This window comes from Helicobacter pylori HUP-B14, from assembly GCF_000259235.1.
GTDB lineage: Bacteria > Campylobacterota > Campylobacteria > Campylobacterales > Helicobacteraceae > Helicobacter > Helicobacter pylori_CU.
On the sequence record NC_017733.1, the window covers coordinates 1 to 461,373 of the forward strand.

The window sequence follows — 461,373 nt, forward strand, 5'->3', positions numbered from 1 at the left end:
TAAAACGCCCTCAATTCAAGGGTTTTTGAGCGAGCTTTTTGCTCAAAGAATCCAAGATAGCGTTTAAAAATTTAGGGGTGTTAGGCTCAGCGTAGAGTTTGCCAAGCTCTATGCATTCATTGATGATGATGGGGTTTTGCGTGGGCGTGAAGCCAATTTCATACGCTCCTAAGCGTAAAATCGCCTTTTCCATGCTCCCCAATCGCTTGAAATCCCAGTCTTTCAAATGCGGTTCAATAAGAGCGTCAATCTCATTGATTTTTTCTAACACGCCATTAAAAAGGCTTAAGGCAAAAGCCAACTGGTTGTTTTTAATCTTTTTTTCTTCTAACATGCTGGAAGCGATTTTTTTAATTTCTTCATTACCGCTCTCAAACGCATACAACAATTCAACCACAGCCCCCCTGGCTTGAGTTCGTGTCGCCATTTTAACCCTTGAGAGTTTGGCACAAGCTCAACAATTCAATGAGGGTGCTCATCGCTTCAAAGCCCTTATTGCCGGCCTTACTGCCCGCTCTTTCAATCGCTTGTTCAATATTGTCTGTGGTCAGCACGCCAAAGCTTACCGGCATGCTGTATTTTAGCATCGCGCTAGCAATACCCTTAGTCGCTTCCGCGCTCACGTAGTCAAAATGCGGAGTCCCCCCTCTAATAATGGCTCCTAAAACGCACACGCCATCGTATTTTTCACTCTCTAACAATTTGTCTAAAATCAAAGGCAATTCATAAGCCCCAGGCACCAACACGAGATCTAAAAGATCCTCATCGCCCCCATGCCTTTTAAAGCAATCCATCGCCCCTTCTTTTAATCTGTCTGTGATGATATGATTGAAGCGCGAGGTTAAAATAGCGACTTTTTCATTCCCTTGTAATTGCAATTTCCCTTCTATGATTCGCATGAAATTCCTTTAAAATAAATTTTGGATTTTTAACATGTCGGTTACTAAATATTCTAGCTCATCAGGTTTGAGCATGTTCGCCCCATCGCTTAGGGCGTTTTTAGGATCAATATGCGTTTCAGCGAACAGCCCATCAATCCCCACTGCAGCCGCAGCTCTGGCTAAAATGGGAGCAAAAGAGCTGTCTCCTGAACTTTTCCCGTTCGCTCCCCCTGGCATTTGCACGCTATGAGTGGCGTCAAAAATCACAGGGGCAAACTCTCGCATGATTTTTAAAGAGCGCATGTCCACCACTAAATTCCCATACCCAAAGCTGCTCCCCCTTTCACACAGCCACACGCCATTTTTTAACGCTGTTTCATAAGTGGGGCTTTGAATGCTACTATCCCTTGTTTTAAGGGCTTTTAAGACAGAATATTGCATGTCTTTTGGGTTCATGAATTGCCCTTTTTTGATATTGACAATAGCGTTAGTTTGGCTCACTTCTACAATCAGATCCGTTTGGCGGCACAAAAACGCCGGAATTTGTAAAATATCCGCTACTTTGGCTGCCACGCTTGCCTGATAGCTCTCATGCACATCGGTTAAAATTTTATAACCAAATTCATCTTTGATAGTTTGTAACATTTCTAAGCCTTTTTCTAAACCAGGCCCTCTGTAACTCTCCAAACTCGTGCGGTTAGCCTTATCAAAACTCGCTTTAAAATAAAAATCCAATCGCTCGTTGTTGGCTAGGGGTTGTAATTTAATAGCGATACTTCTTAGATTTTCTAAGCTCTCAATGACGCATGGCCCGGCGATTAAAACGGATTTAGGGGTTTTTGTTTCAGGGGTTTTCATGACTTTTCCTTTGTTTAATGGTTTCTTCAATCGGCTCAAAAAAATGGCTTTCAAAATTATAATTATAAATCCTGCCTGTTTCTATGATATAGTGCCAACCAAAAATTTTCAATTCGTTATTTATCACTCTTTCTTGAATGAAATCATAGCTTAAGAGATTGTTGAGTTGCAAGCGCACGTTCAAACGCTCCGTAAGCCATGAACGCTTGGCGGAATGGTTGCTGAATTGCGGGTGGTTTTTTAATTCTTCTTTAACAGGCTCTAAAAATTGTATCCAGTTTGCAATGTAAGGGGTTTTAGCTTTGGTGGTTTCATCATGGATTAAATGGATGCTCCCGCAAGCCCCACAATCGCTATGCCCGCAAATGATTAAGTTTTGAATCCCTACATGCGCAATAGCGTATTCAATGCTCGCAATGGTAGAAAGGGATTCTTTATAGCTTGTTTTAGGGGGGATCACATTGCCCATGTTGCGGATCACATACAATTCGCCCGGTTGGGTGCCTGTGATTAGATTAGGCACGACTCGTGAATCCACGCAAGAAATGAACAAAGTGTGGGGCTTTTGCTTGGTTTTTAAGCTCTCATAAAGCTCTTTAAGCTCTTCATATTCATTCTCTTGAAACTCTAATGCTCCTAAAAACGCTTTCACTCTTTAACCCTTAAATCTCATTTTAATCAAACTTGGTTTTCATTTTAAAACGCTTATCATAGCTAAAAATCTTGCATTTCTTTTTGTTATAATGGCGTTATTTTACACTTTAAAGGGCTTTCATGCAATTATGTGTCGCATTGGATTTAGAAAAAAAAGAGGACAATCTTTCTTTATTACAAGAATTAAAGGGTTTAGATTTATGGGCTAAGGTGGGGCTTAGATCGTTTATAAGAGATGGGGCTGTTTTTTTAGATGAAATCAGAAAGATTGATGAAAATTTTAAGATTTTTTTGGATTTGAAGCTCTATGATATTCCTTATACGATGGCAAATGCCGCGCTAGAATGCGTGAAATTAGACATTGACATGCTCACCGTGCATTTAAGCAGCGCTAAAAGCGCGCTAACCATTTTAATGCAACGCCTAAACGCTCTTAAAAAACGCCCCTTGATCATGGGCGTGAGTGCTTTAACGAGCTTTAGCGAAGAGGAATTTTTGAGTGTGTATAACGCCCCTTTAAAAACTCAAGCGATTAAATTGAGCGCTATGGGTAAAGAGAGCGGGATTGATGGGGTGGTGTGTTCGGTGTTTGAAAGCTTAGCAATCAAAGAGGCTTTAGGTAAGGATTTTTTGACTTTAACCCCTGGCATAAGGCTGGATAAAAACGATAAAGAGGATCAAGAAAGGGTGGCGAACGCTAAAGAGGCTAAGCAAAATTTAAGCGATTTTATCGTGGTGGGCCGCCCCATTTATCAGGCTAAAGAGCCTAGAGAAGTGGTTTTAGAGCTTTTAAAGGATTGTTAAATGCGCATGTTAGAAACGATTGCTGCTTTAAGAGAATATCGTAAAAGTTTGAAAGAAAGCGTTGGTTTTGTGCCGACTATGGGGGCTTTACACAAAGGGCATCAAAGCTTGATAGAAAGGAGTTTGAAAGAAAATTCCCACACGATTGTGAGCGTTTTTGTCAACCCCACGCAATTTGGGGCTAACGAAGATTTTAGCGCTTACCCGCGCCCTTTAGAAAAGGATTTGGCTTTGTGTGAAAAATTAGGCGTTAATGCGGTGTTTGTGCCTAAAATTGGCGAAATGTATCCCTATGAAATAGAGCAACGCCTGAAACTCTACGCCCCTACATTTTTATCCCACTCTTTAGAGGGAGCCATGCGTAAGGGGCATTTTGATGGGGTGGTTCAGGTCGTGTTAAAATTGTTCCATCTTATCAATCCTACTAGAGCGTATTTTGGTAAAAAGGACGCCCAACAGCTTTTAATCATTGAGCATTTAGTTAAAGATTTGCTTTTAGACATTGAAATAGCGCCATGCGAGATCGTGCGCGATAGCGATCATTTGGCTTTAAGCTCTAGGAATGTGTATTTGAGTGCCACAGAAAGAAAGCAAGCCCTAGCCATTCCAAAAGCTTTAGAAAATATCCAGCAGGCCATAGATAGGGGCGAAAAAGCGTGCGAAAAACTGAAAAAACTAGGGCTTGAAATTTTAGAAAATTTAGAAGTGGATTATTTGGAATTTTGCAACCACAAGCTAGAGTCTTTAAAAACCATAGAGCCAGCTAACACGCTGGTTTTAGTGGCGGCTCGTGTGGGTAAAACTAGGCTTTTAGATAATTTGTGGGTGTAGTTTGAAATTTTTGTGGCGACCCTTGAAAGATTTGAACTTCCGTTTCCACCGTGAAAGGGTGGTATCCTTGGCCACTAGATGAAAGGGTCATTTTTAACGATTAACTATTATGTGAAAAAGCGTAGGAAATGATCTTAAAAGCGTTTGGTGGCGGAGCGGACGGGACTCGAACCCGCGACCCCCTGCGTGACAGGCAGATATTCTAACCAGCTGAACTACCGCTCCCTATCCAAAATCCATAGCCTAAAAACGCATGCTTGAAGCTAAGTCAAAATGGTGGTCGCTATAAGACTCGAACTTATGACATCTACCTTGTAAGGGTAGCGCTCTACCAACTGAGCTAAGCGACCAAAATATTGAGATAAAATCCAACTAAACCCGTATAAAAGAGTGGTGACTCCTAGGGGATTTGAACCCCTGTAACCACCGTGAAAGGGTGGTATCCTAACCACTAGATGAAGGAGCCACGATGCTCATGGTGACCCGTGTTGGATTTGAACCAACGGCCCATTCCTTAAAAGGGAATTGCTCTACCAGCTGAGCTAACGGGTCTCACAAAAAAAGATAATGATACAATTTTTTTTAACGCTTGTCAAGAATAATTGAAAAATATTGCGGTTTTCAAAGAAATGACACGCTCTTAAAACGGCATAACAGCTTTTGCTTAAATAAAAAACTTGGTTGCGCTTTAATGCCATAAGGATCACAATAGATGCGTTTTTGTTATTGGTTAGTATTGTTTTTTGGGGTTTTAAAAAAGCTTTGTTTTTATCAAGATCTAACAAATCTTATTAGGATTTAATGCTTTTTTTGTTTAAAAAATTTCATTGTTAAAAAATGGGTTTTTGTTTTATTGTTTTAGATCTTATTTTGTTGTAAAACGCATTTTCTTAAGTTTTATTTTATTTTCTTAAAGGGATAGGAAGCGCTTTGAAACCATTCTCTCCCTTTTAACCCCACTAAACCCCCAAAAAGAAGCGCTTTTTTTAAAGCTATCGCTTAAATTAGTATCAAGTTTTCCACTAACTAATATAAAAAACACTAAAAAGGATTTTCCATCAAACCCCCAAAAAGAGGGAGTTTAAAAAAAAAGGGTTCAAAAAAAGAAAGGGTTCAAAAAAGAAACCCCTTAAAAAAGGGAGTTTCACAAAAAGCCAGATATTAGTAAGCAAACACATAATTCAAATACACGCTATAAAGCCTGCGGTATTCTAGTTGAGTGCCTAGCAAAGAATAGTAATTCGTGTTGATCGTGGGGATCTTCACGCCTAATTCCACGCCATGCTGAGCCGCATGATCGCTCGCTTTCTTTTTGTTTTTAGCCAGATTCATTCTCAAGCCTAAATTGAATAAGAATTGGAAATTCGCCACATTCATTTTAGCGCTATAGAAATTATTGAAGGTCGCTAAATTCACGTATTGAGAATTCAGCCACGAAGTGCCGGCTAACGCAATCCCCCCAAACACCCCAAAAGAAATCTTGCTGTTTTTGGTGGCTTTATCATTGATAAAGTTATAGAGGACATCTGTCCCTACCCCATAAGTGAACACATCAGAAGCCGAATTAAAAAAGCTGGATTTGATATAGGCATGGTTATAGTCAAAAAAGCCGTAATACCTTAATCCCCACCTTCTCTTTTCACCAAAGAATTGCTTATAGCCCACTTGCACGCCGATCCCATTCATCGCGCCATTGTTGGTTTGAGAGCTGATTAATCCAACGCGTCTGAAAGGGTTATGCCCTAATTCTTGCGTGGCGCTTAGTAATTGCGAATAAGCGCTCTGGTTGACTTGATAAACGGCCTGTAAACCCCCGGGGTTATTAGGGTTAGTGGATTGGCTTATCAAATTTTTAAGGAATGGGGAATTAGGCGTGTTTGAAGCGGTCGTGGTGATGCTGTTATAAGTGCTGTTTAAAGTGCTAAGGCTGCCTCTAAAATCAAGTATCGTGCGCGCCAACAACTCAGATTGCTTGATTTGCTCGGCTTGAGTGCCAAAATGCGCAAGGCTGTTATTTAAAGCCGTTATCGTCTCTTCCACATACGCGCAACCGGCTCCCCAAGTGTTGTTAGTAACCCCTTGACTGGGTGTTGTGCCATCACTTTTGCAAGCTGCCAAGTAGTTTGTAACGAATTGTTTAGGGATAGTGTTAAGGTCTTTTTTCATTTGAGCGGCTAGTTCAAGCATCTTCGCTTGCGCTTGCACGTGATTGAGCATGTTTTGAGCGAAAGCCCTATCAGCAGAGGTGTAAGGGTTGAAATCTTGCGGCACGTTTTGATTGCTTTGGTTAGTATTAAGGCTTTGAGCTTGCGTTACGATTTCTTGGGCGTTTTTGATCATGCTAGTAACGGCGCTAAACTCCGTGGCAAAAACCTGACACACATTCCCTGCCGTATTTAAACCCCACGGCGCCCCTCCATTCTGTCCTTCATTGTGATTGACCCATGGGCAGTTTGTAGTGAGAACGCTTATCATTTTACTGGCTTCTTGCAAAAGGGTTTGAGCGTCGTTAGTAGTAGTAGTAGTAGTAGTAGTAGTTTCACTTTTATTAGCTCCATTAGTTTGTGTTGTTACTTTGACTTCTATCTTTTTAGTCGTGTCGTTCAAAGCGGGTACCCCTTGCTTTAACGCTTGTTGGAGAACCTGATAAGCCTGATTAAGCTGTTTAAAATTATCAATGCTTAAAGGGCCGCTAACCCCGTTGTTATAATTGGTTAAATTGCAATTAATGGAGCTTGAATTATGTCCTGGCTGGCCATCAAAAGTTACGCTTTGTTGCCCACTATTACCAGGACCGCATTGGACATTATAAGCTATCACATTCCACAACCCCACCGCCGCATTGAGCGCCAAATACACCGCTTGATACGCTGGGGAATTGGTTTTTTCGCCGGTCAACCCTTGCGTGTTCGCTTTCAAATTATCGATCGCAGCATTGATTTCTGAAGGGCTGCTCGCGTTCGTTACCGCCCGATTGAGGTTGTTGAAATTGCTTAAAAGGTTGCTCAAATTCTCATAAGTGTCTGAAAGTTTTTTCAATTCGCCGGTGTTTTTCACCATTTGAGCGGCTTCGCCGATTTGATAGCCCGCGCTGATAAAAAAGCCGTTGTCTTCAGCGTTTAAAAGCGAAGCAGCGAGAGAGAGAGAGAGAGTAAAAGGGTTTTTTTCATAAATATCCTTTGAAATTAAATTGAGTGATTGAGATTTTATACATTAAGAATGTATTAAAAGCATTGTAGCATGAAATCGTTTTTTTTTTTTTTTGTCATTTGGAGAAAATTTAGAATTTTGCATTTTTTGCGCGTTTGTTTGGGTGGTATTGGAAAGGGTTTTTAGATTTTGTTTTAATGGAACGCTAATGATAAAAGCTTAACAGAGATTTTTTGTTGTGCGTTTTTAAAGGTGAGCGGTTTTGTGAGATAAAAAGCCCCCAAAAAGAGGGCTTTCATTAAGAAAAGCAAGGGGGCTTACATCATGCCGCCCATGCCTCCCATTCCGCCCATGCCACCCATATCAGGCATTGCTGGGGCCGCTTTTTCTTCTTTGATTTCATGCACGGTGGCTTCTGTGGTTAAAAGCAGGCTTGAAACCGAAACCGCATTTTGTAAAGCGATCCTTTCTACTTTTAGGGGGTCAATAATGCCTTCTTTAAACATGTCCACATACTTGCCATTGCTAGCGTTAAAACCAAAATGCCCTTCGTGTTTTTCTACTTCATTCACGACCACACCGCCATCATAACCAGCGTTAATAGCGATTTGAGCTAATGGGGCTTTAATGGCGCGCATGATGATTTCATAGCCCACTTTTTCATCATCGTGTAAATTCAAATGCACTTTTTGAGCCGCGCGAATAAGAGCCGCACCGCCGCCAATCACAATGCCTTCTTCAACCGCCGCTTTAGTCGCGCTCAACGCGTCATCCACCCGGTCTTTTTTCTCTTTCATTTCCACTTCGCTCGCAGCGCCCACTTTAATCACAGCCACACCGCCAGAGAGTTTAGCCAATCTTTCTTGCAATTTTTCTTTGTCATAATCGCTTGTCGTGCTTGCAATTTGGGTTTTGATTTGTGCGACTCTGTCTTTAACATCATCGCTATGACCTTTGCCATCTACGATCGTGGTGTTGTCTTTGTCAATCACAATCCTTCCGGCTTTGCCTAAAAACTCCACTTCAGCGTTTTCTAGACTCAAGCCTAATTCTTCGCTGATGACTTGACCGCCGGTTAAAATAGCGATGTCTTTGAGCATTTCTTTTCTTCTGTCCCCAAAGCCTGGAGCTTTAACCGCTGCGATATTCAACACGCCTCTTAATTTATTCACCACTAGAGTCGTTAAAGCTTCGCCCTCAATGTCTTCAGCGATGATTAAAAGCGGTTTACCCTCTTTCATGGTTTTTTCCAATAGCGGGAGGATGTCTTTCATGCTAGAGATTTTTTTATCCGTTAAAAGGATGTAAGCGTTATCCAATTGAGCGGTCATTTTCTCAGCGTTGGTTACAAAATAAGGGGAGAGGTAGCCTCTATCAAATTGCATGCCCTCTACGACATCCAATTCATCTTCAATGCCCTTAGCTTCTTCAACGGTGATCACGCCGTCTTTGCCCACTTTTTCCATAGCGTCAGCGATGAGTTTCCCGATATTGTGATCGGAGTTTGCAGAAATGGTCGCCACTTGGGTGATTTCTTCTTTACCGCCCACTTTTTTGCTCGCTTTTTTAAGCTCATTGATGATCGCTTCAGCGGCTTTATCCATGCCTCGTTTCACTTCAATAGGGTTAGCCCCAGCCGTGATATTCCTCAAACCTTCTTTAAAAATGCTATAAGCCAACACGGTCGCTGTGGTCGTGCCATCGCCAGCAGCATCAGCGGTTTTGCTCGCTACTTCTTTAACGAGTTGAGCGCCCATGTTAGCCACTGGGCAACTTAATTCAATCTCTTTAGCCACGCTCACGCCGTCTTTGGTGATGCTTGGAGCGCCATAGCTTTTTTGAATCAACACATTCCTGCCTCTTGGCCCCATGGTTACTTTGACAGCGTCATGGAGTTGTCTCACGCCTTCAAATAGAAGGTTTCTTGCACTATCTGAAAATTTAATTTCTTTTGCCATTGTGTATCCTTAATAATAATGTTTTTTAGTGTTTTTTGTGATCATGACAGCAAGCTTCATGCTCTTTAGCATGTTTATGGTCATGATTACCTGTATGACAGCAAGAGCCTGAGCCCACGATGCCCAGAATGTCTTCTAATTCTAGCACCATGTATTCGGTGCCGTCTAAAACGATTTCTGCGCCTTTGTATTTGCCAAAAGCGATCACATCGCCTTCTTTAACGCATTTGCAACCCTCACTGATTTTATGGCTAACCGCTTTGACTACGCCCATTAAAGGCTTTTCTTTAGCGTTATCAGGGATGATGATGCCTGAACTGGTTTTGTTCTCTTCTTCAAGTCTTTCTACTAAGACCCTTTCTCCTAATGGTTGAAACTTCATTTCAGTTCTCCTAAGTTTTGATAAATAAAATAGAAATTTAGCGCTTATTGTTATTAAGCGACATAACTATAGCGCATTTTTAAAGATAAGTCAAGCCATAAAAACAAAGCTAATAATATAACTATAAGGATTATTAAGTCTATTTGTATCAAGTTTCATTAGTTTAAAAATATAAGGATTAGAAAAAGGGGCGTTATCAACAAACCTTTTTGAAGATTTTATTTATTGAGTATAATCCCTTTTGAGAAAGTCAAACCAAAAAAGCCCATTAAAGAAAGCAGAAAAATGATTCTTAAAAGTTCCATTGATCGCCTTTTACAAACGATAGATATTGTAGAAGTCATTAGCTCTTATGTGGATTTGAGGAAATCAGGTTCGAATTACATGGCTTGTTGCCCGTTTCATGAAGAAAGGAGCGCGAGTTTTAGCGTCAATCAAATTAAAGGGTTTTACCATTGCTTTGGGTGTGGGGCGAGCGGGGATAGCATTAAATTTGTGATGGCGTTTGAAAAACTTTCGTTTGTGGAAGCGCTTGAGAAATTGGCCCACCGATTCAATATAACTTTAGAGTATGACAAAGGCGTTTATTACGATCATAAAGAAGATTACCACCTTTTAGAAATGGTGAGTTCGTTGTATCAAGAAGAGCTTTTCAACGCCCCGTTTTTTTTGAATTATTTGCAAAAAAGAGGGCTTAGCCTAGAGAGCATCAAAGCGTTTAAATTAGGCTTATGCACGAATAGAATTGATTACGGCATTGAAAATAAAGGCCTGAATAAGGATAAACTGATTGAATTAGGCGTGCTGGGCAAGAGTGATAAAAAGGATAAAACCTATTTGCGTTTTTTGGATCGCATCATGTTCCCTATTTATAGCCCTAGCGCTCAAGTGGTGGGTTTTGGAGGGCGTACCTTAAAAGAAAAAGCGGCCAAGTATATCAATTCGCCCCAAAATAAGCTTTTTGATAAATCCAGTTTGCTCTATGGCTATCATTTGGCTAAAGAACACATCTATAAACAAAAGCAAGTCATCGTAACCGAGGGGTATTTGGATGTGATTTTATTGCACCAGGCGGGTTTTAAAAACGCCATAGCCACGCTTGGGACAGCTTTAACGCCATCGCATTTGCCCTTGCTTAAAAAAGGCGATCCAGAAATTCTCTTAAGCTATGATGGGGATAAGGCAGGGCGGAATGCGGCTTATAAAGCGAGTTTGATGTTGGCTAAAGAGCAAAGGAAAGGGGGGGTGATTTTGTTTGAAAACAATCTCGATCCTGCGGATATGATCGCTAACGGCCAGATTGAAACCTTAAAAGACTTGTTATCGCGCCCCATGGCTTTTATTGAATTTGTTTTAAGGTGCATGGCGGGTTTTTATCTTTTAGACGATCCTTTAGAAAAAGATAAGGCCCTTAAAGAAATGTTAGGGTTTTTGAAAAACTTTTCCTTGCTTTTACAAAATGAATACAAGCCCTTAATCGCCACGCTTTTACAAGTGCCTTTGCATGTTTTAGGGATTAGAGAGCGAGCCTCTTTTCAGCCTTTTTACCCCAAAACAGAAAAACCCAATCGCCCTCAAAAGTTTGTGCATGTTTCTAACACGCTCAGTTTGGAATTTTTAGAAAAATTAGTGATCCGCTATCTTTTAGAAGACAGAAGCTTGTTGGATTTAGCGGTGGGTTATATCCATAGTGGGGTATTCTTGCATAAAAAACAAGAATTTGACGCTTTGTGTCAAGAAAAATTAGACGACCCTAAATTAGTTGCGTTATTATTAGATGCGAATTTACCCTTAAAAAAAGGGGGTTTTGAAAAGGAATTGCGTTTGTTGATTTTGCACTATTTTGAGCGGCAACTCAAAGAAATCCCTAAAAGCCCGCTTTCTTTTAGCGAAAAAATGATCTGTTTAAAAAAGGCTCGCCAGGCCATTATGAAATTAAAACAAGGAGAATTAGTCGCCATATGAAACAAATAAAAGCTTTAGCCCTATTTAGTGGGGGGTTGGATAGTTTGTTGTCTATGAAATTACTCATTGATCAAGGCATTGAGGTAACCGCTTTGCACTTTAATATAGGGTTTGGGGGGAATAAAGATAAAAGAGAGTATTTTGAAAACGCCACCGCGCAAATCGGGGCTAAGCTCTTAGTGTGCGATATTAGAGAGCAGTTTTTTAACGACGTGTTGTTCAAGCCCAAATACGGCTATGGGAAATATTTCAACCCTTGCATTGACTGCCATGCCAACATGTTTAGGAACGCTTTTTATAAAATGCTTGAATTGAACGCGGATTTTGTTTTGAGCGGAGAAGTGCTAGGGCAACGCCCTAAATCCCAAAGGAAAGAAGCGCTCAATCAGGTGAGGAAATTAGTCAGAGAGGTGGGCGAAGAGGCGCGTTTTGATCCCGTTTTAGACCGAACGCAAGCAGGCGGTGAAAAACCGCAATTTTTAGACGAATTGCTCTTAAGGCCCATGAGCGCTAAACTCTTAGAGCCTACTTTTATGGAAAAAAAGGGTTTTGTTGATAGAGACAAGCTTTTAGATGTGAGTGGTAGGGGGCGCACTAGGCAATTGCAAATGATCAAAGATTACGGCTTGAAATATTATGAAAAGCCAGGCGGGGGGTGCTTGCTTACAGACATTCAAGTGAGCAATAAGATTAAGAATTTGAAAGAATACAGAGAAATGGTGTTTGAAGATGGCGTGATTGTCAAAAACGGGCGTTATTTTATCTTGCCCCATAACGCTCGTTTGGTGGTGGCAAGGAATGAAGAAGAAAACCATAAGCTAGACATTGAGCACCCCTTAATGGATAAGATTGAATTACTAAGCTGTAAAGGCCCTTTGAGTTTAGTGGATAAAAACGCCAGTAAAGAAGATAAAGAATTAGCCGGCCGTATCGCTTTAGGCTATGCTAAGACTTTAAAAAATCAAGCTTATCTCATTCAAATAGGGAATGAAAAACGCGAGCTTTACCCTTTGGATAAAGAGAGCGCTAGGGAGTATTTGTTCGCTTGAAAGGGGAGTTTTTGAGAATTTTAGGGGTTTTCTTTTTATGCTATAATGAAAAAAGCTCTAATGATTAAGCTATTTGCTAGGAGGTTTGCATGCAAGAGTTTTTAGGTTTTGGTGTGGTGGGGAATTTTGCAGGGCATTTGGAGCAAGCAGGAGAGAGTCATAGTTTTATTAACATGAAAAGCGAAGAAAAGGACGCCCCTAAGGGACTATTCCCTTTTTATATCCCCTATGAAAATTGTTATTTGGGGCGTTGTTGCATTGATAACCATAAGATTATTTTGCCTAATGATCCAGATTTAAGGGTGCAAGCAGAGCCAGAAATCGCTTTAGAATGCGATGTTAAATACGATGAAAAACATTTGGTAACCAAGCTTGTACCTAATTTTTTCATGGCGTTTAATGACGCTTCTGTGCGTAATTTAGACGCCGCAAAACTCTCCCAAAAAAAGAATTTTTCACCAGCTTCTAAAGGCATAGGGCAGAAATTGCCTATTGATAGGTTTGTTTATGGGGGGGTGTGCAACAATTTCTCTATCGCATCTTTTTTGAAATACGATAATGTTTGGCACATTTATGGGGAAAACAGCAAATTGCTCAAATACGAGTTTTTTTATCAAAAGCTTTTAGACTGGATCAAAGACCAATTAAACCACCAACAAGATGGTGATTCTTTAGAGGCTCTAAGACCTTTTTTAGAGCGCCATAATTTCCCCACTAAAATGATTTTTGCGATTGGGGCTACCCCTTATATGCCTTTTGCGCAAGAGCATTTTTTGCAAAAAGGCGATGAGGTGGTGATTGTTGCTTACAACCATTTACAATATAGTTTTGAAAAGATTCAAAGCCTCTTAGAAGAAGACACCCTACAAACCAAAGAACACGCTAATCTTTCTTATGTCTATCAAATCGTAGAGTAGTAAGGCTTTTTCTCTTTAGCTTTGCTTTTTTACCCCTTTTAAAGATAAAACCACCCCTTTTGCCCCCCTTTTAGAGGATTTTTATGGTTTTTTTGAGATAATAAAGCCTTATAAAGTTAATTAAAATTAAACAGAAGGGTTTTGATGTCCGCTCATTTTTTAAAAATCATTTTTTTGGTAGGCATGTGCGTTTCAAGTTTGTTCGCTGAAGGTTTAGAGGGGTTTTTTAACGCCCTAGAAGCCCAGCTCAAAAGCCCCATCGCTAAGGGGATTTTAATGGTGATTTTCATAGGGATCGCTATTTATGTGTGGAGGAATTTAGACCGGTGGAAAGAGATTTTATTCACGATCCTTGGCGTGGTGTTTGGGATTTTTTTATTCTTTAAAGCCCCGAGTTTGGCGAATTGGTTTATGGGAATTTTTTAATGATTATCCTGTCAGCGAGCGTGAAGAATTTGCGTGAAATTTCGGTTAAAGAAAAATTTTTATGGCTGAACGCTAAGTCTTATTTGATTTCTGTTTTTGCGCCTTTTATTTTGCTCCCTTGGATTGATTTATTGAGCGCTTTTTTATTGTATTTAGGGTTTTTAGCGCTCTTTAGCGTGCTGGAATTTTTTGATGAAGACATTGCAGATATTATTGTGGCTAAAAGCAAAATAAAGACTAAAACCAAATGTTATAGAGCGTAGGATGTTAGAAAAGCTTTTGAGCGCTATCAAGCAAAAAGTTTCAAACTATTTTTTAGGGGTTTTGCCTAAAAGCTATTCTATGAACGAAGAAAACAACATTTTAGGCTTGTATGATGAGCATTTTTTACTCACTAAAAACGAAAACTTAGTGGGTATTCTCCGTTTAGAGGGGGTGAGTTACACCCATTTAAGCACAGAGCAATTGCAAGATCTTTTCACTGAGCGCCAGATGGCGTTGGATTCTTTAGAAAAAGTCGTGGCACGCCTGGTGGTTAAAAGGCGTAAAATTGATCACCAACAAAACATTCAATCTGATTCTCAATACTTGCAAGCGATTTTGAATCAATTTGAAAACAAAGAAGTGTATGAGAATCAGTATTTTTTAGTTTTAGAAAGCACGCACTCCTTACAAGGTGTTTTGGAGCATAAGAAAAAATCTCTCATGCATGCCAATAAGGAAAATTTTAAGGATATTCTCTCTTATAAAGCGCATTTTTTGCAAGAAACTTTAAAAAGCCTAGAAATCCAGCTCAAAAACTATGCCCCCAAAATCTTAAGCTCTAAAGAGGTTTTGAATTTTTATGCGGAATATATCAATGGGTTTGATCTCCCTTTAAAACCCCTAGTATGGGGGTATTTGAGCGATAGCTATATCGCTAGTTCTATCACTTTTGAAAAAGATTATTTCATTCAAGAAAGCTTTAACCAAAAAACCTATAACCGCTTGATTGGCATTAAAGCTTATGAGAGCGAACGCATCACTTCTATAGCGATCGGAGCGCTTTTATACCAAGAGACGCCACTAGATATTATCTTTTCTATAGAGCCTATGAGTGTGCATAAAACGCTGAGTTTTTTAAAAGAGAGAGCCAAGTTTAGCATGTCTAATCTCGTTAAAAACGAGCTGCTAGAATACCAAGAATTGGTCAAAACCAAACGCCTATCCATGCAAAAATTCGCCCTAAACGTTCTTATCAAAGCCCCTAGTTTAGAGGATTTAGACGCTCAAACGAGCTTAGTTTTAGGGCTTTTATTTAAAGAAAACTTAGTGGGCGTTATAGAAACTTTTGGCTTGAAAGGGGGGTATTTTTCCTTTTTCCCTGAACGCATCCATTTAAACCACCGCTTGCGTTTTTTGACCTCTAAAGCCCTAGCGTGTTTGATGGTGTTTGAAAGGCAAAATTTAGGCTTTAAAGCTAATTCATGGGGGAATAGCCCTTTGAGCGTGTTTAAAAATTTGGATTATTCCCCTTTTTTATTCAATTTCCACAACCAAGAAGTGAGCCATAATAACGCTAAAGAAATTGCCAGAGTGAATGGGCATACTTTAGTTATAGGGGCAACCGGAAGCGGTAAAAGCACGCTGATTAGCTTTTTAATGATGAGCGCTTTAAAATACCAAAACATGCGCCTTTTAGCTTTTGACAGGATGCAAGGGCTGTATTCTTTCACCGAATTTTTTAAAGGGCATTACCATGACGGCCAATCTTTTAGCATTAATCCCTTTTGTTTAGAGCCTAATTTACAGAATTTAGAATTTTTGCAATCCTTTTTTTTGAGCATGTTGGATCTCGCCCCTTCAAGGGATAAAGAAGCCTTAGAAGACATGAATGCGGTTTCTGGTGCGATTAAGAGCCTTTATGAGACCTTATACCCTAAAGCCTTTAGTTTGCTAGACTTTAAAGAAACGCTTAAAAGAACCTCATCTAACCAATTGGGCTTGAGTTTAGAGCCGTATTTGAATAACCCCCTTTTTAACGCTTTGAATGACGCATTCAATTCCAACGCTTTTTTAAATGTAATCAACTTAGACGCTATCACCCAAAACCCTAAAGACTTAGGACTTTTAGCCTATTACTTGTTTTATAAAATTTTAGAAGAATCCAGGAAAAACGACAGCGGTTTTTTGGTTTTTTTAGACGAGTTTAAATCCTATGTGGAAAACGATTTATTGAACACCAAAATCAACGCTTTAATCACGCAAGCCAGGAAAGCTAATGGCGTGGTGGTGTTGGCTTTGCAAGATATTTACCAGTTAAGCGGGGTCAAAAACGCCCATAGTTTTTTAAGCAACATGGGGACTCTCATTTTGTATCCGCAAAAAAACGCTAGGGAGTTGAAACACCACTTCAATGTGCCTTTGAGCGAGACTGAAATTTCTTTTTTAGAAAACACCCCTTTGTATGCCAGGCAGGTTTTAGTCAAAAATCTGGGTAACGGGAGTTCTAACATGATTGATGTGAGTTTGGAGAGCTTGGGGCGTTATTTGAAAATCTTTAATTCGGATTCTAGTCATGTGAATAAAGTGAAAGCGTTACAAAAAGACTACCCTACAGAGTGGCGTGAGAAACTTTTGAAGAGTTAGTTTTAAAAGTCAGTTTCAATATCGTGTGAAGCACTCCTATTCAGATGGCTAAGGCACACAAGAAATTAGGGGACTCTGCTGTATTCCTACCCTGAAGCGTTACCCTAAAATCCTATTGCATAGGTCTAAATAAGAGCTTAGGGATCATTTTAGCCATAAAAAGCTTATGTTTTCATTAAAAATGTTATGATACGCTCAAATAGTCAAGCAAAAATTAAAAGGGTTAGATTGAAAATATTCGTTCTGTTGATGTCGGTAATTTTAGGAATATCATTAACAGGTTGCATAGGCTATCGTATGGACTTAGAACATTTTAACACGCTCTATTATGAAGAAAGCCCTAAACAAGCTTATGAATATTCCAAACAATTCACTAAGAAAAAAAAGAACGCTCTTTTATGGGACTTGCAAAACGGCTTGAGCGCTTTATACGCCAGAGATTACCAGACTTCTTTAGGGGTGTTAGATCAAGCCGAGCAACGCTTTGATAAAACGCAAAGCGCTTTTACAAGAGGGGCTGGTTATGTGGGCGCTACCATGATTAATGATAATGTGCGCGCTTATGGGGGGAATATTTATGAGGGCGTTTTAATCAATTATTACAAAGCGATAGACTACATGCTTTTAAACGATAGCGCGAAAGCTAGGGTGCAATTCAACCGCGCGAATGAACGCCAGCGCAGGGCTAAAGAATTTTATTATGAGGAAGTGCAAAAAGCCATTAAAGAGATCGATTCTAGCAAAAAGCACAATATTAATATGGAACGCTCTAGGGTAGAAGTGAGCGAGATTTTAAACAACACTTATTCTAATTTAGACAAATACGAAGCTTATCAAGGCTTGCTTAACCCGGCGGTTTCGTATCTTTCAGGGTTGTTTTACGCTTTAAATGGGGATAAGAATAAGGGATTAGGCTATCTTAATGAAGCCTATGGGATCAGTCAAAGCCCTTTCGTGGCTCAAGATTTGGTTTTTTTCAAAAATCCTAACAGGAGCCATTTCACTTGGATCATCATTGAAGATGGTAAAGAGCCGCAAAAAAGCGAATTTAAAATTGATGTGCCTATTTTTATGATCGATTCGGTTTATAACGTGAGTATAGCCTTGCCCAAGCTAGAAAAAGGGGAAGCGTTTTATCAAAATTTCACCCTCAAAGACGGAGAAAAAGTAACGCCCTTTGACACTTTAGCCTCAATAGATGCGGTGGTCGCTAGCGAATTCAGGAAGCAATTGCCCTACATTATCACCAGAGCCATTTTATCGGCTACTTTTAAGGTGGGCATGCAAGCGGTGGCGAATTATTATTTGGGGTTTGTTGGAGGGCTAGTAACTTCGTTGTATTCGGGTGTGAGCACCTTTGCAGACACCAGAAACACGAGCATTTTTGCCCATAAAATCTATCTCATGCGTATCAAAAACAAAGCTTTTGAAAGTTATGAAGTTCGAGCTGATTCTATTGACGCTTTTTCGTTTTCATTAAAGCCTTGTAAAAGATCGCTTGAAAACCCTAAAGTCATTGACGCTAGGGAATTGCTTTCTGGGTTTGTAGCAGCCCCACAAATCTTTTGCTCTAACCGCCATAATATTTTATACATCCGCAGTTTTAAAAATGGGTTTGTTTTGAGTCATTTAAAATGATTTAAAAACCCCCAAAGATAGTTTTTAAGTGTCGTTGGCATTAAACACAAACACGATATAATTATAAAACGATACGAAAACCTAAATTAAGGGGAAGTCATGGCTGATAGTTTAGCGGGCATTGATCAAGTTACGAGTTTGCATAAAAATAACGAGTTGCAATTGTTGTGTTTCAGGCTGGGTAAAAACAAGGATTTGTATGCGGTCAATGTTTTTAAGATCCGTGAAGTGGTGAAATACCATGGCAATCTCACCATCATTAGCCACGAAAACAATTCGCTTGTTGAGGGGCTAATCATTATAAGAGAGCTCACCATTCCCTTGATTGATATGAAAAAATGGTTTTATTATGACAGCCAAAACAAAAACAAGGATTTACGCCCTTATAGGATAGAAAAAGAACAAGGTGAAGACGATATTGTCATGATTTGTGAGTTTTCTCGCTGGACCATAGGGGTTAGGATCTATGAAGCGGATAGGATTTTGAGCAAGAAATGGACTGAAATGGAGCAAAGCGCTGGGCTAGGGGGATCTGCAGGCAATAACAAACTCGTGAGCCGCACACGCTATTTTGACGGGCGCTTAGTGCAAGTGGTGGATATTGAAAAAATGCTTATAGATGTGTTCCCTTGGATTGAAGATGAAAAACACAGCGATTTAGAGACGCTCTCTAAAATCCATTCTAACCAATGCGTTTTACTCGCTGATGACTCCCCAAGCGTTTTAAAAACCATGCAAATGATTTTAGACAAGCTGGGCGTCAAGCATATAGATTTTATCAATGGTAAAACCTTACTAGAGCATTTATTCAACCCCACAACCGATGTGAGTAATATTGGCCTGATCATTACCGATTTAGAAATGCCAGAAGCGAGCGGTTTTGAAGTGATCAAACAGGTTAAAAACGATCCTTTGACTTCAAAAATCCCTATCGTGGTCAATTCTTCTATGAGCGGGAGTTCTAATGAAGACATGGCCAGGAGTTTGAAGGCCGATGATTTCATCTCCAAGTCTAACCCTAAAGACATCCAGCGGGTGGTTAAGCAATTTTTGGAATTAGCATGAAAAAATATAGCGCTATCCCCACCCCTTGCTATGTGCTAGAGAGCGAACGCTTAGAAAAAAACGCCAAGATTTTAGAAATCGTGCGCCAACAAAGCGGGGCAAAGGTCTTGCTCGCTTTAAAGGGGTATGCGTTTTGGCGTGAGTTTGGGATTTTGAGGCAAAAATTGAACGGGTGTTGCGCGAGCGGTCTTTATGAGGCTAAGCTCGCTTTTGAAGAGTTTGGGGGGCGAGAGAGCCACAAAGAAATTTGCGTTTATAGCCCGGCTTTTAAAGAGGCTGAAATGAGCGCGATTTTACCCTTAGCGACAAGCATCATTTTTAACTCTTTTCACCAATACGCCACCTATAAAGACAGGATTTTAGACAAAAACAAGCAATTAGAAAACTTGGGCTTAAGCCCCATTAAAATGGGCTTGAGAATCAACCCTCTTTATAGCGAAGTAACCCCAGCGATCTATAACCCATGCTCTAAAGTGAGCCGGTTAGGGATTACGCCTAGCGGATTTGAAAAGGGGGTTAAAGAGCATGGCTTAGAGGGGGTGGGCGGGTTGCATTTCCATACGCATTGCGAACAAAACGCTGACGCTTTGTGCCGGACTTTAGAGCATGTAGAAAGGCACTTCAAACCTTATTTAGAAAACATGGCGTGGGTGAATTTTGGTGGGGGGCATCATATCACTAAGAGCGATTATGATGTGAATTTGCTCATCCAAACGATTAAAGACTTTAAAGAACGCTATCATAATATAGAAGTGGTTTTAGAGCCGGGTGAAGCCATAGGGTGGCAATGCGGGTTTTTAATCGCAAGCGTGATAGACATCGTTCAAAACGATCAAGAAATTGCGATCTTAGACACTTCTTTTAGCGCTCACATGCCCGATTGCTTAGAAATGCCTTATCGCCCTAGCATCTTTAAAATCTCTGTAGAAAACGATGAAGAAATTATTGAAGTTGAAAAGGGCGAAAATCAAGGGGCGTTTTCTTATTTTTTAGGCGGCCCTACTTGTTTAGCGGGGGATTTTATGGGGAGCTTTAGCTTTGAAACGCCTTTAAAAAGGGGCGATAAAATCGTGTTTCAAGACATGCTCCATTATACGATTGTTAAAAACAATTCGTTTAATGGCGTGCCGCTCCCAAGTCTGGCTAAACTGGATCAACAAGGGTTTAAAATCCTTAAAAACTTTTCTTATGAAGATTATAAAAACAGAAACTAAGGCTTTTTGGGGCTTGTAAAAAGAGCCACGCACAACATTCCAACGCCAAGCCCGGCCAACACCGCGCCAATGGTGTGCATGTCTAAATAAATGCGAGCGAGCATGGTTAAGGGGATTAGGGGTAAGAGCCACAAGTATTTTTTAAAAGAATAACGGCGCATTAAAAACGCCACCGCCAACCCCACCATAGACGAATGCCCGCTTGGCATGTTGAAATTACCCCCATAAGGGCGCTCGCCCAAACGCTGGTGATTGATCGTTACATGGTTTAAGGCTCTTTTGGTGGTGTGCGTGAGGAGAGTTGTAGCGATAGAAGCGTTAGCGACTTGAAAAAGCCCTATTGCATCTCTTTGAATCAAGGGAATCGCCACAGATAAAATCGTGGGGATAAAGCGTGCATAATGCTCGGTGAAATGAAACACCAAAGGCACGCTATGCTGTTTAGGGACTTTAGGGAAGGGCACAAAAACGCCTAGTAAAATCAAACCCAAACTGAGGGCTAACAAAGTTTTAGAAAAACTTTTAGGCAGGCTTTCACAAAATTTTTGTTTAAATAAGAATTTTTTCATGCGTGTTATTTTACTCTTTTTTGTGTTTGAGCAGGTCTAAAGAAGGGCGATAAACAACGCTTGGGTTTTTAAAATCCAAAAACACCCCTAAAACGCTATGGAAAATCACGTTTTGATTAATGGGGGTTTGGGTTTGGATAATGGAATGCTCCTTTTTAAAAAGATCGTTGGCATAAACGATAAAGGGGATCTCGTATTGCTCTTTAGGGGCGATGCTTTTAGGAATGCCATGCAAATAGAACGCTTCTTCGCCCAAACTTTCGCCATGATCGCTTAAATAGATCATTAAGGCGGGTTGCTTGGCTTTTTTGAGCATGCTAATGATTTTGTCTAACAGATAGTCGTTATAAAAAATGGTGTTGTCATAGGCGTTAATCAGGCTTTCTTTGGAGCAAGAAGACAGATCAGCGCTTGAGCAATAAGGCTTAAACACCCTAAAATTTAAAGGCACTTTGTTGTCATAGTTGGGGCCATGCGAGCCGGCAAGGTGTAAGATGAGCAAGACATTTTCATTAGAGCGTTCTTTTAAAAGGTTGGGTAAATTATAGAGTAAGGATTCATCATAAGGAGCGATCGCCTCGCAATTGGGGCATTTTTGAATCAATTCATAGTTTTTAAGATAGCTGGTAACCTTAACGTTCTTTTCGCCGTCATTCGCGCTATACCAAAAGACTTTGATACCGGCTTTAGTCAAGTAAGTGGGCAAGTTTTCATAAACGCCCAAGCTGTTTTTAAAAGAAGAATCTAAAATGCATTCCAAACTCGCTGTCGTGTAAGTGGCGCAAGAAGTGGCGTTAAAAAGAGTGAGTTCGTGATTTTCTAAGCGTTTGCTTAATCTTGGGGTGGTGGGTTTTTCATAGCCATAAAGGGCGTAATTGCACTTTCTGGCGCTTTCGCCAATGACCAGCACCACAAACGAATGAGAATGATTCGGCGAAAAAAGAGGGAGCGGCTTGATAGTGGGGGCGAAAAATTTGAGAGCGCTCACTCTAAAAGCGTTCACGCTATAAGCGAAGGGCAAAATTAAGCCCCCTATGAATTTCGCATGCTTGTCAAACCACAGCCAATTTTTAGCGTTAGCTAAAGCGCTAACGATAAAGATAAACACTAACGCCAAGATCGCTAAAAAGGGCGCTTTTTTAGAAGAATTTTTAAGGGGGATTTTATAGATAATATAGCCAGGCAACACCCCAAAAACAACGATAAAAACGAATAATTTGACGCTCAAAAAGCCTAAAACTTCATGCGTGTTGGTGTTTAAGACATTACCCATCATGCTCTTATTTAAAAACACCTTATAGGTGCTAATGAAATAGAAAGCGACAGAATTGAGCCAACTAAAAACAATCGCACTTAGGCGCATCAAATGAATAGAGATCAAGCCTAACGCCAAAAAAAGAGTGCCATTAACGCAAAAAAGCACCACAACCATCATGGCGATAAAACTAACTTGGTTGCTTTCTTTATAAACATAAGCGAACAAAGGGAAATGGTATAAAACGCCAAAAATAAGGCTATAAAGCAAACCGGCTTGCAGACAACTCAGGGGCTTTAAAAATTTTAGATGAAATGGTAATGTCAAACACGCCCCTTAAAATCAATCAATCTTAAGATTATATCGTAGGTATGGGGATTTTATGGTTTATTTTAAGACTAGAGAAGCGTTTTTTAAGGGTGGTTTGCATTTAAGAGCTTTAAAGTGCGTTTGTTGTAGGATTTCATCACGCCCCATAAGTGGCTTTATGGGGCAAACTACCTTGAAAGGATTTATCATGCGAGTCAAACATGATAAAAACTCTTGGCTAGTATTATACATTAAAATCTCTTTTAAGGGGTTTAAAGTGGTCTTTTCTATAGAAAAGTAATGTATTAGCCAAAGTTCCCCTGAGTTTAAAAGCTTAGGGGTTTCCTTTAAAAAGCGGGTTTGTCCTTGACTTTTGGGGCGTTTTTTGGTTAGTGGAGTGCGCGAACGCTAAAGATGTTTGGGGTTTCTTGCTTGGGTGGTTTAAAAGGATCGCTTGAATAACGCTAATTTCTATTTAGATTGTAAAAAACGCCTTTGAGTATTTTTTGTGATTAACGCTTGAAGTCAAAAAACTTTATTTGGTGGAAAAAATTAAAAAAGTTTAGAAAAATAAAAACTTTATGGAAAGATTAAAAAGCGAGTGGGAAGTCAGCGAAAAAAGATTAAACCCCCTAAAAAGAGGGTTCAAAAAAGAAATCCCTTAAAAAGGGGGTTTAATGCTTTAGTAAGCGAACACATAGTTGAGATACACGCTATAAAGCCTTCTGTATTGCAAGGTAGTGCCTAGCAAAGAATAGTAATTCGTGTTGATCGTGGGGATCTTCACGCCTAATTCCATGCCATGTTGCGCGCTATGATCAGCGCCTATTCTCTTATTTCTGGCGAGATTGGTCCTTAAGCCCAAATTGAATAAGAATTGGAAGTTAGAGGTGTTGATTTTAGCTTTATAGTAATTGTTCACATTCGCTAAATTCACATATTGAGAATTAAGCCATGAAGTCCCGGCTAGTTGGATACCGCCAAACGCGCCAAAAGAAATCTTATTGTGTTTAGTGGCTTTATCGTTGATGAAATTCACTAACAAATCGCTCCCCACGCCATAAGTCCAAACATCAGAATCGGAGTTGAAAAATTGGGATTTATTATAAGTGTGGTTATAATCCACAAAGCCGTAGTATCTCGCGCCCCATCGTTTGTTTTTCCCAAAGAATTGCTTATAACCCACTTGAAAGCCGATCCCATTCATCGCGCCGTTATTGGTGGTAGAAGCGGCGATCAGCCCGGCACGCCTGAAAGGGTTGCTACCGAGTTCTTGACTCCTGGATTGCACTTGAGAGTGGATGTTGGAGTCAATATAGTAGTTATCCTGTATGCCTTGCGGGCTGTTAGGGTTAGTCTTTTTGCTCACCACATTTTGTAAAGATTGCGCATCAGGCAAGCTAGAAATGGCCGCTGTGATGCTGTCATAGTGTTCGCCTAGCTTTTTATACTGACCGCTGAAGTTCGCTAAAGTGTAGGCGAGGTTTCGCGCGTTGTGGATTTGCTCCGCTTGGTCGTCAAAATGAGCGATGCTGTCTTTTAGACTCGTTACGGTCTCTCCCACATACGCGCAGCCGGCTCCCCAAGTGTTAGAAGTTACCGTGCCAGATGGCGTGCCACGGAGATTGCCATCGCTACCCTTTTCATGGCACACCCCTAAAGAGTCTTTTACGAACGCTGCAGGGATTCTTTCAAAGTCCTTCACCACTGCTTGGGCGCGGTTTAAAATCTCCGCTTGCGCTTTGGCGTTAGCGAACATGCTTTGGGCGAAGTTGGCGTCTTTATAGGGGTTGAATGTCTTCCCGGTGTCTAGGTTGTGCTGGTTTTGCGCGTTTGCAGCAACGATTTTGGATTGCTCTACGGCTATTGCAGCGTTTTTGATCATGTCTTGAATCGCGCTGATTTCATTTTTAAAAATCCCGCACGCGCTCCCATCGCCTTTCAAATATATTCCTTCCCATAAACTACCACTGCTTGCACCACCTGCACCACCATTATTGATCCATGGGCATGCGCTATTAAGGGTGGTTATAATGGTGCTAGCCTGTTCTAAAAGAACTTGAGCGTTATTTTTTGTAACAATTTCTTCTCCATTATTATTGTTATTATTGTCCCCATTTTTTTTGTTGATTGTAAATTTAAGTTCTGTGTTGGTGTCGCTTAAGGCAGGAATATCTTGCCCGCTTGCTCCAAAAGCCTTTTGGATGATTTGATAAGCTTTATTGATTTTCGCGTAATTTTCAGTGGATAAAATGCTGTATGGTCCTGGTTCATAACCAGTAGTGCCACAAGTAATGGTAGTGTCTCCCCATTGATTTGATGGCGTATTGTGGAAAGTTTGAACGCCCCCATTTTTGCTGCTGTCTTTGCCAGGGCCACAAGGACTGATCGCATAGCTCATCACTTGCCACAACCCCGCTGCCGCATTTAGCGCTAAAAGCACCGCTTGATACGCCGGGGAATTCTTTTTATCATTGATCAAATTCTTCGCGCTAGCGTTCAAATTGCCCCTTGCGTTATTGATGGTGCTGGGGTCGGCGGACTGCCTGATGAGAGTGTTTAAAACGCTGTAACTCGTTAAAAGATTGTTCAGTCTTTCATAGCTGTCTGAGAGATCTTGAATGCCTTTGGTGTTTTTCACCATTTGAGCGGATTCACCGATTTGATAGCCCGCACTCACAAAAAAGCCGTTGTCTTCAGCACTTAAAGCGGAAACTAAAAGCGAACCTAAGGTTAATGACAGAAATTTTTTCTTCATGTTTTCTCCTTTACTTTATTAAAATAAGATTGAAATTGTTAGTAAATCTTGCGAAAGTGTGTCTTTAAGTGAAACCATACCGCAAGCTTTCGTTAATATAGTATAAATTAATGCGATTTTGATATTAATGAGGCGTTTTTGCCCTTTCAAAAAAAAAAAAAGGTTTTTGTAGCGTTTCTAAACAAATATTAAACCAATAAAGGTTATTTTAAAAGAAATGAGGTTGTTTAATAGGGGTAGTGATAAAAAAGGGGTTTTTAACTTTGATTGTTTTTGGCTTGTTGCAAGAATGATTTCTTAAATTGTAAAAAGGATTTCCTTAAATTGTAAGAATGATTTCTTAAATTTTCTTAAGAGGCGTGTTTTGCCAATCGTTTCCCCCAAAAACTCAAGGGTTTGCTTTAAAAAGTGGGGTTATTTTTGAGTTTTGGGGCGTTTTCATTGGGTTATAAAAAGGATCGCTTGCTCGGTGTGAGATCCTCACTCTTTTAAAAAGGCTTTGAGCGTTCCTTAAAACTATCACCAACGCTTTATTAAAACAAAGCCTAGCTTAAGATTAATCCCCTACATAGACTTGTCTTGGGCGCGTGATCCTAGCTTGCGGGCTTTTGACATGCTCTAATAATTGAGCGCACCAGCCCACGGTTCTGCCAATGACAAATACCGGCGTGAAGAAACGCACCGGGATTTTTAAAGCCCTTAAAATGGTGCCGGAGTAAAAATCCACATTAGGGTAGAGATTCCTTTCAATGAAATACTCATCTTTTAGGGCGATTTCTTCCACTTTCGCAGCGATTTCGCTCAAGCGTTCGTCCATTTTAACGCCTTTTTGGTGCAGTTCATCTTTCAAGCCTTTTAAGATTTTAGCGCGCGGATCGTAGCTTTTATACACCCTATGCCCAAAGCCCATGAGTTTGAAATTGTCGTTTTTGTCTTTCACTCGTGCGATGTATTTATCCACATTTTTCACATCGCCGATTTCTTCTAATTGGATAAGCACTTTTTCATTCGCTCCGCCATGCAAATGCCCCCATAAAGCGCTAATGCCAGCGCTTATAGCTGCATAAGGATGCACGCCGGTGCTAGCGACATTCCTTACCGTGGTAGAAGAGGCGTTTTGCCCATGATCGGCGTGTAGGGTTAAGATTTTATCAAAGGCTTCCACTTCTAGGGGCGTGATCTCCATTTCGCCTTGAGTGGTGTGTTTTAAGCGGCTATAAGGATACCCTCTCAGCATGAAAAGGATATTTTCCACATAAGAGCGTGCAATGTCCGGATAAATGATGGGTGCTCCCACTTCATTACGATAGCAAATAGCCGCAAGCGTGGGGATTTTAGCGACAATCCTTCTGGCCATAGTCTGGTAATCTTCTTCAGTGTGCATGTTTTGGTGCGTGGAATAAAGGGTGGATAAGATAGACACCCCGCTAGAGAGTTTCGCCATAGGGTGGGCGTTGCTAGGGAAAGCTGAAAACATGTTGAGTAAGCTCTCATGCACAAAGCTTCTGTGGCGCAATTCCAATTCAAATTCCAAGCTTTCATCTTGATTTTTGGGTAATTCCCCTGTGAGTAATAGCCTGCACACATCTACATATTTGTACTTGGCGACTAAATCTTCTATTCTATGCCCTCTGTAATACAATTCGCCTTTTTTGCCGTTGATATAGCTGATTTTAGATTGGCACCCAGCGGTAGAAGAATACCCTGGATCGTAGGAAAAAAACCCGGTCGTTTCAAAGAGCTTGGAAAAATCCACCGCTTTAGGCCCACGGGTGCATTCAATCATCTCAAATTCATAGCGTTCATTATTTTCATTATTGATTAAAGTAACAGACATTGTGATTTCCTTAAGTTTTGATAATATTCAACTCCTAATTATAAGCCAAAAAATTAAATGATTTCTTTTAAAAACATTTCGTTTTATTTCAAGCTATTTCCAACCGCTACTTTTAAACACGCATTCAAAAAAAGATTTTTAAGGGTTATATAGTATTTTTGCGCTAGTATAGTTACTCAAACTTTAGAAAAAGGATAAACAATGGCTTACAACCCTAAAATTCTACAAAAGCCTAAAGAGGGCGAAGAAATTACGATTAAAGACAACAAATTGCATGTGCCAAACCACCCCATTATCCCTTTCATTGAGGGCGATGGCATTGGATCAGATATTACCCCAGCGATGATTAAAGTCGTGGATAGTGCGGTTCAAAAAGCGTATAAAGGCGAGAAAAAAATCGCATGGTATGAGGTGTTTGTGGGCGAAAAATGCTATCAAAAATTTAAAGATCACAAGGAATTAAGCCCAGAAGAGCAATGGCTCTTACCGGACACTATTGAAGCGATTAACCATTATAAAGTCTCTATTAAAGGGCCTTTGACCACGCCTATTGGTGAGGGGTTTAGATCGTTGAATGTAGCGTTACGCCAAAAAATGGATCTGTATGTGTGCTTGAGACCGGTTCGGTGGTATGGGAGTCCGAGTCCGGTTAAAGAACCACAAAAAGTGGATATGGTGATTTTTAGAGAAAATTCTGAAGACATTTATGCGGGCATTGAATGGCAAGAAGGCAGTGCGGAAGCGAAAAAACTCATTCATTTTTTACAAAATGAACTAAAGGTTAAAAAAATCCGCTTCCCTGAAAGCAGCGGCGTAGGGATAAAACCCATCAGTAAAGAAGGCACAGAGAGGTTGGTGAGAAAAGCGATTGAATACGCTATTGATAACGACAAGCCAAGCGTAACTTTTGTGCATAAGGGCAATATCATGAAATACACTGAGGGAGCGTTCATGAAATGGGGCTATGCACTCGCTCAAAAAGAATTTAACGCTCAAGTCATTGATAAAGGCCCATGGTGTTCTTTGAAAAACCCTAAAACCGGTAAAGAAATCATCATTAAAGACATGATCGCTGACGCGTTTTTGCAACAAATCTTATTGCGTCCTAGCGAATACAGCGTCATTGCGACCATGAATTTGAACGGGGATTATATCTCTGATGCGTTAGCGGCGATGGTGGGGGGCATTGGTATCGCTCCTGGGGCTAATCTCAATGACACAGTGGGCATGTTTGAAGCCACTCATGGCACCGCTCCTAAATACGCTGGGCTGGATAAAGTCAATCCGGGGTCTATTATTTTGAGTGCGGAAATGATGTTAAGGCATATGGGCTGGGTGGAAGCGGCTGATTTGATCGTCTCTGCTATGGAAAAAGCGATTAAAAGCAAGAAAGTAACTTACGATTTCGCTCGTTTGATGGATGGGGCTAAAGAAGTGAAATGCTCTGAATTCGCTAGCGTGATGATTGAAAACATGTGAAAGAGCGTTTTTTAAGCTCTGGTGTTTGAATGCGAAAAAAGGCTAATACTATCATAAGGAATGAAATTGATAAAATTTGTGCGTAATGTGGTTTTGTTCATTTTAACGGCGATCTTTTTAGTGCTCGTGCTTTTAGTGAGCTATTGCATGCCCCATTATAGCGCGGCTGTCATTAGCGGGGTGGAAGTCAAAAGAATGAATGAAAATGAAAACACGCCCAATAATAAGGAAGTAAAAACCCTTGCTAGAGATGTCTATTTTGTGCAAACTTACGACCCTAAGGATCAAAAAAGCGTAACCGTTTATCGTAACGAAGACACGCGCTTTGGCTTCCCTTTTTATTTTAAGTTTAATTCGGCTGATATTTCAGCCCTCGCTCAAAGTTTAGTCAACCAGCAAGTGGAAGTGCAATACTATGGCTGGCGGATCAATTTGTTTAACATGTTCCCTAATGTGATTTTTTTAAAGCCCTTAAAAGAGAGCACTGACATTTCAAAACCCGTTTTTAGCTGGATTTTATACGCCTTGCTACTAGTGGGCTTTTTTATCAGCGTGCGTTCTGTCTGCGCTTTATTTAAGAGCAAAGCTCATTAAATCTTTTAGGCTTTGTTGGAAAATCACAATGGGGTTATTGGAGCGTGTATTAAAAAGCTCAATATAGGGCAAACTGATGCTGTGAAAAGCGGTGTTATTTTCCCTCAAATTGATAGCGATTTTATAGTCTAGTTGGTGGGATTTCAATAAAAAGTCATTCAGCAAACAATCATTAATCAAGCCCAAATTATCATGGCTAATCAAAAGCATTTTGGCTTTTAATTTCAGGGCCAAATCCAGCATGTTTTCTTCTAAAGTGATAGGCACGCATAGCCCCCCAGCCCCTTCAACGATGACTAAATCGTAAGTTTTGGTGAAATTATGAAGGTGTTGGGTTAAATTGTCCGTGTCAATGGGGGCGTTTGGATCTTCTTCTTGTTGGGCTATGAGAGGGGCTGAAGCTTTATGATAACGATAGAATGAAACGTCTTTTAAGGTTAAAGAGCGATCCAAAAGGCGGTTATCCTGTAAGAATAGGTGCGCATCGCTAAAGTGGTTGGTTGTATCATTGACGCCTGTTTCAATGGGCTTTAATAGAATCGTTTTAACGCCACAAGCGTTGCAATATTGGGCTAATAGCCTAGCGCATGTGGTTTTTCCGGCATTCGTGTTAGTCGCGCTGATAAAGAGCATGGTTTAACTTTTAAACTGATAAGCGCCATCAAAGATTTGAGCGGTCAATACATTTTTGATTTGTGGTAACTTCACATTTTTAAGTGCTTCTCGTGGGACTTCAATGACTAGTCTCTCAAACGCTTGGTCGCTCATAGGGTTATCAATATCAAAAACGAAACTTAAGATATTGTGGAGTGAGTTATAGGTAACCTTGTCAATCAACGCATAATTTAGTCTAACTCCCTCTGCTTGCTCAATAGCGGTAACGATGCTTTTAGATAGTCTAGGGCTGATGTTACCAAGTTGTGTCGCTAAATCTGAGATAAAGCAATACCCTGCATCGGTGTCTATGGTGTTAGCAAGCACTTCAGCAATCAATGTCCTACTCACTTTTTTGCCTTGTCTTAAAGCTTTAACAAGGTTATTGACTTGAATGTTTCGTCTCATACCTTGTTTGAAATCATCGCTTACCGCACATTTTCGTGCTTCTATGCGTTTAATCGCATTTTCCTGTCTTTCTATCATTGCGTCTAAAAAGAACTCTTTAGGGTGTCCATACCCACGAGACATTTTCTGTAATGCCTTAATATTGCTTCTAATGTCCTCGCCAATAGTCTCTATACCCAATTTAGAGTAATCAAAAGGCATACAAGTCGCTTTTAATTCTGTCTTAACGACTTTATTGAGAGCGAGTTTATTAAGACCGATACCCTCTTTATACCTAGAGAGAAAAGTATAAACGCTGTCATTTATGCGTGTGAGAGCTTGTGGTAAGTCGCTAGGAACTGAAAATTTAATCCCTGTGAATTTAGCCCATACCTTACCAAAACTATTAGGGCTAGAGCTTATCAAGTCTATCCTATAAGTCTTATTCTTATTAGCCATCAATTGTCCGCCATAGCAAATCGCTGCTTGTCTGAATTGTTTGCCCCATATCAATAAGTGGTTTTTCAAATCAAATGTGCTACTAGGTTCGTTTTGGAATACGAAAAAGCTAACCTCTTTGTCTGGTAAAATATTGTCTTTAGGGTTGTCTTTCCAATACCCTAACACTTCAATGTAGCCAATGAAATCTCTGTCAATATTCAATATGTCTTTTAGCTGTTGTGTCCTTGTCATATTTTCTTTTCTAGTGTAGCGATACCTCTCAACAAATTTATCACTAGACATAAAGTCTCTCATTGTGGCATCTCTTTTAAAAAATTTATCCACATAACCCCTACCCAATGTGTTATAGAGTTTCGCATAAATGTCCTCAATCATATCTTTGTATTCCTTAAATTTTGTGGTCTCTTTACCATTTTCAGGTTGTGGGTGAAAAAAATCTACAACTTTAATAGGGTTGAATGGGTCTATATCCACCGATTTGCTTAACCAATATTTGGCTACTATGTCCGCATTTTTAGGGTCAAATCCGCTTTTATACGCATTGATTAACGCTTTTTGTTCTTTTTCAGTAAAGTCTTTATAAAAAGCGTCTTTAAAAGGTCTAAACGCCGAGATAGTCCCAAAAGGTAGTCCGCTTTTGATTTTATTGACAATGCTATTGAGATTAGCGCTCTCAATCGTGGAAGCTTTAATAGTCTCTTGTTGGTTTTTAAGTCGTGAAACTTCCCTGCCATAAGCGTCTAAAGTTTCGCTTAAAGATAAGTTGTCTTTCACTCTCACTTTAGGTTTATTTTGTCTAGCTAATTTCCTGTCCGCTAACGCTTTATCAATAGATGCTGTCAAAGAAGTGTTTCTTTGTGGCTCATCAACAAATTCTAAAAAGTCGTAATTCAATAGCATTTTGTGTCCTTTTCTTTAAGCGAGATTGTAGCGCTTTATCTTTGAGCCTTCAGCGGGTCATTAGGGTTTATTTGGTATAATATCAAAACTTCATTTAAGGTTGGTTCTTATGAATATTTTATTTGGGATTAGCGACACGCAAGAATGTTATAACGCTATTAAATTCGCTGTCAAATTAGCCCATTCGCTTAAAGAGGCCCGCTTCACCTTGTTGCATGTGAGCATGGAAGTGTTTATTTATAGCGAAAGCGGGATGATGGATTACGGCCAGACAGAAGCCTTGGAAGAAGAAAAAGCTAAGGCTTTGTTAAAGCAATTTGAAGACGCTTTCAAAAAAGAAAATATAGAGTGCGAGAGCGTTCTAAAAAGCGGTGATTTGATTGATGTGGTTTTAGAAATGGCTAAGGATTATGATTTGTTATTGATTGGGGCGAGCGAGTCTAATTTGTTGTATCGTTTGTTCATTTCGCACCAAAATAGCTTGGTTGAACAATCCAGTATCCCTGTTGTGATCGCCAAGTAGCCAAGTAGCCAAGTAGCATGGATAAGCGGCATGAAAATGTATAACATACCCACCCCCACCATGGCGCAAGTGATCATGGTTGATGACCCCATTACGACAACGGAATTTGTCATCTCTGCTTTGAGGGATTTTTTTGACAAGTCTTTAGAAGAGGCCAAAGTTCTCACATCAAGCATCCATCGTGATGGCTGTGGGGTTTGTGGCGTCTATCCTTATGATATTGCCAGGCATAGGGCAGCATGGGTTAGGGATAAGGCCAGAGAGCTAGATCTCCCTTTAAAATTATTGGTAGAAGAGATAAAATAATGGCTAAATTCAATCAAGATCTCAATGAAGTTCTAAACCAAGCTTTAAATTTAGCCTTGGATCTTAACCACGCCCTTTGCACCACAGAGCATGTGCTACTAGTCATTTTAGAACATGAGAGCGGGGCAAAGATTATTGGCGCTTTAGAAAGAGATGACTATGATAAATTAAAACAAATCCTTAAAGACTATTTGTTGCAATACATGCCTTTAAAGAGCGATCCAGCCAAAATGCCTGCTAGGAGTTTTGTGCTATTAAGAATGCTTAAAAGAATGTATGCGAGTTGTTTTGAGAGCGTGGGCGTGGAAGAATTGCTTATTTTAATGCTGGATTACCCCGATTGTTACGCTTCAAAACTCATGGATAGTTTTGGCATCGCTCGTTTGTATTCTAATCCTGCTTTATTGGATTTGGATAATCATGGTATTCCTAATGACATTAATGATAATGAAGAAGCGCCCAAAAACACTCCCCTAAAAAAATACGCTAAAAATTTGAGTGCTTTAGCCCAAGACAACGCTTTAGATCCAGTCATTGGCAGAGAAGAAGAGATTTTAAGAGTGATAGAAATTTTAGGGCGCAGAAAAAAGAATAATCCGCTTTTAATTGGCGAAGCGGGCGTAGGGAAAACCTCCATCGCTGAAGCTTTGGCTTTAAAGATCGCTCAAAAAGAAGTGCCGGAGTTTTTGCAAGAATATGAAGTCTATTCTTTGGATTTGGCTTTAATGGTGGCTGGGGCAAAATACAGAGGGGATTTTGAAAAACGCTTGAAAAAAACGCTCAAAGAGATCCAACAAAACGGCCGCATCATTTTATTCATTGATGAAATCCACACCCTTTTAGGCGCAGGGAGCAGTAACGCTGGGAGCTTGGATGCGGCGAATATATTAAAACCGGTTTTAACGGATGGGGGTTTGAAATGTTTAGGAGCGACCACTTTTGAAGAATACCGCAGCGTGTTTGAAAAAGACAAGGCTTTTAATAGGCGCTTTTCAGTCATAAAAGTTGAAGAGCCTTCTAAAGAAGCGTGTTACTTGATTTTGAAAAAGATCGCTCCCCTTTATGAAGAACACCACCAGGTGCGTTATGATGAGAGCGTGTTTAAGGCATGCGTGGATTTAACGAGTGATTACATGCATGATAAATTCTTGCCGGATAAAGCGATTGAATTATTAGATGAGGTGGGATCGAGGAAAAAAATCAGTCCTAAAAAGGGCAAAAAAATCGGCGTTGATGACGTGCAAGAAACGCTCGCTCTCAAGCTTAAAATCCCTAAAATGCGTTTGAGCAGCGATAAAAAAGCCCTTTTAAGGAACTTGGAAAAATCGCTTAAAAATAAGATTTTTGCCCAAGCAGAAGCAATCAGTCTTGTCAGCAACGCGATTAAAATCCAGCATTGCGGGCTTTCTGCAAAAAATAAGCCTGTGGGGAGTTTTTTATTCGTGGGGCCTAGTGGGGTGGGGAAAACGGAGTTGGCTAAAGAATTGGCCTTGAATTTGAATTTGCATTTTGAACGCTTTGACATGAGCGAATACAAAGAAGCCCATAGCGTGGCAAAGCTCATCGGTAGTCCTAGCGGTTATGTGGGGTTTGAGCAAGGGGGGTTGTTGGTGAATGCGATTAAAAAACACCCGCATTGTTTGCTGCTTTTAGATGAGATAGAAAAGGCCCATTCTAATGTGTATGATTTGTTGTTGCAAGTGATGGATAACGCCACTTTGAGCGATAATTTAGGCAATCAGGCGAGTTTTAAGCATGTGATTTTGATTATGACTTCAAATGTGGGGAGTAAGGATAAGGATACGCTAGGGTTTTTTAGCGCTAAAAACACCAAGTATGATAAAGCCGTTAAAGAGCTTTTGACCCCTGAATTGCGATCCAGGATCGATGCGATTGTGCCGTTTAATGCGCTCAGTTTGGAGGATTTTGAACGCATTGTTTCTGTGGAATTAGACAAATTAAAAGCCCTAGCACTAGAGCAAGACATAGCCTTAAAATTCCATAAAGAAGTTGTGAAATTCATCGCGCAAAAAAGCTACCAAACGACTTTAGGAGCGAGAGAAATTAAAAAAATCATTCACCATGAAATCAAAACTAAATTAAGCGATATACTGCTCTTGCAATCGCTTAAAAAACCTTGTAAGATCGCTTGCTTGCTAGAAAAAAACCAATTGGTTTTAAAAGAAATCAAGCGTGCGCAAAAGGTGAAAGAAAATGACTTTTGAAATGCTTTATAGTAAAATCCATAGGGCTACTATCACAGACGCTAATCTCAATTATATAGGCTCGATCACCATAGATGAGGATTTAGCCAAGCTGGCTAAGCTCAGAGAGGGCATGAAAGTGGAAATCGTGGATGTCAATAACGGCGAACGCTTCAGCACCTATGTGATTTTAGGGAAAAAAAAGGGCGAAATTTGCGTCAATGGTGCAGCAGCTAGAAAGGTGGCCATAGGCGATGTGGTGATCATTTTAGCTTATGCGAGCATGAATGAAGATGAAATCAATGCGCACAAGCCATGCATCGTGCTAGTGGATGAAAAGAATGAAATTTTAGAAAAGGGTTAGAGATGGATTTTAGTCAATTGGGCGGGTTAAGCGGGTTGTTAGACGGCATGAAAAAAGAGTTTTCCCAACTAGAAGAAAAAAATAAAGACACGATCCACACTTCCAAAAGCGGTGGGGGAATGGTGAGCGTGAGTTTTAATGGGGTGGGGGAGTTGGTGGATTTGCAGATTGATGACAGCCTGTTAGAAGATAAAGAAGCGATGCAAATCTATTTGATGAGCGCTTTGAATGACGGGTATAAAGCCGTAGAAGAAAACCGAAAGAATTTAGCCTTTAACATGCTGGGGAATTTCGCTAAATTGTGATGTTTCACAAAGCCTTTATTGTTCTATGGTTTTTTTTGAATGGCTTAGGGGCTTATGATTTCAAGCATTGTCAGGCGTTTTTTAAAAAAGCGAGCCTTCAAAAAGGGGGCGTGGCTTTAAAAGAATTGCCTAAGGGCGTGTATTTGTATTATTCCAAAACCTACCCCAAACACGCCAGAGTCATCAAGGCTGATCCTTTTGTAGGGTTGTATTTGTTGCAAAGTGCGCCAAGCGAGTATTTTTATACCTTAAGGGATTTAGACAAAGACGCCCTGATAAGGCCAATGGCTAGTATAGGGGAGAATCAAGCCCTAGAAGCGCGGTTGCTTTTCAAGCAAAAAGGCTATGATCGCTACGCTCAAATTTCGCAAAAGACTCAAAAAAATGGCGTTATCAGCAATATTTGCTATCAAATGTTAGGGCTAGGGGTAGGGGGGAATGGCTTTATAGAAACGAAATTTATCAAGCGCTTTTTAAACCAAAAAGAGCCTTATTATGGGGATATTGGGGTGCGTTTAGAAGAACATCATAAGCGTTTAGTGGTAGTGCAATTTGATCCCTTTTTCCCTAAAAACCCTTTTTTAAAAAACGATGAAATCCTAGCGATCAATAATCAAAAGATCCACTCATTAGCGGAGTTTGAATGGGTGGTGAGCAATCTTAAATACCAAAGCCTTGCCAAAGTGAGAATCAAACGAAACCGCCAAATCAAAGAAGTAACGCTCAAAGTCAATAAGCGTTATGGGGGGTTTTTACTCAAAGACACTTTTTTAGAGCGCTACGGCATCGCTTTAGATGAGCGTTTCATTATCACTAAAATAGGCAATCATTTGCCCAAAGGCTTGGATTTTTTAAAGCTTGGGGATAGGATTTTATGGGTGAATCATAAAAGCGTTTCGTTCAACCCAAAGGCTTTAAGAGAAGTGTTAAGCGCGCCTAAAATTGAATTATTAGTCTTGCGTAAAGGCTTTGAATTTTACATTAAAGTCCGTTGAAACATTGATGAAAAATGACGCTTATGAAATCATTCTTTCTTGGTTTATCACGCCTCTCACGGCGATTTTAGGGCGTTTCGCTGAATTTTTTCTCTACACCTTGCATGCGCAATTGGTGTTTAATAGCGTGGTCGCTTTGGCGTTCATGCTCTTTGCTTACAGGAGCTTGAAAGAACAGAATTTCTTCAGCGCTAGCGCGCTTTTAGAGGCGTTATGGTTTGTGGGGTTTTTTGCACTGTTTAATTACGCTTTGAAAAACCCTTCGCGCTTTTATGAATTGTTTCAAAACGCTATTTTTATTGCGCCTAACATGATCACACAAAGCCTTTCTCAAAGCTTGAGTAACTTTTCTAACCACGCGCTTTCTTTAGATTTTATCTTTAATCATGGTTTTTATGCCCTTAGCTTTATCAGCGATTTGAGCCATAATGAAATGTCTGTGTGGCTTTTTTTGAGCATTTTGCAAGCGCTTTTTTTGAGCGTTCTGTTTGCGATCATCATTTTAGTGTATTTAGAAGTGCATGTGTGGTGCTCTTTAGGGGCGCTGTTTTTAGCGTTTGGGTTTTTTAAAACATGGAGGAGCATTGTGGTTATATGCCTAAAAAAATGCTTCGCTCTTGGGTTTTACAAGCCTTTTTTGTTGTTGGTGGGGTTTTTGAATGTTTCAGTTACTAAGGCTTTGATAGACGCTCATATGCAAGAAAAACAAGACTTAAGCCTTTTATTGGTGGTAGCGTTATTTTTGTGTTGCGTTTTTATCATAGGCGTGCCTTTTTTCATCAACGCTTTGTTTAGGGTGCAAAACAGCCTTAAAGAAACTTACAAACTCGCTACCAATTTGAGCGCTAACCTCAGCCAAAACGCTCTTACTTCCTTACAATATATCACGACCTCGCCCGCTCCCTCTAGCGTTTCTACTTCTACAAGCGGTAGCGTTTCTAAAGAAAAAGAAACGCATTCCCCCACATTTAAGGTAGAAACCACTCAATTAGATGTAAAAATCCCAAATTTCAAGCAAAAAAAGGTTAAAAAGGATACAATAAATACAAAAAATGAAATTTAAATAAATAGGAATTTAATGAGAATTTTTTTTGTTATTATGGGACTTGTGTTTTTTGGTTGCACCAGTAAGGTGCATGAGATGAAAAAAAGCCCTTGCACCTTGTATGAAAACAGGTTAAATCTCGCATGAGAGAAAAGCCTTTCAATAGCGAGCAGTTGATCTATTTAGAAGAGCTTTTAAGCCACCAAGAAAAGCATTTAGAAAACAAGCTTTCTGGTTTTTCGGTGAATGATTTGGACATGCAAAGCGTATTTAGATTAGAGAGAAACCGCTTGAAAATCGCTTATAAGCTCTTAGGCTTGATGAGTTTTATCGCTCTTATTTTAGCGATCGTGTTAATCAGTCTTCTACCCTTACAAAAAACCGAACACCATTTCGTGGATTTTTTAAACCAGGACAAGCATTACGCCATTATCCAAAGAGCGGATAAAAGCATTTCTAGTAATGAAGCGTTGGCTCGTTCGCTCATTGGGGCGTATGTGTTAAACCGAGAGAGCATTAACCGCATTGACGATAAATCGCGCTATGAATTGGTGCGCTTGCAAAGCAGTTCTAAAGTGTGGCAACGCTTTGAAGATTTGATTAAAACGCAAAACAGCATTTATGCGCAAAGCCATTTAGAAAGAGAAGTCCATATCGTCAATATTGCGATCTATCAGCAAGACAATAACCCCATTGCGAGCGTTTCCATTGCGGCTAAACTAACGAATGAAAACAAGCTCGTGTATGAAAAGCGTTATAAGATCGTATTGAGTTATCTGTTTGACACCCCGGATTTTGATTACGCTTCCATGCCTAAAAACCCTACCGGCTTTAAAATCACTCGCTACAGCATCACTGAAATCGCACCGACTAACAGGAATGATTGATGCGTAAGGTTTTATACGCTCTCATGGGCTTTTTGTTGGCTTTTAGCGCTTTAAAAGCCGATGATTTTTTAGAAGAAGCGAACGAAACGGCCCCGGCGAATTTAAACCACCCCATGCAGGATTTAAACGCCATTCAAGGGAGCTTTTTTGATAAAAACCGCTCAAAAATGTCCAACACTTTGAACATTGATTACTTTCAAGGGCAAACCTATAAAATCCGCTTGCGTTATGCGATGGCGACCTTATTGTTTTTTTCAAAACCCATTAGCGATTTTGTTTTAGGGGATAAGGTGGGCTTTGACGCGAAAATCTTAGAGAGCAACGATCGTATTTTACTCATCAAACCCCTACAAATTGGCGTGGATTCTAATATCAGCGTGATTGATAATGAGGGTAAGATTTTTTCTTTCTATGTGTTTTCTACCACTTTTACCAGCTCCAAACACCCTAATTTGCAGGTTTTCATAGAGGATAAAAACTATTATTCTAACGCTTTTATCAAGCCCCAAAAAGAAAATAAAGAAAATAAAGAAAATAAAGAAAATAAAGAAAATAAAGAAAATAAAGAAAATACTCTTGAAAACGCTCCCACAAACAACAAACCCTTAAAAGAAAAAAAAGAAGAAACCAAAGAAAAAGAAGAAGAGACTATAACTATTGGCGATAACACCAATGCGATGAAAATCGTTAAAAAAGACATTCAAAAAGGCTATAAGGCTTTAAAAAGCTCTCAAAGGAAATGGTATTGTTTAGGAATTTGTTCTAAAAAATCCAAACTCTCTTTGATGCCTAAAGAAATCTTTAACGACAAGCAATTCACTTATTTCAAATTTGACAAAAGATTAGCGCTCTCTAAATTCCCGGTGATTTATAAAGTCGTTGATGGCTATGATAACCCGGTGAATACAAGGATTGTGGGCGATTACATTATCGCTGAAGACGTTTCTACTAAATGGACTTTAAGGCTAGGTAAGGACTATTTGTGCATCCGTTTTGTCAAAAGGGGTAAAGATGAATAAGTGGCTTAAGGGGGCGATTGTTTTTATAGGGGGTTTTGCAACGATTACAACCATTTCTTTAGTCTATCATCAAAAGCCAAAAGCCCCCTTAAATAATCAGCCTAGCCTTTTGAATGACGATGAGGTGAAATACCCCTTACAAGACTACACCTTCACTCAAAACCCACAGCCAACTAACACAGAAAGCTCCAAAGACGCTACTATTAAAGCCTTACAAGAACAGCTCAAAGCCGCTTTAAAAGCCCTAAACTCCAAAGAAATGAATTATTCTAAAGAAGAAACTTTTAAGAGCCCTCCCATGGATTCAAAAACAAATACAACCCCCCCTAAAAAAGATTTTTCTTTAAAGCAATTAGATTTATTAGCCGCTCGCATCACCCCTTTCAAACAAAGCCCTAAAAATTACGAAGAAAACCTGATTTTCCCCATGGATAACCCTAATGGCATTGATGGTTTCACTAACCTTAAAGAAAAAGACATTGCTACCAATGAAAACAAGCTTTTACGCACCATTACAGCCGATAAAATGATACCCGCTTTTTTGATCACGCCCATTTCTAGCCAGATCGCTGGTAAAGTGATTGCGCAAGTGGAGAGCGATATTTTTGCGAGCATGGGCAAGGCCGTCTTAATCCCCAAAGGCTCTAAAGTCATAGGTTATTACAGCAACAATAACAAAATGGGCGAATACCGCTTGGATATTGTATGGAGCCGCATCATCACTCCCCATGGCATCAATATCATGCTCACTAACGCTAAAGGGGCGGACATTAAAGGCTATAACGGCTTAGTGGGGGAATTGATTGAAAGGAATTTCCAACGCTATGGCGTGCCGTTACTGCTTTCTACGCTCACTAACGGCTTGTTGATTGGGATCACTTCAGCTTTAAACAACAGAGGCAATAAAGAAGAGATAACTAATTTCTTTGGGGATTATCTTTTATTGCAATTGATGAGACAAAGCGGCATGGGGATCAATCAAGTGGTCAATCAAATTTTAAGAGACAAGAGCAAGATCGCCCCCATTGTGGTGATTAGAGAGGGGAGTAGGGTATTCATTTCGCCTAATACTGACATCTTCTTCCCTATACCCAGAGAGAATGAAGTCATCGCGGAGTTTTTGAAGTGACTCAAAAATGCCCAATTAAAAACGCTATAATAACCCTAAAAAACAAAAGAGAGCCTAACAAGAGAACCCATGAAAATTAAAAATATCTTACTGAGTGGGGGGAGCGGCAAACGCTTATGGCCTTTAAGCCGTAGCCTATACCCTAAGCAATTTTTAAAGCTTTTTAACCATAAAAGCTTGTTTGAATTGAGTTTTAAAAGAAACGCTTCCTTAGTAGATGAAACGCTCATTGTGTGCAATGAAAAGCATTATTTTTTAGCCCTAGAAGAAATAGAGAATGAAATCAAAAACAAAAGCGTGGGTTTTTTATTAGAGAGCTTGAGTAAAAACACTGCTAACGCCATTAGTTTGAGCGCTTTAATGAGCGATAAAGAAGATTTACTCATCGTTACGCCAAGCGATCATTTGATTAAAGACCTTCAAGCGTATGAAAATGCGATAAAAAAAGCGATTAATTTAGCCCAAAAAGGCTTTTTAGTCACTTTTGGGGTGAGTATTGAAAAGCCCAATACGGAGTTTGGGTATATTGAAAGCCCTAACGCTCTAGATGTCAAGCGCTTCATTGAAAAGCCAAGTTTAGAAAAAGCGATAGAGTTTCAAAAAAGCGGGGGTTTTTATTTCAATAGCGGCATGTTTGTTTTCCAAGCGGGCGTTTTTTTAGACGAACTGAAAAAGCATGCCCCTACTATTTTAAAGGGGTGTGAAAGAGCGTTTGAATCGTTAGAAAACACGCATTTTTTTGAACAAAAGATCGCTCGTTTGAGCGAAAAGAGCATGCAAGATTTAGAAGACGTGAGCGTGGATATAGCTTTAATGCAGCAAAGCCACAAAATCAAAATGGTAGGATTAAACGCCAAGTGGAGCGATTTAGGGAATTTTAACGCTCTTTTTGAAGAAGCGGCTAACGAGCCTAAAGAAAATGTCAGCCTGAATCAAACGCCTGTTTTTGCCAAAGAGAGCGCAAATAATTTAGTGTTTTCTCATAAAGTGAGCGCTCTTTTAGGGGTTGAGGATTTAGCGGTCATTGACACTAAAGACGCTCTTTTAGTTGCTCATAAAGATAAGGCTAAAGATTTAAAGGCTTTAGTGAGCGAGATAGAAATGCATAACCAAGAATTGTTGCAAACGCACACTAAAGTGTATCGCCCTTGGGGGAGCTATGAAGTCTTGCATGAGAGCGGTTGTTACAAGGTTAAGATTTTAGAAGTCAAACCAAACGCAAGGCTTTCTTTACAAAAGCATTTCCACAGGAGCGAACACTGGGTGGTGATTAGCGGGATGGCGAGCGTGGAATTGGATCATAAAATGTTTGAATTGCAAGCTAATGAGTCCACTTATATCCCTAAAAACACCCTACACCGCCTGGCTAATTACGGCAAAATCCCTTTAATCATCATAGAGGTCCAAGTGGGCGAGTATGTCGGCGAAGACGATATTGTAAGGGTTGATGACGATTTTAACAGGCAGAATCAAAACGCCTAATAAAGAAAGTTTAATAAATAAAATTCAATAAAGGAAAAATAATGAAGGAAAAAATCGCTTTAATCACTGGGGTTACCGGGCAAGATGGGAGTTATCTGGCTGAATACTTGCTGAATTTGGGTTATGAAGTGCATGGGTTAAAAAGGCGCTCTTCTAGCATCAACACTTCTAGGATCGATCATCTGTATGAAGATTTGCATAGCGATCATAAAAGGCGTTTTTTCTTGCACTATGGGGATATGACCGATAGCTCTAACCTCATCCATTTAATCGCTACCAATAAGCCTACAGAGATTTATAATTTAGCCGCTCAAAGCCATGTGAAAGTTTCTTTTGAAACCCCAGAATACACCGCTAACGCTGATGGTATTGGCACGCTAAGGATTTTAGAGGCCATGCGGATTTTAGGCTTAGAAAATAAAACACGATTCTATCAAGCTAGCACGAGCGAATTGTATGGCGAAGTTTTAGAAACCCCGCAAAATGAAAACACCCCCTTTAACCCACGAAGCCCCTATGCGGTCGCTAAAATGTATGCCTTTTACATCACCAAAAATTACAGAGAGGCCTATAACTTGTTTGCGGTTAATGGTATCCTTTTTAACCATGAAAGCAAAGTAAGGGGCGAAACTTTTGTAACCCGCAAAATCACACGAGCCGCTAGCGCGATAGCGTATAACTTAACGGATTGCTTGTATTTAGGGAATTTAGACGCTAAAAGAGATTGGGGGCATGCCAAAGATTACGTGAAAATGATGCATTTAATGCTCCAAGCGCCCATCCCCCAAGATTATGTGATCGCCACAGGGAAGACCACGAGCGTGCGCGATTTTGTGAAAATGAGCTTTGAATTTATCGGTATCAATTTAGAATTTCAAAATACAGGGATTAAAGAAATCGGTTTGATTAAAAGCATTGATGAAAAAAGAGCGAACGCTTTACAATTAAACTTAAGCCATTTAAAAACAGGCCAAATCGTGGTGCGCATAGATGAACGCTATTTCAGGCCTACTGAAGTGGATTTGCTCTTAGGCGATCCCACTAAGGCAGAAAAAGAGCTAGGCTGGGTTAGGGAATACGATTTAAAAGAGTTGGTTAAGGACATGTTAGAATACGATTTAAAAGAATGCCAGAAAAACCTTTACTTGCAAGATGGGGGCTATATTTTAAGGAATTTTTATGAATGAGATTATTTTAATCACCGGTGCCTATGGCATGGTGGGGCAGAACACGGCGTTGTATTTTAAAAAAAACAAGCCTGATGTTACTTTACTCACCCCTAAAAAGAGCGAATTGTATTTATTGGATAAAGACAGCGTTCAAGCCTATTTGAAAGAATACAAACCTACAGGCATTATCCATTGCGCCGGGAGAGTGGGGGGCATTGTGGCGAACATGAACGATCTTTCAACTTACATGGTTGAGAATTTACTCATGGGCTTGTATCTTTTTTCTAGCGCTCTAGATTTGGGCGTGAAAAAAGCCATTAATCTGGCGAGCTCTTGTGCTTATCCTAAATACGCCCCTAACCCCTTAAAAGAGAGCGATTTGTTGAACGGCTCTTTAGAACCAACGAACGAAGGCTACGCTTTAGCCAAACTCTCTGTGATGAAGTATTGCGAATATGTGAGCGCTGAAAAGGGCGTTTTTTATAAAACTCTAGTGCCTTGCAACCTTTATGGCGAGTTTGACAAGTTTGAAGAAAAGATAGCGCACATGATACCAGGGCTTATTGCTAGGATGCACACCGCTAAATTAAAAAATGAAAAAGAGTTTGCGATGTGGGGCGATGGCACGGCCAGAAGAGAGTATCTAAACGCTAAAGATTTAGCCAGATTCATCGCTCTCGCTTATGAGAATATCGCTCAAATGCCTAGCGTGATGAATGTCGGCTCTGGAGTGGATTACAGCATTGAAGAGTATTATGAAATGGTCGCTCAGGTTTTAGACTATAAGGGCGTGTTTGTAAAAGACTTATCCAAACCAGTGGGCATGCAACAAAAACTTATGGATATTTCCAAACAAAAGGCTTTGAAATGGGAATTGGAAATCCCTTTAGAGCAGGGCATCAAAGAAGCTTATGAGTATTATTTGAAACTTTTAGAGGTTTGAAATAAAATCAAGGCTCTTATAGAGCTATAAAAACGCTCCGCTATTAAGCGTTGGGCTAGCGATTTTACGATATTGCGATCACAAATTCGCTTCAAAAAGCTTGAGCCATTAATGGGGGTTTGGTTGCTTCGCTCTTAATCTCAAACGCTTTCAAAAAGCGAGGTGTGTTGCTCTGATGTTTCATAAAGAGCTAGGGGGTAGGGAATGTAAGGGGCTTTTTCTATGAGATTAACCACCGCTTCTTTAAATCAAAGCTTGTATTTTACAGCCAGTAGCTATGATTGGCATGAGATTTATATGAGCGGATAATTCCCTCTATTAAATTGAATGTTCTGGATTTTTATACTGTCTGTTTTAGAGATGATTATCAGTTGGTTTTTACTTTCCAAAATCCCAAGTCCCTTTATCGGTCTTTATACTAACTTCTTTGATATGCTGACAACGAAGTATATAAAATTGATAGCTATTGCCAAATTTTAGCGTTTTATTGATCTTGAAATAAGGAAATCCATCGTTATCACAATCCCCATGATTGATTTTTGCGCTCAATATAGCGATACTATCAACATTTGAAATGATGTCTATCCAATAAAGGCTGTTCCTAAAAGTTACTTCAATATCTATTGGTGGTTTTTCACTACCACTAAACCCCACAAAAAACACAGCAAACCCAAAAATGACCGCTCATATCAAGCCCGCTTTTTTTTGTAACACCCACTATTAAAACCCTCTCTTACTGTAAGTTTTATTTCAAATGGATTGAGTATAGTAGACTTAGACTTAGCTTAAGCAGACTCTAAACCATTTTTAGGGCAGGCTTAAAACGATTAAAAAATGACGGCGTGTTAACAAATCCTAGGCAATAATTCGCCTTCTGGCATCTCTAAAATCCTTTCAAAACCCCATGCGTTCTTTAAAACCACGCTAGGATAGGGGTTTTCAAACACTTTGCCGATCACGCAAGCGTTTTTGGCTTTCTCATTATTTTTTAAAATTTCTAAGGCTTTAGGGGCGTCTTTTTGATTGAGCGCTAAAACAAACACCCCCTCATTGGCTAGCGTGTAGGGTTCTAGCCCTAAAATCTCACAAATCCCTTTCGTTTCTTCTTTTAAGGGGATTTTTTCTTCTTCTATAACGATTTTCACCCTGGAGCTGTTCGCCCATTCGTTCAGCACGCTCGCTAACCCGCCCCTAGTCGCATCTCTTAAAGCATCAATTTTGAGATCGCTTAAAAATAGGGGTTTTAATAAGGGATAGAGCAGTTGGCAATCGCTTTCTAGATTGGTTTTAAGCTTGATTTCATTACGCATCGCAAACAGGCTTGCCCCATGATTGGCGATCGTGTCGCTTATGATAATGGCTTGGCCTTGTTTTAAATGGCGCGAAGAAATCCCTGGCTTGATGATTTTACCAATACAAGTTGTGTTGATAAAAAGCTTATCCACGCTCCCCTTTGGCACGACTTTAGTGTCTAGGGAGAGGAGTTTTAAGTTGGCTTTAAATAATTCTTTTTGTATGGATTGTAAAATTTGTTTTAAAAGAGGGATTTCTAAGCCTTCTTCTAAAATAAAACCCATATTCAAATACAAAGGTTCGCCCCCTTGCACGCTCACGTCATTCGCGCTCCCGCAAACGCAAAGCTTGCCTATATCGCCCCCATTAAAAATCAAGGGCGTGATGACAAAACTATCCGTGCTCACGCAATATTCCCCACTAGCTTTAAATGTGGGGGCGTCTTCATCAAACGCAACGATAAATTCTTTCAAATAGGGCATAAAGACTCGCTCAATTAAAGCGTTTGTTTCTTTCCCCCCGTTCCCGCATGCTAGAGTTACGCTATCCATTTTTATCCTTTTTATCCTTTTTTGATGATTGTAGGGTTGAAATACGCCATTAAGGCTTGACCGACAGGGATACTGCTGTCATTAGGGGGGAAATGCTTGTGGAAAAAATACTCCCTTTGAAGCTTTTTGAATCGCTTGGCTAATTGTTCGCACAACAATTGGTTGCAAAACACGCCTCCACTGCACACCACCACATGCTCTTTAAAAGGCGCGATTAAAGCGGTAATGATTTCTACTAAGCTGTTAAAAAATTTCTTAGCGATGCGTTTGGGTTCTAAAACGCCCAAATCCTTTTCAAACGCTTGATAAAATTCTTTCAAACCCACCACGCTGTTTTTGATTGTAAAAGGGTAAAAAGCGATCTCATCGCTTTGTAAGGCTAGATTTTCTAAAACTTGCCCGCTCTCGGCTTCAAAACTGATCGTTCCTGTTAAATCCAAACTAAACGCTACTATATCAAACAAACGCCCTATGGAATTGGTAGCGACGCTTTGAATTTTTTTGTCATGCATTTGTTGGAAAATTTCTAATTCGTCTTCTTTAAAATGTTTTTGAACGCGCTTTAAAAGCTTGTTGAGTTGGTTCTTTAAAGCGATTTCTAAAACCAAGCGTCTAGGCTCTTTGATCGCTTTTTGCCCCCCTAAAAGCCAAAATTCTTCAAACCTAGCCACTTCTTCAATGTATTCAAAATCCCCCACAAAACACTCCGCCCCATAAATCTTATTCTCATAAGCCCCACTCCCGTCCCAAACAATACCTATAAAGGGGTGATTTAAATGCGGATCTTGTAATAATGCGTCTAAGACACTCGCTAAAAAGTGGGCATGGTGGTGCTGGACTTGCAACAAGGGCGTATTAAATTCAAAAGCCATTTTAGTGGTGGTGTAGTTTTGATGCTTGTCGCAAGCTAAGAGCGTGGGTTTGAAATCATAGGTTTTTAAGAAAAAATTCAAAGTTTCTTTAAAATGTTTTTCATTTTCTAAAACGCTCAAATCCCCACAAAAAGGCGAGAGCAAAAGAATGGAAGTTTCACTATCCAGTAAGCTAAAATGCCCTTTTTGCTCCGCTCCAAGCGCTAGAATCTTTTTTGGCGAATAATTAGAGCGTTTAGGCAAAGTGAGGTAAAGGGGGGCAAACCCTCTAGCCAAACGCATGGGGCGAATAATATTATCCACGCGCTGCGCGATACTATCATCAATCCTGTGAATGATGGCGCGGTTGTGCGTGAGCTTAAAATCAAAAATAAAATGAAGCGAATCGATCTCTTTTTCATCGCTCGCTAAAGGGAGGGAATTGAAATTCGCGCTCGTGAATATGATAGGGGAATCCAATAAATCCAGTAATAAAGCATGCAAAGGGGTATAGGGCAAGATGACGCCATAAAAGGGGGAGTTTTTGGCGATATTGGGGGCTAATTTTATGTCAGGTTTTTTACGCGCTAAAAGAATGGGGGCGCTTATCGAACTCAAGCTTTCGCATTCTAATGCGTTCAAAAACGCATGCTGTTTGACTGAGTTTAAGTCTTTAAACATGAGTGCAAAAGGCTTTAGGGGGCGGTTTTTTAAAAGCCGTAATCTTTCTATGGTTTGAAAATTCCTCGCATCGCACAAGAGAGCAAAGCCTCCCAAACCTTTAAGAGCGATGATTTTACCCTTTTGAAGGTCTTTAGCGCATTCTAAAAGAGCGTCATCATTCTTGAATCGCTTGTAATTGAGCACGATACCGCACTTTTTGCAGCTGATGCCTTGAATGTGGAAGCGCTTATCGGTAGGGTCTTGATAAATAGAAGCGCAAAATTCACAGAGTTTGAAAGGTTTTAGGGCGGAGTTTTCTCTGTCATAGGGCAAGGCGTTTAAAAGGCTGTATCTCGCTCCGCACTTCGCGCAAGAATTGAAAGCGTAATGAAAATAGGGGGAGTTTTTATCTCTGATCTCGCGCAAGCAATCCTTGCACACGCCTAAATCTTTAGGGATTTGGCTGAGCAGATTTAAAGGGTGGTTCTTGCTTTCTAAAATCCTAAAATCATTGAAATGAAGCGCCTTATCATAAGGGCTAATAATGATTTTTTCAACCAGTGCTAAAGGGGGTAATCCTTTTTTTAGAGCGTTTAAAAAAGACTCTGTTTTATGAGCGGGTAAGACAATCTCTAAAGCCGCTTGGGCGTTACGCACAAAGCCTACAAGCCCTAATTTTTGAGCCAGGGTATAAATAAAAGGGCGCATGCCCACGCCTTGAACCACGCCAAAAAGCGTGATTTTATTCAATAAAGTTGCATCGTTACACAATGCAAGCTTCCATGCTGTTTGATTAAGGTATTGCAATCAACCCCTATCACTTCTAAGGGCGTGTGTTGTTTTAAGGTTTCTAAAATGAGCGCGTCTTTAGGGTCGTTGTAAGTGGGCACGATGAGGGCGTTATTGCACAATAAAAAATTCACATAAGTCGCCGGCAAGCGTTGTTGGTTTTCATCATAAATGGCTTTAGGGATTTCTAGGGGGATGAGTTTATAAGGCGTGCCGTCTAGTTTTTTAAAGGTTTTTAATTCTTCTTGCATTTTTTTTAAAGCTGTGTAATGCTCATCGTTTTCATCCTCGCATGCGCTATAAACAATGGTGTCTTTATCCAAAAAACGAGCGAGCGTGTCGGTATGGCTATCGGTATCATCGCCTTTTAAATAGCCATAAGAATACCACAGCACTTGTTTAGCCCCTAATTCCTTTTTAAGCATGTTTTCTATTCCATTTTGATTCAAATGGGGGTTACGATTTTTTTCTAGCAGGCATTGGGTGTTGGTTAAAATGCTCCCGGCCCCATCGCTTTCTATGCTCCCGCCCTCTAAAATATAGGGCATCGTTTTTAAAGGGTGTTTTAAAAACCCTAAATGCTTGAGCTTGAAATTCACTAAATTGTCTAAATTGGACGGGTATTTTAACCCCCAGCCATTAAAACCAAAGTCCAAGCACTCCAAAACGCCATGATTTTCAACGCTGATCGCTCCAAAATCCCTAGCCCATGTGTCGTTAGTGTCAATCCTTGCGATCTCTACACCCGGTAAGTTTTTAAGCGTCTCATAACCGATAGTATCGCTAGTATGGACGCACACTAACACTTTGGTGTGTTTGGCTATGGTTTGAATGATGTTTAAAAAACTCTCCCTAGCCTCTTCAATACAATACGCCCAGTCGCTAAACTCATGGGGGAAAGCCATTAAAATCGCTTGGATTTTTTCAAACTCCGCTAACATTCTTTTCATTAAAAATATCCTTTTAAATAACTATAACACAATCTCATTCAAATAGCGTTTTTAAAGCAAATTCAAACGCTTTTTAGCGGTTTGAAAATATTCTTTTTCTGATTCTATGCCGATAAAATTTCGTTCTAAATTTTTGCACGCTAAGCCGGTGGTGCCGCTCCCCATGAAAGGATCTAGCACGATGTCATTAGGGTTTGTGTGAATGGAAATGATTTTTTCCATTAAGGCTAGGCTTTTTTGCGTGGGGTGTTTCACTTTTTCAATCCCGCTCACCACAGGGCTTTTTAAAATCAAGGGCCGTAAATATTTTTCATTGTCTGGTTTGTTAAACACCCATTTGGCTTTCTTTTTAACCGCCCACAGGGCAAATTCCGTGTCTTGGATATAGCGCCGGTGGATGTTTCTTGGCATGGGATTAGTTTTAACCCATTGGATAAAGTCTTTGACTATAAAGCCGTTTTCTTCTAAAAAATCAGCGATATAGCTTATAAACCTGTAAGAGCAAAAAATCACCATGCAGCCGTTTGGATTGATTAAGGGGGCGTAGCGCTTGATCCATTCTAAAAGCTTGAAATTTTTATCCCATTCCCCAAAGTCTATGCCCTGTCTTTTAGCGCTCTTTAGGGTGGGAAAATTGTTTTTAACCGAAATATTGTAAGGAGGGTCCATGATGATTGCATCCACTTTTAAATTTTGCTGGTAAAAATCTTTGATGATTTCAAAAGCGTCAGCGTGATAAATTTGTATCATTTTCTTAAGTTTTTTAAGATTGCTTTGCCTAAGGCTAGGGCTAGAAGAGGAGGCACAGCGTTACCGATTTGCTTGCAAACGCTCGTTTTATTGCCATAAAAAATATAATCATCGCTAAAACTCTGTATCCTGGCGGCTTCTCTGGGCGTGATAGAGCGGTGCAATTCGGGGTGGGAGTTGGTGCCATTGCTTGGGGTGTCAAAGCGTGTGTCTATGGTGGGGCTGATTTTATTCCAGTTCAGGCGTCCCCATGTGCTTTTGAATTGCTGTTTGCCATGCAAGTTTTTAGGCAGGCATTCTTTGCCTTGCTCTTTATTAATGAGCTTTAATTTCTCTAAAGCGGCTTGCGAGTGGTTGGTGGCTTGGTGGTTGTATAATTTAGGGCTATCTTTTCGCATTAAAGCCTGATAGCTTGATTGGATAGGGTTTAAATAATCGCTCTCAAACGCTCCCTCATTAGAACAAAGATAGGCTAAATCGCTTATGGCATCTTGAACATTCACGCTTTGAGAAGGTTCTAAAAGATTGAAATCAAAACTGAAACGACTAGCCCCCACAATAAAGGCCCTCTCTCTGTTTTGAGGCACGCCATAATCTTTAGCGTTTAGGATTTGATAGCTCAATTGATACCCTAAAGCGTTCAACCTTTCTTTAATTTCTTCTAAAAAATAGCCTTTAGCGCAAGAGATGAGGTTTTTCACGTTTTCAATGATAAAAATTTCTGGCTTTATGGCTTTCACTATTTCTATATATTCTAAGAATAAAAAATTCCTAGGGTCTTTTAGCCCTAAATTTTTCCCTTTATTGGAAAAGCCTTGACAGGGAGGCCCGCCAATGATCATGTTGATTTCTAATTTTTTAGCCAACTCTATAACTTTTTCTTTAATTTCGGTTTGAGTGATGTCCCCACAAACGCCTATGGCGTTTTTATGGTTGTTTTCAAAAGTGATTAGGGCTTGTTTATCGCAATCTAGCCCTATTAAAGCGTCAAACTCTTTTAAATACCCTAATCCAGCACTAAAACCCCCAGCCCCACATGCGTTGCAAACATTAGGCGTTGAAAGGCGATAAAAATTGATGATTTTACTATCTCGTTTAAATTCCTCGCTATCTTGGATAAATCCTAACCGCTCTCTTAATTTTTCAATGTTTTTATCGTCTAAATCCTGTTGATAAACGTTTTTCAAATAAAAATGAGCGCGTTCTATGAAGCCATTACCATGGTATTCTGTTCTTGGTGGGTAGCTTAATTTGTAATACCCATTATCATAAATAAGAGTGGTCTTAAAAACATGATTAGCGATTCGCGCTTTATAGGGGTTAAACAGACCGATATGGTGTAAATACCAATCCAAATAAATCCTGAATTGAGCGTTTCGTTGGTTAATGCCTTGCACGTATTCAGGCTGTAATTCCCTGAAATTAAAATTCAGCGCTTCGCTAGGGATATTGAAATGATCGATTAAATAATGGAACTTGTTAAATTCTAAAGGGCTATGAAAGAAGTAATCTGAAGTTAAAAAATTCCGTTGCCTATGCCTATCAATGCTGCCCCTGCTTTCAAAAAAGCCGCTCAAAAAGCGTTTTTGATTGGGGGTTATTAAATTCATTAAATTAGAGCGGTTAAAAAAGTCGTTGTCTATAATCAGGTTTAAAAGTTTCTTGTAAAAAGAGTTTTCGTCTAAATGCAAGTCGTTTTCTAAAATAAAAACAAAAGTTCCTTTGATTTTTGTAACGCTTTCTTGATTGGATTGCCAAATTGGATGCGCGCTTAAAGTGTTGAGAGCGTTTAAAACTCGCACTTTGCTTTCTTCATAGCCAGAGATAAATTTTGAAGCCCTATAAGAACACACCCCATAAATACAACCATTTTTGATTTGAAAACGGCTCAACAACACCCCCAAATTAAAGGGATCAATAGCGTTTAAAAAGCGAGAAACAAGCAACAATAACCTTTCATTTTTTAAAAGGATTATAAAATAGCGCTCATTAGTTTTTGTTTAAGGGTTTTAGAATTGATTATCTCATCATGGAGTATCGCCACTCAAATTTTGCCCTAGCCCCAGAAAATAAAGAAATATAGGTTAAGGTTTGATTAAAGAGCATAGGGGGATTAGGGATTAAATTAAACTCATTTGAAGCGTTAATGTCTCAAGCTCTCAATTTCTTTAAGCATGGTTTCAAAAGCCTCTTTAGTGCCTGCTCGCACGCTAGAAAACAAACTAAACACAACAATAGCTATACTCGCTACAATAAAGCCCGGAACGATTTCATAAATATCCAAAAAGCTTTTGCCAAATTTATCATATAAAATCACCGTGCTAGCCCCAGAGAGCATGCCAGCAATCGCGCCAATGCGCGTCATTCTTGACCAAAAAAGCGAGAACAAAATCACAGAGCCAAAACTCGCGCCAAAGCCAGCCCATGCGTAACTCACGATGCTGAGAATGCTGGCGTTTCTATCCGTTGAAATGAAAAAAGCGATGCAAGCCACCCCTAAAACCGAAAGCCTAGAAATAACCATCACCAATTTTTGGGGGGCGTTTTTGTTAAAAATCGTCGCATAGAAATCTTCAGCAATGGTAGAAGAGCTTACAAGCAGTTGCGAACTGGCCGTGCTCATCACCGCCGCTAAAATCGCACTCAATAAAATGCCTGTGATCCAAGGGTTAAAGAGCAATTGACTCATCACAATGAAAATCTTTTCAGGGTCTTCTAAGCTCAAATCAAATTTATGCACATACGCAACGCCTAAAAGCCCCATAACGCATGCCCCAATCAAAGAAATAACCATCCAAGAAATCCCAATAGTGGTCGCTTTAGGCACATCTCTAATGGAGCGGATAGACATGAAACGCACTAAAATATGGGGTTGCCCAAAATAGCCTAACCCCCAAGCAAGGCTTGAAATAATGGCGACTACGCTAGAGCCTTGCAAGAAAGAAAGGTTTTCAGGCTTGATTTCTCTAATGATTTTAATCCCCTCTCCAATCCCTCCAAGATGGATTGTCATAACGATCGGCACCACGATTAAAGCGCTCATCATCAAAAGCCCTTGAATCAAATCCGTCCAGCACACCGCCTTATACCCTCCTAAAAAGGTGTAAGAAACAATGATCAGCGTGCCAATGCTTAAAGCGTAGTTGTATTGAATGCCAAAGGTCGCTTCAAAGAGTTTAGCCCCACTCACTAGCCCTGAAGAAATGTAAAAAATAAAAAAGATTAAAATCACAAAAGCCGAAATCAAGCGCAAGATGTGTTTGTCATCGCTAAAGCGCGTTTCAAAATAATCTGAAATGGTAATGGAATTAGCGATCACGCTCGTATAAATGCGTAAGCGTTTGGCCACAAAAACCCAGTTGATGAGCGCTCCTAAACTCAATCCTATGGCGATGTGTGAGTTGATTAAACCTCCCACATATAAAGCTCCAGGTAATCCCATTAAAAGCCACCCGCTCATGTCACTCGCCCCCGCGCTCAAAGCGCTAATCACAGGCCCCATAGAGCGATCGCCTAAGAAATAATCTTCAGTCGTTTCATTTTGTTTGTAAAAATAAAAACCAATATAGAGCATTAACAGCGAATAAGCGATAAACATCGTAACAATAGGGGTGCTTAAAACAACATGTCCCATTTTGATCTCCTTATTTAATACAATATTTATTTTTCAGCACAGCATGACTTGTGGCAAGTGGGTTGCCTTAAAACCCTTGATCCTAAATTCCCGTAACGATGATAAGAAATACTAACCGATCGCTCTAAGTGGTAATACAGCAATTCAAAACGCCCGTTCAAGCAGGGTTTAGTCGTGGCTAAAACCATCCCTAAAGCGCTCGCTTGTTCGTGCAATAAATCCAAATCGCTTTTTAAATAACGGATACGATTGAAAGCATGCAATTTTTCGCTAAATTTTTGCAAGCTTTCATAAACGATAGGGGCGTTTGCTCGGAGCGTTTTTAAGCATTCTAAAAAAAAGGTTAAATCCTTGTTCGTTCGTTCGTTTTCTATGCTGAGCGTTAAAGGGATTTGAGAAACTAAACACGCTAAAGCCACGCCCAACATGTCGCTTAAGGTGTCCTTTTCGGTGATGCGATAGCCCACGCTTTTAACTTTAATGTAGGAAAAAAGGTTGTCTTCGCCTCTGATTTTGACATAGTCTTTAGCTTGGCTGAATTCATGTTTATAATGATAAGTGTAGCTCTTTGCCATAAAAATCGCGCGCTTCAACTCATGCGTGTGTTCGTCATAGCCTTTTTGAGTCAAGTTTTCTAAAGCTTCGCTTAAGGGGTTTTTTAAGGCGTTTTCATCTTCTTCTTCTTGATGGATATTCACAAATTGCGTGATATAGTTGAAAATGCCCACCTTCCTCCCAAACCCCACAGCGGATTTTTTAATCCCCCCAAAAGGTTGGCGCAAAACGATCGCTCCTGTGGTGGGTTTGTTGATATAGATATTACCGGCTTCAATGCGTTCTAAGTAATACTCCCACTCCCTTTCGTCCAAAGACTCTAACGCGCTAGTCAGCCCGTAACCGGTAGAATTGACTATTTCTATCGCCTCGTCTAAATCTTGCGCCTTCATCACGGATAAAATAGGGGTAAAAAGCTCAGTTTGGTGCGTGAAATCGCCTTTTTTGGTGCCGTATTTGATGCTTGGTTTCATCAAATAGGGGTTATCATCAACAAAGCTTGCTGGGATTTCGTAATTTTCATAGCTTTTCAATTCATCTATGGCTTTGATGACCTTTTCATTAGGCTTGTCCGCTAGAGTGCCGATTTTGTTTTTGAAATCAAAAGGATCGCCCACGCTAAGGCTTAGAGTCGCGTCTATCAAAGTTTTTTTGAAATTCTCATCTTCATAGACTTCTTTTTCTAACACTAAAAGCGAAGTGGCGGAGCATTTTTGCCCCGAATTGCTAAAGGCTGAATGGATAACGTTCTTAATCGCCTGGTCTCTGTCTGCCATTTTGCTCACAATGGTGGCGTTTTTACCGCCCGTTTCAGCGCTCAAGGCTAAAGTGGGGTTAGCTTTTAACATTTTATAAGCGGTGTCTTCGCCCCCGGTTAAAATGGCAAATTGGATGCTTTCATCTTTTAAAAGGTGTTCGCTAATATCGCTCCCTTTAGAGGGCAAGTAAATGAGCGCATCTCTTGGCACGCCCGCATCCCAAAAGCACTCACAAAGCTTATAGCCGGTCACGCTAGACAAACTTGAGGGCTTGTAAATCACCCGATTGCCAGCGGCTAGAGGGGCAGCGATAGTGCCTACAGAAATGCCCACAGGGAAATTCCATGGAGCGATGACCACACCCACGCCTTTAGGGGTGAATTTCGTTTTTGGGTTTTGCTCTTGTAATACCCTTAAGCTGTAAGGGTAAAACTCTAAAAAGTCAATGGCTTCGCTCACTTCAGCGTCCGTTTCAGCGAAAGTCTTACCCACTTCTAAAGCCGAAATCCCTACTAAATCGCCTCTTCTTTCTCTAAAAATCTGGGCGGTTTGACTCAATAAGGCATGGATTTCTGTAAAGCTTTTTTGACTGAAATGACTCTTATCGCTTTTAGCCACTTCTAGGGCTTTTAAAATCGCTTCCTTATCCGCTAAATGCACGCTGGCGATTTTTTTATGATGGATTTTATCAAAGACTTCTAAAGGGGTTAAATTAGGATCTTCAAACCTCCCATCTATTTCTGGGTAAAGCTCTAAAATAGGAGCGTTATGCATTTTCTCGCGCACTTTTTTAGCCCATTCTCGGTTGGCTTTTAAGATAAAATCGGTATCGCTTTCGTTTTTAAAGGAGTGGTTTGGGTAGGTGGTATGCCCGGTTTGTTTGGCGTTCCTATCTTGAGTTCTGTGGGTGGCGTTGTCTAAAGTAGCGATCCCTTTAAGGCTGTTTAAAAAGCGTTGTTCTTGGTCTTTCCATTCGCTCGTGCCTACTTTGAGGTTAAAGAAAGCTTTCATGAAATTATCGCTTGAGGTGTTTTCATCTAGCCTCCTCACCAAGTAAGCGATCGCATTGTTGAAATGCGCTTCATCGCACACCGGCGCATAAAGAATGAGTTTGTGCATCTCTTTTAGTTCCTGGCTCGCTTGCAAGCTCATGCCCTCTAGCATTTCAAAGCTAAAATGCTCCAACACAATAGGGTCGTTAAGGGCATGGATGCGCGTATAAACGTAAGCGATTTCAAAAATATTATGGCTCGCTGCACCAATATGAATGTATTTATAATTATCGCCCTCTAAAACAAAATCCAGCATTTTATTGTAATTAGAGTCGGTGTCTTGTTTGTTGGAAAACGTGGGTAACGCCCAGTCTTTCACGGAAGCGATCGTCTCTTCGCTTTCCATGTTCGCTCCCTTAACAAAGCGGATTTTAATGGGTTTCAACCCTTTTAAAACCCTTTCTTTAGAAAAAGCATGCAGTTTTTTCAAATATTCATAAGAATCAGGGATATAAGCTTGCAACACAATACCGGCGTTCAAATCAAATTTGGCGATAGACTCCATAAAAGACTCCACTGTTAGCTCTAAATCCCTGAATTCTTCCATATCCAAGTTGATGAATTTAGGCATGCCTTGCTTTTTTTCTTCTTCTAAAGCTAAAGCATAAAGAGCGTCTAAGCGTTTGACAATCTCTTTTTTAGAGTATTCAAAATCAAGGATATTGATTTGAGAAAAAATCGTCGTGATTTTAATGGAAATGTATTGGATGTAGTTGGATTTTAAGGCTTGAGAGTATTTTTCAAAACGCGCATTAGCTTCTTCTTCGCCTAAAACCTCTTCGCCAATAAAATTCACGTTCAAAATGATTTTTTCATTTTTTCTTTTTAAAATCCGCTCTTTCAATTGGCTCTCTTCTTGATCCAAGACCATCGCTTTCGTGTCGCTTCTGATTTTATTGACAAAGAAAGGCACGCTCATATCAGGGAGCATTTTCCCAAAGCTCAAAAACCCCATTAAAAGCAATTTTTCAAACGGAGAAAAAATCTCACGGCTTTTGTATTTGTCTAAAACATGCTCAATCATTTCAAAGCGGGCTTTATTATCCAAACACCTAAAACTCCGATCCATAAGCTCTATGAGCATGACTTTGTTTTCAGGGTTGTTTAAAAGCTTTTGCATTTTAAAATGGAACGCTTTTTCTTGATCGCTCAAATGACTACTGATACTATCTTGCAGTTTTTTAGCTAATTCTAATGAATCGTCAATGATTTTTTGCATGAGCTTACCTTTTATTTAAGAATTTGGCTTGATTGTAGCATGTTTTAAGCGGGTTTTTTAAGCGGTCATTTTTAATAATGCTTTTTAATTTGTGATTGTTTTCATACTAAATGAATTTAATTATTAAAATTGATTTTTTTAAAAGTGGTAATTATTTACCGCTTAAGACAAAAATTAGAGGAATTTTTTATCGTTTAAAAAGTTCATTTACTTTTCGTTTAAAAATAAATTTTATCATTTTCGCCGTGTAATTTAAAAGCTTCAAACCAATGAAACGATTTTAAATTAAACGGATTTATAAGAAATTTTACAAAACAAAGGATATAAAATGAAAACAATTAAAAATGGCATTATGATTGGCACACTCGGTGCATTGTTATTGAGCGGTTGTTCTAGCTTTGATACTCAGCGTTTCGCTTGTCTCCCTAAAGACCATTCTTCAAAAGACGCTTCTACCAAAAAAGAAGTGCAATACACGCCTAAGGGCTTTTTTGACCCTTATTCTTCTAATTTAAACCATTGGGATTCTACATTCTAGGGGTTTATAAAGAGGGGGCGAAAGAGGGGGGATAATAAAGCTCATTTTAAGTTTTCTCAAATTACAATAACAACCTTTTTAACACTGACATAAGTATAAAAAAGGAGATATTCTTATGAGTGACGCTCATATTGTAGAAAATACGAATAATGAGGAAATAGAAAAACCAAATATTTCAAATCCCACCGCTTCCACCCCCCCCCCAATAATGAAGAGCTTTTAAAACTTGTTGGAGATCTTGCAGATCGCCTTAAAAAATTAGAAGATCTTAAATTAGAAGACTTTGAACCCCTTGGAAAACTCTCTCATTTTATAGGCTCTTTCTTTTCATTTGGAAAATCCCCTAACGACACCCAAGAAAACCCAAAAGACGCTCAAAAATCCACCAGTTTCCACGAGAAATGCACCAAGCCGACTGAAACCACCGAGCTGAATAACAAGATCGCCGGGTTATCCGCAGAAAAAGAAAGGCTAGAAAGAGAAAATAAAAACCTAACCAATCAGCTTAACGCATCACAAAAGCAAGTGCAAGCGTTAGAACAATCTCAGCAAGCTTTAAAAAATGAAAAAGCCGAACTATCAAAAGATAAAGAAAATCTAACTAAAGAAAAAGCCGAGCTAACTGAAAAAAATCAAAATCTAGCCACAGAAAGAGAAATTCTAAACGATGAGCTTATCGCATCGCACCAAGAAAAAAGCGACCTAGACTTACACAACAGGCGTTTAGCGAGTGCAAACCAGGATCTCAAACGCCAAAACCGAAAATTAGAAGAAGAGAACATCGCCCTCAAAGAGAGGGTTGATGGCTTGAAAGAGCAACTCTCAAAACAACAAAAACCACAATAAAGGAAATATCATGGTAAACCACTTACAAAGTTTAAGACTGCCTCTTGGCCACCCCTTAGTAGAGGAATTGTGCAAGCTGTCTTTAAAGGATGGAGTCAAATTCAATGAAAAAAGTAAAGTCAGTTACAAAGAAGAAGTGTCAAAAGAAGATCGAACTAAGTTTGAACAAGTGCTGCGGGTGCTTCATGCGATCGTCAATAATGAGACTTCTTTAAGGTATCTTTCTGATGAAAATCAAAAATTCCTAGAGGATTTAGTGCAAGCTAAAAAGATCACTAATGAGAAAATAGAAAAAACCTTAGAGATCGTTTCTACTAGCGATGTGGATGTGGATTTTGAAAAATTTAAAGATTTGATGTTTAAGGTGATAGTGTAGCGGTAGGCCTTAAGAGCTATAGCCAAAGCCAATTGCTTGATTTAAACGGAGGGCATTGGGATTTAGAGGTGCCTAGCGCGTCTAAAGAAAGCGTAACCTTTAGGTTTGATAATTTACCTAAAGATAATAAAGACAAAGAAATGAACTTCTATGCGCACTCAAGTTTGAAGGATTTAAACAAGGGCGTTGTCGCTATTGACTTTGGGACTAAAAGCACGACTGCAGCCTATATGGATAATAACGGAGAATACCGCTTGCTCTCTATTGGCGAGCTAGTAGATGACGCAAGCCTGACAAAGTTTGAAAACCCCACGATCGTAGAGTTTAGGCACAAAGAAAACTTTCTTAACGCTTATAACGCGCTAGATCACCGCCCTTTCACATAAAAGAACGATATAGCAGTGGCGCATGAAGCCCAAAAGAACGCTGAAGGCGTTAAAGGGAATGATTTGTATCGGTTTTTTTCTAAATTGAAGCAATGGGCTGGAGCGGATGAAAAGCAGAATTTTAGGGATTGTGAAAAGGATTTTTCTTTAGAAAGCTTCACTAATTGCACGGATTTTAACCCTATAGAAATCTACGCTTACTGCATCGGCCGCTGCATCAACAACATGCACAATGGCGTGTTTTTGAAATACTTTTTATCCTACCCCATCAAGTATGAAAAGCATCAGGCTGAAAAAATCAGAGAGAGTTTTGAAAGAAGCTTGAAAAAATCCTTACCCCGGCATGTTTTTGACGATGAAAAAACGGCTAAAACTTTCAAAGTGGAATTGAGAGCGAGCGAGCCTTGCGCGTATGCCATTAGCGCTTTGAAAAGCTATGGGTTTTTTAAATCAGAGAAGTTAGACAAGCCGGTTTATTACGGGGTGTTTGATTTTGGGGGCGGGACGACGGATTTTGACTTTGGCAAATGGGAAAAAAGTGCTAACCCCAAATTCCTTTACAAAATGACGCATTTTAGCAGTGGAGGGGATAAATATTTAGGCGGTGAGAATTTATTGGAATTGTTGGCTTTTGAAGCGTATGGCCAAAATTTTCAAACGCTAAAAGCAAAAGACATTGTCATCGCTAAGCCCAACTATGACAGGATCGATACGCAACGCTTTGGATCGTTTATGCAAAACTCCAGTGGAGCGTGCTTGAATTTGCAAACGATCGCTTCTACATTACGCCCTTTTTTAGAAAATTTAGACGCCAATATTATAGAAGCGATAGAAGAAAATGAAGAGTTTAGCATAAAGGATTTTGAAAAGGATTTTAAAGCCATGCTGTTTGATAGGAATGGGGTAGAAGCAGAATGCAATCTCCAAGTTGATTGCAAAGAGCTTTTAAGCCTTTTAAAAGGCAAGATAGACGAAGGCGTTGCCAACTTCTTTGCCGGATTTTCTAAAGTGATGGCTGAAAACATTGACGATCAGTGTCGGGCGTTTCATATTTTCTTAGGAGGGAATGCGAGCCGTTCAGTGTTAGTCAAACAAGCGTTTGAAAACGCCAAAGAAAAGCAGCTCAAAGATTACCAGCAAAAGACTTCTAAAAATGATTTTAAATTCATCATTTATGAGCCGCTAGGCACAGAAGCCTCAGACAAACAGATTTTAGAGCTTACAGGAGAAGACGTTTCTAACACGCCCGCTTATTTGAAGCCCACTTGCAAAACCGGGGTGGCTTTTGGGCTTTTAGAAAGCAGGGACAAGCCTAAAGGGATTGAAATGCCCTCTATAAGCTCCAATCCTGTGTTTAAATACGATTTAGGCATTGAGATAGGGGGGAAATTCCACGCTAAAATCCACAGGGATTCTTTAAAACCTAATGAATACCAGATTTTCCAAACTAAAGAGGAATGGGGAGGCTTTGATGAGCTAGAGATACGCTACAGCGACAAAGCCCTAGCCAACACCAACACTCTGGACATTAAAGATACGCAAATGATTTCCATAGCACTAGAAGAGCATGAAGAAATGGATGCGAAGGTGTGTTGCGTGGATTCCCAAAGCATTAAAGTGGGGCTGTTTAAAGACGACCAACTAATCTATGAAAGCGAGGTAGAAAAATTATGATGATTAAGAACGCTTACGCGTTTGTCGTGATTGAAAAAAGTATTATGGTGTTTAAATGCACCAAAGATGAGAGGCTAATCCCTATCACTGAAGGCTTTGCGCCTTTAAAAGAGGGCTTTTTGAAAAATTTTAAAGAGCGTTGCAATGTGGATTTTTTAGAAAATTTAGACCTTTTGTTTTTGTATGACTACCAGTTTTCAAGCGAGGTTTTTTCCTTGTGTAAGGATTTGAAAAATTCCATTTGGGACAGGAAGCTTGTGGTAGTGCTAGTGGAGGCTTTGGAGGGTTTTAAGGGTTTGAATTTGTCTCTTAAAGTAGAAGACAGGCATTCTAACAGCTTGGGTAATGGCGTTCAAAAATTGCTCACCAACGCTGATTTAGGGAGCACCCACAAAGCAATCGTGATAGACAGCATGAAAACATACCACCAAAGCCAGCAAGAAAAATACAAAAGAGAAAGAGGCGAAACGCTAGAGATTCGCCCCACAACACCCCCTAGCTATGGGGGTGGGAGCATTAGAATCAGCGGCGATAAAAAGCCTGATTCTAATGAAGAAAATTTTTAAAAGAAAGGACAACCGATGAGCAGAGTGCAAATGGATACCGAAGAGGTCAGGGAATTTGTATGGCATTTAGAACGCTTTAAAGAGTTACTAAGAGAGGAAGTGAATAGCTTGAGTAATCATTTCCATAATTTAGAATCATGGCAAGACGCTAGGAGGGATAAATTTAGCGAGGTGGTGGATAACTTGAAAGGCACTTTCAATGAATTTGATGAGGCCGCGCAAGAGCAAATCGCATGGCTTAAAGAGAGGATTAGGGTTTTAGAGCAAGATTATTAAGGGGTGGTTTATGGCTGAATGGAAAACGGACACAGAAGAAGTCAAAAAGGTTGTTGGAAGATGCAGGGAATTTAAAAGATCCTTGCAAGAAGAAAAATGCAGTCCATTTATCAGAGACCTTGATAGTTACGCGCTAAAAATCATAGTGGAGTGCAGAAAAATTGAAATGCAATTGGAAAAAGCCATAGGAGAATTAAAAGTAGCCAGAAAGAAGCGAAAGGGCTTTTGGGGATCTGTTTTAGATTTTGGAAAAGGTCTTTTTGATATGGTAGGGTCGGTTATCCCTCCTTTTAAATTAGGCGCTGAAGCTTGTGAAAAGGGCTTAAACCTTATGGAAGACAATATAGAAAGATGGGCATACAATGTAAGGTTATTAGAACAAATGCTTGAAATCTACTCCACTCAAGCCAAAGCGAGCGCGGATCTTGTGAATCAGGCTTGGGAGGTCGTTAAAAAGAGGTTGCATTTTTATACCGATAAACATCAGGAATTTATCAGGCGTTTGAAACAAGCGAGCGACGCAATAGATAACGAATACAACTTTCCAACCCCAGGCGTTTTATTGGAATACGATTTTGAACGGCCTGCTATCTCTTATACCCCTAAAAAAAGCGTTTTTAATGAGCGCTTGAAAGATTTGAGGGAAAATTTTAGCGCTTCTTTATACGCTGATTTGAAAGACAAGATCAATGCTTTCTCTAAGAAGGATCGCGCTAAAGCCTCTAAAGAGCTAGAAGGGGATTTGATGAGCGTTGATTTTGAGAGCTTGACTTTAGCCAAAAAGAATTGCGTTAAAAACTTTAAGAAAGCTTTAGAGGGTTTTACAGAAAAAATCAAAAAATCCCCTAACGATTCAAACGCTATCAATGAAGCTTTTGATAATTTAGAAACAGAGTTGGAGCGTGCTACAGAAAATTTGAGTCAAAAAATCGATCCCGTTTTAGAACGGAATGAAAATTATACGCAAAAAGCGTTGGAGTATAGAGAGTTTTTAGAAATCCGTAAAGAGGACTTTATTGTAGATGAAAAAAACCCCTACCCTGATGAGGTCAGATTCAATGCGTTGCGTTTAGCGGAGTTTGATAGCATTTTTAGTGCCATTGCGCCTTTAGAAGATTTAAATAAAACTGCATGCGCTCATCATGCCCTAAAGGCTTTACAAGCCGCGCTTAAAGACAACGATTTGGGCTTTGATGCGGCAGAGTTGGAACAAATCGCAAAAGGATTCATCCCTAGGGGCTATTTGTGGCACTTTGACGCGAATGTTTTAGGGAATGTGGCGTTGGTGAGAGAAGAGTTATTACTAGGCGTGAAACACACGAAAGGATATTCACTATGGACAGAATTTCTACAGAAACAGAATTGAATTGGGAATTTGTAGAGCCGCTCAATGAGAATGCGTTGAACGGGTTAGAAGAGCGGTTGAAAATAGGCTTGAGCGATGCGTTTAAGGACTTCATCAAACGATCAAACTATGGTTTTAGCCAATTGCGTTATTTCATGGTGGGCAATGAATCCTACACATTCAAGCATGTTTTGAACTTCAACTTAGAGAGCTTGTTTATTGATTTCATGCAGAGCTTGAAAGAATGGTTAGAGCCTGAAGAAATCGTCTTTGCTAATGACGGGTATGGGGGTATTATCTTTGGAATACGACATGCGCTGTTGCATCTTAAAATGTTTTTAAAAAAACTGGAATCAAGGGGTTAAAATGTTTTCTCATAAAGTTTTTTTGGAGGGTTGCACCAATAAATTAAGAAAGATTTGCGATGAATTTGTAGAAAACGCCATGCAAGATGATTTAGGGCAGAAACTTAAAAGTGAGGCGCTAGAGGAGATGCTAAAAATCGCGCATGATTTAGAAAATTTAGAGCAGGAAACTCAATACGAAATGAGAAAAAGCGACGAGCAACTTGAAGAAGCCAAGCGTTTGGAGAAGCAAATTCATATGAATTTCCATTCACCAAGCGAGATCGATAGGCTTATGCGTGAAGCCAAAGAGCATGAAAGAGAAGCCAAGAGGCGCTATGATGAATATCTTAAGGATAAAAATGATTGATGCGGGTAATTTATTAAAAGAACTGGACGACGCCTTAGATAAAGTTGTTGCTAAAAAAGAGCCAGAGAGTTTTCTCAAGCCGATCGTCTCACAAATAGAGGACTATCAAAAGAGTATCAGGCAAGTTCAAGCGCAATTCACAGACGCGCCACAATTCAATGAAACGACCACTTACCCACAATTTTTAAGCTGTGGTTTATTGCATGTTAGGGGCAAAAATGGCGCTAACATGGAATTTTTATTGCCTAAAGTTTATCCTTTCCCCCCTAAAAGCTTGTATATAGAGCATGAAAAAGACGGGCAGTTTTTGAGAGAAATGCTCATGCGCTTACTCTCCAGCGCACCTTTAGTGCAACTGGAAGTGATTTTGATTGATGCGTTGAGCTTGGGGGGTATTTTCAATCTGGCCAGAAGGCTTTTAAATAAAGACAATGATTTTATTTACCAGCAAAGGATTTTGACCGAAAGCAAGGAAATAGAAGAAGCCCTAAAGCATTTGTATGAATATTTAAAGGTTAATTTGCAAGAAAAATTAGCCGGTTATAAAGATTTTGCGCATTATAATGAAAAAGCCACAGACCGCTTGCCTTTAAAAGCGCTTTTTTTAAGTGGGGTAGATGCTCTGAGTAAAGACGCGCTTTATTATTTGGAAAAAATCATGCGTTTTGGCTCTAAAAATGGGGTTTTGAGCTTTGTCAATTTGGAGAGCGAAAAAAATAATAAATCCGCAGAAGATTTGAAACGCTATGCGGAGTTTTTTAAAGACAGGACAAGTTTTGAACGCTTAAAATATCTTAGCGTAGAAGTGATCAATGATCATGGTATTAAATCCCAGCACATGCAAGACTTCGCTGATAAAATTAAAGCGTATTACGAGAAAAAGAAAGCAGTTAAAAGGGAATTGAAAGACTTACAAAAAGACGAAAAATTTTGGATTGAAAGCTCTCAGCTTAAAGTGTCTGTGCCGGTGGGGTGGGATATTAACCACAAAGAGGTGTGTTTTGAGATCGGTGAAGCGCAAAACCACACGCTCATTTGCGGGCGCAGTGGGAGCGGGAAATCCAATTTCTCGATCCCGATGAAGTCCAACTCTTTTTATTAGACTATAAAGAGAGGGTGGAATTTAACGCATACACAAATCCGATTTTAGAGCATGCGAGGTTGGTGAGCGTGGCGAGTTCGGTCTCTTATGGCATCACTTTCTTGAAATGGCTTTGTGATGAAATACAAAAAAGAGCCGAGCTGTTCAAGCAGTTTAAGGTGAAAGATTTAAGCGATTACCGCAAACATGAAAAAATGGCTAGATTGATTGTAGTGATTGATGAATTTCAGGTGCTTTTTAGCGATAAATCCACTCAAGTGAAAGGGAGCGTGGAACGATCTTTAAACACTCTGCTTAAAAAGGGCCGCAGCTATGGGGTGCATCTAGTTTTAGCCACTCAAACCATGCGCAACATTGGCATCAGTGATAGCATTAAGGGTCAAATCGCCAACCGCATCGCTTTGCCTATGGATGCAGAAGACAGCAGTAGTGTTTTGGGCGATGATGCGGCTTGTGAGCTTGTCAGGCCAGAAGGCATTTTCAACAACAACGGAGGGAATAGAAAATACCACACCAAGATGAGTATCCCTAAAGCCCCTGATGATTTCAAATCTTTTCTCACAAAAATACACGCTGAATTTAACCAAAGAAACCTCGCACCCATAGATCGTAAAATCTATAATGGCGAGACGGCTTTAAAAATGCCCAACACCCTTAAGGCTAATGAAATGCGTTTGCATCTGGGCAAAAAAGCGGATTATGAGCAAAAGGACCTGATAGTGGAGTTTGAAAGTAACGAATCGCATTTGTTGGTGGTGAGCCAAGATTTAAACGCTCGCATCGCTTTAATGAAACTCTTATTCCAAAACATTAAGAGCGCGAACAAAGAATTGGTTTTTTGCAATAAAGAAAAACGCTTGATAAGGTTTTTTGATGCGCCAAAAGAATACGGCATCACGCCTGTAGAAAATATCTTAAGCGTTTTAGACACCGCTATGAACCCTAATAGCGCGCTTGTGATAGACAATCTCAACGAAGCGAAAGAATTGCACGACAAAGTAGGGGCGGAAAAATTAAAATCGTTTTTAGAAAAAGCCATAGACAACGAGCAGTATTGCGTCATTTTTGCGCATGACTTTAGGCAAATTAAAAGTAATTACCATTTTGACAAGTTAAAAGAATTGTTAAACCACCACTTCAAGCAATGCCTAGCCTTTAGGTGCAATGGGGAAAACTTGAACGCCCTCCAAAGTGGTTTATCTTCACCAAGCAATTTCAACGCGCTATTGATAGAGCTTTCCAAAGACAGCTATACTGAATTCAGGCCTTTTAGCTTATAGGATCAAAAAGGGGGGTTAAAAAAAGAGAGTTAAAAAAAGGGAGTTAAAAAAAGGGGGGGTTAAAAAGACTAAAGGGATTTAATCTTTTTAAAGCGCTTTCAAACCTTTTGCGTGGTGGTTTGCGTGGTGAAACGAGCGATTTTTTCTCTTAAATGCAACAAGGGTTCTGAGCCTTTCGCTAAAGCTTTCATGCATAAATGAGAACTAGCAATCTCGCTCACGGCCCCATCCACTCCTTCGCTTTCTTCAATCAATTCTCGCACGCCAGAGAGCTCTATGGGGCAATTGACAAGCACCAAATTCAAATAATGCGTGTAGCCATCAAACATGCACATATTATTCATGTCGGTGGTTTTGGGATCTAAAATCGTATTATCATAATAGATAGGTTTCTCATCTTGTAAAATAGCGATTTTGGTGTGCAAGCGGTTGAATTGGAACAACTCATTACGCGCCACTCGCCCGGCGACAATGATTTCACTATAGAGCAATTGAGAGCTAGAGTGTAGAGAAATCGTGGTATTGCCCTTAAAATGCGCGTTTTCAAAGGGGATTAACGGGAAAGGCGCGAAGTCTAAAAAAGCGTTTTCCCCCACAACAATATGCATGTCTCTGCTGGCAAACCCGTCTTCAGTGTTATGGATTTTTTCAAAGGATTGCGAAGTGATCCTTAGCTTGCAATTTTGACCGATGCTTAATTGCATGTCTTGCGCATCGCCTTTCATTAAGCCAGGGCTTACCGCTAAAAGCATGATTTCAGCTAAATCGTCTTTAGGGTAAAAGGGCGCCATGAGCTTAAAGGGGGGCGTGAAAAAATTGTCTTCAATCACGCACCGCCCGTCAGCCCCTATTTTGGTTTTTAACCTGAGCTTGGATTCTTGAGCGTAAGTGTTCATCAATCTTCCAATAAAGCGTTGTGCTTGATCCAAGCGATCACATCATCTAGGCCTTCTTTAGCACGGATATTCGTAAAAATAAAGGGCTTTTCGCCGCGCATTTTTTTAGAATCCCTTTCCATGACTTTCAAGTCCGCTCCCACATAGGGGGCTAAGTCAATCTTATTGATGACAAGCAAGTCTGAGCGCGTGATTCCTGGCCCGCCTTTCCTAGGGATTTTATCGCCCTCAGCCACATCAATCACAAAGATCGTAAAGTCCGCTAGCTCTGGGTTGAAAGTCGCTGAAAGGTTATCGCCTCCGCTTTCAATCAAAAGCAGTTCCAAATTAGGGAAACGCTCATGCATTTCTTCTACCGCTTCTAAATTCATAGAAGCGTCTTCTCTAATGGCGGTGTGCGGACAGCCCCCTGTTTCTACGCCAATAATCCTCTCTCGTGGCATCACCGAATTTTTACACATAAACTCTGCGTCTTCTTTAGTGTAAATATCATTAGTGATAACTGCCATGTCATAATCCTTTGACATGTGGCGCGTTAAAGCTTCAATCAAGGCGGTTTTACCGCTTCCTACAGGACCACAAACTCCAATTTTTACCATAAAATTCCTTTCAATTTGAGATTAAAATTCAAGACATATAAAGGCGCGAGTATAAACTCTCATGCTGCATCGCCTTAATGTCGTTTTGAACGCTTGCCGCGCACAAGTGGCTTTCGTCTAGTTCTAGGGTTTTTTCTATGAGCTGGTTGAAAGGGCTTTGCAAGCTCAATAAGATTTTTTGCCCGTCGTTTTGAGATAGTGGGACGCTTTTAACGCAGTTGATCACCATGTTAGAAGTTTGCGCATAAAGATAATGCCTTAAAGCCTTTTTCAATTCCATATTCAAACTCGCCGCAAAAACGCCATAGCTAGTGGCATGGGTGGGATCTTTGGTTTGTTGAGCGTAAGTGTTAAAAAATGCACCCATGTCTAATTCGTTCATGGCTTGTAAGGTTTTAATGAAACGATTGCCTAGCTTTTGATTGGCTAATCGTAATTCCATGGGGCTTGTGGATAGCCTAATCATTTCTTCAATCCCTAAGATTTTTTTTAAATCCTGTTGGAGGGTGCTTTCATAGGTGAGTTTCAAACTCAGCATTTCCGTGTAAAGGAACTGGCTAGAGAGATTGGCTTTTAAATACTCTAAAGCGCTTTCTTTATGGGTAACCTTTTTTTGCTGGATGTAAGTTTCTAGCCCAAAAGAATGCGTGTAAGAGCCAATAGGGAACACCGCATCATTGACTTGCAGAATCAGAAATTCATTATCCACATGAGCATTATTGTCTGTCTTTGGAGTTTTTGGGGGCATACCCACGCTTTTTTCAGTGCTTTTCACGCTTTTTCCTTTATCCATTTGTTATTTTTCTATTTCTTTTCTATTTTACGACCACTTTAAAATCGCTCGCTAGTGAGACCTTAAAATTAGGCTCACTATGGGGCATGCTCACGGTTAAGCGTTCTTTGGAATCCAGTTTTGAACTTAAAACACGATTTTGAACCCCTAGCTTTTCTAGTAACGCTAGCGTGGGCTTTTCAAATGGTGTTTTAAATTCAAATTGAGACTCGCCATAGTATAAAGCCGCATGGCGGTTCCCTATTTCGTAGCATATTTTTGCTACTTCTGCCACGCTCTTGGCTTGGATGTGAATGACTTCAGAATCCAAGATATTAACGGCGATAATTTCCTTCTCTTCTTTAAATAAAATATCCCCTTGAGAGAGACCCAACTTGGGAGCGTCTTTAAGGCGTATAGCTATGTCTTTGCCTTTTCTGGTTTTAAAACGAGCGATTTTTTTCCTCGTTTCAAACCATTCCAAATCCACATAATCCACGCTGAAATCCAAGGGGTTTAAATCCCTTAGATTGCCAACTAAACGCTCTATGATCATCTCACACCCAGTGTTGGATAAAGAGTAACCAAGCAGGGATCCAAGCGGTTAAAATACCCTCAATGATAGCAAGCCATGGAGTGAATTTCCCTAAAGGGATTTTCAAGATGTTTTCAATGAAAGCGGTAAGCCACAAAACACCCCAAGCCAACCAAATGATTGCCCACCAATCGCCTTCAGTGATGCCTAACACTTTGTGGTCATCAAGCATATCGCTATAGTGGGATAAAATCGCAGCAGGAACAGTGTTGATCGCTACGAATAAGCTATACCAAGAATAAGGCCTCCAATCCAAACCAAAAGTGTGGTTGATAGCCGCATACAAGTAGGTAAAACCAAACAATAACCCAGTCGCTGGCCCATAGAAATTGGTCAAATGGTGCGATACTTGAGCAATATCTTCTGCGCCTTCTACAGGGGCTGTAGGGTTGAGCGCGGAATAAGTGATGACCACCACATTACAAATAATGGAAAGTCCGCCCACAAAAAAGTTCATCACCGCGGTGCTTTTAGGATCGACTTTGGTTAATCCGCAAATCCCATTGCTGATTAAAACAATCCCAACATATAACAATACAAGTCCTAGCATTGCCTTATCCTTCCAAAACAAAATTTTTACAACAAATGCACCTTACGAATAACCTTTGTTGCTTGAGTTAATCATAAAGAAAAATAGTAAATTGACAAAAAATAAAAACAAAAAAAGCCCCCAATTTTTTGATAAACAAAAAATCAGAGAGCTTAAAAATAAGGATTAAGGAGCGTTGCTCCTAAAAAATCCTAGAAAATGCTAAAGAGTTGCGCCAAGCTCACTTTATTGGCTGGTTTAGAAGTTACTTCTTTGCCATCCACGAACACATGGTAAGTTTCAGGATTGACTTCAATGTGAGCGGTAGTGTCGTTGAATTGCATGTCTTTTTTAGTGATATTTCTGCAATTTTTTACCGGCAACACTTGTCTTTCAAGCCCTAATTCTTCTTTAATGCCTTTGTCATAAGCCACTTGAGACACAAAAGTGATGTTTGCATCGTATTTGGCTTTACCATGATGAGCGAACATTTCTCTGTAATAAACCGGTTGTGGGGTAGGGATAGAAGCGTTCGCATCGCCCATTTGGCTTAACGCAATGAATCCGCCTTTGATGATCATGTTGGGTTTCACGCCAAAGAATGCGGGACTCCACAATACCAAGTCAGCCACTTTGCCCACTTCTACAGAACCTACATACTCGCTAATCCCATGAGCGATCGCTGGGTTAATGGTGTATTTAGACAAGTAGCGTTTGATCCTGAAGTTGTCGTTATCGCCTTTTTCTTCTTTCAAGCGGCCAAATTCTTTTTTGTTTTTGTCAGCTGTTTGCCAAGTTCTGGTGATAACTTCACCCACACGACCCATCGCTTGAGAGTCAGAACTAGTGATTGAGAAAATCCCCATGTCATGCAAAGTGTCTTCAGCCGCAATGGTTTGAGGGCGGATCCTTGAATCAGCGAACTGGACATCTTCTTTAATGCTTTTATCCAAGTGGTGGCACACCATGAGCATGTCCATGTGTTCTGCTTCTGTATTCACAGTGAAAGGGATAGTGGGGTTAGTGGAAGCGGGTAGAATGTTGTGTTCACCGGCCACTTTAATAATATCAGGAGCGTGTCCGCCGCCAGCGCCTTCAGTGTGGAAAGTGTGCATAGTGCGCCCAGCAATAGCTGCCATAGTGTCTTCTACACAACCAGCTTCATTCAAAGTGTCTGTGTGGATAGCGACTTGCACATCGTATTTGTCCGCAACATCTAACGCATGATTGATTGCAGAAGGAGTGGTGCCCCAGTCTTCGTGGATTTTAAAGCCAATCGCACCGGCTTCAATTTGATCGGCTAAGCTCGCATCGTTAGAAGCGTTACCTTTAGCCAAGAAACCTAAATTCATAGAATATTCTTCAGCCGCTCTGAGCATCCATTTTAAATTTCTTCTGCCTGGAGTGATAGTAGTCGCATTAGTGCCATCAGCAGGACCGGTTCCGCCACCAATCATGGTTGTTACACCGCTTGCAAAAGCTGTAGGGATTTGTTGGGGTGAAATGAAGTGGATGTGTGTGTCAATACCACCAGCAGTTACGATCAAACCTTCACCGGCTAAGGCTTCAGTAGCAGGACCCACGCTAAGATTGTTTTTAACGCCATCTTGCATGTCTTTGTTACCGCCTTTACCAATGCCAGCGATTTTGCCATCTTTAATACCAATATCCGCTTTATAAATACCGGTGTAATCCACGATTAAAGCGTTAGTGATGATTAGATCCAGTTCTTCTTTGCTAGGGTTGTTAGATTGGCTCATGCCTTCTCTTAGGGTTTTACCGCCACCGAATTTAAGCTCTTCGCCATAAATGGTGTAGTCATGTTCTACTTCAGCGATCAAGTCTGTATCACCCAATCTCACTTTATCGCCTGTAGTAGGGCCATACATAGAAACATATTCTTTTCTGCTAATCTTTTTCATTTCTTACTCCTTAATTGTTTTTACATAGTTGTCATCGCTTTTAGCGCCATGAAAACCACGCTCTTTAGCTCTGTGTAAAGCAATTTTTTTGCTTTCGTTGTCTGCTTGCCTATCAACCAATGCGTTAAATCCAAAGATTCTCCTGTTACCGCCAATGTCAATCAATTCTACGGATTTTTCTTCGCCAGGCTCAAACCTTACTGCTGTCCCGCTCGCAATGTCTAAGCGTTTACCGAAAGTTTTTTCTCTGTCAAAGTCTAAGCATCTATTCACTTCAAAGAAATGGAAGTGTGAGCCGATTTGAACCGGTCTGTCGCCAACATTTTTAACTTTCACGCTAACGGCTTTTTTGCCTTCGTTGATAGTGATGTCTTCATTTTTTAAGAACAACTCACCAGGAACTAATTTACCATTGGCCTCAATAGGGGTATGCACGGTTACGAGTTTGGTCCCATCAGGGAACATCGCTTCAATACCCACTTCATGGATCATGCTTGCCACGCCATCCATCACATCATCTGGTTTTAAAAGAGTGCGCCCTTCTTGCATCAATTCAGCCGCAGTCTTTTTACCAGCTCTCGCTTCTTCCATAATATGGGCACTAATCAAAGCTACCGCTTCTACATAGTTAAGCTTAATGCCTTTTTCTTTGCGTTTTTTAGCTAATTCTCCAGCGTAGTGGAGCATCAACTTATCTAACTCTTTTGGGGTGAGTTTCATCTCATTCTCCTATTCTTAAAGTGTTTTTTCCTTGAAGACATAACGCAATCAAGGTTGGATGTAATTGTAGCAATGTTTTGATTTACTAAGATTAACAAAAGCGTTCATTAACTAATTATTATTTAAAATGAATTAGTGTTATAGTTTTGAAGCGCTATAAAAGCGTTATTGGAAGCGCGTTTAATACCCCTTTAGAATTTATAGAGATCAAAAACTCGCAAAAAAAATGAGAATTAAAATTGGAGTGATAATGGTGGCCACGACTGGACTTGAACCAGCGGCCACTACCATGTCAAGGTAGTGCTCTACCAACTGAGCTACGCGACCTTTTATTTTAAAAAGAGTGATTATGCCTTAATTTTGTTTTGTTTTTGCTTAAAAACGAATTGTCTTAACAATAAAACGCCCACGCCCACATCTATCATCACATCAGCGAAATTAAAAATGGCAAAATCAAAGCCATAATGATAATACACATAATCCACCACGCCCCCATGCACAAACCGGTCTAAAACATTAGAAACCCCAGCGCCAAACACCATGCCAAACTCTATGGCATGGCTTTTAAAAAGCTCCTTTTGGCGCATTAAAAAGATAAAAAGCCCTAAAATCAAAAGGATTTGCAAGTATTTCAAACCCCCATCTAAAAAACTGAGCAAGGAAAACGCCACGCCTTTATTGAATACTAAAACAATATCTATAACCAAACTTTCATAGCGAAACCCCTCTAAAATAGCGTATTTAATCGCTTGATCCACGCCAAAAATAAGGAAAAAAACCCCTATAAAAACCAACAGGCTTTGTTGGGTGGTGTTTAGCACAAATGCCCTTCAAAAAACTCTTTTAATTCTTGCATTTTCAATTCGAGCAATTTTTCATCTTTAGCTTCTAAAAGGATTCGTAATTTGTTTTCAGTGCCGCTATAACGGATCAAATGGCGGATTTCTAGCTTGTCTAATTCTTTTAAAAGAGCGCTATAACCTTTTAGGCTTTCTAAAGGAGGCTTTTTTTGGACATTCAAATTCACTAGGTTTTGGGGGTATAATTCAAAGGGGTTTAACGCAACAGAGCTTACCTGCTTGCTTTCTAGCACTAACGCGCTCACTTGCAAAGCGCACACCAAACCATCGCCGGTTTTAGCGTAATCGCTAAAAATGATATGCCCGCTTTGCTCGCCTCCAAAATTGGCTTTATTCAATCGCATGCATTCGCTCACAAACTTATCCCCAATCGCGCAATGCTTCAATTCTAAATCTTGGGATTTTAAGTATTCTTTAAGGGCTAAATTGCTCATGTTTGTAGCGACAATTGCTTGAGAAGAAAGGGCGTTTTTAGATTTTTGATAAACCCCTAACACCCCTAAAAGCTTATCCCCATGCACGATATTCCCTAAATTATCCACCACCACTAGCCTATCCGCATCGCCATCAAAAGCAAAGCCCAGATCCGCGCGGTATTTTTTCACTTCCTGGCTCAATTGGTTAGGGTGTAAAGCCCCGCATTGCTCATTAATATTGCACCCATTAGGCTCATCATTAATCACTAACACATCAGCCCCAAGCTCACTAAAAACGACCGGAGCCACCTTATAAGCCGCGCCATTAGCCGTATCTAGCACGATCCTTAAATTTTGTAAATTCAAATGTTTGGGGAAAGAGTGCTTTAAATGCACGATATAGCGCCCTATGACATCATCTATCCTTTTAGCGCTACCGACACTCTCGCCCACTTTATAACTGGAATGCAGTAATCCTTCATCATGAAAGATTTCTTCAATCGCTCTTTCTTCTTCTTCTTTAAGCTTATAACCATAAGAATTGAAAAACTTAATGCCATTGTCTTCAAAAGGGTTGTGGCTCGCGCTTATCATAATGCCCGCATCACAGCGCATGTCTTCGGTTAAAAACGCAATCGCAGGGGTGGGCATAGGCCCTATTTGAATCACATTATAGCCTATGGAAGTTAAAGCGCTCACTAAAGCGTTTTCTACCATATAGCCGCTTTTTCTGGTGTCTTTACCGATTAGAATTTTATTCGTTTGAGAATGTTTTTTAAAATACAATCCGGCAGCAACGCCTAAACGCATCACAAACATGGGGGTGAGTTTCACCCCTGCTTTACCCCTCACGCCATCAGTCCCAAAAATTTTCATCGTTATAAAATACCTTTTAAACTATTTTTAATCAATTTTTAGATAGGATTATGCCAAATTTTACATTACAAAGGGATTAAAACAAGGCTATGGCAAATCATAAGTCCGCAGAAAAGCGAATCAGACAGACCATTAAAAGAACCGAACGCAACAGGTTCTATAAAACTAAAATTAAAAATATCATTAAAGCCGTGCGTGAAGCCGTTGCTGTCAATGATGTAGCAAAAGCTCAAGAGCGTTTGAAGATCGCTAACAAAGAATTGCATAAATTTGTCAGCAAAGGGATTTTAAAGAAAAACACCGCTTCTAGGAAAGTCTCAAGGCTTAACGCTTCAGTGAAAAAAATCGCTCTCGCTTAGTTTTAGGGCGTTTTTAACTTCTTTAAGCTCAGTGGTGGGTTTTTATTATTGGGCTTCTTTTTAAGTTTTGCGTTTTTTAGATTGTTGCATCTTTTATTCACATCTTTTTATAGGTAGTCTTGCATGTCCATTCTAGCTGAAAAGCTTTCTTCCATTCTCAAACGATACGACGAACTCACAGCCTTGCTTTCTAGCGCTGAAGTGATTAGTGATATTAAAAAGCTCACCGAATTGAGCAAAGAGCAAAGTTCCATTGAAGAAATCTCCATAGCGAGTAAAGAGTATTTGAGCGTTTTAGAGAATATCAAAGAAAATAAAGAACTTTTAGAAGACAAGGAATTGAGCGAACTGGCTAAAGAAGAGTTAAAAATTTTAGAAATCCAAAAAAGCGAGTTAGAAACTGCCATTAAGCAACTCCTTATCCCCAAAGATCCTAACGACGATAAAAACATTTATTTAGAGTTAAGAGCCGGCACGGGGGGCGATGAAGCGGGCATTTTTGTAGGGGATTTGTTTAAAGCGTATTGCCGTTATGCGGATTTGAAAAAATGGAAAGTAGAGATAGTGAGCTCTAGCGAAAACAGCGTAGGGGGCTATAAAGAAATCATCGCTTTGATTAAGGGCAAGGGCGTGTATTCAAGGCTCAAATTTGAAGCAGGTACGCATCGAGTCCAAAGAGTCCCCGAGACAGAATCTCAAGGGCGAATCCACACTTCCGCTATCACAGTAGCGATCATGCCTGAAGTGGATGATGTGGAAGTTTCTATCAACCCTAGCGATTTAAAGATTGAAGTGTTTCGCGCTGGCGGGCATGGGGGGCAATGCGTCAACACCACAGACTCTGCGGTTCGCATCACGCACCTCCCCACCAATATCAGCGTGAGCATGCAAGATGAAAAATCCCAACATAAAAACAAGGATAAAGCCCTAAAAATCTTAAAAGCACGCCTTTATGAAAAACAAATTGAAGAGCAACAGCTCGCTAACGCTAAAGACAGAAAGGAGCAAGTGGGTAGTGGGGACAGGAGCGAACGGATCCGCACTTATAATTACCCGCAAAACCGCTTGAGCGAACATAGAATTAATTTAACTCTGTATAGTTTAGAAGAAATCATGCTTTCAGGGAATTTAGATGAAGTGATCAACCCTTTAATCGCTCATGCTCAAAGCCAGTTTGAATAAGACCATTACTAAAACGATAAAACAAAGCGATAAAACACCCAAGCCTTTTTTAATTGATATTATTATAGCCTTATCACGATAGCCACCCGCTACGACCAAAAACCCTAAAAGCTCTAAATTTTCGCCCCACAAAAACAGCGTAAAAGCTTCATAAAATCTAGTTATAAATATAATTTTAAATTCTATATATATATATATATATATTAATGAACTTTTAAAATAAAAATATTATTTAATCCATTTTGTAACAAAAAATTCACTTTTTTATGATATAACTCCAAAGCTTACTATAAGAGCGAATTGTATTCTGTAGAAGCGAATGTATGAGGACAATTCTCAAATTTTGGTGATTCTCTATATTTTTGCACCATAGCATGAATGCAATAAAAAAAGAAATCCTTAGGATTTCTCATATTAAGGAGTTTTAAATGAAAAAGGTTTTTTTAGGTATGGCATTAGCCTTTAGTGTGTCTATGGCAGAAAAAAGCGGCGCGTTTTTAGGAGGGGGGTTTCAATATTCTAATTTAGAAAACCAAAACACCACCCGCACCCCAGGCGCTAACAATAACACCCCGATAAACACTTCAATGTTTGGCAGCAATCAAGTAGCTCCAGCCCAAGAAACGACAAGCGTGATCAACACCAATAATTACGGGCAAATGTATGGGGTAGATGCGATGGCAGGGTATAAGTGGTTCTTTGGCAAAACCAAACGCTTTGGCTTTAGGTCTTATGGATATTACAGCTATAACCATGCGAATTTAAGCTTTGTAGGGAGCCAGCTTGGAATCATGGAGGGCGCGTCTCAAGTGAATAACTTCACTTATGGCGTGGGCTTTGATGCGCTCTATAACTTCTATGAAAGTAAAGAGGGCTATAACACAGCAGGGTTGTTCGTGGGCTTTGGGTTAGGAGGGGATTCGTTTATCGTTCAAGGAGAGAGCTACTTGAAATCTCAAATGCAAATTTGCAACAACACCGCCGGCTGTTCAGCGAGCATGAACACAAGCTACTTCCAAATGCCTGTGGAATTTGGTTTTAGGAGCAATTTCTCTAAACACAGCGGGATTGAAGTGGGCCTTAAATTGCCTTTATTCACCAACCAATTCTATAAGGAAAGGGGCGTAGATGGATCGGTAGATGTGTTCTATAAAAGGAACTTCTCTATCTATTTTAACTACATGATCAACTTCTAAGCCTTTTTCTTCTTTCCAATAGAGGGTTTTCTCTCTGTTGGTTTCTTTTTTCTTTTTTTGCGATATTTGTTTTGTTGTGTTGGGGGGGTTAGGTTTTTGTTTAAGAAAGTTTTTTAAAAACTAAAGAAGTGTTTAAAACAGAACCTTTTGTTTTGGGATTTGATTTTTTACTTTGGCTTGTTTTCAAAAGTCATTTTGATTTCTAAAAATAGTCTATAATGCTCGCAAGAGATATTTTTTAAGGTTATCAATGAAAGCTATAAAAATACTTTTTATAATGACACTCAGTTTGAACGCTATCAGCGTGAATAGGGCGTTGTTTGACTTAAAAGATTCGCAATTAAAAGGGGAATTAACGCCAAAAATAGTGAATTTTGGAGGTTATAAAAGCAGCACCAAAGAGTGGGGGGCTACTGCTTTAAACTATATCAATGCGGCTAATGGCGATGCGAAAAAATTCAGCATGTTAGTGGAAAAAATGCGTTTTAGCTCTGGCATCTTGGGGAATTTAAGAGCGCATGCGCGTTTGAGGCAAGCCCTAAAATTGCAAAAGAATTTGAAATATTGCCTTAAAATCATCGCTAGGGATTCTTTTTATAGTTACCGCACCGGTATTTATATCCCCTTAGGCATTTCTTTAAAAGATCAAAAAACGGCCCAAAAAATGCTCGCTGATTTGAGCGTGGTAGGGGCGTATCTTAAAAAACAACAGGAGAATGAAAAGGCTCAAAGCCCTTATTACAGGAGCAACAACTATTACAACTCCTACTATAACCCTTATTATGGCATGTATGGCATGTATGGCATGGGCATGTATGATTTTTATGACTTTTATGATGGCATGTATGGGTTCTACCCTAACATGTTTTTCATGATGCAAGTTCAAGATTACTTGATGTTAGAAAATTACATGTATGCGCTCGATCAAGAAGAGATTTTAGACCATGACGCTTCCATCAACCAACTTGATACGCCTACTGATGATGACAGAGACGATAAAGACGATAAATCTTCGCAACCAGCAAATCTCATGAGTTTTTATCGTGATCCCAAATTCAGCAAGGACATTCAAACCAACCGCTTGAATAGTGCCTTAGTCAATTTAGACAACAGTCGCATGCTCAAAGACAATTCGCTCTTCCACACTAAAGCCATGCCCACTAAAAGCGTGGATGCGATCACTTCTCAAGCTAAAGAGCTTAACCATTTAGTGGGGCAAATCAAAGAGATGAAGCAAGATGGGGCAAGTCCTAGTAAGATTGATTCAGTTGTCAATAAAGCTATGGAAGTGAGGGACAAATTAGACAATAATCTCAACCAATTGGACAATGACTTAAAAGATCAAAAAGGGCTTTCAAGCGAGCAACAAGCCCAAGTGGATAAAGCCCTAGACAGCGTGCAACAATTAAGCCATAGCAGCGATGTGGTGGGGAATTATTTAGACGGGAGTTTGAAAATTGATGGCGATGACAGAGACGATTTGAATGATGCAATCAATAACCCTATGCAACAACCTGCACAACAAACGCCTATTAACAACATGGACAACACCCATGCAAATGACAGCAAAGATCAAGGGAGTAACGCGCTCATAAACCCTAACAGCACCACCAACGATGATCACAACGATGATCACATGGACACTAACACCACTGACACCGGCAACGCAAACGACACCACCACTGATGATAAAGATGCTAGCAGCAACAATACCGGCGATATGAATAATACTGATACCGGCAATACGGACACCGGCAATACTGATACCGGTAACACTGATGATATGAGCAACATGAACAACGGCAACGATGATATGGGTAACACTAATGACGACATGGGTAATAGCAACGACATGGGCGATGATTTGAACAACGCCAACGATATGAACAATGACATGGGTAATGGCAACGATGACATGGGCGATATGGGGGATATGAACGACGATATGGGTGGCGATATGGGAGACATGGGGGATATGGGTGGCGATATGGGGAATTGAGATTAAACCCCAACATCAAAGAGTGATAGCCAAAACTTAATATTTTTATTTATAATTCTTTTAAGGGGGATAGGGGGATACTTTGGCGATGAATACCCCTTTAACCCCCCAACTAACTCCCTTTAAGAACGCTTTTTAAAATCCAACCAAAGCTTTTTATCAAACTGGTGCAAAAAACTCCGTCCTTTAGGGCGCAAGATGTAAGCACTTAGGCTATATTCAAGCTAGCAAAATACCTCTAGTCTTTTTAGGGTAAGAAATGCCCATGCAGGCTTTAAAGAACAAAGCCTTTCGTGTTAGCATTCAATGGAATGCTTTAGTTAGGAAGCTCCTTGCTTTAGAAAGGGGCGGTTTCACACTAAAACGATTCTTTTAAGGTAATAGGGGGATACTTTGGCGATGAATACCCCTTTTGAAGAGTCTTTTATATTAGCGTTCGTTAGGGCGAAAGCCCCTTGCTTTAAAAAAAGGGCGATTCCATCTTTTAGACGCTCAAAATTAAAAGCAGAAATCAAAATTTCTTCTTGCTCACATCTTCTAAAATATCTTGGGAGATCCCATCAATTTTAGTGCTGACTTGTAAAGAATGATTAGCGATAGTCAAATTATCCTGCACATCTTGTTGCAAGGCGTTAATGGAGTTGTGGATGTTTTCTACGCCCTTGTTTTGCATTTTGATAGATTCAGCGTTATCGGCGATGCTTTGAACTAAAATATTAATATTGGCTTCAATCTCGCTGAGGGATTTTTGCGTCCTTTCAGCGAGCTTCCTAACTTCATCAGCCACCACCGCAAAGCCTCTGCCATGCTCACCAGCCCGTGCGGCTTCAATAGCGGCGTTTAGGGCTAATAAATTCGTTTGATCAGCGATGTCTCTAATCATATCCACCACGCTTTTAATGTCTTCTCCTTGAGAGATCATCTCTTGGCTTTTAGAATCAATCGTTGTAATGATATTAGTGATTTCTTCTAAGGATTGGGTGGTGTTTTTCAAGCTTCTTTCTTGTTTATGAGCGGTTTTGGTTAAGTTATCCACGCAAGTTTTTAAATCTTTGGATTCATGATTGAGCGCGTTCGCAAACCCTAAAGAAGCTTTAAGCATGCTAGAAATTTCTTGCCCTAAAGTGTTGAGCGCTTTTTCCATGTTGGCTTTAGGATTTTGGATGTGGTGGGTGAAATCCAGGTCTTTATAATGCTCTAGGGCGTTATTTAGGGCTTCAATATTGGCGCCAATTTGGTTGCGGAAATACTGGATAATGCTATTAATCGTGTTTCTTAAAGCTTGCAAATCTTTATTTTTAGGCACGCATGCGATTTCTTGCGTGAAATCCCCATTTTCCACATAATTAGCCACTTCAATGCTGTTTTGGATGGCTTTATTATCGGCTTGAATGTTTTCTTGGGTTTTAAGGATGTTTTCATTGATAGAAGCTTGCATTTGCCCGATTTCATCATAAGCGCTTGGGGGCGTTAGGCTTATAGCATGGTGGTTTTTGGGGTTATTGAGCAAGTTGAAAAAATCATTTAGGGTGTTATTGACCCTACTGATGCGTTTGGTTATGAGACTGGAAATGATGATAAAGACTAAAAGGGCTAACACCAGCACGCCTAAAATCAAAGTGGTGATGATAATGTATCTGGTGTTTGTCGCCTCTTGAAAGACCAAAGATTTATTGACATATTTCCCAATCGCCCAACGCCAATGGTTGCTGTTATTTTCTTTTTCTTCAAAAAAATCAAAGGGCTGTATGGCTAAAAAGGTTTCTGTATCCCCGCTCAATGAATGATAGCTCAAAGTGCCCGCTTCGTTTTTGTCATAATACTCCACAGCTTTAGCGACTCGTTTGTCCGGATTGATGGCGCTTAAAATCTTATCTTGAATCTCACGATTAGGGTTGATTAAAAGCCTGCCATCTTTCCCCATTAAAAAGGTGTTGCTCTTGTTTTGACCTATCACATCTGTATAAAAGGCGTCAATGTTTAAAAAGAGGTTCAGCGCACCTATAACATTTTGATTTTTATCCTTTAAGGGGAGGGTAATATCCATGCCATAGATTTTATCGCCATTAACCTCCTTATAATAGGGATCTGAACGGGTTATACTTTTGAGCGAATGGATTTGATTGATCATGTTTTCATTGAGTGCGGTGTTAGGGTAGGCGATTTTTGAATGGATTTTAATAGCGCTGATCGCTCGTTTGTCATCGTTAGCATAAAGAGCGCTAATCAATAACACATGAGGGTTTGCTAACAAAAACTCAGAGAGCATGCGTTTTTTTAGGGTGTCATTAATAGAGCCATTTTCATCGCTTAAGAATTTTTCAAGGGTGTTAGCGCCCATAAAAATACGCTTCATAATGCCTTGAATCTTAAAACTGACTAACTGAGCCTTTTTTTGCAACAATTCTGTGGCTTGGCTTTGCAACACGCTTTCAACCTTGTGATTGATAATAAAGCCCATAATAGCGCTAATCGCTATAACGACCGCGCACACCATCACCACAATCTTAAAACCAATTCTTGTAGATTTCATTTCCTTTGCCCTTTTAAAACGAATTGATAGAGAACGATTATTATACATTATTTTGAAATTTTAATAAAAAAAGAGAGAGAATAAAAAAGAAAACAAAAAAGCAAAAAATAAAAGAGAGCCAAAGCCCTCCAAAGCCCCCTAAAACTCCCCCAAAGGAGAGGCAAAAAGGAATAAAAATTACCTTTTAGAGAATTGCGGGCTTCTTCTGGCCTTTCTTTTACCATATTTTTTGCGTTCAACCACCCTTGAATCCCTAGTGAGCAAGCCCTTAGGTTTTAAAATGGCTCTAAAAGCAATATCATAAGCGTTCAAAGCTTTAGAAATGCCATGCCTTAAGGCTTCCGCTTGCGCTGAGTAGCCCCCACCAAAAACCACCGCTTTAATATCCACAGATTGTTCTTGTTTGGTTAAAAGTAAAGGTTGCATGACTTTCATTTTAATGGCTTCATGCCCGCCTAACCATTGATTCAAGCTCTGCTCATTGATGCTCAATTCGCCTTTACCCGGAGTGAGCCACACTTTAGCGATAGCGGTTTTTCTTTTACCGGTAGCATAGATTTTTCTCATTTAGCGTCCTTTTTGCTAGTTTGTGCGGTGTGAGGGTGCTTATCATCACGATAAACTTTGAGTTTTTTAATCATCGCTTTCCCTAATTTCGTTTTAGGGAGCATGCCCCTAACGGCTAAGTGGTAGAGCTTTTCAGGGGCTTTTTCTAGCATTTCTTGGAGAGTCTTGCTCTTAGTGCTACCAAAATAGCCTGAATGGGTAAAATACTCTTTATCCTCTAATTTCATGCCTGAAAATTTAACCTTATTGGCGTTGATAACCACCACAAAATCCCCACAATCCACATTAGGGGTGTAAAAAGGGCGGTGTTTGCCTCTTAAAAGCACAGCGATTTCAGTGATCAAGCGGCCAAAAACTTTGTCTTTAGCGTCCAAAACGACCCAATCACGAACGATGTCATTGACTTTAGCAGTCTTTGTCATAAGAATCCTTTGATAAAATTAAAGCACCCATTATAAGGAAATAAGCTTAAATATTGCTGAATTTAAGGAAAGTTTAAAGTTTAAAAATAAGGTTTTTTAAAAAAATTGTTTGATTGCTTTTGATTTTATGGTCAAACTCATTTCTTAAGTAAAACGCATTTTCTTAAAGGGATAGGGGGCATTTTGAAATAACTCTCCCCCTACAACCCCCAACTAAAAACCCCCTAACCCCAAAAGACTGCTTTTAAAGAGGCTATCACTTGCTTTTCGCAAGCTATTTTATTGCATTTATTTTAAAAAATGCCTTTGAGCATTTTTTAATTTTGTTACTCATACTTAATAAGCCAAAGTCTTTATTTTTGCTTTTGATTGAGCCTTTCTTCTATCTTTTTGATTTGTTGGCTCATTTTAGCGCTCGCGTTGATTTGATTGATGAGCATGTAAAGGTTTATCATCATCAAAAGCACCACCACAATCCCTAAAAAAAACACGATTTGAACGGCTTTTTTAGCGATTTCTCGGGCTTCTTGTTCGTTTTGCATGTGTTTTTAATTTTCCAATTCTTCTGGGGATAAATCTTTATAAAAGCGTTCTAATTCAAAGCTCTCGCCCAAATACGCAGCGATTTCTTGGGAATCCACAAGGGCGTTTTGCAAACAACTTGTCGCGCCTGGAGAGGGGGTCATGTTAAAAGTGATGCCTTTATGGGTGCAAATCTTTTTTTCGCCTAATTCCAGCTTTCGCTTGGTTCTGTCTAAAACTTGCGGGCGCACTTCACCAAAACCATGAGCGTATTCTAAATCTTCTAGGCTAAGAGAGGGGATGATTTTTTGAGCGTCTTTTAAAAATTTCCTTTTACCGATAATAGGCAATTCAAAAACCATGTTTTTAAACACATAATTACGGATTTCTTTATCGCTCATCAAATCAAATGCGATTTTAAACACATCTTTATTCAAATCCATTTTCAACAATTCCAAGCTAATACCCTTGAGCCAGCATTTGTTGCGCTCTAATTTAGGCATCGTTAAAGCGGTAGGCCCAATTCGTGTTTTTCCTTTAATGACGGCATCAGGGTCGCCATGCACGGCTGCAAAAGGGAGCTTGGGGTTTTGGACGGTATAAACCTTACCCCTTAATAAATCCGGCACAAAATAAAAGCTACCCGCCACAGGCAAGCACCCTAAATCCAAGCCATAGCCCATGCTCTGAGCCAAAGGCAAAGCGTAAGAGCCGGCATTGACCAGCACGAATTTAGCATACACTTCTTCAGCGTCTTCTGAAATTACGGCGTAAGTGTCGTTGCGTTTTTCAATCTTTTTCACTTTGAAATTCAAAAACACCTGGTTGTTAGGCTTTAATTTTAGAGCTTCTTCAACGAAGTTTTCACTCAACTTCGCAAAATTCATAGTGCTCCAATCTTTTTGATAACCATGCCCGATAATGTTTTCATGCCTGTCTATGCCATTAGCCCCTAAAATCACATTAGGCTCTAATTCTTTAATCTTTTGCTTGTCAAATTCTTCTAACCCCACAAAGATTTCTTTAAAGGATTCGTAGCGCTTTTTCATGAACTCGCATTCTTCATCGCCCACGCCTATAGCCATTTTCTGGGTTTCAAAAATCACTTCATTTTGCAAGCCTTTATTGAGCGCGTATTGTCTGGTTTTATAAGCGCTCAAACGCACTTTTTTAGCTTTTTCAGGAGTGTAATTCGTTTCAATAGAGCCATCATGAATGGTTTGAGAATTAGCTTTAGCGCTGGAGCTGATTTGAGCTAATTTAGAGCATTTTTCCACGATAGCCACGCGTTTTAAAGAGCTGTATTCGCTCAAAGTATAAAAGGTCGCACACCCTGAAACCCCACCTCCAATAATAACAGCATCAAATTCCATACTCATTGTCTTTCTCCAAATGTTTTAAATTGATAAATCGTAATCATAGTATAAGAAAATCAATTCGCATTCAAAGGGCTTGAAGTTTTATTGACAAAATCTTTCAAATCGCTCATTCCAAGCACCCTGTCAATCAATAATTTCTTTTTAGAAAACGCCCCATTGTGTTCTTCGGCTAACCATAATGAAGTGATCACCACGCCCCCTATTTTATGGCTCAAGGTTTTAAAATGCTTTTGGGTTTGCACCGACCAAATGCTGTGAGCGACTATCGCTTGATGGTTGTGTGTGCCTAAATAGAGCATGATATGCCCTTTTAAATAGATGAGCGTTCCAAAAGGAGTGGCGTTTTTAAGGATGTAATCTTCTTTTTCTTTAGCTTTCATGGAGCTTAAATCCACATAATTGTTCGCGTAACGGCTTTGCGCGTAGGAATTTCTGGGGAGCAAAATACCAAAATTAGCAAAACTATCTCTGGTGAAAGCCGAGCAATCCCTATTACCTAATAGTCCACCCCAGCCGTATTTTTGCCCTAGCATGGTGTCTATAAAATACGCCATGTTCTCGCTGTTAAAAGCCTTAGGGAAAACAAAAAAATCCTTTTCATCTAAGATCACGCTTTGTAAATCTGCATAACCCTTAGCGTCTCTCAAAAAACCATAGGCTTTTAATTCCTTTTTTTGGGGTTTTTGAGGTGTTTTTTGACTTTGGGGGATGAGAGCGAACAATTCTCCTACTCTGGCGTTGGTGTAAAAATCCCCATAGTCTGTATAAAGGGGGATTTTATCTTTTATAGGCATGACATAATTTTTAAGATGGGTTAAAAGCTCTATGTCTTTATCGTGCATGTAGGCTAAATCGCTAACTTTGATCCAGCCATAAACAAAACTGCTTTGAATGTGGGCGTAAGTTTTATCTGTATTAAAATGTGTGATCAAAACCGGCGTGCCTTGAAAAATCAGCGAATTTTGATACCTGTCAAAGGGATAGCCTTTTGGAGAAAGATAATAAGGTTTGTTAGTAGGCACAGCCCTTACATCGCTATCTCGCACCACCACAGCCTTAATCTTATCGCTCGGGTAATGCTCAATATCCATGCTTTTAATAAGCTCATTATTGAAAGCTTTTGCGTTGGGTTTTAGATCTTCGCCATAACCGGTGGATTTATTCATCTCTTTGAGAATCCAAAACACTTCTTTTTTATTGCTTTTGACTTTCGCATCTAGCCATGGGGAATACCACGCTTTGAGGTAGCTCTCTTTTAGATTTTCTCTTAACGCTTGGGGGTCAATGCTTTGGTCATTATGACTGCCATTTTGAGAGCTTGCAAGATAGCTTGAAGCCTCTTGGGGCAAGGATAAATCTTTGAGCGTGAAATCCTTTTTCATGCAACCCACAAACAAAAACAAGAAAACTACAAGAAAATAACGCATGCTTTAGAGAACCTTAACATCAAATGCGCAAATAGTTTCTCAAAATGCGCCCGTATTGCGGACTTCTCAATTTTTTGATCGCAGAGCTTTCAATCTGGCGCACCCTTTCTCTCGTAACATTCAATTCCTTGCCGATTTCTTCTAAAGTTCGATCGCTTTCATCGTCTAAAAGCCCAAAACGCATGCGGATCACCGCTTTTTCTCGCTCATTCAACTGATCCAAAACGCTTTCAATTTGTGCTTTTAAATCTTCTCGCATGATGTGATCGATAGAGCTGACGATATTTTTATCTTCCACGAAATCCCCAAATTTGCCGTCATCATCATTGCCGACTGGAGTTTCCAAACTGATAGGCTCTTTAGTCACCTTAATCACATTCTTCACTTTATCTAACGAAAGCCCCACTTCTTCAGCCACCACTTCTAAATCAGGCTCTTTGCCGGTTTCTTGAATGTGTTTACGCATGACTTTATTGATGCGATTAATCGTGTCAATCATGTGAATGGGGATGCGGATAGTGCGGGCTTGATCGGCTATGGCTCTGCTGATAGCTTGTTTGATCCACCAGGTCGCATAGGTAGAAAACTTGAAGCCCTTTTCATGTTCAAACTTATCCACCGCTTTCATCAAGCCGATATTACCCTCTTGAATCAAATCCAAGAAGGGTAAGCCTCTACTTGTGAATCGTTTAGCGATACTCACTACCAACCTTAAATTGGATTTAGCCATTTTGTTTTTAGCGCGATCGGAAATCAATTTCCCTCTTTTGATTTGCTCTAAAATTTCTTTTAGCTTGTTAGGGGCTAAATCAAAGCCTTCTTCACTCGCTTCTTTAGTCAAAAAAAGCTTTTTAAGATCCATATACACGCTCACCATGGTCGCTTCTGGCACTTGAGCGATAATATCTTCTTTAGTCATGTTAGTGATATTAGCAAGGATTTTTTTATGGTTTGCGATGAGAGTGTCATTGAATAAGGGCAATTTGTATTCCAAGCGTTTCAACTCTTTTTCAAACCCATCGCCGCTTTTTAAAGTGGTTTCCATCGTTTTGACTAATTCATTAATCAGTTTGCTGGTAGGCTCTAAATCATAGAGTCTGTCTTTGAGCGTTTGGCGTTTGTAAGCTAGGGTCAATAAACGCACCAATTCATCTTCTTTTTCATCTATAGGGGCTTCAAGAGCTTTAAGCCATTCTTTTTTAGCCTTGTCTAGGGCTTTAAAGCTTTCTTGAACCTTTTCTACGCGCTTCTTGTCTTTTTCAGAAACGACTTTTTTCCTTTCTTCGTTTTCTTCATCTTCTTCGCTGTCGTCATCTTTTTTAGAATCGCTCACGCTATTTTCATCGTCATCATCAAAGCTCCTGAAAAGCTCTTTAACCCTTCTTTCACGATTGATTAAAGCATCTTTATACGCATAAATAAAATCAATCAAATACGGCACCGAGCAAATCGCGTCTAAAATAATGTCTTCGCCCAAGCGGATTTGCTTGCTCAATTCAATCTCTTCATCTTTGCTTAAAAGTTTTATATCCCCCATCTCACGCAAATACATGCGCACCGGGCTATCGCTCCTGCTCCACTCTAAAAAATCCTTTTCTTTCAAAAAATCATAGCCATCTTCTAATTCTTCATCTAAAACTTTTTGCTTTTCTTCGGTGTTTTTAATCTTGTCAATCGCATTGAGTTTTTTAGCGTATTCTGAAGAGCTGACCAATTTCTTTTGGTATTTTTGGCACAATTCTTTGATTTTTTTGACTTGGGCTAGAGTGGGGACTTTCGTGCTGATTTGAATGATAGACTCATAAGAAACGCAATCGCTTAAGGAATTAGCGAACAATTCTTCTAACGCTTCATTAAAACTAAGCTTTTTAACAGGAACAAGTTCTTTCGCTTTAGCTTCTTTGATTTTGCTCTCTTTGGTTTTATTTTCTTTAATTTTGCTCTCTTTGGCTTTATTGTTTTCCTTAGTTTTATTTTCTTGTGCGACTTCTTGTGTGGCTTCTGCTTTGGCTTCCTGTTTAGCTCTTTTGGGGGCTTTTTCTTCGTTAGCTTTCTTTTTCATTGGACACTCCATAAAGTAAGAACCCATGCTTTCAATCAAAAGCTAGATCCATAAGATAAGATACACCTAATCCTCTACTATTTTACTAAAAAATAGCTTAAATTCTAATTATATTATTGGAATTTGGTTTTATTTCACCGAATATTGATCGCAAAACCATCAAAAAGCGTAACGCTAATCAAGCGATAGCCTTTAAAAAATGAGTTTAAAATAAAATTTAAAACCCCCATTTTTTAAAAAATAGGGTTTTTTTAATTGTTTGCGTTTAATAAAAACGAACCTTAAAGCTTATCCACCATGCTTTTTAAGAATTTCGCTGAAGTTTGAGCGCTTTTTTCTAAAAACGCATCAAAGCTCATGTTAGCTTCCTCATCAGCGTTATCGCTAATGCTCCTTAAAACACAGCATGGCACGCCAAATTTTTGGCACACAAACGCCACGCTCGCTCCCTCCATTTCCACCGCGCTCGCTTTAAACTCGCTAACTAAAAATTCTTTCCTCTCTTTGCTATGCACAAACTGATCGCCTGATGCGATGACGCCTTCTTTGAGCGCAATATGCTGCTCATTAGCGACTTTTTTAGCTAAAGCGTTCAAACTTCCGCTCGTTTCAATAAAAATCGTGCTTTCGGGGATAAACCCTAAAGGGTGATCAAACGCACTCAAATCCACATCATGCTGGACTAATTGGTTGGCCACTAACAAATCATTGATTTTTAAATCTTTAATTAAGCTTCCAGCCACCCCGCTAAAAAGCACCTTTTGAACGCCAAACGCTAAAATCATGCTTGTTGTGGTTAGAGTGGAATGCACCTTGCCAATCTTGCTATAAGCGACAATGATTTCCTTATTATGATAAACGCCTTTGTGGAAAACATTCCCTCCCAAAGGAATCTCTTCAAAACCCACGCCAAACAATTCTAAAATAGGGGTTATTTCTTCTCTCATCGCCCCTAAAATGCCAATTTTTTGCACCATTTTCTCCCCATCACACGTATTCTTCTAAAAATTCAATGGCTTCATCAAGCCCTTTATTATCCCCCACGCTTATGGTGGGCTTGTTGCTCAATCGCTTGTTAAGCCCCTTTAACACACTCCCACAGCCTAATTCAAAAAAGACATCCACTCGGTCGTTATTAGATTTCACGCAGTCTTGATAACGCACCGGCTGAGTGAGTTGCAAGCTCAATAGTTCAACGGCTTTTGCTTTGTTATGATACGCTTCGTTAGTCGCATTGGAGATGATTTCAAAATGGAATTTATCTTTCAGGCTTTTTTCTAGCAATTCCTGGAATTTAAAAATCATAGGCTCTAAAAAAGGGCAATGGCTCGCCACGCTCATTTCTAAAAAAACCACTCTTTTAGCCCCCATTTCCTTTAAAGTCGGCTCTAGGGCTTTCAAATCGTCTTTAATCCCGGCTAAAACCACTTGCATGCCACCATTGAAATTCGCGCACCACACGTTTTTGGTTCTTTGACACAGACTTAAAAGGCTTTCTTCAGAAACGCCCAAAACGACCATCATGGACGCGTCTTTATTCGCGCACGCTTCTTGCATCATTTTGCCTCTTTGGTGCGTGAGTTTAAGGGCTTTTTCAAAATTTAACGCCCCACTCAAAGACACCGCGCTCACTTCACCGAGCGAATGCCCTAAAGCAAAAACGGGTTTTAACCCCCCATTTGCTTGTTTGTTGAGCAACTGGTAAGCGATATAGCTCACTAAATAAATGGCAGGCTGGGTGTAAGCGCTCTCTTTTAAAAGCTCGTTTTCTTCAAAAAGCGTTTTTTTCATATCCACTTTAAGCGCGTTAGAAGCCCTTTCAAACAATTCTTTGGCTAGGGCGTGGCTCTCATAGAATGATTTTCCCATTCCTATACATTGCGAGCCTTGCCCTGGAAATAATAGCGCGTATTGCATGGTGTTATCCTTTAAGTTTTATTAATCCATAATTTGAGATTGTAATATAAAAGCCCTTAGTTTTGTTTAGAAACCATTAAAGTTTAAGGTTTATTTTAACTTATTTTTACTATAATTCTACTTTTTGAAGGACAGGTGGGTGAGTTGGCTGAAACCACATCCCTGCTAAGGATGCGTAGCCGTCAAGGTTACCGAGGGTTCGAATCCCTCCCTGTCCGCCAGCCTTTTTGCCTTTAAAAACTTTTTGTTTAGAATGTATTAACGAGACACCATAGTTTCTAAGCATTCCTTTTACGACACTCCTTTTACAGATTTTACAAATACAATATTAGGTTGGGTGAAGAGAGACACCCAGCCTAAACCCTATAAGGGTTGTAAAACGCAAAAAATATATATTGAATAAAAACATTAAAACGGAGTAAAAATGAAAAACCATCTGCCCTTTGATACTTTTTTAAAAAACCTTAAGACAAGCAATCGAACTTTAGATTTTTTCACCGATTGGCAAAAGTGTCTCAAAAATAAAAATGAAATAAGTATCGCTTTAAACCACTTGAATTTTTTACTTGGAAAAGATACAAAAGAGCTTAAAAATTGCATTAAAACACTTTTTAAAGAATATTCAAAAGCTTTTAATGTTTTAAATATTCTCATTGCTGTGAGAGATAAAGATGATATAGTGCGTGATGCTAATGGTAATTTTTATCGCCTACATTCTTATTTTGAAAATGATGAAAAAGTCTATGAGTTTATTCGTCAAACGGGGTTGGAGCAAATTTTTTGCAACAGAAACATTAAAGATTTAAATGATTTTGTTTTTGGTATAGAAGTGGGGCTTGATAGCAATGCAAGAAAAAATCGCAGCGGAAAGGCTATGGAAAATCATCTTAGCGGTCTTTTTGTCCAAGCCCAATTAAATTTTAAAAAACAAGTAGATATTAGAGAATTTAAGGATTTATGCCAAGCTTTTGGAAATGATATTAAAAAATTTGATTTTGTTATTTTTAGCAAAAATAAAACTTATTTTATAGAGGCTAATTTTTATACCATTAGTGGGAGCAAGCTTAATGAAGTCGCAAGATCCTATCAAGACTTAGCTTTAAAATTTGAAGCATTCCCCAATTACGAATTTATTTGGATAACTGATGGCACAGGTTGGCTAGATGCTAAAAGCAAACTCCAAGAAGCTTACAAATCTGTAGAAATCTATAACTTAAGCTATGTGAATGATTTTATATCAAAGGTGCAAGAATGATAATCGCGCATTCTAATGAAATCGCACACCCCATTTTTAAAAGCACAGACGAGCTTTTCACCCTTTATCAAGGGGATTGTAATGAGGTTTTGCTCCAATTTGAAAATGCTTTTGATTTGATTTTTGCCGATCCGCCTTATTTCCTTTCTAATGACGGCTTAAGTATACAGAGCGGTAAGATTGTGAGCGTCAATAAAGGCGATTGGGATAAAGAAAATGGGATTAACGATATTGATGAGTTTAATTACCAGTGGATCAACAACGCCAAAAAGGCTTTAAAAAATACAGGGAGTCTTTTAATCAGCGGGACTTACCACAACCTTTTTTCTTTGGGGCGTATTTTACAAAAATTGGATTTTAAGATTTTAAACCTCATCACCTGGCAAAAAACCAACCCTCCTCCCAATTTCAGCTGCCGTTATTTGACGCATTCGGCTGAGCAAATCATTTGGGCGAGGAAAAGCTACAAGCACAAGCATGTTTTTAACTATGAGATTTTAAAAAAGATCAATAACGATAAACAAATGCGCGATGTGTGGAATTTCCCAGCGATCGCTCCTTGGGAAAAAGCAAATGGCAAGCACCCCACTCAAAAACCTCTCGCGCTGTTGGTGCGCTTGCTTTTAATGGCGAGCGATGAAAATTCCCTCATTGGCGATCCTTTTAGCGGGAGCTCTACCACAGGCATTGCGGCTAATCTTTTGAAAAGGGAATTTATCGGCATAGAAAAAGAAAGCGGATTTATCAAAATATCCATGGACAGAAAAATAGAATTAGACGCTCGCTATAAAGAAATCCGATCTAAAATCAAAGATTTAAACCACCAGTAAGCCCTTTTTTAAGCCGCTTTAAGCGTTATACTTTTGGGATTTTACCTCAAAATGGGATTCTATTTTCACCCATTCCTTACAAAGGATATTTTCATGCCCAAAAAGCCAGTGTTTGGGGCCAATAATGATTTTTTCTGGATTGTTTATCAAATAGGCCGCCCACCAGCTATAAGTGCTGTTAGCGATAATGCCATGCTTGCAAGATTGCATGAGCAACATATCCCAATACGCCTCTTCTTCTTTATCCCTAGTGGTCATGTCCATAAAAGGGTAGCCAAGATCAAGGTTTTGCGTGAATTCTAAGTCTTCGCAAAACACAAAAAGCTCCATGCTTGGCACGCGCTTTGCCATATACTCAAGCGCCTTTTTTTGATAATCAATACCAAGCTGACAGCCAATCCCCACATAATCCCCTCTTCTTATATGCACAAACACGCTGTTTTTAGCGGTTAAAATCAAAGAAAGCTTGCACTGATATTCTTCCTCTTTTTTTTTATTAGTTTTATTATTTTCGGGGGGGGGGGGTAGGGGTGAAGGTTTGCTTGATTAAAGGGGATATAGCATCAAAATATCGTGGATCTTGGAAATAGCCAAAAAAATAAGTCAAGCGGCTTGGCTTTAACAATTTAGGCTCGTATTCAAAAACGATTTCTTGACTCACCCTGTCAAATCCCATGCATTTGAGCGCCTCTCTTACTAGCTTGGGGAGGTGTTGCATTTTAGCGATAGCGATTTCTTTTTCACTCGCATAGGGCAAATCAATAGGGAAAAGCTCTAATTGCATTTTCCTATTGCTCCAATCAAAAGAAGTAATATCCAATAGCACGGGCGTATTAGAGTGTTTTTGCAAACTTTTAGCGAAAGCGTACTGGAACATTTGATTCCCAAGCCCCCCACAAATTTGCACCACCTTAAAAGCCATTCAATCCCTTTGTTTTTCAAATAAAACGCCTATTTTAGCCAACTTTAAAGCCCTTTTTCAATAAAAGCCTAAAAAGTGGGGTAACGCTTTCAAATCATTTGAATTTTTTATTTGAAAAAGACGCGTATGAGGGTTCTAGTAAGCGTTCTTGGTATTCTAAAAGAATCCTGTCTTCGCTATTGAGCGAGTAGGCTTCATCGTATTTGCGCTTGATGATGCCTTTTAAAATGGTGTGCTGGACCTGGTATTTATCTTCTTTAAGCATTTCATCGACTAAAGCGTAAAGCTGGATGTCTTGAATGAGTAAATCTGAAATTTTAACGCTCTCTTTATCAAACAATTCTTCATTAGCGCAATATTCATTCACTAAAATAAGCACTCGGTTATACACGTCCGATGCGATTTTAGCGTTTAGGGTTTTATAAATGTAATCTTTGATTTTTTTGAGCTGCTCTTCTAAATCTTCACTGGCCTTGCTCGCTAAGGCTAAAATGCTTAAGATTTGAACTAGAGTCATCATTTTATGGCTTAAAGAGCGGGTGTGCCATTTAATGAGAAAACGCATGAAATAAGACATTTTGACAGAAAGACTACAGGGGAGGGTGTTTTTCTTAGGTTTTGGCATGCTTAGTTTCTTTTAAAAAAGGATTTTGTGGTTTAATTATATAACTTTAAAACTAATTCTAGGAGTATAGAGATGAAAACATTCAAAAAAGGCGTAATCTTAGACGCTAAAAGCGTGGGGTTAAAAGCGCTAGAAGTTTTAAAAGAAGTGGCGGATTTTGATTTTTATGAGGTTACTCTGCCCAATCAAGTGGTTGAACGTTGCAAAGACGCTGAAATAATGGTATTGAATAAAGTCGTTATCACTCAAGAGGTTTTAAGCCAATTGCCTAAACTCAAACTCATTTGCATCACCGCTACAGGCACGGATAATGTAGATATAAAAAGCGCGAAAGCTTTAGGCATAGAAGTCAAAAATGTGAGCGCTTATTCTACAGAATCCGTAGCCCAGCACACTTTAGCGTGCGCGTTGTCTTTGTTGGGGAGAATCAATGATTACGATCGTTACTGCAAAAGCGGAGAATATAGTCAAAGCGATATTTTTACGCACATTAGCGATATAAAAATGGGGCTTATTAAAGGGGGTCAATGGGGGGTTATTGGTTTAGGCGCAATCGGTAAAAGAGTCGCCAAACTCGCTCAAGCTTTCGGGGCAAAGGTGGTGTATTATTCCCCTAAAGATAAAAAAGAAGAGTATGAGCGCTTGAGTTTAGAAGAATTGCTTAAAACAAGCGATATTATCAGCATTCATGCCCCCTTAAATGAAAGCACGCGCGATTTAATCGCTCTCAAAGAATTGCAAAGCCTAAAAGATGGGGCGATTTTAATCAATGTGGGGCGTGGGGGCATTGTGAATGAAAAGGATTTGGCTTTAACTTTAGAAACCAAAGATTTGTATTACGCGAGCGATGTGTTTGTGAAAGAGCCTTTTGAAAAAGATCATGCGTTTTTGAACCCAAAGATCCAAAATAAATTGCTTTTAACCCCCCATATCGCATGGGCGTATAGCGACAGCTTGAAAACCTTGGTAGAAAAAACCAAAGAAAATATCCGGGACTTTTTAGCTTCTCAAAAATAAACGCAAAAAAAGGGGGGGGTTGTTGGGATTTTTCCCTTTTTACCATAAAATAAAATCTAAAAAATGGAGTAGGGTTTAATCGTTTTTAACCAAATCAAGAAAAAGCCTTTAGGTGGATTGACCCCCAAAGGCTTTTATTAAAGAGAACGATTACATCTTAGAAATATCAATTTTAAAGGTGTGGATTTCATCTTCTAAAAAGACTTTAACCACCACCACGCCCGGGGTTTTAAGGTTTTTGGTATCCACTACCACAAACCCTCCCCTAGCCTTACCTTCAACATTAAGGGTATTGTTTTTAAGGTAATTGATCGCTAGGATTTTTAAAGCTTGGCGGCTTTCTTGCATGACTTCTTGCTCTTCTACATCATCCATCATCATCATGCCAAAGCCTGGCCCATACATGCCCATTCCCCCATACATCATGCCGTTATAAGCTAAAAAACTCCCTTGCCCGTAATAAAACATAGGCGGGGTGATCATATTGATATTATCAATAGGAGCGGTCGGCACGCTGATATTAAAACTTTGTAAAATACCCTCAAAATCAAAACTGGATTTCATCACCTGTCTCAAGCTTAAGACCGGTAAATTCGTTTGGTTGATAGACACCGAAATGGCTTTACGGCTAAACACCACAGGATTTCCCTCTATAACTTGCGCCGCTACATACAGCACTAAGGGGGATTCATTCAAACCTTTCAATTTGCTTTGAGCGATTTCTAGCTGGACTTTAGATTTGGCTTGCGTGGAAGTCATCACTTGAATCCCATTATTATAAGATGTAACATGTTCAGGCGTGATCTTATAGCTCGCACAAGCGCTCATCAGTAAGGCTATCGCTACTAAAACGATTCTTTTCATCAAAATCCCTTTCATTCAAAGTTTAATCTTCGTTTAGAATTTCCTTATTATAGTGTAGTTTGACTTAAAATTGAGATTTTATTAGGAATAAGGGCTTAAAAAAGATTTAATGTAGGCTTTCTAACCACAAAAGAATAGAAGATTTGATCTCATTGAGTTTTAAAACTTCTTGGTGCTTGATCCCTCTTTCAAATAAATCATCAAGGCGCTGGCTATCTGGGGTATTGTAGCTGTTTTTAAGCGTTTCTAGGGCGGTTTTATCGTCTTTTTTTTGCTCATTCAGGGCTAAAAGGGTGGTGCTAGGGAATTTTTCATAAGAAGCGGTGGCGGAAACAAGGGTTTTTTCGTGGGTTTTCAAGCTGGCGTTTAAAGCGGTGGCGGTGTGGGGGTCAATCAGGTATTGGTGCTCTGCATAAACTTCTTGAATGGTTTTCAAACAGGCTTCATCTGAGCAGCTCGCACAAGAAAAATGCTCCTGTAAAAGGGCTAATTCTTTAGGCTTTAAGGCGTAAAATTTCTCTTCTTCTAAAGCTTGCATCAATTCTAGCGTGCGTTCAAACCCAAAAAGGCTAAAAAGCGCCCTTTCCACGTTAGAGCTTTTTAAAATATCCATAGCCGGCGAGTAAGTTTGCTTTAAAGAGCGGTGGGTTAAATCGTAACGGCCTGTCTCTATAAACTCCCTTAAAACATCATTGCTGTTGGTTACGACCTTGATTTTAGCGATATTCAAGCCCATTTTTTGAGCGTAAAACGCCCCTAAAGCGTTCCCAAAATTACCGCTGGGTATGGCTAGGGTGATTTTTTCTTTAGAATTGATCGCGCCTTTTTTATACAATTCTAAAAAGCCCCAAATATGATAGACGATTTGAAAAGCGATGCGCCCAAAATTCACGGAATTAGCCACGCTTAATTTCAATTGGTGCGTTTTTAGGGCTTCGTTAAAATCATCGTCTTTTAAAAGGTTTTTGAGCGCGTTTTGCGCATCATCAAAATCCCCACTCACCCCAAAGACCTTTAAATTGCTAGCGCTTTGGGTAACCATTTGGAGTTTTTGGACTAAACTTGTGCCGTCTTTGGGGTATAAACACACCACAAAAACATTAGGCATGCCCGCCAGACTTTCTAAAGTCGCAGGGCCGGTATCCCCGCTTGTAGAAACGAGCATTAAATACTTTTCATTTTTCCCTACCGCTAGGTTAGAAAACAAGCTCGCTAAAGGCTGTAACGCCATGTCTTTAAACGCCAAACTAGGCCCATGGTAGAGCTCTTGGACAAAAAGCCTTTCATTGAGCGCAAAAATAGGGGCTGGGTTTTTAGGGTTATCAAAATTTTCATAGCGTTTTAAAGCGTCTGTCAATAAACCCTTAGGAATCTCTAAACCCAACCGCTCAAACACGCATTCTACCAGCTCGTTATAGCTCAGATTCAAACAATCTTGCCATTCTAGCGTTTCAAAACGCTCTAAAGTGTAAAGCCCGCCTTTGGGGGCGTTGGGGTTTAATATTGCTTCAATAAAATCAATCTTTTTTTCTTTCAAAGAGCGCGTGGGGACAAAAGGCATGATAATTCCTTTTTATATTTGGATAATTTCAAGTCGTAGCATACCCTAAAAGAGCGAATGCAACCTTAAAATGGTTTTTAATGAGAATGATTGATCGCCTTTTAATCCAGTTTAATTTTGGATTTATGCTTATAATACTACAATGCGGTTTAAAATTTTGTCGCAAATGGGCAAAAAATTCATCATAGTAAGGTTGTGTTTTGTCTAAAGGTTTGAGTATCGGTAATAAAATCATATTGTGGGTGGCGTTGATTGTGATCGTGTGCGTGAGCATTTTAGGGGTGTCCTTGAACAGCAGGGTGAAAGAGATTTTAAAAGAAAACACCTTGCGTTCTATGCAAGATAGTTTGCATTTTAAGGTTAAGGAAGTGCAAGGGGTTTTGGAAAACACCTATACGAGCATGGGCATTGTCAAAGAAATGCTCCCTAAAGACACCAAAAGAGAAATCAAAATCCAATTGTTAAAAAACTTCATTTTAGCCAATTCGCATGTCGCTGGGGTGAGCATGTTTTTTAAAAACAGAGAAGATTTAAGATTAACGCTTTTAAGGGATAACAATACGATTAAGCTAGTGGAAAACCCGTCATTAGGGAATAACCCTTTAGCGCAAAAAGCGATGAAAAATAAAGAAATTTCTAAAAGCTTGCCTTATTATAGGAAAATGCCTAATGGGGCGGAAGTTTATGGGGTTGATATTCTTTTACCTTTATTGAATGAGAACGCTCAAGAGGTTGTAGGGGCTTTGATGGTTTTTATTTCCATTGACAGCTTCAGTAATGAAATCACTAAAAACAGGAGCGATTTATTTTTAATTGGCGTTAAAGGTAAAGTGCTTTTGAGCGCGAATAAGAGTTTGCAAGACAAATCTATCGCCGAAATTTATAAGAGCGTGCCTAAAACCACTAATGAAGTGATGGCTATTTTAGAAAACGGCTCTAAAGCGACTTTAGAATACTTGGATCCCTTCAGCCATAAGGAAAATTTCTTAGCCGTTGAAACCTTTAAAATGCTAGGCAAAACAGAAAGTAAAGACAATCTTAATTGGATGATCGCTTTAATCATTGAAAAAGACAAGGTCTATGAGCAAGTGGGATCGGTGCGTTTTGTGGTAATTATAGCGAGCGCGATCATGGTGTTAGCCTTGATTATAGCGATCACCCTCTTAATGCGAGCGATTGTAAGCAGTCGTTTGGAAGTCGTTTCTAGCACCTTGTCTCATTTCTTTAAATTATTGAACAATCAAGCCCATTCCAGCGATATTAAATTGATTGAAGCGAAATCCAATGACGAATTAGGGCGCATGCAAACAGCGATCAATAAAAATATCTTGCAAACCCAAAAAACCATGCAAGAAGACAGGCAAGCCGTCCAAGACACCATTAAAGTGGTTTCAGACGTGAAAGCAGGGAATTTTGCGGTGCGCATCACGGCTGATCCCGCAAGCCCTGATTTGAAAGAATTGAGAGACGCGCTAAACGGGATCATGGATTATTTGCAAGAAAGCGTAGGGACTCACATGCCAAGCATTTTCAAAATCTTTGAAAGCTATTCTGGTTTGGATTTTAGAGGCCGGATCCAAAACGCTTCGGGTAGGGTGGAATTGGTTACTAACGCTTTAGGGCAAGAAATCCAAAAAATGCTAGAAACTTCATCTAATTTTGCCAAAGATTTAGCGAACGATAGTGCGAATTTAAAGGAATGCGTGCAAAATTTAGAAAAGGCTTCAAACTCCCAACACAAAAGCTTGATGGAAACTTCCAAAACGATAGAAAATATCACCACTTCCATTCAAGGCGTGAGCTCTCAAAGTGAAGCCATGATTGAACAAGGGCAAGACATTAAAAGCATTGTAGAAATCATTAGAGACATCGCTGATCAAACGAATTTATTAGCCCTAAATGCTGCTATTGAAGCCGCAAGGGCCGGCGAGCATGGCAGAGGCTTTGCGGTGGTGGCTGATGAAGTTAGGAAGCTCGCTGAAAGGACGCAAAAATCGCTCAGCGAAATTGAAGCCAATATCAATATTTTAGTTCAAAGCATTTCAGACACGAGCGAGAGCATTAAAAACCAGGTTAAAGAAGTAGAAGAGATCAACGCTTCTATTGAAGCCTTAAGATCGGTTACTGAGGGCAATCTAAAAATCGCTAGCGATTCTTTAGAAATCAGTCAAGAAATTGACAAAGTCTCTAACGATATTTTAGAAGATGTGAATAAAAAGCAGTTTTAATGCTCATTCATATTTGTTGCTCAGTGGATAACCTTTATTTTTTAAAAAAGGCTAAAGAGGCTTTTGCGGGTGAAAAAATTGTAGGGTTTTTTTATAACCCCAATATCCACCCTTATAGCGAATACTTGTTGCGTTTAGAAGACGTGAAACGCACTTGCGAGATGCTAGGAATTGAATTGCTTGAAGGCGATTATGAATTAGAAAAATTTTTAGATAAAGCTAAGGGTAAGGAATTGTTAGGGGAAAAAAGCGAGCGCTGTTTTGAGTGCTTTGACTTACGCTTAGAAGCGAGCGCGTTGAAAGCCTTTGAATTAGGGGAAGAAAAATTCACCACCACCTTACTCACAAGCCCTAAAAAAGACCCTAACCAGCTCATCGCTAAGGGGCAACACATCGCGCAAAGGCACAATTTGGAATTTGTTGTGTTTAGAAACGATAATTTTGAACATTTTAAGAGCGAGTTGGATTTAAACTTGCAAGCTTTAGCGAGAGAAAACGAGCTTTATCGGCAAAATTATTGCGGTTGTCAATTCGCTTTAAAAATCCAAAAAGAATCCCAAAATAGAAGCCCCTTTGAGCTTTACTCGCCTTTAAAACGCCAGATTTTACCCGCAAGCGTTGAAGAAAGAACGCAAGTTTTTAGAGCGTTGGAAGCGGCTAAAAAGAATGGCAATAAGCCTTTTTTAGCCCAAAAAACGATCGCAACTTACCGCTTATTGAATGGGGGCGTGTGGCTTTCTAAAAATTCAAACCCTTTGAATTGTTGCATTTTAGCGCGCTCTAAAAGTAAGGCTAAAGTTAGGATCAACGATTTAAGGTGGGTTTTTTCTCAGCGTTTGAGCGCGCTAGTGGGTTATAGCCAAAGAGATGAAACCTTGTTTTTAACTTTAGAAGGCCTTAACACCCTTATGGCAAAAAACTACGATACTTTAAAAGAGTTAAACCTTAACCCCTTAAATTATGAAGAAGAGTTGTCTTTAAGGGCGTTAGTGAGCGGGAGCGAGAGCGTTAACCCTATTATCGTGCTAGAAGAACGCATAGAAAAAACCCTTTTTGTAGAAATTAAAAGTATTTTTCAAGAAGAAAAGGTGTTTTATTTGCTGTAAGCTAAATTTTAAAATATAGCGTTGTGTGTGAGTGGGGATTATAGCAAAAACATGCAAGTAATTTAAAGTTAATTTAAGATAATTAGGCACAATAGCCGTAAAAAGTTTAAGGCTGTATTTGAAAACTCTATTTAGTGTTTATCTCTTTTTATTGTTGAATCCACTCTTTTTAGAAGCTAAAGAAATCACTTGGTCTCAATTCTTGGAAAATTTTAAAAACAAGAATGAAGACGACAAACCTAAACCCCTAATTATTGAAAAAAACAATGAAAAACAGAAAATCCTAGACAAAAACCAACAAATCTTAAAAAGGGCTTTGGAAAAAAGCCTTAAATTTTTCTTTATTTTTGGATACAACTATTCGCAAGCCACTTTTTCAACTTCTAACCAAACCTTGACTCTTGTAGCTAATAGCATAGGGTTTAACACCGCTACGGGCTTGGAGCATTTTTTAAGAAACCACCCTAAAGTCGGTTTTAGAATCTTTAGCGTCTATAACTATTTCCATTCTGTTTCGCTCTCTCAGCCCCAAATCCTAATGGTGCAAAATTACGGAGGCGCGTTAGATTTTTCTTGGATTTTTGTAGATAAAAATATTTATCGTTTTAGGAGTTATTTAGGGATTGCTTTAGAACAAGGGGTGTTGTTAGTGGATACGATTAAACCAAGTGCTATCACAACGATTATCCCAAGAACCAAAAAAACCTTTTTCCAAGCCCCTTTGCGTTTTGGTTTTATCGTGGATTTTATCGGCTATTTGTCCCTGCAATTAGGGATTGAAATGCCCTTAGTGAGGAATGTTTTTTACACCTACAATAACCATCAAGAAAGATTCAAACCACGATTTAACGCTAATCTTTCTTTAATCGTTTCGTTTTAGTCCCCCCTTTCCCCCTTTTCAATAAGCCCATGATTTTCCTAGGGTATTTTAAAAGCATGGAAAAAACATTCGCTTGAATGCCGTTTTCTTGGCATGCTCTCAAATTTTCTTTATTCCTTAATAAAAGGCTTTTAAACCCGCTTGCGCTAACCCCACCGGTGCGCATCACCACTAACACTTCTTTCAAATAAGAAAAGCTTATTTTTTGCACCACAAACAAGCGGATGATCATCTCAAAATCCGCTGAAATCTTATAATCGGTTTTGTATAAGCCGTAGCGTTCATAAATGGCTTTTTTGACAAAAAGTGTGGGGTGCGCTGGCACTACGCCATAAAGCAAGGTTTTAGGGCTAAACTCCCCGCTCTCATAATAGCGCACCACTTTTTCTAAACAATCAGGTTTGACAAACACCAGATCCGCATACACGCTATCGCAATTTTTGTTTTCAAACTCATGCACCACTTTTTCTATTACAAACTCATCAGCATAAAAATCATCGCTATTCAATAAAGCGATAATATCCCCACTAGAACGCTTTATGCCCTTATTCATAGCGTCATAAATGCCCTTATCTTTTTCGCTCACCACACAAGCGATTTTGTCTCTATATTTTTGAATGATTTCTAAAGTGCTATCCGCACTAGATCCGTCTATAATGATGTATTCAATGTTTTTATAAGTTTGATGAAGCACGGAAAGAATGGTGTCTTCAATGGTCTTTTCGCTATTAAAACACGCCGTGATCACAGAAACTTTTAACAATTCAACCCTTTTTTAATAAACTCCCCCTAATTAAGTTTTAAATAAGTTCACTTGTTTGTCTAAATTCATGGTCGTTCCACTCACATGCGTAGCGATATTTAAAATATCTGAAGAATCCGCTAAAGTTTTAGAAGCCACTTTTTCCACATCTGCAAAATCGCTTACCATAGCTTCAATTTGGTGTCCGGATTTGGCGTAATCGTCCATGCTTTGATTGCTGTCTCGCACGACTGAGCTTAAATTAGAACTCATTTTTTCGTAAGTTTCTTGCACGCTTTTACTCATATCGCTCAAGCGCTCCATTTTTTGCGAATTGAGATTCATTTGCGAACTCACATCATTGATTTCTTGGACAATCACCATGATAGTGGAATTGATTTCAGCTAAAGATTTTTGAGTGCGCCCGGCTAAATTCCTAACTTCATCAGCCACCACCGCAAAGCCTCTGCCATGCTCGCCGGCCCTTGCGGCTTCAATAGCAGCGTTTAGGGCTAAAAGATTCGTCTGATCGGCAATATCATTGATAATATCCAAAATGGATTTGACATCATCAGCGTTACGGCTTAGCTGCTCCACTTTGCTAGAGAGCTCCTCTTCAGTGTGTGCGCTCTCTATGATTTGAGAAAATAAATCCCCAATCGCATCCTTGCTCTCTTTGACAAGCCCTTGCGTTTCAATCAAGCGCTTCCTTAACCCTTGAGACTGCTCTATGGAAGTATTCATCATGTTCGCTACATCCGTGGCTTTATTTTTTACGGAATTTAGGGTGGTTGATGAATTTTTCATGCTCTTTTGGGTTTCTTGCACGATTTGGACTAATTTATCCATTGAAGTTTTATTGGAAGTGGAAATGCCTTTAATCTCTTCCATAATCAAGCGGGCGTTTTCCACAAACAAATTGATCCCACGACCCACTTGTGAGATTTCATCGTTGCGATCACCCACATCAATTTTGGCTCTCAAATCCTTATCCCCATGGCTAAAAGCGTTGATTTTAAGGACCAGTTCATCAATGCGTTTCACGATCCTTAATTTAGCGTATATGAGCGTCAAAACCACTAACGCTATCGTCGCTGTCAGTATCCAAAGGAATAATTTCGTGGTGTTTTCATTAAAAACCTTATTCACGCCTTCTTTAATCGCTTTATTTTCGGTGTTAATGTCAGTGTAATAAGAAGTCGCTGCGATCACCATTTGAGACACCTCGTCATAATGCGAGTAGGCGAATTTTTTCTCCGGCACGCCTCCATCGTATTTAGGCATTTTATAATAAGTGTAGCCTCCCCCTTTTTTAGCCGCTTCCAAATACCCCCTAACGTAATACACCCCATCAACGCTCTGAGCGTCAAGCCCTGATTGGCCTACGGTTTTAGGATTGACCGGATCAAACAGCACTACCCCGTTTTTATCCACCACCACCAAAATCATGCCCTTATCGTCGTTGATGCGTTTGAAATAATCTAGCGCCATTTTTCTTGCAGTGACATTGTCAAAATTTTTGTAATACTCATGAATGCCCTGTTCAAGAATTTTTGTCATGTAAGCGAGCGTTTTTTCACGCTTTTTGTATTGCCCGGTTTCTAAATGCTCCATGAGTTGCGCTAACACATCTTTTTGTATAACCTTTACAAAACCAATAAAAAGCCCCCCTAAACCCAAAAGAGCGGCTAGCACGACAAACATAATACGAGTCCCTAGCGAAGCAAATACTGAAGCAAACATCATTTATCTCCTATCAATCATTTTTAAGTCAAACCCTAATTTGAGAGTTCAGCCTCCAAATGCACCCCCCCCCCCCCCGAAAAATGAGTGGCGCAAAACAAGATTAAAAATCCGGTTGTTTGAAAACCGCTGAAAAAAGCGAAAAGCCAACAATCTAGGATTATAGAACATTCCTTTTTAAGTTAGGCTTAAAGAATAAATAATAAAAATAAAAAATCTTATTCAACTTCACTTTCCTTAATGGATTTGACATTCAAAGTCCTCCCGTCTTTTGAAGTGGGGATTTTGATGCTCCCCTCTTTTAATTTTTCTGCCAGTTTTTCCAACAACGGGTTTTTGAAATCGTAGTGGATGATTTCCCAATTACCCTCCAATTCAGGGGTTACCTTCCCACCTTTTTCTTCCGTGATGTATTTGACAATCAAATCCCGTATTTGCCCGTTATCTTGCAATGCATCGTAAGAATCATAATACCTATCAGCGTCTGTAACCAGCTTTAAAGTCGTGGATAATGTCCCGAATCGGTAATTGTTGATCGCTAATTTATACACCGCTTTAGGGTTAATGGGTTTGTTGTTGATTGTCGGATTAATAATTCTTTGTCCGGCGGGTTTTGTAACATCAACCTGGTATTTCACGCCAGAAAACATGTCAAAGTTATAGCCGCGAATGTTTTCATTAAAACTGATCGTCAAATCTCCTGGTTGCAACTGGTTGTAAAATCGGTATGACCATTCCATGTATTTCAACAGGTTTTCACCCGTGATATGCACTCCAATGAGCGTGTTAGCGAACTTGTAAATATAGGCGACATCTTTTCTTTTGAAAGGCCCTTTTTTCAAATTCGCCCCAAAATTGAATAAGGCTGCCGCTGAAACATCGGCTTTTGCGTAATATTTTTGCACTTTATTAATCAATTCTATCACCGGTGTTTCTTGCAAGGCGGCGGTGGGCATCGTGGTGATTTTTTCTTCTCCTGTGATAAAATCAGGCCTGTCAATAAAGGTTTTTGTAACTTCGCCAACCACTTCATTAGCGTATTCTTTTGATTTTTTATCCACATATTCGTATTTTTTCGCTAATTCTTCATCTTCTGGCACGCCTTTTGTGGGTAAATTTTCAGTCGTTATGGTTTTTTTCTTCGTTTTAGTGTCAAATACCACCACGCCTTTTGCCAAATAAGCCCCATACGCTCCAGGCTCAATGGTATGTACTTTTCCCACTTTAGTGTTATAAACCGCATGCTCATGCCCGGCAAAAATGATGTCAAATTGCGGGAATTTTTTCGCCAAATCCGGTATCCCATCGCCACCTTTCTCATCTTCTTGCCCCAAATGAAAAGCACCAATCAAAATATCATACTTCCCTTTTAACTCTTTCAAGGTCTTTTTTAACGCTTCTTCAGCGTCCAAAAATTTCAATCCTGCAAAATGTTCAGGCGTAGAAGCCTCCCAAGTTGGGATGTGCGGCACCAAAAACCCCACAACCGCCACCCTCACGCCATCAATTTTTTTAATCATATAAGGCTTCACAAACGGCTTATTGTCCGCAATTTTGATAATATTTGCATTCACGACATCGCCATTAAACCCCTTAATATTTTTTTCTAAAAAATCTTTACTGAAATTAAACTCATGATTGCCAAGCACACGAACATCAAATTTCAAATCGTTTTCAGCTAAAACTAGCGGGTGAATAGGCTCATCATTAAACAACTCCGCGCTATTACCCTGCAACAAATCCCCGCTGTCAATCAAAACCACATTTTTATTCTCAGCCCTTTGCTTTTTGATTAAAGTCGCAATCCTTGTCAAGCCGTTATTGGGTTTTTGTTCCCCCACCGCATAATCATACGAAAAAAGCCGCCCATGAATGTCTGAAGTTTCTAAAAACACGATTTTGACTTCTTTTGCAGATATTGAAAGTGTTAGCGTTAAAAAGATGACTAAAATTAACTTTCTCATTGAAATCCTTCCATAAAACAGAGATTCATAACGATAATTTTTACATAATATTAACGCTGATGCGATGATTTTGATTGGAATGTAACGCCTAAAACGGATAAAATGGGTAAGGGGATAGGGGAGTAAAATCATTCCCCCACCAATCAAACCCCCACTTCAGACCACTCAGTGCGTTTGTCTAAAAAAGCGCGTGCTAAATTCTTAGCACCCTCTAAAGTGTGGTTAGCCGCCCAACCGCATTGCTTTTCATTGCTCGCAGGCACTTCTGTAGCCTTTAACACATCTTGCATCGTCTTTTCTAAAACCTCTAAAATCTCTGTGTAATTGTCATGGTTTAACACCGTGAGATAAAATCCCGTTTGGCAACCCATAGGCGACCAATCCACGACATAACTGGCATGGTTACGGATAATTTCAGCGACTAAATGCTCTAAAGAGTGTAGGCTAGGCATGTCCATGTGATCTTGGTTGGGTTGCTTGAAGCGCACATCGTATTTGACAATCACATCCCCATTAGTGCCCTTTTTGCGATCAGCGACACGCACATAAGGGGCTTTGACTTTGGTGTGATCCAAATTGAAACTCTCTACATTCATTTTCATGTTTTTAACTCCTTTATTCATAAATTGTAATGAAACTTTAGCCTATTTTAGCGAACGCTTGCTCTAAATCTTCTAACAAATCCTGTTCATGCTCAATCCCTACAGACAAGCGCACCAAGCCATCTCTAATCCCTGCGGCTTCTCGTTGTTCTTTAGGGATACACGCATGGGTCATAAACGCTGGAATCCCCACCAAGCTTTCCACCCCGCCCAAACTCTCGCCTAAAATGAATAATTTAAGGCTTTCTACAAAAAGAGCCGCCTCGCTGTCATTTTTGAGAGTGAAAGAGAGCATCCCGCTAAAGCCACGCATTTGGGCTTTGGCTAGCTCGTAATTAGGGTGGGTGGGTAGGCCCGGGTAATAAACCCTTTCCACTTTAGGGTGTTTTTCTAAAAATTCAGCCACGCAAAGGGCGTTTTTTTGATGGGCTTGCATGCGTAATCCCAGCGTTTTAATCCCTCTTTGCAACAGCCAACTGTCTTGAGGGCCTAAAACCCCACCGATAGCGTTTTGGAAAAAAGCGATCTCTTGGGCTAACGCTTCATTATTGGTGGTTACAAGCCCAGCGACCACATCGCTATGACCGCCTAAGTATTTTGTGCCGCTATGCACCACAATATCCGCTCCCAAAAGAAGCGGGTTTTGATAATAGGGGGTGGCAAAGGTGTTATCCACGATAGTGAGCAAATTATGATCTTTAGCGACACTAGCGCATTGCGCTAAATCCGTGATTTTAAGCAAGGGGTTACTAGGGGTTTCTAAATAAAGGGCTTTGGTGTTGGGTTTGATAGCCTTTTTGATTTGGGATATATCGCTAGTGTCTATAATGGTGCAAGAAAGCCCGTTTTTGACAAGCACTTTATTAAACAAGCGGAAAGTCCCCCCATAAACATCATCGCCCAATAACACATGATCGCCTGATTGCAAGAGGGAAAAAACGGCGTGGATTCCAGCTAGGCCAGAGGCAAAAGCAAACCCCTTAACCCCCCCCTCTAAATCAGCGATGAGTTCTTCTAAAGCAAAGCGCGTGGGGTTGCCTGAGCGAGAGTATTCATAGCCTTTATGGTGGCCTATGGCGTCTTGGCGGTAGGTGGAAGTTTGATAAATAGGCACGCTCACCGCCCCCGTTGTCGTGTCTTCACTAATGCCCCCATGGATTAATTTGGTTTGCATGTGCATGGTTTTTCCTTTTGATGAATTTATAAATAAATACCTTTAGAAAGATAACGATCGGCAACATCCGGGAAAATGGTTAAAACCTGGCTGCCTTCGGGGAGGCGTTGCACTTCTTTCAATGCTGCCACAAAAGCTGCCCCGCTAGAGCTCCCCACTAATAAGCCGTTTTTTTTGGCTAACTTCCTAGTGTAGCTAAAACCCTCTTCATCTGAGATCGTTTCAAAGCCATCAATATCCAAGTTTGCAAAAAAAGGAGGGATGAATTCCACGCCAATACCCTCAATCTCATGAGGCCCAGGCTCTCCCCCATTCAAAATAGAACCCTCCGGCTCCACCCCAATCAAGCGGATATTAGGGATGCGTTCTTTCAAATACCTAGCCGTGCCCGCAAAAGTGCCACCACTCCCTATCCCGGCTACAAAGCTCGTAAAATTTATGCCTAATTCTTGGACAATCTCAGGAGCTAGGGTGTGGTAGTAAGCGTTAGGATTATCAGGGTTTTCAAATTGTAAGGGCAAATAGCTATCAGGGATACTTTCGGCTAGCTCTTTACTTTTTTTAATGGCGCCAGAAATCCCCTCGCTAGTAGGCGTGTTGATCACTAAAGCCCCCAAAGCCCTCATGATCTGCTGTTTTTCTGTGCTGAATTTTTCCGGGACAACAAAGATAGTTTTGAGATGGTGCTTGATTGCCACTAAAGCTAGAGCGATGCCGGTATTGCCTGCGGTAGGCTCAATGATGGTTGTTTTAGAAGTGATTTTGCCAGTTTTAAACCCTTCTTCTATAAGGTATTGGCCTAAGCGATCTTTAACGCTCCCTCCTGGGTTTAAATGCTCCAGTTTGGCGTAAATAGCGGAATTTAATGGAATGGGGTAATCCTTGTTAGTGAATTTAAAAACGGGAGTGCGGCCTATGGCGTCTTGCATTGCGGTAAGGATCATGATTCCTCCTATAATAAAAATAACAATAACTCAATTTTAGCGATTATGCCTAAACTCGTTAAATGGAATAAGTTTAGGATAAAATGTTGGTTTATTGAGATGGATTAAGTAGCTTTCAATGAAAACGATAGAATGGAATGAGGAGCAAAGAAAAGCGTTCCAAGACTTGTTAAGAGAGTTTGTAGCGTTAATAGACGCTAAAATGCAAGAGGAAAAGCAAACAGGCAAAACCCCAAAGATACCAAGGTATGCTTCATGCCAAAACGGGCTGAACAAGTTTTTAGCGCCATGGGGTTATGCGTGCAAAATCAGTCTTGGCTCTGGGAACTTATCCAAGAAGCCATCAATCGCCTTTTGCCGTCAGGATATTTTAGGGGAAGGGTTTGTCAATGGTGAAAAACCAACCCCAAAAAAAGGTTTTTACCTCTGGTTTGCTTACTATTGGAAGAACGATGCAGAAAAGTTTTTTCTCTGTATAGGTCGATCCATAGAGGAGAATGGGGAAAAAGAGTGTCAAAAATGCCCAGCGTATGATAAGATCGTTAAACTTGATGGAGACGCTTATTATCAAGAGAGCTATGACGATTTAGAATCCCATCTTGAAAACATTACCAACGATTTTTTACGCTTTGCTAGTGAATTTAATCAAATCCCCACTGCGTGTTTTGAATTAGAGCCATCTAGTGCAAGCCATTAAGAAATAACTTTATAAAACAACCCCATACCAAAAAGAACTCTCTCATAAGGGATTTTCCTAAAATCCCACCAACGCTTTTTAAAATAAGTCTTGAAAAGCTATCGCTTGGTTACAATCAAGCTTTGATATTTGGATTAAAAAACGCTATTTTTTAGATTTTGCAATCGGTATCCCATTGATGAAAATGAGGAAAGCAAGCGGATTTTGATTAAAACCGCCCGCTTGAAAGAAGTTTTAAAAGCGTTTCATTCCACTTCCGCATCAATCACATCATCGTCTTTTTTCTTGGGCTGCTCAGCGTTGTTTTTATTCGCCATGGCTTCGCCTAATTTTTGAGCCGCTTGCGCTAATAATTTGGTTTTGTCTTCAAGCTCCGTTTTAGTAGCGTTATCGTTTTTGATGCAATCTTTAAGAGCGTTAATGGCGTTTTGGATCTCATTAGCATCGTTTTCGTTCAAATTCGCCTTATGCTCATCAAGGCTCTTTTGGGTTTGGTGCGCCAAACTATCGGCATGGTTTCTCGCTTCAATCACTTCTTTTTTCCTGGCGTCTTCTTCTTTGTGCAATTCAGCGTCTTTAACCATTTTTTCAATCTCGCTATCAGACAACCCGCTAGAGCCAGAAATTTTAATCTCTTGGCTTTTACCGGTATTTTTATCTTGCGCTGACACGGTTAAAATCCCGTTAGCGTCAATATCAAAGGTTACTTCAATTTGCGGCACGCCTCTTGGAGCGGGAGCGATGCCTTGCAAATCAAATTTACCCAACGATTTATTATCCCTTGCCAATTCCCTTTCGCCTTGTAAAACCATAATGGACACAGCGGGCTGGTTGTCTTCAGCGGTTGAGAACACTTGAGATTTTTTCGCAGGAATAGTCGTGCCTCTATCAATCACTTTAGTCATCACGCCCCCTAAAGTTTCAATCCCAAGACTTAAAGGCGTAACATCTAATAAAAGCACATCTTTCACATCGCCTTTTAACACGCCCCCTTGAATGCTCGCGCCCACCGCTACGACTTCATCAGGATTGACGCTTTTATTCAACTCTTTATTAATAAACGCTTTCACCCTTTCTTGGACTTTAGGGATACGAGTGGAGCCGCCCACCATCACCACTTCTGAAATCTCATTTTTGGTCAGCCCTGCGTCTTTGATCACGCTTTCAATTTTAGAAATCGTTTCTTCCATGAGATCTTCTGTCAAGCTTTCAAATTTAGCCCTAGTGAGTTTTTTAACCAAGTGTTTGGGCCCGGTAGCGTCCGCTGTGATAAAGGGCAAATTGATTTCAGTCTCCATCGCAGAGCTCAGTTCTTTTTTAGCGTTTTCAGCCGCTTCTTTTAGGCGTTGCAACGCCATCACATCGTTTTTAATCTCAATGCCCGTTTCGCTTTTAAACTCAGCCGCTAAGAAATCAATCACACGATTGTCAAAATCATCGCCCCCTAAAAACGCATCGCCCCCTGTGGCTAAAACTTCCACGACATTATCGCCTGTTTCTAACACGGTAACATCAAAAGTCCCCCCACCCAAATCATAAACCATGATTTTTTCGCTCTCTTTTTTATCCAAGCCATAGGCTAACGCCGCACTAGTAGGCTCATTGATGATCCTTAAAACATTAAGCCCTGCAATCGTGCCGGCTTCTTTAGTCGCTTTCCTTTGGCTGTCGTTAAAATAAGCAGGAACCGTGATCACCGCTTCCGTAACGCTCTCGCCCAAATAACTTTCAGCGTCTTCTTTGAGCTTCATTAAAATTTTGGCTGAAATTTCTTGAGGGGTATAAATTTTACCTGAAATCTCAATCGCGCAAGCCCCATTCCTATCCACAATTTTATAAGGCAAGCGTTTTTCGGCTTCTTTAGCCTTATCTTCATTAAACATCAAGCCCATGATCCTTTTAATAGAATAAATGGTTTTTTCTGGGTTGGTTACCGCTTGTCTTTTGGCACTCTCGCCCACTAAAATCTCGCCCTTATCCGTAAAAGCTACAATAGAAGGAGTGGTGTTTTTACCCTCTTTATTCGCAATAATCTTTGCTTCATTGCCTTCATACACCGCCATTGCGGAGTTGGTTGTCCCTAAATCAATTCCAATAACTTTTCCCATGCGTTATCCTTTCTTTTTAAAATAAATGTTTTAATCGTTTTTAGCAATGCTCACCATTGCCGGCCTCAAAACCCTACCCTTATACTTGTAACCCTGTTGCAAAACTTGCACGATTTTCCCGTTTTCTTTTTCTTCGCTTTTGACTTGCATGATCGCATTGTGGAAATTAGGATCAAATTCTTCTAAGCATTCAATCCCCTCAATGCCATGCCTTGCCAAAACTTCATGCAACTTTTCCATCGTAAGCTCCAAGCCCTTGGTTAAAGCGCTTTCTTTATTTTCTTCTACAGCGCTCTTGTAAGCCCCAAGAAGCGCATCAATCACCGGCAATAGATCCAATGCGATTTTTTCATACGCATACTCTAACGCCATGCTCTTGTCTCTTTCTAAGCGCTTTTTCACGTTTTCAAAATCCGCATGCACTCTCAAGTATTTTTCGTGCATTTCTTTATATTTAAGCTCAAAATCTTCCTTGATCTCGCCTTCTTTTTGGCCTGCTTCTTGCTTTTCTTCATATTGTTGTTCTTTGCAAGTGCAAGCCTTTTGATAAGACTCTGGCTCTTTTGGGCTTAAATGATCGTGTTCTTGGTTGTGTTCATCTTTCATTATTCCTCCTTAGAAATCGTTTGAAAAAACCCTTCATAATCGCATTCCAATTTCCCCACACAAAGCAGTTGCATCCGCTCGTTTTGAAATTCTATAGGGCGTATTACCAGCATGCAATCAGGTTCTATAAAATGCAACCCTTTTTTGAAACGCTCCAAAACCTTACCCCCTAAAATGTCAAAAAATAAAGGGCTGTTTAAAAGCGTTTTTAACCCCATTAGATTAAAGCGCGTAATTTGCGCGTTGGAATACTCCAAACGCTCTAATTGTCTGGCCAAACTCAACGCATTGACAGAAGCAGCGATTAAGCGCACTTCTTTAACGCTCCTGCCCACAAGCTCCAATAAAAACTTCTCCATTTTAACGCTGTAACTCAGTGCGCAAGAAAACGCTAAAAAATCCAAAATCAAAAAGCGTTTTTCGCACTCAATGACTCTTTCCAAACGCTCCAAACTGGGTTTTTTTAACAGCGTGAAAAGCCCAAAATTTTCACTCGCGCTTTTTAGGCGTTTTTCATTCACCTTTAAAACTTCAAAGCGCAACGACTTTTGCCAATAGTTTTCAAACGCCTTAAAAGTAGGCAATCTAGCGCCACTAGAATGGGCTTGATGGAGCATGCCTTCTTTAGAAAGGATTTGAAAATAATTCCTGATCGTCGCGCAAGACGCTTTCAAATTCGCCAACTCTTTCAAGCGTTTAGAGCTAATGGGTTCTAAAGTCTGCAGATAGGTTTTAACAAACGCATCTAACAAACTCTCTTTTTTATTCAAATCAGAACCTACTTTAATTCTTCTTAACATCATTATTTGAAAAATCTCGTCAATCACCATTCTTGATGAAAGAACCCTCGCATTATAGCGCAAAAAGTTAATAATCTATCACTTGTTTTGAAAAAGTGATAAAAATTACCCGATTTTTCTTTAAAGTTTAGTCTATATCACTAAATTTATTTACTAGCATTAAATTAGGATTTTTTATAGAATTAATTTAATTTAGATCTATTGGGCAACTAATACCTTTTGTTAAAAAAACTTGTTATCATGCTAAACATGAACACACACACAAGAGGCATTGACAGCAATCTGATTCATTCGCTCCAAAGCATTTCATTATCCATGTTTAGAAAGGGTTTTTTTGGGCTTTATCAAGGCTCCATTTCGGCACGCATTGGCACCAATCAATTTGTGATCAATAAAAGAAACGCTGTTTTTGATCAATTGAATGAAAACACCTTACTGGTTTTGCATGACAAGATAGATTACCGCTGGAAAGAAGCGAGCCAGGATTCGCCCATTCATGCGAGCGTGTATAGGGAGTTTTTGGACGCTAAATTCATCGCTTACGCGCGCCCTCCTTATAGCCTAGCGTATTCCTTGCGCCACAACCGATTGCTCCCTAGAGATTATTTAGGGTATCGTTCTTTGGGCGAAGAAATTTCCATTTTTAACCCCAAAGACTATGACAGCTGGCAAGAAAGAGCGGATACAGAAATTTTACGCCAACTGCAAGAGAGCAAGAAATATTTTGTTTTCATTAAGGGGTGTGGGATTTTTGCCTACCACAGAGAGCTTCCTAAACTCATGGAGATTTTTGATTTGATTGAAAACTCATGCAAGGTTTTACGATTGGGCGATTTAATGGATTATTGCTATAATGATGATCCACGATTGAGCGTGTAAAAAGCTAAAAAGGATAAAAAGTGACCATCAACACCCATTACACCCCTAATTTCACGCAGCTCCAAACCTTGAACAATATCAATAATGACGCAACCATAAAGGACAGGAATCAAGCAGAGCAGGATTTACAGCAAAGCAATATTCAAGATGGTTTCAGCCAAGACAATACGCAAAACGCCCCTGATTTTGACAGACTACAAGCTTTAAACGCTATCAATAACGACGGCGAGATTAAAGATAGATCCCAAGTTGAGAAAAACCTTGCTAGTGGCGAAAATATCCCTGAAATTTATTCCAGCCTAGACACATACGCTTAAAAAGGGGTTTTACCATTCTTTTAAAGCCATTTTGATCGCTTCTATCACGCAATCCATCCCGCCCGCTAAACTAAAAAGCCAGTATTTGTGCGCGTAAATGTATTCTAATTGCTTAGCCCTTAATCCGTCTTCATTACTCGTTTTTTTACACACGATTTCAGCGATATGCAATTCCTGGTGGAAAATGTAAGATTGTATCGCATCCATGAAATACGAATTGAATTGTTTGTCGTCAAAAAGTTCTTTAATGTTGTCAATTTCAGCGCTCAAATTTTCTAATTCCTTAAAATCCAACTCTTCTAATTTTTTTTCTTCATGAAGCTTTTCCACTTTTTCTAAAAACTCTGCCACCTTTAAAAACACTCCTTCAACTTGCGTTTTTTTTTCATTGGCGTATTTGATGATCTCTTCGCATTTTTGCTTGGCGATCTTTAAATTTTTATCTTGCTCTGATCGGGTAGGATAAATAAGATTGATAGGAGGCTTTGGCTTGGATTTATCTATTTTTTCGCACACTTCTTTAAAGGGCATTTCTTTAGTCCCTTTAATCCTAGCCCCCCCTTCAGTAGCGTTAATGACTTCTAGTTTATAGGGCGTGTTAAAAATATCTTTTTCAAAAAATTCTAAGAAAAGTTTCCACACTAAAGTGGTTTCTACTTCCCCGTTACCCCCATATTTTTCTATAAAAATCTTGTCTTTATCCTTTTTAGGCTTAATCTCCCTATCGCCATAAATCGCCCCACTAGCATGGCTGTTACCGCTTTGTGAAAAGCTCAAATCTTGCCCGATAAACACGCACCTTTTGAAACGAGAATGCACCACTAATTCATACGCCATGTTCGCTGCGCTCATGCCTATGCCCACATAGCCATACTGGTGCAAATCAAAAAGGTTAGTATAACCAAAGGGGCGGAAACTGAATTGCTTAACCCCTTTTTGAATCGCTTGAATCAATCGTTTATGCACAATGGAAGTCAAAGCAAAGATAACGCCTTCTTGAAAATCTAAGGGGGTTTCTTCGTAGAATTTCGCCGTTAAATCCACCCTTTCTAAAGACAGCACAATATCAGGCTTGATACCGGCTTTAGCCAAAATAGGGAAAGAAGCGTCTATGCAAAAAAGCGTCGCATAAGGAGCGATTTCTTTTAAAAGAGAGAGTTGCTTGTTCAAACTAGGCCCGGTTGAAACAATAATCGCAGTGTCTCTGTTTTTTAAAGCGTTCACAAAATCCACTAAACTAGGGCTTTTGATGACTTCAGGCAAATTAGCGGCATGCTGTTTGATGCCTATGAGCGCGTCTTTGGCGTCATTGCCCACGCTAATAGCGCCATGCTCTAAAGCGCGCGTGAAATGCTGGTTGATTCCTATCATTTGACTAGAGTATCGTTCATAATAAGCGTTAAAAAGTTTTAAATCATACATTCTTGCGTATAAACGAGACTTTTTATCCATATCAAACAATGAAGCAATCATGTTGTAATTGCAAAAACTTGCATGCAATAAAATCAAACGATTTTCTAAAATCTCAGTGGAAAAATCCAAAAGATTCAGCACAATGAAAATAATTTCTATTTCAGGCTCAATGACCACCAAGCGTTTTAAATTGCCATTACCTAAAAGCAAGCGATAAAACACCCCATTACCCAAACCAAAATAATACAAATAAGGATAAAGCATGTGAATTTCGCTATTTTTATACTGCTCTAAGCTTGAATCTAGCGGGCTTTTTTCAAATAAGGGCGTGTTTGTTTCTTTATCTAAGAGGTTGAAATTCGCGCTATCATTCCCTAAAAACACTTCGTATTTTTTGTTTTCTTTAATGGCTTTGAGCTTTGCGAACAAAAGAGGGTCTTTTTTGAAAAGAGCTTGTAAGTTTTTTTGATAAATATCCATTATTTTAACTTATAAAAATAACTTATAAAAAGGGCTACGCCCCCTTAAATTAAGGGCTGTTATTGTAAAAGCCTTAAGACGTTTTGTTGCACCGCATTCGCTTGCGCCATAGCAAAACTCCCGCTTTGCGCCAAAATATTGTATTTAGAAAAGTTCGCGCTCTCTTCAGCAAAATCCACGTCTCTGATCTGAGATTCAGCCGCTTTAACATTCACTTGGGTTACAGAAATATTATTAATGGTTGTAACCAATTCCATTTGTACCGAACCCATATCTGAGCGGATCTTGTCTAATTGCGTGCGCGCTGAATCTGCCATATCCATCACAATCATCGCCCCTTTAAGGCTTGTTACCCCAGCCCCTATACCTTGAGAATTGGTCTCCGCTTGCGCGCCATTAGCGTTCGCTCCAGCTGCTGAAGCCACATTCGCATCAAAAATGCCCCTAACCGCCCTCAAATTCACGGTGTATTCTGCCACCCCTTGAGCGGAATGAAAGCCCACATGGCTAAAATTCACACCGCTCACAATGATGTCTCTAGCGTCGGTTCTAGTCAAGGTTAAGCGCCCAATAACCGCATGCTGTGTCCCAGAAATCCCTGCAAAATTCCCTCCCCCAAAAACCTGACCGCTCGCGCTCGCTGCATGCACTGAAATCGCGCGCCCGTCAATGGAGTGCAAATTAATGCGCCCTTGAATATCCAAGCTCGCTTCCACGCCGGTCCTGTCTTTGACGGAGTTGATCGCATTAGTCAACCTCCCATCAGCGTCGTTTTTATGCACATCATTCACGGTCCCAATTTCTACGCCATTAATGGTGAGTTCTCTCACGGTTCCTGATTGCACGGGAGTGCCGCCGGTAGCCATGACATTATAAGACGCCCTAACGCCTAAGGTGTTAGAAAAACGATTGATGATTTCGCTTAACGCTCCAATCCCAGTGCCAGCGCTTGTAGAAATGCGCACGGTTTCAATCTTATAATCATTCACGCCATTGACTTGTTTGAAATTCAATCCCACTTCAGTCAAGTTTTGCGCCGCTGCGCTAGCGAGCATGCCTGCACCGCTAAAAGAAGAGGTTTCCATGCGCACATGCCCAATTTTATCTGAGCTTGTTGAGCCAATAGACGCTTTAACCGTGGTGTTAGAATACGCGCCAATTTGAAATTCTTTGTTAGAAAAACTTCCTGAAAGCATTTGTTGGCCGTTAAAGCTTGTGGTGTTAGCGATATTGTCTAGTTCTTCTAACAACCTTTGAATATCGCTTTGGAGTGCTCTTCGGCTTTCTAAAGTTTGCCCATCTTGAGCGGCTTGAACGGCTTTGGTTTTAATGGTGTCTAAGATTTTGATTTGCTCATCCATCGCTTTATCTGCGGTTTGAACCATACCAATAGCGTCATTAGCGTTGCGGATCGCTTGACCCAAATTCGCGCTTTGACTCCTTAAGCTATCAGCGATCGCCATCCCACTAGAATCATCAGCGGCTTTATTGATCCTAAGCCCTGAGCTTAACTTTTCAAGCGAGCTTGAAAGGTCTCTGTTGTTTTGAACCCCTACCGCATGAGAAGTTAAAGCGGCGATATTGGTATTTATCCTAAAACTCATGTTTGCATCCTTTGCATAGATATTTGCTGTTAGTCAAGCAAAGGGTGTTCCAACTCTTTGATTTTTAGCGCTGTTATAGAATTTTATGGTTTAATGAATCGTTTAGTCAAAATTCTGTGCTACAATCATTCATTAATAGGTATAAACATTTCATTAAAGGCGTTCCATGAAGCACCTTATTATTGTAGAATCCCCAGCAAAAGCCAAAACCATTAAAAATTTTTTGGATAAAAATTATGAAGTCATCGCCTCTAAAGGGCATGTTAGGGATTTATCCAAATTCGCTTTAGGCATTAAGATTGATGAAACAGGCTTTACCCCTAATTATGTCGTGGATAAAGACCATAAAGAGCTTGTCAAACAGATCATAGAGCTTTCTAAAAAGGCATCTACCACCTACATCGCTACCGATGAAGACCGAGAAGGGGAAGCGATAGGCTATCATGTGGCATGCTTGATTGGGGGGAAATTGGAGAGCTATCCTAGGATTGTTTTTCATGAGATCACGCAAAATGCGATTTTAAACGCTCTAAAAACCCCACGACAAATTGACATGTCTAAGGTCAACGCCCAACAAGCCAGGCGTTTTTTAGATCGGATCGTGGGCTTTAAATTAAGCTCGTTGATTTCATCAAAAATCACTAAAGGTTTGAGCGCTGGGCGGGTGCAAAGTGCGGCCTTAAAGCTTGTGGTTGATAAAGAAAGGGAAATCAAAGCCTTTAAGCCTTTAACCTACTTCACGCTAGACGCTTTGTTTGAGCCGCATTTAGAAGCGCAACTCATCAGCTATAAGGGCAACAAACTCAAAGCCCAAGAACTCATTGATGAAAAAAAAGCCCAAGAAATTAAAAACGAATTAGAAAAAGAAAGCTACACTATCTCTAGTATCGTTAAAAAATCTAAAAAATCCCCCACACCGCCCCCTTTCATGACTTCTACTTTACAGCAAAGCGCTTCCAGTCTTTTAGGTTTTTCGCCCACAAAAACCATGAGTATCGCTCAAAAATTGTATGAAGGCGTAGCCACCCCGCAAGGCGTTATGGGCGTGATCACTTACATGAGGACCGATAGCTTGAATATCGCTAAAGAGGCTTTAGAAGAAGCGAGGAATAAGATTTTAAAAGACTATGGCAAAGACTACTTGCCCCCTAAAGCCAAAGTCTATTCCAGCAAGAATAAAAACGCCCAAGAAGCCCATGAAGCGATCAGACCCACTTCTATTGTTTTAGAGCCAAACGCTTTAAAAGACTACCTTAAGCCTGAAGAATTAAAGCTCTATACCTTAATTTACAAACGCTTTTTAGCTTCTCAAATGCAAGACGCTCTTTTTGAAAGCCAAAGCGTGGTTGTGGCTTGCGAAAAAGGCGAGTTTAAAGCGAGTGGGAGAAAGCTCCTTTTTGATGGCTATTATAAAATTTTAGGCAATGACGATAAGGACAAATTGCTCCCCAATTTGAAAGAAAATGATCCCATTAAATTAGAAAAACTAGAGAGCAACGCTCATGTTACAGAGCCTCCAGCGCGCTATTCAGAAGCGAGTTTGATTAAAGCTTTAGAAAGTTTAGGCATAGGCAGGCCCAGCACCTACGCCCCAACGATTTCTCTTTTACAAAACAGAGACTACATCAAGGTAGAAAAAAAGCAGATCAGCGCTTTAGAGAGCGCTTTTAAAGTGATAGAAATTTTAGAAAAGCATTTTGAAGAAATCGTGGATTCCAAATTCAGCGCTTCTTTAGAAGAAGAGCTTGATAATATCGCTCAAAATAAAGCTGACTACCAGCAAGTCTTAAAGGACTTTTACTACCCTTTTATGGATAAAATTGAAGTCGGGAAAAAGAATATCATCTCTCAAAAAGTGCATGAAAAAACCGGCCAATCATGCCCTAAATGCGGGGGGGAATTAGTCAAAAAGAATAGCCGTTATGGGGAGTTTATCGCATGCAACAATTACCCTAAATGCAAATACATCAAACAAACTGAAACCGCTAATAATGAAGCCACGCAAGAATTGTGCGAAAAATGCGGAGGGGAAATGGTGCAAAAATTCAGCAGAAACGGGGCGTTTTTAGCTTGTAACAACTACCCTGAATGCAAAAACACCAAATCGTTAAAAAACACCCCTAACGCAAAAGAAACAATAGAAGGCGTGAAATGCCCAGAATGCGGGGGGGATATTGCCTTAAAAAGGAGCAGGAAAGGCTCGTTTTATGGCTGCAACAATTACCCTAAATGCAATTTTTTATCCAACCATAAGCCCATCAACAAGCGTTGCGAGAAATGCCATTATTTAATGAGTGAAAGAATCTATCGCAAAAAAAAGGCGCATGAATGCATTAAATGTAAAGAACGCGTGTTTTTAGAGGAAGATAATGGCTAAAGAAAATCCGCCTGTCGTTTTTGGGCCTGTTTTATCCAGGCGTTTTGGGAAGTCTTTGGGCGTGGATCTATCGCCCTCTAAAAAACAATGCAATTACAATTGCATTTATTGCGAGTTGGGTAAAGCCAAGCCCATTGAGCACATGGAAGAAGTGATCAAAGTGGAAACCTTGATTAACGCTATTCAAAACGCCCTAAACAACCTCACCACCCCCATTGATGTTTTAACCATTACCGCTAATGGCGAACCCACTCTATACCCTCATTTATTAGAGCTTATCCAAAGCATCAAGCCTTTTTTAAAGGGTGTTAAAACTTTGATTTTAAGCAATGGCTCACTCTTTTATGAGCCAAAAGTCCAACAAGCCTTGAAGGAATTTGACATCGTTAAATTTTCTTTAGACGCTATTGATTTGAAAGCCTTTGAAAGGGTGGATAAGCCCTATTCTAAAGACATTAACAAGATTTTAGAGGGGATTTCGCGCTTTTCTCAAATCTATCAGGGGCAACTGGTGGCTGAAGTGCTGTTAATCAAGGGCGTGAATGATAGCGCGAATAATTTAAAACTCATCGCCGCCTTTTTAAAACAAATCAATACCGCCAGAGTGGATTTAAGCACCATAGACAGGCCCTCAAGCTTTAAAGCCCCTAAATTAAGCGAAGATGAATTATTAAAATGCTCTTTGTTTTTTGAAGGGCTTTGCGTGAGTTTGCCTAAACGATCCATTACTCAAGCTAAAAAATTGGTTTCTTGCGGTATAGATGAGTTGCTCGCTTTAATTTCCAGGCGCCCTTTAAGCGTAGAAGAAGCCCCCCTAATCTTAGAGCCTAGCACTTTTAAGCATTTAGAAACTTTATTAAACCATAAGCAAATCATGATTAAACAAGTCGGCTCTTTGGAGTTTTATTGCACGTTTTAACCTCCATTTCTAGCCTGTAGTTTTACCTTACTTTAGGGATAGCTCAAGCCTTTAGATAAGGATCTCTTTTGCCAAATAACGCCACAATACCATAAAAATAACCTCAAAAGCCGACAGATAATTAAAAACTTAATGTTTTAATCCCTACATCCCTTTACTATAACCATAACCCGCTTTTTCTACTTTTTTCTCGGTATTAGCAACTACTTTTATTTCTTTACTAACATCAGCAAATATTTTTTGAACGAGTAAAAGGCTTTGAGAGGTTGGAAGGTGGGCTTGTGGGTCTGGTTTTAAATTTCTCATTTCAAGCATTTTAGCTTGAGCTTTAGAGCGTATTTTTAGATTTTCTTTTTGCCATTCTTCTGTAGCGTTAAAATCTCTAGGATCTAGTTCTAAATAAGCGATAGAACTTGGTTTATAAAAATCCACTTGTTTAGCGATAGCTTTTTGTGAATAGGGCAGAGATTCTAGCTCTTTTTGCAAATAAGCTATAAGCTCTTGCGCTTTTGATCCTCTTTGAGAGCGGGGTTGTTTAGAGTTTGGGAGGTGTTTTGGCTGGATAGGGATTTGATTGGTTTTTGTGGGTTTAGGGGTTTTGCATTCAGCTTCTACTTCTATACCAATACCAGCCTTAATTCCTCCTTTTTTAATAAAGAATTGGCCATGATTTTCTTGGCAATTTTGTTCTGCGTATTTAATGAAATCTTTCTGTGTATTAATTGTCTTTTGTTTTTCTTGTTCTGTCTTTTGTTTTTCTTGTTCTGTCTTTTGTTTTTCTTGTTCTGTCTTTTGTTTTTCTTGTTCTGTCTTTTGTTTTTCTTGTTCTGTCTTCTGTTGTTCTTGTTCTAACTCTATTTGTTTATCAATATCACCAACGCTACAAGCGGCTAATAATAAACTTGTCGCTATTGTTAATCCTGAATATTTCCACCAATTGATTTGATTTTCTTTTTCAGCTTGTTTGGATTTATCCTGGACTTTATCGTCTAATTCTTTCGCTTTCTTGCATGCAACATGGGTCAATACTACTAATGCCGCATTGCTTTTCTTGGGATGTCTTTTTACAAGTTCTCTAACTCTCTTTGCGATCTTTGTAAAAAACCCACCAATTGATCTGATTATATTTGTAATGGCGCTCGCTTGTTTAAAATGAGTCTCTTTATTTGCCTTTGTGTCAGCTGTCTCTGTGTTTTTGCCAACTTTATTTGTTTTTCCTGTTTTTATTGATTCCATTACCAACCTTTTTTCAAAAAACAATCCCACTTTTCAAAATTATACCATGGAAACTAATACGAAAAACCCACTCAAGTTAGATCAACCCATTTATTATCAATGCGCAGTTAAGCCATGGTCTTTCAATTCTTTTTCTAACTTGGCTACGGCGTTCCAAGTGGGGATCACGCTATCAGGGTTTAAAGAAATGGAAGTGATGCCCTCTTTGACTAAAAACTCTGTCACTTCAGGGTAATCGCTTGGGGCTTGCCCGCAAATCCCGCAATATTTGTTGTGCCTTTTGCAAGCTTCAATCGCTTTTTTAAACATTTTTAGCATCGCTTCATTCCTTTCATCAAAGACATGGCTGACTAACTCGCTGTCTCTATCCACGCCTAAAGTGAGTTGGGTTAAATCGTTTGATCCAATAGAAAAGCCATCAAACAAGCTTAAGAAATCATCAGCTAAAATGACATTCACCGGCAATTCACACATGATATAAATTTCAAGCCCGTTTTTACCGGACTCTAAATTGTTTTTTCTTAAGATTTCTAGGACTTTTTTACCCTCTTCAATGGTGCGCAAAAAAGGGATCATCACTTTCATGTTCGTCAAGCCCATTTCTTCTCTCACTAACGCTAAGGCTTCACACTCCCATGAAAACGCTTCATTATAGCTTTCTGAATAATACCGACTAGCCCCTCTATAGCCAAGCATGGGGTTTTCTTCATTAGGCTCATAGCTAGAGCCGCCAAGCATGCGCATGTATTCATTGGATTTGAAATCGCTCGTCCTTACAATGACAGGTTTAGGGTAAAACGCCGCGCTGATCATGCCAATGCCTTCAGCGATTTTTTTCACAAAAAAATCTTTAGGGTTAGCATAGCCTGCCATGAGGTTTTCAATTTCATTTTTTTCTTTCACGCTTTTTTTGTGGTGCAAATCCACTAAAGCTAAGGGGTGGGCTTTGATTTGATTTAAAATAATCATTTCCATTCTGGCCAGCCCTACGCCGTGATTAGGGAGCTGAGAAAAGCTAAAGGCTTTTTCAGGGTTTCCAATATTGATGTAAATTTTTGTTTGAGTTTCTTGCATGTTAGAAAGCTCCACCCTTTCAATTTCATGCTCATAAATGCCTGCATACACATAGCCCTCTTCACCCTCAGCGCAAGAAACCGTGATTTCCATGCCGGTATAAAGGCTATCAGTCGCCCCGCTCACCCCAACAATGGCTGGCACGCCAATTTCTCTAGCCACAATCGCCGCATGGCAAGTGCGCCCCCCACGATTGGTGATAACCGCGCTCGCTTTTTTCATGCAAGGCTCCCAATCTGGGTCGGTATTATCCGTAACTAAAATTTCGCCCTCTTTAAAAGAATTCATATGCTCCAAATCATTGATGATACGCACTTTTCCTGATCCGATCTTACTCCCAATCGCTCTGCCTTGTAAGATAATTTCTTTTTTTTCGTTAGGGTTTTTGAATTTGAATTTTTCAAAGACTTGATTTTCTTCTTTACTTTTTTGGCTTTGAACGGTTTCTGGGCGCGCTTGAACGATAAAAATTTCCCCGCTATCGCCATCTTTAGCCCATTCTATATCCATGGGGCGGTATTGTTTGGCTTCTTTAGAGTAATGTTTTTCAATTTCAACGGCGTATTTGGCTAAAATCAGCACGTCTTCATCGCTCAATGAAAAGGATTGCCATTCTTTTTTGGTGGTTTTAATGTTTCTAGTAGGGTGTTCGCTACCTCTTGGGGCATAGACCATTTTTTGCGTTTTATTGCCGAGCTGCCGTTTGATAATGGGGCGTTTGTTTTGCTCTAAAGTGGGCTTAAACACATAAAATTCATCAGGGTTTATGGTGCCGCCCACCACATTTTCGCCTAACCCCCACGCTGAAGTGATAAACACCGCGTCTTTAAAACCGGTTTCAGTGTCAATAGAAAACATCACGCCCGCGCTGCCTTTATCCGCTCGCACCATTTTTTGCACCCCCACGCTGAGTGCGACTTTTAAATGATCAAACCCACGACTCGCTCTATAACTAATCGCTCTATCGGTAAAAAGCGACGCTAAACAGGATTTGATATAGTGGATCAATTCGGTTTTACCCTTAATGTTTAAATAAGTGTCTTGTTGCCCGGCAAAAGAAGCGTCCGGCAAATCTTCTGCAGTAGCGGAACTCCTTACCGCCACATCGGCTTCTTTCATGTTGTATTGCTGGCTTAAAATCTCATAAGCTTGAAAAATCTCATCTCTCAAATCGCTAGGAAAGGGCGTGCCAAAAATAAGCTCTCTGATTTGTTTGGAGCGGATTTTTAATACATCAATTTCGGTGGCATCAACATTTTCTAAAAGCTCTATGATTTTTTGCTTAGCCCCCCCTTGCTCTAAAAGATACCAATACGCTTCGCTGGTGATCGCAAAGCCATCAGGCACTTTAATCCCAATTGGCACTAATTCTTGAAACATCTCGCCAATGCTAGCGTTCTTGCCCCCAACCAGATTCACGTTCTTATTGTTCAACTCTTTGAAAAACTTGATATATCGCACAAAACTCCCTTAAAATGATCATTAAGTCTCTTAAAACATAAAATATAATAATGATAGCATGATAGAGCTTTAGTTTGAGCTAGTTTGTATTCTAAGCTTTTTAATAAGGGGTGTATTCTTTTTGGTTTATGATTTTATTGTATAATGGGCGATTAGTTAGGTATTTTTGAATATAGGAAGGGTGGTTTTGTATAGGCGGTTGTTATTGAATTTGTTTTGTATGGTATTTTTACAAGCGTGTTTAAAGCCTATGAGCGACCCTAAAGCTGAGAAAGTGGATTCGCAAGTGCAATGCGGGTTTGGATCAAAAGATTGCTGAATTTTAAGGTTTAAAGAAAGGAAACATAAGTTTTAAAGAATGAGTGCGGAACTGATTGCCGTTTATAAAGACGAGCAAATAATAGATTTAGAGAGCGCGAAAGTCTTAGGGCTAAGCGATGGGATCAAAGCGTTAAAAGGGAGCGAGCCGATATATTTTGATGATTCGCCTTTGGCTTTAGAAGTGATCAGGCATTCATGCGCGCATTTGCTCGCGCAAAGCTTGAAAGCCCTTTATCCGGACGCGAAATTTTTTGTAGGCCCTGTGGTAGAAGAGGGGTTTTATTACGATTTTAAGACTTCTTCAAAAATCAGCGAAGAGGATTTGCCTAAAATTGAAGCGAAAATGAAAGAGTTTGCGAAGTTGAAACTCGCTATCACTAAAGAGGTTTTAACCAGAGAGCAAGCTTTGGAGCGTTTTAAGGGCGATGAATTAAAGCATGCGGTGATGAGTAAAATCAGTGGCGATATATTTGGCGTGTACCAACAAGGCGAGTTTGAAGATTTGTGTAAGGGACCGCACCTCCCAAACACCCGTTTTTTAAACCATTTCAAGCTCACTAAACTGGCTGGGGCTTATTTGGGCGGCGATGAAAACAATGAAATGCTCATTAGAATCTATGGCATCGCTTTTGCCACCAAAGAGGGTTTAAAAGACTATCTTTTCCAAATAGAAGAAGCGAAAAAACGAGATCACAGAAAGCTAGGTGTGGAGCTAGGGCTTTTTAGTTTTGATGATGAGATAGGGGCGGGCTTACCTTTATGGCTGCCTAAAGGGGCAAGGCTTAGGAAGCGTATTGAAGATTTATTGAGTAAAGCGTTACTTTTAAGAGGCTATGAGCCGGTTAAAGGCCCTGAGATTTTAAAGAGCGATGTGTGGAAAATCAGTGGGCATTATGACAATTATAAAGAAAACATGTATTTCACCACGATTGATGAGCAAGAATACGGCATAAAGCCCATGAATTGCGTGGGGCATATTAAAGTCTATCAAAGCGCTTTACACAGCTATAGAGATTTGCCTTTAAGGTTTTATGAATACGGCGTGGTGCATCGGCATGAAAAAAGCGGCGTGTTGCATGGGCTTTTAAGGGTTAGGGAATTTACCCAAGACGATGCGCATATTTTTTGCTCTTTTGAACAGATCCAAAGCGAAGTGAGCGCGATTTTAGATTTTACGCACAAAATCATGCAAGCGTTTGATTTTAGCTATGAAATGGAATTATCCACTAGACCGGCTAAATCCATAGGCGATGATGAAGTTTGGGAAAAGGCCACTAGTGCTTTAAAAGAAGCCCTAAAAGAGCATCGCATTGATTATAAGATTGATGAGGGGGGAGGGGCTTTCTATGGACCTAAGATTGACATTAAAATCACCGACGCTTTGAAGCGTAAGTGGCAGTGTGGCACGATCCAGGTGGATATGAATTTGCCTGAACGCTTCAAGCTCGCTTTTACCAATGAACACAATCACGCTGAGCAGCCGGTGATGATCCACAGAGCGATTTTAGGCTCGTTTGAAAGGTTCATTGCGATTTTGAGCGAACATTTTGGGGGGAATTTCCCTTTCTTTGTCGCGCCCACTCAAATCGCTCTCATCCCTATTAATGAAGAGCATCATGTTTTTGCTTTGAAATTAAAAGAGGCACTAAAAAAGCGCGATATTTTTGTAGAAACGCTGGATAAAAACGATAGCTTGAATAAAAAGGTGCGATTAGCTGAAAAGCAAAAAATCCCTATGATTTTAGTGTTAGGGAATGAGGAAGTGGAGACCGAAATTTTATCCATTAGAGACAGAGAAAAACAAGCTCAATATAAAATGCCCTTAAAGGAGTTTTTAAACATGGTTGAATCTAAGATGCAAGAGGTTAGTTTTTGAGTAGAAACGAAGTGTTGTTAAACGGAGACATTAATTTTAAAGAAGTGCGTTGCGTGGGCGATGATGGCGAAGTGTATGGGATTATTTCCTCTAAAGAAGCGCTAAAAATCGCTCAAAATTTAGGTTTGGATTTGGTTTTGATTTCAGCGAGCGCGAAACCTCCCGTGTGTAAGGTGATGGATTATAATAAATTCCGCTACCAAAATGAAAAGAAAATCAAGGAAGCCAAGAAAAAGCAAAAGCAAATTGAAATCAAAGAGATCAAGCTTTCCACTCAGATCGCGCAAAACGATATTAACTATAAAGTCAAGCATGCGAGAGAATTTATTGAATCCAACAAGCATGTCAAATTCAAAGTGGTTTTAAAGGGTAGGGAGAGTCAAAATTCAAAAGCCGGGCTTGATGTGCTTTTTAGGGTCCAAACGATGATGGAGGATTTAGCCAACCCTGAAAAAGAGCCAAAAACCGAGGGGCGTTTTGTTTCGTGGATGTTTGTGCCTAAAGCTAAAGAAGCCCCCAAAAACGAAAAGAAAACCAAAGAAAATAACCCGCCTTTTAATCGTATTAACCTTATGAAAGGAGAAAATCATGCCAAAAATGAAGACTAATCGCGGCGCGTCTAAGCGTTTCAAAGTTAAAAAAAACTTGATTAAGCGTGGCAGTGCTTTTAAAAGCCATATTTTGACTAAAAAAAGCCCTAAGCGCAAAGCCAATCTAAACGCGCCAAAACATGTGCATCACACTAACGCGCATTCTGTCATGTCGTTGCTTTGCAGGGCTTAAGAATGCTGATTAGAAAGTGGAGTTAATCCCCTTATTTAAGGGAAAGTCGTTTTAAAAACGCACCTAAAAATATTTTAAAAAGAAAGGTAAAGAAATGAGAGTTAAAACAGGCGTTGTGCGCAGAAGACGCCATAAAAAAGTCTTAAAACTCGCTAGAGGGTTTTATAGTGGCAGAAGAAAGCATTTTAGAAAGGCTAAAGAACAGCTTGAAAGGAGCATGTATTACGCCTTTAGGGATCGCAAACAAAAGAAAAGAGAGTTCAGGAGTTTGTGGGTGGTAAGAATCAATGCGGCTTGCAGGATGCACAATACAAGTTATTCGCGCTTCATGCATGCTTTAAAAGTGGCTAACATTGAGTTAGATCGCAAGGTTTTAGCAGACATGGCGATGAATGACATGCAAGCTTTTAAGAGCGTGTTAGAGAGCGTGAAAGAGCATCTTTAATCTCTGTTGGCTGTTAGGTTTTAGTTTTAGCCTAAAAAAGGTGAGAGGATTTAGGAATTTTTACTAAAAAGTTCCTAAAATTGATTTTTGTTTCAATTTATTCTCATTCAATCGCTATATTTAATCAAAAAGAAAGCAATTTTATAGTAGAATGTAGCATTTAGAACTCAAGTAGAGAAAATGTAGAAGGAAGGAATACATGAAGAAATCTGTTATAGTAGGTGCTATCTCTCTAGCAATGACAAGCTTATTGTCAGCAGAGACCCCTAAGCAAGAAAAAGCTATTAAGACTAGCCCTACCAAAAAAGGTGAAAGAAATGCTGCTTTTATAGGGATTGATTACCAATTAGGTATGCTCAGCACTACCGCTCAAAATTGTTCCCATGGGAATTGTAATGGTAATCAAAGTGGGGCTTACGGCTCTAATACGCCTAACATGCCTACAGCGTCAAACCCAACAGGAGGGCTTACTCATGGCGCTCTAGGGACTCGTGGGTATAAAGGCTTAAGCAACCAACAATACGCTATCAATGGTTTTGGGTTTGTTGTAGGGTATAAGCATTTTTTTAAGAAATCCCCGCAATTTGGAATGCGTTATTACGGATTCTTTGATTTTGCAAGCTCTTATTATAAGTATTACACTTATAATGATTATGGCATGAGAGACGCTCGCAAGGGTTCTCAAAGTTTCATGTTTGGCTATGGGGCTGGCACAGATGTGTTGTTTAACCCGGCTATTTTCAATCGTGAGAACTTGCATTTTGGGTTTTTCTTGGGCGTTGCGATCGGTGGCACTTCTTGGGGTCCAACAAACTATTATTTTAAGGACTTGGCTGATGAATACAGAGGGAGTTTCCACCCATCAAATTTCCAGGTCTTAGTTAATGGTGGGATTCGCTTAGGCACTAAACACCAAGGTTTTGAAATTGGCTTGAAAATCCAAACCATCCGCAACAATTACTATACCGCTAGTGCGGATAATGTGCCTGAAGGGACTACTTATAGATTCACCTTTCACCGCCCCTATGCCTTTTATTGGCGTTACATTGTAAGCTTTTAAGGTGTTTTAGGGTTAATCTTATGGGGGGCATAGAAAAGGGCTTTTGCTCTTTATGGCCTTTTATGACTTTCTTTTCTTATGCTAAGGTCGTTATAAAGCGTTATCATAAACTCACTAAACAATAGCGTGGTGCTAGTCATCGCAAGCAGCCTATCTAATCAAAAAACAGCACAGATTTTTGATTATAAAAAATGTTCAAAGGCATTTTTTAGAAGATTAAACAATGAAAGAGCTTGCGTCAAGCAACCGATATTCTCTTAAAAAAGCGATCTTCTTGGGTTAGGGGATTTAGGTTGTATGGGGGGAATTATTTCAAAATACCCCTATCCCCTTAGTTTTGCATTAAAACAAAGTAACCAAAATCCCATTTTTTAAAAAAATTAAAGAGTGTTAATAAATAAGGTTTATCAATATTTGATGAGAATAAGGAATATAAGTTATTTTTAATGGAGTAGGTGGTAAAATCCTTGCGATTTCATTTTATTTTTGAATTGGGAGCATTTGATGAAAAAATTGGCGTTTTCTTTATTATTTACAGGGACTTTTTTGGGCTTTTTTTGAATGCGAGTGATTTTAAGAGCATGAATGATAAGCAACTATTGGAGCAAGCAGGGAAAGTCGCTCCTAGCGAAGTTCCAGAGTTTCGCGCAGAAATCAATAAGCGATTAGCAGTGATGAAAGAAGAAGAGCGTAAAAATTATAAAGCGGATTTTAAGAAAGCGATGGATAAGAATTTAGCTTCTTTAAGCCAAGAAGATCGCAACAAGCGTAAAAAAGAAATTCTTGAAGCGATTGCTAACAAAAAGAAAACAATGACCATGAAAGAATATCGTGAAGAGGGGTTGGATTTGCATGATTGCGCATGCGAAGGCCCTTTTCACGATCATGAGAAAAAAGGGAAAAAACCAAGCCATCATAAGCATTAGCGCTTAGGGTGTGCTAACTTTTTTTGATTTTTGTAAAACCACGCCGTAAATCTCTAGCTTTTGGCTAGGGGGATTTAAGGCGTTTTCGCGTTATAATTGTCATAGCGTTTGGGCGTTGACTCTTAAAATAGAGGCTATCTATCTGGTGGGTGGGTCTTGCTACTCTTAAATCCTCTAGCTGTAAAGAGCATCTCAATTTTTTAGGGTTAAAGTTTTTGGAGTGTTTGTATTTTTTGGATATTTATGGTATCATACCCAAATGATAAATACCCTTTGAAAGTCTGTATTTTAAGATGATCAAAATAGCTTGAATTCTAAGTGGTTTTTATAAATAGAAGAAGATTTTAAAAGAGGGCTTAATGAAGAATAGCGTTTGTTTTTGTTGCGGTTATGGATATAGGAGTTTGGTGTGAAGCGAATTTTATTTTTTTTAGCGGCTACAACTTTTTTGTTGAGAGCAGAAACGGCTTCTGCTACTATTAACACTACAGTTGATCCCAATGTTATGTTTTCTGAAAGCTCCACGGGGAATGTGAAAAAAGACCGCAAGAGGGTTTTAAAGAACATGGTTAATTTGGAAAAAGAGCGCGTGAAGAATTTTAACCAGTATTCTGAAACCAAGATGAGTAAGGGCGATTTATCCGCTTTTGGAGCTTTCTTTAAGGGGAGTTTGGAAGATTGCGTGGAGCAAAAGATTTGTTATTATGAGCATAGGAATGGCAAGGTTTCTTTTGTGGTGAATGACAGAGAAAAGTTTTATAAGCATGTGCTTAAAGACCTAGGGACAGAACTTTCACTCCCCTTGTTCAATTGGCTTTACAAGGGCTCAGATTTTGGGGCTTTGCATGAGCAGTTTGGGGATATGTATGATGGGTATATTAAATACTTGATCAGCATGGTTAGGGTGAGCCAAAAAGAAAAGGCTAGAAAAGTGGATGCAATCGTTCTTAAAAAAATGGAAGAACAAGCTGAGAAAGACACTAAAGCAGCGTTTCAAAAGAGGGGCAGTGGGGAGCTTCAAAACCATACTGATAGCCCTGAATTTATAAGCTCTTCTAAGACACAGAATTCTTCTAACCCGGATCTAGATTCTATGACTAACGCTAACACGCTCAAAGAAACAGCTTCAAAAGAGCCAGAGACTTCTTCAAAAAAGGAAAAAAAGCCCAAGAAAAAACGACGCCTTTCAAAGAAAGAAAAGCAACAACGGGCCTTGCAACAAGAGTTTGAAAAACAAATTAGCGACTCTAATAAGTCTGAAAAATAGTAAAATAGCCTAACTTACTTTTTGAGTGGGGGGGCTTTCTTTAAATAAGTCTCTTAAGTGCTTCTTTTCTAGGCTTTATAGCTCTCTATCGCTAAGCTCTGTGTCCTATTGATTAGGACTATCTCTTTTAAAAATCACTGCTTTTTTAAAGTTTTTAAACTTTTCAGCTCTTTTTATGCTTAATGATTAGCTCTTTTGTTACGCAAAAATCTTTGAAACATAATGACGGATAGAGCCATGATAAAATAACTTTAAGACATTCCAACGCATTTCATATAAAAGCATGTGAAAATTTTTGGTTTTATTTTAAGTGGGGTATTGGTAATCAAATTGATGCTTTTGAGTATTTTTCACATTTAAAAAAAGCTTGCTAAAAGCGAGTGGTAGTTCCTCATAACGCGCTCTTAGGGGGTTAGGGGGATTTAGTTTTGGGTTTGAAGAGGGCGTTAAAGCGCAAAATACCCCCTTATTTTCTTATGAGTTTAAACAAACTTAATGAGTTTTACTACAAAATGAAATCCAAAACGATGGAATAACGCTTTAAACCCTATTTTTTAATTTTCTAAGAATATTAAAGTTGGATAAGATTTATTTGCATTTGATAAAAACAAAGCCTTTTTTAGGAAATAAAACCCATAAAGATTAGAGCTATCCCTTAGCATTCTAAAGTCTTAGCTAACCCCCCTAACGAAGTCTCTTTGTATTTTTCATTCATGTCTTTCCCGGTTGCATACATCGTAACGATCACTTCATCTAGGCTCACTTTAGGCTTGTATTCATCTTCTAAGGCTAATTTAGAAGCGCTGATCGCTTTAATCGCTCCTAAAACATTGCGTTCAATGCAAGGGATTTGCACCAAGCCCCCCACCGGATCGCATGTCAATCCTAAATGGTGCTCCATAGCGATTTCACTAGCGATTAAAACCTGTTGCGTGGTCGCTTGGCACAAATGGGCTAACCCTCCTGCAGCCATAGAGCTTGCCACGCCAATTTCAGCCTGACACCCCGCTTCTGCGCCGCTCAAGGAAGCGTTTTTCTTGTAAAGATAGCCAATCGCCGCGCTGGTGAGCAAAAAATCATTGATAGATTTTTGCGACAAATTTTCAAACAAATGGTTTTTGGCATATAAAAGCACACTTGGCACCACCGCGCACGCCCCATTAGTGGGAGCGGTTACCACCTTGCCTCCACTAGCGTTTTCTTCAGCAATGGCGCGAGCGTAAAGCGAAATGTAATCAATCAAGGCTAAGGGGTCTTTCCCGCTTGTGGGGTGTTTTTCTAAACGCGTTTTAACGCTTGGGGCTAATCGTGTTACTCTCAAAGAACCAGGCAGATACTTTTCTTTAGAATTAGCCCCATTATCATAACACTCAAGCATCGCATGATAAATTTTAACCATCATTGCATCAGGGTGGTTTTTGAGGGCATTTTCTCTCAAACGCACGATTTCAGCGATGCTTTTTTGGTGTTTTTGGCACAATTCTAGCAATTCCTTAGCGCTTGAAAAATCATAAGCAACCTTTCCATTTTCATTCTCTTCAGACAAGTTGTCTAATTCTTTTTCAGTATAGACAAACCCTCCACCGACAGAATAGTAAGTTTCTTCTTTTAAAACTTCATTTTTAGAGTTAAAAGCTTTTAGAATGAGAGCGTTTTGGTGTCTGGCTAAAGGTTTATTGTCAAAAATCAAATCTTTAGCATAATCAAAAGGGATATGATGCTGGTTAGCGAGTCTTAAAACTTTGTTTTCAAGCACTTCATGCAATAAGGCTTTTTTGGTTGTTACCTCTAATTCGTTAGCGTAAATGCCATGCAAGCCAATTAAAACCGCCTCATCGCTCAAATGCCCTTTACCGGTTAAAGCTAATGAGCCATGCAAGGTGATTTGAACGCGCACAACCTGCTCTAAAACGCCTTTTAACGACTCGCAAAATCTCGCTCCCGCTTCCATAGGCCCTATGGTATGTGAAGAGCTAGGCCCAACGCCGATTTTAAAAATGGATAAAATAGAAAAACTAGCCATTAAAATAGTCCTAAAAACACGCTCAAAGCCGTCAAGCTCCCAAAGACAAACACAAAAATATCCACTTTGAAGTTTCTAAAACGCTTCAAACTAGAAACGCTATAAAAAGCTATCATGGGCATCACAAACAGAATGAGCGCGATAATGGGGCCGCCTAAATTTTCAATAAAATCCAAGATATTGGGGTTAATATAAGCCACCAGCGTGATAGTCAGCCATAAAAAAATCGTTACGCTCACGCTCAGGGTTTTAGAAGCTTTTTTCAACTTTAAACTTTGAATGATAATGCCTTCTAAACCTTCCTTAGCCCCATAATAATGCCCAAAAAAAGATGAAAAAATCGCTAAAAAAGCCACCACAGGCCCCGCATAATTGATTAAAGGGTTGTTTAAAGTGTTAGCAAAATAGCTTAAAATGGGGATATTTTGTTCCCTTGCTTTCACAAAATCATCAGCACTCAAGCACATGACACAAGAAAACACAAAAAACATCACAAACCCTAAAAGCATCAGCGATGTCCCTAATTCAATTTGATTGAGTTTATATTCTTTGAAAGTGCCGTATTCTTTTCCCACATTTTGAGTGAAGGTTGAAATAATGGGGCTATGGTTAAATGAAAACACAAGCACCGGTAAGGTTAGCCAAATCGCTAACACAAATTCTTTAAAACTCGGCACCACAAAAAGATTAGTGCCTTGCCAATAAGGGATAAGATATAAAGAAAAAAGCAATAAAATCAAGCATAAAGGATACACTAAAGCGTTACAAATGCGCGTAACAATCGTAGCGTTAAAAACCATCACCAACATCATTAAAGAAACTAACACCACAGCCAGTAAGCCCCGATGAAAAGGCGCTAAATGCAACTGGTTAGTGAAAAAATGATCAAACACATTAGTGATACCCACCCCATAAGCCAAGCAAATAGGATAAATCGCCAAGAAATAAAGCAAAGTGATAAGAAAACCCCATTGAGCGCCAAAATGAGAGCGAACGACCATGGTAATGTCTTCTTGATCTTTAGATCCTATGAAATAAGCTAAGGCTCTATGCCCTAGATAAGTTAAAGGGAATATAATCGCGCTCATCACCACAATAGCCCATATCCCATGCCCACCGGCTCTAATAGGCAAAAATAAAATCCCAGCCCCCACCGCCGTGCCAAATAAAGACGCTATCCAACGCAAATCAAACAAATTGAGTTTTTTAGGATCTCTTGGAACTGCTTTTTCTTGTGCCATGCTATTAAACCGCCCTTTTATCGTGTTAAAGAGCTTTCATTGTAGCATAAAGCTTTTTATGATTGGGGTTTTTTGAGATTAAGGGGTGGTTTTGGGCGCGCATTTATTTTCTAAAATCCACGATTTAACCCGCACAAGCTATAATAACGCTTAAAAAAAGATTAATAAAGGATTATAGAAATGTCAAACACAACCTGGTCGCCAACTTCATGGCATTCTTTTAAGATAGAGCAACACCCCACTTACAAAGATAAGCAAGAATTAGAAAGGGTCAAAAAAGAATTGCACTCCTACCCTCCCTTAGTGTTTGCTGGCGAAGCGAGGAACTTGCAAGAGCGATTAGCCCAAGTCATTGACAATAAGGCGTTTTTGTTGCAAGGGGGCGATTGCGCGGAGTCGTTTTCTCAATTTAGCGCTAACCGAATTAGAGACATGTTTAAAGTGATGATGCAAATGGCGATCGTTCTCACTTTTGCTGGCTCTATACCGATCGTGAAAGTGGGGCGCATTGCCGGGCAATTTGCCAAGCCTCGCTCCGATGCGACTGAAATACTAGATGATGAAGAAGTGTTGAGTTACAGAGGGGATATTATCAATGGGATTTCTAAAAAAGAAAGAGAGCCAAAGCCTGAAAGAATGCTTAAAGCTTACCATCAAAGCGTAGCGACTTTAAACCTTATCAGAGCCTTTGCTCAAGGCGGGTTAGCGGATTTGGAACAAGTGCATCGTTTCAATTTGGATTTTGTCAAAAACAACGACTTTGGGCAAAAATACCAGCAAATCGCTGATCGGATCACGCAAGCTTTAGGGTTTATGCGAGCGTGTGGGGTGGAGATAGAGCGAACGCCTATCCTTAGGGAAGTGGAATTTTACACCAGCCACGAAGCGTTACTGCTCCATTATGAAGAGCCGTTGGTGCGTAAAGATAGTTTGACTAACCAGTTTTATGATTGCTCCGCGCACATGCTGTGGATTGGCGAAAGGACAAGAGACCCTAAAGGCGCGCATGTGGAGTTTTTAAGGGGAGTTTGTAACCCTATTGGCGTGAAAATCGGGCCTAATGCGAGCGTGAGCGAAGTGTTAGAATTGTGCGATGTTTTAAACCCGCACAACCTTAAAGGGCGTTTGAATTTGATCGTGCGCATGGGTTCTAAGATGATTAAAGAGCGCTTGCCTAAGCTTTTACAAGGGGTGTTGAAAGAAAAACGCCATATTTTATGGAGCATTGATCCCATGCATGGCAACACGGTTAAAACCAGTTTGGGGGTTAAAACAAGGGCTTTTGATAGCGTATTAGATGAAGTGAAAAGCTTTTTTGAAATCCATAGGGCTGAAGGGAGTTTAGCTTCAGGGGTTCATTTGGAAATGACGGGTGAAAATGTTACAGAATGTATCGGTGGCTCGCAAGCGATCACCGAAGAGGGTTTGAGCTGCCATTATTATACGCAATGCGATCCAAGACTAAACGCCACTCAAGCCTTAGAACTCGCTTTTTTAATCGCTGACATGCTTAAAAAACAACGATCTTAGTTAAAAAGAGATTAATCTTTTTTTAACTCTTTTTCTTTATAATTATCGTAAGCATTTTAATATTCAAAGGAGCTTGAAATGAGAATTTCTCTTTTAGCTGTAATTTTAGCGTTATTGTTTGTGGCTTGCCATGAAACTAAAAAACAAATCTTACAAAACGAAGCCGATAGCACCCCTTCAGAAAAAACCATTTGGCAACCTGAACAAAAATAAAAAATTGTAAAAATCCTCAAAGGCATTTTTTAAAATAAACACAATCAAAAAGCTGGTGGGTGATAGTTTTTTGTAAAGCGATCTTAGGGCTATTAAGGGGGAATGATTTCAAAACACTCCCTATCCCTTATGAAGTTTATTATCAAACGAAGTTTAAAGAAACAAGTTCTTAAAAGTGAGAGAATGGCCAAAAAGCCTAAAATTAAAAAGCCTAAAACTAAAATGGGCGAAATCTAGAGAGTTAAACTACAAACTCTCTAAAACTTTTTGAGCATGCCCTTTCGCTTTGACATTATAGAAGCATTTTTCTAAAACGCCTTGCGTGTTGATAATGAAAGTGGAGCGGATAATCCCCAAATGCTCCTTCCCATAAAGCATGCGTTTGCCATAAGTTTTGTAAAGATTGGCCACTTTTTTATCTTCATCGCAGAGCAAGATCACATTCAAAGAGCATTGGCTGATAAATTTTTGATGCGATTGCACATTATCAGGGCTTACGCCTACGACAACAGCGTTTTTCTTTTCAAATTCACTAAACAGAGCACTAAAATCTTTGGCTTCTAAGGTGCATCCGGGGGTGTTGTCTTTAGGGTAGAAATACAACACCACTTTTTTATGGAGCAAATCTTTTAAAGAAATTTCCACGCCATCGCTGTTTTTCAACCTGAAATCAGGGGCTAATTGCCCTACTTCTAATTTTTCCATTCTTATCCTTTAATAGAGAATGATAGCGACTTTTTGAGGCCCATGCACCCCAAAAACGGTTTTTAATTCAATGTCAGCTGTCCGGCTAGGCCCGCCAATAAGGAGCATGTTTGTGGGTAATGCGCCGTTTTGGCCTTGATTTTTTAAAGCTTGCACGCCTTCGCTCAAATTGCGCACAATGGATTCTTTTTTCAATAAAATGATGCAATTAAGGGTGATGAGCGAAAGCAATCGTGGGCTTGCATGCGAAGAAACCGCCCCAATCATGCCCAAGCTTGAAATCCCACAAACCCCATGCAATAAAGCCGTATCAATCTCAAACAATTCTTCACGCATCGCTTCAATTTCTTTATCATAAGGCTGTAAAGCAAAATCCTTAAACGCTTCAAAATTCAAATTCAAATCTGTAGAGTGTAAGACTTTTTTGCTTTGAAAATTTTCTAAAGCCTTTAAAATGGCTTGCTCTAAATTTTCTTTAGCGCTTTCAATGACTTCAGCTTTATTCAACACCTGGAAATGCTTGTATTCTTCCACTAAGTCTTCAAACTCCACTTTAATGATATTTCTATAAATAGGGTTTGCTCCCTGAATGGCATGCTTGGCTTTGGCTTCTTTAATGCACTTTAAAATAAGCTCTTTACTCATAAATCACCCCTTCTAAGTGCTGGACTTTGGCATGCAAACTCGTGTCCATATTGGGTAAGGTCCTCACGCTCGCCCACTCTTTGACTAAAGGCAGTATGGGGGCTAAAAGCTTGCCTAAAGGCGAGAAAAATTGAGCCATTTTTAATTGGAAACGCCACTTAGCCCCATCGCTTGCCATTTTGGCAAACATTTTCATAGAGAATTTTTCCATCCCGCTGTGTTGGGTGCTTTTAACCCCCTTGACCACGCCCCTGCCCTCACCCACTTTATCGGATCGTAAATCCCTAATGAGTTCTGCTAAAGGGATTTCTACGGGGCATACTTCAGTGCAACGCCCGCAAAGACTGCACAAATTAGGGATATGCCCGTAATTATTCAAGCCAAAGAGTTGGGGGGATACCACCACGCCTATAGGACCAGGATAAGTAGAAAGATAGGCATGCCCACCGATTTTATCATACACAGGGCAGTGGTTCAAACAAGTCCCGCAACGAATGCATGAAAGAGCGCGATAATACTTTTCATCAGCCAAAATATTGGAGCGGTTATTGTCTAATAAAATGATATGGGCTTCTTTAGGGCCGTCTAAATCGCCCTCTTTTCTGGGGCCTGTGATAATGTTTTGATAGCAAGTGATAGGCACACCCACCGCGCTTGGGGCGAGCAAATTGTTTAAAATCGCCGCATCATCAAAGCTTTCTACTAATTTTTCAATCCCACAAATTGCGACATGCACATCGCATGCGGTGGTGCTCATTCTGCCATTGCCTTCATTTTCCACTAACCAGATCGCTCCCTCATTAGCGATAGCGAAATTAACCCCACTAATCCCCATTTTAAAGCTTTCAAATTCTTTGCGCATGTGTTTTCTGGCGATCGCATTGAGCTTTTCAGGTTCTTCTTCATAAGCGGCGTTGAGTTTTTCTTCAAAAATCTTACCGATTTGCTTGCGGTTTTTATGGATAGCCGGCACGACAATATGCACAGGGTGTTCATTGATGAGCTGGATAATCAATTCGCCCAAATCCGTTTCTTGCGCTTGAATGCCCTTTTCTTTCAAGTAATGGTTCAAGCCAATTTCTTCGCTCGCCATGGATTTTTGTTTTAAAATGCGCTTGATATTCTTTTCTTTGGCGAGGTTGTAAATGATTTCATTGGCTTCATCGCCGTCTTTAGCGTAGTGGATTTTAAAGCCGTTTTGAGTGGCGTTTTTTTCAAACAATTCCAAATACTCATCAAGCCTGGATAAAATCTTAAGCTTGACTTCTTTGCCTAATTCCCTTAAATTTTCCCATTCACTGTAACGATTTTTAATCAGATTCTTACGATTAGCCCTTAAGGTATCCATTGCAGAACGCAAATTTTCCCTTAATTGCATATCGCCTAATTGGTCGGTGATGATTTCTTCGTATTCTTGGTCGCTATGATATTTTTCCATGATCATTCCTTAAAACAATTCTTTAATGTTAAAGCCCAAGCCTTGAGGCTAAAAAGTCATAAAAATGCATGGGTTTTGTCAGAGAGCCCATTTTTTGCATAGCGGTGCTGATATTCATCAAACACCCCGCATCCGCTGAAACAATCACATCCACATGACGGCTTTCTATGTCTTTAATCTTTTCTTTGACCATAACCGCTGAAATTTCAGGCTCTTTAACCGAAAAAGTCCCCCCAAACCCGCAACATTCTTCTTCTTTTTCCAATTCAATGAGTTCCACATTTTTAAGCTGTCTGATGAGGTTTTTCGCCGAGTCAATCACTTTAGCCACCCTTAAGGCATGGCAATTAGAATGCCATGTGATTTTAAGGGGTTCGCCCTTATCTTCATACTTGACTTGCAATTTTTTATCCAAAAATTCGCTCAATTCATACACCCTAGAGCAAAAATCTTTAACCATGTTAAATTCCGCATGCCCTTCAAACAATTCCAAATAATCATGCCGCATCATCCCTGTGCATGAACCGCTAGGCAAGATAATAGGGTAGTCGTTATTGGAATAAAGCTTGATATTGTATAAAACGACTTTTTTAGTCTCTTCATAGTATCCTGAGTTATAGCTTGGCTGGCCGCAACATGTCTGGTCTTTTTTAAAAACCACTTCCAAATTTTCCTTGCGGAGTAATTTGATAGCGTTAAGCGATGCGTTGCTGTATATGGCTGCTCCTAGACAAGTAGCAAAGAAATTGACTTTCAAAGAAGGCTCCTTAAATTCCAAATTAAGAGTTTCAAACACAATATAATACTCAAAATTAGTAAGATTGTAACCACAAGTTGATCAACCCACTCGCTCAAACATTGTTACTAAAATAAACCACAAACCCATTAAATTTGACTTAATATTAAATGCTACTTAAAATTAGTTTTTTCTTTTAAGTAAGATAAAAAAATACTTTTAATTATTCAAGGAAAATTTATGGAATTTTATCAAGTCTATGACCCATTAGGCCATATTTGGCTGAGCGCTTTAGTCGCACTTTCGCCCATTGCACTCTTTTTTGTCTCTCTTATTGTCTTTAAACTTAAAGGGTATAGCGCTGGGTTTTTAAGCTTATTGCTTTCAATCCTTATTGCGTTATTTGTGTATAAAATGCCCGCTCAAATGGTGAGCACGAGTTTTTTCTACGGCTTTCTTTATGGTTTGTGGCCGATCGCTTGGATTGTGATCGCTGCGATTTTTCTTTACAACCTTTCAGTGAAATCCGGGTATTTTGAGATTTTAAAAGAAAGCATTTTAACCCTAACGCCGGATCACCGCATTTTGGTGATTTTGATTGGCTTTTGTTTTGGCTCGTTTTTAGAAGGAGCGATCGGCTTTGGAGGCCCGGTAGCGATCACAGCGGCGATTTTAGTCGGCCTTGGGCTAAACCCCTTATACGCTGCTGGGTTGTGCCTGATCGCTAACACCGCTCCTGTAGCTTTTGGTGCGGTGGGTATTCCTATTACGGCAATGGCTAGCGTGGTGGGTATCCCTGAGTTAGAGATTTCTCAAATGGTGGGCAGGGTGTTACCCATTTTTTCCATTGGTATTCCTTTTTTCATCGTGTTTTTAATGGATGGTTTTAGAGGGATTAGAGAGACTTTTCCTGCAGTGGCTGTTACCGGGTTTAGTTTCGCTATTGCGCAATTTTTAAGCTCTAATTATCTAGGGCCGCAGCTCCCAGATATTATTTCAGCTTTAGTGTCATTGATTGCTACCACTTTGTTTTTAAAATTCTGGCAGCCCAAGCGCATTTTCACTAGCAATGGCAAAGAACCCACGATGAACACAGAAAAACACCATATTTGTAAGGTGGTTGTGGCGTGGATGCCTTTTGTGTTGCTCATGATTACGATTATTATATGGACGCAACCCTGGTTTAAAGCGCTCTTTAAAGAAGGCGGGGCTTTGGCGTTTTCTAGCTTTGCGTTTGAATTTGATTCTATCAGTCAAAAGATTTTTAAAACCGTTCCTATTGTTACTGAAGCGACCAATTTTCCCGTCGTGTTCAAACTCCCTTTGATTTTAACGACAGGCACTTCCATTTTTTTAGCCGCTCTTTTAAGCGTGTTTTTGTTGCGCGTGAAAATCAGCGATGCGATAGGGGTGTTTGGGGCCACTTTAAAAGAAATGCGTTTGCCGATTTTAACCATTGGCGTGGTTTTAGCGTTCGCGTATGTGGCTAATTATAGCGGCATGAGCGCTACGCTCGCTTTAGCGTTAGCGGATACTGGGCATGTTTTCACTTTCTTTTCGCCTGTTGTAGGCTGGCTTGGGGTGTTTTTAACCGGAAGCGATACAAGTTCTAATCTTTTATTTGGCTCTTTGCAAATGCTCATCGCTACACAGCTTGGCTTGCCTGAAGTGCTTTTCTTAGCGGCCAACACTTCAGGGGGCGTTGTGGGCAAAATGATAAGCCCTCAAAGTATCGCTATCGCTTGCGCAGCGGTGGGGTTAGTGGGGAAAGAGAGTGAATTGTTCAGATTTACAGTAAAATACTCTATCGCTTTGGCAATCATTATGGGGATTGTCTTCACTCTTATCGCTTATGTCTTCCCCTTTATTATTCCAGTTACTCCTACTTAATGGAGGGGGTTTAGGGGAGTAAGAGAATATTTTTTAAAGGGATTTTTAGTGTCAGAATTTCATCAAATTTATGACCCTTTGGGTAATATTTGGCTGAGCGCTCTTGTGGCCTTATTGCCGATTTTGTTATTTTTCTTATCTTTAATGGTTTTTAAACTCAAAGGTTATACAGCGGCCTTTTTGAGCGTGGCCTTATCAGCCATTATTGCGGTTTTAGTGTATAAAATGCCTGTTAGCATGGTGGGTTCAAGCTTTCTTTATGGCTTTCTCTATGGCTTATGGCCGATCGCATGGATTATTATTGCGGCGATTTTTTTATACAAACTCAGCGTTAAATCCGGCTATTTTGAAATCTTAAAAGAAAGCGTCCAGTCCATCACTTTAGATCACAGGATTTTAGTGATTTTGATTGGCTTTTGTTTTGGCTCGTTTTTAGAAGGGGCGATCGGCTTTGGAGGGCCTATTGCCATTACAGCGGCGATTTTAGTAGGCTTAGGGTTAAGCCCTTTATATTCTGCCGGATTGTGCCTAATCGCTAACACCGCTCCTGTAGCCTTTGGCGCGGTGGGTATCCCTATAAGCGCTATGGCGAGCGCAGTAGGGGTGCCAGCGATTTTAATTTCAGCCATGACGGGTAAAATCCTCTTTTTTGTGAGCTTGTTAGTGCCGTTTTTCATTGTGTTTTTAATGGATGGCTTTAAAGGGATTAAAGAAACTTTTCCGGCCGTTTTTATCGCGGCTTTTTCTTTCGCTGGCGCGCAATTTTTAAGCTCTAATTATTTAGGGCCAGAATTGCCTGGTATTATTTCAGCCCTTGTTTCACTCGTTGCAACAGCGCTCTTTTTGAAATTCTGGCAGCCTAAAGTCATTTTTAGAAGCGACGGCAAAGTGGCCTCATTCACTAAGAGTAACCACCATATTTGTAAGATCTATGTCGCTTGGTCTCCTTTTGTGATTTTGGTTTTAGTGATTGTGCTATGGATACAGCCTTTTTTTAAGGCTTTATTTGAAAAAGACGGCTTGTTAGCTTTTTCTAATTTTTATTTTGAATTCAATAACATCAGTAACCACATCTTTAAAAGCCCACCTTTTGTAGAAGCCAATCAAAGCGTGAGTTTTCCGGTGGTGTTTAAATTTCTCTTAATCAACACGGTTGGCACTTCCATTTTTTTGGCCGCTCTTGTTAGCATGCTCGTTTTAAGGGTGCGAGTGAGCGATGCGCTGAGCGTCTTTGGCGAGACTTTAAAAGAAATGCGCTATCCCATTCTCACCATTGGTTTAGTCTTAAGCTTTGCCTATGTGTCTAATTACAGCGGGATTTCTTCCACTCTAGCCTTAGCGCTCACCCATACGGGATTAGCTTTTACTTTTTTCTCGCCCTTGATCGGGTGGGTAGGCGTGTTTTTAACCGGAAGCGATACGAGTTCCAATCTTTTGTTTGGCTCTTTACAGCAACTCACCGCCCAACGATTGCATCTCCCTGAGGTTTTAACCCTAACGGCTAATACCGTGGGAGGCACTTTGGGCAAGATGATAAGCCCTCAAAGTATCGCTATCGCTTGCGCGGCGGTGGGATTAGCCGGGAAAGAGAGCGATTTGTTCAAATTCACGGTTAAATACTCCCTTATTTTTGTAGCGATCATGGGAGTCGTGATCAGCGCGATTGCGTATTTGATCCCTGAAGTGGTGCCTGCGATAAAGTAGAGCCATTTTGGATCTGGAAGGGTTAACCCCCAAATAAATTTTTTTGTTTTAAAAAATGCAAGATTTTAAGCGTCATAGAGCTTATGGGTAAAGTTTCTAAGTCTTTAAGGCTATAAAAACGAACGGGGCTTTTTAGATCCTTTATTGCAGCTGAATAGAGGTTTAAATTGAGCTTGAATTTAGTGTGGCTGTGTTTGATGGAGCCTAAAAAGGGGAGTTTGCATTCTAAATTTTCTTTTAAATTAGGGAAATGGTGCATCCCAAAATAGAGTTTTTGCTCTATTTTTTCTAAAGCGATTTGGTTATTTTGGATCACAACGCCCAAGTAACGCTCTTCTTGAATGATTTCTTGTTTTTTCTTAAGCATGTGTTTTTCTGGGTTATTTTTACCTAAACAATAAGGGTTTAAAGGGCAAATCGCGCATTTGGGTTTAGGGGAGCAGATTAAAGCCCCTAGATCAATTAGGGCTTGGTTATGATTAAAGCTTTCATTAAGATTGAGAAAGTCATTCGCTTTAATTTGTAAGTCTTTAGCGTGGATATTAGGATCCAAACCAAAAAGCCTTAAAAGCACGCGCTTGATATTAGCGTCCACGCATGCGCTCTTTTCCCTAAAACCAAAACACAAGATCGCATTAGCCGTGTATGCGCCAATCCCAGGGAGTTTCAATAGGCTTTGATAGTCATTAGGTAATTGTGAGTTATGTTCTTTAACACAAATTTCAGCGCTTTTTTTTAAATTCTTAGCCCTTGAATAATAACCAAGCCCTCGCCAGAGCAATAAAACCTCTTCTAATTGAGCGTTCGCTAAGTCTTTTAAAGTGGGGAAAGCTTCTAAAAAAGGGGAATAAAAACGCTCAATTACCGTGTTGATTTGGGTTTGTTGGCTCATCACTTCGCTGATATAGACTTCATAAGGGGCGTTAATGCCCTTTAAATTCCTAAAAGGTAAATCCTTTCGCCCACATTCTTCATACCATTTTAAAAGGGCGTTGTGTAAAGTTTCCAGCTACAACCACCTGTAAGCGATGAATTTGACCCAAGGTATGCACACGCTTAAAAACACGATCAAATACACCATACCAAAAATAAACCCCCATTTCCAAAAATCCTTGCTTGGAATATACCCGCTCCCGTAATAAATGGTGGATGGGCCTGTGCCATAGGGCGTTAAAATCCCCATAATCCCTAAAGAAAGCATTAAAAACAAGCTCAATTCTTGCAAATTAACCCCTTGAATGTGCGAACCAATCCCTACAAAAAGTGCGAATAACGCGCTCACATGAGCGGTGATGCTAGCGAAAAAATAGTGCGACAGATAGAATAAGGCTACAATAAACAATACCGCTATTAACGGATCCAAGTGAGCATGCTCTAAAAAATTTTGAGCCGCATTGCCGATAAAATTTAAAAACCCTACATTTTTAAGCCCGCCAGCCATCGTGAGCAGCGATCCCAGCAATAAAAAAATATTGAACGCGCTCTTGTTTTTAATGATGTCTTCATAGCTTACAATCTTGCAAAACGCCATTAAAACCATGACAATCAAAGCCGTCGCGCTCGCATGCAAACCTAAAGGTTTGCCAAAAATCCAACCCAATAAAGCCAATAAAGTGAGACTGAGCATTAAAATTTCTTTTAAAGAAAACCTCCCCATGCCCTCTAATTCCTTTTTAGCCCACAAACTCACTTCTTTTGAGCCTTTTAAGGTGGGTTTGCAGGTTTTATACGCTAATAAAGGCGCAAGCAAGATCAAAACCACCCCACAAGGCAAGAACGCTAAAAACCACGAAAACCATGAGATTTCATTCACGCCCATTTTGGCAGCGATTTCCATTGCTAGGGGGTTAGGAGCGAGTGCGGTTAAAAACATGGACGAAGTGATGCAAGTTGAAGCCAGAGCGACCCACATCAAATACGTGCCGATTTTGTCAGGGTTATTGTTGGGAGTCGAACCCATTAAAGGCGGTATAGAAGAAACGATGGGATAGAGTATACCCCCACTTCTAGCGGAATTGCTAGGGATAAAGGGGGCTAGACACAATTCGCTCAAACTGATCGCATACCCTAAACCTAAAGGGGTTTGCCCTAAAAACCTAATGAGCAAAAGAGCGATCCGTTTCCCTAACAAGCTTTTTTCATACCCTAAACCCAAAATAAAAGCGACAAACACAAGCCACACCGTTTTATTCGCATACCCGCTCAAACCCCACGAAATAGCTTTATTAGCGCTCGCTACCTCACTGCTCGCCCCAATTTTTAACGCTATACACAGCACCAACGCGCTCAACGCTATCAAACCTGATGGCACCGGCTCTAAAATTAGCCCTATAATCATGCCCATGAAAATACAAAAATAAAGCCATGCGTTAGGGTTTAGTCCATCCGGTGCACCTAAAAAATACAATAACGCTGCGATAAAAAAAGGGGCAAGAATGATGAGAGTTTGTTTAGTCATGTTTAACCTTTAGCCAAAGATAGTAGCAATTTGGCTTAAAAATGCCATTCAAATGGGATTAAGTTATTACAATGTTACAGAAAAAGATTAAAAATTAAGCTTTTTGAAAAAGATAAAATTTTATAATTACATTTATCTTTGTTGAATTTACTACAAATAGGAGTATTGCATGCAAGAAAATGTGCCTTTGAGTTATGATTATTCTATTAGCAAATTGTTTCTTTATGCGATGGTTGGCTTTGGGATAATAGGCATGTTAATAGGGATCGTGTTAGCTTTTGAATTGTCTTTCCCTAACTTGAATTACATTGCAGGGGAGTATGGCGTTTTTGGCCGCTTACGCCCCTTACACACGAATGCGGTGATTTATGGATTCACTCTTGGGGGGATTTGGGCGAGTTGGTATTATATCGGTCAAAGGGTGCTTAAAATCACTTACCACCAACACCCCTTTTTGAAAATTGTAGGGTTATTGCATTTTTGGCTCTGGATTATTCTTTTAATTTTAGGGGTTATTAGCTTGTTTGCTGGTCTTACTCAATCTAAAGAATACGCTGAATTGATGTGGCCTTTAGATATTATTGTGGTTGTGGCATGGGTGCTATGGGGGGTTAATATGTTTGGGAGCATGAGCGTTAGGAGGGAAAATACCATTTATGTGTCTTTATGGTATTACATCGCTACTTATGTGGGCATAGCGGTGATGTATATTTTCAATAACCTTTCTATCCCCACCTATTTTGTCGCTGATATGGGGAGCGTTTGGCATTCTATTTCTATGTATTCAGGCAGTAATGATGCGCTCATTCAATGGTGGTGGGGGCATAACGCGGTCGCTTTTGTCTTTACGAGTGGGGTGATTGGCACGATTTATTATTTCTTGCCTAAAGAGAGCGGTCAGCCTATTTTTTCTTACAAACTCACTTTGTTTTCTTTTTGGAGCTTGATGTTTGTTTATATTTGGGCGGGCGGGCACCATTTGATTTATTCCACCGTGCCTGATTGGGTGCAAACCCTTTCTAGCGTGTTTTCAGTGGTGTTGATCTTGCCTTCGTGGGGGACAGCGATTAACATGCTTTTAACGATGAGGGGGCAATGGCACCAGCTCAAAGAAAGCCCTTTGATTAAATTCTTAGTTTTAGCTTCAACTTTCTACATGCTTTCCACTTTAGAAGGCTCTATTCAAGCCATTAAGAGCGTGAACGCCTTAGCGCATTTTACCGATTGGATTATAGGGCATGTGCATGACGGCGTGCTTGGGTGGGTAGGCTTCACTTTGATTGCGAGCATGTATCACATGACGCCTAGGCTTTTCAAAAGAGAAATTTATTCAGGCAGGCTTGTGGATTTCCAATTTTGGATCATGACTTTAGGGATTGTGCTTTACTTTTCGTCCATGTGGATTGCAGGGATCACGCAAGGGATGATGTGGAGGGATGTGGATCAGTATGGGAATCTCACTTACCAGTTCATTGACACGGTTAAGGTGCTAATCCCTTATTACAATATTAGAGGCGTTGGGGGTCTTATGTATTTTATTGGATTTATTATTTTTGCCTACAATATTTTTATGACAATCACAGCAGGCAAAAAATTAGAGCGTGAGCCCAATTACGCCACGCCTATGTCTAGATAGGGGAGGTTGGAAATGTTTAGTTTTTTAGAGAAGAATCCGTTCTTTTTCACTCTTGCGTTTATTTTTGTGTTTGCGATCGCAGGCTTGGTGGAGATTTTGCCCAACTTCTTCAAATCCGCTCGCCCCATTGAGGGCTTACGACCTTATACGGTTTTAGAGACAGCAGGGAGGCAAATTTATATCCAAGAAGGTTGCTATCATTGCCATTCCCAACTCATTCGCCCTTTCCAAGCTGAGGTGGATCGATATGGTGCGTATAGTTTGAGTGGGGAATACGCGTATGACAGGCCATTTTTGTGGGGTTCTAAAAGGATTGGCCCTGATTTACATAGGGTGGGGGATTATCGCACAACCGATTGGCATGAAAAGCACATGCTAGATCCTAAAAGCGTTGTGCCGCACAGCATCATGCCCGCCTATAAGCATTTATTCATAAAAAAGAGCGATTTTGACACCGCTTATGCGGAAGCTTTGACGCAAAAAAAGGTTTTTGGCGTGCCTTATGACACCGAAAACGGCGTGAAATTAGGGAGCGTAGAAAAAGCGAAAAAAGCCTATTTAGAAGAAGCTAAAAAAATCACAGCCGACATGAAAGACAAGAGGGTGCTAGACGCCATTCAAAGGGGCGAAGTGTTAGAAATTGTGGCTTTGATCGCTTATTTGAATAGCTTGGGTAATTCCAGGATCAACGCCAATCAAAACGCTAAATAAGGGGTGAATGATGGATTTAGAAAGTTTGAGAGGTTTTGCGTATGCGTTTTTCACTATTCTTTTTACGCTCTTTTTGTACGCTTATATTTTTAGCATGTATAGAAAGCAAAAAAAGGGTGTCGTGGATTATGAGCGATACGGGTATTTAGCGTTAAATGATGCTTTAGAAGATGAGTTGATTGAACCACGCCATAAAGAAGTTCATGATAAGGGCATAAAGGAAAGTTGAAATGGATTTTTTAAACGACCATATAAATGTTTTTGGCTTGATTGCAGCGCTTGTGATTTTAGTTTTAACCATCTATGAATCCAGCTCGCTCATTAAAGAAATGCGCGACAGCAAATCTCAGGGTGAGCTTGTAGAAAATGGGCATTTGATTGATGGGATAGGGGAGTTTGCCAATAATGTGCCAGTAGGCTGGATCGCAAGCTTTATGTGCACGATTGTGTGGGCTTTTTGGTATTTTTTCTTTGGGTATCCGCTGAATAGCTTTTCTCAAATCGGGCAATACAATGAAGAGGTTAAAGTGCACAACCAAAAATTTGAAGCCAAATGGAAGCATTTGGGTCAAAAGGAATTGGTGGATATGGGTCAAGGCATCTTTTTAGTCCATTGTTCGCAATGCCATGGCATCACCGCTGAGGGCTTGCATGGGAGCGCTCAAAATCTGGTGCGCTGGGGTAAAGAAGAGGGCATTATGGACACCATTAAGCATGGCTCTAAAGGCATGGATTATCTCGCTGGGGAAATGCCCGCTATGGAATTGGATGAAAAAGACGCTAAAGCGATTGCGAGCTATGTGATGGCAGAAATTTCTGGCGTTAAAAAGACGAAAAACCCTCAACTCATTGATAAGGGCAAGGAGCTGTTTGAAAGCATGGGCTGCACAGGTTGTCATGGCAATGATGGTAAGGGCTTGCAAGAAAATCAAGTGTTTGCAGCCGATTTGACCGCTTACGGCACAGAGAATTTTTTGAGAAATATCTTAACGCATGGTAAAAAGGGCAATATAGGGCATATGCCATCATTCAAATATAAAAACTTTAGCGATTTGCAAGTTAAAGCGTTAGCCGAATTTATCCAATCGCTAAAACCCTTAGAAGATTAAAGGAAAAGAGATGAAATTTTTAAACGGATTAGCAGGGAATTTACTGATTGTGGTTATTTTATTGTGTGTGGCCGTTTTTTTTACGCTCAAAGCGATCCATATCCAAAAAGAGCAAGCCACCAATTATTACCGCTATAAGGATATTAACGCTTTAGAGACAAAAAACACCCAAAACCGGGCCAATTATGAATTAGTCAATCAAGGGAGTAAAAAATGAAATTCACGACTTTAGAAAAAATCTTAGCCTTAATGGTAGTAGCGACCATTTTAATGACAATTGTTATTTCTTTTGTGCCTAACTTGTTTTTGTTTAGCACATGAGAATCTTATGGCTTGTAATAGCCTTTGTTTGTTGTTTGGGGGCTGATGATTATGTTTTTAATAATTCTAAAGGGCGTTTGGTAGAAAAAAGCGTTGCGTTTGTAGAGGGTGTTTCTAAAGAGCTTTATCTTAAAACAGGCGTGCGTTTTGCGATTGATATGACGGATTTTGAAAAAAATCCTATCGCTTTGGCGGCTAAAAAGGAACGCCAAAAGTATCAAGAGAGCTTTTTAAAGCAGCTCAAACCCCCTTTTGTGGTATTCTTTTTCTACCATGACGCTCAAAAAATAGAATTAGTGGCTAACCCTAAAGATTTGTTAGACACTGATAAAATCTTTTTTGAAAAAATCGCTCCCTTACTCCCTACAAACGCTAAAGAATACACGCCCCAAAGGATTTCAGCCATGCTCATTAATGGCTATTCGGTCGCAGTAGATGCTTTAGCGGAAAAATATCGTGTGAATATCGTGCAGAATTTTAACGCTCCTAAGGGAGTAACTTTTGTAAAGGTGATCATTTATATTTTGTTATTGACGCTTTTAGGTGCGTTTTTGGGGCTTTATTTTTTTAAAAAATCTTAAGAGAGAAACCAATGAAAGAAAAAAACTTTTGGCCTTTAGGGATCATGAGCGTGCTTATTCTTGGGCTTGGGATCGTGGTGTTTTTGGTGGTGTTTGCCCTAAAAAATTCGCCTAAAAAAGATTTAGTGTATTTCAAAGGGCATAACGAAGTGGATTTAAACTTTAACGCTATGCTTAAAACTTATGAAAATTTTAAGTCTAATTATCGTTTTTTAGTGGGTTTAAAACCCCTTACCGAAAGCCCTAAAACCCCCATTTTGCCCTATTTTTCTAAAGGCACGCATGGGGATAAAAAACTCCAAGAAAACCTTTTAAAAAACGCTTTGATTTTGGAAAAATCCAACACGCTTTATGCGCAATTGCAACCGCTCAAACCCGCTTTAGATCCGCCAAATATTCAAGTGTATTTAGCGTTTTATCCCAGCCAATCACAGCCCAGATGGTTAGGAACGCTTGATTGTAGAAGCGCATGCGAGCCTTTAAAATTTGATTTGTTAGAGAGCGATAAAAGGGGGCGCTATAAGATCCTTTTTAAATTTGTTTTTAAAAATAAAGAAGAATTGATTTTGGAGCAACTGGCTTTTTTAAAGTAGCGCGTTTAAAAAATACCTTTAGCGTTTTTTATTGGCACTTGATGATAAAAAGCCTGAATTTTCTATCCAAACGAGTATAATAAGGCTATGGGTTTTTTAAAAGTTTTTAAGCATGACGCTTTAGGGCAAGTAGGGAATGTTGTTGTGGGGAATTTTTTAATAACGCTCACTATTTTAGCGGTTTGTTTTTCCTCTCAAAGCGCTGAAGAAACGACCATGCTCACCCTAAGCTACACGCTCTTTTTTATCTTGGGGGCGTTTTTACTGGCCGCAATCAGTGTGGGAGCGATCAAAAATCTCAATGCGCTTTTTTCTAAAAGGGGGGTTTTAAGCTTTTCTTTACCCGTTAGTTTGGAGTCTTTATTGCTCCCTAAAATCTTGCTCCCTATGGTGTTTTTTATCTTCAGTTTGTTCTGGTTTGTGGCGAGCGTGCGTTTGGGCTATTATCTTTTTAACGCGCAATCCAGCGTGCTGTTTATCTTGCACACCGCTTTAAAAACCTTTGTGTTAAAACCCACTAAAACCCTAGGTATCGTGCTGTTTTTAGGGCTTGTTTTAATGAAATTTTTATTTGTTTTGAGCGTTTTAAACGCTGCTAGGATCAAAAAAGCGCGTTTTTTACTAGGGGGGCTGTTGTTCATTCTTGTGGGGGTTGTTTTGGAATTAGCGTTTAATTCGTTACTGCCCTTAATGAGTTCTAGTTTGAGCATCAATGAGGGGTTTTATTATTTCTTGCAACAACAAGAATTACAAGAAAACAAATACTACCTTTTATGGGGGGTGGATTTTTTAAAAATCCTTTTATTGTATGGGGTAATCCGTTACTTGCTTATGCATAAATTGGAATTGGATTAAGAAAAGCGGTATTTTAAATACTCATCAGTGAGCAAGCAGTCTTTAGTCTTTAACAAGTTAGCGTAAAACCCATGCTGATAGCCCAATTCAAAAAGCTTGTCTATGGCGAGAATTTGAACCTCATTTAAGCGCGTTGAAGTTTCATTCGCATACAAGCTTAAATAAGTTCGTAAGCGCTCTTTATTGACACGAATGAGCGAGCGTTCTAACAGCATGTCAGAGAGCAAATTTTGGTGTTTTAGCGCGACTTCAACCGCTTTAATCAAAGCCTTTTTAATCAAAATCGCGCGATACAAAGGGATGGATCGCCTAATCGCCATGCCCCCTAAAGGCAGGGGTAAATCCATTTCAATGAGTTCTTTCCAAACATCCCACAATTCTTTTTCCACTTCTAATTCATCATGGAAATCCAAGATACTCTCATGGATGAGCACGCCCGCATGCACGCTCCCTTCAAGCACCGCTTTTTCAATGTCTAAAAAATTCATGTAAGCGATGCGTGCATGTTTGTAATAGATCTTAAACAAGAGGGCGTTGGTGGTGTGCTCCCCACTTAATGCGACTCTAAAATCTTTTTTCAATTTCACGCCCTTTTTTTTCACTAATTTAGGCCCATAGCCATTCCCAAAACTTGTCGCTGTAGGGAGCAAGGCGTAGTCGTTCGCAATTTTAGGGTATAGCCCAAAGCTTATCGCGCTCACATCATAAGTGTTTTTTAGGGCTTCTTGGTTTAGGGTTTCAATATCAAGGGCAATGTTATGGAACGTTTTATTTTTAATGGGGCAATCTATCCAACCAAACTTAATCGCATAATACATGAAAATATCATCAGCATCAGGGCTATGAGCGACACTAATCAAAGTAAAATCCTTTTGTGATAGGGTAAGTCCTTTTATTATAATAGATTTTAGGCTAGGATTTGATAGAATAAACAAATCAAATTCAATAAGGTGATTTATGGCAATAGATGAAGACAAACAAAAAGCGATTTCTTTAGCGATCAAACAAATTGATAAGGTTTTTGGTAAGGGGGCGTTGGTGCGCCTTGGGGATAAGCAAGTAGAAAAGATTGACGCTATTTCTACAGGCTCGTTAGGATTGGATTTAGCTTTAGGGATTGGGGGCGTTCCAAAGGGTAGGATCATTGAAATTTATGGGCCAGAGTCAAGCGGGAAGACCACTTTAAGCTTGCATATTATTGCAGAATGCCAAAAAAATGGCGGCGTGTGCGCATTCATTGACGCTGAGCATGCCCTAGATGTGTATTATGCTAAGAGGCTGGGCGTGGATACGGAAAATCTACTCGTTTCCCAACCAAGCACAGGCGAAGAAGCTTTAGAGATTTTAGAAACGATCACCAGAAGCGGAGGGATTGATTTAGTGGTGGTGGATTCGGTGGCGGCTCTTACGCCTAAAGCGGAGATTGATGGGGATATGGGCGATCAGCATGTGGGCTTGCAAGCAAGGCTTATGAGCCATGCGTTAAGAAAAATCACCGGTGTTTTGCACAAGATGAACACTACTCTCATTTTTATCAATCAAATCAGGATGAAGATTGGCATGATGGGTTATGGGAGTCCAGAGACCACAACCGGAGGTAACGCTTTAAAATTCTATGCGAGCGTTAGGATTGATATTAGAAGAATCGCCGCTTTAAAACAAAACGAGCAGCATATCGGTAACAGGGCTAAAGCCAAAGTGGTTAAAAATAAAGTCGCTCCGCCTTTTAGAGAAGCGGAATTTGACATCATGTTTGGGGAGGGGATTTCTAAAGAGGGCGAAATCATTGACTATGGCGTGAAATTAGACATTGTGGATAAGAGTGGGGCATGGCTTAGCTACCAGGATAAAAAGCTAGGGCAAGGCCGAGAAAACGCTAAAGCCCTATTGAAAGAAGATAAAGCCCTAGCGGATGAAATCACTCTTAAGATTAAAGAGAGTATTGGCTCTAATGAAGAGATCATGCCCTTACCCGATGAGCCTTTAGAAGAAATGGAATAAAAGGATTTTGATGCTAACCATTAAAGATATTCATGCTTTAGAAGTGATGGATAGTAGGGGCAATCCTACCATTCAAGCCAGCGTGATTTTGAGCGACAACACTAAGGCGAGCGCGATTGTGCCTAGTGGGGCGAGCACCGGTAAAAGAGAAGCGTTAGAATTAAGGGATAATGACAAAACCCGTTTTTTGGGTAAAGGGGTTTTAAGGGCATGCGAGAATGTCAATAGCGTGATCAAACACCATTTAATAGGGCTTGAAGCGATCAATCAAGCCTTTGTGGATGAGAGGTTAAGGGCTTTAGATGGCACGCCTAATTACGCTAATTTAGGGGCGAACGCTGTTTTGGGCGTTTCTATGGCGTTAGCAAGGGCTAGCGCGAAGGCTTTAAATCTGCCATTATACCGCTATTTAGGGGGGGCTAACGCTTTGACTTTGCCTGTGCCGATGCTCAATATTATTAACGGCGGAACGCATGCGAATAATTCCATAGACTTTCAAGAATACATGATCATGCCTTTAGGGTTTGAAAGCTTTAAAGAAGCCTTAAGAGCGAGCACGGAAGTCTATCACACGCTTAAAAAACTTTTAGATGGAAAGAATCAGCTCACAAGCGTGGGCGATGAGGGGGGTTTTGCGCCTAATTTTAACAACAATGTAGAGCCTCTTGAAGCCATTTCTCAAGCCATTGAAAAAGCCGGCTATAAATTAGGCGAAGAAATCGCACTCGCTTTAGATGTAGCGAGCAGCGAATTGGTGGATGAACATTTCAATTACCATTTAAAGGGTGAAAATAAGATTTTAGATTCGCATGAATTAGTGGCTTATTACAAAGAGTTGGTGGCAAAATACCCGATCGTGTCCATTGAAGATGGTTTGAGCGAAGACGATTGGGAGGGGTGGGCGTTTTTGAGCAAGGAATTAGGGCGTCAAATCCAATTAGTGGGCGATGATTTGTTTGTAACGAACGCGAGCATCTTGCAAAAAGGCATTGAAAAAAACGTTGCGAACGCCATTTTGATCAAACCCAATCAAATCGGCACCATTAGTGAAACTTTAGAGACCATAAGATTGGCCAAACACCATGCCTATCAATGCGTGATGAGCCATAGAAGCGGGGAGAGTGAAGACAGCTTTATCGCCGATTTTGCGGTCGCATTGAATACGGGAGAGATTAAAACCGGATCCACCGCAAGGAGTGAAAGGATCGCTAAATACAACCGCCTTTTAGAGATTGAGCATGAATTAAAAGGGGGGATTTATATCGGTAAAGAGTTGTTTAAGCATGGCTAGTAGCCTTTTTGAAAACGATGGAATCAAAGACAATAAAGTGCGAGATTTTTTTTATAGCCATAGCTCCCTTATTGTCTTTTTCCTTTTACTGCTTGGGTTTGGGTATTATTTAGGGAAGTTGCTTTTTGGGGGTTCTTCTTTAGAGGTTTATTTGGATTTAAGAGACAAGCATGAACGATTGCAGCAAGAAATCACCGAATTGCAAAGCAAGAATGTGCGTTTGCAAAAGCGTTTGTTTGAATTGAGAGAATTACGGCCTAGAGATTAGATTTAAGGAAATGGCAGTGTTAAAAAAGATGATAGGTTTGGTGGCGGTTTTAAGCGTCTTATTAGCCAGAGACAACCCTTTTGAGCCTGAAATCAATTCCAAGAATTTGCAAGGGGGCTTTAATGGGATCTATGATGACTACCTCAAAGAAATCCATGTGGATTTGCCCACGAGCGCTAGGATCTTAAAAAAAATCACGCTCACTTACCAGGATATTGATGGCTCTATCCATTCTAAAGTCGTGGGTATTGATAAAAGCATTGATTGGCACTACCCCTTAAAACTTTCCCAACACACCCTTAATCAAACCCCCTTTGAAAAACGCTATCAGATCCAAGATTTTGATTTTTTAATGGCAAACAACACGATGATTTTGCGTTCCCCTTATAAAATTTTACGCTCCTTTGTGCTAGTCAATCCTTATAGAATCGTATTAGACACGCAAAAAGGCCCTTTGGATATTTATCAAAACATGGATTTAAACCAGAAGTTTTTTTCTCAAATTAAAGTCGGTACGCACAAAGATTATTACCGCATCACGCTCATTTTAGACGGGAAATACCGCTATCTTTTGGAAGAAAAAAACGGGGCGTATGAATTAAAATTGAAATAAAAGCATGCAGCATTTAGTCTTAATCGGTTTTATGGGGAGCGGTAAAAGCTCTCTAGCGCAAGAATTGGGGCTTGCTTTGAAATTAGAAGTGTTGGATACGGATATGATCATTAGCGAGAGGGTGGGCTTGAGCGTGAGAGAGATTTTTGAAGAACTTGGCGAAGACAATTTCAGGATGTTTGAAAAAAATTTGATTGATGAATTAAAAACGCTCAAAACCCCCCATGTTATTTCTACCGGTGGGGGCATTGTGATGCATGATAATTTTAAGGGTTTAGGCACAACTTTTTACCTCAAGATTGATTTTGAGACCTTGATTAAGCGTTTGAATCAAAAAGAAAGGGAAAAACGCCCCCTTTTGAATGATCTCACTCAAGCCAAAGAACTTTTTGAAAAACGCCAAGCCCTCTATGAAAAAAACGCCTCCTTTATCATTGATGCAAGGGGTGGTTTAAATAATTCTTTAAAACAAGTGCTACAATTCATCGCATAAATTTTTTTTAAAGGCCTTGTGATGTTAAGTAGAGACATTGTCCAATATTCCAAGATCCGCACCGAGTTATACGCCTACCTCACTTATTTGTTTTCGCACAATATCCGCAACCATCTCCCTGAAATCACTTTGGATTATTTAAACAAACAGATTAGAAAAATGCATGCTGAAATCAAAATGGCAAAAAGTTTTTTTGTGTTAGACGCTAAGGGCATGCTAATTCTTAAGCCAAGTCAGCTTAAAGAGGAAGGGCATAAGGAAGGGATATTAGAGCATGATTTAACAGAAGGGATTGAACTAGAATCGCATGCCAGTTTTAGCGATAAATATTATTTTTATCAAGCCGTGAGTGAAAAGCGTTGCATTTTAACCGATCCTTACCCTTCTAAAAAAGGAAACCATTTGGTAGTGAGCACGTCTTACCCGGTGTATGATCAAAATAACGATCTAGCGTTTGTGGTGTGCTTGCAAATCCCTTTGAGGGTGGCGATTGAAATCAGCTCGCCTTCAAAGTATTTTAGGACCTTTAGTGAAGGGAGCATGGTTATGTATTTTATGATTTCTATCATGCTTACTTTAGTGTCGTTGCTTTTATTTGTGAAATGCATTTCTAGCTTTTGGACAGCGATTGTCAATTTTAGCAGTTTTGACATTAAAGAAGTGTTCCACCCCATTGTGCTTTTAACCCTAGCCTTAGCCACCTTTGATCTAGTCAAGGCGATTTTTGAAGAGGAAGTGTTGGGTAAAAATAGCGGGGACAACCACCATGCGATCCACCGCACGATGATCAGGTTTTTAGGCTCTATCATTATCGCATTAGCCATTGAAGCGTTAATGTTAGTGTTTAAATTCAGCGTGAGCGAACCGGATAAAATCACTTATGCGGTGTATTTGGCTATCGGCGTGGCAGTGCTTTTGATCAGTTTGGCGATTTATGTTAAATTCGCCTATAGCGTGTTGCCCAAACGAGAACGCTAAGAGTTTAAAAATTTTCTTTTAAGCGTTTGAAAATCCTCTTCAATCTAAAAAAAACATATTCTAAAAGGGTTTTTTTATTGAGTAGGGGGGCAAGAAATTCAAAGGTTTTTTGTTTGTCTTTAAGGCTTAAACATTCTGTCATTTGTTTAAGGAATTTCACGGAATATTCAGCATAAAAAGGGGTTTTTAAAAGAATCTCATGCCATTCTTTAGAATATAAAGCAGTGGGTGAAATCCAAGGTTTTCCTACAAAATAAAAATGCAGCATGACGATTTCTTTTTTGTCAGGGATGAAGCGTTTTTGATTGGCCATGAAAGGGTGGGCGTTATAAATATAAGGTAAGATTAAAACTTTTTGATAGCATGCGAGCGTTAAAAGATCCTGTTCAGGGCAAAACACGCATTGGCCTTTTTGATGGGTTAAATTGAGTAAGCGCTCTTCTAAATGATCAGCGCGCCACAGCTTTAAATTCACGATTAAAAACCCAACGTTATAGTGGTTTTCACAAATGATTTTCATGTCTTTTTCTTTAAGGTAATGCTCATGGAGAAAAAATTTTTGGCGAGGCTCTCTCTCCCTTTCTGTTTGGAAATGTTTAAGGCTTTTAGGAGAAGAAAAATCCTTAGCCGTTCCAAAATAATAAGAATCCAGCGGGATAAAAAAACTCTCGCTCACATCGTTTAAAAACAAAGTGTCCGCATCAAACATGATGATTTTGTCGTATTGCGGGAATAAAGAAGCCAAAAACAAGCGGCACATGACCATTTTAGAAAAGCGAGTCTTAGCATAAATATTGAGTTGCAAAAAAGCTTCATGGATTTTATCAATCACAGAGGGTTCTACTGAAGTGGTGTAAAGATTAGGGGTTGAAATGTCTAAAAAATCCACGCTCGCAAAAGCGCTAAAGGGGGCTAGAGTCTCTTTTAATTTTTGTTGGTTTTCAAGGCTTAAGTTATCCACCAGGCAGTGGATTTTATAAAAAAGTTTTTTATCATGGTGTTTTGTTTTAGTGCAAGCCAGCATGGAATACAGGCTCACGCCAGCCGGAATAGCGTAATGATTGTCAAAAGCGATAACGATAGGAATAGTAATACTCATTTTAAGTGGTTTCCTTAAAATAGGTTTTTTAAATCAATTTAATCCAAAAGTTGAGTTTATTTTTTCAATAATTATACTATAATAACCAATTAAATTGGGGTTTTACTGATTTGTCTTTGTGCGAGCTTTGGCTTAGTTTTGTAAGGAATGAGATGATAAAGAGTTGGACCAAAAAGTGGTTTTTGATTTTATTTTTAATGGCGAGTTGTTTTGGTCATTTGGTGGCTACAACCGGTGAGAAATATTTTAAGATGGCTAATCAAGCCCTTAAGAGAGGGGATTACCATAGAGCGGTGGCTTTTTATAAGAGGAGCTGTAATTTGAGGGTGGGGGTTGGTTGCACGAGTCTAGGCTCTATGTATGAAGATGGCGATGGCGTGGATCAGAGTATTCCAAAAGCCGTTTTTTATTACAGAAGGGGGTGCAATTTGAGGAATTATTTGGCTTGTGCGAGTCTAGGCTCTATGTATGAAGATGGCGACGGCGTGCAAAAAAATCTTCCAAAGGCTATCTATTATTATAGGAGAGGGTGTCATTTAAAAGGTGGGGTGAGTTGTGGGAGTTTGGGTTTTATGTATTTTAATGGCACGGGCGTTAAACAAAATTATGCCAAAGCCCTTTCTCTTTCTAAATACGCTTGCAGTTTGAATTATGGCATTAGTTGTAACTTTGTAGGGTATATGTATAGGAGTGCCAAAGGTGTGGAGAAGGATTTGAAAAAAGCCCTTGCGAATTTTAAAAGAGGGTGCCATTTGAAAGACGGAGCGAGCTGTGTGAGTTTGGGATACATGTATGAAGTCGGTATGGATGTCAAGCAAAATAGAGAGCAAGCCTTGAATCTTTATAAAAAGGGTTGTTATTTAAAAAGGGGGAGCGGTTGTCATAATGTGGCGGTGATGTATTACACGGGTAAGGGCGCTCCAAAGGATTTAGATAAAGCCATTTCGTATTATAAGAAAGGGTGTGCTTTAGGCTTTAGTGGTAGTTGTAAAGTGTTAGAAGAAGTGATTGGCAAGAAGTCTGATAATTTGCAAAATGATGCGCAAAATGACACGCAAGATGATACGCAATAAGCCAGAGTTTAGGGGCTAATGATTAAAACTCATCTTATAGAAATCTTTCACCTCTCTTGTTATCAAATAGGGATTGAGCGTCTCTATTGATGAATATTGAGACGCAATAAAATCTAAACGCTTAGAATTTGGATCCGCTCTCATCTGCTAATAACTAAAGTCTTATTGATTTTTTAATTTTTTAAAAAATGGGGTTTTGATCATTCTATTTTCAAACTCATTTCCTTAAGTAGGATAGGGGGGTATTTTGAAATAATCCCCTTACAACCCTCCCTTAACCCCAAGACCGCTTCTAAAAAGCTATCGTTTGACTAGGAATCAAGCTCTTTACTATTTTTATTTTTAAAAATACTTTGAGTATTTTAAACTCCTTAGCGGAAAGCCCAAATACCTTTAGCGTTTGAATTGAACGCTACTCATTCATAGTATAATATTCCCATGCATTCGCATCTATGGTAGGAAGCGTTGGGAGTTACGCCTTTTAAAGGTATGATGCGTAAAAGATTAAATGCGCTTTGAACGCTCAAACTCTGTAAAATCCCTATGATAGAAACACAGAGTGAAAGCCAAACTCTCCCCAAAACATCAGTCTAAAAAAGCCTAAATGCCTTTAGCGTGAGCGTTTCACTTTCACTATGGATTATAAAAATGCCTTTGAGCCTTTTTGCATTTCACTCAATATTGGTATAAAGTGCGACCACATCATCATCGTCTTCAATCCTATCCAATAATTTTTCGGTAAGCTCCATTTGCTCGTCATTCAATTCAATGGGCGTTGTGGCGATGCGTTGCAAACTCGCTTTTAAAATGGGTAATTTCAAGCTTTCAAACCCCTCATTTAAGAGCTTGAAGCTGTTATAATCCCCTCTAATAATAATTTTATCCTCCACTTCTTCTAATTCTTCCAAACCATAATCAATGAGGGCGAACTCTAAATCTTCTAGGCTGAGCTTTAAATTCTCCACTTCACTTTTCAAGCATTCAAACACGCTTTTTCTATTAAACATAAACTCTAAAGAGCCATTAGGCACGATGCTCGCCCCTTGCGTTTTATTGAAATAGCTTTTAAGGTTGGCGATCGTTCTAGTGGGGTTATCAGTCATGCATTCCATGATGATTAGCACGCCAAAATTCGCCTTACCCTCATAAGTGATTTCGCTCAAATTCCCCTCTTTACTGCTCGCTCTTTTAATCGCCGCATCAATGTTGTCTTTAGGCATGTTTTGCGCTTTAGCGTTTAAAATCGCTGTTCGCAGTTTGGCGTTCGTGTCCGGCTCGCTCCCGCCATCTTTTGCCGCTAGAGTGATCGCTTTGGCGAGCTTGGGGAAAACCTTACTCATCTTATCCCATCGTTTTTCTTTGGCCGCTCTTCTGTATTCAAACGCTCGTCCCATTCAATTCCTTTGTAATAAGTTAGCCACTTCTTTAGCATGATAGCTGATAATCATATCCGCTCCCGCTCTTTTAAAACAAGTCATCGTTTCTAACAAAATGCTTTCATAGTTGATCAGGTTGTGTTTTTGTGCGAGTTTGAGCATGGCGTATTCCCCACTCACGTTATAGAGCGCTAAAGGGAGCAAAGTGTGATCTCTAATTTCTTTAACAATATCCAAATACGCTAAAGCCGGCTTCACCATTAAAATATCCGCGCCCTGCTTTTCATCTTCTAAACTTTCTAAAAGCGCTTCTTTTTGATTAGCGTAATCCATTTGATAGCTTTTGCGATCGCCAAAACTTGGCGCAGAATTGGCCACATCTCTAAAAGGCCCGTAATAACTGCTCGCAAATTTAGTGGAATAGCTCATGATGGGCGTGTGAAAATACCCGGCGTTATCTAGCGTTTTTCTCAAGCTTAAAACATTGCCATCCATCATGTTGCTTGGGGCTAGAATATCCACGCCGCTTTCGGCTAAAATAAGCCCTTGAAGATTTAAAATCTCTAGCGTTTTGTCGTTAGACACAGAATCGTTTTCTAAAATCCCGCAATGCCCATGGTCGGTGTATTCACAAAAACACAAATCCGCTATAACGATCAAATCCTTGAATCGTTTTTTAACCTCTTTGGTGGCTTTTGCGACAATGTGATCCTTATTTAACGCATGGCTTCCTGTAGCGTCCTTATGTTTAGGAATGCCAAACAATAAAACGGCTTTGATGCCAAGCTCCACTAATTCTTCGCATTCTTTTAAAAGAGACTCCATGCTCATTTGATACACGCCAGGCATGGAGCTGATTTCATTTTTAATACAACTATCGCTTTCTATGACAAATAAGGGAGCGATGAAATCATCAATATTTAAACGCGTTTCTCTTAGCATTGCCCTTAAATTTTCGCTGCTTCGTAATCTTCTCAATCGTTTGAACATGTTCTCTCTTTTTGTTTTTCTTTAACCCCACAATTGGCTTTTTCTATCCCCTTCATTCCCTTCATCTCTCTCAAATTTTCGGGGGGGGGGGTAGCTCTTCATTATCCTCTTCTAAATCGTAAAAACTATTAAAAACGCAATCATGGATAGTGAAACAAATTCTCCCATTGCTGTAATGATAGCTCAAATTCAATCCCATAGCCTCTAAAGCGTTTTTAATGATATACATGCCCAACCCAAAACCATGGGCTTGGCTGGGGTTAGAAGATTTAAAGTAGGGTTGCAAATATTTTTCAAAATCTTCTTTTAAAGGTTTGCTTTTATTAGACACCACTAAATTATTGCCTATGAAATCCAAAAACACCTGTTTGTCATCGCTGTATTTGATCGCATTATCTACCATGTTTTTTAACGCTATAGCAAACAATTCAAAATCCGCTTCAATAATGTAATTGGAAGAGGATACATGGATAGGGTTTTCTTTATTCTCGTCAATCAAAAGCATTTTTTCAATTTTATCGATCAAATCGCTCATTAAAAATTTTTCTTTATTACTCCCATAATTTTTGGAAGCGAGCTGCTCAATGCGGGCAAATTGCTCAATCAGCGTGTTCAGGTGATCAAAAATGAAAATGAAGCGTTTTTGTGGCAATTCTTCTTTGAGCATGGAGCTTAGTATCTTGCCCTTAGTGATAGGGGTGCGCAGTTCATGCATGATAGAGCGCAAAAATAAAACCCGAGATTCATTCATCGCATTGATTTTTTGGATGCAATTGTCAAATTCGTTAGCCAGATCCCCTATTTCATCTTTTTGCTTGCTTTTACAACTCACGCTTTTATCCCCTTGAGCGAATCGCTTCACTTGGGATCTCAACTCTCTTAAGGGCAACAAACTCTGTAAAACAAATAAAAAGAGGAATAAAATCAACAATAAACCTACCGTGATCGCCAAGAAATAGTTCCTATAAGAAACCGAATGCAAATCTTTATAAAGCACAAAATGCTCATCCTTTTTTAAAAGGATAAAAACCATATCGCTGAATTTAAACACTTCCGCATACCCAATATTCCTGTGGTGCAACTGGTGGCGTCTTTTGGCTAAAACCTTTTCTAAATTTTCTATTGTGGTTTCTCTAAAGCCAATTTTATAGAGGTAATCTTCTATGGCTCTATAATCAGAGTAGTTATTTAAAATTTCATTGATAGTGGTAACAAACTGGTAATGGCGCATTTCGTTTTGATAGTTTTCGTGACTGATTTGAGAAGACACGAAATAGTAAGCGAACGCTCCAAAACTAAAGAGCGTTATCATAAACAAAGCGACAACTTTAAAAAAGATAGAGAAACGCAAAACCCCTTAACTCCTTATTAGAATCAGTATTCTAATTTATAACCAATCCCTCTAACAGAGATGATGTATTGCGGTTGTTTAGGATTTTTTTCAATCTTAGATCGCAAACGGCCAATGATCACATCAATGCTTTTATTAGAGCTTTCAGGGTTGATGCTCTCGCTCTCAATCGCAATGCTTTCACGGCTAAACACATAACCTTTTTTGCTAATGAGAAGCGAAAGGATTTCATATTCAGCCCTAGTTAAGTCTAGCTTTTTTTCATGCATATACACTTCTCGGCTATCCTTATCCACCCTAAAGATATTCGCATCGCCTGGCTCACTCACTTCTTCTTTTTTGTGAGAACGCCTGAGCAAGGATTGGATGCGAGCTAGTAATTCCTTAGGATCATAGGGTTTAGGGAGGTAATCATCAGCCCCATAATCTAGCGCTTTAATCTTATCTTCCACATCGCTTCTTGCTGAAGAAATAATAATAGGGATATGTTTTTGTTTGGAGATGCGCCTACACACTTCAAGCCCGTCTAAATTAGGCAAAGTTAAATCCAACAACAACAAATCATAATTTTGTGTGTTAGCCGCACTAAGACCGGTATATGGCTCATCGTAATTGGTTACATGAATGCCATGTTGGAGCAAAAACTCGCTCAAAAACTCGGCTAATTCTATATCATCTTCTATCATTAAAACTTCTATCATACTTCAATTAACTCCTTCAATGATTTCTATAACTTTAAAAACGATTAACTTTGTTAATGTTTTAGGGAACCAATTCTAGCATTTTATTATTAAAGATACCTTGAAAATATCTTAAAAATAAAAATTCAAAACATTATCATAGTTATTAATGGGATTTAAGGCTTTGTTTTCATGGAATATTGAAAATTAAAGCCTTATTTTTTAATGTTTTTAAACAATTCTTTTGCTCATTTTTCACTCTGTGTATTCTCGCTCTAAAGATTCTAATCGTTTTTCAAGCACGCTCAATTGGTATTGCAAGAAACGCGCCACTAAATCCAAACGCTTCAGCGCTTCTTTTTCTTCTAAAGCCTGCATGCCTTTAAACAACACTAAGGTTCTTTCTAATAAGCCTTTTAAAAAAACCCGCTCGTTTGAAATTGGCGCTTGCTTAGGGGTTTGTGGCGTGATTTCTTCTATAATGATTTCTTGTGCTTCTTCTTCTTTTTCTTCTGTGATTTTTTCTTGCGTTTCTATTTTAGCAGCGTTTTTTGGCTCTAAAGGGGTGTTAGCGTTTTTAGGGTTTGGGGTGTTTTGCAAATGAGAGGGCGTTTTGAAAAAAGAGGGCGTTTTTTGTGCCGTATTAAAACCATCATCAATGGTTTTAGCCATTTTTTCAATTTCATTAAGGGTTTCTGAAATAATGTTTTTCAATTCCATTCTACCAGCCATTTTTCTAAATTCTCAACGCTCAAACGATCCCCTTTGATAAAATTCAAATAGTGCCGCTCTAACAATGCATCGTGCTTGAAAGGAGCGCAATTTTTTTGGATTTTTTCCAAACGCTTCATTTGTTTTAACGCCTCTGCATGGTCAGGGGTTTTCTTTAAAATATTAGTATAAATTTGCAACGCTTCTTCAAAAAACCCTTGTTCTTCGTAAATATGAGCGAGCGTGATAGTTTCTAAGGGCATGCGTTTCTCTTAATCGTTTGTAATCCCTAATCTCTAAACGCCATTTTTAGACTCTACTTGGGTGCGTAAAAAACTAAAAGCCGGTAAGGGTGCGGGCAGTCGCACTAAATTCACATTCCCGCTATGGATAGTTTCTAATTCGGTGTTATTTTCTAAAAGGATTTTATACAGCACTAAATAAGAGCGTTTTTCAAAGGTGTAAATCTTGCCAATTTCATTGACTATGGGCGTGATAGCCGCATTTTTGGGGGCGATGATTTCATAAGCTATGTTAGTGGTAGTGGTGAATTTGCATGCAAAAAAACGCCCGTCTTCGGTGATTTCGCCATTGACTTGAAAATCCCCTTCGCTAATGGCTGTTTGGTGGTTTTGAGTATCCAATCTTTCAAAAGGCCTTCGCATCAAATAGCCATCCGTAAAACCCCTGTTTTTAAGCGTGTTCAATTCGCTAGCATAAAAACTCGGCTTTAAGGTGTTATGGTAAAAATCATCAACCGCTAAACGATAGATGCGCGTGGTTTGCGCGGCATAGTAACTGGACTTGGTGCGCCCTTCAATCTTGAGCGCGCTAATGGCGTTGGAACTTAAAATTTCAGCGATATGACTAGAGAGGTTCAAATCTTTAGCGTTAAAAATATGCGTGCCTACGCCCTCTTCTTCAACCAACCTCATCATCACGCCGTTATCAGGGTTTTTCACATAATATTCATAATCAAACCGGCAATCATTCGCGCAACTCCCTCTATTAGGCACGCGCCCCTTTTGTAAAGCCGAAATCAAGCAACGCCCTGAAAAGGCAAAGCACATGCTCCCATGCACAAAGATTTCTAATTCCAAATTAGGTAAGGCTTTTTTAATCTCAATCGCATCATTCAGGCTCAATTCCCTAGCGCACACGATGCGTTTAACCCCTAAATCATAAAACACTTGCGCATCTAGCGTGTTTAAAACATTCGCTTGCGTGGATAAATGGACAGGAATATGCGGGGCGATTTTTGAAGCGAGCTTGATGACACCAGGCGCAGCGATAATGAAAGCGTCTGGCTCTAGCTCTGCCATTTTATAAAGATGCTCTTCTAAAAGTTTGAGCTGTGAATTGAAAGGGAAACCATTGATCGTGGCATAGACTTTTTTATTCAATGCATGGGCGTAGTCAATCCCTTCTTTAAAGGTCTCTAAAGTGAATTCCTTGCTAGCGCGATTGCGTAAAGAAAAATGGCTTACCCCCCCATAAACCGCATCAGCCCCATAGTTGAGAGCGATTTTAAGTTTTTTTAAATTACCAGCTGGAGAGAGTAATTCAACTTGGTTCAAAACTATTTGGCTCCAAAAGAAGCGATCAAAGCTTCAATATCATCAGCGCTAGCTAAATCTTTATCGTCATCGCCGGTGATAAAAGTCGCTGAACTCACGCGCTTAGAATCATCAATTTTGCCTTCAAAAAGCGAATTCATGTATTGGCTGAGCGCTCGCATGACATTAACCACTCGTTCAATTTTTTGGCGGTGGATGTCTTGAAATTGCATAATATCCATCGCTTGCATGGAGCTATCAGAGCAATTGGTGGCTTCTTCTTCAATGTTTTTAAGGGCGTTTAGGATTTCTTGTTGCTCATTGAGCGCGGTTTTAAAAGATTCCACATGGGGGAAATGCGCATGCAAATTGTCAAAAATTTCTTGGTGTTTTTGCAAAGGTTCTTGGATTTTTTTAACCATTTTAGCGATCTTTTCAGCACTAGCCCCAATCAGATCCAATTGATCAAAAATCTGCGTGGCTTTCACTTCAGAATCTCTTGTAACATCGTCTAATTGATGCACGACTTTATGTTCTTCAGTGGGGGGAGGGGGAGGCCATTCATTGGGGCTAATCTTGCCGTATTTTTCAGCGTCCTCTTTTTTGACGGTCATTTTTTCACTAGAACCGGAATTCTCTTTACTCTCTTTAGGCTCTTCTTTAGTTTCTTCTTTCTCTTTAGTGGGTTCTTTAGCCTCTTCTTTAGCCTCTAAGGCTCCCAAGTTTTCCAAATCGCCACCATTCATCAAAGCATCTAATTCTTCTTGTGTCATTGTCGTTCCTTATGCGTTTAAAAAGCGTTTTATAGTAACCATAATTTATCGGCTGTCATTTTAGCGCACTTAAGCTTTAGCAATCAAAACGCCCTCTAAAATCGCATCAATATCGCCGTCTAAAATCGCTTCCACATTGCTATAAGCAATATTGGAGCGCGCGTCTTTGACTTGCTGGTAGGGGGCTAAAACATAGCTTCTTATTTGATGCCCCCAACCGATCTCGCTTTTTTCTTCATTTTTGGCGCTGCTTTGCTGCTTTTCTAATTCCAATTCATAAAGCTTGGATTTAAGCATTTTTAACGCGCTCGCTTTGTTTTTATGCTGGCTCCTGTCGTTTTGGCATTGCACCACAATACCGGTAGGGAAATGCGTGATCCTGACCGCACTTTCTGTTTTATTGACATGCTGACCGCCTGCCCCACTGGCTCTGTAATAATCATAACGGACATCTTTTTCATCAATTTCTATATCAATATCATCGTCTAATTCAGGGCTAATTTGCACGCTCGCAAAACTCGTGTGCCGTTTGGCGTTCGCATCAAAGGGCGAAATCCTTACAAGCCTATGCACCCCGCTCTCGTTTTTCAAATAGCCATAAGCATTTTCGCCCTTAATGATAAAGGCGACCCCTTTAATGCCCGCTTCTTCGCCATCTTGATAATCTAAAATCTCGCTTTTAAAGCCCCTTCTTTCTGCCCACCTCAAATACATGCGATATAAAATACTCGCCCAATCTTGGCTTTCAGTCCCCCCCGCTCCAGGCTGAATGGTGATAATAGCGTTTGAGGCGTCGTTTTCACCGCTTAACATGATTTCAATTTCCACTTTTTGCACGCTGTGTTCTAAAGTAGGAGCCTCTTCATAAAGTAAGGATAAAGTAATCTCATCGTTATCGTTTTGAGCGAGTTCAAACAATTCTACGCTTTCATCTAGAGAATTTTTCATTTTTTGATAGGTTTCTAGCAAGCGGTTTAGGCGCACTTTTTCTTTATTAGTGTCTCTGGCTTTTAAGACATCTTGCCAAAAATTAGGGTCTTCTTGCTCTTTTTCAATGCGTTCTAATTCTTGTTTGATCTTTTCAGGCTTGATGATTAAAGCGATATTATCGCATTTGTTTTGCAAGCTTTTTAACAATTCGCTATAGGTGTAGTTATCCACAAACAGAACCTTTATGAGTGGGGTTTTGAACTTGCCATTATAGCATTGTTAGAGGCCATTTTAATTCTCAAACCTTAAAATTTCAATTTCGCCCTGAACCAATCCCACTCCCTCATCAATTAAAGCGATAGAATCCACTCGTGCAAGGGCTTGAATCGCTCCTGATTCATAGCGGTTGTTATTGTAAGGAATGAACTGGTGGTTTGAATAGTTGCCTAAGATTAAATGCATGCGTTTGCCTTTAAGCTTTAAGGGGGCATTGATTTGAGCCTTAAAGGGTTTTAGTTTAAAATCTTTATTTAAAGATAAGCGCTCCAATAAGGGTAGAATCAAAACCCGTAAAACCAATAAGCAACTTAAAGGATTACCCGGTAAGCCTACAATTATACTTTGATTGAGTCGGGCTAAAGTTACCGGTTTTCCAGGTTTGAGATTGACTTTTTCATAATAAAAAAGGGCGTTTTTTTCTTTCAAAGCGTCTTTAAAAAAGTCTTTATCCCCTACACTCACCCCCGCGCTTGAAAGGATGACATCATAGTCTTGTGATTCAAGTATTTTAAGCTGTAAATTTTTATCGTCTTTTAAAACCCCTAGAAAATGCGTGTTGTAGTTTTTAAGCATGTTAAAAATACCCACTGAATTAACATCATAAACTTGGCATTCTAGGGCGTTTTGCCCTAAAGGCACTAATTCATCGCCGCTGCTAAAGAGAGCGATTTTTAATTTCCTAAACGCTTTGATTTCTTTGAACCCTTGAGAGGCAATGAGCGCGATATGCCCATAATTCAAACGGGTATTTTTAGGGACTAACACGCTGTTTAAAGAAGCGTTTTCGCCCTTTTGACGGATATTGGCGTGAATTTTAAAATCTTTAGGAGCTAGGGCGAAATCTTTATGACTCTCTAGCATGCATTCTATGGGAACGATCGTTTCTATTCCCTTTGGCACCATCGCTCCAGTCATGATTTTAACGCATTCATTTTCTCTAACTTCCAAAGCGCTCACATCATCTCCGGCAAAAATGTGTTGGATGACTTGAGTTTTTTGGCCTAAATCTTGCATTTTAAACCCATAGCCATCCATTGCGCTTTGATTGAATTTAGGCAGGGCGTGAGTGCAAACAATATCCTCTGCTAGAATACGCCCTGTGCTTTCAAACAAAGAGACAACCTCTATTTCTAAGGGTTTTAGGGGAATGCTAGAATGGATTTTTAGAGCTTCTTTAAAACTAATCATGTTTATCCTTTAAAAGATTTTGCTAATGGCGCTAAAGGCCAGGCTGATTTCTTCTTTAAAACGCCCCATGATAGCCGAAGCGATTAAAATAATGCCCACAAACCCGATCGCAATTTTAACCGGAAACCCAATAGCGAGCAGGTTGAACTGAGGGTGGGTTTTCATGATCATGCCAAAAATAATATCGCTCAATAACACCAAGCATAAAATAGGGAACGCCATAGAAAACCCTATGACAAAGAGGTGCGAAAAGGCTTTGACAATGTTTTTAGCCAACGCTGGCTCAAAGACAAATTGCCCTAAAGGGACGGCTCTTAAGCTGTGATCCACAAACAAAATGATTTGATGGTGGAACGATAAATCCAATAAAATTAAAATCGCTAACAATAAAAGGGCTTGCCCCACAATGGGTTTTTGCGATCCTGAAATAGGATCATATGCGCTCGCCATCGTAAGCCCCATAGAAAAGCTGATGCTATCGGTTGCAAACACCAAGCTTGCAAAGACGATCTGTAAAAAGACAGACGCACACACCCCTAAAAACAATTCGCATAAGCAAGCGATGATAAAACCCTCTGGCGTGTAAGCGGCGTTTGAAAACTCTAAAGTGGGGTAAAAAATCGCGCTCACATACAAACTCAAAGCCCCACGCACCGATAAAGGCACTAAATGGTTTTCAAAAAAAGGGAAAAAAGATAACACGCCACTAACCCTTAAAAACAACAAGAAAAAATCCCTAACATGGGGGGTGCTAAGCTCTTGAATAAAATCTAGCATTCTTTCTCTTTAAAGATAAAAAAGTAGTGCGTTAGCATTAGGGTTTGCAATAAGGTGGCAAAAAAATTAAAAAAAGGGATTAAGGAAAAAAGATAGCAAAAAAACGAAAAACGATAATGCTTCAACCGGTGCTGTTTGAGCAGGTTTTGATAGCTTTGATGATTAAAAATCATGCTGGCTATATCCAAACTCATGGTGTTTTTGAAAAAAAGAAAATGCGGAATTATAGAAAAAAAGACCCCAAAGACCCCTATAAAGGGAATGAAATAAAAGGGCGTTAAAAGTGCTAAGAATACAAGCATAAGAATGAGCGATCTTAAAAAATATTTAATAGAAAAAAGGATAGAGCCAAATTCTTCTAAAACGACATGGGGATAATATTTTTGGTGCAAATAAGAGACCACTAAAGGGGTGTAAAAAATAGACGCAAAAATATTGATGACTAAACTCAAAAGAATCGCAATCCAAAAAATAAGAAAATACACTAACGCTTTAAAAACCCATGCGAACACACTAGCAAAAAAGCCTTGAGAATGAGCGTAATCATTCAAAGATTGCGGTAATAAAGCTTGGCAATAACCCACAATACTCCCGCCATTGTAGTAAAAAACAGCTCCAAAAAACGCTAAGCTCAAAAGGATAGGGCCAAGATTGATTAAAAGCATTCTGGCGCTTAAAAAATCATTAAAACTTTTTTTAAAAATGGATAGAAACAAAACCATAAGCCTTTTTTAAACTCACTTTTTAAGGGGTATTTAAGCGCAAAGTCCCTTAATCTTATATAGTAAGCTTATCAATATGAGATTGACTAAAGGTATAGAAATTACTTAATATGGAATAACATGCAATGCTAAAAGACCAAATATAAAGAATAATAACCCTGGTAACCAAGGAAAGAGAATACATACAACAATAATTACGAATATAATATTCATAATTGCATCGAGAATTTTTGAATCCTTTTTAACATTCTTTTTCTTTCCAAAAAGAATGTAACTGACACCAATAAATACAGCAAATATTATTACAACATCTGCGGCGAACATTTTTATCCGCTTTTACGCTTTTAATAGAATGAATAATTTTAAGCATTTCTTACCCCTTAATGTGAGTTTTCTGTAATCATGATAGCTGATTTTGTTTTAAATTTGCTATAATGTAAATTTAATGATGAAAATTAGTTTAGAGTGGAGAACACACAATGAAAAAAAATATCTTAAATTTAGCGTTAGTGGGCGCGTTGAGCGCATCGTTTTTGATGGCTAAGCCGGCTCATAATGCGAATAACGCTACACATAACACGAAAAAAACGACTGATGCTTCAGCAGGCGTGTTAGCGACAGTGGATGGCAGGCCTATCACCAAAAGCGATTTTGACATGATTAAGCAACGAAATCCTAATTTTGATTTTGACAAGCTTAAAGAGAAAGAAAAAGAAGCCTTGATTGAGCAAGCCATCCGCACTGCACTTGTAGAAAATGAGGCTAAGGCAGAAAAGCTTAATCAGACTCCAGAATTTAAAGCGATGATGGAAGCGGTTAAAAAACAGGCTTTAGTGGAATTTTGGGCTAAAAAACAGGCTGAAGAAGTGAAAAAAGTCCAAATCCCCGAAAAAGAAATGCAAGATTTTTACAACGCTAATAAAGATCAGCTTTTTGTCAAGCAAGAAGCCCATGCTAGGCATATTTTAGTGAAAACCGAAGATGAGGCTAAACGGATTATTTCTGAGATTGACAAACAGCCAAAGGCTAAAAAAGAAGCCAAATTCATTGAGTTAGCCAATCGGGATACGATTGATCCTAACAGCAAGAACGCGCAAAATGGCGGTGATTTGGGGAAATTCCAAAAGAACCAAATGGCTCCGGATTTTTCTAAAGCCGCTTTCGCTTTAACTCCTGGGGATTACACTAAAACCCCTGTTAAAACAGAGTTTGGTTATCATATTATCTATTTGATTTCTAAAGATAGCCCTGTAACTTATACTTATGAGCAAGCCAAACCCACCATTAAGGGGATGTTACAAGAAAAGCTTTTCCAAGAACGCATGAATCAACGAATCGAGGAATTAAGGAAGCACGCTAAAATTGTTATCAACAAGTAGATGAGGTGTTATCATGTTAGTTAAAGGCAATGAAATCTTATTGAAAGCCCATAAAGAAGGTTATGGGGTAGGGGCGTTTAATTTCGTGAATTTTGAAATGCTAAACGCTATTTTTGAAGCAGGAAACGAGGAAAATTCCCCGCTTTTCATTCAAGCGAGTGAAGGAGCGATCAAATACATGGGGATTGATATGGCGGTGGGCATGGTGAAAATCATGTGCGAACGCTACCCGCACATTCCTGTAGCCTTACACCTAGATCATGGCACGACTTTTGAAAGCTGCGAAAAAGCCGTGAAAGCGGGTTTCACTTCTGTGATGATTGATGCGTCTCATCATGCGTTTGAAGAGAATTTGGAATTGACTTCTAAAGTGGTCAAAATGGCGCATAACGCTGGAGTGAGCGTGGAAGCGGAGCTGGGGCGTTTAATGGGGATTGAAGACAATATTTCAGTAGATGAAAAGGACGCGGTGTTAGTGAATCCTAAAGAAGCGGAGCAGTTTGTCAAAGAATCTCAAGTGGATTACTTAGCCCCAGCCATTGGGACAAGCCATGGAGCGTTTAAGTTTAAGGGTGAGCCAAAATTGGATTTTGAACGCTTGCAAGAAGTCAAAAGGCTCACTAATATCCCTTTAGTTTTGCATGGAGCGAGCGCGATACCGGATGATGTGAGGAAATCTTATTTGGACGCTGGAGGCGATTTGAAAGGTTCTAAGGGCGTGCCTTTTGAATTTTTACAAGAATCTATAAAAGGGGGGATCAATAAGGTCAATACCGACACGGACTTAAGGATCGCTTTCATCGCAGAAGTGCGCAAGGTGGCTAATGAAGATAAGAGCCAATTTGATTTGAGGAAGTTTTTTTCTCCGGCCCAATTAGCGCTTAAAAATGTGGTCAAAGAGCGCATGAAACTTTTGGGCAGCGCTAATAAAATTTAATCAACAAGGGAAGAGTGTAACATGGCAATTGGGATGAGCGAACTCAAAAAGGGCTTAAAAATTGAATTGGGCGGTGTGCCTTATAGGATTGTAGAATACCAGCATGTCAAGCCCGGTAAGGGTGCGGCTTTCGTGCGCGCGAAAATCAAATCGTTTTTGGATGGTAAGGTGATTGAAAAGACTTTCCATGCGGGGGATAAGTGCGAAGAACCTAACCTGGTTGAAAAAACGATGCAATACCTTTATCATGATGGCGATACATACCAATTCATGGATATAGAGAGCTATGAGCAAATCGCTTTAAACGACTCTCAAGTGGGTGAGGCTTCTAAATGGATGCTAGACGGCATGCAAGTGCAGGTTTTATTGCATAATGACAAGGCGATTTCAGTGGATGTGCCGCAAGTTGTGGCTTTAAAGATTGTGGAAACGGCTCCTAATTTTAAGGGCGATACTTCAAGTGCGAGCAAAAAACCAGCGACTTTAGAAACCGGTGCGGTCGTGCAAGTGCCTTTCCATGTTTTAGAGGGTGAGGTGATTAAAGTCAATACCGAAACAGAAGAGTATCTTGAAAAGGTGAAGTGAGGCTATCTTTTTATTGAGTTAGCGCTTTTAGACACAGCCTTTTTGTCATAAGGGGTGTTATCAGCCCCCTTGTTTGAGCTTTGTTTAAAATGCGTGTGAAATCTGTGATTAAAAATTATTTAGGATTGATGGACTTTTTTTATTGAGTGTCAATATAAAATATACAAAGGCATTTTTTAATATTAAATATAAGAGATTGATTGAATCAAGTAAATAATCTCTTAAAAAACAGTCTTTGGGGATTAGGGGGATTTGATTGGAGGTTAGGGATTAAACGCAAAATATTCCCTTAAAAAATGGGTTTTATGATAAAGTTTAAAACGATAGCAACAAAGTAATCCTGTTTTTATTAAAAATTAAAGTTAATTGAGATTCAAATAAGGCTCTAGGCAACATTTGATGAGAGCGATGCCCCTATTCCCTTAAGATTTAAAATAGAAAATGAGTTTAAAATCAAATCTAAAACCATAAAACAAAATTTAAAAATCCCATTATTCACTCAAAACAAACCTACAATGAGCGTTCTATATCATCAGCGCTTAAAGGGGTGTTGGCTTTTAAAAATTTTGACGCTTTTTGGCCTAAAATTTCTTTATAAAATTTAGGGTGTAAGCCAAGGTTGGGGCGTAAGGCTTTGATATTATCGCTAGTCAATGCTTCGCCTTTTTGAATGTCCTTAATGACGAATAAAGAGCGTGCAAAAAATCTTCGCTCCTCTAAAGTCTTTGGATTGATTTTTGGCTCTTCTTCGCCTAAGGCTAAAACGCTTTGTTTGATGACTCCAACCATGCTTTTAAATCCGTTAAAATCCATGCTAAAAGCGCTGTCTGGGGTTTGTAAGGATTTGTTTAAAATGAAATGCTTTTCTATCATGCTCGCTCCTAAAGTGGTGGCTAAAATGGGGCAAAGAGAGCCAATCGTGTGATCGCTTAAGCCAAATTTAACGCCAAAGGTTTCGCCTAATTTAACCATGCTCAATAAGTTAGCGTCTTCTATTTTACTGGGATAAGCGCTCACGCATTTTAAAAGGGTGATGTCAAAATTATTCACGCCTTTGCACAATGAGATAGCGTCTTGCAATTCGGCGTGTGTAGCGATACCGCTAGAAAGGATAATGGGCTTTTGTGTGCGAGCGGCCTTTTCAATCAAATCCAAATCAACGATTTCAAAACTAGCGATTTTATACATGGGGCAATTTAGGCTCTCTAAAAGCTCTAAAGCTTTTGAGCTAAAAGGCGAGCTAAAAATGCCTAAATCAAGCTTTCTAGCCAACTCAAACAATTCCGCATGCCACTCTAGGGGGGTAGAAGCCTTTTGATATAATCCATACAGATTTTCTTTATCCCATAAAGTGCCTTGAATGATAAAAGGATCTTCTTTAGAATCTAAAGTCATGCAGCTTGGCGTGTAGGTTTGGAGCTTGACAAAATCCGCACCGCTTTCCTTAATGGCATGAAGGCTTTCTTTAGCTAGGTTTAAATCCTGGTTATGATTAGCGCTCAATTCGGCGACAATTTTAGGGCGTTGCAACATTTCTTATTTCTCCTTAATCAAAACTTCTTTTTCTAGGCGATAGACTTGAGAGCAAGTGAAGGCTAAATGCTCATCATGCGTGGCTAGAACTAACGCCCCTTCGTTTTCTGTAATGTAATTTTGCAGCATGCTGATGACTTGATTAGCGCTAATGGTGTCTAAATTCCCGGTGGGTTCATCAGCGATAATGATTTTAGGCTTTTTAGAAAGCACTCTAGCGATGCTTAAACGTTGTTGCTGGCCGCCGCTCAATTCACCCACGCCTTGTTTTAGGGTGTGGGCTATGCCTAATTGTTCTAAAAGGGAATAATTTATTTCTTGCTTGGCTAGGATTGAAGCGACTTGCAAGTTTTCTAAAGCGCTAAAACCCTTAAAAAGGTAATGCGATTGAAAAACGATGCCCACTTTTAAGCGCCGTAATTCCAAAAGCTTTTTGGAATTTAAGGCATAAATATCCTGGTGTTCTAACAAACCGATCGTCCCGCTATCCGGTTTTAGCATGGTGGCTAGATGGCTTAAAAGCGTGCTTTTACCGCTCCCGCTCACGCCTAAAATCGCTAGGCTTTCTTTGGGTTTAATGTGCAAATTCACGCCACTATAAAGAGGTTTTTCAAAAGCATGAGAAATACCAGTCGCTTTAATCATGATCGTTTCCTAAAAAGAATATCGCCTAATAAACTAGGGTTTAGAATGTAAGAAGTTGAAAAGTTCGCGCTGTGCAAAATGATTTTATCATAACGCCTTGCATAGTATTTTAAAAGCGTTCTTTGTAAGGTGGGTTCAATGCTTGGGCTAAACCATGCGTTATTGCTCATTAGGATAAAAATTTTTGAAGGGCTGTTTGAATAAGCGGCTTTGGAAGTGCCTTCATAGCAAATCAAGGGGCGAAAAGTAAAATCATTTAATGTAAAATCGCTGAAATGAGAAGCGTTGCGGTATAAATAAGCGCTCTCGCCAAAAAAGAGCTTTTCAAGGGGTTTTTGAAGAAACTTGGGTAAAGGCATTATCTCGCCAAAGGGGGCTAAGATCACTTTATCAGCGATCTGAATGCTTTTTTTAGAAAATAAAAACGAGCTGTTATAAAGGCTATAGCCTTGGGTGCGCAATGTCCCTATTAAAATAGCAATATTATCGCTTAAATCTTCTAGCTTAGCTTTAAAGGGGGAGTTTTCTAAAGCGATAGGGTAGGCGGTCTCTGGAAAAACAATCAAGGTTTTTTGCTTGCTTTGAGCGAGCTTGATTTCTTTAAGAATGTTGCTTTCAATATTATTAAGGTAATTTGAGTCAAATTTCAAATCTTGGGGCGTTTTTGTAGAGACTAATTCAATATTTCCAATCTTTTTTAAATCGCTTGTTTTAAAACCATTAAAATCCAACGCGCCAAGCAGCAATAAAACCCCTATCATTCTGTATTTTTTAGGATTTTGAGCGCTCAAAAAAATGCAAGCTAAAAAAATAAGCCCTAAAGATAATTTATCCACCCTAAACACGCTATAAGAAAAAAAGCTATCCGGGACTAACCAATCAAATCCAAAAGGGTGGATAAAACTAGAGCCTAAAAAACTCAAAAGCCTGAAGTAGGGGTTTTCAAAATAGAGCAACAAATAAAATAAAACCCCATAAACTAACGCTACTAAAACAATGATTAAGGGTAATAAGTAAGTGAAATCCGAGTAGCGAAAACTTAAAGCGCACCAATAAAACAATAACGCCCCCACGAAAAACCCTAAAGCAAAAGCACTGTTTCTGGGGGTTTTTAAAAACGCTAGCATGCTTAAAGGGGCTAATAGGCTTGTGAGTGTGATAGTGATATAGGGGTTTTCAATTGCATAAGCGTCTAAAACAGCGTTCACATACACGCTTGAAACAAACATGCACGCTAATAAAAAAGCGTTTTGATTGAATAGAAGAAGGCACATGGCTAAATTTTGAAACCTTGAGATTGTTTTAGTGTATTATAGCTATATTTTAATTTAAGAATTTTAGATTGATTTTTTTAAGGGTAGTTTTTTTTAAGTTGTGTTATTATTTTCAAATTTCAAGTCTAAAGAGCGTGAATTGGCATGATTTAAGAGTAATGGGTGTTTGTTTTAAGACGCTATGACTATCTTTATGCGAGATATATGAGAGAAAGGTTTGGGTTTAGGGTTTGAATTATATTGATTTAGCGTTACTTGTGGTGGTGGTAGCCTTTGGGATTAGGGGATTTTATCATGGCTTCGTGAGTGAAGTGGCGGGGACTTTAGGGATTGTGCTTGGCGTGTATTTGGCGTCTCGCTATTCTGTGGCTGTTGGGAATTTATTTTCAGAGCATTTGTATGATTTAAGAAATGAAACCATGACGAATCTCATCGGTTTTTTATTGGTGTTAGCGTCTATTTGGGTGTTTTTTTTAGCTTTTGGAGTGTTGCTAGGCAAGGTGTTAGTCTTTAGTGGGTTAGGCATTATAGACAAAGCGTTAGGGTTTATTTTTTCATGCTTAAAGACTTTTTTAGTGCTTTCTTTCATCCTTTATGCGCTCTCTAAAATGGAAGTAATGAAAGACGCTAACGCCTATTTGCAAGAAAAAAGTGCTTTTTTTTCTACCATGAAAAGCATCGCTAGTAAGATCATGCGCCTTGATGGCGTCAAACATGTGGAGAAAAACCTTAAAGACAACCTTGAAGAAATGAGCGATGAAGTTAAAAATAAAGGATCTATTGATAACGCCAAAGAATCTTTTAATAAGGCTACGGATAAGGGCGTAGAAGCTTTAAAAGAAAAGGCTAAAGATTTGCCTAAAAACATGCTAGAGCCAAAACACAATAAACCCAACCAAACCCCACCAAACCCCACCCCATCTAATAAAGAACCCCTATAAAAGGCATCACATGTTTTCTAACCAATACATCCAACAACGCATCCATAAAGCCAATAGCTTGAGAGAAGAAGGGAAAAACCCTTATCAAAATGGCTTGAAACGAAGCCTCACCAACGCCGCTTTTTTAGAAAAATACGCTTATGTTAAGGGTTTAGAAGAGCCTAAAGACAAAGAAAAATGCGAAAGTATTGTAGGGAGGGTCAAGCTTTTGCGTTTAATGGGTAAGGCATGCTTTATTAAAATTGAAGATGAAAGCGCGATTTTGCAAGCTTATGTTTCGCAAAATGAATTGAACGATGAATTTAAAAGCCTGAAAAAGCATTTAGAAGTGGGCGATATTGTGTTGGTGAAAGGTTTCCCTTTTGCTACCAAAACCGGTGAATTGAGCGTTCATGCCCTAGAATTTCACATTTTAAGCAAAACCATTGTGCCTTTGCCTGAAAAATTTCATGGATTAAGCGATATAGAATTGCGTTACCGCCAGCGCTATTTGGATTTGATCGTCAATCCTAGCGTTAAAGATGTGTTTAAAAAACGCAGTTTGATTGTTTCTAGCGTGCGGAAATTTTTTGAAATGGAAGGGTTTTTAGAAGTGGAAACCCCCATGATGCACCCCATTCCTGGCGGGGCGAACGCAAGGCCTTTTATCACTTACCATAACGCTTTGGAGGTGGAGAGGTATTTAAGAATCGCTCCAGAATTATACCTCAAACGCTTGATTGTGGGGGGGTTTGAAGCGGTGTTTGAAATCAATCGTAATTTCAGAAATGAGGGCATGGATCACAGCCATAATCCCGAATTTACGATGATTGAGTTTTATTGGGCGTATCACACTTATGAAGATTTGATTGAACTCAGTAAGAGGCTATTTGACTACTTGCTAAAGACTTTAAATTTAGATTCAAAAATCATTTATAACGATATGGAAGTGGATTTCAACCAAACGAGCGTGATTTCCTATTTGGACGCTTTAGAAACAATAGGGGGCATTAGTAGGGGTATTTTAGAAAAAGAAGACAGGCTTTTGGCTTATTTGTTAGAGCAAGGCATCAAAGTAGAGCCAAACCTCACTCATGGCAAATTGCTCGCTGAAGCGTTTGATCATTTTGTAGAGCATAAGCTCATTAACCCCACTTTTGTAACCGAATATCCCATTGAGATTAGCCCTTTAGCCAGACGCAACGATAGTAACCCTAATATTGCTGACAGGTTTGAATTGTTCATTGCAGGTAAAGAAATCGCTAATGGCTTTAGCGAATTGAATGACCCTTTAGATCAATTAGAGCGCTTTAAAAATCAAGTGGCTGAAAAAGAAAAAGGCGATGAAGAAGCTCAATACATGGATGAAGATTATGTGTGGGCTCTAGCCCATGGAATGCCCCCCACTGCAGGGCAAGGCATAGGCATTGACCGATTAGTGATGTTACTCACTGGAGCTAAAAGCATTAAAGATGTGATTTTATTCCCAGCGATGCGTCCTGTTAAAAACGATTTTAATATTGAGAGTGGAGAATAATGGCGTATTTTTTAGAACAAACGGATAGTGAAATTTTTGAGCTTATCTTTGAAGAATATAGGCGGCAAAATGAGCATTTAGAAATGATAGCGAGCGAGAATTACACTTTTCCTAGTGTTATGGAAGCTATGGGGAGCATTTTAACGAATAAATACGCTGAGGGCTATCCTAACAAGCGCTATTATGGAGGCTGTGAAGTGGTGGATAAAATAGAAAGCTTGGCCATAGAAAGGGCTAAAAAGCTTTTTAATTGCCAGTTCGCTAACGTGCAAGCGCATTCAGGCTCACAAGCTAATAACGCTGTTTATCACGCTCTTTTAAAGCCTTATGACAAGATTTTAGGCATGGATTTAAGCTGTGGAGGGCATTTAACGCATGGCGCTAAAGTGAGTTTAACCGGCAAGCACTATCAGAGCTTTTCTTATGGCGTGGGTTTGGATGGCTATATTGATTATGAAGAAGCGCTAAAGATCGCTCAAAGCGTTAAGCCAGAAATCATCGTGTGCGGGTTTTCAGCCTATCCAAGGGAGATTGATTTTAAGAAATTTAGAGAAATCGCTGATGAAGTGGGAGCGTTACTATTAGGCGATATAGCCCATGTGGCAGGGCTTGTGGTCGCTAATGAGCATGCCCATCCTTTCCCGCATTGCCATGTGGTTTCAAGTACCACTCATAAGACCTTAAGAGGGCCTAGAGGGGGACTTATTTTAACTAATGATGAAGAGATAGCGGCTAAGATTGACAAAGCGATTTTTCCAGGGACTCAAGGCGGGCCTTTGATGCATGCGATTGCTGCTAAAGCGGTGGGGTTTAAAGAGAATCTAAAACCAGAATTTAAAGCTTATGCAAAATTAGTGAAATCTAACATGCAAGTTCTCGCTAAAACGTTAAAAGAAAAAAACCATAAGTTAGTGAGTGGTGGCACTTCTAACCATTTGCTTTTAATGGATTTCTTAGATAAGCCTTATAGTGGGAAAGACGCTGATATTGCATTAGGGAATGCCGGAATCACCGTGAATAAAAACACCATTCCTGGCGAAACGCGCAGCCCTTTTGTAACGAGTGGGATAAGGATTGGCTCAGCGGCATTGAGTGCAAGGGGTATGGGAGCTAAGGAATTTGAAATCATAGGGAATAAAATATCAGATATTTTGAATGATATTAATAATGTTAGTTTGCAATTGCATGTGAAAGAAGAATTGAAGGCCATGGCCAATCAATTCCCTGTGTATCAACAACCTATTTTTTAAGGGAGTCAAGATGACAGAAATGGAATTAAAGCTCATTAAGATAGACACAAGCCATTATTTTGAAAAAAAACCAGGCTTGGGGGAGAGAGTGGATTATGCGGGTCGTTGTTATTATAATAAATTCCAAAGAGTGAATGCCATGCTCACAAGCTCGCTCATTCAAAAGCATTTGAAAAGGGAAATAGAAATCGCGCACAACCTTATCTTGCGTAACGATAAGGTGGAAAACATTGTGTTTGATTATAACGGGAGGAATCCGGAGCGTTTTTACCATAAGGCACAGTTATTGCTTCGTGAAGAGGGTTTTATGAATTTTACCGTTTATAACACCAAAACGCCTGGGCATTTGCATTTGTATGTGCATAAGGGGCATACGGAATTAGGCGAGGGTGAAAGGTTGGTTAAGACTTTGTCTATGAAATTAGCGCAAGGGTTGCCTAAGGAATGGAAGGTCTTCCCTAGCAATGAATGGCCTAAGGAATTTAATATTTTAGCTTTACCTTATGAAGTGTTTGCAAAAGAGCGAGGGAGCTCTTGGGCGAAGCATTTATAACCATTTTTGAAAGGATTTTTGATGTCAGAAAAAGAAAGACTGAATGAAGTGATTTTAGAAGAAGAAAATAATGGGGGTGGTACTAAAAAGGTGTTTTTGATCGTGGCTATAGCCATTATCATTTTAGCGGTGCTTTTAATGGTGTTTTGGAAAAGCACGAGAGTCGCTCCTAAAGAGACTTTTTTACAAACCGATAGCGGCATGCAAAAAATAGGCAACACTAAAGACGAGAAAAAAGACGATGAGTTTGAAAGCTTGAATTTGGATCCTTCCAAGCAAGAAGACAAGTTAGACAAAGTAGCGGATAATGTTAAAAAGCAAGAAAATGATGCGTTTAACATGCCCGTTCAAACCGATCAAGCTCAAACGGAGATGAAAACAACAGAAGAAAAACAAGAATCTCAAAAAGAATTAAAAGCTGTTGAGCCTATTCCCATGAGTGCTCAAAAAGAATCTCAGGCTGTGGCTAAAAAAGAAACCCCCCATAAAAAGCCTAAAGTAACCCCTAAAGATAAGGAAGCTCATAAAGATAAGCATGCGGCTAAAGAGCCTAAAGTCAAAAAAGAAACCCATAAAGAAGTTTCTAAGAAAGCTAATTCTAAAACCACTCTTACTAAAGGGCATTATTTGCAAGTGGGGGTTTTTGTGCACACGCCCAATAAAGCGTTTTTACAAGCGTTTAACCAATTCCCCCATAAGATTGAAGATAGGGGGGCTACTAAACGCTACCTCATAGGCCCGTATAAGAGCAAGCAAGAAGCCTTAATGCATGCCGATGAAGTCAGCAAGAAGATGACTAAACCGGTTGTTATAGAAGCACGGTAGGGGTTTGGGCTAAAAATTCTTATTTTTTTCTTGGGCGTTTTTAGCGGATTGTCCAAGTGCTAAAACGATGGGGTAGTTTACTCCATCGGCTCGGATAATTTTAACAGAGAATGAAGATAAACAGATTTTTTTGATCAATATACCTATTTGGTCTTTGAGGAATTCAAATAATTCTTGCGTTTGAATTCAGCCTTAAAGAGCATTCATTCGTTAAAGGCATTTGTTTATTGTTTGAAAACTACGGAGCGTTTAAATTTTGTAAAATTATTGCTTGCTGTTTGATAACCCATAACTCTCCAAAGAAGAGAGCGGTTTGAAACTAGCTTTATGGGTGTGGTTGTGGGGCTAGAAGCCAAGAGAGTAAGTGCACTCACGCTCTTTTAAGCTTCACGCTCTTTAGTGGGCGGCGAAATCCTTAAAGAAGGTGTTGATCAGCCATTTTTCCATTTTATTATTCCTTTCTATCAAAACCTCTTTTTTGAAATCTTTTACATTAAAGCGTCTGTTGAAAGGAATCTCACTACGTTTGTAGATTTCATCTTTTTCATACAGATCCTTATCGCTTGCCTCACGATTGAGCGAACTTTCTAAGGAGATGAGATTGCCGTATGTGTCAATGTAGTTTTCAAGATCTTTCTTGTCTTCAAAACCAAGTTCTTGGATCTTAATTTCATTATCCAATTTTAATAAATTGATGGGGATGATGTGCTCTTTTTCTTGGGAGAATTGCTTCTCAGGGATCAATTTTTTGAGATCGGCAAGACCCATCTCCTGGCAGTTCTTTTCAAAGAAGACATAGTGGAAGCATGATGAGTTGAACGCGTTCTTTACAAGCTTCAAAGAAGCCAGCTCTATATCCTCTATATCATTTCTGCATTGAGCAATCATCTCGCTCTTCAATCCCTCTTTGCCCTTTTTAAGATACGCATTAATCAGGTTGTAGGCCTTTGATTCTAAATTTCTAGTAGATTTGAAAAGCACAATATCGGTTTTGGCAAAGAGTTTCAGCGTTTCATCGTCTAGTTTGTTGTTGATTTTCAGGCGGATGAGCGAATTAAAAAAAAGCGGGTTGATTCTGTTGATGAGCATGACCTTAAGGGTGGTTGGGTTGGTGTCAATCTCGCTCAATAGATCAAGGAAGCCTGATAGAAATTTTTCAAATCGCTGACATAGGATTGGATGAAACTTTCCAATGTGCTTTTGGTGCTTTTGATTTTTTTAGTTCAGCTTTGAGTTTCTCGTAGGTGTTGTCCGTGCTTGTTCTGTAGTGCCCTAAAAACTCGATTCCATCAAATCTTTGGCTCCCTGCGTGGTAGCGGAAGATATCGCCTTCATCAAACTTTGGGCCTCCAACGCTAGAGATATGGTCGCTCTTTTTGATCTTGGCAAAGATCTTAAAGATCTCCCCAAAATGATCGTTGATAAATTGGTCTAGCCCCCTTTTTCCATCGCAAAAAGTGTTGGAGTAATAGATGAGAAGAGATTTTAGTTTGTCCAGCAAGAGAAGAGACACGCCTCTGTCATTCACGCTTTGAAAGGTTCTGATGGCTCTCCCAGGATCGGGCTCTTCAAGCCGCATCAAAATCATTTTCAACAGCGCCTCCAAACGCTCATTCACTTATTCTTCACTCAACTTGCTGACCTTATCCAAGATGGCCTTCAAAACCTCAAAAAGATTTTGCTTGCCTTCGGTGTCTGCATCTTTTTCGCAATGGCTAATACTCCCTTTTTCTGCCGCTTCCAAGAGCGTTTTGAAGAAGCTTTGGTTTTGAGGGGCGACTTCTAATTTTAATTCCCCCTTTTGGTATAGATATTTTCTTGTCTCTTGCTTGTCTTTCTCGTTTTGTTTGCTTGCCAAGACATGCAAGAGCATGAAGATGGTGGTCGTTCGTTGTTGGCCGTCAATGATGTCATGCAATTTTTTGTTGTCTTCATTCTTAGCGACAACCATGGTGCCTATAAAATGCCCCTGACCCTTTTTGTTGTATTCTATCGCTTCTTCTAGATCTTCCCATAAATCTTTAAAATTCTTTTCTTTCCAAGCGTAATCCCTTTGATAATTAGGAATGCTGTATCCACTCTCTAAAAAGACATCTTTTAGGGTGGTTTTCATTCACTTCTCCTTTGTTGCATGCAGTAGTCAAATTTATACCATAAATACCATAAGAATGGCTTGAGATTTCACTCCATCAAAGGCGTTCTGTTAGCCACTCGGGGCGTTTTATTAGCTATAATCAAGGCTTCAAAAAGCCATAATTAAAAGAGTTGAAATGTTGGAAAAATTGATTGAAAGAGTGTTGTTTGCCACTCGTTGGTTGCTAGCCCCTTTATGCATTGCCATGTCGTTAGTGCTGGTGGTTTTAGGCTATGTGTTCATGAAAGAGTTGTGGCACATGCTAAGCCACCTAAACACGATCAGCGAAACGGATTTGGTTTTATCAGCCTTAGGATTAGTGGATTTGTTGTTTATGGCCGGGCTTGTTTTAATGGTGTTGCTCGCCAGTTATGAAAGTTTTGTTTCCAAATTAGACAAGGTGGATGCCAGCGAAATCACTTGGCTAAAGCACACGGATTTTAACGCTTTAAAATTAAAGGTTTCGCTCTCCATTGTAGCCATTTCGGCGATTTTCTTGCTCAAACGCTACATGAGTTTAGAAGATGTTTTATCCAGCATTCCTAAGGACACGCCCCTATCGCATAACCCCATTTTTTGGCAAGTGGTGATCCATTTGGTGTTTGTGTGTTCAGCGCTTTTAGCCGCCGTTACCAATAACATCGCTTTTTCGCAAAATAAAGCGCATTAAAAGTTTTAAAGCTCTCTTTCAGGAAGGACTTTAGACCATTCTTTAATCAAGCGTAAAAAGAAGGAAGTATCAGGCGAAGTTTTTTCATGGATTAAAATGCCTTCTTCCACCGCTTCCCAAATCACTCTATGCCGATACAAAACCAAATGCCATGATTGCTGGGCATGATCTTTAAGCGACAAACGCACCCTTTTGGCAAAAGACGGGTTGTCAAACAAAACCGCGCTTTCAGTGTTGATGTATGCAGAGCGCGGATCAATATTAAAACTCCCTAGAAGCGTTAGGGCATCGTCAAAAACAATCGTTTTGCCGTGTAAGGAATGTTTGGTGCTAAAGTGCCCTTTAATCTGGCGGTTGAAAAAATCGTTTCGTATTTCATAGACATTTGCGCCCATTCGCACTAATTGGTTGCGATACCTTTCCCACGCCCCATAGACCACGATAGCGTCCGTTGATGAAAGGGAATTGGTAAGGATGTTCAATTCAATCCCCTTAGAAATTTGATTTTTAAAGATTTTCATCATCTTTTTGCCTGGAATAAAATACGATGAAGCGATAAAAACGGAGTCTTTAGCGTTTTTAAGGGCTTTCTCAAAAGCGATTTTGATAGGTGAATACAAGGGCGTGTCAATTTTTTTGGGTGAATCGGCTAAAAAAATGGCATTCCCATAATAAATGGGGTATTGGTATTTTTGGAAGCGTTCTATAAAATCATTGACTTTTTTTTCAAACTCATTTATATCTTCAGTGCTGATAGGGATTTTTTCATGGAGTTTAGCGATTTCTTTAGCGTTGTTTTTAAGTCTTTTATGGGTTCTTAATAATGAAACAGGGATAGAGCGGTGGAACCTCCAATAGCGTTCAAAGCTTTCTTTGGCCTTTGAAGCAACCCCCCCAAAAAACAAAGCGTCTAAATCTAAAAAATTCGTGTCTAAATCGTTATCAAAATAATTGTCCCCAATATTGCGCCCTCCTATAATGACAGCGAAATTATCCACGATGAAAAGCTTGTTGTGCATGCGTTTTTTAATGCGCTCATAATCCGCAAGCATTTCAAAATAACGCAAGCCTTTATTGCGGATATAGTAGGGGTTAAAAATTTTCACTTCAATGTTTTTATGGAAATTTAAAAGCATAATATCTGAAAAATCCGAATACACTCCGTTATCGTCTAAAAGGATGCGCACTTTTACCCCACGATTGGCCGCATTTAAAAGTTCTTTAGCGATCACTTGAGAGGAAAGATCATTCTTATAAATATAAGTTTGCATGTCAATGCTTTTTTGGCTCATTCTAATAAGACCCACTCTGTGCAACAAGGCATCAAAGCCGTCTTCTAAAAGAATGGTCGCGCTATGGTTAGGGTTTTCTTTTAAATTTTTAGCGTATAAGCTCCCAATGGTGGTAGTGTAGGGATCATAAGAGATAGGTGGGCTTGAAATGGGAGTCTTATAGACTAACCCAAAACACCCATTAAAAAAAAAGACGCTTAAAAAAACTAAAAAGATTTTCAAAAACGACCCAAAGAAATTAGCGGCTTTTACCCACTTTCAACATTCGGTTGCGCAAAGTAGCGATACTGCTTTGCAAGGGTAATTCTTTAGGGCAAGTGTCATGGCAAGCGATTAAGCTCATGCACCCAAAAACACCATCATCATCGCCCACTAACTCATAAAAATCATCATCGCTTCTTTCATCGTGGCTGTCAATCATAAAGCGCATGGCTCTGTTCATGCCAGCAGCTCCAATGAAATTAGGGCGCATGAGTTTGGTCCCACAAGAAGCGATACAGCACCCGCATTCAATACACCTGTCTAATTCAAAGACTTCTTGGGCTTCGTCAGGCTCAACCCTTTTTTCCGGCTTAGTAATATCCACCTCTTCTTTAGAATGCGCCCAACTCTCCACCCTTTTAGTCATATCCAAAAACCAATCGCCCGTATTCACGCTCAAATCTTTAATGAGCGTAAAACTGGGCATGGGCATGAGCGTTATCACCCCGCTTTCAAAGCTAGAAGTTAGAGTTTTACAAGCCAGTCTCGGTCTCCCATTAACCATCATCGCGCAAGAGCCGCAAATCCCAGCGCGGCACACAAAATCAAAGCTTAAATCCGGATCTTGATGCTCTCTAATGAGGTTTAAAGCGATAAAGAGCGTCATGGATGGCGTTTCTTTCAATTGATACTCTTTAAAATGCGGCTTACTCACCGCACTTTGAGGGTCAAATTTTAGCACTCTAACTACAATCGTTCGTTCATTATCACTCATGGTGTTCTCCTTTTAAATTAGCGTTGTGTTGGTCTAATAAATCATGGACATTGAAAGAATACAAATGTTCCCCTCTAGCCCTGACTTCCTCATCTTCTAAACGCATGTTCCTGGCTTTGTATTTTTCTTGCAATTCAAAAGGCATGAGCGCGTGTTGGACTTCTACCCTGTCTTTCCCAAGCTTTTCTAATTCCAAAATCGTTTTTAAAATCTCAGCGTCGCGCTCTTCTTTTTTAGGGTGGGGAATGAAATTGCCCTTTTTGCCATAGCCCCTAAAATCAGGGCTGATTTCCATTTTCATCACATCTAATTCTTCGTATTCAATCGTGGGCATGTCTTGCTCAGCGTTAGGCCAGCTCGCTAAAGTCCGATTAAGCCATTTTTCATCATCTCTTTTAGGGTAATCAATCCTTGTGTGAGCCCCTCTGCTTTCGGTGCGCAGTAACGCCCCTTGAGTGATACAAAGCGCGAGTTTGAGCATTTTTTTGGTGCGGTAAGCGTCTTCTAATTCAGGGTTATTGTGTAAAACCTTGTTTTTCACGCAAATGTTTTTGGAGCGTGCATAAAGCTCTTGCAATTCTTTAAGGGCTTCTTCTAATTTTTTGCCTTCCCTAAAAACGCCTACTTTTTCATCCATGACTTCTTTCATGCGTTCTCTAATTTCATACACGTCTTCCTTGCCTTCATTATGCAATAAAAAATGCATATAATCTTGGCTTTCTTTAATGAAAGCTTCAACTTTTTGTGTGTTGATTTCAATTTGCGCTTCCAAACAATGCGACGCGAAATAATCCCCAATGATCATGCCAGCGACCACCGCTTCACTCACGGAATTACCCCCCAAGCGGTTAAACCCATGCAAATCCCAACATGCCGCTTCGCCCGCACAAAACAAGCCTTTTAAATGGGTTTCGCCTTTAGGGTTTGTCCTAACCCCACCCATAGAATAGTGTTGCATGGGTTTTATGGGGATCCAGCCTTTTTGTTTGGCCATCGCTTGCCCGTATTCAGGCTCATTAGCGGGCATTCCTTGCATGTTGTCTTTGGTTTGTTCCTCGCTATCAGCCGGATCAATGCCCGCAAAAGTCATGGCAATATCGCGCACATCTCTTAAGTTTTTTTCCACATGGTTACGCCCTAAAATAGCAATATCCAACCACACATGATCCCCATAGGGCGATTTGGCTCCATAGCCTTTTTGGATATGCTCTAAAATCCGCCTTGAGACCACATCCCTACTCGCAAGCTCTTTTTTCTCCGGCTCATAAGCGGGCATGAAGCGTCTGCCAAACTTGTCTCTTAAAACCCCGCCATCGCCCCTACAACCTTCGGTCATTAAAATCCCGCTTGGCACTAAAGCGGTAGGGTGGAATTGCACCGCTTCCATGTTGCCTAATTTAGCCACGCCGGTTTCTAAAGCGCTCGCCGCCCCAGCTCCGTCGCAAATCACGGCGTTAGTGGTGTGTTTATACACGCGCCCATAACCTCCAGTAGCTAAAAGCGTGCCTTTAGAAACATACGCTGAAATTTCGCCTGTGATCAAATCCCTTACCACCGCCCCATAGCATTTATCATTATGATGAATGAAAGCGAGCATGTCCTTTCTGTCTTGAATATCCACCTTGTGGTGTAAGGCTTCGTTAGCGACCGCATAAAGCATGGTATGCCCTGTAGCATCAGCCGTAAAGCATGTGCGCCATTTTTTAGTGCCGCCAAAATCACGGCTTAAGATATAACCATGCCTGTCGTCTCTTTCAGTGATAATTACATGCTCACCATTGACGACCGCAGGCCTATCGCCCTTTTTAATCCTAGTCCAAGGCACCCCCCAACTGGCCAATTCCCTAATGGCTTTAGGGGCAGTGGTTACAAACATTCTAGCCACTTGCTGATCGCACCCCCAATCGCTCCCCTTCACCGTGTCTAAAAAGTGCAAATCTTCATTATCGCCCTCGCTTTTTTTAGCGTTCGCAAGGCTCGCTTGCATGCCCCCTTGAGCGGCTGCAGAGTGCGAACGCCTGACAGGCACTAGGCTTAAAACAATAGTGTTTAAACCCTTTTGTTTGCATGCGATACTAGCCCTTAACCCGGCCAGTCCGCCTCCAATAATTAGCGCATCACAATATGTTATTTTCATTTTCTACCCTTATTCTTTGTGGAATTTCCCATCAGCTTCTATGGCTTCTTGCATGGTTTTAATGCCATTTTCCTTATTTTCTAAACCTTTTTTAATGTAAGCCCCATAGGTGCAAAGCCCTAAAACAATGAAAAACACGCTCATCGCCCATTTGACTTTTCTCAAGCCTTGAATGCTCGCATTCTTAAACCACCCCCATTTAATCGCTAGGCGATACAACCCAATAGAGCCATGCAATTCTACGGCAAACAATAAGAAAATATACAGAAGCCAAAAGTTTTGCGTGACAAAACGATAGCTTGAGCCATGAGGCCCAATACTTTCAGGCTCTGTGAGCATGACAAATAGGTGGATACTCGCTAAAAAAAACATCGCAAACCCGGTTAAGGCCTGGATAAACCACAAACTCGTATCGCCATGTTTCATCAAATGCTTGTGGGTTTTAAAAACCTTGTATTGCCTGTAATTGATAGGGAATTTTCTCAACGCCAAAAAAGCATGCACGACTAAAATAAGAATAACTCCTGCTGCAACCACGCTCACAATAGCCGGCTCGCCCGCTTTTAAAAACAAGCTCCCTTCAAAAAATTTCGCCACTTTATACATGGCTTCATCGCTAATCAAGATACTTGAGACTAAAAACATGTGCGCTATCATAAAGAGCGCTAAAATCAAGCCCGTAGCGCTCTGTAAAAAATCCAACTTAGCATAAATACCGCTCTTTTTAAGCCCTTTGCTAGCGCCATAATAACCCTCTATAATCTCTTCTTGTTGCATAAAAACTGCTCCTAAAAACTCAAAATTAACCTAAAATCGCTTGACGCAAAAACACTGCCTTAATTTTACTACATTTGAAATAATTTTTCTTATAAACAAAACCTAAATTGAGAAAAAATTCAATTCAAGGGGGCCATTGTTTAAAATTTACATTTTTTAAACGCTATTAGATATAATAAGGGATAGACCACCTATAAAATAAGGATCATTCAATGACAAAAATTGCCATGGCTAATTTTAAATCCGCTATGCCTATTTTTAAAAGCCATGCGTATTTAAAAGAATTAGAAAAAACTTTAAAACCGCAGCATTTTGACAGGGTGTTTGTATTCCCTGATTTTTTGGGGTTATTGCCTAATTCGTTTTTGCATTTCACTTTAGGAGTGCAAAACGCTTACCCTAGAGATTGTGGGGCTTTTACCGGTGAAATCACTTCAAAGCATTTAGAAGAATTAAAAATCCACACGCTTTTAATAGGGCATAGCGAGAGGAGAGCGCTTTTAAAGGAAAGCCCTAGCTTTTTGAAAGAAAAGTTTGATTTTTTTAAAAGTAAAAATTTTAAAATTGTCTATTGCATTGGCGAAGAATTAACGACCAGAGAAAAGGGTTTAGTGGCTGTAAAGGAATTTTTAAGCGAGCAATTAGAAAATATTGATCTTAATTATTCCAATTTAATTGTGGCGTATGAGCCTATTTGGGCGATTGGCACCAAAAAAAGTGCTTCTTTAGAAGACATTTACCTCACGCATGGTTTTTTAAAACAAATCTTAAATCAAAAAACGCCCTTGTTGTATGGGGGGAGCGTGAATATACAAAACGCTAAAGAAATTTTAGGGATTGATAGCGTGGATGGCTTATTGATCGGGAGCGCGTCTTGGGAATTAGAAAATTTTAAAACAATCATTTCATTTTTATAAAGGAAAATCATGGGATTTTTAAAAGGTAAAAAAGGGCTTATTGTGGGGGTTGCGAATAATAAATCCATCGCTTATGGGATCGCTCAATCTTGCTTCAATCAAGGGGCTACTCTGGCTTTCACTTATTTGAATGAGAGCTTAGAAAAGCGCGTGAGGCCTATCGCGCAGGAATTGAATAGCCCCTATGTGTATGAATTGGATGTGAACAAAGAAGAGCATTTCAAGCCGCTATACAATAATATTAAGCAGGATTTAGGCTCATTGGATTTTATCGTTCATAGCGTGGCCTTTGCCCCTAAAGAGGCTTTAGAAGGGAGTTTGTTAGAAACTTCTAAAAGCGCGTTTAACACCGCTATGGAAATTTCTGTTTATTCTTTAATAGAGCTGACAAACACCCTGAAACCCTTATTGAATAATGGGGCGTCTGTTTTGACTTTAAGCTATTTGGGCAGCACCAAATACATGGCGCATTACAACGTGATGGGGTTGGCTAAAGCGGCCCTAGAGAGTGCAGTGCGTTATTTAGCGGTGGATTTAGGCAAGCATAACATAAGGGTGAATGCCCTATCAGCTGGGCCTATTAGGACGCTCGCTTCTAGCGGGATCGCTGATTTTAGGATGATTTTAAAATGGAATGAAATCAACGCCCCTTTAAGAAAAAATGTGAGTTTAGAAGAAGTGGGCAATGCCGGGATGTATTTGCTTTCTAGCTTGTCTAATGGGGTGAGTGGGGAAGTGCATTTTGTGGATGCTGGCTATCATGTTATGGGCATGGGGGCTGTGGAAGAAAAAGATAATAAAGCTACGCTGTTGTGGGATTTGCATAAAGAACCATAAGGGGTATTGATGAAATTAAGCGAATTGTTGAGCACCTATTCTATTGAAACGGAATTTTCAAACGATTTTGAAGTGCATGCTTTAGCGGAATTGGATAAGGCCACGCCTAATGATATTAGCTATATTGACCAAGCGCGTTACCTTAAACTTTTAAAAGATTCCAAAGCCGGGGCGGTATTTATCCGTAAAAAAGAATCTTCTAAAGTGCCAAAACGCATGCAAGCTTTAGTCGTGGATAACCCGCATTTAGCCTTCGCTAAAGTTTCGCATGCCTTTAAAATCCCTTTTTTTAAAAACCCACAAAGCGTGAATGAGCCTAAACATTTTGAAAAAGTAACGATCATGCCTAATGTGATGATTGGAGAGGGCGTAGAAATTGGCGAAAACTCTTTGATTTATCCGGGTGTGGTGATCGCTGATGGGGTCAAAATCGGTAAAAATTGCGTTTTGTATCCTCGTGTTATTTTGTATCAAAACACGATTTTAGAAGACAATGTTACTATCCATGCAGGCAGTGTGATCGGAGGTGATGGCTTTGGTTATGCGCACACCGCTTTAGGAGAGCATGTCAAAATTGAGCATGTGGGGATTGTTAGGATTCAAAAAAATGTAGAAATTGGAGCTAACACAGCGATTGATAGGGCGGTGTTTGGCGAGACTTTGATTAAAGAGGGCGTTAAGATTGATAACCTGGTTCAAATCGGGCATAATTGCGTTTTAGGCGAGCACAGCATCGTCGTTTCTCAAGTGGGCTTGAGCGGCTCTACAACCACAGGCCGTAATGTGGTTTTTGGCGGTCAAGTGGGCATTGGGGGGCATTTGCATGTGGGTGAATTCACTCAAATTGGGGGTAAAAGCGCGGTGGGTAAAGACTTGCCCCCTAACACTAATTTTGCCGGAGCGATCCCTGCTATGGAAATCCATGAATGGCACCATTTCCTGGCTCATTTACGAACGAATTTCAGGAAACAGCAAAAAACGAGTTTATTGCAAAAAGCTAAAGGGTTTTTTAAGTCTTAAAGAATGAAATAAGCTATAATAAGCCCATTTTGAATACGAACGATTATTTAATAAGGACAATCAATGAAAGATAGTTTTCTTTTCACTTCCGAATCAGTAACCGAGGGGCATCCTGATAAAATGGCTGATCAAATCAGCGATGCGGTTTTAGATTACATTATTGAGCGGGATCAAAAAGCCAAAGTCGCATGCGAGACTTTAGTTTCTAACGGGTTTTGCATGATCACTGGCGAATTAAAAACTTCTGTTTATGCCCCTATGCAAGAGATTGCAAGAGAAGTGGTTAAAAAGATTGGCTATACAGACGCTCTTTATGGCTTTGATTACAGAAGTGCGGCGGTTTTGAATGGCGTTGGCGAGCAAAGCCCTGATATTAATCAAGGCGTGGATAGAGAAGATGGCGAGATTGGGGCAGGGGATCAAGGGCTTATGTTTGGTTATGCGTGCAAAGAGACTGAAACGCTCATGCCCTTACCCATTCATTTAGCGCATCAGCTCACTTTCGCTCTGGCTCAAAAAAGAAAAGACAACACTCTGCCTTTTTTAAGGCCTGATGGCAAGTCTCAAGTGAGCGTGCGTTATGAAAACAACAAGCCTGTAAGCATTGATACGATTGTCATTTCCACCCAACATTCCCCAGAAGTTTCGCAAAAACATTTAAAAGAAGCCGTGATTGAAGAGATCGTGTATAAGGTTTTACCCAAAGAATATTTGCATGACAATATCAAGTTTTTTGTCAATCCTACAGGAAAATTTGTCATCGGTGGGCCGCAAGGCGATGCGGGTTTGACGGGCAGAAAAATCATCGTGGATACTTATGGGGGGAGTTGCCCGCATGGTGGGGGAGCGTTTAGCGGGAAAGACCCTAGCAAAGTGGATAGGAGCGCGGCTTATGCGGCCCGCTATGTGGCTAAAAATTTGGTAGCGAGTGGGGTTTGCGATAAAGCGACCGTGCAGCTTGCTTATGCGATTGGGGTGATAGAGCCAGTGTCTATTTATGTGAACACGCATAACACGAGCAAGTATTCAAGCGCGGAGTTGGAAAAATGCGTGAAAGCGGTTTTCAAACTCACGCCAAAAGGCATTATTGAAAGCTTGGATTTATTAAGGCCCATTTATTCGCTCACTTCAGCTTATGGGCATTTTGGGCGCGAGTTAGAGGAATTCACTTGGGAAAAGACTAACAAGGTTGAAGAGATTAAAGCGTTCTTTAAGCGTTAAAAAAATATTTTAAGGGTAATATTTTAAAAAATTTTTGTATAATCAACAATTCACAAGGAGTTTAAATTGAAACAAAGAACGCTGTCTATTATTAAACCGGATGCACTTAAGAAAAAAGTGGTAGGCAAAATCATTGATCGCTTTGAGAGTAACGGCTTGGAAGTGGTGGCCATGAAACGCTTGCATTTGAGCGTGAAAGACGCTGAAAACTTTTATGCGATCCACAGAGAGAGACCCTTTTTTAAAGATTTGATAGAATTTATGGTCAGTGGTCCGGTGGTGGTTATGGTTTTAGAGGGCGAAGATGCCGTGGCTAAAAACAGAGATCTTATGGGAGCAACTGATCCCAAACTCGCCCAAAAAGGCACTATCAGAGCGGATTTTGCTGAAAGCATTGACGCTAATGCGGTGCATGGGAGCGATAGCTTGGAAAACGCGCACAATGAAATCGCTTTCTTTTTTGCCGCTAGAGATCTTTAAGGTTTAAGGGCGTTTTTAAGTAAGCATGCAATTTGAAATGCGTAAAATCGCTTTTAATGCGCCTAAAGCGTTTTCTTTAGAGCATGAGGGAGTGGTTTTAGAGGGCGAAGTTATACGAGTGGGAGCGAAATTGTTTCGTTTGGAAGCGTGCCTTAAGGGTGAATTGATGCTTATTTGCGATACAAGCGGTAAAGAGTTTAAAAAAAGCCTTGATGAGTCGTTGGTTTTGCATATTTCAGACGGGTTGTGGGATACGCAAAGCCAAAGTTTGGATTTTGATAATTTAGATGTTATTGAATCTTTCAATGGTTTTATTGATTTGAGCGAGATTTTACGCTCTGAAGTGGAGTCTATTAGATTAGACTACCATTATGCAGATTGAAATGAAGGAGAATTTATGGCAGTACCTGATAGAAGAGTGAGTAAGACAAGAGCGGCAAAAAGGCGTACGCATTATAGCGTTAAGTTGGCTAAACCTGTGAAAGCCAAAGATGGCACTTGGAAGCTCCCCCATCATATTAACAAATTTACTAAAGAATACTAATATAAAAGCTATCTTTAGTGATAGAAAGTATTTTAAAGGATTGCAACAAGCCTTTTAAGGACGCATGATGAAAATTGTAATAGACTTAATGGGGGCTGACCATGGGGTTTTACCCATTATTGAGGGAGTCTCAAGGGCTTTAGAGAATAAGAGTTTTAGTGCGGTTTTAGTGGGGGATAAAGACAAAGCGACCCCTTTTATTTCTAAAGAGTTAGCCAGCAAAGTGGAAATGATCCACACGCAAGATTATATTAAAATGGAAGAAGCCGCCACTGAGGCGATTAAGCGTAAGGAATCTTCCATTTACTTGGGTATGGATATTCTAAAAAATGGGGCTGACGCTTTGATTTCAGCGGGGCATAGCGGAGCGACTATGGGATTAGCCACCTTGCGTTTAGGGCGTATCAAGGGGGTTGAAAGACCCGCTATTTGCACTTTAATGCCTAGCGTTGGCAAACGCCCTAGCGTGCTGTTAGACGCAGGAGCGAACACGGATTGCAAGCCTGAATATTTGATTGATTTTGCTCTTATGGGGTATGAATACGCTAAAAGCGTGTTGCATTATGATAGCCCTAAGGTGGGTCTTTTGAGTAATGGCGAAGAAGATATTAAAGGGAACATGCTCGTTAAAGAAACGCATAAAATGCTGAAAGCTTATGACTTCTTTTATGGCAATGTGGAGGGGAGCGATATTTTCAAAGGGGTTGTGGATGTGGTGGTTTGCGATGGCTTTATGGGGAATGTGGTCTTAAAGACAACAGAAGGGGTCGCTAGCGCAATAGGTTCTATTTTTAAAGATGAAATTAAAAGCTCTTTTAAATCTAAAATGGGGGCTTTGATGCTTAAGAATGCGTTTGGTATTTTAAAACAAAAAACCGATTACGCTGAATATGGGGGAGCACCGCTTTTAGGCGTGAATAAAAGCGTGATCATCAGCCATGGCAAGAGCAACGCTAGAGCGGTTGAATGCGCGATTTATCAGGCTATTAGCGCTGTTGAAAGTCAGGTTTGTTTGAGGATTACTCAAGCGTTTGAGAGCTTGAAGCCTAGCGTTTCTGCGCCTCAAAGTGATCAGCAAGACGCTTAAAGATGACTATGTTAAGGGGATTGAATGGAATTTTACGCCTCTCTTAAATCCATTGCGATGCATGTTCCAAGCGAGCGTGTGAAAAATGCAGAGTTCCAGCAATTTTTGGATACCAGCGATGAGTGGATAGAAAAAAGGACTGGTATCAAAGAACGCCGTTTCGCTAACGATGAAGAAAAAAGCAGCGATTTAGGGGTAATAGCGGCTAAACAGGCCATAGAGAGAGCGCATTTAACTCCAAAAGACATTGATTTGGTGGTTGTGGCGACTTTAAGCCCTGATTTTTTAGCCATGCCTTCAACCGCTTGCGTGTTGAGCGCGAAATTAGGCATTGAAAACAAGCCGGCGTTTGATATTTCAGCCGCTTGCACGGGTTTTATTTATTTATTATCGGTGGCTAAGGCTTATGTTGAGAGCGGGATGTATGAAAATGTGCTGATTGTGGGGGCAGAAAAAACGAGCAGCGTGTTAGATTTTAAAGATAGGGGGACTTGTATTTTATTTGGCGATGGGGCTGGGGCGTGCGTGATAGGCAGGACCAAGCGTTTAAAAGAAAGCATTTTAGATGTGCAAATTTCAGCGAATGGGAATTTTTCTGATTATCTCTATACGCCAAGGACTCTTAAACCCACGCCCTTTAACGCTAAAGAAGAAGCTTTAGAGCCTTTTTTGTGCATGAAGGGCAATGAAGTGTTTAAGCTAGCGGTGAAAACGCTTTTAAAAGATGTGGAAATGATCTTAGAAAAAAACGCTCTCAAACCTGAAGACGTGCGTTTGTTTATCCCGCATCAAGCTAATTTTAGGATCATTCAAGCGGTGCGGGAGCATTTGGATTTTAAAGATGAGCAAGTGGTTTTAACCGTGCATAAGTACGGCAACACTTCAGCAGCCAGTATCCCTATGGCTATGGGTGAAGCTTATGAAGAGGGGCGTTTGAAAAAGGGCGATTTAATGCTTTTAGACGCTTTTGGTGGGGGATTGACTTGGGGTTCAGCGTTGGTGTATTTTGGGGGATAAAAAGGATTGAAGGAGTATTGATGAAAAAGATGATTTTTTTATTTTTAGTGGTGTTGGGGGGGTTAAAGGCGCAAAGCAGTTATTGCAGCGATTTTTGCGAAGGCACGCCAGAGAGTCGTATTCCTCCTATGGGGTTTCATTTCAGTTTTGTGCATTCAGTGAAATATTATTTGCAAGACCCGCAAGAGCGCGATCACAAGCTTAAAAAATGCCATGAAGCCTTTGATTCGACGCTTAAGGTTAATTTTATTACGAAGTCTTTTAAAAAGGATTGCAAGCATGCACAAATGGCTTTAGAGCAAGCTCAAAAAGGGACTCCATAAAAGGGGTTTCTTTAAGGATTTTATTTCTTATAGCAGAAATTATTTTTAAAGTAAAAGACAAATAATGATTAGGGGCTAGTAGTTATTTTAATACCTATTGTTATTATTGGGTTAGTATTAACAGCTATTAGAGCTACCATAATGGCATTTAAGGGCGAGATACTGACGATGAAGTTGAGAGTGATGGGTTTTTTAGTAGAATATGGGATAAATTCGTTGAATATCTCGGCTCTATTCTAGTTGCTATAATAATGTTTTTTCCTTATATAATTGGACCGGTTATCGCTTTAATTTTTATATTTTTTTGAAACCAATTCTTCCAATGACTAGTAGCGCCTCAACCAAAAACTCAACCAACAACCAATTGAGAACCCAATATAGAAATTAATATTCTTTAGTCTGTTTTTTTAAAAAAGGGGGCTTTGGTTGCTTTATTTTATGGCAAACTCTTAAGGGGATAGGGGGATATTTTGCACTTTAATATCCCTTTAACCCCCCAACTAAATCCCCCCTAACCCCATAATACCGCATTACAAGAAATTACCGTTTGCTAAACAAACTTTTTGATATTAAAAAAGTTTTTAGCATTTTTAAATTTTATCCCCAACACCCCATTAGAACAAAGACCAAATTTCTATTTGGAAAATTTGTGGTAATACTCGCCCTTGTCCGTGATGATTTTAACTTCTAACAATTGGTTAGGCTTGCAATCCAAGCGGTAAAATATCTGTTGCGAATACTTTAACTCATGATCAAAGAGTTTTTCTTTTTTAAACTTATCGCCAAATTTGGGTTCTACTTTTTTAGTCGCTTCGCATGAATTTCCCCTATTGACAATAAGGTTTTTAATCACCACCGGTTCATCGTTCATAGAAGTGATGCTTAAAAGACTAGAGTCCGTCATTTTCCCCATGAGTTTCCCCCCAGTTGCGCGATAATCCAGCTTGAAATCCAAATCCTTTGCCCCCACATAAACACCGCTTATCATCAGCAAGCTCAAACACATTTTTTTAAACATCAAAATCCTTTCAATAATAGTATTTGTGGGGTATTATAATCAAATTTGATATATTCTTTTTTAATCGTTTGTTGCGTTTAGTTTTTGATCAAGTTTGTAGCCCATGCAACCCATTTGAATAATTTTAAAAAATTTCTTTTTGTTTGTTTTTCTACCGCATCTTCTCCGCCATACAAAAGCCTTGTTTTGAACGCCATGGCCAATTCCATTTGCTTATTTTTAGCGTATTTTTTTCTATCGTTTGCGCTGAAACAATCTTCAATTTGTTTGAAATGCCTATCGCAGTCTGAGAGTTGTAAGATGGTGATGGGATCATGCATTTCTTCATTAGCCCTTTTAAATCGTTCGCTCATTGCTTGTTGGTTAAAAACGCATTTTCTGTCATCATCTGTCAAAACAATGGGGTTGTTGTCTAACTCGCAGAGTTTTTGAATGGTTTCTTCCATGTCGTTTGGATTGTTTTTAAGCCCTGAAATGGGTAAGAAAGTGAAAGGAATGGGGTTGTCTTTGAATTCTCGCTTATTGAAATACAATTTGAAAGTGCTCAAATAGCAATAATCGGTGATGCCTTCCACAAAGATGATTCGGTGTTTTTGGGGGTTGTGAAAAACATGCTGACCCACCCCTAAAGAACGCTTGATTTGATACAAGGCATCGGAGTCTTTGCTCGCATTATTTAGGGGGTAGTTAAAGCTATTCTTAATCGCAGAACCTTCTGTTTCTTTTTCTACAATCCTTATTTCATCTAAATGATCCGTATCCACCAAAAAGGGGTCATGGGTGGCTAAAACAAAAGTAACATGATTTTTATGAGCGTATTCTTTTAAAAATCTCCTGAATTCCTTTCTGGCTGGCACGCTCAAATGAGTGGCTGGCTCGTCCATGACATAGATGATATTCTTGTTAAAACTAAAATCTGATCCCACATTGTAGAGAAAACCAAACATGAAATTAAACGCCCATTGGAAGCCGGTGCTTTGCTGGCTCAAAATGATTGGGTTTTGATTGTCGGATTTTCTGCAATCATAAACTTCAAGTTTTATTTCATATGCCGTATATTCCTTTGAATAATCATAAAATTTATTGTTGTGTCGGACATGAATTTTTAATTGGTAACTATCTTGAGGGCTATCTTCAGCGATCGCTAAAAGCTTATTAAATTCTTTTGCAATTAAAGAATCTATTTTTAATTGCATGTTGTATTCTAAAATTTCTGCAATATTTTCTAATATTTCTGTAAAATTTACCTTAAATAAAAGATGGCTTGTGTCTTTTTTAAAAAATTCAAATTGACATACATTGTTATCGCATTCGCCTTTTGCTTCAATATTAAAAGGAAATTCTGATTGTCTGATCTCTTTTAGTAATTCTTGGTCTATTTCTTGCAAGTATTTTTTAGGAATGTTGAACGATTTTTCAAAATCATAGATTACTAAATCATTATTTTTATCAAACATTATTATTTGTAACGCTTGACCATCTTTTAAAATTCTCCCAAAAAAACTCCAAATTGTATTGGGGTGAAAGCCCATTTTCCTAAACAATGAATTTCTAAAGAACCAATCCGATTGGTCAAATTCAGAAGGAGAAGAATAATCAATGCAAGTAAATAATGCAGTCTTAAGGTCGTTATCTGTGATTTTTGGCTCTTTGTATTCTTTCATGGTTGGCACGAGTTCATCAAATTGATGAGATAAACCACCGCTTAAAGGGAATTGAACTTTATTTCTTAAGTTTTGAAACGCCGTATAGGGGTTACACTCTCGGCAATATTCTGCGAACTCAGAAACATTTTTGCTTTGTTTGAATTTTTCCTTGTTGTCCTCAAATTTTTTTTTGATTTCTTTAGGATTTTTGGGGAACAAATGAACGCCACTCTCATTGTCTAAAGTTTTTATGGATTCCCACAGAGATTTTCTTGCTGATTCAAAAAAATTACTGTATCTGTATTGTTCGATTTCTGAATTGAATAATAAGTCTATCTGTTTCAAATAAAACTGACACATCATGTATTTCATATCTTTAGACTCGTCGCTAACAACATGGCTTGTTATATATTTTTCGCATATTTGTTGGATATTATCTAGTAATAAATCATAATTAGGATCTAGCGTTTTTTGATTTTTGCAGTCATTTCCAATTTCTTTTATCCATGATTCTTTTTTTCGCTCAAAATCCTTTTTTGTTTCATTAAGGTGTTTAACATTTGATTCAAATTCCTCAAATTGTTTTTTAAAATTTTCATTGATGGGGTATTTTTCGTCTATCTCTTTAATAATATCCTTAATAAAATTTGACAATCTTTCTTGAGATTGTTCATTTTGTAAAACTTTAATTTTTGGTGCAAATTTTTCATCAAAGTCGGTAGTTCTAAAAATTTCATCTAAAGTTTTTACCTTTTGGGGCATGTCTTTTAAAACACTTTTCACATCTTTTGGCTCAATTTTTCTTTCATTAAGTCTTTTTAAACGAGAATAAATTTCTGATAATTGTTTTTGTTTGCCTTTTCCCATTATAAAAAATTGATTGGGTTTGTATTCTTTATTATTAGGAGCGTTGTATTCTATAATTTCTCTTATACACTGACAAAAATTTTTAACCAATTGATTATTGCCACTTAAATGTTTAATTAATTTTTTGAAAAGCAGATTATTGGCTTGTTTAGTTGAAAATGCACTCAATTTCAATTTTTCTTTGTAGGATTTTAAAAACGAATCTAATGTGCCATAAGACATGATGAGATTGATAAAACCCCCCACAAAAACACAAAAAGGATAGCTGATTAATATTTTTGATAATTCCTTTAATCCTTTATTAACTTCCTTAGATTGAATTTTTAAATCCACGCAAGAAAAACCTGTGATTTTATGATCAAGGATTGCTTCTTCTTCTAAACTTAAAAGGGTGTCTTTTTTATGGTTTTTAAAATAATCTTCTTCACTACAAAGTTTAATATCCGCATCATTAAAGATTGTCAAAGCTTCTAAGACATTGCTTTTACCGACATTGTTTTCCCCCACCAAGATCACCAATTCCCCATGTTTTTCAAAACTTGAATTTAAAAGCAATTTGGCAGGCGATTTTCTACCCAAATTCCTAAATTGGTGCAATTTCAAAACACGCTTATAAAATTCCATGCCCTATCCTTTAAAAACGCAAATTTAATTTATAATGCAAAATTAAACAAAACATGCTATAAAGAAAATTCAAATACTATCATTTTAAGGATTGAAATGCTCACCCAAGAAGATGTCTTAAACGCGTTAAAAACGATCATCTACCCTAATTTTGAAAAGGATATTGTCAGCTTTGGTTTTGTCAAAAACATCACCTTGCATGACGATCAATTAGGGCTTTTAATAGAAATCCCCTCAAGCTCTGAAGAAACGAGCGAAATTTTAAGGGAAAATATCTCCAAAGCGATGCAAGAAAAAGGCGTGAAAGCTTTGAATTTAGATATTAAAACCCCGCCAAAGCCCCAAGCCCCAAAGCCCACCACTAAAAATCTGGCTAAAAACATCAAGCATGTGGTCATGATAAGCTCAGGTAAGGGCGGTGTGGGTAAAAGCACCACCAGCGTGAATTTAAGCATCGCTTTAGCGAATTTAAACCAAAAAGTGGGGTTATTGGACGCTGATGTGTATGGCCCTAATATCCCTAGAATGATGGGCTTGCAAAACGCTGATGTGATCATGGATCCTAGCGGTAAAAAACTCATTCCTTTAAAGGCTTTTGGCGTTTCTGTGATGAGCATGGGGCTTTTGTATGATGAGGGGCAGAGTCTCATTTGGAGAGGACCCATGCTCATGCGAGCGATTGAGCAGATGCTAAGCGATATTATTTGGGGGGATTTAGATGTGCTGGTGGTGGATATGCCCCCAGGAACAGGCGATGCACAGCTCACGCTAGCCCAAGCCGTGCCACTCAGTGCAGGAATCACCGTTACCACGCCTCAAATAGTGAGTTTAGATGACGCTAAACGGAGTTTGGACATGTTTAAGAAACTACACATTCCTATTGCGGGCATTGTAGAAAATATGGGGACTTTTGTGTGCGAGCATTGCAAGAAAGAGAGCGAGATTTTTGGCTCAAATTCCATGAGTGGATTATTAGAGGCTTATAACACGCAGGTTTTAGCCAAGCTCCCTTTAGAGCCTAAAGTGCGTTTAGGGGGGGATAAGGGCGAACCGATCGTGATTTCTCACCCTGATAGCGTGAGCGCTAAGATTTTTGAAAAAATGGCACAAGATTTAAGCGTTTTTTTAGACAAAGTAGAAAAGGAAAAACTAGCCGATAACAAGGACATCCAGCCCACACAAACGCATGCTTGCTCGCATTAGTTTAAAAAGGGTTTAAAAAACCCTTTTAATCAATCGTTTCATTTTTTGTTTGACTTTAAAAAGCAAAAATTCTATAAGGAGTTTAGAAGAAAGCCTGGGCAGAAGAAATTCAAAAGAATGCCGCTTGTTTGAAAAAGATAGGGCTTTTTTAAGAGCGTGGATTTCTTTATCCCTTGCTTGAACCGCTTGAACTTCTTCAATAATCTCAAAGAGGTGATCTAAAAAAGAAGCGTTAAAATAGGCGTCTTTAAAAGGCGTTTGGATCAATACTTCATGCCATTTTTTCGCGCCAATGACGCTTAAGAGTTTCCAGGGTTTATCGCCCCAAAAATGTAGCATGCGCGCTTCTTTGATGCTAGGGAATGATGGCGTATCAAGGAAACTGGGGTGGGCATTGTAGGAGTAAGGCAATTCTAAAATCCTGCCACGGCACACAAAACACAAAGCGTCTTGATCGCTAAATAAAAGTTTTTCATTTTTCAAAAGGAAAAATCCAATCAATTGGTTTTCCAGATTTTCTTCACGCCACAATTTTAAATTTAAGGCTAAAAACCCGGCGTTAAAGTAGTTGTCAAAAAGGATTTGCACTTCTTCTAAATTAGGGAAAGCGTCAGCGACACCGATAGTTTTTGCATGCATTTGGCGTAATTCGTATAAATCCTTAGCCGAATTCCTGTTCATAGCGATCAAATCTTTTTCCCTCACAGCCCCAAAATAATGCGTTCCAAGGGGGATAAAAAAGCTCTCGCTCATATCATTCACAAACAAAGTGTCCACATCAAACATGATCATCTTATCGTATTGGGGGAAAAGGGAGGCAAAAAAGAAACGGCACATGATCATTTTAGAAAAGCGTTTTTGCGAAAAAGAGTTGAGTTTTAAATACAATTTTTTAATTTCACTCGCTATTAAAGCATCAAGCTTATAGTAATTGTGGCGTGGTTCTAATTCTTTATCGGTAATATCCAAAAACTCTATGCTAGAAAAAGCGCTAAAAGGAGCGATCGTTTCTTCTAATTTGGCTATATTTTCTAGGCTTAAATCCTCCACCAAACAATGGATTGGATAAAAGAGTTTTACTCTCTCTCTCTCTCTCGTTTAGCGTTCGCTAGCATGGAATGCAAACTCACACCGGCAGGGATACAATAATTATTATCAAAAGCCACCACAATAGGGATAATCTCTTGCAAGCACAGTCCTTAAATCTTGAAATTAGACCCACTAAAAAGGGGGTGATTTGTAATCTTATCGTTTTTTTTTTTTTTTTTCAAAACCAAAATGGCGAGTTTGTTTTATGGCATAATATTAAATTTCAATAAAAAGGCGTTTGGTAAAAGGGTGCTTAATCAAAAAGTTTGGCTAGGGTTTTTAGCTTTGCATGGGGTTTTTCTCAACGCTTTTGAGTATCAAGTGAGCGCGAGAGTTGGATCGTTTTCGCGCATCGCTTTGAACCAATCAATCATCAATTCCAAAAAAGGGATTTACCCTACAGGGAGTTATGTAACCACTACCGGGGCCTTACAAATTGATGCTAGTTTGCTCCCTAAAGGGATTGAAAACCACAAACTGGGTTTTGGGGTGGGGGGCGAGATCGGGGCGTTAGCTTATGATTCCACGAAGTTTTTGATGGATGAAGCCAACCCTAAGGCAGGGTTTCAGCCAGCGAACTGGTATTACATGGGGCGATGGGAGGGCTATTTGATGCAACACAGCCAAAATTGGACCAGAGAGCAAAAGGCTCAAAACGCCAGGCCTTATGTGTTATACAATTTGTATTTAGATTATCAGTATAAGGACATTTTTGGGATTAAATTAGGGCGTTACCCTTCTAAGGCTTTGTTTTTGAGCGGGTTTAATCAAGGGTTTGAGCTTTTTTACCGGTGGAAAAAGTTTAGGATAGAGTGGTTTAGCACCTTTGGAAGGGCTTTAGCCAATGAGCAATACATTAGGGATTTTTACGCCCCTGTCAATTACAAGCAAAAAACCAACTACGGCATGCACAATTTCAATCTCATTTACGAAAATAAATACATTAGAGTTGCGCCTTTTATTTGGTTTTACCCTAAGAATTTTAACGCTCCTGGATTTGAAATCACCCATGACACAAAGTCTTATTGGAAATCTCTTTGGCGCATCCAAACGACTTTTTACGCATGGTTCCCCTTTTATAGCGATTATTTGTCTAAAGATTATTACAGAGCCGCTTTAGTGGGTAAAAAAAGCGCGAGTTTGTTCGTGTTTCAAAGAGTGAATTTCCGATCTTATCGTTTTGGCTGGAGCGTGTATAAGAATTTTGGGAACGGGAGCGTTCAATTAGGCTGGAATGGCTCGCCAGCAGATCCTTTTTACGACACTAAAGACGACACCCCTTATGAAGACGCTTATTCCAATTTTTACAACGCTAATTCCATAACGATTAACGCTTTTGTAGGGAAGAGCATTAAGAATCTTTTGGTGCAATTGTATGGGAAATTGACCTATTCCCCAAGGGCTGATTCGCAAAGCTTAGGGGTTACTTTTAAATATGACCTTAAAAAACATATCTATTTCATGCTAATGGTTAATGGCTATCAAATCACGATGCATAAGGGTTATAAGGTAGGGTTTTTTACAAGCGGTTACAACCCTGATTTCGCTCAAACCATTCAAAACAGAAGCTATTTGATGAGCTCTATGAGTTATCGTTTTTAAGGAATTAAACGTTCTTTCATGTTATTTTTTAAGCCATAGTATCCCCCTTTTAAGCGCGCTTTTATTGTATAATCTTAAAAATTTTATTAAAGGAAAAAGTTCAATGTCTAATCAAGAATACACCTTTCAAACTGAAATCAACCAGCTTTTGGATTTGATGATCCACTCTTTGTATTCTAATAAAGAGATTTTTTTAAGAGAATTGATTTCTAACGCGAGCGACGCTTTGGACAAGCTGAATTATTTAATGCTGACCGATGAGAAATTAAAAGGGCTGAATACCACGCCTAGCATTCATTTGAGTTTTGATAGCCAGAAAAAGACCTTAACGATTAAAGATAATGGTATAGGCATGGATAAAAACGATCTCATTGAGCATCTAGGCACGATCGCCAAATCAGGCACGAAGAGTTTTTTAAGCGCTTTGAGTGGGGATAAGAAAAAAGATAGCGCACTGATTGGCCAATTTGGCGTGGGCTTTTATTCAGCGTTCATGGTAGCGAGTAAGATTGTCGTTCAAACCAAAAAAGTAACCAGCGAGCAAGCTTATGCATGGGTGAGCGATGGTAAGGGCAAGTTTGAAATCAGCGAATGCGTTAAAGAGGAGCAAGGCACAGAAATCACCCTCTTTTTAAAAGATGAAGATTCTCATTTTGCGAGCCGTTGGGAGATTGATGGCGTTGTTAAAAAGTATTCTGAGCATATCCCTTTCCCTATTTTTTTAACTTACACCGATACGAAATTTGAGGGCGAAGGGGATCATAAAAAAGAGGTTAAAGAAGAAAAATGCGAGCAAATCAATCAAGCGAGCACTTTATGGAAAATGAATAAGAGCGAGTTGAAAGACAAGGATTACAAAGATTTCTACCAATCGTTTGCACATGACAACAGCGAGCCTTTGAGCTATATCCATAATAAAGTGGAAGGCTCTTTAGAATACACAACGCTTTTTTACATTCCTAGCAAAGCGCCCTTTGATTTGTTTAGGGTGGATTATAAAAGCGGGGTCAAACTTTATGTTAAAAGGGTGTTTATCACTGATGATGACAAAGAATTGTTGCCGTCTTATTTGAGGTTTGTTAAAGGCGTGATTGACAGCGAAGATTTGCCCTTGAATGTGAGCCGTGAAATCTTGCAGCAGAATAAGATTTTAGCCAATATCCGTTCGGCTTCAGTGAAAAAGATTTTAAGCGAGATTGAACGCTTGAGCAAGGATGAAAAAAATTACCATAAATTCTATGAGCCTTTCGGGAAAGTGTTAAAAGAAGGCTTGTATGGGGATTTTGAAAACAAAGAAAAACTTTTAGAATTGTTAAGATTCTATTCTAAAGACAAAGAAAAATTGATTTCTTTAAAAGAATACAAAGAAAGTTTAAAAGAAAATCAAAAAAGCATTTACTACCTTTTAGGCGAAAATTTAGACTTACTAAAGGCGTCCCCGCTTTTAGAGAAATACGCTCAAAAAGGCTATGATGTTTTGTTGTTGAGCGATGAAATTGATGCGTTTGTGATGCCAGGCGTGAATGAATACGATAAAACGCCCTTTAGAGACGCTAGCCATAGCGAGAGTTTGAAAGAGCTTGGTTTGGAAGAAATCCATGATGAGGTGAAAAATCAGTTTAAAGATTTAATGAAAGCGTTTGAAGAGAATCTTAAAGATGAGATTAAAGGCGTAGAGCTTTCCAGTCATCTCACTTCAGCGGTGGCTTTAATAGGCGATGAACAAAATGCGATGATGGCTAATTTTATGCGTCAAATGGGCCAAAGCGTGCCTGAAAGCAAGAAAACGCTAGAATTAAACCCTAACCATGCGATTTTGCAAAAACTCTTAAAATGCGAAGATAAAGAGCAGTTGAGCGCTTTTATCTGGTTGCTTTATGATGGGGCGAAGCTTTTAGAAAAAGGGGCCTTAAAAGACGCTAAAAGTTTTAATGAGCGCCTAAATAGCGTGCTATTAAAGGCGTTGTAGGGGTAAAACCCTTTTAAGGGTTTGAATAAAACTGCTTTAAACCCTTAAAATACCAATCTAAAAACGGCACTTGGAATGAAGGGTGTGATAAAAGTTTTTTATGGTGATTAAAAAGTGATCATTAAAAAGATTAGTTCGTGGGGTTCGTGTTTTTTCATTAAAATATTAAAAAGCGTAAAGGTTAGCTAAACGCAGCCTTTAGCTTAACTTCATTGAAACTAAAGCTCTATTTTTAATTCCTTAAGAGCGTCGCATGCTTCTCTAACGTTTGATTTGCAGCCTTTTTTAAAGTTTTCTACCGCTTGCTTTTCGTCCTTTGTTGTGCCTTGGGCGTTGTATTGCATAACCCCTAAATTATAACACCCCCTACCATCTTTTAATTCGCATGCTTTAGAATAACGAACGATAGCCTCCTTAAAATTCTTTGCCACACCATACATGTATCCTGCATTAATACACCCGGGACTGTCTTTTAAATCGCAAGCTTTTTCATACAAATCAAGAGCCTTTCTTAAATCCTTAGGCGTGCCTACGCCATAATGGTGTAAGCTTCCTAAGACCGTACACCCTTCAGCATGGTTCAATTCACAAGATTTAGAGTAATATTGTGAGGCTTTTTTGGCGTCTTTAGAAACGCCTTGTCCGTTATAGTATAAATTTCCTAGTAGGCGACACCCATAACCATCATTTAATTCACAACCTTTAGTGTAAAATTGAATGGCTTTTTTCAAGTCTTTTCCCACTCCTTTCCCTTCTTCATAAAACGCCCCTAAAAAAACACACCCAAAACCTTCTTTTAACTCACACGCTTTTTCAAAATGCACTTTAGCTTGAGCGAAATCTTGTTTCTTCACGCTTTCTATACCTAAATTAACAAGTTCCTTAGCGTCTGGCTCTGCCATTAACCCTCTCAAACACAACGCGCCCAAACACAAGACCCCAAAAAGGTTTTTTTTAACACTCCCTAGCATGATATATCTCTTATTAAAAAAATGTAATCCTTTATAATTATAATCAAATATTGACGATTAAAGCCTTATTGAATGCCATTTTATTGGTGAAATAAAGAAAATGATTGAGAATTGCTTCTCTTTTAAGCGCGTTCCAACGCTTGATCTGGATTGCCATGCGATAGGGGATACTAGTGAGAATAAAGCTGTATTAAAAGAGTTTGTTTTAAAAAGTTGATTGAGCTACCACTCCTTTAAGAAGTGGCTTGGTAAGACTTTGAAGTAATCTAAAAAACATGGAGAATATTGTCATAGCAAGTTTTGGTTATTTTGTCAAGCATTGTCCCACTCTTATGACAAGGCTGCAACAAATGGGTTGCAAGCGTGCTTAAAGCTTGAGCTGGTATCGGCTAAAAAGGCGTTGGCGTTAAAAACAAAAACCCACTTAAAACGATTATTATAACCGTCTATTTTTCGCTTAAATTCTCCAAAACCCCTAAAAACACTTTTTCCAAAAGTTCTAATTCCTTCAAGCTCACCCTTTCATCAATGGCATGGATCCTGTCATTAATGGCGCCAAACTCCACCACTTCTATGCCGTGAGCGCTAAAAAATCGCGCATCGCTCGTGCCGCCTTTGGTGTTTAAAAGGGGAGTGGTGCGGCATGTTTTTAAAATATTTTCTTGTAAAACGCTGGTAAGCTTTGAATGGGAAGCCGTGATGAAAGGCGAACTGCTTGACTCTAATTCTAAAGTATAAGGCAAATCTTTCAAAACCTTTTCTAAATATTCTTTCAAACTCTCTTTGGTGGTTTTTAAAGAATGGCGCGCATTAAAGGTAATTTCTACGCTCCCTGGTGTAACATTATTAGCCCCTAACCCTGCATGCAAGTTGGTGATAACCAATTTTGAAGGGTCAAAACACTCATCGCCATTGTCTAAATTAACTCCTGAAATGAGAGGCAAAACCGAAGCGAGCGTATCAATAGGGTTTTGGCATTTTTGCGGGTAAGCCACATGCCCTTGAACGCCTTTTAAAATGAGTTTGCCATTAATAGAGCCTCTTCGGCCAATTTTGATGCTATCGCCTAGGATTTTTTCGCAAGTGGGTTCAGCCACAATCGCCATATGGGGCAGTAAATCTTTTTCTTTGAGTTTTTCTAACATGAGCCTAGTGCCAAAAATCCCTGACCCTTCTTCATCGCTCGTGAGTAAAATAGAAAGCAAAAAAGGGGTTTTAGGGTTAAATTGTAAGCTTGCGCTCAAAAACGCCCCCACGCCCCCTTTCATGTCTTGCGCCCCACGGCCGTATAAAAACCCCTCTTTAATGATGGGTTTAAAGGGATCGTTTTGCCAATTATCTCCAGGAGGCACGACATCAATATGCCCCGCAAAGCAAAAATGCAAGGGCTTAACATTTTCTTTTGCATGCTTTTCTTTTATATGCTTTTCTTCTGCATGCTTTCCTTTTGTATGCTCTTTGGGGGGGTTAAAAATGCGGTATAAAAAAAGGTTTTTCACGCCATTTTCCCCACACTCTAGGGTTTTAAAAGCAGGAAAAAGCGATTTAATGTATTCAAAAATACCGCATTCTTTGGGCGTAATGGTGGGGTAGCTGATGAGTTTTTGGGTGATTTCTAAAGCGTTCATTAAAAATCCTTTAAGAGTTTTTCCGCAAATGGATATACAAATGCAAAACGTCTAAATTCGCCGGGGTGATCCCGCTGATTTCTGAAGCTTCAAAAAGGCTTTTGGGGCGGAATTTTTCTAATTTTTCTACCGCTTCTAAGCTAAGGCCTGGAATGCCTTTAAACACAAAATGTTTAGGGATAGACACTTTGAGCATGCTATCCATTTTAGCGATATTTTCGTGTTGCTTTTCAATATAAATATTATACTTACATTCAATTTTAATCTGCTCTAAAACCCGATCATTCAAAGGGGCTAAAAAGCTAAAAAAGGAGCGCATTTTTTCTGCATTAAAACTATCGCGTGCCAACAAACTAACGCCATCAACCTTGTCATTGATGGGGTTTTCGTCTAATTCACTCAAGCGTTTTAACACCTCTTTACTAGGGGTAAGCACGCATTCTTTAAGGCGTTTCAAGTTTTCTTGTATTGCTTGTTGGTCTTTTTTCAATTCCTCATAAAAATCCTGTTCCATAAGCCCTAAATTATAGGCATGTTCGCCTAATCTAAAAAGCGTGTTGTCTTCTCTTAAAAGCAAGCGGTATTCGGCCCGGCTAGTAAACATTCTGTAAGGCTCATTCGTGCCTTTAGTAACCAAATCATCAATCAAAACGCCGATATAAGCTTCATTGCGCTTTAAAATAAAGGGGGCTTGATTCTTTAAGGCTAATACCGCATTAATCCCAGCCATAAGCCCTTGAGCCGCCGCTTCTTCATAGCCGGTAGTCCCATTGATTTGCCCGGCCAAATAAAGCCCTTTGATTTTTTTGGTTTCTAAAGCGTGGGTCAATTCTGTGGGCTGGATAAAATCATATTCTATCGCATAGCCATAGCGCGTGATGAGGGCGTTTTCTAAGCCCTTGATAGAGTGAATGACCTTTTCTTGCACATCTAGGGGCAAAGAGGTGCTTAAGCCGTTGATATAATATTCGCTTTTATGAATGGTTTGAGGCTCTAAAAACAGCTGGTGGCGTTCTTTTTCACTGAAGCGGTTGATTTTATCTTCAATGCTAGGGCAATACCTTGGGCCTATGCCTTCAATTTGACCGCTAAATAGGGGGGCTCGGTGGAAATTATCCCTAATGATTTGGTGGGTGATAGGGTTAGTGTAAGTGATGAAGCAAGAGAGTTGGGTGGGGTTAAAATCTTTGGTTTTATAGCTAAAATAGGGAGGGTTTGCATCCCCAAAATGCTCCTCTAAGCCTTCAAAATCAATGCTATTGCCCGCCACTCTTGGGCAAGTGCCGGTTTTTAACCTCTCCACCTTAAAGCCAAGCTCCCTTAAATTCAAGGCTAAAGAATTGGAAGCGTTTTCCCCAAAGCGCCCGTTTTGGTTTTGGTGTTCGCCAATATGCACCACCCCTTTTAAAAAAGTGCCTGTGGTGATGATCACTTTTTTAGCTCTATAAGTGTTATTAATGTTCGTGGTTACGCCCACTACCTCATCGTTTTCAAGGATTAAACTTTCGGTCATTTCTTGAGAGACGCTCAAATTAGGGGTGTTTAAAACGAGATTTCTTGCAAAAATGCGGTAAGTATCCATATCAATTTGCGCTCTAGTCCCCCTAACCGCCGGCCCTTTAGAAGCGTTTAACACACGATATTGCAAACCGCTATGATCCGTAATAATCCCCATAGCCCCCCCTAAAACATCCACTTCTTTAGTCAAATGCCCTTTACCCAAGCCCCCAATGGCCGGATTACAGCTCGCTAAACCGATCGTGTCTATGAGCATGGTGATTAAATGCACTCTAGCCCCCATTTTAGCCGCAATCAAGCTCGCTTCAATGCCCGCATGCCCTCCACCAACCACTAAAATATCACTTTCTTTTACCACTCTTTTTCCTGTTTTGATTTTATTTTTCTAAAACCCTAGTTTTAAAAAAGTTTTATTGTAGCATGTAGGTTAGTAATTTTAAAGGGTAAAACACCATGGAAAATCATTCGCATGCCGATACGCATACCGATACGAACACTGATGACAAAAGCACCAAGATCGTGCGCTTGTTGGGGTTAATAGGAGGGGCGTTAATCGCGCTTATTGTCTATTACGCTTTGAACACTCAAATGCCTCATATTGTAGAAGAAATCCCCAAGCTCAATTCTTTGAATTATAAGGCGATGCCTGTTGTGGCTGGGGTGGCTGTTTTAATGGGGATATGGTGGATGACTGAAGCCATTGATTTGCCTGCAACCGCGCTTTTACCTTTGGTGCTTTTTAGCGTCTTTAGCGTGGATCAATTCGCTAGCGTTAGCTCTTCTTACGCATCGCCGATTATTTTCCTTTTTATGGGAGGGTTTATTTTAGCCTTAAGCATGCAAAAATGGAACTTGCACACGCGCATCGCTTTAAGTATTATTTTATTGGTAGGCACAAGCCCTAGGAGATTGATTTTAGGTTTCATGATAGCTACAGGCTTTTTGTCTATGTGGGTGAGTAATACCGCAACGGCGGTGATGATGCTCCCTGTTGGCATGAGCGTTTTGCAATTAGTCGCTAAGCTTGTGGGTAAAGAAAACACTTCTAATTCATGGTATCAAAAAGAAGAAATCACCAAAGCGCATGGGGGTATTATGGGCAATATCGTGCATAAGGGTAAAGATTTTGCGAATGTGATTCAAGAAAAGACGACTATCTATCGCACGAATTTCAGCATTTGCTTGATGCTTGGCATCGCTTATGCGGCTTCTATTGGCTCTTTAGGCACTCTGATTGGCACGCCCCCTAACGCTTTATTGGCCGGCTATATGAAAACCGCTTTCAATATTGAAATTGGTTTCGCTCAGTGGATGGTGTTTGGAACACCATTAGCCTTTATCATGCTCATTTTAGCGTGGCTCTTGCTCACTTATGTGATTTTCCCTTTAAAGATTAAAGAAATCCCAGGGGGTAAGGAAGTTATTAGGGTAGAGTTAAAAAAATTAGGCCGTTTGAGTCAGGCGGAAATCTCTGTGGGGATTCTTTTTATATTAGCGTCTTTAGGGTGGATTTTTTTAGGCGTGATTTTAAAAACTTGGGGCATTAAAATAGATAGGATTGATTCGGTGATTGCGATAGGAGTTTCTGTGCTTTTGTTTATTTTGCCCGCTAACAACCAAGGCAATAGGCTCATTGATTGGGGCACTACTAAAAAACTCCCTTGGGATGTGTTGCTTTTATTTGGCGGCGGGTTAGCCTTGAGCGCGCAATTTTCTAAAACTGGGTTGAGTTTGTGGATCGGGCATTTGGTCTCTGGCTTTTCGCATTTACCGATTTTATTCATCATTGTCATGGTAACTTTAATGGTCATTTTCTTAACCGAAATCACTTCTAACACCGCTACTGCTGCCGCGTTTTTACCGGTGATTGGAGGAGTGGCGATGGGCATGGGTTATGAAAATTATCAGAGCTTGTTATTGACCATTCCTGTAGCCTTGAGCGCGACTTGCGCGTTCATGCTCCCTGTAGCCACCCCACCCAATGCGATAGCTTATGGCTCTGGGTATGTTAAAATAACGGATATGATTAAAGCTGGTTTGTGGCTTAATTTGGTGGGCGTTGTTTTGATTAGCTCGTTTAGCTATTTTTTAGTTTCGTTAATATTTAATTGATTGAGGAAAAAAGTGAAAGAAGAGTTATTTAAAGAAAAGTCTCGTTACATTACAGGGGTTGTTTTAATCGTTGTGGCGGGCTTGATTTTGTATGCGGACAATTTGTTGTTGTTTTGGGCGGTTTTAGGAGGGATTTATGCGGTAGGGTTTTCTGAAGCGTTAAGGTTGTTCCAGGTCAAAGCGAGCTTTAGCTTGTATTTCATTTTGGTGTTGTCATGGGTGGCGGCGTATTTTAACGGGCATCCTGTAGAATGCGCTCTTATCAGCGCGATGGTCATGGCTAGCGTCATCGCTTATCAAAAAGCGCACCACAGCGAAGCCATTTTACCCTTTTTGTATCCGGGCGTTGGGTTTTTTGCGCTTTTTGGGATTTATAAGGATTTTGGCGCGGTAGCGATCATTTGGCTTTTAGTAGTGGTGGTCGCAAGCGATGTGGGGGCGTTTTTTGGAGGCAAGCTTTTAGGCAAAATCCCTTTCACGCCCACTTCACCGAATAAAACCTTAGAGGGTGCGTTGATTGGCGTTGTTTTGGCGAGTGTTTTAGGATCGTTTGTGGGCATGGGGAAATTGAGCGGAGGCTTTTTTATGGCGCTTTTATTCAGTTTCTTAATCGCGCTTATGGCGGTGTTTGGGGATTTGTATGAAAGCTATTTGAAAAGAAAGGCTGGGATCAAAGACAGCGGTAAGATTTTACCCGGGCATGGGGGCGTTTTAGACCGATTGGATTCCATGCTTTTTGGGGCTTTAGGCTTGCATGCGTTGTTGTATTTTTTAGAAGTTTGGAAAGAAACGGCGGTGTTTTTAGGGGATTGAATGGTTGTTTTAGGAAGCACTGGCTCTATTGGGAAAAACGCCCTAAAAATCGCAAAAAAATTCAAGGTAGAAATAGAAGCCTTGAGCTGTGGGAAAAATATCGCTTTAATCAATGAGCAAATCAAAGTTTTCAAACCCGAGAAAGTGGCGATTTTAGATCCTAGCGATTTGAATGATTTAGAGCCTTTGGGCGCGGAAGTGTTTGTAGGGCTAGAGGGCATTGATGCGATGATAGAAGAGTGCGTTTCCAATTTAGTCATTAACGCCATTGTGGGCGTAGCCGGATTGAAAGCGAGCTTTAAAAGCTTACAAACTAACAAAAAACTAGCCCTAGCGAATAAAGAAAGTTTAGTGAGCGCGGGGCATTTATTAGACATTTCTAAAATCACGCCCGTTGATAGCGAGCATTTTGGTTTGTGGGCGTTGTTGCAAAACAAGGCTTTAAAGCCTAAATCCTTAATCATTAGTGCGAGTGGGGGGGCTTTCAGGGACACGCCTTTAGAATTTATTCCTATTCAAAACGCGCAAAACGCGCTCAAGCACCCTAATTGGAGCATGGGATCTAAAATCACCATTGATTCAGCGAGCATGGTCAATAAGCTTTTTGAAATTTTAGAAACCTACTGGCTTTTTGGCGCGTCTTTAAAGATTGATGCGCTCATTGAAAGGAGTTCTATCGTGCATGCTTTGGTGGAGTTTGAAGATAACTCTGTCATCGCGCATTTAGCGAGCGCGGACATGAAACTACCCATAAGCTATGCGATCGATCCGAAGTTGGCCTCTTTGAGCGCGTCTATCAAGCCCTTAGATCTATACGCTTTAAGCGCGATTAAATTCGAACCCATTAGCATGGAGCGCTACACCTTGTGGCGTTATAAAGACTTGTTATTAGAAAACCCCAAGCTTGGCGTGGTGCTGAACGCGAGCAATGAAGTGGCGATGGAGAAGTTTTTAAATCAAGAAATCGCTTTTGGTGGCCTTATCCAAACCATTTCTCAAGCCTTAGAATCATACGCTAAAATGTCTTTCAAGCTCTCTAGTTTAGATGAAGTGCTAGAATTAGATAAGGAAGTTAGGGAGCGTTTTAAAATGTAGCGGGAGTGTAGTATAATGAGATTTTGCTTTTAATAGCGTTTTTATTTCAATTAGGAGTTTTTATGGGGTTAAAAAATAAAATCAAGGGTTTTGTTAAAGAGAGAATGCCTTTTGTGGTGAGATATGTTCGTAGTTTAAAAGGGGCCAAAAACATTTATGATGAAATCAATCATGAAATTAAGGAAATGTTAGAGGCTAAAAAACTTCGTTCTCTTCAAGAAGAAGCTTTATTCAACCATGATTATCAAGAAAGCGTGTTTTTAGCTATCGCTTCTTTAAATAATGAAAGTTTCATGGAACGCAATAGGATTATTTATAAAAGTAGTTCTCTTAATTATAATTATGGGGGGCATTTAGCAAGATAGGGTTATCCATCCCACTTTAACTTTACCCAATCCCACGCACTCGGGTTATTTTGATTATGATAAAAAAAGTCAAAACCCTAAAAGCCCTCTAAACCCATGGGCTTTTATTAGAGTCAAAAATGAAATCGTTACTTTAGAAGAGAGTTTGTTTTCTATGCTTCCTGCCATTCAAAGGGGGGTCATTGGTTTTAATGATTGCGATGATGGCTCTAAAGAAGTGGTTTTAGAGTTTTGTAAAAAGTTCCCCTCATTTATCCCTATCAGCTATCCTTATGAAGTCATGCTAAAGGATTGCCCGAGTTTGTGGCACCAACTTTATCATTACTCTAATTATACGCTTTCTTTTATCCCTAAAAATGAGTGGGTAGTCAAAATTGATTGCGATCATATTTATGACGCTAAAAAACTTTATGAAAGTTTTTATATCCCTAAGAGCATTAAAGAGATTGTGATGTATTCGCGCATTAATTTTGTGGTGCAGGATTTTGAAGTGTTTGTTCGTAATGATGGGGATTTTGGGTTTTTAGACGCATGGGGGATCATTGGTTATTGTATAACGATTGCGAGCCTTTTGAAATTTGGCAACACAATGATGATATTTATGAAATTTTAAAGCTTAAAGACAAACACCATATTAAAGATAAGGAAATGGTGCAATGGCACTTCCCTTTAGCTAAAAAGAGGCGAAACGCTATCGTTTATGACGATTTGATCCCTTTACAAGAATTTAAAAAACACCACGCTGATTTGATAGGCACAAGGATTGAAGAAAGCATGCTAGACGAAAAGAGAATTTTAGAAATGTATCAAAAATTCAATTTAGTGGAAAGATAGCTACAAGCATGTAGCCTATTTCCTCACAAACTGCTTGTATAGAAATTCCTTTCTCCCTATGGCGATGATATGGTTGCGCATTTTATCATGCAAATCGCCTAAGAAAAAAGGGGCTTTTAATTCCAGTTTAGGAATGTCTAGGGCATACACTTGAATCAAGTAATGGTGATCGCCATTAGGAGGCATGGGGCCGATATAGACGCTGTTATTGAGATTGGAGCGTTGTTTTTCGCTTTCATTGAGCGGTGAACGGATAAAGCCTTGAGTGAGCGAATTGACCCCTTGAGTAATCCTTTTATCCATCATGGAAGCGTTTTCTTCTAAAACATTGTAAGAAATATTGCCCACGACCCAATGGACAAACGGCATGCCGCACACTTTTTGTGCGTCATGATCGATGAGTTCTAACGCATAGCTTTGAGCGCCTTCCACTTTTTGCCATGAGATTTTAGGCGAATAAGTGGGTAAGCCGTTTGAATTGAGAAACGCTTTAGGAGCGTTACCGCCAAATTTAGCGTCCAAATACCCTTCTGAATCGGTTTGAATCATCACTTCAAAAGTTTTCATTTTAAGCCCTTTTTCTTTGAAATCGTTTTGCGTTTTTTTATTGTAGCATGATCATAAAAATACATCTTAATTTGGAGCATGGTATTAGAATAATCATTTTTAATGATTAAATAGTTATTTATTTTTACTAGTTACCATTGAACGCATGGAAAGTAAAATAAATCGTTTGAGCGCCAAGATAGACGCACTATTGGAACAGCAAAAAAGAGTGATTTCTTTACTAGAAACTTATTTGAGCGTTTATCCCGTCCAAGAGACTTCAAATAAGTTTTTTAAAGGCGTTGGTCAAGGGATGGAGTTAGCCCCAGAAATCGCACAAGAAGATGAAGAAAAACGCCTTTACGTGTTGCAATATTTAAGCCATGTGGATATTACCAAAAACAAGCAAGACTCCCAGCTCAAAAAAGATTGTTTGGAATTTATCCAAAGGTTTAATATCCCAAAACCCATTATCGTTACCGCTCTTTATAACCTTAAAGGCATTAAGCCCACTAAAAAAGAAGTAGCGAAACAATTGCAAAAACTCTATGTGTGGGAGAAGCGTTACCAACAAGGGGGGATAGACGCTTTGAAAGACAGGCGTGGGAGACCCCTTAAAAAGCCTTAAGCGGGTTTATGGGTGCTATTTTTAGTTTTTAATGGGGGTAATCGCATTTCTCAAAATGTTTTCAAAAATTCATCTTATTTTAAGTTAAAATTAAGAAAATATCTTGTATTTAATCATAATTTAGACTTAGATAAGAAAATCTATGTAAAATTTTTGAGGAGAATATTAACCTTGTTACAACGAATTTATTTAGACAATAACGCTACAACTAGGATTGACCCTAAAGTCAAAGAGATCATGGATCCTTTTTTAAGGGATCATTACGGGAACCCTAGCTCGTTGCACCAGTTTGGCACAGAAACCCACCCAGCCATTGCAGAAGCGTTAGATAAGCTTTATAAAGGCATTAACGCTAGGGATATAGACGATGTGATCATCACTTCTTGCGCGACAGAGAGCAATAATTGGGTTTTAAAGGGCGTGTATTTTGATGAATGCTTGAAAAAGGGCAAAAACCATATTGTAACCACGGTTGCAGAGCATCCGGCGGTGCGATCCACTTGCAATTTTTTAGAAAGCTTGGGGGTGGAGGTTACTTACTTGCCTATTAATGAGCATGGGAGTATCACCGCCGATCAAGTCAAAGAAGCGATCACAGAAAAAACCGCTCTAGTGAGCGTGATGTGGGCGAATAATGAAACCGGTCTCATTTTCCCTATTGAAGAAATTGGGGCTATTTGTAAAGAAAAGGGCGTGTTGTTCCATACCGATGCGGTGCAAGCGATTGGTAAAATACCTGTAGATGTGTTAAAAGCGAATGCGGATTTTCTTTCTTTTAGCGCGCACAAGTTTCATGGGCCTAAAGGCATTGGAGGTTTATACATTAGAAGTGGGGTGGGATTGACCCCTCTTTTTCATGGCGGGGAGCATATGAATGGCAGGCGCAGCGGGACTTTGAATGTGCCTTATATTGTGGGCATGGGCGAAGCGATGAGATTAGCCGTAGAGCATTTAGACTATGAAAAAGAAGTGGTGGGGAAATTGCGCGACAAATTAGAAGAAGCGCTTTTGAAAATCCCTGATGTGATGGTGGTAGGCGATCGAGTCCATCGTGTGCCTAACACGACTTTAGTCAGCGTGAGAGGGATTGAAGGAGAGGCCATGCTGTGGGATTTAAACCGCTCTAATATCGCCGCTTCCACAGGGAGCGCGTGCGCGAGTGAGGATTTAGAGGCTAATCCTGTCATGGTAGCGATTGGAGCGAGTAAGGAATTGGCTCATACCGCTATCAGGCTTTCATTGAGCCGTTTTAACACGGAAGCTGAGATTGACAAAACGATTGAAGTTTTCTCTCAAGCGGCTATAAGATTGAGAAACATTTCAAGCTCTTATTAAAAAGAATATAAAGGAATCAAAATGGCAAAACATGATTTAGTGGGTTCGGTTCTCTGGGACGCGTATTCTAAAGAAGTTCAAAGGCGCATGGATAACCCCACGCATTTAGGGGTCATCACCGAAGAGCAGGCTAAAGCCAAAAACGCTAAGCTCATTGTGGCGGATTATGGCGCAGAAGCATGCGGTGATGCGGTGAGGTTGTATTGGCTTGTAGATGAAAGCACGGACACGATTATTGACGCGAAGTTTAAAAGCTTTGGTTGCGGGACAGCGATCGCAAGCTCAGACATGATGGTAGAATTGTGTTTGAATAAAAGAGTCCAAGATGCGGTAAAAATCACGAATTTAGACGTGGAAAGAGGCTTGAGAGACGATCCGGACACGCCGGCTGTGCCTGGGCAAAAAATGCACTGCTCGGTGATGGCGTATGATGTGATCAAAAAAGCTGCCGGCATGTATTTGGGGAAAAACGCCGAAGATTTTGAAGAAGAAATCATCGTGTGCGAGTGCGCTAGGGTGAGTTTAGGCACGATTAAGGAAGTGATTAAGCTCAATGATTTAAAAAGCGTTGAAGAAATCACTAACTACACCAAAGCCGGCGCGTTTTGTAAAAGCTGTGTGAGGCCCGGAGGGCATGAAAAAAGGGATTATTACCTGGTGGATATTCTTAAAGAAGTGCGCGAAGAAATGGAAGCTGAAAAGCTTAAAGCCGCTGCGAATAAATCCCAAAGCGGGGAATTGGCTTTCAGGGAAATGACTATGGTTCAAAAGATTAAAGCCGTGGATAAAGTCATTGATGAAAATATCCGCGCTATGCTTATGATGGATGGGGGGGATTTAGAGATTTTAGACATTAAAGAAAGCGATGATTACATTGATGTGTATATCCGCTACATGGGGGCATGCGATGGGTGCATGAGCGCGACTACCGGGACTTTATTTGCCATTGAAAACGCTTTGCAGGAATTATTGGATCGCAGTATCAGGGTGTTACCGATTTGATTTGTTTTGATATTTTTAGGGGGTGAAAGCCTTTTTTGAGCGAAGCGCTAATAAACTCTGAGGAATGATTAGCGCTTGCAACATTATTCATTATACGCTACTTTTATGCTAATATGCTATTTTGAAGCGATTTGCGATGATGATTGAAGGAATTTGATGGAAAACGACAAGAACACAGATGAAACTCACTTAAGGGGAACTAAAAATAAACTAGGACGCAAACCAAAAGCAGACGCTAATAAAAAACTCGCGCTGTAAGCTTGTATTTTTCTGATGAGCAATATCAAAAACTAGAGAAAATGGCTAACGAAGAAGAAGAAAGCGTGGGATCTTATATCAAACGCTATATTTTGAAGGCTTTAAGAAAAATAGAGCAAAATGGCCCTTGATAACTTTTTAACTTGTTTTTAGTTTAACTCCACGGGTTTTACTATAAAGCAAAATGATTAAAACCCCCATTTTTATCTGGTCTTTAGCTGTGTGATTTTAAAAAAAGAGTGGTATTTTGGCTAAAAAAACTTCTTTATTTGAGTGTCAGCATTGCGGTTTTACAAGCCCTAAGTGGTTGGGTAAGTGCGTCCAATGCAACGCATGGGAGAGTTTTATAGAATTGAACCAAGCCCAAAAGGAAGTTTTACACGCGCTTAAAAAACCGCTCCCACAAGCGCAAAAAAGCGTTTCTATCGCTGCAATTGAGCATGAAGAAGTGGTGAAATTTTCTTCCACTCAAAGCGAATTGGATATTGTCTTAGGTGGGGGGATCGCTAAAGGGGGGTTGTATTTAGTGGGGGGGAGTCCTGGGGTGGGGAAATCCACTCTGCTTTTAAAAGTGGCTTCTGGCTTAGCCAAAAACCAGCAAAAGGTTTTGTATGTGAGCGGGGAAGAGAGCTTGAGCCAGATTAAAATGCGCGCCACTAGACTAGATTGCATAGAAAAAGAATTGTATCTGCTCAATGAAATCAATTGGCCTGTGATTAAGGCTAATATAGAAAGCGAAAATTATTTTGCTTGCGTGATTGATTCTATCCAAACGCTTTATTCGCCAGAGATTTCTTCAGCGCCCGGCTCTATTTCGCAAGTGCGAGAGATCACTTTTGAGCTCATGCGTTTAGCCAAAACAAGAGATATTGCTATTTTTATCATCGGTCATATCACTAAAGAAGGGAGCATCGCAGGGCCTAGAGTGCTAGAGCATATGGTGGATAGCGTGCTGTATTTTGAGGGCGATCCCAGTAGGGAATTAAGGATTTTAAGGAGTTTTAAAAACCGCTTTGGCCCTACGAGTGAAATCGGCTTGTTTGAGATGAAAGAGCAGGGTTTGGTGAGCGCTAAAGAAGCTTCAAGCTTGTTTTTTTCTAAAGAAGAGCCTATGGAGGGGAGTGCCATTACCATTACTTTAGAAGGCTCAAGGGCGTTGATTTTAGAAATTCAGGCGTTGGTGAGCGAGTGCAGTTTTGGAGCGCCCAAACGATTAGCGAACGGGTTTGACACCAACCGCCTTAACATGCTCATCGCTTTATTAGAAAAAAAGCTAGAAATCCCCTTAAACCGCCATGATGTGTTTATTAATGTGAGCGGAGGCATCAAAATTAGCGAGCCGGCTTGCGATTTAGCGGTCATTGCCAGTATCCTTTCAAGCTTTAAAAACAGAAAAATTGACAATAAAACGGCGTTTTTGGGCGAAGTGAGTTTGAATGGCAGGATTTTAGAAGCCCCTAATTTGAACGCTAGATTGAAAGAAATGGAAAATTACGGCTTTTTAAAAGCCATTTTGCCTAAAAAACCCAGTCAAAAAACCTCTATCAAATGCTATGAAGCCAATGCGGTAGGCAAGATTGTTGAATGGATGTGATTTGAACTTTTGTTACCTAATAGAACAGAGTCTTATTAAAATTTAAACTCAATTTAAAGAACAAATACCATTTTTTTTAGTTATAATGGCGAACACCATTAAAATTAAAACAAAGGTTGTCAATGAAAGTATTATCTTACTTGAAAAATTTTTATCTTTTTTTACTAATAGGAGCGATCATGCAAGCGAATGAAAACATGGGGGCTAAACACCCTAAAACCGATGAAAGAGTGATTTATCTGGCTGGGGGGTGCTTTTGGGGGCTAGAGGCGTATATGGAGAGGATTTATGGCGTTATAGACGCAAGCTCTGGTTACGCTAACGGCAAGACTTCAAGTACGAATTATGAAAAGTTGCATGAGAGCGATCATGCTGAAAGCGTGAAAGTGATCTATGATCCTAAAAAGATCAGTTTGGACAAGTTGTTGCGTTATTATTTTAAGGTGATTGATCCGGTGAGCGTGAACAAGCAGGGTAATGATGTGGGTAGGCAGTATCGCACAGGGATTTACTATGTCAATAGTGCGGATAAAGAAGTGATAGACAACGCCTTAAAAGCGTTACAAAAAGAAGTGAAAGGCAAGATCGCCATTGAGGTAGAGCCGTTAAAAAATTATGTGAGGGCTGAAGAGTATCATCAAGATTATTTGAAGAAACACCCCGGTGGTTATTGCCATATTGATTTGAAAAAGGCGGATGAAGTGATTGTAGATAGCGATAGATACACCAAACCCAGCGATGAAGTTTTAAAGAAAAAACTCACCAAACTCCAGTATGAGGTGACTCAAAACAAACACACTGAGAAACCCTTTGAAAACGAGTATTACAATAAAGAAGAAGAGGGCATTTATGTGGATATTACCACAGGCGAGCCGTTATTTTCTTCAGCGGATAAATACGACTCCGGTTGCGGGTGGCCAAGCTTTTCTAAGCCTATCAATAAAGATGTGGTGAAATACGAAGACGATGAGAGCCTTAACAGGAAACGCATTGAAGTGTTGAGCCGTATTGGTAAGGCGCATTTAGGGCATGTGTTTAACGATGGGCCCAAAGAATTAGGGGGCTTAAGGTATTGCATCAACAGCGCGGCTTTAAGGTTTATCCCCTTAAAAGACATGGAAAAAGAGGGCTATGGCGAGTTTATCCCTTATATCAAAAAGGGTGAATTGAAAAAATACATCCAAGATAAAAAGTCGCATTAAGAGGTAATGAATAAGCCCTCTTAAGGGGGGTTAAAATAGGGGGTTTAAGCGTTTGGGTTGTCTTATGGGTTATTTTAAAAAACGCTAAAATACGCCCTAAATAATTCATTTTTTAATTACCCTTACCTTGAAAATATTCTTTTTTAAGTTTTATGGTTTTGTTCTCATCAAATAAAGATAACTAAAACTTTTTATTTTTTTAAAAATGGGGTTTTTAATTTTATTTTTTGTTTCAAACTCATTTTTTAAGGGGGTAGGGGGTTATCCCATTACAGCCCCCAAACTAAACCCCCCTAACCCTAAAGAAGCGCTTTTTTAGAGATTATCGCTTGCTCTTAGAAAGCTTTTTGATATTAATTTTAAAAATGCCCTTGAGCATTTTTAGATTTTTAACCCATAATGAGCTTGTGTAAAGTCGCTAAAATGCTTAAGGCATAAATGAGGAGCAAGAGAATTTTATGCACCTTTTCATTAGCCAAAGCAATCAATTTAATGCCAATGCCCACCCCTAAAAACGCTCCAACACCGGTGATCACCCCGGCTTGAACGCTTATATCATCAAGAACCTTCCCGTTATAAAGAGAGATGACCCCGGATAAAGAAGCGAACACCACAAAAAATAGCCCCAAAGGCACGATTTTTTTAGAATCGTATTTTAAAAAATAGCCTAAAAACGGCACCATTAAAATCCCCCCACCCATGCCTAGCGGGATAGAAAAGATGCCAGTAACAAAACCGGCGAGCATCAAAACCCCATGCGTTCTATCCATAGACACAAAAGGGATTGCGCGCTTTTTTTCGGGCGTTTTGTTATTCGCATGCAAATCAAAATGCATTTCTTCAAAATGCTCTGGTTTCTTGTTGCTAGAAAAAGCGTATTTGATAAAGGTGTAGCACACCACCACCACAAACACGCTCATTAAAATTTTATCGTTAATGATCTTTAAGATAAAGCTCCCTAAAATCGCCCCCATTAGCCCTCCAAGCGCGGCAAATGAGCCTTCTCTCAAATCCAATAAGCCCTTTTTGTAATTGATGATAGAGCCGACCACTGAAGAAAAAAGCATTTGCATGAGCGAAATCCCCACCGCATGGCTATAGCTAAAATGGGCAAAAATCGCGCTAGGGACGACAATCTCCCCCCCACCAATACCAAAAAACCCGGCGGTAATGCCGGTGAATAGCCCCACAAGAGCCAAAATAAACGCTGTTGATTCTTCCATGAAAAACTCCCTAAATTCTAAATTATTACTTTATCAAAAAAGAGTGATAATCTTTAAAAAATTTTCTTTGATGGTTACAAAAATAGGGTTTTGATTACTTTAATTTTATCGCTTGGGAGCGATTATAAGAGATTATCCAAGATCTCTTTATTTGCTTAATTTAAAAAGGCCTTCAAGCGTTTTTAAACAAGCCCCCTTTTTAAAGAGGGTTTTTAATAAGCAAACACATAATTGAGGAAAAGGCTATACATCCTTCTGTATTCTAGTTTAGCGCCCATGAAAGAATAGTAGCTTGTGTTGATCGTAGGGATTTTAAAACCTAGTTCAATGCCATGCTGAGCGGCATGATCGCTGTTTTTTTTCTTAGGCCTAGCGAGGTTCATTCTCAAGCCTAAATCAAACAAAAATTGGAAGTTAGAAGTGCTGACATTAGCGTTATAAATGCCATTCATCATGGTCAAATTCACTTGTTGGGAATTAAGCCACGAAGTCCCAGCTAACGCAAAGCCTCCAAAAAGCCCCACAGAAAGCTTGTTATTTTTGCCTAAAAAGTTGGTGTTTTTATCGTTAATGAAGTTATAAAGAGCATCCATACCCACCCCATAAGTCCACACATCAGAAGCCGAGTTAAAAAAATTAGATTTGATATAAGCATGGTTATAATCAAAGAAACCGTAATACCTTAACCCCCAATTCCTTTTTTTGCCAAAGAATTGTTTGTAGCCCACTTGCACGCCGATCCCGTTCATTGCACCGTTATTGTTTTGATAGTCAATCACGCCGATGCGCCTAAAAGGGTTCTTGCCTAATTCTTGCGTGATGGTTTGGAGCTGGTTGTATTTGTTGGTATCCAAAGAATAGGTGAGCAGACCTTCTGGGGAATTAGGGTTTTGAGTGGAATGCGTCATGTTTTGAAGAGACTTAGCATTAGGCAAGTGAGAGATACCGCTATTGATCGCTGTTGAGTCTTTATTCAGGGTGTTAAGGGCTTCTTTAAAATTCAAAATGGTTTGAGCCAAAGCCCTATCCTGATTGACTTGGTTGCCATAATAAGCGGTGTGTTGCTCTAAAGAGTTTAAAGTCTCTTTCACAAACGCGCAACCTGAACCCCAAGTGTTATTAGTGATCACGCCAGCCGATCCTGCTTTACATTCTTCTAAATCCCCTTGAATAGGCCCTTGAATGCTGTGGAAATTGTCCGCAACTTGTTGGGCTAAATTTAAAATCTCTGCTTGAGCTTCAGCTCTATTGAGCATTTCTTGAGCGAATTGCTTATTTTTAGAAGTGTAGGGGTTGAAATTGTTGGGTTGCGTGATTTGAGCGTTTTCATTAGCGTTAAGCTGTTGGGTTTTTGCTAGGGCTGTTTGAGCGTTTTTGATCATCTCGTTAATAGCGTTAAAAGAAGGGCCAAAAATATCCACTACATTCCCAGGCGTAGAACTCAACCCCCACGCTTTACCGCCATTGCTCGTTTGCACATGCGGGTTTTGAGTAATAAGGACTTGCATGATAATAGCGGCTTGTTGCAAAAGGTATTCAGCGTTATTATGGTATGTCAATTGTATCGTAGGCGAGAATGCTGATCCGCCTGAATAAGAGGTTGGGATCTCTTTCCCATTCTCTGTATAATAATGCTCTATGATGTTGTTTTGTGTGGTGGTCTTATAATTGGTTTGTTGTATGTTGACTACCCCTGTTTTGGTGGTGTCATTCAAGGCAGGCATCCCACCCCCTTGATTTTGGTTTAAAGCGGTTTGGATGATCTGATAAGCTTGGTTGAGTTTTTGGTATTCATCAATGGATAGGATGCCATTAGGGCCTGTCCCATACGCTTGATTGCAAGTGGTGGTGGTCCCATTAAGGGCTGGTGTGTTACCAAACGATTGATAGCTTTGATTATTAGTAGGGCCAGGGCCACAGCCAATAAAAAGGGCTATGACTTGCCACATGCCCACAGCGGCATTGAGCGCTAAAGCCACAGCTTGATAGGCGGGGGAAGTGGTGGTAGCGCTAGTGAGGTTAATCGCGCTTGAGCTTAAATTATCAATCGCACCCGTGATTGCACTCGGTGTGCTGGCTAGATTGACTAAGGAATTTAAGTAATTGTATTGGTTTAAAAGGTTGCTCAAATTATCGTATTTGTCCGCAAGGTTTTGCAATGCTCCAGTGTTTTTCACTTGTTGGACCGCTTCACCGATCTGATAGCCCACACTCATATAAAATCCGTCGTCTTCAGCCCTTGATAATGAAGCCATGAGAGAAAGAGAGAGTAAGAGAGATTTTGTGATTTTCATGTTTTCTCCTTTTAATAGATTTTTGTTGGTTTCACATTCCCATGATAGTCATGTTTATGAAAGTTCGCCATTTTACCATAAAATGCTTATTCTTAACTTAAAATTTATATTTTGAAAAAAAAAAAAAACAATTTTAAGTATTTTTTACAATAAAATATCATAGATCTTGATTTAAGAAAAGGGATTTTATCCGGTTTGAAATTGGTTTTTAAATCTTTGGTTACAATCAAGCCATTCTAATGGGAAAGAAAGGCATGTTTGAAAAGATACAAAAAGAATGGTTGAGCAACGTTCAAAAAGATTTGTTGTCTGGTTTTGTGGTGGGGCTTTCTGTGATCCCAGAGACGGCCGGTTTTGCGATCATGGTGGGTTTAGATGTGGGCGTAGCGTTTTATACGACCTTTTACATGGCTTTTATTTTGTCTCTTTTTGGAGCTAGAAAGGCGATGATTAGCGCAGCGGCTGGCTCAGTGGCGCTCATTTTAGTGGGCGTGGTTAAAAACTATGGGCTTGAATACGCGGGCGTGGCGACTCTTATGGCAGGAATATTGCAAATTCTTTTAGGCTATTTGAAAATAGGGAATCTTTTAAAATTTATCCCGCAATCAGTGATGTATGGTTTTGTGAACGCGCTAGGCATTTTGCTTTTAATGGAGCAATTCAAATTCCTTCAAAACCAAAATTTGGGGGTGTTTATCTTGCTCGCTATCGGGATACTCATCATTTACCTCTTCCCCTTAATCACTAAAAAAATTCCCTCTAATTTGATTTGTATCCTTGCAGTGAGCGCGATCGCTTTAATTTTTGATATGCATGCGCCGAATTTAGGGAGCATTGAGCAAGGGGTTTCAGGCTTTCATTTCATCATTATCCCCAAAAATTTGGATTTTAAAATGGTGGCAGGATTGTTGCCTTACGCTCTTTCTTTAGCGCTAGTTGGCACGATAGAAAGCTTATTGACCGCTAAAACTTTAGACGTTATTTTAAAAGACAGCGTGAGCGATAAAAATAAAGAAACTAAAGCGCAAGGCTTGGGGAATATCATCTCAGGGCTTTTGGGGGGAATGACAGGGTGCGCTTTAGTGGGGCAGTCTATCATCAACGCAAAATCTGGGGCTAAAACAAGGCTTTCTACTTTTTTTGCCGGCTTTTCTTTAATGGTGCTAATATTAGTGTTTAATGAATACGTGGTTAAGATCCCTATTGTGGCGGTTGTGGCGGTAATGGTGATGATTTCTTTCACCACTTTTAATTTCCAATCCATTATCAATATTAAAAAAATCAAGCTCTATGACACGCTCAACATGCTCTTAGTCGTGGCGGTGGTTTTATACACGCATAATTTAGCGATAGGGGTTGTGGTGGGGGTTTTAGTCAATGCGTTATGGATCAAATCTGAAGGGATTGCGTGAAATTTTGCTATAAAGCTAGAAAAAAGATGAGTTAAAAGTATGGCTCCAGATGTAGGATTCGAACCTACGACCAAGCGGTTAACAGCCGCCTACTCTACCGCTGAGCTAATCTGGAATTTCGCTCAAAAACAAAAAGAAATTTTAGCGTGTTTTTTGTAAAAAGTCAAGTAAAATGATGCCGTTATTCATTGGAGAGCCAAAAAATTGGCTTTGTTCTCATTAATAATGAGAACCGATTCAATATCAATAAGCCAAAACATAATTGAAATACACGCTATAAAGTCTTCTATAGGCTAATTTAGCGCCCATGAAAGAATAGTAATTCGTGTTGATGGTGGGGATTTTCACGCCTAATTCAACGCCATGATGGATCCCTTGAAGCCTTAAACCGGTATTGAATAAGAATTGGAAATTGGTGTTGTTGATTTTAGCGTTGTAGGTGCTATTGGTGATTTTTAAATTCGCAGATTGGTTATTAAGCCATGTCGTGCCGGCTAGAGCGATGCCTCCAAAAATGCCAAAAGAGACTTTGCGGTTTTTATCGGATCCGCCATTGATGAAATTCAATAAAAGATCACTGCCGGCGCCATAGGTGAAGACATTGGAAGCGGAGTTGAAAAAGTTGGATTTGATATAGGCATGGTTGTAATCAAAAAAGGCATAATAACGGATCCCAAAAAATTTATTTTTCCCAAAAAATTGCTTATAGCCTAATTGCACGCCCACGCCATTCATCGCCCCGTTATTGCTTTGAGAATTAATCAATCCCACGCTTCTAAAAGGGTTATGGCCAAACTCTTTGGTGGTGGTTTGGAATTGGGAATATTGGGTTTCGTTGAGAGAATAACTATAGCTCGATCGGCTCACCAAACTGTGAAACCCTTTAGAACCGGGCGTTTTTTGAAGGGTGTTATAGATGGTTGCTAAATTGTCCCCTTTGAGATAAGAGATCGTATCGTTAATAACGCTTGAGACTTGATTAAGGTTTTTATTGAAATCAGCGTTGGTAAACGCGCTTGGTTGGTTTTGGGGCTGGCTTGGGTCGGTTCTTCTGAATTGCTCGGCGGCTTTTTTAGCGCTATCAATCATGCTAGTAATAGCACTAAAGGTGCTGCCAAAAATAGTGCATGCGTTCCCGCTTGCATTAATGCCCCATGGTTTGCCATTGCCTCCGTCTATTCCTGGACATTGGCTTTGAAGAGTGGTAATAATGGTGCTAGCTTGAGTTAAAAGCTGGTCATAGTCATTTGCAATCGTGAGATCATTGTTTTTATTTAAGGTATTTTGGAGCGATTGAGAAATCGCATTGATCTCGTTGTATTTATCAGTGAGTAGCGTGCCACTGGCTAAATTAGAGGCTATTACTTGCCACATGCCCACCGCAGAGCTGAGCGCTGAGGACACGGCTTGATTAGCGCTATTGGGGGTCGTTTTTAATCTGCTAGCGCTCTCTTTTAGATTGTTAATTGCTTGAGTAGTGCTTGAATTAGTGTTAGAGGCCGTTTGTTTGAGTTCGTTATAGCGGGTTAAAAGATTGTTCAAATTTTCGTAAGCGTTGGAGACTTTTTGGATTTCGCCGGTGTTTTTCACTTGTTGAACCGCTTCGCCGATTTGATAGCCCACGCTCATAAAAACGCCGTCATTTTCAGCGAGGAGTGATGACGCCATAAGAGGAAGTAAAATCGTTTTTTTCATAAAATGTTCCTTAAAGTAATGTTTTATTTGTAAAATCGTATCAAATTGAAACTTTATTTACAATGCGTTTAAATTGTGCCATAAATTTATTGAATTTTTAATAAAATTGAGCGAAAATTAAGAAATTTTGCTTTTTTTTTGGATTTAAAAAAAGATTTTTGATAGTGAAAAATGTTTTGAGTGCTTTTTAAAATTTATCGCTCAAGGAGATTGGGGCTAAAAATTTTCAAAGCGTTTTGCAAATCTTCTTGGGTGTCAATGCCTATGCTTTGGCTTTGAACGATTTTTACTGCAATCTTTTTTTGATAATACAAAGCCCTTAATTGCTCTAATTTTTCTATTTCCTCTAAAACGCAAGGTTTTAAAGCGCATAATTCTTCTAAGATTTCTTTATTGTGGAAGCCATAAATACCGATATGCCCTAAAAGGGGGGTTTGGCGTTTCGCATCAAAATCTCGTAAAAAGGGGATAAGGGAGCGCGAAAAATACAAGGCGTTATTTTGATTGTCTAAAACCACCTTGACTAAATTGGGGCTTTTGGCTTGTTCTTCATCAATGACTTTAGCGCAAGTCGCCATGAAAGGGGCGTTTTTGGTGGCTTCTAATAAGGCTAAAATGACTTCTTTTTCTAAAAAAGGCTCATCGCCTTGCAAGTTTAAAACCCTTTCATCGTTTTTTAACCCTAAAATTTGCGCCGCTTCCAAACAGCGTTCTGTGCCGCTATTATGGTGTTTGGAGGTTAGCACCGCTTTAATGTGGAATTTTTGGCATGTTTGCATGATGCTTTCATCATCGCAAGCGACTACGCATTCATCTACAAGATTTGCGTTTTTAGCGCAACGCACTACCATAGGCAAGCCAAAAATGTCTTCTAGCACTTTATTTTCAAAACGACTGGATTTTAATCTAGCAGGAATGATAATCATCTTTAAACCTTTTTAAGCCAAAATAGGGGATTTTATGGTATTATACCCATTTAAAAGCTTATTCCTTTTATTGTAAGGATTTAGGCTATTGAACTTTAGGAGTTTTAATGATATTAAGAGCGAGTGTGTTGAGCGCGTTACTTCTTGTAGGCTTAGGGGCAGCCCCTAAACATTCAGTTTCAGCTAATGACAAACGGATGCAGGATAATTTAGTGAGCGTGATTGAAAAACAAACCAATAAAAAGGTGCGTATTTTAGAAATCAAACCTTTAAAATCCAGCCAGGATTTGAAAATGGTCGTTATTGAAGATCCGGACACTAAATACAATATCCCGCTTGTAGTGAGTAAGGATGGTAATTTAGTCATAGGGCTTAGCAACATATTCTTTAGCAATAAAAGCGATGATGTGAAATTAGTTGCAGAAACCAATCAAAAAATCCAAGCTCTTAACGCCACCCAACAAAATAGTGCGAAATTGAACGCTATTTTTAATGAAATACCGGCTGATTATGTGATAGAGTTGCCCTCTACTAACGCTGAAAATAAGGACAAGATCCTTTATATTGTCTCTGATCCCATGTGTCCGCATTGCCAAAAAGAGCTCACTAAACTCAGGGATCACTTGAAAGAAAACACCGTGAGAATGGTTGTAGTGGGGTGGCTTGGAGTCAATTCGGCTAAAAAAGCGGCTTTAATCCAAGAAGAAATGGCGAAAGCTAGGGCTAGGGGAGCGAGCGTGGAAGATAAAATCTCTATTCTTGAAAAGATTTATTCCACCCAATACGATATTAACGCCCAAAAAGAGCCTGAAGATTTACGCACTAAAGTGGAAAACACCACTAAAAAGATTTTTGAATCTGGCGTGATTAAGGGCGTGCCTTTCTTGTATCATTATAAGGCATGATATAAGGCTACTCTCATGAAAAAACCCTACAGAAAGATTTCTGATTATGCGATCGTGGGTGGTTTGAGCGCATTGGTGATGGTGAGCATTGTGGGGTGTAAGAGCAATGCTGATGACAAGCCCAAAGAGCAAAGCTCTTTAAGTCAAAGCGTTCAAAAAGGTGCGTTCGTGATTTTAGAAGAGCAAAAGGATAAATCTTACAAGGTTGTTGAAGAATACCCCAGCTCAAGAACCCACATTATAGTGCGCGATTTGCAAGGCAATGAACGAGTGCTAAGCAATGAAGAGATTCAAAAGCTCATTAAAGAAGAAGAAGCTAAAATTGATAACGGCACGAGCAAACTTGTCCAGCCTAATAATGGAGGGAGTAATGAAAGCTCAGGCTTTGGCTTGGGGAGCGCGATTTTAGGGAGTGCGGCGGGGGCGATTTTAGGGAGTTATATTGGTAATAAGCTTTTCAATAACCCTAATTACCAGCAAAACGCCCAACGGACCTACAAATCCCCACAAGCTTACCAACGCTCTCAAAATTCCTTTTCTAAAAGCGCGCCTAGTACTTCAAGCATGGGTGGGGCGAGTAAGGGACAGAGCGGGTTTTTTGGCTCTAATAGGCCTACTAGCTCGCCGGCGGTAAGCTCTGGGACAAGGGGCTTTAACGCATAAAATCTATTTAAGGTTAAAAAATGCAAGTGATTCCTTTAAAACCTTTAGACAATAAGACTTTAGAAGAGATCGGCTTAGATTGGCACACGAATGATGACATGTCATCTTATATCGCTGATGAAATGGTGGTTGTTTCTCAAAAAGAAGCGGACGCTTATTATGACGCTTGTAATGAGCTTTATGACATGTTTGTAGAGACGGCTGAAGAGGCCATTCAAAACGATCGCTTTTTTGAATTGGATATTCCTAACGCGCTCATTCCTATGATCAAACAGAGTTTTGAAGAAGAAGTGCATTGGCATATTTACGGGCGTTTTGATTTAGCCGGGGGGCTTGATGGCAAGCCCATTAAATTACTGGAATTTAACGCTGATACCCCTACCATGCTTTATGAAACCGCAGTGATTCAATGGGCGTTACTCAAAGCGAATGGCTATGATGAAAACAAGCAATTCAATAACCTTTATGAAGCGCTTGGCGAGAATTTTAAACGCATGGTAACTTTGGGCGAAGACACGAGCCGTTTTGAGGAAATGTATGAGGGGTGGAAAATCCTTTTTTCAAGCGTTAGGGGGAATATTGAAGAAGAGCGCACCATGCGTTTTTTGCAAGACGCTGCTCAGAGCGTGGGGTTTGAAACGGATTTTTCTTACATTGATGAGGTGGAGTTTAATGTAGAAGAGGGCGTGTTTAAAAACGGCTTGAATTATGAATTTTTATTCAAACTGATCCCATGGGAAAACATCGCTATTGACGAGCCAGAATTAGCCCTTTTGATGCAAGGCATGATGGAAAATAAAAACACGATTTTTTTAAACCCGGCTTATACGATTCTTTTCCAATCCAAGCGTTTTTTAAAACTTTTATGGGACAGATACCCCAACCACCCCTTATTGTTAGAAACGAGTTATGAGCCTTTAGCCCATAAAAAGCAAATCAAAAAAGTGGCTTTTGGTAGGGAAGGGGCGAATAGTGAAATCTTTGAAGCTTCCATGCAATCGCTTTTAAAAACGGATGGCGTTTATTCTAACCACAAACCCATTTATCAGGAATTTTACGAGCTTAATTCGCATAACGGGTTGTATTATCAGCCTAATGTGTTTTTTGCTTATGAATCTTGCGCACTAGGGTTTAGAAAAGGGGGGTTAATTTTGGATAATTTTTCTAAATTCGTGAGCCACAGGTTGCAATAATGAGCGCAATGATGCGTTATTTCCACATCTATGCGACCACTTTTTTCTTCCCTTTGGTGCTTCTTTTTGCGGTTAGCGGGCTTTCATTGCTCTTTGGGGTGCGCCAAGACACTGGCGCTACTATCAAAGAGTGGGTTTTAGAAAAATCCTTAAAAAAAGAAGAACGATTGGATTTTTTAAAAGACTTTATAAAAGAAAACCATATCGCTATGCCTAAAAAGATAGAGCCTAGAGAGCATAGGGGAGCGTTGGTTATTGGCACGCCTTTGTATGAAATCAACCTTGAAACTAAAGGCGACCAAACCAAAATCAAAACCATTGAAAGGGGCTTTTTAGGCACGCTCATCATGCTGCATAAGGCTAAGGTGGGCGTTGTGTTTAAGGCGCTTTTGGGGATTTTTTGCGTGTTTTTATTGCTGTTTTATGTGAGCGCGTTTTTAATGGTGGCTTTTAAGGACACTAAACGCATGTTTGTAAGCGTTTTGATAGGGAGTATCGTGTTCTTTGGAGCGATCTATTGGTCTTTATAGGGTTTAAAAACACTAAAGGTGTTTTTCACAATCAAAAAAAAGAGCTAAGCGAGCGATAGTTAACGCGCTCTTAGGGGGTTATGAGGGATTTGGTGGGTTGTGGGGGAATTTCAAAATACCCCTATCCCCTTATGAGTTTTAAAAGTCCTGTTTTTTAAAAAATTAAAGAATAACTAAACCACCACAAAAAACCCCTAAAACTCTATCTTTAAACTAAAAGCGTTTTTACCTGTCTCACCTAACAACAATTTTTAAAAGAACGCCTGAAATTTAACTATTTTTCGTTATTTTTATCAAGTCTTTTTATAGCGTGCGCATACCGCTCTGTTATCGTGTGATTCGTGTTTATAACATGCTTATAATAGCAACCACGCAAAAAAAGCCATAAATTAAAGCCATTTGAAAAACACAACCAAACGCATATCTATCCCATAGCACAAAAAAACACGCTAAAACGTTTTTATTTTATAGGACTTTTAAACCTAAAACCCACTTCAAGCTAACCTAACAAAAATTCACACTATAAAAACACGCTAACAAATACAACCAAACAACCGCAAAAAACATTCAAAAAGTTTTCTTTTTGAAAATAGACAAAACCCTAAAAACACTAAAGATTAAAAAATTAATAGGGTGGGTTTCTGCTTTAGCTCTTAAAACAGAGCCAAATCTTTGGAAAGTTTTGAGTTAAACATGATGATAATTTAGGGGGATTGATTAAGATTTTCAATACCCTCTAAGTTTAGTGAGGTTTTCGCATGCCTGTTTCATGCCTAGCTTACAGGCCTTGTCATAAATCATTATGGCGTTTTCTTTATCTTTCATGTTGTAATACATGCCCGCTAGAGCGAAGCAACCCACTTCATCGCCCATATCGCAACCCCTTTCATAATTATCAAGGGCTTTCCTCAAGTCTTTTGGAACAGCGTCCCCTTGGGAATATATAAAGCCCATCCTGGAGCAACTCACCGCGCTCCCCATATCGCATGCTTGTTTGAAATAATCAAAAGCCTTTTGGGGATCTTTTTTGACATACCTGCCTAACATATACATAGAGCCTAAACTCGCGCAACCACCAGAATTGTTTAACCCACAAGCTTTTTGCAAATAATCAAACGCCACTTCAAAATCTTCATCAAGCCCTGCATCGCCATTTTCAAACAAACTCCCTAACGCGCGACAAGCCTGCCCATCATCCAATCGGCACGCTTTCAAATAATAGATGACGGCTTTATGGTTGCTTTGTTTGACTTCTAAAAAGCCTTTTTCATAAGCCACGCCCAAAACATAACACCCCTTAGCCATATCAAAATTACAGCTTTTTTGGTAGTAGGTAACCGCTTGAGCGGCATTGCCTTTGATTTTTCTATCATAAATGATGCCTAAATTATAGCAACTCTCAGGGTGTTTTAAAACGCATGCCTTAGCGTAAGCGTCAATGGCTTCTTGATAATTTTGAGCCGTGCCTAACCCCTCATCATAAAGCCCCCCTAAACCAAAACACCCTTCCCTATCATCAGCCTGGCATGCGGTTTTATAATATTCTAGGGCTTTTTTATAATCTATTCTAGTGCCTTGCCCGTTTTCATAAATGATTCCTAATTGCGTGCAACCTTCACTCACCCCATCATTGCATGCTTTTTTAAAATAAGACATGGCTTTAGAATAATTCCCGCTTTTATAGGCTCTTTCAGCAACCCCCAAAAAACTATCGTCTTGTTTCCCCCATAAATGGGCGTTCAAGCTCCAAAAAAATAACCCACAAACTAATATTTTTAAAATTTTGACACTCATTTCTTCCTTCTTTTAAATTCTGATTTTTAGAACCCTTCTTTAATCAAAACAAAAAATGCAACGCTCCATTTTAGCATAAATCAAGCGCTTTGATTAAGGCTTGGAAGAATCCTTATGTTCTTCTTTATGCCCTAAAGAGGTGATGTAAAGGTAAATCGCTTGGATTTCTTCTAAATTGAGATTGTATTTAGGCATCATGCCTTTGCCTAAACTCAAGGCGTCTTTAAAGGTTTTAAAATCTAAATGGTTGATTTTAGGGGCGTAGAGGATTTTTTTCTCGCCTTTTTCATAATAAAAAGTGATTTCTTGTTTTTCGCCTTTAATGCCATGGCATTTCGCGCACGCAACACCCCTAGGGTTTTTATAAAGGGCCATCCCGTATTCCAAATCAGAGATGAAATCCGCTTCCTTAGCGTTCAAACTTAACCACCACAAGAACAAAACTAGCGCGATAAACAAACGCATTAAAACAACTGCGCCTTTTCTAAAATCTCTTTAGCCCCGCTTTGTAAAAACGCTTCTAAAAGCTCTTGAACTAAATCAAACGCTTTAGTTTTATCCCCTTGCTTTTCTTTAGTGATGACTTCTTTCCCGTTAGGCAAGCCCAAAACCGCCTGGATTTTAACCCTATCGCCCATTAAACTCGCATGCACGCCTATAGGGATCTGACACCCTCCATTAAGCCCCTTAATAAACTCCCTTTCTAAATGGCAACAAAACGCGCTTTCTTCATCGTTGAGTTTTTGGAGCGTAATAAAATGCTTGTGGTTTTTGAGCATTTCTACCCCTAAAGCCCCCTGACCCATGCTAGGAATCATTTCTTTTACGCTAAAAGCCTTGCGGTATTTCGCCCCTTGAATTTCTAGGCGGCACAACCCGGCTTCAGCCAAAATGATAGCGTCAAATTCACCGCATTCAAGCTTTTTCAAACGGGTTTGGACATTCCCCCTCAAGCTTTCTGTGTCTAGATCCTGGCGCTTCAGTTTGAGTTGCATGGAGCGCCTTAAAGAAGTCGTGCCAACCTTGGCTCCTTTAGGCAAGCTCATCAAATCAGGGAATTTCACGCTCAAAAAAGTGTCCCTCACATCAGCCCTTTTAGTGATGCATGCCAAGTCCAACCCCTTTTCAAACACGACCGGCACATCTTTTAAAGAATGCACCGCCAAATCAATTTCGCCTTTTAAAAGCAATTCTTCTAATTCCTTAGTGAATAGCCCCTTACCGCCAATCTTATTTAAAGGGGTGTCTAAGATTTTATCGCCCCTAGTCTTAACGATTTGAATCTCGCTTTCTATAAAGCATTCTTTTTTCAGGCGTTCTTTAATGTGATTCGCTTGCCATAAGGCTAATTCGCTCCCCCTAGAGCCAATCACTAATTTTTCCATTCCCTCCCCCTTATTCGCTCGCTAACATTTCTAAAATTTTTTCTTCTAATTCGGTGTCTTTGATCGTTTGTTTTTCTAAATTAGCCCGTTTGATGCATTCAAATTCCTTGCTCTCTAAAGTTTGCTTCCCAACAATCAGCGCTAACCGCTCCCCAATCAATTCAAAATCCCTCATTTTCGCCCCAAAACGCGCGTCTCTGTCATCTAACAGCGCATCAACGCCCTTTTGGAGCAGCCTTTCATACACTTCAAAAGCGAGTTTTTTTTGCGCTTCATCTTTCCAATTAGAAACCACGATCACCACATCAAAAGGAGCGGTATTTTTCGTCCACACACAGCCTAGATCATCGCTTTTTTGCTCTAAAATCGCGCTGAGCAACCGGCTAATGCCTATCCCATAGCACCCCATTTCAAAAAATTGCTCCTTGCCATTCTTATCCAAGAAACTCGCCTTCAAGCTTTTAGCATAGCCTTGCCCGAGTTTGAAAATATGCCCCACTTCCAAACTCTTATGGTATTTCAACGCCCCTTGACAATTAGGGCAACAATCGCTCTCTTTAACCTGGACAATATCCGCATAAACAAGGTTTTCAAACCCTTTTAAATCCACGCCCACCGCATGAAAATCCTTTTCATTAGCCCCAACGATCAAACAATCGCCCTCTTTTAAATCTTCATCAAAAATGATATAAGAAACATGCTTTTTCAAGCCATAAGGCCCTATAAAGCCCGCTATTAACCCTGTGTGGTTTAAATCTTCTTTGCTGGCCTCTCTTAATTCTAAAGCGTTCGCTCCTATAATGTTCAAAGCATTTAGAGCTTTAACTTCCTCTAAATTGTCATCGCCCCTAACAAAAAAGCACGCTAGGGTTTCTTTATCTTTATGGATCACTTTTTTAACAAGCGCTTTTAAAACAAAATAAGGCTCTGTTTTAAAAAACTCCGCCACGCTTTGCGCACTGGTGGTATTAGGGGTAGGGAATTTCGCTAATTGCGCTTTGGGGACATTTAAAGGCTCAGGCCTTTTAGAGCGTTTAGCGATTTCAATGTTGGCGGCATAATCGCAATTTTGACACACCACGATCGTGTCTTCCCCGCATTCTGTTAAAACGACAAATTCCCTGCTTTTACTCCCCCCAATCGCCCCGCTATCCGCTTCCACGATGCGAAAATCCAAACCCAAATCGCTTAAAATTTCTTTATAAGCGCTCTGCGTGTTTAAAAATTCCTTATCCAAGCTTTCAGCGTCTTCATGAAAGCTATAACCATCTTTCATGATAAATTCCCTCGCTCTCACCAACCCGAATCGTGGGCGGATTTCATCACGGAATTTCGTGTGAATTTGATAGAGATGCACGGGTAATTGCTTGTAGCTTTTGATGAAATTAGCGGCAATTTCGGTGATATTTTCTTCTAAAGTGGGGCTTAAAACAAAATCATTGTCTTTTCGGTCTTTAAAAACCAATAATTCCTTGCCGTATTTATCCAAACGGCCTGATTTTTCCCACAAACTCGCCAAAACCACAAAACTCATTAAAATATTTTGCGCCCCATGCTCTTGCATGCGTTTGTGTGTGATATTTTCTATTTTGTCTAGCACTTTTTTAGCTAAAGGCAAAAAATTATAGATCCCACTGCCTACTTGATAAATGTATCCTGCTTGAGCTAAGTGCTTATGGCTTTTTAACACGGCATCTTTTGGGGGTTCTTTGAGAGTGGGGGCAAAGAGTTTTGAAAACAGCATGCATTATTCCTCGTAATATTCGCATTTATAGAGATTCAAATTCTGGGCATGACAAGTGGTAGATTTGTCTAAATTAAACAAGTTTTTAATCGCGCCCACAAGCACATCGGATTCTTCTTTTTGAGCGTTCTTTTTTAAGGCGATAGTAGGGTGGTGTAAGAAGGTATTGAAAGCGTTGTGCAAGATCTTTTCAATATTGCCTTCGTATTCTTTAGGCACATAGCGTTTTTTGAGCGCCTTTTGCAATTCCTTTTGGGCTGAAATCCTAGCCAATTCCCTTAAATCCTTAATCAAAGGCTCTACTTCTAAACTCTGGATCCATTGGTAAAATTCCATTGTGGCAAGCCCTACAATCTCATAAGCTTTTGTTCTGCTTTCTTGCCTGTTTCCCACATTTTCCTTAACCATAGGCTCTAAATCATCCACGCTGTATAAGAAAATATTATTGCATACCGGCTTTTCAATATTCCGTGGCACGGCTAAATCAAACCAAAAACGCCTGAAAATCGTTTCTTTTAGCATGGAATTTTGCACGATAAAATGCGGCGAAGAAGTGGCGCAAAAAAGCAGTTCGTATTCATTGATATGAGCGTTTAAATTTTCTATATTTTGGAAGCCCACTTTTTTAGGCTCTTCTAATTCTTTGATGAAATCTTCAAATTTAGCCGCATTACGCCCTAAAATAAGCACTTCAAATTGCTTGTTTAAAAGGTGCTTGATGACCAATTGAGCCATCTCGCCAAGCCCTATCACAAGGGCTTTTTTATCCTTAATCCTTTCTTTTTCAAAAATATTAAGCGCTTCTTTGACCGCCACTGAAGAGATGGAGACCCCTTGCTTGGAAATGCCGGTTAGATTGCGCACTTTAGCGGCGCATTTGAAAGCAAAATGGAGCAATCGGGTTAAATCTTTAGAGCAAAATTTCTCTTCAAAAGCGAATTTATAGGCGTTTTTCATCTGCCCTGTGATTTGAGTTTCCCCAACCACCAAGCTATCCAAACTGCTGCACACGCTAAAGACATGATGGACTGCGCTTTCATCAGTGTTCATTAAAACGCATTTTTCCAAATCAGACACGCTCATTTTTTTATTTTGAGCCAAAATCTTTAATAGTGCGCTTTTTTGTTCATTAGTATTAGCGCCGTGTTTCAGGCTCGCATAGATTTCAAAGCGATTGCATGTGGATAATACCATGCACTCTTTGATGTTAGGGCAATGGTTTTTAATGGTTTGTAAAAATTCTTTAAGCGTTGCAGGCGAATTGATAGCGAGTTTTTCTCGCATTTCTAAGCTCATGCTTTTATGCGTAAAGGCTAGGGTGAAATATTTTGACAAATGAGTTTCTAACTCCATTAAAAAGTCCTATAAATGACATCTTGCGCTAGTTTTTCTAAAATCAAATTGTTTTCCCCTTTAATGGTTTCAAGGGCCTTTTTAGAATAAACTTGAGCGATTTTAAGGGTTTCTTCTATGATACCATGTTGCTTGAATTTTTCCTTAGTCCATTCTATGATTTCATGGCTATCTTGTTTAAAATAAGAAATTAAAAGCCCTTGTTCATGCGGATTTAATTTTTCATATAAAAGCAAGTAGGGTAAAGTGGTCTTGCCCTCTTTAAAATCGCTAAAATTGGGCTTACCTAGAGTGTTGGCGTCTTGAGTGATGTCTAATAAATCATCAATGATTTGAAACGCCATGCCAAAATTTAATCCAAAATCCGCATACATTTTGGCGTCTTTATTTAAAAGAATCGCCATGCTCTTTAAGCTCGCTTCCATGAAATGAGCGGTCTTGTCTTCTAAAATACGCCAGTATTTTTGTTTGTCGCTATTAAAACTTTCCCCCACAAACACATCTTCAATCTCGCCCCTAGAGAGCCTTAAAACCGCATTAGAGAGGATTTGAGCGATGGATTCACCCATTTTAGATAGTTCAAAAAAGGCTTTAGAATAAAACACATCACCAAGCATCACGGCGTTAAAATTGCCAAAAAGAGCGTTAATGCTGGGGAGTTTTCGGCGCATGGTCGCTCTGTCAATCACATCATCATGCAATAAAGAAGCGGTCTGTATCATTTCTACAATCGCGCACAAATTGAAGGCTTTATCCAATAAAATAGCGTCTGTTTTTTCGTCTAACAAAGCGAGCATGAGTTTGGAACGCAACATTTTTGAAGGGCCAATCTTAGAAAACAATGCATCTATAAAGTCGCTTTCAATTTCTTTGATCCAAGAAGCGATCTTATTTTGAATGGTTTTAAGTTGTTTTTCTTGCATGCAAATTCCTTAAGGCTCTTTAGGGGAAAAAACAAGGGGCATAAGGGCTAAAAATCTTAAAGTGGCTTTATCTTCTTTAAAATCTTTAAACACAAGCGACAGAGTGCTGTTAGAAGAAAATTTTTCTTCAAAAACTTTGAGATTATAGGTGTTTCTCGCATGATCGGTGTATAAAATAAACTGGTAAGGGAAATGGTTAAAACGCATGTTGATGACTAAACCTTTATTTGCATATAGCGTCCAATAGAGCGTGATTTCTTTGGTTTGTTCGTTAGAAGTGTCTTTGATAACGGCTCTAAACGCTTCATCTTTTTTTAATTCTAGCATTTCATCTATCCCATAATCAAGCCCAAACGCTTTTAAAAAAAAGAGGAATATCAAGCCATAGCGGATAAGCTCATTCATTCCCGCTGAGAATATTCGCCATGGATTGGATCACAATGTCTGTTTTTCTGCTCTCTATTTTTTGTTGCAACTCTTCATCCATTCTTAAAGCTTTAGCGAAAGATTCAAACTTTTCTTCCAAGTCTTCCTTTTCTATAAAAGTTTCCAAAAGAGCCAAAAGCTCTAAAAGCCTTTCTAGCTCTTTTTTAGAAAGCTTTTTACTCGCATGAAAAATAATGTCATTCCACTTGTCTAAGGGGTTTCCCTCAAAGATTTCAAGCTCGCTGTAATCTCTCATGCTGGCTTCTTTTTGGTCGCTTAAGCCAAATGGGCTTCTAGCATCCAAATGGATTTTTGCAACTTGGCCAATTGATCGTCCGCATAAGTTACGGTGACTTTATCGCCTTCTTTTTCAGCGGTGTTAGAAAGCTCTTTAAATTCTTTTTCTAGGTGTTTGTAATCGCCTAGAATTTCTTTAAAGATGTCTTTAGAGTGGAAGCTTGTTTTAGTTTCTTCTTTAACGCGAGTGAGTTTAAGTGCTTCGCTTAAAGTGACTAAGGGGTGGTGTCCTAATTGAGCGATCCTTTCAGCGAGATCATCAAACATGTCCGCAAACTCTTCATAAATTTCTTCAGTGGCTTTATGCACATTGAAAAAATCGGTGCCTTTCACATTCCAATGGAAGTTATGCACTTTCATAAATAACACGATCGCATCCGCTTGCAAATGTTTTAAAATTTCAAATGTTTTCATCAAAAGTCCTTTTTTTTAAAATTGTTTTAGGCTTTTACTTTCATAAAAACCCTGATCGCTATCCTACACCAAAAGAGTTAATGAAAAATTGTTTTGATCTTATTTTTGTCAAATATTGATAAACTCTATTCAATTTAATATTCTTTAATCTTTTTAAAAATTTATTTTATCGTAAAACTCATTTTTTAAGGGGGATATTATCACTCAAGAAGCGTTAAGAATCTTAATTTCAAAGGTTTTTTCTTGATTTTCTAATAGCGCAATGCTCCCTTCATGGGCCTTAACGACTTGTAAAGACAGGGCTAACCCTAGGCCGTTACCCTTCAATTTAGTGGTTTCAAAAGGCTCAAATAAAGCGCTTTTGTTTTCCACTTCCTTACCATTATCAATAATGGTGAAGACGATAAATTCATTTTGAATGAACGCTTCAATCTTCACCTGCCCCTGTTCGCTCTCTTCTAAGGCTTCAATCGCATCAATAGCGTTATACAAGAAATTTTGTAACACAATCCCCATTAAATCAAAGTCAAAAAACCCTTCTTCATCGCTAAAATTAAAAAGAAAATCAATGTCTTTAGAGTAAGTGTAGCAATTTAGGGCTTCTTTGAGATCGCTCTCTAGCGTTTTTAAACTCTGCTTGGTGCGGTTGGCTTGAATGCCTTTAGAAAAAAGCAAGGTGGCTTTAATGATCCTTTCTACGCGCCATAAAGCTTTTTGCAATTCCACAACAATGGGCTTAGTCTTTTCGTTCGCATGCTTTAATAACACTGAAGCTAAAAGAGAGATAGAGCCTACAGGGTTTCTGATCTCATGGGCTAAATGCGCTGAGATTTTCCCCATAGAAGCGAGCCGCTCTTGGCGTTTTTGAGCGCTAATATCGGTTGCGGTGATGATTTGCTTGCCTTGAATGCTGTTTTGCTGGACTAAATAGCTTTTATTTTCATGTTCAATTTCAGTGTTAAAATTTTCTAATTTAGCCTTATTGAATACCTCATGGCTTTGATTGGCTAAAGAATTTTTATAAAAAAAGCTCCCGTTTTCATTCATCACCCAAATGGCTTGCGGTAAAATCTCTATGACCCATTCATAAAGGGCTTTATAATCCTTAAACTCCTTTTCCACCTTGTAGCTTTGTAAAATAAATTGGTTTAAAAGCCCTAGCAATTCTTGCATGTCTTTTTTATTGGAAAAATTCTCTAATAAATCTTCGCTCTCTTTGGGTTTAAAATTTTCTAATGAAATCACATTATCCTCTTTTTTTAACAACTCCTTGAAAGAAGAAGTCTTATTAGAGTGTTTCAAATGGGAACGCTTTAAATAAGGGCGTTTTAAGCGCTTGGATTTTTTCATGGTTTTTGTTTTTCTCGCTCTTTTAAGAAATTAAACAGCATTTCACTATAACCAAAATTCCCGCTCAATTCTTTAGAAAGCGTGTCCTTATACATGGATGCATAAATCTCATCGCCTGGGGCTTTAGGATACAAAGGGTTATCCATTTTCATAGCAGTATCTAGCATGAATTTTAAAAGCAACGCTTCAAAAGAATCGGTTTGTTCTTTGAGGAGCTTGTCGTTTTTAGTTTGAGCTAGCGTTTTTAATTTCTCTTCGCTCGCTAATTTAGAAACGTTGTATTGCTCTAACATGGCTTTATTGTTGTTTATCATAGTATCTCCATTTCAGCGCTAATCGCACCGCTTTTTTTTAGGGCTTGCAAGATTGAAACCATCCCCTTAGCGCTCACGCCAATTTTTTGTAAGGCTTTCACCACCCCGGCAATGGTGATGCTTTTCCCGTTAGAACTCAGCGTGTTGTGAGCGGTGTCTAAGGACATGTTATTGTCTAAATCCTGCGTGTTTTTAGAGTCATTTAAAGGCTCTTTAGTGATTTTAAGCGTGATGTCTTGGCTTGTAACCACTATAGGATGCACTATTATATCCACTCCTGAAACGATTGTGCCTGATTTTTCATCTACAATGATCTTATTTTTCGCGCTGTAATTAATAGGGATTTCTTGCACTAAAGCTAAAAACTCCACCATAGAAAGACGCTCTGGGCGAGTGATTTGAATGGTTTTTGGATCTAGCGCTATGGCCACTTTATTGCCAAACACCTTATTTAGGGTGTTTTGCACTTGGATAGCGTTTTTAAAATTGGGGCTTTTTAGGCTTAAAACCATGGCGTTTTTATGGAACAAATCATACGAAACTTCCCTTTCAATAGTCGCCCCGTTGATGATATTGGCTGAGAGCAAGTTATTGGAATTACCCGAAACGATAGCCCCTTGAGCGAGAGCGTAAATATTCCCATCTACCGCATTTAAAGGGGTCATCACCAAAGTCCCTCCTTGAATGGATTTTGCATCCCCAATAGAAGAAATGTGAATATCAATTTTATCGCCCTGTCTTGCAAAGGGGGGCAAGGAGGCTGTAATCATCACTGCAGCGACATTTTTAGATTTAATATCATCTGCAGAGATCTTAACATTCACACTCTCTAGCATGTTAGAAATGGATTGCATGGTGAATTTTGAGCCGGATTTATCCCCTGTGCCATTTAAGCCAATCACAAGCCCATAGCCAATCAGCTGGTTATCCCTTACGCCCACCACGCTCGCTATATCGCCTATTTTTTCGGCCAAAAGCTTGTGGAAAGCTAATACAAAAATAAGCCACAAAAACACCCGTTTCAATCAAACCCTTTCTTTATTCCTTAATTCTAATTATTTTAGCATAAGCCTTTTATAAAAACTTTAAACTTAATTGAGCGCATTTTTATGCTATACTCAAAAATCTTATAAACTTTAAATCAAAGATTTTAATTTTAGCCTTTTATTAACTTTTTATAAAGTTTCAAATTAAATTGAGGTATGAATCTCCCATGGAATTGAATCAACCACCACTCCCTACAGAAATTGATGATGACGCTTATCATAAGCCGAGTTTTAATGACTTGGGCTTAAAAGAATCGGTTTTAAAATCCGTTTATGAAGCCGGCTTCACTTCCCCAAGCCCCATTCAAGAAAAGGCCATTCCGGCTGTTTTGCAAGGCCGAGATGTCATCGCGCAAGCCCAAACAGGCACAGGAAAAACCGCCGCTTTCGCTCTGCCCATTATCAACAACCTTAAAAACAACCACACCATAGAGGCCTTAGTGATCACGCCCACCAGAGAATTAGCCATGCAAATTAGCGATGAGATTTTTAAATTGGGCAAACATACCAGGACTAAAACCGTGTGCGTGTATGGAGGGCAGAGCGTTAAAAAACAATGCGAATTTATTAAGAAAAACCCCCAAGTGATGATCGCTACACCAGGAAGATTGTTGGATCATTTAAAAAACGAACGCATCCATAAATTTGTGCCTAAAGTGGTCGTTTTAGATGAAAGCGATGAAATGCTGGATATGGGGTTTTTAGACGATATTGAAGAGATTTTTGACTACCTCCCTAGCGAAGCACAGATTTTGCTTTTTTCAGCCACGATGCCAGAGCCGATTAAAAGACTAGCGGATAAGATTTTAGAAAACCCTATTAAAATCCATATCGCTCCTTCTAATATCACTAACACCGACATCACCCAACGCTTTTATGTGATCAATGAGCATGAGAGGGCCGAAGCGATCATGCGCCTTTTAGACACCCAAGCGCCCAAAAAAAGCATCGTTTTCACGCGCACTAAAAAAGAAGCCGATGAATTGCACCAATTCCTTGCTTCTAAAAATTACAAAAGCACCGCCTTGCATGGGGATATGGATCAAAGGGATCGGCGTGCTTCTATCATGGCGTTTAAAAAAAATGATGCTGATGTGTTAGTGGCTACAGATGTAGCGAGCCGTGGGCTAGACATTAGCGGTGTAAGCCATGTGTTTAATTACCATTTGCCCCTAAATACCGAGAGCTATATCCATCGCATCGGGAGAACCGGAAGAGCGGGCAAAAAAGGCATGGCGATCACTTTAGTAACGCCCTTAGAATACAAAGAGCTTTTACGCATGCAAAAAGAAATTGATTCAGAGATTGAACTTTTTGAAATCCCCACCATTAACGAAAATCAGATCATCAAAACCTTGCATGACGCTAAAGTGTCTGAAGGGATCATCAGCCTTTATGAACAGCTTACCGAAATTTTTGAGCCGTCTCAATTGGTTTTAAAACTTTTGAGTTTGCAGTTTGAAACCAGCAAAATCGGCTTGAACCAGCAAGAAATTGATGCGATTCAAAACCCTAAAGAGAAAACGCCAAAACCCTCTAACAAAAAAACGCACCCGCATGAGCCAGCGCGTTCTTTCAAAAAGGGTCAGCACAGAGACAGACACCCTAAAACGAACCATTATTCTAAAAAACCCAAACGCCGTTAAAATATTTAAAAAGGAAATTCATGCCCATTGATTTGAACGAACATTTAAAAAAGAAAAATCCTCAAAGAGAAAACCCCACGCCTAATACGCCTAATAATGGGGGGCGTTTCATTCCGCCGTCTAACTCTTTTAATTCCAAAAAACTATCGGTTTTAATCGTTATTGTCCTTTTGGGCGTTATCGCTTTTTTGGCCAAGCCTTTTGAAGTGATTAGCTCAGGAGAAATTGGCATTAAAATCACCGCCGGGAAATACGAACCCACCCCCTTACAGCCGGGAATCCACTTTTTTGTGCCTATCATTCAAGACATTCTCATTGTAGATACAAGGATCAGGAATATCAATTTTTCACGCACCGAAGACATGGGCGTGGCGGGTAAAAACCAAGGGATTTTTAGAAATGACGCTATTAATGTGATGGATAGCAGGGGTTTGACCGTTTCTATTGAACTCACCGTGCAATACCGCCTAAACCCCCAAACCACCCCCCAAACGATCGCTACTTATGGCTTGTCTTGGGAGCAAAAAATCATCAACCCTGTGGTGCGCGATGTGGTGCGCTCTGTCGTGGGGCGCTATCCGGCTGAAGATTTACCCATTAAGCGCAATGAAATCGCCGCTCTTATTAATAGCGGTATCAATAAAGAAGTTTCTAAGCTCCCCAACACCCCTGTGGAATTAAGCTCTATCCAATTGAGAGAAATCGTCTTGCCCGCTAAGATTAAAGAGCAAATTGAAAAAGTCCAAATCGCGCGCCAAGAATCAGAAAGGGTGAAATACGAGGTGGAGCGCTCTAAACAAGAAGCTCAAAAACAAGCCGCTCTGGCTAAAGGGGAAGCGGACGCTAACAGGATTAAGGCTCAGGGCGTGGCGGATGCGATCGTGATTGAGGCTAAGGCGAAATCTCAAGCCAATTTAAGCATTTCGCAAAGCTTGAGCGACAAGCTTTTAAGGCTGCGCCAAATTGAAGTTCAAGGCCAGTTTAATGAAGCGTTAAAAACGAACAACAACGCTCAAATCATGCTCACTCCAGGCGGGGCTGTGCCTAATATTTGGATTGACACTAAAAGCAAGGTTAAATCTAGTATTGCCGAGACTAAAGAGCCTTAAAAACGCATGGCGTCTCTTGCCTTTATCCAAGCTTTTTTGGAGTCTTTTAAGGGCTTTTTAAATCAAGCGACTTTAATTAGCGTTTTAATAGCGAGCGTTTTAATCCTTTTTTGCGCGATTTTGCTCCTTTTGGCTCTGCTTTTAAGAAACCGCATAGCTAGTTATATAGCAACAACAGCTTTTTTGGGCGCGTTTTTGAGCATGCCTTTTGTTTTGAAGGTTTTACTCACTCAAGCGATTTACCCCATAGAAACACGCATCTTACATGCTAACCCTTTAAGTTATAGCAACGCCTTTTCTTTGCAAGTGGGAGTCAAAAACCATTCCAAATTCAGTCTAAACAAATGCGTTTTACGCCTAGAAGTGCTTAAAAACTCTCACAATTTTGTAGAAGAGCATGCGTTTAAATGGTTTGTCAAAAAAAGCTATGAAAAAACCTTTAAAGAAAAGATTTTGCCTGAAGAATCCAAGGTTTTTTCATTCTTTATTGACAACTACCCTTATTCAAAAACAGCCCCCTATCAAGTTTCTTTGTTTTGTTTATAGAAAATGAAAAGATAACACCCATGCGTTTGAGTATTTTTTAAGAGCTAGCCCCTTTAAAGCCTGGATTCCAACAAACGCTTCGTATAAGCATGCTTAGGGTTGTCAAACACTTCTTCAATAGCGCCCATTTCTACGACTTTCCCCTCACTCACCACTAACACCTTATCGCAAAACGCTTTGATCACGTCTAAATCATGGCTGATAAACAAATAGCTCAGATCCTGCTTTTCTTGTAAATCCAACAACAATTCCAACACGCTTTTTTGAATGCTTTTGTCTAAAGCAGAAGTGGGCTCATCTAAAAGAATGATTTTAGGTTTTAAGGCAATCGCTCTAGCGATCGCTACTCTTTGGCGTTCCCCTCCACTGAGCTCATAAGCGTAAAAGTTAAGCAATTCAGGGTTTAAACACACTTCTTCTAAACAAAGTTCAGCTAAATGGTGCCATTCTTCTTTGGAAGATTTAGGGTAAGCAAAGCGCAAAGCTTCTATTAAAATGCTTTGAATGCTTAAGCGAGGATTTAATGAAGCGTAAGGGTCTTGAAACACCATTTGCAAGATCTTGCGGTAGGGTTTGAACGCCTTAGAATTTAAAGGCCCCACGCTTTGGCCTAAAATCTTTTCTTCTCCGCTGTTTAAAGCGAGTTTTAAAAGCCCTAACGCCAAAGAGCTTTTCCCGCTCCCGCTTTCGCCAATGATGCCGATGTTTTCTTTGGCTTTGAGGGAAAAATTGACTGATGCGATAAGGGGCTTTTTTAAAGAAGGCCTAAAAAAGCGTTTTTGCAAGTAATAAACGCTAAAATCTTCCACCTCTAAAAGCGTTTCATCTAGCGCTTTTAAATTTTTAGCGGGCAAGTTTGAAGCTTGAATCAAGAGCTTTGAATATTCATGCTTGGGGTCATTAAAAAGCTCTTTAGTCAAATTGGTTTCTACTATCTCGCCTTTTTTTAGCACATAAACCCTATCGGCCAAGCGTTTGACCGCTTTTAAATCATGGCTAATGAATAAAAGAGCGATGTTTTTTTCCACACTCAATTGTTTGAGCAAGTCTAAAATCTGGTTTTGGATTTGCGCATCTAGCGCGGTGGTAGGCTCATCGCAAATGAGCAGTTTGGGCGCATTAATAATGCCCATAGCGATACACACTCTTTGGCGTTGCCCTCCGCTCAATTCATAAGGGTAACGATCCAAAAACTTTTCATCTAATTGGACTTGTTTCATGGCGTTTAAAACTTTTTCTTTAAGGAGCGTTTTAGAAGCGTTTTTATGGTGTAAAAAATAGGCTTCACTCATTTGCTTGCCGATTTTATGCAAGGGGTTTAGGCTGGATAGGGGGTCTTGAGCGATGTAAGCGATAATATTTCCCCTTAAATGCTGCATAAACGCTTCGCTTTCTTTTAAAAGGTTGGTTGTTTCAAACAGCACTTCGCCATTATGGGGCTTGAATCTAGGGTTTAAACGCATGATGAGATTAGCGATAGAGCTTTTCCCACTCCCGCTCTCGCCCACGATCGCCACTCTTTCGCTAGGATTTAACGAAATATTGATGTTTTGGAGCGAAAAATGCGCGTTTAAAACGCAGTTCAAGTTTTTGATTTCTAGCATATAACCCCCTTATTTGAGCATGTTGGCGTTGAAAGCATCGCGCACCCCTTCGCCAATGAACACCAAAACAGAAAGCAACAAGCTAATGGCTACAAACGCAACGATGGCTAAATGGGGCGTAGTGAGATTATCCTTGCCTTGATTGACTAATTCGCCCAAGCTCGCGCTCCCTATAGGCATGCCAAAACCCAAGAAATCCAAAGACACTAAAGTGGAAATGCTAGCCGCCATTAAAAACGGCACATAAGTGATCGTCGCCACTAAAGCGTTGGGTAAAACATGGTAGAAAATGATTTTTAAATCATTCACCCCAAGCGCTCTAGCGGCTTTGGTGTAGTCCATATTCCTTGCTTTTAAAAACTCCGTGCGCACGACTTGAGAAAGCCCCATCCAGCTAAAGAGCAAGACTAAAAATAAAATGATCCAAAAATTGGAATTAAACGCGCTAGAAATCACAATGAGTAAAAAAAGCATGGGAATGGCGCTCCAAATCTCGCTCAACCTTTGCCCTAATAAATCCACTAACCCTCCATAATACCCCTGAAACGCTCCCAAACTCACGCCAATAAGAACGCTAAAAAGGGTGAGTAAAATCCCAAACACTAACGAAACCCGATAGCCATAAACCAGCCTGGCTAACACGTCTCTGGCTTGATCGTCTGTGCCTAAAAGGTGTTTGAAGCTTGGGGGGGTGGGGGCAGGCGAGTCTAAATCCATAATGATCGTATCGTAGCTATAAGGAATGAGCGCATGGATGATGAAAGCGTCTTTTAAGAGCGTGTTTTGCACATAAGGATCGTTATAGTCCGTAGGGGTGAAAAAATCGCCTCCAAACTCCACTTCCGCATAGTTTTTAAACATAGGGAAATACGCTTTATTGTCTTTATAGATGAATAAGGGGCGATCATTGACCCACAAGGGGGCTAAAAGAGAAAGCGCTAATAAAGCGATAAAAAGATAGAGTGAAAACACCGCCCGCTTATTCTTTTTAAAACTAAGAATACGCATTTTAAACAAACTGCTCACGCTCAAACTCCCTTGATGAAAAACAATTCCTAAGATTATAATTAATTATAGGTAATACTAGCAAGAAAATGGGTTTGATCAATAAAGAAAAAGGATAAGCGTAATAAATAATGGTGGAGTGTAGGGGGTTCGAACCCCTGACCTCAACGCTGCCAGCGTTGCGCTCTCCCAACTGAGCTAACACCCCAAATAAAATTAAGCGAGCATTATAACATTTTGCTTAAAAGATGTCAATTTGATGCTTTTTTGAAACACTTAATAGCAAATTAAGAATGATTATCTTAAAATTAGAAAGTTTCTTTTATGGATTAAGTAAAATCACTTATCAAAGCAAAAAGGATATTTTTGAAAAACCACTCCTTTAAAAAAACGATCGCTCTTTCCTTGCTAGCGAGCATGTCTTTGTGTAACGCTGAAGAAGATGGGGCGTTTTTTGTCATAGATTATCAAACGAGTTTGGCCAGACAGGAATTGAAAAATCCAGGCTTCACCCAAGCGCAAGAATTAAAGCAACTCATTAGAGATGGGGCTGTGAGGTTGCAAACTTCTGCTATCCCCTTATCCTACTACTTGGATATTTTAGGGAATAAAACAAAAACTCTTTTGAGTGAAAGCCTGAAAAACAATGCACAACCATCACAGCAAAACGGACCATCAAACCAAGCCTTAGCCAATTTAGAGCAATCTCTAGGGATTTTAGGAAAACTATTGGATCTATCCCAACAATACGCTAATCAGGGTGTCATTAAGCCTTTGGTGGTGGATGTGGGGAATAAACAAATCGGTATCACCGATAGCATGCTCTTAGTGGCTCAAAACATCGTTTTAGCTTTAGGGCAAGTGGATTTGAGTAAAATCCAACAAAACAATAACGGACAGCTATACGAAAACATCATGAAAGTCATGCTTTTAGGCGCAGGCGGGACTAATGGAGCGTATAATGGCGTGAGCGTGGGCGATATTGCCACAGGCATGCAAAATTTTTCTTCGCAAACGGGCTTGATAGGGGCTGATTCTACGGTGAGCGAGCTCAATGCTTTGATTAAGAGCGGGATTTCTTTGGATCGTGAGACTTTGAGGTTAGGGAGTTTTATTGAAAAAAATATTTGTAGCAGTGCATCGTCTTGTTTTACTGGGAGTCAGCTTATTTATAAGAAAGGACTAGATAGAGTCATAAATATCATCAACGCGAGTTTAGGTCAGTTTGAATCTTCGGCTAGTTCTCTTTATAAGATTTCTTATATCCCTAACCTCTTTTCTCTCAAAGATTATCAGTCAGCGAGCATGAACGGCTTTGGGGCTAAGATGGGCTATAAACAATTTTTCACCCATAAGAAAAATATTGGCTTAAGGTATTACGGGTTTTTGGATTATGGCTATGCGAATTTTGGCGATACGAATTTAAAAGTGGGGGCGAATCTCGTTACTTATGGGGTAGGGACGGATTTTTTATGCAATGTGTATGAACGCTCTAGAAGGAGGGAAAGGACTACGATCGGTCTTTTCTTTGGCGCTCAAATTGCAGGGCAAACTTGGAGCACGAATGTAACGAACTTATTGAGTGGGCAAAGGCCTGATGTCAAGTCCAGTTCGTTCCAATTCTTGTTTGATTTGGGCGTGCGCACCAACTTTGCAAAAACCAATTTCAATAAGCACAGGCTGGACCAAGGGATAGAATTTGGGGTGAAAATCCCTGTTATCGCTCATAAATATTTCGCAACCCAAGGCTCAAGTGCGAGCTATATGAGGAATTTTAGCTTCTATGTGGGCTATTCAGTCGGTTTTTAAGGAAGGCTCTTGATGAAAAACACCAATACAAAAGAGATAAAGAATACAAGAATGAAAAAAGGTCAATACCACACGCTCAAAAAGGGGCTTTTAAAAACCGCTCTGCTTTTTAGCCTTCCTTTAAGCGTGGCGTTAGCTGAAGACGATGGCTTTTATATGGGAGTGGGCTATCAAATCGGCGGCGCGCAACAAAATATCAATAACAAAGGCAGCACCTTAAGGAATAATGTCATTGATGATTTCCGCCAAGTGGGCGTGGGTATGGCAGGGGGTAATGGGCTTTTAGCTTTAGCGACAAACACGACCATGGACGCTCTTTTAGGGATAGGCAATCAAATTATCAATACTAATACAACTGTTGACAACAACAACGCAGAGTTAACCCAGTTTAAAAAAATACTCCCTCAAATTGAGCAACGCTTTGAAGCGAATAAAAACGCTTATAGCGTTCAAGCCTTGCAAGTGTATTTGAGTAACGTGCTGTATAACTTGGTTAATAATAGTAATAATGGCAGCAACAATGGAGTCGTTCCTGAATATGTGGGGATTATAAAAGTTCTCTATGGTTCTCAAAATGAATTCAGTCTCTTAGCCACCGAGAGCGTGGCGCTTTTAAACGCGCTCACAAGGGTGAATTTAGATAGCAATTCGGTGTTTTTAAAAGGGCTATTAGCCCAAATGCAGCTTTTTAATGACACTTCTGCAGCAAAGCTAGGCCAGATCGCAGAAAGCTTGAATAAGAGCGGTGGTGCAGGGGCCATGCTCCAAAAGGATGTGAAAACCATCTCGGATCGAATCGCTACTTACCAAGAGAATTTAAAACAGCTAGGAGGAATGCTGAATAATTACGATGAGCCTTACTTGCCCCAATTTGGGCCAGGCACAAGCTCTCAGCATGGGGTTATTAATGGCTTTGGCATTCAAATGGGCTATAAGCAATTTTTTGGGAACAAGCGGAATATAGGCTTACGATATTACGCTTTCTTTGATTACGGCTTTACGCAATTGGGCAGTCTTAGCAGCGCTGTTAAAGCGAATATCTTTACTTATGGCGCTGGCACGGACTTTTTATGGAATATCTTTAGAAGGGTTTTTAGCGATCAGTCCTTGAATGTGGGGGTGTTTGGGGGCATTCAAATAGCGGGTAACACTTGGGATAGCTCTTTAAGAGGTCAAATTGAAAACTCGTTTAAAGAATACCCCACTCCCACGAATTTCCAATTTTTATTTAATTTGGGCTTAAGGGCTCATTTTGCCAGCACCATGCACCGCCGGTTTTTGAGCACGTCTCAAAGCATTCAGCATGGGATGGAATTTGGCGTGAAAATCCCGGCTATCAATCAAAGGTATTTGAGGGCCAATGGGGCTGATGTGGATTACAGGCGTTTGTATGCGTTCTATATCAATTACACGATAGGCTTTTAAGCTCTTTTTAGGGCTTATAAAGAGGCTCTTTACTTTTTTTTGGTATTCTAACAAGCTTTTAAACAATCCAATCTACTTTGTTTTAAGGATAATATTTTATGGCAGATGTCGTTGTGGGGATCCAGTGGGGAGATGAGGGGAAGGGAAAAATTGTTGATAGGATCGCTAAAGATTATGACTTTGTGGTGCGCTATCAAGGCGGGCATAATGCTGGGCATACCATTGTGCATAAGGGGGTTAAGCACTCTTTGCATTTAATGCCCTCAGGGGTTTTATACCCCAAATGCAAGAACATCATTTCTAGTGCGGTGGTCGTGAGCGTTAAGGATTTGTGCGAAGAAATCAGCGCGTTTGAGGATTTAGAAAATCGTTTGTTTGTCAGCGACAGAGCCCATGTGATCTTGCCCTATCATGCCAAAAAAGACGCTTTTAAAGAAAAATCTCAAAACATCGGCACGACTAAAAAAGGCATAGGCCCTTGCTATGAGGATAAAATGGCCAGGAGCGGGATAAGAATGGGGGATTTATTAGACGATACCATATTAGAAGAGAAACTAAACGCGCATTTCAAAGCCATTGAGCCTTTTAAGGAAGCGTATGATTTGGGCGAGGATTACGAAAAAGATTTGAGAGGGTATTTTAAAGCTTACGCTCCAAAAATTCGCCCCTTTATCAAAGACACGACAAGCATGCTGATAGAAGCGAACCAAAAGGGTGAAAAAATCCTATTAGAAGGGGCGCAAGGCACGCTTTTAGACATTGATTTAGGGACTTACCCTTTTGTAACAAGCTCTAACACCACGAGCGCTAGCGCTTGCGTGAGCACTGGCTTAAACCCTAAAGCGATCAATGAAGTGATGGGCATCACGAAAGCGTATTGTACTCGTGTGGGGAACGGGCCTTTCCCTAGCGAAGATTCTACACCCATGGGCGATCATTTAAGGACTAAGGGCGCGGAGTTTGGCACGACAACCAAGCGCCCAAGGCGTTGCGGATGGCTGGATTTGGTGGCTTTAAAATACGCTTGCGCTTTGAATGGTTGCACGCAATTAGCTTTAATGAAATTAGATGTTTTGGACGGGATTGATGCGATTAAGGTGTGCGTGGCTTATGAAAGAAAGGGCGAAAGATTGGAGGCTTTCCCTAGCGATTTGAAAGATTGCACGCCGGTCTATCAAACTTTTAAAGGCTGGGAAAAAAGCGTGGGCGTGAGAAAATTAGAGGATTTAGAGCCAAACGCCAGAGAGTATATCCGTTTTATTGAAAAAGAAGTGGGGGTAAAAATCCGCCTTATTTCTACAAGCCCTGAAAGAGAAGACACGATTTTTCTATGAAAAAATTCGCTTCTGTGTTGGTGCAATTAAAAACCCTTGCGTTAGAAAAAATAGAGCGAAAGCTTGAAAGCAAGCGTTTAGAATTGCAACAAAACGAGCGAGAAATTTTGGACAAACAAGCCCAATTGAGCGCGTTTAAAAACCCTGAATTGGGGGGAATGAGCCTTTTTTTACAAACCCAGCAATTAAAAAGCGCTCTAAGAATGGAGATAGAATATTGCCAACAAGAGGGCGAGAATTTAACTAAGGATTTAAAAGTTTTAGAAAAAGATTATCTTTTGGCCAACCAGGAATTAGAAAAAGCTAAAATCATTTTAGAAAAGGAAAAACAAAAAGAAAAGGAAATTTTGGAAAAAAAAGAGCAGGTTCTTTTAGACGAAAACGCCATGATTTTACACTGGCAAAAAGGGGGCTTGCATGCGTAAAATCTTGTTAATGGGCTTAATTTTACAAGCGTTCTTTGGCGAAGAAGCCGTGCAAGAATTGTTGCAATGCTCTGCGATTTTTGAATCTAAAAAAGCCGAATTGAAAGACGATTTGCGCCAATTGAGTGAAAAAGAGCAGTCTTTAAGGATCTTGCAAACCGAAAACGCCCGCCTTTTAGATGAAAAAAGCGATCTATTAAACAAGAAAGAAAAAGAAATAGACGAAAAACTGAAAAATTTAGCGGCTAAAGAAGAAGCCTTTAAAACCTTACAAACAGAAGAAAAGAAACGCCTTAAAAATTTGATAGAAGAAAATGAAGAAATTTTAAGAGAAATCAAGCAGGCTAAAGACAGCAAGATTGGCGAGACTTATTCTAAAATGAAAGATTCTAAATCGGCTCTGATTTTAGAAAATTTACCCACTCAAAACGCCTTAGAAATTTTAATGGCGCTAAAACCCCAAGAATTAGGTAAAATTTTAGCCAAAATGGATCCTAAAAAAGCGGCGGCTTTGACAGAGTTGTGGCAAAAACCCCCAAAAGAAAATAAAGAAAATAAAGAAAGCCAAAAAACCATAGATCCCACGCCCCCTACACCACCCACGCCTTTAAAAGAGCCGATAATAAAAGATCCTAATACCAAAGAGCCAACGGGGGTATGATGTTCATTGTAGCGGTTTTAATGCTGGCGTTTTTAATCTTTGTCCATGAGCTAGGGCATTTTGTTATCGCTAGGATTTGTGGGGTGAAGGTAGAAGTCTTTAGCATTGGTTTTGGTAAAAAGCTCTGGTTTTTCAAGCTTTTTGGCACGCAATTCGCTCTGTCTTTGATCCCACTTGGGGGCTATGTGAAATTAAAGGGCATGGATAAAGAAGAAAAAGAAGCGAATGAGGAAAATCAAGCGGATGATAGCTACGCGCAAAAAAGCCCTTTCCAAAAGCTATGGATACTATTTGGGGGGGCGTTTTTTAATTTTCTTTTTGCGGTTTTAGTGTATTTTTTTCTGGCATTGAGCGGGGAAAAAGTCTTACTGCCAATCATTGGCAATTTAGACAATAACGCGCTAGAGGCCGGGCTGTTAAAGGGGGATAAAATCCTTTCTATCAACCATCAAAAAATAGCGAGTTTTAGAGAGATTAGAGGCATAGTGGCGCGTTCTCAAGGCGAGTTAATTTTAGAAATAGAGCGAAACAACCGGATTTTAGAAAAACGCCTAACCCCCAAAATCGTGGCGGTAATAAGCGAATCTAATGATCCTAATGAAATGATCCGGTATAAAGCGATAGGCATCAAACCGGACATGCAAAAAACGGGCGTTGTCTCTTATTCCTTAATTCAGGCGTTCAAGCAGGCTTTGAGTCGGTTTAAAGAGAGCGTTGTTTTGATTGTGGATTCTTTAAAGCGTTTGATTATGGGGAGCGCTTCAGTTAAGGAATTGAGCGGGGTAATAGGCATTGTGGGAGCGTTAAGCCATGCCAATAGTTTGAGCATGCTTTTGTTGTTTGGGGCGTTTTTGTCTATCAATTTAGGGATTTTAAATTTATTACCCATTCCAGCGCTGGATGGGGCGCAAATGTTAGGGGTTGTTTTTAAAAACATTTTTAAGATCACTTTGCCGGCGTTTATGCAAAATGCGTTGTGGCTAGCGGGGGTGGGGTTTTTGGTTTTTATCATGTTTTTAGGGCTTTTCAATGACCTCACTCGTTTGCTATAAAAGGGGGAGTTGATGCATGTATTGAGCGTGAGTGAAATCAATGCGCAGATCAAAGCCCTTTTAGAAACGACTTTTTTGCAAGTTAGGGTTCAAGGGGAAGTGAGTAATTTGACTATCCATAAGGTGAGCGGTCATGCGTATTTTTCGCTCAAAGACAGCCAGTCAGTCATCAGATGCGTGCTGTTTAAAGGGAACGCTAACAGGCTCAAATTCGCTTTAAAAGAAGGGCAGGAAGTGGTTGTTTTTGGGGCTATTAGCGTGTATGTTCCAAGGGGGGATTATCAAATCAATTGCTTTGAAATAGAGCCTAAAGACATAGGTTCATTAACCCTAGCTTTAGAGCAATTGAAAGAAAAATTACGCCTTAAAGGCTATTTTGATGAAGCCAATAAATTGCCCAAACCGCATTTTCCTAAACGAGTGGCAGTCATCACTTCTCAAAATTCAGCCGCTTGGGCGGACATGCAAAAGATCGCTTCCAAACGATGGCCGATGTGCGAATTGGTTTGCATCAATACTCTAATGCAAGGGGAGGGCTGCGTTCAAAGCGTGGTGGAGAGCATCGCTTATGCGGATAGTTTTCATGACACAAAAAACGCTTTTGATGCGATTGTAATGGCTAGAGGTGGGGGGAGCATGGAGGATTTGTATTCTTTCAATGATGAAAAAATCGCTGATGCTCTGTATTTGGCTAAAACTTTCAGCATGTCAGCTATTGGGCATGAGAGCGATTTTTTATTGAGCGATTTAGTGGCGGATTTAAGGGCTTCTACGCCTTCAAACGCGATGGAGATTTTGCTCCCTAATAGCGATGAATGGTTGCAAAGACTTGATGGGTTTAATGTGAAATTGCACCGCTCTTTTAAAACTTTGCTCCATCAAAAAAAGGCGCATTTAGAGCATTTAGCGGCTTCTTTAAAACGATTGAGTTTTGAAAACAAGCACCATTTAAACGCTTTAAAACTAGAGAAACTAACAATCGCTCTAGAAAATAAAACCTTAGAATTTTTACGCTTTAAAAAAACGCTTTTAGAAAAAATCTCTATTCAAACATTGACAAGCTCTTTTTTACAAACTAAAACAGAGCGATTGAATGCACTAGAAAACGCCCTTAAACTCGCTCATGCCAATTTGAAATTACCCCAATTCGGGGCGTTGGTGAGCAAAAATCATCAAGCGATAGAATTAGAGGCATTAAAAAGGGGCGATAAAATTGAATTGAGTAATGAAAAAGCCAGAGCGAGCGCTGAAATTTTGAGCGTGGATAGGGTGTAGGGGTTTGAAAAATAAGATTTAAAATACAATAGATTTTGTTTTTAAGATTTCGTATTCACTTCTTTTAATGATCTTTTCTAAACGCAATAGCATGATGTTTGAAATCGTGTTTTGATACCCCTTGTTTTTTAAAATGCTAACAGCTTGCGGGTTATTTTTAATTTTTTCTTCTTTTTGACACAAATAAAAAGACCAGTTCAAATCATAATCCTTATTAACTTCTATAACCGCTTGCGCTGTTGTCCCGCTACCTGCAAAAAAATCTAAAATAATAGAATCTTTGGGGGTGGAGCATAGCAATAAATATTTAATCAATGCTACAGGTTTTGGCGTCTTAAAAAGCCCCTTTAAGCCTAATTTTTCTAAATCTTTTGTGCCTTGTCGGCTATAAAAATCCAACACGCTCAAACAATTATCTTGCGATTCTTTTAGGTAATATTTTTCATAAGGGCGATTATTCTTAAAAATAAGTCTATTTTGATAATATAAATCCTTAAGCTTTTCATCGCTGCTCCACCCTCTGCTTTTTAAGGGTTCTAAAAAAAGATTGATTTCTTCTATCGCTACGCTGCGTGGGTTTGAAGGCGTGGATAAATCTTTAGCGAAATAAATTTCACCTTTTTCATCCACCAAATTATAATTTTTTAAAAAATTAAAATGTTCTTTTTGAGATAACTCTTTGATTTGTTCTTTTAGGACAAGTTGGGCTTGAGCTTGTCCTTTTTGTCTAAAAACATTTTTAATCGTTCGCATTAAATCTTTTAATGCTTTAGCATAAATGGGCAAAAGCGTTCGTAAGATCTTAAAACCAGGAGCGAACGCTTTATTTTTGGCGTAGCTTAAAACATACTCATGGGTAATATTGATGTGTTTAGCGTTAGACCTTGTGGCTTGTTTAGTGATAAAAGTGCCTAAAAAATTGCGCGTTCCAAAAATTTCATTGGCAATGATTTTAACTTCAGCCATTTTATTATCATCTATAGAAATAAAAATACAACCACTTTGTTTTAACACAGCCTTTGCTAAAATCAAATGTTCTTTAATCCATTTTTCATAGTCAGCATGATCGTCTTCATATTCAAAATTAAAACTCTTGGTGTTATAAGGGGGGTCTATATAGATCGTTTGGATGCTTTCTTTTTCTATCCTTTTCAAACACTCCAAAGCTTCCATGATAAAAACTTTATGCAAGATGATTTTCCCAAGAAAAACGACCAAATTTAAGATTAAAAAGATTGATAAGCTCTTGTTCTTTTAAATCAATGGGTTTCATTTTAAAATCAAATTCTTTGATTAATTGACTAACCCCTATCGTTTGAGTTGAACGTCTCCTTTCGTTATGACACTCTTTCACTTTTTGCTCTAAATACAATCCCATTTCAGGGTGCTTCCCATAAACAATAAATAAAAGATTAGAAATATTATTCCACACGCCAACGGCTAAAGTCGTTTTAATATCGCAAAAAACTTTGGCTTTTTCTAAAGTGGTGTCATTAAAAGTCGCACTCCAAGTTTTACTTTGAAAAGATACTTGTTTGATTTCTAAAAATTCATCGCTTGAACTTCTTTTGGCATCAAGGCCATGCTTTTGGGTATTGATGAGCTCATAATCTAAATATAAAGCCACCATGCTGTCTCTTAATTCATTCAAAAATGAATCGTTGTCATGTTTATTGTATTTATTTTGAATTTCTTCAATTGGCTTTAGTGCTTGATAGCTTTCTGTAATGAAGTTTCTATCAATGGGTTCAAAGCACCCCTTATTAAAAAATCCTAAAGATTGATTTAAAAATTGCATGTCTAGCCCTTTGATTAAATTCTTTCAATATTATTTTAGTGAAAATATATGATTCATTAGCAATACTTTTAAGCAGAATATCTAAAATTTAAATTTCATTTTTATTATAGCTTGTTTCAAACGCCAGCCATTATAAAAAAGTTTTGTATTATAATTTGATGGATTCCTGTTGATTAAGGTGTTTGGATTGGGTTTAGCCGATATTATTTTAGAGCGTTTTAAAGATTTTATGAGAGAACAACCTGAGCCTTACAAGTTTTTACAGGTTTTTTATGTGCAAGAAAAAGAACGCTTCTTAAACCATAAAATGAACGATTATATCAAGCAAAATAAAAGCAAGGAAGAGGCTAGTATTTTGGCCAGACAAGGCTTTGTGAGCACTATGGGAAGAGCGTTAGAAAAAATCATAGAACTTTTATTAAAAGATTTCTGTATTAAAAACAATGTCAAAATGACGAACGATAAAATCTTAAGGGCTAAGCGCATTAATGGCGAGCTGGATAGAGTCAAACGGGCTTTATTGGTGCATTTTGGAGGCTATAGCGTTTTGCCAGATATTATTCTTTATCAAACCAACAAGGATAATGTCAAAATCCTAGCGATTTTATCGGTAAAAAATTCGTTTAGAGAGCGTTTCACAGAAACGCCTTATTGGAAATTAAAGCTTTTGCAATCGCCTATAACTTCTCACATTAAAGTTTTCATGATAACACCGGATAACGATGATGAAATCAGTTTTAAAGACAAGCCTAAAAAGGCTAGGATCGTTATGGAGCATGAATTAGACGGCCTTTATTTAGCCAAAAGCCATTTTGATCAAAGCTCTAAAATTAAGGGCATAGAAAATTTGTTAGAAGATTTAAAAAGGCTTTTATGAAACCTTATTTCAGTTTGGAAAAATTGGATTTATACCATGGCGATGCGAGCGTTTTAGAGACTTTTGAAAAAGGTTTTTATGATTTGTGCGTTACTTCACCGCCCTATAATTTGAGTATTGAATACCAAGGGAGTGATGATTTTAGGGCTTATGATGATTATTTGAATTGGTGTAAAAATTGGCTTAAAAATTGTTATTTTTGGGGTAAGGAACAGGCGAGATTGTGCTTGAATGTCCCTTTAGATACGAATAAACATGGCAAGCAAAGTTTGGGGGCAGATATTATTGCAGTGGCTAAAGAATGCGGTTGGAAATACCAAAATACGATCATTTGGAATGAAAGCAATATCTCAAGACGCACCGCTTGGGGGAGTTGGCTGCAAGCTAGTGCTCCCTATGCGATTGCTCCTGTGGAATTGATTGTTGTTTTTTATAAAAACGAATACAAACGAAAAAAACAAACTTCTACGATGAGTAGAGAGGAATTTTTGCTCTACACTAATGGGCTATGGAATTTTAGCGGAAAGTCTAAAAAACGCTTAAAACACCCAGCCCCATTCCCAAGGGAATTACCCAGGTGTTGCATCCAATTGTTTTCTTTTTTGGAAGACACGATTTTTGATCCTTTTAGCGGATCTGGAACGACTATTTTAGAGGCCAACGCCTTAGGGCGTTTTAGCGTGGGTTTAGAGATTGAAAAAGAATATTGCGAGTTGTCTAAAAAGCGTATTTTAGAGAGTTTGTCGTTAGTGTGAGCGTTTTAAAAACCTTTGAGGGTTAAAATAGTGTAAAATAGTAAAAATTTTAAAACTCAAAAAGGATTGATAATGAATTTATTTGAAAAAATGACTGACCAATTGCATGAGACTTTAGACAGCGCGCTCGCTTTAGCCTTACACCATAAAAACGCTGAAGTAACGCCCTTGCACATGCTTTTTGTCATGCTCAATAACTCCCAAGGCATCCTCATTCAAGCCTTACAAAAAATGCCTGTGGATATTGAAGCTTTAAAACTTAGCGTTCAAAGCGAGCTGAATAAGTTCGCTAAAGTTTCACAAATCAGCAAGCAAAATATCCAATTAAACCAAACTCTAATCCAAAGTTTAGAAAACGCTCAAGGTTTGATGGCTAAAAGGGGCGATTCTTTCATCGCTACCGATGTGTATCTTTTGGCGAATATGAGCCTTTTTGAAAGCGTTCTAAAGCCTTATTTAGACACTAAGGAATTGCAAAAAACTTTAGAATCTTTGAGAAAAGGCAGGACTATCCAGGATAAAAACGATGATTCCAATTTGGAAAGTTTAGAAAAATTTGGCATTGATTTGACGCAAAAAGCCTTAGAAAATAAGCTGGATCCCGTGATCGGGAGGGATGAAGAAATTATTCGCATGATGCAAATTTTGATCAGAAAAACAAAAAATAACCCTATTTTACTGGGCGAGCCTGGAGTGGGGAAAACGGCGGTTGTGGAAGGGCTAGCCCAACGCATTGTGAATAAGGAAGTGCCTAAAACGCTTTTAAACAAACGGGTTGTCGCTTTAGATTTAAGCTTATTGGTGGCTGGAGCGAAATACAGAGGCGAGTTTGAAGAGCGCCTGAAAAAGGTGATTGAAGAAGTTAAAAAAAGCGCGAATGTGATTTTATTCATTGATGAAATCCACACGATTGTGGGGGCTGGGGCTAGTGAGGGGGGCATGGATGCGGCTAATATTTTAAAGCCTGCGCTCGCTAGGGGGGAATTGCACACGATTGGAGCGACCACTCTAAAAGAATACCGCAAGTATTTTGAAAAAGACATGGCGTTACAAAGGCGTTTCCAACCCATTTTACTCAATGAGCCTAGCATCAATGAAGCTTTACAGATCTTAAGGGGGTTAAAAGAAACTTTAGAAACGCACCATAATATCACCATCAATGACTCCGCGCTCATAGCGAGCGCTAAACTCTCTAGCCGTTATATCACCGATAGGTTTTTACCCGATAAAGCGATTGATTTGATTGATGAGGGGGCGGCCCAATTAAAAATGCAAATGGAATCAGAACCGGCCAAACTTTCTAGCGTGAAGCGCTCCATTCAAAGACTAGAAATGGAAAAACAAGCCTTTGAAATGGAAAACAAAGAGAGCAACCATAAACGCATGCAAGAAATCCTTAAAGAATTGAGCGATTTGAAAGAAGAAAAAATCCAATTAGAAGCGCAATTTGAAAACGAGAAAGAAGTGTTTAAGGAAATTTCACGCTTGAAAATGGAAATGGAAAGCTTGAAAAAAGAGGCTGAGAGGTTTAAACGCAATGGGGATTACCAGCAAGCGGGTGAAATTGAATACTCTAAAATCCCTGAAAACAAAAAGAAAGAAGAAGAATTGCAGCATAAATGGGAAGCGATGCAACAAAACGGGGCGTTATTGCAAAACGCTTTAACCGAAAACAACATCGCTGAGATCGTGAGCCAATGGACGCATATCCCGGTCCAAAAAATGCTCCAAAGCGAAAAAAATAGGGTTTTAAACATTGAAAGCGAATTGCAAAAAAGAGTGGTGGGGCAAGAAAAAGCAATCAAAGCGATCGCTAAAGCGATTAAAAGGAATAAGGCCGGGCTTAGCGATAGCAATAAACCCATAGGGAGTTTCCTCTTTTTAGGGCCAACAGGCGTGGGTAAAACCGAGAGCGCTAAAGCCTTGGCGCAATTCTTGTTTGATAGCGATAAAAATCTTATACGAATTGACATGAGCGAATATATGGAAAAGCACGCCATAAGCCGTCTTATTGGGGCCGCTCCTGGGTATGTGGGCTATGAAGAAGGCGGGCAATTGACCGAAGCGGTGCGCAGAAAGCCTTATAGCGTGGTGCTGTTAGATGAAGTGGAAAAAGCCCATCCGGATGTGTTTAACCTCTTGTTGCAAGTTTTAGATGAGGGGCATTTAACCGATAGTAAGGGCGTGAGGGTGGATTTCAAAAACACGATTTTGATTTTAACCAGCAATGTGGCTAGCGGCACGCTTTTAGAAGAGGATTTGAGTGAAGCCGATAAACAAAAAGCGATTAAAGAGAGCTTGAGGCAATTTTTCAAGCCGGAATTTTTAAACCGCCTAGATGAAATCATCTCCTTTAACGCCCTAGATAGTCATGCCATTATCAATATCGTGGGGATACTCTTTGAAAACATTCAAAAAAAAGCGCTTGAAAGGGGCATTAATATAACCCTAGACGAAAAAGCAAAAGAATTGATCGCAGAAGCGGGATTTGACAGATTTTATGGTGCTAGGCCCTTAAAGCGCGCGCTCTATGAAATGGTAGAAGACAAGCTCGCTGAACTCATTTTAGAAGATAAAATTAAAGAGAATGACAGCGTGGCGTTTGTGGTAGAAAATAACGAGATTGTGCCTAAGATTAAGTGAGGTTTTGTTATTCTAAAAAAAGATAAGAAATGATTATTTTTAAAAAAGGATTGAATGATGTTTGATAACACGCTTGTTAATCTCTTTGACACAGCACCTCTTTTAACTTCGCTTTTAGCCGGGATTTTAACTTTTTTAAGCCCTTGCGTGTTGCCTTTGATCCCGGCGTATATGTCTTATATTTCTCAAATTTCTTTAGAGGATATTAAAGATGGTAAGGCTAAAAGGGTTTCGGTTTTTTTAAAATCCTTGATGTTTGTGGTAGGGTTTTCGCTCGTGTTTTTGGGCGTGGGCATGTCTATGGCCAAGCTTATCCATAGCTTTTCGTTTTCCTGGGTGAATTATATCGCTGGGGGGATTGTGATTCTTTTTGGTTTGCATTTTTTGGGCGTGTTCCGTTTTGCATTTTTGTATAAAACTCAAAGCGTTCGTTTGGCGAGCAAATCTAATAGCATGCAACGCTTTTACCCCTTTCTTTTGGGCATGAGTTTCGCTTTGGGTTGGACGCCATGCATCGGGCCGATATTCACTTCCATAGTGATCATGAGCGCGAGTAAGGACGCTTATGGCTTAATCCTTATGGTGGTGTTTGTAATGGGCTTGGCGATCCCTTTTTTATTGGTGGCTTTAATGCTAGAAAGAGCGCTTTTGTTTTTAAGATCCTTAAAGAAATACAACCGTGCGATTGAAATCGTTTCAGGGTTGGTGCTTGTTTTAATGGGAATATTGATCATGACAAATTCTTTAGAAAGCCTGACTAACTTCTTGCAAAATTAGGAGGGTTTGATGCTGTTAAAAAATGCTTCGTTTTATGATGATTGGGTTTTAAAAAGAGCGGACATCCGCTTAAAAGATTCTCTCATTACAGAGATTGAAGAAAACTTAAGCCCTACCAACAACGAAGAAGTGATTGAGTGCGAAAAATTATTCGTGCTGCCAAGCTTCATTGATTTGAGCGTTATGAATTTGGAAGGTTATGAAAATTTAAAACAAAAGGCTTTTAAAGGGGGGGTAGGGTTACTCAACATTTTCAATGGCGATCAAAGCGGCATTAAAAATATTATGGCAATTAAAAACAACCAACTAGCCGACATCGCTACGCTTAAAAATAAAGGAGGGGAAATTTTAATCGCGCCATCTGACGCTTTTTTAGAACTCATCAGCCACTACGCCAAATCCTACAACTTGCCTCTTTTAATTTCTTTAGAAAATTCTTTTGAAACCCTAAATAGTGGGGAATTAGCCTATGAATTGGGGCAGAATTTTGTAGACAATGCGTTTGAAAACACGCGCTTGGTGCGTTTCATGGAAGTTTCTAGAGCGTTACAAATCCCCATGCTTTTAGATAAAGTGAATAGTATCACCACACTCAAACTCATCAAAGCCTTTAACGATTTGGGAGCGAAATTACAAGCCCAAACGCCCTTAAGCCATTTGATCTTAGATGAGAGCGTGTATGAAGATTATGAACCACGATTTAAAATCGCCCCTCCTTTAAGGGATAAGGAAGGTCAAAACGCCTTAAAAGAAGCTCTAAAAAATAACGAAATCGCCATGCTCACAAGCCTTCATGCTTCTAAAAATTCTAACGCACAGCTTTTTGAAGAAAGCGCATTTGGGTGCGAGAGCATAGAGGACGCTTTTAGCGTGGCTTATACATTTTTGGTTCAAAAAAAGGTTATCAGTTTCCAACAGCTCATTAAAGTCATGGCGATTAACCAAGCGAAGTTTTTAAAACTCAATGCAGGCGAGGTTAAAGAAAACCAATTAGCCAATTTGATGATTGTAGATCTAAACGCTCAAACAAGAGTGAGTAATCAAAATTCGCCCTTTTATGGTTTGGAATTGTATGGCGAAGTGCAAAGAATGATCTTAAAAGGGCAAACCACATTTATTAAGGAGAATGCATGCAAATCATAGGAGCGTCTTTAGTTTTTTTGTGTAATGAAAAATGCGAAGTGTTAGAAGATTGTGGCGTGGTCTTTGATGAAAAGATTGTTGAAATAGGCGATTATCAAAGCTTAACGCTTAAATACCCCCACTTAAAGGCGCAGTTTTTTGAAAATTCCGTTCTGTTGCCCGCTTTTATCAACGCGCACACCCATTTTGAATTTTCCAACAACAAGGCGAGTTTTGATTACGGGAGTTTTTCTAGTTGGTTAGGGAGCGTGTTGAACAATGGGGGGGCGATTTTAGAAAATTGCCAAGGGGCTATCCAAAACGCTATCATTACGCAATTAAAAAGCGGGGTGGGGAGCGTGGGGGCGATTTCTAACCACCTGATAGAAGTTAATTTGTTAAAAGAAAGCCCTTTGAATGCTGTCGTGTTTTTAGAGTTTTTAGGGAGCAGTTATTCTTTAGAAAAATTAAAGGCGTTTGAGGCCAAATTTAAAGAGTTAAAAGATTTGGAAGATGCAAAGCTTAAAGCGGCTCTCGCTGTGCATGCCCCTTATTCGGTCCAAAAAGACATGGCTTTAAGCGTGATCCAATTAGCCAAAGATTCACAAAGCCTGCTTTCTACGCATTTTTTAGAATCGCTTGAAGAATTAGAGTGGGTAGAAAATTCTAAAGGGTGGTTTGAAAATTTTTACCAGCATTTTTTAAAAGAGTCTCATTTTAAATCGCTCTATAAGGGCGCGAACGATTACATTGACATGTTTAAAGACACGCACACCTTATTTGTGCATAACCAGTTCGCTTCTTTAGAAGCGTTAAAAAGGATTAAATCTCAAGTCAAAAACGCTTTTTTAATCACATGTCCCTTTTCTAACCGCTTGTTGAGTGGGAAAGCGTTGGATTTAGAAAGAACCAAAGAAGCCGGTTTGAGCGTGAGCGTGGCCACTGATGGCTTGAGTTCTAACATTTCGCTGAGCCTTTTAGACGAATTAAGAGCGTTCTTGCTCACCCATAACATGCCGTTGTTGGAATTAGCTAAGATCGCTCTTTTAGGAGCGACTAGGCATGGGGCTAAAGCTTTAGCCTTAAATAATGGCGAGATAGAAGCCAATAAGAGGGCGGATTTGAGCGTGTTTAGTTTTAATGAAAAATTCATTAAAGAGCAAGCGATCTTGCAATTTTTATTGCATGCTAAAGAAGTGGAGCGCTTGTTTTTAGGGGGGAAAAGGGTGATCTAATTTGTTTTAAAGACAGAATGCGTTAAAATGGGAAATCTAAATCAATTAAGGAAAGAGTCAATGAAATTAGTTTTAGCCAAGAATACAAGAAAATCAGACGCTAAGAGCGTGGAATTAGAAGATTTGTACCGCAAATTTAGTGAAGACAAGCGTTCTATTTTCTATTTTGCCCCCACAAACGCCCATAAAGACATGCTCAAAGCGGTGGATTTTTTCAAAGAAAAAGGTCATACGGCTTATTTAGATGAGGTGAGGGTCAGCACTGATGAAAAAGATTTTCTTTATGAATTGCACATTATTTAAAGGCTTGTATTGAAAGTTTATATTGAAACCATGGGTTGTGCCATGAATTCTAGGGATAGCGAGCATTTACTAAGCGAACTATCCAAATTGGATTACAAAGAGACTGACGACCCTAAAATGGCGGATTTGATTTTAATCAACACTTGCAGCGTGCGCGAAAAGCCTGAACGGAAATTGTTTTCAGAAATCGGTCAATTCGCTAAAATCAAAAAACCCAACGCCAAAATCGGGGTTTGCGGGTGCACCGCAAGCCACATGGGAGCGGATATTTTGAAAAAAGCCCCAAGCGTGAGCTTTGTGTTAGGGGCTAGGAATGTGTCTAAAATCTCTCAAGTGATCCATAAAGAAAAGGCCGTTGAAGTGGCGATTGATTATGATGAAAGCATGTATGCGTTTGAATTTTTTGAAAAAAAGGCTCAAATCCGATCGTTATTAAACATCTCTATAGGTTGCGATAAGAAATGCGCTTATTGCATTGTCCCGCACACTAGGGGGAAAGAAATTTCTATCCCTATGGATTTGATTTTAAAAGAAGCTGAGAAATTGGCGAATAACGGCACTAAAGAGCTCATGCTTTTAGGGCAGAATGTGAATAATTACGGCGTTCGTTTCAGTAGCGAGCATGCGAAAGTGGATTTTAGCGATTTGTTGGATAAATTGAGCGAAATTTCAGGCATTGAAAGGATACGATTCACTTCGCCTCACCCCTTGCACATGAATGATGTATTTTTAGAACGCTTTGCCAAAAACCCTAAAGTGTGTAAGAGTATCCACATGCCCTTACAGAGTGGATCTAGCGCGGTGTTAAAGATGATGCGAAGAGGTTATAGTAAAGAGTGGTTTTTAAATCGGGTGGAGAGGTTAAAAGCCTTAGTGCCTGAAGTGGGCATTAGCACGGATATTATCGTGGGCTTTCCTAATGAGAGCGATAAGGATTTTGAAGACACAATGGAGGTGCTAGAAAAAGTGCGCTTTGACACGCTCTATAGTTTCATTTATTCCCCACGCCCTTTCACTGAAGCGGGAGCTTGGAAGGAGAGAGTGCCATTAGAGGTTTCATCTTCAAGGTTAGAGAGGTTGCAAAACAGGCACAAAGAAATTTTAGAAGAAAAAGCCAAGTTGGAAGTGGGTAAAACGCATGTGGTGTTGGTGGAAAATAGGCGTGAAATGGATAATCAAATCGTGGGTTTTGAAGGGCGCAGCGATACGGGGAAATTCATTGAAGTAACTTGTAAGGAAAAAAGAAATCCGGGCGAGCTTGTAAAAGTGGAGATTGTTTCTCATTCCAAAGGGCGCTTGATAGCGGCCATCAAAGGCAACTAATCAAAATAACCAATGAAGAGCGGGTTTAAAGGCGAGAATTGAGCTTAAAATTTTTCAGGAAAAATATCATTTTAAAGGTTGTCCCACGCTTGGCGTTTGGAGTCCTTTGGTTGTTGCATAAAACTTGTAAAAACCGCTATTTTTTAGCTCAAAATTTAAAAGAAAAACCCTTTATTGTAAGCTGTTGGCATGGGGAGCTTGGCATGATCGGGTTTGCGTATTTAAGGCTTCAAAAACCTTCTGTTTATGTGATCGCAAGCCAGCATTTTGATGGCTCTATTGCGGCGGGTTTGTTTGAAAGCTTTGGTTTTAAAAACATTAGAGGCTCTAGCAAAAAAGGGGGGGTTAAGGTTTTGATAGAGGGGCTTAAACGATTGAAAGAAGGTTGCGATGTCGCTATCACTCCTGATGGCCCTAAAGGCCCACGACACAGCATAGCGGATGGGGTGATCGCTTTAGCTCAAAAATCAGGCGTGGGGATTAGCACTTGTCGGGTGGTTTGTAAAAACGCATGGCGGTTGAACACTTGGGATCAATTTGAAATCCCTAAGCCTTTTAGCGAAGTGCATTATTACATGCTAGAATCGGTAATCATCCCTAAAGAATGGGAACTTTCAAGGGCTAAAGAATATTTAAAGACGCGCATGGATTCTGTTGGGTTTGAAGAACCTCAAAGGGGTTTGGGTGCTTAAGGGGTTAAAAAAAGCGTTTAAAGAGAGGTTTTGCTCTCAAGTGTATATCTCTTTTAATGTGGATCACAATCTTTTATCCACTCAAATTTTAAGGGTCAAAAACCACCGCATTAAAGAGAATTTTTTTAAAACTTTTGAGACTAAAGTGGAAACAAAAAACGGCGAAGTCCCCATTCAAGCCTTAAAAATCGCCAGAACTTATAGCCAAAAATACCCCTACACTTATTTTAGCGCGATGAGTAAAGCTAAAGAGGTTTTATGCGAAAAGCAGGCGTTTGAACAAATCAAACAAGAAAATCAAGATTATCATGCTTGTGAAGTCAATCAAAAGTATTGCGTTTATGTGGAATCTAAGGATTTTTTAAAGGATTTCAAGCGTTTTAAAATCCAGGATGTGGATTTTTTGTTTTCGCCTTTTAGCCTTATTTATGATTTTGTGCGCGATAATTTAGAAAACAAGCCGTTGTTGTATCTGCTTTTAGAGCGTTCAAGGTTTTATTTTTTGATTGCGGATAAAAAAGAGATTTTTTTAGCCAAATCCGTGTTTTTAGAAGAGCAACCTGAAGAGTTTATAGAGGGCAAAGAAGAAGATTCTATGGGAATGGATAATGAAGCTGTGAATTTATTTTTGAGCGAAATCCAAGAAGATATTGACAGCCTTGAAGAAGCGATAGGCCTAGACAGCAGTAAGGATAATAGCGAAAAAATAACAGAGGACGCTTATAGTTTGATTGAAGGCATGACGAATATCCCCTTAATTGCAGATGTTTTGCAAGAGGGATTGCGCAGCGTCTATCATTCTAGAGAGATAGACTTTGTAGAAAAAGTGGTTGTTTTAGACAGCTGTCAAATCCACCACAAAGCGTTAATGCATTTGCAAGAAACTTTGATGATAGAAGTGGATAGGCTTGATTTTTCTTTAGTGGAGCGCTTGAACATTTTAGCGCGCATGGAGAATGAAAAGCATGCGTTTTAGCTATATTGAGCCAAGAGCGAAATACCTTATCAGCAAGCTTTCTAAAATTTGGGTTTTTTACATTTTTTTATCTTTTGTGGTGATAGTGGGGTTAGTGTGGTTTATGCACAACGCTATTAAAAGCGCTCAAGACAACGCATCCAGTTTGACGATCCAAGAAAAGCTTTACCGTCATGAAATCAGCCGCTTGCAGTTAAAGACTGATGAAACCTTAAAACTCATTAAAGAAGCTAAAAAGCGTTTGAATTATAACGATGATATACGAGATGTTTTGCAAGGGCTTTTGAATATTGTGCCGGATTCCATCACTATTAATAGCATTGAAATAGACCAGCAAAGCGTGGTGGTTAGTGGTAAAACACCTTCTAAAGAAGCCTTTTATTTTTTGTTTCAAAACAAACTAAACCCCATGTTTGATTATTCTAGGGCGGAATTTTTCCCCTTAAGCGACGGGTGGTTTAATTTTGTTTCCACCAACTTTTCTAATTCCTTACTGATAAAAAACCCGGAGTCTATTAAATGAAACCATTGCATTTTTCACACCTGGACAGAGAGCAATCAGGCGATGTGGGTTTTATCATTAAAAACCTTATTTTTTTAGGGGTTTTTTCCTTATTGGGTTGGCTCAATACCGAGTATTTTCTATGGCCTAACATGTTAGAATTAAAAAAAATCCTTTTAGAAGAAAATCGTAAAAAAAGCGTTTTAGAATACGCGCAAAGGCATTTTGAAACAGCTCTAGCAAACTATCGCAATCAAAAAGAGACCAGCGAATCTTTGTTAAAGATTTTTAATGATGAAGAGTCCAGGCGGATCTTAGAAAAGATCTTAAAAAAATGTTTTGACGCCTATAAAATCAAACCCTTGCTCTCTCAAAATCCCTCCCAAAAAACCCAATTTTTTATCATGGCCAGAGCGAGCGAATTAGAAAAGACCTATCTTTTTTTCACCCTAATCAACAAGTATTTACCGAGCGCTCAAAGCCAATTGCCCTTAAAAATTTCTAAAGATGATGAAGGGCTGTTGGTGCAATTTAGCGTGAGTATTGATCTCCAATAGGATAGGGGTAGTTTAATGCAAGATTTTGATTTCAGTTTTAATTCTAAGGCATGCGAGGGTTGTGGGGCAAAGTGTTGCGTGGGGGAAAGCGGGTATATTTTTTTGAATATCCAAGAAATGCAACAAATTAGCGCTTTTTTAAAATTAGAATTAGAAGAATTCAGTCAAAAATACGTTAAAAAGGTGGGGTATAAGTTCTCTTTACTAGAAAAAGACGCTAAAGAGTTGGGTTTGGCGTGCGTGTTTTTGGATTTGGAGACAAAAAAATGCCAGATTTATAGTGTGCGCCCTAAACAATGCCAAACTTTTCCTTTTTGGGAGAGCGTGAAAACTTTCTCTAAAGAGCAAAAAAAGGCTTTTTGCCAAAGCTGTCCGGGCATCACACAAAAAACCAAAGAAACTAAAGTGCGCTAAAATTCATTATAGTGACACAAAAAGGAAATAAAATAATGGATATTCCAATAAAGAAAAGATTTTTAGCAAATATATTGCTTTTTAGCTTGTTTTACCTTAAGGCTGAAACCCTTTCAGAAGACCATCAAATCCTATTGAGTTCAGACGCTTTCCATAGAGGGGATTTTGCCGCCGCTCAAAAAGGGTATATGAATCTTTACAAGCAAACCAATAAAGTGGTGTATGCTAAAGAAGCGGCCATTTCAGCGGCGAGTTTAGGGGACATTAAAACCGCTATGCATTTAGCCATGCTCTATCAAAAAATCACCAATAATCGTAACGATGTTTCTATCAATAAGATTTTAGTGGATGGCTATGCGCAAATGGGGCAGATTGATAAGGCGATTGAACTATTACACAAAATCCGTAAAGAAGAAAAGACCATAGCCACAGACAATGTGTTAGGGACTTTGTATTTGACTCAAAAGCGTTTGGATAAGGCTTTCCCGTTGTTGAATAAGTTTTATAACCAAGTGCATGATGAAGACAGCCTAGAAAAACTCATTACGATCTATTTTTTGCAAAACCGCAAAAAAGAAGGCTTGGATTTGTTGCAATCTCATATAGACAGGTATGGTTGCTCAGAGCAATTGTGCCAAAAAGCGCTCAACACCTTCACGCAATTTAACGAGCTTGATTTGGCTAAAACAACTTTCGCTCGTTTGTATGAAAAAAACCCTATTGTTCAAAACGCCCAATTTTACATAGGGGTATTAATCTTGTTAAAAGAGTTTGATAAGGCCCAGAAAATCGCAGAATTATTCCCCTTTGACAGGCGCTTATTGCTAGACTTATACACCGCACAAAAAAAATTCGATCAAGCTTCCAAACAGGCTTCTTTAATCTATCAAGAAAGAAAAGACCCTAAATTCTTAGGCTTAGAGGCGATTTATCATTATGAAAGCTTGAGCGCGAATAAGAAAAAACTCACCAAAGAAGAGATGCTGCCCATTATTCAAAAATTAGAGCAAGCCACCAAAGAGCGCCAGCAAATCCTCGCTAAAACTAAAGATAAAGAGGACGCGCAAGACGCTTTCTTCTATAATTTCTTAGGGTATTCCTTAATAGATTATGACATGGACATTAAAAGGGGTATGGATCTTGTGAGGAAAGCCTTAGCGTTGGATTCTAACTCAGTGCTTTATTTGGATTCTTTAGCATGGGGTTATTACAAGTTAGGGAATTGCTTGGAGGCTAAAAAAATTTTTTCTAGCATCGCTAAAGAGTCTATCCAAGCCGAACCCGAATTGAAAGAACACAATAAGATCATTCAAGAATGCAAGAAATAGGGATTTTAGAAAATTTACAAAAAAGCTTAGCCTTAAAAGAGGGCATGCTTTCTTATGAAATGCTGGGTAAAAGCCTGTCGTATAACCCTTACTTGCCTAGAGTCATTCCTCAAACCAAAGATTGTGTTTTTGTAACCCCTGATGAGGTTTTAGAAAAGCTTTTGAAAGAAAACACCCACACCGATTGCGTCATTGTCAATTTCAAAGGATTATACGAAATAGGTGTGCCAAGCGTGTTTGATTTAGAAGTTTTAGGGTTATTGCGCCGCCATGCGAACTCTTTGATTGTCCATCAGGATCTTTTCATCAGCCATTACCAGCTTTTAGAATCCCTTGTTCAAGGCTCTGATGGGGTCATTTTAGATGAAGAGCTTTTGAAAGAAGATTTAAAGGGCATGGTAGAATTTTCTTGGCGTTTGGGCTTAGGCGTGTTTGTAGAAACCCACAAACAAGACTACACCCATTTAAAAGATTTAGGGGTTTTAGGCGTGCTAGAAAATAGCCCCTATTCTTATAATCAAAAAAAAAATAGTCTTTTTAGATTGAATTTTAAGCTAATTTAGAGTAAAAATCGTATTCAAACTTTTTAAAAGGAGTTAGTCATGTCATTATTGGTGAATGATGAATGTATTGCGTGCGATGCTTGCAGAGAAGAATGCCCTAGTGAGGCGATTGAAGAGGGCGATCCCATTTATAATATTGATCCAGACAGATGCACAGAGTGTTACGGGTATGATGATGATGAGCCTCGTTGCGTGAGCGTATGCCCTGTAGATGCGATTTTACCGGATCCTAACAATGCAGAGAGCAAAGAGGAATTGAAATACAAATATGAAAGCTTAAAAGAGCAAGATTAAAGGCTAGCAATGGCTAAAATCACAACCGTGATTGATATAGGCTCTAATTCAGTGCGTTTGGCAGTCTTTAAAAAGACGAGCCAGTTTGGGTTTTACTTGCTTTTTGAGACTAAGTCTAAGGTTAGGATTTCAGAGGGTTGTTATGCGTTTAATGGAATCTTACAAGAAATCCCCATGCAAAGAGCCACTAAAGCCTTGAGCGAATTTAAAGAAATCGCCCTCAAATACAAAAGCAAAAAAATCTTGTGCGTAGCGACCTCAGCGGTGCGCGATGCCCCTAATCGGTTAGAGTTTGTAGCGAGGGTGAAAAAGGCTTGTGGTTTGCAAATCAAAATCATTGATGGGCAAAAAGAAGCGCTCTATGGTGGGATCGCGTGTGCGAATTTGTTGCATAAAAATTCAGGGATCACGATAGATATTGGAGGGGGTAGCACCGAGTGCGCGTTGATTGAAAAAGGCAAGATTAAGGATTTAATCTCGCTTGATGTTGGGACGATCCGCATTAAAGAAATGTTTTTAGACAAAGCCTTAGATGTCAAATTGGCTAAAGCCTTTATCCAAAAAGAAGTCTCTAAACTGCCCTTTAAGCACAAAAATGCCTTTGGGGTGGGGGGGACGATTAGAGCGTTGAGTAAGGTATTGATGAAACGCTTTTGTTACCCTATTGATTCTTTGCATGGCTATGAAATAGATGCGCATAAAAATTTAGCGTTCATTGAAAAAATCGTCATGCTCAAAGAAGATCAATTACGGCTTTTAGGGGTGAATGAAGAGCGTTTGGATAGTATCAGGAGTGGGGCGTTGATTTTATCAGTCGTTTTGGAGCATTTAAAAACTTCTTTGATGATCACTAGTGGGGTAGGAGTGAGAGAAGGCGTGTTTTTGAGCGATTTATTACGAAACCATTACCATAAATTCCCCCCCAATATCAACCCCTCTCTCATCTCTTTAAAAGATCGCTTTTTGCCCCATGAAAAGCACAGCCAAAAAGTCAAAAAAGAATGCGTGAAATTGTTTGAAGCCTTATCGCCTTTGCATAAAATAGATGAAAAATACCTTTTCCATTTAAAGATTGCTGGGGAATTAGCGAGCATGGGTAAGATTTTAAGCGTCTATTTAGCCCACAAGCACAGTGCGTATTTCATTTTAAACGCTTTGAGTTATGGCTTTAGCCACCAGGATAGAGCGGTCATTTGCTTATTGGCGCAATTCAGCCATAAAAAAATCCCTAAAGACAACGCTATCGCCCACATTAGCGCGATGATGCCAAGCCTTTTAACCTTACAATGGCTGAGCTTTATCCTTTCTTTAGCCGAAAATTTGTGCTTAACAGACAGCCATCATCTAAAATACACGCTAGAAAAAAACAAGCTTGTGATCCATTCCAATGATACGCTTTACTTGGCTAAAGAGATGCTCCCCAAACTCGTTAAGCCCATTCCTTTGACGATAGAGTTTGCTTGAAAATAGCGATCGTCAGGCTTTCAGCGCTCGGAGATATTATCGTGAGCGCGGTATTTTTAGCACTGATTAAAGAGCGTTTCACTGACGCTCAAATAGAATGGTTCGTGGATGAAAGATTTGGCGCGATTTTAGAGCATTCCCCTTATATTGATAAATTACACCCCATCGCTTTAAAAAGCACGCTCAAAACCTTTAACCCTTTGAAGATTTTCAAACTTTTTAAAAATTTAAGGGCTTATGAATACGATATAATCATTGACATGCAAGGCCTAGTCAAATCCGCTCTCATCACTCAAATGTTAAAAGCCCCTAAAAAAGTCGGCTTTGATTACGCTTCGGCTAGGGAGGGTTTGAGCGCGTTTTTTTACTCGCAAAAAGTCTCTATCGCTTATGATGAGCCTATTTTAAAGCGCAATTTCACGCTCCTTTCTCAAGCCCTAAACTTGCCCAAAAAAGAAATTTCAAAAGAAATTTCACAGGGTTTAAGCTCTAGGGCTAAAGCGTTTTCTTACCAGCCTTCTCCAAAAATCAACGCATTAAACTTGAATGAAAATAAACCAAAAATCCTTTTTGTTTTAGAAACTTCTAAAATCAATAAAACTTACCCCACAGAGCGTTTTAAAGAATTAGCGTTAATGTTAGAAAATTTTCAAATTTGCTTGTTGTGGCATGCTGATGAAGAGAAAGCCATTACGCTTTATCATGCTTTAAAACACCAGTGCGATGTGTTATTGCTCCCTAAACTCACCTTAAACGAGGTTAAGGCGTTGCTCTTTAAAATGGATGTGATTATTGGGGGCGATACGGGTATCACGCATTTAGCATGGGCGTTGCAAAAAGCCAGCATCACCCTTTATGGCAACACGCCCATGGAGCGTTTTAAATTAGAAAGCCCGATCAATGTTTCGCTCACCGGTAATTCAAACGCCAGCTATCATAAAAAGGATTTTTCTATCCAAAACATAGATCCTAAAAAAATCAAAGAATGCGTTTTAAACGTTTTAAAGGAAAAAGAATGACTTATAAAGAACGACTCATACACGAAAAAATATTGAACAAAGACGACAGGGGTTTGAAAACGGAATTATGCATTTTGAGTATTCTTATCGTGGAATCTTTAGTGAATATTCTAGGGTTTATGTTGGCTAAAATGCCTCATTTTTGGTTTTTGAGGTGCATTAAGGCTTTAGCGTGGCTGATGAAAACCTTTGATAGGCGCCGTTATTTTGACGCTAAAGCCAATTTGGATTTTGTGTTTGGGGATTCTAAAAGCGAAGAAGAGAAAAAACGAATCATTAAAAAGGGGTATGAAAATTTTGCTTTCATTATTTTAGAAACCATTAGAGTGATCTTTATCCCTAAAGATGAATACGACGCTCGTTTCACGCTCATCAATGAAGAAAATGTGTGGAAATCTTTAAACAAGGAAGGCCAAGCGATCACTTTATGCATGCATTTTGGCTATTGGGAAGCGGTAGGCACGACTTTAGCGCAATATTATGAAAATTATGGTAGGGGGTGTTTGGGGCGTTTGACTAAATTTGCCCCTATCAATCACATGATCATGAGCAGGCGAGAGGCGTTTGGGGTGCGTTTTGTCAATAAAATAGGAGCGATGAAAGAACTCATTAAAATGTATAATCAAGGCAATGGCCTTGTGGGGATTTTAGTGGATCAAAGTGTCGTGCCTAAAGATGGGGTGGTGGTGAAATTCTTTAATAAAGACGCTACGCACACCACGATCGCCTCTATTTTATCGCGCCGCTACAATATAGACATCCAGCCGGTATTCATTGATTTTAATGACGATTATTCGCATTACACAGCGACCTATTACCCAAGTATCCGCTCTCAAATCACTGACAACGCGCAAAACGATATTTTAGAATGCACGCAAGCCCAAGCGAGTTTGTGCGAAGAGGTGATTAGAAACCATCCGGAAAGTTATTTTTGGTTCCACAGGCGTTTTAAAAGCACCCACCCTGAAATTTATCAAAGATAGGGTTTTGAGTGGAATGATAAAAATTAAAAAATGCTAAAATGCATTTTTTAAAAATAAATAGTAAAGAGCTTGATTTTAATCAAACGATAATTTCTTAAGGCGGTATTCTTGGGTTAGGGGGATTTTAAGGGGGAGAATTATTTCAAAATACCCCCCTATCCCCTTAAGAAAATGAGTTTTACTATAAAAATAAAGTTAAAAATCCCATTTTTTAAAAAAGTTAAAAAGTTTTAGTTATACCACTCAATGCGAACAAGAGTGGTATTTTTCTAAAAATTCTTTTTTAAAATTCAAAAACCGCTTTTCTAAAATGGCATTTCTGGCGTTTTTAACCAGCTCTAAATAAAAATGCAAATTGTGCAAGCTGGCTAAACGAGCGTAGATGAGTTCTTTAGCCCTAAAGAGATGGTGCAAATAGGCTTTAGAATAACGCTTGCAAGCATAACATGCACAATTTTCTTCAATAGGGGTATTATCCAATTTATAGGGCGCGTTTTTGATAGAAATTTTGCCAGAATGCGTGAAAAGGGTGGCGTTTCTGGCGTTTCTAGTGGGCATCACGCAATCAAACATATCCACCCCTAAACTGATAGCGTCTAGGATATTTTCAGGCGTGCCTACGCCCATTAAGTAGCGAGGCTTGTCTTTGGGGAGCAAGGGGGCGGTGTGCGCGATGGTTTCTAGCATTTCATCAGCGCTTTCCCCCACCGCTAAACCGCCTATAGCATAGCCATCAAAACCCTCATGCGTTAATCCCACGCTAAGGCTGCGCATTTTCAGATGCGTCCCGCCCTGGATAATGGCAAAAAGGTTGTTGTTGGGGCGGTTTTTTTCTTTGTGGTATTCTAGGCTGAGATTCGCCCATTTAGCGCTTCTTTTAATGGATTCTTCAAGGCGTTTTAAGGGAGCGGGCAAGCCCACTAAATCGTCTAAAACCATCATAATATCGCTATTCAAAGAATATTGAATGTCCAAAACTTTAGCGGGCGTGAATAGATGCTTGCTCCCATCAATATGGGATTTAAAAATGATCCCGTCTTCTTGCAATTTGACATTATCGCTCAAACTGAAGGCTTGAAACCCTCCGCTATCGGTTAAAAAACTCCCATGAAATTGAGCGAAACGATGCAAACCCCCTAATTGTTCAACCACTTTCTCGCCCGGCCTTAAATACATGTGATAGGTGTTGGCTAAAATGAGTTTAGCGCCTAAAATTTCTTGCGCATCTGTAGCGTCTAAAGATTTGATGCAGCCTTGCGTGCCTACGGGCATGAAAACGGGTGTCTCTACTTGAGAATGAGCTAAATTCAAAACGCCAGCTCGCGCGTTATCATCAACAGCTTGGAGTTGAAAATCCATCGTTTAAGCCTTAATCTTGGATATAATGGCGTAATCATTTTTTAGGAAGTTTGGAATTGAAGAAAATCGCCCTTATTTTAGATGGCATTGTAGCAAAAAATTTTTTAGACTTGGTGCTAAGGCATTATTCTAATCATAATTTTTATATAGTGGTTGTCAAAGATGAGAGCCTTATCCCTAAAAACTACCCGAGCACTTTCGCTTTTCATTGTTTTGATGCGACTTCTAGTTTCAGGCTTTTGCAGGTGTTAAATGATGAGGTGAGCGATGCGTTTTTAATCATACAAGATTTTAAAGAACAGCGCATCATTCATAAAATCATTCAAACCCATTTCAAACGCATGCGCGTGGTTTTGAGCGTGAAAAAAGATGGTGAAAAAACTTTAGAGAATAATGAAGAAAATAAAGATGAAAAGCTTATTTTGATTGATGAATTTGAAGTTTTAGCCAATAAATTCATTTCTCGTTTGCCTAATATCCCTAGCACCCCTAGAGAATTTGGGTTAGGCAAGGGCGAGATCATGGAGATTGATGTGCCTTTTGGGAGCATTTTTGCTTATAGGCATATTGGCTCTATCAGGCAAAAAGAATACAGGATTGTAGGGCTTTATCGCAACGATGTTTTGTTGCTCTCCACTAAATCTTTGGTTATCCAGCCACGAGACATTCTTTTAGTGGCGGGCAATCCGGAAATTTTAAACGCGGTGTACCATCAAGTCAAAAGCAATGTGGGGCAGTTCCCAGCCCCCTTTGGTAAGAGCATTTATTTATACATTGATATGCGTTTGCAGAACAGAAAAGCGATGATGCGCGATGTGTATCAAGCCTTGTTTTTGCACAAACATTTAAAGAGCTACAAGCTCTACATTCAGGTTTTACACCCCACTAGCCCTAAGTTTTATCATAAATTTTTATCGCTAGAAACCGAAAGCATTGAAGTGAATTTTGATTTTTATGGGAAAAGTTTTATCCAAAAACTCCATGAAGACCACCAGAAAAAAATGGGCCTAATCGTGGTAGGCAGAGAGCTTTTTTTATCCAAAAAACACCGAAGAGCCTTGTATAAAACAGCCACCCCGGTTTATAAAACCAACACTTCTGGCCTGTCTAAAACCTCTCAAAGCGTGGTGGTGTTGAATGAAAGCTTGGATATTAATGAGGACATGTCTTCAGTGATCTTTGATGTGTCTATGCAAATGGATTTGGGCTTGTTGCTCTATGATTTTGACCCTAACAAGCGCTATAAAAACGAGATTGTCAATCATTATGAAAATTTAGCCAACACGCTCAACCGCAAGATTGAGATTTTCCAAACCGATATTAGAAATCCTATCATGTATCTCAATTCTTTAAGAAATCCCATTTTGCATTTCATGCCTTTTGAAGAGTGTATCACGCAAACGCGCTATTTGTGGTTTTTATCCACTAAAGTGGAAAAATTAGCGTTTTTAAACGATGATCACCCTCAAATTTTTATCCCTGTAGCGGAGTGAAAGAATGCAAGAAATCTTAATCCCTTTAAAAGAAAAAAGCTATAAAGTGTTTTTAGGGGAACTGCCTGAAATAGAATTGAAACAAAAAGCGCTCATCATTAGCGATAGCATCGTGGCCGGGTTGCATTTATCGTATTTATTAGAGCGCTTGAAAGCCTTAGAAGTCAGAGTGTGCGTGATAGAGTCCGGGGAAAAATACAAAAACTTCCATTCGTTAGAGCGGATTTTAAACAACGCCTTTGAAATGCAATTAAACCGCCATTCTTTAATGATAGCCCTTGGTGGGGGAGTCATAAGCGATATGGTGGGGTTTGCGAGCAGTATTTATTTCAGGGGGATTGATTTTATTAATATCCCTACGACTTTACTCGCTCAAGTGGATGCGAGCGTGGGGGGGAAAACAGGGATCAACACGCCTTATGGCAAGAATTTAATCGGATCGTTCCACCAGCCTAAAGCGGTTTATATGGATTTAGCTTTTTTAAAAACCCTTGAAAAAAGGGAATTTCAAGCAGGGGTGGCTGAAATCATTAAAATGGCGGTGTGTTTTGATAAAAACTTGGTAGAAATATTGGAAATGAAGGATTTAAAAGATTGTTTAGAAGAAGTGGTTTTCCAAAGCGTCAGTATCAAAGCTCAAGTCGTTGTTCAAGATGAAAAAGAGCAAAATATCAGAGCTGGGTTGAACTATGGGCATACCTTTGGGCATGCGATAGAAAACGAGACCAATTACGAGCGATTTTTGCATGGCGAAGCGATCGCTATTGGCATGCGCATGGCTAATGATTTATCCCTTTCTTTAGGCATGCTCACTTTAAAAGAATACGAACGCATAGAAAATTTATTGAAAAAATTTGATTTGATATTTAATTACCAAATCACAGATATTCAAAAATTTTACGAACGCTTGTTTTTGGATAAAAAAAGCGAGAATAAGACAATCAAATTCATTCTGCCTAAAGGCGTTGGAGCGTTTGAGATTGCCTCTCATATCCCTAAAGAAACGATTTTAAAGGTGTTAGAAAAATGGCATTAAGGGTATTGTTATTCTTTTGTTTTTTGTTTTTGCAAGCAGAAGATAAGAGCCAAGAATTATCCTCTATACAAAAACAAATGGCTTTGGTGGATAAAAAACTCGCCAAAGACGATAACGTGTGGTTGAAAAAATTTGAAAACTACAAGATTTACAACCAAATTTATACCGAAAAAGAGAGCGTGAGGCAGGAATTAAGGCGCTTAAAAAACAAAAAAAGCAAGGATTTATTAAAGATTAGCACCTTGGAGCATACCTTAAAGGCTTTAGAGTCCCAGCAAAAAATGTTTGAAAGCTATGGGGTCAATCCTTTTAAGGACTTGATAGAGCGCCCCAATATCCCCAATATCCCTAATATCGCTAACCCTATTGCGATCATTGATGGCATTTCTTTCATCAAGAGCATGCGTTTAAAGCATGAAAATCTTAAAAATAACCAGACTTCTTTAGGAGAAGTTTTAAAGCTTTTAGATCAAAAACACCAGCTTTTAAATCAGTGGCATGCTTTGGATAAAAGCGCGAAACTAAGCGATGAGATTTATCAAACTCAAGCCAAACGCTTAGAATTGCAAGGGGCTCAAAACATTCTAAAAACCACGATCGGGATTTTTCAAAAAGACAGCGATGAAGCCATAAGCATTGTTAAATCTCAAGTTAAAAACCAGCTTTTTAAATTGGTTTATGTGTTTTTAGCGGCCCTTTTGAGCGTGGTGTTTGCTTGGATTTTAAAAATCATTTCCAGTAAATACATTGAAAATAATGAGCGCGTCTATACCGTGAATAAAGCCATTAACTTCGTGAATGTGAGCATGATCGTTTTAATCTTTCTTTTTTCTTATTTAGAAAACGTTACTTACTTGGTCACGGTTTTAGGCTTTGCGAGCGCGGGTTTAGCGATTGCGATGAAGGATTTGTTCATGAGCTTGCTCGGGTGGTTTATTATTTTGATTGGAGGGAGCGTGCATGTGGGCGATAGGGTGCGTATCGCTAAGGGGACGGATATTTTTATTGGCGATGTGTTGGATATTTCTATGTTGCACATTACGATTTTAGAAGACGTAACCTTTACCACTTATACGAACAACAGGAGAGCGGGCCGGATTATTTTTGTGCCTAATAATTATATTTTCACCACCATGTTTGCTAATTACAGCCATTTTGGGATGAAAACGGTTTGGGATGGGGTGGATTTTTGCATTACATTTGATTCTGATTTTAAAAAAGCTTCTAAAATTGCACTCAACATCGCTACAGAATTGTCTAAAGAATACACGGATATTACCTATAAACAGCTCAATAAAATGCGCGACCGGTATTCTTTAAGGAGTTTGAGTGTGAAGCCTCGATGCTTTTTGATGCCTGAAAATAACGGGATAAAAATCTCGGTGTGGTATCAAACCAATTCGTATGCGACCATGTCTTTAAGGAGCAAGATTGTGGCTGAAATCGTTGAAGCTTTTTTGAAAGAAGAAAATATCCATATCGCTTATACGACCAGCAAGTTGCTTAAAGTGGATGCTGACGCCTTAGGCGATGGTTTTGGGAATAAAAGGGAACAAAAATGAAAAAAGTCTATTTTAAAACTTTTGGGTGCAGGACGAATCTTTTTGACACGCAAGTGATGGGCGAGAATTTAAAGGATTTTAGCGCGACTTTAGAAGAACAAGAAGCCGATATTATTGTGATCAATTCTTGCACCGTAACCAATGGGGCCGATAGCACGGTAAGGAGTTACGCTAAAAAAATGGCGCGATTGGATAAGGAAGTGCTATTTACCGGCTGTGGGGTGAAAACTCAAGGCAAAGAGCTTTTTGAAAAAGGGTTTTTAAAGGGCGTTTTTGGGCATGACAATAAAGAAAAGATTAACGCGCTTTTACAAGAAAAAAAGCGTTTTTTCATAGATGACAATTTAGAAAACAAGCACTTAGACACCACGATGGTGAGCGAGTTTGTGGGAAAAACCAGGGCGTTTATCAAGATCCAAGAAGGCTGTGATTTTGATTGCAATTATTGCATTATCCCAAGCGTGAGAGGGAGGGCTAGGAGTTTTGAAGAGAGGAAAATTTTAGAGCAAGTGGGCCTTTTATGCTCTAAAGGCGTTCAAGAAGTGGTTTTAACCGGCACCAATGTGGGGAGCTATGGGAAAGACAAAGGAAGCAATATCGCAAGATTGATTAAAAAATTAAGCCAGATCGCTGGATTAAAACGCATAAGGATTGGGAGCTTAGAACCTAATCAAATCAACGATGAATTTTTAGAGCTTTTAGAAGAGGATTTTTTAGAAAAACATTTGCATATCGCTTTACAGCACAGCCATGATTTCATGCTAGAGAGGATGAATCGAAGAAACCGCACTAAGAGCGATAGGGAATTATTAGAAACAATCGCTTCTAAGAATTTTGCTATTGGCACGGATTTTATTGTAGGGCATCCGGGCGAGAGCGGAAGCGTTTTTGAAAAAGCGTTTAAAAATTTAGAAAGCTTGCCTTTAACGCACATCCACCCTTTTATTTACAGCAAACGAAAAGACACCCCCTCTAGTTTGATGGCTGATAGCGTGAGCTTGGAAGATTCTAAAAAGCGTTTGAATGCGATTAAAGATCTGATTTTTCATAAAAATAAGGCGTTCAGGCAATTGCAACTCAAGCTTAATACGCCCCTAAAAGCCTTAGTGGAAGCGCAAAAAGACGGCGAATTTAAAGCCTTAGATCAATTTTTCAACCCCATTAAGATCAAAAGCGATAAGCCTTTAAGGGCTAGTTTTTTAGAAATCAAAGAGTATGAAATTAAGGAGAGGGAAAACCATGCCGTTTTCTAAATTTTTAGAAAACCTCACCGCTCCCTTTAAACGCATCAAAAACCGCTCGCTTGTTTTGGCGTTAGGGTTTTTGATCCTTACTTTTTGCTTGCTTCTTTTTTTAATTTTAAGCGATGTTTCTAGGCTCATATCGGGTAAGGACTTTTTTTATGTGATCCAATCCCACCCTAAGCAAACTCTAATTGAAGATGAAAATTATTTTTATGCTAGCAAGGGTCTTTATAAAACCAACAAAGAAGCCTTTTTAAGAGCCTATAAAATCCCAGAAAGCATGCCCATAGAAAAACGAGAAAATTTAAGCAAGGGTTCTAAAATGAATTTAGCGTTGCTTTTTTTCATCTCTAGCATGCTTTTTGGGATCTTTTGGCGCTTGCCCAAACGATTGGACACTAAAATGAGTTTAGAAAGCGCGACTAAAAACGAATTAGAAAATGCATTCCAGCGATACGATGCGCTAGGGGTGCGTTTTGAAGATATTGCAGGAGTGGATGAAGTCAAAGAAGAATTACTAGAAGTGATAGATTATTTAAAAAACCCTAAAAAATACCAGGATTTAGGGATTTTTCTCCCTAAAGGCGTGCTTTTAATCGGGCCTCCTGGAGTGGGGAAAACCATGATCGCTAAAGCCTTAGCGAGTGAAGCCAGAGTGCCGTTTTTTTACGAAAGCGGGAGCGCGTTTTCTCAAATTTATGTGGGGGCTGGGGCTAAAAAAGTGCATGAACTTTTCATGCATGCTAAAAGGCATGCCCCCTCTATTATTTTTATTGATGAAATTGACGCTTTGGGTAAGGCTAGGGGAGGGCATAGGAGCGATGAAAGAGAGGCCACGCTCAATCAGCTTTTAACCGAAATGGATGGGTTTTTGCAAAACGATGAGGTGGTGGTGATAGGAGCGACTAACCAAATGGAAGTGATGGATGAAGCGCTATTAAGGAGCAAGCGTTTTGATCGGCGCATTTTCATTTCTTTACCGGATTTACTAGAAAGGCAGAGCATTTTAGAAAAGCTGTTAGAAAACAAAAAGCACGCACTCAATTATCTTAAGATCGCTAAAATTTGCGTGGGTTTTAGCGGGGCGATGTTAGCGACTTTGATCAATGAAAGCGCTCTAAACGCCCTAAAACACCAACGAAACGAAATCACTGAGAGCGACATTTTAGAAGTGAAAGACAAGATCGCTTACGGCAAGAAAAAGCCCCAAACCTTAGATGAAAACCAAAAGGAATTAGTCGCTTTGTATCAAAGCGCGAAAGCCTTAAGCGCGTATTGGCTAGAAATTGAATTTGATAAAGCGCCAATATTAGGGGAATTTATCGCTTTTAATGAAAATAAAATCCATAGCGAGAGTGAGATTAAAAATTACATTAAAGTGTATTTGAGCGGGACGATTATTTTAGAGTTGCTCTATAAGGAGCGTTATAGTTTGTCCAAACAAGATTTGCAAAAAGCGAAATTTTTGAATGAATTTATGGCCAGTGAGCTTCTTTTAGCCCCCACAAAAGAGTCTTTAAGCGTTCTTTATGAAGAGCAACTGGAGTTTTTAAAGCCACAAATTGCAGCTTGCAAGCGATTAAGTGCTCTATTATTGGAGCAAGAATATTTAGAGCATGCAAACTTCTATGATTTGTTGAACGGGTGAAAATGCGTTTTTTTAGTGGTTTTGGGTTCATTAGTGAAAGCGTTTTGTTTGAAGAGTGGCTTTTAAAAGGGGCTTATGATGTGTCAGGCTTTTCTATGGGAGCGATTAAGGCGATAGAATACGCTTATAATGAAGTCTCACAACAGTGTCGCATCAATTCTTTGTTATTGTTTTCGCCTTGCATGTTAGCGCATAAGAGTTTGGCGTTCAAACGCTTGCAACTTTCTTCGTTTCAAAAAGACCCGAAGGGCTACATGGATAACTTTTATAAGGAAGTGGGCATGAGCGCTCAATTGGAGCGTTTTAAAAAAGAGGGTTCTTTAGAAGAATTAGAATTTTTATTGGATTACAAGTATAGTGATTCTATAATTAGACTTTTATTAGAAAAAGGCGTGAAGATTGAAGTGTTTATCGGGTTAAAGGACAGAATCACTGACATTCAAGCCCTTTTAGAATTTTTTACGCCTTTAGTTCAAGTGTGGCAGTTTAAGGATTGTAACCATTTGTTGCAAAAATCTTAAAAAAGGTGGAAGATGAAAAAATTTTGTTTAGGGGTGTATTTGCTTCTTTTAGGTATTTTGGGCGGCTCTTTGATCATTCTAGGAGCGATAGTCGCACCCATTGTTTTCAAAGCTTCAAGCATTTTACCTGAATTGAATCTAACTCCCTTTGAGAGCGGGAAACTCATGGCGCAAATCATTGTTCGTTTCAATTTCCTTTTAGGCGCGATCGGTTTTGTGGTGTTACTTTATGAAATCGTTTCGTTTATTTATGATAAAAGATCGTTAGTGTATTTGATCCTTGGCGTGGCGATAGGGGCGTTGTGTTTGCTCTTTGTTTTTTATTACACGCCTTATATTTTAAACGCTCAAAAAGTGGGCGAAGTTGCGCTTCAAAGCGCTGAATTTGCCCGCTCGCACGCTCAAAGCGAATGGCTGTTTAAGGAATTGTTTGTGCTGGTGTGCGCTTTGTTTTTCTTGCGTTTGTTTGGGAAAAATGCGCTTTAGTCCCTTTGATTTAATCAAATGATGGAGTTTTTGGCTACTATATAGGAAATGAGAGGGCAGCATTTAATGAAAAAGTTTAAAAAGAAACCAAAAAGTATAAAACGATCGTATCAAAATCAAAAAACAATCTTAAAGCGTCCTTTATGGCTTATGCCTTTACTGATTGGCGGGTTTGCTAGTGGGGCGTATGCGAATAATCTGTGGGATTTGTTAAACCCAAAAGTGGGGGGTGAGTATGTGCATTGGGTTAAGGGCAGTCAGTATTGCGAATGGTGGGAATTTGCAGGGTGTTTAAAGAATGTATGGGGGGCAAATCATAAAGGCTATGATGCTGGAAATGCCGCTAACTACCTGTCTTCTCAAAACTATCAAGCCATTTCTGTGGGTAGTGGGAATGAAACGGGGACTTATAGTTTAAGCGGTTTTACCAATTATGTTGGGGGCAATCTCACGATCAATCTAGGCAATAGCGTTGTTTTAGATTTAAGCGGTTCTAATAGTTTCACTTCGTATCAAGGTTATAATCAAGGCAAAGATGATGTAAGCTTTAATGTTGGCGCAATCAATTTAAACGGCACTTTAGAAGTGGGCAATCGTGTGGGATCAGGAGCTGGCACGCACACCGGTACAGCCACTTTAAACTTGAACGCCAATAAAGTTACTATCAATTCCAATATCAGTGCGTATAAAACTTCGCAAGTGAATGTGGGTAATGCTAACAGCGTTATTACTATCGGTTCGGTTTCTTTAAGTGGGGATACTTGCAGTTCTTTAGCTAGTGTGGGCGTAGGGGCTAATTGCTCCACTTCAGGGCCTAGCTATTCTTTTAAGGGGACGACTAACGCTACTAACACGACCTTTAGCAATGCAAACGGCAGTTTCACTTTTGAAGAGAACGCCACTTTTAGCGGGGCGAAATGGAATGGGGGGAGTTATACTTTCAATAAAGAGTTTAGCGCTACCAATAACACCGCCTTTAATAGCGGTAGTTTTAATTTTAAGGGTGCAAGTTCCTTTAATGGCGCGAATTTCAACAACGCTACATACACTTTCAACAATCAAGCCACTTTCCAAAACAGCTCCTTTAATGGGGGGACTTTTACTTTTAATAACCAGACCAATCAAAGCGCTCAGCACCCCCAAATTCAAAACAGCTCTTTTAGTGGTAGCGCTACCACTCTTAAGGGCTTTGTGAACTTTCAACAAGCCTTTAACAATTCAAACCACCAACTAACGATCCAAAACGCTTCCTTTAATAACGCCACTTTCAATAATACCGGTAAAATCACCATTAATGAGAGCGCGAGTTTTAACGACACGACATTCAACACTTCTATTAATACAAACAACATGAGTGTTACCGGTAGCGTTACTTTAAGCGGTAAGAATGACTTGAACAATGGTTCAACCCTTGATTTTGGGAGTTCTAAAATCACTCTCACTCAAGGGACGACTTTCAACCTCACAAGTTTAGGCAGTGAGAAGAGCGTAACGATTTTAAATTCTAGCGGTGGGATCACTTATAACAATCTTTTAAACCATGTGCTCAATAGCTTGACAAGCACCTTAAAAACGAACGAAAGCTCTTCAAGGCCACAAAGTTTCGCTCAAGGTTTGTGGGATATGATCACTTACAATGGGGTTACCGGGCAGCTTTTGAGCAAAAACGCTGCAACCTCTAAAACCACTGACTCTTCGCCCCCTAAATCTTCTACAAACTCTACGCAAGTCTATCAAGTGGGCTACAAAATAGGGGATACTATCTACAAACTGCAAGAAACTTTTGGCCCTAATTCCATTATCATCCAAGCTTTAGAGAGCGGGACTTACACGCCACCCCCTGTCATTAGCGGCTCCAAATTTGACTTATCCGCTTCAAATTATATTAATGCTGACATGCCTTGGTATGACCATAAATATTACATCCCCAAATCTCAAAATTTTACAGAGAGCGGGACTTATTACTTGCCGAGCGTTCAAATATGGGGGAGTTACACTAACTCGTTTAAACAAACCTTTAGCGCGAGTAATAGTAATCTGGTGATCGGGTATAACTCAACATGGACTGATCATAATGTCTCTTCTAGCGGCACGGTGTCTTTTGGGGACACTTCAGGGAGCGCTCTTAATGGGCATTGCGGGCCTTGGCCCTATTACCAATGCACAGGCACGACTAATGGCGCTTATAGCGCCTATCATGTGTATATCACAGCGAATCTGCGTTCTGGCAATCGTATAGGCACCGGTGGGGCAGCTAATCTAGTCTTTAATGGGGTAGATAGTGTCAATATCGCTAACGCTACCATCACGCAGCATAACGCCGGAATCTATTCAAGCTCCATGACTTTTTCCACGCAAAGCATGGACAATTCGCAGAATTTGAATGGCCTAAACGCTAACGGTAAACTTTCCGTGTATGGCACCACTTTCACTAACCAAGCCAAAGACGGGAAATTCATTTTCAATGCGGGGCAAGCGACTTTTGAAAACACCAACTTTAATGGAGGGAGTTACCAATTCAGTGGCGATAGCTTGAATTTTTCAAATAACAACCAGTTTAATAGCGGTTCGTTTGAAATTAACGCAAAAAACGCTTCGTTTAATAACGCTAACTTTAACAACAGCGCTTCTTTTAATTTCAATAATTCTAGTGCGACCACTTCGTTTGTGGGGGATTTCACTAACGCTCATTCAAATTTGCAAATCGCCGGGAACGCTGTTTTTGGGAACTCTACTAATGGCTCTCAAAATAACGCTAATTTTAATAATACCGGCTCTGTGAATATTGCAGGGAATGCAACCTTTGATAATGTGGTGTTTAATAGCCCTACGAACACGAGCGTGAAAGGGCAGGTTACTTTAAATAACATCACTTTAAAAAACCTGAACGCCCCTTTGTCTTTTGGCGATGGAACGATTGTTTTTAACGCTCATTCGGTTATCAATATTGGTGAAGCTATCATTAATGGCAACCCTATCACCCTTGTAAGCTCTTCTAAAGAGATTGATTACAACAACGCTTTCAGTAAAAATCTATGGCAGCTCATCAACTACCAAGGGCATGGGGCAAGCAGTGAAAAGCTCGTCTCTAGCGCGGGTAATGGCGTTTATGATGTGGTGTATTCTTTCAATAACCAAACCTACAATTTCCAAGAGGTTTTTTCACCAAACAGCATTTCTATCCGGCGTTTGGGTGTTGGCATGGTGTTTGATTATATGGATATGGAAAAATCGGATCACTTGTATTATAAAGATGTTGTCGGTTTTATGACCTACATGCCTAACAGCTATAACAATAATTTAGGGAATGCAAACAACACCATTTACTATTACGACAAGAGCATTGATTTTTATGCGAGCGGGAAAACTTTATTCACTAAAGCGGAATTTTCTCAAACATTCACCGGGCAAAACAGCGCGATCGTTTTTGGGGCTAAAAATATATGGACGAGCTTAAGCGATGCGCCGCAGTCTAATGTAATCATTCGCTTTGGGGACAATAAGGGAGCAGGGAGTAATGATGCGAGCGGGCATTGTTGGAATTTGCAATGCATAGGCTTTATCACAGGGCATTATGAAGCGCAAAAGATTTACATCACCGGTAGCATTGAAAGCGGGAATCGCATTTCTAGCGGTGGGGGTGCGAGCCTTAATTTTAACGGGCTTCAAGGCATTCTTTTAACGAACGCGACTCTGTATAACCGTGTCGCTGGCACGCAAAGCTCGTCTATGAATTTTATCTCTAACAGCGCGAACATTCAGGCTCAAAACTCCTATTTTATAGACGATACCGCACAAAATAAAGGTAACCCTAATTTCAGTTTCAACGCTTTGAATCTGGATTTTTCTAACAGCTCTTTTAGAGGCTATGTGGGGCAAACGCAATCTGTTTTTAAATTCAATGCCACTAATGCGATCAGTTTCACCAACAGCACGAATTTAAGCTCTGGTTTGTATCAAATGCAAGCTAAAAGCGTGTCGTTTGACAATTCCAATTTAAGCGTTTCAGTGGGGACAAGCAGCATTAAAGCCAATGCGATCAACCTTTCTCAAAACGCCTCTATCAATGCGAGCAACCATTCAACCTTAGAGCTTCAAGGCGATTTGAATTTAAACGACACCAGCTCGCTCAACCTCAACCAAAGTACCATTAATGTTTCCAATAACGCCACGATCAACGATTATGCGAGCTTGATCGCGAGCAATGGCTCTCACCTTAATTTTAACGGGGCGGTTAATTTCAATTCAGCGAATATTACTACGAGTTTGAGTGATTCCTCTATCGTGTTTAAGGGAGCGGTCTCTTTAGGAGGGCAGTTTAATTTAAGCAATCATTCTTCTTTAGATTTTCAAGGCTCTAGCGCTATCACCTCTAACACGGCGTTTAATTTCTATGATAACGCTTTTTCTCAAAGCCCCATCACTTTCCATCAAGCCCTTGATGTTAAAGCGCCCTTGAGTTTGGGAGGCAACCTCTTAAACCCTAACAGCAGTAGCGTGTTGGATTTAAAAAACAGCCAGCTTGTTTTTAGCGATCAGGGGAGTTTGAATATTGCTAACATTGATTTACTAAGCGATCTAAACGATAATAAAAATCGTGTGTATAACATCATTCAAGCGGACATGAATAGTAATTGGTATGAGCGTATCAGCTTCTTTGGCATGCGTATCAGTGATGGGATCTATGATGCTAAAAACCAAACTTATAGTTTCACTAACCCCCTTAATAACGCCCTAAAAATCACCGAGAGCTTTAAAGACAACCAACTAAGCGTTACGCTCTCTCAAATCCCTGGCATTAAAAACACGCTCTATAACATTGGCTCTGAAATTTTTAACTACCAAAAAGTTTATAACAACGCTAATGGTGTGTATTCTTATAGCGATGATGCAGAAGGCGTGTTTTATCTCACTAGCAGCGTGAAAGGCTATTACAACCCCAACCAATCCTATCAAGCTAACGGCAGTAATAACACCACGAAAAATAACAATCTAAGCTCTGAGTCTTCTGTCATCTCGCAAACCTATAACGCGCAAGGCAACCCTATTAGCGCGTTACACATCTATAACAAGGGCTATAATTTTAATAATATCAAAGCGTTAGGCCAAATGGCGCTCAAACTCTACCCTGAAATCAAAAAGATATTGGGGAATGATTTTTCGCTTTCAAGTTTGAGCGATTTAAAAGGCGATGCACTAAACCAGCTTACCAAACTCATCACCCCTAACGACTGGAAAAACATTAACGAGTTGATTGATAACGCAAACAATTCGGTCGTGCAAAATTTCAATAACGGCGCTTTGATTATAGGAGCGACTAAAATAGGGCAAACAGACACTAATAGCACGGTGGTTTTTGGGGGCTTGGGCTATCAAAAGCCTTGCGATTACACCGACATTGTGTGCCAAAAATTCAGAGGTACTTATTTAGGGCAGCTTTTAGAGTCCAGCTCGGCTGATTTGGGCTATATTGACACGACTTTTAACGCTAAAGAAATTTATCTTACCGGCACTTTAGGGAGCGGGAACGCATGGGGGACTGGGGGGAGCGCTAGCGTAACTTTTAACAGCCAAACTTCGCTCATTCTCAACCAAGCTAATATCGTAAGCTCGCAAACCGATGGGATTTTTAGCATGCTAGGCCAAGAGGGTATCAATAAGGTTTTCAATCAAGCCGGGCTCGCTAATATTTTGGGCGAAGTGGCGGTGCAATCCATTAATAAAGCCGGGGGATTAGGGAATTTGATAGTAAATACGCTAGGGAGTGGTAGTGTGATTGGGGGGTATTTAACGCCTGAGCAAAAAAATCAAACCCTAAGCCAGCTTTTAGGGCAGAATAATTTTGATAACCTCATGAACGATAGCGGTTTGAACACGGCGATTAAGGATTTGATCAGGCAAAAATTAGGCTTTTGGACCGGGCTAGTGGGGGGATTAGCTGGACTAGGGGGCATTGATTTGCAAAACCCTGAAAAGCTTATAGGCAACATGTCCATCAATGATTTATTGAGTAAAAAGGGGTTGTTCAATCAGATCACTAGCTTTATTTCCGCTAACGATATAGGGCAAATCATAAGCGTGATGCTGCAAGATATTGTCAAACCGAGCGACGCTTTACAAAACGATGTAGTGGCTTTAGGCAAACAAATGATTGGCGAATTTTTAGGCCAAGACACGCTCAATTCTTTAGAAAGCCTGTTGCAAAACCAACAGATTAGAAGCGTTTTAGACAAAGTCCTAGCGGCTAAAGGTTTAGGGCCTATTTATGAACAAGGTTTGGGGGATTTGATCCCTAGTCTTGGTAACAAGGGGCTTTTCGCTCCCTATGGCTTGAGTCAAGCGTGGCAAAAAGGGGATTTTAGTTTCAACGCGCAAGGCAATGTTTTTGTGCAAAATTCCACTTTCTCTAACGCCAATGGAGGCACGCTTAGTTTTAACGCAGGAAATTCGCTCATTTTTGCGGGAAACAATCATATTTCGTTCACTAACCATTTTGGAACGCTTCAATTATTGTCCGATCAAGTTTCTAACATTAACATCACCACGCTTGATGCAAGCAACGGCCTTAAGATTAACGCCGCTAATAACAATGTTTCTGTGTCTCAAGGCAATCTGTTTGTCAACGCTAGCTGCGCGCAACAAAGCGATCCAACTACAACTAACGCTACAAACCCTTGCACGCTTAGCGCCCAAAGCGCGAATGGCACTTCTTCTAATAACGCGTCAAATAACGCGCCAATCGCCTTGAACAATAACGATGAGAGCTTGATGGTTACGGCGAATGATTTCAATTTTTCAGGCAATATTTACGCTAACGGGGTGGTTGATTTTTCAAAGATTAAAGGCTCTGCAAACATTAAAAACCTGTATCTTTACAATAACGCTCAATTCCAAGCCAACAATCTTATTATTTCCAATCAAGCGGTGTTAGAGAAAAACGCTAGCTTTGTAACGAATAATTTAAACATTCAAGGGGCGTTTAACAACAACGCCACGCAAAAAATAGAGGTGCTTCAAAATTTAGTGATCGCTTCAAACGCTTCTTTAAGCACCGGGATTTATGGGTTAGAAGTAGGGGGGGTTTTGAATAATTTGGGAACGATACATTTTAATTTAGAAAATATCCAAACGCCAACGCCACTCATTCAAGCAGAGGAGATCATTAATCTCAACACCACCCAAACGCCTTTTATCAATGTCAATAACAGCATGGCCAATAACACGACTTACACTTTATTAAAAAGCAGCCGTTACATTGATTACAATATCAACCCCAACAGCTTGCAATCGTATTTGAAGCTCTATACCTTAATCAATATCAACGGAAACCACATAGAGGAAAAAAACGGCGTATTGACTTATTTGGGTCAACGGGTTTTATTACAAGATAAGGGGTTATTATTAAGCGTAGCGTTGCCTAACTCAAACAACGCCCATCAAAACAACATTTTAAGCCTTTCTGTTCTTTATGACCAGATTAAAATGTCTTATGGCGATAGAATCATGGACTTTACCCCCCCTACTTTACAAGATTACATTGTGGGCATTCAAGGGCAAAGCGTGCTCAATCAAATTGAAGCGATAGGGGGGAATAACGCTATCAATTGGCTTTCAACATTGATGATGGAAACGAAAGAAAACCCGCTTTTTGCGCCGATTTATTTAGAAAACCACTCTTTGAATGAAGTCTTAGGCGTGGCTAAAGATCTTCAAAACACCGCAAGCTTGATTTCTAACCCTAATTTTAGAGACAACGCTACCAACCTTTTAGAATTGGCGAGTTACACCCAACAAACCAGCCGTTTAACGAAATTCTCTGATTTTAGGGCTAGAGAGGGAGAATCTGATTTTTCTAATCGCTTGTTGGAGCTTAAAAACAAGCGCTTTAGCGATCCTAACCCTGGAGAGGTTTTTGTCAAATATTCGCAACCCAACAAACACCCCAATAACCTTTGGGTTCAAGGGATTGGGGGAGCGAGCTTTATTTCTGGGGGCAATGGCACGCTTTATGGCTTGAATGCGGGCTATGACAGGTTAGTTAAAAATGTGATCCTTGGGGGTTATGTGGCTTATGGCTATAGCGGCTTTAATGGGAACATCATGCGTTCTTTGGGTAATAATGTGGATGTGGGGATGTATGCGAGGGCTTTTTTAAAAAGAAACGAATTCACTTTGAGCGCGAATGAAACTTATGGAGGCAATGCAAATAATATCAATTCTTCTAATCCCTTGCTTTCTGTGTTGAACCAACGCTATAGTTATAACACTTGGACAACGAGCGTGAATGGGAATTACGGCTATGATTTCATGTTCAAACAAAAAAGCGTGGTGCTAAAACCTCAAGTGGGCTTGAGCTATCATTTCATAGGTTTGAGTGGCATGAAGGGCAAAATGAATGATGCCGCTTACAAACAATTTCTCATGCATTCAAACCCCTCTAACGAATCGGTTTTAACGCTCAACATGGGGTTGGAGAGCCGTAAATATTTTGGTCAAAATTCCTATTATTTTGTAACGGCGAGATTGGGTAGGGATCTTTTGATCAAATCTAAAGGCGGCAATATGGTGCGTTTTGTGGGCGAAAACACTTTATTGTATCGCAAGGGGGAAGTTTTCAACACTTTTGCGAGCGTGATCACAGGAGGCGAAATGCATTTGTGGCGTTTGATGTATGTGAATGCGGGGGTGGGGCTTAAGATGGGCTTGCAATACCAAGACATTAATATAACCGGGAATGTGGGCATGCGAGTGGCGTTTTAGCTTTTTTGCTATAATGCTTCGTTCAAATTTTATGGTTAGGTTTTTCTATGTTTAATTATGAAGAGCTGTTTCAAACTTATAAAACCCCTTTTTACCTCTATGATTTTGACAAGATCAAACAGGCTTTTTTGAATTATAAAGAAGCGTTTAAGGGGCGTAAATCTTTGATTTGCTACGCTTTAAAGGCAAATTCCAATTTGAGTATCCTCTCTTTATTGGCGCATTTAGGGAGCGGGGCGGATTGCGTTTCCATAGGCGAGATACAAAGGGCCTTAAAAGCTGGGATCAAGCCTTATAAAATCGTGTTTAGCGGGGTGGGTAAGAGCGCGTTTGAAATAGAACAAGCCCTAAAACTCAACATTTTATTTTTGAATGTGGAAAGTTTTATGGAATTAACAACGATTGAAAAAATCGCCCAGTCTTTAGGGATAAAGGCTAGGATTTCCATTCGAATCAACCCCAACATTGACGCTAAAACGCACCCCTATATTTCTACCGGTTTGAAAGAAAATAAGTTTGGCGTGGGAGAAAAAGAAGCTTTAGAAATGTTTCTTTGGGCTAAAAAAAGCGCGTTTTTAGAGCCTGTTAGCGTGCATTTTCATATCGGCTCACAGCTCTTAGATTTAGAGCCGATTATAGAAGCGAGCCAAAAGGTGGCTAAAATCGCTAAATCTTTGATCGCGCTAGGGATAGATTTGCGTTTTTTTGATGTGGGTGGAGGCATTGGCGTGAGTTATGAAAATGAGGAAACGATTAAGCTTTATGATTACGCGCAAGGGATTTTAAACGCGCTTCAAGGCTTGGATTTGACTATTATTTGTGAGCCGGGCCGATCCATCGTGGCTGAGAGTGGGGAATTGATCACGCAGGTTTTGTATGAAAAAAAGGCTCAAAACAAGCGCTTTGTAATCGTAGATGCGGGTATGAATGATTTTTTACGCCCCAGTTTGTATCATGCTAAGCATGCCATAAGGGTCATAACGCCCTCTAAGGGGCGTAAGATCTCGCCTTGCGATGTGGTAGGGCCTGTGTGTGAGAGCAGCGACACTTTTTTAAAAGATGTCCATTTGCCAGAATTAGAGCCAGGCGATAAAATAGCGATTGAGAAGGTTGGGGCTTATGGCTCTAGCATGGCCAGTCAATACAATTCGCGCCCCAAACTCCTAGAATTAGCCCTAGAAGATCACAAAATCAGAGTGATAAGAAAAAGAGAGGCTTTAGAAGATTTATGGCGGTTAGAGGAAGAAGGCTTAAAAGGGGTTTGATTAGATGCAAAAGAATTTGGATAGTCTTTTAGAAAATTTAAGGGCTGAAATTGATGCGTTGGATAATGAATTAAGCGATCTTTTAGACAAACGCTTAGAAATCGCTTTAAAAATCGCGCTTATCAAACAAGAAAGCCCCATTTATTGCCCTAAAAGAGAACAAGAAATTTTAAAACGACTCAGCCAAAGGGATTTCAAGCATTTGAATGGAGAAATTCTTACGGGTTTTTATGCAGAGGTTTTTAAGATTTCTAGAAAATTTCAAGAAAACGCCCTGAAAGAGTTAAAGAAATAAAAGAGAGTTGTTATGTTTGAAAAAATTACCCTAGCGCATAAGGACTTGTTTTCAAGGTTTTTACAAACTCAAAAAATCGTTTTATCAGATGTGAGTTTTACCAATTGCTTTTTATGGCAGCACGCAAGGCTCATTCAAGTGGCGGTGATTAGGGATTGTTTGGTGATTCAAACCACTTATGAAAATCAAAAACCCTTTTATTTCTATCCTATCGGTAAGAATGCGTTTGAATGTGTGGAAGAGCTTTTGAAATTAGAAAAAAATTTAAGATTCCACTCCCTGACTTTAGAGCAAAAAGACGATTTGAAAGACAATTTTGTAGGGGTGTTTGATTTCACTTACAACCGAGACAGGAGCGATTATGTTTATTCTATTGAAGAACTAATCGCGCTCAAAGGGAAAAAATACCATAAGAAAAAAAACCACTTAAACCAGTTTTTAACCAATTATGCGAATTTTGTTTATGAAAAAATTTCTCCTCAAAATAAAAAGGAAGTTTTAGAAGCCTCCAAAGAGTGGTTTTTAGAAAGCCAAACCGATGATATAGGGTTAATCAATGAAAATAAGGGCATTCAAAGCGTGTTAGAAAATTATGAAAGCTTGGATGTGAAAGGGGGGCTTATTAGGGTTAATGGGGAAATAGTCTCGTTTAGTTTTGGAGAAGTTTTAAACGAAGAGAGCGCGCTCATCCACATTGAAAAAGCCCGCGCAGATATTGCAGGCGCGTATCAGATCATCAACCAGCAATTGCTTTTGAATGAATTTAGCCATCTAACTTACGCTAACAGAGAAGAAGATCTAGGATTAGAGGGCTTAAGAAGGTCTAAAATGAGCTATAATCCGGTGTTCTTGATAGACAAATACGAAGCGGTTGCTAGAAATTAAATGATTTTTGGGGATTTTAAATATCAAAAAAGCGTTAAAAAACTCACCGCCACTAATCTTAATGAGCTTAAAAGCACCCTAGATTTCATCTCTCAAAATAGGGGGAATGGGTATTTTGTGGGGTATCTTTTATATGAAGCGCGCTTAGCGTTTTTAGATGAAACTTTTCAAAGCCAAACCCCTTTTTTGTATTTTGAACAATTCTTAGAAAGAAAAAAATACTCTTTAGAGCCTTTAAAAGAGCATGCGTTTTACCCTAAAATCCACAGCCCTTTAGATCAAGAAACTTATTTCAAGCAGTTTAAAGCCGTTAAAGAGCATTTAAAAAATGGCGATACCTATCAAGTGAATCTCACGATGGATTTATTTTTAGACACTAAAGCCAAACCAAAGCGCGTTTTTAAGGAAGTGATACACAACCAAAACACGCCTTTTAAGGCTTTGATAGAAAATGAGTTTGGGAGTGTTTTAAGCTTTTCGCCGGAATTGTTTTTTGAATTAGAGTTTTTGGACACAGCGATTAAGATTATTACAAAACCCATGAAAGGCACGATCACTCGCTCAAACAACCCCTTAATAGATGAAAAAAACCGATTGTTTTTGCAAAATGATGACAAAAACAGAAGCGAAAATGTGATGATTGTGGATTTATTGCGTAACGATTTGAGCCGCTTGGCCTTAAAAAATAGCGTGAAAGTCAATCAATTGTTTGAAATTATTAGCTTGCCGAGCGTGTATCAAATGATAAGCGAGATTGAAGCTAAATTGCCCCTAAAAACAAGCTTGTTTGAGATTTTTAAGGCGTTGTTCCCTTGCGGATCGGTGACCGGATGCCCTAAAATAAAAACCATGCAAATCATTGAAGATTTAGAAAAACGCCCTAGGGGGGTGTATTGCGGGGCGATAGGCATGGTTGAAGGAAAAAAAGCCCTTTTTAGCGTGCCTATCCGCACTTTAGAAAAAAGAGCGCATGAAGATTTTTTGCATTTGGGGGTAGGGAGTGGGGTAACTTATAAAAGTAAAGCCTCAAAGGAATATGAAGAGAGCTTTTTAAAATCCTTTTTTGTGATGCCTAAAATAGAATTTGAGATTATAGAGACGATGAAAGTTATCAAAAAGGATCAAAAACTAGAGATCAATAATAAAAACGCCCATAAAGAACGCTTAATGAATAGCGCCCAATATTTTAACTTCAAATACGATGACAATCTTTTAGACTTTGAATTAGAAAAAGAAGGGGTTTTAAGGGTTTTATTGAATAAAAAGGGCAAGCTCATTAAAGAATACAAAACCTTAGAGCCTTTAAAAAGCCTAGAAATCCGTTTGAGTGAAGCCCCCATTGACAAACACAATGATTTTTTATACCACAAGACCACTTACGCCCCTTTTTATCAAAAGGCTCGAGCGCTCATTAAAAAAGGCGTTATGTTTGATGAAATCTTTTATAACCAGGATTTGGAACTCACTGAGGGCGCTAGGAGCAATCTTGTTTTAGAAATCCATAACAGGCTTTTAACCCCTTATTTTAGCGCGGGCGCGTTAAACGGGACGGGTGTTGTGGGGTTGTTAAAAAAGGGTCTTGTTGGGCATGCCCCTTTGAAATTACAAGATTTGCAAAGAGCGGCTAAAATTTATTGCATTAATGCTTTATATGGCTTAGTGGAAGTGAAAATCAAATAACCATAAAGATAGAGCGCCTAAAACCTCATTTTTAGAAATAGGTTACCCAATGGAGCAAAAAAGTTAAAACTCGCCCACAATAATCATAATGATTAAAGTTTTCATATTCATTATAAATCCGTTTACACAATTATTTTATAAATTCAATAGAGGGTTTGTAGGAACTCTCATCAAAAAACAAGGAACATAATATGAGACATGGAGATATTAGTAGCAGCCCTGATACTGTGGGTGTAGCGGTAGTTAATTATAAGATGCCTAGACTCCACACTAAAGAGCAAGTGTTGGAAAATTGTCGCAATATTGCTAAGGTGATTGGTGGGGTCAAACAAGGTTTGCCCGGATTGGATCTGATTATCTTCCCCGAATACAGCACGCATGGGATTATGTATGACAGACAAGAAATGTTTGACACAGCCGCAAGCGTTCCTGGAGAAGAAACCGCGATCTTTGCTGAGGCTTGTAAGAAAAACAAGGTTTGGGGAGTGTTCTCTTTGACTGGGGAAAAACATGAGCAAGCTAAAAAAAATCCCTATAACACTTTGATTCTTGTCAATGATAAGGGTGAGATCGTGCAAAAATACCGCAAAATCTTGCCTTGGTGTCCTATTGAATGCTGGTATCCTGGGGATAAAACTTATGTGGTTGATGGGCCTAAGGGCTTGAAAGTTTCTTTGATCATTTGCGATGATGGAAACTACCCTGAAATTTGGCGCGATTGCGCGATGCGTGGGGCAGAACTCATTGTGCGCTGTCAAGGTTACATGTATCCGGCTAAGGAGCAACAAATTGCGATAGTGAAAGCTATGGCGTGGGCTAATCAATGTTATGTAGCGGTAGCGAATGCGACCGGCTTTGATGGGGTGTATTCCTATTTTGGGCATTCTAGCATTATTGGTTTTGATGGGCATACTTTGGGCGAATGCGGGGAAGAAGAAAATGGTCTTCAATACGCTCAACTTTCCGTGCAACAAATCCGTGATGCGAGAAAATACGACCAAAGCCAAAACCAACTCTTCAAACTCTTGCACAGAGGTTATAGTGGGGTTTTTGCTAGTGGCGATGGGGATAAGGGTGTGGCGGAATGCCCTTTTGAGTTCTATAAAACTTGGGTGAATGACCCCAAAAAAGCTCAAGAAAATGTAGAAAAAATCACTCGCCCAAGCGTGGGTGTGGCCGCTTGTCCTGTAGGCGATTTGCCCACGAAATAAGGGGCAAAAGGAGGGGGGCTTCATAGAAGCTTAAAAGCCATTTTGATACCTCTTTTTAGAACGCTTAAAAACCACCAAAAGACTACAAGTATTTCGTTAAAGACAGATTATTGATTTTGTTCGTGGAAGCCAGAACAGCGTTATAATTGTTAGTGAGATTGGAAAACTTGTTATAAGTTTCTGCCATATCCGTGCCGGTCGTTTCCCCACGAATGCTTTGAACTTGTGTTTTTAAAACTTCATTACGCCTGATGATGTTTTCAAACGCTTTACCATGAGCGCCGTTTTTAGCGATCATTTTTTCTATGTGATCGCTCAAGTGATCTATAAGGGTGATGCCGTTTTGAATGCCTAAATTACGCATATCGCTAGAATAAGTATCCCCTAAAGCGTCCGGGCGATAAATCCCTTTTCTTACAGAAGTGATAATATTTTCTAATTGATCAAAAAAATTCACGCTGGGCTTGTCAATAATTAAAGCGTTATTAGCGTTTAATTTAAGGCTTGGTTTGTCGCTGTGCAAGGCGTTTTGAGAAAAATCATTCGAGTCCTTATCAAAAAGCATGAACTGCATTTTGGTGTTTGAATGCATGTTGTCTTGGATAATGACTTTTCCCTCTTCATTCAAATTGACAGAAAGGTTGTCTTTAGCTTGTTTTAACAATCCAATAAATCGCTCCTTGCTTTCTTTTGAAGTGGGGTTATCGCTGATTTGTTGGTAGATGGCTGGGTCAGTATTGCTGTAATTGAGCGCAATACTCATCGCATCCATGAGCTGCCTGTAAGTGACTTCATTGGGTTTAGAAGCTTGAATGTTAGCGGTTGTGGGGTCATAAAGCGGGATTTTAATACCATTAGGCAAACTTAAAAAAGCCCCATTAGGATCCAAATTCATTTGCGCTTCCAAAAATAAGCCATTCACATCGTTTAACTTCATGTTAAAAACGCTATTTTCTAAACTCCCCTTAGCGGCTTCACTCAGTTTAGTAGAGCCATTAGCCGCGCCATTTTGAGCGATTTGAGCGACATTGCTTTCTAATTTTGCCCCTTCTTTATTGAAATAGGTTTTTTGGTATTCGCTCGCGTTATTAGTAGGGATACCGGCCACTTCTAGCCCTTTTTGATCTAGTGTGCTTAAGGCAAAAGAAATAGGCGATTCTTTAGAAGAATTGTCAATGATCCTCAAACGCCCGTTCGTTGCAATTTCCACATCCACTTCATTATTGAAGCGTTCTTTAATCGCGTCTTTCAAATCTTTAATCGTAGAGTTTTTCACATCTAAAAGAATGGGAATATCCAAATTAATAGGGAGATTTGGGATTTTAATAGCGCTTGTTTCGTCCAAACGGCTGGCATTGATTTTTAAAGTTTCCACCTTATCGCCAAAAATCTCGCTCAATTTGGTGTTTTTATTGGCTAAAACATTATCTTTAGTGACAAACACGCTAGGGATTTCAAGCACCTTGGGATTATACATGTTAGGCACTGCTTTAACTTGGCTCAAACTCCTATCCGTTACAAACGCGCTTTTGACATATTCAGTAACCCTTTTACCACTGGATCGTAAGGAGTCTAAATCATCAAAATCCCCATCGCTAGAAATCAAATGAAAATCCAAATTTTCACTGCCAGGCGTTAGGTTTTTGATCTCAATTTGCCCCCAATTGTTCAAACTCACATCCACGATTTTATTTTGCGAAGTGTTCCCGTAAGCATGACCGATTTTATCCAACAAATCGCTCACTTTAGTCGCGCTTTCTTGGTTTTGATAGGCTTTAGAGAGCGCGAATTTTTCTTTAAAACTAGAGCCATCAGGCCTAACGCCTTGCAAATAAAAAAACTCTTTAGGGTCATTGGTGGGATCTTTATCGTTATCGCCGATGAGTTCTCGCAAGGTATCGCTAGGTTTAATAAAAACTTCTTCAGGTAATGAAGAATGCTCTAAAGCGTCCATCACATCAGGGTGGAGCTTGTTTTGATTGAATAATTTAATGTTGGTGGTGATGAGCTTGTGTTTGTCTTTATCGGTGCCTAAAAACAAATCTTGCCCACTGATATTATAAGGCACAAGGTTATCAGAGCTAATAAGCGCGTTTAAATCTTCGCCATTGCCATGGTATTTCCCATTACTATCAATGGGAGGTCTATCCACCTTACTGCCCCCAAATAAAAATTCCCCCCCTATAGAGGTGTTAGCGACATTCATCATATGCTCTCTCAAGCGTTCTAAATCGTTAGCGATAGCGGCACGAGAAGTCTCTGAATGCACATCGTTAGCGGATTGGATGAGTTTGGTTTTAAAAGCCTCCATCGTTTTAGAAAATTCTTGCAAGGCTTTGTCGGTATTGAGCGTTGAAGTGTGAGCGTTTTGCGCCACATCAATGCCTTGATCTAAGGTGTTTTCTTCGTATTGGAATTTTAAATTCTGGTTGTTAATGTCGCTGTTTTGATAACCATAACGGATTTTTAGCCCTGAAGCGATCTGCGTGTTAGCGTCGTTGATTTTGTTTTGTAAAGCGTTTTGGTAGTGATTCATTTGGTTGTATTTTGAGCCAAAGGTAACGCGCATGATCAAATCCTTATTGGTTTTTTAATTAAACAAGCTAAAAGTATTCCAAAACAAGTTAGTAACAATTGCGAGTGGTTTGAGTGGGGCAATGCGGGTTAATAATGGTGGGTTAAATGGGGTGTTTTTGAGTAAAAAAATTCTTTTAATGTGGATTTAATCTCAATTTAAAGTTAAATTTTAGCAAATACTCACTATAATAAGCGTTTATTTTAAAAAGAGCGTTCAATTTTTAAGGAATAGAAATGTCATACGCAATATTCAAGCATGGCGGTAAGCAATATAAGGTCGTTGAAGGCGATATTGTCTTATTGGATAAAATGAATAAAGAGCCTAAGGCTTTAGTGGAATTAGTGGAAGTGTTAGCCGTATCCAAAGAGGGCAAACTCTCTTGCGGGAAACCCTTTGTGAATGGGGCTAAAATTGAAGCGGAAGTGATCAATGAAGGGCGCGGCAAAAAAGTCATCACTTTCAAAAAACGCCGCCGAAAAGACAGCAAAACCAAGCGTGGTTTTAGAAGAGATTTCACTCGCGTGAGAATCACTAAAATTGTAGCATAAAGGAGTATTAAACAATGGCACACAAGAAAGGTCAAGGGAGCACGCAGAATAACAGGGATTCTGCAGGAAGACGCTTAGGCGTGAAAAAATTTGGCTCAGAATTTGTGAGAGCAGGGAATATTATCGTGCGCCAAAGAGGCACTAAAATGCATCCTGGTAATAATGTGGGCATGGGGAAAGACCATACCTTATACGCGCTCGTAGATGGCGTTGTGAAGTTTGAGCATAAAGACAGAAACCGCAAAAAGGTTTCTGTGGTTAGTCAAAATTTTGGGGAGTAGGGTAACCTTTAAAGGTTAATTGAACTTTTGGGTGTTTGTTAAACGCCTATAAACGCCATAAAATATTTATAATTTAGATCTCTATCCTTTATAGAATTTGTTGTGGAGATTGGCTTATGAATAATGTTTTTGTTAAGGGTTTGTTTTTTTTTCTTTTGTTGTTTGGGTTCTTTTTGAAAGCCTCAGAAAGCCCAAACGCTACTCTTAATCCATCTAAAGAAAATGTTTCTGTTGAAGAGCGAAAGCGTTTTGGAGGCGTTTTAGTTTTTGCTAGAGGCGCTGATGGCTCGAGCATGGATCCGGCCTTAGTAACTGATGGCGAAAGCTATGTGGCAACGGGCAATATTTATGACACGCTCGTGCAATTCAAATACGGCACCACAGAAATTGAACCCGCCTTAGCGACAAGCTGGGAAATATCCCCAGATGGTCTTGTATATACCTTTCATTTACGCAAAGGGGTTTATTTCCACCAGACGAAGTATTGGAATAAAAAAGTGGAGTTTAGCGCTAAAGACGTGCTGTTCTCGTTTGAGCGCCAAATGGATAAGGCTAAACGATACTACAGCCCAGGGGCTAAAAGCTATAAGTATTGGGAAGGCATGGGCATGTCTCATATTATTAAGAGCATTGAAGCTTTAGATGATTACACGATTAAATTCACGCTTAATGGGCCAGAAGCTCCGTTCTTAGCGAATTTAGGCATGGATTTTTTGAGCATTTTGAGTAAGGATTACGCTGATTATTTAGAACAAAACAATAAAAAAGACGAGTTGGCTAAAAAACCTGTTGGGACAGGGCCTTTCAAATTCTTTTTGTGGAATAAAGATGAGAAAATCATTCTTTTAAAAAATCAAGATTATTGGGGGCCTAAAGCTTATTTAGACAAAGTGGTGGTGCGCACCATTCCTAATTCTTCCACTCGCGCTTTGGCGCTACGCACCGGTGAGATTATGCTAATGACCGGGCCTAACCTTAATGAAGTGGAGCAGTTAGAAAAACTTCCTAATGTCGTGGTGGATAAAAGCGCTGGGTTGTTGGCGAGTTGGCTTTCATTGAACACGCAAAAAAAGTATTTTAATAACCCTTTGGTGCGTTTGGCTATCAACCATGCGATTAATGTGGATGATTACATTAAGGTGATTTATGAAGGCTTTGCTCAAAAGATGGTCAATCCTTTCCCGCCCACTATATGGGGTTATAACTACAACATCAAACCCTATGAATACGATTTGAAAAAGGCTAAGGAATTATTGAAACAAGCGGGGTATCCTAACGGCTTTAAAACCACTATTTTTACCACTTCCACTCGTAACCCAAAAGGAGCGGTGTTTATACAAGCGAGTCTGGCTAAAATTGGCATTGATGTGAAAATTGAAGTGTATGAGTGGGGGGCTTATTTGAAAAGAACGGGTCTGGGCGAGCATGAAATGGCGTTTGCAGGCTGGATGGCAGACATTGCGGATCCGGATAATTTCTTATACACCTTATGGAGCGAGCAAGCGGCCTCAGCTATACCCACTCAAAATGGTTCCTTTTATAAGAGCGACGCCTTTTCCGATCTGCTCATAAAGGCTAAACGGGTTTCGGATCAAAAGGAGAGGGAAGCCCTTTATTTAAAGGCGCAAGAAATTATCCATAAAGATGCGCCCTATGTGCCTTTAGCTTATCCTTATTCGGTGGTGCCGCATTTGTCTAAAGTTAAGGGTTATAAGACGACTGGAGTGAATGTGAATCGCTTCTTTAAGGTGTATTTAGAAAAATGAAAGGGGTTGCATGCTGAGTTTTATCATTAAGCGTATTTTGTGGGCGATCCCCACGCTGTTTGGAGTGAGCATTATCGTGTTTATGATGGTGCATTTAGTGCCAGGAGATCCGGCGTTAGTGATTTTAGGCGAAAAGGCCAATCAAGCCGCTATTGACGCTTTAAGGGAGCAATTTGGCTTGAATAAGCCTTTGATAGAGCAGTATTTTTTCTTTATCAATAATGTGTTGCATGGCAATTTTGGCACTTCTATCATGACCGGTGAGCCTGTGATGCATGAGTTTTGGCAACGCTTCCCGGCTACGGTGGAATTGGCTTTGATCGCTTTGTTTATGGCTCTTGTTTTGGGTATTAGCGTTGGCGTGTTAGCCGCGATCAAACGCTATAGCGTGTTTGATTATTCCAGCATGACTTTCGCTTTAGCCGGGATTTCTATGCCGGTGTTTTGGCTAGGGCTTATGCTGATTTATATCTTCAGCGTGCAATTGGGGTGGTTGCCTGTTTTTGGGCGTTTGAGCGATGTGTATTATTTAGATGGCCCCACAGGTCTTTATTTGATAGACAGCCTGATCGCAAGGGATTATGGGGCGTTTGTGGATACGATCAAGCACTTGATTTTGCCTAGCATTGTGTTAGCCACGGTTTCTACCGCTGTTATTGCGAGGATGACTCGCGCGAGCATGGCAGAAGTGTCTAAAGAAGATTATGTGCGCACCGCTAAAGCTAAGGGGTGCAGCTCCTTTAGGGTGATTTTTGTGCACACTTTGCGTAACGCTTTAATCCCTGTAACGACTATCGCAGGCTTGATGTTGGCCGGGCTTTTAGGGGGGAGCATGATAACTGAAACGGTTTTCTCATGGCCTGGGATTGGTAAGTGGATCGTTAATGCGCTCAACCAGCGCGATTTCCCGATTATCCAGTCCATGTCTTTGATTATTGCCATGATGTATATTGGGGCTAATCTCTTGGTGGATATTTTATACGCTTTTATTGATCCTAGAATAAGGTTGTCATAATGGAGTCTTTTAGAGAGTTTATCCAACAATTCAAAAAAAATAAGGCGGCGGTCGTTGGGGCATGGATTGTGCTTTTGTTGGTGGTTTGCGCTGTTTTTGCGCCCCTTTTAGCCCCGCATGACCCTTATGTGCAAAACGCTCAAGATCGCCTTTTAAAGCCTATATGGGAGCATGGGGGGAATGCTAAATACCTTTTAGGCACCGATGATTTGGGGCGCGATATTTTGAGCCGCTTGATCTATGGGGCTAGGATTTCTTTAACCATAGGGATTGTTTCTATGGGGATTGCGGTCTTTTTTGGCACGATATTAGGGCTAATAGCGGGGTATTTTGGAGGGAAAACAGATGCAATTATCATGCGTATCATGGACATCATGTTCGCTTTGCCCTCTATTTTATTGATCGTGATTGTGGTTGCGGTGTTAGGACCCTCACTCACTAACGCCATGCTCGCTATTGGGTTTGTGGGGATTCCTGGATTTGCACGATTGGTGCGCAGTTCTGTGCTAGGCGAAAAAGAAAAAGAATACGTGATCGCTTCTAAAATCAATGGCTCTTCGCATCTTCGTTTAATGTGTAAGGTGATCTTCCCTAATTGCATTATCCCTTTGATCGTGCAAACGACAATGGGTTTTGCTTCCACGGTTTTAGAAGCGGCCGCGCTGAGCTTCTTAGGTCTTGGGGCCCAACCTCCCAAACCCGAATGGGGAGCGATGCTGATGAACTCCATGCAATACATCGCTACCGCTCCTTGGATGCTTGTTTTCCCTGGGGTGATGATTTTTTTAACGGTCATGAGTTTTAATCTGGTAGGCGATGGCATCATGGACGCTTTAGATCCTAAACGCGCCTCTTAAAAGGAGCTTGCATGATTTTAGAAGTTAAAGATTTAAAAACTTATTTTTTCACCGATAAGGGCGTGAATAAAGCAGTGGATGGCGTGAGTTTTGGCTTGAAAAAGTCTCAAACGCTTTGCATTGTAGGGGAGAGTGGGAGCGGGAAAAGCATCACTTCGCTTTCTATTTTAGGGCTGATTGAAAAACCCGGGAAAATTGTAGGGGGGAGCATTCAATTTTTAGGGCAAGATTTGTTGCAACTCAAAGAAAAACAGATGCAAAAAGAAATCAGAGGCAAGAAAATTGGCATGATCTTTCAAGAGCCTATGACGAGCCTAAACCCTTCCTACACGGTGGGGTTTCAAATCAATGAAGTGTTGAAAATCCACCACCCTAATCTCAATAAAAAAGAACGCTTAGAAAGGGTGGTGTATGAATTAGAGCGCGTAGGCATTCCCCATGCAGGGGATAAATACCACGAATACCCTTTCAATCTCAGTGGAGGGCAGCGCCAAAGGGTGATGATCGCTATGGCTATGGTGTGTGAGCCTGAAATCTTGATCGCTGATGAGCCGACGACAGCATTAGATGTAACCATTCAAGCACAGATTTTAGAATTGATGAAGGAATTGCAGCAAAAAAAAGGCACTTCTATTTTGTTTATCACCCACGATTTAGGCGTGGTGGCGCAGATCGCTGATGAAGTGGTGGTGATGTATAAAGGGCATGTGGTGGAGCAAGCGAGTGCCAAAGAGCTTTTTGCTGATCCAAGACACCCCTATACCAAAGCTCTTTTAAACGCCATCCCTAAACCGGGCAAAGAATACCGCAAAAAACGCTTAGAAACCGTGGATGAAACCGTGGATTATTTGAGTTTTCAAAAGGAGTTACGATGAAGCTCTTAGAAGTTAAAGAATTGAAAAAATCCTATGCGATAGACAGGGGGTTATTCAAGCCTAAAAGAGTGATTCATGCTCTCAATGGGATCAGTTTTGAAGTGGAACAAAATGAAGTTTTAAGCATTGTGGGGGAGAGCGGTTGCGGGAAAAGCACGACAGCCAAAATTTTAGCCGGGATTGAAAGGCAAGATAGCGGGGCGATTTATTTCAATGGTAAGCGCCATTTGCATTTTAGCAAACAGGATTGGTTTGATTACCGCAAAAAGGTGCAAATGATTTTTCAAGATCCTTATTCTAGCTTGAATCCTCGCTGGAAAGTGGGCGAGATCATCGCTGAACCCTTGCTTTTAAATTCTCATTTTTCAAAAAAAGAAATCAAAACAAAAGTGCTAGAGATCATGCAAAAAGTGGGCTTGAAATTAGAATGGATCGATCGTTACCCCCACCAATTTTCAGGCGGTCAAAGGCAACGAATCGGCATTGCTAGGGCGCTCATTTTGCATCCTAGCGTGGTGATTTGCGATGAGCCTGTGTCTGCGCTAGACGTGTCCATTCAAGCGCAAGTGTTGAATTTGCTCTTGGATTTGCAAAAAGAAATGGGGCTGACTTATATTTTTATCAGCCATGATTTAGGGGTGGTGGAGCATATTAGCGATAAAATCATCGTGATGAATCAAGGGCAAATCGTAGAAACGGGGGATGTGGATAGCGTGATAAGTGCTCCAAAGCACCCTTATACGCAGAAATTACTCAATGCGGTGCCGCATTTGGAAAAATCCATGCAAAGATTTGCCAAATAAAAGAAAGGGTATTAAGCTGTGTTTGTAGATAGCGTGGAAATTATCATCGCTTCGGGTAAGGGGGGGCCTGGAATGGTGAGTTTTAGGCGAGAAAAGTTTGTCATCAAAGGAGGCCCTGATGGAGGCGATGGAGGCGATGGAGGCGATGTGTATTTTGAAGTGGATAACAATACCGATACTTTAGCGAATTTTAGAGGCACTAAACACCATAAGGCTAAAAACGGGGCTCCAGGAGGCACACGAAATTGCGCGGGCAAAAAGGGCGAAGACAAGATTATTGTTGTGCCGCCAGGAACGCAAGTTTTTGTAGATGACAAGTTGTGGCTTGATTTGATCACGCCTAAAGAAAGGGTGTTAGCCTTAAAAGGAGGCAAGGGGGGGTTAGGGAATGCGCATTTTAAAAGCGCGACTAAACAACAACCCACTTACGCGCAAAAAGGCTTAGAGGGGGCTGAAAAATGCGTGCGTTTGGAATTAAAGCTCATCGCTGATATAGGGTTAGTGGGCTTCCCTAATGCGGGTAAATCCACGCTCATTTCCACCATCTCTAACGCTAAGCCTAAAATCGCTAATTATGAATTTACGACTCTAGTGCCTAATTTAGGGGTTGTGAGCGTGGATGAAAAAAGCGAATTTCTAATGGCGGATATTCCTGGCATTATTGAAGGGGCTAGTGAGGGAAAAGGCTTAGGGATTAGCTTTTTAAAGCACATTGAACGCACTAAGGTTCTAGCCTTTGTTTTAGACGCTTCCAGGCTGGATCTGGGCATTAAAGAGCAATACCGACGCTTGAGGTTGGAGTTAGAGAAATTTTCACCCACTCTGGCCAACAAGCCTTTTGGGGTGTTGCTCAATAAATGCGATGTTGTAGAAAACATTGATGAGATGACTAAGGATTTTTGCACCTTTTTAAATTTGGGAGTGCAGAAATTAAACGCATTTGATTTAGAGCCGTATTTAGGGTTTTTACACCCCAATTTAACCAGCGATTTTGAAAATAACCCTAATGAAAGATCAGCGCTCTTTGTCTTACCCCTTTCAGCAATTAGCACTCTCAACACGCATGCACTTAAATTTGTGTTGTTGAAAGCGTTACAATGAAGCCATGTTGTATTTGAAAATAGTTTAATCAAGCCAGATACACTCCACTAAATTATAGCGTGTGGGGTGGGATTATAGAGGGTGTTTCATAAGATGCACAAAGACACACGCATAGAGTATAATGGCGTGAAATTTCTGTTGTTAAAAGCGTTGCCATAAAACGCTGTTTTTTAATCAATTCAAGCAAAGGCGAGAGATGAAAAGATTTGTTTTATTCTTGTTGTTCATGTGTGTTTGCGTTTGCGTTCAAGCTTACGCTGAGCAAGATTACTTTTTTAGGGATTTTAAATCTAGAGATTTGCCCCAAAAACTCCACCTTGATAAAAAGCTCTCCCAAACAATACAGCCATGCGCGCAACTTAACGCATCAAGACACTACACTGCTACTGGGGTTAGAGATCCTGATGCCTGCACCAAGAGTTTTAAAAAATCCGCTATGGTTTCCTATGATTTAGCGCTAGGCTATTTAGTGAGCCAAAACAAACCATACGGCTTAAAAGCTATAGAGATTTTAAACGCTTGGGCTAATGAGCTTCAAAGCGTGGATACTTATCAAAGCGAGGACAATATCAATTTTTACATGCCTTATATGAACATGGCTTATTGGTTTGTCAAAAAAGAATTTCCTAGCCCAGAATATGAAGATTTCATTAGGCGGATGCGTCAGTATTCTCAATCGGCTCTTAACACTAACCATGGGGCGTGGGGGATTCTTTTTGATGTGAGCTCTGCGTTAGCGCTAGACGATCATGCCCTTTTGCACAATAGCGCTAATCGGTGGCAGGATTGGATATTTAAAGCCATAGATGAGAATGGGGTTATTGCTAGTGCGATCACTAGGAGCGATACGAGCGATTATCATGGTGGCCCTACAAAGGGCATTAAGGGGATAGCTTATACCAATTTCGCGCTTCTTGCGCTAACTATATCAGGCGAATTGCTTTTTGAGAACGGGTATGATTTGTGGGGTAGTGAGGCCGGTAAAAGGCTCTCTGTGGCGTATAACAAAGTTGCAACATGGATTTTAAACCCTGAAACTTTCCCCTATTTCCAGCCTAACCTTATTGGGGTGCATAACAACGCCTATTTCATTATTTTAGCCAAACATTATTCTAGCCCTAGCGCGGATGAGCTTTTAAAACAAGGCGATTTGCATGAAGATGGTTTCAGGCTGAAACTCCGATCGCCATGAATTGTTTTGTATTCAAGATGATAGCGATAGCCATGCGCTTTAATCTTTTGATGAATGGTTCAGAAAGTTTGTTTCGGTCAGCATTATTTACAAAAAGAGTTTAAAATAAACGCAATTGTATCTCTTGAGTCGTCTTTAGAGTGCAAATGATTATCAAAATGAATCGTTTTAGTTGTAAGCGTGCTTATTTACACTAAAATAATGATCGTTATTGATAAGACCACATTAAAGGATAATGAATGAAAAAAATGGTTTTGGTATCGGTTTTACTAGCAGGGTTTTTGCAAGCGGTGAATTTGGATTTATCTTCGGCTAAGCTAACATGGACAGCCTTTAAAACTAAGGCTAAAACACCAGTAAATGGGAGTTTTGAAAGCATCACTTATAAACTGGGTAAATCTCAAGATAGTTTGAAAACCCTTTTAGAAGGGGCAACTGCGAGCATGGATAGCTTGAAAGTCAATTTGGGCGATGAATTAAAAAATAAGAATGTTCAAGAAGCTTTTTTCGCTCTTTTTAAAAACACTAACATTAAAGTAACTTTTAGAAATGTGATAGAAGGCGATCATGCAGGTTCTCTTACGGCTTATGTGAGGATGAATGAAAAGCTGGTAAAAGTGCCTATGCAATACACGATTGCTGAGGATAAGCTCGTGGTTAAAGGGGTCTTGGATCTATTGAATTTTGGCTTGAAAAACGAATTAGCGAGCTTGGCTAAACGATGCGAGAGTTTTCATGAGGGCTTGACTTGGTCGCAAGTGGAAATCCAATTTGAAAGCATGATTAAGGGATAATGTAAAATCATGGAGTTGTTGCACAGCATTAATGATTTTAATGAAGCTAAGCAGGTGATCGCTGGGGGGGTCAATTCGCCTGTGAGGGCGTTTAAGAGCGTTAAAGGCACTCCCCCCTTTATTTTAAAAGGTAAGGGGGCGTATCTTTATGATGTGGATAACAACCATTATATAGATTTTGTGCAAAGCTGGGGGCCTTTGATTTTTGGGCATGCTGATGAAGAGATTGAAAAAAATATTATTAATGCATTAAAAAAAGGCACTTCTTTTGGCGCTCCCACAGAATTAGAAACCACTTTAGCTAAGGAAATCATTTCTTGTTATGAAGGCTTAGATAAGGTGCGTTTAGTGAGTAGCGGCACGGAAGCGACCATGAGCGCGATACGACTCGCTAGAGCTTATAGCCAGAAAGACGATTTGATCAAGTTTGAAGGGTGCTACCATGGGCATAGCGACTCCTTATTGGTGAAAGCGGGTAGTGGGTGCGCTACTTTTGGATCGCCTTCTTCTTTAGGCGTGCCGAACGATTTTAGCAAACACACCCTAGTGGCTCGTTATAACGACTTGAACTCCACAGAAGAATGCTTTAAAAAAGGCAATGTGGGTTGTGTCATCATTGAACCCATTGCCGGGAATATGGGGTTAGTGCCGGCTCAAAAAGAGTTTTTACTAGGCTTAAAGGCTTTGTGTGAAAAATACCAAGCGGTGCTGATTTTAGATGAAGTGATGAGCGGGTTTAGAGCGAGTTTGAGCGGTTCGCAAGAATTTTATGGCGTCGTGCCGGATTTGGTAACCTTTGGTAAGGTGATAGGTGCGGGGCTTCCTTTGGCGTGTTTTGGAGGGCGTGCAGAAATTATGGACTTGCTTTCGCCCATTGGAAGCGTGTATCAAGCAGGCACTTTGAGCGGTAACCCCCTAGCGGTGTGCGCAGGGTTGAGTGCGCTTTATAAAATCAAAAGAGACAAAACCCTTTATACCCGCTTGAACGCTCTAGCCGTTCGTTTGACTCAAGGTTTAAAAAAGAGCGCTCAAAGCTATAATATCGCCTTACAAACGCTCAATATGGGGAGCATGTTTGGCTTTTTCTTTAACGAAAATGCGGTGCGTGATTTTGATGACGCTTTAAAAAGCGATACGGAGATGTTTGCGAAATTCCACCAAAAAATGCTTTTTAAGGGCGTGTATTTGGCATGTTCAAGCTTTGAAACCGGCTTTATTTGTGAGCCTATGACTGAAGAGATGATTGATTTTACGATCGCAAAAGCCGATGAAAGTTTTGATGAAATCATAAAGGGCGTGTGAATTTTTGAAAAAGCCAAAGTATTATAAATTCATAGAGGGGGCGAATTATTTGAGCTTAGGGCTGTCTATGGTGGTAGCGATCCTTATGGGTGTGGCTATAGGCTATGGGCTTAAAAAGCTCACTCACATTCCGTGGCTTTTTTGGCTTGGGGTTATTTGGGGCGTGTTAGCGAGCTTTCTCAATGTCTATAAAGCTTATAAAAACATGCAAAAGGATTATGAAGAATTAGCCAAAGACCCTAAATACACACAAAACAAAACAAAATAAATACCATAAAAGCCCATGTGCCAAATCCAATGCTTGCTTGTTTTGCTTTCTATCAATATAGTTAGCGCGATCATCGTTTATTTTTTCCAAGCATTTCAAGGGGTTTTGAATTTTGAGGGGGGGTTTTTGGGGTTTTTTATCGTGGCGTTGTCTTCGTATTACGGCGTTAAAAAGCGTTTGGATTTAAGGAAACAAAATTCAGGAGAAAAAGAAGAAAAGCAAAAATTTCAAAAATTCGCCCTGGGTTTGGAAATGTCTTTCAATGTGTGGCGTTTAGGGGGGTATGGGGTTTTACTAGGCATTTTAGGAGCGCTTTTATTCTTGCATCTTTTTAATGGGTTAATCTTTCTTATCGGCGTGTTTGTGAGCTCGCTCTCTAGCGCGTTATTACGATTTTTAAACAATAATGGTAAGTTTTGACACAAACTCACATGGATTTTAACCCCTTTAATTCTCTTTTAATTTCTAATCCTATACAATAAAAACAAAAATGGGAGTGGATCTTGAAAACAAAAAATCCCGCTAAAAGAATCCTAAAAACCGCCGTGATTCAAATGCAATCCAAACCCTACGCCTTAAATGAAAACCTGCAATTAGTGCTCAACCTAGCCAAAGAAGCCCACGACAAAGGCGCGAATCTCATTGTTTTACCGGAATTGTTTGATAGCGGTTATTTCGTGAATGATAAAGACGCGGATTTTGGGTTGGATTTTAAAGCGATAGAGCATAGCGAGCTAAAAAGCGAGACTTTGAGAGCGTTAAGCGATTTTGCGAAATCTAGCGATACGCATATTGTGGCATGCAGCATTGAAAAAACGAATAAAAAACTCTACGACAGCGCTTATATCATTCCACCAAAAGTCGGGATCGTTGGCAAGCATCGTAAAATCTATTTGTGGGGCGATGAAAAATCGCGCTTTAGAAGGGGCAAAAAATACGAGGTTTTTACGCTGGATTTTGGGGATTTTAGCGCGAAAGTGGGTTTGCAAATTTGCTATGAAATCGGCTTTGGCGTGGGTGCGAATTTGCTTGCGTTACAAGGAGCAGAGGTTTTAATCTATCCTAGCGCGTTTGGCAAAGCCAGGGCTTATAATTGGGATTTATTGAGCAAGGCTAGAGCGTTAGAAAATGGCTGTTTTGTGTGCGCGTGCAATCATAGTGGGGAAGAAACTAACGCTAAATTAAAACAAACGCTAGAGTTTGCCGGCGATTCAAGAATCATCGCACCCAATGGGAAAATCATCGCGCAAGCCACCAAGCTTAATGAGGTCATTATCGCTGAAATGGATTTGAACGAAGTGGCGTTGCAACGCCAAAAAATCCCTTATTTACAAGATTTTGACACCAAACTCACCAAAAAGGGGTTTGGAAAACTCACTTAAAAAGGAGCGATTATGGCAAAAGAAATTTTAGTGGCTTATGGCGTGGATATTGATGCGGTGGCTGGTTGGTTAGGGAGCTATGGTGGAGAGGATTCGCCTGATGATATTTCGCGCGGGCTTTTTGCGGGTGAAGTGGGGATCCCACGGCTTTTGAAATTGTTTAAAAAATACCATCTCCCTGCGACTTGGTTTGCACCGGGGCATTCTATTGAAACTTTTCCAGAGCAAATGAAAATGATCGTGGATGCAGGGCATGAAGTGGGTGCGCATGGGTATTCGCATGAAAACCCTATCGCTATGAGCGCCAAGCAAGAAGAAGATGTTTTGTTAAAAAGCGTTGAATTGATTAAAGATCTTACCGGCAAAGCCCCCACAGGCTATGTGGCACCGTGGTGGGAGTTTTCTAATATCACTAATGAATTGCTTTTAAAACACGGCTTCAAATACGACCACTCGCTCATGCACAATGATTTCACGCCCTATTATGTGCGCGTGGGGGATAGTTGGAGCAAGATTGATTATAGTTTGGAAGCTAAGGATTGGATGAAGCCTTTAATCCGTGGGGTGGAAACCGATCTGGTGGAAATCCCTGCGAACTGGTATTTGGACGATTTACCGCCGATGATGTTCATCAAAAAGTCCCCCAATAGTTTTGGTTTTGTAAGCCCGCATGATATAGGGCAAATGTGGATCGATCAATTTGATTGGGTTTATCGTGAGATGGATTATGCGGTGTTTAGCATGACAATCCACCCTGATGTGAGCGCCCGTCCGCAAGTGTTGCTCATGCATGAAAAAATCATTGAGCATATCAACAAGCATAAGGGCGTGCGTTGGGTAACATTCAATGAAATCGCTGATGATTTCTTAAAACGAAACCCTAGAAAAAAATAGCGATAACGCCAAAAGATTTTTGGCGTTTGATTAAAAGGTTGAAAGATGTGCGTTTTATGCGGGGAGCTTATCAGTTCTTTTCATTGGACCGATGAAAATTATGGGACCAATGGGAGCGATAGTTATGAGATTGATGAAAATTTGAGAGAGCCAAATGCGCTTATTAGCGCGAATGAAAACGCCAGAGAACGCAAAAGAGCGCGGCTCAAACGAGTGGGATTGCTCAATCAAATTTTGGCGTTTTATGGGCTAAAAATTGGTGATTGGCAAGGCACGAAATTTGTGCTGTGCGATAAAAAAGGGCAGAGCGTGATCGTGAATGATTTAGGCGATTTGTGGGGTAAGGCGCAAAAATTAGCCAAAAAAAAGATGGACGCGCTAGATTCTCATCTGTTAGCGTTTTTAAATCAAAACCCACACGCCACTCGCTGATGCCTAAAATCCCTATCACGCTCATCACCGGTTTTTTAGGTAGCGGTAAAACGAGTTTTTTAAGCGAATATTTAAACCAAACAGATCACCAAGGCGTTGCCCTTATCATCAATGAAATCGGTCAAGCCGCTTTGGATCAGCGCATCTTAAGCGTTCAATATTGCGGTGAAAAAATGCTCTATCTTAACGCAGGGTGCGTGTGTTGCAACAAACGCTTAGATTTAGTGGAGTCTCTAAAAGCCACGCTCAACAACTATGAATGGCGTGGCGAAATTTTAAAGCGCATCATCATTGAAACCACCGGTTTAGCTAACCCGGCGCCGATTTTATGGACGATTTTGAGCGATGTTTTTTTAGGGGTGCATTTTGAGATCCAAAGCGTGGTGGCTTGCGTGGATGTTTTGAACGCTAAAGTACATTTAACAAACAACGAAGCTAAAGAGCAAATCGTTTTTGCTGATAGCGTTTTATTGACCAAAACGGATTTGCAAAATGACAGCGTGGCTTTAATCAAATTAAAAGAGCGGATACAATCCCTTAACCCTAGCACAGAAATTTTTGACAAGAGGGCGATAGACTATGAGAGCCTCTTTTCACGCAAAAATAGGGCGCGAAATTTCATGCCAAGAATGCCAAAAGATTCGCACTCGCAAGGCTTTGAGACTTTAAGCGTTAGTTTTGAAGGCACGATGGAATGGAGCGCGTTTGGGATTTGGCTGAGTTTGTTGTTGCATCAATACGGCACGCAGATTTTACGCATAAAGGGGATTATTGATATTGGAAGCGATCTTTTGGTGAGTATTAACGGCGTGATGCATGTCATTTACCCGCCCAAGCACATTTTAAAGGATCAAAACGGCTCTAACCTCGTTTTTATTGTGCGTCATTTAGGGTGTGAAAAAATCTTAAATTCCTTAAAGGGTTTTAAGGATTTTCTCGGCATCAAGGGTTTTGAAACCCCATAATTTTTCTATTTATTGGTAGCTGTTTGCATTTTGATAGGGAAAAGAACGATGAAGCTTAAAACCAAACACACCCCACAAATAACAAAAATCAAAACATAGCCCAAATCCCCTAAAAAGATCGTGAAAAGATACGAAAAAAGCGCTTGGAAAATGCCAAAAGAAAACACCACCCATGAAGACGCTTTAGCGAAATGCTTCGCGCCTGCAATTTTTAAAGCCATCATGCTGAATAAATTGATATTGGCGGTTGTGGCCGCTCCCATTACAAAAATGCTTAAATTGAGTAAAGAGATTTGGTGGAAAAAAATGGGTAAAAAGCATGCGATAGATTTTAAAATAAGGATAAAGATGTTGGCGTTTTTAGCCCCTAGCTTTTGAGCCATGGGGCCACTGATTAAAGAGCCAAGCGTGGCTCCAAAGCCAAAAAACGCCCATGAAGTTCCAGCGATAGTGGGGGAGATATTTAAATGACGGATCAAATAATCCACCCAAAAAAGCGTGTGTGGTAAAAAACCAATCGCATTGAGCGCGCAAGAAATGAGCAATAACCACAAATGAAAGGTGATTTTAAACGCGCTTTCTTCTTTTTTAACGGATTTTTTCCTTAAAGAACGGGTTTTTAACCCCACTAAGGAAAGGATAAAGGCTATCAAACAACTGCCCCCTAAAAAAATCCATGCCCATTTGATATTATAAGAGCTGATCCAAGGCAGAACAAACCCGCTAAAGACAGATCCAATGCCTACAGCGCTGAAAATAAGCCCCCCCACTAAGGCTTTTTTATGTTCTTTGACATAAGGTAAAGAGAGAGGGGCGACTAAAATCATTAACGCACTGCTAGCCACACCGGCGATAAAACGCCAGATCCAAAGCCAAAAGAAAGGGATACTATCAAAATAACAGACTAAAAAACTCAAAGCGATTAAGCCAAAACTGATTTTAGCGATGCTTTCTAATGACATTAACGGGCTTAAAAATTGGATTAAAAAACTCCCAAAAACATAGCCCATTAGCACCGCAATACCTAATTGGAAGCTTTGGTGTGGGGTTAAACTCCCTGATAAAATGAGTAGGGGGATTAAAACCACATAGCCAAAACGAGCTAAGCCGTTAGACACAAAAACCCCTAAAAAGCAAACAAACACGCGCATTTTGATCCTTAACAAAGTTATAAAAAAACAAGATCTTATATTATATTGAAACTTGTTAATTGATAGTGCATAATGGGAGCGAGATGAGAATAAATTTAAGGATTATCCTTTATCAATACCCGTATCGTTAAAGAGGCCCCACGATTGAGCAAAAGAGAGTTGGTTATTAGCGTTATAGAGCTTGTGTCTAAAGCGCTTCATAAAAATAAGGTTTCTACTAGAATAAGACTTCTTTGCGGTGGTTTTCATTGCTGAAACAGAGATTAATAACTATGGGCTAGGCTTAAAAAGAGCATCACTGAATAGCATAAAAGCGTTTTTTTGTCATTTTGAAAAAATTTTGTCATTTTTTTGTTTTTGATGCTTTTTGTGTGGTGTTAGCCCATAAAAAGGCTTTTAGTATTTTTTAAGGTTAAATAGTAAAGAGCTTGATTTTGCCGTAACCTCTTTAAAAAGCACTCTTTTGGGGCGTTTGCCCCTTATGGGTGAGAAAATTTATTTCTTGTGAGCGAAATTGTGCGGGTTGCCTTTATCCCCAACATAAGTGATTTTGTCGCCTAAAATGTCATAAGCTTGACCAAAGCCTTTCACAAAACGCCCTTCTTTGAAATCCAGTGCGATCAAATGGAAATCTTGCATGGCACGAATGGTTTTAATGCCCCCAGCGCCGCCGGTTTTTTCAATGAAAGAATCAAACGCTTTGTCAAACTCCGCCCCTCTTTCAATGAAACGAGCGTTGGTTTTATAACGCAAGCGTTTCCTCAAAATAGCTGATTTAGCCTTGCTCTCGTCTTCTAAAAACATCACTTCCACATTGTGGGGGTTGTTTTTAAGGCCGGCAAAATGCTCAGCCACTTCGCTCACATAAATGTAGTATTGTTTGCCATCGCTCATTAAAGGTGCATAAGAGCATACCACATGCCCATTAGGGTGTAAGGTCGCTAAACAAACAGAATCAAAGCTTTCTTTAAAAGCCTTAACTTCTTCTTCCACGCCTTTTAAATCATGGGTTTTTTCCACGCTTTGACACAATTCAATGATAGCGTTTTTGTAGTCTTTTGGGTCTTTAACTTCGTGGTTAAATTCAATCCTTAAGGTTTGATTGTGGTTATAACCAATCACAATGCCTTGAGGATCCACGCTTTTAAAGGCGATATTTTCAGCATGATGGACTTGCCCGAATTTTTTCAATAAACCTTTCATGTCTTCAACATGGTGAGCGTTCATGTGTTCTATAATACGATTAAGCAAAATATTCTCCTTAGTTTCAAAAAATAAGGGGAATGTTATAACAAAAAATTAAATATTAGCTTAATCTTTAGCGGAAATTTTGGTTTTTATTTCTATGCCTAAAAGTTTGAAAGCGTTAGTCAAACTCAAACTCACCATTAAACAAATTTTTAAAAGCTCCTTAGCTTTAGGGGTGTCTAAGATTTTTCCAGCGTTATAGAAGCGGTGGAATTCTGAAGCGAGAGTTTTTGCGTATTCGCACATTTTTTGCAAGCCGTATTCTTCAAAAGAAGACTCAACCGCTTTAGGCAAGCTTAAAGCGCTAAAAAGCAGGTATTTTTCTTCAGCGTTTAAATTTTTTAAAGGGGTTTGCAAAACCTCTTCTTTAGAAAAGGGGGATTTTTCTAGCATGGTATGGATGCGCGAATTAGCGTAATGGATATAGTAAATGGGGTTTGAGCTGTCTTGTTTTTTTAAAGTATTGACATCAAATTCTAAATGGGTGTCAAGCCGTTTGCTCAAAAAAATAAACCTCAAAGCGTCCTTACCCACATCATCAATCACATCTTTAATCAAAATAAAATTACCCGCTCTTTTACTCATCTTGTAAGGCTCGTTATCTTTGAGCAAGCGCACCATTTGAGCGAGTAAGACTTCAAGCTTGTTGGAATCATAGCCCAAAAACTCAAGGCTGGCTTTCACTCTAGTGATATAGCCGTGGTGGTCTGCCCCCCAAATGTTGATATATTTGGTGTAATTTTGTTGGAATTTTTCATCATGATAGACAATATCGCCGGCTAAATAAGTGTAATTTTTATCTTCTTTGATAAGCACCCGATCGCTTTCATCTTGGTATAGGGAAGATTTGAGCCAGATTTTAGAGTCCTTTTCATAAAGGGCATTCGCTTTTTTTAATCGTTCAAACACCGCATCTTTATGTTTAAAAACTTCTTTTTCGCTCGCATAGGAATCAAAATGAATGCCTAAAGCGTCTAAATTATCTTTAATTTCTAAAAGCATTAGATCCTTAGCATAGCCACTCAAAACTTCAATAATCGTCTCTTCGTTTTCTTTAAAAAGGCTTGGCTCTAAATCGTTGTTAGCCTTTTTAGCGATTTCAATGATGTATTCGCCTTTGTAAAAGACTTCTGGGTAAGTTACGCTCTCTTTTAAAACATGCTCTCTGTAGGCGAGCCATACCGAAAGCCCTAACAAGCGGATTTGAGAACCCATGTCATTGACATAATATTCGCACAAAACTTCATGCCCTAAAAAGCGAGCGATTTTAGCCAAACTATCGCCAAACACCGCCCCTCTAGCATGCCCTATGTGTAAAGGCCCTGTAGGGTTAGCGCTCACAAATTCTAAAAAGACTTTTTGAGAATGTTCGCTTTTAATTTGAGAGCCAAATTGTTCTTTTAATTCTAAAGCCTTTTGGGTGAAACGCTCTAAAAGATCTAAAGAAAGCGTGAAATTGATATAGCCCTTACAAGCCACTACGCTGTCAAAAAACCCTTGAGTTTTTTCGTGCGTGCTGATTTTAAGGGCTAACTCTTCAGCGATAGCTAAGGGCGATTTTTTAAAAACTTTGGCGAGATTGAAAGCAATGGGCGTAGCGTAATGCCCATGCTCTCTGTCTTTAGGGTATTCAATAATGACTTCAGCTTCTAAAATCTCTTCTAAAACGCCCTTAATGAGAGTGTGCATGTTCAACTTTCTTGTTTGCTTTTAATCTCGCTACTCTCATGCACTTTGGTTTGCGTTGCTTGAGCGTCTAGGGTTTTTGGCTCGTTTTTAGCTTCTTCTTCATCGTCTTTCACGGCTTTTTTGAAATTCTTAATCCCACTGCCTAAACCTTTAGCCAACTCTGGGATCTTTTTAGCCCCAAATAACAACACAATCACTAATAAAACAATGACCCAATGCCATATACTTGTGAATCCGCCCATATTTTACTCCTTAAACTATTGGTTGGTTTTTATTTGAATTATAGCTTTTTTAAAAAATAATTGATAGGTTTTATAAGGATTCGTTTTTCCAAGCCTTACAGATTTTTTCAAAATTAAACGCTTTTAAGCGATAGACTAAAGTTTTTGCGATGCTTAAGATGATTTCTTTGGATTTTTCTAAATCTTCATTGATGATGAGGTAATCAAAGCTCTCCAAGCACTGCATTTCTTTATAAGCGTTGATCAAGCGTTTTTCTATCGTTTCTTTAGAATCCGTCCCCCTTAAAAGCAAGCGCTCTTTTAAAATTTCTTGGTTTTTGGTGCTAATAAACACTGAGCATGCGTTAGGGTAATGCTTTTTAAGAATTTCATGCCCTTGCACATCAATATCAAAAATGACGATTTTGCCCTCTTTTAAGGCTTTTTCTACAGGGATTTTAGAAGTGCCATAGTAGTGGTTATGCACGATCGCCCATTCTAAAAACTGCCCTTTTTCTATGCCTTGTTTGAATTCTTCTTCGCTGACAAAATTATAATGCAAGCCATCAACTTCGCCCTCTCTAGGCTTTCGTGTGGTGGTGGAAAGGGAAAAATGGGTTTTTGGGATTTTTTCTTGCAAATACTTTGTAAGGGTGCTTTTACCCGCTCCGCTAGGGCCTGAAAGGATGAGTAAATTAAAATCATTATGCATTAGGTTTTTTATCCTCTAAAGTGATTTTAATGCTTAAGGTTTTGTTTTCTAAAAGGCTTTTTAAGGACTCTTGATTGAGGCTTTTTAATAAATCCTGCAAATTCAAGCGCAATTCTAGGGGGCTGGAAGTTTTATCGCTTTCTTCTTTTTCTTGCGGGAATTCTGTGGCGTTTTCATTCTTGGAGATTTCTGTAACACTCTCTTTAGGGGTTTCTGTGTCGTTCTCATTATTAGGAGTTTTTGCAACGGCTTCATTCAAAAAGGGCAATTCTTCCCCCATCGCTTTAGCCATCACCGGCTCAGGAATGTCTTCAATATTTTCGTAATGGTCTTCTTGGGTTTTGGGCGTTTCTTTTTCTTGCACTTGGGTTTTTTCGGTAACAACTTCTTGGGTTTCTTGGGTTTCTTTTTCTTGTGATTGGGGGATTTCTACATCTTGCGGTGTTTCTGTATCTTCTTGTTTTTCTTTTTCTTGGGGCGTTTCTGCGATTTCTTGTTTTTCTAACTCGTGTGCTTGGGTTTCTTGGAGAGCTTCTGCACTTTCTTGCGTTTCTTTTTTATCCTCTTGGTCGTTAGAGTTTTCTTGGATTTCTTTGACTAATTCTTGCATGGCCTCTAATTCTTGTGCACTTGGGGAATCTTGCGTTTCTTCTTTCATCTCTTCCTTAACTTCTTCTTGCGTTTCTTCTTTAGGGATTTCTAATTTTTCTTGCATTTCCAACTCTTTAGAAACTTCTTCATCTTTAGGGGTTTCACTCTCTTGCGTTTCATCATCTTTAGGCTTTTCTTCTTCTTGGGGCGTTTCTTTAACCTCTTCTTTTTCTTCTTGGGGCGTTTCTTTAACCTCTTGTTTTTCTTTTTGGGGCGTTTCTTTAATCTCTTCTTTTTCTTCTTGCACATCTAAAGTGGGGAGTAGTTGCTCTTCATTGTTAGGCTCTTCTTTGGCTAGGGCTTCTAAATCGCCTAAATTTTCTAATTCGTCCCAATTGGTTTCTAAAACTTCTTGAGTTGGGTCTAAATTCTGGCTAGGCTCTAGCTCGCTCATGTTAGAACCAAGCTTTTTTTGAAGGATTTTCAACATTTCAGTGGGTAAAAAAGGTTTTTTGATTTTCATCTCAAAGCCCTCTAAAAAGGGCTGCATTTCATTGCCCTTTTTATACATGCACACGCTGTTTTTATTTTGAGAGATGATTTCTTTTAATTCTAGCCAATCCACTTGGTCTAGTTTTTCCAAACATTCATCATCGGCTATCAAAAGCCATTCTGGATCTTTTTTAAGGCGCGCGGATAACTCTTGGTAGTGGTTAAAATTTTCTATGGATAATTCTAATTTCTTAGAAACACTCTCAAGTAGCTTTTCAATCATGGGGTTTTGGTTGAATAGAATCATTTTCATTTTAGGGACTCCTTATTGATTAAGAAACGCTTCTTTAAGCCTATCAATTTTTATCGCTTTTTTTAAATCTTTTATTATAATCAAAAATCCACTTGGTTGGTTGTTTTTATCATGAGTGTAATTTAAAATAAGGATCATTTGATGTTCAACAAATTTAAAAAAATCGTTGGCGTGGGTGTGTTAGTGGGCTGTTTAGGGGTTTTACAAGCTAAAAATAGTCTCTTTGTCTTGCCTTATGAACAAAGAGACGCTTTGAATGCTTTAGTTTCTGGCATTAGTAACGCTAGAGAGAGCGTGAAAATCGCTATTTATAGTTTCACGCACAGAGATATTGCAAGAGCCATTAAAAGCGTAGCGAGTAGGGGGATTAAGGTGCAAATCATTTATGATTATGAAAGCAATCATAATAACAAGCAATCCACTATTGGCTATCTGGACAAATACCCTAACACGAAAGTGTGCTTATTGAAAGGGCTTAAGGCTAAAAACGGGAATTATTACGGCATCATGCACCAAAAAGTAGCGATCATTGATGATAAGATCGTGTTTTTAGGCTCAGCGAATTGGAGCAAAAACGCTTTTGAAAACAATTACGAAGTGCTTTTAAAAACCGATGACACAGAGACAATCCTCAAAGCCAAGAGTTACTATCAAAAGATGTTAGGGAGTTGCGTTGGGTTTTAAAGCCCTTTAGAAGTGGTAATTATACCCCACATAAAAGGCAAAGACCCTACGCATTTGAACCTTGAGCGCATCAGTAGTGTAGTATTTCGTATTAATGGTGGGGAATTTAAAGCCGATTTCAAATTCATGTTCATCTACAAATAAAGCCTTGAGGCCAAAGTTAAAGAGGAATTGAAAAGAGGTGTTATCAACCGCGCTGCTGTTAGTGATGCCTAATAATTCCTGCCCTTTACTGCCAATATACCAACTATTCCCCGCAATCGCAATCCCCCCAAAAACGCCAATATCCACGCTAATATCATCTTGATAGAAACTCCCTTGGAAGAAATTCCACACCGCATCCACGCCCACGCCATAAGTGATCATGTTATTGCCGCCATAATAGCCTTTAGGGTATCTCATGCCATAGCCTTGCCAATCTAAAAAAGCGAAATAGCGCAAGCCCAAGATTTTATCCGGATGGAAAAAGTGGTTATAGCCCATGACTAATCCAATCCCATTAGATCCCATGTTGGTGAGCTTTTTAACGCTATTGACGCTGGTTATGATATTGGTGTAACCAGTTTGATAGTTAGTCACTTCTCTAACTTCATGGATATTAGTCATTAAATTGATAGAACCTGTTTGGTAATTGATTCCCATATACAAATTTTTCGTCCAAGAAGGCGCTGCGCTTTCTTCTTTAGCTACTAAGGCGTGTGTCAGCAAGCTTGCGCCAACTAACATTTTTAACAAGGTTCTCAATTGTATCTCCTGCAAGTTAAGTTTCATTATAAAGATCTTAAAGATCTAAATTTTACAACAACTTACTCAAAATTAAGCATTTATTCTTTATAAGAGAGTATAATTTAGTGCTTAAAATAACTCAAAAGTAAGGCTAGTGGATGAAAAAGGCGCTTTATTTAGGGGCTGTTGCGTTTAGCGTTGCATTCAGCATGGCATCAGCCAATGAGCCAAAAATTGATTTTAACCCTCCCAATTATGTAGAAGAAACCCCCTCTAAAGAATTTATCCCTGAATTGAACAAGTTGGGGAGTTTGTTTGGGCAGGGCGAGCGCCCTTTATTTGCGGACAGGAGGGCGATGAAGCCTAACGATTTAATCACAATCATTGTTTCTGAAAAAGCGAGCGCGAATTATTCTAGCTCTAAAGATTATAAAAGCACTTCAGGGGGTAATTCCACGCCCCCAAGACTCACTTATAACGGGCTAGATGAAAGAAAGAAACAAGAAGCGCAGTATTTAGACGATAAGAATAATTACAATTTCACCAAATCCAGCAATAACACGAATTTTAAAGGCGGTGGCTCGCAAAAAAAGAGCGAAGATTTAGAGATCGTGTTGAGCGCTCGAATCATTAAGGTGCTAGAAAACGGGAATTATTTCATCTATGGGAATAAGGAAGTGCTAGTGGATGGGGAAAAGCAAATCCTTAAGGTGAGCGGGGTGATCCGCCCTTATGATATTGAAAGGAATAACACTATCCAATCCAAGTTTTTAGCCGACGCTAAGATTGAATACACGAATTTAGGGCATTTGAGCGATTCCAATAAAAAGAAATTCGCTGCTGATGCGATGGAAACCCAAATGCCTTATTAAAAAGAGCAAAGCCTAGCATGAGAGCGATCGCTATTGTTTTAGCCAGAAGTTCCAGTAAAAGGATCAAGAATAAAAATATTATTGATTTTTTCAATAAACCCATGCTCGCTTACCCTATTGAAGCGGCGCTAAATTCCAAACTTTTTGAAAAGGTGTTTATCTCTAGCGATAGCATGGAGTATGTGAATTTAGCTAAAAATTATGGGGCGAGTTTTTTGAATTTACGCCCTAAAGTTTTAGCAGACGACAGGGCCACGACTTTAGAAGTGATGGCTTATCACATGAAAGAATTAGAGTTAAAAGATGAAGATATTGCGTGTTGTTTGTATGGCGCTTCAGTATTTTTACAAGAAAAACATTTGAAAAACGCTTTTGAAACTTTAAAAGAAAATACGGATTATGTTTTCACATGCGCTCCCTTTAGCGCTTCGCCCTATCGTTCTTTTAGCCTTGAAAACGGCGTTCAAATGGCTTTTAAAGAGCATTTCAACACGCGCACGCAAGATTTAAAAACGCTCTATCATGACGCAGGGTTGCTTTATATGGGGAAGGCTCAAGCCTTTAAAGAAATGCGGCCTATTTTTAGTCAAAATTCTATCGCTTTAGAATTATCGCCCTTAGAAGTCCAAGATATTGACACTTTAGAAGATTTAGAATTAGCCAAGCTCAAATACAGCCGTTTGAAAAACGCATGCCAGTAAAAATTTTGTGCGATGCGTTTTTAACAAGTGGTTTAGGGCATGTGAGGCGTTGTGAAAAAATCCTTTCTTTTATAGAAAAATTAGGGATTAAAGCGGATCTTTATTTGCACAAGCAAAATAATATAAGCGTTTTTTTAGAGGGCGTTGGCAATGAAGATTTTTTGATTGCAGACAGCTATCGTTTAAATTCAAAAGATTTTTATCTTTTAAAAGAAAAAGCCAAAAGCCTTATGGTCATAGAAGATAAAGAGCATGCTAAGGGGTTTTACCCTAAAAACACCAAGATCCTAAATTTCACGCTGAACGCTTTAAAACACTACCATTATTTATCAAAAGATTATCAGTATTATTTGGGAGTGGGGTTTTACCCTGTTGATATTCGCTTTGTCTATGAGCGCCCTATCAATACAGAAAATAAAGAAGTGCTGATCACTCTAGGGGGGAGCGAGCAAAAAACGCTCAAAGAGATAGTCAAAATTTTAGAAAATAAGAATGTGAATTTGCACATCATTTCACCTTATACTCCTAAAAATCCTCCCAAGAACACGCATTATTACAGCCCTTTAAACCCTTTAGAGTTCAGTTCTTTGATGAAATTTTGCGCTTGCGCCATTAGCGCTGCAGGCCAAACCCTCTATGAATTAGCCCTTTCTCAAACTCCCTCTCTTATCCTTCCCATCGCTTCTAATCAAATCATTCAAAGCCAAGAATTTGAAAATTCAGGCATCTTCAAACAAACGAGTTTAAAAACTCTAGCTAAAGATTTTGAAAATTTACAAATTCAAAAAAACCAAGCTTGGGCAAAAAACCTGGCCTTTGGGAGTGAGCTAGAGGGCGCATTAAGGGAGTTTTTAGAAATTTGAAGAAAAATTATTCTTATGGAAATATCCAAGCGATTGATTTTGTGCATTTAAACGATGGAGAAAAGTTGCTGGTTTTAGAGTTTCGTAACCACCCAAACACTGCCTTATGGATGTATAGCGCTTTTATTTCTTTAAAAACGCATTTGCAATTCATAGAAGATCTCAAAAATTCGCCTAGCCACCGCTATTTTTTGTTTAAAGAAGAGGGCGTTTATTTAGGGGTTGGTTCTATCACTAAAATCAATTTTTTTCATAAGCATGGGTATTTGGGGATTTATAAAAACCCTTTTTTGAAAAATAAGGGGAGGATTATTTTAAAAGCTTTAGAACGCATCGCTTTTGAAGAGTTCCAATTGCATTCTTTGCACTTGGAAGTGATGGAAAACAATTTCAAAGCGATCGCTTTTTATGAAAAAAACCATTATGAGTTAGAGGGGCGTTTGAAAGGCTTTATCTCTAAAGATAAGGAATTTATAGACATTCTTTTGTATTATAAGGATAAGAAAGGATATAACGATCAATCTCCTCTAAAACTTTAGGGCAAATTTCTAGTTTTAAATCCAATACGCTTAAAGGCAAGTTGCAATCTTGTAATTTGACGAGATCTTTTGAAGTAACCAATAAGGAAGTGGCGTTATTTTGATAAAACTCTTTTTTTAAAAGCTTCAAATCAAAAGGGGCATGGTCTCTAAAATACAATTTTTTAACCACTTCTTTGGGTAAAAACGCATCAAGCCTGCTAGGGTTAGCGATAGCCGTTACTAAAAGCATGCGTTTGGTGGGGCGAGAAATAGAGGTGATTCTTTGATAATCCTTATCTTCGGTAATGATTAAATGGGCTTCTTTATAGCTTTCAATACTTTCTCTATACAACCCGCTAGGCAAACAAAAAGGGTAGTAGGGGGGGATTTTAGGCTTTAAAAGCAAATTGAATTGGTTGAAATTAAACCTAAAACCATCGTCTAAGAACACGATTTTTGCCCCTAATTCAAGGGCTTTTAAAACGCCTAGCTCTCTTTTTTCGCTCACAATCACGCTCGCTTGTTTTAAATTTAAGGCTAAAAGATAGGCTTCATCGCCCGCTGTTTTTTGAGAAACTAAAATGTTTCCTTTAACGCTCACCACCACCAAGCCTTTAGAATCTCGTTGATACCCCCTAGAGACAACCGCCACTTCTTGGTATCTTGGAGCGATCTCTAAAATAAAGGGCGTTTTACCGCTCCCCCCAGCGATCAAATTGCCTATGCTGATAAGGGGGATTTTAAAATCATGCTTTTTAGCGGTTTTTCGTTTAATTGTGGCAATACATTGATAAATTAAAGAAAAAGGATAGAGCGCGAAAATCAACCCCTTTTGCAAAAGAGTGGGGTCATAAAAATAGCACTCTAAAAAGGGTTTATCGCTTTTCATTCAGGGTTAAATCGTTTGGCGATAGTGGGTAATTCTAATTTAAAAGCGTTTTTTTGGATACGGCTTATGATGTTTTTTACTAAAATTTCATCATGGCCTAGTTGGGTGAGTGCTTCTGCATCAATGGGCTTGTTTTTGAACAACGCTTCAATATCTTTTAATAAAGGATCGATCACGCTATAAGGATAGCCTAAATCCTTTTCATCGCTTTGGCCTAAAAATAAATCCGCGCTAGGGGGCTTATTTAAAATCTTTTTAGGGATATTCAAATAGCAAGCGAGTTCATAAACTTCGGTTTTAAATAATTCCCCAATCGGGTTAATCGCGCACGCCAAATCCCCAAATAAAGTGCCATAGCCTAGCATTCTTTCGCTTTTATTGCTCGTGCCAATGACTAAAGAATCGCTTTTTAAAGAATAGTCGTATAAAAAAGCCATGCGCAATCTTGCGCAAAAATTCCCCTTCCTAGTAAGGCTTGCGTCTTTAAAATGAGAGCCAAAGATGGCGTCATAGGGAGCGATAGAATATTCTGTATAAGGGATAGAAAACGTTTCACACAAAATTAAAGCGTCTGTTTTACTTTCTGGCATAGAGACTGAAGAGGGCATTAAAAGGGCATGGGCGTTTTCGTTAAAAACTTTTTGGCATAGCACCCCAACGACCGCACTATCTAGCCCCCCGCTCAGCCCGTAAACGACTTTTTTAAAGCCGCGTTTTTGCGCTTCTTTTTCTAAAAAATCGCATAAATAAACGATGAGTTTTTGGTAATCTTTTTGCATGCTTTAAATTATAATAGAAAAAACGCATCGTTTAAGTGAAAAATTAGCTTTTCTTGCTATAATCATCGTTTCACTTCTTTAAAAGTGCTCGTAGCTCAGCTGAATAGAGCAACAGGTTGCGGTCCTGTAGGTCGGGGGTTTGAATCCCTCCGAGCACACCATTTCTTAATATTCTGCATGTTTTTAAACATTATCGCTCCCATTATGGTAAAATAAATACTTGCTTAAACACGCTAGGAGATTTGATTTTGGCATTACCCGTTTATTATGATAAAGACATTGATTTAGGCGTTATCCAATCCTTACAAGTGGGCATTATTGGCTATGGTGCGCAAGGAGAAGCCCAAGCGCTCAATTTGAGGGACTCTAAAGTAAAAGTGCGGATTGGCTTGTATCAAGGGAGTTTGAGCGTTTCAAAAGCAAAGGCAGAGGGTTTTGAAGTGTTAGAAGTCAAAGAACTAGTCCAAAATTCTGATGTGATCATGGCACTTCTGCCGGACGAATTGCATAAGGAAGTGTTAGAAAAAGAAGTGATCCCTTTTTTAAAAGAGGGGCAAATTGTGGGCTTTGCTCATGGTTTTAGCGTGCATTTCAATCAGGTTGTTATTCCAAAAGGCGTGGGCGCGATTTTAGTTGCACCAAAGGGGCCAGGGAGCGCTTTAAGAGAAGAATACCTTAAAAATAAGGGCTTATACCATCTAATCGCCATAGAGCAAGAAAGTTCAAAATACAACGCTAAAGCGGTGGCTTTAAGCTATGCTAAAGCGATGGGCGGAGGGAGAATGGGGGTTTTAGAAACGAGCTTTAAAGAAGAATGCGAGAGCGATTTATTCGGCGAGCAAGCGGTTTTGTGCGGGGGGTTAGAAGCGATTGTGAGAATGGGGTTTGAAACTTTAATTAAGGCAGGATACCCTGAAGAATTAGCCTATTTTGAATGCGTGCATGAAGTGAAATTGGTGGCGGATTTATTGCATTATAAGGGGGTAGAGGGCTTAAGGAAGCACATTTCTAACACCGCTGAATTTGGGGCGATTAAAGCTAGAGAGCCTATGGGAAATCTGTTGGAAAAACGCATGCAAAAAATCTTAAAAAAGATTCAAAACGGCGCATTCGCTAAGGATTTTTTACTAGAAAAGAGCTTGAATTACCCTAGGCTAAACACAGAGAGGAAAGCCCTTAAAGAGACTAAAATAGAACAAATTGGGGAAATTTTACGCGCCCCATTCAATCATAAAAAATAAATCATTAAATTAAAAGGAATCATATGGCAATAGTAGTTACTATCACTTCAGGTAAGGGGGGCGTGGGTAAAAGCACCACCACGGCTAATTTAGCGATTGGCTTGGCTGAGAGCGGTAAAAAAGTCGTAGCGGTTGATTTTGACATAGGCCTTAGGAACTTGGATATGATTTTAGGCTTAGAAAATCGCATTGTTTATGATGTGGTGGATGTGATGGAAAAAAATTGCAACCTTTCGCAGGCTTTAATCACGGATAAAAAGACTAAAAACCTTTCTTTTTTAGCAGCCTCACAAAGTAAGGATAAAAATATTTTAGATAAGGAAAAAGTAGCGATTTTAATCAACGCTTTAAGGGCGGATTTTGACTATATTTTGATTGACTCACCGGCTGGGATTGAAAGCGGTTTTGAGCATGCGATTTTGCATGCGGACATGGCGTTAGTGGTGGTAACGCCCGAAGTGAGTTCCTTAAGAGATAGCGACAGAGTGATTGGCATTATTGACGCGAAGTCTAATCGGGCCAAAAGGGGCGAAGAAGTGCATAAGCATTTGATAATCAATCGCTTAAAACCTGAATTAGTGGCAAATGGCGAGATGATTCCCATAGAAGAAGTGCTTAAGATTTTATGCTTACCTTTAATTGGGATCATTCCTGAAGATCACCATATTATTTCAGCGACCAATAAGGGCGAGCCGGTGATTCGCACGGATTGCGAGAGCGCGAAGGCTTACCAACGCATCACCAGACGGATTTTAGGCGAAGAAGTGGAATACGTGGAATTTAAGGCTAAAAGAGGCTTTTTTAGCACGTTAAAAGGGATATTTTCATGAGTTTGTTTGATTTTTTTAAAAACAAAGGGAGCGCGGCTACTGCAACCGATAGATTAAAATTGATTCTAGCCAAAGAGCGCACCTTAAATTTACCCTACATGGAAGAGATGCGTAAAGAAATCATTGCCGTTATTCAAAAATACACTAAATCTTCAGACATCCATTTCAAAACCCTTGACAGCAACCAGAGCGTGGAAACGATTGAAGTGGAAATTATATTGCCTAAATAGTTAACTAACGAATGAAAAGCCATTTCCAATACAGCGCGCTAGAAAATATCCCTAAAGCCTTTGACATTCTCAAAGACCCTCCTAAAAAACTCTATTGTGTGGGCGATACCAAGCTTTTAGAAGCGCCTTTAAAAGTGGCTATCATCGGCACAAGAAGACCCACCCCTTACAGCAAGCAACACACCATCACTCTAGCTAGAGAGCTTGCTAAAAATGGCGCGGTTATTGTGAGCGGGGGAGCGTTAGGCGTGGATATTATCGCTCAAGAAAACGCCCTACCAAAAACCATCATGCTTTCGCCTTGCAGTTTGGATTTCATCTATCCTACGAACAATCATAAAGTGATCCAAGAAATCGCGCAAAACGGCTTGATTTTAAGCGAATATGAAAAAGACTTCATGCCCATTAAAGGCTCTTTTTTAGCGAGAAACCGCCTGGTGATCGCTTTAAGCGATGCGGTGATTATCCCTCAAGCGGATTTACAAAGCGGCTCTATGAGCAGCGCGAGATTAGCCCAGAAATACCAAAAACCCTTATTTGTTTTACCCCAACGCTTGAATGAAAGCGATGGCACTAATGAGCTTTTAGAAAAAGGGCAGGCTCAAGGGATATTTAATATTCAAAATTTTATAAACACCCTTTTAAAAGACTACCATTTAAAAGAAATGCCTGAAATGAAAGATGAATTTTTAGAATATTGTGCGAAAAACCCTAGCTATGAAGAAGCGTATCTCAAATTTGGGGATAAGCTTTTAGAATACGAGCTGTTAGGTAAGATCAAGCGCATCAATCACATTGTGGTGTTAGCGTGATTTTGGCATGCGATGTGGGGTTAAAACGCATTGGCATCGCTATGCTTTTAAACGGCGTTATCTTGCCTTTAGAAGCGATTTTACGCCACAACAGAAATCAGGCCTCTAGGGATTTGAGCGATTTATTGAGGGAAAAAAACATTCAAGTGCTAGTGGTTGGCAAGCCTAGTGAAAATTATGCGGATACGAATATCCGCATTGAGCATTTTATCAAGCTTGTAGATTTTAAGGGCGAAATCGTTTTTATTAATGAAGACAGCTCCAGCATAGAAGCTTATGAAAATTTAGAGCATTTGGGTAAGAAAAACAAGCGGCTCGCTATCAAAGACGGCCGGTTAGACTCTTTGAGCGCTTGCAGGATTTTAGAGCGCTATTGCCAGCAGGTTTTAAAAAATCATTAGATCTGATTGCAATTTGATTATAATAAAGTCTAAATTTTTTAATAAAGAGAGAGCGTCATGTTAGGGAATTTCAAAAAAGCGATTTTTAGGGCTTTGTGTTTGTGTTGTGTGTTTATTGGGGGGGGGGGGTTAATGGCAGAGCCAAACCCTGAAGAGCTTTTCAATTTGGGTATGCTGAGTTACGACAAGCAAGATTTTTCTAAAGCTAGGAAGTATTTTGAAAAAGCTTGTAATTTAAACTATGGTGGGGGGTGTTTTTCTTTAGGAATTCTATATACTAATAAAGACTTTGGAGAAAAGAATTATAAAAAAGCTCTTGCTTTAATGACTAAAGGGTGTGAATTAAACTATGCTTTAGGGTGTGGTTTTTTAGGGAATTTATATACAAATAATGGACCTATGGTAAAAAAGGATTTAAGAAAAGCTACTCAATACTACTCTAAAGCATGTGAATTAAATCTTGGCGTGTCGTGTTCTCTTTTAGGGTTTTTATATCAAAATGGGAATGGAGTAAAAAAGGATTTAAAAAAGGCTTTTGCTTTGTATGCTAAAGCGTGTGGTTTAAAAGATGGTGATGGGTGTCTCAGACTAGGAGAGATGCAACGTTCTGGCGAAGGCGTAGTCAAAAATAGAGAACAAGCGATGAAAAACTTTAAAAAGGGTTGTGAATTAAAAAATAAGTTGGCATGCATGGGATATAAAGCGACCATAGCGGAGATTATGAACGAGCGTTGCCAACTAGGAGATGAGGTGACATGTGTATACTTGAACAACTTATTAGATTTATTTGATATAGATGAATAACGCTGTTTCTTAACTGACTTTCATGTTTTTGTAACCCCACTAGGGAGTTTTAATCTTTTTTTGGTATTCTTTTAGGGGTCATTAGTCTTAAAAACTCTTTAAAAACGGATAACCATGAAAATTATGCATCAAGTCAAGGATTTTTTAGATTTTTGCAAGCAAACGATCCAAAAAAATTCTAATGAAGCGTTTCAAAAAACCAAACGAGTGCTTTTTAAAGAAAAATCTCAAAAAATCAGGGAGCAAGCGGTTAAAATCGTAGAAAAACGCTTGATAAAAGAGAACATGCAACTGAGCGATTTTAATGAAGAAGAATTAAAAATCATGTTTGAAGCCGAAGAAAAAAGATTGTTAGAGCAAATCCATGCTAAAGAATTGAAAGAAAAACAAGAAAAAACCACCAAGCATTTTAAAGAAGTTTGGGAAAAGGGCGAAAATGAGCAAGAAAAATAGCGTAATTTCTGGTTTAATGAATTTTTTTAGCGAAAAGAATGAACGCTGGCTGTTAGCCCACAGGCACACGAGAGGGTTTGTGATAGTGGCATGGCTTTTTAGGTTTAAAAGCATTGCGTTTTCTATTTTGATCACTTTGTTGGTTATTTTAGTGGATATTTGGGTTTATAGCGATGTGCGCCAGTTTTTATTGGACACTTCTAGCTCTTTTATTTGGCTTTTAATCGCTTTACTGATCAAGTGGGGCGTGATTGTCATAAGCGCGCGTAAATGCTACCAATTCAGCCAAAAAATGTTTGCGCTCATTCAAAGAAAAAGGCAAATCAGAGAGAATTTAAAAAACCGCTCCAACCGCAAAGACACCAAAAATGCAGAAAAACTCTCTGACACTGCTGAAGAAATCATTTCAAAAAAACAAGAAGAGTTCCACCATAAAGAAGATTCTAATAACAAAAACCATAAAGACAAGCTTTCTAACGTTACCGAAGAAATGATTCTTAAAAAACAAGAGGAATTGAAAGCTAGAAAGGATAAGGGGGATTAAAAGAGTGTGGAGCGCTTTAGCTTATTGACCGAAGAAAACATTCAAGAGGGTTTATTTAAAGGGTGCAGAAAACCTTAATCAAAAAAACCCCCCCAATAAAAATAATCAATAAAATAATCAGGGGATAATCAATAAAAAATGGGGGTCAATCTTTCAAAAACGGCATGAAGCGTTCGGGCATTGGGGAAGCGATTTTGTAGATCGCTCCTTTAAATTCAAATTCCAAACTAGAGGCATGGAGCATGAGTAATGGGGCGTTATTTTCACGCTTCAATTGAAGGTATTCTCTGGCGTTTTCATCTGCCACCCCATAAAGCCCCTCGCCCACGATCCTGTGATTTATACTGCTTAAATGCAAGCGGATCTGGTGCGTGCGCCCGGTGAGCGGGGTTATTTTAAGCAAGCTTATATCCAAAAAAGGATTATAGCTTAAAGGCTCAACAAGGGTAATTGAAGGCTTGCCTAAAGGAGAAATTTGAGATCTAATGCGCAAATCTTTTTGAATGTTTTGTGGCGTTAGAATGGGTTTGTCTATGATGATACTTTTATCCACCAACCCATGTGCTAGCGCTAAATAAGTTTTTTTCACTTTTTTTTGCATGAAAAGCGCTTTTAAATCCTTAACGCTTTGCAAGGTTTTACCCGCTAAAACTAACCCGCTCGTTTCATAGTCCAGCCTGTGGGCTGGGTGGGCGTTTTTGCCCAAATGCGATTGGATGCAATCTAATAAGCTTTCATGGTAAAAATAGCCTTTAGGGTGGGTATAAATTTGAGTGGTTTTGTCAAACACGCCAAAATCCTTAGCCTCAAAAACAAGCTTTTCTTGCTTTTCATTAGGCTTGAAATAAATCAAACTAACGACCCCTTGAATGATTTGAGATTTACGCACGGCTTGTTGGTTTTGTTTCAGGCGTTGCTTGTCAAGGTGCCGTTGGGCTTCTTTTAGAGAGCATTTTAAAACATTGCGCACAAAAAACAAGGCTTTGGTGGGTTTTAAAATTTCAAATTCTTCTTCAACAAAAGGCACTACAACAAACTTTTAACAAACATTTTAGGCTCATTAGAATACTCATCTAATTCCACGCTAAAAAGCACGCTCACCTTTTCGCCCGCTTTCAAAAACCGCTCAGCGCTAAAATAAATAGCCTCTTTGACGCATTCTTTATCCTTAAAACGCAAAACCTGGTGGCTTTCTTTAATGATTTTTTCTTCTATGACTTCTAAATTTTTTGCTTGGAATAAAGGCTCAGGGTTTTCTTGCCCATAAGGTTCGCCCATTTCTATAATCTCTAAAAGCTCTCTGTCAATGTCTTTCAATTTGAGCATTAAAGGGGGTTCTTTTTCGCAAAAAGGCAAGACTTTAAAATCAAAATTTTCTAAAGTTTCAAAGAGCGAGACGATATTGTTTTTTCCAACGCTCAACCCGCACGCTTGCCTATGCCCTCCATAGCCGAGCAGTAAAGAAGAAACCCCATTCAAAGCGTCAATCAAGTCAATGTTTGGAGAGCTACGAGCGCTCCCTTTATACACCCCTTCTTTAAAGGTAAAAACCAGGCTTGGCTTTTGAGTGGCTTCCACTAATTTTGAAGCCACAATCCCTAACACTCCCTCATGCCAATTATCCTTAAAAGCGACGATGATTTTTTCTCCAACCATCGCATGCTTAAAGGCTTCTTCAAAAACCTGCTGTTGGATCATTTTGCGCTTCAAATTGCATGCTTTCAAGCGTTCATACAAAGAATAGCCATCTTGAAAATTATTCGCGCTTAAAAAATCTAAAGCCATTTTAGCGTCTTGCATGCGCCCTGCGGAGTTGATTAAAGGGGCGATATTAAAAGAAATATCGCTCGCTTTTAAAGAGCGTTTTCTAAAAACTTCTCTTTGGCGCAAAAACCCCATCGCCCCTAAGGATTCTTTTTGCAAAAAATACAAGGCTTTAGAAACTAAAAAGCGGTTAAAAAAAGTCAAAGGCATCATGTCAGCAATAGTCGCCACGCCCGCTAAGCATAATAACTCACTAGAACGGCTTTTTTCTTTTCCTAGAAGCTGGTGGATGCCATAGCACAAATAAAACGCTACCAACGCCCCGCACACTTCCTTTTGGATAAAATCACAATCCGGTTGCTTAGGGTTGATTATTGCATAAGCGTCTGGGACTTCATCATTATTTAAGCAATGGTGATCCGTAATGATAAGGGTGTAGTTTTTTTCTCTACAAAATCGTGCGGCTTCAAAGGCGTTAATCCCATTATCCACCGTGATGATTAAAGGGGCGTGGTGTTTTTCTAAAAATTTTTTAGAAATCCCATAGCCATCCATGAAGCGATTAGGGATTGCAATGCGGACATGCTTATAGTTCAGGCTTTCAAAGAATTTTGCCATGATAGTAGAGCTAATCACGCCGTCAGCGTCATAATCGCCCACCACTAAAATTTCTGTGTTTGCACGCATGGCTTCTATGATTTTGAGCGCGGCTTTTTTCAAGTCTTTAAATAAAAAGGGGCTAGGAAACCCTTTTTCATTATAAGCGATAGAAGCCATGCGCTCTTTGATTTGAGCTTTAAGCTTTTGTTTCATTTGTTAGATTAGGATTTAGAAAGAGTGCTCTTAATGAAATCCAAAATAATAGGGTTAGGGCTTTGCAACCTGGAGGTGAATTCTGGGTGGAATTGCACCCCTACAAAGAACGGGTGATCTTCTAATTCAATCGCTTCAATCAAATGATTCGCTCCAAAACCCACCACTTTCAAGCCCTTATTTTCCCACTCTTGGCGGTATTTGGGGTTGATTTCATAACGATGGCGGTGTCTTTCTTTAACGCTAGGCTTTTTATAAGCTTTTTCTAGCAAGCTGTTGGGCATGATTTCGCATTCGTATTCCCCTAATCGCATGGTGCCTCCTAAAGGCGAATTATAGGTGCGCACCTGTTTTTGGTGGTTTTGATCCATAAAATCTTCAATCAAATACACCACAGGGTATTCGCAGCGTTGGTTAAATTCCGTAGAGTTAGCCCCTTTTAAACCTAAAACATTGCGACAAAACTCCACGATCGCTAATTGCATGCCCAAACAAATCCCTAAAAAGGGGAGTTTTTCTAGCCTAGCCCTTTGAATAGCGCAAATTTTTCCTTCAATCCCCCTTTCTCCAAAGCCCCCAGGCACTAAAATCGCATCAACGCCCTCTAAATCCGTCTTTTCGTTAAAATTCTCGCTATCCAGCCATTCAATATTGACTTGCGTGTCCAAATGCGCGCCCGCATGGATTAGGGCTTCAATCAAGGATTTATAAGATTCTTTCAAGCTTAAATACTTGCCTACAAAACCAATTTTGACCTTGTGTTTAGGAGCGATAATCTTTTCTACTAAAGTGTTCCAAGCCGCCATTTTGGGGTGTAGTTTATTCAAGTTAAAGCGTCTGGCAATGGGGGTTAAAATGCCTTCTTGCAAGAAAAGAATAGGGCATGCGTAAATGCTTTTAGTGTCTGTGGCGACAATCACACTGTCTTGCTCCACATCGCAACTCAAAGCGATCTTTTTTTTCAATTCTTTATCCAAAGGCTTAGGCGATCGCGCCAAAATGATTTGAGGGGTTACGCCAAGGCGCCGTAATTCCTGGACGGAATGTTGCGTGGGTTTGGTTTTTAGTTCGTTAGTGGTTTGGATATAGGGGATCAAGGTTACATGCACATTAATGACTTTTTCATTCCCTAATTCCAATTTAAGCTGGCGGATTGCTTCCAAATAAAACATGCCCTCCATATCGCCCACGGTTCCGCCCACTTCCACGATTAAAAAATCCAACCCTTTAGCCGCGCTTTTAATGCGCCTTTTGATTTCATCGGTTACATGGGGGACGATTTGAATGGTTTTGCCTAAATATTCCCCTTTCCTTTCATTTTCTATCACGCTTGAAAAAATCTGCCCGGTAGTGAAATTATTCAACCTTGTTAAATTCCTGTTCAAAAAGCGTTCATAATGCCCTATGTCTAAATCCGTTTCAGCGCCATCGCTAGTTACAAACACTTCCCCATGCTCTAAAGGGCTCATGGTGCCTGGATCAATATTAATATAAGGATCGATCTTCAAAATAGAAACCTGGTAATTGCAATGCTGTAAAAGCGTAGCGATTGAAGAAGATGAAATCCCTTTCCCTAGAGAGCTTAACACACCCCCTGTAACGAATATAAATTTGGCTCTATCCATAAGTTATTGCGTTCCTTTGATTTTTACTTCTTAAAATTGTAGTCTAAAAAGGGTTAAAAAGCTTTAAAAGAGGGCAAAAATTAAAGCGATTTCAAAAAAAAAAAAAAACAATTTCAGTTTCTTATTAGCTAGGTTTGATTAAAATAAAAGGCTTTTGTGTGTTTAAACTTCATTGTCTTAAAACTTTTAAGAGCGATTTTAAAGTTCGTTGGCGTATAATATAAGTTTTGAATTAACTACTAGAAGGGTCTTAAATAATGGCTGAAAATTCTTTCAAAAATGTTTCCACACAACCCAAAGTATTTTTCTTATTACCAGTTAAAACCCTGTTTCTTTTAGGAGGCGTTTTTAGCGCGTTTTTTATCCTTATTGCTGGCTTGGTTTTTTTTGATTACGCTCATTTAATGGACAATGCCATTTTTAATTTCGTGCGTTCAACTCCCTTTAATTCCAGCCCTATTTTAACTCTAATCCTCCAAAATACCGCCCGTTTAGGCTCTTCTCAATTCGTGTTGCCTTTGAGTTTGTTAGTGGGAGTGTTTTTAAGCCTGTATCGTAGAAACTTAGCGCTTGGGGTGTGGTTTGTGCTAAGCGTGATCTTATTTGAAGCCCTTTTAAAATTTTTAAAGCACCTTTTTTTGCATTCTTTTCAATGGCTTTCGCACAGCGTTAATTTCCCTAGTGCTATTGCGTTTTCTTTGACGCTATTTTACGGGTTGCTTATCTTATTGATACCCCATTTCATCGCGCATCCAATATTTCAAAACATCCTCTCTTATAGTTTGCTTGGTTTGATTCTTTTAATAGGCTTAGCGCTGATTGTTTTAGGGGTGTCTTTTAGCAGTGTTTTAGGAGGGTTTTGTTTAGGGGCGTTAGGGGCTTGTTTTTCCATAGGGATTTATTTGAGCGTGTTCCAAAAGATCTAAGCGAACGGCTTAAAAGAATGAAAATTTTATCAAGGTTTTAATATTGGATTTAAAGGTATTATTGCAACGGATTGTTGATTTTTTCATCAAACTCAATAAAAAGCAAAAAATCGCCCTGATCGCAGCCGGGGTTTTAATCACCGCCTTGCTTGTGTTTTTATTGCTCTATCCTTTTAAAGAAAAAGACTACGCGCAAGGGGGCTATGGGGTTTTATTTGAAAGATTGGATTCTAGCGATAACGCCTTAATCTTACAACACCTCCAGCAAAACCAAATCCCTTATAAAGTCTTAAAAGATGACACCATTCTTGTCCCTAAAGATAAAGTGTATGAAGAAAGGATCACTCTAGCTTCTCAAGGGATCCCTAAAACGAGTAAAGTGGGCTTTGAAATCTTTGACACTAAAGACTTTGGGGCGACTGATTTTGATCAGAATATCAAACTCATTCGCGCCATTGAGGGGGAATTGTCGCGCACGATTGAAAGTTTAAACCCCATTCTTAAAGCCAATGTACATATTGCAATCCCTAAAGACAGCGTGTTTGTGGCTAAAGAAGTCCCTCCTAGCGCTTCAGTGATGCTCAAGCTTAAGCCTGACATGAAGCTTTCACCCACTCAAATTTTAGGGATTAAAAATTTAATCGCTGCAGCTGTGCCTAAACTCACGATAGAAAACGTGAAAATCGTGAATGAAAACGGCGAATCAATAGGCGAGGGCGATATACTAGAAAACTCCAAAGAATTAGCCCTAGAGCAATTGCATTACAAACAAAATTTTGAAAACATTTTAGAAAATAAGATCGTCAATATTTTAGCCCCTATTGTGGGGGGTAAAAACAAGGTGGTCGCAAGGGTCAATGCGGAGTTTGATTTCAGCCAAAAGAAAAGCACCAAAGAGACTTTTGATCCCAATAATGTCGTAAGGAGCGAGCAAAATTTAGAAGAAAAAAAAGAAGGCGCTCCTAAAAAACAAGTCGGCGGTGTGCCTGGAGTTGTGAGCAATATCGGGCCTGTGCAAGGATTGAAGGACAATAAAGAGCCAGAAAAATACGAAAAATCTCAAAACACGACCAATTATGAAGTGGGTAAAACCATTAGCGAGATTAAGGGCGAGTTTGGCACTTTAGTGCGTTTGAATGCAGCGGTTGTGGTGGATGGCAGGTATAAAATCGCGCTTAAAGACGGGGCAAACGCTTTAGAATACGAGCCTTTGAGCGATGAATCGCTTAAAAAAATCAACGCTCTGGTGAAACAGGCCATTGGCTATAACCAAAATAGAGGCGATGATGTGGCGGTGAGTAATTTTGAATTTAACCCTATGGCACCTGTGATTGATAACGCTACTTTGAGCGAAAAAATCATGCACAAAACTCAAAAAATATTAGGTTCATTCACGCCTTTAATCAAGTATATTTTAGTGTTTATAGTGCTATTTATTTTCTATAAAAAAGTGATTGTGCCTTTCAGCGAACGCATGCTGGAAGTAGTGCCTGATGAAGATAAGGAAGTGAAATCCATGTTTGAAGAAATGGATGAAGAAGAAGATGAATTGAACAAACTGGGCGATTTGAGGAAAAAAGTAGAAGATCAATTAGGGCTTAATGCAACCTTTAGCGAAGAAGAAGTAAGATACGAAATTATCTTAGAAAAGATTAGAGGGACCCTTAAAGAGCGCCCTGATGAAATCGCCACGCTCTTTAAACTCTTAATCAAAGATGAAATCTCTTCAGACAGTGCGAAAGGTTAAAAAAGGTTAAAAATGGCAACCAAGCTTACCCCCAAACAAAAGGCTCAATTAGACGAGCTTTCCATGAGTGAAAAAATCGCTATTTTACTCATTCAGGTGGGCGAAGACACCACAGGTGAGATTTTAAGGCATTTAGACATTGACTCCATTACAGAGATTTCTAAGCAAATCGTGCAATTAAACGGCACAGACAAGCAAATTGGCGCGGCGGTTTTAGAGGAATTTTTTGCGATTTTTCAGTCTAACCAATACATCAATACCGGCGGTTTAGAATATGCTAGAGAGCTTTTAACCAGGACTTTAGGGAGCGAAGAAGCTAAAAAAGTGATGGACAAACTCACTAAAAGCTTGCAAACGCAAAAAAACTTCGCTTATTTAGGCAAAATCAAGCCCCAACAACTCGCTGATTTCATCATTAACGAACACCCTCAAACCATTGCCTTGATTTTAGCCCACATGGAAGCCCCTAATGCGGCTGAGACTTTGAGCTATTTCCCTGATGAAATGAAAGCCGAGATTTCTATTAGAATGGCGAATTTAGGCGAAATATCGCCCCAAGTGGTTAAAAGGGTTTCCACGGTGTTAGAAAACAAACTAGAATCGCTCACTAGCTATAAAATTGAAGTGGGCGGCTTGAGAGCGGTGGCTGAAATCTTTAACCGCTTGGGTCAAAAGAGCGCTAAAACCACGCTCGCTCGCATTGAAAGCGTGGATAACAAACTCGCCGGCGCGATTAAAGAGATGATGTTCACTTTTGAAGACATTGTGAAATTGGATAATTTCGCCATCAGAGAGATTTTGAAAGTAGCGGACAAAAAAGACTTGTCTTTAGCCTTAAAAACTTCCACGAAAGATTTAACCGATAAATTCTTAAACAACATGAGCAGTAGGGCTGCAGAGCAATTTGTAGAAGAAATGCAATATTTAGGGGCGGTTAAAATCAAAGATGTGGATGTGGCCCAAAGAAAGATCATTGAAATCGTGCAGAGCTTGCAAGAAAAAGGCGTGATTCAAACCGGTGAAGAGGAAGATGTCATTGAATAGCCGTAAAAACTTGATCCAAAAAGATCATTTGAATAAGCATGACATTCAAAAATACGAATTTAAGAGCATGGCAAATTTACCTCCTAAAACTAATCCTAATGGCGCGTCTTTAGAAACGCCTAACCTAGAAGAGCCTTTGGAAAAAAAAGCGATAGAAAACGATTTGATTGATTGCTTATTAAAAAAAACCGATGAGCTTTCAAGCCATTTAGTGAAATTGCAAATGCAATTTGAAAAAGCCCAAGAAGAGAGCAAAGCTTTGATTGAAAACGCTAAAAACGACGGCTATAAAATCGGCTTTAAAGAGGGCGAAGAAAAAATGCGTAACGAACTCACTCACAGCGTGAATGAAGAAAAGAACCAGCTTTTGCATGCGATCACGGCTTTAGATGAAAAAATGAAAAAATCAGAAGATCATTTAATGGCTTTAGAAAAGGAGTTGAGTGCGATTGCGATAGATATCGCTAAAGAAGTGATCCTTAAAGAAGTGGAAGATAGTAGCCAAAAAGTGGCCCTTGCTTTGGCTGAAGAGCTTTTAAAAAACGTTTTAGACGCAACGGATATTCATTTAAAAGTCAATCCTTTGGATTACCCTTATTTAAACGAGCGTTTGCAAAACGCTTCCAAAATCAAATTAGAGAGCAATGAGGCCATTTCTAAAGGAGGCGTTATGATCACTAGCTCTAACGGGAGCCTTGATGGGAATTTAATGGAGCGCTTTAAAACGCTCAAAGAAAGCGTGTTGGAAAATTTTAAGGTGTGATTTTGCAAAATAAAACTTTTGATTTAAACCCTAATGATATTGCAGGCTTGGAGTTGGTGTGTCAAACGCTAAGGAATCGTATTTTAGAAGTGGTGAGTGCTAATGGGGGGCATTTAAGCTCTTCTTTGGGGGCTGTGGAGCTGATTGTGGGCATGCATGCCTTATTTGATTGCCAGAAAAACCCTTTTATTTTTGACACTTCGCACCAGGCTTACGCTCACAAGCTCTTAACCGGGCGCTTTGAAAGCTTTAGCACTTTAAGGCAATTTAAAGGTTTGAGCGGCTTTACTAAACCCAGCGAGAGCGCATACGATTATTTCATCGCTGGGCATAGCTCCACTTCGGTGTCTATAGGCGTGGGGGTGGCTAAAGCTTTTTGTCTGAAACAAGCGTTAGGCATGCCTATCGCTTTATTAGGCGATGGGAGTATTAGCGCAGGGATTTTTTATGAAGCCTTAAACGAACTGGGCGATAGGAAATACCCCATGATCATGATTTTGAACGATAATGAAATGAGTATCAGCACGCCTATTGGCGCTTTATCCAAAGCCCTTAGCCAGCTGATGAAAGGCCCATTTTACCAGTCTTTCCGCTCTAAAGTTAAAAAAATCTTAAGCACCTTACCTGAAAGCGTGAATTACTTAGCGAGTCGTTTTGAAGAATCTTTTAAACTCATCACCCCGGGCGTGTTTTTTGAAGAACTAGGCATTAACTATATAGGGCCTATTAACGGGCATGATTTGAATGCGATTATTGAAACCTTGAAATTAGCCAAAGAGCTTAAAGAGCCGGTGCTAATCCATGCGCAAACCTTAAAGGGCAAAGGCTATAAAATCGCTGAAGGGCGCTATGAAAAATGGCATGGGGTAGGGCCTTTTGATTTGGATACCGGCTTGTCTAAAAAATCCAAAAGCGCGATTTTATCGCCCACTGAAGCGTATTCTAACACCCTTTTAGAATTAGCCAAGAAAGATGAAAAAATCGTAGGCGTAACTGCGGCGATGCCTAGCGGTACAGGATTAGACAAGCTCATTGACGCTTACCCTTTGCGCTTTTTTGATGTCGCTATCGCTGAACAACACGCCTTAACTTCCAGCAGCGCTATGGCTAAAGAGGGGTTTAAACCTTTTGTGAGTATCTATTCTACTTTTTTGCAAAGGGCTTATGATTCCATTGTGCATGACGCTTGCATTTCTAGCCTACCGATTAAATTGGCCATTGACAGGGCTGGGATTGTGGGCGAAGATGGCGAGACGCACCAAGGACTTTTAGACGTGTCGTATTTGCGCTCTATCCCTAACATGGTCATTTTTGCCCCACGAGATAATGAGACTTTAAAAAACGCCGTGCGTTTTGCTAATGAGCATGATTCAAGCCCTTGCGCGTTCCGCTACCCTAGGGGGTCGTTTGCACTAAAAGAGGGAGTTTTTGAGCCTAGCGGTTTTGTTTTAGGCCAAAGCGAATTGTTGAAAAAAGAGGGCGAAATTTTACTCATAGGCTATGGTAATGGCGTGGGGCGGGCGCATTTGGTCCAACTGGCTTTAAAAGAAAAAAACATAGAATGCGCGCTTTTGGATCTCAGGTTTTTAAAGCCCTTGGATCCAAATTTAAGCGCGATTATTGCCCCTTATCAAAAGCTCTATGTTTTTAGCGATAATTACAAGCTTGGGGGGGTGGCTAGCGCGATTTTAGAGTTTTTGAGCGAACAAAATATTTTAAAGCCTGTTAAAAGCTTTGAAATCATGGATGAATTTATCATGCATGGGAACACCGCTTTAGTGGAAAAATCCTTAGGTTTAGACACAGAGAGTTTGACTGACGCTATTTTAAAAGATTTAGGACAAGAGAGATGAAAGAAAAGACGCCTACGCCGATGAAAAATATCCGCAATTTTTCCATTATCGCTCACATTGACCATGGTAAAAGCACTTTAGCGGATTGTTTGATTTCTGAATGCAACGCTATCAGCAACAGAGAGATGACGAGCCAGGTGATGGACACTATGGATATTGAAAAAGAAAGGGGTATTACGATTAAGGCTCAAAGCGTGCGCTTGAATTACACTTTTAAGGGGGAGGATTATGTTTTAAACCTCATTGACACCCCAGGGCATGTGGATTTTAGCTATGAAGTGTCTCGCTCTTTGTGTTCGTGCGAAGGGGCGTTATTGGTGGTGGATGCCACTCAAGGCGTGGAAGCGCAAACCATTGCAAACACTTATATCGCTTTAGATAACAATTTAGAAATTTTACCGGTGATCAATAAAATTGATTTGCCTAATGCGAATGTTTTGGAAGTCAAACAGGATATAGAAGACACGATAGGGATTGATTGCTCTAGCGCTAATGAAGTGAGTGCTAAAGCTAAGCTAGGCATTAAAGATTTGTTAGAAAAGATCATTACGACCATTCCTGCCCCTAGCGGTGATCCTAACGCTCCTTTAAAAGCGCTCATTTATGATTCATGGTTTGACAATTATTTAGGGGCGTTAGCGTTGGTGCGTATCATGGATGGGAGTATCAACACAGAGCAAGAAATTTTAGTGATGGGGACGGGTAAAAAACATGGCGTTTTAGGGCTATACTACCCCAACCCTTTGAAAAAAATCCCTACCAAGAGTTTAGAATGCGGCGAGATTGGTATTGTGAGTTTGGGGCTAAAGAGCGTTACTGATATTGCGGTGGGCGATACGCTCACAGACGCTAAAAACCCTACCCCTAAACCCATTGAGGGCTTTATACCGGCCAAACCCTTTGTTTTTGCGGGGCTTTACCCTATAGAAACGGATAGGTTTGAAGATTTAAGAGAAGCGCTATTGAAGCTCCAGCTTAACGATTGTGCTTTAAATTTTGAGCCTGAAAGCTCGGTAGCGCTTGGCTTTGGCTTTAGGGTGGGCTTTTTAGGGTTATTGCACATGGAAGTGATTAAAGAAAGGCTGGAGAGGGAATTTGGCCTTAACTTAATCGCTACCGCTCCTACGGTGGTGTATGAAGTGCATTTGACGGATAATAGCATCAAATACGTTCAAAACCCTAGCGAATTGCCCCCTGAAAACCATATCGCTTGCATCAAAGAGCCTTTTGTGAGAGCGACGATTATCACGCCGAGCGAATTTTTGGGTAATTTAATGCAGTTATTGAACAATAAAAGAGGCATTCAAGAAAAAATGGAATATTTGAATCAGTCTCGTGTCATACTCACTTATTCCTTGCCGAGCAATGAAATTGTGATGGATTTTTATGACAAGCTCAAATCTTGCACGAAAGGGTATGCGAGCTTTGATTATGAGCCTATAGAAAACAGAGAGGCTCATTTAGTGAAGTTAGATGTGAGGGTGGCAGGCGATGTGGTGGATGCGCTTTCTATCATTATAGATAAAAATAAGGCGTATGAAAAGGGGCGAGCTTTAGTGGAAACGATGAAAGAGCTTATCCCAAGACAGCTTTTTGAAGTCGCTATCCAAGCGAGCGTGGGGAATAAAATCATCGCCAGAGAGACGATCAAATCTGTCGGTAAGAATGTAACGGCTAAGTGCTATGGGGGCGATATTACACGAAAAAGAAAACTCTTAGAAAAGCAAAAAGAGGGCAAGAAACGCATGAAGGCTATCGGTAAAGTGGAACTTCCCCAAGAAGCGTTTTTAGCGATATTAAAGATTGATTAGGGCGTTTAGCTTCTATGGCAAAACATAGAAATTATGAAATTTTAAATCTCATAGGCTATGCTTTGGCAAAATTTGATAATGACTTTATTAAAGAATTTGGTTTTTCTACTAAAAACGCTTTTTTTGAATATTGTGTCCAAATCGGCCTAGCTGACACGATTGGTGTTATCAAAAATCGTATGGATTTATTTGATTATTTTTTTCCCAACAAACGCAAAGGTTGGTGGCAAAAAGGCGATACATATATCCATAGAAAATTATGGATTGATAGCTTGTTTAAAGATGAAGACGCTAAAGGTTTTAGCCATATTGTGAAATGGTTTTTGCAAGAACAATACGGAATCAAAGATTTAGGCATTACCCCTAACGCTTACCTTAAAACCCGCTATAAAAGCATGCAAGAAACGGGTTTAGAAGCCGAATTGTATTTTTTAAACCACTATAAAAATATAGAAGTGTTTTCTTGTGGGAGTTTAAAAGACATGCGTCTTTTTGGCGATGGGTATGATTTCTATATTCAAACCAACAAGCAGGCGTTTTTAGTGGAAGTTAAGGGGATTAGAGAAAAGCAAGGGGCATTGAGATTGACTCAAAAAGAATACGATCAAGTGCAAGCGTATAGCCATGATTATGTGCTTGTAGTGGTATTGAATTTGAGTGAGAAACCCTATCTTTTATCTGTTGTTAATCCTTTAGAGCGTTTAGAGTTTAAGGCATGCGAGAGAAAGCAAAAAAGCATTTTAGAATACCACTTAGTAGGGCAAATAAAATAACTTTGAATTTTACAGGAGGCTATAGGAGTGGGGTTCAAATTGATAGGAATGCCCCTAAACGCACTTACAAATACACCAAAAAAGATTGCGATTTGATTTTAGGGATAGACACTCGCACGAGCGAATGCTATATTATCCCTATTGAAGACACACAAGAATGGGGCAACACAAAGAGCTTGTCGCAACTCTAACACTATAAAGAGAATTGGCAAATTTTGATTGACTTGGCGTTGGAGTAAAAATATAAAATCACATTTATAAATAAGAAAAAAGATCCCTTTAGATAGGGTGTTGGTTATGCTAAAAAGGCACAATCAAATTAGAAAAGAATGACTTGCTCTTAAACCCTAATTTAGTGGAAGCAGAAAGAAAATTTTTACAAGCTTTTAAAATGGCTCTATCTTAAAATGAACGCTGATAGTCAAGTGGGTAATCAAAAAGCTTGATTGGGGCAATAAAAACATTAAGGGAATTAGAGACCAAGCCGACACTCTCTAACCATTACAGAGACGGCATCAACTATAGCGTCTCAAACCTTAATGAGATTAGATCTTATCACAAACGAGCTTAAAACACAAGAACCATAACAAGAAAAATGGGGGCGTTTGCTTACAGAATACCACAAAAAAGAGCGTTTTAAACAACAAACGAAATAATAAATAATTAAAATTGAATTATTGTTGAATAGTTAGCAACTATAAAGAGAAGCTTGCGTTACCGTCTACTTTGCAAGCGATTACAAAAGAAAAGGCATTTAATTCTTTAAACTCTTTTAAAACTAATGCTATACAAAAAAGATTAACAAGGCTTTTAAAAAAGCGTTATTAGGGAGTTAGGGTATCGCAAAAACCCTCCTATGAATTTTAAAATCGCCAAAAGTTTAAGCTTTTGTAGCGAGTTTGTTGATCGCTTCAGCGTTCATGTCATCTTGATGGGTTTTTAGCACTTTAGAATACATGTCCAAAAAGCGGTTGATTTCAATCAAAGCGCTCATCTCACGCACTGCATTGACATTGCTTTTTTCTAGCATGTATTGTTTTAACGCGCCAGAGTCAGAGACTTGATGGATGCCTTCGCCCTGATAAGTATAAAGGTTTTGCCCTATCTTTTTAAGGTTTTTAGGTTCGCTAAAACTCACTAAAGCTAACGCGCCCGCTTGAATTTGGGCTTCATTATCCCTAAAAGTGATTCCACCATTTTGATCCACTTCAATTTCAGCGTCAGGCATGAGCATGATCCCTCCTTTTTCGTTCAAGCCAGAGCGTGAAAGCACCTTAAAGCCATTAAGAGTAACTAAAAAGCCGTCTTTATCCACGCTGAAATGCCCGTCTCTGGTATAGGCGACGCCCTCATTAGTTTGTATTGCAAAATAGAGGTTAGGGCTTGTTAGGGCAAAATCTAGGGGGTTATGCGTTCCTTCAAACGCGCCAAGACTCCTATCCGTATAGATTTCTGATAAAATAGGCACACGATTGAGGTTGCGGTTTAAATACTTCGCGCTCGCTTTGGTTTGATCTTCTAAGGGCAGTTGCTCTCGGTATTGTTGGTAAAGCCTTAAAAAATCGCCTGTAATCGCATCGTCTCTTTTAAAGCCATTAGTGTTTAAATTAGCTAAATTATTAGAGGTTAAATCCAAGCGGTTAAATTGTGTCGCCATAGCGCCTGTGGCCGCATAATACCCATTTTGCATGCGAATAATCCTTTTAAAAGGAAAAATTATAGCAAAAATTAAATAAAAACAGATTCATTCCAAATAGGTTTTTTTAGGGAATATGATAACCATAACCATAAAGATAATAATACTCAACATGACATAGCCCACAAACCCCACTTCAAAACCATGCTGTTTGAACTCTAACGCTACATAACTCGCGCTCCCTCCAAAAAGTGCATTGGCGATCGCATAGGCCAAACCCACGCCAAGCGCTCGCACATGTTCAGGGAATAATTCCGCTTTAATGACCCCAGCAATGCAAGTGTAAAAACTCATGCTGCTTAATGCAAGCATTTCGTAAAATAGGGCTTCATACACGCTAGTGGCATGCTTGATACCATAAAAGACAACAGGCGTTACAATAAGCCCTGTGATAGCAAAAACCATCAGCATTTGGGTGCGTTTGATTTTATCCGCAAGCATCCCGCATAAGGGCTGTAAGAAGATAAAATAAGAGAGCGCTAAAAGCATGATGAAACTGCTTTCTTTAGGGCTGAATGATGAGCTGTTGGTTAAAAAGATTTTTAAATACACCGTAAAAGTATAAAAACACAAACTCCCTCCCATAGTGAGTCCAAAAACTATCATTAAGGCTTTTTTATGGTGGAGCAATTCTTTTAAACTGCCCCTTTGGGTTTCTTTTACATGATTTACATTAGTCTCTTTTTGGGGAGTCGCTTCATTATCCATGGTTTCTTCCATGATATTTCTCAAAAAGAGCGAGAGTAAGGCTAATATACCCCCTAAAGCGAATAAATAACGCCAAGCAAACGCGCTGATTTGCTCATGCGTGTAAATGTTTTCAACGATAAAGAGCGAAAAAATAGCTAAGAGTTGCCCTCCAACTAAAGTTACATATTGGAAAGAGCCATAAAAACCTTTTTTGCCATTCTTGCCTAATTCAGAGAGGTAAGTAGCGACCACGCCATATTCTCCTCCCACGCTAAAGCCCTGTAAAAGCCTGGCTAATAATAAAAACAAGAACGCCCATTCCCCTACGATTTCTTTAGTGGGGAGCAATGCGAGCAAAAAAGAGCCTAGCGCCATAAGGATAATGGAATACACCATGGAAGTTTTACGCCCCTTTTTATCCCCCAATTTACCAAAAAACAAACTCCCCAAAGGACGCATGAAAAACCCTAGCATAAAAACCAAAAAAGCTGAGATGAGCGCTAAAGTGGGGTCATTGGTGTGGGTAAATTCCTTGGCGAAATAAGGTGCTAAGAACGCATAAGCGTAAAAGTCATACCATTCCACTAAATTGCCTGAACTAGCGGCTAAAAGGGATTTTAAGGGTTTTTTGGTGGCGGGTTGGATCTGGGGGTTCATGGCTATCCTTGAACATGAAATTTTTAGGTAATTTTACTAGGAGTTAGGGAAACTACAGATAATATTTGATTAATAGGTTAAAGGATTATGGTGTTTGTGTTATTGAGAAAAGTTTTTTAAAGAAAATGAATTTTAAAAATTAAAAACAATGTTTTTATTGCTAATATTCAATGAAAACAAAGCCTAAAAGTTTTGCAAAATCTCTCTGTTGCCTTTGGCGTTTCTTGGGGATAGAAAGCCTTGAGCTTCTAATTCGTCAGTAATGGTGGCGGCTTGGTTGTAGCCGATTTTTAATTGCCGTTGTAAAAAACTCGTAGAAGTGATCTTTTTTTCTAAAATCACCGCTTTAGCCCTTTCTAGAATGTCATCGCCTTGATAGTTAGGGGTGTCTAAAGGCATGCGTGATTCTTCTAGCAAGAAATCTTTGTCGTATTGTACCTCTTTTTGGGCTTTAATAAAATCCACGATTTTTTTGATTTCATCTTCAGTGGCAAAGGGGGCATGCAAGCGCACTAACCCGTTTGTTCCTGGGGGAGTAAAGAGCATATCGCCTCTTCCTAACAAGCTTTGCGCCCCATCGGTGTCTAAAATCACTTTAGAATCAATCTTAGTGCCTACCCTAAAACTCACCCTTGAAGGCAAATTGGTTTTAATCAGGCCGGTTACGACATCCACGCTCGGGCGTTGGGTCGCTACAATGAGGTGTAAGCCGCTCGCGCGCCCCATTTGAGCGATCCTAGCGATAGGAAACTCCGCTTCTTTGCCCCCTGTCATCATCAGATCCGCTAATTCATCAATCACCACAATCAAATAGGGGAACGCTTCAACACCATTGTTTTTAGCTTGTTCATTATAAGAATCAATGGTTTTAACCTTGTATTCGCTCATTAAAGAGTATCGGCGTTCCATTTCTTTAGCCACGCTTTGCAAAGCCCCGATAGCTTTTTTAGGGTCAGTGATAATGGGCGTGAGTAAATGGGGGATGTCCGCATAAATGCTAAATTCCACCATTTTGGGATCTATCATCACTAATTTGAGTTGATCGGGGGGGTTTTTATAAAGTAAGGATAAAATCATTGCATTCACGCCCACGCTCTTACCGCTTCCTGTCGTGCCAGCGATGAGCAAGTGAGGGAGCTTTTTTAAATCCGTGATGAAAGGGTTACCCACAATGTCTTTGCCTAAAGCTAGAGTTAAGGGCGAGCTGGATTTTTGAAACAATTCGCTTTCTAAAATTTCTCTTAAATAAATAATTTGGCTTTGGCTGTTAGGGATTTCAATGCCAACGACATCTTTACCCTTAATGGGGGCTTGAATGCGGATGGATTCAGCGCATAAAGTCATCGCTAAATCATCGCTCAAGCCTAAAATGCGGCTCACCTTAACGCTAGGGGCTGGGCGGAATTCAAAAGTGGTTACAATAGGGCCTGAATAAGTGCGGATAATATCGCCATCAATTTTAAAGGTGCGCAGCTTGCTCAATAGATCTTGGATTTTTTGGTCAATCTCGTTTTCGTCTAAAGAAGTGTCCTTCAAACAAACCGCATTCAATAATTGCGTGGTGGGAAGCTCATAATCTTTGGGTTTTTGCACTTCGCCATAATCCAATCCGTCTAATATTTCTTTATTTTCGCTCAATTCTTTAACCATAACGGGTTTTTTAGTGCTTGTGGGGGTTACTGGGCTAAAGTTTGGAGCGTCTTGTGTTTCTTTTTCTTCTTCTTTTAGATTTTCTTTTATCATTTCTTCTTGCGTGTTTTCTTGTGGGCTTTCTTCTTTTTTTGGGTGGTTTGGGGCTTTGTGGTTTTGTGTTTTGTTGTCATTTTCTATTATGGGTGCAGATGCGGGCATGACGGGTGCTGATATGATAGGTTTGAGTGTGGCAGGTTTGGGCGTGGCGGGCGTAAGAGTTTCTTTTGTGGGCATGGGTTCTCTTTCTTTGGTTTCTTGCTTAGGTTCTTTTAAAGGGGGGTTAGTGGGGTTAGTCAAATCATCAAATCGGTTTCTTTTAGGGTAAATGGTGTAATGGGTAGGGGGGTGAGGGGAAATTTGAACCAAGCCTTCTTGCGGCTCTAGATCGTTTAAAGTCGTGTTATAGGGGGTAGGGATCGCTAAAAACGATTCTTCGTTAGGGGTGTTGTGGTTTTCATCAATAAGGTTTTCTTTAAGGTTTTCTTTAAGGTTTTCTTTTTCTTTGTCGTTGTTGGTTTCTTTTTTTTGAAGATCTGATGGGGTGTTTTCAAAATCCTCTTTTTTCAGGCTAAAATTAGGGCTAAAGGCTTGTAAGCATTGTTTGTAAATCTCTTTTAAAAGGCTTTGCGTTTTGTTTATATAAGGATAAAAAACGCTTTTAGGGGGCAGTTTGAATAAAATCAAATAAGAAATAACTACCATAAGCGTTATCAGCGCATAAAGCCCAAAGTCCCCTATAAAAGGGCGTAAAAACAAACGCGCGCTGTTGCCGATTTCCCCTTGATTTAATAGGCTAGATTGCAAAAAGAGTAAAGATAAAATGCCTAATAGATGCCCTAAAGTTTTTTCTAAAACGATTTCTGTAAAAGGGTTTTTAGTCTTGTATAAAAGGAATAAAACCCACGCTAAATAGGGTAAATTAATGAATGAAAGATACCCAAAATATTTTTTATTGATTGCGGCAAACCACACCCCAAAACGCCCCACTAAACCGCTATTACCCAACCATGAAGATAGGGTTAAAAACGCTAATAAAACCCCTATGATTAAAGCCAAATAAAGTTTTTTAGATTTCATCGGTTGCACATGTCTTTAAAAGAGCAATATTCACAATCTTTAACTTCTAAAGTTTTTTCAAAATCAATTTCTTGCTTGAGTTTGGGGATAAGAGAAAATTCTAAATGATCCATTTTAGCCTGTAAAATAGGCTCGTCTTCTTCCACTAATTCGCCCTTTCTCAAATCATAAAAAAAGGCTTTTATAGGCTCTTTGTAACCCAGATTTTTAAGGGCAAACGCATAGATGGCCATTTGGTAATCGGTGCTGATTTGAGCGATTTCTATGGGGCTTAATCTTTTTCGTTGTTTTTCGCTCATGTTGTCTAATTTCAAATCGTTTTTGAATTTGTAATCCAATAAAATAATTTCATTGTCAGCCGTTTTGTCAATCCTGTCTATACGCCCCTTAAAAATAACGCCTTGAATGATCGTTTCAAAGCTTTTTTCAAGATCAAGGATTTTGATTTTTGCCTTAAAGCGTTCTTTTTCTTTAAGATAAAAAGCCTGGATTTTTTTGAGCGCTATAAGAGTGTCTAAACGCTCTTTAGGGGTAATGTTTTCTCTTGTTTCTAAGAGCCAAATGAGCCTCTCTTCTAACGCATAGGGGTTTTTATCTTTTTCATAAGCTTCTTTTAAAAGTTCATGGAGCAAACTGCCCACAGCGCTATTATTTTCATCTTTAGGGCTTTCTTTGAAACGCTTCATGTAGTGGTAGTAAAAACGGCGCTTGCAAGTTAAAAAAGCGTTCAATGAGCTAGCGCTAAAGCTAAAATCTTTAGGGATAGCGGCTTTGATTTCTTCTTCTTGGTAGTCTTTTAAAGGACTTGGTGCAAAAAGCGTGTAAGCGTCTTTGATAGGCTCTGTGTGTAAATCCAATTCTAAAAGCATGTTAGAGGCTTTTGAAGTTTCACTCTCTATATAAGAAAGCACCATTTCTTTAGAGTTTTTAAAGAGCTGGTAGTAATAATGTTTTTGCAAATTTTTCTTATCCAATAAAGTGGGGAGGTTGAGCGATTTCCTTAAGGCAGAGTTTAAAAACAAATCGCAATCTTTAAGGCTTGGCACGCAAGTTTCATTAAAATCCACAATAACGATTTTATCAAATTGCATGCCCCTTGTCTCTAAAGTGTCCATGACTCGTATTTTGCCCCCACTAGAATCGTCTAAGCGGAAGTTGGCTTCAAATTCTTGCAAATACAAATGCAATAAATCTTTAAGGCTGTAGTTTTTAAGCGTGTCTTTTAAAAGATGATACTGGTGCATGATTTGAGAATGCGCTTCTTTCAAGGGCGCTTTTTCTTTAGAGCTTTGTTGTTCTAAAAGCGGGAGCGTAATATTTTCTAAATCCAATAACGCAGATCCGCTTAAATTAAGATCGCTTGTTTGTAAATCTTCTAAGATTTTGACAAGCTCTGTATAATAAGGGCTGTTTTTAGTCCCTAAACCCATCGCAAAATTCAAATTGTTGTTTTGGTCTAAAAGTTTTAAAAAAGGTAAAAAATCCGCATTAGGCGTGATGATCGCCATTTTATTAGGGTCGTTATCTTTTTGCAAATATTCTTCTATGGTTTGTAAAACTAAAGCACCTTGTTTTAAATAACTGGAGTTGGCATAAAGCTTTGGTTCTATTTTTTGATCATTAAAAGTTCGAGAAAGGATCTTTTGGGTTTTAAAATCAATGGAATAATCGCAATCTGTCTCTAATTTGAGATTGAGAAATTCCAAGAATTTTTGATTGTATTTATCGCATGACAGGTGTAAAGTGATAGGCACTAACTCCGCCACTTCTAATAAGCATTGCCTTTCAAAAACGCTCATAAAGCCGTCTAAATGCCATTCAATGGAGGAAAAATGCTCAAAAAATTCTTTTAAAATCGTGGGTTTTTTTTGCATGATTTTGTCGTAAAAGCCTAATTCTTCTAGCTTTTTAATGTAGCGATCATAAATCATTTCTAAGACTTCTAAATGCTTTTCATAATCCAAGTAAATGTCTTTAAAAGAAAGTTCATTGAGTTTGATGCAAGCAGAACTTAACTCATCAAACAAATCAAACAAAAAAGAAGTGCTTTCCAAATACCCTAAAAAGCTGTTTTCAAAAAGCAAAAGCCCTTCAAGAATGGATTTTTTTTCTTTAGCGATAGCTTTAATGGTGTCTATCATTAAAATTTGGCGTGCGTTTTTAGGGATTTTCTTTTTATTAGGGATGTAAAAAGCCTGTTCAAAAAAATTCCCCATGCTCATTGCGTTAGGCAAAAACCCTTCGCCTTGCTCTAAATAGAAATGCTTTAAACGCCTAGTAGAGCTAAAAACAAACAAGGGGGATTTTTCTAAAAAAAGTTTTTCTAAGTTCATGCGTTGAGCAACCTTTTCGCTTGAGTGGTGATGTTTTCAACGCTAAAGCCAAATTTTTCAAAGAGTTTATCGCCCTTTGCTGAGCTCCCAAAAGAATCCATGCCAATGATTTTATCCGCAAAACGATACCACTCTATCGCACGGCTCGCTTCAATGACTAAGACTTTACCCTTAAAGAGTTCTTTAAGATAGCTTTCATCTTGCTCTATCAACAAATCAAAGCAAGGTGCACTCACCACTTGAGTGGGGATATTTTCTCGCTCTAAAATTTTAGCGCTCTCTAAAGCTAAAGACACTTCGCTCCCGCTCGCAACAAGCGTGATAATGGGATCTTTAGAATGGTGTTTAACATACGCCCCTTTTAAAACCTGCTCTTTAGAAACCTCATCTAGCACGGGCAAATTCTGGCGCGATAAAATAAAAGCGCTAGGAGCGTTCAAACTTAACGCTACTTGCATGCAAGCCTTATTTTCAAAGGCATCGCTAGGCCTGAAAGCATAGAAATTAGGCAAAGCGCGTAAATGGCTCAATTGTTCTATGGGTTGGTGCGTCGCCCCATCTTCGCCCACGCCAATGCTGTCATGCGTGAAGATAAAAAGGGCTTTTAATTTCATTAAAGCGCTCAAACGAATGCTGGGCATTAAATAATCGCTAAACACAAAAAAGGTCGCGCAAAAAGGCACCAACAAGCCATACGCCGCTAAAGCGTTAGTGATAGCCCCCATGGCATGCTCTCTGATCCCAAAATGCAAGTTTTGCCCTAAAGGGAAATCGCCAGAGTGTTTCAAATGCGTGTTATTGGATGGGGCTAAATCCGCACTCCCTCCCAAAAAGCCCTCGCATTCTTTAGCGATAGCGTTTAAAATCATGCCGTTACTCACTCTCGTGGCTAGAGATTCGCCTTTTTTAAAGGCGGGGTAATTAATGGCGTTAAAATCAAAATTCTTTAACGCATGGATCTTTTCTTTTGTTTTAGGGCTTAAGGATTTTTCCCATAAGGCTTCTAAACTAACGCCCCTAACTTTCACTTCTTCAAAATGCATTTTGTTTTTTGGGCTGATTATAAAGCTTTCATTAGGATTGATTTGAGCGTTTTCTTTGGATTGTTTCAACACTTCTTTATTTAAAGGCGAGCCATGCGTTTTTTCACTCCCCTCTAAGCCAATAGCCCCCTTGCCAATGATCGTATGAGCGATTAAAAGCGTGGGTTTAGGGGATTTTTTGGCTTCTTCTAAAGCGTTGTGAATCGCTTGATAGTCATGCCCATCGCATTCTAGCACTTCCCAATTTTGTGCTAAAAAACGCGTTTTAACCTGTTCGCTAAAACTAATATTAATAGCGCCTTCAATGCTTATCTGATTACTATCATAAATCACAATGAGGTTATCAAGGCGAAGGTGCCCGGCTAAAGAAGCGCTCTCATAACTAATGCCTTCTTGCAAATCCCCATCCCCACACAAGCAATAGACTTTATGAGAAATCGCTTCTTTATCTAAAAGGGTTTGAGCGTATTGACTCGCCATGCTAAAGCCCACAGCGTTAGCAAAACCTTGCCCCAAAGGGCCTGTGGTGATCTCAATGCCTTCGGTGTGGTGCAATTCGGGGTGTCCTGGGGTTTTAGAGTGTAATTGCCTGAAACGCTTTAAATCTTCTAAACTCAAATCAAAGCCCCACAAATGCAACAAACTATACGCCAACGCGCTCGCATGCCCTCCGCTAAAAACCAACCTGTCCCTATTGAGCCATTTAGGGTTGGTGGGGTTAAGGTTTAGGTGCAAGCTTAAAACCACCATCACATCGGCTAATCCCAAGCACACGCCCGGATGCCCGCTATTAGCCTTATCTATCATGTCTGCACATAAAAAACGAAGCGTGTTCGCCATGCTTTTTAATCGTTCTAAGTCAGCGTTACTCAATTGCATCAAATTTTTCCATTTTTAAGGTTTTTGAAAGCCATTTTAACACAAATTATCTCAAAATCTCTTTGGCTGATAAGATGTCTTGTTGGATCTGATTTTTAAGCTCTTTTAATGAATTAAAACGCATGTTGTCTCGTATTTTTTGAACCCAACGCAAAGCGATTTCTTTGGGCGGTTTTTCTATGATGGCATCAAGCACATGGCATTCTATGGCGAAATGTTGATCCGTGCTCAAGCGATTGCCTATAAAACTCACGCTTTTTTGATAAATTGGATCTTTTATTTTCACTAAACTCGCATACACCCCAAAACTAGGGAGGATAAAATCTTTAGTTTTGATATTTAAAGTGGGCACTAATTCTTTATGCCCTAAGCCTTGATCGCTAATGACTTTTCCGCACACTTCATAAGGCCTGCCTAAGAGCTTGTTAGCTAAAGATAAGTCGCCATGACTTAGGGCTAGTTTGATGATTTTAGAATGCACGCTAATCTCTTGGACTTTCACTTCAGGCACAATAATGGTTTTTTCAAAACGCTCTTTTAAAAATAAAGCGTCATTTTGTCTCCCATGCCCAAACCTGAAATCATAGCCCACCACCAAGCGTTCTAAGTTGGGGAATTTCTTTTTTAAAAGATCTAAAAATTCTAGGGCGTTTAATTGCGAAATTTCTTCTAAATACACAAAAAATAAAGGCATGCCCACGAGTTTAGCGCGGTATTTTAGGGGGGTTAAATAGCCCTTAGTGTAATGTTTTTTTTCTATGATTAAAAGGGCTTTGGGATCTTTTAATTCCTTAAAAAGGGCTTGATGCCCCAAATGCAAGCCATCAAATTTACCGATAGCTAGGCTTTTAATCTCAGGCTCGCTTGAAATGGATAAAAAATTCAACATTCCCGTTTTTCCCTTTCACTAAGCTTTCTTGGATCGTTAAGATTTGAAAATCCTTTGTTTTTAAATGGTTTTTAAAGTTTTCTAAAGCGTTCAAAATGGCTTCTTTATCCATCACCACCCCCTTTTTATTGCGTTTTATGGCTCTGCCCACTTCAAATTGCGGTTTGAAAAGCGCTAAAAATTCACCGCTTAAAGGCAAAATCGCTTCTAAAATACAATATAAAGAAATAAAGCTCACATCACAAAGCGCTAAATCAATTGTTTCTGGCGTTTTAAACCCTCTAATATCGCATTCTTCATAACATTCTATGCGTTTGTCTTGTTTCAAGCCCTCATCTAATTGCATTTTCCCCACATCCACGCAAAGCACCTTTTTAGCCCCTTTTAAAAGAGCCACTTGACTAAAGCCCCCCTTGCTCGCTCCCACATCTAAAACAACCTTTCCCTTAAAATCCACGAAATGGGTTTCTAAAAAAGCCCCTAATTTTTCCCCAGCCCTGCTAACGAAAAGTTTTTCAGCGATGAGCTCAATCTTATCGTCCTCTTTAACGATAAAAGAGGGTTTAGAGATCACTATTTTATTGACTAAAACCTGATTTTTTAAAACCAACGCTTTAGCTTTTTCTCTGCTATTTGCTAAATGCTGGTTGAATAAAGCGTAATCTAAGCGCATTAAAATTGAGGTAGGGGGACTTGATAAGCGAAATTAAAAACAATCTTGCCTAAACTATAGGCATCAAGCTCTAGTTTGGCTTCTTGCACCGCTAAATAATCCAATTTGTTAAAAGCGAGTAAAAAGGCTCGGCTCCACCGATTCGTGGTTTCTAAAATGCCATCAAATTCATCTTTTGTGATTTCTCGCACCCATAAAGGCTCTGAGCCTATAGGTTTTGTGCCAAAAAGTTCATAAGAAATATAGCCATCATCTATCCAATCGTTATTTTGCGTGAAAATCTCCACTAAAAAATACTCATGATCATAGTAAGTGCCGCTATCCACATCGTTTAAATGCGTAGCGATAGCCGTGATGATAGGCACATTATCTTTGGTGATTTCGCCTTTCCTGCTGGCTTGGATCTTTTTTTCTAAAACTAAGTCTAGCGTGTAGGTGTCTTCATTGAAGTTGCTCACACACCCCAAACAAAAGAATAAAAACACCAGAAGTGTTGAGAGATTTTTCAAGCCCATTCCTTGCTAAAACCCATGCCATTTTTAGCTAAAATAAAATCTGTATTATAACTAAAAGGGGGTTTTATGCCAAAAAAATGCCGACACTTGCTCCAAACCAGCGATTTAAGCCTAGATGAAATCAAGCTTTTATTAGAAAAAGCGAGCGTTTATGCGAACGATTTTAACGCCGTATCTTTAGAAACGAAAGAAAAAATGCACAATAAAATCATCGTGGCGTTGTTTTTTGAAAATTCCACCAGAACGGTGTCTAGTTTTGAAATCGCAAGCCTAAGGTTGGGGGCAAAAATAGTGAAATTAAACATGCAAACAAGCTCCACTTCAAAGGGTGAAACTCTAACAGACACTTTTAAAAATATCCATGCCATGCAGCCTGACGCTATCATCACACGGCATGCTTTTTCAAGCGCGCCTTTTAAATTAGCTGAATTTTCACAATGCCCTTTGATTAACGCAGGAAGCGGCACAAGCGCTCATCCTACCCAAGCGTTATTAGATTTGCTCACCCTTTATCAGCATTTTGGCAGTTTGGAAAATTTAAAAGGGAAGAAAATCGCTTTTATAGGCGATGTGAAAAATTCCAGAGTAGCTAATAGCAACATTAAATTGCTCCAAAGACTAGGGCTTGAGATCATGCTGTGTGCCCCAAGCTCCATGCTCCCTAGCACTCCTTTAAGAACGACACACAACATTGAAGAAGCGATAGGATTTGCAGACATCTTAATGAGTTTGAGGACCCAAACCGAACGGCACAACGCGCCCATTTTTGCGAGCTTGAAAGATTACGGCAACGCTTATTGCATCACCCAACAACGCCTAAAGGCTCATGCTAAAAATAAAGAGGTCATTATTTTACACCCAGGCCCGGTGCATAGGGATATTGATATAGAAAGCGCGGTGTTAGAAGACAAGCGATCCAAAGTTTTAGAGCAAGTTAAAAATGGCGTGGCAATGCGCATGGCGGTGTTGGAGTTTTTGCTAATAAATTAAGTTTTAAAAACTTAAAAAAGGCTTTTAGCATTGTTTAAAATCAATATAAGAACTTTCATATTAAAAAAGTGGGTTTGGTTGTAAAACAGTGCAAAAACCCCACTTTGATTAAATTTTGATTTACTCTATCTCATTTTATGATGAAACTAAAAAAATTTCGTTATAATCTAAAATAGTTGAGTTAATTAAAAGTAAATAAATAGCTTGATTATGCTTCTTTGTTTTTAGATCAGTTAAGAATTGTAGTCTTTAAGATGTATTGGCTATTAAAAGGAAAAAAATGAAAAATAGCGCGCCTTTAAAGAATCAAGTTTTTTGTGGGTTATATGTTTTAAGTTTGAGCGCTTCTTTGCAAGCGTTTGATTATAAAATTGAAGTTTCAGCGGAGTCCTTTTCTAAAGTTGGCTTTAATAAAAAAAAGATTGACATAGCTAGGGGGATTTATCCTACAGAGACTTTTGTAACCGCTGTAGGTCAGGGCAATATCTATGCGGATTTTTTATCCAAAGGCCTTAAAGATCAAGGGCATGTTTTAGAAGGAAAAGTCGGCGGAACAATCGGTGGGGTCGCTTATGATAGCACGAAATTCAATCAAGGCGGATCGGTTATTTATAACTACATCGGTTATTGGGATGGCTATTTAGGGGGTAAAAGAGCCTTGCTTGATGGCACGAGTATCCATGAGTGTGCGCTTGGTTCTGATGGCAAGGTGATTGATTCTATAGCATGCGGGAACGCTAGGGCCAATAAAATCCGCCGTAATTACTTGATGAATAACGCTTTTTTAGAATACCGATATAAGGATATATTTGCGGCTAAAGGGGGGCGTTATCAATCCAACGCTCCTTATATGAGCGGCTATACGCAAGGCTTTGAAATCAGCGCTAAAGTCAAGGATAAAAATGAAGGAATCCACAAATTATGGTGGTTTAGCTCATGGGGTAGGGCGTTCGCTTATGGGGAGTGGATTTATGATTTTTACTCTCCAAGAACCGTGATTAAAAACGGGCGCACTCTAAATTATGGTATCCATTTAGTGAATTACACTTATGAAAGAAAAGGGGTTAGCGTCAGCCCTTTTTTCCAATTTTCGCCCGGGACTTATTACAGCCCTGGGGTGGTTGTAGGCTATGATAGTAACCCTAATTTTGATGGCGTGGGCTTTAGATCCGAAACAAAAGCTTATATTTTGCTCCCTGTCCATGCCCCCTTAAGAAGAGATACTTATCGTTACGCTATAAAGGCCGGCACTGCCGGGCAAAGCTTGCTCATTAGGCAACGATTTGATTACAATGAATTTAATTTTGGGGGAGCGTTTTATAAAGTGTGGAAAAACGCAAACGCTTACATCGGCACGACAGGAAACCCTTTAGGCATTGATTTTTGGACCAATAGCGTTTATGATATAGGGCAAGCCTTAAGCCATGTGGTAACCGCTAATGCTGTCTCTGGTTGGGTTTTTGGTGGGGGCGTGCATAAAAAATGGCTGTGGGGGACTTTATGGCGTTGGACTAGCGGCACTTTAGCCAATGAAGCGAGCGCGGCTGTTAATGTGGGCTATAAGATCAGTAAGAGTTTGACAGCGAGCGTGAAATTAGAATATTTGGGCGTGATGACGCATTCAGGCTTTACGGTAGGGAGTTACAGACCCACGCCCGGCTCTAAAGCGCTTTATTCAGACAGGAGCCATTTGATGACAACCCTTAGTGCTAAATTCTAATAGATAGCTTTAAGCTGTTTATTAAAGCGTTAAAAATCCCTTAATAAAAACACTATAATAAGAGTTTAATCAAATCCAAAGGTTAAACATTTGAAACTCTTTTTTAGGCGTTATTCTAAATATCTTAAAGAGCATTATAAAAGTTTTATAGTGGTTTTATTTTCTTCTTTAGTGGTGGCTTTAAGCACGGCTTGGGGGACTTATTTAGTCAAGCCCACTTTAGATGAAATTTTTATCAATAAAGACACTCACATGCTCAAAATCCTGCCTTTTTTAGTGATTTTGGCGTATTTGGGTAAGAGTGGGGGCATGTATTTAGGCACTTATTTCACTAACTTTATTGGGCTTGATATTGTCAAAAAAATACGCAATATTATGTTAGAAAGCCTTCTCAAAATGGAAATGGATTTTTTTAACAGGACTAAAAAGGGCGAATTGATCGCAAGGATCACCAATGATATAGGTTTGATTAGAGCGAGTTTGTCCAATTACCTTTCAGAGAGTATAAGAGAGGGGCTAACGATTGTCGGGTTAGTGGGGGTGGTGATCTATCAAAGCCCTAAATTAGCGTTAGTGGGGCTAGTCATCATGCCGCTAGCCGCCATTCCTATCAGTAAAATCATTCGTAAGGTTAAAAAACTCGCTAAATCCCATCAAGAGAGTAACGCCAAAATCACCGCTCGTTTGAGTGAAGTTTTTAACAATGTGGAAGCGATTAAAATCTCTAATGGCGAAAAATTAGAGCATAAGGCTTTTGTGAAAGAAAATGAAGCGTTTTTTAAAATCGGTATCAAAAACATCGCCGTGGCTGAAATTTCTTCGCCTTTAATGGAGTTTTTAGGCTCAATCGCCATAGCGTTAGTGATTTATTTAGGGGGGAATGAAGTGATTAGGGGCCATATTAGCGTGGGGGCGTTTTTTTCTTTCATCACGGCCCTTTTTATGCTCTATACGCCGATCAAACGCCTAACTAGGATCGCTTCTAATTTTCAAGAAGCCTTAGTCGCTAGCGACAGGATCCATGAGATTTTAGAAAGAGAGCCGGCTATTGTTGATGGGGAATTGACGCTAGATAACGCTATACACACCATAGAATTTAAAAAAGTATGGCTCGCTTATGCGCTAGACAATCAAGAGCGTTATGTTTTAAGCGATATTAGTTTGAAATTCCAACAAAATGAAATCATCGCTTTAAAGGGCGAAAGCGGGAGCGGTAAAAGCTCATTAGTGAATCTGATCTTACGCCTTTATGAGCCAAGCCAGGGCGAAATTTTCATCAATAATCAAAAAATAGAGAGCATCACTCAAAAATCCTTGAGGGAAAAGATTAGCGTTGTCACTCAAAGGGTGTTTATTTTTAACGGGAGCGTGGCTGAAAATGTGGCGTATGGTTTAGAAATTGATGAGGTAAAAATCAAAGAATGCCTAAAAAAAGCCCAAGCCTTAGATTTTGTGGAAAAAATGCCTCATGGGATAGGGAGCGTTTTAGATGAATTTGGCGCTAATCTTAGCGGCGGCCAACGCCAAAGAATCGCCATTGCAAGAGCTTTGTATAAAGACGCTCAAGTTTTAATCTTTGATGAAGCCACTTCCGCTTTAGACAATCACACAGAAGAGAGCGTTAAGCAAAGCATTTTAGAATTGAAACAAAACCGCTTGATCATTCTCATCTCGCACAACCCAAGCACGCTTAAATTAGCCACTAAGCATGTGAAATTAGAGCATGGGCGTTTGATAGAATGCTAAGGGTTTTAAGCGTTGGTATTGCTTTTATTTTACTAGGGTGTCAGTTTTTCAACAAAACGACTCTCCATTTAAAATATAAAGATTACCCCAAAAACAGCCCTTTAAAAACCGCTTCCACTTTAAACCCCCCTAAAATCTTTTTTAACGCTCATTTTGTGCCACCCTTTTACCAAAAAGAATTTAAAAAAGCACTCACCCAACAAATCGCTTATTTTTTAAAAGATAAAAGCGCTCTCACTTTCAATGTTTCAGGCAATGTTTTTTTTTCTTTTGAAGAGAGTCCTAAGGATTTAAAAGCCATTAAAGAAAGGCTTAAAAAGACGATTGAGCCTAACGCTGACCCAAAAGCCGTCATGCGGTTTTTAAACCTTCAAGCGAGCTTGATTTTAGAATGCGTCCCGCAAACCGCTTGCCCGTTTGACACCCTTTTGATTCCCACTGCTTTCAGCGTGCCTGTTTATTACGCTAATCGTTTGGGCGATAATCCCTCTCTTTTTTCCCAAGAAGACAAATCCTATCATAACGCTTTAATCAAGGCCCTTAATAAGGCTTACTATTCTCTTATGGAGGGTTTAGAAAAGCGTTTGAACGCTATAGAAAATGCAGAGTGGCTTTAAGGCATGAAAAAGATTTTATTCTTTATTTTTGTCATTTTGTTTTCGGTAGGGATTTATTTAGCATGGAATGTTTTATTGGAAAAAGCCTTAGAATTGAAATTAGCTGCATCGGCTAATGATTTGCTTTTAAAATTGTTCGCGCTTCTTGGCGTTTTTTCCATGTTAGTGCTTTTTCAGGGCATTATTTCTTCGTATAAGAAGCACCAACTCAAACGCATTTTGCAAAAAATAGATGCCATGAACGGCTTTGAATTTGAAGAATATTCTAAAATCTTTTTCACTTCAAAGGGTTTTGAAGTTACAATCACTCAAAAAAGCGGCGATTATGGAGCGGATTTGATTGTAGAAAAAGATGGCGTCAAATGGGCGGTTCAAGCCAAACGCTACTCGCATAAAGTTTCGCCCAAAGCTATTCAGGAGGTGGTCTCTTCTAAAGCTTACTACGCTTGCGAAAAAGCTTGCGTGATCACCAATAGCTATTTCACGCACGCCGCTCAAAAACTGGCTCAAGCTAACGGAGTGCTTTTGATTGATAGAGACGAATGGGTCAAATTTTTGGGTGGGAAAAACTAATCCAAATAGGATAATTTATATAATGCTTTTATTTTTATGATTTCTTATTTATTTCTTATTAAATTTTTTCGTAATCGCATGCGTTATAATATGAAAATTTAGCATCAATTTTTGTTTGGATAAAGGGGTTCAATGATTCAGTCTGTTCGCATTAAAAACTTTAAGAATTTTAAGGACACTCAAATTGATGGTTTTACCAAACTCAACATTATTACTGGTGGGAACAATGTGGGTAAATCCAATTTGTTAGAAGCGTTGTATTGTTTAGTGGGAAAATCCATGCACCCATGCGCTAATCTAACAGAAATTTATGACAATATACGCAAAGAGCCTTTAAAAACAGAATCAAAGAACTTGATGTTTTATGGTTTGGACACTAAGGAAGAAATACAAATTGTTATAACTTTAGACAACAATCAGACCTTGGATTTGCAAATAAAATTCATAGCCAGTGAAGACCAAAAGGTAATAGAGTCGCAAATAATACCCACAGCAGAACAAACTCAAATGCCCTCTCAGCTCAATTTCACTCTTAAAAAAAATAATGAAGAAATCTATAACGATCACTTAAATATTGCTGAAATTCCTAATCAGTTAGGCTACAAGAGGCAATTTAAGAATTTTGATCCTAATCAATTGCAAAAACTTTTACCCTTTGAAAGCGCTGTCATAATACCTAGCGATGCTGCTTACAGGCAAGCTCATATGATTCAAGCGGTGAGTAAAATTTGCAGTGACAACCAATTAGAAGAAGAATTAAATAAACATCTTAATCAATTTGATAACAATATCCAATCTATTAGCTTTAACATCAACAACCAACTCAAATTAAAAGTGAAAAATATCAAAGAAAAAGTCCCACTATCTGTATTTGGCGATGGTTTGATTAAATATTTGTATATTGTAAGCACTTTTATTGCCAATAACGCAAAAACGATTTATATTGATGAAGTGGAGAATGGCTTACACTTTTCTCGCATGAGATTATTATTAAGGTGTGTTATTGATTTTATCAACGACAACAAAGATGGTAATTTGCAAGTGTTTATGACTACCCACAGCCAAGAATTTATAGAAATCTTAGATCAAGTTATCAGAGAAAAGGATTTTGCGCATCAAACTAAGTTGTTTTGTCTTAAGCAAGACGATCAATATGTTATTCCAAGAACTTATTATGGAGAAAATTTAGAATATTATTTTGAAAATGAAGAGAATCTTTTTGGCTAAAGCATCATACTAAGATTAGGATCATTCAATGGCAGATAAAGAAATACTGATTTTTGTAGAAGGTCCAAGCGATAAGGTGTTTTTAGAAGTTTATCTGTATTTTCTAGAAGATCTTCCAATCAAAAATTTTAAGGTGCAAAATATAAAAGGAAAAGATAACCTATCTAAACGATTGCTTGAAATTGAAAAATACGATAAAACACTTATTATTTTTGATGCGGATAAAGACTATGAGAGTAATAAAAAAGAGATTTTAAAAGTCGTATCAAAAACGAAACAAACTATTTCAGAAGAACAAATCTTTTTATTCCCTAACAATCAAGATGATGGTGATTTAGAAACCCTATTATTAGAAATTGCTAAACACGATGAATTTCTTAAATGTTTTGAAGGATACTTAGAATGCATTAAAAGTAAAGAACATTATAAACCGATTAGAAACATAAGAAAAAATATGCTATATGCCTATTTAGAAGTGTTTGAACTACAGAAATTTTTCCAATACAAGTGGGATACAAATAACAAGAAGAATGAAGAAAACATTATTATTGATGATAAAGGTAAAATAAAGGAAGAACACCAAGAAGAATATGAAAAACTAAAAGAAGTGATTGATTTTAAATCAAAATCTCTCATTCCCCTTAAAAATTTTTTAGAAAAATCTACAGAAAATAAACAAAAAACAAAACTTAAGATTTTCTAATTTAACAAAATATATTACAATCACTCAAAAAATATTATTTTTACAAAAGGTGTGCTGTGAAATTGTGGTTTCCTTATTTTTTAGCGATTGTGTTCTTGCATGCGTTAGGTTTGGCGTTGCTCTTTATGGCTAATAACGCTTCGTTTTATGCAGCGGCGTCTATGGCTTACATGCTAGGGGCAAAGCATGCGTTTGATGCGGATCACATCGCTTGCATAGACAACACCATTAGAAAGCTCACCCAACAAGGCAAAAACGCCTATGGCGTGGGGTTTTACTTTTCTATGGGGCATTCAAGCGTGGTGATTTTAATGACCATCATCAGCGCGTTTGCGATCGCTTGGGCTAAAGAGCACACGCCGATGCTAGAAGAAATAGGGGGGGTAGTGGGGACTTTAGTTTCTGGGCTTTTCTTGCTCATTATAGGGCTATTGAATGCGATTATTTTAATAGATTTATTAAAAATATTCAAAAAATCGCATTCTAACGAAAGCTTGAGCCAGCAACAAAATGAAGAGATTGAACGGCTTTTAACGAGTAGGGGCTTACTTAATCGCTTTTTTAAGCCTTTGTTTAATTTCATCTCCAAGTCGTGGCACATTTATCCTGTGGGTTTTCTTTTTGGGCTAGGCTTTGATACCGCTAGTGAAATCGCGCTTTTAGCCCTTTCTAGCAGTGCGATTAAAGTGAGTGTGGTGGGCATGCTCTCTTTACCCATTCTTTTTGCCGCTGGCATGAGTTTGTTTGACACATTAGATGGGGCGTTCATGCTCAAGGCGTATGATTGGGCGTTCAAAACCCCTTTAAGGAAAATCTACTACAACATCTCCATCACCGCTTTAAGCGTGTTTATCGCGCTTTTTATCGGGTTGATTGAGCTTTTTCAAGTCGTTAGCGAGAAACTCCATTTAAAATTTGAAAACCGTCTTTTAAGCACCCTACAAAGCCTGGAATTTACAGACTTGGGCTATTACTTGGTGGGCTTATTCGTGATAGCGTTTTTAGGCTCATTCTTTTTATGGAAAATCAAATTTTCTAAATTAGAGGGCTAGATTTTAAGCCCTCAAGTTATCGCTCAACAAATCTTTAAGGCTTTGATTTGAAAAACTTGACATAAAAGCTTTAGAGTTTGAAAGGCTTTCGCTCAAATAGCCTAATAACTCCTTAATTTCATTTAATTTTTCTTCCAAATAAGCTTGAAACCCGCCAATATTTTCCAATAAATTCAAAGGATTATCCACAATCATGGAAAAAATTTCATCATTAATGGCAATGTTGAGCTGGGTGTCAAACAAAGGGGAGGCTAAAAACTGGCAATTTTCTACAATTTCTCGCAATTCTTGTTTGATGATAGAAGCTTGCAAAGCGTCTTTATCTTCTAAACCCATGCTCTTATTGAAAAGCTTTTTGCAAGCGATTTGCAAGACTTGTAATGCTCCAACGCTCTCGTTTATATTTTTCATGTCCCTACTGAATTTAGCGATTTGTTGGGATTTTTCTATCGCATTGGTTTTAAAATCGCTTGTTTCAACATCGCCCAAATGCTTTTGAAGAGTTTTTAAAATATCCATAAAAAACCTTTTAAATAGAATTAAACGATCACAAGCATTTTTCGTTCCTTTTTTATGGAAATTTTAAAAAACACCCTTAAAAAGGTTTTTAGGTATAATTAGCGATCTTTTAGTTTTAAATAGTAGAGAGATGGGATGAAAAAAATATGGCTTTTGGTGTGGGGCTTGTATTCTTGGGTGTTTTTGCATGCGATAGAAACGATAGAAAAAGCCCCTACAAATGTAGAGAATAGGGACAAAGCCCCCCATTTGTTGCTTTTAGCAGGGATTCAAGGCGATGAGCCTGGAGGGTTTAATGCAACTAATTTGTTTTTAATGCATTATAGCGTTTTAAAAGGCTTGGTGGAAGTGGTTCCCGTATTGAATAAGCCTTCCATGTTAAGAAATCATAGGGGCTTGTATGGGGATATGAACCGCAAATTTGCCACTTTAGACAAAAAAGACCCCGAATACCCCACTATCCAAGAAATCAAATCCTTGATTGCAAAACCCAGCGTGGATGCCGTCTTGCATTTGCATGATGGCGGTGGGTATTATCGCCCTATTTATATTGATGCGACGCTCAATCCTAAGCGTTGGGGGAATTGCTTTATTATTGATCAAGATGAAGTTAAAGGGGCGAAATTCCCTAATTTGCTTGCTTTTGCAAACAATACGATTGAGAGCATCAACGCCCATTTATTGCACCCTATTGAAAAATACCATTTAAAAAACACGCGCACCGCTCAAGGCGATACAGAAATGCAAAAAGCCCTAACTTTTTATGCGATCAATCAAAAAAAGAGCGCTTTTGCCAATGAAGCCAGCAAAGAACTCCCTTTAGCATCAAGGGTGTTTTACCATTTGCAAGCCATTGAGGGCTTACTCAATCAACTCAATATCCCTTTTAAGCGCGATTTTGAGCTTAACCCTAACAGCGTGCATGCCTTAATCAACGATAAAAGCTTGTGGGCAAAAATCAGCTCTCTGCCTAAAATGCCCCTTTTTAACTTACGCCCTAAACTCAATCATTTCCCTTTACCTAATAACACTAAAATCCCACAAATTCCCATAGAGAGCAACGCTTACATTGTGGGGCTAGTCAAAAATAAACAAGAAGTGTTTTTAAAATACGGCAACAAGCTCATGACACGATTATCGCCCTTTTATATAGAGTTTGATCATTCTTTAGAAGAAGTGAAAATGCAAATTGACAATAAGGATCAAATGGTTAAGATAGGGAGCGTAGTTGAAGTGAAAGAGAGTTTTTATATCCATGGCATGGATAATATCCGCGCGAATGTGATTGGCTTTAGCGTTTCTAATGAAAATAAGCCTAATGAAGCGGGTTATACGATTAGATTTAAAGATTTTCAAAAACGCTTTTCACTGGACAAGCAAGAAAGGATCTATCGCATAGAATTTTATAAAAACAACGCGTTTAGCGGGATGATCTTAGTGAAATTTGTGTAGGAATGGGTAAGCCTTACCAAAAGATCTCATAGCGTTTTAAGGCAACGCATGATATAACATGATAATCGCCAATAAAGGATAGTCATGCCATACATTAGAAATCTTTACTTATCATTACCTGACTTAACAAAGAGGCTATTTAAAATAAGCAACAGACTTTACAGCATGCGTTCATCTTGTTCTTTTTTAGCAAGGGAATATTGTGTTTTAGAAACAATGCATGAGGTAATCCAAAAGGGCATGGATAGCTTAACACAGCGATTAGACAATGACTTAAAAGATGGTAACTCCCGTATTCTTGTCCCTATTGAATACATAAGGGGCTTATGCCTTGTTGGCAATATGAAACCTGATGGAGCTATGCATGTTGTTTGTTAAAATCTGTGAACTTATTCGTTCGCAATGCAGAAGCAATCTGTCTCGTAATTCCCTTTTTTTTATTGGTGGTGTGATTAGCGGCTTGAACAAGCAAATTCGAAAGGAAAATGCGATAATTTCTTTCCCTTATTGTTATAATAAATCACCATTGAAAGGCGTAAAAACACCCAAGCAAACCCAAGAATTAAAAGACAACAACCCTTTTGAATGTTGCGGTTTTTAACCCGCTACTTCTATATCACACTACCTTTATTATATTACTTCTTGCCCCGCATCCAATAAAGCTTCCTTAATCAAATCCTGTGTCGCTGGAGTGTCAAATTCTACAACCACGCTCTTTTTTTCCACGCTCGCATCAATAAAGCTCACGCCTTCAATTTCGCCCACAAATTTTTCAATTTTATCCACGCAATGGCTGCAAGTAATGCTTGGCACTTGAAAAGTTACTTTCATTCAATGATCCTTAATTTTAAAATTCCTTAGCCTTTGGGCGTTTAAGACCACACTCACAGAGCTTAAACTCATCGCTAAACCCGCAATCGCCGGGCTTAACATGAGATTAGCCTTATAAAGAACCCCACAAGCTAAAGGGATAAACACGCTATTATAACAAAAAGCCCAAAACAAATTTTCTTTGATATTCTTAATGGTCGCCTGGCTTAATTTAATCGCGCTATAAACCGATTTAATGTCGTTATTAAAGCTCACAATATCCGCTGCTTGCACGCTCACATCGCTCCCTTTAGCCATCACCACCGCCACATCGCTCATAGCAAGACTAGGAGCGTCATTCAAGCCATCGCCCACCATCATAACGATCTGCCCTTTTTCCTTAAGCTCTTTGATCTTGTTGAGCTTGTCTTGTGGTTTAGCGTTGCTGATATAACCATCTATCCCTAATTCAAGCGCGCATTTTTGGACATTTTCTCTATTGTCCCCACTCAAAAGAAAAGTGTTAATGCCTAAATTTTTGATTTGAGCGACATGCTCTTTCACGCCTTTTTTGGGCAAATCTTCTAAAACAAACGCCCCTAAAAGCTCGTCTTCTTTTTCATTGATCATTCTACCCACAAACACTAAAATCCCGTTTTCTTTAATTTCTAGCGTGTTAATAGGGTTAAAAAACTCGCTGTTACCCACTTTAATGATCTCTTTAGCGCCTTGATAATCTACTTTAGCGCTGATGCCAAAACCCGTTTTCACTTTAACTCCACTCATTTCTTTTAAGGGAGCATCATGCTCTTTGGCGTATTCTACAATCCCCTTAGCAATGACATGTTCGCTGCTCTTTTCAATGCTGTTCGCCAAACTCAATAGCTCTAATAATTCTATGTTAGAATGGATGCTTTTAACGACAGGCTTGCCGTTAGTGAGCGTGCCGGTTTTATCAAAAACGATCGTATTAACTAGCCTTGCTTTTTCTAAACTTTTAGCGTCTTTAAAAAATAAGCCCAAAGAACTCGCTTTTTGGTTCGCTACTAAAATACTCATAGGCGTAGCCAACCCCAAAGCGCAAGGGCAAGAAATCACTAAAACCGATACAAACACTTCTAAAGCGATCCCAAAATTCCACCAAAAATCAGGCTTAGGCACGATGATGAGCCACACCACAAACGCTAAAACAGCGATAGCGATCACGCTTGGCACAAACACGCTTGAAACCTTATCCGCTAAGCGAGAAATCTCTGCCTTTGAGCTTTGAGCATTATGGATCATTTCTATAATTTGAGACAAAGTGCTGTTTTTGTTATTTTGCGTGGCTTTCATTAAAAAACTCGTGTTGCTATTGAGCGTCCCTGAAAAGACTTTATCGCCGACTTTTTTATAAACCGGCAACGCTTCACCGCTTAACATGCTCTCATCTAATTCCCCTTCGCCCTCTATGATTTCACCATCCACTGCAATCGCGCTTCCAGGGAGGACTTTTAGAATATCCCCCACCACAATGCTATCCACTAAAACTTCAATCTGTTGGTTATTGTGCATTTTAAGGGCGGTTTTTGGGGCGTTTTTCATCAAAGCTTGCATGGCGTCTAAGGCTTTGTCTTTAGAAACGTTTTCAATGCGTTTGCCTACCATCACAAACGTTAAAATCACGCACACGCTTTCAAAATAATAATGCCCATAAGACCACTGATTCGTATAAACGAAATACAATTGCCACAGGCTTGAAATTAAAGCAGCGCTTGTGCCTATGGCGATAAGGCTGCTCATGTTGGGTTGTCTGTGCCATAAGGCTTTAAACCCTTGAATGTAAAAATCCCTCCCCCAATGCATGACAATGAGCGTGCCTATAAGCTGTAAGCAAGCGTTTAAAAAATTACTATGGTTGTTAATCGTAAGCAAGCTTTCAGGTAAAAGGCTAGGACTAAGCATCGCTCCCATAGAAAGATACACCACAAAAAGCGTGAAAATAACCGCCAACGCTAATTTAACATTAGGGCTAAAAAATTCTTTTTTTTCTTTTGTGAGGGTTTTTTTAGGGCTGTAGCCCAATTTTTCAATGAGTTTAAAAATCTCGTCTAAATTGGTTTCATTTTCGTTAAATTCAATGTTAGCGCTCTTATTTAAAAGGTTCACTTCTATTTTTTTCACAAAACTTTTACGCCCTAAAGAGCGTTCAATCCCACTAGAACACGCCGTGCAAGTCATTCTCTCTATGTAAAAAGATTCTTTCATGCGCTTTTATTTTTATTAAAAATAATTTTTACCATTAAAAAGAACCATCGAATGATGCCATAAATCAAATACAGCCCCATAAACACGCTTAAAGCTTCTAAAGGGCGCACAAACACTAACGATAAAAAAATCAACACTAAGATGAAAAGCTTGAGATTCCATTTGACTTTTTTAAAATTAGGGTAGCGGATATTGCTCACCATAAGCACCCCCAACAAGACAATAAAGCTTAAAAATAACTTTTCGGTATTTCCTTCTAAAAAATGGTATTTGTTATCCAATAACACGCAAAGCACCACCAATACCGCCGCCGCAGGAATGGGGATACCGATAAAAGAATAGGGATCGCTTGTGTTGGTGCTGATATTGAATCGTGCTAATCGTATCGCTCCAAAAATCACAAACAACGCGCTCACTGCCATGCCTATGCGCCCGAAATTATACCCCACATAAAAGTAAGTGATAAGGCTTGGGGCGACTCCAAAAGCGATTACATCAGCTAAGGAGTCAAATTCAATACCAAACTTGCTGGTGGTGTTGGTAAGCCTTGCGACACGCCCATCAAGTCCGTCTAAAATAAGACTCGCTACCACTAACCAGCATGCCATGACAAATTGGTAACTGGAAGCGTAAAAAATACTCATCATGCCTAAAAAAATACTGCTAGCGGTGAAAAGATTGGGGAAAAGATAGAGAGGGTTAATAGGCATTAGAGATTCTTTTTAACTTGGCTTTTAGAATAGGAATAAAAACGATTTTAAAATCAATTATGGGAATAAAAATCTTACAAGTGCTAAAAAACGCACAAAAAAAGAGCGTTAGAGCAAACGCTTTATAACGCTGTTGGTAAGCATGAATTTTGAGAAAACAAAACCTAGAAAAAAGCTTTAAACAAACAGAATATTTATCATAAGGCTTTAAACCCTTATCAAAAATCTGTTTGTAAGCTCGCACTTTTAACTCGCTTGCTCTTCTAAAGGGATCAAACGGCTTTCTAAATTATTGGCGGCCTCGTATTCGCTGATGATTTCACGCACCCTCTCGCCTGTAATGACTTCTTTGTCAAACAATTCTTTGACCATGATTTCAATCGCTTCTCTATAGTCGCTCAAGGTTTGTTTGACATGTTTATATCGTTCTTCTAGCAAGTTTTTAATGAAAAGATCCATTTCTTCTGCGGTTTTTTCGCTAAATTCCCTACTGCTTCCATAACCGCCTCCTAAAAAGGCGTTCCGTTGCTTTTCTAACACCATAAGCCCACCGACGCTACTCATGCCGTAGTAGCTCACCATGCCTTTAATAATATCAGTCGCTCTTTCTAAATCGTTGCTCGCACCGGTAGAAATTTCTTCCAAAAAGACTTCTTCAGCCGCCCTCCCGCCTAAAAGCACATCAATTTCAGCGATGAGTTCGTGTTTTTGCATCAAGTATTTGTTTTCTTCAGGCGTGTTAAGGGTGTAGCCCAAAGCCGCCATACCCCTTGGAATGATAGAGACTTTATTCACTCTCGCACTCCCTTTAGTCATTTCAGAAATCACGGCATGCCCGCTTTCATGGTAGGCGACAATTTTCTTTTCCTTAGGGCTGATGCGCCTGCTTTTCTTTTCTAGCCCTGCAATCCCCCTTTCAACCGCTTCTTTTAAATGCTGTTGCCTGACTTCTTTTTGGTTGTTTCTTCCTGCTAAAAGCGCAGCCTCATTGATGATATTCGCTAAATCCGCTCCCGCAAGCCCTGCGGTGAGTTTGGCGACTTCTTGCAAATTCACATCGTTAGCGAGTTTCACGCCCTTAATATGCACTTTTAAGATTTCCACCCTGCCATTAAAATCAGGCTTATCCACTAAAACCTGCCTGTCAAAGCGCCCTGGACGCATTAACGCCGGGTCTAAGATTTCAGGGCGGTTCGTTGCGGCTAAGACAATCACAGGTGCATTTTCGCTCCCAAAGCCATCCATTTCGGCTAAGAGTTGGTTTAAGGTTTGCTCTCTTTCATCGTTCCCGCTCACCACGCCTCCAGCCGCTCTGCTCTTACCTATGGCATCAATTTCATCAATAAAAATGATGCTAGGGGCTTGTTTTTTAGCGGTTTCAAATAAATCCCTAACCCTGCTTGCCCCTAAGCCCACAAACATTTCAATGAAACTGCTCCCTCCCATAGAGAAAAACGGCACATGCGCTTCGCCGGCTACCGCTTTGGCTAAAAGGGTTTTACCGGTTCCTGGAGGCCCTACTAATAACACGCCTTTAGGGATTTTAGCCCCTAAATTGGCGTATCGTTCAGGGTATTTTAAGAAATCTACGATTTCTACCACTTCTTCTTTGGCTTCTTCATTGCCCGCCATGTCATTAAAACGCACATTGGGTTTTTCAGCGTTAATGAGTTTTTTCGCGCTCCCCATACCAAAAATACCCCCACCCATATTTTTTTGCATGCGGTTTGCCATAAACATCCATAGCCCTAAAATCACTAAAATAGGCATGAGCCACCCTAGCATGTCCGTAAAAAAGTTAGACTCGCTAAAACCAGAATAATTGATTTTTTTCTCGTCTAACAAAGGCACTAAGGTTAGATCAGGCACTCGTTTAGCGATATAAATCACACGATTGTTGCCCTCTTTATGGCTGGCTTTGATCAAAGTTTGACCGATACTCACATTTTCCACTTCATTATTGCTGATGAGCTGTTTGATTTCATGGTAGCTCACATTTTTAGTGCTAGAAGCTAAGAAATTGTCCGAAAAACTGCCATCAGAATTGAAAGAGCGCAGAAAAAAAATGAGTAAAATCCCTCCAAGAACCGCAAGGATAATGGGACTTTGAAAAAAAGGTTTTTTAGGTTCGTTCGTTGGTTTCATTATAATCCTTAATTTATTGGTTGTTTTTTAAGCAATTTTAGAGCGACCCATTCGTTACGCTGTCGCTGTTCTAAAACCTCAAATCCATTATAATAGATCTGTAAAACAGAGTTTAAATGGGTTTCTAAAATCCCTGATAAAATAAGAGTGTGGTTACAAAGCCGCACAAATTCACTATACAAACTCTTAATCACATCAGCGACAAGGTTCGCCACAATAACATCAAAACGCCCTTCAATTTTTTGCGTAGAGCCACAAATGACCTTATCTTGCGCTAATAGGGGTATTTGATTCAAGCTAAAATTTTTTAGGGTTTCTTCAACGGCTAAACTATCCGTATCGCAAGCTACTAAAGTGCTAACGCCTTGTTTTTTTAAAGCAATGCTTAAAATCCCGCTCCCACAGCCCACATCTAAAGCGTTTTTGCGTTTTAAATCAAGGTTAGAGAGCAATTCCAAACACATAGAAGTGCTTTCATGATGGCCTGATCCAAAGGCCAAAGCCGGATCGATCATTATGTAATCGTCTATAGCGGCATGGCTTGGTTTTTGATGCCAGCTAGGGTGTATGTAAAATTTGGCGCATTGCACCGGTAAAATAGCTTGTTTGTAGGCTTCTAGCCAATCTTTTGAAGCTAGATTGCGTGAAAGGTAGAAAAAATCAAACTCACTTTGCAGGTTTTGTTGTAAGCTCAAACAAAACGCTTCTAATGCTGGAATGAGCGAGTTATTCAAATTCTCTTCAAAGCGTAAAATAACGAAATTTTTGAGATGTGGGGGTTTTTCTTTTAAATCTTTCTTTAGGGGGTCATGAGTGGCGAAATAATGCCAATTGGATTGGCTTATAAACTCAATGGTTTCTTTATCGTCAAACGCTTTTAAATTCTCTAAGCTAGATTCTTCTAAGGCTAGATGCGTGGCGTCTAAAAGAAAGCTCTCAAAAAGCTCTCGCTCCTTAGGGAAGATAAAGAAAAACTCATAATACATTGGCTTTAACACTCAATCGTTTGTCCCTAAAACAACCTCTAATTTTTCTTTCAAAACCTGGGGGGTAAAAGGCTTCACAATGTAGTTGTTCACGCCCGCTTTCAAAGCCGTAATGACTTCAGCCTTACCGCCCTCTGTGGTGATCATAATAATAGGGATTTCTTTAAAACGGCTATCGGAGCGTACCTTTTTAACGAGATCCAAGCCGTTCATTTCAGGCATGTTCCAATCTGTGATAAGCACCTTAGTGTCCGCATTAGCGTCTAGTTTCTCCCAAGCTTCCACCCCATGCTCAGCTTCTAAAACATCTTCATAGCCTAAGCGTGAAAGTGTGTTTTTAATAATTCTTCTCATAGTTGAGCTATCATCTACTACCAGTAGTTTCAAAGCGCTTCTCCTTTAAGATTGCATTTAAATTAGGCTCTTTTTAAACAGCCAAAGCGTCTCTAACGCCTTATAATAATAAATCGTTCCAAATAATAGCATGTTTTGATTAAAATTACCTTGACCGACAATAATCATTGGCTAAATGGAGCGTTTAATGAGCGTTCTCATTTGTAAAAAAATTCAGTTTGTTTGCTATCATAATAGTTTAAAAGTAATAAAATAACTTTTGAGTGCGATAAAGGGTCATTGGATGGTTTGAAAAAAGAAAGACAAGGATTTTACAAGTAAGTGTATTATTTAAGAATTTTAATACTGGGTATAAGTTTTTTAAATATTTTAAATGCTGAAAATTTGAGTTACATGTCTTCTTCTTATCAAATAGGCACGGTGTTTATGCGCCCTTTAAACACTAACAAGCTTTTACAAGGGGCTTCAATCCTTCAAGGCTATGAAGTGAATCCTAAAAACGACTGGGCTTATTCTAGGTATTATTTCTTTATAGATTATGGTAATGTGCTTTTCAATAATGATTCCACTTTGCAAGCGAACATGTTCACTTATGGGGTGGGAGGGGATTTTATGGTCGCCTACGCTAAAAACCCTATCAACCGCTGGGCTTTTTTCTTTGGTTTGCAACTAGCGGCTAACACATGGATACTCAACAATAAAGTCAAAGATTTGGTGGTGAACACTTGGGATTCATTAAAAGATTTCAATTTTCACAACACTTATTTCAGGGCTATCGGTAAATTTGGGGTGCAGTTTCGCACGATCGTTTTGTATCATAAGGTGGATGTAGAAATTGGCATGAAAATCTTTCTAACCCCTGAAAGGCACAGCTTGTTTGAAAGGAGTTTTTTGTTTTTTATTTCGCATTCGTGGCATTTTTAAATGGCGGAGAGAGAGGGATTCGAACCCTCGAAGGCTTGCACCTTACACGCGTTCCAGGCGTGCTCCTTCAACCACTCGGACATCTCCCCTTAAAAAGGGCTTATTATAACTAAGGTTTGTTTAAAAAGGGCTTATTTTAAAAGGAGTGAATCTTTAGAAATGACGCCATCTATTTGATTTTTAGCGCAAATTTTCCATGACTCTGTATCGTTAAAATCCATAGAAAACAAGATTTTGCTATCTAACAAGTAATTAGTGGCGTGTTGTTGGGCGAGTATGGCTTGCTTAATATCCTTAAAAATACAATAGAGCGGTTTGAAAGCGTTGAATAAAAAAAAGGTGTTTGTCTCTATCTTGTGCGATAAAAAGATCACGCTAAAATTGACGCTATTTTTACAGCAATATTGGGCCAATTCCAAATTTTTTGGGTTTGCTTCAAAACACACTATATCGTTATTGGTGCTAGAATGAACGCCGTCGGTGTTTTTAATGAAAATAAAACGATCGCTAGGGATTAAAGGGTGTCCTAAAATAAGCATATTTACCCCTTATTATTCAAACAAGTTTCACTGCAATACGCCACCGCCCCGCTGTAAATAGCATCTTTGCTAGAGACATAGGTTTGGCATTTAGAGCATACAATCATGTGATCTTCTAATTCTTTGTGGGTTTGTTGCACATAAGAGTGGTTGTCTTTAAGGGGTTTTTGTCTCAAAAACAAACGCCATAAAACCCACACGATAATGAGTAGGGGGATTAAAATTCTTAACATAAACTTTCCTTTGATTTGTAAAAATAAACACGCTTTTGATGCATAAAGCATTCATTGTCTTTACAAGCGATTTCATCTTTTAACTGCTCGCCTTTATAGAATAAAAAATACCCCTTATCTTTTAGGAAGCGTTGGCTTTTTTCTATCAAAAAAGAAGAGCTAGCGACCGCTCTAGAAGTGATTAAATCCACTTGTAAAAGATTTTGATAATCTTCTAAACGCTTTTTAATGATTTCAATGTTTTTTAAAGGCAAAACGCTTTTAAGGTAATTTAAAAAAGCCGCTCTTTTTATTCTTGGCTCTAAAAGAATGAATTGTGTTTCCGGTTTTTCAAGGGCTAAAGGGATAGCAGGAAGTCCCGCCCCGCTCCCAATATCCAAGCAGCTTTTAAAATCTTTGATAAATTCTAAGGGCTTTAGAGCGTCTGTGATCTGGGGTTCTAACTCGCTTAAATTTCTCGCGCCGCTCAAGTTGTGCGTTTGATTCCATTCTAAAAGGATGCGCACATAATCTTGCAATAAGGGGTTCATAAAATCAGCATCCCATCGCCATAAGAATAAAAACGATACTTCTTTTCTATGGCTATTTTGTAGATTTCTTTGGTTTTTTCTAAGCCTATCATTGCGCTCACAAGCATTAAAAGGCTTGATTTGGGCAAATGGAAATTAGTGAGCAAATGATTAACATATTGAATAGGGTTAGCAAGATGCAAGAATATGTCGCATTCAAACGATTCTTGATTAGGGTTTTTTAAGCGTTTGAAGTATTCCACGCTCCTTAAAGCGGTCGTGCCGATGCATAAAATCTCTTGGGATTCTTGCAAAATTTCTTGGCTCTTTTTGGGAATGCGTAAAACTTCTGTATGGATTTGATGCTCTCTAATATCTTTAGTTTCTATGCCAAGAAAAGTCCCAGCCCCCACATGCAAGGTTAAAAAAGCGTGCTTGAAATCTTTCAATAATTTTTCTAAGGTATTTTGAGAAAAATGCAATGACGCTGTAGGGGCAGCCACCGCGCCAATGTGTTTAGCGAACACGCTCTGGTATTCATGCGCATCCAAACTTTCATCGGCTCTTTTAATATAAGGAGGTAAGGGCATATGCCCGTATTGCTCTAAAAACTTTAAGATATTTTCTTGATTTAAGGGGGTTTGATTGTCATAAAAAGCGATCAAGCGCTGGCCGTTATGAAGCAATTCCAAAACTTCAGCGTAATAATTTGCATCAAAAAAGATCTTATCCCCCACTTTGATCTTACCCTTGATTTGAGTTAAAGCGGTATTGTCTTTAAAAAAGCGGTGGAAAAACACTTCGGTCGTTTTTGATGGCAAAAAGGCATGCTTAGATCCAAAAAGCCTGGCCTTCATCACTTTAGTGTCGTTCAACACAATAAGGGCGTTTTTAGGGAAAAAATCTAAAACATGCTCAAAAGTGGTGTGCGTGATTGTTTGCGAACGCCTTTCATAGACGAGCAATTTAGCCTTTTCTTTGGGCAAAACGGGGTAGCTTGCGATCAATTCCTTAGGCAAACAATAATCATAGCTTTCTAAATCAAATTCTTTCAACTAATTCTCTTTGGTGTCATTTTCGTTGTTATTTTCGTTATCTTTGGGAGCCGGATTGACCATTTTGGCGATTAAAATAGAAAGCCCATAAAGCCCCACTAAGGGCAATGCCATAAAGATTTGACTCACCACATCAGGAGGAGTGATAATGGCTGCTACAATAAAAATCACTACAATAGCGTATTTGAAATACGCTTTCAAACTCGCATTGGTAATCAAGCCCACTTTAGCTAAAAAATACGCCAAAACAGGTAATTCAAACGCCACGCCAAAGCCTAAAATCAAGCGCGTGAAAAAGCTCACGTAACTGGACGCAGAAATATTGGCCGCAAAGACATCGCTCCCAAAAGTGGCCAAGTATTCAATGATGAAAGGGAACACCACATAATAAGAAAACGCTGCCCCAATCAAAAACATCCCACTCCCAAAAAACACAAAAGGCAAAATCACTTTTTTTTCATTCTTATAAAGCCCTGGAGCGATAAAAAGCCACAATTGCCAAAAAATAATGGGCATGGAAATGACGATAGCGGCTGAAAAACTGATTTTAACCGCTACCATGACCCCTTCAATAGGGGAGAGCTGAATGAGCGTGCCTTTATAAGAATTTTTAACAAATTCAAAAATATTTTTCCAAAAATGAAAGCACCCCAAAAACGCCACTAAAATCGTTCCTACAGAAACCATCAAACGCTTTCTTAATTCCTGTAAATGCGGTTTTAAATCTTCAAACATGCTTTTTTTCTTTGTCGTGTTCTTTAGGGTTGTTGGTTAATAATTCTGCTTTTTTGAGAGATTCATCGCTTGAAACTTCTTTATTTAAGGCTTCTTCATTGGAAACTTCTTCATTTAAATGGTTAGGGATTGTGTTGGTTTCTAAACTGCGTTTATAATCTTGCATCAAATCCTGAATGCTTTTAATCTCATTTTCTGCAGTTACTTTAGCGTCTTCTAATTCTTCAATCTTAACGCCCTTAAGACTCTCCACTTTGTTTTCAAAGAGTTTTTGATACTCTAGGGTTTCTTTTTTGATTTCTTCAATATTGATTTCTTTATCTAAAGTGTCCTTAGCGTCATTGAGCGTTTTTTTAACCGCGCGAAAAAATTTCACTATATCCACGACAGCTTGAGGGAATTTTTCTGGCCCTAAAAAAATAATCGCTACAACCAACACCACAAGGATTTCAAAAAAGCCCATGCCAAACATAATAATCTACTTTCACACCCTTTAAATTTTATCGTTATTGTAGTGTAATTTTCTTTCTAAACAAGATTAAAATAAAGTTTGAGACTTTAAAGTGGGGATTTTTAAAAGCGCATGGGTTTTAGGCGTGGCGATCCTGCCTTTAGCGGTGCGCTCTAAATAACCATTAGCGAGTAAAAAAGGCTCAATCACGTCTTCAATCGTACCTTCATCTTCTCTCATAGACGCTGCAATCGTGTTCAAACCCACCGGTCGTCCTTGAGCGTTAGCCAACAAAGATAAATACGCCAAATCCGCTTCATCAAAGCCTAATTCATTCACGCCTAATTCATTCAAAGCATGCAAAGTGATGTTTAAATCCATTAAGCTTGAATTTTTGACTAGCGCAAAATCGCGCACCCTTTTTAAAAGCCTTAAAGCGATCCTTGGCGTGCCTCTACTCCTTTTAGCGATTTCATCAGCGCTTTCTTCTTTGATGTCTTGGTTGAGTTTGGCAGCGGCTTTTTTGATGATGAGAGAAAGTTCGCTAGGGCTATAAAATTGCATCCTAAAACTCATGCCAAATCTGTCTCTTAAGGGGTTAGAGAGCATTCCGGCTCTAGTGGTAGCGCCGATGAGGGTGAAAGGGGGTAAATCAATCTTAATGGTTTGAGCGGCTGGGCCTGAGCCTATGATAATATCCAATCTAAAATCTTCCATAGCCGGGTATAAAACCTCTTCAATCGCCGGGCTAAGTCGGTGGATTTCATCAATAAAAAGAATGTCTTTAGCTTGCAAATTCGTCAAAATGGCGGCCAAATCACCGCTTTTTTCTATCATGGGAGCGGCGGTGATTTTGATATTGGTTTCCATTTCTTTAGCGATGATATGGCTGATTGAAGTTTTACCCAAACCGGGTGGGCCAAAAAAGAGCATGTGATCCAAACTTTCTTGGCGTTTTTTAGCCGCGCAAATAGAAATTTGCAAGTTGCTTTTAATCTTTTCTTGACCGATAAAATCTTCCCAAAGATTAGGGCGCAAACTCACTTCTTGAGAAGTTTCAAAATCCAAAGTTTCTAAATTGACTATCCGTTCTTTCATTTAATGATAACTTTCTAATTCGTTAGGGAAGTTTCCCTTTTTCACATCATCAGCGTATTGTTGAATCGCGTTTTGAACCAATTCTTTCCCCTTAAGGTATTCTCGCACGAATTTAGGCTTAAAACTATCAAAAAAGCCTAACATATCGCTCCACACTAAAATCTGCCCGTCGCAATCCTTGCCGCTCCCTATGCCGATCGTGGGGATTTTGATTTTTTGCGTGATTGTTTGAGCGATAGGGGTGGTTATACCCTCTAAAACCAACAAACCCACCCCAGCTTCTTCCAAACTCAAGGCGTCTTCTAAAAGCTTTTTTTGCTGTTCTTCATTTTTGCCCTTAATCTTATAACCTCCATCAAGGCGCACGAATTGAGGCATCAAGCCAATATGCCCTACCACAATAACGCCCTCATTAGTGAGCGTTTTAACCAGTTTCGCTTTTTCTTTCCCCCCCTCTAGTTTGATCGCGCTCGCTTGGGTTTTTTTATAAACTCTAATGGCGTTTTTTAGGGCTGTTTTTTCATCTTTATAACTTCCAAAGGGCATGTCCGTGATGATAAAAGGAGTCTTAGCGCCTGCGCACACGGCTTTAGTGTGATAGAGCATCATTTTTACACTTGCGCTTAAAGTGTCGTTTTGGTTGAAAAAACTCATATTCAAACTATCGCCCACTAAAATCACATCCACTAGCGGATCAAATATTTGAGCGAACAGCGCATCATAAGCGGTAATGGCGATGATTTTTTCTTGATTTTTTTTAGCTTGGAGGTGGTTGAGAGTGATTTTTTTAATTGGGGCGGTTTGCATGCTCATTAAAAATCCTAAGTGTTAAATATAGTGGCATTGTAGCATGACTTTATTGGGGTGGGTAAAAATTTTACTCCATTTTAACCGGTCATTTTAATTATTTTAGTATAATTGAAAGAAACTTTTAACAAACAATTCAAGGGATTTAGCGATTTTGGGTCTTAAGAAACGAGCTATTTTATGGTCTTTAATGGGGTTTTATGCAGGATTGAGTGCGCTTGATTATGACACCCTAGACCCCAAATACTACAAATATATCAAGTATTATAAAGCTTATGAAGATAAAGAAGTTGAGGAATTGATCAGAGACTTAAAAAGGGCGAACGCTAAAAGCGGGCTTATTTTAGGGATCAATACTGGGTTTTTTTATAACCATGAAATCATGGTCAAAACCAATAGCTCCAGTATCACCGGGAATATTTTAAATTATTTGTTTGCCTATGGCTTGCGTTTTGGCTATCAAACCTTCAGGCCGTCGTTTTTTGCGCGCTTGGTTAAGCCCAATATCATTGGCAGGCGCATTTATATCCAATATTATGGAGGAGCTCCTAAGAAAGCGGGTTTTGGGAGCGTGGGGTTTCAATCGGTCATGCTGAATGGGGATTTTTTATTAGACTTTCCTTTGCCCTTTGTGGGGAAATACCTTTATATGGGAGGGTATATGGGTTTAGGTTTAGGGGTTGTGGCGCATGGGGTGAATTATACGGCGGAATGGGGGATGTCTTTTAACGCAGGATTGGCTCTAACGGTATTAGAAAAAAACCGCATTGAATTTGAATTTAAAATTTTGAATAATTTCCCTTTTTTGCAATCTAATTCTTCAAAAGAGACTTGGTGGGGAGCTATAGCAAGCATTGGGTATCAATATGTGTTCTAAAAAAATAAGAAATCTCATTTTATGCTTTGGTTTTATTTTAAGCTTGCACGCTGAAGAGAATATTGCCAAAGAAAACATGACTGAAACGAACACGACTGAAGAAAATACCCCTAAAGACGCTCCCATTCTTTTGGAAGAAAAACGCACCCAAACGCTAGAGATTAAAGAAGAAAATGAAGTGGCAAAAAAGATTGATGAAAAAAGCCTGCTTGAAGAAATCCATAAGAAAAAACGCCAGCTTTACATGCTCAAAGGGGAATTGCATGAAAAGAATGAATCCATCTTATTCCAACAAATGGCTAAAAGTAAGAGCGGTTTTTTTATAGGCGTGATCCTTGGCGATATAGGGGTTAGCGCTCATTCTTATGAGAAGTTTGAACTTTTAAGCAATATTCAGGCTTCTCCCTTGCTGTATGGTTTAAGGGGCGGGTATCAAAAGTATTTCGCTAACGGGATTAGCGCCTTACGCTTTTATGGGGAGTATTTAGGGGGGGCGATGAAAGGGTTTAAAAGCGATTCTTTAGCTTCTTATCAAACCGCAAGCTTGAATATTGATCTATTGATGGATAAGCCTATTGACAAAGAAAAAAGGTTTGCGTTAGGGATATTTGGAGGCGTTGGAGTGGGGTGGAATGGGATGTATCAAAATTTAAAAGAGGTTAAAGGGTATTCACAGCCTAACGCTTTTGGATTGGTGCTAAATTTAGGGGTGAGCATGACGCTTAACCTCAAACACCGCTTTGAATTAGCCTTAAAAATGCCTCCCTTAAAAGAAACTTCGCAAACCTTTTTATATTATTTTAAAAGCACTAATATTTATTATATTAGTTACAACTATTTATTGTAAAGGCTAAAATGTTGAAATTTAAATATGGTTTGATTTATATCGCGCTCATTATAGGACTTCAAGCGACAGATTATGACAATTTAGAAGAAGAAAACCAACAATTAGACGAAAAAATAAACCATTTAAAGCAACAGCTCACCGAAAAAGGGGTTTTGCCCAAAGAGATGGATAAGGATAAGTTTGAAGAAGAATATTTAGAGCGAACTTACCCAAAGATTTCTTCAAAGAAAAGAAAAAAATTACTCAAATCTTTTTCCATAGCCGATGATAAGAGCGGGGTTTTTTTAGGGGGCGGGTATGCTTATGGGGGATTTAATCTTTCTTATCAAGGGGAGATGCTAGACAGATATGGCGCGAATGCCCCTAGCGCGTTTAAAAACAATATTAAGATTAACGCTCCTGTTTCTATGATTAGCGCTAAATTCGGGTATCAAAAATACTTTGTGCCTTATTTTGGGACACGATTTTATGGAGATTTATTGCTTGGGGGAGGGGTGTTAAAAGAGAATGCAAGCAAGCAATCTGTAGGCTCGTTTTTTTATGTTTTAGGGGCTATGAATACGGATTTGTTGTTTGATATGCCTTTAGATTTTAAAACTAAAAAGCATTTTTTAGGCGTTTATGCGGGTTTTGGGATAGGGCTTATGCTTTATCAAGACAAGCCTAATCAAAACGGGAGGGATTTGGTAGTAGGGGGTTATTCAAGCCCTAATTTTTTATGGAAATCTTTGATTGAAGTGGATTACACTTTTAATGTGGGCGTGAGTTTAACGCTTTATAGGAAACACCGCTTAGAAATTGGCACAAAATTACCGATTAGCTATTTGAGAATGGGAGTAGAAGAAGGAGCGATTTATCAAAATAAAGAAAATGATGAACGATTGTTGATTTCGGCTAACAACCAGTTCAAGCGATCCAGTTTTTTATTAGTGAATTATGCGTTCATTTTTTGAGGCTTGATTTTGGGGTTAGGGTTTAAAATTTTAGCGTTAGTCGTTTTAATTTTGGGGGGTTATTTGATTTTTAACGCTTTTATCACAAAACCCAGAGCTTTAAGTTTTAGTCTAAAGAGCGAAGAAAATGCGTTTGATAATAACAATGAAGCGCTTTTTTGGGATTTGAAAAAACCCATTAAGGTTAAAATCACAGCCCCAAAGGGCATCAAACGCTATGAGATAAAAGTAACCACAAAAGACAATTTGATCTTATATGAAAAAGAAAGTCTGGTATTGGATAAACCCAAGTCTTTAGAAGTGCCTTTGATTAGGCCTGAAATCATGGGATTAGAAGACAAGTGCCTTGATTATGAATTTCAGGCGAGCGATTGGAGCTATGCTAATTTTTTCAATGGCAATAAGGCGTCTTTCAAACAGGAAGTGTGTGTTGATACGATAAAACCTTTAATTAGTGTTTTATCTCGATCCCCAAGCATCGCTTATGGAGGGAGTGCGATAGTCATCTTTGAAGCTTTGGATAAGAATTTGTCTCAAGCGTTTGTGCGCGTCAAAAAAAAGGATTTTAAAGCGTTCAGGTTTTTAGAATTCAAACAGCGTAATGTTTTTATCGCTTTAGTGCCTTGGTCTTATGAGAATAAGGATTTTAAGGCGTTCATTGTCGCTAAAGATAAAGCCTATAACTCCAATACCACCCCTTTATTGTTCAAGCGAAAAACCCATCGTTTGAGGGAAAGGGATATAAACTTAAGCACTTTAAAAGATAAGGTTGCAAAGCAAGAAAAATTTCAAAATCACACTGAGCAAACTTTATTAGAAATGTTTTCCAACGCGCGCTTAAAAGATTTAGAAAAAATCCAAAAGATCGCTTTAGAGCAAGGGGATTTTGATAAGGATTTTTCTCATTTTCAAGCGCTAAAACCTTTGAATGGGTCTTTTAAAATGACAAGCAATTTTTTAGAAAATCGGCGGTTTTTAAAGGACAATCAGGTGTTGTTTAAATTCTTGCATTTAGGGGTGGATTTGATGCCCAGTAAGGATTTATCTTTAGCGTTTGATCCATCGGTAAAGAGGGTTTTTAAGGGGGAGTTGGATTTTTATGGTAATAGTTTAATCAATTGCTATGGGTTAGGTTTGTGCGTTTTTTTAGCGCATTTAAAAGATGATGAAAGCGTGGGGAGTAGTGGTTTGAAATTAGGGAGCGGGTTGCATTTAGGGATGCTTTTGCAAGGGGTTTTTGTCCGGCCCAATGAATGGCTTAATGAGCAATGGATAAAAACCAATATCATCACCCCCATAGAGCAAGCCAAACGGCTTTTAATGAAAGGATAGTCATGTTAAAAACGAATCAAAAAAACGTGCATGCGTTTGAAATTGAAAAGCAAGAGCCTGAGGCGGTCATGGAATTTTTAGAAAAAAACCATGCCCTTTTGCAATATTTTCTTATTATTTTTAAATACGATATTGAATCAGAAGTCAAAGCCGTTTTGCACAAACACCAGCTTTTGTTTTTAGAAACGAATCGCGCTTTAAACGGGCGCTATATCAAAACCACAGAAAAAGACGCTAACCTTTTAAAGCAAAATAGCCCTAATGCGATAGAACCTAAAACAACGATTTATGAGCGCCATATCAGGAGTGGGGAAGAGATTTATAGCGCTAATCATCTTATTTTTTTGGGTAATATCCACAATGGAGCCAAGATTATTTCAGAAGGCTGTGTGTCGGTTTATGGGGTTTGCGAAGGGGCGATTGTGTGCTTTGGAGAGTATTTGATCTTAAAAGAAGTCAAGAGCGCTCAAATCGTTTTTCAAAATAAAATTTTATCTTTAAAAGAGATTGAACGGCTTTTGGTAAATAAAAATATTAAAATAATCACTAAAAATGACGATATACTAGACATAAAGGAAGTATTATGAAACAAACAACCATTAACCACTCTGTAGAATTAGTAGGGATAGGCTTGCACAAGGGCGTTCCTGTGAAGCTTGTTTTAGAGCCATTAGAAGAAAATCAAGGCATTGTTTTTTACCGCTCTGATTTAGGCGTGAAGCTCCCCTTAAAACCTGAAAACATCGTGGATACCAAAATGGCAACCGTTTTGGGTAAGGATAACGCTAGAATTTCTACGATTGAGCATTTGCTTTCAGCTATCCATGCGTATGGTGTTGATAATCTTAAAATCTCTGTGGATAACGAAGAGATCCCTATCATGGATGGGAGTGCTTTGACTTATTGCATGCTTTTAGATGAAGCAGGGATTAAAGAATTAGACGCTCCTAAAAAGGTGATGGAAATCAAGCAAGCCGTTGAGATTAGAGAGGGCGATAAATTTGTTAAAATTGAGCCAGACAGCCAGCTTTCTTTGAATTTCACGATTGATTTTAACCATCCGGTTATCGCTAAGCAAGCCCATCATTTCATCTTTAGTAAAACCGCTTACAAAGAGCAAGTCGCTAAAGCCCGCACCTTTGGGTTTTTGCAAGAAGTGAATTACTTGCGATCCATTGGTTTGGCTAAAGGGGGGAGTTTGAACAATTGCATCGTGCTAGATGAAAATAGCATTTTGAATAAAGAGGGCTTGAGGTGCGAAAAAGAATTCGTGTGCCATAAGATTTTAGACGCTATGGGGGATCTAATGGTCTTAGGCATGCTTGTGATGGGCAAATACACTTCTTTTTCAGGCAGTCACAAGCTCAATTCCATGCTGGTTAAAGCCATTTTAGCGGACGCTAAAAATTACGAAGTTCTGATCACTACAGATTCGGCTAAAGAATTTGCGTTGCAAAAGGCTTTCGCTTAATCCTGAATTAGGGTTTGTTTTTTGGAATTGGATTTAGCACTTATTTCTTTAGGCGATGGGGTCTCGCTTGGAGTGTATCAAAACAATTTTTTATGCACTTCTTACACTTCCAAATCAAAAACAAGCGAAGCTTTAGTGGAAGTTTTTTCACAATTATTCAAAGATTTTAAAAACCCTACTTTACCGGCGATTAAAGGGGTTTATTACGCTAAAGGACCAGGGAGTTTCACTAGCCTAAAGCTCACGCATGTTTTCTTACACACTTTGGCTTTAATCCATGACTTTGAACTCTATTCAACTACAGGCTTTGATTTTAACGACAACACGCCCATTTTGGCGTATGCCAATAAATACTTTGTTTCAAAAGAAAGGGAAAGCTTAACCGATTTTAAAGATTTGAAAATTGCACCAAAAGATTTCATGTTGCCCTCTTTTTTAGAGAAAGACAAATTCACTCAATTGAACACGCCGTTTTACATTTTGCCTCCTATTTAGTGTATAATGCTAGTTTTAAAAATGAAAGGGTATCAACAATAGGGGTTTAAAATTTGGTAGTGAGTGTTCCTGCAACGAGTGCGAATTTAGGCCCCGGTTTTGATTGCTTGGGTTTGAGCTTGAATTTACGCAATCGTTTTTTTATTGAGCCTAGCAGTTTCCATGCGGTGAAATTGGTTGGGGAGGGTGAAGGGATTCCTAAATTTTTAACCAACAATATTTTCACTAAAGTGTTTTATGAGATTTTAAAAAAGCATGGGAATGACGGATCGTTTAAATTTTTATTGCATAATAAAGTCCCTATTACAAGGGGCATGGGGTCTAGCTCGGCGATGATTGTGGGGGCGGTCGCTTCAGCGTTTGCGTTTTTAGGGTTTGATTTTGATAGAGAAAATATTGTCAATACCGCTCTAATTTATGAAAACCACCCGGATAATATCACCCCAGCGGTCTTTGGGGGGTATAATGCAGCGTTTGTGGAAAAAAAGAAAGTGATAAGTTTAAAAACCAAAATCCCTTCTTTTTTAAAAGCGGTGATGGTGATCCCTAATAGGGCCATTTCTACCAAGCAATCGCGCCACCTCTTGCCCAAGCGTTACAGCGTGCAAGAAAGCGTGTTTAACCTTTCGCATGCGAGCTTGATGACGATGGCGATTGTGCAAGGGAAGTGGGATTTGTTGCGTTGTTGTGCTAAAGATAGGATGCATCAATACAAGCGCATGCAAACTTATCCTGTGTTGTTTGCGATCCAAAAGCTCGCTTTAGAAAATAACGCCTTAATGAGCACGCTTTCAGGGAGCGGTTCGTCGTTTTTTAACATGTGTTATGAAGAAGACGCCCCTAAATTAAAGCAGGTTTTGAGCAAGAAATTCCCTAAATTCAGGGTAGCGGTTTTAGATTTTGACAATGATGGAGTCCTTATTGAGAAAGACTGAAATTAAAATCCGCATGTGCGTGGCGTGCAGAATGCGCCAACCCCAAAAGGATTTGTTGCGTTTGAAAAGCTTTGACAATCAAATCATGGAGTTTGATGGCACAGGCCGTAGTTTTTATGTGTGTGGAAATTGTTTGAAAAATGGAGAAAAAAAGTTGTTGAAAGCGGTTTCAAAAATGAAGAATGCCCCAAAAGATACCAAAAATATCATTACTTGGATTAAGGAGAGAAGCATAGCATGAGTGGTATGGTTGATTTAAAGGAATTTTTAGCCGAGCTTGGTAAGACCCAAAAAGAGCTTAAAAATGTGATCGAGCAAGCCAAAGATATTGGTTTAGAGCTTAAGACAAATTCTAAAATGACCCCAGAGCAGGCAGGCAAGCTATACAAATACATTGTGGATGGCATTAAAGAACAAATACAAGCTAATCAACCCGCTAAGAATCTTGAACAAGACAATAAAGACGATTTGAATACAGCCGCAACGCCTAAGCCGCTTGCTAAAAAGGCTTCTAAAACGCCTAAAAAAGAAGAAACAAAAAGCCAGCCAAAGCCCAAAAAAACTAAAGAAAAGAAAAAAGAAGCTCCCACGCCCATTGCTAAAAAGAAGGGAGGAATAGAGATTGTCAACACTTTTGAAAACCAAACGCCCCCTACAGAAAACACCCCTAAAGTGGTTAGCCACTCTCAAATAGAAAAAGCCAAGCAAAAACTCCAAGAAATCCAAAAAAGCCGAGAAGCCCTAAACAAGCTCACCCAAAGCAACGCTAACAGCACCAATAACGCTAATAACGCTAAAAAAGAAATCAGCGAAGTTAAAAAGCAAGAGCAAGAGATCAAACGCCATGAAAACATTAAAAGACGCACCGGTTTTAGGGTGATTAAACGCAACGATGAAACAGAAAATGAAATTGAAAACAGCGTAACAGAAAGCAAAAAACCCACTCAAAGCGCGGTGGCTATTTTTGAAGACATTAAAAAAGAATGGCAAGAAAAAGACAAACAAGAGGCTAAAAAAGTTAAAAGACCCAGTAAGCCCAAAGCCACCCCCACAGCCAAAAACAACAAATCCCATAAAATTGATTTGAGCGATGCGAGGGATTTTAAGGGCAATGATATTTATGATGATGAAACCGATGAAATCTTATTGTTTGATTTGCATGAACAAGATAATTTCAATAAGGAAGAAGAAGAAAAAGAAGCACGCCAAAATATCAACGACAGGGTGCGCGTCCAAAGGAAAAACCCTTGGATGAATGAAAGCGGGATCAAACGACAATCCAAGAAAAAGCGTGCATTTCGTAACGATAACAGCCAAAAAGTGATCCAAAGCGCGATTGCAATCCCTGAAGAAGTGCGCGTCTATGAATTCGCACAAAAAGCGAATTTGAATCTGGCTGATGTGATTAAAACCCTCTTTAATTTAGGGCTTATGGTAACTAAAAACGACTTTTTGGATAAGGATAGCATAGAAATTTTAGCCGAAGAGTTTCATTTAGAAATCTCTGTTCAAAACACCTTAGAAGAATTTGAAGTAGAAGAAGTGCTAGATGGGGTGAAAAAAGAGCGTCCGCCTGTGGTGACTATCATGGGGCATGTGGATCATGGTAAAACTTCACTACTGGATAAGATCCGTGATAAAAGAGTCGCTCACACTGAAGCTGGGGGGATCACTCAGCACATTGGCGCTTACATGGTAGAAAAGAATAACAAATGGGTGTCTTTCATTGACACTCCAGGGCATGAAGCTTTCAGCCAGATGCGTAATCGTGGGGCTCAAGTTACAGATATTGCAGTGATTGTGATAGCGGCTGATGATGGCGTGAAGCAACAGACTATTGAAGCTTTAGAGCATGCAAAGGCCGCTAATGTGCCTGTGATTTTTGCGATGAATAAAATGGATAAGCCTAATGTGAATCCGGACAAACTCAAAGCCGAATGCGCTGAGCTTGGTTATAACCCTGTGGATTGGGGCGGAGAATATGAATTTATCCCTGTTTCAGCTAAAACGGGCGATGGCATTGACAATTTATTAGAAACCATTCTTATCCAAGCGGATATTATGGAATTAAAAGCCATAGAAGAGGGCAGCGCTAGAGCGGTTGTTTTAGAAGGGAGCGTGGAAAAAGGGCGTGGGGCAGTAGCCACTGTGATTGTCCAAAGCGGGACTTTGAGCGTGGGGGATAGTTTTTTTGCTGAAACGGCGTTTGGTAAAGTAAGAACGATGACTGACGATCAAGGCAAGAGCATTCAAAATTTAAAACCCTCTATGGTGGCTCTCATCACAGGCTTGAGCGAAGTGCCGCCTGCGGGATCTGTTTTAATAGGGGTAGAAAACGATTCTATCGCGCGCTTACAAGCTCAAAAGAGGGCGACTTATTTACGCCAAAAAGCGTTGAGTAAAAGCACTAAAGTGTCTTTTGATGAGCTTTCAGAAATGGTCGCTAATAAGGAATTAAAAAATATTCCTGTAGTCATTAAAGCGGATACGCAAGGAAGCTTAGAAGCCATTAAAAACAGCTTGTTAGAGCTTAATAACGAAGAAGTAGCGATTCAAGTGATCCACTCAGGGGTGGGGGGCATTACTGAGAATGATTTGAGCCTGGTTTCTAGCAGTGAGCATGCGGTGATTTTAGGCTTTAATATCCGCCCCACTGGTAATGTGAAAAATAAGGCTAAAGAATACAATGTGAGCATTAAAACTTACACGGTGATTTACGCCTTGATTGAAGAAATGCGATCGTTACTATTAGGCTTGATGAGTCCTATTATTGAAGAAGAGCATACCGGGCAAGCGGAAGTGAGAGAAACCTTTAATATCCCTAAAGTGGGTACGATAGCTGGGTGTGTGGTGAGCGATGGGGTGATCGCTCGTGGCATTAAGGCGCGTTTGATTAGAGATGGTGTGGTGGTTCATACCGGCGAAATCCTTTCTTTGAAACGCTTTAAAGATGATGTGAAAGAAGTTTCTAAGGGCTATGAGTGTGGGATCATGCTAGAAAATTATAATGAGATTAAAGTGGGTGATGTGTTTGAAACCTATAAAGAAATCCATAAAAAAAGAACCCTCTAATGAACGCTCATAAAGAACGCTTAGAATCCAATCTTTTAGAATTACTGCAAGAGGCTTTAGCGGGCTTGAATGATGGCGAGTTGAATTCTTTAAGCGTTACTAAAGTGGAATGCTCTAAAGGGAAACACCACGCTTTGGTGTTTGTGCTTTCATCAGATCATAAAATCCTTTCCAAATTGAAAAAAGCTGAGGGTTTGATTAGGCAATTTGTTTTGCAAGCGAGCGGGTGGTTTAAATGCCCAAAACTCAGTTTTGTTTTAGACAATAGTTTGGAAAAGCAGCTCCGCCTAGACGCCTTATTTAATGAAATCGCTAAAGGGAAAGATAATGACTAAAAAAATAGAAGAGAAAATAGAGGGCGTGATTGAAAGCTTGGGATACTTGCTTTATGATGTGAGTTTGGTTAAAGAAAACGAGCAGCATGTTTTAAGGGTGAGCCTTAAAAACCCTAATGGGGCGGTTAGTTTGGACATTTGCCAACAAGTGAGCGAGGTGATTTCGCCCTTATTAGATGTGTGCGATTTTATTCAAGACGCTTATATTTTAGAAGTGAGCTCTATGGGGTTAGAAAGAACGCTTAAAACCCCCAAACACTTCAAGCTTTCTTTAGGCGAAAAAGTGGAAGTCAAACTTATCAATAAAGAAAGCTTTCAAGCGGTCCTTAAAGACGCTAACGATTTGAGCGCGGATTTTGAATTAGAGGATCACGCTATCAAAAGCGTGGAGTATAAAGATTTAAAGAAAGTTAAAACGCTTTTTGAGTGGTGAAATAATGCGAAGCGGTAGCGTTTTTACACCTTGTAAGAGATTATCGCTGGATTGAAATTGGCTCTTGTTATTTGGCTAAAAAACGCCAAAAAGCATTTTTGAGATTTCACTCTTCCATTTGAACGATACTCATTATTTCTTTAACCACATTCACATCTTCTAGCGTGCTTAAATCTTGAGTGATGGGCTCTTTTTTGGCGATAGATTTCAAAAGCCTTCTCATGATTTTCCCGCTCCTGGTTTTAGGCAAACCTGGCACATACATGACATTGTCTAATTTGGCGATCTTTCCAATTTCAACGGATAAGATATGATTCATTTCTTTTAACAATTCTAAACTCTCGCCAAGATTGCATTTAGCCCCATCGCACAGCACCACAAACGCAAACAAGCCCTCTCCTTTAATCGTATCAGGGATACCCACTACCGCGCATTCAGCCACCATTTCATGTTTAGAAATAGCACTCTCCACTTCAGCCGTGCCAATCCTATGCCCGCTCACATTCACAATATCATCTGTGCGCCCAATAATAGTGATGTATCCGTTTTCATCCACGATAGCGCCATCTCCAGAGAGGTAGACATATTCCCCATTCAACTTGATCTGAGAAAAATAGCTATCAATGTATCGTTTTTCATCGCCCCAAATGTTTCTTACCATAGAAGGCCATGGCTTAGTGATGCATAAAAACCCTTGCTCTCCGGGCTTTGTTTTGGTGCCGTCTTCGTTTAAAACTTCTGCATGGATGCCAGGCAAAGGCAAAGTCGCGCAGCTGGCCCTTATAGGCGTAGCTCCCGGTAAAGGGCTGATGATATGTCCGCCTGTTTCTGTTTGCCACCAAGTATCCACGATACTGCATTTTGAGTTACCGATTTTTTCATAAAACCATTTCCATGCTGTAGGGTTAATGGGCTCTCCCACCGTTCCTAAAACTTTGAGCGATTCTAAATTATACTTTAAGGGTTCGTTTTCGCCTTTGGCATGCAACATTCTTATAGCAGTGGGGGAAGTGTAGAATTTATCCACGCGGTATTCTTCTATCATTCTCCACCATCTCCCATAATCCGGATAAGACATCGTGCCTTCTAGTATCAAAGTCGTTGCCCCGCAAGCTAAAGGTCCATAAACTACATAAGTGTGCCCTGTGATCCAGCCAATATCGGCGGTGCACCAAAAATTATCGTTATCTCTAATATCAAAAACCCACTCCATCGTCATTTGCGCCCATAGCAAATACCCCGCACTGCTGTGTTGAACGCCTTTAGGTTTCCCGGTTGATCCGCTTGTATAGAGCAAGAATAAAGGATCTTCAGAGTCCATCATTTCAAGTTCGCATTTATCGGATTGGTAATGGACCATTTCATTATAGACAAAATCGCGCCCTCTCACATAGTCAATCTCTCTGGCGTTTCGTATCACAATGAGCGCTTTTTCCACGCTAGGGCAGGCGTTATTTTCTAGAGCCTTGTCAAGGGCTGGCTTGAGCATGTAAGGTTTGCCTTTTCTAAAAGTCCCATCCGCTGTGATAACTAATTTGGCTTGAGCGTCGTTGATCCTATCCCTTAAGGCTTCAGGGCTAAACCCAGCAAAAACGATGCTATGGATCGCTCCAATCCTAGCGCATGCGAGCATCATATAAACGCTTTCTACAATCATGGGCATATAGATAATGACTCTGTCGCCTTTTTTGACATTGAATTCGTTTTTTAAAAGGTTGGCTGTTTTATTGACTTCAGAGTGGAGTTTTCTGTAAGTGATGACATTATAATCCCCCATTTCCCCTTCAAAAATGATCGCTACTTTATTTTTTTTGTCTTTTAAATGCCTGTCTATGCAATTGTAAGAAACATTGATTTTGCCGTTTTCAAACCATTTGAAAAAAGGGGCGTTATCGCTGTTTAAAACCTTATCAAAAGGTTTAAACCATGTGAGTTTTTGCTTGGCTAACTCGCCCCAAAAATGTTCATAATCTTCATTGGCTTCATGCACTAAATCTTTATATTCGCACATGTTTTTAATCCTGGCTTGCTTGGCAAACGCTCTGTTAGGGTTAAAGATTTTTTTAGCGAATTCTAAATCTTCGTCTAATTGCATCGCATCTCCTTTTTCATGGTTTTAAGCGCATTTTTAATTATTATATCCAAATTCACACTCTTTTAAAGGGAGGGATACTTTTCTCTTTCTGTGTGGATTGAGACTGATAAAAAAGGAAATAGCACGATGAAACCTAAAGGGTGTATTAGCGTTAATATGATAGAATGACAGAACACTTTATGATAATAAAAGGGTGGTATGCTGATTTCCATAGCGTTTTTATTGGTTTTATGTCTTTTGAATTATAGTTCTTTTAGGATGTTAAAATCGTTTTTAACCCTAAAGAAAATCTCTCGATACGCTTATTTGGGGTTTTTCATCCTTTTGAGCATGGGCGAGGCGGCTTTTGTTTTTTATAGAAATGCTATGCCTAGCCATTTGTTTGTTTTGACTTCAGCGTGTTCGTTTGTATCCTTTATTGTGTTTGTTTTTTCTTTAAGTTTTTACGGGTTTTCCTACTCTGTAGAAAAAATAGATTTTTTATATTCAAGGCGTAAAAGTTTAAAAAACTTTTTAAAATTAGGGTTTTATCTGGCGTTATTAGGGTATTTTTGGCGTGGCTTTTATGAAGGGTTAGCCCGCCCTAAAATCAAAGAAACCCCTATTTATTTAGACAAGCTGGATAAAGAATTAAAGATTATTTTACTCACAGACATGCATGTGGGGAGTTTGTTGCAAAAAGATTTTGTTGATTACATTGTAGAAGAAGTCAATCAAAAAGAAGTGGATATGGTGCTGATTGGAGGGGATTTAGTGGATGAAAACATTGAAAAAGTCAAATCCTTTTTACTGCCTTTAAACAACCTTAAAAGCACGCATGGCACTTTTTATGTGCCAGGAAACCATGAGTATTATCATGGCATAGAGCCGATTTTATCGTTTCTTGACACGCTTAATTTGACGATTTTAGGGAATGAGTGCGTGCATTTAGGGGGGATCAATTTGTGCGGCGTGTATGATTATTTCGCAAGGAAGCGTCAAAATTTTGCCCCCAATATTGACAAAGCGTTAAAAAAGCGCAATGAGAGTAAGCCCACGATCCTTTTAGCCCACCAACCTAAACAAATTAGAAGCCTCAAAGAAAGCCACTCTGTAGATCTAGTGCTTTCAGGGCATACCCATGCAGGGCAAATCTTTCCCTTTAGCCTTTTAGTCAAGTTGGCGCAAACCTATTTACATGGTTTATACAAGCACAGCCCCACCACTCAAATTTATGTGAGCAGTGGGGCAGGGTATTGGGGGATTCCTTTAAGGTTTTTAGCCCCTAGCGAGATCGCATACCTTAGGCTTTTACCTAAAAATCAAGCTTAGTCAAACAAAATCTTAAAATCGTAATCAAGCGGTTAAAAATAAGAATTAAAACAAGGAGTTAAAAACAACCGCCAAGACAAAGGGAAAGGAGGGGGAGGTGACCCTTCAATCTTAGCGGTGCCAACCAAACCATAAGGAATGGTTGGATTGTGATTATACAATAAAATGGTGATTTTTAGCAAATGATTTTAAAAATTATCCATAAAAAACGCTTAAAGGCATTTTTTACAACCAACAACCAAATACAAAAGAGCTTGATTTTAACTAAAGCTTTTATTAAAATTTTCTTAAACTAATTTAAAATTATGATATAATCAGTGTTCGAATTACTCTTAAATGCAGGAGTCATACACCATGCGCGTTCTACTGATTGAAAAAAATTCTGTTTTGGGTGGAGAAATTGAAAAGGGCTTAAATGTTAAAGGCTTTATGGCTGATGTAACAGAGAGTTTAGAGGATGGGGAATATCTCATGGATATTAGGAATTATGACTTGGTTATGGTTAGCGATAAAAACGCTTTAAGTTTTGTTTCTAGAATCAAGGAAAAGCATTCTTCTATTGTTGTTTTAGTTTCTTCGGATAACCCTACAAGCGAGGAAGAAGTCCATTCGTTTGAGCAAGGTGCGGACGATTATATCGCTAAACCTTATCGCAGCATTAAGGCTTTAGTCGCAAGGATTGAGGCTCGTTTGAGGTTTTGGGGTTCTAATGTGATTGAAATTGGGGATTTGACCATTAGCCCTGATGAAGAAAAGATTATTTACAAGGGGCGTGAAGTTGAGGTTAAAGGGAAGCCTTTTGAAGTGCTTACCCATCTTGCCAGACATAGGGATCAAATCGTCTCCAAAGAACAGCTTTTAGACGCTATTTGGGAAGAGCCTGAGATGGTTACCCCTAATGTCATTGAAGTGGCTATTAATCAAATCCGCCAAAAAATGGATAAACCCTTAGGGATTTCCACGGTTGAAACCGTGAGACGCAGAGGCTATCGTTTTTGCTACCCCAAACCGGCGTGTGAAGAGTAAATTCCGTGGTTTGCTAAAAAATAGGTCAGAATGAGGGTGTGGAGCGGGTAAAGTCAAATATTTGAATAGCGATAATAGAGACACTCATATCATGCTAGTGTCTAGCTAGGAGCATAATCGTTTTATCTGCGATTAGTAGGGTATTTTGGTTAAAAAAACACTCAAATAAATTCGTATCAATTCATGGAGTTAAATATCTATCAAAACACAAAATACAAACTTTGGCTCCGTTTTCATTGGATATTGACAAAGTCTTATTTTTGTGGGATTTTTATGGGATACAAGAAAAATACACAAAGAAAACGCTAGCTAAACCCTAGCTTGCACTAAAATTTTAGTATAGTGGCGTTGTGAGAACCATTAAAACTATGATTGCTAATAGTAGTTTCATGGTTGGTTATTTCCTTTTTAAGATAGCCGCTCACTATACCCCAAACCCTAACATGCTCCAAATACCCGCAACAAAAAACAATAAAATAGAGAGATAACTTAAAATGATTATTTGCGTTGGCGTGATGATAATTTAAAAAACCTAAAAATACTAAAAAAGCGTTTTTTACAATCAAATTATTAAGAGAGCTTGCGAAAAATAAGCGATGAATTTTTAAGCGACCTTTTGGGGGTTAGGGGGATTTAGTTGGAGGTTTGTAGGGGAATAGTTTTTAAAATATCCCTTATTCCCTTAAAGAAATGAGTTTATACAAAATGATAGAATGAAAATTTTTAAACCTTATCAAAAAGAGTTTTTAAACTCTTTTCAGTTTTTGTTAGCTTGTTACAAACAGCTTAGTTTTAAGCGTTGTTGAAGATTTCTTCAATTTGTTCTTTAATATCCCTATAATTGAAACTCTCCCTAAAGCCATCAATCTTGCCTCCGCTCGCATTCCTATGCCCGCCCCCATTAAAACACATTTGACTGAGTTCACACACATCGCAATTCCCATTCGCTCTTAAGCTCACATTCCCTTTAGCGTTCACATCTATATAAAAATCAAAATCCGGATTTTGCGTTAAAAAAAGGTTAGCCAACACGCTAATACCCCCCATAGAATAACTTAAAAACCCTTTCTTATCCTGGTAATAAACGCTGCAATCATGCTTTTTTAAAGAGAGCAAATGCGTTTGTGCGTTTGAAGAGATATTGTCCATCGTTTCTGCATCAGGGTCGCCCCCTAAAGCGATTTTTTTAAGCTTGAACAAATCGTTATCATAGGCTACAGGGGCATTTTCTAAAAACAAATAGTTTTTAACTTCTTCTAAAAGCTTTAATTTATAATCGCGGTTTTCATCATCAAACATGAAACGATTCAATTCAGAGCTTTGGTTAATCATGCGCATACACACCTTGCCTAATTCAAAGCCATAACCCTGCGTGTCCCAAATATCCACAGAATTGACCATTTCCACCAAAGGCTCTAGCCATGTTGTGTTTTTTGGCTCTAAAATAGCGTAATGCTTTTTCAAAAATTCATACACGATTTTAGTCGCGCAACGGTTAATGTCTAAAAAATACCAATGGAAACTCTCAGCCACTTCTTTACCGCTGATATGGTGATCCAAAAGCTGGATTTGAATGTTTTTGTTTTGCAAGCGGTGTTCTTGGATTTTATCTTGCAGATACTTTGCTTCGTTTAAGTTCAAATTCAAATCGCTAACCAAAATAAGGAATTCACTCTCTTTAGATTGAGCGATCGCGTTTAGAATCTCATAAATTCTCGCTGAAACTTCACGCCCGTAATTAGCGTTATAGCATTGGGTATTTTTAAAAAATTGTTTTGAAACAAGCTGGCATGCATAGCCGTCTAAATCAATGTGTGAAAGGTGGTAAACTTGCATCATTCTCCTTTTTTATCAATTATTTATCCATTAAAAGTTAATATGGATCGTGCCTAAGGCTTCAAAATTAGAGTTAGGATCTAATTCAGCATGGCTTAGCACGACCACATCAATCCTAGCCTGCTCCATTTGATTGGAAAGGGCTTTTCTTAAATTAGGCTCTACGATCAAAATCACCGGAGCGATCCCTTTTTGCAAGACTTTCATGGCCTCTTCAGAGACCACTTCAATGAGTTTTTGCAATTCGCTCACATTGAGCAACAGGCTCTTAGAAGTGCCATTTTCTCGCAATTTATTAAGCAAAAATTGTTCGCTATCGGTAGAAAAGGTTAAAAATTTCAAACGCCCGTCTTCAGATTTAAAAGCGTTAGTGATCACCCTAGAAAGTCTCGCCCTCACTTGTTCGGTTAAGATATTCACATCGTTTTGAACCAATGGGGCAATATCGGTAATCGTTTCTAAAATAGTGAGCATGTCCTTAATAGGGATTTTTTCATGCAACAAGGCTTGCAAGACTGATCGGATCGCACCGGTGGGGATTTTTTTACTCTCTTCTACAATCGTAGGATAGTCTTTAGCCAAGCGCTCTAAAAGGGATTTCACTTCATCTTTAGTGATAAAATCTTCAGCGTATTTTTTCACTAATTCGCTGGTGTGCGTCGCAATAACGGTGCTTGGATCAATAATGGTATAGCCTTGAATGATGGCTTCTTCTTTATTTTTGGTTTCAATCCATAAAGCGTCCATTCCAAAAGCCGGCTCTTTAGTAGGAATGCCTTCAATTTCTTTATTCACAAAACCGGTATTCATGGCTAAAAACTTGTCTGGCATCACCATGCCCTCACCAATCACAATGCCCTTAAGCTTGATTTCATAATGCGTTGGGGGGAGCTGTAAATTATCCCTGATCCTAATTTGAGGCATCAAAAAACCATAATCGCTCGCTATCTTTTTTCTAATGCCCCTAATCCTTTCTAACAAATCGCCCCCTTGTTTCATGTCCGCTAAGCTGATGAGCTGATAGCCTAAAGCCAATTCTAAAAATTCAATTTTTAACACTTCATCAATCGCTTGTTCTTCTTCTCTTTTGAGCTCTTCTTGGGTTTTAGCCCTTGTGGTGGGGGTGTGGGGTTTGATTTTGGAGCTGTGGGGTTTTTCGCTCAAATCCAAGCCGAATTTTTGACTCAAATAATTTTCTAATTTAGTGAGCAACCCGTCTTTTCCCTCCCTGCTAATCAGCCATGCGATGAATAAAAAGAGAGTCCCTACAAACGCTAAAGAAAAGGTAGGGAGTCCAGGAATGGTTGCAAAAAGCAATAAAATCGCTCCCACAATCACTAGAGTTTTGCTTTTATTCGTGAGCTGTGTGATGAGTTTAGAAGCGAAGTCCTCTTCTTCGTTTTGCGTGGTGCGAGTGGCGACAATACCGGTCGCTGTCGCAATGATTAAAGCAGGGATTTGCCCTACAAGCCCATCGCCAATGGTTAGGATAGTGAAAGTGCTAGCGCTAAAGCTCAAGCTCATATCCCTTTGGAACACGCCCACTAAAAACCCCCCAATGATATTGATAAGCGTGATGATGATAGAAGCGATCGCATCGCCTTTGACAAATTTAGACGCGCCATCCATCGCGCCATAAAAATCCGCTTCTTGGCTTAGAGCGGCGCGCCGTTTTTTAGCTTCCTTATCATCAATAAGCCCTGAGTTTAAATCCGCATCAATCGCCATTTGCTTTCCTGGCATAGCGTCTAGAGCGAATCGCGCCCTAACTTCAGTAACCCTAGTAGAGCCATTAGTAACCACTAATAAATTCACTAACACTAAAATACTAAAGATAATCGCCCCAATCACATAATTCCCGCTCACGCTAAATTCCCCAAACGCTGTGATAATATCGCTCACCGCGCTAGGCCCTTTATAACCTTGAGTTAAAATCATTCTAGTGGTGGCGACATTTAAAGCCAAGCGGTATAAGGTTACAATAAGTAATAAAGTGGGGAAAGCGCTAAAATCAGTGGGCTTGTCAATATAAAGCCCGATTAAAATAATCAACACCGATAGCGCGATAGAAATCGTGAGTAAAAAATCCAACACAAAAGGCGGTAACGGCACGATAATGATCGCTAAAATCGCTATCACAAAGACCACAAGGGCTAAGTCTTTGGATTGCAAAAAGCGTTTAAAGACAGGGAAAGTCTTTTTAAAAGCTAATTTGGAGCGTTCGTTTGCCATAATCTAAAATCAATGCCTTAATTTTGGTAGGTGTGTTTGTCTCTTATTATAATATAAAGTTTAAAAGTATGGCACAAAAAAGCTTATTTTACGCTATAATGCGATCTTTATTAAATTACCAATTAGGAGGTCGTTATGGCTTTGAATCTGGAGAAAAAACAAGAAATCATTAAGGCGTTTGCTACTAAGGAAAACGATACAGGTTCTTGTGAAGTGCAAGTGGCGTTGTTGAATGAAAGGATCAAGCTTTTAACCGAGCATTTAAAAACTAACCCCAAAGATCATTCCAGTCGTTTAGGGCTTTTAAAATTAGTCGCTCAAAGACGCAACTTGTTGAAATACATCAAACGCACCGCTCATGCACGTTATGTGGTTTTGATTGAAAAGTTAGGCATTAAAGACAGATAATTTTATCGGTTTTAGGGTATGGCGAGTTTGTGTTGAAAGAGCGTTTGAAAGCCTTTTTTAGTGCGGACTCTATTTTCACTTTAATTTTTGCCCTTTTTTTTCTCACTTCGTTTAAAAAACCTTTAACGCAAGTCTTATTGATTGTTTTAATGGTTTTTTTGTTTCTTAGGTGTTATTTCCAAGCGTCTTTGAAAGAAACTTTCGCAATTAATCATTTAAAAACCATGTCTTTTAAATGGCTCACTCTGGCTTTTTTAGGCATGTTTTTAAGCATCTTCCCTAACATGTTTAACATGTATGATAGCCAAACTTTCCGCTACAATTTGTTCGCTCTAAACATGTCCTTAACTTACGCTTGCGGGGCGTTATGCTTGCTTTTTGCCAGCCGTTTAAGAATCAAATTGAATCAAAAAATCCTTTTTTATAGCATGGCTGTTGCAAATTTCATCAACGGCTTGCTTTCATTGGTGCAAAAAATTTATTTTAACATGCCCAGAGCGCAAGGGTTTAGCACGGTTAAGGAGTATGTGGTTTTAGTGAGCGTTTCCATTTTAGGCTGTTATATTTATGCGCTCTATTCGCAAAGTCAAAAAGAAAAACTTTTTTTCACGCTTTCTGTTTTTGTGGGGTTTTTAGTCGTTATTTTAAGCGCCACAAGGAGTGCGACAATCGCTTTTGTAGCTACTTTTTTAATCCTTTCTTGCTTTATTTTATACGCCAAAAAATCGCTCAAACCATTGGGTTATATGGTGGTTGTGAGTCTTATTTTGAGCGCTTTGTATGTGGGGAGTAACGCTTTAGAAAAAAGGGGGGCAATAGAGCAATCTAGGGTTCAAAATCAAACCTTTGAAGAAGATCTGAAACGCTACGCTAAAAAGGACGCTGATAGCAGTATCGGGTGGCGTTTGGAGCGTTGGAAAGAAGCCCTAACGGTTTTGCGTTTAAGGCCCTTTTTTGGTATGGCCGCTAGCGAGAAATGCCAGAGGTTAGAAGAGATTTTATCCTTATCAAAGTCTTATAGAGCCAAAGATTTGATTCTTTGTTATGAAAGATACGACAATCAAATCATTCATGTTCTAGCCACTAGGGGGATCATAGGCTTTTTGATCTGGCTCTTTTTTTTACTAGCGGTTGTAAAGATTTTTTGGAGTGGGATCAAGCAAAACTCTTTAATATCGTTTTTTATATTAACGACACTCACTTTTTACCTCATTTTTGGCATCGGGTTTGACCCCTTTGATTTCTTCATTACGGGAAGTTTTTTTGTAGGAATGACCATGATGGCTGTTTTTTTAAAAAAGGATAAAAGCGCTTTTTAGCATCAAAGGGTTTGATGTTAGTCAAGCGGTAGTTTCTTGTGGTGCGTTCTTAGGGGGATTTAAGGGGTAAGATAAAAACTTATGCTATAATGTGGCTTCATTCCATATTAAAACAAGGAGAATAAATAATGAAAATTTTAGTGATTCAAGGGCCTAATTTAAACATGTTAGGACACAGAGACCCAAGACTTTATGGCATGGTAACCTTAGACCAAATCCATGAAATCATGCAAACTTTCGTGAAACAAGGCAATTTGGATGTGGAATTAGAGTTTTTTCAAACCAATTTTGAGGGCGAAATCATTGACAAAATCCAAGAGAGCGTGGGCAGCGATTATGAAGGGATTATTATTAACCCTGGAGCGTTTTCGCACACTTCTATTGCGATTGCGGATGCGATCATGCTAGCGGGCAAACCCGTTATTGAAGTGCATCTCACTAACATTCAAGCCAGAGAGGAATTCAGGAAAAATTCTTACACTGGAGCGGCTTGTGGAGGCGTGATCATGGGATTTGGCCCGCTTGGCTACAACATGGCTTTAATGGCGATGGTCAATATTTTAGCCGAAATGAAAGCGTTCCAAGAAGCCCAAAAAAACAACCCTAATAACCCCATTAACAATCAAAAATAAAAGGGGGCTACCCAATGAAAGGATTAGAAAGAGAATCGCATTTCACGCTCAATGAGAACGCGATGTTTTTTGAATGCGCTTATAGTTGCGATAACGCTTTGTTTTTGCAATTAGAGGATCGCTCGTTCTTTATCACTGATTCTCGCTACACCCAAGAAGCTAAAGAAAGCATTCAGCCTAAAAATGGCGTTTTAGCGGAAGTGATAGAGTCTAGCGATTTAGTCCAAAGCGCGATTGATTTGATCGCTAAACGTTCGGTTAAAAAGCTCTTTTTTGACCCCAATCAAGTGAATTTACAAACCTACAAGCGTTTAAATTCAGCACTTGGGAATAAGGTTGTTTTAGAGGGCGTGCCTAGTTACCACCGCCAAAAACGCATCATTAAAAACGATTATGAGATCCAACTCCTCAAAAAATCTCAAGCGTTGAATGTTGAAGCTTTTGAAAATTTTGCCGAGTATGTGAAAAAGATTTTTGATGAAAAAGAGTCCTTGAGTGAGCGGTATTTGCAGCATAAGGTTAAGGACTTTTTGACTAAAGAGGGGGTTTATGATCTGAGTTTTGAGCCTATTTTAGCCTTGAATGCGAACGCGAGCAAGCCCCATGCTTTGCCTAGTGCGAAGGATTTTTTAAAAGCGGAGCATAGCATTCTTTTGGATATGGGGATCAAATACGAACGCTATTGCTCTGATAGGACTCGCACGGCTTTTTTTGACCCTAAAGATTTTGTCTTCAAAAGGGAGCAGAGTTTCAAGGATAAAGAGCGTCAAAAGATTTATGACATTGTGAAAGAAGCGCAAGAAAAGGCTATTTCAGGCATTAGAGCGGGCATGACCGGTAAAGAAGCGGACAGCTTGGCTAGGGGGGTGATTAGCGATTATGGTTATGGGCAGTATTTCACTCACAGCACCGGGCATGGCATTGGCTTAGACATTCATGAGCTTCCTTATATTTCATCGCGCAGTGGAACCATTTTAGAAGAGGGCATGGTGTTTTCCATAGAGCCTGGGATTTATATCCCTGGATTTTTTGGGGTGCGCATTGAAGATTTAGTGGTGATCAAAAATTCTAGGGCTGAGCTTTTGTGATGCGAGAGATCCTTACTAACCGCTTTTTCCCCAGCCTTTTTAAAAAAAAGCTTGATTTTTCTAACAGGGTGGTTTTAGGGTTGGGATCTAATCTTAAAAATCCTTTAAAAATATTAAAAAATTGTTTTTTGTATTTTAAAAATCATAGTAAAATCGGGAAAATTTTTTCTTCGCCCATTTATATCAATCCGCCTTTTGGTTACACTAATCAACCCAACTTTTATAACGCTACGATCATTCTTAAAACATCTTTAAGTTTGTGCCATTTTTTTGCTCTGGTTTTTTATATAGAAAGGCGTTTTGGGCGTGCAAGGAAGCGCGATTTTAAAGACGCTCCAAGAACTTTGGATATTGATATTATCGCTTTCAATCAAGTCATTTTGAGGCAGAATGATTTGACTTTACCTCACCCTAAATGGAGCGAAAGAGACTCGGTGTTAGTGCCTTTAACTTTGCAACAAATTCTTTTTAAAAAAGGGGAGTGGTGAAATTCTATACCTATAGTGGGGAGACGGCCGCTGAAGCTTTAAAGATCGCTCAAAGCCACCATGGGGTGGATACGCTGGTGTTTAAAACCCAAGAAATCCGTAAAAAAACGCTCACTTCTTCTGGGCTTTATGAAATCGTTGTGGCGGTTGAAGAAGAGAGCGAAAACAAACCCCCTAAAGCCCCCCTTATTCCTGAAAGTTTGTATAATGAAGAATTGAATGAAGAAGATGTGGTCATGCAGCTTTCAAGCACTGTAGAAGAAATGCGCAAACTCGCCGGGGTTTCATCTAATCAGTGCAACTATAGTTTTTCAAAAAATAAGACCCTTTTAGAAAAAGACACCCCGTTAGAGAATGCGCCTTTAGAGGCTAATAAGCAGGACGCTTTATTGCAAGCTTTAAAAGATGAAGCCAACCATAAAAAAGAAAGAGAAAAAAGAGAAGTTAAACAAGAAGAAGAGATTAAAGACATCAATCTACAATTAAGCAAAATCAGAGACAGCTTAAAACTCATTCAAAACATGTTTTGGGATGAGAAAAACCCCAACTCTGTCAATATCCCTCAAGAATTTGCAGAAATTTACAAACTGGCCAAACAAAGCGGGATGAAATCCAGCCATTTAGATGAAATCATGCAATTGAGCCTGGAATTGATGCCTTTACGCATGCGGGAAAATTCCGTAACGATCAAGCGCTATTTTAGAGAAGTGTTGCGCAAAATGATTTTGTGCCGCCCTGAAGATTTGAATTTGAGGCAAAAACGCATCTTAATGCTTGTAGGGCCAACAGGCGTGGGGAAAACGACGACTCTAGCCAAATTAGCCGCGCGCTATTCTAGAATGCTAGCGAAAAAATACAAGGTGGGCATTATCACTTTAGACAATTATCGTATTGGGGCTTTGGAGCAATTAAGCTGGTATGCTAATAAAATGAAAATGAGTATAGAAGCGGTGATTGACGCTAAAGATTTTGCTAAAGAAATTGAAGCGTTGGAATACTGCGATTTTATTTTAGTGGATACGACAGGGCATTCGCAATACGATAAAGAAAAAATTGCCGGTTTGAAAGAGTTTATAGATGGGGGTTATAATATTGATGTGTCCTTAGTGCTTTCGGTTACCACTAAGTATGAAGACATGAAAGATATTTATGATTCTTTTGGGGTGTTAGGGATTGATACTTTAATCTTCACGAAATTAGATGAGAGTAGGGGGTTAGGGAATTTGTTTTCTTTAGTGCATGAAAGCCAAAAGCCTATCAGCTATCTTTCTGTCGGCCAAGAAGTGCCTATGGATTTGAAAGTGGCTACTAATGAATATTTAGTGGATTGCATGCTAGATGGCTTTAGTAACCCTAATAAGGAACAAGCATGAACAATCAAGCGAGCCGCTTAGATAATTTGATGAATATTAAAAACCCTAAAAGTTTTTTTGATAATAAAGGGAATACCAAATTCATCGCTATCACAAGCGGTAAGGGAGGCGTGGGGAAATCCAACATTAGTGCTAATTTAGCCTACTCTCTATACAAGAAAGGTTATAAGGTAGGGGTGTTTGATGCGGATATTGGTTTAGCGAATTTAGATGTGATTTTTGGGGTGAAAACCCATAAAAATATCTTGCATGCCTTAAAAGGTGAAGCCAAATTGCAAGAAATCATTTGCGAGATTGAACCCGGGCTTTGCTTAATTCCCGGGGATAGCGGCGAAGAAATTTTAAAATACATTAGCGGTGCAGAAGCTTTAGATCAATTCGTGGATGAAGAGGGGGTTTTAAGCTCTTTAGATTATATTGTGATTGATACGGGTGCTGGGATTGGAGTCACTACGCAAGCGTTTTTGAACGCGAGCGATTGCGTGGTGATTGTTACCACACCCGATCCATCAGCGATTACCGATGCGTATGCATGCATTAAAATCAACTCCAAAAATAAAGATGAATTGTTTCTTATTACTAACATGGTAGCCCAACCTAAAGAGGGCAGGGCGACTTATGAAAGGCTGTTTAAAGTGGCTAAAAATAATATCGCTTCATTAGAATTGCACTATTTAGGGGCGATTGAAAACAGCTCCTTATTGAAACGCTATGTGAGGGAGCGAAAAATTTTGAGAAAAATAGCCCCTAATGATTTGTTTTCGCAATCCATTGACCAGATAGCGAGCCTTTTAGTTTCTAAACTAGAAACCGGCGCTTTAGAAATACCAAAAGAAGGTTTGAAAAGCTTTTTTAAAAGGCTTTTGAATTATTTGGGGTAGGCTGATGAGAGTTCAAAATTTTATCCATTTTTCTGTTGTGGTAGGGTTTTTTTTGGGGTTAGTGTTTTCGGTGTTGAAATTCAATGAGCCAGAGAGCATTTTATTATGGACGGTGTTATCCACGCTTGGGGGATACTTGATCGCGTTGTTATTTGCGTCTATTTTTATCGCTTGCACGGATTTAGATATTTGTCTTTTTGACAAAAAAGGCACTGAAGAGAGTTTGCTCCGTTTCAACCATGAGTTTAAAAACAGAGAAAAAGAAGTGGCTAGTATTTTAAATTACATTAGAAATTATGATTTTGATGATGGAAAATAGAATGCCCAAAGGAATTCAAAAAACTGAAGCGAGCGAAAAAAGTATAGAAAAGGTTTTGAACGCCTATGACAAGCAACAACACCACCATCAAGACGATCTCGCTATCCAGTATTTACCAGCCGTGCGTGCTATGGCGTTTCGTTTAAAAGAGCGCTTGCCTAGCTCTATTGATTTTAACGATCTGGTTTCTATTGGCACTGAAGAATTGATTAAATTAGCCAGGCGTTATGAGAGCGCGTTAAACGATTCTTTTTGGGGGTATGCTAAAACTCGTGTCAATGGGGCGATGCTAGATTATTTGCGTTCTTTAGATGTGATTTCTCGCTCTAATAGGAAGCTGATTAAAAGCATTGATATTGAAATTACCAAATACCTTAATGAGCATGGGAAAGAGCCTAGCGATGCGTATCTAGCGGAAGTTTTAGGCGAGAATATTGAAAAGATTAGAGAAGCCAAAACGGCCTCAGATATTTATGCGTTAGTGCCAATAGATGAACAATTCAATGCGATTGAGCAAGATGAAATCACTAAAAAAATTGAAGCAGAAGAGTTGTTAGAGCATGTCCAAAAAGTATTGAATCAAATGAGCGAACGAGAGCAAATCCTTATCCAGCTTTATTACTTTGAAGAGTTGAATCTGAGCGAGATTAAAGAGATTTTAGGCATCACTGAATCGCGCATTTCTCAAATCATTAAAGAAGTGATTAAAAAGGTGCGTAAATCCTTAGGAGTGGATCATGGCTGATATTTTAAGCCAAGAAGAAATTGATGCGCTTTTAGAAGTCGTTGATGAAAATGTGGACATTCAAAATGTCCAAAAAAAGGATATTATCCCGCAGCGCAGCGTAACCCTCTATGATTTCAAACGCCCTAATCGTGTGAGTAAGGAGCAATTGCGTTCTTTTAGGAGTATCCATGATAAAATGGCTAGGAATCTTTCTAGCCAAGTCTCTTCTATCATGCGTTCCATTGTAGAGATTCAGCTCCACAGCGTGGATCAAATGACTTATGGCGAATTTTTGATGAGTTTGCCTAGCCCTACGAGTTTTAATGTCTTTTCCATGAAGCCTATGGGAGGAACGGGGGTTTTAGAGATTAATCCTAGCATCGCTTTCCCTATGATTGACAGGCTATTAGGGGGTAAGGGGAGCGCGTATGATCAAAACAGGGAGTTTAGCGATATTGAATTGAATTTATTGGATACGATTTTACGCCAAGTGATGCAAATTTTAAAAGAAGTGTGGTCGCCCGTGGTGGAGATGTTTCCTACCATTGATGCTAAAGAATCCAGCGCGAATGTGGTCCAAATCGTCGCTCAAAATGAAATTTCTATCATGGTGGTTTTAGAGATCATCATTGGGCATAGCCGTGGGATGATGAATATTTGTTACCCGGTGATTTCCATTGAAAGCATTCTTTCTAAAATGGGGAGTAGGGATTTGATGCTTTCAGAAACGAACTCTAAAAAGAGCCGTAATAAGGAATTGCAAGCGCTATTGAGTGGGGTGAGCGTGGATATGATCGTGTTTTTGGGCGCGGTGGAATTGAGCCTGAAAGAAATGCTGGATTTAGATGTGGGGGATACTATCCGGTTGAACAAGATCGCTAATGATGAAGTGAGCGTGTATGTGCATAAAAAAAAGCGTTATTTAGCGAGCGTAGGGTTTCAAGGGTATAGGAAAACCATTCAAATTAAAGAAGTGATCTATAGCGAAAAAGAACGCACTAAAGAAATTTTAGAAATGTTAGAAGAACAGCGCAGAGGCAAAGTGGGCGATATTATGAAAATAGAAGAAGAGTGAGAAATGCAAGATTTTATTAAGATTTTTATTCAAGAGGTTGTCTCTACTTTAGAAGGGTTAGTGGGTAAGGCTCCGAGCGTGGGATTAGAAAAAGAAATTTCTAGTAGCGACGAATCTTTTTTGAAATTAGTCAGCACGCCTTATGCAAGGGTTAAAATTAGCGCGATTGAAAAAGAAGAGAGCCCTATTGAATTATTGGCTCCGGTAGATTTAGTTACCGCTTTAAGCGATTTGATGCTAGGAGGTGAGGGGGCGAGTAAGGAAGAAATGGATAATGACGATTTAGACGCTTTTAAAGAAATGGCTTCTAATATTTTTGGCGCGATCGCTACGAGCTTGAAGTCTCAAGAATTGCTCCCCAAACTCAATTTCACTACCACGAACGCTGAAATCGCTAAAGAGCTTCCTAAAAAAGAAGATTACGCTAAAGCGATGGTGTTTTCTTTTAAAATGGAAGCCATCAAAGAAAGCCAAATCATTTTATTGACTACGGCAGCTTTTGAACGCCAATTTGAAAAAACGCATAAAGAAGAAAAAGAAGAAACGACACAGAGCGCTACTGAAGAGATTAAAACCCACGATGCGTCTTTAGAAAACATAGAAATCCGCAATATCAGCATGCTTTTAGACGTGAAATTGAATGTTAAGGTGCGAATCGGGCAAAAAAAGATGATTTTAAAAGATGTGGTTTCTATGGATATAGGGAGCGTGGTGGAGTTGGATCAATTGGTGAATGACCCTTTAGAAATCCTTGTGGATGACAAGGTGATCGCTAAGGGCGAAGTGGTGATCGTGGATGGGAATTTTGGCATTCAGATCACGGATATTGGCACTAAAAAGGAACGCTTAGAGCAACTGAAAAATTAAACCATTTTAGAGTAAAAAAGGAAGGATTATGGCTATTTTTGGGGAATTAGGCTCGCTTGGGCATTTGTTTAAAAAAACGCAAGAATTAGAAATTTTGCATGGGTATTTACAAGATGTCATGCAAAAGGGTAGTGAAGCTAATCAAAGGGTTTTAAACCTCGATCCTAATACAGAATTTCAAACGCCTTTAGGGCATGGCATCTTTAGCATAGAGCAGAGTTATTGTTTAGAGCATGCCAAAGAAAGCGAGAAAGGCTTTTTTGAAAGCCACAAACAATATGTGGATTTCCAGCTGATTGTCAAAGGCGTTGAGGGGGCTAAAGTGGTGGGTATCAATCAAGCTGTCATTAAAAACCCTTATGATGAAAAAAGAGACTTGATCGTTTATGAGCCGGTCAAAGAAGCTTCTTTTTTGCGTTTAGATGCGGGCATGCTGGCTATTTTTTTTGAAAGCGATGCGCATGCGTTGAGGTTCTATGGAGAGTCTTTTGAAAAATATAGGGAAGAGCTGATTTTTAAAGCGGTCGTTAAAGCGCCTAAAGGATTGATCAAATTAAAATTATGAAATTGGTGAGTCTTGTTATAGTTTTTTGTTGTTTTTTAGGGGCTGTAGAGTTGCCTGGAATTTATCAAACTCAGGAATTTTTATACATAAAAAGCTCTTTTGTGGAGTTTTTTGAGCATAATGGGAAGTTCTATGCTTATGGTATTTCTGATGTGGATGGCTCTAAAGCCAAAAAAGACAAACTCAATCCTAACCCAAAACTAAGGAATCGCAGCGATAAAGGCGTGGTGTTTTTAAGCGATTTGATTAAGGTTGGAAAACGATCTTATAAAGGCGGTAAAGCGTATAATTTTTATGACGGCAAGACCTACTATGTAAGGGTTACTCAAAATTCAAACGGGGATTTAGAATTCACTTCAAGCTATGACAAATGGGGGTATGTCGGCAAGACTTTCACTTGGAAACGCCTGAGCGATGAAGAAATCAAAAATCTAAAACTCAAGCGTTTTAACCTGGATGAAGTCCTTAAAACCATTAAAGATAGCCCTATCTAAGCTTCTCCTTTAAAATTTTTTAACATTCACTCTCTTGGCATTCTTTACACCACACAAACATTTTCATGTCATGGCTAATCAGCTTGGCTTGATATTTTTTAACGACTTCGTTCTGGCGGTTTTCAATTTCAGGGTCTGCAAATTCAATGATCTTACCGCAATGCAAACAAATGATGTGATCATGGTGTTCTTTAGCTGCAATTTCATAGCGCCGACCGCTTTTTGAAGTCTCTAAAACACAGATAAAATTTTCTTTTTCTAAGAAATTCAAAATGCGATAGACTGAAGAAATGCTGGTGTTTTTGTCCTTTTGGCGGATAGAATGCGTGATTTCTTCAGGGCTTAGGTGTGTGCCGCTGCGATACAAAACGCTCACCACTTCTTCTCTCTGTTTTGAATTTTTGAGTCCGTTTTTTTTGATAGACATCCTCAAGCGCTCTAAAATGGATTCTAAAGTTTCTAATCTTTTCATGCTGATATTTCCCTTATCCGTAAAATGATTTTTATAACTAGAATATTATTATACAATAATAATGCGATAAACCATAGATAAAACTCATTATTATTTTAATTTAATCAAAAAATATTGATTTTTTATTACCATTGTCGCATTTTAATGTAACTTATAAGATCAATTTCTTATTTTATCAAGCCATTCTAAAAGGGTTTTTTCAAACCCTATGCCTTGAGAAGAAACCAAATCTAGGGGTTTTTCCAAATAATCTTGTTTGACATAGCCGTTATAATCATGCGGGTAAAGGTAATCTTTAGCGTTAGGCAGCAGGTGTTTAGGAATAGGGTAGAGTGAGCCTTTTTGAACGCAATCTAAGGCCTGATTGATCGCTCTATAAGCCGTGTTAGACTTGGGCGAACAAGCCAGATAAATCACGCACTGACTTAAAATAATGCGCGCTTCAGGGTAGCCGATTTGTTTGACTGAAAACAAGCAAGAAGCGGCTAAATTAAGGGCGTTTGGGTTAGCGTTACCAATATCTTCGCTCGCAAAAATCACCAGCCTTCTGGCGATAAATTCCGGGTTTTCCCCGCCAGCAATCAAGCGCGCCAGATAATAGATGGAAGCGTTTTCATCGCTCCCTCTTAAAGACTTGATTAACGCGCTAGTGAGGTTATAATGCGTATCATCGCTATAAGATCCGTCATTTAGGCTATGGGGCCGTAAGGATTGTAGGGTTTTTAAAGTGATAGGATTTTCTATTTTAGCGCTCAAATCTAAAAGGTTTAATAACGCTCTAGCATCGCCAGCGCTGTTGTTTAAAAGATAGGTTTTAGCGCTAGGCTCTATTTGTTTTTTTAACAATACTAAAGCTTTAGCGCAAAGCCTGTCTAAATCGCTCTTGTTTAGGGGGGTTAATTCAAAAATAAAACTTCTTGAGCGGATCGCATGGCTTAGGCTGTAATTAGGATCTTGCGTGCTAGCCCCTAAGATTAAAGCGTGATCTTTTTCCATAATGGGGAGTAAAAATTCTTGTTGGGTTTTATTCAATCTGTGGGTTTCATCAATAAAAACAACGGGCTTTAAAAGGGTGTTTTGGTAATTTTTAAGCTTAAGGCGTAAATCCTCTAATTTGAAATCTGTCGCATTGAATAAAAGAATGGGGCGCTCTAGGGAGTGAGCGATGATTTGAGCCAGACTTGTTTTACCCACGCCAGGAGGGCCATAGAAAAAGGCATGGGGGAAGTGTTTGGATTGTAGGGCTTTAAATAAGGGGGCGTCTTTCCCTATTAAATGCTCTTGGCCTAAAAAATCTTCTAGGCTTTTTGGGTTTAAAAGCGAAGTCAGGCTCATTTTTTAAATAAAATCAATTCATAAAAATTCGTAGGGGTGTTTAAATTTTTCGTTGGGGTTTTGTTGTTTTTAGAGTGTTTGTGCAGAGCGTCTTGCAATTCTTTATTGAGATTGTCTAATTCATCAAGCTTTTCTTTTAAACGCAAGATAATATCCACGCCCGCTAGATTAACCCCCATATCCCTTGTAAGGCGTAAAATCGTTTTGATTTTGTCCATGTCTCGTTGGGAATACAAGCGCATTTTCCCATCAGTCCTGCTAGGCTCTATCAAACCCTCTTTTTCGTATTGGCGCAAGGTTTGAGGGTGCACGCCTAAGATTTTAGCCACAACGCTGATTAAATAAAGCGGTTCATCATAATCGCACACGATTCCTCCTTACAATTCTTTTTCTAATAACGCTTTTAACTCATTAGAAAGCGTCTCCGTTTTAGGCAAGATCAAACGAGCTTGCAAATACAAATCCCCCACATGCGAAGTTTTTCTGTTTTTGATCCCTTTTTCTTTAATGCGGAATTTTTGCATCGCTTTGGTGTTAGGGGGAATGGTTAGGGTTAAGGTTTTATGCCAAGTAGCGATTTCAATTTTTCCTCCAAAAAGAGCCGTCTTTAAGGGTAAATCAAAGATTTGGATAATATCGTCTTTCTCGCGCCTATACATTTCATCTTCTTCAATATGGATCTGCAAGAGCAAATCGCCCCTACCCATTCGCCCCGTTTTCCCTTTGTTGCGAACCCTGATTTTTTCGCCCTCTTCCACGCCGATAGGGATTTTAAGGCTAAAAGTCTCATTATTGACGCTCACTTGTTTTTTATTGCCTAAAAGGGTGTCTAAAACAGAGACATTTAAAGTGGCGGTCATGTCTAAATTTTCAGGGGCGAAATTGGAAAAATTAAAGCCAGAAAAGCCTTGCGAGTTTTGAGAAAATCTTTGCGAAAAGCCTCCTCTCCCAAAAATAGAGCTTAAAATATCGTCTAAATCTTCACTAGGACCACGGCTTCGGGCAAAATCGCTGAAATTCTGCCCCCCAAACATGTTATCGCCAAACTGATCGTATTGGCGGCGTTTTTCTTCGTCACTCAAAATTTCATAAGCGGCGTTGATTTCTTTGAATTTTTCTTCGGCTTCTTTGGTTTTATTCAAATCCGGGTGGTATTGTCTGGCTAAACGGCGGTAGGATTTTTTGATTTCATCTTGGCTGGCGTTTTCGCTCACGTTTAAAGTTTGGTATAAACTCTTGCTCATGAATCACCTTTAAAATAGTTTTATTAGAATACTATCATAAATCTTTAGTGTTAGTCAATCAAGTTTATTGATAATGTTTAGTGGTCATTGAGATTTTAAACCCGTTTCAGCGCAATTAAAAGGAATTTTCATTAAAATACTAGGTTTAAATCCACGATGAGTTTTTAATGCAATATAAGAAAAATAAGAAAAGATATTATCATTTAGCGTTAGGGATCCTTTTTTGTAATGGCTTGTCTTTGAAAGCTTTAGAAATCGCCGTCAAACCTTTTGGCTATCTGGGGCTATTGTATAATCAAGGGGCGCAAAAAAACCCTCACAGCTACGTGGGGGCTTTAGCGCGTCTTGGGGTGGATTTTTCTTATAGCAATGGGTGGTCTTTTGGCATTGGAGCGATTGGGGCTTGGAATATTTATAACAAACAGCGTTTGGCTAACCTTTACATCAGTCTAGGGAATTTTTTTGGTAACCCTAACAATGTTAAACCTTATTTGAGCGCTGGCGATGTTTCTGATGCGTATCTCCAATACACTAACCAGCGTTTTAAAATCGCTTTAGGGCGTTTCAATACCGATTTTGTGGATTTTGATTGGATAGGGGGCAATATTCAAGGGGTCTCTGCGGCTTTTAAGCAAAATTCCATGCGTTATTTTGGGATTTTTATGGATAGCATGCTTTATAATGGGCATCAGATCAATAAAGAGCAAGGGAATCGGATCGCTACTTCTCTAAACGCTCTAGCGTCTTATGATCCCGTGTCTAAACGCTTGTATGTAGGGGGGGAAGTGTTTGTTTTGGGTGCAGAATACAGGCATGAAAATCTTAAAGTGGTTCCTTTTATTTTAACGGACACCCGCTTGCCTTTGCCCACTCAAAATGTTTTAGTGCAAGTGGGGGGTAAGTTGGAATATGACGCTTCTTTAGCTAAGGGTTTCACTTCGCACACTCTAGTGCATGGCATGTATCAATACGGCAACACTGATATTGCTACAGACGCTAAAGATGCCGGCTTGTTTTTGATCGATCAAACTTTTAAATACCAAATTTTTAATTTTGGAACGGGTTTTTATATCGTTCCGGCAAGAAACAATAAGGGCTATCTATGGACTTTTAACGACAGGACTAAATTCTATGGCCGTGGGATCAACGCGCCCGGCGTGCCAGCGATTTATTTTGCAAATTCTAGCATTTCAGGCTATGTTTTTTTAGGGCTTAAGACTAAAAGGGTGCGTTTAGACGCGATGGTGGCTTTTGGGGATTATCAAGAATATTCTTTGATGAGCAGTTTTAGGGTTTGGACTTATAGGAGTTTGTCTTTTGATATGGGTGGGGGGTATGTGTATGCTTATAATTCTAAAGCCACGAGAAAAAGTCTTGGAGATAGTTCTTTTGTCTTTTTTGGGAAGTTTTTGTTTTAAAAAAATGCCGTTTTTACAATCAATAGTGAAGAATTTGCCAAAAGTAAGCGATAAAGCAAGCGATAATTTCTTTTTTTAAAAAATCAATATTAAAAGAAGTTTTTGTTTCAAGAAATTCTTTTGAAATCAGGTCTTTGTGTTTTTTTAGGGAAAAAAGCTTTTTTAAATTCAGGCTCCCATAGTTTGATCACGCCATGGTGGGTCATCTGGTGCATATTGACTAAACGCATGTTTAAAAGAGCCTTTTCTTTAGCTTCGCTGTCGCTCAAATCTTCTTTAATTTTGAACGCTTGAATGATTTGCTCCCACAATTCATGCTCTTTAGCGTCTTCGTTTAAAAAATCTTTATAGTTGAAGCCGCCAATCCCTTTGACCCCCTTAATATTATCCCCCTTATCCCCCACAACGCACTGGTAATAAGCAAAAAAATGAGCCTCTTTTTGACTCACATTAAAAAAAGCGTTTGTTTTCAAGTTGAAATGAGAACCTCTATTGGAATACAAAATATCCTTATCCATGCTGGCTATCACATAATTGTTGGGGTCTTTCTTTTTGTAAAAAGAGATAATATCATCGGCTTCATATTCAAAACAATGTTCGCCCTGGATTTTAGCCCCTTTTTTTAGGGGGTATTTTTCCACTAAAGCGATCTTTAGAGCTTTTAAAAGGGCTTTAAAATCTTCATCAAATTGGTGGCGTTTTTGTTTGTAATGATCGCACAGCTGGTAGCGGAAACTCTCTCTGCCCCTAGTGATAAAAAAAAGCGTTTTAGAGCAACGGGTTTTGCGCATGATAGATAAAATCTGAGTGGTAAGGAAAATAACGCCTACTTCTTGCAAGCTATAAGCAGCGAATCTTTTAGGGAGCGTTTTATTAGAGAGCAAACGCCTAACAATATTAGGGATAACGCAATCAATGTCTAGTAAAAGGGTTTTTGAATGCGTGGATCTTGTTTTGTTAAACGCTTGTCTGATGGTTAATCCTTAAGTTGAATTTCACTTTTTTAAAAGTTAAACTATTATAGTAAATATATAGCAAATAATAAGTTATTTTAATAATAATTAGCTCTATTCTCATTCAATACGCTAAATTTTAAGAGATCACCGCTTGTTTTAGCTCTTTTGATTGCAAAAATGCTTTTGGCATTCTTGCATTTTATGATCAACGCCCCACAAAAAACAGGGCTTAAGGATTTTTTTGTTATTTGCGCGGTAAGTTATACTTCCGGCGTTTTTCCCAAAGGCTTTTGCGGCTAATGCCAAGCTTGTTAGCCAATTCTGTATCGGTGCAAGTAGAAGAAAAATGCCTGATCGCTTCTTTTTCATATTCTTGAATGGAAAGGAAAGTCGTGTTATCGCTAAACAAAGATAGGGGTCTATTGCCGCATTCAATGCTCACAATTTTAGGAAATTCCAAGGGTTCTTTATGGGTATAGGACAAAACAATAGGGCATGAACGGGCCAATTCTAACAATTTCAATTGCTCATCTTTTTTAAGCTCTTCTAAATGCATGATGTAAAAAGGGCGTTCTAATTTGTCTTTATTTTTGTATAGCTCTTTCCAAGTGGTGTCTTTTAAAGAGAAAAAAGAAAAATCCATTTGCCTTTCTTTAGCGTATTGCAATAAATAAGCGTTCGCAAGCTCTTGAGAGGGCGTGTGGATGATAAAGGGCGGCCGGTAAGAAAAATCTTTAGGCAAGGGCAATTCCGCATGGATAAAGTCTAAGTAATTTTCATAAAATCCCAAGCGAGCGGTCATTTCTTGGTAGGCTTTGTGGTATTGGATCTTGCGCAACAATTCATCCATTTTAAAAGGTTTTAGAATATAATCTCTCGCTCCCGCTTGAATGGGCTTATTCACGCCATCTTCATTGACATGCGAAGCCATCATGATAATGATTTGCTTGGAATTATAACGCACAAAATGTTCGCAACGCCCTTGAGTGCAAACTTTAGAAGAAACCAAAATCACATCATAAGGCTCTTTATTTTCTTCTGAAATGCTAGAGATGATCTCGCAAAAATGCCCCAAATCATGCAAATTATGAGAGATACTCCTAGCTAGCGCTAAATCGTCTTCAATGATTAAGATTTTCATCCATTCTTCCTTTTATCGCGTTTAAAGTTTTTGTTTATAACGCATGCTCACATGCGCTTGGACTAACAGCCCTTCTTGTTTGCCAATGAACCCCATTTTTTCCATTGTAGTGGCTTTCAAGCTGACTTGAGATTTTTCTAAACCCAAAAGTTGGCTCAAATTCTCTAAAATCGCCGGTTTGTAAGGAGTGATTTTAGGGATTTCGCTAAAGATGGTCGCCCCCATTTCAAACAATTCAAACCCAATGCTTTGAGAAAAATCCAACACGATTTTTAAAAGCTCTTTAGAAGAGGCGTTTTTGTATTTGGGGTCATTATCAGGGAACCATTCGCCAATATCCCCCCCTTTAATCGCTCCTAAAATCGCATCAATAACCGCATGCAACAAAGCATCGCCATCGCTGTGAGCCTTTAACCCAAACTCGCAATCCAAAACAACCCCCCCTAAAACCATAGGCTTATTTTTAATGAACGCATGCGTATCAAAACCCATGCCGATAAAAGTGTCCTTTGCTGGGTTAAAAAAAGGCGTAAAAAACTTTAAATCGCCGCTTGTGGTGAGTTTGTGCAAATTTTTACTGCCTTCAATATAACTCACACGATCAGGGAAAGCTTGTAAAATCGCGCTGCTTTCATCTTTAAAATCCCCTTGATTTAGGGCTGATTGGAGCGCTTTGGTGTGGCTTAATTGCGGGGTTTGAATGAGTTTGATCGCTTCTCTATCTAAAGCTTCGTTATAATAGATCGCTGTGTCATAGCAAGGCAAGTAAGGAGCGATGCAATAATGGCTCGTTTGTTGGAGGGTTAAAAACAAACTTTTAAGTGCTTCCATATTGGCTAAACCCCTAGCCACATCGCTGGTGAGCGTGTAAGCGCTATCAATTACTTTCAAGGCGTTACGCACGGATTCTTGCCTTGATGCCCCGCCTTTTATAAGCTTGATTTCAGGGTAATGGCGTTGGATATAAATATAATCCAATCCGCTTACAACCAGAATGATTTCTTTAAAGTCTAGGGCTTTTTTAAAGCTTTCATAAACGCTGAGCCATAAGGGGGTATGATTAGAGCGCAACCATTGTTTTTTGATGGTTTGAGAAAAACGCTTAGATTCCCCAGCGGCCAATAAAACAATGCTCGTTTGTTTGATAAGCGTTTCTAGCGTTTCTTTAGTTTCAAAAGGGTCTTCTTCTAAACTTTCTAAAGAGAGTTTAAAAGCTTCCCCATTCACTCTAATCAAAGACATGCGACTAACGACCCACCCCTATCATTTCACCAAAATGATCCTATAACCTTGATTCAAGTCTAAAACTAAGAATCGTTTGGGTTTGCCTTTATATTTTTCTAAAGCATGGTTAAAATCCGCAACGCTTTTCACTTCAATCTCTTCAATTTTTGTGATGATATTGCCTTGCCTGAAGCCAGCTTGCTCCGCTGGGGAATTTTCATTCACTTGAGAGACTAAAACCCCTTGAACGTCATCGCTCAAACGCATAGACCTTTTGGTTTTTTGGGTTAAATCTTCTACTTGAAGCCCGTTCAATTGGCCTTGCGCGCCGTTTTGAGCAGAAATGGTTTCTTTTTTGTTAGGGTTTTTCCTTTCAGCTAGAGTGAGGGTGAAAGTGCGTTCTTTTTTGTCTCTAATGACTTTTAAGGTTACTCTTTGATTGGGTAGCATAGAGCCGATTAGATTTCTTAACTCGTTCGTGTTTTTAACCTTTTTCCCATTGACTTCAGTGATCAAATCCCACACCAAAATCCCTGCTTTTTTAGCCGGAGAGTCTTTTTCTACGCTAATGACCACCGCCCCTTCTTTGTTGTCGTAAGAATTTTGCAAATCGCCGCTCAAATCTTGCAAGCCCACGCCCAAGTAACCTCTTTCAATTTTACCGGTTTTGATGAGCTGGGTTACAATATCTTTAACCATGTTAGAGGGGATGGCAAAGCCAATGCCGTGGTTGCCCCCGGTTTTAGAGATAATAGCGGTATTAATCCCCACTAACCCTCCACGGCTGTCAATCAAAGCGCCGCCGGAATTTCCAGGATTAATGGAAGCGTCTGTTTGAATGAAATTTTCATAGCTGTTGATCCCAATCCCGCTTTTATTGAGCGCTGAAACAATGCCTTGAGTAACGCTTTCACCCACGCCAAAAGGGTTACCAATCGCAAAAACCAAATCGCCCACTAAAATATCATTAGAATCAGAGAATTTGATCGTGGGTAAGTTGTCTTTAGTGATGCGAATCACCGCTAAATCGCTTTCAGAATCCGTGCCTACTAAAGTGGCGGAATATTCTTTATTGCTCCCTGGAATGGTCACTTTAATCTTATCCGCGCCATCAATCACATGGTTATTCGTAACAATATAACCATCTTTAGAGATGATGACGCCACTGCCTAAAGCCCTTTCCATTCTTTCTTTAGGAATCATACCGCCCAAATCCCCAAAAAATTGTTGGAAAAAGGGGTCATTAAACACACCGCCACCTATAAAATTGTTTTTAATCTTCTTTTCAGTGGAGATATTCACCACCGCTTTAATAGAGTCCTTAATGGAATCGTGGTAAGAATAGATCGTATCGTCTTTAGAAGGGACGCTTATTCGCTCTTTCACTTTGGGCATGTTTTGGATTTGGATATTGCCCGCATTCAAACTTAACGCTAAAGCCAAAGAGATAAAAAGGGTTTTTTTCATCATGGTTACTTCCTTAAAATTTGCTAAACTTCAAAATTAAGAAAAGATTATATCAAATCTTTTTTGTTATTTTCATTAGCTTTTTGTGTAAAATAGTATCCAATGTAACAAATAACAGCAAAAACAATCGTTAAAATCATCCCAATGCGTTGATCCTTATCCATAGCCGAACCAATCACGCCGATGGCACACCCAGTGATCCCTATGAGTTGCAAAAAGGGTAGAAAGGGGGCTTTATAAGGCAAATCCTCTAAAGAATGCCCAGCCTTTAAGTATTGCTTGCGGAAAGAATATTGCGAAACAGACACGCTAACCCACACAATAATCACCGTGAAACTGATCACATTAATCAAAGCTTCCACGACATTTTCTTTGGCATAAATTTGGACTAAAAGCCCTATGAGAGAAAAAGAAAGGGAAAAAAGCATCGCATAAGTGGGTGTGCCTTGTCGGTTGAGTTGGGAAAAAACCTTAAAAAACATCTTTTGTTTGGACAGCCCATAAATCATGCGGCTCGCTCCATAAAGCCCTGAATTAGCGGTAGAAAACATCGCTGTAATGATAACAGCGTTCATTATATCAGCCACATAAGGGATACCCATGCCAATAAAGGGCAAATTGATGCGTTCTAAAACGCTCACAAAAGGGCTTTGCGTGATAGAAGAATCGTTCATGGGTAAAAAAACAGAAATGACAAACACAGAGCCTAAAAAGAAAAAGACAATCCGCCACAAGGTCGCCTTAATCGCTTTGGGCATCACTTCACTAGCGTTTTTAGTCTCTCCCACAGCCACCCCAATCACCTCTGTGCCAGTGAAAGCAAAAATGACAGCGAGCATTGCGCTAAAAACCGCTGCGCTCCCGTTAGGGAAAAACCCTTTATCGCCAAAATGGAAGTTATCAAAAATAGAACTAAACCCATGCGAATAGATTTGATAAATAATCCCAATCACACCAATCCCTATAAAAGCGATCACCGCTAAAACTTTAATCAGGCTAAAGAAAAACTCGCCCTCGGCAAAAATTTTAACCGAAAAAAAGTTCAATAAAAAAACTAACGCAATGCATAAAATAACCCAATAATGGATGGGAATATTTACAAACCAGCGTTGCATGAGCATGCCTATAGCGATGTATTCTAACGCCACCGTGATCACCCAGCCAAGCCAATACATCCAAAAAACCATATAGCCCGTGCCAGGGCCTATGAATTTAGCCGCATAATCCCCAAAACTGCCCGTAGTGGGATAAACGCTAGCCAATTCGCCTAAAGAGAGCATGATGCAATAAACCACAAGCCCTCCAAAACCATAAGCGATCAAGGTCCCTAAAGGACCAGCGCTCGCAATATTACCCCCAGTGCCTACAAAAAGCCCTGTGCCAATCGCTCCCCCAAATGCAATCATTAAGAGATGGCGCATTTTCATGTCTCTTTTAAGCTCGCCTTGTTTTTGCGTGGTATTTTGATGCGTTATCTTTTGATTGTCCATGCGACACCTCCTTAGATTGAAAATAAAAATAGCTTGAATTGTAACAAAAATAAAATAAAATGATTTTTTTTAATTGAATATTGAAAATAAAATTTAAAAAAAAAACGAAAGAATACTAAAGTTAATGCTTATCAATATTTGATGAGAGCGGATTTTTAAGGTATTTTCTTAAAGAACGCTAAAAACTTATTCTAAAAAATTAAGATTTATAATATTTAATGGTGTAATCTATCCCCGAATAAAGGGTTAAAAAAACCGCTATGGCCACAAGCACATAAGAGTAAGTTAAATTGGCTAATAAAGTGCCAATCGCTACGACTTGAGAAACGGTTTTATACTTGCCTAACGCATTGACAGGAATATCCTTTTTTTCATTAGCGGCTAAGACTCTAAGCCCTGAAATAAAAAATTCACGCCCTAAAATCACAAACGGGATCCACGCATTCACGCGATCCAAATGGACTAACCCTAAAAACGCGCTCAAAATAAGGATTTTATCCGCTAAAGGATCAAAGATTTCCCCAAAGCGCGATTTGGCTTTATAGCTTCTAGCGATATAGCCGTCCAATAAATCCGTGAGCGCGGCAAACAAAAAAACCAATGAAGAGATCATGTTGGTTTGAAAGGGAGTTAAAAAACTAAAATAAGTGCGCGTGTTTAACAATAAAAATAATAAAAATAAGGATAAGACGATGCGTAAAATCGTCAAAAAATTAGGCAGGAGTTTTAAAACTTTCATGCTTTCAAAAAGACTTGTGAAAAATTCAAAAACGCACGCCCTAAAAAGCTGAGCGCCACACACATTAAAATCACAGCGATCGTTAAAAAAATGATAACTAACGCTTGCACTAAAACCCCTAAAAGAGCCAACATGAAACTAAAAAGCAATAACCTAAACCCGCTTAAAAAAAATCTTTCTTGCGCATAAAGGCTCAATTCTCTATAAAGTTTATACAAGTAAAAAACAGAAACGCCATTACCGATTAGCGAAAGAGCGTTACTGGCGTTAGGGACAAGATAGCTTAAAAGGGCGCATAAAATCAGCGCTAAAAAACTGAAAGCGAAGTTTTCAAAAAAACTCAGATGGCGTGTGATTTTAGAAAGCCTGTAAAAACCAATCGCTCCGGCAATAAACCCAAGCGCGCATAAAAAAAGAGATAGTAAGACGATATAAGCCGATTGACTATTAAAGAGATTAGAAACTTGGAGCGGTTTCGCACCGCTTAAAGCGATAGAAAAAACCAAAAGGATAGCCCCACACAAAGGGGCGAAAAAATAGCACAACAAGCATTTTTTAATGAATTGCAACTCTTTGTTTTGGTGGATGTGGATAATGTTTTTCAAAAAAAATCTTTATTTAAAAGTAGTCCCGCCATCTACAACGATCGTTTGCCCTGTAAGCCAACCGCTTTGGGTTTCATCGCATAAAAAATAAGCCGCTCCGGCTAAATCGTTAGGATTACCCATGCGTTTTAGGGGCGATTGCTCTTCTACTTTTTCTTTAATCTCCACATAATCAGGGAAAGCTTTCAAAGCGTCCGTATCAATAGGCCCGCCACTAACCGCATTTACTCTAATGTTAAATTCGCCTAAATCCACAGCAGCGTATTTGACCATGGTTTCTACGGCATTTTTAGAATTGCCATGCCCAGCGTAATTAGGCATATAGACCAAATTCCCAGTAGAGCTTAAGCTCACGATCGCTCCGCCGCCTATTTTTTGCATGCGTTTTGCCGCTTCTTGAGCCCCTACCACAAACGCTAACACGGTGGCTGTGTAAATGTTGTTTAACCCCTTAGGTTTTAATCGCATAAACGGCGCAAATCCCCCCACGACAGAGCGCCCATAAATAATAGCGTTAGAAATAAAAAAATCCACTCTGTCAAAATCCGCGTCAATTTGCTTGAAAAGCTCTGTGTATTGCTCAGGCTCTAAAACATTAAGGGGGTAGGCTTTGGCTTTAATGGAATATTTTTGCTCCACATCTTCTATAATTTTATTCGCTTCTTCAACATTTTTATTGTAAGTGAAAGCGATATTCACGCCGCTTTGAGCGAAGCGATACAATATCGCCTTGCCAATCCCTCTCGTCGCGCCGCTGATCACTAGGGTTTTATTTTTCATGTGATTGGAACCATTCATGCAATTACCTCATATTGTTGTAAAGTTTTTTCTAAAAGTTGAATCGTTTCTTTGCTTGGGGCTACTAAAGGCAGTCTGTAACTTGGGTTTTCAATCAAGCCGGCTAAATGCATGGCCATTTTAATAGGGATAGGGTTCGTTTCTACAAAAAGGGCTTGATGCAAATGAAAAAGCTTATCTTGGATTTCTAGGGCTTGTTGGTATTCAAATTTGAGCGCGCAATTGACCATTTGTGAAATCAAATTAGGCATTAAATTACCGGTCACTGAAATCACGCCGCACCCCCCTGAAAACATGATAGAGTGGTTGAGTGAATCTTCCCCGCTAAAAATTTTAAAATCTTTTTCATAATAATGCAATTCTGTTACTCTTTTCAAAGAGCCAGACGCTTCTTTAATGGCTTTAATGTTAGGGACTTCCCTAAAGAGTTTGAGGGCGGTTGGGACTTCAATAGACACGCCTGTGCGGCTTGGCACATCATAAAGCATGACAGGGATTTCCACTGATTGAGCGATAGTTTTATAATGTTCAAACAAGCCTTGTTGGGTGGGGCGGTTATAATAAGGGCTTACGCATAAAATCGCATCCGCACCGATTTTTTGAGCGAACTTTGCTAAAGAAAGGGACTCGCTTGTGGCGTTACTGCCCACGCCGGCTAACACTTTCATGCGTGAATTGGAAGGCGTTTTAGTGCTTTTGCAAGTTTCTATGGCGATTTCAATGCAACGCATGTGCTCTTTATGGGTGAGCGTGGCGGATTCTCCTGTCGTGCCAACAGGCACGCATGCGTCCATGCCCTGAAAAATTTGGCGCTTGATCAAGGATTCATAAGCGACCTCATCAACGCTCAAATCTTTTTTAAAAGGCGTAATTAACGCGCTAGATGAATGAAATTGCATGTTATAAGGCTCTTTTAAGGTTTCAAAAACACGGTGGTTGATTGGGTGTCTTTAAAATATTCATTGGCCACACGCACCAAATCGCTCACTTTTAAATCCAAAAATTGTCGCTGGTAATCCGTCAAGCCTTGAATATCGTTTTGCACTAAATAGTCCGCAAAAAGCCCCGCAACATCGCTAGAACTTTCTAAATTAGAAATAAAGTCAGCTTTTTGATTGATTTTGATTTTATCTAATTCCGCTTGAGTGATTTCGCCTTTTTTAAGCTTTTCTAAAAGCGCTACGATTTCTTTTTGTAAGGCTTCGGCTTTGACATTAGGATTACCCCCCGCAATGAATAAAAACACGCTTTCATCTTGCAATTGCATGTTGTGTGAGAAAGCTTGAGAAGCCAGGCGTTTTTTATCCACCAATTCGCTTTGTAACCATGAGCTTTTACCTTCGCCTAAAAGCTTGCTTAACGCATCCAGGGCGACTTGATCTTTATGCTTGAAAGCAGGCACTTTATACCCAAGGGCTACCCATTCTAAATGGACCCCATCTTTATGCACGACTGCCGTTCTGGCTCCATCTTGTTTAGGCTCTTTCATGTAAGGGGTGGGGATAGCTTTTTCATCAAGATTTTTTAAGGATTCAAAATGCTTTTTACTCAATTCAAAAACCTTTTGGGAATTGACATCGCCCACCACTAAAACGATAGCGTTTTTAGGCTGATAATAGAGCGAATGGAATTTTTTAATGTCTTTTAAAGTCCAGTTTTGAATATCGTCCATAAAACCAATGGGCGTCCAATGGTAGGGGTGATAGACATAAGCGGTGTTAAAAAAACGGAAATAAAGCATGCCGATAGGGGAATTATCGGTGCGCCATCGCCTTTCTTCAGCGACCACTTGACGCTCAGGCAAAAACTCATCTTCTTTTAAATTCAAAGAACCCATGGTTTCAGCGAACAATTCTAAAGACTTATCCAAGTTAGCTTGACTGGTTTTAATGAAATAGCGCGTAATATCAAAGCTCGTAGAAGCGTTACTCACGCCCCCAAAACGCTTCACAATCTTATCAAACTCGCCAGCTTTAAGGTTTTTGGTGCTTTTAAAATTCAAATGCTCTAACATGTGAGCGATCCCGCTCTTGCCCATGACTTCGTTTCTAGAGCCGACTTTATAAAGCACATCCACTTCTATAACCCCGGTTTTATTTTCTAAGGGGACGCTTACGACTTGCAACCCGTTTTTTAAGGTAACGCTCTCATGTTTGGGTAAGTAAGATTGTGCGTGCATGCTCGCTCCTAAAGTGACTAACAAGACAGAACTAAGCCCTAAAAGTCTTTTAACAGAAAAATATCTCATCTTAAATCCGCTCCTATAGCCTCTTTAACGCTCAAAAATCCATCTTTTTGGAGTAATTTTACCAAATCTTTAAGAATATTTTGGCATAAATTTGGCCCATTGTAAATAAAAGCGCTATAAATTTGTAACAGACTCGCTCCCATTTTAATCCTTTCATAAGCTTCTTTAGCGTCGCTAATCCCCCCCACAGAAACAAGAACGCTTTTATTAAAAAAGGATTTAGCCAATTCTTTAAAGACTTCACGGCTTTTTTTAGTCAGGCATTTCCCGCTCAAGCCCCCCATTTCTTTAGGAGCGAACACCAAGCTTTTATCAATGGTCGTGTTAGTCGCAATAATCCCATGCACTCCTGCTTCAATAGCGCTATTGACAATTTCTAGCATGTCATCTGTTTCTAAATCCGGGGCGATCTTTAAAAATAAAGGCTTATGGGTCATTTCTTTAGCCATGCAAAAAAGCTCATTCACAAACGCTTTATTTTGTAAATCCCTTAAATTAGGGGTGTTGGGCGAAGAAAGGTTGAAGGTGTAATAATCGCCAATGTTTAAACATTTATTTAAAACCGCCTTGTAATCTTCTAGGGCATGCGCTTGTTCTATGTGTTTGTTTTTGCCTAAATTGATGCCAATGGGGGTTTTATAAGGGGCGAAGCGCTTAAACGATCTCACTCCTAAAATCGCCCCGTAATTATTAAACCCCATCGCATTTTGTAAGGATTCTTCTTCAATGTGCCTGAAAAGCCTTGGTCTTTCATTCCCCATTTGTGCTTCATTGGTGAGAGTGCCTGCTTCTAAATAGCCAAACCCAAAAGCAATTAACGCCCTGAGCATGGAAGCGTTTTTATCAAAACCGGCGGCTAAACCTAAGGGGTTAGGGAAGTTTAAGCCTAAAATTTCATTTTCAAGCTTTGGGTTTTTATAACCCCATTGAGAATGGATTAAACTACACAAAAAGCTCGATCTAGAAAGCATTTTTAAAATTTGACAAACTTTTTCATGCGTGTCTTCAGCGTCCAGGCTAAAAAGATATTTTTTTACTAATGAATAAAGCATTTAAATCCTTATCTTTTATGATTTGAACGATAACCTTTAAAAGGTTTTAAGGGCTTGTTTTTCAAGATAATCCTGTGAATTTAAAGGATCGTTAGGGTTTGAAACTTTAGTATAACGGCCTTTAGAATTTAACTCGTAGCGTTTCAAGGTGTCTTTTAATTGGATTTCTAAAATATGCAACAATTTATGAGCGATCTTTGGGTTTGTGGCGGGAACAAGCAATTCCACGCGCCTTTCTAAATTCCTGGGCATTAAATCCGCACTAGAAAAATAGATATTCTCATGTTTAAAATAATAAATGCGTGCATGTTCTAAATATTTCCCCACGATAGAATACACCCTGATATTTTCGCTCAACCCCTTGACTTGGGGCTTTAAACAGCAAATCCCTCTAATAATGAGATCAATTTTAACCCCTTTTTGAGAGGCTTGATAGAGCCATTCAATGATTTCGCTATCCACTAGGGCGTTGGCTTTTAAAATGATATAGCCTTCTTGTTTGTGATTCATTTCATTTTGAATGAGTTCAATGATTTTAGGCTTGATCTGTTTGGGCGCCATAAAAAGCGTTTCTAATGCGCTATTAGTCGCACTACTCGTAAGCAAGGAATGGAAAAGCTTGATAATGTCGTTAGCGATTTCATTTTTAGCGCTAAAAAAACTCACATCAGTATAGATTCTAGCGCTCAAAGGGTTGTAATTGCCCGTGCTTAAATGGGTGAAATGGCGTAATTGGTTGTCTGTTTTTTTAGTGATCACTAGTATTTTAGCATGCACTTTGAGTTTGAAAACGCCATAAACGACTAACGCGCCCGCCCTTTCTAAAGCTTTTGCCCAGTGCAGATTGCTTTCTTCATCAAAACGCGCTTTTAATTCCACTAAAACGCTCACTTGAATCTTGCTCGCCGCTTCAATTAAGGCTTTGACAATGGGGGAATGCTTGCCCACACGATAAAGCGTCATTTTGATAGAAAGGGTGGTCGGATCGCTAGCGGCTTGCTCTATTAAATCGATCACAGGCTCAAAACTTTCATAAGGATGGAACAGCAACAGATCCTGTTTTTCTATGGATTTGAAAAGATCGTTTTCATTGAAATGAGGGTGGATTTTGGGCGTGAAATTGGGCGATTTGAGCGTTTTAAAATCGCTATGATTGACTAATTCCCACAAATCCCCTAAATTGAGCATGATCGCGCTTTTATAAATATGCATGCCGGTGAGTTTGTGCTTTTTGTAAGAGTGGGTTTGAAAACTCCTTAAAGACGCTAAAAGGGTTTTTAAAAGCTCTTGACTCCCTTTTTGGGTTTGCAAGCGCACGATTTCGCCTTGGTTTCGTTTTCTCAAACTCTTACTCATCAAATCCGCATAATCATGCGCTTCGTCTTCAGTGATGGCAATATCCGCATCGCAAGTTACCCTAAACGCCATGCAGTCTAAAATCTCATGCTCTAAAAACAATTCTTCTAAATGCGCTTCTACGATTTCTTCAGCCAACACAAACAAGCCTTTTTCTAGCTCCACAAAACGGAAAATAAAAGAGGGGAGTTTGATGAGTGCATAGGAGGCGTTTTGGGTTTCTTTGTCTTTGATGTGGGCAAAAAGCGCGAAAGTCAAATTCGCTAAAGGCGGGAAAGTGTGCGAAGAATCCAACTTAAAAGGCAAAACTAACGCATAAAGCTGCTCTTTAAAATAGGTTTTAGCCTTCGCTTTTTGCTCTAAATTCAATTCATTATAGGGGGTGATACAAAGCCCTTTTTTGAAGAGTAGGGCTTGGATTTTTTGGAATTCCAACTCCCTTTCTTCAATTTCATGCGCTAAATAGTGCTTGATTTTTTCTAATTGTTCTTCAGGGCTTGCACCATCAATGCCTTTAGAGGCGATTTTATGTTCATAGAGTTGTTTAAGCCCTGCCACTCTTATCATGTAAAATTCGTCTAAATTCGTGTCATAAATGGCTAAAAATTTCAAGCGCTCTAATAAAGGCAAGCTCTCATCTTTGGCTTCGTTTAAAACCCTTGTGTTAAAAGCTAACCATGAAAGCTCTCGGTTAAAGAAACGATTCAATAGAAATCCTTTCAATCATCATGTTTAAAAATCAGTTTTATTTAGTGTGATTATATAATGAAATGATAATCATTGAAGCTTTTTTAAAAAGTCATGGTCGGAGTAGCGGGATTCAAACCCACGACCTCACCCACCCCAAGGGTGCGCGCTAATCAGGCTGCGCCATACTCCGCAATCAAAAAGGGAGATTGTAGCGCAAGTTTGCTTAGTTGTTGCTTATGTTTGGTTTTTGTTTGTTGTAGGTTAGACACAAAAACCTAAAAAATGCTCAAAGGCATTTTTTAAAATAAAAATATAAAAGAGCTTGACGCTAGTCAAATGATAGCTTATTGAAAAGCGGTCTTCTCGGGTTAGGGGGTTTATTAAGGGGGTTAAGGGGGTATTATCGCAAAATACCCCCTATCCCCTTAAAGAAATGAGTTTTACTATAAGGTTTTTTATTTAGGTTTGACTTGTTGTTTTAAGAGTAGGGGGAGTAAAAAGTCTCTGATTTGTTCTAATTTTTTAGAAGTTCTTGTGTTAATGGATATAAGCGTGAATAGGGGTATAATAATTTGATTAAATCTTTTAATTTCATGCGCGGACGGCATGTAAATAGGATATTTTTTAAGCAAATTTTTTTGTAAGTGTTTAAGGCTAGTTCCTTGAAAAAAGCTTTGATTGATATGGGTTTTTATGCTTGAAAGCAGTAAATATAAATAGTCGCTAAATTCGTTAGCGCAAATACACCAAGTATCCGTTGAATAAGAAGCTTTGCTTACATAAAATTTGATACCAGCATTACCCCCAGTGTTTAAAAAGCAATTTCTGCCATCAATGATCGCTTTAGGATAGGATAAGATATTATCTCCGCTTGTAAAAAAGGGGTATTTATCTTGGGTTTTTTGGGCGTTTTTAACCATAATACTAGATTTAGGATTTTCAATAATAATTTGTTCTAGCTTTGCATTTTTAGGTTTGTATTTGAAATAATATTCATAGACTTTATGAGCGAGGGTGTGTAAAAGCTCATTGATTTTATGGTTGTTCTCTATTTTTTGATCTAAGACAGAAAGCGTGCTGGCGATTTTTTGTTGTGTTTCTAGTGGGTAAAGTTTGATTTTAACATTAAGAAAATCTAAGGGCGTGATAGAGGGGTAGCTAGAAGTCCCACATTCTGCAATGCGTTGCAAGTAATGAATAATTTTATCTTGAGTAATATAATAATACAAATAATTAGGGTCTAATTTTTCTAAGTCTATAATATCTATTACGATAAAAGCGGTAGAAACTAAAAAATTTTTTGGAATTTCTTTGATAATCCCAAAGTGGCGTTGGTTAGGTCTTACACTAGAATAAATAATGCTATTAATGGAGCATTTTCGTTTAGCTCTTGAAGGCAATTTTTCTTTTGTTAAATCAATTTTTAGAAAAGCATTTATTCTATTGTTTGTGATGTTATCAGTATCTAAATAATAAACTTTTTTGTAATTGTCTTCTTTAGTGTAGTTGTTTTGATTGATAGCAATTACTGAATTATTTTTTAAATCTAAAAGTTTAGTCATGATTAAGATTTCCTAAAGTTTCTAAAATTTCTTGTTGCAAGCTCTGGCTTTCATCAAAAAGGCTCGCTAGTTCGCTTGAATATTGTTGCATCAAGTTTTCAAACTCCGCTTGGCTGATTTTCTCGCTCGTGTCTTCTATAGTGAAATACTGCCCGGGGTTTAGAGAATAATTTTTTTCTGTGATTTCATCAAAAGAAACCAGAGCGCAAAAATCCGATTTTGGGGTTTTATTTTGAAAAGTTTCTAAAATCAAATCCATATCGCTTGTTCTTAAGCGCGTTTTTTTGTTTTTGTTTTCAGTGTATTCTTCGCCGAGTTTGGAAGCGTCAATCAAAATGACTTCCTTTGCGCTTGGCGTTTTTTGAAAAAAGATGATGCTCACGTTAGTGCCGGTGTTGGCAAAAACCTGACTGGGCATGCAAATTACCCCACAAACGAGCCTTTCATCCACTAAATGCCGGATAATCTTATTTTCTACCCCGCTTTTAGCGCTGATGAATCCGGTTGGCACGATAATAGCCCCCTTACCTTTTGGACTGAGCATGTTTAGGCAATGCTGGAAAAAGAGCGTGTAAATGGGCATTTTGCTTTTATCGTTTTTAGGGATATTAGGCACGCCTAAGAAAAAATCGTTTTTGTTTTGCGAAATCTCGGCATGCTCGTTGGAAAAATCCAATTTGAAAGGGGGGTTACTCACGATGTAATCCATTTTCCCATGATAATCTTTAGAATGGTAAGGGTTAGTCAAGGTGTTTCCCTCAATGGCGTATCTTAAAGAGTGGGTCAAGTCGTTTAAAATCAGGTTGAGTTTGAGCATTCTTAAGGATTTTTGCGAAATGTCTTGGGCATAAAGGGTGCAAGAATCGGTGCCTATTTGGTGGGCTAGCGCCATTAAAAGCGTTCCTGTGCCAGCGCTTGGGTCATAGATTTTGACGCTTTGAGTCGGCTCATTAATTAAAAGCTTAGCAATGATGCTAGCGATGCTTAAAGGGGTGTAGTATTCGGCGTATTTCCCTCCGCCGGCGTTATTGTAATCTTTGAGTAAGTATTCAAAAATGGGGGCGAAAAAGTCATAGCCTTGTTGGTTTTGTAAATTTAAAAAAGCTTGTTTGAAATTAAAATTTTTGAGTTTGTCTAATAAAGCTCTTGTAAAATTAGCCCTTTTGGATTCTTCATTAATGTATGGTGAGACGCTTTCAAATAAGGCGATAGTGGTTTTATCCGTGCTTTTGGTGTTGAAAAGTTCGGCGTTATTGCTAGAAATGCGATTGAAAATAGCGTCTAGCTTAAGGTGTAAATCGTTATCGTTAAAATGTTTTTCAAAAAGATAGCTTAAAAGCTCATCGTAAGCGAGTTTAGGGAGTTGTTTATCGCTTAATGTAAGGAAAAAATCTTCTCTTTCTTCCTTTTTAAAATCTTTGTAATCTCGTATCGTTTGGTTAGGGAATTCTTGTTCAAAAAAGAATTCAAACTTATCGCATAAGAATTTATACAAAAAGCATTGCGTGATGATTTTGTATTCGTTGCCATCATTCCCTAAACCAAAACTCGTGCAAATGACTTTTAAATCGTCAATGAGGCTTAGGGTGTCTTGTTTGATTTGCAATAAAGCGTTATTAGGCATTCAAATTTCCTTGATGGTGGTTTTGCGTGAGTTCGTTAAAAAGGGTTTGAGTAATAAATTCTGTTTCTTTTTCTAAATCTTTTAAGGAGAGGTCTTTGTTGAAAGCGTCCCTTAATTCTACTTTTATGGCATTTTTTAGGGTGGTTTCTTCGTTTAAGATTTCTTGACGCTTAAAAATGCGCGCATCAAGAGCTTTTTTGAGTGCGCTTAAAAGCGTGAAAATCCCCTTAGAAATGTTTTCTTCCATAAGGCGATCATGAAGGCGTTTATGCGTGATCGCATACGATAAATCATTATCGTATTTATTTAATAGGTTGGTGGTTTGCTCCTTATGTTGTTTGAGTTGTGAAATGATCGCGCTATAAGAATGAGAAATTCCATCAAAATTATGATTGGTTAGGGGTTCTTGGATCAGTTTTGAAAGCTCTTTAGAAATCTTTTGAACTTCTTTGTCTTGTTTGTCTGGGATTTTTTCTAACATCTCTTTAGCTTGCTTGTATTTAGCGCTAATTTCTTCTTTTTCTTTGAAGTGCAATTCTTTGCTTTCCTTAAACTCTATTTTAAAGTCTAAAAGAGCGATGAGGTCTTCTAAAATCATTAAATCGTTTGGGTTTTTAGGCTCATTGATATTTTTTAACGCATGGAGGTGTTTGGCTTTTTTATGAAGCATTGAAGAGATTTTGCTGATCTTTTCAATATCCATTTTTTCTTTTAAGGAAAGGATTTTTTCATCGTTAGAAGTGCGGATTAAATTGTAGCGCTCTTTGAGCGTGTTAATGGCATGTGAGACTTTTAAAAGCTCGTTCATTTCGCTGATGCTAACAATGGCGCTAGTCATGGCCTCTACATCATCAATGGGGTAATTAAAAAGATCATCATAAGCGTTTTTAATGTCTTTTTCTAAAACCTTGCGATCCGCAAACATGTCTTTGAGATTATCTTTGATATTAGAATCGCTTTGATTGAATTGGTTTAACTCTTTCAAATAATCATCAGTCGTTTTGTCATAATTTTCTTTAATGCCTACAAAATCTATAAGGTAGCCAAAAGACATGTCGTTATAGGAGCGATTCACTCTGGCTAGGGCTTGGAGCAAATTGTGATCTTTTAATTCTCTGTGGATATAAAGGCGTTTGAGATTGGGTAAATCAAAGCCGGTTAAAAGCATGTTAAACACAAAGACTATATCCGTATCTTCATGTTTAAAAGAATGAATCTTTTCTTTGACTTCTTGTTTATCATGCAAAATCAGACTGGATTGGAGTTTTTTTAAAATCCTTAGGTTGGGGTTTTCTTGTAAGACTTTTTCTTGGACTTCATTAAAAAATGAATTAGCTGACTTGGCTTGTGCACTTGAAAAACAAATTACCATAGCCTTTAAATTTTCATCATTATTTACACGCCTGAAATTCAATAAATCTCTGATGATATAAGAGAGCATTTCTTTAATGTATCTTTCATGATTAAAAATCCTTTCTTTTTTAACCTCTATGTCTTCAATAGTGATGCTTTCTTGTAAAAGGCGATAGATTGCTTGTAGTTTTTCTTTATAACTCGTTTCAATGCTTTCTAGCTGGAGTTTTAGGGTGTGTCTGTCTTTAATGGATTCTGTATAAGAATAGGTGTGCAAGTAGTTGCCAAAAGTGTTTTTAGTGGCTTTATCTTGCACGTTGTCTTCTAATAGGGGCGTGCCTGTGAGGGCGATTTTGATGGCTGTCTTGTCGCATTCTATCAAATTGGCGTAAAAGCAACCTTTAGGGTCATAGCTCCTGTGGGCTTCATCTATGATAAACACCCTTTGTAAATCATGGTTATCTTTTGTCGCTTCTTGTAATTCTGTTTTAGAAACAATTTCTTTAGGAGCGCTATTAGAGGGGTCTTCATTGGGGGCTTTGAATTTTTGGATATTCACAACGATGATTTCATCATTCCCTTGAGGGCCTTCAAACACGCTAGAGCTTTTTAATTTTTGGCTCAAATCCTCTTTATTTTCTGCCTCATGCACACAAAGGCCTCTTTTTAAAAACTCGTTTTTGGCTTGTTCTAATAAATCCAGTCTGTCCACAATAAAATAAAATTTAGTCTTTTTGTTTAGGTTGGATTGGCTAAAAAAGTCTCTGATGAGTTTGGTTAAATGATAGGTTAAAGCGGTTTTACCGCTGCCTTGCGTGTGCCAAATGATGCCTTTTAGGGGATCTTTTGGGTTCGTTTCATAATGCTTTTGCAATTCTTTTAAAACGTTCAAGCTCGCAAACATCTGCACGTAACGCCAAACGTGTTTTTTAAATTCTGATTTTTCTTTTAAGAAACTAATGCCGTATTTTAGGATAAAGCAAAGCCTTTTGTGAGAGCAAAACGAAGTTAAAAGGGAGTTTGTGGGGGTGTCTTTAGGGCTTTTTGGGCAGTCGGTGTCTTTAAGGTTAAATTCGTTTAAGATGCGTTTTTGAATTTCTTCAAGCGATCTGTGGTTTTGATGGTTTTGTTCATTTTGCTCATTTTCGGGGGGGGGGTAATATCTAGCTTATTGGCTTCAACAAAGCGTTGGAAAATGGGCGAATAAGAAGCGCTATAAAACGCGCCTTGATCGGGGTTTTTTTCATCATAGGGCAAGTTATCGCTAAAGAGCCAGATTTGCGCGAGGTTATAAAAAACTTTGTTTTCGGGGTTTTTGTAGCGTTTGATATGGCGATCTTTTTCTTCTTTAATGCCTTGTCCGGCGTAAGGCTGTTTAACTTCTATATCCACCAAAGGCAAGCCATTAATAAAAAGGGTTATATCAGTTCTTAGGGATTTGTAGGGTAATTCAGGCATCATTTCATAAAGATTGTTGTTAGGGTTATCAAAGTCTATGATTTGATTCTCGCTTTTGAGCAAGTATTCATAAAAGCTTTTGCCCAAATCATCATAATTCAAGCGTTTTTTCATTTCAGCAAGCGTTTCTTTTGCGTTTTTAGTGGGGTTCAATCGCTCAAAGGCTTGAGTGAAACTATCTATTAAAATATTGGTGGCGGTGTCTAGGTTAGGCTTATTTTTTTGAGAAATAAAGTTATAGCCCAACTTGGCTAAATGCATTAAGGCAGGGACTTGAACCCTTGTGATTTCATTGTATGGCATGCACATCCCTTTGATTTAAGGTTGTTATTATAGTGTAAAAATAAAAATCATGGTTGTTTGAGTTGCCTTTGCAATAACAAATAAGCTTTTTTAAGGAATTGTTTTAAGGTGTTTTGAGAGTGGTTGATAAAATTTGTCAGCTCATTTTCTTTGAGGTGCAATGAAACGATTAAAACGCTTTGTAAGATATGAGCGATACTCCCTTCAAATAAAATGCCGATAGTGGGGGTTTTAGCGCTGGCTGTTTGGCAAAACCCGTTCAAATTATCCACCCATTCAAATATTTCTTGCTTGGTTTTACAAGGCGTGTTTAAATATTTTAAAAAATCCTCTTTAAAATTCATCAGATTTTTTTGTAAATTGTTTAAATCCTTAGCATGATTATTTTTAGGGCTAAACATGCTTTTAATGCGAGCGGTAGCGTCTTGTTTATTGATTTGTTTCAATTTCACTTGAGAGTAATTAAGGCTAACAGCGTGCTTGATTTTCGCCCCATAGCTTAAATTATAGACTTTTTTAGGCTGGTAATAATGAAGGGCTTCTTCAATCCTTTCTTTAGAGAGCAAAAAGAACGAGTCGCTAAAAGTTTCATAACCTTTAAAATTGCCCTCTATGCTGATTAAAGATGATGTATCAATCTCTTTTTCATTTCCATAATAGGAATTTTTAGCGTGCTTTTTAAACCCTTTAATATAAGCGCAATCTAAAGCGCACAAATAGATTTCATCGCTCATCAAACCCGCTAAAGCCACCCCGGCATTGCCCACAAAAGGCGCTGCGTATTCTATATTTAAAGGGCTTATATACGCGCAAGCGCTCCCCCCACGCATGAACATCAACGCTTCTTTGGCTAAATTAAAAGCGTTAGGATTGAGCATGTTAGCCCCCATTAAGGGGGTGTCTTCTAGGGGGGCGTTTTCTAAAACCTCTTTAAGATAATCTATGCGCTCCACTTCTATTTGAAAATCCACTTTAACGCCGTGCGCTTTTAAAGGCTTTAAAGCGGTTCCGCATGAAAAGATGATGAATTTTTTTTCGTTTTCTTTTAAAAAATCTAGCAACAAATCCAGGCTTGGCCCGTTACCCACCACGCAAATGGGGGCGTTAATCTTTTTGGGTTTGGTTTTTAGGGTTTGGTATAGGGGTAAGTTTTTGAGCGTGTTTTTTAATCCTAGTAATTCATCTTCAAAACTCCCCCAACCCCTTAAAGCTTGTTTGTAATAGCTTTGAATGTTTTCTCGCATGCGCGAATTGAAAGCGCTTTTATAGGGCATGATTTCTAATTTTAAAAAAGAATGCGTAACAGGGCGTTTCAAAAAATCCATTTTCAATTCATTAGGGTTAAAAAACCCTTGAATAAAGAGTTTAGCCCCTTTTTTAATCAAATCTTCATAACGCGCGAAATAACAACTGATTTTAAACAAATCTAAATTTTCTTCAAACAAATAAAGCGAATGGAAGCGGTAATTTTGAGCCTGTAAAATAGCCAAAAACAAGCCATCTAAAACGCCATAAATCATGGTAGGGGGTAAGAATTTCTTTAAAGAGCAAGGCGTTTGATGGTTATTTAAAAAGTTTGAGATCGCATGCGTGGCTTTAAGGGTTAGGGGGAGTTTGGGGTTGTTTTGAGATTTTAAATAATGTAAAGAGAGGCGGTTATTGTCTAATGACCATCTGGGATTATTCAAGGGGTTAGAAGCCATGTTAAAAGCGGTTTCTATCATTTGATTTTTAGGGTAGCTTAAAGCGTTCGTGGGCGTGTGTAAGAGATTGAAGTGGTTTTTTTCAAAAAGCAATTGGTAATTTTTAAAAGGCATATTGAGAGCGTTAAACAGATTGGGGTGATAGGATTTGAAAAAAATTAAATTATCCCTAAAACGCTTTGAAATTTCTTTTTCTAAAAAGGGCGCATCAAAAGATTCTAGGGCTTTTAAAAAGGGCATTCAATAGCCTTTTTCATCACACCCCTATGAGTCTTTTAAATCATTTTCTAAGAGTTGGGAAGCGAGAGCGATCTTTTTCAACGAGATAAAATCTTGTTCGCTGTAGCGTTTGTTGTCATTCATTTTATGGTAATAGGGGGCGCTTAAATTCAGGGCTTTTTCCTCTAAATCTTGCTTGGTGGTGTGGGTTTGGATTTCAAAAAGACTTTTTGCTTCTTCTAAAGACATAGGGATTTCTATTGCATTGAAGCGTTCAAAATTGTCATAAAGCTCGTTAAAATCTTGATTGTCTATCTGCAAAAACGCCCCCACATCTAAAAACAATTCTTTTTCCTTGCTGTCTAGTATCCCATCAGCATAGGCCAATAACATAAGAAATTCCACTAATTTCAGGCGTTTGGTGTATTCCCCATGCGTGTGATCAGCGATTTCTTGGCATAAGGATTCAAAATTTTCTTTTTGATCCACAGGCTCATTGAGAAGTTCTTTGGCTAAATTTTGTTGTTCGCTGTTTAAGGGCTGCTCTAATTCATGGATAAAAAGCGTCCTTAAGGCGTTATCCAAAGCGTTTTTTTGAATGTCTAAAAATTTTAAAAGACGCATATACGCACCTGTTTGGGTTTGCTTGAATTTGTCTAGGGGGCTAGATTGCACCAACAAATAGGGGTCATTTTTCAAGTCGTATTCTTCGGTTTTGGTTTTAGGGTTTAGGGGGTTTTTCAAATATTCTTTGAGGGTGTTGTAAAAATAAAACAACACAACCGCCGCAACAATTAATAAAATGATTTCCATGATTTTCCTTTATGAGTATTTTTTCATTTGTTCTTTGAGGTCTTGTTTTTGCCTGCTCTCTCGCTCTTTTTTGGCTTGATAAAGGCGCATTTGTTCTTCTTTTTGCTTGTCTTGTAAGATCATTTTCCTCTCATGGTTTTTTTTAAGCCGTTCTATGTATTCTTCTCGTTTTTCTGGGTCTTGGAAACTCACAGGGCGGATAAAAAAAACAAACAAGATCAATAAAAAAATCCCTATAGCGACAATTTCAGAGCCTTCTCCATTGAAAGCATACCAAAGCCCTCCCATGAAAGAAGCAAAAGCGAGTTTTAAAAAAGCGTTCATTTTAAATGAAAGTAACTTTATGATAATGCGCATCAAGCCCTAGAGCTTGCTTGTCTTTTTCCCCCATAGCCATTAGCGCGATTTGAGGTAAAAATAAAGTGGGGGTGTTGTCATTATCTCTTTTATAAACTTTTGAAGCTTTTAAGCTTAAATTTTCAAAAGCGTGAAAAAGCCCTAAAGAATGTGCGATTAAAAAATCCGCCCCTAAATCAATCCCTAAATAGCGTAAATGCGCGCACTGGAGTAAGCCGCTTGCTTCATTGACTTCTAAAAGGGGGGCGTAATTTTGAAAGGACTCTAAAAAATGGGGGGCTTTTAAACGGATTTTATTGAAAAAATGATCGCTTTGTTTAATGCGAGAAAATTCAGCCCCTAAAAACGCATCAAAAGGGCTTTTCAATTCCCATGCCAAAAATTTATTAACCCATTCATTAAGATAGACGACCTCAACGCCTTTTTCATAAACGAGTTGGTATTTTTTCAATTTTTCATTGACGGAGTTGATGATTTCAGGGTTGTTGTCTAAAACTTCTTTAGCATGCAAGATATTCAAATACGCATCTTCTTCGCAAAAAATGAGCGAAACGCCATTGGCTTTGGCTAGAGCCAGATTATACGCAGAAGCGGTAAGAAAATCATGCGTGCTGATAATCTTCCCATAATAGCCCCCATCATAACAAAAAGGCAGATCAATGATTTTTTGCCCCATTTTTTCTAAATAGAGCTTAGCGCTTTTGAGAAGCGATTGCGCGTCTAAATGTTTCGCATAAGCGTTAAAGAGCGCGCAAGTTTTAGGGGGGTTAGGCGTTTTAGGGGGGTTAGAATGGTATTGAAAAAGGCTTAAAAGGTTTTTAGAAAAATCTTTCCATGGCTTGATTTTGGAATTGGTTAGGATTTCTTGCAATTCATAGATTTCATGGTCAATATTGTCATCGTTTTTATAGAGATAATGCGCCACGCTTAAAAAATTCATCACGCCGCTTTCAGGCTGAGAAATCATCTCTAATAACCGGTTGCGCTCTGTGGGGTAGCGTTTCATCAGCCATTTAACATACAAGAAAAAGCCATCGCCCAGATATTTAGGGTTGGTTTGGGGGTTGATAAAATTGATTTGGATAAACTTTTCTAATTCTTCTTTTTCGCCTTTAGTGATGTAGGGGATTTGTTTGAAAAAATCTTCATAGTTTTTTAAAACCGCCTTTTCATCAATCATCAAGTCTTTTAAAGCGTATCGTTTGGATAGGGGATCTAGCACCCACTCTTTAGAAAAAAACGCCACCAAATCGCTCACTTTAGCGTCTTCAAACACCGCAATTTGGTTGATTTTAAGCGCGATATTTTCATTGTAGCTCACGCCTTTGAGTTGTTTTAAAAGATCCAAAAGGTATTGATCTTCTTGGTATTCTAAAAAATAAGACTCATAAGCAGGGTTATAGTCCTTGTTGGTTTCAAAACGAAAGACTTTTACATGCAATTTCAAAACGCTCATCAATTAGTCCTTTAGCTTTTGTGTAAATTTTCTAAAATCGCGCGGTTTTTGGAATTGGAAAAAAGAGCCTCTTTAGAGTCCAACCATTCTTTAGACTCTCGCTCGTCTTTTTTTGGCTCTTGTGTGATTGGCTCTTCTTTTTGAAACAATTCAAGCGAATCGCAACGATTGAATAAAACGGCATTTTCATTTTTTTCTTTGACAAGGATTTGAATGATGCCAGGAAGTTTTACTTGAACCACGCTACCAATATTGTTAGGGCCAAACCCGGCTTCAAATTGCACGCTTTGTGCATCAATCATCAAGCTTTCTAAGGTGTATCCGGCTAAAACAAACAACACTAACGCACCGAATTTTTCATGGATTTCTTTAGGGAGCTTGGGGGAAAAATCAATCGCATCTCTTTCGCACAAAAGGTTGAAACTCAAATGGTTTTTGGACAGAAATTGCAAGTATTCAACGCAATGCTTGTTGTTTAAAAGCCTTAATTCTCTTTGCATGCGAGCAACCTTTCAAATTCTTCTAACAAATGACGCACCTCTTGCATGCCAATTTCCCAAAATTCTTTGCTATCAATGTCAAAGCCAAACATGGACACTAATTCTTTAGGGCTTTTTGACCCTCCTAAGCTCAAAAATTCCGTGTAAGTTTTAACAAACTCTTTAGCGTCGCTTTTTTTATAAAGCCCATAAAGTGCCAAAGTTAAAAGCTGCCCGTAACTATAAGCGTAGCAATAAAAAGGCGAATGGATAAAATGGGGGATATAGCTCCACCACAAATGGTAGTTTTTAGTGAGTTTCACGCTTTTTTCAAACATTCTTTGATTTTCTTCAAACCAGATCTGATCAAAATCTTTGGTGTCTAATTCTTCATCCATTTCGTGGATTCTTCTTTCAAAATTAGTCATCACCACTTGCCTAAAAAGCGTAGAAAAAATATCCTCTAACTTGCCTGCCAGCATGAAAAGAAGCTCATCAGATTTCAAACCCTTTTTCAAATGCTCAAAAAACAGCATTTCAGAAAAGACAGAAGCGGTTTCTGCGGTGGTTAAGGGCGTATCCATGTTCAATACGCCTTGTTTTTTGGACAATTCTTGGTGGATCATATGCCCAAATTCATGAGCGATAGTGAAAGCGTCTCGGCGGTTTCCTGTGTAGTTTAACAACACATAAGGGTGAGCGCTAGGCACCCCGCCATGGCTAAAAGCCCCACCTTGCTTAAAGTCTTTAGGGTGTGAATCCACCCAGCCCTCTTTGATCGCTTTAGAAGCGATTTTATGAAATTCAGGGCTAAAGGCTTTAAGGGTTTTAAGCACTTCTTCTAAAGCTTGAGAGTAAGTCATGGTGATGCTCTCATCGTTTAAAGGGGCGTAGCGATCGTAATCTTTGAGTTTATGCCCTAAAATTTGTGCTTTTTGATGGTAGTAACGATGCACTAAAGAAAAATTAGCGTTCACAATCTCTATCATGCTATCCACACTCTCTTGCGAGATCTGGTTGTCAATGTGGCGGAAACTCTCTTTTTTGTCGTATTTTCTCAGCTTGGTTTCAATAAGCAAGTCTTTACGCACCATGTTTAAAATGTAAGTGAGTAAAGGGCGGGATTTTTCTAACGCTTTGCTGAAAGCTTTTTGAGATTTTTTACGAATCTTGCGTTTGGGGTTGTGCAAGAGGGCTAAAATTTCTTCTTCGCTTAAATTTTGCTCTTCAAAAGGGATTTTCAAAGAAGAAAAATGCTCATCAAAAAGACGGCTAAACGCGCCCACTCCCACAGGTGAAAGGGCTAGAGCGATCTTTTCTTCATCTAAATTTAAGGTGTGCTTTTTCTTTTCTATGAGGTTGTTTAGATAAAAAGCATGGTCTTTGCATTTTTTAATGAAAGCAAGCTGTTTTTTGGCGTCTAAATTCTTGAATTCAATTTCAAAGAATAAAAGGTGTTGTTGGATATTTGCACAAGCCATTTCGCACTGCGAATAAAACTTCGCTTCTTTGGTGTTCTTAGCAAAAAGCAATTGAGCGTAAGTCATCACTCTAGAGATTTTTTCTGACAAATTTTCGTAATGTTTAAGAGTGTTGGCAAATTTTGCAGCGTCTAAATTCTTAAGGTTATTTTGATAAACGCTCTCAAATTCTTGTGCTTCTGTTTGTAAGGTTTTTAAAAATTCTTCTGCGCTTTCTTTATTTTCAAATAAAGCGCTTAAATCCCATTCTTGCTCTTTCATAAAAGCCCCCTTTATTTAATAGTTTGAGTTCAATACGCTTGTATTTTAACATAACACTCACAATACAAGCAAACTTATCATTTGGTTTTTGCACCATTATTTTTTAGCCGGCTCATTTTCTTGGCTCTTTTGGTGCAAAATAAATTGAGCGATAGATTCTAGGTATTTTAAAATAAAAGGGGTTGCCAACATAGAAAAGACCACCATAAGGATAAGGAATTGGTGGATGTCATTTTGAGCGATACTTAAGATATTTTTTTGGTGCAAAAAACCAAGAATCCCTTTTTTTTCTTGCAAATTAAAGAGCTGGTGCGAGCCTGAATTTAAAAAAATGACAAAAGAAAACTCCCCGATTTGCGCCAAAGAAAGGGCGGTTTTTATGGCAGTTTTAGAGTCTCTAAAAAAACGCAAAAGCGCATAAATGATAGCCGTCTTAAAACCCATCACTAAAATGAGCGAGAAAATGACTGCAAAGATCTTGTCTATAAAAAAACTAATATTGATTTGCATCCCTATCGTAATGAAAAAAAGGGCTAAGAAGAGGTTTTTTAATTGCGCGAATTCTTCTTGAACATTGATTTTATAGCGCGATTTAGAAATCGCCATGCCCACAATGAACGCTCCTAAAGACATAGAAAACCCAAAAAAATGGCTCAACCCTGCCGCGCTGCAAACGATCACTAAAATCGTGCCTATAAAAATTTCAGGCAAGCGCGTGTCTTTTGCTTGCTCTAAGATGAGATTAGCCCCTTTTTTTCCAGGCAATAACAAAAGAACTAAAATAATCCCTGCTGAAATAAAGGTTTTAAGAATGAGTAAATTAACATTAGAATCTTTGCTGCCTAGAATCGTCAAAATTAAAAGCATGGGAATGGCGGCAATATCTTGGAAAATCAAAATCCCCACCGCGCTCTTTCCCATGGGCGTGCTAAGCTGTTTGGAATCTTCAAAGAATTTCAGCACAATAGCGGTTGAAGAGAGCGAAAGCCCCATGCCTAAAACAAGGGAAAAAATGGGTGAAAGACCCAAAATAAAATACCCCACTAAAAAAGCGATTAAAGCGCACAAAATGACTTGTAAAAGCCCAAAAACCAGCACTTCTTGTTTGATGGATTTGAGCTTGTCAAAATTAAACTCAATGCCTATCATAAACATTAAAAAGACGATGCCAAATTCACCAATATCAGACAACAAATTAAAATCATTAATTTTAAAAAAAGCCGCTAAGACCGTTCCTGTGCAAATGTAACCAATGATAACCGGCATGTCTAATTTCTTTAAAAAGATTCCAAAGCCTACAGCAAGCCATAAGCCAGCAATAACAATATAAAGTGTGCTGTTTTCCATAAAAACCTTTCCCCAGTAGAATCAATTTGTTTTAAAGAAATAAAAGCGAAACTATCCTATTAAATTGAGCCATTAAATAACACTATTAAATAAAATAATATCTATCAAATATGTATAAGTAATTTATTATTTAATTATTTAGATCTTACTAAACCCGCTTTCAAACGCCAACACCAAACACCCTATTGAGTAAAATAAAAATTGAAACGCTAGGATTATACTGCACTAAAACAAACTTTCTATTTATGAAAAAGATTTTTGAACCCCAACCTTTTAAGAGTCGGCTAGGGTTTGATTTGATGAAGAAGAGCGAACGAAAGAATAAATTAGAAAGTGAAGACATAATCCACATACCAAGAATAGTAGCGGATAAGCCCTACATCTTTGCTGCCCTGATTAACCATAGGGAATTTCACGCCTGCTTCAAACGCACTGCGATCCCCAATACGCATTCTTCCGCCTAAATTCCATAAGAATTGGAATCTCGTTTGATTAACATCATAAGGGAACATCCAAGTGTTTCCGGCTAATTGAACGCCACCGATGAGACCTAGAGCGAATTTATCCAAAGGAATGAGATTGACAATCAAATCGCCACCGCCACCATAGGTGAGCAAATTGGTTTTGGTGTGTTCAGTCCCTGAAGTGTTAAACCAATCTAAAAAGCCATACACCCTAGCCCCAAACCATTTATTGGCAAAGCCTACAAAACCTAATTTGAAATTCAAACCATAAAGATCATTGCCATGGCGCCAATCAGAGTAATTGCTGTTATAAGGACCATAACGACCTTGCTGATAACCCGCACCCATGAAAAACCCATTCACTTCGCCAGCCAACGCTAAACTCGTGCTCAAGCTTAAAATACAAGCAATTCTTTTAATCATAATAAATCCTTCTTGTTGAATTAAAGTTACACCCTAAAATCGGTTATTTTTCTAAAAGATTTAATTTTTTATCAAAGATGAGGGTTTTTAGAGTGAAAATATTGGTTAAATACTAGTAAGTGGGATATACCCACAAAACAAACCGCCTCAAACTTTTAAAATACAAATTTTTAAGATACAAATAGGTATAATCAATAACTTCAATCATTTAATCAAAGGGAGTTCTATGAAAAATACTTTCAAAGCGTTTGTCTTTTTAATCGTATTTTTTTCAAGCGCTCTGTTGGCACAGGATTTAAAAATCGCTGCTGCTGCTAACCTCACGCACGCTTTAAAAGCCCTTGTTAAAGAATTTCAAAAAGAACACCCAAAAGACGCTGTTAAAATTAGTTTTAATTCTTCAGGCAAACTCTACGCTCAAATCGCTCAAAACGCCCCTTTTGATTTATTCATTTCAGCAGATATGATTAGACCTAAAAAGCTTTATGATGAAAAAATAACCCCTTTTAAAGAAGAAGTCTATGCTAAAGGTGTGTTGGTTTTATGGAGTGAAGATCTAAAAATGGATTCTTTAGAGATTCTTAAAGACCCTAAAATTAAATATATCGCTATGGCTAATCCTAAACTAGCCCCCTATGGAAAAGCCAGTATGGAAGTCTTAGAGAATTTAAAACTCACTTCTAGTCTTAAATCTAAAATCATTTATGGCGCTTCTATTTCTCAAGCCCATCAATTCATCGCCACTAAAAACGCTCAAATAGGCTTTGGAGCGTTATCCTTGATGGATAAAAAAGACAAAAACCTCTCTTATTTCATCATTGATAAAGCCCTTTATAACCCTATTGAACAAGCCTTGATCATCACTAAAAATGGGGCTAATAACCCTTTAGCCAAAGTTTTTAAAGATTTTTTATTCAGCCCTAAAGCTAGAGCTGTCTTTAAAGAATACGGCTATATTGTGGATTGAAACGCATAAAAAAGGCGAACAATGGATCATGAGTTTTTGATTACCATGCGTTTGAGCTTTTCTTTAGCTTTGATTACCACCCTTATTTTACTCCCTATAGGGATTTTTTTAGGCTATTTTTTAAGCCTTAAACGCAATCTTTTAACGAGCTTAACAGAAACGCTTGTGTATATGCCTTTAGTTTTACCCCCAAGCGTGCTAGGGTTTTATCTCCTTTTAATCTTTTCGCCTTCTTCTTTTTTGGGAGCGTTTTTACAAGATGTATTAAATGTGAAACTTGTTTTTAGTTTTCAAGGGCTTATTTTAGGGAGCGTGATTTTTTCTTTACCCTTTATGGTAAGCCCCATTAAAAGCGCGTTAATTTCCTTGCCCGCTTCTTTAAAAGAAGCCAGTTATAGCTTGGGAAAAGGGGAATATTACACCCTTTTTTTTGTCCTGCTCCCTAACATCAAACCCAGTGTGTTGATGGCTATCATTACAACTTTTACGCACACTATAGGCGAATTTGGCGTGGTGATGATGCTTGGGGGTGATATATTAGGGGAAACAAGAGTGGCTAGCATTGCGATTTTTAACGAAGCTGAAGCGCTCAATTATTCTAAAGCCCACCAATACGCCTTAACGCTCACGCTTATCAGTTTTAGCCTCTTGTTTGTTACCCTATTTTTGAATAAAAAACAAAGCTCGTTTTTATGATAAAAGCGCGGTTTAAAAAACGCCTTTTAGGATCTAGGGGCGCGTTTGATTTGAATATAGACTTAGAAATTAAAGAAGCAGAAGTTGTCGCTTTATTAGGAGAATCGGGAGCGGGTAAAAGCACGATTTTACGCATTTTAGCGGGGCTTGAAGCGGTGGATAGCGGCTATATTGAAGTCAATCATTCAGTATGGCTAGACACTCAAAAAAAAATTTTTTTAAAACCACAACAACGAAAAATCGGCTTTGTGTTTCAAGATTACGCCCTATTCCCTCATTTAAATGTGTATCAAAACATCGCCTTTGCTCACCCTAAAGATACAAATAAAATCCACGAAGTGTTACGCTTAATGCGTTTAGAAAATCTAAGCCAGCAAAAAATTTCTCAACTCTCTGGCGGACAAGCCCAACGAGTCGCTTTAGCAAGAGCTTTGATCGCAGCCAAGAATTTATTGCTTTTAGATGAGCCTTTAAACGCCCTAGATAACGCCTTAAAAAACGAGGTGCAACAAGGTTTGCTTGATTTTATCAAGCGTGAAAATTTAAGCGTGCTATTAGTCAGTCATAACCCAAACGAAATGATCAAACTCGCGCAAACTTTCCTCTTTTTAAACAATGGCGTTATCAATCCTAATCAAGAAAATCGGCTTTTTTCAAACCGCTTATGGGTAAAACCTCTCTTTGAAGATGAAAATTATTGCCATTATGAGGTCATTCCTCAAACGATTAGTTTGCCCAAAGATTGTCTGAACCCAACTTTTAAGCTTGATTTCAATCAAGGTAAAAAATTTTAGAAATATTTTTTTCATTTTCCTCTTAAAACCCTCTTATTTTTCAAAAGGAGTTGTTTAGAACAACCGCTAAAATCAAACTCTTTTATGATTAGCGTTCAATGAAAATAGAGCCAATTTTTTAGCTTTTCAAAAACTTTTCTATTCTTTTGACGCTCTCTGTTTTGCCTAAAATAAAAAGCGCTTCTTTAAGGCCTATCCCGCCCCCCTTGCCCAAAAGGGCTAATCTTAAAGGCTGCATAAAATTACCCGCTTTAATCTTTTCTTCTTCAATGATTTGGTGCATGGCGTTTTCTAGCGCGCTTTCATCGTTGAAATTGGTTGTATTTAATTCCAATTTAAACTTTTCTAACAAAGGCATAACGAGCGCTTGATTGAGTTTTTTCAAAACCTTTTCTTCATACTCCATAGGAGCGGTTAAAACCTCATCTATTTTAAGGGCCAATTCTTTTAAGGTTTGAGATCTTTCTTTGAGAGCGTCCAACAAGCGATCCAATTGAGCGGGGTTTAAATGAGAAAGATCGCTAAAACTAAAAGGTTTTAAAAGTTTTAATAATTCCTGTGCGCTTTGGTTTTTTAAATAATGAGCGTTGAGCCAATTAAGTTTGTGCCAGCTAAAGCAACTGGGCGAAGAATTTAAATCTTTAGGGTCAAACCATTCTAGCAATTCTTGCATGCTAAAAATTTCTTTATCTTGATAGCTCCACCCCAAACGCGCTAAAAAATTCACTAAAGCTTCCTTAAGATAGCCCCTTTCTTGGTAGTCCATCACATTAGTGGCCCCATGGCGTTTGCTTAATTTTTGTCCTTCTTCGTTCAAAATCATCGGCACATGGAAAAAATTAGGGATTTTAAAATTCAAAGCCTTATAGAGAACGATTTGTTTAGGGGTGTTAGAAAGGTGATCATCGCCTCTAATCACATCAGTAATCCCCATTAAAGCGTCATCAATGGTAACCACAAAGTTATAAGTGGGCGTCCCATCGCTCCTGACGATAATAAAATCGTCTATTTCGTTAGTGTTCACTCTCACTTCGCCTTTAACCCCGTCATTAAAACTAATGATTTCATTTTGCGGGACTTTAATCCTTACCACAGGCTCTATGCCTTTAGGGGGCGTGCCTTTAAAATCGCGATAACGATTGTCATAGCGTGGGGTTTCTTTCCTGGCCTTTTGCTCTTCTCTCAAAGCGTCTAATTCATCTTTACTCATGTAGCAATAATAGGCTTTGTCTTCGTCTAAGAGTTTTTGGATATATTCTTTATAAATTTCAAAGCGTTTGGATTGGTAGAGGATTTCTCCGTCGTGTTCTAGCCCCACCCATTTGAAAGCTTCTACAATGGCGTTAGCCGCTTCTATGGAGTTACGGCTCAAATCCGTGTCTTCAATGCGTAAAAAAAACTTTCCTTGATTGGCTCGTGCAAAAAGATAATTAAAAATGGCTGTCCTTAAGCCTCCTATGTGGAGGTAGCCGGTGGGCGATGGAGCGAAGCGCGTAACGATCAAACTCATTATTCTAACCTTAAAAATAAAATGCTCTTATTGTATTCAAAAATGGCTTAAAAATTGTTTCACTTTTTTCTATTAAAATTAGTGTATCATTGAGATTATTTTTAATTAGGATCACCCATGCAATTTCAAAAAACCTTATCTTCTTTATCTTTATCTTTATTATTTTTATCTTTTGGTATCGCTGAAGAAAATGGGGCGTATGCGAGCGTGGGTTTTGAATATTCCATCAGTCATGCCGTTGAACACAATAACCCTTTTTCAAATCAAGAACGCATCCAAATCATTTCTAACGCTCAAAATAAGATCTACAAACTCCATCAAGTCAAAGATGAAATCACCAACATGCCTAAAACCTTTGCATATATCAATAACGCTTTAAAAAACCACTCCAAATTAACCCCCACTGAAATCCAAGCTGAGAAATACTACCTCCAATCCACCTTTGAAAATATTGAAAAAATAATGATGCTTAGCGGTGGCGTTGCATCTCAACCTAAATTAGCCCAAGCGTTAGAAAAAATGCAAGAACCCACCACTAACCCTTTAGAATTAGTAGAAAACTTAAGAAATTTAGAAACGCAATTCAGCCAATCTCAAAACAACATGCTCTCTTCTTTATCTTCTCAGATCGCTCAAATTTCAAATTCTTTGAATGCACTTGATCCTAGCTCTTATTCTAAAAACGTTTCAAGCATGTATGGGGTAGGTTTGAATGTGGGCTATAAGCATTTCTTTACTAAGAAAAAAAATCAAGGGTTGCGCTATTATTTATTCTATGACTATGGTTATAGTAATTTTGGTTTTGTGGGCAATGGCTTTGATGGTTTAGGCAAAATGAATAACCACCTTTATGGGCTTGGCATAGACTATCTTTATAATTTCATTGATAATGCAAAAAAACATTCGAGCGTGGGTTTTTATGTAGGCTTTGCTTTAGCGGGGAGTTCGTGGGTAGGGAGTGGTTTAGGCATGTGGGTGAGTCAAACGGATTTTATCAACAATTACTTGACCAATTATCACGCTAAAATGCACACGAGTTTTTTCCAGATCCCTTTGAATTTTGGGGTTCGTGTGAATGTCAATAGGCACAATGGCTTTGAAATGGGCTTGAAAATCCCTTTAGCGGTCAATTCCTTTTATGAAACGCATGGCAAAGGGCTAAACACCTCGCTCTTTTTCAAACGCCTCGTGGTGTTTAATGTGAGTTATGTTTATAGTTTTTAGGGGGGTAAATGCCTTCAAACGCTCTTTCTGTTGAAGAAATCGCTCATTTAATCAACGTTTCTCATAGCAGCGTGCGTAATTGGATCAAAACCAATCTTTTAGAAAAATTAGAGATTGATCATAAAATTTATGTGAAAACAAGCTCTTTTTTAGATTTTTGCCGCAACCATTTAGGGAAAAACAAGCTTAACAAATACGCTAACAAATCCTTAAAAAGCGCGCATAACCATCAAGAATTGATTTTAAAATACCTAGAAATGTTAGAAAATAGCTCTGATTTAGAAAATCTAGGCTCTTATTATGAAAAAGAGCTTTCCAATACCACCAGAAATTTAGAAGGCATTTACTACACCCCTAATAGGATAGTAGAACAACTTTTCACTCTCCCTAAAGATTTTGATACCTCCCAAGCGATTTTTTGCGATCCGGCTGTGGGGAGTGGGAATTTTGTCATGCATGCTTTAAAACTGGGTTTTAAGGTTGAAAATATCTATGGCTATGATACAGACGCTTTTGCTGTCGCTTTGACTAAAAAGCGTATTAAAGAGCGTTATCATTTAGATTGCCCTAATATTGTGCAAAAAGATTTTTTAAATTTAAAACACACCCCGCAATTTGATTGTATTTTCACTAACCCGCCATGGGGTAAGAAATACAACCAAAACCAAAAAGAAAATTTCAAACAGCAATTCAACCTCTCTCAAAGCCTAGACAGCGCGTCGCTCTTTTTTGTAGCGAGTTTGAATTGCTTAAAAGAAAACGCTCATTTGGGGCTATTATTACCAGAAAGTTGTTTGAATATTGATGCGTTTAGCAAAATGCGAGAAATGGCTTTAAAGTTTCACATTAGAAGCCTGATTGATTTTGACAAACCCTTTAAAAATCTAATGACTAAGGCTGTGGGTTTGGTGCTTAAAAAAACCCCTAATAAGGATCAAAAAATCTCATGCTTTTATCAAAATAGTGAGTTCAAACGATCGCCTTCTTCTTTTTTCAACAACCCTAAAAAGATTTTTAATATCCATTGCTCTAGCAAAGAAAATAAAATTTTAGACCACCTTTTTTCCATTCCCCATATGACTTTAAAAAATAACGCTCATTTTGCTTTAGGGATTGTTACAGGCAACAATAAAGAAAGATTACACTCCAAACAAGAAAAAAATACCATTCCTATTTTCAGGGGTTCAGATATTTTAAAAGACAGATTAAAAGCCACTAGCCAATTCATTAACGCTGATTTAAAAGACTGCCAGCAAGTCGCTCCCTTAAGCCTTTATCAGGCTAGAGAAAAAATCGTGTACAAATTCATTTCTTCAAAACTGGTCTTTTTTTATGACAATAAGCAACACCTTTTTTTAAACAGCACGAACATGTTTGTTTTAAAAGAAAATTTTCCTATCAACGCTCATGCGTTAAAAGAATTGTTAAACAGCGATTTAATGCAATTCATTTTTGAATCGCTTTTTAAAACGCATAAAATCTTAAGAAAAGATTTGGAATGTTTGCCCCTATTTGCGCAATTTATTAACAATAGTTTTGATGAAAAATTTTATTTAAAAAATTTAGGGATAGAAAAAAAAGACCCTAAACATTTCACCATCAGGAAAAACCATGCATGTTGCTTGTCTTTTGGCTTTAGGGGATAACCTCATCACGCTTAGCCTTTTAAAAGAAATCGCTTCCAAACAGCAACGGCCCCTTAAAATCCTAGGCACTCATTTGACTTTAAAAATCGCCAAGCTTTTAGAGTGCAAAAAACATTTTGAGATCATTCCTCTTTTTGAAAATGTCCCTGCTTTTTATGATCTTAAAAAACAAGGCGTTTTTTTGGCGATGAAGGATTTTTTATGGTTGTTAAAAGCGATTAAAAAGCACAAAATCAAACATTTGATTTTAGAAAAACAAGACTTTAGAAGCGCTCTTTTATCCCAATTCATTCCCATAACCACTCCAAATAAAGAAATTAAAAACGTTTATCAAAACCGCCAGGAGTTGTTTTCTCAAATTTATGGGCATGTTTTTGATAATAGTCAATATTCCATGAGTGTAAAAAACCCCAAAAAGATTTTGATCAACCCTTTCACAAGATCCATAGACCGAAGTATCCCTTTAGAGCATTTGCAAATCGTTTTAAAACTCTTAAAACCCTTTTGTGTTACGCTTTTAGATTTTGAAGAACGATACGCTTTTTTACAAAATGAAGCCGCTCATTATCGCACTAAAACCAATCTAGAAGAAGTTAAAAACCTGATTTTAGAAAGCGATTTGTATATAGGGGGGGATTCGTTTTTGATCCATTTGGCTTACTATTTAAAGAAAAATTATTTTATCTTTTTTTATAGGGATAATGACGATTTCATGCCGCCTAATGGTGGGAATGAAAATTTTCTAAAAGCCCATAAAAGCCATTTCATAGAACAGGATTTAGCCAAAAAATTCCGCCATTTGGGGCTATTATAATATTGTGTTATACTTCTAATTTCAATTTTGCTTGTTAGGACATTCATGAAAAATATTAGAAATATCGCTGTAATCGCGCATGTTGATCATGGGAAAACCACTCTAGTAGATGGCTTACTTTCTCAATCTGGCACATTTAGTGAGAGGGAAAAAGTGGATGAAAGGGTGATGGATAGCAATGATTTAGAAAGAGAAAGAGGGATCACTATCCTGTCTAAAAACACCGCTATTTATTACAAAGACACTAAAATCAATATCATTGACACTCCCGGGCATGCTGATTTTGGGGGCGAAGTGGAGCGCGTTTTGAAAATGGTGGATGGGGTGTTGCTTTTAGTGGACGCTCAAGAAGGGGTCATGCCTCAAACTAAATTCGTGGTTAAAAAGGCTTTGAGTTTTGGGATTTGCCCTATTGTGGTGGTGAATAAAATTGATAAGCCTGCCGCTGAACCGGACAGAGTGGTGGATGAAGTTTTTGACTTGTTCGTAGCGATGGGGGCTAGCGATAAGCAATTGGATTTTCCTGTCGTGTATGCCGCCGCACGAGATGGCTATGCGATGAAAAGTTTAGACGATGAAAAGAAAAATTTAGAGCCTTTGTTTGAAACGATTTTAGAGCATGTGCCAAGCCCTAGCGGGAGCGTTGATGAGCCTTTGCAAATGCAAATTTTTACGCTTGATTATGACAATTATGTGGGCAAAATCGGTATCGCTAGAGTGTTTAATGGCTCGGTTAAAAAGAACGAAAGCGTGCTGTTGATGAAAAGCGATGGGAGTAAAGAAAATGGCCGTATCACTAAGCTTATAGGTTTTTTAGGGCTGGCTAGGACGGAGATTGAAAACGCTTATGCGGGCGATATTGTAGCGATTGCTGGGTTTAATGCGATGGATGTGGGCGATAGCGTCGTTGATCCTGCTAACCCCATGCCTTTAGACCCCATGCATTTAGAAGAGCCTACGATGAGCGTGTATTTTGCTGTCAATGATTCGCCCTTAGCCGGGTTAGAAGGAAAGCATGTTACTGCTAATAAGTTGAAAGACAGGCTCTTAAAAGAAATGCAAACCAATATCGCTATGAAATGCGAAGAAATGGGCGAGGGCAAGTTTAAAGTGAGCGGGCGTGGGGAATTGCAAATCACCATTTTAGCTGAAAACTTGCGCCGTGAAGGGTTTGAGTTTAGCATTTCACGCCCTGAAGTCATCATTAAAGAAGAAAATGGCGTTAAATGCGAGCCTTTTGAGCATTTGGTGATTGACACGCCCCAAGATTTTAGCGGGGCTATCATTGAGAGATTAGGCAAAAGAAAAGCCGAGATGAAAGCGATGAATCCCATGAGTGATGGCTATACAAGATTAGAATTTGAAATTCCTGCAAGAGGGCTTATCGGTTATAGGAGCGAGTTTTTAACCGACACTAAAGGCGAAGGCGTGATGAATCATAGCTTTTTGGAATTCCGCCCTTTTAGCGGGAGCGTGGAATCGCGCAAAAATGGGGCGCTCATTAGCATGGAAAATGGCGAAGCGACCGCTTTTTCCCTTTTCAATATCCAAGAAAGAGGCACGCTTTTTATCAACCCCCAAACGAAGGTTTATGTGGGCATGGTTATTGGCGAGCACAGCCGGGATAATGATTTAGATGTCAACCCTATCAAATCCAAGCACTTAACCAACATGAGAGCGAGCGGGAGCGATGATGCGATCAAACTCACCCCGCCTAGGACTATGGTGTTAGAAAGGGCGTTAGAATGGATTGAAGAAGATGAGATTTTGGAGGTTACCCCCTTGAATTTAAGGATCAGGAAAAAGATTTTAGACCCCAACATGAGGAAAAGGGCGAAAAAATAAATAAAACTTTTTGGAATGCATGCGAATTTATTCAACCAAAACGCTAGTAAAAAAGATGTTTTTTTGCACAATTTGCGTTCTAATAATGGGCGTTACAAACGCTATGTAAAAGCCCCTTTAAGATATGGTGGAGGCAAATCTTTAGCTGTAGGGTTAATAGTGGAGTGTATACCTAATGGTGTGCGTAGGGTTATTAGCCCTTTTATAGGTGGGGGGAGCGTAGAAATTGCATGCACGACAGAGTTGGGTTTAGAAGTGTTAGGCTTTGATATTTTTGACATTTTAGTGAATTTTTATCAAGTGCTACTCAAAGACAAACAAGCTCTTTATAACAGCTTGCTTTCTTTAGAACCTAATCAAGAAACTTACAATACCATCAAACAAGAGTTAAAAGCCCATTACAAAAAAGAATGCGTTTTAGACCCTTTAGTTTTGGCTAGAGATTATTACTTTAACTTTAATTTAAGCTATGGGCCGGGATTTTTGGGGTGGATGAGTAAAATTTATACCGATAAACAACGCTATCTAAACACCCTTTTAAAAATTAAAGATTTTAACGCCCCTAGTTTAAAAGTGGAATGCTTTAGTTTTGAAGAAGTGTTGATCGCTTATCCTAATGATTTTTTCTATCTTGACCCCCCTTATGTGTTAGAAAATTCTAAAATGTTTAAGGGGATTTATCCTATGCGTAATTTCCCTATCCACCATAATGGTTTTAAACATGAAGTATTAGCTCACATGCTAAAAAGGCATAAAGGGCCATTTATTTTAAGCTATAATGACTGCGAATTTGTAAGGAATGCTTATAAAGATTTTAAAATTTTAGAACCATCTTGGCAATACACTATGGGACAAGGCGAAACCAGAATGGGTAAAAACCGCTTAGAAAGAGGCGATAATAACCATGTCAAACAATCTCATGAGTTGTTGATCATCAAGGAGTAAAAATGCATATTAGCGGAGTCAAAACTGCCTTTAAAATCGCTGATGTAGAATACGTGAAAGACAGCACAAAGTTGAATTTCAACTATCTTAAGGATTTAAAAGATGAAAACAATCAATCTTTATCTCAAAATATTTTGACTCAAAATGTGGCTAGAGTGTATTTAATTGTAGTGGATGGTGAGATTAAAAAAATCGGTGGTTCTCAAGCAGATGGCGGGATTAAAAGCACGCTCAATATTTACAAAGATGGGGGAGTCAAAGGGAGGCCTAGTATTAGAAGTTTTGGCGTGTGGTATTTTCTTTACCATACGATACTCACAGGGGCTAAAATAGAATTTTACATGATTTATCAGCCTAATTTTGAAACTCAAGTGAAAGGCTTGTTTGGTTTTCATGCAATCAAAGACGCAAGCATCAGCTATAAACTTTTAGAGCAAGCTTGCCTGACGGATTATAGAAACAATAATAATGACGCATTGCCCAAATGGAATGTACAAGAGCAAGGTAAAGATTGGCCAAACGATATTAAAGATGAGCATGCCAATACCACTCAAAAAGCTCAAAACAGAGAAAAAGCTGTTCATAGAAAAGCGATTGACAAACCTAGCAAAACTTAAAAGATTGAATAAAGGTTTTAACCCAATCTCAAAAAAAGGGCTTTAAGTTTTACTCCATTTTAAAAGCATGGGTTTAGATGAAAGGAAAAAATAAAATTTGTATAAAGTAGCCGATATTTTTTGTGGTGCTGGAGGATTGAGCTATGGCTTTTCTGTGCATCCCCATTTTGAATTAGTATGGGCTAACGATATAGACAAGGACGCCATTTTAAGCTATCAAGCCAATCATAAAGAGGCACAAACCATTTTATGCGATATTGCACAACTTCATTGCCACAACTTGCCATGCGTTCCAATTGACATTCTATTAGGCGGACCACCATGCCAGAGCTATTCTACGCTTGGCAAAAGAAAAATGGATGAAAAAGCGAATCTGTTTAAAGAATATTTGCGGCTTTTAGATTTAGTGAAACCAAAAATATTTGTTTTTGAAAATGTGGTGGGTTTAATGTCTATGCAAAAAGGGCAATTGTTCCAACGAATTTGTAACGCTTTTAAAGAGAGAGGTTATATTTTAGAGCATGCCATTTTAAACGCCCTAGATTATGGTGTGCCTCAAATGAGAGAGCGAGTGATTTTAGTGGGCGCGCTTAAAAGTTTTGAACAAAAATTTTACTTCCCTAAACCCATAAAAACGCATTTTTCTCTAAAAGACGCTTTAGGGGATTTACCGCCCATTCAAAGCGGTGAAAATGGCGATGCTTTAGGTTATCTTAAAAATGCGGATAACGTTTTTTTGGAATTTGTGCGAAATTCTAAAGAATTAAGCGAGCATAGCAGTCCTAAAAACAATGAAAAACTGATAAAGATCA

General features: G+C 39.3%; 428 protein-coding genes, 12 tRNA genes, 1 other RNA gene and 10 pseudogenes (1 of these 451 only partly in view). 248 read left to right on the plus strand and 203 right to left on the minus strand.

All coding sequences use genetic code 11. From position 1 onward, the window contains the following. Positions 1-10: 10 nt before the first annotated feature. Genes nusB through HPB14_RS00020 form a run of 4 tightly spaced genes read right to left on the minus strand, consistent with a single transcriptional unit; the run spans position 11 to position 2,391 of the window. Positions 11-427 carry a transcription antitermination factor NusB gene (gene nusB / locus HPB14_RS00005; protein ID WP_000235739.1) on the minus strand — a complete coding sequence of 139 codons (417 nt, stop codon included), beginning with the start codon at positions 425-427 and terminating at the stop codon, positions 11-13. A 1-nt stretch (position 428) separates the two neighbouring features. Beyond that, a complete protein-coding gene (ribH, locus tag HPB14_RS00010) occupies positions 429-899 on the minus strand; it encodes a 6,7-dimethyl-8-ribityllumazine synthase (RefSeq protein WP_001219974.1) in 471 nt (156 codons plus the stop codon). A 9-nt stretch (positions 900-908) separates the two neighbouring features. Beyond that, positions 909-1,739, minus strand: a complete 831-nt coding sequence (kdsA, locus tag HPB14_RS00015; RefSeq protein ID WP_000856490.1) for a 3-deoxy-8-phosphooctulonate synthase — start codon at positions 1,737-1,739, stop codon at positions 909-911. Continuing rightward, the gene (locus HPB14_RS00020; RefSeq protein ID WP_000643030.1) at positions 1,726-2,391 is read right to left on the minus strand and encodes a carbonic anhydrase; all 666 of its coding nucleotides are present in this window, start codon (positions 2,389-2,391) and stop codon (positions 1,726-1,728) included. The genes kdsA and HPB14_RS00020 overlap by 14 nt, the downstream gene beginning before the upstream one ends. A gap of 122 nt (positions 2,392-2,513) precedes the next feature. On the opposite strand from HPB14_RS00020, the gene pyrF reads away from it, so the two are divergent. Both pyrF and panC read left to right on the plus strand, forming a co-directional pair. Beyond that, positions 2,514-3,197 (plus strand): orotidine-5'-phosphate decarboxylase, encoded by a 684-nt coding sequence (gene pyrF, locus HPB14_RS00025; RefSeq protein ID WP_001175319.1) that lies wholly within the window; start codon positions 2,514-2,516, stop codon positions 3,195-3,197. Beyond that, positions 3,198-4,028, plus strand: coding sequence for a pantoate--beta-alanine ligase (gene panC / locus HPB14_RS00030; RefSeq protein WP_001242508.1), 831 nt, complete (start codon positions 3,198-3,200; stop codon positions 4,026-4,028). A gap of 13 nt (positions 4,029-4,041) precedes the next feature. Here panC and HPB14_RS00035 read toward each other — a convergent pair. The 8 genes and pseudogenes from HPB14_RS00035 to groES form a co-directional block, all read right to left on the minus strand. Next, positions 4,042-4,117 (minus strand) — tRNA-Glu (locus HPB14_RS00035). A 59-nt stretch (positions 4,118-4,176) separates the two neighbouring features. Continuing rightward, positions 4,177-4,253: transfer RNA gene (locus HPB14_RS00040), tRNA-Asp, on the minus strand. A 49-nt stretch (positions 4,254-4,302) separates the two neighbouring features. Further along, positions 4,303-4,378, minus strand: a tRNA-Val gene (locus HPB14_RS00045). A 41-nt stretch (positions 4,379-4,419) separates the two neighbouring features. Beyond that, positions 4,420-4,494 (minus strand) — tRNA-Glu (locus HPB14_RS00050). A 10-nt stretch (positions 4,495-4,504) separates the two neighbouring features. Further along, positions 4,505-4,580: transfer RNA gene (locus HPB14_RS00055), tRNA-Lys, on the minus strand. 609 nt (positions 4,581-5,189) lie between these two features. Beyond that, positions 5,190-7,198 (minus strand): annotated as a pseudogene (gene hopZ, locus HPB14_RS00065) (Hop family adhesin HopZ). Positions 7,199-7,495: 297 nt separating this feature from the next. Then, positions 7,496-9,136, minus strand: a complete 1,641-nt coding sequence (gene groL / locus HPB14_RS00075) for a chaperonin GroEL (RefSeq protein WP_001040278.1) — start codon at positions 9,134-9,136, stop codon at positions 7,496-7,498. Between the two features lie 25 nt (positions 9,137-9,161). Further along, positions 9,162-9,518, minus strand: a complete 357-nt coding sequence (groES, locus tag HPB14_RS00080; protein WP_000671934.1) for a co-chaperone GroES — start codon at positions 9,516-9,518, stop codon at positions 9,162-9,164. A 285-nt stretch (positions 9,519-9,803) separates the two neighbouring features. Between groES and dnaG the strand changes: the two genes are divergently transcribed. From dnaG to HPB14_RS00110, 6 genes are all read left to right on the plus strand, one after another. Continuing rightward, complete coding sequence (dnaG, locus tag HPB14_RS00085; protein ID WP_014658393.1) at positions 9,804-11,483, plus strand: DNA primase; 1,680 nt, start codon at positions 9,804-9,806, stop codon at positions 11,481-11,483. Beyond that, entirely contained in the window at positions 11,480-12,532 is a 1,053-nt protein-coding gene (locus HPB14_RS00090) for an MnmA/TRMU family protein (protein ID WP_000809466.1), read from the plus strand. The genes dnaG and HPB14_RS00090 overlap by 4 nt, the downstream gene beginning before the upstream one ends. An 89-nt stretch (positions 12,533-12,621) precedes the next feature. Continuing rightward, positions 12,622-13,449, plus strand: coding sequence for a DUF5718 family protein (locus tag HPB14_RS00095; protein ID WP_001154872.1), 828 nt, complete (start codon positions 12,622-12,624; stop codon positions 13,447-13,449). Between the two features lie 144 nt (positions 13,450-13,593). Beyond that, entirely contained in the window at positions 13,594-13,875 is a 282-nt protein-coding gene (locus HPB14_RS00100) for a TrbC/VirB2 family protein (RefSeq protein ID WP_001272686.1), read from the plus strand. Beyond that, entirely contained in the window at positions 13,875-14,138 is a 264-nt protein-coding gene (locus HPB14_RS00105; RefSeq protein ID WP_000584956.1) for a hypothetical protein, read from the plus strand. Before HPB14_RS00100 ends, HPB14_RS00105 begins: the two co-directional genes overlap by 1 nt. A 1-nt stretch (position 14,139) precedes the next feature. Next, positions 14,140-16,503, plus strand: a complete 2,364-nt coding sequence (locus tag HPB14_RS00110) for a VirB4 family type IV secretion/conjugal transfer ATPase (protein ID WP_000890498.1) — start codon at positions 14,140-14,142, stop codon at positions 16,501-16,503. Positions 16,504-16,537: 34 nt separating this feature from the next. On the opposite strand, the gene ffs is transcribed toward HPB14_RS00110, so the two are convergent. Continuing rightward, positions 16,538-16,635: signal recognition particle sRNA small type (gene ffs / locus HPB14_RS07790), an RNA gene on the minus strand. A gap of 165 nt (positions 16,636-16,800) precedes the next feature. Between ffs and HPB14_RS00115 the strand changes: the two genes are divergently transcribed. The 3 genes from HPB14_RS00115 (at position 16,801) to nspC (ending at position 20,420) form a co-directional block, all read left to right on the plus strand. Next, a complete protein-coding gene (locus HPB14_RS00115) occupies positions 16,801-18,141 on the plus strand; it encodes a COG3014 family protein (protein ID WP_014658394.1) in 1,341 nt (446 codons plus the stop codon). 99 nt (positions 18,142-18,240) lie between these two features. Beyond that, a complete protein-coding gene (gene cheV1 / locus HPB14_RS00120) occupies positions 18,241-19,206 on the plus strand; it encodes a chemotaxis protein CheV1 (RefSeq protein ID WP_000785480.1) in 966 nt (321 codons plus the stop codon). Beyond that, complete coding sequence (gene nspC, locus HPB14_RS00125; RefSeq protein ID WP_000760852.1) at positions 19,203-20,420, plus strand: carboxynorspermidine decarboxylase; 1,218 nt, start codon at positions 19,203-19,205, stop codon at positions 20,418-20,420. Before cheV1 ends, nspC begins: the two co-directional genes overlap by 4 nt. Here nspC and lpxE read toward each other — a convergent pair. The 4 genes from lpxE to HPB14_RS00150 form a co-directional block, all read right to left on the minus strand. Further along, positions 20,417-20,950 carry a lipid A 1-phosphatase LpxE gene (lpxE, locus tag HPB14_RS00130; protein ID WP_229018048.1) on the minus strand — a complete coding sequence of 178 codons (534 nt, stop codon included), beginning with the start codon at positions 20,948-20,950 and terminating at the stop codon, positions 20,417-20,419. The genes nspC and lpxE overlap by 4 nt on opposite strands. 49 nt (positions 20,951-20,999) lie before the next feature. Further along, entirely contained in the window at positions 21,000-22,571 is a 1,572-nt protein-coding gene (gene eptA, locus HPB14_RS00135; protein ID WP_000174508.1) for a phosphoethanolamine--lipid A transferase EptA, read from the minus strand. A gap of 664 nt (positions 22,572-23,235) precedes the next feature. Continuing rightward, positions 23,236-25,311, minus strand: a complete 2,076-nt coding sequence (gene sabA / locus HPB14_RS00145) for a Hop family adhesin SabA/HopD (protein ID WP_000726320.1) — start codon at positions 25,309-25,311, stop codon at positions 23,236-23,238. A gap of 556 nt (positions 25,312-25,867) precedes the next feature. Continuing rightward, a complete protein-coding gene (locus tag HPB14_RS00150; RefSeq protein WP_000117360.1) occupies positions 25,868-27,148 on the minus strand; it encodes a citrate synthase in 1,281 nt (426 codons plus the stop codon). Positions 27,149-27,349: 201 nt separating this feature from the next. On the opposite strand from HPB14_RS00150, the gene icd reads away from it, so the two are divergent. Further along, complete coding sequence (icd, locus tag HPB14_RS00155) at positions 27,350-28,627, plus strand: isocitrate dehydrogenase (NADP(+)) (protein WP_000323973.1); 1,278 nt, start codon at positions 27,350-27,352, stop codon at positions 28,625-28,627. Between the two features lie 66 nt (positions 28,628-28,693). Next, positions 28,694-29,221 (plus strand): DUF1523 family protein, encoded by a 528-nt coding sequence (locus HPB14_RS00160; protein ID WP_014658395.1) that lies wholly within the window; start codon positions 28,694-28,696, stop codon positions 29,219-29,221. On the opposite strand, the gene bioD is transcribed toward HPB14_RS00160, so the two are convergent. After that, positions 29,198-29,854, minus strand: a complete 657-nt coding sequence (gene bioD / locus HPB14_RS00165; RefSeq protein WP_000897515.1) for a dethiobiotin synthase — start codon at positions 29,852-29,854, stop codon at positions 29,198-29,200. The two genes, HPB14_RS00160 and bioD, sit on opposite strands and share 24 nt — an antisense overlap. 3 nt (positions 29,855-29,857) lie before the next feature. Continuing rightward, positions 29,858-31,624 carry a hypothetical protein gene (locus HPB14_RS00170; RefSeq protein WP_000926180.1) on the minus strand — a complete coding sequence of 589 codons (1,767 nt, stop codon included), beginning with the start codon at positions 31,622-31,624 and terminating at the stop codon, positions 29,858-29,860. 109 nt (positions 31,625-31,733) lie between these two features. Between HPB14_RS00170 and HPB14_RS00175 the strand changes: the two genes are divergently transcribed. The 14 genes from HPB14_RS00175 (at position 31,734) to HPB14_RS00240 (ending at position 43,995) form a co-directional block, all read left to right on the plus strand. After that, entirely contained in the window at positions 31,734-32,147 is a 414-nt protein-coding gene (locus HPB14_RS00175) for a universal stress protein (protein WP_001022998.1), read from the plus strand. Positions 32,148-32,177: 30 nt separating this feature from the next. Continuing rightward, on the plus strand, positions 32,178-32,453 hold the full coding sequence (locus HPB14_RS00180; protein WP_000784923.1) for an ATP-dependent Clp protease adaptor ClpS: 276 nt from the start codon (positions 32,178-32,180) through the stop codon (positions 32,451-32,453). Next, positions 32,453-34,678: an AAA family ATPase gene (locus HPB14_RS00185; protein WP_001051468.1), complete on the plus strand. Its 2,226-nt coding sequence runs from the start codon at positions 32,453-32,455 to the stop codon at positions 34,676-34,678. The genes HPB14_RS00180 and HPB14_RS00185 overlap by 1 nt, the downstream gene beginning before the upstream one ends. Continuing rightward, positions 34,668-35,021, plus strand: coding sequence for an aspartate 1-decarboxylase (gene panD / locus HPB14_RS00190; RefSeq protein WP_000142235.1), 354 nt, complete (start codon positions 34,668-34,670; stop codon positions 35,019-35,021). Before HPB14_RS00185 ends, panD begins: the two co-directional genes overlap by 11 nt. Before the next feature lie 2 nt (positions 35,022-35,023). Next, positions 35,024-35,326 carry a YbaB/EbfC family nucleoid-associated protein gene (locus HPB14_RS00195; RefSeq protein ID WP_000347928.1) on the plus strand — a complete coding sequence of 101 codons (303 nt, stop codon included), beginning with the start codon at positions 35,024-35,026 and terminating at the stop codon, positions 35,324-35,326. Then, complete coding sequence (locus HPB14_RS00200; protein WP_000468427.1) at positions 35,326-36,321, plus strand: PDZ domain-containing protein; 996 nt, start codon at positions 35,326-35,328, stop codon at positions 36,319-36,321. The genes HPB14_RS00195 and HPB14_RS00200 overlap by 1 nt, the downstream gene beginning before the upstream one ends. Positions 36,322-36,328: 7 nt before the next feature. Next, entirely contained in the window at positions 36,329-37,384 is a 1,056-nt protein-coding gene (locus HPB14_RS00205) for a P-type conjugative transfer protein TrbL (protein ID WP_000786655.1), read from the plus strand. A gap of 15 nt (positions 37,385-37,399) precedes the next feature. After that, positions 37,400-37,513: a hypothetical protein gene (locus HPB14_RS00210; RefSeq protein ID WP_001217873.1), complete on the plus strand. Its 114-nt coding sequence runs from the start codon at positions 37,400-37,402 to the stop codon at positions 37,511-37,513. Continuing rightward, positions 37,510-38,253, plus strand: coding sequence for a VirB8 family type IV secretion system protein (locus HPB14_RS00215; RefSeq protein WP_001208391.1), 744 nt, complete (start codon positions 37,510-37,512; stop codon positions 38,251-38,253). The genes HPB14_RS00210 and HPB14_RS00215 overlap by 4 nt, the downstream gene beginning before the upstream one ends. Next, the gene (locus HPB14_RS00220; RefSeq protein WP_014658396.1) at positions 38,253-39,272 is read left to right on the plus strand and encodes a TrbG/VirB9 family P-type conjugative transfer protein; all 1,020 of its coding nucleotides are present in this window, start codon (positions 38,253-38,255) and stop codon (positions 39,270-39,272) included. Before HPB14_RS00215 ends, HPB14_RS00220 begins: the two co-directional genes overlap by 1 nt. Continuing rightward, the gene (locus HPB14_RS00225; protein ID WP_001045836.1) at positions 39,265-40,401 is read left to right on the plus strand and encodes a DNA type IV secretion system protein ComB10; all 1,137 of its coding nucleotides are present in this window, start codon (positions 39,265-39,267) and stop codon (positions 40,399-40,401) included. Before HPB14_RS00220 ends, HPB14_RS00225 begins: the two co-directional genes overlap by 8 nt. A 69-nt stretch (positions 40,402-40,470) precedes the next feature. After that, on the plus strand, positions 40,471-41,883 hold the full coding sequence (locus HPB14_RS00230; protein WP_000694865.1) for a mannose-1-phosphate guanylyltransferase/mannose-6-phosphate isomerase: 1,413 nt from the start codon (positions 40,471-40,473) through the stop codon (positions 41,881-41,883). 41 nt (positions 41,884-41,924) lie between these two features. Further along, on the plus strand, positions 41,925-43,070 hold the full coding sequence (gene gmd / locus HPB14_RS00235; protein ID WP_000659798.1) for a GDP-mannose 4,6-dehydratase: 1,146 nt from the start codon (positions 41,925-41,927) through the stop codon (positions 43,068-43,070). Then, positions 43,063-43,995, plus strand: a complete 933-nt coding sequence (locus HPB14_RS00240) for a GDP-L-fucose synthase family protein (RefSeq protein ID WP_001002510.1) — start codon at positions 43,063-43,065, stop codon at positions 43,993-43,995. The genes gmd and HPB14_RS00240 overlap by 8 nt, the downstream gene beginning before the upstream one ends. 27 nt (positions 43,996-44,022) lie before the next feature. Here the strand turns inward: HPB14_RS00240 and HPB14_RS08640 are convergent. The 9 genes and pseudogenes from HPB14_RS08640 to HPB14_RS00280 all read right to left on the minus strand — a co-directional run. Further along, positions 44,023-44,231: pseudogene (locus tag HPB14_RS08640) on the minus strand (anthranilate synthase component I); the annotation flags it as partial. A gap of 142 nt (positions 44,232-44,373) precedes the next feature. Continuing rightward, positions 44,374-44,658, minus strand: coding sequence for a hypothetical protein (locus HPB14_RS08160; protein ID WP_000466443.1), 285 nt, complete (start codon positions 44,656-44,658; stop codon positions 44,374-44,376). A gap of 182 nt (positions 44,659-44,840) precedes the next feature. After that, complete coding sequence (gene hypE, locus HPB14_RS00250; protein ID WP_000378807.1) at positions 44,841-45,839, minus strand: hydrogenase expression/formation protein HypE; 999 nt, start codon at positions 45,837-45,839, stop codon at positions 44,841-44,843. 11 nt (positions 45,840-45,850) lie between these two features. Continuing rightward, positions 45,851-48,103 (minus strand): carbamoyltransferase HypF, encoded by a 2,253-nt coding sequence (gene hypF, locus HPB14_RS00255; RefSeq protein WP_014658397.1) that lies wholly within the window; start codon positions 48,101-48,103, stop codon positions 45,851-45,853. Continuing rightward, positions 48,100-49,092 (minus strand): agmatine deiminase family protein, encoded by a 993-nt coding sequence (locus HPB14_RS00260; protein ID WP_000827272.1) that lies wholly within the window; start codon positions 49,090-49,092, stop codon positions 48,100-48,102. Before HPB14_RS00260 ends, hypF begins: the two co-directional genes overlap by 4 nt. A 51-nt stretch (positions 49,093-49,143) precedes the next feature. Then, positions 49,144-49,842 carry a DNA-methyltransferase gene (locus HPB14_RS00265; protein ID WP_000614884.1) on the minus strand — a complete coding sequence of 233 codons (699 nt, stop codon included), beginning with the start codon at positions 49,840-49,842 and terminating at the stop codon, positions 49,144-49,146. After that, complete coding sequence (locus HPB14_RS00270) at positions 49,839-50,921, minus strand: DNA cytosine methyltransferase (RefSeq protein WP_049789618.1); 1,083 nt, start codon at positions 50,919-50,921, stop codon at positions 49,839-49,841. The genes HPB14_RS00265 and HPB14_RS00270 overlap by 4 nt, the downstream gene beginning before the upstream one ends. Before the next feature lie 1,064 nt (positions 50,922-51,985). Further along, positions 51,986-53,476, minus strand: coding sequence for a sodium/proline symporter PutP (gene putP, locus HPB14_RS00275; RefSeq protein ID WP_000510249.1), 1,491 nt, complete (start codon positions 53,474-53,476; stop codon positions 51,986-51,988). A 26-nt stretch (positions 53,477-53,502) separates the two neighbouring features. Further along, positions 53,503-57,060, minus strand: a complete 3,558-nt coding sequence (locus tag HPB14_RS00280; RefSeq protein WP_001169379.1) for a bifunctional proline dehydrogenase/L-glutamate gamma-semialdehyde dehydrogenase — start codon at positions 57,058-57,060, stop codon at positions 53,503-53,505. Positions 57,061-57,388: 328 nt separating this feature from the next. Between HPB14_RS00280 and HPB14_RS00285 the strand changes: the two genes are divergently transcribed. After that, positions 57,389-57,598 carry a hypothetical protein gene (locus HPB14_RS00285; RefSeq protein ID WP_000849022.1) on the plus strand — a complete coding sequence of 70 codons (210 nt, stop codon included), beginning with the start codon at positions 57,389-57,391 and terminating at the stop codon, positions 57,596-57,598. Positions 57,599-57,972: 374 nt separating this feature from the next. Here HPB14_RS00285 and HPB14_RS08515 read toward each other — a convergent pair whose 3' ends face one another. Beyond that, positions 57,973-58,098, minus strand: coding sequence for a hypothetical protein (locus HPB14_RS08515; RefSeq protein WP_267470965.1), 126 nt, complete (start codon positions 58,096-58,098; stop codon positions 57,973-57,975). 25 nt (positions 58,099-58,123) lie between these two features. Between HPB14_RS08515 and HPB14_RS00290 the strand changes: the two genes are divergently transcribed. The 8 genes and pseudogenes from HPB14_RS00290 to HPB14_RS00325 all read left to right on the plus strand — a co-directional run bounded on the left by HPB14_RS00290 (position 58,124) and on the right by HPB14_RS00325 (position 66,163). Beyond that, on the plus strand, positions 58,124-58,444 hold the full coding sequence (locus HPB14_RS00290; protein WP_001148200.1) for a hypothetical protein: 321 nt from the start codon (positions 58,124-58,126) through the stop codon (positions 58,442-58,444). Positions 58,445-58,454: 10 nt separating this feature from the next. Continuing rightward, positions 58,455-60,880 (plus strand): annotated as a pseudogene (locus HPB14_RS00295) (hypothetical protein). Then, positions 60,877-61,446: a hypothetical protein gene (locus HPB14_RS00300; RefSeq protein ID WP_000972892.1), complete on the plus strand. Its 570-nt coding sequence runs from the start codon at positions 60,877-60,879 to the stop codon at positions 61,444-61,446. Before HPB14_RS00295 ends, HPB14_RS00300 begins: the two are co-directional and overlap by 4 nt. A gap of 15 nt (positions 61,447-61,461) precedes the next feature. Beyond that, positions 61,462-61,722, plus strand: a complete 261-nt coding sequence (locus HPB14_RS00305) for a hypothetical protein (RefSeq protein WP_000092109.1) — start codon at positions 61,462-61,464, stop codon at positions 61,720-61,722. Positions 61,723-61,732: 10 nt separating this feature from the next. Next, positions 61,733-63,088 (plus strand): HNH endonuclease, encoded by a 1,356-nt coding sequence (locus tag HPB14_RS00310; protein ID WP_000852785.1) that lies wholly within the window; start codon positions 61,733-61,735, stop codon positions 63,086-63,088. Beyond that, positions 63,058-63,432: an SMI1/KNR4 family protein gene (locus HPB14_RS00315; RefSeq protein ID WP_000374091.1), complete on the plus strand. Its 375-nt coding sequence runs from the start codon at positions 63,058-63,060 to the stop codon at positions 63,430-63,432. The genes HPB14_RS00310 and HPB14_RS00315 overlap by 31 nt, the downstream gene beginning before the upstream one ends. A gap of 1 nt (position 63,433) precedes the next feature. Further along, complete coding sequence (locus tag HPB14_RS00320; protein ID WP_000491317.1) at positions 63,434-63,781, plus strand: hypothetical protein; 348 nt, start codon at positions 63,434-63,436, stop codon at positions 63,779-63,781. Continuing rightward, a pseudogene (locus HPB14_RS00325) lies at positions 63,750-66,163 on the plus strand (FtsK/SpoIIIE domain-containing protein). Before HPB14_RS00320 ends, HPB14_RS00325 begins: the two are co-directional and overlap by 32 nt. A gap of 98 nt (positions 66,164-66,261) precedes the next feature. Here HPB14_RS00325 and HPB14_RS00330 read toward each other — a convergent pair. The 10 genes from HPB14_RS00330 to glmM all read right to left on the minus strand — a co-directional run bounded on the left by HPB14_RS00330 (position 66,262) and on the right by glmM (position 74,348). Beyond that, positions 66,262-67,059: an urease accessory protein UreD gene (locus HPB14_RS00330; RefSeq protein WP_001099410.1), complete on the minus strand. Its 798-nt coding sequence runs from the start codon at positions 67,057-67,059 to the stop codon at positions 66,262-66,264. Further along, the gene (ureG, locus tag HPB14_RS00335) at positions 67,059-67,658 is read right to left on the minus strand and encodes an urease accessory protein UreG (RefSeq protein WP_000238755.1); all 600 of its coding nucleotides are present in this window, start codon (positions 67,656-67,658) and stop codon (positions 67,059-67,061) included. The genes HPB14_RS00330 and ureG overlap by 1 nt, the downstream gene beginning before the upstream one ends. 28 nt (positions 67,659-67,686) lie before the next feature. Then, complete coding sequence (locus tag HPB14_RS00340) at positions 67,687-68,451, minus strand: urease accessory protein UreF (RefSeq protein ID WP_000357401.1); 765 nt, start codon at positions 68,449-68,451, stop codon at positions 67,687-67,689. Positions 68,452-68,473: 22 nt separating this feature from the next. Then, the gene (gene ureE / locus HPB14_RS00345) at positions 68,474-68,986 is read right to left on the minus strand and encodes an urease accessory protein UreE (protein ID WP_000583099.1); all 513 of its coding nucleotides are present in this window, start codon (positions 68,984-68,986) and stop codon (positions 68,474-68,476) included. Between the two features lies 1 nt (position 68,987). Further along, positions 68,988-69,575, minus strand: coding sequence for an acid-activated urea channel protein UreI (gene ureI, locus HPB14_RS00350; protein ID WP_000901257.1), 588 nt, complete (start codon positions 69,573-69,575; stop codon positions 68,988-68,990). 191 nt (positions 69,576-69,766) lie between these two features. Beyond that, entirely contained in the window at positions 69,767-71,476 is a 1,710-nt protein-coding gene (gene ureB, locus HPB14_RS00355; protein WP_000724298.1) for an urease subunit beta, read from the minus strand. A gap of 3 nt (positions 71,477-71,479) precedes the next feature. Then, the gene (ureA, locus tag HPB14_RS00360; protein WP_000779223.1) at positions 71,480-72,196 is read right to left on the minus strand and encodes an urease subunit alpha; all 717 of its coding nucleotides are present in this window, start codon (positions 72,194-72,196) and stop codon (positions 71,480-71,482) included. Between the two features lie 251 nt (positions 72,197-72,447). Next, a tRNA-Val gene (locus HPB14_RS00365) sits at positions 72,448-72,523 on the minus strand. A gap of 20 nt (positions 72,524-72,543) precedes the next feature. Then, a complete protein-coding gene (gene lspA / locus HPB14_RS00370; RefSeq protein WP_000935488.1) occupies positions 72,544-73,017 on the minus strand; it encodes a signal peptidase II in 474 nt (157 codons plus the stop codon). Then, positions 73,011-74,348, minus strand: coding sequence for a phosphoglucosamine mutase (glmM, locus tag HPB14_RS00375; RefSeq protein ID WP_000688468.1), 1,338 nt, complete (start codon positions 74,346-74,348; stop codon positions 73,011-73,013). Before glmM ends, lspA begins: the two co-directional genes overlap by 7 nt. A gap of 89 nt (positions 74,349-74,437) precedes the next feature. Here glmM and rpsT point away from each other — a divergent pair, with 89 nt between their 5' ends. The 4 genes from rpsT to HPB14_RS00400 all read left to right on the plus strand — a co-directional run bounded on the left by rpsT (position 74,438) and on the right by HPB14_RS00400 (position 79,084). Next, on the plus strand, positions 74,438-74,707 hold the full coding sequence (gene rpsT / locus HPB14_RS00380) for a 30S ribosomal protein S20 (RefSeq protein WP_001273615.1): 270 nt from the start codon (positions 74,438-74,440) through the stop codon (positions 74,705-74,707). Positions 74,708-74,830: 123 nt separating this feature from the next. Beyond that, positions 74,831-75,889, plus strand: a complete 1,059-nt coding sequence (gene prfA / locus HPB14_RS00385) for a peptide chain release factor 1 (RefSeq protein ID WP_000025117.1) — start codon at positions 74,831-74,833, stop codon at positions 75,887-75,889. Between the two features lie 428 nt (positions 75,890-76,317). Further along, the gene (locus tag HPB14_RS00395) at positions 76,318-77,085 is read left to right on the plus strand and encodes an outer membrane protein (RefSeq protein WP_000755226.1); all 768 of its coding nucleotides are present in this window, start codon (positions 76,318-76,320) and stop codon (positions 77,083-77,085) included. Between the two features lie 250 nt (positions 77,086-77,335). After that, on the plus strand, positions 77,336-79,084 hold the full coding sequence (locus HPB14_RS00400) for a hypothetical protein (RefSeq protein ID WP_000644198.1): 1,749 nt from the start codon (positions 77,336-77,338) through the stop codon (positions 79,082-79,084). Positions 79,085-79,595: 511 nt separating this feature from the next. Here HPB14_RS00400 and HPB14_RS00410 read toward each other — a convergent pair. From HPB14_RS00410 to fabD, 9 genes are all read right to left on the minus strand, one after another. Beyond that, positions 79,596-81,617: a methyl-accepting chemotaxis protein gene (locus HPB14_RS00410; RefSeq protein ID WP_000843324.1), complete on the minus strand. Its 2,022-nt coding sequence runs from the start codon at positions 81,615-81,617 to the stop codon at positions 79,596-79,598. 177 nt (positions 81,618-81,794) lie between these two features. Then, a complete protein-coding gene (rpsI, locus tag HPB14_RS00420) occupies positions 81,795-82,184 on the minus strand; it encodes a 30S ribosomal protein S9 (RefSeq protein ID WP_001227269.1) in 390 nt (129 codons plus the stop codon). Further along, on the minus strand, positions 82,181-82,606 hold the full coding sequence (gene rplM / locus HPB14_RS00425; RefSeq protein ID WP_000167671.1) for a 50S ribosomal protein L13: 426 nt from the start codon (positions 82,604-82,606) through the stop codon (positions 82,181-82,183). The genes rpsI and rplM overlap by 4 nt, the downstream gene beginning before the upstream one ends. Before the next feature lie 353 nt (positions 82,607-82,959). Then, entirely contained in the window at positions 82,960-83,148 is a 189-nt protein-coding gene (locus tag HPB14_RS00430) for a DUF5408 family protein (protein ID WP_001178799.1), read from the minus strand. A 6-nt stretch (positions 83,149-83,154) separates the two neighbouring features. Beyond that, a complete protein-coding gene (locus tag HPB14_RS00435) occupies positions 83,155-84,507 on the minus strand; it encodes an FAD-dependent oxidoreductase (protein WP_000061414.1) in 1,353 nt (450 codons plus the stop codon). 53 nt (positions 84,508-84,560) lie between these two features. After that, on the minus strand, positions 84,561-85,934 hold the full coding sequence (locus tag HPB14_RS00440; protein ID WP_001268564.1) for an SH3 domain-containing C40 family peptidase: 1,374 nt from the start codon (positions 85,932-85,934) through the stop codon (positions 84,561-84,563). Between the two features lie 19 nt (positions 85,935-85,953). Then, positions 85,954-87,996: an RNA polymerase sigma factor RpoD gene (gene rpoD, locus HPB14_RS00445; protein WP_000725858.1), complete on the minus strand. Its 2,043-nt coding sequence runs from the start codon at positions 87,994-87,996 to the stop codon at positions 85,954-85,956. Between the two features lie 281 nt (positions 87,997-88,277). Next, complete coding sequence (locus HPB14_RS00450) at positions 88,278-88,973, minus strand: 5'-methylthioadenosine/adenosylhomocysteine nucleosidase (protein ID WP_000250176.1); 696 nt, start codon at positions 88,971-88,973, stop codon at positions 88,278-88,280. Positions 88,974-88,983: 10 nt separating this feature from the next. Further along, the gene (fabD, locus tag HPB14_RS00455) at positions 88,984-89,913 is read right to left on the minus strand and encodes an ACP S-malonyltransferase (protein WP_001198977.1); all 930 of its coding nucleotides are present in this window, start codon (positions 89,911-89,913) and stop codon (positions 88,984-88,986) included. A gap of 129 nt (positions 89,914-90,042) precedes the next feature. Here fabD and HPB14_RS00460 point away from each other — a divergent pair. The 3 genes from HPB14_RS00460 to HPB14_RS00470 all read left to right on the plus strand — a co-directional run bounded on the left by HPB14_RS00460 (position 90,043) and on the right by HPB14_RS00470 (position 91,998). Further along, positions 90,043-90,134: transfer RNA gene (locus HPB14_RS00460), tRNA-Ser, on the plus strand. A 203-nt stretch (positions 90,135-90,337) separates the two neighbouring features. Beyond that, positions 90,338-91,168, plus strand: coding sequence for a type II restriction endonuclease (locus HPB14_RS00465; RefSeq protein ID WP_000788551.1), 831 nt, complete (start codon positions 90,338-90,340; stop codon positions 91,166-91,168). Continuing rightward, the gene (locus HPB14_RS00470; RefSeq protein WP_000582303.1) at positions 91,165-91,998 is read left to right on the plus strand and encodes a DNA-methyltransferase; all 834 of its coding nucleotides are present in this window, start codon (positions 91,165-91,167) and stop codon (positions 91,996-91,998) included. The genes HPB14_RS00465 and HPB14_RS00470 overlap by 4 nt, the downstream gene beginning before the upstream one ends. A gap of 18 nt (positions 91,999-92,016) precedes the next feature. Here the strand turns inward: HPB14_RS00470 and futC1 are convergent, their stop codons facing one another. The 3 genes and pseudogenes from futC1 to HPB14_RS00485 form a co-directional block, all read right to left on the minus strand. Beyond that, entirely contained in the window at positions 92,017-92,457 is a 441-nt protein-coding gene (gene futC1, locus HPB14_RS00475; RefSeq protein WP_041199423.1) for an alpha-(1,2)-fucosyltransferase FutC1, read from the minus strand. After that, positions 92,454-92,920, minus strand: a pseudogene (locus HPB14_RS00480) (O-fucosyltransferase family protein). Before HPB14_RS00480 ends, futC1 begins: the two are co-directional and overlap by 4 nt. Before the next feature lie 94 nt (positions 92,921-93,014). Continuing rightward, positions 93,015-93,545 carry a hypothetical protein gene (locus HPB14_RS00485; RefSeq protein ID WP_001125796.1) on the minus strand — a complete coding sequence of 177 codons (531 nt, stop codon included), beginning with the start codon at positions 93,543-93,545 and terminating at the stop codon, positions 93,015-93,017. A 72-nt stretch (positions 93,546-93,617) separates the two neighbouring features. On the opposite strand from HPB14_RS00485, the gene HPB14_RS00490 reads away from it, so the two are divergent. Beyond that, entirely contained in the window at positions 93,618-94,562 is a 945-nt protein-coding gene (locus HPB14_RS00490) for a D-2-hydroxyacid dehydrogenase (RefSeq protein WP_000846774.1), read from the plus strand. 150 nt (positions 94,563-94,712) lie between these two features. On the opposite strand, the gene HPB14_RS00495 is transcribed toward HPB14_RS00490, so the two are convergent. Further along, positions 94,713-95,426, minus strand: a complete 714-nt coding sequence (locus HPB14_RS00495; protein ID WP_014658403.1) for a hypothetical protein — start codon at positions 95,424-95,426, stop codon at positions 94,713-94,715. Between the two features lie 106 nt (positions 95,427-95,532). Next, positions 95,533-96,987: a threonine synthase gene (thrC, locus tag HPB14_RS00500; RefSeq protein ID WP_001117304.1), complete on the minus strand. Its 1,455-nt coding sequence runs from the start codon at positions 96,985-96,987 to the stop codon at positions 95,533-95,535. Between the two features lie 200 nt (positions 96,988-97,187). On the opposite strand from thrC, the gene tlpA reads away from it, so the two are divergent. The 3 genes from tlpA to HPB14_RS00515 all read left to right on the plus strand — a co-directional run bounded on the left by tlpA (position 97,188) and on the right by HPB14_RS00515 (position 101,201). Continuing rightward, positions 97,188-99,215 carry a methyl-accepting chemotaxis protein TlpA gene (gene tlpA / locus HPB14_RS00505; protein ID WP_000033607.1) on the plus strand — a complete coding sequence of 676 codons (2,028 nt, stop codon included), beginning with the start codon at positions 97,188-97,190 and terminating at the stop codon, positions 99,213-99,215. Next, a complete protein-coding gene (locus HPB14_RS00510) occupies positions 99,215-100,321 on the plus strand; it encodes an epoxyqueuosine reductase QueH (protein WP_000905213.1) in 1,107 nt (368 codons plus the stop codon). The genes tlpA and HPB14_RS00510 overlap by 1 nt, the downstream gene beginning before the upstream one ends. Positions 100,322-100,439: 118 nt before the next feature. After that, positions 100,440-101,201 carry an outer membrane beta-barrel protein gene (locus HPB14_RS00515; protein WP_000853694.1) on the plus strand — a complete coding sequence of 254 codons (762 nt, stop codon included), beginning with the start codon at positions 100,440-100,442 and terminating at the stop codon, positions 101,199-101,201. Here HPB14_RS00515 and HPB14_RS00520 read toward each other — a convergent pair. The 6 genes from HPB14_RS00520 to HPB14_RS00545 all read right to left on the minus strand — a co-directional run bounded on the left by HPB14_RS00520 (position 101,173) and on the right by HPB14_RS00545 (position 108,370). Next, the gene (locus HPB14_RS00520; RefSeq protein ID WP_000922030.1) at positions 101,173-101,964 is read right to left on the minus strand and encodes a glycosyltransferase family 2 protein; all 792 of its coding nucleotides are present in this window, start codon (positions 101,962-101,964) and stop codon (positions 101,173-101,175) included. The two genes, HPB14_RS00515 and HPB14_RS00520, sit on opposite strands and share 29 nt — an antisense overlap. Before the next feature lie 30 nt (positions 101,965-101,994). Next, entirely contained in the window at positions 101,995-103,689 is a 1,695-nt protein-coding gene (tlpB, locus tag HPB14_RS00525; RefSeq protein ID WP_000970885.1) for a methyl-accepting chemotaxis protein TlpB, read from the minus strand. A gap of 215 nt (positions 103,690-103,904) precedes the next feature. Beyond that, positions 103,905-105,650: a bifunctional metallophosphatase/5'-nucleotidase gene (locus tag HPB14_RS00530; RefSeq protein WP_001228613.1), complete on the minus strand. Its 1,746-nt coding sequence runs from the start codon at positions 105,648-105,650 to the stop codon at positions 103,905-103,907. A gap of 143 nt (positions 105,651-105,793) precedes the next feature. Further along, on the minus strand, positions 105,794-106,252 hold the full coding sequence (locus HPB14_RS00535) for an S-ribosylhomocysteine lyase (RefSeq protein WP_000783583.1): 459 nt from the start codon (positions 106,250-106,252) through the stop codon (positions 105,794-105,796). A gap of 37 nt (positions 106,253-106,289) precedes the next feature. Further along, positions 106,290-107,432, minus strand: coding sequence for a cystathionine gamma-synthase (locus HPB14_RS00540; RefSeq protein WP_000551112.1), 1,143 nt, complete (start codon positions 107,430-107,432; stop codon positions 106,290-106,292). Between the two features lie 20 nt (positions 107,433-107,452). Beyond that, positions 107,453-108,370 carry an O-acetylserine-dependent cystathionine beta-synthase gene (locus HPB14_RS00545; protein WP_000603996.1) on the minus strand — a complete coding sequence of 306 codons (918 nt, stop codon included), beginning with the start codon at positions 108,368-108,370 and terminating at the stop codon, positions 107,453-107,455. Positions 108,371-108,488: 118 nt separating this feature from the next. Here HPB14_RS00545 and HPB14_RS00550 point away from each other — a divergent pair, with 118 nt between their 5' ends. Then, positions 108,489-109,067, plus strand: a complete 579-nt coding sequence (locus HPB14_RS00550; protein ID WP_000848423.1) for a hypothetical protein — start codon at positions 108,489-108,491, stop codon at positions 109,065-109,067. Between the two features lie 245 nt (positions 109,068-109,312). On the opposite strand, the gene dnaK is transcribed toward HPB14_RS00550, so the two are convergent. The 3 genes from dnaK to HPB14_RS00565 are packed head-to-tail and all read right to left on the minus strand — an operon-like array spanning position 109,313 to position 112,611. Next, positions 109,313-111,175 (minus strand): molecular chaperone DnaK, encoded by a 1,863-nt coding sequence (dnaK, locus tag HPB14_RS00555; RefSeq protein WP_000520957.1) that lies wholly within the window; start codon positions 111,173-111,175, stop codon positions 109,313-109,315. A gap of 30 nt (positions 111,176-111,205) precedes the next feature. Beyond that, positions 111,206-111,781: a nucleotide exchange factor GrpE gene (grpE, locus tag HPB14_RS00560; RefSeq protein WP_000650820.1), complete on the minus strand. Its 576-nt coding sequence runs from the start codon at positions 111,779-111,781 to the stop codon at positions 111,206-111,208. Further along, positions 111,781-112,611 (minus strand): HrcA family transcriptional regulator, encoded by an 831-nt coding sequence (locus HPB14_RS00565; RefSeq protein ID WP_000233988.1) that lies wholly within the window; start codon positions 112,609-112,611, stop codon positions 111,781-111,783. Before HPB14_RS00565 ends, grpE begins: the two co-directional genes overlap by 1 nt. Positions 112,612-112,821: 210 nt before the next feature. On the opposite strand from HPB14_RS00565, the gene HPB14_RS00570 reads away from it, so the two are divergent. Further along, positions 112,822-113,460: a class II aldolase and adducin N-terminal domain-containing protein gene (locus tag HPB14_RS00570; protein WP_014658405.1), complete on the plus strand. Its 639-nt coding sequence runs from the start codon at positions 112,822-112,824 to the stop codon at positions 113,458-113,460. Positions 113,461-113,480: 20 nt separating this feature from the next. Further along, entirely contained in the window at positions 113,481-113,777 is a 297-nt protein-coding gene (locus HPB14_RS00575) for a hypothetical protein (protein WP_000154726.1), read from the plus strand. Between the two features lie 9 nt (positions 113,778-113,786). On the opposite strand, the gene HPB14_RS00580 is transcribed toward HPB14_RS00575, so the two are convergent. Together HPB14_RS00580 and HPB14_RS00585 are read right to left on the minus strand one after the other, a co-directional pair. Next, positions 113,787-115,670 carry a motility associated factor glycosyltransferase family protein gene (locus HPB14_RS00580; protein ID WP_000356224.1) on the minus strand — a complete coding sequence of 628 codons (1,884 nt, stop codon included), beginning with the start codon at positions 115,668-115,670 and terminating at the stop codon, positions 113,787-113,789. A 59-nt stretch (positions 115,671-115,729) separates the two neighbouring features. Then, complete coding sequence (locus HPB14_RS00585; RefSeq protein WP_000010011.1) at positions 115,730-117,274, minus strand: flagellin B; 1,545 nt, start codon at positions 117,272-117,274, stop codon at positions 115,730-115,732. Positions 117,275-117,440: 166 nt separating this feature from the next. On the opposite strand from HPB14_RS00585, the gene topA reads away from it, so the two are divergent. Together topA and HPB14_RS00595 are read left to right on the plus strand one after the other, a co-directional pair. Then, positions 117,441-119,651, plus strand: coding sequence for a type I DNA topoisomerase (topA, locus tag HPB14_RS00590; protein ID WP_000681492.1), 2,211 nt, complete (start codon positions 117,441-117,443; stop codon positions 119,649-119,651). After that, a complete protein-coding gene (locus HPB14_RS00595) occupies positions 119,644-120,570 on the plus strand; it encodes a radical SAM protein (protein ID WP_001040813.1) in 927 nt (308 codons plus the stop codon). The genes topA and HPB14_RS00595 overlap by 8 nt, the downstream gene beginning before the upstream one ends. 144 nt (positions 120,571-120,714) lie before the next feature. Here the strand turns inward: HPB14_RS00595 and HPB14_RS00600 are convergent, their stop codons facing one another. Next, a complete protein-coding gene (locus HPB14_RS00600; protein ID WP_000443828.1) occupies positions 120,715-121,806 on the minus strand; it encodes a DUF874 family protein in 1,092 nt (363 codons plus the stop codon). A gap of 96 nt (positions 121,807-121,902) precedes the next feature. Next, the gene (gene ppsA, locus HPB14_RS00605) at positions 121,903-124,341 is read right to left on the minus strand and encodes a pyruvate, water dikinase (RefSeq protein ID WP_001269153.1); all 2,439 of its coding nucleotides are present in this window, start codon (positions 124,339-124,341) and stop codon (positions 121,903-121,905) included. A gap of 187 nt (positions 124,342-124,528) precedes the next feature. Between ppsA and HPB14_RS08520 the strand changes: the two genes are divergently transcribed. The 7 genes and pseudogenes from HPB14_RS08520 (at position 124,529) to HPB14_RS00640 (ending at position 129,752) form a co-directional block, all read left to right on the plus strand. Beyond that, the gene (locus HPB14_RS08520) at positions 124,529-124,660 is read left to right on the plus strand and encodes a hypothetical protein (RefSeq protein ID WP_001871589.1); all 132 of its coding nucleotides are present in this window, start codon (positions 124,529-124,531) and stop codon (positions 124,658-124,660) included. A 39-nt stretch (positions 124,661-124,699) separates the two neighbouring features. Continuing rightward, positions 124,700-126,538, plus strand: coding sequence for a threonine--tRNA ligase (gene thrS / locus HPB14_RS00615; RefSeq protein WP_001271795.1), 1,839 nt, complete (start codon positions 124,700-124,702; stop codon positions 126,536-126,538). After that, positions 126,535-127,146, plus strand: a complete 612-nt coding sequence (gene infC, locus HPB14_RS00620; RefSeq protein WP_000089189.1) for a translation initiation factor IF-3 — start codon at positions 126,535-126,537, stop codon at positions 127,144-127,146. The genes thrS and infC overlap by 4 nt, the downstream gene beginning before the upstream one ends. Further along, positions 127,127-127,321, plus strand: a complete 195-nt coding sequence (gene rpmI / locus HPB14_RS00625) for a 50S ribosomal protein L35 (RefSeq protein WP_001125542.1) — start codon at positions 127,127-127,129, stop codon at positions 127,319-127,321. Before infC ends, rpmI begins: the two co-directional genes overlap by 20 nt. Positions 127,322-127,415: 94 nt before the next feature. Beyond that, on the plus strand, positions 127,416-127,766 hold the full coding sequence (rplT, locus tag HPB14_RS00630; RefSeq protein ID WP_001264175.1) for a 50S ribosomal protein L20: 351 nt from the start codon (positions 127,416-127,418) through the stop codon (positions 127,764-127,766). A gap of 199 nt (positions 127,767-127,965) precedes the next feature. Beyond that, positions 127,966-128,826 carry an outer membrane protein gene (locus HPB14_RS00635; protein ID WP_000750185.1) on the plus strand — a complete coding sequence of 287 codons (861 nt, stop codon included), beginning with the start codon at positions 127,966-127,968 and terminating at the stop codon, positions 128,824-128,826. Between the two features lie 504 nt (positions 128,827-129,330). Further along, a pseudogene (locus HPB14_RS00640) lies at positions 129,331-129,752 on the plus strand (DUF1104 domain-containing protein). 297 nt (positions 129,753-130,049) lie between these two features. On the opposite strand, the gene HPB14_RS08225 reads toward HPB14_RS00640, so the two are convergent. Next, complete coding sequence (locus HPB14_RS08225; RefSeq protein WP_001876870.1) at positions 130,050-130,238, minus strand: hypothetical protein; 189 nt, start codon at positions 130,236-130,238, stop codon at positions 130,050-130,052. Between HPB14_RS08225 and HPB14_RS00645 the strand changes: the two genes are divergently transcribed. Continuing rightward, positions 130,162-131,019 carry a hypothetical protein gene (locus HPB14_RS00645; RefSeq protein WP_000821477.1) on the plus strand — a complete coding sequence of 286 codons (858 nt, stop codon included), beginning with the start codon at positions 130,162-130,164 and terminating at the stop codon, positions 131,017-131,019. The genes HPB14_RS08225 and HPB14_RS00645 overlap by 77 nt on opposite strands. A gap of 655 nt (positions 131,020-131,674) precedes the next feature. On the opposite strand, the gene HPB14_RS00650 is transcribed toward HPB14_RS00645, so the two are convergent. Continuing rightward, positions 131,675-133,042 carry an L-serine ammonia-lyase gene (locus HPB14_RS00650; protein WP_000135983.1) on the minus strand — a complete coding sequence of 456 codons (1,368 nt, stop codon included), beginning with the start codon at positions 133,040-133,042 and terminating at the stop codon, positions 131,675-131,677. After that, the gene (locus tag HPB14_RS00655; RefSeq protein ID WP_000046413.1) at positions 133,042-134,283 is read right to left on the minus strand and encodes a serine/threonine transporter; all 1,242 of its coding nucleotides are present in this window, start codon (positions 134,281-134,283) and stop codon (positions 133,042-133,044) included. Before HPB14_RS00655 ends, HPB14_RS00650 begins: the two co-directional genes overlap by 1 nt. 180 nt (positions 134,284-134,463) lie before the next feature. Between HPB14_RS00655 and HPB14_RS00660 the strand changes: the two genes are divergently transcribed. After that, entirely contained in the window at positions 134,464-135,813 is a 1,350-nt protein-coding gene (locus HPB14_RS00660) for a class II 3-deoxy-7-phosphoheptulonate synthase (RefSeq protein ID WP_000072757.1), read from the plus strand. Between the two features lie 78 nt (positions 135,814-135,891). Beyond that, on the plus strand, positions 135,892-136,026 hold the full coding sequence (locus HPB14_RS08525; protein WP_001222899.1) for a hypothetical protein: 135 nt from the start codon (positions 135,892-135,894) through the stop codon (positions 136,024-136,026). Positions 136,027-136,272: 246 nt separating this feature from the next. Here HPB14_RS08525 and HPB14_RS00670 read toward each other — a convergent pair whose 3' ends face one another. Genes HPB14_RS00670 through HPB14_RS00685 form a run of 4 tightly spaced genes read right to left on the minus strand, consistent with a single transcriptional unit; the run spans position 136,273 to position 139,571 of the window. Continuing rightward, complete coding sequence (locus HPB14_RS00670) at positions 136,273-136,731, minus strand: peroxiredoxin (RefSeq protein ID WP_000412969.1); 459 nt, start codon at positions 136,729-136,731, stop codon at positions 136,273-136,275. Between the two features lie 9 nt (positions 136,732-136,740). Beyond that, a complete protein-coding gene (locus HPB14_RS00675) occupies positions 136,741-137,376 on the minus strand; it encodes a LutC/YkgG family protein (protein WP_000031985.1) in 636 nt (211 codons plus the stop codon). Then, on the minus strand, positions 137,369-138,814 hold the full coding sequence (locus HPB14_RS00680; protein WP_000417273.1) for a LutB/LldF family L-lactate oxidation iron-sulfur protein: 1,446 nt from the start codon (positions 138,812-138,814) through the stop codon (positions 137,369-137,371). The genes HPB14_RS00675 and HPB14_RS00680 overlap by 8 nt, the downstream gene beginning before the upstream one ends. Positions 138,815-138,842: 28 nt before the next feature. After that, positions 138,843-139,571, minus strand: coding sequence for a (Fe-S)-binding protein (locus HPB14_RS00685; protein ID WP_000867254.1), 729 nt, complete (start codon positions 139,569-139,571; stop codon positions 138,843-138,845). A gap of 219 nt (positions 139,572-139,790) precedes the next feature. Here HPB14_RS00685 and HPB14_RS00690 point away from each other — a divergent pair, with 219 nt between their 5' ends. Further along, the gene (locus tag HPB14_RS00690; RefSeq protein WP_000398083.1) at positions 139,791-141,440 is read left to right on the plus strand and encodes an L-lactate permease; all 1,650 of its coding nucleotides are present in this window, start codon (positions 139,791-139,793) and stop codon (positions 141,438-141,440) included. A gap of 48 nt (positions 141,441-141,488) precedes the next feature. Beyond that, positions 141,489-143,144: an L-lactate permease gene (locus HPB14_RS00695; RefSeq protein ID WP_001288466.1), complete on the plus strand. Its 1,656-nt coding sequence runs from the start codon at positions 141,489-141,491 to the stop codon at positions 143,142-143,144. Positions 143,145-143,166: 22 nt separating this feature from the next. Here HPB14_RS00695 and HPB14_RS00700 read toward each other — a convergent pair whose 3' ends face one another. Continuing rightward, entirely contained in the window at positions 143,167-144,153 is a 987-nt protein-coding gene (locus tag HPB14_RS00700; RefSeq protein ID WP_080011954.1) for an adenine-specific DNA glycosylase, read from the minus strand. Further along, complete coding sequence (locus tag HPB14_RS00705) at positions 144,154-145,602, minus strand: DASS family sodium-coupled anion symporter (RefSeq protein ID WP_000166387.1); 1,449 nt, start codon at positions 145,600-145,602, stop codon at positions 144,154-144,156. A gap of 169 nt (positions 145,603-145,771) precedes the next feature. Here HPB14_RS00705 and ccoN point away from each other — a divergent pair, with 169 nt between their 5' ends. The 8 genes from ccoN to HPB14_RS00745 all read left to right on the plus strand — a co-directional run bounded on the left by ccoN (position 145,772) and on the right by HPB14_RS00745 (position 151,408). Beyond that, positions 145,772-147,238: a cytochrome-c oxidase, cbb3-type subunit I gene (gene ccoN / locus HPB14_RS00710; RefSeq protein WP_001157657.1), complete on the plus strand. Its 1,467-nt coding sequence runs from the start codon at positions 145,772-145,774 to the stop codon at positions 147,236-147,238. 12 nt (positions 147,239-147,250) lie between these two features. Continuing rightward, on the plus strand, positions 147,251-147,949 hold the full coding sequence (ccoO, locus tag HPB14_RS00715) for a cytochrome-c oxidase, cbb3-type subunit II (protein ID WP_000490797.1): 699 nt from the start codon (positions 147,251-147,253) through the stop codon (positions 147,947-147,949). Positions 147,950-147,959: 10 nt separating this feature from the next. Continuing rightward, entirely contained in the window at positions 147,960-148,178 is a 219-nt protein-coding gene (locus HPB14_RS00720; protein WP_001847091.1) for a cytochrome c oxidase, cbb3-type, CcoQ subunit, read from the plus strand. 1 nt (position 148,179) lies between these two features. Then, entirely contained in the window at positions 148,180-149,058 is an 879-nt protein-coding gene (gene ccoP / locus HPB14_RS00725) for a cytochrome-c oxidase, cbb3-type subunit III (protein WP_000346894.1), read from the plus strand. Between the two features lie 10 nt (positions 149,059-149,068). Next, entirely contained in the window at positions 149,069-149,275 is a 207-nt protein-coding gene (locus tag HPB14_RS00730; RefSeq protein ID WP_000670506.1) for a DUF4006 family protein, read from the plus strand. Positions 149,276-149,375: 100 nt separating this feature from the next. Beyond that, the gene (locus tag HPB14_RS00735; protein ID WP_001221994.1) at positions 149,376-149,960 is read left to right on the plus strand and encodes a hypothetical protein; all 585 of its coding nucleotides are present in this window, start codon (positions 149,376-149,378) and stop codon (positions 149,958-149,960) included. A gap of 11 nt (positions 149,961-149,971) precedes the next feature. Next, the gene (locus tag HPB14_RS00740; RefSeq protein WP_000660353.1) at positions 149,972-150,553 is read left to right on the plus strand and encodes a hypothetical protein; all 582 of its coding nucleotides are present in this window, start codon (positions 149,972-149,974) and stop codon (positions 150,551-150,553) included. 87 nt (positions 150,554-150,640) lie between these two features. Continuing rightward, positions 150,641-151,408 carry a hypothetical protein gene (locus HPB14_RS00745; protein WP_000506317.1) on the plus strand — a complete coding sequence of 256 codons (768 nt, stop codon included), beginning with the start codon at positions 150,641-150,643 and terminating at the stop codon, positions 151,406-151,408. Here the strand turns inward: HPB14_RS00745 and HPB14_RS00750 are convergent. Continuing rightward, positions 151,405-152,268 carry a menaquinone biosynthesis family protein gene (locus tag HPB14_RS00750; protein WP_000626298.1) on the minus strand — a complete coding sequence of 288 codons (864 nt, stop codon included), beginning with the start codon at positions 152,266-152,268 and terminating at the stop codon, positions 151,405-151,407. The two genes, HPB14_RS00745 and HPB14_RS00750, sit on opposite strands and share 4 nt — an antisense overlap. A gap of 97 nt (positions 152,269-152,365) precedes the next feature. Between HPB14_RS00750 and recA the strand changes: the two genes are divergently transcribed. From recA to HPB14_RS00780, 6 genes are read left to right on the plus strand one after another with little or no spacing between them, the layout of a single operon-like run. Next, a complete protein-coding gene (gene recA, locus HPB14_RS00755) occupies positions 152,366-153,409 on the plus strand; it encodes a recombinase RecA (protein WP_000952108.1) in 1,044 nt (347 codons plus the stop codon). Positions 153,410-153,419: 10 nt separating this feature from the next. Continuing rightward, on the plus strand, positions 153,420-154,700 hold the full coding sequence (gene eno, locus HPB14_RS00760; protein WP_000955632.1) for a phosphopyruvate hydratase: 1,281 nt from the start codon (positions 153,420-153,422) through the stop codon (positions 154,698-154,700). After that, positions 154,693-154,968 (plus strand): hypothetical protein, encoded by a 276-nt coding sequence (locus HPB14_RS00765; RefSeq protein ID WP_000168600.1) that lies wholly within the window; start codon positions 154,693-154,695, stop codon positions 154,966-154,968. The genes eno and HPB14_RS00765 overlap by 8 nt, the downstream gene beginning before the upstream one ends. A 16-nt stretch (positions 154,969-154,984) precedes the next feature. Continuing rightward, on the plus strand, positions 154,985-155,581 hold the full coding sequence (locus tag HPB14_RS00770; protein ID WP_014658408.1) for an AMIN domain-containing protein: 597 nt from the start codon (positions 154,985-154,987) through the stop codon (positions 155,579-155,581). A 4-nt stretch (positions 155,582-155,585) separates the two neighbouring features. Further along, complete coding sequence (locus tag HPB14_RS00775; protein WP_001164281.1) at positions 155,586-156,074, plus strand: shikimate kinase; 489 nt, start codon at positions 155,586-155,588, stop codon at positions 156,072-156,074. Positions 156,075-156,095: 21 nt separating this feature from the next. After that, positions 156,096-157,052, plus strand: a complete 957-nt coding sequence (locus HPB14_RS00780; RefSeq protein WP_000952272.1) for a PDC sensor domain-containing protein — start codon at positions 156,096-156,098, stop codon at positions 157,050-157,052. A gap of 4 nt (positions 157,053-157,056) precedes the next feature. Here HPB14_RS00780 and rfaJ read toward each other — a convergent pair whose 3' ends face one another. Beyond that, on the minus strand, positions 157,057-158,151 hold the full coding sequence (gene rfaJ, locus HPB14_RS00785) for an HP0159 family lipopolysaccharide 1,6-glucosyltransferase (RefSeq protein WP_000028820.1): 1,095 nt from the start codon (positions 158,149-158,151) through the stop codon (positions 157,057-157,059). Between the two features lie 152 nt (positions 158,152-158,303). Here rfaJ and hcpD point away from each other — a divergent pair, with 152 nt between their 5' ends. Further along, entirely contained in the window at positions 158,304-159,224 is a 921-nt protein-coding gene (gene hcpD / locus HPB14_RS00790; RefSeq protein ID WP_000597809.1) for a Sel1-like repeat protein HcpD, read from the plus strand. Between the two features lie 416 nt (positions 159,225-159,640). On the opposite strand, the gene HPB14_RS08230 is transcribed toward hcpD, so the two are convergent. From HPB14_RS08230 to HPB14_RS08360, 14 genes are all read right to left on the minus strand, one after another. Further along, positions 159,641-159,805: a hypothetical protein gene (locus HPB14_RS08230; RefSeq protein WP_187929466.1), complete on the minus strand. Its 165-nt coding sequence runs from the start codon at positions 159,803-159,805 to the stop codon at positions 159,641-159,643. A gap of 90 nt (positions 159,806-159,895) precedes the next feature. Continuing rightward, positions 159,896-160,618: a YebC/PmpR family DNA-binding transcriptional regulator gene (locus tag HPB14_RS00795; protein WP_000532108.1), complete on the minus strand. Its 723-nt coding sequence runs from the start codon at positions 160,616-160,618 to the stop codon at positions 159,896-159,898. Beyond that, complete coding sequence (gene hemB, locus HPB14_RS00800) at positions 160,619-161,590, minus strand: porphobilinogen synthase (RefSeq protein ID WP_000476594.1); 972 nt, start codon at positions 161,588-161,590, stop codon at positions 160,619-160,621. 70 nt (positions 161,591-161,660) lie between these two features. Continuing rightward, on the minus strand, positions 161,661-162,941 hold the full coding sequence (gene arsS, locus HPB14_RS00805) for an acid-sensing histidine kinase ArsS (protein ID WP_014658409.1): 1,281 nt from the start codon (positions 162,939-162,941) through the stop codon (positions 161,661-161,663). A gap of 23 nt (positions 162,942-162,964) precedes the next feature. Next, the gene (gene arsR / locus HPB14_RS00810; protein ID WP_000573732.1) at positions 162,965-163,642 is read right to left on the minus strand and encodes an acid response regulator transcription factor ArsR; all 678 of its coding nucleotides are present in this window, start codon (positions 163,640-163,642) and stop codon (positions 162,965-162,967) included. A gap of 234 nt (positions 163,643-163,876) precedes the next feature. Continuing rightward, on the minus strand, positions 163,877-164,341 hold the full coding sequence (locus tag HPB14_RS00815; RefSeq protein WP_014658410.1) for a CiaD-like domain-containing protein: 465 nt from the start codon (positions 164,339-164,341) through the stop codon (positions 163,877-163,879). Beyond that, positions 164,332-164,595, minus strand: coding sequence for a tetratricopeptide repeat protein (locus HPB14_RS00820; RefSeq protein ID WP_001127780.1), 264 nt, complete (start codon positions 164,593-164,595; stop codon positions 164,332-164,334). Before HPB14_RS00820 ends, HPB14_RS00815 begins: the two co-directional genes overlap by 10 nt. Positions 164,596-164,628: 33 nt before the next feature. Then, complete coding sequence (locus HPB14_RS00825) at positions 164,629-165,909, minus strand: peptidase U32 family protein (protein WP_001077494.1); 1,281 nt, start codon at positions 165,907-165,909, stop codon at positions 164,629-164,631. Positions 165,910-165,911: 2 nt separating this feature from the next. Then, positions 165,912-166,661 carry a protein phosphatase CheZ gene (gene cheZ, locus HPB14_RS00830; protein ID WP_000191036.1) on the minus strand — a complete coding sequence of 250 codons (750 nt, stop codon included), beginning with the start codon at positions 166,659-166,661 and terminating at the stop codon, positions 165,912-165,914. A gap of 69 nt (positions 166,662-166,730) precedes the next feature. Next, the gene (gene prfB / locus HPB14_RS00835; RefSeq protein ID WP_000371077.1) at positions 166,731-167,822 is read right to left on the minus strand and encodes a peptide chain release factor 2; all 1,092 of its coding nucleotides are present in this window, start codon (positions 167,820-167,822) and stop codon (positions 166,731-166,733) included. A gap of 60 nt (positions 167,823-167,882) precedes the next feature. Beyond that, positions 167,883-169,058, minus strand: a complete 1,176-nt coding sequence (locus HPB14_RS00840) for a molybdopterin molybdotransferase MoeA (RefSeq protein ID WP_000622912.1) — start codon at positions 169,056-169,058, stop codon at positions 167,883-167,885. Positions 169,059-169,067: 9 nt separating this feature from the next. Next, complete coding sequence (gene fliR / locus HPB14_RS00845; protein ID WP_000883725.1) at positions 169,068-169,835, minus strand: flagellar biosynthetic protein FliR; 768 nt, start codon at positions 169,833-169,835, stop codon at positions 169,068-169,070. Beyond that, a complete protein-coding gene (locus HPB14_RS00850; protein ID WP_000242508.1) occupies positions 169,829-170,557 on the minus strand; it encodes an EI24 domain-containing protein in 729 nt (242 codons plus the stop codon). Before HPB14_RS00850 ends, fliR begins: the two co-directional genes overlap by 7 nt. Positions 170,558-170,662: 105 nt before the next feature. Then, positions 170,663-170,881, minus strand: a complete 219-nt coding sequence (locus HPB14_RS08360) for a hypothetical protein (protein ID WP_000457009.1) — start codon at positions 170,879-170,881, stop codon at positions 170,663-170,665. 155 nt (positions 170,882-171,036) lie between these two features. On the opposite strand from HPB14_RS08360, the gene cbf2 reads away from it, so the two are divergent. Genes cbf2 through efp form a run of 3 tightly spaced genes read left to right on the plus strand, consistent with a single transcriptional unit; the run spans position 171,037 to position 173,458 of the window. Continuing rightward, the gene (cbf2, locus tag HPB14_RS00860) at positions 171,037-171,936 is read left to right on the plus strand and encodes a peptidylprolyl isomerase CBF2 (protein WP_000739411.1); all 900 of its coding nucleotides are present in this window, start codon (positions 171,037-171,039) and stop codon (positions 171,934-171,936) included. Between the two features lie 13 nt (positions 171,937-171,949). Continuing rightward, entirely contained in the window at positions 171,950-172,873 is a 924-nt protein-coding gene (locus HPB14_RS00865) for a class II fructose-bisphosphate aldolase (RefSeq protein WP_000960439.1), read from the plus strand. Positions 172,874-172,894: 21 nt separating this feature from the next. Next, the gene (efp, locus tag HPB14_RS00870) at positions 172,895-173,458 is read left to right on the plus strand and encodes an elongation factor P (RefSeq protein WP_000974267.1); all 564 of its coding nucleotides are present in this window, start codon (positions 172,895-172,897) and stop codon (positions 173,456-173,458) included. Between the two features lie 510 nt (positions 173,459-173,968). Here the strand turns inward: efp and pseI are convergent. From pseI to HPB14_RS00885, 3 genes are read right to left on the minus strand one after another with little or no spacing between them, the layout of a single operon-like run. Then, positions 173,969-174,991, minus strand: coding sequence for a pseudaminic acid synthase (pseI, locus tag HPB14_RS00875; protein ID WP_000941800.1), 1,023 nt, complete (start codon positions 174,989-174,991; stop codon positions 173,969-173,971). 3 nt (positions 174,992-174,994) lie between these two features. Beyond that, the gene (locus HPB14_RS00880) at positions 174,995-175,636 is read right to left on the minus strand and encodes an ABC transporter ATP-binding protein (protein WP_000588488.1); all 642 of its coding nucleotides are present in this window, start codon (positions 175,634-175,636) and stop codon (positions 174,995-174,997) included. Continuing rightward, positions 175,633-176,910 carry an apolipoprotein N-acyltransferase gene (locus HPB14_RS00885; RefSeq protein ID WP_000335730.1) on the minus strand — a complete coding sequence of 426 codons (1,278 nt, stop codon included), beginning with the start codon at positions 176,908-176,910 and terminating at the stop codon, positions 175,633-175,635. The genes HPB14_RS00880 and HPB14_RS00885 overlap by 4 nt, the downstream gene beginning before the upstream one ends. A gap of 230 nt (positions 176,911-177,140) precedes the next feature. On the opposite strand from HPB14_RS00885, the gene HPB14_RS00890 reads away from it, so the two are divergent. Genes HPB14_RS00890 through HPB14_RS00910 form a run of 5 tightly spaced genes read left to right on the plus strand, consistent with a single transcriptional unit; the run spans position 177,141 to position 181,995 of the window. Next, complete coding sequence (locus HPB14_RS00890) at positions 177,141-177,851, plus strand: CvpA family protein (RefSeq protein WP_001106327.1); 711 nt, start codon at positions 177,141-177,143, stop codon at positions 177,849-177,851. Between the two features lie 10 nt (positions 177,852-177,861). Then, on the plus strand, positions 177,862-179,367 hold the full coding sequence (lysS, locus tag HPB14_RS00895; RefSeq protein ID WP_000492572.1) for a lysine--tRNA ligase: 1,506 nt from the start codon (positions 177,862-177,864) through the stop codon (positions 179,365-179,367). Continuing rightward, on the plus strand, positions 179,367-180,617 hold the full coding sequence (locus HPB14_RS00900) for a serine hydroxymethyltransferase (protein ID WP_000323144.1): 1,251 nt from the start codon (positions 179,367-179,369) through the stop codon (positions 180,615-180,617). The genes lysS and HPB14_RS00900 overlap by 1 nt, the downstream gene beginning before the upstream one ends. A 10-nt stretch (positions 180,618-180,627) precedes the next feature. Then, positions 180,628-181,170, plus strand: coding sequence for a DUF1882 domain-containing protein (locus HPB14_RS00905; protein WP_000138105.1), 543 nt, complete (start codon positions 180,628-180,630; stop codon positions 181,168-181,170). Positions 181,171-181,191: 21 nt separating this feature from the next. Next, the gene (locus HPB14_RS00910) at positions 181,192-181,995 is read left to right on the plus strand and encodes a hypothetical protein (RefSeq protein ID WP_001290501.1); all 804 of its coding nucleotides are present in this window, start codon (positions 181,192-181,194) and stop codon (positions 181,993-181,995) included. 396 nt (positions 181,996-182,391) lie between these two features. Here HPB14_RS00910 and HPB14_RS00915 read toward each other — a convergent pair. Further along, positions 182,392-184,108: pseudogene (locus tag HPB14_RS00915) on the minus strand (DUF262 domain-containing protein). A gap of 157 nt (positions 184,109-184,265) precedes the next feature. Between HPB14_RS00915 and HPB14_RS00930 the strand changes: the two are divergent. Next, complete coding sequence (locus HPB14_RS00930; RefSeq protein WP_000890458.1) at positions 184,266-184,799, plus strand: TIGR00645 family protein; 534 nt, start codon at positions 184,266-184,268, stop codon at positions 184,797-184,799. Between the two features lie 5 nt (positions 184,800-184,804). On the opposite strand, the gene clsC is transcribed toward HPB14_RS00930, so the two are convergent. Genes clsC through HPB14_RS00950 form a run of 4 tightly spaced genes read right to left on the minus strand, consistent with a single transcriptional unit; the run spans position 184,805 to position 189,981 of the window. After that, complete coding sequence (gene clsC / locus HPB14_RS00935) at positions 184,805-186,313, minus strand: cardiolipin synthase ClsC (RefSeq protein ID WP_000689049.1); 1,509 nt, start codon at positions 186,311-186,313, stop codon at positions 184,805-184,807. A 16-nt stretch (positions 186,314-186,329) separates the two neighbouring features. Further along, positions 186,330-187,067, minus strand: coding sequence for a fumarate reductase iron-sulfur subunit (locus HPB14_RS00940; RefSeq protein WP_001282433.1), 738 nt, complete (start codon positions 187,065-187,067; stop codon positions 186,330-186,332). Continuing rightward, positions 187,060-189,204 (minus strand): fumarate reductase flavoprotein subunit, encoded by a 2,145-nt coding sequence (locus tag HPB14_RS00945; protein ID WP_000705971.1) that lies wholly within the window; start codon positions 189,202-189,204, stop codon positions 187,060-187,062. The genes HPB14_RS00940 and HPB14_RS00945 overlap by 8 nt, the downstream gene beginning before the upstream one ends. A gap of 9 nt (positions 189,205-189,213) precedes the next feature. Next, positions 189,214-189,981, minus strand: a complete 768-nt coding sequence (locus tag HPB14_RS00950) for a fumarate reductase cytochrome b subunit (RefSeq protein ID WP_001183649.1) — start codon at positions 189,979-189,981, stop codon at positions 189,214-189,216. A 212-nt stretch (positions 189,982-190,193) separates the two neighbouring features. Here HPB14_RS00950 and HPB14_RS00955 point away from each other — a divergent pair, with 212 nt between their 5' ends. The 10 genes from HPB14_RS00955 (at position 190,194) to HPB14_RS01000 (ending at position 197,427) form a co-directional block, all read left to right on the plus strand. After that, on the plus strand, positions 190,194-190,898 hold the full coding sequence (locus HPB14_RS00955; RefSeq protein WP_000161033.1) for a triose-phosphate isomerase: 705 nt from the start codon (positions 190,194-190,196) through the stop codon (positions 190,896-190,898). 9 nt (positions 190,899-190,907) lie between these two features. Next, the gene (gene fabI / locus HPB14_RS00960; protein WP_000506165.1) at positions 190,908-191,735 is read left to right on the plus strand and encodes an enoyl-ACP reductase FabI; all 828 of its coding nucleotides are present in this window, start codon (positions 190,908-190,910) and stop codon (positions 191,733-191,735) included. Between the two features lie 9 nt (positions 191,736-191,744). After that, positions 191,745-192,755, plus strand: a complete 1,011-nt coding sequence (gene lpxD / locus HPB14_RS00965) for a UDP-3-O-(3-hydroxymyristoyl)glucosamine N-acyltransferase (protein ID WP_000777150.1) — start codon at positions 191,745-191,747, stop codon at positions 192,753-192,755. A 63-nt stretch (positions 192,756-192,818) separates the two neighbouring features. Then, entirely contained in the window at positions 192,819-193,976 is a 1,158-nt protein-coding gene (metK, locus tag HPB14_RS00970; protein WP_000655157.1) for a methionine adenosyltransferase, read from the plus strand. 66 nt (positions 193,977-194,042) lie between these two features. Next, entirely contained in the window at positions 194,043-194,456 is a 414-nt protein-coding gene (gene ndk, locus HPB14_RS00975) for a nucleoside-diphosphate kinase (protein WP_000813742.1), read from the plus strand. A 25-nt stretch (positions 194,457-194,481) separates the two neighbouring features. Next, the gene (locus HPB14_RS00980) at positions 194,482-194,838 is read left to right on the plus strand and encodes a hypothetical protein (RefSeq protein ID WP_001159168.1); all 357 of its coding nucleotides are present in this window, start codon (positions 194,482-194,484) and stop codon (positions 194,836-194,838) included. A gap of 15 nt (positions 194,839-194,853) precedes the next feature. Continuing rightward, positions 194,854-195,000 carry a 50S ribosomal protein L32 gene (gene rpmF, locus HPB14_RS00985; RefSeq protein WP_000290431.1) on the plus strand — a complete coding sequence of 49 codons (147 nt, stop codon included), beginning with the start codon at positions 194,854-194,856 and terminating at the stop codon, positions 194,998-195,000. A 67-nt stretch (positions 195,001-195,067) separates the two neighbouring features. Further along, positions 195,068-196,087 (plus strand): phosphate acyltransferase PlsX, encoded by a 1,020-nt coding sequence (gene plsX / locus HPB14_RS00990; protein WP_014658411.1) that lies wholly within the window; start codon positions 195,068-195,070, stop codon positions 196,085-196,087. Between the two features lie 24 nt (positions 196,088-196,111). After that, complete coding sequence (fabH, locus tag HPB14_RS00995) at positions 196,112-197,104, plus strand: ketoacyl-ACP synthase III (protein WP_000397783.1); 993 nt, start codon at positions 196,112-196,114, stop codon at positions 197,102-197,104. 20 nt (positions 197,105-197,124) lie between these two features. Next, positions 197,125-197,427 (plus strand): hypothetical protein, encoded by a 303-nt coding sequence (locus tag HPB14_RS01000; RefSeq protein ID WP_014658412.1) that lies wholly within the window; start codon positions 197,125-197,127, stop codon positions 197,425-197,427. Between the two features lie 634 nt (positions 197,428-198,061). On the opposite strand, the gene HPB14_RS01005 is transcribed toward HPB14_RS01000, so the two are convergent. Together HPB14_RS01005 and HPB14_RS01010 are read right to left on the minus strand one after the other, a co-directional pair. Beyond that, positions 198,062-198,445 (minus strand): hypothetical protein, encoded by a 384-nt coding sequence (locus tag HPB14_RS01005; RefSeq protein ID WP_000473924.1) that lies wholly within the window; start codon positions 198,443-198,445, stop codon positions 198,062-198,064. 77 nt (positions 198,446-198,522) lie between these two features. Further along, positions 198,523-201,582 carry an AAA family ATPase gene (locus HPB14_RS01010; protein WP_014658413.1) on the minus strand — a complete coding sequence of 1,020 codons (3,060 nt, stop codon included), beginning with the start codon at positions 201,580-201,582 and terminating at the stop codon, positions 198,523-198,525. On the opposite strand from HPB14_RS01010, the gene HPB14_RS01015 reads away from it, so the two are divergent. Next, a complete protein-coding gene (locus HPB14_RS01015; protein ID WP_000249731.1) occupies positions 201,547-202,785 on the plus strand; it encodes an Mrp/NBP35 family ATP-binding protein in 1,239 nt (412 codons plus the stop codon). The two genes, HPB14_RS01010 and HPB14_RS01015, sit on opposite strands and share 36 nt — an antisense overlap. A gap of 12 nt (positions 202,786-202,797) precedes the next feature. Here HPB14_RS01015 and HPB14_RS01020 read toward each other — a convergent pair whose 3' ends face one another. Both HPB14_RS01020 and HPB14_RS08365 read right to left on the minus strand, forming a co-directional pair. Then, entirely contained in the window at positions 202,798-203,835 is a 1,038-nt protein-coding gene (locus tag HPB14_RS01020; protein WP_014658415.1) for a glycosyltransferase family 8 protein, read from the minus strand. Positions 203,836-203,861: 26 nt separating this feature from the next. Continuing rightward, on the minus strand, positions 203,862-203,975 hold the full coding sequence (locus HPB14_RS08365) for a glycosyltransferase family 8 protein (protein WP_001155919.1): 114 nt from the start codon (positions 203,973-203,975) through the stop codon (positions 203,862-203,864). 148 nt (positions 203,976-204,123) lie between these two features. Between HPB14_RS08365 and hofA the strand changes: the two genes are divergently transcribed. Together hofA and htpG are read left to right on the plus strand one after the other, a co-directional pair. Then, a complete protein-coding gene (gene hofA, locus HPB14_RS01030; RefSeq protein ID WP_014658416.1) occupies positions 204,124-205,476 on the plus strand; it encodes an outer membrane beta-barrel protein HofA in 1,353 nt (450 codons plus the stop codon). Between the two features lie 103 nt (positions 205,477-205,579). Beyond that, the gene (gene htpG / locus HPB14_RS01035) at positions 205,580-207,445 is read left to right on the plus strand and encodes a molecular chaperone HtpG (RefSeq protein WP_000070555.1); all 1,866 of its coding nucleotides are present in this window, start codon (positions 205,580-205,582) and stop codon (positions 207,443-207,445) included. Positions 207,446-207,663: 218 nt separating this feature from the next. On the opposite strand, the gene hcpA is transcribed toward htpG, so the two are convergent. The 3 genes from hcpA to mnmG all read right to left on the minus strand — a co-directional run bounded on the left by hcpA (position 207,664) and on the right by mnmG (position 211,920). Then, complete coding sequence (hcpA, locus tag HPB14_RS01040; RefSeq protein ID WP_000901599.1) at positions 207,664-208,416, minus strand: Sel1-like repeat protein HcpA; 753 nt, start codon at positions 208,414-208,416, stop codon at positions 207,664-207,666. A 446-nt stretch (positions 208,417-208,862) separates the two neighbouring features. After that, positions 208,863-210,044 carry a succinyl-diaminopimelate desuccinylase gene (gene dapE, locus HPB14_RS01045; RefSeq protein ID WP_000992402.1) on the minus strand — a complete coding sequence of 394 codons (1,182 nt, stop codon included), beginning with the start codon at positions 210,042-210,044 and terminating at the stop codon, positions 208,863-208,865. Positions 210,045-210,054: 10 nt separating this feature from the next. Next, positions 210,055-211,920: a tRNA uridine-5-carboxymethylaminomethyl(34) synthesis enzyme MnmG gene (mnmG, locus tag HPB14_RS01050; RefSeq protein ID WP_000238090.1), complete on the minus strand. Its 1,866-nt coding sequence runs from the start codon at positions 211,918-211,920 to the stop codon at positions 210,055-210,057. Positions 211,921-212,015: 95 nt separating this feature from the next. Here mnmG and HPB14_RS01055 point away from each other — a divergent pair, with 95 nt between their 5' ends. The 6 genes from HPB14_RS01055 to HPB14_RS08645 all read left to right on the plus strand — a co-directional run bounded on the left by HPB14_RS01055 (position 212,016) and on the right by HPB14_RS08645 (position 216,781). Next, entirely contained in the window at positions 212,016-213,674 is a 1,659-nt protein-coding gene (locus tag HPB14_RS01055; RefSeq protein ID WP_000427490.1) for an SLC13 family permease, read from the plus strand. Positions 213,675-213,686: 12 nt separating this feature from the next. Next, on the plus strand, positions 213,687-214,487 hold the full coding sequence (locus HPB14_RS01060) for a phosphatidate cytidylyltransferase (RefSeq protein WP_000656967.1): 801 nt from the start codon (positions 213,687-213,689) through the stop codon (positions 214,485-214,487). Further along, positions 214,488-215,582, plus strand: a complete 1,095-nt coding sequence (dxr, locus tag HPB14_RS01065; RefSeq protein WP_000260786.1) for a 1-deoxy-D-xylulose-5-phosphate reductoisomerase — start codon at positions 214,488-214,490, stop codon at positions 215,580-215,582. It abuts the gene before it with no gap. Between the two features lie 62 nt (positions 215,583-215,644). Further along, positions 215,645-215,947: a hypothetical protein gene (locus HPB14_RS01070; protein ID WP_000523493.1), complete on the plus strand. Its 303-nt coding sequence runs from the start codon at positions 215,645-215,647 to the stop codon at positions 215,945-215,947. A 4-nt stretch (positions 215,948-215,951) separates the two neighbouring features. Further along, positions 215,952-216,560 (plus strand): hypothetical protein, encoded by a 609-nt coding sequence (locus HPB14_RS01075; protein WP_411155673.1) that lies wholly within the window; start codon positions 215,952-215,954, stop codon positions 216,558-216,560. Further along, on the plus strand, positions 216,479-216,781 hold the full coding sequence (locus HPB14_RS08645; RefSeq protein WP_411155672.1) for a hypothetical protein: 303 nt from the start codon (positions 216,479-216,481) through the stop codon (positions 216,779-216,781). Before HPB14_RS01075 ends, HPB14_RS08645 begins: the two co-directional genes overlap by 82 nt. Positions 216,782-216,796: 15 nt before the next feature. Here HPB14_RS08645 and HPB14_RS01080 read toward each other — a convergent pair whose 3' ends face one another. Further along, a complete protein-coding gene (locus tag HPB14_RS01080) occupies positions 216,797-217,348 on the minus strand; it encodes a YbhB/YbcL family Raf kinase inhibitor-like protein (RefSeq protein ID WP_000846502.1) in 552 nt (183 codons plus the stop codon). Positions 217,349-217,493: 145 nt separating this feature from the next. On the opposite strand from HPB14_RS01080, the gene HPB14_RS01085 reads away from it, so the two are divergent. The 6 genes and pseudogenes from HPB14_RS01085 to msrB all read left to right on the plus strand — a co-directional run bounded on the left by HPB14_RS01085 (position 217,494) and on the right by msrB (position 223,346). Beyond that, on the plus strand, positions 217,494-217,955 hold the full coding sequence (locus HPB14_RS01085; protein ID WP_000444107.1) for a helix-turn-helix domain-containing protein: 462 nt from the start codon (positions 217,494-217,496) through the stop codon (positions 217,953-217,955). A 171-nt stretch (positions 217,956-218,126) separates the two neighbouring features. Beyond that, positions 218,127-219,290 (plus strand): NifS family cysteine desulfurase, encoded by a 1,164-nt coding sequence (locus HPB14_RS01090; protein WP_014658417.1) that lies wholly within the window; start codon positions 218,127-218,129, stop codon positions 219,288-219,290. A gap of 21 nt (positions 219,291-219,311) precedes the next feature. Further along, positions 219,312-220,292 (plus strand): iron-sulfur cluster assembly scaffold protein NifU, encoded by a 981-nt coding sequence (locus HPB14_RS01095; RefSeq protein WP_001052004.1) that lies wholly within the window; start codon positions 219,312-219,314, stop codon positions 220,290-220,292. A gap of 156 nt (positions 220,293-220,448) precedes the next feature. After that, positions 220,449-220,681, plus strand: a pseudogene (locus HPB14_RS01100) (ribbon-helix-helix domain-containing protein). Positions 220,682-220,797: 116 nt separating this feature from the next. Continuing rightward, positions 220,798-222,144, plus strand: a complete 1,347-nt coding sequence (gene radA, locus HPB14_RS01105) for a DNA repair protein RadA (RefSeq protein WP_001085758.1) — start codon at positions 220,798-220,800, stop codon at positions 222,142-222,144. Between the two features lie 122 nt (positions 222,145-222,266). After that, a complete protein-coding gene (msrB, locus tag HPB14_RS01110; protein WP_000866629.1) occupies positions 222,267-223,346 on the plus strand; it encodes a peptide-methionine (R)-S-oxide reductase MsrB in 1,080 nt (359 codons plus the stop codon). 389 nt (positions 223,347-223,735) lie between these two features. Here msrB and HPB14_RS01115 read toward each other — a convergent pair whose 3' ends face one another. Continuing rightward, positions 223,736-224,569, minus strand: a complete 834-nt coding sequence (locus HPB14_RS01115; protein WP_000393041.1) for a sulfite exporter TauE/SafE family protein — start codon at positions 224,567-224,569, stop codon at positions 223,736-223,738. A gap of 212 nt (positions 224,570-224,781) precedes the next feature. After that, positions 224,782-226,863, minus strand: coding sequence for a Hop family outer membrane protein HopM/HopN (hopM, locus tag HPB14_RS01120; protein ID WP_000705123.1), 2,082 nt, complete (start codon positions 226,861-226,863; stop codon positions 224,782-224,784). Between the two features lie 254 nt (positions 226,864-227,117). Here hopM and HPB14_RS01125 point away from each other — a divergent pair, with 254 nt between their 5' ends. Further along, positions 227,118-228,275, plus strand: a complete 1,158-nt coding sequence (locus tag HPB14_RS01125; RefSeq protein ID WP_014658419.1) for a SulP family inorganic anion transporter — start codon at positions 227,118-227,120, stop codon at positions 228,273-228,275. A 40-nt stretch (positions 228,276-228,315) separates the two neighbouring features. On the opposite strand, the gene HPB14_RS01130 is transcribed toward HPB14_RS01125, so the two are convergent. The 3 genes from HPB14_RS01130 to kdsB all read right to left on the minus strand — a co-directional run bounded on the left by HPB14_RS01130 (position 228,316) and on the right by kdsB (position 230,896). Next, a tRNA-Asn gene (locus tag HPB14_RS01130) sits at positions 228,316-228,390 on the minus strand. 128 nt (positions 228,391-228,518) lie between these two features. After that, positions 228,519-229,970 (minus strand): porin HopA, encoded by a 1,452-nt coding sequence (hopA, locus tag HPB14_RS01135; RefSeq protein ID WP_000751048.1) that lies wholly within the window; start codon positions 229,968-229,970, stop codon positions 228,519-228,521. Positions 229,971-230,164: 194 nt separating this feature from the next. Then, positions 230,165-230,896: a 3-deoxy-manno-octulosonate cytidylyltransferase gene (gene kdsB, locus HPB14_RS01140; RefSeq protein WP_000584022.1), complete on the minus strand. Its 732-nt coding sequence runs from the start codon at positions 230,894-230,896 to the stop codon at positions 230,165-230,167. 107 nt (positions 230,897-231,003) lie between these two features. Here kdsB and dsbK point away from each other — a divergent pair, with 107 nt between their 5' ends. The 4 genes from dsbK to HPB14_RS01160 are packed head-to-tail and all read left to right on the plus strand — an operon-like array spanning position 231,004 to position 234,187. After that, positions 231,004-231,801, plus strand: coding sequence for a protein disulfide-isomerase DsbK (gene dsbK / locus HPB14_RS01145; RefSeq protein WP_000603215.1), 798 nt, complete (start codon positions 231,004-231,006; stop codon positions 231,799-231,801). A gap of 15 nt (positions 231,802-231,816) precedes the next feature. Continuing rightward, positions 231,817-232,464: a UPF0323 family lipoprotein gene (locus HPB14_RS01150; RefSeq protein ID WP_000743520.1), complete on the plus strand. Its 648-nt coding sequence runs from the start codon at positions 231,817-231,819 to the stop codon at positions 232,462-232,464. 20 nt (positions 232,465-232,484) lie between these two features. Further along, positions 232,485-233,657 (plus strand): glutathionylspermidine synthase family protein, encoded by a 1,173-nt coding sequence (locus HPB14_RS01155; RefSeq protein WP_001197184.1) that lies wholly within the window; start codon positions 232,485-232,487, stop codon positions 233,655-233,657. Next, positions 233,657-234,187: a hypothetical protein gene (locus tag HPB14_RS01160; RefSeq protein WP_001275584.1), complete on the plus strand. Its 531-nt coding sequence runs from the start codon at positions 233,657-233,659 to the stop codon at positions 234,185-234,187. Before HPB14_RS01155 ends, HPB14_RS01160 begins: the two co-directional genes overlap by 1 nt. A 726-nt stretch (positions 234,188-234,913) precedes the next feature. Here the strand turns inward: HPB14_RS01160 and hcpE are convergent. The 12 genes from hcpE to HPB14_RS01220 all read right to left on the minus strand — a co-directional run bounded on the left by hcpE (position 234,914) and on the right by HPB14_RS01220 (position 245,212). Further along, positions 234,914-235,981 (minus strand): Sel1-like repeat protein HcpE, encoded by a 1,068-nt coding sequence (gene hcpE / locus HPB14_RS01165; protein ID WP_000111722.1) that lies wholly within the window; start codon positions 235,979-235,981, stop codon positions 234,914-234,916. A gap of 93 nt (positions 235,982-236,074) precedes the next feature. After that, positions 236,075-236,446 carry a c-type cytochrome gene (locus HPB14_RS01170; protein ID WP_001235923.1) on the minus strand — a complete coding sequence of 124 codons (372 nt, stop codon included), beginning with the start codon at positions 236,444-236,446 and terminating at the stop codon, positions 236,075-236,077. Continuing rightward, complete coding sequence (hemC, locus tag HPB14_RS01175) at positions 236,446-237,366, minus strand: hydroxymethylbilane synthase (protein ID WP_000413796.1); 921 nt, start codon at positions 237,364-237,366, stop codon at positions 236,446-236,448. The genes HPB14_RS01170 and hemC overlap by 1 nt, the downstream gene beginning before the upstream one ends. Positions 237,367-237,376: 10 nt before the next feature. Then, positions 237,377-239,110: a proline--tRNA ligase gene (gene proS, locus HPB14_RS01180; RefSeq protein WP_000899249.1), complete on the minus strand. Its 1,734-nt coding sequence runs from the start codon at positions 239,108-239,110 to the stop codon at positions 237,377-237,379. A 3-nt stretch (positions 239,111-239,113) separates the two neighbouring features. Then, positions 239,114-240,463 carry a glutamyl-tRNA reductase gene (gene hemA / locus HPB14_RS01185; protein WP_000418302.1) on the minus strand — a complete coding sequence of 450 codons (1,350 nt, stop codon included), beginning with the start codon at positions 240,461-240,463 and terminating at the stop codon, positions 239,114-239,116. Further along, positions 240,463-241,386, minus strand: coding sequence for a polyprenyl synthetase family protein (locus tag HPB14_RS01190; protein WP_001156670.1), 924 nt, complete (start codon positions 241,384-241,386; stop codon positions 240,463-240,465). The genes hemA and HPB14_RS01190 overlap by 1 nt, the downstream gene beginning before the upstream one ends. Before the next feature lie 9 nt (positions 241,387-241,395). Then, positions 241,396-241,791: a hypothetical protein gene (locus tag HPB14_RS01195; protein ID WP_001004058.1), complete on the minus strand. Its 396-nt coding sequence runs from the start codon at positions 241,789-241,791 to the stop codon at positions 241,396-241,398. Next, a complete protein-coding gene (locus tag HPB14_RS01200; RefSeq protein ID WP_001206051.1) occupies positions 241,784-242,068 on the minus strand; it encodes a DUF2018 family protein in 285 nt (94 codons plus the stop codon). Before HPB14_RS01200 ends, HPB14_RS01195 begins: the two co-directional genes overlap by 8 nt. 20 nt (positions 242,069-242,088) lie before the next feature. After that, a complete protein-coding gene (gene dps / locus HPB14_RS01205; RefSeq protein ID WP_000846455.1) occupies positions 242,089-242,523 on the minus strand; it encodes a DNA starvation/stationary phase protection protein in 435 nt (144 codons plus the stop codon). 204 nt (positions 242,524-242,727) lie between these two features. Continuing rightward, positions 242,728-243,873: an acid survival sensor histidine kinase gene (gene flgS, locus HPB14_RS01210; protein WP_000748831.1), complete on the minus strand. Its 1,146-nt coding sequence runs from the start codon at positions 243,871-243,873 to the stop codon at positions 242,728-242,730. Next, positions 243,870-244,187 carry a hypothetical protein gene (locus HPB14_RS01215; protein WP_000609429.1) on the minus strand — a complete coding sequence of 106 codons (318 nt, stop codon included), beginning with the start codon at positions 244,185-244,187 and terminating at the stop codon, positions 243,870-243,872. Before HPB14_RS01215 ends, flgS begins: the two co-directional genes overlap by 4 nt. Further along, entirely contained in the window at positions 244,184-245,212 is a 1,029-nt protein-coding gene (locus HPB14_RS01220) for a flagellar basal body P-ring protein FlgI (RefSeq protein ID WP_000832074.1), read from the minus strand. The genes HPB14_RS01215 and HPB14_RS01220 overlap by 4 nt, the downstream gene beginning before the upstream one ends. Before the next feature lie 188 nt (positions 245,213-245,400). Here HPB14_RS01220 and HPB14_RS01225 point away from each other — a divergent pair, with 188 nt between their 5' ends. Genes HPB14_RS01225 through HPB14_RS01235 form a run of 3 tightly spaced genes read left to right on the plus strand, consistent with a single transcriptional unit; the run spans position 245,401 to position 248,534 of the window. Continuing rightward, positions 245,401-246,879, plus strand: coding sequence for a DEAD/DEAH box helicase (locus tag HPB14_RS01225; protein WP_000422529.1), 1,479 nt, complete (start codon positions 245,401-245,403; stop codon positions 246,877-246,879). Between the two features lie 20 nt (positions 246,880-246,899). Beyond that, the gene (locus HPB14_RS01230) at positions 246,900-247,988 is read left to right on the plus strand and encodes a prohibitin family protein (RefSeq protein ID WP_001121047.1); all 1,089 of its coding nucleotides are present in this window, start codon (positions 246,900-246,902) and stop codon (positions 247,986-247,988) included. 6 nt (positions 247,989-247,994) lie between these two features. Then, a complete protein-coding gene (locus tag HPB14_RS01235; RefSeq protein ID WP_000157358.1) occupies positions 247,995-248,534 on the plus strand; it encodes a DUF2393 domain-containing protein in 540 nt (179 codons plus the stop codon). 53 nt (positions 248,535-248,587) lie between these two features. On the opposite strand, the gene HPB14_RS01240 is transcribed toward HPB14_RS01235, so the two are convergent. The 3 genes from HPB14_RS01240 to HPB14_RS01250 all read right to left on the minus strand — a co-directional run bounded on the left by HPB14_RS01240 (position 248,588) and on the right by HPB14_RS01250 (position 251,351). Beyond that, positions 248,588-250,138, minus strand: coding sequence for a dipeptide ABC transporter ATP-binding protein (locus HPB14_RS01240; protein ID WP_000889854.1), 1,551 nt, complete (start codon positions 250,136-250,138; stop codon positions 248,588-248,590). A gap of 9 nt (positions 250,139-250,147) precedes the next feature. Beyond that, positions 250,148-251,170, minus strand: coding sequence for an ABC transporter permease (locus HPB14_RS01245; RefSeq protein ID WP_000116882.1), 1,023 nt, complete (start codon positions 251,168-251,170; stop codon positions 250,148-250,150). 105 nt (positions 251,171-251,275) lie between these two features. Beyond that, a tRNA-Ala gene (locus HPB14_RS01250) sits at positions 251,276-251,351 on the minus strand. A gap of 158 nt (positions 251,352-251,509) precedes the next feature. Here HPB14_RS01250 and hopF point away from each other — a divergent pair. The 7 genes from hopF (at position 251,510) to xseA (ending at position 259,124) form a co-directional block, all read left to right on the plus strand. Then, complete coding sequence (hopF, locus tag HPB14_RS01255) at positions 251,510-252,952, plus strand: Hop family outer membrane protein HopF (protein WP_000788657.1); 1,443 nt, start codon at positions 251,510-251,512, stop codon at positions 252,950-252,952. A gap of 12 nt (positions 252,953-252,964) precedes the next feature. Beyond that, on the plus strand, positions 252,965-254,377 hold the full coding sequence (gene hopG, locus HPB14_RS01260) for a Hop family outer membrane protein HopG (RefSeq protein WP_000799309.1): 1,413 nt from the start codon (positions 252,965-252,967) through the stop codon (positions 254,375-254,377). 98 nt (positions 254,378-254,475) lie between these two features. Beyond that, positions 254,476-255,711, plus strand: coding sequence for an adenylosuccinate synthase (gene purA / locus HPB14_RS01265; protein WP_000796178.1), 1,236 nt, complete (start codon positions 254,476-254,478; stop codon positions 255,709-255,711). Next, the gene (locus tag HPB14_RS01270) at positions 255,708-256,136 is read left to right on the plus strand and encodes a flagellar FliJ family protein (protein WP_000712848.1); all 429 of its coding nucleotides are present in this window, start codon (positions 255,708-255,710) and stop codon (positions 256,134-256,136) included. The genes purA and HPB14_RS01270 overlap by 4 nt, the downstream gene beginning before the upstream one ends. Beyond that, positions 256,129-256,797: a MotE family protein gene (locus tag HPB14_RS01275; RefSeq protein ID WP_001226640.1), complete on the plus strand. Its 669-nt coding sequence runs from the start codon at positions 256,129-256,131 to the stop codon at positions 256,795-256,797. The genes HPB14_RS01270 and HPB14_RS01275 overlap by 8 nt, the downstream gene beginning before the upstream one ends. Continuing rightward, positions 256,794-257,849 carry an RIP metalloprotease RseP gene (gene rseP / locus HPB14_RS01280; protein WP_041199425.1) on the plus strand — a complete coding sequence of 352 codons (1,056 nt, stop codon included), beginning with the start codon at positions 256,794-256,796 and terminating at the stop codon, positions 257,847-257,849. The genes HPB14_RS01275 and rseP overlap by 4 nt, the downstream gene beginning before the upstream one ends. A gap of 12 nt (positions 257,850-257,861) precedes the next feature. Further along, the gene (xseA, locus tag HPB14_RS01285) at positions 257,862-259,124 is read left to right on the plus strand and encodes an exodeoxyribonuclease VII large subunit (protein ID WP_000558322.1); all 1,263 of its coding nucleotides are present in this window, start codon (positions 257,862-257,864) and stop codon (positions 259,122-259,124) included. Positions 259,125-259,142: 18 nt separating this feature from the next. On the opposite strand, the gene HPB14_RS01290 is transcribed toward xseA, so the two are convergent. Then, positions 259,143-260,297: a DNA methyltransferase gene (locus HPB14_RS01290; protein ID WP_041199463.1), complete on the minus strand. Its 1,155-nt coding sequence runs from the start codon at positions 260,295-260,297 to the stop codon at positions 259,143-259,145. A gap of 10 nt (positions 260,298-260,307) precedes the next feature. Then, positions 260,308-260,922 (minus strand): hypothetical protein, encoded by a 615-nt coding sequence (locus HPB14_RS01295; protein WP_001160136.1) that lies wholly within the window; start codon positions 260,920-260,922, stop codon positions 260,308-260,310. Between the two features lie 187 nt (positions 260,923-261,109). Here HPB14_RS01295 and HPB14_RS01300 point away from each other — a divergent pair, with 187 nt between their 5' ends. The 19 genes and pseudogenes from HPB14_RS01300 (at position 261,110) to HPB14_RS01390 (ending at position 278,749) form a co-directional block, all read left to right on the plus strand. Further along, positions 261,110-261,799 carry a BsaWI family type II restriction enzyme gene (locus HPB14_RS01300; RefSeq protein WP_014658420.1) on the plus strand — a complete coding sequence of 230 codons (690 nt, stop codon included), beginning with the start codon at positions 261,110-261,112 and terminating at the stop codon, positions 261,797-261,799. Then, on the plus strand, positions 261,796-262,554 hold the full coding sequence (locus HPB14_RS01305; protein WP_000806022.1) for a DNA-methyltransferase: 759 nt from the start codon (positions 261,796-261,798) through the stop codon (positions 262,552-262,554). Before HPB14_RS01300 ends, HPB14_RS01305 begins: the two co-directional genes overlap by 4 nt. A gap of 72 nt (positions 262,555-262,626) precedes the next feature. Continuing rightward, positions 262,627-265,197, plus strand: coding sequence for an ATP-dependent Clp protease ATP-binding subunit (locus HPB14_RS01310; protein ID WP_001047992.1), 2,571 nt, complete (start codon positions 262,627-262,629; stop codon positions 265,195-265,197). Positions 265,198-265,254: 57 nt separating this feature from the next. Beyond that, entirely contained in the window at positions 265,255-265,974 is a 720-nt protein-coding gene (locus tag HPB14_RS01315) for a cytochrome c biogenesis protein CcdA (protein WP_014658421.1), read from the plus strand. 9 nt (positions 265,975-265,983) lie between these two features. Beyond that, positions 265,984-267,117, plus strand: coding sequence for an amidohydrolase family protein (locus tag HPB14_RS01320; RefSeq protein WP_000924923.1), 1,134 nt, complete (start codon positions 265,984-265,986; stop codon positions 267,115-267,117). Next, on the plus strand, positions 267,105-268,331 hold the full coding sequence (gene mqnF / locus HPB14_RS01325; RefSeq protein ID WP_001165687.1) for an aminofutalosine deaminase family hydrolase: 1,227 nt from the start codon (positions 267,105-267,107) through the stop codon (positions 268,329-268,331). Before HPB14_RS01320 ends, mqnF begins: the two co-directional genes overlap by 13 nt. A 60-nt stretch (positions 268,332-268,391) precedes the next feature. Beyond that, the gene (locus HPB14_RS01330) at positions 268,392-268,634 is read left to right on the plus strand and encodes a nuclease (RefSeq protein WP_000780061.1); all 243 of its coding nucleotides are present in this window, start codon (positions 268,392-268,394) and stop codon (positions 268,632-268,634) included. A gap of 9 nt (positions 268,635-268,643) precedes the next feature. After that, positions 268,644-269,957, plus strand: a complete 1,314-nt coding sequence (miaB, locus tag HPB14_RS01335) for a tRNA (N6-isopentenyl adenosine(37)-C2)-methylthiotransferase MiaB (protein ID WP_000870148.1) — start codon at positions 268,644-268,646, stop codon at positions 269,955-269,957. A gap of 38 nt (positions 269,958-269,995) precedes the next feature. Then, on the plus strand, positions 269,996-270,649 hold the full coding sequence (locus tag HPB14_RS01340; RefSeq protein WP_000053486.1) for a lysophospholipid acyltransferase family protein: 654 nt from the start codon (positions 269,996-269,998) through the stop codon (positions 270,647-270,649). Further along, positions 270,642-271,625, plus strand: coding sequence for a hypothetical protein (locus HPB14_RS01345; RefSeq protein WP_000911893.1), 984 nt, complete (start codon positions 270,642-270,644; stop codon positions 271,623-271,625). The genes HPB14_RS01340 and HPB14_RS01345 overlap by 8 nt, the downstream gene beginning before the upstream one ends. Beyond that, positions 271,615-272,148, plus strand: a complete 534-nt coding sequence (locus HPB14_RS01350; RefSeq protein WP_014658422.1) for a hypothetical protein — start codon at positions 271,615-271,617, stop codon at positions 272,146-272,148. Before HPB14_RS01345 ends, HPB14_RS01350 begins: the two co-directional genes overlap by 11 nt. Continuing rightward, positions 272,145-272,684, plus strand: a complete 540-nt coding sequence (locus tag HPB14_RS01355) for a hypothetical protein (protein ID WP_000803087.1) — start codon at positions 272,145-272,147, stop codon at positions 272,682-272,684. Before HPB14_RS01350 ends, HPB14_RS01355 begins: the two co-directional genes overlap by 4 nt. Positions 272,685-272,699: 15 nt before the next feature. Then, positions 272,700-273,098 carry a YkgJ family cysteine cluster protein gene (locus tag HPB14_RS01360; protein ID WP_001150552.1) on the plus strand — a complete coding sequence of 133 codons (399 nt, stop codon included), beginning with the start codon at positions 272,700-272,702 and terminating at the stop codon, positions 273,096-273,098. 35 nt (positions 273,099-273,133) lie between these two features. Beyond that, positions 273,134-274,426, plus strand: coding sequence for a tetratricopeptide repeat protein (locus HPB14_RS01365; RefSeq protein ID WP_000354165.1), 1,293 nt, complete (start codon positions 273,134-273,136; stop codon positions 274,424-274,426). Beyond that, positions 274,414-274,972: pseudogene (locus tag HPB14_RS01370) on the plus strand (indole-3-glycerol phosphate synthase). The gene HPB14_RS01365 and the pseudogene HPB14_RS01370 overlap by 13 nt, the downstream one beginning before the upstream one ends. Positions 274,973-275,028: 56 nt before the next feature. Next, the gene (locus tag HPB14_RS01375) at positions 275,029-275,283 is read left to right on the plus strand and encodes a YfhL family 4Fe-4S dicluster ferredoxin (RefSeq protein ID WP_000055463.1); all 255 of its coding nucleotides are present in this window, start codon (positions 275,029-275,031) and stop codon (positions 275,281-275,283) included. A 9-nt stretch (positions 275,284-275,292) separates the two neighbouring features. Further along, on the plus strand, positions 275,293-276,747 hold the full coding sequence (locus tag HPB14_RS01380; RefSeq protein ID WP_001074247.1) for a Ppx/GppA family phosphatase: 1,455 nt from the start codon (positions 275,293-275,295) through the stop codon (positions 276,745-276,747). Further along, positions 276,744-277,766: a lipopolysaccharide heptosyltransferase I gene (gene waaC, locus HPB14_RS01385; RefSeq protein ID WP_000684665.1), complete on the plus strand. Its 1,023-nt coding sequence runs from the start codon at positions 276,744-276,746 to the stop codon at positions 277,764-277,766. The genes HPB14_RS01380 and waaC overlap by 4 nt, the downstream gene beginning before the upstream one ends. Further along, positions 277,763-278,749, plus strand: coding sequence for a lipid A biosynthesis lauroyl acyltransferase (locus HPB14_RS01390; protein ID WP_000221247.1), 987 nt, complete (start codon positions 277,763-277,765; stop codon positions 278,747-278,749). Before waaC ends, HPB14_RS01390 begins: the two co-directional genes overlap by 4 nt. Positions 278,750-278,992: 243 nt before the next feature. On the opposite strand, the gene tgt is transcribed toward HPB14_RS01390, so the two are convergent. Continuing rightward, positions 278,993-280,108: a tRNA guanosine(34) transglycosylase Tgt gene (tgt, locus tag HPB14_RS01395; protein ID WP_000347456.1), complete on the minus strand. Its 1,116-nt coding sequence runs from the start codon at positions 280,106-280,108 to the stop codon at positions 278,993-278,995. Between the two features lie 56 nt (positions 280,109-280,164). On the opposite strand from tgt, the gene HPB14_RS01400 reads away from it, so the two are divergent. The 13 genes from HPB14_RS01400 (at position 280,165) to HPB14_RS01460 (ending at position 302,194) form a co-directional block, all read left to right on the plus strand. After that, complete coding sequence (locus tag HPB14_RS01400) at positions 280,165-281,601, plus strand: COG3400 family protein (RefSeq protein ID WP_000717198.1); 1,437 nt, start codon at positions 280,165-280,167, stop codon at positions 281,599-281,601. A gap of 4 nt (positions 281,602-281,605) precedes the next feature. Continuing rightward, positions 281,606-282,637 carry a 3-dehydroquinate synthase gene (aroB, locus tag HPB14_RS01405; protein ID WP_001156098.1) on the plus strand — a complete coding sequence of 344 codons (1,032 nt, stop codon included), beginning with the start codon at positions 281,606-281,608 and terminating at the stop codon, positions 282,635-282,637. Then, the gene (locus tag HPB14_RS01410; protein WP_001218200.1) at positions 282,628-284,199 is read left to right on the plus strand and encodes a mechanosensitive ion channel family protein; all 1,572 of its coding nucleotides are present in this window, start codon (positions 282,628-282,630) and stop codon (positions 284,197-284,199) included. The genes aroB and HPB14_RS01410 overlap by 10 nt, the downstream gene beginning before the upstream one ends. Continuing rightward, the gene (gene mtaB, locus HPB14_RS01415; RefSeq protein ID WP_000758566.1) at positions 284,196-285,452 is read left to right on the plus strand and encodes a tRNA (N(6)-L-threonylcarbamoyladenosine(37)-C(2))-methylthiotransferase MtaB; all 1,257 of its coding nucleotides are present in this window, start codon (positions 284,196-284,198) and stop codon (positions 285,450-285,452) included. The genes HPB14_RS01410 and mtaB overlap by 4 nt, the downstream gene beginning before the upstream one ends. Beyond that, positions 285,439-287,091: an AAA family ATPase gene (locus tag HPB14_RS01420; protein ID WP_001116634.1), complete on the plus strand. Its 1,653-nt coding sequence runs from the start codon at positions 285,439-285,441 to the stop codon at positions 287,089-287,091. Before mtaB ends, HPB14_RS01420 begins: the two co-directional genes overlap by 14 nt. Before the next feature lie 2 nt (positions 287,092-287,093). Continuing rightward, positions 287,094-287,612, plus strand: a complete 519-nt coding sequence (bioV, locus tag HPB14_RS01425; RefSeq protein ID WP_001210555.1) for a pimelyl-ACP methyl ester esterase BioV — start codon at positions 287,094-287,096, stop codon at positions 287,610-287,612. A gap of 12 nt (positions 287,613-287,624) precedes the next feature. Beyond that, positions 287,625-288,098, plus strand: coding sequence for a DUF4149 domain-containing protein (locus HPB14_RS01430; RefSeq protein ID WP_000712912.1), 474 nt, complete (start codon positions 287,625-287,627; stop codon positions 288,096-288,098). A gap of 66 nt (positions 288,099-288,164) precedes the next feature. Continuing rightward, complete coding sequence (imaA, locus tag HPB14_RS01435) at positions 288,165-296,858, plus strand: immunomodulatory autotransporter protein ImaA (RefSeq protein WP_041199465.1); 8,694 nt, start codon at positions 288,165-288,167, stop codon at positions 296,856-296,858. A 47-nt stretch (positions 296,859-296,905) separates the two neighbouring features. Continuing rightward, positions 296,906-298,123, plus strand: coding sequence for a diaminopimelate decarboxylase (gene lysA / locus HPB14_RS01440; RefSeq protein ID WP_000483647.1), 1,218 nt, complete (start codon positions 296,906-296,908; stop codon positions 298,121-298,123). Between the two features lie 4 nt (positions 298,124-298,127). Beyond that, positions 298,128-298,418: a chorismate mutase gene (locus HPB14_RS01445; protein WP_001171375.1), complete on the plus strand. Its 291-nt coding sequence runs from the start codon at positions 298,128-298,130 to the stop codon at positions 298,416-298,418. Positions 298,419-298,430: 12 nt separating this feature from the next. Beyond that, positions 298,431-299,303: a DUF2156 domain-containing protein gene (locus HPB14_RS01450; protein ID WP_000461869.1), complete on the plus strand. Its 873-nt coding sequence runs from the start codon at positions 298,431-298,433 to the stop codon at positions 299,301-299,303. Further along, positions 299,304-300,983, plus strand: coding sequence for a bifunctional chorismate-binding protein/class IV aminotransferase (locus HPB14_RS01455; protein ID WP_014658424.1), 1,680 nt, complete (start codon positions 299,304-299,306; stop codon positions 300,981-300,983). A gap of 191 nt (positions 300,984-301,174) precedes the next feature. Further along, on the plus strand, positions 301,175-302,194 hold the full coding sequence (locus HPB14_RS01460; protein WP_001215710.1) for an aliphatic amidase: 1,020 nt from the start codon (positions 301,175-301,177) through the stop codon (positions 302,192-302,194). Between the two features lie 82 nt (positions 302,195-302,276). Here the strand turns inward: HPB14_RS01460 and flgL are convergent, their stop codons facing one another. Further along, on the minus strand, positions 302,277-304,763 hold the full coding sequence (gene flgL, locus HPB14_RS01465; protein WP_001266580.1) for a flagellar hook-associated protein FlgL: 2,487 nt from the start codon (positions 304,761-304,763) through the stop codon (positions 302,277-302,279). Positions 304,764-305,005: 242 nt separating this feature from the next. On the opposite strand from flgL, the gene rplU reads away from it, so the two are divergent. The 17 genes from rplU to HPB14_RS01550 all read left to right on the plus strand — a co-directional run bounded on the left by rplU (position 305,006) and on the right by HPB14_RS01550 (position 319,247). Continuing rightward, entirely contained in the window at positions 305,006-305,320 is a 315-nt protein-coding gene (gene rplU / locus HPB14_RS01470) for a 50S ribosomal protein L21 (RefSeq protein WP_000119326.1), read from the plus strand. 14 nt (positions 305,321-305,334) lie between these two features. Further along, positions 305,335-305,601: a 50S ribosomal protein L27 gene (gene rpmA, locus HPB14_RS01475; RefSeq protein ID WP_000940620.1), complete on the plus strand. Its 267-nt coding sequence runs from the start codon at positions 305,335-305,337 to the stop codon at positions 305,599-305,601. Between the two features lie 116 nt (positions 305,602-305,717). Then, positions 305,718-307,367 carry an ABC transporter substrate-binding protein gene (locus tag HPB14_RS01480; protein WP_001066781.1) on the plus strand — a complete coding sequence of 550 codons (1,650 nt, stop codon included), beginning with the start codon at positions 305,718-305,720 and terminating at the stop codon, positions 307,365-307,367. Positions 307,368-307,377: 10 nt separating this feature from the next. Then, positions 307,378-308,382 carry an ABC transporter permease gene (locus HPB14_RS01485; protein WP_000948002.1) on the plus strand — a complete coding sequence of 335 codons (1,005 nt, stop codon included), beginning with the start codon at positions 307,378-307,380 and terminating at the stop codon, positions 308,380-308,382. Beyond that, positions 308,382-309,239, plus strand: a complete 858-nt coding sequence (locus HPB14_RS01490; RefSeq protein ID WP_000443383.1) for an ABC transporter permease — start codon at positions 308,382-308,384, stop codon at positions 309,237-309,239. The genes HPB14_RS01485 and HPB14_RS01490 overlap by 1 nt, the downstream gene beginning before the upstream one ends. An 11-nt stretch (positions 309,240-309,250) precedes the next feature. Then, positions 309,251-310,114, plus strand: a complete 864-nt coding sequence (locus tag HPB14_RS01495) for an ABC transporter ATP-binding protein (RefSeq protein ID WP_000599853.1) — start codon at positions 309,251-309,253, stop codon at positions 310,112-310,114. Beyond that, the gene (locus tag HPB14_RS01500; protein WP_000770531.1) at positions 310,111-310,917 is read left to right on the plus strand and encodes an ABC transporter ATP-binding protein; all 807 of its coding nucleotides are present in this window, start codon (positions 310,111-310,113) and stop codon (positions 310,915-310,917) included. Before HPB14_RS01495 ends, HPB14_RS01500 begins: the two co-directional genes overlap by 4 nt. An 18-nt stretch (positions 310,918-310,935) precedes the next feature. Beyond that, entirely contained in the window at positions 310,936-312,018 is a 1,083-nt protein-coding gene (gene obgE / locus HPB14_RS01505; protein WP_000497179.1) for a GTPase ObgE, read from the plus strand. Between the two features lie 196 nt (positions 312,019-312,214). Then, positions 312,215-313,210: an alginate lyase family protein gene (locus HPB14_RS01510; protein WP_000819948.1), complete on the plus strand. Its 996-nt coding sequence runs from the start codon at positions 312,215-312,217 to the stop codon at positions 313,208-313,210. Between the two features lie 239 nt (positions 313,211-313,449). Further along, positions 313,450-314,004, plus strand: a complete 555-nt coding sequence (locus HPB14_RS01515) for a YceI family protein (protein WP_000738973.1) — start codon at positions 313,450-313,452, stop codon at positions 314,002-314,004. Between the two features lie 9 nt (positions 314,005-314,013). Continuing rightward, the gene (hemL, locus tag HPB14_RS01520; RefSeq protein WP_000421508.1) at positions 314,014-315,306 is read left to right on the plus strand and encodes a glutamate-1-semialdehyde 2,1-aminomutase; all 1,293 of its coding nucleotides are present in this window, start codon (positions 314,014-314,016) and stop codon (positions 315,304-315,306) included. 4 nt (positions 315,307-315,310) lie between these two features. Next, a complete protein-coding gene (locus tag HPB14_RS01525; RefSeq protein WP_000743083.1) occupies positions 315,311-315,574 on the plus strand; it encodes an AtpZ/AtpI family protein in 264 nt (87 codons plus the stop codon). 15 nt (positions 315,575-315,589) lie between these two features. Continuing rightward, positions 315,590-315,994: a hypothetical protein gene (locus tag HPB14_RS01530; protein WP_000336521.1), complete on the plus strand. Its 405-nt coding sequence runs from the start codon at positions 315,590-315,592 to the stop codon at positions 315,992-315,994. Positions 315,995-316,077: 83 nt separating this feature from the next. After that, a complete protein-coding gene (locus HPB14_RS01535; protein WP_000850758.1) occupies positions 316,078-316,956 on the plus strand; it encodes a carbon-nitrogen hydrolase family protein in 879 nt (292 codons plus the stop codon). A 12-nt stretch (positions 316,957-316,968) separates the two neighbouring features. Further along, positions 316,969-317,850, plus strand: a complete 882-nt coding sequence (locus HPB14_RS01540) for a polysaccharide deacetylase family protein (protein ID WP_001040373.1) — start codon at positions 316,969-316,971, stop codon at positions 317,848-317,850. Between the two features lie 45 nt (positions 317,851-317,895). Continuing rightward, on the plus strand, positions 317,896-318,282 hold the full coding sequence (locus HPB14_RS01545) for a hypothetical protein (RefSeq protein ID WP_000337914.1): 387 nt from the start codon (positions 317,896-317,898) through the stop codon (positions 318,280-318,282). After that, the gene (locus HPB14_RS01550) at positions 318,282-319,247 is read left to right on the plus strand and encodes a CobW family GTP-binding protein (protein ID WP_001124373.1); all 966 of its coding nucleotides are present in this window, start codon (positions 318,282-318,284) and stop codon (positions 319,245-319,247) included. The genes HPB14_RS01545 and HPB14_RS01550 overlap by 1 nt, the downstream gene beginning before the upstream one ends. Positions 319,248-319,252: 5 nt before the next feature. On the opposite strand, the gene HPB14_RS01555 is transcribed toward HPB14_RS01550, so the two are convergent. From HPB14_RS01555 to HPB14_RS01580, 6 genes are all read right to left on the minus strand, one after another. Further along, on the minus strand, positions 319,253-320,398 hold the full coding sequence (locus HPB14_RS01555) for a YbfB/YjiJ family MFS transporter (RefSeq protein WP_001263639.1): 1,146 nt from the start codon (positions 320,396-320,398) through the stop codon (positions 319,253-319,255). A 495-nt stretch (positions 320,399-320,893) separates the two neighbouring features. Next, positions 320,894-321,649: a HugZ family heme oxygenase gene (locus HPB14_RS01560; protein ID WP_000934540.1), complete on the minus strand. Its 756-nt coding sequence runs from the start codon at positions 321,647-321,649 to the stop codon at positions 320,894-320,896. Between the two features lie 60 nt (positions 321,650-321,709). Continuing rightward, on the minus strand, positions 321,710-323,335 hold the full coding sequence (argS, locus tag HPB14_RS01565; RefSeq protein ID WP_014658425.1) for an arginine--tRNA ligase: 1,626 nt from the start codon (positions 323,333-323,335) through the stop codon (positions 321,710-321,712). Positions 323,336-323,337: 2 nt separating this feature from the next. Continuing rightward, positions 323,338-323,577, minus strand: coding sequence for a twin-arginine translocase TatA/TatE family subunit (gene tatA, locus HPB14_RS01570; protein ID WP_000508588.1), 240 nt, complete (start codon positions 323,575-323,577; stop codon positions 323,338-323,340). Positions 323,578-323,647: 70 nt separating this feature from the next. Beyond that, entirely contained in the window at positions 323,648-324,268 is a 621-nt protein-coding gene (gene gmk, locus HPB14_RS01575) for a guanylate kinase (protein WP_000551231.1), read from the minus strand. Then, positions 324,261-325,664, minus strand: coding sequence for a putative sodium/potassium/calcium exchanger (locus tag HPB14_RS01580; RefSeq protein ID WP_000782052.1), 1,404 nt, complete (start codon positions 325,662-325,664; stop codon positions 324,261-324,263). Before HPB14_RS01580 ends, gmk begins: the two co-directional genes overlap by 8 nt. A gap of 141 nt (positions 325,665-325,805) precedes the next feature. Between HPB14_RS01580 and HPB14_RS01585 the strand changes: the two genes are divergently transcribed. Then, a complete protein-coding gene (locus HPB14_RS01585) occupies positions 325,806-326,348 on the plus strand; it encodes a phospholipase D-like domain-containing protein (RefSeq protein ID WP_000482105.1) in 543 nt (180 codons plus the stop codon). Positions 326,349-326,354: 6 nt separating this feature from the next. Here the strand turns inward: HPB14_RS01585 and HPB14_RS01590 are convergent, their stop codons facing one another. Beyond that, on the minus strand, positions 326,355-327,092 hold the full coding sequence (locus tag HPB14_RS01590) for an outer membrane protein (RefSeq protein ID WP_014658426.1): 738 nt from the start codon (positions 327,090-327,092) through the stop codon (positions 326,355-326,357). 140 nt (positions 327,093-327,232) lie between these two features. Here HPB14_RS01590 and flgH point away from each other — a divergent pair, with 140 nt between their 5' ends. From flgH to pseH, 4 genes are read left to right on the plus strand one after another with little or no spacing between them, the layout of a single operon-like run. Then, complete coding sequence (gene flgH, locus HPB14_RS01595; protein ID WP_000709997.1) at positions 327,233-327,946, plus strand: flagellar basal body L-ring protein FlgH; 714 nt, start codon at positions 327,233-327,235, stop codon at positions 327,944-327,946. 17 nt (positions 327,947-327,963) lie between these two features. Continuing rightward, entirely contained in the window at positions 327,964-328,647 is a 684-nt protein-coding gene (gene pseF, locus HPB14_RS08530) for a pseudaminic acid cytidylyltransferase (protein WP_001201366.1), read from the plus strand. Beyond that, a complete protein-coding gene (locus tag HPB14_RS08535) occupies positions 328,638-329,510 on the plus strand; it encodes a hypothetical protein (RefSeq protein ID WP_001144365.1) in 873 nt (290 codons plus the stop codon). The genes pseF and HPB14_RS08535 overlap by 10 nt, the downstream gene beginning before the upstream one ends. Beyond that, complete coding sequence (gene pseH, locus HPB14_RS01610; RefSeq protein ID WP_000742664.1) at positions 329,507-330,049, plus strand: UDP-4-amino-4,6-dideoxy-N-acetyl-beta-L-altrosamine N-acetyltransferase; 543 nt, start codon at positions 329,507-329,509, stop codon at positions 330,047-330,049. Before HPB14_RS08535 ends, pseH begins: the two co-directional genes overlap by 4 nt. Here the strand turns inward: pseH and HPB14_RS01615 are convergent. Further along, positions 329,982-330,920, minus strand: coding sequence for a tetraacyldisaccharide 4'-kinase (locus HPB14_RS01615; protein WP_000833853.1), 939 nt, complete (start codon positions 330,918-330,920; stop codon positions 329,982-329,984). The two genes, pseH and HPB14_RS01615, sit on opposite strands and share 68 nt — an antisense overlap. Continuing rightward, positions 330,917-331,699 (minus strand): NAD+ synthase, encoded by a 783-nt coding sequence (locus HPB14_RS01620; protein WP_001168290.1) that lies wholly within the window; start codon positions 331,697-331,699, stop codon positions 330,917-330,919. The genes HPB14_RS01615 and HPB14_RS01620 overlap by 4 nt, the downstream gene beginning before the upstream one ends. Positions 331,700-331,783: 84 nt before the next feature. On the opposite strand from HPB14_RS01620, the gene HPB14_RS01625 reads away from it, so the two are divergent. From HPB14_RS01625 to HPB14_RS01665, 9 genes are all read left to right on the plus strand, one after another. Then, positions 331,784-331,860, plus strand: a tRNA-Arg gene (locus HPB14_RS01625). Between the two features lie 87 nt (positions 331,861-331,947). Beyond that, a complete protein-coding gene (ilvC, locus tag HPB14_RS01630) occupies positions 331,948-332,940 on the plus strand; it encodes a ketol-acid reductoisomerase (protein WP_001207746.1) in 993 nt (330 codons plus the stop codon). Between the two features lie 23 nt (positions 332,941-332,963). After that, entirely contained in the window at positions 332,964-333,770 is an 807-nt protein-coding gene (minD, locus tag HPB14_RS01635; protein ID WP_001019049.1) for a septum site-determining protein MinD, read from the plus strand. Then, positions 333,767-334,000: a cell division topological specificity factor MinE gene (gene minE, locus HPB14_RS01640; protein WP_000051414.1), complete on the plus strand. Its 234-nt coding sequence runs from the start codon at positions 333,767-333,769 to the stop codon at positions 333,998-334,000. Before minD ends, minE begins: the two co-directional genes overlap by 4 nt. A gap of 11 nt (positions 334,001-334,011) precedes the next feature. After that, complete coding sequence (gene dprA, locus HPB14_RS01645) at positions 334,012-334,812, plus strand: DNA-processing protein DprA (RefSeq protein ID WP_000835216.1); 801 nt, start codon at positions 334,012-334,014, stop codon at positions 334,810-334,812. Next, complete coding sequence (gene ruvX, locus HPB14_RS01650) at positions 334,809-335,213, plus strand: Holliday junction resolvase RuvX (RefSeq protein ID WP_000599212.1); 405 nt, start codon at positions 334,809-334,811, stop codon at positions 335,211-335,213. Before dprA ends, ruvX begins: the two co-directional genes overlap by 4 nt. Before the next feature lie 132 nt (positions 335,214-335,345). Further along, positions 335,346-336,017, plus strand: coding sequence for a cysteine-rich Sel1 repeat protein (locus tag HPB14_RS01655; RefSeq protein WP_041199468.1), 672 nt, complete (start codon positions 335,346-335,348; stop codon positions 336,015-336,017). A 114-nt stretch (positions 336,018-336,131) separates the two neighbouring features. Continuing rightward, positions 336,132-336,470, plus strand: a complete 339-nt coding sequence (locus HPB14_RS01660; RefSeq protein ID WP_000699906.1) for a hypothetical protein — start codon at positions 336,132-336,134, stop codon at positions 336,468-336,470. Continuing rightward, positions 336,454-337,014 (plus strand): hypothetical protein, encoded by a 561-nt coding sequence (locus HPB14_RS01665; RefSeq protein WP_000038897.1) that lies wholly within the window; start codon positions 336,454-336,456, stop codon positions 337,012-337,014. The genes HPB14_RS01660 and HPB14_RS01665 overlap by 17 nt, the downstream gene beginning before the upstream one ends. Positions 337,015-337,159: 145 nt before the next feature. On the opposite strand, the gene HPB14_RS01670 is transcribed toward HPB14_RS01665, so the two are convergent. Genes HPB14_RS01670 through pyrG form a run of 3 tightly spaced genes read right to left on the minus strand, consistent with a single transcriptional unit; the run spans position 337,160 to position 341,216 of the window. After that, entirely contained in the window at positions 337,160-338,041 is an 882-nt protein-coding gene (locus HPB14_RS01670) for an RluA family pseudouridine synthase (RefSeq protein WP_001117143.1), read from the minus strand. Further along, positions 338,041-339,591: a single-stranded-DNA-specific exonuclease RecJ gene (recJ, locus tag HPB14_RS01675; RefSeq protein WP_000810698.1), complete on the minus strand. Its 1,551-nt coding sequence runs from the start codon at positions 339,589-339,591 to the stop codon at positions 338,041-338,043. Before recJ ends, HPB14_RS01670 begins: the two co-directional genes overlap by 1 nt. 8 nt (positions 339,592-339,599) lie before the next feature. Next, on the minus strand, positions 339,600-341,216 hold the full coding sequence (pyrG, locus tag HPB14_RS01680) for a glutamine hydrolyzing CTP synthase (protein WP_000373192.1): 1,617 nt from the start codon (positions 341,214-341,216) through the stop codon (positions 339,600-339,602). 257 nt (positions 341,217-341,473) lie between these two features. Between pyrG and HPB14_RS01685 the strand changes: the two genes are divergently transcribed. The 8 genes from HPB14_RS01685 to HPB14_RS01720 are packed head-to-tail and all read left to right on the plus strand — an operon-like array spanning position 341,474 to position 350,324. Next, on the plus strand, positions 341,474-342,142 hold the full coding sequence (locus tag HPB14_RS01685) for a phosphatase PAP2 family protein (RefSeq protein WP_000829936.1): 669 nt from the start codon (positions 341,474-341,476) through the stop codon (positions 342,140-342,142). Positions 342,143-342,185: 43 nt separating this feature from the next. Continuing rightward, complete coding sequence (gene fliF, locus HPB14_RS01690; RefSeq protein WP_000364729.1) at positions 342,186-343,889, plus strand: flagellar basal-body MS-ring/collar protein FliF; 1,704 nt, start codon at positions 342,186-342,188, stop codon at positions 343,887-343,889. Between the two features lie 12 nt (positions 343,890-343,901). Then, a complete protein-coding gene (fliG, locus tag HPB14_RS01695) occupies positions 343,902-344,933 on the plus strand; it encodes a flagellar motor switch protein FliG (protein ID WP_000201853.1) in 1,032 nt (343 codons plus the stop codon). Then, on the plus strand, positions 344,920-345,696 hold the full coding sequence (fliH, locus tag HPB14_RS01700) for a flagellar assembly protein FliH (RefSeq protein WP_000056240.1): 777 nt from the start codon (positions 344,920-344,922) through the stop codon (positions 345,694-345,696). Before fliG ends, fliH begins: the two co-directional genes overlap by 14 nt. A 2-nt stretch (positions 345,697-345,698) precedes the next feature. Beyond that, complete coding sequence (gene dxs / locus HPB14_RS01705) at positions 345,699-347,549, plus strand: 1-deoxy-D-xylulose-5-phosphate synthase (RefSeq protein WP_014658427.1); 1,851 nt, start codon at positions 345,699-345,701, stop codon at positions 347,547-347,549. Positions 347,550-347,569: 20 nt separating this feature from the next. Then, entirely contained in the window at positions 347,570-349,360 is a 1,791-nt protein-coding gene (gene lepA, locus HPB14_RS01710; protein WP_014658428.1) for a translation elongation factor 4, read from the plus strand. Positions 349,361-349,374: 14 nt separating this feature from the next. After that, complete coding sequence (locus HPB14_RS01715; protein WP_001062215.1) at positions 349,375-350,133, plus strand: protein NO VEIN domain-containing protein; 759 nt, start codon at positions 349,375-349,377, stop codon at positions 350,131-350,133. Positions 350,134-350,135: 2 nt separating this feature from the next. Beyond that, positions 350,136-350,324 (plus strand): hypothetical protein, encoded by a 189-nt coding sequence (locus HPB14_RS01720; RefSeq protein ID WP_001011848.1) that lies wholly within the window; start codon positions 350,136-350,138, stop codon positions 350,322-350,324. A 689-nt stretch (positions 350,325-351,013) separates the two neighbouring features. On the opposite strand, the gene HPB14_RS01725 is transcribed toward HPB14_RS01720, so the two are convergent. The 8 genes from HPB14_RS01725 to HPB14_RS01760 form a co-directional block, all read right to left on the minus strand. Then, positions 351,014-351,823, minus strand: a complete 810-nt coding sequence (locus HPB14_RS01725) for a flagellar hook-basal body protein (protein ID WP_001179231.1) — start codon at positions 351,821-351,823, stop codon at positions 351,014-351,016. Between the two features lie 54 nt (positions 351,824-351,877). Beyond that, positions 351,878-353,176: an MFS transporter gene (locus HPB14_RS01730; RefSeq protein ID WP_001069393.1), complete on the minus strand. Its 1,299-nt coding sequence runs from the start codon at positions 353,174-353,176 to the stop codon at positions 351,878-351,880. Between the two features lie 183 nt (positions 353,177-353,359). Further along, positions 353,360-355,945, minus strand: a complete 2,586-nt coding sequence (locus HPB14_RS01735) for a DNA translocase FtsK (protein WP_000837213.1) — start codon at positions 355,943-355,945, stop codon at positions 353,360-353,362. Beyond that, positions 355,942-358,278, minus strand: coding sequence for an ATP-dependent deoxyribonuclease AddB (addB, locus tag HPB14_RS01740; protein WP_001047410.1), 2,337 nt, complete (start codon positions 358,276-358,278; stop codon positions 355,942-355,944). The genes HPB14_RS01735 and addB overlap by 4 nt, the downstream gene beginning before the upstream one ends. Beyond that, on the minus strand, positions 358,275-360,200 hold the full coding sequence (gene tkt / locus HPB14_RS01745; protein ID WP_001177259.1) for a transketolase: 1,926 nt from the start codon (positions 360,198-360,200) through the stop codon (positions 358,275-358,277). The genes addB and tkt overlap by 4 nt, the downstream gene beginning before the upstream one ends. 46 nt (positions 360,201-360,246) lie before the next feature. Further along, complete coding sequence (locus HPB14_RS01750) at positions 360,247-361,089, minus strand: bifunctional riboflavin kinase/FAD synthetase (RefSeq protein WP_000931566.1); 843 nt, start codon at positions 361,087-361,089, stop codon at positions 360,247-360,249. Beyond that, on the minus strand, positions 361,055-361,762 hold the full coding sequence (gene tlyA / locus HPB14_RS01755) for a 23S rRNA (cytidine-2'-O)-methyltransferase TlyA (protein WP_001235135.1): 708 nt from the start codon (positions 361,760-361,762) through the stop codon (positions 361,055-361,057). The genes HPB14_RS01750 and tlyA overlap by 35 nt, the downstream gene beginning before the upstream one ends. Beyond that, complete coding sequence (locus tag HPB14_RS01760; RefSeq protein WP_000523523.1) at positions 361,762-362,277, minus strand: hypothetical protein; 516 nt, start codon at positions 362,275-362,277, stop codon at positions 361,762-361,764. Before HPB14_RS01760 ends, tlyA begins: the two co-directional genes overlap by 1 nt. A 66-nt stretch (positions 362,278-362,343) precedes the next feature. On the opposite strand from HPB14_RS01760, the gene pyrB reads away from it, so the two are divergent. The 8 genes from pyrB to HPB14_RS01800 all read left to right on the plus strand — a co-directional run bounded on the left by pyrB (position 362,344) and on the right by HPB14_RS01800 (position 370,905). After that, positions 362,344-363,267 (plus strand): aspartate carbamoyltransferase, encoded by a 924-nt coding sequence (gene pyrB, locus HPB14_RS01765; RefSeq protein ID WP_001124562.1) that lies wholly within the window; start codon positions 362,344-362,346, stop codon positions 363,265-363,267. A gap of 280 nt (positions 363,268-363,547) precedes the next feature. Next, on the plus strand, positions 363,548-364,987 hold the full coding sequence (gene hofB / locus HPB14_RS01770; RefSeq protein WP_000797806.1) for an outer membrane beta-barrel protein HofB: 1,440 nt from the start codon (positions 363,548-363,550) through the stop codon (positions 364,985-364,987). Between the two features lie 90 nt (positions 364,988-365,077). After that, complete coding sequence (locus HPB14_RS01775) at positions 365,078-366,733, plus strand: ABC transporter ATP-binding protein (RefSeq protein WP_000765007.1); 1,656 nt, start codon at positions 365,078-365,080, stop codon at positions 366,731-366,733. Next, entirely contained in the window at positions 366,727-367,350 is a 624-nt protein-coding gene (locus HPB14_RS01780; RefSeq protein ID WP_000946676.1) for a hypothetical protein, read from the plus strand. The genes HPB14_RS01775 and HPB14_RS01780 overlap by 7 nt, the downstream gene beginning before the upstream one ends. Before the next feature lie 3 nt (positions 367,351-367,353). Further along, the gene (locus HPB14_RS01785) at positions 367,354-367,923 is read left to right on the plus strand and encodes a restriction endonuclease (protein WP_000721739.1); all 570 of its coding nucleotides are present in this window, start codon (positions 367,354-367,356) and stop codon (positions 367,921-367,923) included. Positions 367,924-368,055: 132 nt separating this feature from the next. Continuing rightward, the gene (locus HPB14_RS01790; protein WP_000616466.1) at positions 368,056-369,150 is read left to right on the plus strand and encodes an AAA family ATPase; all 1,095 of its coding nucleotides are present in this window, start codon (positions 368,056-368,058) and stop codon (positions 369,148-369,150) included. 28 nt (positions 369,151-369,178) lie between these two features. Then, positions 369,179-369,853, plus strand: a complete 675-nt coding sequence (locus HPB14_RS01795) for a DUF3226 domain-containing protein (protein WP_000763830.1) — start codon at positions 369,179-369,181, stop codon at positions 369,851-369,853. A gap of 56 nt (positions 369,854-369,909) precedes the next feature. Beyond that, complete coding sequence (locus tag HPB14_RS01800; protein WP_000780396.1) at positions 369,910-370,905, plus strand: HoxN/HupN/NixA family nickel/cobalt transporter; 996 nt, start codon at positions 369,910-369,912, stop codon at positions 370,903-370,905. Between the two features lie 3 nt (positions 370,906-370,908). Here HPB14_RS01800 and HPB14_RS01805 read toward each other — a convergent pair whose 3' ends face one another. Next, positions 370,909-371,424 (minus strand): flagellar FLiS export co-chaperone, encoded by a 516-nt coding sequence (locus HPB14_RS01805; RefSeq protein ID WP_000353404.1) that lies wholly within the window; start codon positions 371,422-371,424, stop codon positions 370,909-370,911. A 135-nt stretch (positions 371,425-371,559) separates the two neighbouring features. On the opposite strand from HPB14_RS01805, the gene csd4 reads away from it, so the two are divergent. Beyond that, positions 371,560-372,876 carry a DL-carboxypeptidase Csd4 gene (csd4, locus tag HPB14_RS01810; RefSeq protein WP_000725483.1) on the plus strand — a complete coding sequence of 439 codons (1,317 nt, stop codon included), beginning with the start codon at positions 371,560-371,562 and terminating at the stop codon, positions 372,874-372,876. Positions 372,877-372,960: 84 nt separating this feature from the next. Beyond that, a complete protein-coding gene (locus tag HPB14_RS01815) occupies positions 372,961-373,254 on the plus strand; it encodes a hypothetical protein (protein WP_001146353.1) in 294 nt (97 codons plus the stop codon). Positions 373,255-373,506: 252 nt separating this feature from the next. Here HPB14_RS01815 and copP read toward each other — a convergent pair whose 3' ends face one another. From copP to HPB14_RS01855, 7 genes are read right to left on the minus strand one after another with little or no spacing between them, the layout of a single operon-like run. After that, positions 373,507-373,707, minus strand: coding sequence for a copper-binding metallochaperone CopP (copP, locus tag HPB14_RS01825; protein WP_000869077.1), 201 nt, complete (start codon positions 373,705-373,707; stop codon positions 373,507-373,509). Then, positions 373,708-375,933 (minus strand): copper-translocating P-type ATPase CopA, encoded by a 2,226-nt coding sequence (copA, locus tag HPB14_RS01830; protein WP_000665046.1) that lies wholly within the window; start codon positions 375,931-375,933, stop codon positions 373,708-373,710. It abuts the gene before it with no gap. After that, positions 375,930-376,643 (minus strand): CDP-diacylglycerol--serine O-phosphatidyltransferase, encoded by a 714-nt coding sequence (pssA, locus tag HPB14_RS01835; RefSeq protein ID WP_001122190.1) that lies wholly within the window; start codon positions 376,641-376,643, stop codon positions 375,930-375,932. Before pssA ends, copA begins: the two co-directional genes overlap by 4 nt. Next, entirely contained in the window at positions 376,633-376,887 is a 255-nt protein-coding gene (locus HPB14_RS01840; protein ID WP_001203127.1) for a hypothetical protein, read from the minus strand. The genes pssA and HPB14_RS01840 overlap by 11 nt, the downstream gene beginning before the upstream one ends. 2 nt (positions 376,888-376,889) lie before the next feature. Next, positions 376,890-378,788, minus strand: coding sequence for an ATP-dependent zinc metalloprotease FtsH (gene ftsH / locus HPB14_RS01845; protein WP_000805283.1), 1,899 nt, complete (start codon positions 378,786-378,788; stop codon positions 376,890-376,892). An 8-nt stretch (positions 378,789-378,796) separates the two neighbouring features. Next, complete coding sequence (prmA, locus tag HPB14_RS01850; protein ID WP_195182601.1) at positions 378,797-379,774, minus strand: 50S ribosomal protein L11 methyltransferase; 978 nt, start codon at positions 379,772-379,774, stop codon at positions 378,797-378,799. Positions 379,775-379,786: 12 nt separating this feature from the next. Then, a complete protein-coding gene (locus HPB14_RS01855) occupies positions 379,787-380,161 on the minus strand; it encodes a chemotaxis response regulator CheY (protein WP_000772151.1) in 375 nt (124 codons plus the stop codon). 288 nt (positions 380,162-380,449) lie between these two features. Here HPB14_RS01855 and HPB14_RS01860 point away from each other — a divergent pair, with 288 nt between their 5' ends. Beyond that, on the plus strand, positions 380,450-381,052 hold the full coding sequence (locus HPB14_RS01860; protein ID WP_000291619.1) for an outer membrane protein: 603 nt from the start codon (positions 380,450-380,452) through the stop codon (positions 381,050-381,052). A 1-nt stretch (position 381,053) separates the two neighbouring features. On the opposite strand, the gene HPB14_RS01865 is transcribed toward HPB14_RS01860, so the two are convergent. From HPB14_RS01865 to panB, 9 genes are all read right to left on the minus strand, one after another. Next, positions 381,054-381,141, minus strand: a tRNA-Ser gene (locus HPB14_RS01865). A gap of 42 nt (positions 381,142-381,183) precedes the next feature. Next, the gene (locus HPB14_RS01870) at positions 381,184-381,591 is read right to left on the minus strand and encodes a hypothetical protein (RefSeq protein WP_000906090.1); all 408 of its coding nucleotides are present in this window, start codon (positions 381,589-381,591) and stop codon (positions 381,184-381,186) included. A gap of 2 nt (positions 381,592-381,593) precedes the next feature. After that, positions 381,594-381,824, minus strand: coding sequence for a PP0621 family protein (locus tag HPB14_RS01875; RefSeq protein WP_000944430.1), 231 nt, complete (start codon positions 381,822-381,824; stop codon positions 381,594-381,596). Next, on the minus strand, positions 381,818-382,354 hold the full coding sequence (gene rsmG, locus HPB14_RS01880; protein WP_001068891.1) for a 16S rRNA (guanine(527)-N(7))-methyltransferase RsmG: 537 nt from the start codon (positions 382,352-382,354) through the stop codon (positions 381,818-381,820). The genes HPB14_RS01875 and rsmG overlap by 7 nt, the downstream gene beginning before the upstream one ends. Next, positions 382,351-383,388 (minus strand): tRNA preQ1(34) S-adenosylmethionine ribosyltransferase-isomerase QueA, encoded by a 1,038-nt coding sequence (gene queA / locus HPB14_RS01885; RefSeq protein ID WP_000657311.1) that lies wholly within the window; start codon positions 383,386-383,388, stop codon positions 382,351-382,353. The genes rsmG and queA overlap by 4 nt, the downstream gene beginning before the upstream one ends. Next, entirely contained in the window at positions 383,389-384,123 is a 735-nt protein-coding gene (gene tatC / locus HPB14_RS01890; protein ID WP_000461208.1) for a twin-arginine translocase subunit TatC, read from the minus strand. After that, positions 384,116-384,595, minus strand: coding sequence for a Sec-independent protein translocase protein TatB (tatB, locus tag HPB14_RS01895; RefSeq protein WP_000467574.1), 480 nt, complete (start codon positions 384,593-384,595; stop codon positions 384,116-384,118). Before tatB ends, tatC begins: the two co-directional genes overlap by 8 nt. Positions 384,596-384,661: 66 nt before the next feature. Continuing rightward, a complete protein-coding gene (gene ruvB, locus HPB14_RS01900) occupies positions 384,662-385,672 on the minus strand; it encodes a Holliday junction branch migration DNA helicase RuvB (RefSeq protein WP_000664498.1) in 1,011 nt (336 codons plus the stop codon). Further along, positions 385,673-386,485, minus strand: coding sequence for a 3-methyl-2-oxobutanoate hydroxymethyltransferase (panB, locus tag HPB14_RS01905; protein ID WP_000062697.1), 813 nt, complete (start codon positions 386,483-386,485; stop codon positions 385,673-385,675). Positions 386,486-386,633: 148 nt separating this feature from the next. Between panB and HPB14_RS01910 the strand changes: the two genes are divergently transcribed. The 12 genes from HPB14_RS01910 to HPB14_RS01965 are packed head-to-tail and all read left to right on the plus strand — an operon-like array spanning position 386,634 to position 397,229. Then, on the plus strand, positions 386,634-387,356 hold the full coding sequence (locus HPB14_RS01910; protein WP_000523333.1) for a hypothetical protein: 723 nt from the start codon (positions 386,634-386,636) through the stop codon (positions 387,354-387,356). Further along, positions 387,346-388,203: an outer membrane beta-barrel protein gene (locus tag HPB14_RS01915; RefSeq protein ID WP_014658431.1), complete on the plus strand. Its 858-nt coding sequence runs from the start codon at positions 387,346-387,348 to the stop codon at positions 388,201-388,203. Before HPB14_RS01910 ends, HPB14_RS01915 begins: the two co-directional genes overlap by 11 nt. Positions 388,204-388,211: 8 nt before the next feature. Beyond that, positions 388,212-389,156: an outer membrane beta-barrel protein gene (locus HPB14_RS01920; protein ID WP_000911233.1), complete on the plus strand. Its 945-nt coding sequence runs from the start codon at positions 388,212-388,214 to the stop codon at positions 389,154-389,156. A gap of 9 nt (positions 389,157-389,165) precedes the next feature. Beyond that, positions 389,166-390,488, plus strand: a complete 1,323-nt coding sequence (locus HPB14_RS01925) for a M23 family metallopeptidase (protein ID WP_000522709.1) — start codon at positions 389,166-389,168, stop codon at positions 390,486-390,488. A 2-nt stretch (positions 390,489-390,490) separates the two neighbouring features. After that, a complete protein-coding gene (gene minC, locus HPB14_RS01930; protein ID WP_000921105.1) occupies positions 390,491-391,075 on the plus strand; it encodes a septum site-determining protein MinC in 585 nt (194 codons plus the stop codon). Continuing rightward, positions 391,072-391,959 carry a UDP-3-O-acyl-N-acetylglucosamine deacetylase gene (gene lpxC / locus HPB14_RS01935; protein ID WP_000815183.1) on the plus strand — a complete coding sequence of 296 codons (888 nt, stop codon included), beginning with the start codon at positions 391,072-391,074 and terminating at the stop codon, positions 391,957-391,959. The genes minC and lpxC overlap by 4 nt, the downstream gene beginning before the upstream one ends. 21 nt (positions 391,960-391,980) lie before the next feature. Continuing rightward, positions 391,981-392,454, plus strand: a complete 474-nt coding sequence (locus tag HPB14_RS01940) for a tRNA threonylcarbamoyladenosine biosynthesis protein TsaB (protein WP_000417903.1) — start codon at positions 391,981-391,983, stop codon at positions 392,452-392,454. Positions 392,455-392,507: 53 nt separating this feature from the next. Then, positions 392,508-393,389, plus strand: a complete 882-nt coding sequence (thrB, locus tag HPB14_RS01945) for a homoserine kinase (RefSeq protein WP_000261725.1) — start codon at positions 392,508-392,510, stop codon at positions 393,387-393,389. Beyond that, on the plus strand, positions 393,376-393,630 hold the full coding sequence (locus HPB14_RS01950) for a DUF448 domain-containing protein (protein ID WP_001232489.1): 255 nt from the start codon (positions 393,376-393,378) through the stop codon (positions 393,628-393,630). Before thrB ends, HPB14_RS01950 begins: the two co-directional genes overlap by 14 nt. Continuing rightward, positions 393,627-396,461, plus strand: coding sequence for a translation initiation factor IF-2 (gene infB / locus HPB14_RS01955; RefSeq protein WP_000016267.1), 2,835 nt, complete (start codon positions 393,627-393,629; stop codon positions 396,459-396,461). The genes HPB14_RS01950 and infB overlap by 4 nt, the downstream gene beginning before the upstream one ends. Then, positions 396,461-396,796 carry a 30S ribosome-binding factor RbfA gene (gene rbfA, locus HPB14_RS01960; protein ID WP_000991140.1) on the plus strand — a complete coding sequence of 112 codons (336 nt, stop codon included), beginning with the start codon at positions 396,461-396,463 and terminating at the stop codon, positions 396,794-396,796. Before infB ends, rbfA begins: the two co-directional genes overlap by 1 nt. Further along, positions 396,789-397,229 carry a ribosome maturation factor RimP gene (locus tag HPB14_RS01965; protein WP_000162249.1) on the plus strand — a complete coding sequence of 147 codons (441 nt, stop codon included), beginning with the start codon at positions 396,789-396,791 and terminating at the stop codon, positions 397,227-397,229. Before rbfA ends, HPB14_RS01965 begins: the two co-directional genes overlap by 8 nt. Positions 397,230-397,335: 106 nt before the next feature. Here HPB14_RS01965 and acs read toward each other — a convergent pair whose 3' ends face one another. Beyond that, positions 397,336-399,324 carry an acetate--CoA ligase gene (gene acs, locus HPB14_RS01970; RefSeq protein WP_001175424.1) on the minus strand — a complete coding sequence of 663 codons (1,989 nt, stop codon included), beginning with the start codon at positions 399,322-399,324 and terminating at the stop codon, positions 397,336-397,338. A gap of 198 nt (positions 399,325-399,522) precedes the next feature. Here acs and HPB14_RS01975 point away from each other — a divergent pair, with 198 nt between their 5' ends. Both HPB14_RS01975 and hsrA read left to right on the plus strand, forming a co-directional pair. Continuing rightward, positions 399,523-400,635, plus strand: a complete 1,113-nt coding sequence (locus HPB14_RS01975; RefSeq protein WP_000908749.1) for a metallophosphoesterase — start codon at positions 399,523-399,525, stop codon at positions 400,633-400,635. 354 nt (positions 400,636-400,989) lie between these two features. Further along, the gene (gene hsrA, locus HPB14_RS01985; protein ID WP_001264993.1) at positions 400,990-401,661 is read left to right on the plus strand and encodes a response regulator-like transcription factor HsrA; all 672 of its coding nucleotides are present in this window, start codon (positions 400,990-400,992) and stop codon (positions 401,659-401,661) included. Positions 401,662-402,453: 792 nt separating this feature from the next. Here hsrA and HPB14_RS01990 read toward each other — a convergent pair. Together HPB14_RS01990 and flhA are read right to left on the minus strand one after the other, a co-directional pair. Continuing rightward, entirely contained in the window at positions 402,454-403,497 is a 1,044-nt protein-coding gene (locus HPB14_RS01990) for a 3',5'-cyclic-nucleotide phosphodiesterase (RefSeq protein WP_014658434.1), read from the minus strand. A gap of 30 nt (positions 403,498-403,527) precedes the next feature. Next, positions 403,528-405,729 (minus strand): flagellar biosynthesis protein FlhA, encoded by a 2,202-nt coding sequence (gene flhA, locus HPB14_RS01995; protein ID WP_001262895.1) that lies wholly within the window; start codon positions 405,727-405,729, stop codon positions 403,528-403,530. Between the two features lie 135 nt (positions 405,730-405,864). Between flhA and rpsO the strand changes: the two genes are divergently transcribed. From rpsO to HPB14_RS02060, 13 genes are all read left to right on the plus strand, one after another. Further along, positions 405,865-406,137: a 30S ribosomal protein S15 gene (rpsO, locus tag HPB14_RS02000; protein WP_001207126.1), complete on the plus strand. Its 273-nt coding sequence runs from the start codon at positions 405,865-405,867 to the stop codon at positions 406,135-406,137. 29 nt (positions 406,138-406,166) lie between these two features. Continuing rightward, positions 406,167-407,456 (plus strand): O-antigen ligase family protein, encoded by a 1,290-nt coding sequence (locus HPB14_RS02005; protein WP_000910770.1) that lies wholly within the window; start codon positions 406,167-406,169, stop codon positions 407,454-407,456. 128 nt (positions 407,457-407,584) lie between these two features. Next, positions 407,585-408,088: a type II 3-dehydroquinate dehydratase gene (gene aroQ, locus HPB14_RS02010; protein ID WP_000699284.1), complete on the plus strand. Its 504-nt coding sequence runs from the start codon at positions 407,585-407,587 to the stop codon at positions 408,086-408,088. Positions 408,089-408,102: 14 nt separating this feature from the next. Next, entirely contained in the window at positions 408,103-409,176 is a 1,074-nt protein-coding gene (locus HPB14_RS02015) for an aminopeptidase (RefSeq protein ID WP_000677178.1), read from the plus strand. Further along, positions 409,176-409,664 carry a 2-amino-4-hydroxy-6-hydroxymethyldihydropteridine diphosphokinase gene (gene folK, locus HPB14_RS02020; protein ID WP_041199426.1) on the plus strand — a complete coding sequence of 163 codons (489 nt, stop codon included), beginning with the start codon at positions 409,176-409,178 and terminating at the stop codon, positions 409,662-409,664. Before HPB14_RS02015 ends, folK begins: the two co-directional genes overlap by 1 nt. Further along, on the plus strand, positions 409,661-411,037 hold the full coding sequence (flhF, locus tag HPB14_RS02025; protein ID WP_014658435.1) for a flagellar biosynthesis protein FlhF: 1,377 nt from the start codon (positions 409,661-409,663) through the stop codon (positions 411,035-411,037). Before folK ends, flhF begins: the two co-directional genes overlap by 4 nt. Beyond that, positions 411,034-411,918: a flagellum site-determining protein YlxH gene (gene ylxH, locus HPB14_RS02030; RefSeq protein WP_001064463.1), complete on the plus strand. Its 885-nt coding sequence runs from the start codon at positions 411,034-411,036 to the stop codon at positions 411,916-411,918. The genes flhF and ylxH overlap by 4 nt, the downstream gene beginning before the upstream one ends. A gap of 4 nt (positions 411,919-411,922) precedes the next feature. Continuing rightward, positions 411,923-412,237 carry a hypothetical protein gene (locus HPB14_RS02035; RefSeq protein ID WP_001265943.1) on the plus strand — a complete coding sequence of 105 codons (315 nt, stop codon included), beginning with the start codon at positions 411,923-411,925 and terminating at the stop codon, positions 412,235-412,237. Further along, entirely contained in the window at positions 412,215-412,982 is a 768-nt protein-coding gene (locus tag HPB14_RS02040) for an RNA polymerase sigma factor FliA (RefSeq protein WP_000602403.1), read from the plus strand. The genes HPB14_RS02035 and HPB14_RS02040 overlap by 23 nt, the downstream gene beginning before the upstream one ends. Next, positions 412,975-414,039: a flagellar motor switch protein FliM gene (fliM, locus tag HPB14_RS02045; protein WP_000763575.1), complete on the plus strand. Its 1,065-nt coding sequence runs from the start codon at positions 412,975-412,977 to the stop codon at positions 414,037-414,039. The genes HPB14_RS02040 and fliM overlap by 8 nt, the downstream gene beginning before the upstream one ends. 3 nt (positions 414,040-414,042) lie before the next feature. After that, positions 414,043-414,906, plus strand: coding sequence for a flagellar motor switch protein FliY (gene fliY, locus HPB14_RS02050; protein WP_001150631.1), 864 nt, complete (start codon positions 414,043-414,045; stop codon positions 414,904-414,906). Positions 414,907-414,934: 28 nt separating this feature from the next. Beyond that, positions 414,935-415,471 carry a YhcH/YjgK/YiaL family protein gene (locus tag HPB14_RS02055; protein ID WP_000963984.1) on the plus strand — a complete coding sequence of 179 codons (537 nt, stop codon included), beginning with the start codon at positions 414,935-414,937 and terminating at the stop codon, positions 415,469-415,471. Continuing rightward, complete coding sequence (locus HPB14_RS02060; protein WP_000780260.1) at positions 415,468-415,965, plus strand: DUF2147 domain-containing protein; 498 nt, start codon at positions 415,468-415,470, stop codon at positions 415,963-415,965. Before HPB14_RS02055 ends, HPB14_RS02060 begins: the two co-directional genes overlap by 4 nt. Positions 415,966-415,984: 19 nt before the next feature. On the opposite strand, the gene fur is transcribed toward HPB14_RS02060, so the two are convergent. From fur to HPB14_RS02080, 4 genes are all read right to left on the minus strand, one after another. Next, positions 415,985-416,437 (minus strand): ferric iron uptake transcriptional regulator, encoded by a 453-nt coding sequence (fur, locus tag HPB14_RS02065; RefSeq protein ID WP_000824996.1) that lies wholly within the window; start codon positions 416,435-416,437, stop codon positions 415,985-415,987. A gap of 159 nt (positions 416,438-416,596) precedes the next feature. Next, complete coding sequence (locus tag HPB14_RS02070; protein ID WP_000060206.1) at positions 416,597-417,772, minus strand: replication-associated recombination protein A; 1,176 nt, start codon at positions 417,770-417,772, stop codon at positions 416,597-416,599. After that, positions 417,769-418,140 (minus strand): heat shock protein transcriptional repressor HspR, encoded by a 372-nt coding sequence (locus HPB14_RS02075; protein ID WP_000332993.1) that lies wholly within the window; start codon positions 418,138-418,140, stop codon positions 417,769-417,771. The genes HPB14_RS02070 and HPB14_RS02075 overlap by 4 nt, the downstream gene beginning before the upstream one ends. Positions 418,141-418,149: 9 nt before the next feature. Beyond that, the gene (locus HPB14_RS02080; RefSeq protein ID WP_000045878.1) at positions 418,150-419,016 is read right to left on the minus strand and encodes a DnaJ family protein; all 867 of its coding nucleotides are present in this window, start codon (positions 419,014-419,016) and stop codon (positions 418,150-418,152) included. Between the two features lie 167 nt (positions 419,017-419,183). On the opposite strand from HPB14_RS02080, the gene HPB14_RS02085 reads away from it, so the two are divergent. Next, a complete protein-coding gene (locus HPB14_RS02085) occupies positions 419,184-420,434 on the plus strand; it encodes a hypothetical protein (protein WP_001199510.1) in 1,251 nt (416 codons plus the stop codon). Between the two features lie 107 nt (positions 420,435-420,541). On the opposite strand, the gene HPB14_RS02090 is transcribed toward HPB14_RS02085, so the two are convergent. From HPB14_RS02090 to HPB14_RS08235, 27 genes and pseudogenes are all read right to left on the minus strand, one after another. Further along, a complete protein-coding gene (locus tag HPB14_RS02090; protein WP_080011962.1) occupies positions 420,542-421,408 on the minus strand; it encodes a 5'-3' exonuclease in 867 nt (288 codons plus the stop codon). A 226-nt stretch (positions 421,409-421,634) separates the two neighbouring features. Beyond that, positions 421,635-422,531 (minus strand): OriC activity response regulator, encoded by an 897-nt coding sequence (locus HPB14_RS02095; RefSeq protein ID WP_000697567.1) that lies wholly within the window; start codon positions 422,529-422,531, stop codon positions 421,635-421,637. A 21-nt stretch (positions 422,532-422,552) separates the two neighbouring features. Next, entirely contained in the window at positions 422,553-423,773 is a 1,221-nt protein-coding gene (locus HPB14_RS02100) for a bifunctional 2-C-methyl-D-erythritol 4-phosphate cytidylyltransferase/2-C-methyl-D-erythritol 2,4-cyclodiphosphate synthase (protein WP_000052912.1), read from the minus strand. A gap of 21 nt (positions 423,774-423,794) precedes the next feature. Continuing rightward, entirely contained in the window at positions 423,795-425,225 is a 1,431-nt protein-coding gene (locus tag HPB14_RS02105; protein ID WP_000976604.1) for a Do family serine endopeptidase, read from the minus strand. Positions 425,226-425,269: 44 nt separating this feature from the next. Continuing rightward, positions 425,270-426,712, minus strand: coding sequence for an amino acid permease (locus HPB14_RS02110; RefSeq protein WP_000370101.1), 1,443 nt, complete (start codon positions 426,710-426,712; stop codon positions 425,270-425,272). Between the two features lie 199 nt (positions 426,713-426,911). After that, positions 426,912-427,451 (minus strand): CDP-diacylglycerol--glycerol-3-phosphate 3-phosphatidyltransferase, encoded by a 540-nt coding sequence (gene pgsA / locus HPB14_RS02115; protein ID WP_014658436.1) that lies wholly within the window; start codon positions 427,449-427,451, stop codon positions 426,912-426,914. Next, complete coding sequence (locus HPB14_RS02120; protein WP_000789411.1) at positions 427,448-428,056, minus strand: hypothetical protein; 609 nt, start codon at positions 428,054-428,056, stop codon at positions 427,448-427,450. The genes pgsA and HPB14_RS02120 overlap by 4 nt, the downstream gene beginning before the upstream one ends. A gap of 9 nt (positions 428,057-428,065) precedes the next feature. After that, complete coding sequence (locus tag HPB14_RS02125; RefSeq protein ID WP_001014507.1) at positions 428,066-428,854, minus strand: enoyl-ACP reductase; 789 nt, start codon at positions 428,852-428,854, stop codon at positions 428,066-428,068. Then, positions 428,851-429,753, minus strand: a complete 903-nt coding sequence (dapA, locus tag HPB14_RS02130) for a 4-hydroxy-tetrahydrodipicolinate synthase (RefSeq protein WP_001159595.1) — start codon at positions 429,751-429,753, stop codon at positions 428,851-428,853. The genes HPB14_RS02125 and dapA overlap by 4 nt, the downstream gene beginning before the upstream one ends. A gap of 14 nt (positions 429,754-429,767) precedes the next feature. Then, positions 429,768-431,102: a zinc protease PqqE gene (pqqE, locus tag HPB14_RS02135; protein ID WP_001268779.1), complete on the minus strand. Its 1,335-nt coding sequence runs from the start codon at positions 431,100-431,102 to the stop codon at positions 429,768-429,770. Continuing rightward, on the minus strand, positions 431,099-432,154 hold the full coding sequence (locus HPB14_RS02140; RefSeq protein ID WP_000967218.1) for a quinone-dependent dihydroorotate dehydrogenase: 1,056 nt from the start codon (positions 432,152-432,154) through the stop codon (positions 431,099-431,101). Before HPB14_RS02140 ends, pqqE begins: the two co-directional genes overlap by 4 nt. Before the next feature lie 36 nt (positions 432,155-432,190). After that, on the minus strand, positions 432,191-434,218 hold the full coding sequence (locus tag HPB14_RS02145; RefSeq protein WP_001078649.1) for an RNA degradosome polyphosphate kinase: 2,028 nt from the start codon (positions 434,216-434,218) through the stop codon (positions 432,191-432,193). A gap of 94 nt (positions 434,219-434,312) precedes the next feature. Next, a tRNA-Pro gene (locus HPB14_RS02150) sits at positions 434,313-434,390 on the minus strand. A 265-nt stretch (positions 434,391-434,655) separates the two neighbouring features. Further along, positions 434,656-435,762: a restriction endonuclease subunit S gene (locus HPB14_RS02155; RefSeq protein ID WP_000163888.1), complete on the minus strand. Its 1,107-nt coding sequence runs from the start codon at positions 435,760-435,762 to the stop codon at positions 434,656-434,658. Further along, complete coding sequence (locus tag HPB14_RS02160) at positions 435,755-437,386, minus strand: N-6 DNA methylase (RefSeq protein ID WP_001133382.1); 1,632 nt, start codon at positions 437,384-437,386, stop codon at positions 435,755-435,757. The genes HPB14_RS02155 and HPB14_RS02160 overlap by 8 nt, the downstream gene beginning before the upstream one ends. Continuing rightward, positions 437,379-439,643 carry a DEAD/DEAH box helicase family protein gene (locus HPB14_RS02165; protein WP_000458232.1) on the minus strand — a complete coding sequence of 755 codons (2,265 nt, stop codon included), beginning with the start codon at positions 439,641-439,643 and terminating at the stop codon, positions 437,379-437,381. The genes HPB14_RS02160 and HPB14_RS02165 overlap by 8 nt, the downstream gene beginning before the upstream one ends. Before the next feature lie 173 nt (positions 439,644-439,816). Then, positions 439,817-440,500, minus strand: coding sequence for a type I restriction endonuclease (locus HPB14_RS08375; RefSeq protein WP_001146700.1), 684 nt, complete (start codon positions 440,498-440,500; stop codon positions 439,817-439,819). Between the two features lie 47 nt (positions 440,501-440,547). Continuing rightward, entirely contained in the window at positions 440,548-442,443 is a 1,896-nt protein-coding gene (locus HPB14_RS02170; protein ID WP_001116253.1) for a motility associated factor glycosyltransferase family protein, read from the minus strand. 24 nt (positions 442,444-442,467) lie between these two features. Beyond that, positions 442,468-443,235, minus strand: coding sequence for a TerB family tellurite resistance protein (locus tag HPB14_RS02175; protein ID WP_000402772.1), 768 nt, complete (start codon positions 443,233-443,235; stop codon positions 442,468-442,470). Positions 443,236-443,244: 9 nt separating this feature from the next. Then, a complete protein-coding gene (locus tag HPB14_RS02180) occupies positions 443,245-443,559 on the minus strand; it encodes a hypothetical protein (protein ID WP_001879120.1) in 315 nt (104 codons plus the stop codon). A 1-nt stretch (position 443,560) separates the two neighbouring features. Continuing rightward, complete coding sequence (locus HPB14_RS02185; protein ID WP_000114694.1) at positions 443,561-445,048, minus strand: DUF5644 domain-containing protein; 1,488 nt, start codon at positions 445,046-445,048, stop codon at positions 443,561-443,563. A gap of 11 nt (positions 445,049-445,059) precedes the next feature. Continuing rightward, positions 445,060-445,548 (minus strand): hypothetical protein, encoded by a 489-nt coding sequence (locus HPB14_RS02190; RefSeq protein ID WP_001188629.1) that lies wholly within the window; start codon positions 445,546-445,548, stop codon positions 445,060-445,062. Next, positions 445,533-447,269, minus strand: a complete 1,737-nt coding sequence (locus tag HPB14_RS02195) for a M3 family oligoendopeptidase (RefSeq protein WP_000662827.1) — start codon at positions 447,267-447,269, stop codon at positions 445,533-445,535. The genes HPB14_RS02190 and HPB14_RS02195 overlap by 16 nt, the downstream gene beginning before the upstream one ends. A 96-nt stretch (positions 447,270-447,365) precedes the next feature. Continuing rightward, complete coding sequence (locus HPB14_RS02200; RefSeq protein ID WP_000431930.1) at positions 447,366-448,616, minus strand: cation:proton antiporter; 1,251 nt, start codon at positions 448,614-448,616, stop codon at positions 447,366-447,368. A 160-nt stretch (positions 448,617-448,776) separates the two neighbouring features. Continuing rightward, on the minus strand, positions 448,777-448,959 hold the full coding sequence (locus HPB14_RS08380) for a hypothetical protein (protein ID WP_080011963.1): 183 nt from the start codon (positions 448,957-448,959) through the stop codon (positions 448,777-448,779). Continuing rightward, positions 448,943-449,503 carry an outer membrane beta-barrel protein gene (locus tag HPB14_RS02205; RefSeq protein ID WP_000595788.1) on the minus strand — a complete coding sequence of 187 codons (561 nt, stop codon included), beginning with the start codon at positions 449,501-449,503 and terminating at the stop codon, positions 448,943-448,945. Before HPB14_RS02205 ends, HPB14_RS08380 begins: the two co-directional genes overlap by 17 nt. Positions 449,504-449,618: 115 nt before the next feature. Further along, a pseudogene (locus HPB14_RS08235) lies at positions 449,619-449,711 on the minus strand (orotate phosphoribosyltransferase); the annotation flags it as partial. An 18-nt stretch (positions 449,712-449,729) separates the two neighbouring features. Here HPB14_RS08235 and modA point away from each other — a divergent pair. The 3 genes from modA to HPB14_RS02220 are packed head-to-tail and all read left to right on the plus strand — an operon-like array spanning position 449,730 to position 451,960. Continuing rightward, positions 449,730-450,470, plus strand: coding sequence for a molybdate ABC transporter substrate-binding protein (gene modA / locus HPB14_RS02210; protein ID WP_000798961.1), 741 nt, complete (start codon positions 449,730-449,732; stop codon positions 450,468-450,470). Positions 450,471-450,491: 21 nt separating this feature from the next. Beyond that, the gene (modB, locus tag HPB14_RS02215; RefSeq protein WP_000349450.1) at positions 450,492-451,166 is read left to right on the plus strand and encodes a molybdate ABC transporter permease subunit; all 675 of its coding nucleotides are present in this window, start codon (positions 450,492-450,494) and stop codon (positions 451,164-451,166) included. After that, entirely contained in the window at positions 451,163-451,960 is a 798-nt protein-coding gene (locus tag HPB14_RS02220) for an ATP-binding cassette domain-containing protein (RefSeq protein ID WP_000588401.1), read from the plus strand. The genes modB and HPB14_RS02220 overlap by 4 nt, the downstream gene beginning before the upstream one ends. A gap of 118 nt (positions 451,961-452,078) precedes the next feature. On the opposite strand, the gene gltX is transcribed toward HPB14_RS02220, so the two are convergent. Then, positions 452,079-453,470, minus strand: a complete 1,392-nt coding sequence (gene gltX / locus HPB14_RS02225) for a glutamate--tRNA ligase (RefSeq protein ID WP_000053279.1) — start codon at positions 453,468-453,470, stop codon at positions 452,079-452,081. Between the two features lie 117 nt (positions 453,471-453,587). Here gltX and hopJ point away from each other — a divergent pair, with 117 nt between their 5' ends. The 7 genes from hopJ to HPB14_RS02260 form a co-directional block, all read left to right on the plus strand. Next, the gene (gene hopJ / locus HPB14_RS02230) at positions 453,588-454,694 is read left to right on the plus strand and encodes a Hop family outer membrane protein HopJ/HopK (protein WP_001160447.1); all 1,107 of its coding nucleotides are present in this window, start codon (positions 453,588-453,590) and stop codon (positions 454,692-454,694) included. Positions 454,695-454,702: 8 nt separating this feature from the next. Beyond that, positions 454,703-456,340, plus strand: coding sequence for a class I SAM-dependent methyltransferase (locus HPB14_RS02235; RefSeq protein ID WP_001139743.1), 1,638 nt, complete (start codon positions 454,703-454,705; stop codon positions 456,338-456,340). Then, a complete protein-coding gene (locus tag HPB14_RS02240) occupies positions 456,306-457,154 on the plus strand; it encodes a glycosyltransferase family 9 protein (protein ID WP_000557835.1) in 849 nt (282 codons plus the stop codon). Before HPB14_RS02235 ends, HPB14_RS02240 begins: the two co-directional genes overlap by 35 nt. Positions 457,155-457,199: 45 nt before the next feature. Continuing rightward, entirely contained in the window at positions 457,200-458,999 is a 1,800-nt protein-coding gene (gene typA / locus HPB14_RS02245) for a translational GTPase TypA (RefSeq protein ID WP_000790221.1), read from the plus strand. A gap of 15 nt (positions 459,000-459,014) precedes the next feature. Further along, positions 459,015-459,944 carry a DNA adenine methylase gene (locus tag HPB14_RS02250; protein WP_000543248.1) on the plus strand — a complete coding sequence of 310 codons (930 nt, stop codon included), beginning with the start codon at positions 459,015-459,017 and terminating at the stop codon, positions 459,942-459,944. Positions 459,945-459,946: 2 nt separating this feature from the next. Continuing rightward, positions 459,947-460,561 carry a GIY-YIG nuclease family protein gene (locus HPB14_RS02255; RefSeq protein ID WP_000548192.1) on the plus strand — a complete coding sequence of 205 codons (615 nt, stop codon included), beginning with the start codon at positions 459,947-459,949 and terminating at the stop codon, positions 460,559-460,561. Between the two features lie 97 nt (positions 460,562-460,658). Beyond that, positions 460,659-461,373 carry the 5' portion of a DNA cytosine methyltransferase gene (locus tag HPB14_RS02260; protein WP_000278712.1) on the plus strand. 341 nt of this gene lie beyond the right edge of the window, so only the first 715 of its 1,056 coding nucleotides appear in the window; its start codon is at positions 460,659-460,661; its stop codon lies beyond the right edge, outside the window.

What these genes read in the sequence shown, in the direction of transcription:
- tgt (WP_000347456.1), bottom strand. Translation starts at nt 280,108, where the DNA reads ATGGATTTTCAACTCCAAGCTGTTGATGATAACGCGCGAGCTGGCGTT.
- HPB14_RS01295 (WP_001160136.1), bottom strand. Translation starts at nt 260,922, where the DNA reads ATGCAATTTTTAAATCAATCTTTAGGATTTTTTAATAAGGGGTGCTTT.
- HPB14_RS02205 (WP_000595788.1), bottom strand. Translation starts at nt 449,503, where the DNA reads ATGATTAAAAGAATTGCTTGTATTTTAAGCTTGAGCACGAGTTTAGCG.
- HPB14_RS00675 (WP_000031985.1), bottom strand. Translation starts at nt 137,376, where the DNA reads ATGAGTAAAGAGCTTATTTTAAAGTGCATTAAAGAAGCCAAAGCCAAG.
- HPB14_RS02035 (WP_001265943.1), top strand. Translation starts at nt 411,923, where the DNA reads ATGAGAGTTCAAAATTTTATCCATTTTTCTGTTGTGGTAGGGTTTTTT.
- recA (WP_000952108.1), top strand. Translation starts at nt 152,366, where the DNA reads ATGGCAATAGATGAAGACAAACAAAAAGCGATTTCTTTAGCGATCAAA.
- HPB14_RS01235 (WP_000157358.1), top strand. Translation starts at nt 247,995, where the DNA reads ATGGCGTCTCTTGCCTTTATCCAAGCTTTTTTGGAGTCTTTTAAGGGC.
- HPB14_RS01005 (WP_000473924.1), bottom strand. Translation starts at nt 198,445, where the DNA reads ATGTTTAAAAAAATGTGTTTGAGCTTGCTGATGATAAGCGGTGTTTAT.
- HPB14_RS01730 (WP_001069393.1), bottom strand. Translation starts at nt 353,176, where the DNA reads ATGAACCCCCAGATCCAACCCGCCACCAAAAAACCCTTAAAATCCCTT.
- HPB14_RS00470 (WP_000582303.1), top strand. Translation starts at nt 91,165, where the DNA reads ATGATAATCGCGCATTCTAATGAAATCGCACACCCCATTTTTAAAAGC.
- HPB14_RS01355 (WP_000803087.1), top strand. Translation starts at nt 272,145, where the DNA reads ATGAAACCATTGCATTTTTCACACCTGGACAGAGAGCAATCAGGCGAT.
- HPB14_RS00650 (WP_000135983.1), bottom strand. Translation starts at nt 133,042, where the DNA reads ATGGCTAGTTTTTCTATTTTATCCATTTTTAAAATCGGCGTTGGGCCT.
- HPB14_RS02140 (WP_000967218.1), bottom strand. Translation starts at nt 432,154, where the DNA reads ATGCTTTATTCATTAGTAAAAAAATATCTTTTTAGCCTGGACGCTGAA.
- purA (WP_000796178.1), top strand. Translation starts at nt 254,476, where the DNA reads ATGGCAGATGTCGTTGTGGGGATCCAGTGGGGAGATGAGGGGAAGGGA.
- HPB14_RS01540 (WP_001040373.1), top strand. Translation starts at nt 316,969, where the DNA reads ATGGCAAAAGAAATTTTAGTGGCTTATGGCGTGGATATTGATGCGGTG.
- HPB14_RS01330 (WP_000780061.1), top strand. Translation starts at nt 268,392, where the DNA reads ATGAAATTAGTTTTAGCCAAGAATACAAGAAAATCAGACGCTAAGAGC.
- HPB14_RS01480 (WP_001066781.1), top strand. Translation starts at nt 305,718, where the DNA reads ATGAATAATGTTTTTGTTAAGGGTTTGTTTTTTTTTCTTTTGTTGTTT.
- HPB14_RS00910 (WP_001290501.1), top strand. Translation starts at nt 181,192, where the DNA reads ATGTCAGAAAAAGAAAGACTGAATGAAGTGATTTTAGAAGAAGAAAAT.
- HPB14_RS08360 (WP_000457009.1), bottom strand. Translation starts at nt 170,881, where the DNA reads ATGTTCGCCGCAGATGTTGTAATAATATTTGCTGTATTTATTGGTGTC.
- HPB14_RS01240 (WP_000889854.1), bottom strand. Translation starts at nt 250,138, where the DNA reads ATGCTAGAAATCAAAAACTTGAACTGCGTTTTAAACGCGCATTTTTCG.
- HPB14_RS00395 (WP_000755226.1), top strand. Translation starts at nt 76,318, where the DNA reads ATGAAAAAGGTTTTTTTAGGTATGGCATTAGCCTTTAGTGTGTCTATG.
- fliR (WP_000883725.1), bottom strand. Translation starts at nt 169,835, where the DNA reads ATGCTAGATTTTATTCAAGAGCTTAGCACCCCCCATGTTAGGGATTTT.
- rpsT (WP_001273615.1), top strand. Translation starts at nt 74,438, where the DNA reads ATGGCAAATCATAAGTCCGCAGAAAAGCGAATCAGACAGACCATTAAA.
- htpG (WP_000070555.1), top strand. Translation starts at nt 205,580, where the DNA reads ATGTCTAATCAAGAATACACCTTTCAAACTGAAATCAACCAGCTTTTG.
- rpsI (WP_001227269.1), bottom strand. Translation starts at nt 82,184, where the DNA reads ATGAGAAAAATCTATGCTACCGGTAAAAGAAAAACCGCTATCGCTAAA.
- HPB14_RS01230 (WP_001121047.1), top strand. Translation starts at nt 246,900, where the DNA reads ATGCCCATTGATTTGAACGAACATTTAAAAAAGAAAAATCCTCAAAGA.
- arsR (WP_000573732.1), bottom strand. Translation starts at nt 163,642, where the DNA reads ATGATAGAAGTTTTAATGATAGAAGATGATATAGAATTAGCCGAGTTT.
- hypE (WP_000378807.1), bottom strand. Translation starts at nt 45,839, where the DNA reads ATGGATAGCGTAACTCTAGCATGCGGGAACGGGGGGAAAGAAACAAAC.
- hopG (WP_000799309.1), top strand. Translation starts at nt 252,965, where the DNA reads ATGAAAAACACCAATACAAAAGAGATAAAGAATACAAGAATGAAAAAA.
- plsX (WP_014658411.1), top strand. Translation starts at nt 195,068, where the DNA reads ATGAAAATTGTAATAGACTTAATGGGGGCTGACCATGGGGTTTTACCC.
- ftsH (WP_000805283.1), bottom strand. Translation starts at nt 378,788, where the DNA reads ATGAAACCAACGAACGAACCTAAAAAACCTTTTTTTCAAAGTCCCATT.
- HPB14_RS02105 (WP_000976604.1), bottom strand. Translation starts at nt 425,225, where the DNA reads ATGATGAAAAAAACCCTTTTTATCTCTTTGGCTTTAGCGTTAAGTTTG.
- prmA (WP_195182601.1), bottom strand. Translation starts at nt 379,774, where the DNA reads ATGTATTATGAGTTTTTCTTTATCTTCCCTAAGGAGCGAGAGCTTTTT.
- groES (WP_000671934.1), bottom strand. Translation starts at nt 9,518, where the DNA reads ATGAAGTTTCAACCATTAGGAGAAAGGGTCTTAGTAGAAAGACTTGAA.
- HPB14_RS01095 (WP_001052004.1), top strand. Translation starts at nt 219,312, where the DNA reads ATGGCAAAACATGATTTAGTGGGTTCGGTTCTCTGGGACGCGTATTCT.
- pgsA (WP_014658436.1), bottom strand. Translation starts at nt 427,451, where the DNA reads ATGAAAGTTTTAAAACTCCTGCCTAATTTTTTGACGATTTTACGCATC.
- putP (WP_000510249.1), bottom strand. Translation starts at nt 53,476, where the DNA reads ATGGGACATGTTGTTTTAAGCACCCCTATTGTTACGATGTTTATCGCT.
- hopM (WP_000705123.1), bottom strand. Translation starts at nt 226,863, where the DNA reads ATGAAAATCACAAAATCTCTCTTACTCTCTCTTTCTCTCATGGCTTCA.
- copA (WP_000665046.1), bottom strand. Translation starts at nt 375,933, where the DNA reads ATGAAAGAATCTTTTTACATAGAGAGAATGACTTGCACGGCGTGTTCT.
- HPB14_RS02015 (WP_000677178.1), top strand. Translation starts at nt 408,103, where the DNA reads ATGAAAGGATTAGAAAGAGAATCGCATTTCACGCTCAATGAGAACGCG.
- HPB14_RS00950 (WP_001183649.1), bottom strand. Translation starts at nt 189,981, where the DNA reads ATGCAACAAGAAGAGATTATAGAGGGTTATTATGGCGCTAGCAAAGGG.
- tatA (WP_000508588.1), bottom strand. Translation starts at nt 323,577, where the DNA reads ATGGGCGGATTCACAAGTATATGGCATTGGGTCATTGTTTTATTAGTG.
- pseI (WP_000941800.1), bottom strand. Translation starts at nt 174,991, where the DNA reads ATGTTGCAACGCCCTAAAATTGTCGCCGAATTGAGCGCTAATCATAAC.
- HPB14_RS00230 (WP_000694865.1), top strand. Translation starts at nt 40,471, where the DNA reads ATGAAAATTAAAAATATCTTACTGAGTGGGGGGAGCGGCAAACGCTTA.
- hemB (WP_000476594.1), bottom strand. Translation starts at nt 161,590, where the DNA reads ATGTTCAAACGATTGAGAAGATTACGAAGCAGCGAAAATTTAAGGGCA.
- HPB14_RS08645 (WP_411155672.1), top strand. Translation starts at nt 216,479, where the DNA reads ATGGGGGATCATTGGTTATTGTATAACGATTGCGAGCCTTTTGAAATT.
- HPB14_RS08525 (WP_001222899.1), top strand. Translation starts at nt 135,892, where the DNA reads ATGAGAATTTCTCTTTTAGCTGTAATTTTAGCGTTATTGTTTGTGGCT.
- HPB14_RS01615 (WP_000833853.1), bottom strand. Translation starts at nt 330,920, where the DNA reads ATGAAAAGCGATAAACCCTTTTTAGAGTGCTATTTTTATGACCCCACT.
- HPB14_RS00705 (WP_000166387.1), bottom strand. Translation starts at nt 145,602, where the DNA reads ATGACTAAACAAACTCTCATCATTCTTGCCCCTTTTTTTATCGCAGCG.
- HPB14_RS01550 (WP_001124373.1), top strand. Translation starts at nt 318,282, where the DNA reads ATGCCTAAAATCCCTATCACGCTCATCACCGGTTTTTTAGGTAGCGGT.
- aroQ (WP_000699284.1), top strand. Translation starts at nt 407,585, where the DNA reads ATGAAAATTTTAGTGATTCAAGGGCCTAATTTAAACATGTTAGGACAC.
- dapA (WP_001159595.1), bottom strand. Translation starts at nt 429,753, where the DNA reads ATGCAATTTCATTCATCTAGCGCGTTAATTACGCCTTTTAAAAAAGAT.
- HPB14_RS01655 (WP_041199468.1), top strand. Translation starts at nt 335,346, where the DNA reads ATGGCAGAGCCAAACCCTGAAGAGCTTTTCAATTTGGGTATGCTGAGT.
- HPB14_RS00240 (WP_001002510.1), top strand. Translation starts at nt 43,063, where the DNA reads ATGAATGAGATTATTTTAATCACCGGTGCCTATGGCATGGTGGGGCAG.
- HPB14_RS02255 (WP_000548192.1), top strand. Translation starts at nt 459,947, where the DNA reads ATGCATATTAGCGGAGTCAAAACTGCCTTTAAAATCGCTGATGTAGAA.
- HPB14_RS01780 (WP_000946676.1), top strand. Translation starts at nt 366,727, where the DNA reads ATGCTAAGGGTTTTAAGCGTTGGTATTGCTTTTATTTTACTAGGGTGT.
- HPB14_RS00565 (WP_000233988.1), bottom strand. Translation starts at nt 112,611, where the DNA reads ATGGTGATTGACGAGATTTTTCAAATAATGATGTTAAGAAGAATTAAA.
- HPB14_RS01410 (WP_001218200.1), top strand. Translation starts at nt 282,628, where the DNA reads ATGGCATTAAGGGTATTGTTATTCTTTTGTTTTTTGTTTTTGCAAGCA.
- HPB14_RS00670 (WP_000412969.1), bottom strand. Translation starts at nt 136,731, where the DNA reads ATGGAAAAATTAGAAGTAGGGCAATTAGCCCCTGATTTCAGGTTGAAA.
- infB (WP_000016267.1), top strand. Translation starts at nt 393,627, where the DNA reads ATGAGTGGTATGGTTGATTTAAAGGAATTTTTAGCCGAGCTTGGTAAG.
- dnaG (WP_014658393.1), top strand. Translation starts at nt 9,804, where the DNA reads ATGATTCTTAAAAGTTCCATTGATCGCCTTTTACAAACGATAGATATT.
- HPB14_RS01660 (WP_000699906.1), top strand. Translation starts at nt 336,132, where the DNA reads ATGAAAATTATGCATCAAGTCAAGGATTTTTTAGATTTTTGCAAGCAA.
- HPB14_RS01510 (WP_000819948.1), top strand. Translation starts at nt 312,215, where the DNA reads ATGAAAAGATTTGTTTTATTCTTGTTGTTCATGTGTGTTTGCGTTTGC.
- ureE (WP_000583099.1), bottom strand. Translation starts at nt 68,986, where the DNA reads ATGATCATAGAGCGTTTAGTTGGCAATCTAAGGGATTTAAACCCCTTG.
- kdsB (WP_000584022.1), bottom strand. Translation starts at nt 230,896, where the DNA reads ATGATTATCATTCCTGCTAGATTAAAATCCAGTCGTTTTGAAAATAAA.
- HPB14_RS00400 (WP_000644198.1), top strand. Translation starts at nt 77,336, where the DNA reads ATGAAAGCTATAAAAATACTTTTTATAATGACACTCAGTTTGAACGCT.
- HPB14_RS01055 (WP_000427490.1), top strand. Translation starts at nt 212,016, where the DNA reads ATGGAAAATCATTCGCATGCCGATACGCATACCGATACGAACACTGAT.
- HPB14_RS00660 (WP_000072757.1), top strand. Translation starts at nt 134,464, where the DNA reads ATGTCAAACACAACCTGGTCGCCAACTTCATGGCATTCTTTTAAGATA.
- HPB14_RS00740 (WP_000660353.1), top strand. Translation starts at nt 149,972, where the DNA reads ATGAAAGAAAAAAACTTTTGGCCTTTAGGGATCATGAGCGTGCTTATT.
- icd (WP_000323973.1), top strand. Translation starts at nt 27,350, where the DNA reads ATGGCTTACAACCCTAAAATTCTACAAAAGCCTAAAGAGGGCGAAGAA.
- HPB14_RS00795 (WP_000532108.1), bottom strand. Translation starts at nt 160,618, where the DNA reads ATGGGACGAGCGTTTGAATACAGAAGAGCGGCCAAAGAAAAACGATGG.
- HPB14_RS00570 (WP_014658405.1), top strand. Translation starts at nt 112,822, where the DNA reads ATGCTAAACATGAACACACACACAAGAGGCATTGACAGCAATCTGATT.
- dprA (WP_000835216.1), top strand. Translation starts at nt 334,012, where the DNA reads ATGAAAAGCCATTTCCAATACAGCGCGCTAGAAAATATCCCTAAAGCC.
- HPB14_RS00865 (WP_000960439.1), top strand. Translation starts at nt 171,950, where the DNA reads ATGTTAGTTAAAGGCAATGAAATCTTATTGAAAGCCCATAAAGAAGGT.
- gmk (WP_000551231.1), bottom strand. Translation starts at nt 324,268, where the DNA reads ATGCATAATGATTTTAATTTACTCATCCTTTCAGGCCCTAGCGGAGCG.
- HPB14_RS01380 (WP_001074247.1), top strand. Translation starts at nt 275,293, where the DNA reads ATGGCTAAAATCACAACCGTGATTGATATAGGCTCTAATTCAGTGCGT.
- cbf2 (WP_000739411.1), top strand. Translation starts at nt 171,037, where the DNA reads ATGAAAAAAAATATCTTAAATTTAGCGTTAGTGGGCGCGTTGAGCGCA.
- lpxC (WP_000815183.1), top strand. Translation starts at nt 391,072, where the DNA reads ATGAAACAAACAACCATTAACCACTCTGTAGAATTAGTAGGGATAGGC.
- rpsO (WP_001207126.1), top strand. Translation starts at nt 405,865, where the DNA reads ATGGCTTTGAATCTGGAGAAAAAACAAGAAATCATTAAGGCGTTTGCT.
- argS (WP_014658425.1), bottom strand. Translation starts at nt 323,335, where the DNA reads ATGCACACTCTCATTAAGGGCGTTTTAGAAGAGATTTTAGAAGCTGAA.
- pyrF (WP_001175319.1), top strand. Translation starts at nt 2,514, where the DNA reads ATGCAATTATGTGTCGCATTGGATTTAGAAAAAAAAGAGGACAATCTT.
- minD (WP_001019049.1), top strand. Translation starts at nt 332,964, where the DNA reads ATGGCAATAGTAGTTACTATCACTTCAGGTAAGGGGGGCGTGGGTAAA.
- HPB14_RS00900 (WP_000323144.1), top strand. Translation starts at nt 179,367, where the DNA reads ATGGCGTATTTTTTAGAACAAACGGATAGTGAAATTTTTGAGCTTATC.
- sabA (WP_000726320.1), bottom strand. Translation starts at nt 25,311, where the DNA reads ATGAAGAAAAAATTTCTGTCATTAACCTTAGGTTCGCTTTTAGTTTCC.
- modA (WP_000798961.1), top strand. Translation starts at nt 449,730, where the DNA reads ATGAAAAATACTTTCAAAGCGTTTGTCTTTTTAATCGTATTTTTTTCA.
- fliG (WP_000201853.1), top strand. Translation starts at nt 343,902, where the DNA reads ATGGCAACCAAGCTTACCCCCAAACAAAAGGCTCAATTAGACGAGCTT.
- HPB14_RS01975 (WP_000908749.1), top strand. Translation starts at nt 399,523, where the DNA reads ATGCTGATTTCCATAGCGTTTTTATTGGTTTTATGTCTTTTGAATTAT.
- HPB14_RS01115 (WP_000393041.1), bottom strand. Translation starts at nt 224,569, where the DNA reads ATGGAAGAATCAACAGCGTTTATTTTGGCTCTTGTGGGGCTATTCACC.
- HPB14_RS01445 (WP_001171375.1), top strand. Translation starts at nt 298,128, where the DNA reads ATGCAAAAGAATTTGGATAGTCTTTTAGAAAATTTAAGGGCTGAAATT.
- ribH (WP_001219974.1), bottom strand. Translation starts at nt 899, where the DNA reads ATGCGAATCATAGAAGGGAAATTGCAATTACAAGGGAATGAAAAAGTC.
- HPB14_RS02060 (WP_000780260.1), top strand. Translation starts at nt 415,468, where the DNA reads ATGAAATTGGTGAGTCTTGTTATAGTTTTTTGTTGTTTTTTAGGGGCT.
- prfA (WP_000025117.1), top strand. Translation starts at nt 74,831, where the DNA reads ATGTCCATTCTAGCTGAAAAGCTTTCTTCCATTCTCAAACGATACGAC.
- HPB14_RS00930 (WP_000890458.1), top strand. Translation starts at nt 184,266, where the DNA reads ATGTTGGAAAAATTGATTGAAAGAGTGTTGTTTGCCACTCGTTGGTTG.
- eno (WP_000955632.1), top strand. Translation starts at nt 153,420, where the DNA reads ATGCTAACCATTAAAGATATTCATGCTTTAGAAGTGATGGATAGTAGG.
- bioD (WP_000897515.1), bottom strand. Translation starts at nt 29,854, where the DNA reads ATGCTCTTTATCAGCGCGACTAACACGAATGCCGGAAAAACCACATGC.
- hofB (WP_000797806.1), top strand. Translation starts at nt 363,548, where the DNA reads ATGAAAAATAGCGCGCCTTTAAAGAATCAAGTTTTTTGTGGGTTATAT.
- recJ (WP_000810698.1), bottom strand. Translation starts at nt 339,591, where the DNA reads ATGAAACAAAAGCTTAAAGCTCAAATCAAAGAGCGCATGGCTTCTATC.
- HPB14_RS01430 (WP_000712912.1), top strand. Translation starts at nt 287,625, where the DNA reads ATGAAAAAATTTTGTTTAGGGGTGTATTTGCTTCTTTTAGGTATTTTG.
- HPB14_RS00150 (WP_000117360.1), bottom strand. Translation starts at nt 27,148, where the DNA reads ATGTCTGTTACTTTAATCAATAATGAAAATAATGAACGCTATGAATTT.
- HPB14_RS02110 (WP_000370101.1), bottom strand. Translation starts at nt 426,712, where the DNA reads ATGGACAATCAAAAGATAACGCATCAAAATACCACGCAAAAACAAGGC.
- HPB14_RS00440 (WP_001268564.1), bottom strand. Translation starts at nt 85,934, where the DNA reads ATGCGTTATTTTCTTGTAGTTTTCTTGTTTTTGTTTGTGGGTTGCATG.
- grpE (WP_000650820.1), bottom strand. Translation starts at nt 111,781, where the DNA reads ATGAAAGATGAACACAACCAAGAACACGATCATTTAAGCCCAAAAGAG.
- HPB14_RS00105 (WP_000584956.1), top strand. Translation starts at nt 13,875, where the DNA reads ATGATTATCCTGTCAGCGAGCGTGAAGAATTTGCGTGAAATTTCGGTT.
- ureA (WP_000779223.1), bottom strand. Translation starts at nt 72,196, where the DNA reads ATGAAACTCACCCCAAAAGAGTTAGATAAGTTGATGCTCCACTACGCT.
- HPB14_RS00340 (WP_000357401.1), bottom strand. Translation starts at nt 68,451, where the DNA reads ATGGATAAAGGAAAAAGCGTGAAAAGCACTGAAAAAAGCGTGGGTATG.
- HPB14_RS00305 (WP_000092109.1), top strand. Translation starts at nt 61,462, where the DNA reads ATGAGCAGAGTGCAAATGGATACCGAAGAGGTCAGGGAATTTGTATGG.
- folK (WP_041199426.1), top strand. Translation starts at nt 409,176, where the DNA reads ATGCGAGAGATCCTTACTAACCGCTTTTTCCCCAGCCTTTTTAAAAAA.
- HPB14_RS00745 (WP_000506317.1), top strand. Translation starts at nt 150,641, where the DNA reads ATGGGTTTTTTAAAAGTTTTTAAGCATGACGCTTTAGGGCAAGTAGGG.
- fliY (WP_001150631.1), top strand. Translation starts at nt 414,043, where the DNA reads ATGCAAGATTTTATTAAGATTTTTATTCAAGAGGTTGTCTCTACTTTA.
- tatB (WP_000467574.1), bottom strand. Translation starts at nt 384,595, where the DNA reads ATGTTTGGCATGGGCTTTTTTGAAATCCTTGTGGTGTTGGTTGTAGCG.
- flgH (WP_000709997.1), top strand. Translation starts at nt 327,233, where the DNA reads ATGAAAAAGGCGCTTTATTTAGGGGCTGTTGCGTTTAGCGTTGCATTC.
- panD (WP_000142235.1), top strand. Translation starts at nt 34,668, where the DNA reads ATGACTTTTGAAATGCTTTATAGTAAAATCCATAGGGCTACTATCACA.
- HPB14_RS00540 (WP_000551112.1), bottom strand. Translation starts at nt 107,432, where the DNA reads ATGCACATGCAAACCAAATTAATCCATGGGGGCATTAGTGAAGACACG.
- HPB14_RS00300 (WP_000972892.1), top strand. Translation starts at nt 60,877, where the DNA reads ATGATGATTAAGAACGCTTACGCGTTTGTCGTGATTGAAAAAAGTATT.
- HPB14_RS01715 (WP_001062215.1), top strand. Translation starts at nt 349,375, where the DNA reads ATGGCAAAACATAGAAATTATGAAATTTTAAATCTCATAGGCTATGCT.
- HPB14_RS00090 (WP_000809466.1), top strand. Translation starts at nt 11,480, where the DNA reads ATGAAACAAATAAAAGCTTTAGCCCTATTTAGTGGGGGGTTGGATAGT.
- pyrG (WP_000373192.1), bottom strand. Translation starts at nt 341,216, where the DNA reads ATGGATAGAGCCAAATTTATATTCGTTACAGGGGGTGTGTTAAGCTCT.
- flgS (WP_000748831.1), bottom strand. Translation starts at nt 243,873, where the DNA reads ATGAAAAAATCCAAGCGCTTAAAACGCCCTTATTTAAAGCGTTCCCAT.
- HPB14_RS01010 (WP_014658413.1), bottom strand. Translation starts at nt 201,582, where the DNA reads ATGGAATTTTATAAGCGTGTTTTGAAATTGCACCAATTTAGGAATTTG.
- tlpB (WP_000970885.1), bottom strand. Translation starts at nt 103,689, where the DNA reads ATGATGTTTGCTTCAGTATTTGCTTCGCTAGGGACTCGTATTATGTTT.
- HPB14_RS01545 (WP_000337914.1), top strand. Translation starts at nt 317,896, where the DNA reads ATGTGCGTTTTATGCGGGGAGCTTATCAGTTCTTTTCATTGGACCGAT.
- ylxH (WP_001064463.1), top strand. Translation starts at nt 411,034, where the DNA reads ATGAACAATCAAGCGAGCCGCTTAGATAATTTGATGAATATTAAAAAC.
- HPB14_RS00545 (WP_000603996.1), bottom strand. Translation starts at nt 108,370, where the DNA reads ATGATCCTTACCGCAATGCAAGACGCCATAGGCCGCACTCCCGTTTTT.
- groL (WP_001040278.1), bottom strand. Translation starts at nt 9,136, where the DNA reads ATGGCAAAAGAAATTAAATTTTCAGATAGTGCAAGAAACCTTCTATTT.
- hemL (WP_000421508.1), top strand. Translation starts at nt 314,014, where the DNA reads ATGGAGTTGTTGCACAGCATTAATGATTTTAATGAAGCTAAGCAGGTG.
- HPB14_RS01815 (WP_001146353.1), top strand. Translation starts at nt 372,961, where the DNA reads ATGCCATACATTAGAAATCTTTACTTATCATTACCTGACTTAACAAAG.
- rplU (WP_000119326.1), top strand. Translation starts at nt 305,006, where the DNA reads ATGTCATACGCAATATTCAAGCATGGCGGTAAGCAATATAAGGTCGTT.
- HPB14_RS02165 (WP_000458232.1), bottom strand. Translation starts at nt 439,643, where the DNA reads ATGTTTGCGAGCTTGAACGTTTTAAAAGAATTGCAAAAGCATTATGAA.
- HPB14_RS01190 (WP_001156670.1), bottom strand. Translation starts at nt 241,386, where the DNA reads ATGCAAGAAAAACAACTTAAAACCATTCAAAATAAGATCGCTTCTTGG.
- pyrB (WP_001124562.1), top strand. Translation starts at nt 362,344, where the DNA reads ATGCCAAAAAAATGCCGACACTTGCTCCAAACCAGCGATTTAAGCCTA.
- rplT (WP_001264175.1), top strand. Translation starts at nt 127,416, where the DNA reads ATGAGAGTTAAAACAGGCGTTGTGCGCAGAAGACGCCATAAAAAAGTC.
- thrS (WP_001271795.1), top strand. Translation starts at nt 124,700, where the DNA reads ATGAGTGCGGAACTGATTGCCGTTTATAAAGACGAGCAAATAATAGAT.
- efp (WP_000974267.1), top strand. Translation starts at nt 172,895, where the DNA reads ATGGCAATTGGGATGAGCGAACTCAAAAAGGGCTTAAAAATTGAATTG.
- HPB14_RS01785 (WP_000721739.1), top strand. Translation starts at nt 367,354, where the DNA reads ATGAAAAAGATTTTATTCTTTATTTTTGTCATTTTGTTTTCGGTAGGG.
- HPB14_RS00210 (WP_001217873.1), top strand. Translation starts at nt 37,400, where the DNA reads ATGAGAATTTTTTTTGTTATTATGGGACTTGTGTTTTTTGGTTGCACC.
- ccoN (WP_001157657.1), top strand. Translation starts at nt 145,772, where the DNA reads ATGCAAGAAAATGTGCCTTTGAGTTATGATTATTCTATTAGCAAATTG.
- HPB14_RS00905 (WP_000138105.1), top strand. Translation starts at nt 180,628, where the DNA reads ATGACAGAAATGGAATTAAAGCTCATTAAGATAGACACAAGCCATTAT.
- HPB14_RS00735 (WP_001221994.1), top strand. Translation starts at nt 149,376, where the DNA reads ATGAGAATCTTATGGCTTGTAATAGCCTTTGTTTGTTGTTTGGGGGCT.
- HPB14_RS00635 (WP_000750185.1), top strand. Translation starts at nt 127,966, where the DNA reads ATGAAGAAATCTGTTATAGTAGGTGCTATCTCTCTAGCAATGACAAGC.
- HPB14_RS00095 (WP_001154872.1), top strand. Translation starts at nt 12,622, where the DNA reads ATGCAAGAGTTTTTAGGTTTTGGTGTGGTGGGGAATTTTGCAGGGCAT.
- HPB14_RS01685 (WP_000829936.1), top strand. Translation starts at nt 341,474, where the DNA reads ATGGCTGAAAATTCTTTCAAAAATGTTTCCACACAACCCAAAGTATTT.
- HPB14_RS02100 (WP_000052912.1), bottom strand. Translation starts at nt 423,773, where the DNA reads ATGTCTTTGATTAGAGTGAATGGGGAAGCTTTTAAACTCTCTTTAGAA.
- fur (WP_000824996.1), bottom strand. Translation starts at nt 416,437, where the DNA reads ATGAAAAGATTAGAAACTTTAGAATCCATTTTAGAGCGCTTGAGGATG.
- dps (WP_000846455.1), bottom strand. Translation starts at nt 242,523, where the DNA reads ATGAAAACATTTGAAATTTTAAAACATTTGCAAGCGGATGCGATCGTG.
- aroB (WP_001156098.1), top strand. Translation starts at nt 281,606, where the DNA reads ATGCAAGAAATCTTAATCCCTTTAAAAGAAAAAAGCTATAAAGTGTTT.
- HPB14_RS00655 (WP_000046413.1), bottom strand. Translation starts at nt 134,283, where the DNA reads ATGGCACAAGAAAAAGCAGTTCCAAGAGATCCTAAAAAACTCAATTTG.
- HPB14_RS01915 (WP_014658431.1), top strand. Translation starts at nt 387,346, where the DNA reads ATGTGTTCTAAAAAAATAAGAAATCTCATTTTATGCTTTGGTTTTATT.
- nusB (WP_000235739.1), bottom strand. Translation starts at nt 427, where the DNA reads ATGGCGACACGAACTCAAGCCAGGGGGGCTGTGGTTGAATTGTTGTAT.
- HPB14_RS01085 (WP_000444107.1), top strand. Translation starts at nt 217,494, where the DNA reads ATGGAAAGTAAAATAAATCGTTTGAGCGCCAAGATAGACGCACTATTG.
- lysA (WP_000483647.1), top strand. Translation starts at nt 296,906, where the DNA reads ATGTTTAATTATGAAGAGCTGTTTCAAACTTATAAAACCCCTTTTTAC.
- HPB14_RS02040 (WP_000602403.1), top strand. Translation starts at nt 412,215, where the DNA reads ATGATTTTGATGATGGAAAATAGAATGCCCAAAGGAATTCAAAAAACT.
- HPB14_RS01420 (WP_001116634.1), top strand. Translation starts at nt 285,439, where the DNA reads ATGCCGTTTTCTAAATTTTTAGAAAACCTCACCGCTCCCTTTAAACGC.
- imaA (WP_041199465.1), top strand. Translation starts at nt 288,165, where the DNA reads ATGAAAAAGTTTAAAAAGAAACCAAAAAGTATAAAACGATCGTATCAA.
- HPB14_RS00320 (WP_000491317.1), top strand. Translation starts at nt 63,434, where the DNA reads ATGTTTTCTCATAAAGTTTTTTTGGAGGGTTGCACCAATAAATTAAGA.
- msrB (WP_000866629.1), top strand. Translation starts at nt 222,267, where the DNA reads ATGAAAGTATTATCTTACTTGAAAAATTTTTATCTTTTTTTACTAATA.
- dsbK (WP_000603215.1), top strand. Translation starts at nt 231,004, where the DNA reads ATGATATTAAGAGCGAGTGTGTTGAGCGCGTTACTTCTTGTAGGCTTA.
- cheV1 (WP_000785480.1), top strand. Translation starts at nt 18,241, where the DNA reads ATGGCTGATAGTTTAGCGGGCATTGATCAAGTTACGAGTTTGCATAAA.
- kdsA (WP_000856490.1), bottom strand. Translation starts at nt 1,739, where the DNA reads ATGAAAACCCCTGAAACAAAAACCCCTAAATCCGTTTTAATCGCCGGG.
- lepA (WP_014658428.1), top strand. Translation starts at nt 347,570, where the DNA reads ATGAAAAATATCCGCAATTTTTCCATTATCGCTCACATTGACCATGGT.
- mtaB (WP_000758566.1), top strand. Translation starts at nt 284,196, where the DNA reads ATGAAAAAAGTCTATTTTAAAACTTTTGGGTGCAGGACGAATCTTTTT.
- ccoP (WP_000346894.1), top strand. Translation starts at nt 148,180, where the DNA reads ATGGATTTTTTAAACGACCATATAAATGTTTTTGGCTTGATTGCAGCG.
- HPB14_RS00840 (WP_000622912.1), bottom strand. Translation starts at nt 169,058, where the DNA reads ATGATTAGTTTTAAAGAAGCTCTAAAAATCCATTCTAGCATTCCCCTA.
- HPB14_RS00980 (WP_001159168.1), top strand. Translation starts at nt 194,482, where the DNA reads ATGCAATTTGAAATGCGTAAAATCGCTTTTAATGCGCCTAAAGCGTTT.
- HPB14_RS01965 (WP_000162249.1), top strand. Translation starts at nt 396,789, where the DNA reads ATGACTAAAAAAATAGAAGAGAAAATAGAGGGCGTGATTGAAAGCTTG.
- HPB14_RS00880 (WP_000588488.1), bottom strand. Translation starts at nt 175,636, where the DNA reads ATGATTAAAGCGACTGGTATTTCTCATGCTTTTGAAAAACCTCTTTAT.
- HPB14_RS00110 (WP_000890498.1), top strand. Translation starts at nt 14,140, where the DNA reads ATGTTAGAAAAGCTTTTGAGCGCTATCAAGCAAAAAGTTTCAAACTAT.
- HPB14_RS01155 (WP_001197184.1), top strand. Translation starts at nt 232,485, where the DNA reads ATGCAAGTGATTCCTTTAAAACCTTTAGACAATAAGACTTTAGAAGAG.
- HPB14_RS00225 (WP_001045836.1), top strand. Translation starts at nt 39,265, where the DNA reads ATGAATAAGTGGCTTAAGGGGGCGATTGTTTTTATAGGGGGTTTTGCA.
- HPB14_RS02235 (WP_001139743.1), top strand. Translation starts at nt 454,703, where the DNA reads ATGCCTTCAAACGCTCTTTCTGTTGAAGAAATCGCTCATTTAATCAAC.
- glmM (WP_000688468.1), bottom strand. Translation starts at nt 74,348, where the DNA reads ATGAAAATTTTTGGGACTGATGGCGTGAGGGGTAAAGCAGGGGTGAAA.
- HPB14_RS01580 (WP_000782052.1), bottom strand. Translation starts at nt 325,664, where the DNA reads ATGAAAATGATTCTATTCAACCAAAACCCCATGATTGAAAAGCTACTT.
- hcpD (WP_000597809.1), top strand. Translation starts at nt 158,304, where the DNA reads ATGATAAAGAGTTGGACCAAAAAGTGGTTTTTGATTTTATTTTTAATG.
- gmd (WP_000659798.1), top strand. Translation starts at nt 41,925, where the DNA reads ATGAAGGAAAAAATCGCTTTAATCACTGGGGTTACCGGGCAAGATGGG.
- HPB14_RS01390 (WP_000221247.1), top strand. Translation starts at nt 277,763, where the DNA reads ATGACTTATAAAGAACGACTCATACACGAAAAAATATTGAACAAAGAC.
- HPB14_RS02220 (WP_000588401.1), top strand. Translation starts at nt 451,163, where the DNA reads ATGATAAAAGCGCGGTTTAAAAAACGCCTTTTAGGATCTAGGGGCGCG.
- HPB14_RS01070 (WP_000523493.1), top strand. Translation starts at nt 215,645, where the DNA reads ATGGGGTTAAAAAATAAAATCAAGGGTTTTGTTAAAGAGAGAATGCCT.
- HPB14_RS01225 (WP_000422529.1), top strand. Translation starts at nt 245,401, where the DNA reads ATGGAATTGAATCAACCACCACTCCCTACAGAAATTGATGATGACGCT.
- rbfA (WP_000991140.1), top strand. Translation starts at nt 396,461, where the DNA reads ATGAACGCTCATAAAGAACGCTTAGAATCCAATCTTTTAGAATTACTG.
- HPB14_RS01150 (WP_000743520.1), top strand. Translation starts at nt 231,817, where the DNA reads ATGAAAAAACCCTACAGAAAGATTTCTGATTATGCGATCGTGGGTGGT.
- HPB14_RS02190 (WP_001188629.1), bottom strand. Translation starts at nt 445,548, where the DNA reads ATGCAAAGAGAATTAAGGCTTTTAAACAACAAGCATTGCGTTGAATAC.
- HPB14_RS02095 (WP_000697567.1), bottom strand. Translation starts at nt 422,531, where the DNA reads ATGAAAATCTTAATCATTGAAGACGATTTAGCGCTAGCTAGGAGTATC.
- HPB14_RS00680 (WP_000417273.1), bottom strand. Translation starts at nt 138,814, where the DNA reads ATGGAAAAATATCATAGCGACCAAGAATACGAAGAAATCATCACCGAC.
- HPB14_RS02175 (WP_000402772.1), bottom strand. Translation starts at nt 443,235, where the DNA reads ATGGAAATCATTTTATTAATTGTTGCGGCGGTTGTGTTGTTTTATTTT.
- dapE (WP_000992402.1), bottom strand. Translation starts at nt 210,044, where the DNA reads ATGAACGCTTTAGAAATCACCCAAAAACTCATCAGCTACCCCACCATT.
- HPB14_RS01460 (WP_001215710.1), top strand. Translation starts at nt 301,175, where the DNA reads ATGAGACATGGAGATATTAGTAGCAGCCCTGATACTGTGGGTGTAGCG.
- HPB14_RS00205 (WP_000786655.1), top strand. Translation starts at nt 36,329, where the DNA reads ATGAAAAATGACGCTTATGAAATCATTCTTTCTTGGTTTATCACGCCT.
- HPB14_RS00885 (WP_000335730.1), bottom strand. Translation starts at nt 176,910, where the DNA reads ATGTGCCTTCTTCTATTCAATCAAAACGCTTTTTTATTAGCGTGCATG.
- HPB14_RS01620 (WP_001168290.1), bottom strand. Translation starts at nt 331,699, where the DNA reads ATGCAAAAAGATTACCAAAAACTCATCGTTTATTTATGCGATTTTTTA.
- HPB14_RS01270 (WP_000712848.1), top strand. Translation starts at nt 255,708, where the DNA reads ATGAAAAAATTCGCTTCTGTGTTGGTGCAATTAAAAACCCTTGCGTTA.
- HPB14_RS08535 (WP_001144365.1), top strand. Translation starts at nt 328,638, where the DNA reads ATGCCAGTAAAAATTTTGTGCGATGCGTTTTTAACAAGTGGTTTAGGG.
- HPB14_RS01870 (WP_000906090.1), bottom strand. Translation starts at nt 381,591, where the DNA reads ATGCTTATTTTAGGACACCCTTTAATCCCTAGCGATCGTTTTATTTTC.
- rpmF (WP_000290431.1), top strand. Translation starts at nt 194,854, where the DNA reads ATGGCAGTACCTGATAGAAGAGTGAGTAAGACAAGAGCGGCAAAAAGG.
- HPB14_RS00530 (WP_001228613.1), bottom strand. Translation starts at nt 105,650, where the DNA reads ATGAGAAAGTTAATTTTAGTCATCTTTTTAACGCTAACACTTTCAATA.
- HPB14_RS00945 (WP_000705971.1), bottom strand. Translation starts at nt 189,204, where the DNA reads ATGAAAATAACATATTGTGATGCGCTAATTATTGGAGGCGGACTGGCC.
- HPB14_RS00220 (WP_014658396.1), top strand. Translation starts at nt 38,253, where the DNA reads ATGCGTAAGGTTTTATACGCTCTCATGGGCTTTTTGTTGGCTTTTAGC.
- HPB14_RS00510 (WP_000905213.1), top strand. Translation starts at nt 99,215, where the DNA reads ATGCTCATTCATATTTGTTGCTCAGTGGATAACCTTTATTTTTTAAAA.
- HPB14_RS00280 (WP_001169379.1), bottom strand. Translation starts at nt 57,060, where the DNA reads ATGCAAAAAATCATTGACGATTCATTAGAATTAGCTAAAAAACTGCAA.
- nspC (WP_000760852.1), top strand. Translation starts at nt 19,203, where the DNA reads ATGAAAAAATATAGCGCTATCCCCACCCCTTGCTATGTGCTAGAGAGC.
- HPB14_RS01200 (WP_001206051.1), bottom strand. Translation starts at nt 242,068, where the DNA reads ATGAGAGATTACAGCGAGCTTGAAATCTTTGAGGGAAACCCCTTAGAC.
- HPB14_RS00765 (WP_000168600.1), top strand. Translation starts at nt 154,693, where the DNA reads ATGGCTAGTAGCCTTTTTGAAAACGATGGAATCAAAGACAATAAAGTG.
- HPB14_RS00720 (WP_001847091.1), top strand. Translation starts at nt 147,960, where the DNA reads ATGGATTTAGAAAGTTTGAGAGGTTTTGCGTATGCGTTTTTCACTATT.
- HPB14_RS00485 (WP_001125796.1), bottom strand. Translation starts at nt 93,545, where the DNA reads ATGCCAAAACCTAAGAAAAACACCCTCCCCTGTAGTCTTTCTGTCAAA.
- HPB14_RS00260 (WP_000827272.1), bottom strand. Translation starts at nt 49,092, where the DNA reads ATGAAAAGAATGTTAGCGGAGTTTGAAAAAATCCAAGCGATTTTAATG.
- addB (WP_001047410.1), bottom strand. Translation starts at nt 358,278, where the DNA reads ATGAACTTAGAAAAACTTTTTTTAGAAAAATCCCCCTTGTTTGTTTTT.
- HPB14_RS00115 (WP_014658394.1), top strand. Translation starts at nt 16,801, where the DNA reads ATGGACTTAGAACATTTTAACACGCTCTATTATGAAGAAAGCCCTAAA.
- HPB14_RS02195 (WP_000662827.1), bottom strand. Translation starts at nt 447,269, where the DNA reads ATGAAAGAGCAAGAATGGGATTTAAGCGCTTTATTTGAAAATAAAGAA.
- pqqE (WP_001268779.1), bottom strand. Translation starts at nt 431,102, where the DNA reads ATGAGATATTTTTCTGTTAAAAGACTTTTAGGGCTTAGTTCTGTCTTG.
- HPB14_RS08380 (WP_080011963.1), bottom strand. Translation starts at nt 448,959, where the DNA reads ATGTCTTCACTTTCTAATTTATTCTTTCGTTCGCTCTTCTTCATCAAA.
- fabD (WP_001198977.1), bottom strand. Translation starts at nt 89,913, where the DNA reads ATGCAATACGCGCTATTATTTCCAGGGCAAGGCTCGCAATGTATAGGA.
- HPB14_RS01795 (WP_000763830.1), top strand. Translation starts at nt 369,179, where the DNA reads ATGGCAGATAAAGAAATACTGATTTTTGTAGAAGGTCCAAGCGATAAG.
- HPB14_RS01455 (WP_014658424.1), top strand. Translation starts at nt 299,304, where the DNA reads ATGATTTTTGGGGATTTTAAATATCAAAAAAGCGTTAAAAAACTCACC.
- hsrA (WP_001264993.1), top strand. Translation starts at nt 400,990, where the DNA reads ATGCGCGTTCTACTGATTGAAAAAAATTCTGTTTTGGGTGGAGAAATT.
- HPB14_RS01195 (WP_001004058.1), bottom strand. Translation starts at nt 241,791, where the DNA reads ATGAATGAGCTTATCCGCTATGGCTTGATATTCCTCTTTTTTTTAAAA.
- ureI (WP_000901257.1), bottom strand. Translation starts at nt 69,575, where the DNA reads ATGCTAGGACTTGTATTGTTATATGTTGGGATTGTTTTAATCAGCAAT.
- HPB14_RS00185 (WP_001051468.1), top strand. Translation starts at nt 32,453, where the DNA reads ATGGCTAAATTCAATCAAGATCTCAATGAAGTTCTAAACCAAGCTTTA.
- HPB14_RS00585 (WP_000010011.1), bottom strand. Translation starts at nt 117,274, where the DNA reads ATGAGTTTTAGGATAAATACCAATATCGCCGCTTTAACTTCTCATGCG.
- copP (WP_000869077.1), bottom strand. Translation starts at nt 373,707, where the DNA reads ATGAAAGTAACTTTTCAAGTGCCAAGCATTACTTGCAGCCATTGCGTG.
- HPB14_RS01305 (WP_000806022.1), top strand. Translation starts at nt 261,796, where the DNA reads ATGAAACCTTATTTCAGTTTGGAAAAATTGGATTTATACCATGGCGAT.
- HPB14_RS00200 (WP_000468427.1), top strand. Translation starts at nt 35,326, where the DNA reads ATGTTTCACAAAGCCTTTATTGTTCTATGGTTTTTTTTGAATGGCTTA.
- gltX (WP_000053279.1), bottom strand. Translation starts at nt 453,470, where the DNA reads ATGAGTTTGATCGTTACGCGCTTCGCTCCATCGCCCACCGGCTACCTC.
- HPB14_RS00780 (WP_000952272.1), top strand. Translation starts at nt 156,096, where the DNA reads ATGTTAAGTAGAGACATTGTCCAATATTCCAAGATCCGCACCGAGTTA.
- acs (WP_001175424.1), bottom strand. Translation starts at nt 399,324, where the DNA reads ATGCAATTAGACGAAGATTTAGAATTCGCTAAAAAAATCTTTAACCCT.
- HPB14_RS02155 (WP_000163888.1), bottom strand. Translation starts at nt 435,762, where the DNA reads ATGACTAAACTTTTAGATTTAAAAAATAATTCAGTAATTGCTATCAAT.
- hopJ (WP_001160447.1), top strand. Translation starts at nt 453,588, where the DNA reads ATGCAATTTCAAAAAACCTTATCTTCTTTATCTTTATCTTTATTATTT.
- thrC (WP_001117304.1), bottom strand. Translation starts at nt 96,987, where the DNA reads ATGCCTTTTGTCCCCACGCGCTCTTTGAAAGAAAAAAAGATTGATTTT.
- csd4 (WP_000725483.1), top strand. Translation starts at nt 371,560, where the DNA reads ATGAAAAAAATATGGCTTTTGGTGTGGGGCTTGTATTCTTGGGTGTTT.
- hcpA (WP_000901599.1), bottom strand. Translation starts at nt 208,416, where the DNA reads ATGCTAGGGAGTGTTAAAAAAAACCTTTTTGGGGTCTTGTGTTTGGGC.
- hemC (WP_000413796.1), bottom strand. Translation starts at nt 237,366, where the DNA reads ATGGAAAAATTAGTGATTGGCTCTAGGGGGAGCGAATTAGCCTTATGG.
- rseP (WP_041199425.1), top strand. Translation starts at nt 256,794, where the DNA reads ATGATGTTCATTGTAGCGGTTTTAATGCTGGCGTTTTTAATCTTTGTC.
- HPB14_RS02250 (WP_000543248.1), top strand. Translation starts at nt 459,015, where the DNA reads ATGCATGCGAATTTATTCAACCAAAACGCTAGTAAAAAAGATGTTTTT.
- HPB14_RS01080 (WP_000846502.1), bottom strand. Translation starts at nt 217,348, where the DNA reads ATGAAAACTTTTGAAGTGATGATTCAAACCGATTCAGAAGGGTATTTG.
- ureG (WP_000238755.1), bottom strand. Translation starts at nt 67,658, where the DNA reads ATGGTAAAAATTGGAGTTTGTGGTCCTGTAGGAAGCGGTAAAACCGCC.
- HPB14_RS01485 (WP_000948002.1), top strand. Translation starts at nt 307,378, where the DNA reads ATGCTGAGTTTTATCATTAAGCGTATTTTGTGGGCGATCCCCACGCTG.
- HPB14_RS01875 (WP_000944430.1), bottom strand. Translation starts at nt 381,824, where the DNA reads ATGTTAAGAATTTTAATCCCCCTACTCATTATCGTGTGGGTTTTATGG.
- rpmA (WP_000940620.1), top strand. Translation starts at nt 305,335, where the DNA reads ATGGCACACAAGAAAGGTCAAGGGAGCACGCAGAATAACAGGGATTCT.
- HPB14_RS00435 (WP_000061414.1), bottom strand. Translation starts at nt 84,507, where the DNA reads ATGAGTATGGAATTTGATGCTGTTATTATTGGAGGTGGGGTTTCAGGG.
- HPB14_RS00820 (WP_001127780.1), bottom strand. Translation starts at nt 164,595, where the DNA reads ATGCCCTTAGAAACTATCACGCTCGCTCATATTTACGAAGAACAAGGG.
- flhA (WP_001262895.1), bottom strand. Translation starts at nt 405,729, where the DNA reads ATGGCAAACGAACGCTCCAAATTAGCTTTTAAAAAGACTTTCCCTGTC.
- HPB14_RS02070 (WP_000060206.1), bottom strand. Translation starts at nt 417,772, where the DNA reads ATGAGCCTGACTTCGCTTTTAAACCCAAAAAGCCTAGAAGATTTTTTA.
- panC (WP_001242508.1), top strand. Translation starts at nt 3,198, where the DNA reads ATGCGCATGTTAGAAACGATTGCTGCTTTAAGAGAATATCGTAAAAGT.
- HPB14_RS00265 (WP_000614884.1), bottom strand. Translation starts at nt 49,842, where the DNA reads ATGATACAAATTTATCACGCTGACGCTTTTGAAATCATCAAAGATTTT.
- HPB14_RS00180 (WP_000784923.1), top strand. Translation starts at nt 32,178, where the DNA reads ATGAAAATGTATAACATACCCACCCCCACCATGGCGCAAGTGATCATG.
- HPB14_RS00595 (WP_001040813.1), top strand. Translation starts at nt 119,644, where the DNA reads ATGGCTAAAGAAAATCCGCCTGTCGTTTTTGGGCCTGTTTTATCCAGG.
- HPB14_RS00310 (WP_000852785.1), top strand. Translation starts at nt 61,733, where the DNA reads ATGGCTGAATGGAAAACGGACACAGAAGAAGTCAAAAAGGTTGTTGGA.
- HPB14_RS00330 (WP_001099410.1), bottom strand. Translation starts at nt 67,059, where the DNA reads ATGAACACTTACGCTCAAGAATCCAAGCTCAGGTTAAAAACCAAAATA.
- HPB14_RS01920 (WP_000911233.1), top strand. Translation starts at nt 388,212, where the DNA reads ATGTTGAAATTTAAATATGGTTTGATTTATATCGCGCTCATTATAGGA.
- ureB (WP_000724298.1), bottom strand. Translation starts at nt 71,476, where the DNA reads ATGAAAAAGATTAGCAGAAAAGAATATGTTTCTATGTATGGCCCTACT.
- HPB14_RS00850 (WP_000242508.1), bottom strand. Translation starts at nt 170,557, where the DNA reads ATGGTTTTGTTTCTATCCATTTTTAAAAAAAGTTTTAATGATTTTTTA.
- HPB14_RS01000 (WP_014658412.1), top strand. Translation starts at nt 197,125, where the DNA reads ATGAAAAAGATGATTTTTTTATTTTTAGTGGTGTTGGGGGGGTTAAAG.
- HPB14_RS00450 (WP_000250176.1), bottom strand. Translation starts at nt 88,973, where the DNA reads ATGGTGCAAAAAATTGGCATTTTAGGGGCGATGAGAGAAGAAATAACC.
- topA (WP_000681492.1), top strand. Translation starts at nt 117,441, where the DNA reads ATGAAGCACCTTATTATTGTAGAATCCCCAGCAAAAGCCAAAACCATT.
- HPB14_RS01515 (WP_000738973.1), top strand. Translation starts at nt 313,450, where the DNA reads ATGAAAAAAATGGTTTTGGTATCGGTTTTACTAGCAGGGTTTTTGCAA.
- HPB14_RS00955 (WP_000161033.1), top strand. Translation starts at nt 190,194, where the DNA reads ATGACAAAAATTGCCATGGCTAATTTTAAATCCGCTATGCCTATTTTT.
- HPB14_RS00535 (WP_000783583.1), bottom strand. Translation starts at nt 106,252, where the DNA reads ATGAAAATGAATGTAGAGAGTTTCAATTTGGATCACACCAAAGTCAAA.
- HPB14_RS01725 (WP_001179231.1), bottom strand. Translation starts at nt 351,823, where the DNA reads ATGCAAAATGGGTATTATGCGGCCACAGGCGCTATGGCGACACAATTT.
- hcpE (WP_000111722.1), bottom strand. Translation starts at nt 235,981, where the DNA reads ATGAGTGTCAAAATTTTAAAAATATTAGTTTGTGGGTTATTTTTTTGG.
- HPB14_RS01805 (WP_000353404.1), bottom strand. Translation starts at nt 371,424, where the DNA reads ATGGATATTTTAAAAACTCTTCAAAAGCATTTGGGCGATGTTGAAACA.
- lysS (WP_000492572.1), top strand. Translation starts at nt 177,862, where the DNA reads ATGTTTTCTAACCAATACATCCAACAACGCATCCATAAAGCCAATAGC.
- HPB14_RS01160 (WP_001275584.1), top strand. Translation starts at nt 233,657, where the DNA reads ATGAGCGCAATGATGCGTTATTTCCACATCTATGCGACCACTTTTTTC.
- HPB14_RS01450 (WP_000461869.1), top strand. Translation starts at nt 298,431, where the DNA reads ATGTTTGAAAAAATTACCCTAGCGCATAAGGACTTGTTTTCAAGGTTT.
- fliM (WP_000763575.1), top strand. Translation starts at nt 412,975, where the DNA reads ATGGCTGATATTTTAAGCCAAGAAGAAATTGATGCGCTTTTAGAAGTC.
- cheZ (WP_000191036.1), bottom strand. Translation starts at nt 166,661, where the DNA reads ATGACACAAGAAGAATTAGATGCTTTGATGAATGGTGGCGATTTGGAA.
- HPB14_RS02160 (WP_001133382.1), bottom strand. Translation starts at nt 437,386, where the DNA reads ATGCCTAATAACGCTTTATTGCAAATCAAACAAGACACCCTAAGCCTC.
- HPB14_RS00175 (WP_001022998.1), top strand. Translation starts at nt 31,734, where the DNA reads ATGAATATTTTATTTGGGATTAGCGACACGCAAGAATGTTATAACGCT.
- rpmI (WP_001125542.1), top strand. Translation starts at nt 127,127, where the DNA reads ATGCCAAAAATGAAGACTAATCGCGGCGCGTCTAAGCGTTTCAAAGTT.
- HPB14_RS00195 (WP_000347928.1), top strand. Translation starts at nt 35,024, where the DNA reads ATGGATTTTAGTCAATTGGGCGGGTTAAGCGGGTTGTTAGACGGCATG.
- rfaJ (WP_000028820.1), bottom strand. Translation starts at nt 158,151, where the DNA reads ATGAGTATTACTATTCCTATCGTTATCGCTTTTGACAATCATTACGCT.
- fabH (WP_000397783.1), top strand. Translation starts at nt 196,112, where the DNA reads ATGGAATTTTACGCCTCTCTTAAATCCATTGCGATGCATGTTCCAAGC.
- HPB14_RS00465 (WP_000788551.1), top strand. Translation starts at nt 90,338, where the DNA reads ATGAAAAACCATCTGCCCTTTGATACTTTTTTAAAAAACCTTAAGACA.
- minE (WP_000051414.1), top strand. Translation starts at nt 333,767, where the DNA reads ATGAGTTTGTTTGATTTTTTTAAAAACAAAGGGAGCGCGGCTACTGCA.
- HPB14_RS00285 (WP_000849022.1), top strand. Translation starts at nt 57,389, where the DNA reads ATGAAAACAATTAAAAATGGCATTATGATTGGCACACTCGGTGCATTG.
- HPB14_RS01275 (WP_001226640.1), top strand. Translation starts at nt 256,129, where the DNA reads ATGCGTAAAATCTTGTTAATGGGCTTAATTTTACAAGCGTTCTTTGGC.
- HPB14_RS01490 (WP_000443383.1), top strand. Translation starts at nt 308,382, where the DNA reads ATGGAGTCTTTTAGAGAGTTTATCCAACAATTCAAAAAAAATAAGGCG.
- pssA (WP_001122190.1), bottom strand. Translation starts at nt 376,643, where the DNA reads ATGCCTATTAACCCTCTCTATCTTTTCCCCAATCTTTTCACCGCTAGC.
- HPB14_RS01790 (WP_000616466.1), top strand. Translation starts at nt 368,056, where the DNA reads ATGATTCAGTCTGTTCGCATTAAAAACTTTAAGAATTTTAAGGACACT.
- HPB14_RS08375 (WP_001146700.1), bottom strand. Translation starts at nt 440,500, where the DNA reads ATGCCATACAATGAAATCACAAGGGTTCAAGTCCCTGCCTTAATGCAT.
- HPB14_RS01290 (WP_041199463.1), bottom strand. Translation starts at nt 260,297, where the DNA reads ATGGAAGCTTTGGAGTGTTTGAAAAGGATAGAAAAAGAAAGCATCCAA.
- HPB14_RS01310 (WP_001047992.1), top strand. Translation starts at nt 262,627, where the DNA reads ATGAATTTATTTGAAAAAATGACTGACCAATTGCATGAGACTTTAGAC.
- tlyA (WP_001235135.1), bottom strand. Translation starts at nt 361,762, where the DNA reads ATGCGCTTAGATTACGCTTTATTCAACCAGCATTTAGCAAATAGCAGA.
- rplM (WP_000167671.1), bottom strand. Translation starts at nt 82,606, where the DNA reads ATGACAAAGACTGCTAAAGTCAATGACATCGTTCGTGATTGGGTCGTT.
- dxr (WP_000260786.1), top strand. Translation starts at nt 214,488, where the DNA reads ATGGTTGTTTTAGGAAGCACTGGCTCTATTGGGAAAAACGCCCTAAAA.
- HPB14_RS01495 (WP_000599853.1), top strand. Translation starts at nt 309,251, where the DNA reads ATGATTTTAGAAGTTAAAGATTTAAAAACTTATTTTTTCACCGATAAG.
- HPB14_RS02200 (WP_000431930.1), bottom strand. Translation starts at nt 448,616, where the DNA reads ATGGAAAACAGCACACTTTATATTGTTATTGCTGGCTTATGGCTTGCT.
- typA (WP_000790221.1), top strand. Translation starts at nt 457,200, where the DNA reads ATGAAAAATATTAGAAATATCGCTGTAATCGCGCATGTTGATCATGGG.
- mqnF (WP_001165687.1), top strand. Translation starts at nt 267,105, where the DNA reads ATGCAAATCATAGGAGCGTCTTTAGTTTTTTTGTGTAATGAAAAATGC.
- HPB14_RS00490 (WP_000846774.1), top strand. Translation starts at nt 93,618, where the DNA reads ATGAAAACATTCAAAAAAGGCGTAATCTTAGACGCTAAAAGCGTGGGG.
- HPB14_RS01760 (WP_000523523.1), bottom strand. Translation starts at nt 362,277, where the DNA reads ATGGGCTTGAAAAATCTCTCAACACTTCTGGTGTTTTTATTCTTTTGT.
- hemA (WP_000418302.1), bottom strand. Translation starts at nt 240,463, where the DNA reads ATGGAGTTAGAAACTCATTTGTCAAAATATTTCACCCTAGCCTTTACG.
- HPB14_RS02240 (WP_000557835.1), top strand. Translation starts at nt 456,306, where the DNA reads ATGCATGTTGCTTGTCTTTTGGCTTTAGGGGATAACCTCATCACGCTT.
- modB (WP_000349450.1), top strand. Translation starts at nt 450,492, where the DNA reads ATGGATCATGAGTTTTTGATTACCATGCGTTTGAGCTTTTCTTTAGCT.
- HPB14_RS00580 (WP_000356224.1), bottom strand. Translation starts at nt 115,670, where the DNA reads ATGGATATTTATCAAAAAAACTTACAAGCTCTTTTCAAAAAAGACCCT.
- HPB14_RS01320 (WP_000924923.1), top strand. Translation starts at nt 265,984, where the DNA reads ATGCTGTTAAAAAATGCTTCGTTTTATGATGATTGGGTTTTAAAAAGA.
- HPB14_RS01750 (WP_000931566.1), bottom strand. Translation starts at nt 361,089, where the DNA reads ATGTTGAATTTTTTATCCATTTCAAGCGAGCCTGAGATTAAAAGCCTA.
- HPB14_RS01365 (WP_000354165.1), top strand. Translation starts at nt 273,134, where the DNA reads ATGGATATTCCAATAAAGAAAAGATTTTTAGCAAATATATTGCTTTTT.
- HPB14_RS01665 (WP_000038897.1), top strand. Translation starts at nt 336,454, where the DNA reads ATGAGCAAGAAAAATAGCGTAATTTCTGGTTTAATGAATTTTTTTAGC.
- HPB14_RS01735 (WP_000837213.1), bottom strand. Translation starts at nt 355,945, where the DNA reads ATGAAATCTAAAAAACTTTATTTGGCTTTAATCATAGGGGTTTTATTA.
- lpxD (WP_000777150.1), top strand. Translation starts at nt 191,745, where the DNA reads ATGAAATTAAGCGAATTGTTGAGCACCTATTCTATTGAAACGGAATTT.
- ruvB (WP_000664498.1), bottom strand. Translation starts at nt 385,672, where the DNA reads ATGAAAGAACGGATAGTCAATTTAGAAACTTTGGATTTTGAAACTTCT.
- minC (WP_000921105.1), top strand. Translation starts at nt 390,491, where the DNA reads ATGTTAAAAACGAATCAAAAAAACGTGCATGCGTTTGAAATTGAAAAG.
- HPB14_RS01315 (WP_014658421.1), top strand. Translation starts at nt 265,255, where the DNA reads ATGTTTGATAACACGCTTGTTAATCTCTTTGACACAGCACCTCTTTTA.
- HPB14_RS00690 (WP_000398083.1), top strand. Translation starts at nt 139,791, where the DNA reads ATGGAATTTTATCAAGTCTATGACCCATTAGGCCATATTTGGCTGAGC.
- HPB14_RS02185 (WP_000114694.1), bottom strand. Translation starts at nt 445,048, where the DNA reads ATGAGCGTTTTGAAATTGCATGTAAAAGTCTTTCGTTTTGAAACCAAC.
- rsmG (WP_001068891.1), bottom strand. Translation starts at nt 382,354, where the DNA reads ATGAACCCCTTATTGCAAGATTATGTGCGCATCCTTTTAGAATGGAAT.
- fliH (WP_000056240.1), top strand. Translation starts at nt 344,920, where the DNA reads ATGTCATTGAATAGCCGTAAAAACTTGATCCAAAAAGATCATTTGAAT.
- HPB14_RS00600 (WP_000443828.1), bottom strand. Translation starts at nt 121,806, where the DNA reads ATGGAATCAATAAAAACAGGAAAAACAAATAAAGTTGGCAAAAACACA.
- HPB14_RS02180 (WP_001879120.1), bottom strand. Translation starts at nt 443,559, where the DNA reads ATGAACGCTTTTTTAAAACTCGCTTTTGCTTCTTTCATGGGAGGGCTT.
- HPB14_RS00815 (WP_014658410.1), bottom strand. Translation starts at nt 164,341, where the DNA reads ATGGAATTGAAAAACATTATTTCAGAAACCCTTAATGAAATTGAAAAA.
- HPB14_RS00100 (WP_001272686.1), top strand. Translation starts at nt 13,594, where the DNA reads ATGTCCGCTCATTTTTTAAAAATCATTTTTTTGGTAGGCATGTGCGTT.
- dnaK (WP_000520957.1), bottom strand. Translation starts at nt 111,175, where the DNA reads ATGGGAAAAGTTATTGGAATTGATTTAGGGACAACCAACTCCGCAATG.
- fabI (WP_000506165.1), top strand. Translation starts at nt 190,908, where the DNA reads ATGGGATTTTTAAAAGGTAAAAAAGGGCTTATTGTGGGGGTTGCGAAT.
- pseF (WP_001201366.1), top strand. Translation starts at nt 327,964, where the DNA reads ATGAGAGCGATCGCTATTGTTTTAGCCAGAAGTTCCAGTAAAAGGATC.
- proS (WP_000899249.1), bottom strand. Translation starts at nt 239,110, where the DNA reads ATGCTGTTTTCAAAACTCTTTGCCCCCACTCTCAAAGAACCCCCAAAA.
- bioV (WP_001210555.1), top strand. Translation starts at nt 287,094, where the DNA reads ATGCGTTTTTTTAGTGGTTTTGGGTTCATTAGTGAAAGCGTTTTGTTT.
- HPB14_RS02125 (WP_001014507.1), bottom strand. Translation starts at nt 428,854, where the DNA reads ATGAATGGTTCCAATCACATGAAAAATAAAACCCTAGTGATCAGCGGC.
- HPB14_RS00410 (WP_000843324.1), bottom strand. Translation starts at nt 81,617, where the DNA reads ATGAAATCTACAAGAATTGGTTTTAAGATTGTGGTGATGGTGTGCGCG.
- HPB14_RS02170 (WP_001116253.1), bottom strand. Translation starts at nt 442,443, where the DNA reads ATGCCCTTTTTAAAAGCCCTAGAATCTTTTGATGCGCCCTTTTTAGAA.
- HPB14_RS01555 (WP_001263639.1), bottom strand. Translation starts at nt 320,398, where the DNA reads ATGCGCGTGTTTGTTTGCTTTTTAGGGGTTTTTGTGTCTAACGGCTTA.
- HPB14_RS02055 (WP_000963984.1), top strand. Translation starts at nt 414,935, where the DNA reads ATGGCTATTTTTGGGGAATTAGGCTCGCTTGGGCATTTGTTTAAAAAA.
- HPB14_RS00550 (WP_000848423.1), top strand. Translation starts at nt 108,489, where the DNA reads ATGAAAACGATAGAATGGAATGAGGAGCAAAGAAAAGCGTTCCAAGAC.
- HPB14_RS00940 (WP_001282433.1), bottom strand. Translation starts at nt 187,067, where the DNA reads ATGAGTGATAATGAACGAACGATTGTAGTTAGAGTGCTAAAATTTGAC.
- HPB14_RS00730 (WP_000670506.1), top strand. Translation starts at nt 149,069, where the DNA reads ATGAAATTTTTAAACGGATTAGCAGGGAATTTACTGATTGTGGTTATT.
- flgL (WP_001266580.1), bottom strand. Translation starts at nt 304,763, where the DNA reads ATGCGCGTTACCTTTGGCTCAAAATACAACCAAATGAATCACTACCAA.
- HPB14_RS01360 (WP_001150552.1), top strand. Translation starts at nt 272,700, where the DNA reads ATGCAAGATTTTGATTTCAGTTTTAATTCTAAGGCATGCGAGGGTTGT.
- HPB14_RS01170 (WP_001235923.1), bottom strand. Translation starts at nt 236,446, where the DNA reads ATGCGTTTGTTTATCGCGCTAGTTTTGTTCTTGTGGTGGTTAAGTTTG.
- HPB14_RS01350 (WP_014658422.1), top strand. Translation starts at nt 271,615, where the DNA reads ATGCGTTTTAGCTATATTGAGCCAAGAGCGAAATACCTTATCAGCAAG.
- HPB14_RS00495 (WP_014658403.1), bottom strand. Translation starts at nt 95,426, where the DNA reads ATGAAAAGAATCGTTTTAGTAGCGATAGCCTTACTGATGAGCGCTTGT.
- panB (WP_000062697.1), bottom strand. Translation starts at nt 386,485, where the DNA reads ATGAGCATGCAAACCGCCCCAATTAAAAAAATCACTCTCAACCACCTC.
- HPB14_RS02080 (WP_000045878.1), bottom strand. Translation starts at nt 419,016, where the DNA reads ATGAGCAAGAGTTTATACCAAACTTTAAACGTGAGCGAAAACGCCAGC.
- HPB14_RS01530 (WP_000336521.1), top strand. Translation starts at nt 315,590, where the DNA reads ATGTGCCAAATCCAATGCTTGCTTGTTTTGCTTTCTATCAATATAGTT.
- metK (WP_000655157.1), top strand. Translation starts at nt 192,819, where the DNA reads ATGAAAGATAGTTTTCTTTTCACTTCCGAATCAGTAACCGAGGGGCAT.
- HPB14_RS00170 (WP_000926180.1), bottom strand. Translation starts at nt 31,624, where the DNA reads ATGCTATTGAATTACGACTTTTTAGAATTTGTTGATGAGCCACAAAGA.
- tatC (WP_000461208.1), bottom strand. Translation starts at nt 384,123, where the DNA reads ATGTTTGAAGATTTAAAACCGCATTTACAGGAATTAAGAAAGCGTTTG.
- HPB14_RS01375 (WP_000055463.1), top strand. Translation starts at nt 275,029, where the DNA reads ATGTCATTATTGGTGAATGATGAATGTATTGCGTGCGATGCTTGCAGA.
- rpoD (WP_000725858.1), bottom strand. Translation starts at nt 87,996, where the DNA reads ATGAAAAAGAAAGCTAACGAAGAAAAAGCCCCCAAAAGAGCTAAACAG.
- HPB14_RS00215 (WP_001208391.1), top strand. Translation starts at nt 37,510, where the DNA reads ATGAGAGAAAAGCCTTTCAATAGCGAGCAGTTGATCTATTTAGAAGAG.
- hopA (WP_000751048.1), bottom strand. Translation starts at nt 229,970, where the DNA reads ATGAAAAAAACGATTTTACTTCCTCTTATGGCGTCATCACTCCTCGCT.
- HPB14_RS01125 (WP_014658419.1), top strand. Translation starts at nt 227,118, where the DNA reads ATGTTTGAAAAGATACAAAAAGAATGGTTGAGCAACGTTCAAAAAGAT.
- ccoO (WP_000490797.1), top strand. Translation starts at nt 147,251, where the DNA reads ATGTTTAGTTTTTTAGAGAAGAATCCGTTCTTTTTCACTCTTGCGTTT.
- HPB14_RS01585 (WP_000482105.1), top strand. Translation starts at nt 325,806, where the DNA reads ATGTTCAACAAATTTAAAAAAATCGTTGGCGTGGGTGTGTTAGTGGGC.
- tkt (WP_001177259.1), bottom strand. Translation starts at nt 360,200, where the DNA reads ATGCAATTGAGTAACGCTGACTTAGAACGATTAAAAAGCATGGCGAAC.
- HPB14_RS00430 (WP_001178799.1), bottom strand. Translation starts at nt 83,148, where the DNA reads ATGCAAAACGAACAAGAAGCCCGAGAAATCGCTAAAAAAGCCGTTCAA.
- HPB14_RS01215 (WP_000609429.1), bottom strand. Translation starts at nt 244,187, where the DNA reads ATGATAAACAACAATAAAGCCATGTTAGAGCAATACAACGTTTCTAAA.
- HPB14_RS00315 (WP_000374091.1), top strand. Translation starts at nt 63,058, where the DNA reads ATGGACAGAATTTCTACAGAAACAGAATTGAATTGGGAATTTGTAGAG.
- HPB14_RS00775 (WP_001164281.1), top strand. Translation starts at nt 155,586, where the DNA reads ATGCAGCATTTAGTCTTAATCGGTTTTATGGGGAGCGGTAAAAGCTCT.
- HPB14_RS01500 (WP_000770531.1), top strand. Translation starts at nt 310,111, where the DNA reads ATGAAGCTCTTAGAAGTTAAAGAATTGAAAAAATCCTATGCGATAGAC.
- xseA (WP_000558322.1), top strand. Translation starts at nt 257,862, where the DNA reads ATGCATGTATTGAGCGTGAGTGAAATCAATGCGCAGATCAAAGCCCTT.
- HPB14_RS02085 (WP_001199510.1), top strand. Translation starts at nt 419,184, where the DNA reads ATGCAATATAAGAAAAATAAGAAAAGATATTATCATTTAGCGTTAGGG.
- HPB14_RS01990 (WP_014658434.1), bottom strand. Translation starts at nt 403,497, where the DNA reads ATGCAAGTTTACCACCTTTCACACATTGATTTAGACGGCTATGCATGC.